Here is a 390,906-nt window from a genome sequence, read left to right as displayed (position 1 = left end):
CTGCATCGTTCACCTGATCCGCAACAGCCTCGATTACGCGAGCTGGAAGGACCGTCGTGAGCTGGCTGCCGCGATCCGGCCGATCTACACAGCGCCGAGCGCGGAGGCCGCGCAGGCGGAGCTTGAGGCGTTTGCCGACAGCCCGTGGGGGCAGCGATACCCGACAGTCAGTGCCGCCTGGCGCAACGCCTGGGATCGCGTGATTCCGTTCTTTGCGTTCCCGCCAGCAGTACGCAAGGTGATCTACACGACGAATGCCATTGAGAGCATCAACGCGCAGCTACGTAAGATCATCAAGACCCGAGGCCACTTCCCGAGCGACGAGGCAGCAACCAAACTCATCTGGCTGGCACTGCGCAACATCACGGCGGGTTGGAGCCGTGCCGCTCATGATTGGAAGCAGGCGATGAACCAGTTCGCTATCCTCTACGCCGATCGATTCGCTCGACCGTCCGTGTGATTCTCAACTCCGCCTTGAACACGGAAATCCTGACACTCCCTTTAAAGGCGTGACGAGGGAAATACTTCGGTTTAAGCAACTTCAAGCTGCTTTTCCGTTTGTACGGCAGCGTACTTTTCTTTTTGATCTCCACCGATGTACAGAACACGGGGGTCAGTGGTTCGCGTGTTATCCGTTGCGAACCCCGCTAATGAGTCATGTACATAGGTCGAAAAAAACTTGTACAGATCCGAGGTTTCAGCCAATACCTTACCGTTGACTACAACTTCCTCGTAAGCCGAGACAATCGCAGCATAGTGCGGGCGCATTCGCTTATTTGGATCTTCCTTGTGCCATTTGTAGATAAGCTCCGCATCCTCAAGCAGCCACTTGTCATATGTTTGCATGTTTTCCAGCAAATCACTGTCATCCGCAGCGGTGTCGAGCCGCGCCTGTGTACGCCTCCATGCGTCATAGGCCTCATCCCTTCGGCTGCTTGCCTCTTGTGCTTTAGCGCGCCAAAACGGCTCTTGATTGCTAAAGCCGGGGCTCTGCTTTGCCGCCTCTGCGGCCTGCTCCGCCGCGTCAACTTCCGCTGCTGCTAGCCGATAGCTCCGCTCTTGTTTTTCCGCCACTGATTTAAGCCGTGCTCTATCCTTCTTGAACATGCCATCTTCGTTGCTCTGAATCGAGTTCTGCTCGGTTGTCTTTTTCCCTCGTGTTCGCAACACTGCCGCCGATACACGGTAACGCCAATATTGGCGCATATGCGCGAGAACCGCTTTTCCCAGTGGTAATCCGCTTGGAATTGTCCCCATGTAAGTTCGCCATAGGGGGAGCATTTCCTCATATCGCTTTGCCGCCGGGCCCACCAAGGCGAAATCCTCTCGCTGACTTGAAGTCGGCAGCTGACTCAAGCTGTACATCGGCACCCCCGCAGCAATAGCGCGGTCTAGCATGTCTCGCAAAGGTACGATCGCCAAGACAGACGCCTTTCCCTGCTCTCCCTGTCGGTAACCGCCACCTACGTCGGAGTGAACCCCAGGGAGCACAGCTTCAATCGTTCCTTGTGGATAGGACAGTCCATCGAGGGCGCTATCGAGGGGAAACGAATTACGCATTTCGTGGCCGGACACCAGATGCGCGCACTTGGAAACAATTTTTGGAATCTGAAGACCATCCGCCCATGCACCGTGGCCGTCAGCCGGACCCGGGGATGGATCTGCCCCCGGATCACCAAATGCAAGCGCGCGCAGATTTCGCTCCGCCTCTGCATACGATGCACCGGGCGGCCCAATAAGATCGCGCCAACCCACGCCATTGCGACGTTTCGTTAGCGTGTTGTTCGCACTCATGGGAAGCCCCACCGACGCAACGGTGTCGAAAATACCGAGAAAAAAAACCTCGATTTGGTAGCCGCCCTTAACGACGCCATTCGAGCTAAAGAGCCTTCCAGGCTTCAGCTTGAAAATTTTGCCTTCACTACTGCAACGAGCCTGTAGGTCACGGCAAAAAGCGCGTGCAGATGCGGCTCCACGTGAAAAGCCAAAGACCGAGATTCCTACCTTGAGGATTTTGTTGCTCGGATTGTTAGCCCGACTTTCCGCCTTACCCAAGATGATCCCGAGTTCAGAAAACGCCCAGTCCAGTCGTTTTTGTCCGAGCGCCCCCATGCCGCGGCCGGTCTTCGTGCCCCCTGGGTCGCCAATGGCGTTGAAGTAAGTCCCCAGCCCAGGGATGTAGCGGCGATGAACCTGCTTCTCCTCGTCGTCCATGACATGCGCCCGGAACAATCGGGCAACATTGCTGTGCTCTCCAGTCGGAGTATCCGCATCAAGATTGTTGCCCGTGCCATCAAAGAAGAACGAGATGGTGATGCTCTGTTGACAAGGCAGCTTTGGCTCCGCAGATCGATGTGCCAAGCCCGAGGCGGCATCCAGCGTGGAAGGTGCGGCTGGTGGCACTACCTGAATCGTTGCCGCTGAGTTCAGGGTCGCGGCATCGGCACCGCTCGCTCGATTCTCAATAGGCTGCTCCAGCGGCGTACATACCCGTGACATCTTCGCGTTACTCATCACCACACCTCGCGTGTTGAGTATCGTTGTTCACATTTCCGTTAGCCTTTCGCAATGCAGGACTATATCGATCCATCAACACGCGGGGTCGCGATGGATAGTCAGTAATTGCCACCTGAATGGTGCCATCCTGATAAAAGTGCACCTCGAAATAGTTCGCTTCCTTTGGCATAGGACCGGTTAGCAAAACGGTCTGTTTGCACCATGGTCGCTCCCCAATTCCATCGCGCTGCCACTTGATGTCCACCGGAATCGGCAACGGCTTTTCTTGGGGAATCGGTGCACAACATGCGCCGCCGCCATAGCTATAGCTACGTGAAGACACCTCGATGTTGCCGGCCCCTGCCCCGTCGACGGAGAAGTTGGTGATTGCAGAGTCCGTGTAGTTGTAGCCGACGATCGTCAGTCCTTTCTTCGTCGTAGGGGTCCGTTCGGGCCCTGTGTAGAGTTGAACGCCGTTGAGTGTTGGCGGAGCCGTTTTCTCCATCCGACGAATCATCTCGCGCTGCGCTTCCGTTGCATTTGGCATGGCATCAGCAATGGAAGCCGCATCACTGCTCTTCTCGCACGCCACCAGCAGACAACCGGCCAATATCGCGATCGCACAGCCAGCAGACCAGACCTTACTCAACGCAACTTTACTCATCATGTTTCTTCCAAATTCCGGACTCGGTCCAGCACCGCACTGAAAGTCAGCTCGCCTGCCTGCACCTGAGGCAGAAGTTCATTCCAAGGGGGTAACACATCGAAGTCGTTGCTCTTGGATAGCGCGATTGTGACGAACGCCGCGAAGTCAGGTATCTCCTCCAGACCCCACTGGCGTGCACGATATACGAGGTCAACCACGATCGGATAGCGCTGCGGGTATGGAATGTCAAAAAGTTGATGCCGGCCGCTGGAAGCAATTAGGTCGATGACCGCATCCGGCTCGGATGCTTCGATCATCGCGTGCTCCTGAGCTACGGAAAGCGTAAGAGGCGGAGAAAAAACATCACTGGCCGTTCGAACCGTACCCCTTACCGGCACCATTGCCCCTTCTCGGTCCGAGTACCACCAATCGCTGGCGCAGGATAGAAACGCATCAATCTGCTCGGGGCTAAGTACATCGAGCAGCGACATAAAGACGCGGGTATCGAAGTAGCGCAACAACATTGCCACACCATCGGGCAGCAATACCTCGCAGCGTCGCGTCAATGCATCAGTCAGTGTTTGTATATCCGACGGTGTATCGATCCGCGTCAGGGCGCAGGCATAGCACGCTGCGTCCGCGAGTTCTCGAATGATGGTCCGAATGGGAGTTGTGGGGTCAACGCGCAGAACAAATGGTGTCGCGCCATCTCGGCAAGCTGCGGCACTCTGCCCGAACAAGGGTCGGCACTCGAACTTTGACAAACTGCTGAAAAGTGCCCTCTGTCCTTTCAAAGCGGCCTGGTTAATCAAAAGATATCGATGCACACCGACAGCTGGAGGCGGTAGGGCGTCAAAAGAAGACCAAAGCGGAGACGGAAGCTGCTGCACGCCAACTACCTCACGGCAAAGGGGGCGCCAGACGCTTGAGCGGCCAGCAAACACTCAACGCAAATACTCTTTGGCATAAGAGGCAATGGGTAACTCGCACTGACAGGCCCCTGAAACGTCCGCTGCGCCGCCTTATACGTAATCGGCCCAGGACACTCCACAGTGATATTCCCACCTTCCAGCGTAATCGACGCCCCGCCCGCCGTAGCAATGCGGACCCGCTTGGCCGCCGCAAAATCCACATTCATATTCGCCGACACCAGCTTCAGGTCCTGCTTGGCCATCAGCTTGAGCACGTCGTGCTGGGCTTGCACGTCGATGTTGTCTTGCCCCGCCGTGAGCTGCAGGCCGATGTTGCTGTCACCCGCCTTGGACAAACCGGCAGCCACGCCGATCGCCTGGCCGGCGTGCATGCGCGTCTGCTTGCCAATCGCGAGGTTGGTGTCCTGCCCGCTGCCCAGCGCGATGCTTTCTCCGTTGGCCAACTGCAGGTCTTGCCCCGCCACCATGACGAGGCCCGCGCGGCCTGCAAGATGGACCATCGCTTCCGCCTGATGCGGCACCTTGCCCTGCGTTGACGTGTTGCCCGCGCTGGCGTCTTGCCTGGCAGCGTCGAGCGCCTTGCCATCGACCATGCCGGCAGCAGCCTTGGCCTGCTTGGCGAGCGGTGCCTCGTCGTCCTTGGCGGTGGCCAGTGCCGCGGTCTGGTGCGTGACCGCGCCCTGCCCCAGCGATGACGTCAGTTCCTTGGCTTGCTTGATGAGCGCGATGCCGGCGGCGTTGTCCCCCGTGGGCACGGCCTTGCCGCTGCTGGCGTCGCGGTAGGTGGTGATCAGCAGGCCCGCTTGCCCTCGCACGGCGGCGTGGCCATCGGTGCGCAGCTCGAAGCCCTGGCCGCGGAAGCTGCCGCGCCGGTTGTCCTGCTGATGGACGAGGTGGCCGAGGTTGAGCTGGCTGTGCTGCTGCGTGGTGGCGAGTTGCGTGCGCAACTGGCCGTCGCTGTCGTCGAAGACGAGCTGGTTGTAGCCGCTGCCGCCGTGCTCGGCGCTCTTGAAGCCAGTGTGCGCGGCGGCGTTGCGGTGGCCTTCGGCATCCGCACCCATGCCGTGCCACGCGGGGCTGTGGCCGCCCGCCAGATTGCCCTGTGCGCTGGGCGCGCTGTCGCTGCCTTGCTTGTACAGTGCCGCGCCGTCGCTCTCGGCCGATGCGCCCTGCCCGCCCGGCGTGGGCGCGATGCCGCCTTCGCCCTGACCGTTGTACAGCGCGCCGATCACGACCGGCTGGTCGATGTCGTCTTCGCTGAACTTGACGAGCACTTCCTGCCCGATGCGCGGCAGCCATTGCCAGCCCATGCCGGCACCGGCCTGCCGTTGCGCGACGCGCACCCAGCGGCTGCTTCGGTCGTCCGGGCGCTCGCCCTGTTGCCACGGAAAGCGCACGCGGATCTCACCGGCGGGGCTCGCGTGGTGTTCGCCATCGCCACCGGCCTGGGTCTGTCCATCGGGCCCGACCACGATGGCGCTGTGCACGCCCTGCGCGGTGGGCGGCGCATACAGGCGGCCGCAATCGGGCTCGGTCACGGCGGGACGCCACGGGCGGCGGGCGTCGCCGGCGCGGAACAGACCGGCATAGCCATGCGCTCGCGCCGCGCTGAGCAGGTCGGTGGTGGGCGTGGCGCGTTCAACGCGGCCTTGCGCTTCCTGAAAGCCAAACACGCCCGGCCCGGATTCCGGCGCGCTGGGCGGCGTATCGAAAGTCAGCGCGGCATCGAGGCCGCCCAGGCGTTGCCCCAACGCGACGTGCGTGTCGGCCGTCAGGTTGTTGATGCCGCAGTGCTCAACCAGGTCCATCAGCAGCGGATACGCGCCGTCAACGTCCTGCGGCAGGTGCGGGCAGTCGACGACCTGCAAGCGGGTGCCGCTGCGCAGTGTGCGCACCGTTGCCCGCCCCGAAAACAGCAAGGCGCGCGCCTCGAGACTTTCCATGACCTGCTCGGCAACGCGCTGGGCGTTGGCGGCATCCGGCGCCAGCGATGGGCTGATCGACAGATACGCATCGGGGCTGCCGGCCGTCGTGGTGAACCGAGCGGGGGCATGGGCGCGCAGGCTCTGCTTGCCTTCCGGGTCCCACGCGGCCACGGCCACGCCGCCGGCCGTCGTACGGCTGTGGCAGGCGAGTTGCTGGATGGCATCGCGCTCTTCCACGCTGTGCGCGCGGTGATAGCGGATGCCGCCGGCCGCGGCCGATTCCGCGTCCTCGGGCAGTTGCGTGCTGTCGGCAAAGATCAGCAGCGTGTGGCCGCCGTGCGCCTGGTCGTCTTCAACGGTAGTGAAGCCGAGGCCCGCTTCGGCCAGCAGGCGCGTGATGAAGTGGTAGTCGGTCTCCCGAAACTGCGCGATATGGGCGCGCGTGCCGAAGTCGTTCATGCGCGCTTCGGCGCCGGCGGCGTAGCGCCATGAGGCATACGGCGCATACGGCGCAAGCATCTGCTCGACGATGTCGGCCAGCGGCCGGTTCTGGAAGACCTGGCTGTGCCGCTGTTGCGTGGTCAGCCAGAACCACGGCACGACGGTCAGGCGATAGCGCGTAAGGCTGCCGTCTGCGCCGAGCTTCTCTGCCAGGCGGACCAGCCCCGTGCGCCTGGCCTGTGTGCCATCGGCCAGCGTGGTGACCAGCGTGACGCGCTGGCCGAGCAACGACTTGAGCGCGATGCGTGCATTGGCGCTGACGGCCACCACGCGCCATTCGAACAGCTCGGAGAGTGCTTCACGACCGAGCCAGGCCTCCACCGCGAGGTCCGCGAGCGGCCCGTCGCCTTCCAGCGTGTAGAGGCGGCGCGTGGGTGCGAAGAGGTTCTGAAAAAGGGTCGTGGCGTCCATTCGCTGTCCGATGCTGCAACGGCGGCCCCGTCACGCAGGTGACAAAGGCCAAGCCGACGCGGGCATTTTTATGGGGGCGCAGCCCTGCGTGATATCGCGCCCGCCCCCCGCTGAATCGCCCGGCCATGAAAATCACCGGGCGCTCAGGCGGCTATTGCCCCTTGGAATTGGGCGGGTTGATGACTTTATTGGCCGCGTTCTGCGGGGCGAGCAATGCCGCCAGCAGATCGGCATCCGGATCATCCGGCGCCAACGTGCCTTTACGGTTTCTGGCCGATTTGGCCGGCGATTGCGCCTTGGCTTTGGTTGCCTGCAGAGGCTTGAAGGGCGTATCGGTCGATTTGGCAACGAGCTTGGCCGTGGCCGTCTTGCCTTCATCGGTATTGGCCGATTTTGCCGCGGCCGCGTGACTGACCGTCGTTTCGGCATGCGGCGCCTTGCCCAGCTTGTCGATGGCGTGTTCGTCGCTGGGGGTGACGTTGACGATGGTGGCCGGTTGCATCTCGGCAGCGGGTTCGCTGGCCACCGCGACAACCGGCGCCGATGCAGCCGATGGCACTGCCGCCGTATCGCCTTGTGCGGCCGCAGATTGCGTGGCGGCCGGCGGTTGCGCTGCCGCGGGCGCGGCCTGCTCGGCCACCTGGGCGGGCGCGGACTCACCCGTCGGGTTCAGGAGGACCCACGCGCCTACGCCCGCCACGAGCACCGCAATGGCCGCCGCAACGCCGTATCGGCGCCCCGACTTTTTCGGCGCCTTGCCGTTGGCTGAAACCCGCCCTTCCAGGCTCGCCAGAATGCGCGTGTGGCCGGCCTCATCGGTCTCGGACTCAGATTTGAAGAGCGTTGGAGGCCCTTCTTGTTTCAAATCGCCGTTATTACTCATCACGGGTCCAGAATTGAAATAGAATGCGCGGCGAACGTATGGATAAAAACAGCGCCGATTCCGGTAGTGGCTGCCGATTCTAAGTCTGGCCTTGCTGAAAGACAAATGATTGACGTGGGCTTCGGTATTTTGTTTATGGTTTCTTAATATTTCTGCGCAGCGTGCGCCGGATTATTACCGTTCATTAATATTCTTCTAAATCTAAATACAGATATTCATCGGATTGAATTGACGTAGGCGCCCACGGTCCGCAGGTCGGTATGGTTTTTGTCGTTCTGGTTCTCTACTTCGTCGCCATGGTGCTGGCGGCCGCGGTGCTGCTGCTGCCATCGGTGCGGCAGCGGTGTGTGGCCGTGCTGCGGGCGCAATGGCAGCGGGTCAGTGCGGGGGCAGCGGTGGTTGGGGCGCGTTCGGCCGGGTCGTTGCGCGAGTCGGTGGACAGCGCCACTTCTGGCGTGTCGGCGTTCAAGGCGTTTGTGGTGAGGCGGCGGATGCTGCTGCTGGGTGCGCTGGGCGTGTTGTCGGTGCCGCCGATGCTGGCGCTGGCCTTGCGTGAGCAGCAGTCGTTTGAGTTTGACGACGACCAGGTGCGCGAGCCCGATGCGCACATCTCGGCGCTGCTCAACGGTGAGCGGCTGATTCCGCCGCCACCGCTGCCGCCCGAGGTGTTCACCACGCGTGAGGTGGAGCAGATCCGCCCGGCCATCCGCGATGCGAGCCGCGACTGGAACCTGCTCGACGCCGATTTCCGCCAGCGCCTGCTGCTCGTCTACAAGATCATGCGCGACGAACACGGTTACGAAATGGCGCTGCTCGAGGGTTACCGCAGCCCCGAGCGGCAGCAGAAGCTGGCAGCGATGGGCAGCAACGTCACGCAGGCCGGCGCCTTCCAGAGCTACCACCAGTACGGCCTGGCGGCGGACAGCGCGTTCTTCCGCGAGGGCAAGCTGGTCATCAGCGAGAAAGACCCGTGGGCCATGCGCGGCTACGAGCAGTACGGCCAGACAGCGGAATCGGTCGGCCTCGTGTGGGGCGGGCGCTGGAAGATGATGGACCTGGGCCACGTCGAACTGCGCCGCAAGGGCGTGCTCGGCAAGCAGCCGGCACCAAGACAATGACGAAAGCGATAGGACACATGGGGAGCATGCAATGACACGGCCCTTCATCCTGCTGGGTGACAAGACGGACCATGGCGGCGTGGTGATCACCGCGTCGGGCAACACAAGCGCGGGCGGCAAGGGCATCGCCTGCGTGGGCGACAAGGTGACGTGCCCGAAGAACGGCCACGGCGGCACGACCGTCATCGTGACGGGCGACCCGAACGTCATCATCGACGGCCGGCAGGCGGCGCGCCATGGCGACAAGACGGCTTGCGGAGCCACGCTGCTCTCCAGCCAGGGCAACACCGGCAGCCTCTGAACGCGCACGACATGGTTGCAAGACTCTTCCGGTCCGGGCTGACGCTGCTCGCGGTGTTCGTGGTGGTGTGGATCGCCGTCATCGTGTGGTGGCAGTCCGTCAACCGCATGCCGACCACGGCAGACATCTTTACGTACCTGCTGTTGCTGCCGCTGGGCATGATCGTTGGATACTGGGTGATCAAGCGCGCGGTGGATGGCATCCGCTCCAACGTGGCGGCGGGCCGTGAACTGTCGGCCGCCGCGCCGGCTGCGGCACGCGCCGATGCGCAGCCTGCGGACGCGCAAGACACCACCCGCCAATGGCGCGCGGTGCTGCTGGCCAGCGCGTTGCGCGCCCCTGCGGGCGGCGACGCCGCGTCGGTGGTCGAAGCTGTGCAGGCCAACGCGCAGCCCGGTTTGATCGACGTGCAAGGCGTTGGCCAGCCCGTCTTTGCCGCACCGGTGGATGGCCTGGACACTGAAGACCTGCGAGCCGAACTGCGTGACCAGCATCCCGATCTCGACTGGCCGGATGAACGCCTGCGGGCGCTCGCCCTGGCCGGCCAGGTGGCAGAAGAACTGGCGGCCCATGCCGTCGCCCATGCGCCGCAACCAGCGGAATCCGAAGCGACGCGGCTGATTGTCACCGCGCTGCTGCCGCGCGAGTGGACGCCCCAGCAGCAGGCAGCCGCCGACGCCTGGCTGCGCCAGCGCATCGCGCAGATGTGGCCGGCCGATCATCTGACGATCGAGCCCATTGCCGCCAAGGGCGATGCCGATGCGCTGCTGCTGCTCGACCGCGCCACGCAAGGCGTGAACCGGGCCAGCGACACGCCCGTGCTGCGCATGGTGCTGGTGAGCGATTCTCTCGTCGGCCCGAGTGCGGTCGAGCATCTGATGCAGCATGAGCAGTTGTTCGAGGCACATCGGCAGCATGGCCGCGTGCCGGGCGAAGCCGCCGCCGGTGTTCTTCTGTGCGCGCAGGACATGGCGCAACGCCTGATGCCTGCCGCGCTGGCAGGCGATGCACCACCAGCGGAGTCATTCACCATCACGCGCGCCAGCGTGACGCGGCTCGATGCCCCCACACCCGATCGCGGCCAGCCGCAACTCAAGGCGCTGGGCGAAGCCGTCGGCCATGTGCTCGATACGCTCGCTGCGGCGGCCGCCCAGTCCACGCACGATGCCCTGCCCGCCGGACAGGCCGATGGCGATGGCGCATCTGCCCCTATCAGCGTTGCCGGCGTGGTGTCCGACACCGGCATGCACCCCGTGCGCACCGTCGAGGTGGCGCGGGTGTTTGCCGAGCGTCTTCCCGCGCTGGATGTTGCAGCCGACCTGCTGCCGGTCGGCACGCCCTGCGGCTACGTGGGCGCGGCCGGGCCGCTGCTGTCCGTGGTCGTGGCGCACCAGTTGAGCCAGCAGACCAGCAAGCCGGTGCTGGCCATTACCGCCAACGACATCCAGCAACGCGGCGCCATCGCCGTGGTGCCAAGCCTGACCTGACCCCGTTCCTGATCCCGATTTCGTCTGCTCACGAGCCGAAGGCAACATGCAACGCTTCCTGAAATTCCTGACCAACACACGCACGCTGTCGATTCTGGGCGTGATCGTGCTGACCATCTTCCTGCTGCTGATGGCGCAGACCTTCGAGATTGGCCTGGTCTGGGCCGGCGTCGTGCTGGGCGTACTGCTCGGGCTGTGGCTGCTGACGTATCTATGGAAGCGCTGGCGCGCGCGCCAGGCCAGCAACAAGCTCGAAGGCGTGCTGGAGCAAGCGGCCGCCGACCAGACCACCACGCCGGACAAGCGCGAAGAAGTGGAAGCCCTGCGCGTGCGCCTGGCCGAAGCCGTCAAGACGATCAAGCGCTCCAAGCTCGGGCAGATGTCAGGAAGCGCCGCGCTGTATGAGCTGCCGTGGTACATCGTGATCGGCAACCCGGCGGCAGGCAAGAGCACGGCCGTGCTGAACTCGGGGCTGCAGTTTCCGTTTGCCGACAAGGGCGGCGCGGTCATCCAGGGCATCGGCGGCACGCGTAACTGCGACTGGTTCTTCACCACCGAAGGCATCCTGCTCGACACGGCCGGCCGTTATTCGGTGCACGAAGAAGACCGCCGCGAGTGGCTGGGCTTCCTCGACCTGCTCAAGCGCTATCGCCCCAAGGCGCCCATCAACGGCATCGTCGTGACGGTGAGCGTGTCGGAACTCACGCAAAACCGCCCCGAATTCGCCATCAACCTGGCCAAGAACCTGCGACAGCGCGTGCAGGAACTGACCGAACGCCTGGAAGTGTTTGCACCGGTGTACGTGATGTTCACCAAGGCCGACCTCATCACCGGCTTCACCGAGTTCTTTGGCGACAGCGAGAAGCAGGAGCGCGACCGCGTGTGGGGCGCCACCCTGCCCTTCGAGCCCGATTCGAAGCCCGACGTGGCGGCCGTGTTCGACCAGCGCTTTGACGAGCTGTGCGACGGACTGAAGGAGATCAGCGTGGCGCAGATCGCGCTGCACCGGAACAGCAAATTGTCGCCGGGGCTGCTGAGCTTCCCGCTGGAGTTTGCGTCGATCAAGCCGACGCTGCGTGCGTTCCTGATGACGCTGTTCGATGAGAACCCGTTCCAGTACAAGCCGGTATTCCGCGGCTTCTACTTCACCAGCGCGCTCCAGGAAGGCGCCACCAACAGCGTGTCGGCCGAACGCATTGCGCGCCGCTTTGGCCTGTCGACCGACGGCGCCGCACGCACGCGAGAGGTGTTCTCCAAGAACGGCTTCTTCCTGCGCGACCTGTTCTCGAAGGTGATCTTTGCCGACAAGCAGACCGTGCGGCAATTCGCCAGCCCCGCCAAGACGCGCCTGCGCATCGCTACGTTCTTTGCGCTGGTGCTGGCGCTGGGCGTGATGCTCGGCGGCTGGACGTGGTCGTACATGGGCAACCGCACGCTCACGGCCAACGTACAGGCCGATCTCGACAAGATCGTGAAGATGCAGCAGAACCGCGTGGATCTGCAATCGCGCCTGGAAGCGCTCGATACGCTGCAAGACCGCATCGAGCAACTGGAGCGCTATCGCAATGACCATCCGCTCGCGCTGTCGCTCGGCCTGTACCAGGGCGACACGCTGCAGCACAAGCTGCTCGACGAGTACTACAACGGCCTGCGCCAGGTCATGCTCAAGCCGGTGGGCAGTGCCATCGAGACCTTCCTGGCGGAGGTCAACGCGCATCCGGACCAACTTGCTCCGATGGTGCGTCCGCCCGAAACCGGCGCGGTGATCGCCACGTCCGTCACCACGGCAACGGCCACGGTGGGCACGGCGTCGGGCGCCGCGGCCAATGCACCGGCTGCGCCCAACCAGGCCACCGCCTCCACCGGCGCCAAGCGCTACACCGATGCCTCGCCCACGAACGTGGAAGACGGCTACAACGCGCTGAAGACGTACCTGATGCTGTCGGACAAGCGCCACGTGGAAGTCGCCCACCTGACCGACCAGATCACGCGCTTCTGGCGCGGCTGGCTGGAAGACAACCGGGGCAACATGCCGCGCGAGCAGATGATCCGCTCGGCGGAGCGCAACCTGTCGTTCTTCCTCGCACGCGTGAACGACGACAACTGGCCGCTGCTGGAAGGCAACCTCGCGCTGGTCGACCAGACGCGTGAGAACCTGCGCCGCGTGGTGCGCGGCATGCCCGCACGCGAACGCGCGTACGCCGAGATCAAGGCCCGCGCCTCCACGCGCTACGCCCCGATGACCGTCGCTCGCATCGTCGGCGATACCGGGGCTGGCCTGGTAGCCGGCAGCTACGCCGTGCCCGGCACGTTCACCAAGGAAGCGTGGTTCGGCTACGTGCAGCCCGCCATCAAGGAAGCGGCCAACAAGGAACTGCAGACCAAGGACTGGGTGCTGAACGTTGCCGCGCGTGACGACCTCACGCTGGAAGGCAGCCCCGAGCAGATCCAGAAGGCGCTGGTCACGATGTACAAGACCGAATACGCGCGCGAATGGCAACGCTTCATGCAGGGCGTGGCGATCCAGGATTTCAGCAGCTTCGACCAGGCCGTCACCGGCATGAACCTGCTGGGCGACCCGACTAACTCGCCGATCCGCAAGGTGCTCGACACCGCGTATGAGCAGACGTCGTGGGACAACCCGTCGATGTTCAACGCCGGCCTGAAGCAGGCCAAGACCGGCGTGCTCGGCTGGTTCAAGCAGCTCTTTGCACGCCAGACGCCGTCGCAGGTGAACGTCAACCTGGAGGTGGGCGGCAATGCCGATGCCGGCGCCATCCCGATGGGCCCGGTCGGCAAGGAGTTTGCGGGCCTGGCGCGCGTGGTGGTGATGCGCGACGACAAATCGCTGCTGCGCGGGTACATGGAGTCGTTGTCCAAGGTGCGCACGCGCTTCAACCAGATCAAGAACCAGGGCGACCCCGGGCCGGGCGCGCGCCAGCTGATGCAGCAGACGCTGGACGGCAGCGGTTCGGAACTGGCCGACACGCTCAAGTACGTGGATGAGCAGATGCTGACCGGCATGACCGACAGCGAACGCGCCACACTGCGCCCGCTGCTGGTGCGGCCGCTGCTGCAGTCGTATGCGGTGGCGATCCGTCCGGCCACGGTGGAGGTCAACAAGGTGTGGAACGCGCAGGTGTATCAGCCGTTCGTCACCACGCTGGCAGACAAATACCCGTTCTCGCCCAACGCCAAGATCGAGGCCAGCGCCGCCGAGATCGGCCAGGTGTTCGGCCCGGACGGGGCCATCGCCAAGTTCGCCAGCACGACCATCGGCCCGCTGTCGGTGCGCCGTGGCGACATGATCGCGGCCCGCACCTGGGGGGACCTGGGTATCTCGTTCGTGCCGGAGTTCACGACCGGCTTCACGCGCTGGATCGCGCCGCTCACGGGTGGCGCGGCCGGCGGTGCGGGCGGTGCAGCCGCCGCGGCCCCGCAGACCGTGTTCCAGATCCTGCCGGTGCCGTCGCAGGGTGCGACGGAATACACCATCGAAATCGACGGCCAGCAACTGCGCTACCGCAACACGCCGCCGCAATGGACCAACTTCGTGTGGCCCAACCCGCAAGGCACGCCCGGCGCGAAGGTGACGGCCACCACGTTCGACGGCCGCACGGTCGAGCTGCTCAACGAGCCGGGCCGCTTCGGCCTGGAGCGGCTGATTGCCACGGCCACGCGCAAGCGTCGTCCGGATGGCGCGTTCGACCTGTCGTGGACGAAGGACAATCTGACCGTGTCGATCAGCCTGCGCATCATCAGCAGCCCGCAGACCGGGGGCACCACGGCATCCGATTCGCCGCAAGGCCAGGGCCTGCGCGGGCTGCGCCTGCCGACGTCGATTGCCGATGCCAGCGCGCCACAGAACACCTCAACGCCGCCCGCGCCGGCCGGTGCGCCGCCCTCGGGCCCGGCGCCGGCGACGACGCAGGCAGCCCGCCACGGCGCCGTCACGGAAGAGCAAGGAGGGACGGCGCAATGAGCCAGACCCAGTTGCAGCTTTCGTACTTCGGCAAGCTGCCCTCGCGCGGCGACTTTGTGAAAAGCGCCAACAACGTCCAGCTGCTCGACACGCTGGACCGTTGGCTGGCCCAGGGCATGGAACTGCTGGCCGAAGCCCCCGATTGGAAGACGACGTACGACAACTGGAAGCCCGTGCAGTTTGCGTTCCTGGGCTCGCAGAGCAAGCTGGCGATTGCCGGTACGCTGATGGCGAGCAGCGACCTGTCGTCGCGCCGCTTTCCGTTCCTGACGGCCGCAGCGATGGAAGTCGAGCGGCCCATCAACTTCATCGCGCGCAGCCCGATTGCGCTGGCCCGCCTGTGGACGCGCGCCGGCCAGCAGATGCTGTCGCTGGGCACCGCGGAAGACGCCACCGAGGGCCTGCGTCTGCTGGCCGAAGGCCAGCACGGCGTGGAGACCGGCGCCGCCACACAGTCGCACGATGCGAGCTTCTCCGATTTCATCGACTTTCAGACTGTTGCCGGCCTGGAGCAGATGCTGCGCGCGGAAGGCCACAACATCTGCCTGCGCCGCACGCTGCTGGCGCTCGGCACGCTGCTGCAGCCCGTGATGGCCAATGGCTCGTCGCGCCTGGAGAAGGGCCTGACGCTTCCCCTGCCCGCTGATCCGCTCTACCGCAGCCTCGTCGCCAGTTTCTGGCTGGAGCTGGTATCGCGCTTCCTGCAGCGTGCGGACTTTGAACTGTCGCTGTTCCTGGGCGAGATCAACGGCACGGAGCGACTCGTCATCGGCTTCAACGGGGCATCGTCGCGCACGCTGCACAGCGTGATGTCGCCGCTGGCGTATGCCGAACAGAACATCAACATCGACGATCCGGAATGGGTCGACCAGCACGTCAGTGGAGAGTACGGCTTGGCAAAGCTCGTGAGTTACCTGGAACAGCCGCAGCTTTCGCTACGCGTGGCCATCGACACCTTCCGCGAAGTCTTCATCGGAGAATGAACATGGGTCTGCATGCAATCAAGCGCGGCTTCCGGCCTGCAACGCTTGCGGCGCGCGCCGCCCTGCTCGCGTGTATGAGTGCCGCCCTGCCCGCCTACGGCGCCCCCGGAGATGCGGCACCGGCAGCCGGGCAGGTCGTGGCCGGAGGCATGGTGCCGGACGAAGCCACCAAGGCCACCGTGCTGGCCAGGCTGCGTGAGCTGTACGGCAGCGCCAACGTGGTCGACCAGATCGAGGTGGGCAATGTGGTGTCGCCGCCGAACTGGTCGGCCAATGTGCAGAAGATCCTGTCGCCGGCCATCAAGCAGGTGAACCGCGGGCAGTTGAACATCGACGGCACGCAGATCGCCCTGCACGGCGACGTCGGCAACGAAGCCCAGCGCCAGCAGATCACCAGCGACATGGCGACGACGCTCGGCCAGAGCTACACGATCAAGAATGGGCTGCGCGTGGCGGCGGTGTCCGAGCAAGGGCTGCTGGACCAGACGCTGGCCAATCGCATCATCGAGTTCGAAACCGGCAGTGCCACGCTCACGCCCAAGGGCCGCGCGATTCTGGATGAAATGGCCGCCGTGCTGCCGCGCCTGAACGGCCGCAAGATCGAGATCGTCGGCCACACCGACAACTCCGGCAGCCGCGCCATGAACCTCAACCTGAGCCAGGCCCGCGCAGAGACGGTGAAGAACTACCTGATCGCCAAGGGCGCCGAGCAAGGCACGCTCACCGCGATTGGCGTGGGGCCGGACCAGCCCGTCGCCCCCAACAACACCGACGAAGGCCGATCGCGCAATCGGCGGATCGAGTTTCGGGCGAGCAAGTGACGCGGGAGGATGCTCGCCGGCGGGCACGGTTGCGTGAACCGTCGCCTGCTGCACCATTGCAGCCGGGTGATGAACGGCGTGCCTCCACCCAGATCCGCCTCGAGTACCACGACCCCACCAGGAGACGGTCGCAGCCAATCGCGCAATTTTCTCCGGTGAAAGAGCGCATCTGGTGGCTCTGGTGCCATCTGGTATGGGCATGGCAACAGCTTGAGCACTGGCTTGCCAGTCGGCGACGGGGTGCGCCTGTCGCGATCGTCAGCGGCATCATTCGCTCAGTACAGGTGGATAGCGCGGCATTCAAGGCCTACGAGGCCATGGGATGGAGCGTCGACGCCAACGCGCGCAGCGCATACGACTACACCGACGACATCTCGCGGGATACCTACTATCGCGTGACTCCCGTCGTCATCACGTTGACGGATGATCGGGTTATCCACTTCTGCGAATACCAGGTCACAGACCGTCGGGTTTCGTCCAATGCACCTTATTTCGCGGGCCTGAACGGCATGCGCGTGCTTGCTGCAGGCTGGTGGGACAACGGCTGTTTTTCCGCGTGGGGCATGCGCTTGTCCGGCCGCCGTGAGCCACAGACTGTCTATGTTGCAAAGCGCCCTCGAAACTTGCCCGAACCGCTGGAGACCATACTGTCGCGCAGGAACTCCAGCCTTAGCGAGGCGATCGGCCTTCTCGGTTATTTCAGTGCGCTGATGCTCGTGGTCATGCTTTTTGTGGCAGGTAGCGAATTGGGCCTGGAAGGTGCCAGTTCCCTCACGGGGATGATGGTCGGGATGTTTACCCTCGCGCCGATGTTGTTCGTGATCATTTCACAGACGCTGATGCGCCTGATGGCGGGGCCCTTGCGCTCCATCCCAGAAATGATGGCGGCGGGTGAATACGGCAACCGCCATCTCCGCTTGCGCAGCTTTGACTTCGGCCGCTGTGAGCGTGCTGTGTTTCAGGTGCTGGAGCGACCGCAGCAAGAGTAATCTTCGAGAGCGCCCAGTCCAGCCTCCCGGCGGCGTGCTTCTCGGCACATAAGGCGGACACCAAAACAGATGACATCGCCCACCCCATCGACCTCTCCCGATTCCGCCTTTTCACTCCAGGCCGCTGCGACGGATGAGGATAGAGAAGCCTGCCTGCTTCGGCTGAGCGCGTATTCACCGGACGCGCCCGATGCTCCAGTGCCGTTCAGCCAACGTCTAGCGGACGCTGAAGGGTGGTCGCGCTTATATACGCTGACCGTCATCGAGGAATACAAGCGCTTCGCGTATCTGGCGGTGTTTGCGGGCCACCCCGTCACGCCTTCCGAGGCCATCGATGCCGCCTGGCATCTCCATCTGCAATATTCGAAAGAGTATTGGACGGTGTTCTGCGGCGAAGTCCTGCGCGCGCCGCTGCATCACGCGCCGGGGATTGGCTTGCCGGACGAAGACGACGCCTACGCACAGCATTACGCGCAAACACTGGAAAGCTACCGGCGCATGTTCGGCGAGGAGCCGCCAGCCGACGTCTGGCCGAGGCCGGAGCAGCCCGAGGCAGCCAAGGCGCCGGAAACTGTCGTCCACACACAGCATGTGCCGGAGCCGGTCATGCCGCCGCCCGCATCCACAGCGCACTCATTCATGCCATCCGTATGGCTTGTGATCGCCGTCATTCTCATCGCCATCACCACAAATGTCGCCTCGGATGTCGATGTGCTCAGCTATTCGGGGCCGCGCTTTCTCGCGTTCTACCTTGGCGCGTGCGTGATGGCGTGTCTGCTGATCCGGGGCCTGCATCGCGCTGCCTACAGCCGGAACCCCTGGGGTGCCGCGGCTGGCAACGTGCCGCGTCAGCTGACACCTGCGGAGGCGGCGCTCATCACCGGCGATGCCGCACGAATGGCGCAGGTCGCGGCGTTGACGCTGCTTGATGCGGGTGCGATCCGCATGGCCCCTCCGGCTAAACGGAAGCGCGACCGCAACACCTACGTGGTCGCGAACGAAGATCGAAGGCCGGAGCGTCACGTCAACGCGTGGACATGGCTCGCCCGGCAAACGCAGCAGCGCTCGCCGTGGCCGAACTTTCACAATCGGCTCGTCGATGAAGCATCCGACATGACAGATCGGCTGCGCAGCGAAGGATGGCTGTGGACCCGCGGCGCGATGCGCGGAACGACGCTCGCAGCGTGGGCCATTGTGCTGGCGACGCTCTGCCTGGGCGTGATGAAGGTCTTTGTAGGCCTGTCTCGCGAGCGTCCGGTGATGTGGCTGCTGATCGAGATGGCGCTGTTCGCCATCGTGTACTGGGGCGTGACGGCGCGGCTGATCGGCGTCGGGCGTGCCGGCCCCACTGCGGGGGCCAACGCCGCGCTCGAGGTCTATCGCAAGCGCGGCCAACAGGGGCCACGCGCCGGTTTGTCGACGCACGACCTACTGTGGTTGACCGCGTTTGGCGGCACCAGCGTGCTGGCCAACACAGCATGGGCGCGATACCGATCGATGATGGGACCACCCGCCGGCGCCAGTTCCGGCGGCTCCGGAGGCGACACGTCGAGCAACTGCAGTTCAAGCAGCAGTAGTTCCAGCAGTTGCAGCTCGAGTAGCTGCGGATCCAGCGGCTGCGGCGGCTGCTCGAGCAGCTAGCCGAATCAGCTGGCGCTTTCCGACGGCGGATCGCCCAGGCCCAGCAGCTCCTCGATCTGCGACAGCGTCGCATCGTCCTTGACCACCGTGCGCAGCCAGGCATGCAGCGGCATGTCGCCCCACTTCGCGGCACGTGCGGCGAGGTAGGCAACGGGGCTGTGCGGCTCGGTCTGGCGGAAGAACTCGGCCACATCGCGCAGCTGGTTCAGCGCCTGGGCGCGCGTGCGGATGGGGCCGGAAACCACCGTTTCGATGACGGTGCCGGCGGCAGACTGCGTCGCCTGTTGCGAAGCGTCCTTCGCTTCCACGGCGGTTGGCTTGGGCTCCGGCTTGCCACCGAAGCGCTCAACCAATGCGCGCACCGCTTGCAAGGCTTCGCGCGCCGGGCGGAAACTCGGCGCGTGATCACCCGCCCGTGCATCGAGCACGGATTCCAACCGCAGCAGCGCGGCGCCGCAGCCGACCACATCGTCGTGCAGCGTCTTGTAGAACGCAGGCGGCGTGGCCCGCCGTGCGGATTCAAACTGCTCCTGCGTGATTTTTCCGCGCGACAGCTCGTCTGCCTGCTCCGGATCTCGGCGGATGGCTTCGACCAGGCTGGTGGCGACTTCCCAATCGATCAGGCTATAGCCGCCCTTGCCCGCCTCCACCAGCGGAACCTCGCGAATGAGCTGGCTCGAACGCGTCGCAAGCCACGCCATGCTGCCCATGCGCGCTTCAGGATCGTCGGCTTCCGGCAGCGGGTAGAGGTGCTCCCAGAACTGCTCGCACAATCCGGCGATCAATTCGTAGCCCTCCCGCAGGCCGGCAAAGCCACGCTCCTTCGACAACGCCTCGGCCAGCCATGCGGCCAGGCGCAGATCCTTCGTGCGGTTCTGCAGCAGCGACGTGCTCTCGGCGATGACGGCGCGCCAGTCGGCTTCCTTGATCTCGGTCACCCAGTCGCCCTGGTCCAGCGACGGGTCGTCAAAGCGCCGCGCCTCCTGGATGCTGTCGAATTCTGCTGAGAACAGCATGTCTTCGCCGCAGGGTTGGGCACCGGGCAACGGCGCGAGGAGTTGGTCGAATGGGAGAGAAGCCATGGTGTGAAACGATGAGCCGTGTAATGCGAGGGTCAGGGTTTGGCGATGCGGCAATCGGCCAGCACCAGCGTCAGGCCAACGAACTGCCGGTTCAGGCAGTCCAGCGTGATGTCCTTGCTGGGCTTGTACGCCGCAAGCTTGTGATCGGGAAACAGCGCCTTGAGCGCGTCACGCTGATCGTCCTGGAACGGCGCGCCCACCTTCAGGTCTTCCGTCATGGCCAGCGTGTTCAGGCTGTCGTCGGACAGCGGATAGACCTGACCCTTGAAGACCAGGCGGCGACCGTCGTATTTCTTCGACGCGGTCGGCGCGTCCTTGAAATATTCGGTCAGCACCTGGCGGTACGAAACCTGCAACGGGGTGTCGTCCTGAGCGAAGGCGGGCGTGACCAGCAACGCGACCCCAGCAGAAGCGGCGGCGAGGCGGAACAGTGCGTTCATATCAGCGTGCGTGAATGAGACGTCCGCGCGCGCGGGGCGGACGGTGGAGATGCTACGCAGGCTTGGGGCGGTTGGGGGGATTGTTTCTAAATCTTCATGTAGCCCCACTCCCCACAGCCGGCCCTAGAGGTCTCTGCGAATATCGGCGGCTCAGACCGCTTCAGGTACCTTGGCCGGCCAGGTGAGCGGCTGCTCTGGTCCGATACCGTTTTCCCGCCTGGTCTGGCCAACCTCGCTGTTCCACCCCACAGGAAAGACCGGCCAGTAGCACAGGCACTCCGCCAGCCAATTGAGTACGTGGTCGGGGTTGCGGCCTTTGTGTAGCCATTCGCTCGGCATGGCGGGAGCTTGCACGGCGTCCATGCCCTTCTGCATGAACGTCTGTATGTAGCGCCAGAGACGCTCGCCACTGTTGCGCGGCCCAACCCAGATCAGATCCTCTCCGCGTCGTTGCGGATCCACTGCGTCCAGCGGCGGCCAGTACAGAAGCAGGCAGCCGCCGTAGTCTTTCTTGCGCCGCTTCTCGCGCGCTTCGTCCGACAAGTCATAAGCGGGCACGCCAAAGCCAGTGACCAGATCCAGCAGTCCCGTGATAGCAAGACTGCCATCCACTTCGCTACCGCTTTGCCTCGACCAGTTCACCTCTCTTCGGAGCTGCTCAGCCCTATCGTTGAGCGAGGTCGCGTACTCCTGGCTTTGCTCAGATTCGGCGGGCGGCACCCAATGTACGTGGGCTTGGACACGTGACCAGTCGAGTACTGCATTGCCGCCCCACCGCCCGGGCCGCAACACGTACACCTTCCCTGTGGTTCGGTTGAAGCGATAGCGTGCACAGCGCGCCGTAAACACGTAGCTTTGAAACTCGCGCCAGAGCAGGGATGCCATGGGTACGCCTAGCACCGTGAGGAGCAACATCCCCAGGAGCACCCCGAGCTCCTTGATGGAGTTCGGTGGAAACGGTATCTGCGGATCGCCAACGAACGCGACATCCCACAAGAACCACAGTGTTCCCGCGCTCAATAGCAAACATAGCGGTATGAAACACATAACTACGACCAAGCCAGCCCAACGCGGCAGCTCATCGTTGCGCAGATTGCTCAGTTCCAGGAAGTGCTCGTTCAAGTCGAGGACTGTCGGCTCAGAAGGCCACAGGATGGCCAAGTCGGACGAAGTGCCATCAAGCGCGTGCTGCATAGGGGCATCGCGCAAATCGGCATAGTCTTCAAGGGCCTTGACCATGCCGTGCTTGCGGCGATAGCGATGAAAGGCAGCTTCAAATGTGAACATCGTCGGATGCTGTTATTCAGTGCACTTCAATTCACGGACTCGGTGGTGCACATACGGCACGGTGCTTTTCGAGGGTATCCGCCGCCTTGGCCTGGTAACTCAGCTCCCTCTGCATCGGACTTGAGGTATGGAAGCCCTTGTGCGGCGATTCATACCCAATGGATACCGGCACCTTCCTGGCACGAGAAAACTAAATTCGCTGAGTTAGGCCGGTTTGCGAAACGATCTCTGCCGGCCACTTCGGCTGCGGAGCGAGGCGTTGTCCGACGTACGCGGGCCTTGCTGTAACGCTTGTGGTCGCGCGGCAGATCGACGCGTGAAGGATTGGGGTAGCCGAGGACGGCAAAGATACGTTCGGCTTGCTGAGCAACGGGGCGCCATTGGAAGTAGAAGCGAAGGCCATAGTAAATCGCTGCTACAACCCCGAATGTAGAAAACATCGGCAACACAATGTGAAATGTCCCGGCATCGATTTTGGGGCCAAACGAAAACAGGCTTGATGCCAAATAGCTGGCACAAAAGAATACGGGCAAACCCACTACCAGTCGCAAAAAAAACTCCATACGCAAAGCGCCTATGCGCTCGCACACCCCGTGAGCAATGCAAACTCATCCATAGGGTGTGGTCCCTCGGCCTGATGGCGGCCAAGGCCCGATCTGCTGCACGTGGCTGACGCGCAACCACAAACGAGACTTCATCCCCATTCTTGAACGTCACCTTGCTGAAGCCGCCTGCCACGGTGCGCTCGCCCAACTGGCAAGTAAAGAACTGCACCGCGTCACCTGTGGATGTGGCCGCCAAGCCAGCGCCCGCAGCGGCTCCAGCCAGCCCCGCCGTCGCAAGGCCAGCGGCCACAGCCGCACCAGAGCCCTGCTGTGCTTCGCTCAAGAAAGCTTGTTCGCCATCGTGAATCGTCAGGCTGCTGACCATCCCCGAGATCAGTTCCAGTCCATCGCTCATTCCGCCCCCCCGTCAAGGCTTTGTTGAAGGCGGAAAGCTGCGACTGGGCCGTCTTGTAGCTGTCTTGCAGTGCGCCCGCTTCAAGCCGAAGGCGCAGCGGTCGCACCACTTCTGCAAGGCATCAACATGGCTTTGCTTTCCGCGATTCGGCTTTAAGGCGGCGGCGCGTTTCTATGGCCAGCCAAATCACACTTTTTCTGGCACCCACCTTAGTGGTTCCTCTGGCCCAATTCCGTCTTCTCGACGCGGCCGACCACAATCGCTGTTCCACTCCTTCGGAAACGTCGGCCAGGTGCAAAGGCGCTCGGCCAAACAATGCAGCGGCGCCCACAGAAACGTCATCAGGAAGGTGATCTTCGTCTGCGCGGAGTTGTGTCCACGGCCGCCAATGTCGTCCAGCACACGCGACGCCGACAACTCAGTTTCTTCCAAGTGCTGCCTTGGCGTATGGAAGCCCTTGCGCAGCCATTCGTATTCAGTCGGTGCCGGGACCTTTTCCATACCCTCTTCCATGAACATGCGGATGTACTGCCACAAGCCCTCCCCGGCGAATTTGGGGCCCACCCACAAAACGTCTTCGCCTTTGCGCTCCGGATCAGTGGGGTCCAGCGGCGGCCAATAAAGCACCAAGCCACGTATGCCGAAGGGGCCACCCCCGCGCTCTTGCCGAAGCTGGCGGGCGAACTTGTCATCGATCTGGTCGGGCGTCATCTCGCGCGGAGCGCACCAGTTCACATGTGCCTGGACGCGATCCCAGTCCAGGATCACGTTCCCGCCATAGCGCTTTGGCCGCAGGACGTACACCTTGCGCGTTGTCCGATTGAAGCGATAGCGGGGGCGAAGGTAGGTGAAGAATGTCGGAGCTATGCTGGAAGGATAAAACAGGTGCACCACAAAAACTGACACCAAAAAAAATGCAATAGAGTATAGATAGAATCTAGGCTCACTAAAATAAATCGATCCGACAGCAAAAAAGACGATTGCTAACACCGGAACAGACATCAGAATAATGCCGAGCAGAAATTCCAGCGATCGATCTGCTTCGCCCATGTTCGACAACTCGACGAAGTGTTCGTTGCGATCAAAGAGCGTTCTCATCCAATCTAGACTTGGCTGCGCAGCCCCCATGTTCCCGCTGGATGGCGACAGCAACGAAGTGTACCGATTGATGTCAGCTATGTATTCAACCGCTTCTTTCTGACCATTCTTTTTTCTATGAATAAAAAATGCCGCCTCACAATCAAACATGCGACGCCCCCAATTTACGCGCCAATTTCAACCAACGCATCTGCCAAGTCCTTCTGCATGTCACCTTCACTTCTATAAGGGGTTTTATTGCTATCAGACCGCTTAAATGGTTGAGCCTGCAGCCAGTTCTCCCATGCCTTGCCCTTAATTTTTGCAATTGCTGCAGTTAGCAACAAAGTAGCAACCGCACTCCAAATATTCAGGCGCAACAACCATTGTGGAGCTGTCACAAATTTCGCGGCCCGTAGAGCGCCGTATACTGATACGCCGCCAGTAATTGAGCGTGCAAAATACGCTGCCGTTAGATCGAGATTTCCCTCTTTTGCCGCGGTTATACCATCCACGCCATCCACCACAATCGCAAGTATCGTCCCAGCCGCTACATATCGTGCCGCGCCCGCTTTCAGCGCTAGTAATTCCGTTTCCGCAACAGCAGACACTCCTGCCTTTTGCGTCTTGGCTAATACATCGGGCACTTTCTTGTACACCGCCTTCTCATAGAAATCCGCGCGGGCTTGCTTAAGAGAGCCAACCAGCGTCGACGCTGCGGTAGTTAGGTCCGCCATGGAGCGAGCGTCTTGGCGGGAATATGCCCGCGCAAGTGCCGGAAAAATAGCCAACGTACTTACCCCGCATAGGACGTAGCTCACTCGCATCTCTTGCGCCGCGCTGTCCGCCCCGCCACGATTAAAAAAATTGCGAGAGGCTTTCTGAACCTTGTGCGCTAGGTATTGAAACACGTCTTTGCGCTGCTGGCTGTTGAGCTTGTCTTTCTGCAACTCAACGAGATGCGCAGCTGCCTTCGAGCCGAGCCCGTTCACCAGCATCAGTGCTTGCGCCCGCGCAATCATCGCCTCCAATTTCGTAATCGGCGCGACTCTGAACTTACCCATGACGGCTGCCAGCAGAACCGATGTACGGCTCTCCAGCGCCGCTTTGCGGATTTCTGCCGCCGCATCCCTGCCCTTACTGATTGCCGCCGCCCGGTCTTTGAGCATTTTTTCAAGGTCGCTCTTTCCGGCGGGAACCTGTTGCTTGGTGGCTTTGTACGCTTCGACAGCGTCTAGAAGCTTGGTGGTTTCTTTATTGATCTTGTCGGCGTTCTTGACCGTCTTGCTCATCGTCTTGATCGCGGCCATCGCATCGGCATAGGCCTTCTGGTCGCGAGCGGCCTCTTTGGTGTCAGTGGGTATCCCATCGTCGGGCGGCAACGGCTGACTCAACAGCTGGAGCGCTGCCACCATTTCCTCACTGATTTCTCGGTTGTTCAAGCTCAGCATCCGCCAAACGAGATTTTTCTTGTGCGGAGTAAACGTGTCGAGTGAGCCATACCACTCCCTGCCACGCGGGCTATTATCCAGTTGCAACAAAATTGCGCAGAGTTGTCCGGCGCAGCGCTCGCCATCTCCGGTCTCGGGGGAGGCCGTTTCGCTGTACAGGCCCAGCGAACGGTCCGTCAGGCTGTCGGCCTTGAGCCAATGAACGAGGTCCTCGGCAACCGAGTTCATCCCGGTGTCGCGATTGTGAAGCTTCTTTCGATGCAACCCATCGAAGGTCCGGACTGCGTCCATGTCGCAGTACTGGTCGACAGTCTTTGTGGCTCTATCGTTCAGGCCCTCCACTGCCTTGCCATGCTTGGCTACCCGCTCATTGATCCGCGTCTGAAGCTCGGCTTGCCGACGACGGTTTAATTCCTGAACAGTGATGGTTTCATACGTGCCGTCAGGGCGCCGTAGCTTGACCGGTTGAGGACTGTCAGAGCCTGGATAATAACTGCCCATGTTGTCCCTGACTTCCCGCATATGATCCGTCCCGGCGTCATAGTCAGAGACGGCCTTCTTCTCCATCGCGGTCTTGATGACCTGGATGCCCTGACTTGCGCTGCTCTTCCAAGCATTGCTGACGCCCCGCGAGTCCGTTTCCCTGAGCCACTTCATGTACGGAATCGCCGCCGTCAAATGATGCAGGCTCAATTCCTGTGCAATCCCTAGCGCGTCTTCACACGCCACTACAGCGCCTTTGTTGTCCTGCAGGAACTTGCGCATACCCTCCAAGCGCGGGCCATGCGCCTTCTGATATGTCGGCTGTGTTACGAGGACCGTGCGCACCTCTTCAATGATCACGGGCGCCGCATCGGGCGTGGGGATGACTTGCTGGTCGGTTTCCTCGACCTCGTAATTGCCCCAGCCACGCTCCTGCGGCGTCATGCCCATCAGGCCGAAGAACTGCTCATTCCCGACAACCTGAACTTTCTCATCCCCAAGCGCGGCATATTCCAGCACCTGTTTGTCCAGTTGCGCAGGCTGCATGCTGTCAGCCTGGCTGGTATTGCCACCGAGCCAGCCAGCAACATCGAACTGTTGCATGTACTTTGCAGGGTTCGGTTCGATCTCGCGCTTCAGGTGCGCCGGGTCGATCGGATCGGGATGGAACGCATACCAGAGCGATTTGACGTTCTTTGCGTCTTTGATCCAGACCAGACTGTTATTGGCCTGCCGTGCATCCCGCGCGCAGGCGATCTTGACCTCGGCTTGCTGCGGGAGCATCACAGGAAACTGCTTCAGATAGCCATGCGGATGGATGGCGTACCCCTCCCACTCCAGCAGGCCGCGCCGCTCGATGCGCAAGTACAAGTAACCGGCGCGTAGCATCCGTACGCCGTAGCGTCCCGTTTTGATGGAAACCCCGCCTGGCTGGGCTTGAAGCTTGCCGGTGGGTTTGAACTTGTCGAGAAGAGTCAGCCCTTCTGACCGCGAACTGTAGCCAACGGCGTAGCGTGTAAAGAGAATCGGCAAGCCTTCGCGCTTGCAATCGTCACACGGGTTGGTGCAAACCATGTGTTTCGTCTCCGGGGTTCAGGCAGGCATCGAAGGCGCTCACAAAACGCGCTTCCGGATCTGCACTCAGTGCTTCCAGCGTTTGGTTCAACACGCGCGACCAGTGCGGCGTGTCCCAGTCAATCGAAGGTGGTGCTTCGCGGTACCTGATGCTGCACCAGACGAAGTCTTCGAGGTTTCCCCCATCCAGATGGTGCGCGGTACCGATTGAAAGCAATTGCCGCATCAGGTTGGCGTTGGGTTGCTCACTTGGAGTGACACCGTTTTCCGCAAACCGCGCCCACACCCGATTCCCAACCGGCGCCGAATGCGCCGCCCGCCATTGCTTCGCATCCATCAAGCGGTTCAATACCGCCCCCTCCGTCCCCCTGTCTGGCTCCCTAGACAGCTCGGCCTCGAACCATAACGGAACGGACACAACGGCATCCTGCGTCGATACCATTTCCTCTAGCGCCCATGGCCCCCATGGCTGCGTCAACGACCACCATCCCTCCACCGGGCCTAGCCACATGGCTTGCTGCGCGGCAGTCAGTTCGGGCCACACGCGCTGCAGCACGCGTGGGTCCTGGTAGCGAAAGACTTTGGCGTTCCGGCCCTCGGGGGGATATTGAAACCCCAGCATGCCGAGGTGTTGTGCGAGCCTGGCTGCAGAGTCGGCGCTGAACAGCACGGCCCCCAAACCTTGCCGCACCAACCGTTGATGTGCCTGCCCGCCCGCGGTCATCACCAAACGGGCCAGTGCATCTCGTGATAGTTCCTGCTCCAAACTGTTCGTTGCGCCGTCTGGTAACGCGCTGTCGGGCAGCGGCACGACGCAGGGTGCTTCGTTCTCGCGCCCCGTGTAAAAGTCGTCTGGCACGGCAACGCGCAAGGTGGCGGCTTCCGGCCATGCGTCGGAAATCGCGTCAGCCAGCGGATTGCTTTCCCACGCGTCCAAGAGAAGATAGGCGCGCAATGGGTGTGACCCCGGCCGTTGCTGCCGCTTCAATGCGTGATAGCGGGCAGCCAGCTCACGGCACCTTGCCAGGGCGTCGGGATGTGGCACGTCTGTATCTGTGCTGTCGGCCGCAAATAAGGAGGTTTCCAAGTCCGCCAACGTGCGATGGGTCATGCTTTTGTCCTGCCGGTTCAACGTGACACCGAGCCAGCACCATTGGCGGCGGCGCTGCTTTCTTGCACGCCACAGCCCTTCAGATTACCGCCCACCAGGCTGTTATCTCCGCCCGCCCCACCCGGCCCCACAAACCGATGCCCCGCCCCCTTAAACGTCACCATCCCAGGCGCATGCAGCTCAATCGTTCCATTCGTCACCTTGATCTGCGCACCGGCCGCATTGACGAGCACGTGCTGCTTCGCCTCCGCAGTGACGTTGCCCTGCGTGGAGGCGACCGTCACGGCCTTCTCCGCCACCAGATGGGTCTCGCCCTTGAGGCTCGAAAGCCCGACCTTGCCGCTTGCGGCATGCATGGCGATGCCCGGCGTGGCATCCCCGGCTTGCCCGAGCGATTTGCCGTGCGCGTACAGGCTCACGCCCTCGGCCACGGCGACGGACAGGTTGCCGCCCACCGCCACGTTGGCATCCTGCTTGGCCGCCAGCGTCACGTGCGTGCCGGCAACCAGCACCGCATCGGCCGGCGTGGTCGCCAGCACCCCTTTGGGCGCCGACACCTGCAGATGCGGTTCGCTGTAGGCAACGGCTTCGGCGCCTTCGCCCGCGCGTTCGGTGTGGCGCAGCACCTCGGTGGTATGGCGCAGTTGCTTGAGCGCGGGGAGCTCCTTGGCGGCCGGCTCGTCGGAGATGCCGGCCTTCTGCTTCTGTGCGGCATCTGCGAGGGATTCGGCGAGGTCGCTGGCGGCCTCGATCTGGCTCGCCGCGGCTTCGCTGTCCTGCAATGACGTGCTGGTGCCCGCGCTGTGTGCGGTGAGCAGCAGGCCGGCCCCGGCGCGCACGGCACCGCTGTCATCGGTGGCGAGCGCGGCGCCGTGGCCGAGGTCTGCCTGGCGGGCGCTGTCGCTTTGCTCCTTGTGGTGGCCGAGCACGAGTCCGGTGGCCGCCTGGGTAGTGCTGAGCTGCGTGCGGCCCTGGCCTTCGGTGTCATCGAACACGAGCTGGTTGTAACCCGACGAGCCCGACTGGCTGCCGGCCAGCGCCTGCGTCTTGATGCCGGACAGCACGGCGTTGTGGGCGTAGGCGCCCTGGCTCTTGCTGTCGCCGGCAAACCATGCGGGAGCGTTGCCCGTGGCGCCGGCCGCGCCGGCCTGGTTCTGGTTGTACTGCGCGTCGGCCTGGCCGCGGCCGTTGTAGGCGGCGCCCACCACGACGGGACGGTCGATGTCGCCCTGCAGGAATTCCACCAGCACTTCCTGCCCGACGCGCGGCAATGCCACGCCACCCCAGTTCGGGCCGGCCACGGGCGCGGTCACGCGCACCCATGCGCCAAGGCCTGCGCTGGCGCGTGCGTTGTCGTCGCCTGCCGGATGCGGCTGGCGGCTGGCCGAGCGCGCGCCGCGCTGCCAGTGGAACTGCACCTTGATGCGGTGATCGCGGTCCGTATGCACGGGGTCGTCTGCGCCCACGACCAGCGCGGTCTGGCTACCGATAACGGTTGGACGAGGGTGCAGCGCGCGGCCTTGCGCATCGCTCTGCTGCGGGCGCACGGGCACGTTGTCGCGCACGACGGTGAAATGATTGCGATAGAACGGCGCGTCGTCGCCTGCGGCATGGTTGCTTCCCGCGGCCAGCACATCGCCGCCGCGCAGTGCGCCTAGCGTTTCGGTCAGTACCTGGCCGAAGCGGTCGTTGAAGTTGTTGCGCGCCTGGTGCTTCACGGCCAACACGGCAAAGCGCTGCTCGCCATCGTCATGATCGAAGTGATCGAGCAACTGGAAGCGCGTGCCGGTCGCCAAGGTGCGGGCTGTGCCTTCGCCGTCGAACTGCTTGTCGCGCAGCTCCAGCGCTTCCATCATCAGCCGCGCCACACGCTGCGCCTGGTTGTTGTCCTCAAACCAGTACTGACCGGGGTAATCGGTGTCTTGCAACGTCAGTTGCGGACCGTCGTTGCTTTGCTGCTGCGCGCCGAGTTGCGCCGTGCGCTTGGCGTTGGCGCGGTAGTCCCAACTGGCGATCGATACGGCATTGGTCTGCCAACGGCGGGCGCCTTGCCAGCGATCGATCACGTCTTCAGTGGCGGTGGCATCTGCACGGCCAAAGCGGATGCTCGCCTGTGCGTTGTCGGCAAAGACGTCATTCGAATCTGCAATGACCATGCGATGCACGCCCAGCGCATGGCCGTCCTTGGCCTCATGCTCGAAGAAGTAGAACAGCCCTTCCTCGGCCAGCAGGCGCGTGATGAAATCGAAGTCGCTTTCTTCGTATTGCGTGATGATGCTGCGGCGGGTATAGACGGTGCTGTCACGCAGCGCCCATCGCCACGCGGGCACGAGCCGGCCCTGGCCCTGATAGTCCCCAAACACGCTGTCGACCACCTCGATGACCGACATGTCCTGGAACAGGAAGCTGTCCTGCCGATGGCGCAGGAACGCGAGCCACGGTTCGATCACGAGCCGATAGCGTACGAGCCCGCCGTTGGCGCCCAGTTGCTCGAAGCGCGTCACGTGGCCATGGAACGGTCGAAGCGCGCTGCGGCTTTGCTGCGTCAGCAGGTCCAGCCGCACGGGCTCGCCGAGCAACTTGGCGGAATCGATGTCGGCGTTGTCGGACAGCGCCGTGAGTTCCAGCCGGAAACCGCCCGCGTCGATGTGCTCTGCGGCATCGAGCTTCTCCGCCAGCAGCGCGTTGGGCCCCAGCGGCGTTTCCAGCCGGAGCAGCCGGTCGGCCTGCGAGAACGACGCGCGCAGCAAGTTGGCCAGTTCGGTCGGAGAAACCATGGTGTGCTCGCTTATTGGATGCGGTACTTGAACTCGCCGTTCTTGCCGACGCCGACCTTGATCTTCTCGACGCTGCCGCCTTCGGCCATGCGCGTCAGCACCGACTCGGCAATCTGCGGCAACAGCGTGCCGTTGAGGATGTGGTCGACCGCGCGGGCGCCGGCGTCCACTTCGGTGCAGCGCGCGAGCACGGATTCGACCAACGCGTTGTCCCACTGGAACGTGGCCTTGTGGTTGGCCGCCACCCGGTCCCGGATGCGACCGAGCTTGAGCGTGATGATCTCGGCCAGCACGTCGTCGGAGATCGGGTAATACGGCACCACCTTCATGCGCCCGAGGAATGCCGGCTTGAACGTCTTGTACAGCGTCGGGCGCAGCAGTTCGGCCAGCGCATCGGCGTCGGGCAATTCGTCGGCCGCCTTGTTCAGGCACGCCTGCATGATGGCCGATGACCCGACATTCGACGTGAGGATGATGATGGTGTTGCGGAAGTCGATCGGGCGGCCTTCGGCGTCGTCCATCTCGCCCTTGTCGAATACCTGGAAGAACATCTCCAGCACATCGGGGTGGGCCTTCTCTACCTCGTCGAGCAGCACGACGCTGTACGGGTTGCGACGCACCGCTTCGGTCAGCACACCCCCCTCGCCATAGCCGACGTAGCCCGGCGGCGAGCCCTTCAGCCCCGACACGCTGTGCGCTTCCTGGTACTCGCTCATGTTGATGGTGATGAGCTTGCGTTCACCACCGTAGAGGATGTCGGCCAGCGCCAGCGCCGTTTCCGTCTTGCCCACGCCGGAAGGGCCGGCAAACAGGAACACGCCGCGCGGCTTGTTCGGGTCTTCCAGGTTGGCGGTGGCGGTGCGCACGCGCTGCGCGATGGCATCCAGCGCGTGGTCCTGCCCGATCACGCGGGCGGCCAGCAGCGGCTTGAGGTTCAGCACCGTGCGCAGTTCGTCCTTGACCATGCGGCCGAGCGGAATGCCGGTCCACGCCGAGACGATCTCCGACACCACATGGCCATCCACCTGCAGCGGCACCATGGGCGATTCGCCCTGCAGCGCGCGCAGCTCTGCGAGCAGCGTGGCCAGTTCGTCCTGCTCGTCTGTTTTGTCGGCAGCGCGCTTACGCTTGGGGATCGAGACGACGTCGCTGTTGGCGGCCACGGGCAATGCGTCTTCCTCGCCGGCCTCGGCGGTACCGCTTTCGCGCGCCTCGCGCAGCGCCTGAATGCGAGCGACCAGCGCGCGCTCCTGCGCCAGACGTTCGGTGTTCTGCGCGACGCGTTGCTCCAGCTCCGTGCGCCGCTCGTTCAGCGCCTTCAGGCGCGCGTCGTGCCCGGCACCGGCGCTTTGCTCGCGCTCCAGCGCGTTGATTTCACCCTTCAGACGTTCCAGCGTTTTCTGGTCGTCTTCAATGGCACCCGGCGTGGCGCTCTGGCCCAGCGCCACCTTGGCGCACGCCGTGTCGAGCACGCTGACGGCCTTGTCCGGCAACTGCCGGCCGCTGATATAGCGATGCGACAGTCGCACCGCTTCGGTAATGGCTTCGTCCAGCACGCGCACGCCAAAGTGGCGCTCCATCAACGGCGCCATGCCGCGCAGCATGGCGGCTGCCAGCGCCTCGCCCGGCTCTTCCACCTTCACGACCTGGAAGCGCCGGGCCAGGGCGGCATCTTTTTCGAAGTACTTCTTGTATTCGCTCCACGTGGTGGCGGCGATCGTACGCAGCTCGCCGCGCGCCAGGGCCGGCTTGAGCAGGTTGGCTGCGTCGTTCTGGCCGGCTTGCCCGCCCGCGCCGATGATGGTGTGCGCTTCGTCGATGAACAGGATGATCGGCTTGGGGCTCTTCTTCACCTCGTCGATCACGTTCTTCAGGCGGCTCTCGAACTCGCCCTTGACGCTGGCGCCGGCCTGCAGGAGGCCCATGTCGAGCGTGCGCAGCGTCACGCCCTGCAGCGGCGGCGGCACGTCGTTGGCGGCCACGCGCAGCGCCAGCCCTTCCACCACAGCGGTCTTGCCCACGCCCGCCTCGCCGGTGAGGATCGGGTTGTTCTGGCGGCGCCGCATGAGGATATCGATGACCTGGCGGATCTCGGCGTCGCGCCCGACCACCGGGTCGATACGGCCGTCGCGCGCCGATTGCGTGAGGTCAACGGTGAACTGGTCGAGCGCCGGCGTGGCCGTCAGCGCTGCGGCAGGCTTGGTGCCGTCGCCTTGCGATCCGCCTGCGCCGGCATCGGCCATGTCGACGGCCTGCTCCTGCTCGCCCGAGCCGGCGGTCATGCGGTCGAAATTGTGCTTGAGGCGGTCCGCATCGATCTGCCCGAACAGGCGCGAGCCGCGCTGTGCGAGCGCCGAGAGGCTCGGTTCCGTCAGCAGGGCCAGCAGCAAATGGCCGGAGCGGATGCGCGTGATTTGCGAATCGAGCGAGGCGATCAGCCAGCCGTGCTCGAACAGCTTGGGCAGATACGGAGAAAACGCCGGCGTGCGCGTATTGCCGGTCTGGAAGCGGCCGATCTCGGCTTCAAGGTCGCGCTGCAGCGCGGCCAGGTCGATGCCGCTGGCGCGCGCAGCCACGGCAAAGTCGCTGCGGGGGTTTTCCAGCAGCGCGAGGAACAGGTGTTCGAGATCCACTTCGTAGTTGCCGCGCGCCATGCACAGCGACGCGGCGCGCTCGGCGGCCTGCCGGCTCGTCGCATTGAGCTTGGCGATCAGGGTTTTGAGTGGGATGGCCATGGCGGCAGCGCTCCGAAAGAATCGATGAATGTGTCGGTGTCAATGCAGCGGCGCGAGGGTGTATTGCGCATCGCTGCGGTCCTGCTGCGCGGGGCGGGAGCACAGGAAGGTGTCCCAGCCGAGGCGGCCGTCGTTGCTGCCGCCGCGTGTGCCGAGCGTGCTGCCCGCCACGTCCTGCTGGCGCAGGATCAGCTTGATCTCGAACTCCAGCGTGGTGCCGCACAGGATGGTCAGCATCTTGCGCAGCGCCAGCGAGCCCGGCGCGCCCGGCAGGAAGTTGCGATACTGCGCGCGCTTGAGCGGCCCGGCCCACAGGCGCACGCGCAGATCCCGCTGCCAGACGCGCGCGCCGGCCAGCGCGGTGGCGCCGAGCACGTTGTTGGTGCTGCCCAGCCGCGTGTATTGCGACGCCGGCACGCGGTACCACGCGCCGACGAACTGCTCGACGCGCACAGGCGCCTGGAAGTAGTCCGACAGCACGCGCTGCAGGTACGCCGCAGAGACCGGCCGATGCCGGATCGCGGTGGCATAGCCGGCCAGCGCCTCATCGAGGATGGGCCCGGGCGTGGCGGAAAGATCGCGGCGCAGCGACTTGTCGCCGGCGCCCGCGAGCGACAGCAACAGCGGCAGGTAATGACGGTTGTTGTCGACTTCGTACTGGAATGGCAGGCGGTATTTCTTCCACGCGAGGTAGAACAGCGCGGTGGCGCGGTTCGAGAAGATGTCGAAGAACGCGCGCGCGGCGCGGTCGCGCCATACGGTTTCGCGCTCGGCGACGATCTCGGTGTAGCGCAGCGGCAGAGCGCCCTGCCCGCCCAGCATGCCGAAGAACGTCGGCGTGATGGCAAGCGTATCGAGCGCGCCCTCTTCCCATGCGGCGATGAAGGCGGCGTCGTTCTCGAGCATGGCGGGCGTAACGCCCTCGGCCTCGATCCCTTGCAACTCGCTCGGCGGGAATGCCAGCGACAACGTATTGCGAAAGCTCAGCCGCGTGGCCAGCGCCTGCTCGGGCGCGATGCCGCCCCTGCGCGCGAAGAGCTGCTCCAGCAGGCGCACTGCCTGGAAGAACTCGTACCGGTGCGGCTGCTGCAGCAGCCGGCGGATCACACCAGGATCGACTCGCCGCTGCGGGGTGCGCATTTGATCAATTCCTTGCCACTGCGGCGGGACACCGCAATCAGCTGCACAAAGCTGTTCATGTGGACGTACAGCCCGAAGAAGTGGTCCAGCACGCGGATGAACCGATGCAGGCCCGTGCCGACAAAGGCGTCTTCATCGAGCGTGAGCCGCACTTCCAGTCCGCGCACGAACGTGGCGAACGGCTTGCCGGCCAGCCACTGCGTCGTGGGTCGGTAGTCCAGGCCGACAATCCCTTCGATCTGCCGGGCAGAGATGGCGCTGCGCGGCAGGTCGTGCAGGCGCAGCATCTCTTTCAGCGTGGGCAAACCGTTCTGCACCAGCGACAGATGATTGAGCGCGAGCAGCGAGATCAGCCGCCACTGCGCCGCACGCCCGCCGCCAAAGCGCATCGACGGCGTCGGCTTGCGCAGGAAGGTGATGTTGCGTGCAATCGAGCTGCCCTCCATCGACAGGTCTCCATCGGGCTGGCCGAACGCCAGCGTCGAGGGCAGGTCGCGGTTGGTGCACGTGACGGTCAGGCTGAGCGTATCGGTCTGCGGGCTGACGGGGTCGAACTGCGTGTCGACGATGGAGATTTCCGTCTCGAACCCGGGGCTGCGCTGCGCGACGAGTTCGTTGCGGCGCGCGAGCCAATAGTGGCCGGCACGGCCGGGTTCCTCGCCGTGATGCAGCGAATAGAACGGCCGGAACTCCGTCACCTTCTCGTGCGCGGCGGTCTCGCGCACCAGCTGCACGTTGTCGATGGAGTAGATGTCAAAGCCGTGCGCGCGCCGGCTGTCGGCCACGACCGGGTAGGCGCTGGCGGTGTGCTCAATGCGGATCGGGTCGGCCTTCTGCTGGAACAGGTTGACCACCGGTGTGCAATGCAGGCGCAGGTGCTCGGGCTGCAGGTTCTCGAGCAGGCGCGCGGCGTGCGAATCGCTGCGCACGTCCTTCAGCACGAGATGCAGCGTCAGCCGGCGCACCGGCACGCCGGGCGTCATGCCCCCCCGTACTGCGGCGAGGTCGATGTCGAAGAAGTTGAACTTCTCGGCAAAGCTGAAGTGCTCGGTCAGCAGCCGATAGGCCGGGTGCGAGCGGGCCGGGCAATCGATCAGCGATTCGCTCTCGGCAAAGCCCACCTCGTGCAGCGGCACGCGGACGAGGCGTTTCCACACGCCGGCGCGTTCCGCTTCGACGTACGCGGCGGCGGTATGCAGGAACAGGGCATCGCCCAGCGCGGCAACGAACGACGGCTCGCCGTCCATGTAGACGCGCAGCCTGTCCATCGCCAGGGACTCGAAGCCGCCGCGTTCGCCGGCATATTCCAGCGTGAGAGCGATGGCGCCCGTGGCGCCCTTGGGCAGCTGCACTGCGGCCGGCGCGGAAACTGCGCGCTCGAACGTTGCCTGCGCGATGCGCACGGGGGCGAACGTCACGTCGTACGCCGTACGGAAGCGGCACTCGACCTTGCGCACCACGCGCGTGGTCAGGAACGTGCCGCGCGGCACGGTCACGGGCGCACTCAGCTGCGAGGCCACGCCGCGCACATCGAAATGCGCCACCGAGCACGACGGAAACGGCCGCAGGTAGTGCGGATACAGCACCTCCAGCAGCGCCTCGGTAAATTCCGGATAGTCGTCGTCGAGCTTCTTGCTGACCCGTGCGGTGAGGAAAGCAAACGATTCGATCATCCGCTCGACGTGCGGATCATCGCAGCCGTCGCCGGACATGGCGAGCCGGCCGGCGATCTTCGGATACCGCTCGGCGAAGTCGCGCGAGTACCGGCGCAGGAAGGCCAGTTCTCGTTCGTAATAGGGCAGCAGCTCTTCCATTTCGTGGCGGTCCGGTGGCGGCCCTGCCGGCGTGATGCCGCGCAGCGCCGTGCAATCTCAGCCGCGTCCGCGCGACACGGAATAGCGCAGCGTGGACGGTTGCAGCATGGCATCAAAACTCACGGGTTCGCGCGCAGGGCCTACCAGCAGCACGGCGCTGATGCCGAAACACAGCGCATTGGTTGCCCGCTCGTTGATCTCCAGCGACACGTTCACATGCTGTAGGCGCGGCTCGTGCCGCTCGATCGCCTTGGTGAGCGACTGGCAGATGTAGTTGCGGTCGTAGAAACTCGCGAGGCTCAGGCCGGCAAAATCGTTCAGCCCATATGTGAGCAACGACCGCTTGCACTCGGGCAAGCCTTGCAGGTCGTCTTCCTCAAGCACGATGCGCGTGTTGAGCAACGACTCGATGTCGCGGGCCACGGTGCTCTTGAGTTCCTCCAGCGACAGCTGGCGCAATGCGGTGGGCATGGGCGCGTGGGGCTCGTCGTCGAAGAGCTTGTCGAGCAGGCTGGGTTCGAAGCCTTTCATGTTGCGTACCAACGCGAGCACCGCAGCGCGTGGCTGCGGTGCTCGCCGTCAAGACACCAAACGTTAAACCGAGTAGGTCTTGTCGTTCTTGGTGAGGCTCCAGGCGCCCTGCGAATTGCCGCCCTGGCCGCCGGCGCCCTTCTGCTGCGTGTACTTCCACTGCACGGCGGCGTAGCGCAGGCTGAACTTGTCGCTCGGGATGCCCTCGGCCACGACCTGCGAAGCCACCTCGCTGATGATGGCGTTCTTCAGCTTGATCTCGAGGTACTTCACGCGGTTGCCTTCGCCGTCTGCACGGAAGAACTCGACGGTGACTTCACCGAAGGTCGTGCCGCCGGAGGCGTGCTGATACAGCAGCGGGCTGACGACGTCGAGGTCCTTCGTGAAGACCATGTCGCGGTGCTCGCAGCGCTCGGCGGTGTGGCCGCCCGCGGTGGACGCGGTGGCCGAACGCGGCTGGACGATGTCCTGCGACCAGCTGTTGATCTCGATCCAGTCCTTGTGATCCTTGTCTTGCGACTCGCCTTTGATTGCCGGGCTGTCGAACTTGACGTAGATATCCTTCATACAGAGACCCTCTTCAATAGATTGGTTGTTGGTACTGCAACGGGTAACGAGCGTAACGAGTGGTTAAGCCCGAACATTCCCCCCCGGGGAGAGTCCGGTCAGGAATCAAGCATCAAGCGTTGGCCGACTTGGGCAGATCCGCCACCAGGCGCAGCGAGATCGACAGCTCGTCAAGCTGGAAGTGCGGCCGCAGGAACGCCACCGAGCGGTACGTGCCCGGCTTGCCCGGCACTTCCGACACCTGGATCGAGGCCTCGCGCAGCGGGAACTGCGCCTTCTGTTCTTGTGTGGCGTTGTCGTCCAGCAGAACGTATTGCGAGATCCAGCGGTTGAGGAACGTCTCGACGTTCTTGGCCGAGGCAAAGCTGCCGATCTTGTCGCGCATCATCGCCTTCAGGTAATGCGCCACGCGCGAGACCGAGAAGATGTACTGCAGCTGCGCGGACAGCACGGCATTCGCGTTGGCGCTGTCGGTGTCGTACTTCTTGGGCTTCTGCACCGATTGCGCGGCAAAGAAGGCGGCGTAGTCGGAGTTCTTGCAATGCACGAGCGGGATGAAGCCGAGGTCGCTCAACTCCTTCTCGCGGCGGTCGGTGATGGCGATTTCGGTGGGGCACTTGAGCGCGATCTCGCCGTCGTCGGTCTTGAAGGTGTGTGTCGGCAGATCCTCGACCAGGCCGCCGCCCTCCACGCCGCGAATGGCCGCGCACCAGCCGAAGTCGTCAAACGCCGCGGTCAGGCGTGCACCGAACGCCCAGGCGGCGTTGCACCACAGGTACTTGCTGTGATCGGTGCCGTCCACGTCTTCAACAAAGTTGAAGCTCTCGACCACGGTGCCGTCCTTCGGGTTGTACGGCAGGCGGCCCAGGAAGCGCGGCAGCGTCAGCCCCACGTAGCGCGAGTCTTCCGAATCCCGGAACGACTTCCACTTGGCGTACTCGACCGTGTCGAACACCTTGGCGAGGTCGCGCGGTTTGCCCAGGTCGGCAAACGACTCCAGACCAAGCAGCTCCGGCGATGCCGACGAGATGAACGGCGCGTGCGCAGCCGCGGCCACGTGGGCCATCTGCTCGATGAAGTAGACGTCTTCGGGCTGGCGCGTGATCTCGAAATCGCCGATCAGCGCACCGAACGGCGCCCCGCCGAAGGTACCGAACTCTTCTTCGTAGACCTTCTTGAACAGCGCGCTCTGGTCGAAGTCGATGGCGGTCTTGAAATCCCGTACGAGATCGCGCTTGGTCGCATTGAGCGCCTTGATCTTGATCATCGTGCCGGTCTGCGTTTCCTTGACCAGGTAGTTCAGGCCGCGCCAGGTCGATTCCAGCTTCTGGAATTCCGGCGCATGCATGATCGCGCTCAACTGCGACGAGATCAGGCGATCCAGCTCGGCCACGCGTGCATCGAGCGTGGCAGAGAGGTTGTCGGACACCACCACGGTGCCGCTCAGCACCTGGTTGGCAAGCTCGCCGATGATGTCCTTGGCGCGCTCGCGCTCGGAGTCGGACTTCGCGACGCGGCTCTGCTCGACGATGCTGTCAAGCAGGCTGACTTCCTCGGCAACCGAGGCGCCCTGTGCAGCGGATTGGTTCTCAAGCATCGTCGCCTCCGTTCTTCCTGGCGCTCAGCTTCTTAGCGTTTTCGGTGTTCTTCAGGACTTCCGACAGCAGGTCTTCGAGCTTGTCGTTGCCTGCCATCTTGTTGCGCAGGTCGGCCAGCTTGGAGCGGGCCTCCAGCAACTGGCGCAGCGGCTCGACCTGGCTCACCACGGCTTCGGGGCTGAAGTCTTCAAGCGAGCGGAACTTCAGGTCGACGCCAAACTTGCCGCCCTCTTCCGTCAAGGTGTTCTGCACCTGGAACGCCGCGCGCGGCTCCACGGCGGCCATCACGTCGTCGAAGTTGTCGCGGTCGATGTTGACGAACTTGCGGTCGCGCAGCTTGGGCTGCTGCACTTCCGACTGTCCCGACAGGTCGGCCACCACGCCCACCACGAACGGCAGTTCCTTTTGCTCGATCGCGTCGCCTTTCTCCACGTCGTACGTCAGTTGCACGCGCGGCGGGCGCACCTTCTGCAGACGCTTCTGCACACTTTCTTTCTTGGCCATCACGTTCCTCCAGGGAGCAGAACCAGTGCAGCGGTTCAGCGCAGCGCGCCGAACGGGTCGCTACCGCCGGCGGCGGCACCGGTGGCGGCGGCCGGCGCGGCAGAGCCATGGTTGGCGGCTTCGGCGGCCGGCGCGGCACGGCGGGTCACGCGGCGCTTGACCGGCGGCCGGGCCGGCTGCTCCGCCGGGAACAGCACCTGTTCGCCCAGCGTGTCGCGCAGCATCTTGGCCAGCACCTGCGCATCGGTCTTGACGTCGCCGGCCAGCGCGCTGTCGGCACGCAGCTCCTGCAGCGAGCGGCGCGCCACGCGCAGGCCGCTCACAGCCAGGATGCTCTTGGCCTGGCGATCGGCGTTATCGCGCTGCAGCGCTTCTTCAGCGGCCAGGATGGCCTGCGGATATTTCTCGGAGCCGAACTGCAGCTGCGCGATGCGCACCCACGGCTCGTCACGCGTGGGGTTCTGCTTGGCGATCTGCTGATACAGGTCGATGGCCTTGTCCTGCTGACCGCCCTTCGCGGCGGCTTCGGCCTCCGACATGCTTTGAGTAAAGGCCTCGTCAGTCTGCGGCCCGGGATTGGACGTTGCGCAGCCCGTGATGAGGGCGGCGGCGCCAGCCAGCACGATGAGGGAACGGAGAAGACGGGAAATGGGCAGGGTTTTGGCCACGGCGAGACTCTTCAGAAGTTCAAAGTGGTACGTCGATATCCAATCGAATTCGCCGGAATCGGCGAGTTAAATGTTGGTCTCGACTGGCGCGAAATAGTACACTCCGCTCGTCGCCGTTGACAACCAAAAAGACATTATTAAGAAACCGAAACATTCCTTTGAATTCAAGAGCTTACCGAAGCGCCTTGCGTCGGGTTTCGATTATTAAGAAACCGAAATATTTTCGTGTTGCGTTTATTAAGAAATCGAAACATTGGCCACGGATGGCCGGTTTTGGTGTATGTGTCGCAGCGGGACAGAGAGAATTAAATAATCAATAACCCAGGCATGAACATAATGAAATTCGGTGCGAGTTGGCGGCATTCTGGGGCGCAGCGGGGCTGCGGCAGCGCCCGCCAGCACCGCCTCGCCACGGCATGGAAATGCGCGCTGGCGACGGCCGTGGTGGTCGGCATGGCGGGGTGCTCCACGGGTGCGAGCGTGCTGGCCGGTGCCGCCAACGGTGCACTCGAGGCGATGGGCCTGAAGCCGTCGAACGTGCCCGACGCGCAGAAGCCGCCGCGCGAAGTGCCGCTGAAGATGACCGCCGGTGCCAATCTGAATGCCGCCAACGACCGTCGCCCTGTCGCGCTGGTGGTGCGCCTGTATTCGTTGAAGGATCCGACCAGCTTCCTGCAGGCGCCGTACGACACCTTCATCGACCCCGCACGTGAAAAGCAGACGCTCGGCGCAGACCTGGTCCAGGTGCGCGAGATGACGCTGATCCCGGGCCAGCGCTACGACTTCACCGAGAAGGTCTCGCGCGAGGCCTCAACGCTGGGCATCGTGGCGCTGTTCCGCAGCCCCGCCGCCCAGCGCTGGAAGTTCGCCTTCAACACGGAGAAGAACGAGAAGTCGGGCATCGTCATCGGCCTGCATGCGTGTGCCATGACGCTCACCACCGGCACGGCAACCACGCCGGCCGGTGCCGTGCCGCTGACCGACCTGAACCTGCTTTCCCCCGCAAGCTGCGGCAGCTGAACAACAAGGGCCAACGTGAGTTACTCCGCAAAGATTCTCTGGGGCGAGGGGCTGTTCCTGCGCCCGCAGCATTTCCAGCGCCAGGACGCCTATCACGAGTCTCGCCTGCACGCGACGGCGCAGATGATCCAGCCCTATGGATGGGGCGTCCGTCATGCGCGCTTCGACACCGATGCGCTCGCCAGCGGCGTGCTGCGCGTGATCGAGCTGTCGCTGTTCTTCCCCGATGGCGAGCTGTATTTCGCGCCGCAGGCCGATACGCTGCCGCCGCCACTCGTGCTCGATGCCATTCCGGCCGGCGTATCGGAGCTGACTTTCCACATCGCGCTGTACCCGCTGCAGGACAACGGCGGCAACTACCGTGAGCAGGTCGAGGGCGCATCGGTTTCGCGCTTCGTCGGCATGGAGGAAGAAACGGCCGACCTCTATACCGAAGCCGAGCCGGCGTCGATCACGTACCTGAAAAAGTCGGTCAAGCTGATTGCCGAGACCGAGCCGCGCGACCAGTTCATCTCGCTGCCCGTCGTGCGTGTGCGGCGCACGGGCACCGGCGGCTTCGAGCTGGACGAGAGCTTTGTCGCGCCGAGCCTGTCGATCAACGCATCGGCCGTGCTGTATCAGCGCCTGCGCCGGCTGCTCGACGCGCTGCAGGCGAAGGTGAACGCGCTGTACGGCTTTCATCGCGAGCCGACCAAGAACATCATCGAATTCCGCTCCGGCGACATTGCCTCGTTCTGGCTGCTGCATACGGCCAATGCGGCGTTTGCGGCGCTGTCGCACCTGTATCACCACCCGAACCTGCACCCGGAGCGCCTGTTCCAGGAGATGCTGCGCCTGGCCGGCGCACTGATGACGTTCACCAAGAGCTACACGCTGGCCGACCTGCCCGCCTACGACCACGACAACCCCGGCCCCGTGTTCGCCAAGCTCGACACCATCGTGCGGGAGCTGCTCGATACGGTCATCTCGACGCGCTACTTTGCGATTGCACTGGAAGAGACACGCCCGTCGTTCCACCTCGGCCGCATCGACTCCGGCAAGATCGACGACGAGACGAGCTTCTATCTGTCCGTCTCGGCCGACATGCCGGTGGCGGAGCTGGTGGAAGCCATTCCGGCCCGTTTCAAGGTGGGCGCGCCCGACGACGTGGAGAAGCTCGTGCTGTCGTCCATGCCCGGCGTGCCGCTGACTTACACGCCGCAGGTGCCGCCAGCCATTCCGGTGCGCCCGGGCGCGTGCTATTTCGCCGTCGAGCCGCGCGGCATGCTGTACGAGCGCATGCTGCAGGCGCAGACCCTCACCATCTATGCCCCGGCCGGCATCCGGGAACTCAAACTTGAACTGATCGCGGTGACTTCATGAGCGCTACCACCACCCCTTCGCTGTTTGGCGGCTCGGCTCCCGGTTCGGGCAATGCAGGCAACGCAGCGGCGGATGCACGTGAATCGAACATGCATGCGCGTACGCTGCTGGACCTGCTCTACGACGGGTTCTTCATGCTGTTCCAGCTGCGCAACGGCCAGCAGCCCACCAGCGCGGAGGATTTCCTCTCGCGCGTGCGCGCCTTCCTTGAAGATTTCGACCGGGGCGCCAAGCGGCTGAACGTGTCGGCCGAGGACGTCTTCGATGCCAAGTACGCGTTCTGCGCGGCCGTGGACGAGACCATCCTGTCGTCGAACTTCTCGATCCGCCCGGCATGGGAGCGCCGCCCGCTGCAGCTCGTATTGTTCGGCGAACAGCCCGCCGGCGAGACGTTCTTCGTCAAGCTCGAAGAACTGCGTGCGCATGGTGCGCCGCGCCTGCAGGCGCTGGAGGTGTTCCACATGTGCCTGCTGCTGGGCTTTCGGGGCAAGTACATCCTGGAAGGGCCGGAGAAGCTCGCTTACCTTACCGCGCGCCTGGGCGATGAGATCTCGGCCATCAAGGGCAAGCGGGCTGCGTTTGCACCGCACTGGCCGCTGCCCGACAAGGTCGCGCACACGCTCAAGCGCGAAACGCCGCTGTGGATCTTCGGCGCGGTGTTCGCACTGATCGCGCTGCTGGCCTTCCTGGGGCTGTCGCACACGCTGCGCACGAAGACCAACGAAACGCTGGAAGGCTATTCGCAGGTCATCAAGCTCGGGCCGCGCTTTTCGCACCTGACCATTTCGCTGCCGTGATGGCCACGATGGGCCGCGTGCCCATCCTTCTGCAGAACCGCAACACGAACCCCAGCGCGACGCTGTTCCGATGAAGCCCTTGTCTAACCTGCCGGCCGCCGTGCCACAAGCCGTTCTGGGCGCGCTGCTCGGGCAGCAGACCCGCCAGATCACGCTGGAGACGGCGCTCGCCTTCGACAACCTCGTCGTGGAGCGCTTTACCGCCACCGAAGCGGTATCGGCCTCGTTTGTGCTGCACGTCGATTGCCTGAGCCCATCGGCGCATCTGGACACCGCCAAGCTCGCCTCGCAGGAAGTCACGCTGCGCCTGCTGCAAGCCGACGGCAAGCGACGCGCGTGGCACGGTTACGTGGCCGATTGCGCATCGCTGGGCGGCGATGGCGGCCTCGCACGCTATCGGCTGCGCGTCGTGCCCTGGCTCGACCGCCTGCGCACACGCAGCGACTGCTTCGTCTACCAGGACAAGACCGCGCTCGAGATCATCGAAGACGTCTTCGCCGACTACCCTGTCGCGCACTACCAGATTGCCGTCACGCAGCCGTGCGCCAAGCGCTCGATCTGCTGCCAGTACCGCGAGAGCAACTACGCCTTCGTGATGCGCCTGCTGGCCGAGGAAGGCCTGTCGTTCCGCATCGAGCACGCGCAAGGCGACGAGAAACAGCAAGGCAGTACGCAGTCGCGCCACACCGTAGTCATCTTCGACAACGCTGCGCAGCGGCCCACGTGCCCGCAGCCCGAGATCCGCTTCCACCGTGTCGACGCGACGGAAAGCGAAGACGCCATCGAGCGCCTCTCCCACACGCACAGCGTCGGCACGAATGCCGTCACGTTGGCCTCATGGGACTACAAGGCCCTGGCCGCTACCGCAGCACAGGCGACCGCGAGCGACCCCGGCGGCGAACTGCCCACGCTCGAGCGCTTTGAAGCCTCGGGGCCGTATCAGTTTGCCGATGCGCAAGGCGCCAGCCTGGCCGCGCAACTGCGCATGCAGGCACACGAGGGTGCCTACCTGCGCTACGAAGGCCAAGGCAGCGTGCGCCAATTGGGCGCCGGCCAGCGCTTCACGCTCACGCAGCATTTCGACAGCAAGCACAGCGAGTTCGTCACGCTGCAGGTGGAACACGAAGCCGCCAACAACCTCGGCGCCGACATCGCACGGTTGCTCTCCACCACCGAGATCGAATCGGGCAGCTACCGCAATCGTTTCGTGGCCGTGCCGGCCGAGGCCCCGATCGTGCCGCCGTACCGCCGCCGCCCGACCGCACCTGAGGGCCAGGCCGCCGTGGTCATTGCCGAAGAAGGCGCACCGCTGACCACCGACCGCGACCACCGCGTGCGCGTACGCTTTCCGTGGCTGCGCGCGCCGGAAGCCGGCGCGTTCTCCGACCCGGCCGGCAACGACCGCACGCAGGTCACCGCCTGGGTGCGCGTCGCCACCGCCAGCGCGGGGCCGAACTGGGGCGGCCACCACCTGCCGCGCGCCGGCACGCAGGTGCTGCTCACCTTCATCGATGGCGACATCGACCGTCCGATGGTCGCCATGCAGCTGCACAACGTGCAAGACGCCCTGCCCTGGGCACCTGCCGATGCGCCGCTTGGGCAAGCCCTTTCCGGCTGGCATTCACAAGGTCTTGGCGGTGACGGCTACAACCAGTGGGTCGTCGACGATCATCCCCGCCAGTTGCGCACGCGGCTGGCAAGCTCCACCGCCAACAGCCAGCTCAACCTCGGCTACGTGACCTCGCATGGCGCCACCGGCGGCGAGCGCGGCACGTGGCGCGGCACCGGCGCCGAGCTGCGCACCGATGCCTGGGCCGTGGTGCGGGCCGGCGCGGGCCTGCTGCTCTCGACCACCGCACGCCCTCAAGCCACCGGCACGCTGCTCGACGCACACGAGGCGCGCGGACAACTCACAGCCGCGCAGAAGACCGCGCAACGACTGTCCGATGCCGCATCGAGCCAGCAAGCGCTGCCGCTGGCTGCCAACGGAGCATTCGAGCCGATCGACAAGGCACTCGACCCCGCTCAGGACGGCAAGTACCCGAACAGCGTCAACGGACAGGACACGCAGCAGCCCGTCGACAGGTTTGGACAGCCGCTGCTGGTGGCCGAATCGCCTTCGAGCATCGCCCTCGCCTCGCACGCCACGACCACCGTGTATGCGGGCCGCCATCTGCACGGCACGGCGCAGGCGGATTGGCATCTTGCAGCGGGCAATGTCATCGCCGCTGCGGCCGCCAAGGGCGTGAGCCTGTTTGCACAGCGCAACGGCATCCGCGCGATTGCGGAGGGCGGGCCGGTGTCCATTCAGGCGCATACCGATGCGCTCGCCGTGCTGGCGGACAAGGCGGTCACCGTGACTTCGTCAGCGGATTCGGTGGAGATCCTCGCGCAGCAGAACATCGTGCTGCATGGCGGGGATTCCCTGATCCGGCTGGAAGGGAATGCGGTGACGTTTGAGACGTCGGGGTTGTTGTCGGTGAAGGGGGCTGGGCATCCGTTGGTGGGACCTGGGGGGCAGGCGGCTGAGTTGCCGGCGTTGCCGGTGGGAACGCTAGCTGAGCCCGTCCACGAGATTGAATTGCACTATCACTATGACGACCTCACTCCGGTTGTGGAAGCGCCCTACAAAGTTACCTTCGACAACGGCACCGTATTGGAAGGCACATTGAATCAGGATGGATACAAGCTCTTGAAGGGCGTTCCAGCCGGCGCATACCAAGTGGACTATGGAGAAGACTCACGGGATTGGAAGGCGCCACCGCTTTCGCGGGACGACGCTGCATACAACAAAAAAGAGGTCCAGCAGGAAGGCTCCGAAATGATTGAACGTGCGCTTAAAACTGAACCTCCCATCGTTGGAGCTCAAGCATGAGCGGAACGCGCAGCGAGATCGAGCGATTCTTTCGGACGCTATTGCTTGGTGATTTTGAAGAGGAACAAAGCACCAGCGCACAACTCGTAGGTGGGCTGATCTCTATGGTGCCCGTCCTGGACCAAGTAATGGACGCTCGCGACATCACCGGCACCCTTTTCCAAATCAATAGACGAGGGGGGTTCCAGTACGCAGATAGCACTCAGCTTGTCAATCTCGGATTCGCTGCGTTCGGCGCCATCCCGGAAATTGGCAGCGCTTTCAAAACGGTTTTCAAGCCACTTTGGAAAGAGCGGCGAGCCGCCAAGGGTGCAATACATACTGGCCTTGAAGCTATTGAAGGCCTCCTTGGCTTAGGCAAAGGGGGCGCGATCAGATGGGTCCGCCAGGAACTACTAGGCAAGTGGGTCGTCCGCACAAATTCTGCTATCGCTCAAGTCGATACTGCCCTTGCCGCGGCCATTGAACTGACCGAATTCATTGCGACCGCGAGCGGTTGGAAAGATTGGCTGATCCCTGACCCAGTGCAAAATCTCGCCAAAGAGATTCTCCCTTCGCTCAAGAAACTCAGAGGCCAGATTGGTGGACCGTTGCAGCGCGCCAGCAATGAAATCTATGCCTTCCTTGAAGACCTGCTGGGCGAGCAAGCAGCCGCAATCGTCATGGCTGCCGGACAGAAAGCAGTGGCTGGATCAGCGACACCTGGGCTCCGGGCAAAGTCTGGGAACAATAAGGCGGACCTCCATCCCAGAGGCCGCACGCCAGAGCGGCAGGGTAGGACCAAAGTGAGAGAAAGTGATCGTACTAGTGCAAAGAAGAATAGCGGGCGGCTACATGCAGCCATACAACTCACGCGCAAAACATTCGCGAACCTGGCCAGTCAAGAGAAGGGGCTGGTAGGCGAGCATATGGTCGACTATCACGAGGTTCAACGTCTCAGCGGCAGTTGGCCTCACGATAAGCTAAAGGGGCGTTGGGCGCCCGCGACAATCAAAAAAATCAATGTAGACAAGCGGCCAGTCAATCTAAGACTGATTGACCTGCCCAAAGTGAACCACGCGGGCCTCGATGCTGTCTGGCAGCATGGAGCAGCCTATACGGTAACGGAAGCCAAGGCCCGCGAGAGCATAGGAGCGGCTTATGGGCTTGGGAAGTATTTGGTAAGAGAGGGAAAGATTCCTGCTGTAACGGGACTCAGCCCAGAAAACGAGCTTCTACACTATCTGTTGAGTGACAGTAGCGACAAGAGAGGAACTGTCTCGCCCAAGGTACAGATGTCCACGGAATGGGTAGAGGATCGCTCCAAAAAAGAGGGGCTTGACGCTCAGTCGGAGCTAGCCTTACGCCAAATCAATGCTTCTCGCTACCATCGACGTACTGTCCTGGTGACATTCGAGTCCAAGGGGGCGCTCGATCACGCTCAGGCCCTGGTGGATATTCATGCGGGGAAGCAGGACAAAGATGTTCATCCACATACCGAGCACGGGATCACTAAAGAATGGGAAGCAAGCGCAATCGACGCCGTCGTTAAAGCTCGAGATCGTGCCCGTGCTGCAAAAAACTTGGCGCCTCGAGGAGAACAAACAAAAGGCTCCAAGGGCACTAAGCAGCCAAGGAAGCCACAACAGTAGAGCGATACTCGCCCCATCTGTGTTCCGGATACCGCAAGCCAGTACCTATGACCGAAGCTACATTTCGAAGCCGTCGCCGGCAAAAGTTCCTAACGGAGCGATTCTACGAACTCAACAAGAGCTGGCTCTCAACACTGATTCTCGAAAACGAGAGTGAAGAGCGGAACAACGTAAGCCCGTCAGACCCGGCTTTCGCGGGGATTGCCGGAAGCACGTTCAAAGAAAAGCTGAACCTGCTGAAGCTTCACTACACAGCCGGTTCGCCCATTGAGGCTCTTCTACCGCTATATACCGATGCCGTGAACGCCTTGGGCAACTGGCATGAAGCTTACCTGACCTATATTAAGGCGCTCGCTGCTGAATCGGGCGACGAGCTCCGTGAAGACAGCACACCGCTAGAGTTTGAAGACTTATACGCCTTTCAAATAGCCATCGATATGGTGAGCCTTGGTGTCCTGTTTGGGGATGGTGCGGCCCTGCGCAGAATCGCCGTTTGGCTGCACCCATACCGCAGCGACGATATCCTGTTTGAGGAACTCGTCTCGCGGGCGGTGCCTGATCCTCAACGCGATATAACCGAGTACTTCCATGTCGTCCCATATGACGCGCTGATCGATTCGTTCTACTCCCCGGAAAGTCCCGCTGCATCCGCTGCAGAGATCGAGAAATACTTGGCCGGTTGGTATAAAGCCTTTGAGGGTGCCCCCTGGCATGATGGACACGTGCACGCCGCAGAGCACCAGATACCCTACTACGGCTATTGGTCCTTCGAATCGGCGGCGATCTCTGTACTGCACAACATTGACGACCGCTCCTTTAGGGATCAGTTGGTATACCCAAAAGATCTTGCCGACTGGGCCCGAGCAAATAAATCGGTCGAGCGGCTCGCACCAGACGCCGGTATCGACTCAATCACCGCAGCAGCCGGTATGCGTTGCGATGCAAATAGCCCGTGCCCCAGAGCGGGGTATTGGATGACGCCCGCAAAGCGCGGATCACGTCGGTATTTCAAGCTAGGCGAAATCATGCCGGAAGTCGCATCCGATTACGGAGCGACCATCTGGCAGTGGGATAGCGATCAATCTGATCCGAAGCTGTAAACGCTGGGGAAATGTGGGTTGAAGCCCCAGCAATTCGGGCGCCCGCTCCAGCACCACCAACAAAACACCATGGGCATACTGAAAAAACTCTTCAGCCGAAACGCCAGCGCCCGGGACGCCAACCCGCCCCCACCGCCGAAAGACGACGACACCTCGTCCGACGTCGCCCCCGAACTCGCCCCTGCCTTGGAGGCCTACCAACAAGGCCAGTACGAAACGGCCATCACCGCGGCAGCACCCTACGCTGATCGCCACGCCGACGCCAATCGCCTATGCGCGCTCGCCTATTCGGACATGCGCCGCTATCCCGAGGCCTTTCCTTACTGGCTTGCATTGTTCGAACAGGAACCGAGCGCGCACAACGCACTGCAGCTGGCGACGACGTCCGTCATGTGCGGCGAACTGAAGCGCGGCGAAGCGTGGTTGATGAAGTTCGACGAGATCAACGAGCAGACGCACGAGATGTCCAGCGTCACGGCTCGCACGCAGTTCATCTCGTCGCTCACGCAGAGCGGGCACGTGGCCGAGGCATTGCCGTATCTGGATTGGCTGCGCGATGTCTACGCGCACGTTCGCATCACCGATTCGCACTTCCTGTACATGCGCGGCATTCCGTTTTTCCCGAGCTTTCTGGAAAACAGCCTGCCGATTCTCAAGGCCACCCTGCCGGCCGAGGCGGTCGCTCAGTGGTATGGCGTGTTGTCGGGGCAGTTGGATGAGGAAGGCGAGGCGCAGCTCGGGGCGTGGCTGCAATCGTTGAGCGTCACCGCAGAAAGTTGAGCTGCGCCGGCAGTTGATAGCCGACTGGGCTTCTCGGAAAGCGCCAGTCGGCCAAGGTCTTCAGGCCCGCCGCAAGACGCAATGAATCGGTCGCGCCGCACCCTTCAGGAGTGGCAGACACCCGCCTGTCACTCCCCGCCTCCCGGCGCCAACACCTCACGCTGCCCATTCCGCCCCATCGGCGACACCAGCCCCGCCGCTTCCATCTGTTCGATGAGCCGCGCGGCACGGTTGTAGCCGATGCGCAGTTGCCGCTGCACGGAGGAAATCGACGCGCGGCGCGTGTTGAGCACAAACGCCGCCGATTCGTCGTAGAGCGGATCGGCTTCTGCATCGCCGCTATCGCCACCGAACAAATCGCCGGTTGCGGTAGCTTCACCCGGATCACCGGCGAGGATGGCTTCGTCGTATTCGGGTTCGCCAAACTGCTTCCAGTGTTCGACCACGCGGTGCACTTCTTCATCGGCAACGAACGCGCCGTGCACGCGCTGCGGATACCCAGTGCCCGGCGGCAGGAACAGCATGTCGCCCTGGCCGAGCAGCGATTCGGCGCCCATCTGGTCGAGAATCGTGCGCGAGTCGATCTTTGAGGACACCTGGAACGCCACGCGCGTCGGAATGTTCGCCTTGATCAGGCCGGTGATGACGTCCACCGACGGACGCTGGGTCGCCAGAATCAAATGAATGCCGGCGGCACGGGCCTTTTGTGCGAGGCGCGCGATCAGCTCTTCGATCTTCTTGCCGGCCACCATCATCAGGTCGGCCAGTTCGTCGATCACAACCACGATCATCGGCAGCGTCGAGAGGGGCTCGGGCGCATCGGGCGTCAGCGAGAACGGATTCGGCACCTTGCGGCCGGCCTGTTCTGCCGCGCGGATCTTCTGGTTGTAGCCGGCCAGGTTGCGCACGCCCAGCGCCGACATCAGCCGGTAGCGCTTTTCCATCTCGCCCACGCACCAGTTCAGCGCGTGCGCGGCCTGCTTCATGTCGGTCACCACGGGCGCGAGCAGATGGGGAATGCCCTCGTACACCGAGAGCTCCAGCATCTTCGGGTCGATCATGATCATGCGCACGTCGTCTGGCGTGGCCTTGTACAGCATCGACAGGATCATCGCGTTGACGGCAACCGACTTGCCGGAGCCCGTTGTGCCGGCCACCAGCAGGTGCGGGGCGCGTGCGAGATCCGTCACCACCGGGTTGCCGGTGATGTCTTTGCCCATGGCCAGCACAAGGTGCGACGCATGCGACTGGAAATCCGCCGCGTTCACGACTTCTGACAGGCGGATCATTTCGCGGCGGGCGTTGGGCAGCTCCAGGCCCATGCACGTCTTGCCAGGGATGGTTTCGACGACGCGGATGGACGTCACGCCCAGCGCGCGCGCCAGGTCTTTCATCAGCCCGACAACCTGCGCGCCGCGCACGCCTACCGCCGGGTCGACTTCGAAGCGCGTAATGACCGGCCCCGCGGAGGCGCCGACCACCGTGACAGGCACCTTGAACTCTGCCAGGCGCTGCGCGATGAGGTTGCTGGTTTCCTCGAGGTGTTCGGCAGAGACCGACTCCGCGTTGCTCGAAGCCGCCGTCAGCAACGCAGTGCTCGGTAGCCGATAGTCCCGTGGCACGATCGGCTCGGCCTGGCTGGCCGGGGCCGGCGCAGCGCGCGACACCACTTCGCCCACCACGGCGGGCAGCACGATGCGCGGTTTGGGCGCGGGCGGTGCCGCCACCGGAGCGACGGGCTCGGCCGGCGGTGCAGCGGGGACGGGTCCGGCTTGCGGCAGCGCTTCATCCGCAAGAACCGACTGCGCCCCGGGCGCTGCCGCGTGCGGCTCGGGCGTCGTTGCGGTGGGTGGCAGCAGCTCCCGCAGTTCGGCCAGCAAGGCCTCGGCCTCCTGGCGCACGGCGTCCAGATCCACCACGGGGGGTTCGGCCGCAGGTGCCGGCGGTTCCACGGGTGCCGGCGGCACCGGTTCGGCGAGCTGCGCGGGTGCGGGCGCCTGTGCGGGTGGGCTGGGCGGCGCCGCGGTCTTCAGCCCCAGCTGCGGCTGATGAAACGGGCTGCTGACGATGGTGGCACGCGGCTTCGGGCGATCTTTCGGTGCGGAGGCCGGCACCGCAGCGGGCGCGGCGGCTGCCGGGGGCATTGGCTTTGCAACTGCCGGCGCCTCGCCGGACGCGGCTTTCTGCGCATCGAGCAATGGCCAGATCTCTCCGGGCTGGGGCGGCGACGGACGCGTGCGAGGCGGTGGCTGCCAGGCCGGCTGGCGACGTGCGGAAACGGCTTCGATGCCGCGATGCCGGACTGCCGGTTGCGCGGTGCCTGCGCTGCCCGTCCAGCGCACGGACGCTGCCCCGCCCAAGCCCAGGGCGGTGGGCTTCAGGACGTCTTCATGCGGTTCGTCGCGCGGTTCGGCGGGTGTGTCGGGGGATGCATCCAGCGTGCGGCTGCGCGTGACGAGCTGGCGCCACGAGCGCCCAAACACCATCGGCGCCACCCAGATCAGCACGCCGAGCATCAGCACAAACGCGCCCGTCCATCCAAGCAGCTGCGAGAACACCGAAGACAACGCCCGTCCGACTGCACCGCCAGCCTTATCCTGTGGGTCGGCGCCGGACGTCAGTGCCTCGAGCGCGGCACTGGCGCACAGCACCACGAGCGTCACCAGCCAGAGCCTGACGGTGCCCCGACCCCTGAGCACGTGGCGCTCCCCTGCCAGCATGCGCACGGCATACCGCCACGCCAGCGGCAGCAGCCATACGGTGGAAATGCCAAACCAGCCAAGCCCCATGTCGAACGCCATCTACAAATGCCAGGCCGCGATTGTAGCGGGGCGCGCCGCAGCCATGAGAAACGGGCCGGCCGAAAAGCACTGGCCGGGCGAGCGCCGTTGCAATACGGCCTCGCCGATATGGGCTCTTCGATGGCAGACCGCCTGGTCCACGCCATGCACGCCGTCCTGCGCCCGGAGTCCATGCAGGTAACGTTGGGGCGACTTCCCACGGGGCAGGCCCCGCATTTGCTTGCGCCATGGGGAACCGCGTTTCCCGAGGAGGAGGCCCCATGTCACTCATCGTCGCCGCACGTTTCGACACGTTCGAGCGCGCCGAAGCCGCTGCGCGCACGCTCTTCGCAGAGCGTTTTTCCGAGGAAGACGTGAACGTCTTCTTCGTCAATCCGTCCGGCCAGCACGCGGCCTACCCCATCGGTGGAGACCGGAATGCCGACCCCGGCGCCGCCCGCGCACATGCCGGCGCGGGCAAGGGCATGGCCATCGGCGCAGCGATAGGCGCGGTGGCTGGGGTGGTGGTGCTGATTGCGCTGCACGTGGCCGTGCTGTTTTCCGTGGTGGCGGCCGGCGTGGGCGCCTATATCGGCTCGCTCGCCGGCGCGATGATCGCCACGCGCGACGAACCGCAGCCCAGTCAGCCGCCCGACGCCACGTTGCGCACGCGGCATTCGGGCGTCCTGCTTGCCGTGCGCGTCATGCCGGAGCGCGAGGCCGATGCAGCGCGCATCCTCGCGGCTGCCGGCGGCATGGACGTCGAAGAGGCAGCGGGCCGTTGGCGCAACGGCGAGTGGATCGACTTCGACCCGCTCAGCCCCGCGAGGCTCAACCCGAAGGTCAGCGCCCGCGCAGCGTAGTCCGACCCGTCAGGCCGCCTGGCTCGATGCGGTGCCGCCCGGCTGCACGGGCACGGGCTGCGCCTGCTTGTCGTTGAGCATCGTCCACACCAGGATGGCCGCGACGATATCGAACACCGCCAGCGCCACGAACAGCGGGTTGTAGCCGATGGTGGCCGCCAGCGTGCCGACCGCCAGCGAGAACAGCATGCCGCCCAGGTAGCCCGACATGCCTGCCAGACCCACGGCGGTACCGACCTCGTGCTTGCCGAACATGTCGGACGTGAGCGTGTACAGCGCGCCCGACAACGTCTGGTGCGCAAAGCCGCCCACACAGAACAGCGCAATCGCCGTGTACGGGCTGGTCGCCAGCCCGATGCAGGCGGGGCCGATCATGCATACGCAGCCCGTCACCATCACGAGCTTGCGCGACGTCACCAGCGACACCTTGAACCGCTTCTGGAACCACGGCGCGAGGTAGCCGCCCAACACGCACCCCACGTCGGCCGCCAGGAACGGCAGCCACGCGAACAGCGCGATCTCCTTGAGGTTCATGTGGCGCTCGGTGGCCATGTACAGCGGAATCCAATAGTTGAACGTCTGCCACGCAGGCTCCGAGAGGAAGCGCGGCACGGCAATCCCCCAGAACCGCTTGCTGCCGACGATCTTGCCCCACGAGGGCTTGGGCGCGTCGGCATCGTCGTCGGGCGCTTCCTGCCCGGCGCGGATGTACGCATGTTCTTCGGCCGACAGGCGATGGTGCTTGGCCGGCACGCGGTACAGCACGAACCACAGCACGCTCCACACCAGCCCCATCGCGCCGATCACGGCAAACGCAAAGCGCCAGTTGCCGTGCAGGATGCACCAGACCACCAGCGGCGGCGCCACCACCGCGCCCACTGACGAGCCGATGTTGAACCAGCCGGTGGCAATCGAGCGCTCCTTGGCTGGAAACCACTCCGACGTGGCACGCAGCGCAGACGGAAAGCCGGCCGCCTCGGTCATCCCCAGCATCGCGCGGAACGCCGCCAGCGAGAGCCAGCCGCCGGCCGTGCTGTGCAGGATGCAGACGGCCGACCATGCCGCCGCAAACAGCGCAAAGCCCAGCTTGGTGCCGAGCACGTCGAGCACGTAGCCCGCCACCGGCTGCATCACCATGTACGCCGCCTGGAATGCCGCGACGATGTAGCCGTACTGCTGTGTGCTGATGTTCAGTACCTTGTTGACTTCAGGCGCTGCAACGGCGAGCGCATTGCGCGCGAGGTAGTTCATGATCAGGCCGCTCAGCACGAGCCCGATGATCCACCAGCGCAAGCCTTTGATGGGTTTCATGTGTTGTCTCCTGAGCGCCCCGCCGTGTGTTCTTCTGTGTGGGGCGTACTGCGGTTCAGAGGTGTAGAACGGGTTCCGGGAGTCCGGCCACGCCCGGGCGCACTGCAAACGTGGCGCCCGAGAGCGGGTCGTCGCCGATCATGATCGACGTAACGAACAGGGTGTCCAGCCCCGGCCCGCCAAAGGCGCACATGGCGGGCTTGGGCGTGGGAATGGCGATACTGCGATCGAGCTGGCCGTCCGGCGTGAACCGGTGCACGACGCCCGCATCGTTGCCGCAGATCCAGTAGCAGCCGTCGGCGTCGACCGCCGCACCATCGGGCCGGCCGGGGTGCGCGTTCATGTCGATGAAGACGCGGCGGTTGTGCGGCGTGCCGGTGTCGACGTCGTAATCGAAAGCCCAGACCGTCTGACGGCTTGCATGCGAATCCGACAGATACATCGTCTTGCCATCGGGGCTGAACGCCAGGCCGTTCGGGACGATCAGGTCATCGATGACGGCATCGACGCGCCCAGTGCGCGCGGCATCTGCATCAAACCGATACAGCTTGCCCAGCGGCAGACCCAGCGAAGTGTCCAGCACCATCGTGCCGGCCCAAAACCGGCCTTGGCGATCGCAGCGACCGTCGTTGAAACGCATGTCGGGGCGAGCATGCGCCACCGTGGCGAGGCGCTGCAGGGGCCCAAGTGCGACGCCGGCGCTGGGCGGTGGCGCGAGAAAGATGCCCGTTTCCATCGCCATCGCCCAACCGTTGGGCGCCATGGCTATACAGCCGGCCATCTCGGGCAGCGGCCAGCTGTTGGTCTGGCCCGAGAAGAAGTTCCAGCACCACAGCTTGCGGTCAGGGATGTCCGTCCAGTAGAGCGCCTGCTCGCCGGCATGCCAGACGGGGCTTTCTCCCACGCCGCATCGCATGGTGCCGATGCGTTCCACGTTCAGGGACATCGCGTCAATCTCCGAACGGGCCGGCCTTGACGAACGCGCCACCCTGGTACACCGCCGCCGGATCGTCAGGCGGCAGCGGGGGCTGAGCCTCGACCTGCGCGCGGAAGATCTCGCTCGTCTGCGTGGGCTGGTAGCCGAGGTGCGCGGCGTGGCGGTTGTCCCACCAGCGGTCGCGATTGTTCGACATGCCGTAGACCACCGTGAAGCCGACGTTCGGCACGAACAGGGCGCGGCGAATCAGCTGCTCCAGGTCGTCGTAGCCGAGCCAGGTGACGAGCATGCGGCGGTCCTTCGCTTCCGGAAACGACGAGCCGATGCGGATGGCCACCGTTTCGATGCCGTAGCGGTGGAAGTAGAAGCTGGCGAGCTGCTCCCCGAACACCTTGCTCAAGCCGTAGTAGCCATCGGGCCGGGTCGGTACCGTGCTGTCGATCACCTCGCCCTGCTTGTAGAAACCGATGGTGTGGTTCGAGCTGGCGAAGACGATGCGCCGCACGCCATGACGACGCGCAGCTTCGTACAGGTTGTAGGTGCCTGCGATATTGGCCGGCAGGATCTCTTCAAACGGCCGCTCGACCGACACGCCGCCCAAATGCACGATGGCGTCGGTGCCGGCGACGAGCGCATCGACGGCTTTCGCATCAGCCAGGTTGCACGGCACGATCTCCTCGCCGGTGCGTGCTTCGCCCAGATTTGATATATCAGACAAGCGCAAAGAATCGGCGTACTTGGGCAGGCGCTCGCGCAGCACCTTGCCGAGGTTGCCGGCGGCGCCAGTCAGCAGCAGGCGGTGGCAGCGTGTTGTCACGCCGTCGAGCGGATCGTTTTGAAGGTTGATTTCAGGGGTCATATCAGGTCACCGGGGCGGGGTTGAACAGGGCCAGCGCGTTATGCAAACCGAGCTTGTCGGCGCAGACTTGTTTGCGGCCGCTCGCCACGTCAAGAATCAGGTGGAACAGTTCCCAGCCGATATCGGCAATGGTGGCTTCGCCGGTGGCGATGCGGCCGGCGTCAAGGTCGATCAGGTCATGCCAGCGCTCGGACAGCGCCTTGCGCGTCGACACCTTGATGACCGGCGCCATGGCCAGCCCATACGGCGTACCGCGGCCGGTCGTGAACACCTGCAGGTTCATGCCGGAGGCCAGCTGCAACGTGCCGCACACGAAATCGCTCGCGGGCGTCGCCGCAAAGATCAGGCCCTTCCGACGCACTTTCTCACCGGGGCCAAGCACATCGACGATGGGCGTGCTGCCCGACTTCACGATCGAACCCAGGGCTTTTTCCACCACGTTGGAGAGCCCGCCCTTCTTGTTGCCCGGCGACGGGTTGGCGCTGCGGTCGGTCTGACCGCCGCTGAGATAGTTGTCGTACCAGGCCATCTCGCGCAGCAGCGCGCGGCCGACGTCTTCATCGATGGCGCGCGGCGTGAGCAGATGGATGGCGTCGCGCACCTCGGTCACTTCCGAGAACATCACGGTACCGCCCGCGCGCACGATCAGGTCCGCCGCAAAGCCGACCGCCGGATTGGCCGTCACGCCCGAGAACGCATCGCTGCCGCCGCACTGCACCCCGACCACGAGGTCGGATGCCGGGCAGGTTTCGCGCTGGCGCTTGTTGAGATGCTCCAGGCGGCGCTCGGCCATCTCCATGATGGCGTCGGTCATGCCGATGAAGCCGTCGAAGGCTTCGTCCTGCAGACGCAGCACCGGCGAATCAGCGGTGCCGGCCACTTCGATCGGAATGCGCCCACCCGGCGCAAGCTTCTCCGGCACAAGGCGTTCCGGGACGAGCTTTTCGCAGCCCAGGCCGATCACCATGATCTCGCCGCCAAAGTTCGGATTCAGCGCCAAGTTCTGCAGCGTGCGGATCGGCACGATGGCGGCCGGCGCGTTGATGGCGACACCGCAGCCGTACACATGGTTGAGCGCGACCACATCATCGACGTTGGGGAAGCGCGGCAACAGCTCGCGCTTGATGCGGCCGACCACGTAATCCGTCACGCCCGCCACGCACTGCACGCTGGTCATGATGCCCAGCACGTTCTTCGTGCCCACCGTGCCGTCTGCGTTGCGATAGCCCTCGAAGGTATAGCCCTCCAGTCTGGCGAGCTTCGGATCGGGGCGCGTGGCCAGCGGCAATTCATCCAGCGCGGGCGCAGACGGCAGCTTGACCGCATGCTCGTTGACCCAGCTACCGCGCGGCAGCGGCTTCACGGCATAGCCGATCACTTCGTTGTAGCGAATGATCGCGTCGCCTTCGGCCAAGTCGGCCAGCGCCACCTTGTGGCCTTGCGGCACGCCTTCGACGAGCACCGTGCCATCGGCCAGTGCCGTGCCGGCGGGCAAGCCGCGTGCGTTGACGACGATAGCGACGTTGTCACCGTCGTGCACGCGGATCGTCAGCGCCTTTTCAGTTGCGTTGCCGGCCTCAGGGGCCAGCGTCGGTTCAGACATCACAGACTCCGTGATTGATTCAAACTCAAACGGGCTTCTTTTCAGCGCCCCAGGCTCGGGCGCTTCGGGTCATACGTCCAGCCCGGCACGAGGTACTGCATGGCCATGGCGTCATCACGCGCGCCAGGGCCCAGGGTCTTGTACAGCGCATGGGCGGCCATGACGCGCTCCATGTCGATTTCGATGCCGAGGCCCGGCCGCTCCGGCACGGCCACGTGGCCGCCCTGGATGCGCAGCGGCTCGTACGTCAGCCGCTCCTCGCCCTCCTGCCAGATCCAGTGCGTATCGATGGCCGTGATGTTGCCGGGCGCGGCGGCAGCCACATGCGTGAACATCGCCAGCGACACATCGAAGTGGTTGTTGGAATGCGAGCCCCACGTCAGGCCCCACTCGTCGCACAACTGCGCCACGCGCACGGAGCCTTGCATGGTCCAGAAATGCGGATCGGCCAGCGGAATATCGACCGCGTGCAGCTGCACGGCGTGGCCCATCTGCCGCCAGTCGGTCGCGATCATGTTGGTGGCCGTCGGGATGCCGGTGGCGCGCTTGAATTCGGCCATCACCTCGCGGCCCGAATAGCCGGCTTCGGGGCCGCACGGGTCTTCGGCATAGGCCAGCAGATGCCCTTGGCCCTTGCACAGCGCAATCGCCTCGTTGAGCGACCACGCGCCGTTCGGGTCCAGCGTGACGCGGGCGTGCGGAAAGCGCGCCTTGATGGCGGCAATCGCTTCCATCTCATCCGCACCGCGCATCACGCCACCCTTGAGCTTGAAATCGGCAAAACCGTAGCGCTCGGTGGCGGCTTCTGCCAGGCGGGCGATGGCCGCGGGTGTCATGGCGGCTTCGTGGCGCAGGCGCAGCCAGTCGTCGGTGCCGTTCGCGCCATCCAGATACGGCAGATCGGTCTTGCGGCGGTCGCCCACGTAGAACAGATAGGCGAGCATCGGGGCGCTATCGCGCTGCTGGCCGGCACCGAGCAGCTCTGCCACCGGCACCACCAGAAACTGGCCAAGCAGATCGAGCAGCGCCGCTTCCACCGCCGTGATGACGTTGTCCATGCGCAGGTTGATCTCGTGCGGCTGGCGCAGTACCGCCGCTTCCGAAGCGGAGGTGACCTGGTGCACCGTCGCCTGATGCGCGGCATTGCCGGCACCGGCCAGCGCGCGGCGAATGCTGTTCAGCACGCCGTTGGTACGACCGATCGGTTGACCGACCACCAGCGGAATCACGCGCTCCAGCGCCTGGCGGATGCCCTCCCCGCCCGGCACCTCGCCCACGCCGGTGCGCCCGGCGTTGTCCTTCAGGATCACGAGGTTGCGTGTAAAGAACGGAGCATGCGCGCCGCACAGGTTCAGCAGCATGCTGTCGCGGCCCGCGACGGGAATCACCTGCATCTCCGTCACCCGCGGTGTGTGCGTGCGTGCGCCGGACTCGATCGATTGCAACGTCACTTACGAGGCTCCCGTGGCTTACAGCGGCTTGAGTTCCACACGCTTGATCTCGCCGACCATGAACAGGTAGCAGACGATGGCGACCAGCGCGTGGATCCCCACGTACACCAGCGCACCGTTGAACGACCCCGTGGTGTTGACGATGTAACCGATGGCGATGGGCGTGGTGATGCTCGACAGGTTGCCGAAGGTGTTCATCAGCGCGCCCGACAAGCCCGCAATCTGCTTGGGCGCCGTATCGGAGTTCACCGCCCAGCCCAGCGCGCCGAGGCCCTTGCCGAAGAACGACAGCGCCATCACCGCCACCACGATCGACTGCGCGTCGACGTAATTGCAGATCACCATGCTCATCGACAGCAGCATGCCCAGCACGATCGGCACCTTGCGCGCCACCGACAGCGAAGCCCCGCGGCGCAGCAGCGCGTCGGAAATGATGCCGCCCAGAATGCCGCCCAGGAAGCCGCACACCGCCGGGATCGACGCCACGAAGCCGGCCTTCAGGATCGACATGCCGCGCGCCTGCACCAGGTACACCGGGAACCACGTGATGAAGAAGTACGTGAGCGCGTTGATGCAGTACTGCGCGATGTACACGCCCATCAGCATGCGGTTGGTCAGCAGCTGCTTGACGTAGCCGAGGTTCGGGCCTTCGGTCTTGGCCACGCCCGCGCGGTCCATGTTGACCAGGCCGCCGCCGGCCTCGATGTAGTCGATCTCGGCGCGGTTGACGCGCGGGTGATCCTTCGGCTCGTGCACGGACATCTTCCACACGAAGGCCATGGCGATGCCGATCACGCCCATCACGATGAACACGTGGTGCCAGCCGAACTCGTGCACCAGCCACGCCATCAGCGGCGCAAACACTACCGTGGCCGCGTACTGCGCGGAGTTGAAGATGGCCGAGGCGGTGCCGCGCTCGTTGGCCGGAAACCATGCCGCCACGATGCGGCTGTTGGCCGGGAACGACGGCGCTTCAGCCGCGCCCACCAGGAAGCGCAGGCAAAACACCATGGTGACGGCCGCCGCGCCGGTAAAGAAGCCGACGGCGCCCTGCGCCAGCGTGAACACCGACCACAGCAGGATGCTGAACGTGTAGACCCGCTTGGAGCCGAATCGGTCGAGCAGCCAGCCGCCCGGGATCTGCGAGATCACATAGGCCCAGCCGAACGCAGAAAAGATGTAGCCCAGCGAGACGGCATCGATGCCGAGCTCCTTCTGCATGGCTGAGCCGGCGATCGAGATCGTTGCGCGGTCGGCATAGTTGATGGTCGTCACGATAAACAGCATCGCGAGGATCATGAAGCGCACGCGGCTCATGCGCTCGGCGCGCGGTACGGCCTGTGCTCCCACGGCGGGGGCTTTGATGTCCATCGTCTCCTCCTTGGCCGGCGCCCGTCATGCGCCGGTCGGTTCAGGTTGCCGGGTCCTGAACGGCCCGGCTTTTTTCTTCTTTCAGATACTTACTTCCACTGGCCGTCGACCAGACGGCGCAGTTGCAGCGGATTGCCGTCTTGCAATGCGTCGGGCAGCAGTTCTGCGGGCAAGTCCTGGTAGCACACCGGGCGCAGGAAGCGCTCGATGGCTGCCGTGCCGACCGAGGTCGTCCGCGCGTCGGTCGTTGCGGGCCAGGGGCCGCCATGCACCATGGCATGGCAGACCTCCACGCCGGTCGGCCAGCCGTTGGCCAGGATGCGGCCCGCCTTGCGCTCCAGGATCGGCAGCAGCGAACGCGCGATCTGCGTGTCGCCCGTGTCCAGGTGCAGCGTGGCCGTCAACTGGCCCTCGAGCGATTCGGCCAGCGTGCGCAGTTCTTCCGCGTCGCGGCAGCGCACGACCAGCCCGGTCGCCCCGAAGACTTCGTCGTGCAGCGCAGGCTGGGCCTGGAAGCTCTTCGCGTCGGTGGTGTAGAAGCCGGCCTGGCCGCGATTGGGCTCGCTGCTGCCCTGCCCGCGCGCGACGCAGCGTACGTTGGCCTCGCTCGCCAGCTTGTCGACGCCGCGCGTGTAGGCGGCGTGGATGCCGGGCGTCAGCATGGGCTGTGCGGGTGCCTGGTTCATGGCCTGCGCGGCGGCAGCCTCGAACGTGTCGAGATCCGGCCCCTCGATGGCGAGCAGCAGCCCCGGGTTCGTACAGAACTGGCCCGCGCCCATCGTCAGCGATGCCACGTACTGCTGACCGAGTGCAGCAGCGCGCTTGGCCAGGGCGTCGGGCAACAGGAAGACGGGGTTGATGGCGCTCAGCTCGCCATACACCGGAATCGGCTGCGGACGCGCCTGCGCAATGCGCAGCAGCGCCTGGCCGCCCGCGCGGGAGCCGGTAAAGCCCACTGCCTGGATGCGCGGATCGGCCACCAGGGCACCGGCCACATCGTTGTCTGCGAGGATCAGCGAGAACACGCCTTCCGGCAGCCCGCACTGCTCCACCGCGGCCTGGACGGCGCGGCCAACGAGTTCGGACGTGCCCGGGTGCGCCGGGTGAGCCTTCACGACCACCGGGCAACCGGCAGCCAGCGCCGATGCGGTATCGCCGCCAGCCACGGAAAACGCCAGCGGAAAATTGCTCGCGCCAAACACGGCCACCGGGCCCAGCGCGATGCGGCGCATGCGCAGGTCCGAACGCGGCAGCGGCTTGCGCTCGGGCAGCGCGGGGTCGATGCGGGCCCCCACGGCATCGCCCGCGCGTACGACGTTCGCGAACAGGCGGAGCTGGTTGCACGTGCGAGCGCGTTCGCCTTCAAGCCGTGGGCGCGGCAGGGCCGATTCCGCCATCGCGCGTTCGATCAGCGCGTCGCCCAGGGCCTCGATCTGGCTGGCAATGGCGTCAAGAAACGCGGCACGGGCTTGCGGCGCGGTCTCGCGGTAAACATCAAAAGCCGCGGCGGCCAGTTCAGCGGCACGCGCGGCCTCGGCCTTGGAGGCCAGGGTGAATTCCGGTTCGAGCCATTCCCCGGTGGCGGGGTTCATGGCGCGAACCTTGCCGGCACCACCCGCTACGCGGGCGGCACCCAACAACAGTTCGCCGCTCAATTGCATGAGAATTCCTCGTGTTTTCGGTTGCGCTCAGGCCGCAAGCTTCTCGACTTCGGCAATACGCGACACCAACGCTGACAGTTCTGCCATCTCGGCGTCGGTCAAGTCGGTCAACGGAGCACGGACCGGACCTGCATCACGGCCGATGACCTTCATACCGGCCTTGACGATCGACACCGCATAGCCGCGCTTGCGATTGCGCAGCTGGATGTACGGCAGCACGAACGCGTTGAGCATCTGGTAGACCTTGGCATTGTCGAATGCGCGCACGGCGGCGTAGAACTCTAGCGCGAACTTCGGCACGAAGTTGAAGATGGCCGACGAATACGTCGTCACCCCCATCGTCAGGTACGGCAGCGCGAACGTCTCCGCGGTCGGCAGGCCGCCGACGTAGGTGAAGCGGTCACCCAGGCGGGCGTAGATGCGCGTCATCAGTTCCAGGTCGCCCACGCCGTCCTTGAAGCCGACGAGGTTCGGGCAGCGGTCGGCCAGGCGCTCGAGGTGGTTCTCGTCTAGGACCTGGTTGGCGCGGTTGTAGACGATCACGCCCAGCTTGGTCGATTTGCAGACCTGCTCCACGTGCGCGGCCACGCCGTCGGCGGACGCTTCGGTCAGGTACGGCGGCAGCAGCAGGATGCCGTCGGCGCCGGCCGCTTCTGCGGCCTTGCAGTAAGCGATCGATTCGGCCGTGCCGCGGCCAGCCGGCGCAATCACCGGGAGCTTGCCGGCGGTTTCGGCCACGGCCGCGCGCACGACACGGTCGGTTTCCGCGGCGGTGAGCGAGAAGAATTCGCCGGTGCCGCCCGCGGCAAACAGGCCCGCTGCCGGGTGGCTGAACAGCCAGCTCAGGTTGGCGCGGTACGCCGCCTCATCGAACGACAGGTCGGACGGCTTGAAATGCGTGACCGGGAAGGACAGCAGGCCGGAGCCGATCTGTTGGGCGAACTCTTTGGGGGTATATCGGGACATGTCTCGCTCGACTGAATGCAGTGTGGTTGGTGAAGCAAATTCTTGCATCGCGATTGATTCAAGTCCAAAACAACTGCTGATTCGATTGATACAGAATTTGTATTGATACAGGGTCTTCCCTAACCTGAAGATTCAATGCTGCGGCCGCACGTGGCGACACGGCCGCGCAGCCGTCGGCACGGCATCACACCGCGCCTTCGGCCTCCACATACAGCGCGTACAGCGAGTGGGAACTGGCCATGTACAGGCGGTTGTTCTTGGGGCCGCCGAAGGTCAGGTTGGGGCAGCGCTCGGGCAGGTGGATGAAGCCGATCGGCTTGCCGTGCGCGTTGAAGACCTTCACGCCGTCGTGATCGGCCGAGTTCACGCCCACGCGCCCATCGGAGCCCCAGCCGCACCACAGGTTGCCGTCCTTGTCGACACGAAAGCCGTCCAGCGCGCCGGGGCCGTTGGCATCGATGAGCTTGGTCTTGTTGCTGGCCGTGCCGTCGGGCGCGATGTCGTAGCTCCAGATGCTGCGCGACGGCGTGCCCTTCCACTCCACGACGTACAGCTTCTTCTCGTCCGGAGAGAACGCGAGGCCGTTCGGGTTGACGAGGTCCGTGATGACCGCGCGAATGCTGCCGTTCGGGTCGATGCGATAGACGTTGGTGGTGGCCTGTTCGGGCTGGGCCTTGAAGCCCTCCCAGTTGCCGTTGATGCCGAACGTCGGGTCGGTGAACCACACGCTGTCATCGGACTTGACCACCACGTCGTTCGGCGCGTTCAGGCGCTTGCCCTGGTACTGGTCCGCCAGCACGGTGATGCGGCCGTCGTGCTCGGTGCGGGTGACGCGGCGCGTGACGGAGTGCTCGCAAGTGACGAGCCGCCCCTGCCGGTCGCGCGTATTGCCGTTGGCGTAGTTCGACGGCTCGCGGAACACGCTGAACGCGCCGTTCGTCTCGTCGTACTTCATGATCCTGTTGTTCGGGATGTCGCTCACCAGCAGGTAGCGGCCGGCCGGAAAGTACACCGGCCCTTCGGCCCAGCGCATGCCCGTGGCGAGCTGCTCGACCGAGCTGCTGTAGAGCCGGTACTTGAGGAAGCTCGGATCCAGCACCTCGACCGCCACATCGGGGTAGCGCGCGTTCGGCTTGAAGCCTTCGATCTTCTGCGCGGCCGCCAGGCCGCTGGCCGCCGCCAGGCCCGCGCCCGCCATGCGTTTGAGAAACGTGCGGCGACCGACTTCCGTGCTTTCCATGGACATGCTTGTCTCCAGAGTTGTCGTCAGCCCTCCTGCTCCAAGGGCGAGCCGATTCTTGCACCGCCAATCTTTCCGCTTCAAGATAAGGTCTGACTCAATCCATACCCGTTTTGAATCGATGTTTGAACTGAGCCAACTCCGCTGCTTCGTCGCCGTGGCCGAAGAACTGCACTTCGGGCGCGCGGCGGAGCGCCTGCACATGACGCAGCCGCCGCTCTCACGCCAGGTGCGCCTGCTTGAACACCAGGTCGGCACCGAGCTGCTCGAGCGCAACAGCCGCTCGGTCAAGCTGACGGCGGCCGGGCGCAGCTTTCTGCCGGATGCGTCGCGCATCCTGCGCCTGGCAGACGAAGCGGCAGCCACGGCACGGCGCGTGGCCACGGGGGCCGCAGGCGCACTGGCGATCGGTTTCACGGCATCGGTGGGGTATGGAAAGCTGCCGTCGCTGGTCAGCGCGGTGCGGGCCGCTTCGCCCGGCGTGCGATTGACGCTGAAGGAAATGGTGAGCGGCGCGCAGCTGGCCGCGCTCAATGCGCGGGAAATCGACGTGGGCCTGCTGCGCCCGCCGGTGGAGCATGGCGAGCTGGTTGCGACGCCGTGCTCGCAGGAAGCGCTGGTCATTGCACTGCCGGAAGCTGTGGCCGACCGATGGCCGCAGCGCCCCAGCCTGCGCGATTGCGAGGGCCAGCCGCTGCTGATGTATTCACCGTACGAGGCGCGCTATTTCCACCAGATGGTGAGCGGCCTGTTCGAACGCGCGGAGGTGCTGCCCGACATCGTCGAGTACGTCAGCCAGATCCATTCGATGCTGGCGCTGGTGCGTGCGGGCATTGGCGTGGCGCTCATCCCCGCCGCCGCCTCGATGCTGCATTTCGAAGGCGTGGTCTATCGCCCCGTCCGCACCACGCCCGCCAAGCCCGTCGAACTGTGGATGGCCTATCGCAAGGACAACGACAACCCGGTGTTCAACCTGCTCAAGGGCGTGCTGCACGCGGCGCTGTCTGAGCGGCGCTGAGCTCACGCGGCACTGCGCTTGCTGCACCCGATGGCGATTCCCACTCGTGTGGAGACGCCATGATTGACGCATCCCTTTCTCTTCGACGCCCAACCTTGTGGGCGCTCGCCCTGACGGCCGGGCTTGCAGCCGTGCTGTCTCACCCCGCGCAGGGCAAGCTGCCGCCGCCGTCCCCTGTCGAGCAGGCGGCCGCAGCGCAGCAGGCCGAGACCGAACGCGCCCAGAAAGCCCAGGAACAGGCCAAGCTGACCGAGGTACAGGACCGCCTGGCGGCCCGCTTCGGCAAGAGCGGCAACCAGGCTCCCGATGCCGTGACGTCGACCACCGAACTGCCCAAGGCGGTGGCAGAGGCCCCAGGCTCCACCGGGCCGCATGGCGGGTCGCGACCGAGCGCAGAATCGCACTCGGGCAGCGCACGCTAGGCCGTCAGCGGAAACCCGGCGTCAAACGTGGACGCCACGTCCAGCCGCTGTTTGAGCAGCCCGACCTTGACGTAGAAATCGGCCGTGCGCTGCTGCTCGGCAATGATCGATGCATCGATGGGGCGCCACACCGTCTGACGCCGCGCAAACTGCAGCCGTGCGGCCTCCGGGGCAATACCGATGATGCGCGCCAGCGTGGCCGAGAAGCTGTCGACATGCTGGTACGACCACGCCTGCGCACGTACCACACGCTGCAGGAAATCGCGCAGCACCTCGCGCTTGGCAGCCAGCGCCGCGTCGGTGGCGGCCAGGTAGCTCAGGCCCGACCACAGCCCTCGCCCGCTCACCAGCACGCGCGCGTGGCGGGCGGTCTCGGCCATCGCCGTGTAGGGCTCCCAGGTCGACCACGCATCGATCGAACCGTTGACGAGCGCCAGCTTGGCATCGGCGGGCGGCAGAAAACGGAAGTTGGCGTCGTCCGGCCCCAGCCCGGCAGATTCCAGCGCCTTGAGCGCCACGAAATGCCCGATCGACCCGCGATTGGTGCCGATCGATTTGCCCTTCAGATCAGCCGCCGTCTTCAGCGCGGAATCGGGCCGCACGAGCACGGCGGTGCCGTATGGGTCCGACCGGTTGGCGCCGATCAGCTTGATGCGCGTGCCGGCGGCCAGCGCAAAGATGGCCGGTGCATCGCCGATCGGCCCCAGGTCCACGGCCCCGGCATTGAGCGCTTCGGCCAGCGGTGCCGCAGCCGGAAACTCCGTCCACTGGATCTCGTACGGCACGCCCTTGAGCGCATCTGCGGCCTCAAGCAGCGCACGCAGGCCGCCTTTCTGGTCGCCGGCCTTGAGGACGGGGCGTGACTGCAGCGATTGCGCGAAGGACAGCGCAGGCGCAGCGGCCAGCGCCAGGCCGGATTGGAGCAAACGTCGTCGGGAAGTGGACATGTCGATGGCCTGTCGGTCTGATGTGTGGGTCAATCAATGAATGAAGCCGCCCTTCACGTAGCGCACGGGTTCGGCATCCATGCGGGCGATCAGGGCGTCGAGGCCGCCGGTGGGCGATCCGACGGTTTCACGGTGGGTGGAGGTGCACAGGAAATCCGCATCGGACCACGCCGTGCCAGGCTGCCCGCGCGCACGCAGCCAGCCGTCGCGATCGGCCAGCAGTTGCGTGCCGGCAAACGCCTGCGGCGCGGTGCCGGCAATGGCGGCGAAGACCGGCCACGCCTCGGGGCTCGCCGCCACGCAGCGCATCTGGAACGGACGCACCGGCGCGGGAAGCTTGCCGTCTGGCGTGACGAGGAGCGTCTGGAAGCGCGGGTCTTCCAGGGGAATCCGGTCCGCCGTGTCGACGGCCACCACGCGCACGCGCTGGCCGTTGCGCCATGCAGCCAGCGGCGTGGGCGGCGCGTCGCCGCAACGTACGGGCAGCGCGGGAATCGCCACCGGCACCGGCCATCCGCCGGCACGCACGCCGCCGCTGGCAGCCAGCACGTTCATGTAGTCGAGCGCGGCCCAGAGGTCTGCGTCGCTCAGTCGATTGGCAAAGGCCGGCATGGTGGCGTTGCCGTGCGCATCGTGCATGCCGTGCGCGATATGCCAGAACAGCTCGCCATCGGCACGGCGACCGAGGAGCGGGCCCACGACCGTGGGCGGCCAGCGTGTGAGCGTGGCGGCCAGCGGCCCTTCGCCGCGGCCGTCTGTGCCGTGGCAGCTTGCGCATGCGGCGTGGTAGACGTGTGCGCCTTGCGTGATCGACGCCAGCGAGAACGCGGTCGGGCTCACATGGAAGCTCGTCGGCACGGCGGCCGAAAACACCACCGCCGAGGGCCAGGGCGCCACCACGAGCAAGCCCGCCGCCACACCAAACGACACCGCGCGCCAGCGACGCACGAGCAAGGCCGTGCACACAGCCAACAAGGCAAGTACCACAACGATCAGCGTGAGCCCGAGTTGCCGTGCCTGCCCGAGGTCGATCAGCAACGTCTCGCCGGCAATGCGGACGGCCCAGGGCCACGCGGGCTGGCCATGCACGTCGCCTGTCAGCCCCAACGCGCGCCAGACGGTGAGCACACTGTGCTGCGCCCATTGCAGGAAGACGAGCAGCGCGTTGAGCCACACCGTTGGCGGCGGGCCGCTCATGATGCTTCGGTCATCTACCAGCTCTCGGCCAGCCCGAGATGGCGGAGCGCCTCATGCCGCAATGCGCCGAGCCTCGGATCGCCACGGTGGCGCGGATACGGCAGGTCGACCGTCAGCTCCGCCGCGATGCGCGCCGGGCGCGGGCTGAAGATGACGACGCGCTGCGCCAGGAACAGCGCCTCTTCCACATCGTGCGTGACCAGCACCGTCGAAAACCGCGCACGCTGCCAGAGCGACACGAGCTCGCTCTGCATGGCCAGCCGCGTGAGCGAGTCCAGCTTGCCCAGCGGCTCATCCAACACCAGCAGCTGCGGATCGTTGACGAGCGCACGGGCCAGCGCCACACGCTGCGCCATGCCGCCCGACAGCTCGTGCGGAAACGCGCGGTGGAAGCCGCCGAGGCCAACGCGCTCGAGCGCATCGTCCACGCGGTCGCGCTCGGCCTTGAGCACGCCGCGCGCCTGCAGCCCGAGGGCCACGTTGTCCCACACGCGCCGCCACGGGTACAGCGTCGGATCCTGGAAGACGACGATGCGCGATGGGTCCGGCGCGGTGATCGGCACATCGTCCTGCAGGATGCGGCCGCGCGTGGGCGGCTCCAGCCCGGCAATCAGCCGCACCAGCGTCGACTTGCCGCAACCGCTCGGCCCGAGCAGCGCGACGAACTCGCCGGGCTGCACGGTCAGGCTCACGTTGTCGAGCACCTGCAACGGATTGGCCTGGCTGCCGAACCAGTGGCTCACGCCCTGCACGTCGATCCGCGCCCCGTTTTTCGACGATGGCGCCGGCGCCTCGATGGTCGCCTCGCGTTCGAGCACGGCTACCATTTCAGCGTCCCCTTCTGCCAGACCAGGGCGCGGTCCCGCACCTTGAACAGCAGCGTGATGATGCTCGAGAAGAGCAGCGCCATGACGATCAGTGCGGCATACATGTTCACGTACGAGGCCCAGCCCTGCGCCCACGTGAGGTACCAGCCCAGGCCTGATTTCACGCCCATCATCTCCGCCGTCACCAACACGGTGAACGACGCACCCAGGCCCATGAACAGGCCCACGAACACCTGCGGCAGCGCCGCCGGAATCGCCACGCGCAGCACCAGGAAGGCGTTGGATGCACCCAGCGTGCGCGCGACGTCGTAATACCGCTTGCCCACGCCCGCCACGCCCGACCACGTCAGCACCGCCACGGGAAAGCCCGACGCCAGCGCAATGAGGAACGCCGCCGCCGAATAGCTCGACGGAAAGAAGTAGAACGTGATCGGCAGCAGCGCCGTGGCCGGCAGCGGCCCCAGAACGCGCAAGACCGGATGCACCCAGTAGCCCACGGCACGCGACCATCCGATCGACACGCCCACCAGGAAGCCCGTGAGTGCGCCGAGGAAGTAGCCGATGCCCAGCAGCTTGAGCGTGTTGACCACGCTGCTGCCCAGGCGCGGCCAGTCTTCGGTATAGACCTCGATCAGCGCCTGGGGCGGCGCGAAGAACGGCGTGGGCAACACGCCCGACTTGGCCGTCAACGCCTCCCACAATGCCAGCACAGCGGCCACCGCAACCAGCCATGGACCCGCCGGCTGCACTGCCTCCTGCACGGCGCGCAGCGGCACAACATACGCCCCGGCCACCGCAAGCACGAGCAGCGCAATGCCGGCCGCCAGCGCCGTCATGCCAAGCTCGGTCGTGAACGCCCAATCGCTGAAGCCCACCACGTGGTTTGGCCAGCGCCACGTCACCAGCCCGAATGCCGCCCACGCGATGGCCGCCGCCACGCCCGTGCGCCAGACACGGCCGCCGGCTGCGGCGCCCGCCAGCGGATGGACCAGCGCGCCCGGTGCCTCCAAGGTTTGGGGGATCGTGCTCATGTCGATGTGCTCCTCATGTGCGCAGGGCCGGCTCAGGCCAGCACGTTGACGTACACGTGCTGCGCCAGGCGCTGCGGGTCGGTCGTCTTCTTGATGACGCCAATGCGGCGGAAGTCCTCCGCATAGAAGGCGATCTCGTCGCGCAGGTCGACGCCCGTGGGGTGATGCGTGTAGGTGAGCGTGGCGTAGAGCTTGCGCAGGTCGTCCAGCGCCACCTTGGGCGAGTACTTGGCAAACACCTTGGCCGCCTCGTTCGGGTTTTCGTTGACGAAGTCGGTGGCCTGCACAATGGCGCGGGCCAGTGCGGAGGCCGTCGGCCGGTCGTTGCGCACGAGCTCGCCGCGCGCGCCGATCACGCAGCAGACCTTGCGGGCGTATTCGCCGGAAAGGTTGGTTGCCAGCTCCACATAGGCGCCATGGGTCCGCTTCCCGAGCAGGTAGAGGTTCGGGTCGCCGTCGGCAATGGCCTGGATCTCACCCTTGTCGACGGCCACGCCCAGCAGGTCGGCCGGGTATTGGCGCCACGTGATGTCGCGGTCGGGATCAATGCCGTTCTTGGCCAGGAGGATGGTGAAGAAATGCTTGCCCGGCGCGGCCAGGTCGCTCACGCCTACAGTCTTGCCCTTGAGCGCCTGCAGGCTCGTCACGCCCGCCGCCTTGGCCCCGACCAGACGCACGCATCCGCCGTGCGAACTGCCGATGATCTTCACGTCAAAACCGGCCTCCAGCGGCTTGAGCCAGCGGTGGATCATGCCCACGGCAGCATCGGCCTTGCCGGTGGCAATGGATTCGAGCAGCTGGTCGGTCGAGCCGCTGTAGTTGATCAGGTCGACCTGCAGGCCGTTCTTCTCGAAGAAGCCCCGCTCCTGGGCCACCACGATCGGCGTCAGGCAGAACGAATTCTGGTTCCACGCAAACGTCAGCTTGCGCGGCTGCGAGTAGGCCTTGCGGCCCAGGATCAATGCCGGCCCCGCCAGCGCCGTGGCCGCCGCCGCATGCAATACCTTGCGGCGAGACAGATCCGCTGTGTCTTGGCTCATGAATGCTCCCCGTGATGATGCGTTTGGCGTCTTCTGTGCAGGTTCAATCGAGCAGGTCCGGCTCGGCGGCGACGAGGCCGGCGTAGAGGCTCTCGAAGGCGTGCAGTGCGCCCTCCTGTCCGCCCACCTGGCTGTGCGTGCGGCGCGCCGTGGCGGCATCGATGGGCTGCGGCGCGTGCGTCCTGCCGGCCGCTTCGGCCAGCAACTGCGTATGCGCAGCGTTGTCGAGCGCGATGTACCACCACGCTGCGGCTTCCACCGTCGGCCCGGCGGTGAGGATGCCGTGGTTCTTCAGGATGACGCCCTTGTGCGTGCCGCCGTCCGGCTTGCGCAGCGCGTGGGCGATGCGGTCCCCTTCGCTCGTGTCGACCACCATGCCGGTGAAGTCGTCAAAGAGCGCGTGGTCTTCGTAGAAGGAGCACGCGTCCTGCGTGAGCGGATCGAGCAGCCGGCCCAGTGCAGACCACGCCTTGCCGTACGTCGAGTGCGTATGCGCCGCGGCCACGATGTGCGGATGCGCTTCGTGGATCGCCGCGTGGATCGCAAACGCCGCCTTGTTGAGCGGGCGGCTGCCGATGACCGTCTCTCCGCGCGCATTGACGAGCAACAGGTCCGAGACCTTGATGCGCGAGAAATGCACGCCGAGCGGGTTGACCCAGAAGTGGTCCGTCAACTCCGGATCGCGCGCGGTGATGTGGCCGGCCAGGCCAAGATCGAAGCCATGCCGCGCAAAGATGCGGAAGGCGCCGGCCAGCCGTTCCTGCCGGTGGCGCCGCTCCGCCTCCAGCGTCGGCCGTGTGGCGGGCGGATCAAACCAGAACTTCTGCTGCGGAACGGCGTTCAGCTTGAGGGCGCCCGGCGCCGGCCGGTCGATGCACAGAACGGCGCTCATGATTACGCCGCCTTGCGTTGCGCATCGCGCTGCGCAACCAGCTCGCGCACGCGCGGGATCAGCGTGCGGCCGTAGTCCACCACGTCTTCCAGCGGATCGAAGCCACGGATGAGGAACGTCGTGACGCCCAGGTCGTAGTAATCGAGCAGCGCGTCGGCCACCTGCTCCGGCGTGCCGACCAGCGCGGTGGAGTTGGAGCGCCCGCCGGTTTCCTTGGCGATGGCCGTCCACAAGCGCTTGTCGACGCGCTCGCCCTTGTCTGCTGCAGCGAGCAGGCGCCGGGCGCCCTCGCTCTGCTGCGGGCCGCCACGGCTGTAGCCCTGCTGCACGCGCAGCGCGCGCGTGCGTTCGAGGATGCCCTCCGCACGCTTCCACGCAGCGTCTTCCGTCTCTGCCAGGATCGGGCGGAACGATACCGAGAAGCGAATGCTGCGCCCATGCCGCGCGGCCTCCGCACGCACACGCGTGGTCAGCTCACGCACCTGGTCGAGCGACTCGCCCCACAGCGCATAGACATCGGCGTGCTTGCCGGCCACTTCGATCGCCACATCCGATGCCCCGCCGAAGTAGATCGGCACATGAGGCTTCTGGGCAGGCTTGACCTCCGAGAAGCCCTGCTCGAAGCGATAGAACTGGCCTTCATGGTCGAACGGTTTGGCTTCCGTCCAGATGCGCCGCAGGATGCCGAGGTATTCGTCCGTGCGTGCGTAGCGTTGGTCGTGGTCGAGGTAATCGCCATCGCGGCGCTGCTCGCTGTCGGAGCCGCCCGAGATGAAGTGCACGCCCAGGCGTCCGCCGGTGAACTGATCGAGCGTGGCGATCTGTCGCGCGGCCAGCGTCGGGTTGGTGAAGCCCGGCCGGTGCGCGAGCATGAAGTGGATGCGCTCCGTCAGCGCGGCCGCATACGAGATCGTGAGCGTGGCGGAAGGCCCGGTCGAATGATGCGGCACCAGGATGCGATCAAAGCCGGCCTGCTCGTGGGCCTGGGCAAAGGCCCGCACATAGTCGCGGTCGACCACCGGCCCGTTGGGATCGGGCGGATGGATTTCCGACTGCTTCTGGGTCTGGATCATGCCGATGAAATCGACGCTCATGGTGGCTCCGTTTCCGCATATCGTTAGAAGGCCGGCGGGCATGCCGCGCCCTGCCGCGAGTGCGAACGAAGTTACGCTACCGCCTGTGCTGCCAGAACGAATAATTTCAACGCTGCATATTCGGCATCGGTCGTTCGCCGCATCGGGCAACGCCGATACGCTGTGCGCCATGTCACTTGCTTACTGCGCTGCATTGCCATGTCGTCCGTCCCCTTGCATCGCCTGCCCACACCGCCCGAGCGGCTTGCCGAAGTGCTGGCCGGAGTCACGCCGCAGCTTGCTGCTTCCGCGGCCGAACACGATCTGCACGGCACGTTTGCGCACGAGAACTTTGCAGCACTGCACGCGTCGGGTCTCATTGCGCAGGTCATTCCGCAATCGCATGGTGGCGGCGGTGCCGACCTGAAGACCGCGCGGCAGATCATCTCCAGCATCGCCCGCGCCGATGCGGCCACCGCCCTCGTGCTGACCATGACGTACCTGCAGCACCGCGCCATCAGCCGTACGGATTCGCGCTGGCCCGAGCACGTGCGGCAGCAGGTGTTTGCCACCGCATTGAACGAAGGCGCACTCATCAACTCGCTGCGGGTGGAGCCCGATCTCGGCTCGCCGGCGCGCGGCGGCTTGCCGGCCACGGTGGCCACGCGGGTGGGCAACCGTTGGCGCATCCGTGGCCGCAAGCTCTACAGCACCGGCAGCCCTGCGCTGCGCTGGCTGGCCGTGTGGGGGCGCACCGACGAACCAGAGCCGCGCGTCGGCTTCTTTCTCGTGCCGCGCCCTTCGGCCGACACGCCCGGCATCCGCATCGAACAGACGTGGAACCACCTTGGCCTGCGCGCCTCGGGCAGCCACGACGTCGTACTGGAAGACGTGGACATCCCCCTCGACCACGCCGTGGACATCCGCCCGCCCGCGCAGTGGACGGCGCACGGCGCCCAACAGGCCTACACCACGGACACCGGTGCGCAGCTCGACCAGCAGGCATGGATGACCGTGCTGCTTGGCAGCCTGTACGACGCCGTCGCGCAGTCTGCGTGGGATTGGCTCGCACAGTTCCTGAACACGCGCGCGCCGGCCAACCTGGGCGCGCCAGTGGCAACGTTGCCGCGCGTCCAGGAAACCGCGGGCGACATCGCCGCCGCGCTGCGCACGAACCGCGTGCTGCTCGACCACGCCGCAGAGGCCGCAGATGCCGGGGCACCACTGTCCATCACAGACAGCGGGTTGCTCAAGTACACCGTCACCACCCATGCCATTCGCGCGGTGGAGCTCGCCCTGCAGCTTTCCGGCAACCACGGCCTGTCGCGCCACAATCCGCTGGAGCGCCACTACCGCGACGTGCTGTGCAGCCGCATCCACACGCCGCAGAATGATTCGATCCTGGTAGCCGCCGGCCGCGCCGCGCTTGGGGTTTCACTGGACGGCGCGCGCCAACTCCAGCAAGATCGTTCCGCTTCCATCGCCAGAACCGGATCATGAGCCCACCCGCCCTTGCCGCTGTGCCGCCGCCAGCGCAGTCCATCGCGCCGCTGCGTGATTTCGTGATCGCGCTGTCGCGCCTGCTCGAGCAGCAGCCGACCGAGGCCGAGATCCTGTCGCGCGCGGGGAGCCTGCTCGGCGCGCTTGTCGCCCGCGACGACTGGCTGCCCGCCGAATACGCGCAACCGCACCCCGAGCACTTCCAGCAATACCTGCTGCATGCCGACTCGGGCGAGCGCTTTTCCATCGTCAGCTTTGTGTGGGGCCCCGGCCAGCGCACGCCGATTCACGACCACACCACATGGGGCCTGATCGGCATGCTGCGCGGCGCTGAATACTCGCAGCCGTTCACGCTCGACGCGCGCGGCGTACCGCAGCCGCATGGCGCCGCCGTCCGGCTGGAGCCCGGCGACGTTGAACGCGTCTCGCCGCGCGTTGGCGACATCCACCGCGTGCACAACGCGTTTGACGACCGCACGTCGATCAGCATCCATGTGTACGGCGGCAACATCGGCGGCATCCACCGCTCGGTCTATACCGAAGAGGGCGAGCGCAAGCCGTTCGTCTCGGGCTATTCGAACACTCACCTGCCCAATCTCTGGGATCGTTCCAAGGACACGTCTGCATCATGAGCATCGTCATCGACACGACTGAATCCCCCGTGGCCGCCCCGCTCGCGGAGACCCACGTGCCCACGCTGACCTACGCCGAGGTGCGCGCCGCCCTGCTCGCCCGCAAGGAGATCGCGCTGCTCGACGTGCGTGAAGAAGACCCCTACGCGCAGGGGCACCCGCTATGGGCGGTGAACCTGCCGCTCTCGCGCCTGGAGCTGGAGGCGTGGTCGCGCATTCCGCGCCGCGATACGCTGATCGTGCTGTACGGCGAGCACGACGGCGTCGACCTCGCCACGCGCGCCGCCGCGAGGCTGGCCGAACTCGGCTACACGCGCGTCTACCTGCTCGAAGGCGGGCTCGACGGCTGGCGTGCCGCCGGCGGCGAGGTCTTCCAGGACGTGAACGTGCCAAGCAAGGCCTTCGGCGAATACGTGGAGGCCCAGCGGCACACGCCGTCCTTCAGCGCACAGGAAGTCAAGGCGCTGATCGACGACAAGCGCGATGTGGTCATCGTCGATGCGCGCCGCTATGACGAGTTCCAGACCATGAGCATTCCCACCGCGACGAGCGTGCCGGGGGCCGAACTCGTGCTGCGCATCCGTGAGCTGGCGCCGGACCCGAACACGCAGATCATCGTCAACTGCGCCGGCCGTACGCGCAGCATCATCGGCACGCAATCGCTGGTGAACGCCGGCATTCCGAACCCGGTGGCGGCGCTGCGCAACGGCACCATCGGCTGGTTGCTGGCCGATCAGGTGCTGGATCACGGCGCCAGCCGCCGGCATCCGCAGACCGTGTCCGAGGCAACACGCGCGCAGGCGCAGGCGGATGCACGCGCCGTGGCCGAACGCGCGAACGTGCCGCGCATCGCACTGGCCGACGTTGCCGCGCTTGAGGTGCCCGACCGGACGCTGTACAAGCTCGACGTGCGCACGCCCGAGGAGTACGCCGCCGGCCACCTGCCCGGCTTCGCCAGCGCGCCGGGCGGCCAGCTCGTGCAGGAAACCGACCACACCGCCGCCGTGCGCGGCGCGCGCATCGTCCTGGCAGACGACGACGGCGTGCGCGCCGACATGACCGCCTCGTGGCTCGCGCAGATGGGCTGGGAAGTCTATGTGGTGGATCCGGTCGACGCCAGCCAACGCAACGTCACTGGCGCATGGCAGCCCGCCGTGCCGGCGTCACCGGCCGTGCGTACCGTCGATGCGCACGCGCTGGCGGGCTGGCTGGAGGCCGGCGATACCGCCGTCATCGACGTCACCCGCAGCGCCAATTACGTGGCGCGGCATATCCCGGGCGCCTGGTTTGCCGTGCGTTCGGATCTGGCCGCCGCGCTGCAGCGCATTCCGCCCGCGCGGCGGTACGTCCTGACCTGCGGCTCGAGCCAGCTCGCGCGCTTTGCCGCTGCCGACCTGGCGGGGCTCACCCAGGCCGAGGTCTGGGTGCTCGATGGAGGCACCGCTGCGTGGGTTGCCGCCGGCCTGCCCGTCGAAGCCGGCGAAACCCGCCTCGCCTCCGAGCGCATCGACCGCTACCGCCGCCCGTACGAAGGCACGAGCGCGCCGCGCGCGGCCATGCAGGCGTATCTCGACTGGGAGTTCGGCCTGGTGGGGCAGCTCGCACGGGATGGAACGCATGGCTTCCGTGTGATCTGACCGGGCACGAGCGCCGCGCGCGCTCACGTGCTTGCTAACCCCGCTCACAACGAGCGATAACAAAACTCGTTTTGCGCATAAGCGTGCCTTGAGTAGCATCGGGGCTTCCTCGCCGAGGTCCCGCCATGTCGCCGTTTATCGCTCTGTGCCTGCTCATCACGTACGTGGTGTGGGGCACGACCTATCTCGCCATCCGCTTTGCGCTGACCGATCTGCCGCCCTTCCTGATGATGGGTTCGCGGTTTCTGGCTGCGGCGCTGCTGCTTGCACCTGTCGTCATCCTGCGCCAGCACGAGCGGCCGAGCGGGCGGCAAGTGCGCAACTGCGCGCTGATCGGCGCGTTCATGCTGGTGGGCGGCATGGGCATGACGGCCGTGGCCGAGCAGACGATCTCGTCAGGGGCCACAACGGTCATGATTGCGTCGATGCCGCTGTTCTCGACGCTGTGGACGCTGCTCGCGGGCGGCCGCCTGCGTGCGTATGAGATCGGCGCCATCGCGCTGGGCACCATCGGCATTGCGGTGCTGTTTCGCGGGGCGGAGTTCCAGGCCAGCACCGTCGGCGTGCTGGCGCTCACGGCCGCCATTGCTTCGTGGTCGTTCGGCTCGCAACTCTCCAAGCGCATCGACATGCCCAAGGGCATGACGGCCTTCGTACTCGAAATGGCCTTTGGCGGCGTGGCGCTGGTGCTGCTGAGCCTCCTGACGGGCGAGAGCTGGCCACGGCATGTCGGCATGCAGTCCGCGCTGGCGTGGGGTTATCTCGTGGTGTTCGGCTCGGCGGTTGCCTTCACGGCCTACATGGCGCTGGTCGAGCGCGTGTCCACCGTCATGGCGACGAGCTATGTGTACGTGAACCCGCCCATCGCCCTGCTGATGGGCGCATGGCTGGCCGATGAGCAGGTCGCGCCGCAAACGCTCGGCGCAACGGCCATCATCCTGGCGGCGGTGGTGGTCCTGACGGCCGGCGCAACGCGAGCGGCGCGCCGCGCCGCAGCGTGAGCCCTATCCGGCCAGGGAAGACGGCAAGGCCCCAAGCGGCACCCCGCCGTCTTGCGGCTCGGCACGGCTGCTGTCCTGCGCCTCATTGCCGAGCCGCCTGACCCACGCTATCAGCGATGGCGCGTCCAGCGGCCGCGAAAACAGATAGCCCTGCCCCAGATCGCATCCGGCCCGGCGCAGCAGTGCGAGCTGGTCGGCGCCTTCCACGCCTTCGGCCACCACCTGCATGTTCAGGCTGTGCGCCATGGCGATGACGGCGCTGGCAATCGCTTCGCCGTCGCCCGGCATGCGCTGGACGAAGCTGCGGTCGATCTTCAGCTTCTGGATCGGGAAGCGCTGCAGATACGCCAACGATGAATACCCTGTGCCGAAGTCGTCGATCGACAGGCTGATACCGGCCGCGTGCAGCGATTCGAGCAGCGTGATGTTGGTCTCGATATCTTCCATCAGCACGCTTTCGGTGATCTCGAGTTCGAGCAGATGCGGCGGCAGGCCGGTGTCGCGCAGCACGTCCATCACGCTTTGCACGAGGCTCGGATCGCGCGTCTGCCGCGCCGACAGGTTGACCGATACACGCAGCGTGACGCCGTCTTCGCGCATCCAGCGGGCCACCTGCGCGCACGCGGTGCGCAGCACCCACATGCCGAGCGGCACGATCAGGCCCGTTTCCTCGGCCACGGCGATGAACTCGCCGGGGCCGATCACGCCGATCTCCGGATGGCGCCAGCGCACCAGCGCCTCCACACCGTGGACGTTCGATGCGGCGATCGCAGCGTCGTGCGCGCCGTCGGTGCGCAGGCGCAGTTGAGGCTGATAGGCCAGCAGCAGCTCGTCGCGGTCCAGTGCGCGGCGCAGGTCGGCCTCCACACGAAGGCGGCGGCGGGCCTGCTGGTCCATCTCCGACGTGAAGCTGGCGGCGGCGTTCTTGCCGTGGTTCTTGGCGTGGTACATCGCCGTGTCGGCATTGCGCGTGAGCACCTGCACGTCGCGCGCGTCATGCGGATACAGGCTCACGCCCACGCTGGCCGTCACGTAGATCTGGTGCAGATCGAGCGCAAACGGCGCCGCGAGGGCCGCCAGCACGCGCTTGGCCAGCCCATCGGCCAGCGCGGCCGCATCGGCTTGCGTGATCTGCGCGCGCCCCGAGAGTTCGGCGATGACGGCAAACTCGTCCCCGCCGATGCGGCACAGCACGGCGCGCAGGTTGGCTTGCTCGATCACGTCGTTCAGCCGGCGAGCAACCTGGCGCAGCAGACGGTCGCCGTTGTTGTGGCCGAGTGTGTCGTTCACCACCTTGAAGTTGTCGAGGTCGAGCAGAAGCAGCCCCACGGCGCCCACCTGCCCCGCGCGCTTGAGCGACACGTGCAGGCGTTCGTTGAACGCGTGCCGGTTCGGCAGCTCCGTCACCGAATCGATGTGGGCGAGGTAGTCGAGGTGTGCCTCGGCCTGCAGCACGGCACGGCGCATGCGGGCGATGACGAGGTACGCGAGCCCCATCGCGCCGATGCCCACCGATACCGTGAGCACGGCGTAGCCGAGCAACTGCATGTAAAGCTCTGCGAGGCTGGAGCGGATGACCACGTAGCCGATCACGCGCCGCTCGGATTCCACCGGCTCGACCACCTGAAGCGTGGTCAGCGTCGACACATCGGACTCGCGCAGCATGGCGGCATCGGGCGCGGCCACCGGTGCGGCATTGCCGTGCTGGTACAGCGCGAGCGGCTTGCGCAGCGCGCTGAAGATGCCAGCCGCACGCAGCGACGGCGAAGCCTCCAGCGCGGCGAGCGTCTCTTCGGCCGCGCGCCGGTCATTGAACAGCAGCGCCGCCACGCTGTTGGCGCCGATGATGCGCGCCTGCACATGCACATCGCGCACCAGGGCGGCGTGCAGCGCGATGAACTGGAACACGATCAGCAGGAAACCCGCGATGGTCAGGGCCGCGCCCGCGCCGGCCATGTTGGCGCGCACCACGGAATGCCCAAGGCGCGGGCGCGATGTCGTCAACGCTTCGCTCATTGCACGCTCCTTGCCAGCCGCAGCAACTGCGAACTGAGCTCCAGACGAGCCTGGCGCGCAGCCGCCGCATCGATGTCGAAGACCACGCGATCCCCGTCCAGCGCCAGCGAGATCACCGGGTCCGGGCCGCTGCCGCGTGGGGTCCGGGGCTGGTCGGAGATGACGAGCACGGCGGCAGCCGTATCGACCCGGACACCGTTGGCCGCCCGCGCGTCGATGACGAGCACATGGCAGCCGGTGGCCGTACTGTCGTTGAGTCTGCGGATTTCCAGGCGGTGTCCTCGCACGGGTTTTCCTGTCAGTTTTTCCAGCGCCGCCTGCAGCGGGTGATCGGGTTTCACACAGACCACCATGGGCCCGTCGGGCGGCATGGCGTCGGGCGGCCAGGTGGTGAACAGCGCAAAGTTGTAGACGAACGCCGCCTTGACCTGCGTCTCGCTGGCCTGCTTCTGCGCGCAGGCGGTGTGCATGCCCGCCGCGCCGGCCAGCACGATCCCCAGCGCCGTACAGAGCTTGCGCGCGCTCGGCCATCGGGCGCTTCGTGCGAGGTCGTGCCGGACGGTCATCGGAAGGTGTACGTGAACTTCACGCCCAGGCTGCGGCCGTCCTGCCGGATGGACGGCTGCACCAGCTCCGGCCCGGCCGGATCGGCATAGCGCCGGCCGAACACGTTGTAGATGCTGGCCGACATCTCGAGGTTGGGCAGCAGCCGCGCCGCCGCCACGGTCAGGTTGGCGATCCAGTAGCCGCCCACGCGGCCCAGCGGCGCGTCCGACGTCGTGAGCCGGCTGCTGATGTACTGCGCCTCCACGCCCGCACGCCAGCCTTCGCGCCACACTGGCACGGTGGCATTGAGCTTGAACATGTGGCGCGGCGAGTTCGACAGCGTCTGGCCGGTATCGATGTCCTCCGAATGCTGGAAGCTGTAGCTCGTGCGCAGGCGCGTGCCGCCCGGCCAGCGCTGCTCGTAGCCGAGTTCCACGCCGCGCGTCCGCACGCGGGCCACGTTGCTGAAAAACAGCAGGCCGGTGTTGGGGTCTACGCTCTGGCTGATCAGGTCCGACACGTTGTTCTGAAACACCGACACGGTCGCCTTGCCGCCTGCCGCCACGCGCTGTTCAAGCACAGCCTCATACGTGCGGATGCGCTCGGCCGAAAGGCGCGAGTTCAACTGCTCTCCACCGGGCGCGCTCGTCTGGTAGTGCAGCTCATAGTCGTTGGGCGCGCGGTAGGCCATGCCGTAGATCGCCTTGACGGTGGTCGACGGCGTGGCGTGCCAGATCAGGCCCACGCGCGGGCTCAGCATGCCCGGCGCAAAGCTGGTGTGGTCGTAGCGCAGGCCCGAATCCAGCAGCCAGTCCGGGTGGAACGCGAACTGGTCCTGCAGGTACAACCCCATGCGGTGGTTGCTGCGGTGGTCGTCAAGGTAGCTGACATACGGCACCGTGTCGAAATTGCGCATGGCGTCGCGATAGTCGCGCTGCAGCTCGGCGCCCACGACCACCGTATGCCGCTCGATGCGCCGGGTCACCAGCTTCAGCTCGGTGCCGTACCACGCGGTGTCGAACGCGTCGCGGTTGATGCCGGCCGGCGGCGGGTTGTATGCGTAGTCACCCTCCGACACATAGCGGCCCCAGTACAGCCGCGCCGATACATCGGTCAGCTCGTCCAGCGCGTGCTGCCAGGTGCCGTTGACCATGTATCGCGTGTCGACGGTGCGCGAGCGCGGGTCGTTGAAGCTCTGATCGTAAGGCGCGGTGGGCACGCCCTTCGTGCGATCGGCGTAACCGAAGCTCAGGCCGAACTCGCCAAAGCCGCCCTTGGCGAACAGCCGCCTGGCACGGTCGAAATCCATGCCGCGTGCCACGCCGTCGCTCACGCCGGGCTGGTTGAACTCGCCGAAGTACAGGTCGCGGCCCGGCGCGTCGTTCATGCTGGCAGAGAGCAGCCATTCAGCGCCGTTGTCCGCGCGCTGGCCCCAGGTCACGCGGCCTTCGCGTCCATTGGGCGCATTGGGGCTGCCCGTGAAGCCGCTGACCTGCACGCCGCCGATGTCGCGCCCGCGCTTGGTGATGACGTTGATGACGCCAAACAGCGCATTCGAGCCATACACCGCGGACCCCGCCCCGGGCACGTATTCCACGCGCTCGATGAGGTCGACGTTGAGCTGCGCATCGGTGCCGACGGCGGCCTGGTCGAAGATGGGGTCGTTCGCGCGGAAGCCGTCGATCAGCAGCAGGAAGCGCGTGTCGTAATCGCCCGCCCGCAGAAAGCCCCGCGCGCCAAGCGTCGTGTAGTTGCGGTCGTAATTGGTGTAAAGCCCCGGCAGGCTGCGCAGGATGTCGGCCAGGGTGCGCCAGCCGTGCGCCTTGATGTCGTCTGCGGTGATGACGGAGACATTGGCCGGCGCATCGTCGGACGCCTGCGCGTATTTGGAAGCACCGGTCACGACCTGTACCTGCATCAGCTGCTCGATAGGCAGCTCCGTCAGATCGGTTTCCGCGTGGCTGGTTGAGCAAAGCAACGTACACAGCACCGCAAACATTTGCGCGTGGCCCCTGCGCCAGCCGGGCGCGAACGGCGTCACGGCCAGGCGGGTCCGGCAATACCGTGCAAGGGCACGGGCAATCACTACATGGGGCGGCATCAGCAGAACCGAGCGTGTCTGCTCGGGCGTTCGGCGGGTTTCGGGTGTTCTGCTTTAAAACGGAGGCCCGGCGCGGTTCTTTACCCCACAGTGGGTGGGGCGACAGCGTGATGCGATTGTGGTGGACGGCTCAGCGACGTTTGCGCAAACGTTCGATGGCGGCCAACTGGGCCACGGCCTCCGCCAGTTCGGCCTGGGCGCGGGCGTAGTCGAACTTGCTGTGGCTGTTCTGCATGTGCTCTTGAGCCGCCCTGCGCGCCTGCTGGGCCTTGGCTTCGTCGAGGTCGTGCGCGCGCACAGCGGTATCGGCCAGCACGATCACCTGTTCGGGCTGCACGTCGGCAAAGCCGCCGGCCACGAACAGGATCACCTCTTCATCGTTTTCCAGCGTCACGCGCACGGTGCCGGGGCGCATGCGCGTGAGCAGGCGTTCGTGGCCAGGGAGGATGCCCAGTTCCCCTTCGGTACCGGGAATGACCACGAACTTGGCGCGGCCTTCGTACAGCCGCTCTTCTGCCGTGACGACGTCGACCTTCAGCACCGGCATGGTGTCTCCTGTGTTGCACGCGTTGGCTGACAAGGTAGCACGAGCGGCGCCAGCGGCCCTCCCTTCGGATGCCCGTCTCGGAACATGGCTTCCGCTCCGGCACGCGTGGCACACCGTAAGGTTTCACCGCATGTGGCGTCACAAACGCTGCCTAGACTGCGCTTCCAAACACGAAACGGAAACACGAGCATGCTGGGCGATCTGTTGATGTCGTTCTTTGAAGTGGCCCGCCAGGGCAGCGTCACGGCGGCCGCCAAGCAATTGCGCCTGTCGCAGCCGACGGTGACCGGGCGCATCCGCCAGCTGGAAGAGATGTACGGCGTCGAGCTGTTCCACCGCCGCGGTAGCCGGCTCGACCTGTCAGACCTCGGCGTGAGCCTCATGCCCATCGTCGAGCGGCTTGCCCAGCAGGAAGGCGACGTGGACTTCCTCCTGCGCAACGCTGGCGACCTGCGCACCGGCAACCTGCGCGTGGGCGCCACCGGCCCCTACTACATCCTGCCAAGCGTGGCGGCCTTCCGCACCCGTCACCCGACCATCGAGATCACCATCGAGTTCGGCAACTCGCAGCAGATGCTCGAGGCGCTCTCGGAGGTCCGCATCGACCTGGCCGTCTCGTCGCACGCCGTGGACGACGAGCGGCTGCACCGCATCACGCTGGCCGAAGACGCCATGGTACTGGCCGTGCCGGCGGACGACCCGCTGGCGCGGTGCTCCCACGTGGCGCTCGCCGACATCGCCTGCTGCCAGCTGCTGATGCGCGAGCCGGGCTCGATCACCCGCCGCGTGACCGAAGAGGCGTTGGCGGCCGCCGGTGTCGAGCCGGCGGGCATGAGCATCATCGGCAGCCGCGAGGCGATCTACGAGGCGATCAGCCTCGGCCTCGGATGCAGCATCGTTCCCGCGCGCGAGGCGCCACGCCGGCCCGACGTGCGCGTGCTGCCCTTTGCCGCGCACGCGCCCGTCATCCATGAGTACCTGTACTTCCTGAAGGAGCGCAAGGATGCGCGGCTCGTGCGCGCGTTCCTCGATTGCCTGACCCCGCTGCACGCACACGCCCCCCGGAAAAAGACCGATGCGCTCATCGCCAAAGTTATGGCGATGGACACGGCCGCGACGCGCTAGGACCTTAAGCTCGCGGTTTTCCAACCGCCGCCCCTGTTGTATGCAATCGCTCGCCCTGTTCGACCTGGACCACACGCTGCTGCCCATCGACAGCGAATACGAATGGGGCCGCTTCCTCGTTGCCCAGGGCGCTGTCGATCGCCACGTCTTCGAACAGGCCAACGAGCGGTGGATGCGTGATTACCGCGAAGGCACGCTCGACTTTGCGCGGCACGCGCGCTTCTCGCTCGGCTTGCTGGCGCACCACCCGCGCACGCTGCTCGATGCATGGCGCACGATGTTCCTGCGCGAGGTCGTCATGCCTGCCATCCGGCGGCCTGCCAGGGAGCTCGTGGATGCACACCTGCGCGCCGGCGATCTCTGCTGCATCGTCACCGCCACGCACCGCTTCCTGACGGAGCCGATCGCCGACGCCTTCAACGTGCCGCACCTGCTGGCAGTGGAAGGCGAAACCGTGGGTGGCACGCCCGATGGCGAATTCACGGGCAACCTGCTGGGTACGCCCAGCTTTGGCGCGGGCAAGATCGCACGCGTCACGGAATGGCTGGCGCAGCGCGGCCAGCGCATGGCGGATTTCTCGCGCACCGTGTTCTACAGCGATTCACGCAACGACCTGCCGCTGCTCGAAGCGGTGTCGCACCCGGTGGCCGTGAGCCCGGATGCGACCTTGCGGGCCGTGGCCGAATCGCGAGGCTGGCCGGTCATCGAACTGTTCGCCGCGTAAGCGGAAAAACGCCCGCACGGCGCCAGCCCTGCGGGCGGGATTCGCGCACGCGCCGATTCAGGCAGCCGCGGCCACCCGCTCCGTCGCGGGCGGCGTCCAGCGCGGCAGCGCCGTGCCATTCACGAGCGCATCGATATGGCGATGCGCGAGCGCAGGCCCCACGCTCATGCCGATCCCGCTGTGCATCAGCGCGACGGTCGTACGGTCGTCGACGCGCGTGATCGAGAACGCGCCGCTGCCCGGCACGCGGCATTTGGCGCCATAGACGCCCTGCCAGCGCTCCACCACTCGCAGCTTGCTGCCGAACGTGTCGCGGGCGAGGTCCAGCAGGAGGTTGTCGACCGATTCGGCGTTGAACGGGACGGCGTCCTGGCGGTAGTCGTGCGAATCGCCCACGATCCAGTCGCCATACGGCGTGGGGCTCACCAGCAGGTGAATGCCGTGGCGCGCCAGCTCGGGGCGCTCATGCTCGATCTGCATGGCCAGCGCCTGGGCAGTCGGCAAGTCCGCAAACGCGCCGTAGTGCGTGCATGACAGGCCGGTCAGCACGGCGTGCTCCAGCCGGAAGGCGTCGTCGGGTGTGACACGCAGCATCTGCAGGCGGCAAACCTGCGGCTGCAGTACGCGAAGCTGATCGGCGCACAGCGTCTGGTAATCGTGACCGCTACAGACGACCACTCGCTGGGCGTTGCACACGCCGGCGGTGGTCTCCAGCCGGCCGCCTTCCACGTGGCGCACGAGCGTACCGAAGTGGAAACACACGCCCTGCGCGGCAAGCCACGAGGCCAGCGCCGGAATCGCTTCGCGCGAATAGAGCTGGACATCGTCGAAGCCCTGCAGCGCCGCACGGTGGCGCATGAAGCGGCCATCGTAGAGATTCGCCAGGTCTGCACCGCGCAGCAGCTTGACGTGGTAGCCGAAGGCCTGTGCGCGCGTCGCCATGAACTCGTCCAGCACGGCCTCTTCTGCGGCATTGCGGGCAAACAGCAGGGCACCGTTCGCGCGCGCAAAGATGCCGGCCTTGTCGGCCCAGTCGAGATACAGCCGGCGGCTTTCGCGCGCGAGGTCGAGCATGATGCCGGGCGGCTGCCCCGTCACGAGCATCTGCCCGAAGTTGCGGATCGATGCACCGAGCGCGATTTCGCTGCGCTCGAATACCGTCACGCGCAGGCCGCGTTTGACGGCGGCGGCTGCGTGCGCCAAGCCCAGAATGCCAGCCCCGACGATGGCGACGTCGGTGCTGGCATCCAGGCTCCCTGGGGATACGGGAGCGTCGGTCACTTACTTCTTCTCCGACTTGCCGTCGTAGCGCTTGGTCCACTCGGCCAGGATGCGGTCGCGGTTGGCGCTGGCCCACGTGAAGTCGTTCTTGATCAGGCGTTTCTCGTAGTCGGCCGGCAGGAGCGGATCGGGCTTGGAGAAGCCCGGGGTTGCCACCACGGCAAAGTTCTTCTCGTACAGCGCCATGGCAGTGGGGCTCGCGGAGAAGTCGGCCAGCTTCTTGGCGGCCTCCAGGTTCTTGGTGCCCTTCATGATGGCGGTCGCTTCCACATCCCAGCCCAGGCCTTCGGACGGCAGCACGATGTCGATCGGCGCGCCTTCCTTCTTCGACTTCACCGCGCGGTATTCAAACGCAATGCCGACCGGGAATTCGCCCGACGCCGCCATCTTGCAAGGCTTTGAACCCGAGTGCGTGTACTGGCCGATGTTCTGGTGCAGCGCATCCATGTAAGCCCAGCCCTTCTGCTCGCCCATCGTCTGCAGCCAGGCGCTCACGTCCAGGTAGCCCGTGCCCGACGATGCCGGGTTCGGCATGACGATCTTGCCGGCGTACACCGGCTTGGTGAGGTCCGCCCACGACGTCGGCTTTGGCACGTTCTGCTTCTGCGCTTCGACGGTGTTGAAGCAGATGGCGGCGCCCCAGGCATCCATGCCCACCCATGCCGGCGGGTTGGCCTTGTCGCGGTACGTTGCACCGATCTTGGCCAGGTCGGCCGGCGCGTACGGCGCCAGCATGCCTTCCCTGTCGAGGATGGCCAGGCTCGATGCGGCCAGGCCCCACACCACGTCGGCGCGCGGGTTGTTCTTCTCGGCCAGCAGCTTGGCGGTGACGACGCCGGTGGAGTCGCGCACCCACTTGATGTCGATGTCCGGATTGGCCTTCTCGAAGGCATCCTGATACGCCTTCACCTGGTCGGCTTCCAGCGCGGTGTACACCGTCAGCGTGGTCTTGGCGAAGGCCGACGTGGCGAAGGCCATGGCGGCTGCAGCAGCCGCCGTCGCAAAGAGAGAAAGACGTGCAGTCATGGTTTCCTCGGTAGGTGTGATGCAACGGATGGGACTACGGTAATCAGGCGCCCTGCGGGCGTTCACCGCGCGCCAGGCGGTGGTTGATATCGGCCACGACGGCAGGCAGATCGGCGATGGTGTCGATCTCGTAATGCGGGCGGCAGGCGGCAAAGCCAGCCGAGATGGCCACGCGATGGCGTGCGCGCTCGTCGGCAGACAGCGCTGCGTATTGCGCGTACGGCAAGCCGAGCGCGTTGCCCGACATCAGCAATGCGACGGTCCACATGCCTGCGCGGCGGCCTTCCTCGATGCCGGGCACGGTGTCATCCACCTTCACGCAGGCCGCCACGTCGCCAATGGCGAGATCGACCACGCAGCGCAGCGCCTGGGCCGGCCACGGGCGCGCGCGCGGCACCTCGTCGCACGCGACGACGCAGTCGGGCGTGTAGCCGGCCTGGGCGGCCAGGTCGACCACGCGGTCCATCACCACGCGCGGGTAGCCCGAGCATGTGCCGATCTTCAGGCCGGCTTCGCGCAGCGCGGCCACGGTCTCCAGCGCGCCGGGAATCAGCGCCGAATGCGCCCCGACCTTTTCGATCTGCAGCGGCATGAAGCGGTTGTAGATGGCGGTGACGTCGTCATCGGTCGGCATGCGGCCGTGCGCGAGCGAGAAGCGCGCGGCGATCGCGCCGTCGTTGCACAGCGTACGGATGTGGTCCCACTTGCCCAGGCCCATCGGGCCGCGCGCTTCGTCCAGCGTGATGGCCACGCCGAACTCGGCAAACGCTTCCACAAAGATCTGCGTGGGCGCAAAGGAGCCGAAATCGACCACGGTACCGGCCCAGTCGAGCACGGCGGCCTCGAGGCGCAGCGGCGTGGGGCGGGCAGCGCCCGAGGCACGGCCCATCATCGGGGAAACATCACCCATGTCTTGCTTTCCTTGTCTTGGCTACGAATTCAATGGGGGGCCGCTCGCCATGCCTGCGTGCGCCGCACGATGCCGCGTGTGGCCAGCTCAAGAAGCAGCGATACGACGATCGACGTGGCAAGAATGAGCGTGGACATGGCCGCCGCCGGGCCGATGTCGCCAGCGTCGTCCATGTTCAGCACGGCCACGGAGGCGAGCACGGTGTCGGGGCTGTAGAGGAAGATCACCGCCGACACGGTGGTCATGGCCGACACGAACAGATAGCGCGCGCACGACAGCACGGCGGGCAGGCACATCGGCAGCGTCACGCGCCAGTAGGTGCGCAGCGCCGACACCTTGAGCGAAGCCGACACCGCCTCGAACACCGGATCAAGCTGTCCCAGCGCCGCCACCGACGTGAGGTGCGCGGCCGTGGCGCAATGCATGATGGTGCACAGCACCATCAGCGCCATGCCGCCGTACAGGCCGTTGAGCGGATTGGCCGGATGGTTGAAGAAGAACACGTAGCCCAGGCCAAGCACCAGGCCCGGCACCGCCATCGGCAGCAGCACGGCAAACCGGATGGCCGAGTGCAGCCACGCCGCCGTGCGCGTTTTCTCGACCAGCCACGCGCCGGTAAAGATCAGCGCCGTACCGAACACGGTGGTGAGCGCAGCCAGCTTCAGGCTGTTGCGATACGCAAGCCAGCCGCCACCGTCCATGTTGTCGAAGTCGTAATTGCGCAGCGACAGCTCGAGGTTGTATGGCCAGAGCTTCACCAGCGACGCACCCACCGCCGTGGCGAGCATCAGCAGGATCCCGCCGACCACGAGCACGCTCAGCAGCAGGAAGACACCGTCGCGCAGGCGGTCCGGCTGCGGGTGATACGGTTGTGCGCGGCTGGCCAGCGCGGCGTGCTGGCGGCGCTGTACGAGGCGCTCCACGGCAAACGTCAGCAGGGCCGGCAGCAACAGCATCAGGCCGATCACGGCGCCGCGTGCAAACTGCTGCTGCCCCACCACCGCCTTGTAGGCCTCTACGGCCAGCACCTGGTAGCTGCCGCCCACCACGGTCGGCACGCCGAAGTCCGTGGCGACCAGCGTGCAGACCAGCGCAAAGGCACCGAACAGCCCATAGCGGGCGCCCGGCAGCGTCACCGTGCGGAACGTGCGCCACGGCCCCGCTCCCATCGCGCGGGCCGCGTCATACAAGCGGCCGTCGGCCAGCGTGAGCGTGGCCAGCAGCAGCATCAGCGCATACGGAAACGTGTAGAACACCTCGCCCAGCACGATGCCCCAGAAGCCGTAGATGCTGCCGCCGTGCAGCCACGCCTTGAGCAGGCCCTGGTTACCGAACAGGTAGACCAGTGCAATGCCCGGCAGCAGCGACGGCGCAAACAGCGGCAGCATCGCCAGCGTGCGCAGCGTGCCGCGCAACGGCATGCGCGTGCGCTGCACTGCGTAGGCCAGCGCAAACGCAAGCGGCACCACCAGGGCGGCGACCGCGCCGGACACCGCCAGCGTGCGGCCCACCATGTCGAGGAAGTTCGGCCCGCGCACGACGTGCAGCACCAGCGCCAGGCCATGCTCGTCTGAACTGCGCGCGCTGGTGACGAGGCCTGTCGCCTGCAGCAGCATCATCGCCGTTGGCAGTAACAAGCCGATGCAGAGCAACAGCAGCCAGCCGAGCTTCATGCCGGTGAGCACCGGCACATCCGTACGCCAGAAGGGCGTGCGTGTCGGGCGGGCGGCTTCGGATGGCGGGGCCGTGATGACGTTGGCCTCAGGCGGCAGCATCGACATGGCAGCCTCAGGCACGGTCGTACGGATACAGGCGCAGCCCATCGCGCTCGAGGGCAATCCACAACTTGCTGTCGCCCAGCCCGTGGCGCAGCACGCCGGATGCGACTTCCGCCACCAGCGGCACATCGGCCAGACCGTCGATGGCGAGCATCACCCGCGTGCGGCTGCCCAGATAGATCTGGTCGACCACGCGGGCCAGGTGACGGTTCGGGGCGTCGTCGTCGGGATGCAGCGTGACGGCTTCGGGACGGCAGAACAGGCGGCCGTTGTCGCCGGCGCCGTCGGAAAACGCCGGATCGAGCAGCAGCGGCTGGCCGGCCAGCGTGGGCGTGCCGTCTTCCGCGCGCTCGAGCGGCAGCCAGTTGGCCTGCCCGACAAACCCGGCGACAAAACCGGTGGCCGGGCGCGAATAGATTTCGGCGGGCGAGCCGGTCTGCTCGATGCGGCCGTTGGACATCACGGCAATGCGATCGGCCATCGCCATGGCCTCGTCCTGATCGTGCGTGACCATGAGCGTGGTCACGTTCAACTTGCGCTGCAGGCGGCGCAGTTCGATGCGCAGGTGTTCGCGCACCTGGGCGTCCAGCGCCGACATCGGCTCGTCGAGCAGCAGCAGCGACGGCGCGGGCGCCAGCGCGCGGGCCAGCGCCACGCGCTGCTGTTGGCCGCCGGAGAGCTGCGACGGATATTTCGCCTCGCTCCCGGACAGACCCACCAGCGCCAGCATCTCGGACACACGCTCGTGCAGACGCGCCCGGTTGCCGTTGCGCGTGTCGAGCCCGTAGGCAACGTTCTGCGCGACCGTCAGGTTCGGAAACAGCGCGTACGACTGGAAGACGATGCCGTAGTCGCGTTCACGCGGCGGCAGGTTCGAGATATCGCGGCCGCCGGCAACGATCTGGCCGGCATCCTGCGCCTCGAGCCCGGCGATGATACGCAGCAGCGTGGTCTTGCCGCAGCCGGAGGGCCCGAGCAGGCAGACGAATTCGCCCCGCGCCACGTCCAGCGATACGCCTTCGAGCGCGGTGAATGCAGCCGCGCCGGTGCCGAAGCGGCGCGTGACCTGCCGCACCGAGAGAAACGGCGTGGCCAGACCCGTGGTCGGGTGGGAAGCGGACTGAGGCATCGTCGGGGCCGGTAGCGAAAACGGTCGCCACTGTAGCCAGCCGACATGTAGCCCATGTGGCAGTTACCCCAAAAACGCCAATGTGCGCATTTCCGGATTTTGGTTGGGGGATCGCCGACTACGCCACCGGGCGGACTTCCCCCAGGAACGCGGCAATCAGCCGTGCATCCTTGCGGTCCTGCAGGCAGTACAGGTATTCGCTCAGCTCCGGGGCGCCGCCTTCGATGCCCTCAAACGGCAGCACGCGCAGGTCGGCATGGCTGGGCACCTCCTGCCGCGCGATCACGCTCACACCAAGGTTGCGGGTGATCACCTCGCGGATGGACTCCCGGCTGCCGATCTCGACCGTGGACGCCGGCGTCACGCCCGCCTGCGCCATCATCGTTTCCGTCATGGCGCGCGTGGTGGACCCGACCTCGCGCACGAGCAGCCGGCATTGCGACAGCACGCTCACCGGCACGCTGGTCTGCGCAGCCAGCGGGTGGCTGCGATGCACGACCAGCACCAGCGGATCGCGTGCCAGCTCGATGCGCAGGAAGCGCGCGTCGTCCACGCGCTGCGACGACGATGCCACGTCCACGCGGTATTCCTGCAGCGCTTCGAGCATCTGCACCGAGTTGCCGGCTTCGATGCTCACGTCGATGCCGGGGTGGCTCTTGCAGAAGCGGTCAACGATGTCGAGCACGTAGTACGGCGCCGTGGCGCCGATGCGCAGGTGGCCCGTGCCCATGTCGCCGGAGTTGCGCAGGAAGAAATCGATCTCGGTTTCCTGGCGCACGAGCTGGTCGACCAGCGGCATCAGCCGCACGCCGGCATCGGACAGCGCAAGGCGCCGCCCGCCCCGGTAGAACAGTTCGACCCCGTAGGCCTCTTCCAGCGCGCGGATCTGCGAGGTCACGGTCGGCTGCGACAGCCCGAGCTGCTTGGCGGCCAGCGTGATGCTGCCCAGGCGGGCGACCATGAAGAACGATTTGAGCTGCGCAACGAGCATCGGTGGGTGGCGTATCCGGCGCTTTGTACGGCGCCTGAAAAAGGGAGCGGACCATTCTAGCGGAGCAGCGGATGGGCAAAAACGGTGCCGGCTGCCCTCGTCCGTTTTCCGCTTCCTCATCCTCGCGCTACGACTTTTTCATCCTTTCCGACAAGGCGGTGGGTTCCGCACCCCCATATCGGGGGGAATTGGGCGCTCACGGCCCGTTATTTCCACGGATCGGCTCCGCCACTTCCACCTGAGAATCCGTCCGCGCGCCACAGTCACGAGCCGACAGCGCGCAAGGATTCGGATTGGGAGAGAAGTGGATGGAACGTAGCAGCACGACCGTGCGCGGCACGAAGCAATGGGCCCTCACGATGATGGTGGCAGCCGCAGGCACCCTGGCCGCTTGCGGAGGCGGCGGAGGCGGTGCGAGCGAGGGAGCCTCGAACACGCCGCAGAGCACCACCGCCAACATTACCGTGGCGCCAGCCTGCAGCGGTACGAACTGCGGCGCGCTCGGCACCACGTATGCCGGCTCCGGCGTGGGCGTATGGCAGGCAACCAATGCAGGCGGCTCGGCCGGAACGGTGTCCGTGTCGATCGCGGGGCTCACGGGGCAGAACGTGACGCTCGTCTACACCAACCAGGGCGCGGCGGCCCAGCCGATGCCGTCTGTCCCGATCACCAGCCTGGGGCTGCTCGACACCACCGGTACGGCTGCACCAAAGGCAGCGGCCGACGTGGTGGGCAACGATGCCAACGCGGCCTTTGACCGCCAGCTTTCCGACTTCAACGCGCATGCACTGGACGGCTATGCCAGCGGCGCGGGCCCGCTCAAGACGCAGAGCGCATCCGGCTCCGGCAACACGGTGCTGCGCCCGCAATCGGTGGCAGCCGTGGGCGCGCAGCGCACGTGGAACCACCAGCAGCCCGACGGCACGGCCGTGGTCGTCTCGGCCACGCTGCGGCAGCAGGCCACCGCCACGGACGGCCGCATCGTCAACGTGTGGGTGCAGGACTCGGAGTACGGCAGCAGCAAGATCTCCGACGGCGTCATCGGCACGCTGGCCAACAAGTTTGCCTCGGGCAACCAGTCGATCTACACGCTGGCGACGTCGCTCGTCGGGCAGCCGTGGGGCAGCTACTCCAGCTCGGCCAGCCTGATCGACCCGAACCAGGCACTCGACATCGTCGTGCTGAACATCCAGCCGGATGGCCAGCCCTATGGCCGCGTCGGCTACTTCTGGGCGCGCAACAACTTCACCACCAGCGCACAGCCGCTGTCGAACCAGTCGCTGTCGTTGTATGTGGATTCGGAAACCGTGTACCTGGGCGGCGCCAGCGGGCTGAACACGGTCATCTCGACGCTCGGCCACGAGTTCACGCACATGGCCAATTTCTACCAGCGCGGCGTGCTGCACGGCTCGCAGTACATGTACGGCACGTGGCTCGAAGAAATGACCGCCATGACCATGGAAGACGTGCTCTCCAGCCAGATCGATCCGAGCTTCAACAACGTGCGCGACAGCCGCTTCCCGGCCTGGCTGCAAAGCGCATATGACTGCGCGCTGACGGCCTTCGACCCCTCGCTGTCGTCGCCATGCCCGGGGTACCCGATCTCGGGCAGCCTCGGTGGCTTCCTGCTGCGCCAGTACGGCGTTGCGTACTACACCAACCTGCTGCACAACTTCTCGTCGACCGATTCCGCCACGGTGCTCGACAACGCCATCCGCGCGGGCGGCGGCGCGGGCCTGGGCGATGCGGTCAGCCGCTGGGGTACAGCCGTCGCCCTGCTGCCGGTGCCGGGCAGCCCGTCGGGCTTTGCGTATCCGGCGCGCTCGGACAGCGGCTTCTCCATCCCGGCGCTCAACGGCCCGAACTACAGCAGCCAGCGCACCATGCCGACCTCCGTGCCGGCCACGCTGCAGGGCTTCGGACAGTTCCCGGTCTCGCGCGGGCTGAAGGCCGGCACGTACAGCGAGACGCTCACGGTGCCCGCAAACTCAACGGTATCAATCATCGTGCATTGAGGGCGCGTGGCTCTCGCGCGGCTTGCCGGGCGAGGGCCACACGTCGGTGCAGCGCGCCCGGCCCAGCTCATGGGCCTCGCCGTCTGCACGCCAAACCGGCGCGCGCCGGTGGTGCCGATCACCGACCACGCGCGATGACGCCCTCGCGGCATCCGACCGCGGCGGCACACTGCGGGCCGCCATCACGCCTCCAGCGGCATCGCGGTCGTTCCCTTGATCTCGTCCAGGCAGACGATGGACTGCACGCGGCTCACGCCCGGAATGCGCATCAGCGTGTCCAGCAGGAAGTCCGACAGCGCCTTCAGGTCGCGCGCGACGACTTTCAGCACGTAGTCGATATCGCCAGTCACGGAATAGCACTCCTGGATCTGCGCGAGCTTGGCGACGAGCTCCTTGAACTTGGCGAGATCACGGATGTGGCCGCGCTCCATGGTGACCTGGATGAACGCGACCACGCCAAAGCCGAGGCTCTTCGGGTCGAGCCGCGCCTCGTAACGGCGGATCACGCCAAGCTCTTCAAGCCGCCGGTGCCGCCGCAGCGTTTGCGCCGGTGAAAGCTTGATCGTTTCGGCCAGCTCGAGATTCGAGATCCGGCCGTGCTCCTGCAACGCCCCCAGCAGCCGCAGGTCGATGCGATCGAACGTGATTGTCTGCACTTCCATTTCCTGAACCCCCGTCACAGGGAAATTTCGTTTCAGAATCGAGGGTTTCCCTGGCCACCGCACGAAATCCTATTTCTCAGGCGGAAATATACACTTCTCCACAAACGACGCGCCGGTAGACGGCCAGAGTGCGACTGGCACGCGCCCCGCCCCAAGGCTCGAGCGCCGCCCCGCGCACAATGTGACCCGCAACTTTATTTCGCCAGGCACCACCATTCCCTGCGCGCATTGTGTGCCCCGCGACCGCCCCTTTCGCTTCACTTCTCAACAACGCCCCCGCCATGACCGATCTCTTTGAAAACCCGATGAAGCTGATGGGCTTCGAGTTTGTCGAATTCGCCTCGCCGACGCCCAACGTGCTGGAACCGCTGTTCGAGCAGATGGGCTTCTCGCTGGTCGCACGCCATCGTTCGAAAGATGTGCTGCTGTATCGCCAGGGCGACATCAACTTCATCGTCAACCGTGAGCCGAACAGCCAGGCCGCGTACTTTGCGGCCGAGCACGGCCCGAGCGCATGCGGCATGGCGTTCCGCGTGAAGGACTCTCACCAGGCCTATGCGCGCGCCCTGGAGCTGGGCGCCCAGCCCATCGAGATCGCGACGGGCCCGATGGAGCTGCGCCTGCCGGCCATCAAGGGCATCGGCGGTGCGCCGCTGTACCTGATCGACCGTTTCGAAGACGGCAAATCGATCTACGACATCGACTTCGAGTTCATCGAGGGCGTCGAACGCCGCCCGGTGGGCCACGGCCTGCGCCTGGTCGACCATCTGACGCACAACGTCTATCGCGGCCGCATGGCGTACTGGGCCAACTTCTACGAGAAGCTGTTCAACTTCCGCGAGATCCGCTACTTCGACATCAAGGGCGAATACACCGGCCTCACCTCCAAGGCGATGACGGCACCGGACGGCAAGATCCGCATTCCGCTCAACGAGGAGTCCGCCGGCGGCAGCGGGCAGATCGAAGAATTCCTGATGGCCTTCAACGGCGAAGGCATCCAGCACATCGCCTTTCTCACCGACAACCTCATCGAGGTCATCGACAAGCTGCAGGCCGCCGGCGTGCCGCTGATGACGGCGCCGAACAGCCGTTACTACGAAAACCTCGAGAAGCGCCTGCCGGGCCACGGCCAGCCGGTGGCGGAGCTGCAGAAGCGCGGCATCCTGCTCGACGGCACGACGGAAGACGGCTCGCCGCGCCTGTTGCTGCAGATCTTTTCCAAGACGCTGCTCGGGCCCGTGTTCTTCGAGTTCATCCAGCGCAAGGGCGACGACGGCTTTGGCGAAGGCAACTTCAAGGCGCTGTTCGAATCGCTGGAACGCGATCAGATCGAGCGTGGCACGCTCAAGGTCTGAGCCCCCATTCCCCTACGAAATACAAGAACACCGTCCGGCGCCAAAAGCGCCGGGCAGCGTTGACGCGGCGCGCCGACATCCATGGCGCATGCCGCTTCCATCCAAGGCAGGAGACAGGAAGACATGATTTCCCATGACAAGGAAGGCGGGCTCAAGCGCGGCCTGAAGAATCGCCACATCCAGCTCATCGCGCTGGGCGGCGCCATCGGTACGGGGCTGTTCCTCGGCATCGCGCAGACGATCAAGCTGGCGGGCCCTTCGGTGCTGCTCGGCTACGCGCTGGCGGGCATGGTGGCGTTCTTCATCATGCGCCAGCTCGGTGAGATGGTCGTCGATGAGCCCGTGGCCGGCTCGTTCAGCTACTTTGCCGACAAGTACTGCGGGCACTTTGCCGGCTTCATGTCGGGCTGGAACTACTGGGTGCTGTACATCCTCGTCGGCATGGCGGAGCTGTCGGCCGTCGGCATCTACGTCCAGTACTGGTGGCCGGGCGTGCCGACGTGGGTGGCCGCGCTGGCGTTCTTCGTGATCATCAACGGCATCAACCTGACGAGCGTGAAGTCGTACGGCGAGATGGAGTTCTGGTTCGCCATCGTCAAGGTGCTCGCCATTGTCGGCATGATCGGATTTGGCGGCTATCTGCTGCTCACCGGCGGTGCCGGTCCCGCGGCAAGCGTCACCAACCTGTGGGCGCACGGCGGGTTCTTCCCCAACGGCATCGGCGGCCTCGTGATGGCCATGGCTGTCATCATGTTCTCGTTTGGCGGGCTGGAGCTGGTGGGCATTACGGCGGCGGAGGCGGACAACCCGTCTGTCACGATCCCGCGGGCAACGAACCAGGTCATCTACCGCATCCTGATCTTCTACGTGGGCGCGCTCGGTGTGCTGCTGTCGCTGTATCCGTGGGAAAAGGTCGTCACCGGCGGCAGCCCGTTCGTGCTGATCTTCCACGCGATGAACAGCAACCTCGTGGCGAACGTGCTGAACGTTGTGGTGCTGACGGCCGCCCTGTCGGTCTACAACAGCGGCGTGTACTGCAACAGCCGCATGCTGTACGGCCTAGCCAGGCAGGGCAACGCCCCCAGGGCGCTGCTCAAGGTCAGCCAGCGGGGCATTCCGCTGGCGGCGCTGGGCGTATCGGCCATCGCCACGCTGGCGTGCGTGGCGCTCAACTACTTCATGCCCGGCAAGGCGTTCGAGCTTCTGATGGGCCTCGTGGTCTCGGCACTCATCATCAACTGGGCGATGATCAGCGTGATCCACCTGAAGTTCCGCCACGACAAGCGCAAGGCTGGCCAGTCGACGGCCTTCCGCAGCTTCGGGTATCCGCTCACCAACTACCTGTGCCTGGCCTTCCTGGCTGGCGTGCTGGTGGTGATGTATCTGACGCCGGACCTGCGGATCTCGGTGTACCTGATCCCGGTCTGGATGGCCGTGCTGGGCATCAGCTACCTGTTCCGCCAGAAGAACGCCACGCTGGCATCCCAGGCACGCGCCGAGGCGCTGTAACGCCTTCGCCGGATTGCGCGCAGCCGACACGGGCCGGCGCGCGATCCGGCACAATCGACCCCTTCCACTTCCAGGCAACACCATCATGTTCGAACACGTTGACGCATACCCAGGCGACCCCATCCTGACCTTGAACGAGAACTTCCAGAAGGATCCGCGCCAGGACAAGGTCAACCTCAGCATCGGCATCTACTTTGACGACGATGGGCGCCTGCCCATCATGAAGGCCGTGCGCGAAGCCGAAGCCGCCATCCTCCACGAGCCGGGCCCCAAGCCCTATCTGCCGATGGCCGGTTTCGCGCAGTACCGGGATGCCGTGCAGAAGCTCGTGTTCGGGCAGGACTGCGCCGCCCGCACCGAAGGCCGCATCGCCACGGTGCAGACGCTGGGCGGATCGGGCGCGCTGAAGATCGGCGCCGATTTTCTCAAGCGCTATTTCCCCCAGGCCCAGGTGTGGGTGAGCGACCCGACGTGGGAAAACCACCGCTTCATCTTCGAGCGCGCCGGCTTTACGGTGAACACGTATCCGTACTACGACGAGGCCACCGGCGGCCTCAGGTTTGATGCCATGCTCGCGGCCATCGACGCGCTGGACAAGCACAGCATCGTCGTCCTGCATGCGTGCTGCCACAACCCTACCGGCGTGGACCTGGACAACGCGCAGTGGCAGCAACTGATTGACGTGCTGCAAAAGCGCGACTTGCTGCCCTTCGTCGACATGGCGTACCAGGGCTTTGGCGCCGGCCTCGATGACGATGCATTCGCCATTCGCGAGCTCGCGCGCCGCGGCGTGCCGGCACTGGTGGCGAACTCGTTCTCCAAGAACTTCTCGCTGTACGGCGAGCGCTGCGGCGGCCTCAGCCTCATCTGCGACAGCGCCGCCGAGGCCGACCGCGTGCTCGGCCAGTTGACCAGCGCCGTCCGCTCGAACTACAGCAACCCGCCCACGCACGGCGCCAAGATCGTCACCCGGATCCTGACCACGCCCGAACTGGACCAGGCATGGCGCAGCGAGCTGTCGGCCATGTGCCAGCGCATCGCGGGCATGCGCACGGCCATCCATGACCGGCTGAGCCGGCACCTGAGCGGCGAAGCGCTGTCGCGCTACATCAAGCAGCGCGGCATGTTCACGTACACCGGTTTGAGTGCCGAGCAGGTCGACCGCTTGCGCGAGCAGCACGGCGTGTACATCCTGCGCTCGGGGCGGATGTGCGTGGCGGGGCTCAACCAGCGCAACGTCGGCCCGGTGGCCGAAGCCGTCGCGCACGTCATGGCGAACAACGCCTGAGGAGCCGGCCCGAAAACACCAAGGGTGCATTTCGTGTGCACCCTTGGCGGTTGCGGCTCAACCGAGCCAGCCGCGAATCATCGACGCCATGACGCTTGTCGAGATGCCGTAGCGGTCATGCAGCGTCGGCAGCGCACCGGCGTCGAGGAAGGCATCCGGCAAGCCCACCTGGCGGAAGGGCACATTCACCCCCGCACGCATCAGCGTGCCGGCCACGGCCTCGCCCAGGCCGCCAATCACGGTGTGGTTCTCGGCCACCACGACGAGCCGGCCCGAGCGCTGCGCCTCACACAGGATCGTCTCGGTATCGAGCGGCTTGATTGTCGGCACGTGCACCACCGCCACGCCCAGGCCATCGTCCTGCAGCACCTTGGCCACCTCCAGCGCGCGCATCGTCATGATGCCGGACGAGATCACGAGCACTTCGGCGCCGTCGCGCAGCAGCTTGGCCTTGCCAAGCTCGAACTGGTAGCCGTACTCATCGAGCACCAGCGGCACGTTGCCGCGCAGCAGACGCGCATACACCGGGCCCGCATGGGCGGCGATGGCGGGCACCATCTGCTCGATCTCCAGCGCATCGCACGGGTCGATGACCGTCATGTTGGGCATGGCACGCATCAGGGCCAGGTCTTCGGCGGCTTGGTGGCTTGGGCCATAGCCTGTGGTGAGGCCGGGCAGCGCACAGACGATCTTCACGTCGAGATTGTCTTCGGCAATCGTCTGGTGCATGAAGTCGTATGCACGGCGCGTCGCAAACACGGCGTACGTCGTCACGAAAGGCTGCGCGCCCTCGTTGGCCAGGCCCGCCGCTGCACCCATGAGCAGCTGTTCGGCCATGCCCATCTGGTAGTAGCGGTCCGGAAACGCCTTGGCGAAGATGTGCAAGTCGGTGTATTTGCCGAGGTCCGCCGTCATGCCGACGACGTTGGCCTTCACGCGGGCCAGTTCAGCGAGTGCATGGCCGAACGGCGCGGGCCGCGTCGCCTGCCCTTCGCCAGCGATCGACGCGATCATCGCCGAGGTCTTGAGCTTGGGCTTGTTCAGTACGGTGCGGCTCATGCGGTCCTCCCGGCTTCCAGTGCCTGCAGCGCGAGCTGCCATTCGTGTTCGTCGACGCGGATGAAGTGGTTCTTCTCCCGCTGCTCCAGGAACGGCACACCGCGACCCATGCGCGTATCGCAGATGATCATGCGCGGCTGTGCGCCCGTGTGCGTGCGCGCGGCATCGAACGCAGCCTTGACGGCGTCGATGTCGTTGCCGTCCACACGCTGCGTGAACCAGCCGAACGCCTCGAACTTGGGCACCAGCGGCTCGAACGCCATGATCTGCGTCGAAGGGCCGTCCGCCTGCTGGTTGTTGACATCGACCACGGCGATCAGGTTGTCGAGCTTCCAGTGCGCGGCAGACAGGATGCCCTCCCAGACCGCGCCCTCGTCGAGCTCGCCGTCGGAAAATAGCGTGTAGACAAACGCATCGGAACCCTTGCGCTTGAGGCCCAGGCAGCGGCCGACGGCGATGGTCAGCCCCTGCCCCAATGACCCGCCGGACATCTCCATGCCGGGCGTGTAGCTGGCCATGCCCGACATCGGCAGGCGGCTGTCGTCGCTGCCGTACGTTTCGAGTTCTTCGGCGGGCAGGATGCCGGCCTCCAACAGCGCGGCGTACAACGCGATCGCATAGTGGCCGTTGGAGAGCAGGAAGCGATCGCGGCCCTCCCATTGCGGGTCTTCGGGGCGATAGCGCATGGCGTCAAAGTAGGCGACGGCCAGCACGTCGGCAATGTCAAGTGCCTGACCGATGTAGCCCTGGCCCTGCACCTCGCCCATCAGCAGGGCGTTGCGGCGGATGCGGTACGCGCGCTCGACCAGCGGCACGGCGCCGGTAGGCGGCAATGATGTGGAAGTCATGGTGTTTCCTGTGGTGAAGCAAGAAGCGATAGGCAGCGGCATCAACGGTTGACCGCCCGGGCCGGCACGAAAAACACCAGCACGGCGCCCAGCACGATGGCCGACGAGATGAAGATCAGCCCCGCCGTCGATTTGCCGGTCAGGTCGTTGAGCCACCCGACGATGGCGGGCGAGAAAAAGCCGGCGAGATTGGCGAAGCAGTTGACGGCGGCGATGCCCGCGGCGGCCGACATGCCGCCCAGCATGGCCGTCGGCAGCGACCAGAACTGCGACGACGAAGACAGAATCCCGGCCGCCGCAATGCTCAGGCACACCAGGGACGCGCCCACGTTGCCGAGCAGGGGCAACAGCGCAAAACCGGCGGCGGCCACAAGCATCGGCACGGCAAGGTGAAGGCGGCGCTCGCGACGGCGGTCGGCGCTCATGCCGATCAGCGGCAGCGCGACGATGGCGCACACGTACGGCACCGCGGTGAACACGCCGACCCACAGCGGATCGGCCACGCCCGCCTTGCGGATCAGCGTCGGCAGCCAGAACGTGAGCCCGTACTGGCCGAGCACCACGCAGAAGTAGATGGCGGCCAGGAGCCACAGGCGCCGGTCAGCAATGAAGGCACCCACGGAGCCATGCGCGGTCTTCTGCGCGTTGTCTCCGGCAACGTTGCGTTCGAGCAGCGCCTTCTCCGCATCGGTCAGCCACTTGGCCTGGGCGATGCCGTTGTCGAGATAGAACAGGATGGCGATGCCCAGCACGAGCGACGGCAAGGCTTCGATGAGGAACAGCCACTTCCAGCCCGCCAAGTCGGCCGCACCATGGAAGGCATGCATGATGTAGCCCGACAGCGGCCCGCCCACGATGCCCGCCAGTGGAATCGCCATGAAGAACATCGACAACGCCTTGGCGCGGCGCTGCGACGGGAACCAGTACGTCATGTAGAGGATGACCCCAGGCGCGAAGCCCGCCTCGGCCACGCCCAGCAGGAAGCGCAGCACGTAGAACGACGTCGGGGTGGTCACGAAGGCAAAACCTGCCGAGATGACCGCCCACGTGAGCATGATCCGCGCGAGCCAGTTGCGTGCGCCGACCTTGTGCAGGATCACGTTGCTCGGGACCTCGAAGAGGAAGTAGCCGAGGAAGAAGATGCCGGCGCCTAGGCCGTACACGGTCTCGCTGAAGCGCAGGTCATTGAGCATCTGCAGCTTGGCGAAGCCCACGTTGACGCGATCCAGGTAGGCGCCCAGGTAGCAGATCATCAGGAACGGAATGAGCCGGCGCGCCACCTTGGCGTACGTGCGGGATTCAAACGTGGCCGCGTCCGCGCGCGCCATCTCGTCGCCCGGCAGGGGCGATGCGAACTTCGTGGTCATGGTGTCTCCTACCATGTGCCCCGGGTGGGCCCGGGTGCGTGCTTCTCGAAGGGATCCACGGCCCGCGTCTGCGGCCGCGGCGGTGAGGTGATGCGTTGTGGTTGCGTGCGGCCCGGTCGCTCAATGGATCAGCATGCCGCCGTTCACGTCGAGCGTAATGCCGGTCAGGTAGGCCGAGAGGTCGCTCACGAGGAACAGGCACGCGTTGGCCACGTCGGCCGCGTCGCCAAGCCGGCCGAGCGGGATGCCCTTGATGATGTCGGTGCGCATCTCGGGCGTGAGCTTGTCGCCGGTGATGTCGGTCTGGATGAGGCCGGGCGTGATGGAGTTGACGCGGACGTTGTCGGGGCCGAACTCACGCGCCATCGCACGGGCCAGGCCCAGCACGCCGGCCTTGGCGGCGCTGTAGTGGGGCCCGCCGAAGATGCCGCCGCCGCGCTGCGCCGATACCGAAGACATGCATACGATGCTGCCGCGCTTGTGCGCCTTCATGTGCGGCAGCACCGCCTGCGACATGTACAGCGTGCCGCGCAGGTTCACGTCGAGCACGGCATCGAAATTGCCCGCCTCGATATCGAGCGTGCGCAGCGGCTGCGTGATGCCGGCGTTGTTGATGAGACCGTCAATGCGGTCGTATTTGGTGAGAGCCGCTTGGACAGCGGCATCGCAAGCGCTACGATCGGTCACATCGCAAGCGAGGCCGAGATGCCCTTCACCGAGTTCGCGGGCAGCCTGCTGCGCATCGTCGAGCCGCAGATCCAGCACCACCACCTGCGCGCCATGTGCGGCAAGCGCTTTTGCCGTGGCCCTACCGATCCCGCGCGGCGAGGCCGCCCCGGTGACGATCACGACCTTGTTCTCGAGCAACATCGTTGTCTCCTGACTGTTGAAATCTTGTTGGCTGCAGTGTTGTGCCAGGCGCCAATTCGATCAACGCAGTTGGATTCAACTATGGCTGAGAAATTTTCAGTTGAACGGGCAGCGTATTCTGGTGCGACGCACCATTGCCAGCCCAAACGGGTCAAGCCTGCTGGAGCTGCTGGTCCACCCAGGCGAGAAAACGTGAAACGCGCGGCAGGTCGGCGTTCTGCGGCGGCAGCACGATATGGTGGCCCGCGACTTCCAGCGCGCGATCTTCGCCAAACACGGGCACCAGCCTGCCCTGCGCGATCATCACCGAAGCCAGCAGCGAGCTTTCCAGCGCCACGCCCAGACCCAACGCAGCAGTCTCGAGCGACATGTACGAGCGGTCGAACGCAAAGTCGAACGATGCGTGCATGTGCTCGACTCCAAAGCGCGCAAACCATTGCTGCCATTGCACCAGCGGCGTCTCCGAGCGGATCAGCCGATGTGCGAGCAGGTCGGCCGGCGACGAGACGGGATGGCGCTCGAGATACGCCGGAGCCGCCAGCGGCGCGATGCGTTCGTTGCGCAGCGTCTTGATCTGCACGTCGCGCCAGTGCGCGTGCCCATAGCGGACATCGATGTCGTAGAACCCGCTGGTGAACGACACCTCTTCATACGAGCACGACACGTTGAGGCGGATGTCGCTATGGTCCTGCTGGAACGCGGCCAGGCGCGGCAGCAGCCACATCAGGCCGAAGCTGGGGCTGGAGTGCACGCGCAGGATCTCGACATCGGACCGGCTGGAGGCACGCTCGGTGGCGCGACCCAGATCGGCCAACGCACCGGTCACGTCGCGCAGATACTGTTCGCCAACGGGCGTGAGCACCAGCCCGCGCCCCTGCCGAAAGAACAGCGGCTGGCCGATCGCCGCCTCGAGGTTGCTGATCTGGTGGCTGACGGCCGAAGGCGTCAGGCCAAGCTCTTCGGCGGCGCGATTCACGCTCTTCGTCCGCGCGACGGACTCGAACGCAATGATCGCCTTCATGGGCGGAATGCGCATGTTGCGTAGCAGGTGTAGTGGGGCAGTTCGCAGGCAGACCGGCCCATCGTACCGCACTCGTGCGAATGCCGGCCGGCGTGAGTTTGCTGCTGCGGATCGCAAAAAAAAAACGCCGCAGGCATTCCACCTGCGGCGTCATCGCATCCGCTGCGGCCAGCACAACCGGCCGCAGACCGACGGCCCGTTTAGACCTGCACGGTGTCGGCCACTTCCTTGAAGTCCTGGATCTGGTCGAAGTTCATGTACTTGTAGATCTTGTCGCCGTTCGCGTTGATCACGCCGATGTCGGCCATGTACTCTTCCTTCGTCGGGATACGGCCCAGGCGTGAGCAGATCGCCGCCAGTTCCGCCGAGCCCAGATACACGTTCGTGTTCTTGCCCAGACGGTTCGGGAAGTTACGCGTGGACGTCGACATGACGGTCGCGCCTTCGCGCACCTGTGCCTGGTTGCCCATGCACAGCGAGCAGCCCGGCATTTCGGTACGCGCGCCGGCCGTGCCGAACACACCGTAGTGGCCTTCTTCGGTCAGCTGCTTCTGGTCCATCTTGGTCGGCGGCGCCACCCACAGCTTGACGGGAATGTCGCGCTTGCCTTCGAGCAGCTTCGACGCGGCGCGGAAGTGACCGATGTTGGTCATGCAGGAGCCGATGAACACCTCGTCGATCTTGGCGCCGGCCACATCCGACAGCGTCTTCACGTCGTCCGGATCGTTCGGGCACGCGACGATCGGCTCGTGGATGTCGGCCAGGTCGATCTCGATGACGGCAGCGTATTCGGCATCGGCATCCGGCTCCAGCAGCTTCGGATCGGCCAGCCATGCTTCCATCGCCTTGATGCGGCGCTGGAGGCTGCGCGCATCCTGGTAGCCCTCCGCAATCATCCACTTGAGCAGCGTGATGTTGCTGTTCAGGTATTCGATGATCGGTTCCTTGTTCAGGCGCACCGTGCAGCCTGCGGCCGAACGCTCGGCAGATGCATCCGACAGCTCGAACGCCTGCTCGACCTTCAGGTCAGGCAGGCCTTCGATTTCGAGGATGCGGCCCGAGAAGATGTTCTTCTTGCCCTGCTTGGCGACCGTCAGCATGCCTTGCTTGATGGCGTACAGCGGGATCGCGTTGACGAGGTCACGCAGCGTGACGCCCGGCTGCATCTGGCCCTTGAAGCGGACCAGCACCGATTCCGGCATGTCCAGCGGCATCGTGCCGGTGGCGGCCGCGAAAGCGACCAGGCCCGAGCCTGCGGGGAAGCTGATGCCGATCGGGAAGCGCGTGTGCGAATCGCCACCGGTACCGACGGTGTCGGGCAGCAGCATGCGGTTCAGCCACGAGTGGATCACGCCGTCGCCCGGGCGCAGCGCGATGCCGCCGCGCGTGCTGATGAAGTTCGGCAGCGTCTGGTGCGTCTTCACGTCCACCGGCTTCGGATACGCGGCGGTGTGGCAGAACGACTGCATCACGAGGTCGGCCGAGAAGCCCAGGCACGCCAGGTCCTTCAGTTCGTCACGGGTCATCGGGCCGGTGGTGTCCTGCGAGCCGACGGAGGTCATCTTCGGTTCGCAGTACGTGCCCGGGCGCACGCCCTGGCCTTCCGGCAGACCGCACGCGCGGCCGACCATCTTCTGCGCGAGCGAGAAGCCCTTGCCGCTGTTGGCCGGCTGGTGCGGCAGGCGGAACAGCGTCGACGGCGGCAGGCCCAGCGCTTCACGCGCCTTGGCGGTCAGGCCGCGGCCGATGATCAGCGGAATGCGGCCGCCAGCGCGCACTTCGTCGAACAGCACGTCGGACTTGACCTGGAATTCGGCGATGACCTTGCCGTCCTTCAGCGCCTTGCCTTCGTACGGGCGCAGTTCCACCACGTCGCCCATGTTCATCTGCGACACGTCGAGTTCGATCGGCAGCGCGCCGGCGTCTTCCATGGTGTTGTAGAAGATCGGGGCGATCTTGCCGCCGAGGCACACGCCGCCAAAACGCTTGTTCGGGACGTACGGGATGTCCTCACCCGTGAACCACAGCACCGAGTTGGTGGCCGACTTGCGCGAGGAGCCCGTGCCGACCACGTCGCCCACGTAAGCGACCAGGTGACCCTTTTCCTTCAGCGATTCGATGAACTTGACGGGGCCGCGCTTGCCGTCTTCTTCGGGCGTGATGCCGGGGCGCGCGTTCTTCAGCATCGCCAGCGCGTGCAGCGGGATGTCCGGGCGGGTCGTGGCGTCGGGTGCCGGCGACAGGTCGTCGGTGTTGGTTTCGCCCGGGACCTTGAACACGGTGATCGTCAGGCTTTGCGGCACTTCCGGGCGGCTCGTGAACCATTCGGCGTCGGCCCAGCTCTGCAGGACGGCCTTGGCATTCGCATTGCCCTTGTCGGCGAGTTCCTTCACGTCGTGGAACTGGTCGAACATCAGCAGGGTTTTCTTCAGCGCGTCGGCGGCGACGGCGCCAACCTCGGCGTCGGACAGCAGCTCGATCAGCGGGGCGATGTTGTAGCCGCCCAGCATCGTGCCGAGCAGTTCGGTGGCGTGCGCGCGCGAGATCAGCGGGCAGGCGGTCTCGCCCTTGGCCACGGCAGCCAGGAAGCCGGCCTTCACGCGGGCGGCTTCGTCCACGCCGGCGGGCACGCGATGGGTGATCAGGTCAAGCAGCGTCTTCTCTTCACCAGCGGGCGGATTCGTCAGCAGTTCCACCAGTTCGGCGGTCTGTTGAGCCGTCAGCGGCAACGGGGGAATACCGAGCGCGGCGCGGGCGGCCACGTGAGCACGATAGTTTTCAAGCATGGTGGGGTCTGCTGATTTGCGTTACAGGAAAGGCTTTTTCCGGCATCCGAGGCCATCGCGGATGCCACGTAGGCGCGATTCTAATGGCACTACCCCTACACGGTCAAATGTCTTATATCTTATATAAGAGTGACCGAATTCCTGCGGTGCGCAGACTGCTTGCCCGACGGTTCCGGCCGCTTGCTGCGGCCCGCCATGCGTGAATGGCGCGATCCGCCTATGCCGTGCCGGCGGGAACAGCTGGCGCGCCCGCGGGCACCTTATAGCGGTTGTAGCCCCACAGGTATTGCTGCGGAAAACGCCTGACCATCTCTTCCATTTCCGCATTGATCCACGCGGCCTGGGCCTCGGCATCCTCGGGCAGCGGCCCGGTCAGTCGCCGGACGTGCATCCGCCATCCGCGCCCGCCGGGCAGGCGCTCGCCGGCGGCGATGATCAGGGCGGCGTTTGTCTGCTGCGCAAGCTTGCCCGGCAGCGTCATGGTGTACGCAGGCCTACCGAAGAACGGCACCCATACGCCCTCGCCTTTCGGGGCCTGATCCGGAAGAAGGCCGACCGCGTTGCCCTGGCGCAATGCGCGCACGAACGAGCGCACGCCTTGCGATGTTGCCGGCACCGTGGTCAGGTTCGACGTTGCGCGCACGGCGTCGAGCAGGCCGCGCAGCATGGCCTTGCGGTGCGGGCGGAACATGACCGTCAACGGAATGCGTTGCGCCGCATAGCGTGCAGCAAGCTCAAAGCAGCCAAGATGGGGCGTGAGCATGATGAGCCCGTTGCGCTCGGCCAGGGCTTGTTCGATGACGCTCCAGTCCTCGCAGACCACCTGGGCCATGCATGCATCGCTCTGGAACCAGACGCGCGCAAGCTCGCTCATCATCGCGCCGGTTTCTGCGGCGGCCTGCCGTGCAAAGCGGGGCTCACGGAAGCCCGCCTGGGCGGCATTGCGCTGCACGTGGCGGCGATATCCGCCCGGCACGGCATAGATCATGCGGCCGACCGCGCGTCCGATGCCGTGAACCACGGGCAGCGGCAGCGACGAGAACAGCCGCAAGAGCACAGGCAATGCGCGCTGGCTGAACTGGGAACGGTCAAGCATGGTGAAGCACTCCTGGAGTGGGCAGCCTGACGCATCGCCAAGCGTGGGTCGAGACCTCGGCCAGGTCGGCAAAGGGCCGCGGGTCAATGAACGCCGCTACTGATCGAGCGACCATCCCGGTTCGGCGGCGTTCTTGCCTTCGCGATACGTCCAGCCCGCGCCGCACGTGCGGCATGTAAACGTGCTCACCGTGACGGCCGCTGCCTTGGATGGTTTGATGCGCTGGGTATCGGTGATCGTCAGGAAGGCATGGCCTGACGCACCGGCCCGATGGATTTCAATGGCGCGGCAAGCGCGGCAGAGTGTCATGCCAATGTGTCTCTCAAATGACGCCGTGCCGCCGCCGCGAGGGCTGGCAGCTGCGCCCGGGTATCGGATGCGAACATGTTGGTCCACATCGCCTTTGGTTCAGACGCTAAAGGCGGGCGCACCGTACTTCAGCAACAGTTGCTCGATCACGGGCATGTCATCGGTGCGCGGCGTTCTGTCTTCGGTCACGCGCGACGGGCCGCCATACACGGCAGCCACATGCCTGCGCACGGTCAGCACATCGTTGACCGGCGGCTCGACGATGACGGCATCGCCCGGCTCGTGTCGGTAGCTGCCCGCTTTCCAGCCGTCGGGCGTCAGATGCAGTTCTTCCCATTCATCGCTGACAGACATGGGGATTTCCTTCTCGTTGACTTCGTTGGTGGGGCGCCTGCCGGCTGGCGGCGCTCGCGCTCAAATCGTGCGACGGGGCGTCAGCCGTGCAACGGCTGCTCTTCCTGCAGTCCGGGCCGCATGTCTTGCGAGGGCTTCGGTGCCGTGGACGTTGTGGCGCATCGAGACGTTGGCGAGGATGCGCTCCATGCCGTCGCTGTATTCACTGATGAGGTAGGTGGCAAACCAGACGCCTGGTTCTTGCTCAATGGGGTACACGGATACCGTGTAGGGGGAAAGGACTTTGCTCAATGCACTGCCGGGTTTCGGGCGAACGTTCAAGGCACGCGTGGTGCGGCTAGGCGGACCACGTCTTGCCGATGACGTACGCCACGATGGGTGGGGCCAATGCCGGTGTGTCATGCACGCGGGTGCAGACCGTCGGCCATTGGCGGCGAGATGACCGTACTTGCGCATGCGGGCGCCTAGTACATGCGCGCCGGATACGGAGCGGATTCACCGCCGGTCTGGTGGTTGGTGGGCTGCGTCGCCCAGGACGATTCGGGTGTACGCCCGACGGACGGCCAGGGCTACGTCGTCTTGTCTTGCCCGGCCCCCGGCCCGCTCGATTCCAGAAGCGGGAAAAGGTTGCGCATCATAACAGCTTCTGGCAGCCACCGCCTCCAGCCGGTTCAGCCAGGCTAGCCCGGTCCGTAGCGATCGAACGATGCCGTTCCCCGGCGTGCAACGGCCGCGGTGCCTGGGCAACATGCAGCAGCGGCAAAGCGCGCCCATATCCACATTCGTACATCTTTTCGCGTTGAATCTGCGTTTTTTGTTGACAGAGCCGCGCGATAGCGGTACATCTTGCCCTCGCAGGCTTTTCAAGCAGTTACTCCGATGTTCTGGGTTGTCACGCAAGCGGCACCTGTTTCTCTTTGTTCCTTCCTTGATCGTCATGCCTGGTGAGCACGGGCTCATCCAGAACATTTAAGGATATCCAACATGGAAACCGGTATCGTCAAGTGGTTCAACGACTCGAAGGGCTTCGGCTTCATCTCCCCGGATGCGGGCGGCAACGATCTGTTCGCGCACTTCTCCGAAGTTCAGGGCAGCGGCTTCAAGTCGCTTCAAGAAGGGCAGAAAGTGCGCTTCGTGCAAGGCGCAGGCCAGAAAGGCCCGGTGGCGACCAAGATCGAAGTGATCTGATCCGTCGCGCACACCGATAAGAAACCCCGCCACGCGGGGTTTTTTTTCGTCTGCACACACGGGCGCACTTGCGCGCTTGCGCATGCGGCGCGCCTCTGCACATGCGAACACCATCACGCCGCGATGCACGGATGGGAGTAGAGTGGGACAGCGACCCGGCGCGCCCGGCCATGCCTGCGTCGCACGACAGCATGTTCGCGCGACACGGGTGATCCGCCGGCTTCGGCGGCCCCTCGCGGGTTCGGGCCCCTCGCCGCCCTCCTTGCCAGTTCCACATATCAACGCCCGCCACTGATGCGCCGGCTCGCGATGTCAGCCATGGAGATCCGTGATGCTCGACCTTGTCGCCTTCACCAAACCCGTGCTCGATGAAATTACCGGGCAGGACGTGCAGACCTGGAACACCAGCCCCGGTGTGCTGGCGGCAAACTGGCAGGTGCCTGAACTCGGCAGCCGCATCTGGCGTGTGAGAACACTCACGATCGCATTCACGCACGATGTCATGAACCGGCTGACGTGCGCCGATCGGCAGGATCTCTGCCAGCTCCAGCGCATGCTCGATCGTGTTCTGCGGACGCAGCTCGGCCTGCTTGCCCAGACCGACCACGGAGACCGGACGCTCGTGATCACCGTCGATCAGTTGGGGGTGGATTCATAACGGATTCGCGGCGAAAGCCGTCGACCGGGGACAGAGCACGCGCGTTCATTGCATGGCGCGCAGCCCGTTGCCCGGGCCCGCTCGTGGGTGAATCATCCGGGGAATGTCCGCAGCCAGCGCATCGATCGCGCAACGCGTCTTCAGCGGAAGATAGGGCGTCCTGGGCCATACCGCGTGGACGTCCATCGGCCGCACGCCGCAGCGCTCCCTCACGGTTACGAGCTGGCCCGTGTCCACATAGTGCGTGAGCAGCCAGCACGGCAACTGCACGAGCCCCAGGCCGGCGACGCCGGCACCCGCGATCGCCTGGACATCATCGAGGCTCAACTGCCGTTTGACCGGCAGCTCGCGCTCGACGCCGTCCGCGTCCCGCACGCGCCACGGTGACACCACACCGTCGCGCGAATACGCAATGCCACGTGCTGCGCAAAATCATCGAACGCGACGGGCGTACCGTGCCGTGCCAGGTATGACGGCGCGGCGCCGATGCTCAGATCCTGAACGCCGAGGCGTCGTGCCACGAGCGTCGTGCTGCCGGGCAGTTCACCGATGCGCACGGCGAGATCGATGTGTTCTTCCACCAGGTCCACCGTCCGGTCAGGCACGGTTTTGGCCTGGTGATGCTGTACGGCGCCATCGGTGCTGCCGCGCTGGCACTGCCCAGCGCCGTGGTGTTCGGCCCTGGCACCGGTACACGTTGCAGCGAATCCGGGCTCGACGAAGGCCTACGTCCGCCGACGCTGTAGCCGTGAACGCGGATTCACGCACCTCGGCGCGCCGGAATGGGAATACGCGTCCCCGTTGCTGCCGGCCTCTGGGCGACAGGGGGTGGGCAACCGGAACGGGTCGGAGTCGCCATCGCGTTTCCATTGGACAATCGCTACGGGTGCGCTGAAACCCTGCAGGTGGACGGTGGCGGACGTTTTACCTGAAGGCACGGAAGACTTGAAAAACGCCCTCCCCCTCCCCATCTACCGCCGCAGTGTGTATTGACGCGGGGCCGGCCGCCCCCGCAGCCGCCCTCCAGCGGCGCGCACGCAGCCGGCCCGGTTCCGGTCTCACATTGAGCCTGCCGGTATGACGGTGACAAACAACCTGCCTTTATGGAGTTGCGCCACCTTCCTCTTCCTCGGCATGGGGTGGCTTTTCTATCGCGCCACGGCGGACACCCTCCGCCAGATTCGCACTCGCGCGGTGACATGGCGGCAAAGCACGCCTTTTGCCGTGTCGATGGCTGTGGCCGGCGCGGCATGCCTGTCGTTCCTGGCGTGGGCAGTGACGGGCGGCCAAACGGGCGCCGGCGTGAGAGCGCTGCTCCTGGCTGCTGCCGCGCTGTTGCTGGCGTCCCTGGTGTGCCCGTTGCGCGAGCCGTGACGTGGCTTCGTTGGGTACAGCGCCCTGCTCTGCCGAGAGACCGTCAAGCCGGGCACCGTGTCGCGCCGTCCAGTTCAGCGCGGAGTGGGCCCAGATGTCGGACTGGATCGAGGCACGGTGGTAGGACCACGGCGCTCGCAGCGCGCGCCGACATGAGCCGCGTGCGCCAGCGCCCAAGAAGACCGATCCAGCCATGCAGGAACGGTGCCCAGACCGCGCTGTGAGAGTTCAGCCCTGCCCAGCCCCCAACCTGAAGACGCTCACAGCACGCCGGAGGTTGCCAGACTGTTCCTGCATCGCCTGTGCGGCTGCAGCGGACTCCTCGACCAGCGCAGCATTCTGCTGTGTCACCTGATCGATCTGGCTGATGGCCTGGCTCACTTGCGCCAGGTTTCTGCTTTGCTCGTCGGACGCCGCCGCGATCTCGGCAATGATGCTCGATACCCCTTCGATCGCGGTGCTGACGCGAGTCATCGCTGCGTTCACGCCAGCGGCCTGCTCTGCGCTGAGCTGAACCTTGCCCGTCGATGCCTCGATCAACGCCTTGACCTCCTTCGCGGCGCCAGATGCCCGCTGCGCGAGCGACCGGACTTCGCCGGCCACCACTGCAAACCCCCTGCCCTGTTCGCCTGCGCGCGCCGCCTCCACGGCTGCGTTGAGTGCGAGGATGTTCGTCTGGAATGCAATGCCCTCCATCATTCCGGTGATCTCGGCAATCTTCTTTGAGGCCGCGTTCACCTCTTCGACCGTCTTCACCATCGCGGCCACTTCGGCGCGCCCGGTTTCCGTCATGCCTCTTGCGCTGGCCGCGAGCGACGTCGCTTCACGCGCGTTGTCGGCATTCCGCTTGACGGCTTCGGTGAGTTCCGTCGTGCTGGCGGCGGTCTCTTCGATCGAAGCCGCCTGTTCCTCAGTGCGCGTGGACAGATCCATATTGCCCGCCGCAATCTGGCCAGCCGCCCCTGCAACCGACTCGCTGGCCACGCGGATACTCCCGACCGTGCCGACCAGCTGTGCCGTCATGTCTGCCAAGGCCTGGAGCAGCCTGCCGGTTTCATCCGTCGACTTGGCTGCGACCACAGTCGAGAGATCGCCTTCTGCCACCCGGCTGGCGATGCCCACCGCCGCATGCAACGGCCGCGTGATGCTGAGCGTCAGGAAATACGCAAAGGCGATGCCCATCGTCAGGATCAACCCTTCCAGCACCATCAGCAGGGTCCGGCTCCTTGCCGAGTCAGCGTCGATCTTCTTCGCGGCATCGTCGATGGTGCGCCGCTGCACCTCGACAAGCTGGCGCATGGTGTCTTGATACGCGTTGGCGCCCGGCACGAAGACCTGGTCGAGAATGCGCTGCGCCTCTTCGGCGTCGCCCCCGGCCTTGGCCTTGTTGATCGAATCACGGGCGCTCAGGTAGACCTTTCGCAGTTCACCGATCCGGGCAAAGAGCCTTTTCTCTTCGTCGCTGGACAGCAGGGCTTCCACCTTCTTCTGGTACTCCCCCGAGCTCTTTGACGAGGCAGCCACCTCCGCCGCGAAATATGGTCCCAATGCGGGGTCGGAGCTCTTTGCAATGGCGATGGTGCGACGGATTCCGGCGGCCAGATTGGCATACCAGTCGCCCATCAGGCGTTCCTTGAGCAGCGGCTCATTCATCATCTCGCGCGTTGCCGTGGAGGCACTGTCGAGACGCCAGATCGCGATGGCCGTGATGACGATGGAGAATGCAAGGACGACGGCAAAGCCCAGGGCGAGGCGCTTGCCGATTCTCATGTTGCTGATGAATTGCATGTCTTCCGTTCCATTTGGCCACACCTGGCCGGTGGGGGTGTACGTCTTGGGGCGATGCTTCGTCGAGCTATTCCAGTCCGGAAGGTCGGTTTGTCGCGGCAGCACAAACCACGCGATGCCCAGAAAAAAAAAGCGAGGACGGCAAACAAGCGCGCACTGCCCTGATGTGCGCCCAAAAACCATCGTCTGGAGCGGGTTTTTGTTCTTCTCGTTTATCGAGCGAAAGCGGAGGAAACACACCCCACTTGCGGGGGGGGTACGAGCGCTTTGGGCTTCTCTCTTTCAAAGGGGCGGTCGAGCGCCGCGCGTTCGTCGTTCTCGCGTGCGGGGCGCGGGATCGGCGCGGAGGCACGGTCGCGATGTCGCGATGCTGCATAATTTTGGGCCGCTCTCGAACCGGTCTTACACACCCCCGCTGTCATGCCTTACGTCGTCACCGAATCCTGCATCCAGTGCAAGTACACCGATTGCGTGGCCGTCTGCCCGATGGACTGCTTTCACGCCGGCCCCAACTTTCTGGTGATCGACCCGGACGAGTGCATCGACTGCTCGATCTGCGCGCCGGAATGCCCCGTCGGCGCCATCTATCCGCAGGCCGAGGTGCCGGCCGACCAGCAGGCGTTCATCGCATTGAATGCCGAACTGTCGCAACGCGCCGATTGGCCGCGCCTGACGAAGGTGCAGGCCCCCTTGCCCGGCCACGCCCATTGGGCGCAGATCAAGGACAAGCGCGACGCGCTCGTCATCGACCCCGAACATGTTCAACGCTGATCCTGCACGAGAACCACTTCATGACTGAACGCATCCTGCTCACCATCGAGGCCGGCGTGGCGGAAGTCCGCCTGAATCGGCCGGAGAAGATGAACGCCATCGATCCGGCCATGTTCGAGGCGCTGGTCGCCACGGGGCAGCGCCTGCTGAACGCGCGGGACGTGCGCGCCGTGGTGCTGTCCGGCGAAGGGCGTGCATTTTGCGCAGGCCTCGACATGGGCAGCATGGCGAGCCTCGGCAGCGGCGACGCCGGTGTCAGCAGCGATGGCCGCCTCGCCAGACGCACACACGGCGCGGCCAATCTGCCGCAGTACGCCTGCACCGTGTGGCGCGACCTGCCGGTGCCCGTGCTGGCCGCGGTCCATGGTGTCGCGTATGGAGGCGGGCTGCAGATCGCGCTGGGTGCCGACGTGCGCTACGTGGCGGCCGACACGCGGCTGTCCATCATGGAGATCAAATGGGGCCTGGTGCCCGACATGGGCGGCATGGCACTCACGCGCGGCCTGGTACGGCCCGACCGCCTGCGCGAGCTGATCTACAGCGGCCGCATCGTCAACGGCGAAGAAGCATGCGCGCTGGGCCTGGCGACGCACGTCGTGGACGATCCGCGTGCTGCTGCGCTGGCGGCCGCACGGGAGATTGCGCAGAAGAGCCCCGACGCCATCCGCGCTGCCAAGCGCCTCATGCGCGTGGCCGAAGACGGCGACACGGCTGCCATCCTGTTGGCGGAATCGGCGGAACAGGATCGGCTGATCGGGAGCGCGAACCAGCGCGAAGCCGTGCGAGCGGGCATGGAGCAGCGCGCACCGGTCTTCCAGCCGGCCGCGGTGCCCGAAGGCCAATAAACGGGGCTGACGCGCTCAGGCGGCGGCGTGCTTGCCGCCCAACGCCGCCCGCATCGCACGCGAGCGGCTGACCACCTCGTCGCGCAACGGCGCACGCCAACCCATCGCAAACGCCGTCTCGGCCACCAGGAACAGCGGGCCGATCACCAGGCCGGCCAGGTCGTCGACGAATGCCGGCTTGCGCCCCTCGTAGTAGTGGCCGACAAACTGGATGATCCAGCCGATCACGAACAGGCCGATACCCACCGACAGCCACGCCGCTGTCGAATGCGCCGCCACGTGGCCGCCCACCCAGACACACGCGCCGATCAGCACGAACATGACCACGCCAAACGCCGCATCCAGGCGCAGATAGAACACCGTCACGAGCGCCAGCAGGATGAGCGCCGGCGTCACGGCCACGCCCGCCCATTCGGCAAAAGCCGGGCGCGAGAGCAACACCGCCACCGCGAGCACGATCGCCGGAATGCCAACGAAGTGGGTGGCGATATTGCGGCTGTCCTGGTGATACGCCGCGTAGTTGGAAAGATGGTCGGACAGGCTGCGCATGATGGTCTCCGTTTTGTGCGTTTGCAGCATGGACGCTGCAATTGCGCCCTCGTTATGATCGTTTCATCTTAGTCAGCGGAGGCGGCGGCACTCTGTCACGTAGCCGACAAATCCGCGTTCCTGAAACGCCCCTCTAATGCTGGCCCGCATGGACCGCTCCGCCGCGCCCTGCCCCCCCTCCACCCCGGATGCCGCCTCGTACCGTGAACGCCTGCAGGCGAGCAGCTGGTTTGGCGGACTCGGCGCGCCGGCACAGGACGCGCTGCTGCGTGTGGCGACCGTGCGGCGCCTGGCCGCCGGCACCCCGCTCTTCCGGCGCGGCGACCCGCCCGACGGCCTGTACTGCGTGGTGGAAGGCACCATCCACATCGGCGCGACAAGCCCGGATGGCCGCGAAGCGCTGCTGGCGGTGCTGGAACCCGTCAACTGGTTTGGCGAGATCGGCGTGTTCGACCGCCAGCCGCGCACGCACGACGCCCGGGCCGACGCCAACACGACGTTGCTCCACATGCCGCAGGGCCCGCTGACGGCGCTGCTGGACAGCATGCCTGCGCTGCTGCAGGCATTCGCGCTACTGCTGACCCACAAGCTGCGCCTGACCTTCACCGTGCTCGAGGAGACCGCCCTGCTCCCGGCACCCGTCCGCGTGGCCCGCCGCCTGCTGCTGATGGCCGAGGGCTACGGCGACCTGCGCCTGGGCACACGCCGCGTGCTGCATGTGCCACAGGAGCAACTGGCGCAACTGCTGGCGCTGTCACGCCAGACGGTCAACCAGGTCCTGAAGGATTTCCAGGCGCGGGGCCTCATCCACGTCGCCTATGGCGGCATCGAACTGCTCGATCCGGCCGGCCTGCGCGCGCTGTCCTACGAATGGGCGAGGGGCTGAAATTTCGCCCAATGCCCCTACATGCGGTGGGATAGGACCCCTCCTATAATGTGTTCCCACTCGCACATCGCCGTTCTGCATGGTGCGGAATCGGCGATGCGAGCCTTTCTCGAAGAGAACCATCATGCCCCGCCAGACCCCCATCGAGCGCTATCGCAACATCGGCATCTCGGCGCACATCGACGCCGGCAAAACCACCACCACCGAGCGCATCCTGTTCTACACGGGGGTCAACCACAAGATAGGCGAGGTGCATGACGGCGCCGCCACCATGGACTGGATGGAGCAGGAGCAGGAGCGCGGCATCACAATCACGTCGGCGGCCACGCACTGCATGTGGCGCGGCATGGCCGGCAACTACCCCGAACACCGCATCAACATCATCGACACCCCGGGCCACGTCGACTTCACCATCGAGGTGGAGCGTTCCATGCGCGTGCTCGACGGCGCCTGCATGGTCTACGACTCAGTGGGCGGGGTGCAGCCGCAGTCCGAAACCGTCTGGCGCCAGGCCAACAAGTACAAGGTGCCGCGCATCGCGTTCGTCAACAAGATGGACCGCATCGGTGCAGATTTCTTCCGCGTCGAGCGGCAGATGCGCGAGCGCCTGAAAGGCAACCCCGTGCCCATCCAGATTCCCGTGGGGGCGGAAGACGGTTTCCGCGGCGTGGTCGACCTCGTGAAGATGAAGGAGATCCTGTGGGACGACGCCTCGCAGGGGGTGAAGTTCGAGTACACCGACATCGACCCGGCGCTGCTGCCCGTTGCGCAGGAATGGCGCGAAAAAATGGTCGAGGCCGCCGCCGAGGCCGATGAAGAGCTGCTGAACAAATACCTGGGCGGCGAAGAGCTCACCGAAGAAGAGATCAAGCGTGCGCTGCGCAAGCGCACCATCGCCGGCGAAATCCAGCCGATGCTGTGCGGCTCCGCGTTCAAGAACAAGGGCGTGCAGGCCATGCTCGACGCGGTGGTCGACTACCTGCCCTCGCCGGTGGACATTCCCGCCATCAAGGGCCACGGCGAGAAGGATGAAGAGCTTGAGCGCCATGCCAGCGACAACGAGCCGTTCTCCGCGCTGGCCTTCAAGATCATGACCGACCCGTTCGTCGGCCAGTTGGCGTTCTTCCGCGTCTATTCGGGCAAGATCAACTCGGGGGACACGGTCTACAACTCCGTCAAGCAGAAGAAGGAGCGCCTCGGTCGCATCCTGCAGATGCACGCCAACCAGCGCGAAGAGATCAAGGAAGTGCTGGCCGGCGACATCGCCGCCGCCGTCGGCCTGAAGGACGTGACCACCGGAGAAACCCTCTGCGATCCCGAGCACATCATCGTGCTCGAACGCATGGAATTCCCCGAGCCCGTCATCAGCCAGGCCGTGGAGCCCAAGACCAAGGGCGACCAGGAAAAGATGAGCCTGGCGCTGAACCGCCTGGCGCAGGAAGACCCGTCGTTCCGCGTGAAGACCGATGAGGAATCCGGCCAGACCATCATCTCGGGCATGGGCGAGCTGCACCTCGAAATCCTGGTCGACCGCATGAAGCGCGAGTTTGGCGTGGAGGCTACCGTCGGCAAGCCGCAGGTGGCGTACCGCGAGACCATCACCAAGACGGCGGAGGACGTCGAAGGCAAGTTCGTCAAGCAGTCGGGCGGGCGCGGCCAGTACGGCCACGCGGTCATCACGCTGGAGCCGAACCCGGGCAAGGGCTACGAGTTCGTCGACGAGATCAAGGGCGGCGTGATTCCGCGCGAGTTCATCCCGGCCGTGGACAAGGGCATTCGCGACACGCTCAACACTGGCGTGCTGGCCGGCTACCCGGTGGTGGACGTGAAGGTGCGCCTGACCTTCGGCTCGTACCACGACGTCGATTCGAACGAAAACGCGTTCCGCATGGCCGGCTCCATGGCGTTCAAGGAAGCGATGCGCAAGGCGGGCCCCGTGCTGCTGGAGCCGATGATGGCCGTGGAAGTGGAAACGCCCGAAGACTACATGGGCAACGTCATCGGCGATCTGTCGTCGCGTCGCGGCATGGTGCAGGGCACGGAAGACATTCCGGGCGGCGGCGGCAAGGTCGTCCACGCCGAGGTGCCGCTGGCGGAGATGTTCGGCTACTCGACGAACCTGCGCTCGCTCTCGCAAGGCCGCGCGACCTACACGATGGAGTTCAAGCACTACGCCGAGGCGCCGCGCAATGTGTCCGAAGCGGTGATGGCGGCCAAGAAGGTGTAACACCTCACGTCTGCGCCATCCGAAAAGAAACGGCCACCTTCGGGTGGCCGTTTTCCTTGCGCGCTTTCATTGCGGCGTGTCAGCGCACCCAGGTGAGCCACGCGTACACCGCGCCGGCCGCCACCGCCAGGAACGGCATCGAATACGCGTGGAACAACCACCACGCGCGCCGCTCGCCTAGCATGCGCAGGGCAATCAGGTTTGCCAGCGACCCGATCAGCGTGCCGAAGCCGCCCACGCTCACGGCAAACGCGATGATCGGCCAGTCGTGCGAATACTCGGCCAGCAGGATCGCCGCCGGCACGTTGCTGATGAGTTGCGACACGCCGATGCCGGCCCAGTACAGGTGCATCGGGTTGCCGAGTGCCAGCGCATCGAGGCCCTGCCGCACCACGCCGAGTTGCGCCACCAGCCGCAGGTCGATGAACATCAGCACGAACACCAGGAGCAGCCCCCAGTCCACGCGGGCCAGCACATAGCGCGCGCCGAGCAGATACAGCACCACGAGCCCGGCCAGCGCCACAACCGGGTAGCCGAGATCGGTCAAGACCAGAAACGGCACGTACAGCACGAGTGCGGGCAGCAGCAGGCGCCTGTGCACATCGACGTCGCCGGCCCCGGCGTGCAGACGGATCGTGTGCGGGGCAAACGCCAGCCACGTGGCCGCGAGCAGCAGCACCGTAAGCAACGCCACCATGGGCGCCATTTGCCAGACGAAGGCGCCAAATGACAAGCCCGACTGGTGCCACAGGAACAGGTTCTGCGGATTGCCGATCGGCGTGAGGGCCGAGCCGGCGTTGACGGCCAGCGCCTCGAAAATCACCAGCCGCGTCACCGGCAGCGTCGCCACTTGCCGCAACCCGACGGTGAGCGGCACGATCACGAACAACGCCACGTCGTTGGTCAGCACCGTCGACAGCACGGCGGATGCGCCGACCAGACTGAGCGCCAGCACCCGCTCGCTGCTGGCCACATCGACGAGGCGCCGGCCGAGCAGTTGCAGCATGCCGCTGGCTTCCACGGCCTTGGTCAGGATGAGCAGCCCGCCCAGGGCGGCGATGGTGTGCCAGTCGACCAGCGCCGGATACTCGACGATGCGGCGCGGCGCGGCGAGCGTCAGCACGCCGCAGATGGCCAGCAGCCACCAGAAGAAAACGTCTTGCTTGAGGGTATGCCAGAACGGCGGATGGTGTGACGCGGTAGGCGTGCGGAAGGAATCGCCGTGCATGCAGTGGGAAGAAAACGTTGGCGCAACAGGACACAAGCCGCCGGGCGCGGCTTGCCGCACCGATTCTACGTGCGCTCGCCTAGGGCGCTCAAGCGCACGGGGCCGGCGTACATGCGCGCCGGCCCCGTGCTGGGGAGCGGGCTTACGATTCGCGCGAGCCCGAACCCGATCCCGGACGGTCCGAACTGCCCGACGCCCCGCCGGCACCCGGCCGGTCGGAAGTGGACGTAGTCATGCGCGAGCGGTCTTCCATGCTGCCCGCATGCGGCGCGCCCTGCTGGCCGGCCTGACTGTGCGAGGCACCCGGATGATAGGCCGACTGCGGATGGCGCTCCGGCCCGCGATACTGCCCCGCCAGGCCATGCCCACCGCCGGTGCCGCCCATCGAGCCATGCTCGGAGCGATCCTGGCCGGCATCGCCCGCGCCGCTGCCTTGCAGCGGCTGGGTCGGGTGGCTGGCGATCACGCGTTCGATCTCAGCCACGGCCTCGCGCGGCGCCAGAACGACTTCCAGCCCCAGCGCGCCCGCCACGGCCATCAGCGTCGACAGGCGGGGATCGGCACGGCCGGATTCCGCGCGCAGATACGCTTCGCGGGAGATACCGGCCATCTTGGCGACATCTTCCTGTTTGAGCTTGCGCGACTTGCGCAGACTGTGCAACTGCTTGAAGGGCTGTTCCATCTGTTCGCTCCTGCACCTGAGATGGGAAACACCGCCGGGTTGGACCCCCGAACGATGGGCTGAAAAAAATATGCGGGCCGGGTGGGTCACCTTTGTCCGCGGTCTACAGCATGGCAGCAGCGGCAATGTTGCGTATGCACGCCGTTGCACACGTTTCCGGTGGCAGCCTCCGTGATGTGTTTTCTACAGAGTAGACGTAATTTCGACTGCACCCAACATCGACGCGTGATGAAAGCGCATCTCGCCGCCCGTGCTTATGGTGACAAGGCGCCGGGAGTGTCGGTTCCCCGGAAGATGCTGCGGACTGCGCTTGGCCTGCCGCTTTTGTGACGTTTCCAGCGCAAATCCTTGCACCTACACCGCAATTCGTCGATCCGCGCTTGCCCTATCCGCCAATTGGAGGGGCGGGGCGATAGGTGACCGCCTGCGCCGCCTGCGTCACGGCCGGAGGGCTGCGCGCGTCTTCCGTCACGCAATTGCCGTGCCGGAGGTGACGCTGCGGCCAGTTGGAATGGAGCCCGGCGGCCGACGAGGTGCCGGCTCAGTGGAAATCGCGGCTGGAGGTGGCCAGGCGCCCGAGAAGTGGGGTCAGATCCACCAGATGCTGGGCGACGAGATGCCGGGTCTCGCGCTCGCATTGCCATTTGCCGTACACCCCGAGCAGCTGGGCATGCAGCACTTCGCGGCGCTGCCGCTCGATCAGGTGTGGCCAGAGGATGACGTTGATGGCGCCGGTTTCGTCCTCGATGGAGACGAAGATCGTGCCGTTGGCGGTGCCCGGCCGCTGGCGCACGGTGACGAGGCCGCAGGCGCGCGCGAGCTGCCCGTTGCGGTAACCGGCCAGCGTGGCGGCGGTGGCAAAGCGCATGCGCGTCAACCGCTCGCGCAGCAGGCTCAGGGGATGGCTTTGCAAAGACAAGCCCAGGCTGCCGTAATCGGCCATCACCTCCTCCCCAATGGGCGGCGCGGGCAGCACGAGCGGCGCCTCCACGGGGCGGGCCTGGCGCAGCAGCGCGTGATCGCGGCCGGGCTCTTGCAGCGCGAGCGTCTGCCACAGCGCCTGGCGGCGATGCCCGGCCAGCGGCTTGAGCGCGTTCGCCGCAGCCAGCACGTTCAGGTCGTGGCGATCCAGCGCCGCACGGTGGACCAGATCCTCCACGCTGGTGAATGGGGCCTGGGCGCGCGCGGCTTCGATACGTTCGGCGGCCGGCTTGCGCATGCCGCGGATGCGGTTCAAGCCCAGGCGGATGTCGGGCTGCCCGCTGCCATCGCCACCGGCGCGGGGGTGCAAGGTGCTGTCCCACACGCTGGCCGTGACGTCCACCGGCAGTACGCGCACATGGCTGCGGCGCGCTGCCTGCACCAGTTGCGACGGCGAATAGAACCCCATCGGCTGGCTGTTGAGCAGCGCGGCAAAGAACGCCGCCGGCTCGTGGCACTTCAGATAGCTGCTGAGGTAAGCCAGCTTGGCGAAACCCGCCGCATGGCTTTCAGGAAAGCCGTATTCGGCAAAGCCCTCCATCTGATCGCACAGCGATTTGACGAACGCGCGGTCATAGCCCTTCTCTTCCACCATCACCCTGAGCAGCCGCTCCTGATGTTGCGTGAGATTGCCCTTGCGCTTCCAGGCCGCCATGTCGCGGCGCAGGCGATCGGCCTCATCGGGGGTGAAATCGGCGGCGTCGATGGCGATCTGCATGACCTGTTCCTGGAAGATCGGCACCCCGAGGGTGCGCTTGAGCACCCCCTCCACCTCCTTGCCCGGGTACGTCACGCAGTCGGTCTGCCCGTTGCGCATGGCTTCGCGCCGTTGCAGGTACGGATGCACCATGCCGCCCTGGATCGGCCCCGGGCGCACGATGGCCACCTGGATCACCAGGTCGTAGTACGTCTGCGGGCGCAAGCGCGGCAGCATCGACTGCTGCGCGCGCGACTCGATCTGGAACACGCCGATGGTGTCGGCGCGGCAGATCATCTCGTAGGTTTTTTTGTCCTCATCGCGGATGTTCTGCATGGCGAGCTTGCCCGTTGCGCCATAACGCTCGCGCCTGCCCGGCAGCGCATCGAGCATGTCGAGCGTGCGGCGGATGGCGGTCAGCATGCCGAGCGCCAGCACATCCACCTTCAGCAGGCGCAGCGATTCAAGGTCGTTTTTGTCCCACTGGATGACGCGGCGGTTTTCCATGGCCGCGTTCTCGATCGGCACCAGGCGCGAAAGCTTGCCCTGCGCAATCACGAATCCGCCCACGTGCTGCGACAGGTGCCGCGGAAACCCGTACAGCTGGCTCACAAGCTCGGCCCAGCGCTGCACCAGCGGCGATTCCGGATCCAACCCCTGCTGCCCCGCCCGCTGGGCGAATTCCTTGCGGCTGTCCCACCACGCCTGCCCCTTGGCCACCTGCTCGATGATGCCCAGATCGATGCCGAGCGCCCGGCCCACGTCGCGCAACGCACTGCGCGTGCGGTACGTGATGAGCGCGGCCGCCAGCGCGGTGCGCGTCACGCCGTATTTTTCGTAGATGTACTGGATGACTTCTTCGCGGCGCTGGTGTTCGAAGTCGACGTCGATGTCGGGCGGTTCGTTGCGTGCACGTGAGAGAAAACGCGCAAACAGCGTGTTGCCGCTTTCCGGGTTGACCTCGGTAATGCCCAAGCAGTAGCACACCGCCGAGTTGGCCGCCGAGCCGCGTCCCTGGCAAAGAATGCCCTGGCTGCGGGCAAACTTCACCACGTCATAGACAGTGAGGAAGAACGGCTCGTAGCGCAGCTCCGAAATCAGCCCGAGCTCTTCCTCGATCTGTTCGCGCACCTTGCCCGGAATGCCCTTCGGATAACGCGAGACGGCGCCCGCCTCCACTTCGGCCCGCAGGTATTGCGCCGGCGTCATGCCTTCTGGCACGACCTCGCTGGGGTATTCGTATTCGATTTCGTCGAGGGCGAACGTGCACAGACGCGCCAGCTCCACTGAACGCTGCAACGCCCGCTCGCCGCGTTCGTCCCGATAGAAAAAGCCGAGCTGCATGCGCGTGCGCATGGCTTGCTCGGCGCTGGGAGCGAGCTCAAGCCCGCATTCGGCCAGCGGCTTGGACAGGCGGATGGCGGTCAGCACGTCATGCAGCGGCTTGCGCCGGCGTGTGTGCATCTGCACGCCGCCGGTGGCCACCATGGGCACGTCCGTCTGCTCCGACACCGCAGCCACCGTGCCGCGATGGCGATCGTCGGCGTGGCGCAGCGGCATCTCCAGCGCAAGCGACAGCCGGTCGCCGAACACGCGCTGGCACCACAGCGTCTGGGCCAGCAGGTGCTGCGGGTCGGGGTCGTAGTCAGGCAGCAGGATGGCCAGGCAATGCGGCACGCCGCGCAAGTGGGCCAGGTCGCCCTTCGGTGCGGCCAGGTCGTCGGCATACAGGCGGTATTCGCCTTTGGGCGCGGCCAGCCGGGCCTGCGTAATGACTTCGCACAGGTTGCCGTAGCCTTCGATGTCCTGCGCCAGCAGCACCAGCCGCAGCCAGGGTTCGCCTTGCGCATCACGCACGGTGAACCGGCTGCCGATGATGAGCTTGAACCCGCGCTCCTTGGCTTCCATGTGCGCGCGCACCGTGCCGGCCACGGAGCATTCGTCCGTCAGCGCAAGCGCCTGGTAGCCGAACTCCTGGGCACGCTCCACAAGTTCCTGCGGGTGCGAGGCGCCGGTCAGGAACGTGAAGTTGCTGATGCAATGCAGCTCTGCATAGTCGGGCAGGCCGATGGGAACAGACGAGGAAGCAGCCATGGCACACCTAGCCGAACAGGCCGTGCAGATACCAGCGGGCATCCTCCTCGCCGGCCTGGGCGGCAGAAACACGTTCGCGGTAGAGCCAATACCGCACGCCGCCCTCCCCTTCGGCGATGAAGTAATCGCGCTTGATGAGGGCGTCGTCCCACCAGCCGGATTCAATGCGCTCGGGCATCGATACCAGCCGCAGGGGGCCGCGGTAATACGGATAGTGCTTGCGCGTGAGCAACGGGATCGGCGTCTGCAGCAACCACAGCGGCCGCTCCGGCTGCTGGGCATGCCATTGCGCCAGCGCCTGGCGCGCGGCGGCACGGCTCTGCGCGGTGGTGGCGGCGTTCACCTCGACCCAGTGGTTGGCGCGCTCGGGACGGTGGTCGGCACACGGCTGCGGGTGGCGGACGTTGCCAGCGCCCAACCGCGCGATGAGCGTGTCGATCAGACGGGCGGCGTCTTCAGCGCGCCCGCCCGGCTCGGGAAACAGCGATGCCGTGGGCGCTGCGAGCGGTGTGGCGTCGATCACCGTCAGACGCAGCTCGACCACCGGAGCGATCAGCGTCAGCCGGTGCACGCGCTCGTGCAGAACGCGCGACAGGTGCGCCAGCGTGCGAACCGGCTGTGCCAGCGCGATCTCGATGGGCGTGGAGGCGTCGGCATCCGCGCTGTCCCGGCCGCGCCGGCGTTCGTGTTCCAGCGTCAGGCGATATGTCTTGGCGCCCAGCTGATGCGCCGACAGCCAGCCGACCAGTTGCAGCAACAGTTGCTCAGAAGCCGCCAGCACGCCTTCCGCACTGTCGATGCGGCCCGGCAGTTCCAGCGGCACGTCAAAGCGCAGCGGTGCGGCAAACCACGTGAAACTCTCGTGTCCGGTGCCGTATGCGGCATCGAGCGCGTCGACCAGCCGCGGCCCGCAACGGCGGCGCAGGCCGCTGCGCGGCAAATCGCGCAAATCGGCCAACGTGCGGCAGCCGAGCCCCTCGAGCCAATCAGGCCGCGTCAGGCGCGCCACCGCATCGACCGACAATCGATCCAGCAGTGCAGACATGCGTTCCAGCCGCACCGCCCGCCGCGCCCAGCCCGAACGCATGGCCATGCGGCGACGCCCGCGCACCGACGCGGGACGCGTGCTGGCAAGCCACGCCGCGCCGCGCGCCGTGGGGCCGGTGCCCAGCTGCGGCATCGCGCCCAGCCGGAACGCGCAATACTTCACCGCCCGGCACAACGCCCGATGGCCGCCAAACAGCCGCAAGCTGGCCTCCACCTCCAGCAGCACCGTGGATTCGTCCGCCACATCCAGCGTGACATGCGGAGTGAAAGCCAGCAGCGCCAGCGCCAGCGATTGCAGCAGCCGCGCCTCGGCCGCCGGATCGCGCTCCAGCTGCACCGCGTGCGGCACCAGCGCCTGCGCGCCAGCCCGGCGCAATCCGGGCCGAATGCCCTCGCGCATCGCCAAGCGGTTGGCCGACACCACGCGCTCCTGCTCCAGCACCATCACGGGCAAGGGCAGCGCAGCCGGGTCAGACCACCGGGGCCGAAGTGCGTCGAGCGGCAGACGGGGCAGATGCACCGCGATCCAGAACGGCATGATCGGAGGTGTCCTGATCAGAAGCGTCCGACAAGGCATCGAACGCGGCGGAAGACGATGGAGACGACAGTGCGGCCAGCAACGCGGCCGTGGCCGGATCCATGGTGAACGTTTCGGCAGGCAGCGCAGGCACAGGGCGCACGGAAGCGCGGCCGGCACGCAGCGGATCGGCCAGCGGCAGCAGCAGCGGCGTCTCACGCACCGGCCCGCGCCGCTTGTGAAAATGGACCGCCAGGGCATCGCCGCCCGCAGGTTCCAGCCCCAGCCGCAGCACTGCCGGCGACGACTCGCGCAACGCCTGCACGGGCCGGAATACCCAGATGGCACTCTCGCCCGCCTGGGCCAGCACCTGCAGCCGGCGCAGCGCCCCGGGACGCACCTGGTTCAGCCAGATCAGCACGCCTCCAAACGCCTGGCTGCGCACGATCTGTTCCGTGGCCCACAGCAGGTCGGCAGGCTTGTCGGCACGCACCCAGACGATCTGTTCGGGAGAGAAACCCCACCCCACCAGGCGCACCGCGTTGGGCAGATACGGCGGTCCGACCAGGGCGATGCGGCCTGCCCCGCTGCATAACGTAGACAAGGCCGGGCGCAGCAATCGGCATTCACCGATACCGGGTTGCGGGCACAGCAGCTCTGTCATGCCGCCAAGCGGCCAGCCGCCACCGGGCAGCTCGGCATTGAGCGCGTCATAACCGGTGGCCAGCACGCGACCGCCGCCCCGAGCGAGGCTGCCCGCGCGCCACAGGGCCGGGTGCAGCGTCTCGGGTGCCGGGATGGCCCGGCCATTCGATGCGGGCCGGCGTGGCCCGCACGTCACGGGCCCCATCGCGGGCGGACGTTCTGCCACGGCTTCGGCAAAGGAAAGAGACGGGGAGGACGCAAACATGGCGGACGGCAAGGCGAATCGCTTAAATACTGTATGGATAGGTGGGGTATCCACTTAGCTCCACCAGCCCAGGATAACTGGATGGATATACAGTATTCGTATGCTACACCGTCTCGGTCCGGTTCACTACATCCGCATACGTCACAGGGCCGGTAACGACCGCTTGGATATACAGAAGCACAACTTTTTCCCGCCGCCGACCGATTCCTCCAGGCCACCGCCGCCGCCCCATCGGCGTCTGCCGATTGATAACCCCAGAACATCAATCGTTTCCAAAATTGCACTTATCGTCTGCGGCCTTCCCGGCGAACATTGCCAACGCCCAGCCCTGCCTTGCTGGCTCACCATCGATACGACCCGCACGACGCCACCATGAAACACCTGCTTCTGAAGCTCTGCGCAACCGCGCTCCTCGCCACCTCGGCCGCGACGGCAAACGTGCAGGCCGCCGATCTGCACGTCATGACCTCCGGCGGCTTCACCGCCGCCTACAAGCTGCTGGGGCCGAAGTTTGCCTCCCAGACCGGCAACACGCTGCACACCGAACTCGGCCCATCGATGGGCAAATCGCCCGAAGCCATTCCGAACCGGCTCGCGCGCGGCGAGCCCGCCGACGCCGTCATCATGGTGGGCTACGCGCTTGACGAGCTGATCAAGCAAGGCAAGGTCATCCCGGATTCGCGCGTGGAACTGGCTGACTCGCGCATCGGCATGGTCGTGCGCGAAGGCGCGGCAAAGCCCGACATCAGCTCACCCGAGGCCCTGCGGCAAGCGCTGCTGCACGCCAAGTCGATCGCCTATTCGGACAGCGCCAGCGGCGTCTATATCGAGCGCGAGCTGTTCAGGAAGCTCGGCATTGAAGCGCAGGTCAAAACGAAGGCCAAGATGATTCCGCGCATTCCGGTGGCCTCGGTGGTAGCCAGCGGCGACTACGAAATCGGCTTTCAGCAGGTGAGCGAACTGCTGCCCGTGCAGGGGGTGAGCTTCGTCGGGAAGATTCCGGAGCCGCTGCAGTCCGTCACGCGCTTTGCCGCCGGCATCCCGGTGGGCGCGCAGCATCCGAAGGAAGCCAAGGCGCTGCTCGACTATCTCGCCTCGCCCGCTGTGCAGGCGGAGGTGAAATCGACGGGACTCGATTCCGTGCCCGCGCATTGAGAAGGCCCACCCTCGCCGGCCGGGCGATCTTGCTACGCGTCGCGTCTCGCGGCGGTACTGCGCCGGGCTTCGACGATGGTGCGGCAGAACGCTTGCGCCGCCGGTGTGAGCGGGCGCCCGCGGCGCTTGATGATGCCCACGCGCCGCTGCACGGCCGGCTCGACAAGCGGGACGCTCGTGAGGATGGGATGATCGCGCCCGGGCATGGCCATCGACGGTACCGCGGCAACGCCGAGCCCCGCTTCCACCAACCCGAGCAAAGTGGTGACGTGCCGCGTCTCGCAAACGCTGGACGCATGCGGCACCACCGCAGAAAGTGCCTGGTCGAGCAACAGGCGGTTGCCGGAGGTCTTGTCGACCGACACGTAGTCGTGCTCGTAGAGTTCGCTCCACGTCACGCGCTTCTTGCGCGCGAGAGGATGATCGCGACGGCATGCCGCCACGAAGCGCTCCTGCAGCAGCAGCTTGAACTCGATCCCCGGCTCCTGGCTGCCCATGAAGCTCACGCCAAAGTCGGCCTCGCCGCTGATGACAGCCCCAAGCACCTCATTCGCACTCGCATCCAGCAGCTTCACCCGGATGCGCGGAAACCGGCGGTGATAGTTCGCAATGAGGCTCGGCAGGAAGTAATAGGCCACCGAAGGCACACACGCGATGGTCACGTGGCCCAGGCGGCTCGATGCCACATCGCGGATCCCCAATAGCGCTGCGTCGAGATCGTCGAGCAGCTGTTCAGCGCTGCGGGCGAACACGCGGCCGACGGTGGTGAGCGTCACGCTGCGTGTGGTGCGCTCGAACAGCGGCACGCCGAGCGCGCTCTCAAGCTTGTCGATCCGGCGGCTCAACGCGGGCTGGGAAATGCTGACGGCCTCCGCCGCCTTGCGAAAGCTCCCCAGCTCGACGACCGCGCGAAACGCCTGTAAGTCCGTCAAGTCAAAGTTGATCCCCACGAGCGTGCTCCGCATTTCAGATGCGGAGCATTTTGCAGCATCCAGCGCACGGCCCGGGCCCGGTAGCGCGGTTGCAGACTGCTCGGCTGGCTGAGGCCCTAGATATGCAGGAGCGCCAGCACCGCCAGGACGCCCCCGACCGCGCCCACGCCATACGAAAGCACCTGCATCCAGCGTCGGCGCGACAGCAGTGTGATGGCGGCCAGCGCAATCGACACCTGGATGGCGACCACCGCCTGCGCCCACCGGTGGTGATGGTGCACGGCACGCTCGCTCGCCTCGTCGGCTTCCCTGGCGAGGCGCTCCTGGTCTTCGGCCTGGTGGCGGATGTCTTCCTTCTCGGTGGCATAGCGCTGCGCCTCGCGCCGGGCGGCGGCCTGGTCAGCCCCCGGCAATTGCGCAGTCAGCTCGGCGATGGCCTGCTTCTGCCCCTTGGCCTGGTAGTAAGCCCATCGGTTGGCGGCTTCGGTCTTGTGGATGGCTGCCTCGTTCTTGGCCAGCAGCGCGGCATTCTGCGTGGCGCCGCCCTGGTAGCCGAAGATGGCGCCGGCCGTTGAGAGAATCGCCGTCATGACGGCAATGCGGCCGGCAAAGCTGTCGGCGTGGCCGGTCTCGGCGGCGTGTTCGAGCACGTGATCGTGCGCCCCATGCACATGGAATCCTTCGGACATGTTGGCTCCCCTTTTTTTTCCGTTCTGGCATTGTCATGCGGCCCGTCGGGCGTGCGCGACACAATGCATCGACTCGTGCGCAAAGGCAACGCCCGCGATGCAATTGTCCAACGGATCGGGTGGCCGGGAGCGCCGCGCGGGCCGACCGTCTTCTGCAATACTGCAGTGGCCGTTTTCTGCCTTCAGGACAGCCTCACTTCACCATGCCCCTCACGCCCGCCGCCCAACGCCTCATCGCCCGCCTCGGTCTCGAACCGCACCCGGAAGGTGGCTTCTATCGCGAAACCTATCGCAGTCAGGAGCGCGTCCAGCGAGGCATCCCTGCCGTCGAACGTGCGGCTGCCACCGTCATCCATTACCTGCTGGCCGATGATGCATATTCCGCCTGGCATCGGATCCAGTCGGATGAGGTGTGGTACTTCCATGCGGGTGACTCGCTCAATGTGCATGTGTTGGAAGACGACGGTACGGTGCGCACGCATCGCCTGGGCCATGCGGCCGAGGACGAGGTGGCGGTGTACCACGCGGTGGTGCCGGCGCGCCGCTGGTTTGCCGCCGAGCGGGTACCGGGCGAACACGGCTATGCCCTGGTCAGCTGCACGGTGGCCCCGGGCTTCGAGTTCAGTGAGTTCGAGCTGGCCGATCACGCGACAGGCCATGTGCTGCTGGCAGATCATTCGGCGCATGACGGGTTGATCCGGAGGCTGCTGCCGCGGCCCGTGCGCTGATCAGCACCAGACCACGTTGTCATAGTCGACCGTGCGGCGATAAACGCTCATGCCGCGCCAAGTGCTGTACTCCATGTACGCGCAGCTGAGCACGACGATCCAGTTGGCTGCTGTGGTGGACATCTCTCCCTCCCATCCCGGCCGCGCCGCTCGGGTGCGATCGGCGCATTTCCAGTCTATGAGGCAAGTGCGCGCAGCCATTGCATGAGCACGACCCCTTCTGGGGCGCTATTCACGGCGCGGGCCGGCGGGTGGGCATCGTGCGCCGCTTGATCGTCGGGAACGGGGTGACGCACTATGCTTGCCATGCGTTCGCATCCACATTGACTCGCAGACGTCCTCACTCGGAAACACATCATGGCAACCATCGGATTCATCGGACTGGGCATCATGGGCGCCCACATGGCCCGCAACCTGCTCAAGGGCGACCACACGCTTGTCGTGAGCGGCAGACATTCCGTGCCCGACGACCTGCGCGCACGCGCCACCGTCGTCGAGAGCTCGGCCGCGGTTGCGCAGGCGGCCGACATCGTCATCGCCATGGTGCCGGACACGGCCGACGTGGCGAACGTGCTGTTTGCCGAAGACGGCGTCGCCCAGGGCCTCACGGCCGGCAAGCTCTTCATCGACATGAGTTCCATCTCGCCCATCGAGACGCAGGCCTTTGCCAAGCGCATCGAGGCGCTCGGCGCCGACTACCTCGATGCGCCCGTTTCCGGCGGCGAGGTGGGCGCACGCGACGCCACGCTCACCATCATGGTCGGCGGCAAGGCCGCGGCGTTCGAGCGCGCCAGGCCGCTGTTCGCGCTGATGGGCAAGAACATCACGCATGTGGGCGAATCGGGGGCCGGCCAAACGTGCAAGGTCGCCAACCAGATCATCGTCGCGCTGACGATCGAAGCGGTGGGCGAAGCGCTCGTGTTTGCATCCAAGGCCGGCGCCGATCCGGCACGCGTGCGCGAGGCACTGATGGGCGGCTTTGCCTCGTCGCGCATTCTTGAAGTGCATGGCGAGCGCATGATCAAGCGCACGTTCGACCCGGGCTTTCGCATCGAGCTTCATCAGAAGGACCTCAACCTTGCCCTGGAAGGCGCGCGCAAGCTCGGCATCGCGCTGCCGAACACGGCCAGCGCGCAACAGCTCTTCAGCGTATGCGCAGCGAACGGCGGCAAGGCATGGGACCACTCCGCCATGGTGCGTGCGCTGGAACTGATGGCCAATCACAGCGTCGCCTGATCGCGCGCGCCTGTGCGCCAATGCAATGCGCCGCCGGATAACTTGCCGACGGCGCATGCGGTGCGGATCAGAACGAGTGGTGCACCCCCGTGCTGACGACGAGCTGGTTGCGCCGGCCCGAAACGCCTGCGCCGTTGATGGTCGCGTACTGGGCATCGCCCGATGCGCGCTGGTACGTGCCCTGCAGATACACCTGCGTACGCTTGGAGAACGCGTACACGTTGCCCACGCTGAACTGGTTCCAGCGGGCGCCTTCGTACTTGCTGAAGGTGTAGCCCACGTTGAGCGTGTTGGCCGCGCTGTAGTGCCACGCGGTACCGAGGTCGACGTTCTGGGCGCGGGCGTTGGCGCCGCCGAGCGTGATGCGCGTCTGCGTGTACACCGCGTTGACCTGCAGCGGCAGGCCGCTGAGCTGGTACAGCGCGCCACCGCCGAACGACTTGACCGAGCTCATCGGTGTCATGCCCGGCGCCAGCGTCGTGCCGAGTGTATTCGTGATGCCCAGGCGCCCTGCGATGTCCAGCGCGCGATCGTTGGAGGCCGTGTAAGCCGCCGCCGCGCGGAAGCCGCCGTTGCTGTAGTACGCCCCCAGGCTGTAGCTGCGGCTCCTGGACGCGGAGCCCGGCACCTCGCCAAAGCCGTACATGCCCCCGAGCTGCAGACCGCCAAAGATGGGCGAGACATAGCGCACGGCGTTATCGATCTGGAACTGGTTGGCCAGGTTGTCGAAGTTGCCCGGGTGGAACAGATAGAAGTTGGTCAGCTGGAAGCCGTTGCTCAGGCGCCCGAGGTAATCGAACATGAAGTCTGCCTGATGGCCGAGCTGGATGTTGCCCAGTCGCTCGTTGCTCAGCCCCACCCAGGCGGTGCGGTTGAACAGCTTGCCTGCCACCACGCTGTTGCCGCTGTCGCCCAGGAAGCCCGATTCCAACTGGAAGATGGCCTGCGTGCCGCCACCCAGGTCTTCCGTACCGCGCAAGCCGAAGCGGTCCGGCTGCATCGTGCCCGGATCAAGGCGCATGGCCGACCCGCTGGTGGTGCCGCTCTTCAAGCTGTTGATGTAGGCCACGCCCTCATCGATGCTGCCGTACAGCGTCACGCTGCCCTGCGCGGCTGCCGTGCCGGCCAGGCCCATTGCGGCCATGACAAACAGTGTCTTCCTCATGTTGTTTCCTCCGGTGGCTGGGGTACCGGCCCCACCCGTTGTTGCCGTCTTGGTGGACGAGCTGGTTGTGGTTGTTTCGTATATGAAACGCTGTTTAAGAAAAGACCGTGAGCAAAAAAAAAGAGCGCTCGGCTGGTCAGGCCGGCGCCCCAACGGTTACAGATCAATCACCAGCCGCTTGCCCTTGCAGCCGGAAACGCAAACCATCATCGTCTGGTTCGATTCGCGCTCGCTCTTGGAGAGCACGCTGTCGCGGTGGTCGGGCTCGCCTTCCAGCACGCGCGTCTCGCACGAGCCGCACACGCCCTCCTTGCAGCTGTGCTCCACTTCCACGCCAATCTCCAGCAGCGCATCGAGCAGCGACTTGCCGGCCGGCACGTGCAGCTCGGTGCCCGTGCGGGCGAGCTTGACCGCGTATTCACCTTCTTGCACCGAAGAGACGGACGCGTCAGCCGCAAAGCGTTCGATGTGGACGTTGGTGTAGCCGAGCGCCTCGCACGCAGCTTCAAAGGCGCGCAACATCGGGCCCGGGCCGCAGCAGTAAAAATGCGTGTCGGCCGGGTGGCCTGCCAGCAGCGCCTTCAGGTCAGGCGGGCCGCCGGCATCGGCGTCGAAATGGAAGCGCACCGCATCGCCGTGCGCGGCCAGTTCATCGGCAAACGCGGCCTCGGCGCGCGAGCGCGCGCAGTACAGCATCGAGAACGGCCTGCCGTGCTCGGCCAGGCGCCGCGCCATGCAGACGATCGGCGTGACGCCGATGCCGCCGGCCACCAGCACCGTGCGGGGTGCGCTCTCATCGAGTTCAAAGTGGTTGCGCGGACCGCCGATCTTCAGCGTCGACCCCACGCGCAATTGTTCGTGCACGTAGCGCGAACCGCCACGGCTGTTGCGATCGAGCAGCACGCCGACCACATAGCGGTCGCGCACTTCCGGCGCGCCGCACAGCGAATAGCTGCGCACCAGGCCGTTGCCCAGGTGCAGGTCGATATGCGCACCGGGCGCATATTCCGGCAGCGTCCTGCCATCGACATCGCGCAGCTCCACGCTGACGATGCCCTGGGCTTCGTGGCGCATGGCCTGCACGCGCAACGTAAGGGGAGGATGGGTACTCATGGCACGTCTCTCTGCTTCCAGTTCAGCGCTTTTCCGTGAGGAACTTGCCCTCCGGGCCGGCGGCGTTCTTCTGCCGGCGCGTGTTGCCGTCGATACCGCCTTCGATGGCCCACTCGGCAAAGACGGTGGGGCCCGGCTCGAAATCGCGCGGCTGCCATTCGGCGTCGAGCTGGTCTTCGTCGGCGTAGTACTCGATCAGGCCGCCGGCCGGGTTCTTGAAGTACCAGAAGTACGCGGAAGATATCGGGTGCCGGCCCGGGCCGAGCTGCGTATCCCATCCGCAGCGCGACATCTGCATGCCGCCGCCGAACACTTCGTGGATGTCGCGCACCGTAAACGCGACGTGGTTGAGCCCGCTCCTGGCCTGCGGCGTCTGCAGCAGGAACAGATCGTGATGGCCGCCTTCCGGCTCGCAGCGCAGGAACGCGCCGCGCCCCGGGTAGTGGTCTGACGGCACGAACCCGAGCTTGTCGATGTAGAAGCGCTCGGTGGCCGCCACGTCCTTGACGAAGAACACCACGTGGCCGACCTCGATGGGCGTGGCGCGTTCGTAGATCGGGCTCGGCTGGTTGCGGCGCGGTTTGTCGTTCCAGGTGTTCATCGCCGCGCATTGCACGTCGACGTCGCGCTTGATGCTGACCTGCACACGCACCGCCAGGCCGTTCGGGTCGGTGCAGCCGACGCGGCCGTCGGCATGGACGTAGCCGGGCTGATCTGCAAGTGCGTCGGCCAGGCGGTCGAGCACGGCTTGCGAATCGGCACCCCACACCACTTCGCGCAGCGTCGGGCCGGCTTCCATGGCGGGCGGCAATGCGGCGTCATCGCTGCGCTTGACGCGCACGCGGCAACCATTGAGCGTTTCGAACAGCAGCCCGCTGGCGTCTTCGGATTGCAGCGCGAGGCCCCAATCGAGAAAGAACTGCTTGCATGCGGCGAGGTCGTCTGCACCGTAGACGATCTCGTCGATGCCACGAATGGTGTTCATCTTCATCTCCTGCTGTGCACCGCGTGGCCTTCAGCGGCCACCAGTGACTGTGATTCATTGGATGCGCCGAGCTCCGCACTGCGATGGCGCAACGCGCCCCATGCGAAGCCGGATCGCGTCACTTGCCGGTGACGGGATGCACGGCGCCCGGAACGGCCGGTGCGGCCTGCGCTCCGCCGCGCAGCAGGGCCAGACCGCAGAGCAGCACGATCAGCTGCGTGCCCACCAGGCTGCCAAAGCCGGCGGCAAGGCCGCCGCCGCTGCCAAGCCCGATCACGACGCCCATGACGGCCGGCATGAACCCTGCCACGAGGCTGCCCACGCCGTTGACGACACCGAAGGCGCAGGCAACGTGCTGCGGCGCGGCGTTGAACTGCACCGTGCTCGGAATGGCTGGGCTCTGCAGGCCCCAGAACAGGCTGGCGGCGGTCAGCCAATAGGCCGCGGCATAGCGGTCGGTACTGTTGATGGCCAGCAGCACTGCCACCGCCACGCCCAGGCTGCCCAGCACGAACACCAGGGGCACACGCCGACGCGGAATGACATCCAGCAACAGGCCGCCGAGCAGCACGCCGAGCACCGCCGCGTACTGCGGCATCGACGCCATCCACCCCATCTCGCGCAGCGAAAAGCCGCGCGCTTCCTTCAGATACGTCGGCAGCCAGTTGCTGCTGCCCCACAGGTACGCCAGGAAGGCCGCAGTGAGCACCGTCATCGTGAAGATATGCCGCGTGTGGAAGGCCCCGCGGAACATGTCGCCCACCGTGCTCAGCGCCGCCGGTAACGACTCCGGCCGCGGCAGCGCCGCATAGCGCGCCGGCATGCGAACAAAGGCCAGCACCAGCGGAATGCCGAGCACCAGGTTGCACAGGCCCAGCAGGTGGAACGAGGACTCCCAGTCAGCGCTGGCAATGGCGTAGCCGACCAGCGGATACCCGACCGCCAGGCCGATACCCGTGCCCATGTTGAAGATCGCATTCGGCTTGCCGCTTTCCTCGCTGTCGAAATGGGCCTTGATGTAGGACGCACCCAGCGAGAACAACGGTCCTTCGGCGAAGCCGAGAATGAAGCGCGACGCGAGAAGTTCCATATAGCTGTGGAACCACGGCGACGCGATGGTGATCACGCCCCACAGGGTCAGCCCGTAGATCAGGCTGCGGCGCACGCCGAACAGCGCGGCGCAGAAAGGCGTGAACACAATGGCAGACAACCCGTAACCGGCCATGAATGCCGTGGCCAGCAGGCCCTGGCTGCTGCGGTCATTGGCGGCGATGCCCATGTGCTGCAGAAAGTCGTGCTGCGTGATGAGCACGGCGATGTTGATGCGGTCGACATATGAAATGGCGACCACCAGGAACAGCGTGATCACACCGAGCCAGCGTTGCGCGTTCGAGTTCATTGCACGCTCCCTTGCGTGACCGATGCTTGCGTCAGAATCGTTTTCATCTTGGTCTCCTCCACACTGCCGGGCGTCAGTTGGCCCAGGCCAGCGGTTCTTCGTTCAGGCCCCAGTAGAGGCTCTTCTGCTCCATGTATTGCAGGATGCCCAGGCGCCCCTTCTCGCGGCCGAGGCCGCTGTCGCGCCAGCCGCCAAACGGCGTGGAAATCGAGAACTGCTTGTACGTGTTGATCCACACGTTGCCGGCCTGCACGGCGCGGCCGATGCGCCAGGCGCGCTTGTAGTCGCGCGTCCAGACGCCCGCGGCCAGCGCGTAGACGCTGTCGTTGGCCTGCTCGATCAGTTCGTCCTCGTCTTCAAACGGCATGGCCACGAGCACGGGGCCGAAGATCTCTTCCTGGCAGATGCGTGCGCGGTTGGTGAGGCCTTCGATGATGGTCGGCATGTAGAAATAGCCCGACTCGCAGCCGGCAACCTGCGGACGCAGCCCGCCCGTGCGCAGATGGCCACCCTCTTCCACGCCCATCGCCACGTACGATTCGATGGTCTGGCGATGGCGCTCAGTGATCAGCGGCCCCATCTGCGTGGCCTCGTCGGCGGGGTTGCCCACGCGCAGGCGTGCGGTGGCGGCAGCCAGGCGGTCCATGAACGGTTCGTACAGCGAACGCGCCACGAACAGGCGCGAGCCCGCGATGCACGACTCGCCCGACGAACTGAAGATGCCGTACAGCACCCCGTTGACGGCGTGGTCCAGATCGGCGTCTTCAAACACCATCGTCGGAGACTTCCCGCCCAGCTCCAGCGACACCGGCATCATCTTGTCGGCGGCGATGTGCGCGATGTGCTTGCCCGTGGTCGTGCCGCCCGTGAACGACACGCGGCGCACCAGCGGATGCTTCGTGATCGCATCGCCGATGACCGAACCTTTGCCCGGCAGCACGCTGATCAGGCCCTTGGGCACGCCGGCCTCTTCGCAGATCGCGGCGAGCTCCAGCGCCATTAGGGGCGTCACCTCGGCCGGCTTCACGACGACGGCGTTGCCGGCTGCCAGCGCGGGCGCCATCTTCTGCGCCTCGCTGGCGATGGGCGAATTCCACGGCGTGATGGCGGCCACCACGCCCATGGGCTCGTGCACGCTCATCGTCAGGCAGTCGCCGCGCGGCGGGGTGAGCGATTCTTCGAGCGTCTCGCATGCCGCGGCAAAGAACTGGAACGTACCGGCCGCGCTGGCCACCAGCGCACGCGTCTCGTTGATCGGCTTGCCGTTGTCCAGCCGCTGGCGCTGGGCCAGGGCTTCGCTGCGCGAGCGGATCAGTTCAGCCACGCGGTACAGCACGGCCGCACGCTCGTGGGGCTTGCGCTGCGCCCAGCCGCTCGAGAGGAATGCGCGGTAGGCGCCGGCGACGGCCTCTTCCACATCGGCCACGCTGGCTGCGTTCAGCTCGGCCACGACTTCACCCGTGGCCGGATAGCGCGTCGCGTAGCGCTCGCCCGTGCCGAGGCGCCATTCGCCTGCGATGCAGATGGGAAGCAACGTCGTTGTGATTGCGTTCATGATGGGGCTCAGATCGAAACGGCGTGCGCACGGTTGCCCAGCGCACGCACCACGCTGAACACCGTCAGCGCGGAAGTCTTGGGGTTGGCCGCCAGCGGCTTGCCGCGCATGGTCAGCTCGAAGCCGCCAAAGGCGCCGCGCGCCTCGACGTGATGGATGTTTTCGTCGACGGTGGGATCGGCCAGCAGCTTCACGTGCGTGTGCTCGAGCCCGAGGCCCGCCAGCGACAGCGTGGCCGCCACATTGGCGTTCTTCGGGAACAGCCGCGCGGCCTCACGGGCGTTGCCTTCGAAGATCACGGTAGGCTCGCGCAGCGCATCGAGGTCGAACTCGCCCTCGGCCGGCGTGTCCTTCCACGCGCGCGGGGGCTTGCGGCCGGTGTAGGTGACGGCGTCCAGCCCGCCCACGCGTGCGGCGGCCAGCGCATCGATGGCGCCGATGGCACCCGACAGCAACTGCACCTGCGCGTGGCCGCGCCGCGCCGCAGCCTCGAGACGTTCCGCCAGCCCCGGTTCCGACAGCGCGCCCACCGATACCACGAGGCAGTCGATGCCCTGCTCCAGCGCCGGCAACACGTGCTCTTCGAGCGCATCGTGCCCCGCACACTCCACCAGCAGGTCGGGATGCGCATCGGCGCCCAGGTGCGTCGTCACGCGTGCATGAGGCGCAAACGGAGCGATGGCCTCGCGCGCCTTGTCCATCGCGTGCTCGGGCACGATGACCGCGTCAAAGCAGACGTCCGGATCGCTCTTGAGCAGCTCCAGCACGCTCTGCCCGATCGCGCCACAACCGACCATCGATACATGCAGCATGTCCGGCTCCTTGGTTCGGCTCGCTTGCGGGCTCACGCCACCACCGTGATGCGTTCGGCGGCGCGTTCGCCCTGGCCGCTCGGTGCCTGCTGGTTGACCGGCGGGCCGGCAAACGCTGTCTTGAAGCTGCCGATGGAGAGCATGTCGATCTCGAGCAGGAACGGGCCCTCCCCCGTCGTGGCCTCGTTCAGCGCAGCGCCCACGTCTGCGAGGTTCGACACGCGGCGATGGCGCAGCCGCAACGACCTGGCGAGCTCCGCGTAGTCGGGCGTGTGCAGATCGACGTAATGGCGGCGGCCGCCGTACTGCGCGTCCTGGATGTTCTTGATGACGCCGTAGCCCTTGTCGTTCATGAGCACGATGACGAGGTCGGCGCGCTCCTGCACGGCCGTTGCCAGCTCACCGAGGTTCAGGATGAAACCGCCATCGCCCGCGAGGCAGAAGGTCTTCTTGCCCGATCCGGTGGCGGCCGCACCGATGGCCGCGCCGATGCCCATCGCCAGACCCTGGCCGATGCCGCCGCCCAACGCATGCACGCCCGCACGCGAGTCGAAGATGCGCAGCTGGCGATTGCCCCACGTGCTGTTCGACACCGTCACGTCGCGCACCCAGTTGAACTCGCGGCCCACCGCGGCCTGCAAGGATTCCACCAGCGCGGCATACGGACCGAGACCATCGACCAGCGCGCCCACCGCCTGGTCGTGCGCCGCGCGCAGGTCGCCTGCAAACGCGGCGTCGATCTGCATCTTCTGTTCGAGCCGGTCGGCCAGCCCGTCCAGTGCGAGGGCGGAGTCGCCGCAGACGAAGTAGTCGCTGGCATAGCAGCGGCCTTCCGCCGAAGCATCGGCATCGATGCGGTACAGCGGGCGCGGCAGCTTCAGCTCGTACTTGAGCGTTTCGTTGCCGCGCAGACGCGAGCCGACGACGAGCATGGCGTCGCAGGTCTGATAGAACGCTTCGACCGGCTTGTGCAGGTTGAAGGCGCCCAGCGAGCGCGGGTCGTCTTCCGGCACGATGCCGCGGCCCTGCGTGCTGGTCACTACGCCGAAGCCGAGGTCCAGCAGGCGCTTGACCTGCCTGGCGGCATGGCGGGCGCCGCCGCCCAGCCACAACATCGGGCGGCGCGCGCGCGACAGGCGCTCGGCGAGCTCATCCAGCGCATGCGCCGACGGCACGTGCTGCGGCACCTGCAGCGGACGCAGGTCGTCCGGCATCGGGATCAGCGCGGCCTGGATGTCGATCGGAATCTCCACGCTCACGGGGCCGGTCGGGGCCGTCAGCGCGGTCTGCACGGCGAGCTTCATCGTGCTGATCGCGGTGTCGGCGCTGCGCACGCGGAACGCCGCCTTCGACACGGCCTTGAGCATGGTGAGCTGATCCGGCGCCTCGTGGATGTAGGCCAGGCTCTGGTCCAGGTACGGCGTTTCGATCTGGCCGGTGATGTGCAGCAGCGGCGTGCCCGCGGTCAGCGCTTCCACCATCGCGCCGGCCGCGTTGCCCGCGGCCGTGCCGGTGCTGGTCAGGCACACACCCAGACCGCCCGTGGTGCGGGCATAGGCATCGGCCATGTTGGTGCCGCCCGCCTCGCCACGCGCCGGGATGAAGCGGATCTTGCCGCGCTCGCCCATCGCGTCGAGGATGGGCATGTTGTGGATCGAGATCACGCCGAAGGCGGCCTTGACCTCGCAGGCTTCCAGGAAGGCGGCAATCGCGCAGCCCACCGTGACCAGTTGTTGTTCGTTACGCATGACGGGAGTGTCCTCCGGAGATATCGATATGGGTGCCCGTGGTGTACGAAGACAACGGCGAGGCAAGGAACAGAATGGCGCGGGCTGCCTCTTCGGGCAGGCCCAGGCGGCCGAGGGGAATGTGTTTCTGCACGGCCAGGCGGCGCGTCCACGCGGCCCAGTCGAGGTGGCGGTCTTCTTCAGGGCGCGCCTCGAAGCGGCGCCGCCATTGGCCGGACTCCACCAGCCCGATGAGGATGCCGTTGACCCGCACGCCCTTGGGCGCAAACTCGGTCGCCATGGAGCGCACGAGGTTCAGCACACCCGCGCGCGCGGCCGACGTGGCCACCATGTGCGGCTCGGGCTGCTGCGCCAGCAGCGAATTCACGCAGACGATCGCGCCGTGAGGCGAGCGCTCCAGTTGCGGCAGGAATGCGCGCGTCGGATGAATGACGGAGAAGAACTTCAGGTGCAGCTCTTGCGTCCACGCTGCGTCGTCGGTGTCGGCAAAGGTCGAGACGCGGCCCTGGCCGGCGTTGTTGACGAGCATGTCGACGGGACCGAGTTCCTGCTCGACCGACCGCGCAAAGGCAGCCGTCTGCGCGGCGTCGAGCACGTCGCACGCGGCGGCAAGCAGCCGGGCGGCGGGAAAGCGGCTGCGCAGCGTGTCTTCGGCCGCGGCCAATCGCTCGGCATTGCGTCCGCACAACGCCACGGCGGCGCCGGCTTCCAGCAGCAGCTCGACGGTGGCAAGGCCGATGCCGGAGGAGCCCCCCGTCACCACGGCCGTCTTGCCGGTCAGGTCGATCATCGGCATGGTCACTCCCCGAACAGGTTGACAACCTTGCCGGTGGCCGGGCGGTAGTCGAGCAGGTAAGAGAGCTCGTCTGCGGCGGCGCGCACCTTGTCGATCATGGGATCGAGCTGCGCGGGGTCGATGCGCGGCGACGGGATCGTCGTACCGAGTGCGGCGACGATCTTGCCGGCGCGGTCGAGCACCGGCGCCGCGATCGTCGAGATGTTGGCCTCGAAGAAGCCCTCTTCGAGCACGTAGCCGTGTTCGCGGTCGCGCTGCACCATCTCGAACAGCTCTTCCACGGTGCGCGGCGTGTTGGCGGTGAATGCCTCCAGCTGCGGCTCCGGATACAGCTGGCGCAGCTCGGCCAGCGACAGGTCTGCCAGCAGCACGCGCCCCAGCACCGTGGCGTGCGCGGGCAGGCGCGTACCGACGTTGACCGAACTCGTGAACGGCGTCGGCGCCACCGATTTCGCCACGTAGACGATCGAGCGGCCATCGCGCACGACAAGGTTGCACGGATAGTGAATGTCGTCGCGCAGGCGGTCGAGCAGCGGACGGCCAAGTTCGGTCAACTCGAGCGAGGCGAGATATTCGAACCCGAGGCGCAGCACGGCCATGCCGAGGCGGAAATCCCGGCCGCCGTCCACGCGTTCGATGAAGCCCATCACCTCGAGCGTGGTCAGCAGGCGGAACACCGTGGAGCGCGGCACCTTCAGCCGGCGCGCCAGTTCCGGCGCAGACAGCACGCGGTCTTTGTGGCTGAACTCGCACAGCAGGCGCAGGCCGCGTTCGAGCCCGGGCACGATGTACTTTTCCTGCACGTCTTCGGGAATGAGGTCGTTGCTCATACGTCTTGGCGCTTTAGGCGTTTTGGAGTGGGGAGAAAGCGGCTTGCGCGATCCAGCCGGCAACGGCATCCGGCGCATCGATGTACGACGCGTGCCCGGCGGCGGTCACCCGCGCGAAAGGCAGGCCGAAGGCGTCGGCCAACGCTTCGCAGCCCTGCGGGGGCGTGATGCCGTCGACATCGCCACAGGCCACGCCAGCGGGCGTTGAGGCGGGGCGCTTGCGCAGATACGCGCCGATGTCGTCGCCGCTGAGCATGACCACGGCCTGGCGGTAACCGGCGTCGTTCAGGCGCAGCATGTTCCAGCGCACCCAGGCGCGCTCTTCGCTGCCGGCATCCGGGCGCAGCAGATGCGCGTGGCGCGATTCCGCCATGCCCTCGATACCAAGCCGGTCGAGCGTGGCAAGGCGCTGGGCCCGCACACTGCGGGACTGGTCTTCGTGACCGGGCTGCCCGTAACCCTGCGCGGGATTCAGCAGCAGCACGCAGCCGGGTTGCAGCGCTTCCGGCGCCTGCGCCACATAGGCCGCAGCCATCAGCGCGCCCAGCGAATGTCCGACGATCACGTCCGGCTTCACCTGCAGCGCGTCCAGCCATGCCTGCAGGCGCACCGCGTAATCGGCAGCGCGCGGCTCGGCTTGTTCGAGCGGCGTGGATCGGCCATAGCCCGGCGCATCCCACGCGAACACGCGCATGGTGTGGGAGAGAACCTGCGCGCAAGGCAGCCACGACGCGGCGCTGGAGCTGATGCCGTGCAACAGCACCACCACCGGCCCGCGACCGCCCCACTGCCGATAGCCGATGCGATCGCGCTGGGCGTTGATCGTGACGCTGCGTTCGGCAAACTCGGCCTCGAGCACGGCCAGTGCATCGGCCACGCGAAACGGACGGGAAGACATGGCAGCCTGCGCGCTCATGGCATCAACGCTTGATCTTCGACAGCGGATGCTCGGGCGGATACGTCGGCGTGACCGGCTTCTTGGCGCCGAGCATCACGCACATCAGCGCGTCTTCCTCGCCGATGTTGATTTCTTCGCGGTACACGCCGGGCGGCACGGAAACGAGATCGCGGTCGGTCAGCACGGTTTCGTAGCGCTCGCCGTCCTTCTCGAGGATCAGCTTGATCTTGCCGCGCAGGATGAAGAACACCTCCTCCACGTCGGTGTGCACATGCGACGGGCCCTCGTGGCCGGCCGGGATGATCATCGTGGAGAACGTGAAATGCTCGGCCGGCACCGTATTGGTGTCAGCGGCGACGCCCGTGCCGCCCGTGCCGAGGTAGCGCATCTGCGCGCGGCGGTACTTCGGGTCGTAGTCGGCCTGGAACTTGAGGGCATCCCAGTCGTAACGGCGGGTGGAGAAACGTGCCACGCGGCTGTTCATCCACGCTTCAAACGATGCGCCTTCTGGGCGGTCCCACGTGCGTTGCACTTGCTGTTGTTCGGAGAGATCGCTCATCGAAGTCCTCTTCTCAATGGTGTGGTTGCTGGATGGAGGCGGTCAGTGCATTACTGCATGACGAAACCGCCGTTGACGGCCAGCGTCTGGCCCGTCACGAATCGGGAAAGGTCCGACAGCGCGAACAGCACGGCGCCGCAGACGTCGTCGGGCAACTGGTCGCGCGAAATGGCGCGCTGGTCGCGATACAGCGCATGGCGATGCGCCGGCACGTATTCGGTCGCCTCCACGAGCGTCAGGCCCGGCGCGATGGCGTTGACGGTGATGCCGTCTGCGCCGCATTCGCGCGCCAGAGACTTGGTCATGCCGATGACGGCGCTCTTGCTCGCCACATACGCCAGCAGGTTCGGCGCGCCCCACAGCGGGGTGTCCGACGACAGATTGACGATGGCCCCACGGCCGGACGCCTTCAGCGCGGGCAGGCAGGCCGTCGTCATCAGCCAGGTGCCGCGCACGTTGACGTTCATCACGCGGTCCCAGGTCTCGATGTCGATCGACGAGGCGTCGCGCCCGCCCGAGTTCGTGATGGCCGCGTTGTTGACCAGCCCGTCGAGCCCGCCCAGCGCCTGCACGGACGCCGCCGCGCATGCCTGGATGGATGCCGGATCGCCAAGATCAAGCGTGAAGCCATACGCATCGAAACCTGCCGCGCGCAGTGCTGCGGCCTCTTCCTGCACGCGCTCGCCGAGGATGTCGGCCATCGCCACCGCACCGCCCGCTTGAGCGATGGCCTTGGCGAAGGCCAACCCCAGCCCGCGCGCCGCGCCCGTGACGAGCACCTTGCGGCCGCCCAGCAGTGCGGCGGTGGATTGACGCTCAGGCATGTTGGGCTTCCGCGGCAACGGGCTTGAGCATGGCGACCGGCGCATCGGCCAGTTCGGCGGCGGCGCGGCGCGCGAGAATGCGGCGGATGCGCGTGATGCCGATGTCGTGCTGATACAGCGTCTCGTGGTCGCGCGCCTCGGGTGCCATCGACTCCAGCACCACGCGGTCCTGCTCCAGCACGTCCCAGTGCAGCCCTTCCAGGCGATTGCGATACAGAAAGCGCCAGACGTCGCGCTGCCAACCCTGCACGTGGCGCGTGCGCCAGAAGTAGACGATGCAGTGCGCCTCATCCACCGGCGTGACGATGCCGATGATGGTGAACGGGCCACCGGGGCCCACCTTCGGCTGATACGGGATCGACAGGCGCAGCCACATCGTTCCGGTCTCGCCAAACTCGGTCCAGTCGAAGTTCACGCCGCGCTGGCCGGTCTTCTGGAACAGGATGCCGTGCTCGGTTTCAACCACTTCCATCACGGCCTTCTTCTCGCCGCTGGCCATCGAGTGCGATACGGCATGCAGATAAGCCCCGTGCATCGGGTCCATGACGTTGTCGATGGCGTAGCGGTAGTTGACGTTCCAGTGTGCGTAGCAGAGGAAGTGGCTGTGCTCCTCGCTGGTCAGCTCTTCGGGCAGGCGCAGCGTGCCGACGGCATCGTCAAACTCCGACGGGGCCTTGTCGCCAAACCACAGGAAGATCGCACCGGCGCGTTCCTGCACCGGGTAGCTGCGCACGCAGGTCTTGCCTTCCATCGGGCAGTTGTCGACCGCGGGCACGCTCGTCACGGTGCCCTCGCCGTTCACCTCGACGCCGTGGTACCAGCACGCAACGTGGTCGCCCAGGTTCCAGCCCATCGACAGGCGCGCGCCGCGGTGCGGGCAGCGGTCTTCCAGCGCGTGCACCTGGCCTTCGGTATCGCGCCACAGCACGATGTTCTGGCTCAGGCGCGTGATGCCCACCGGGGCGTTCTTCACATTCCACGATGCGGCCACCGGATACCAGTAGTTGCGCAGACCGGTATTGATGCGCGCTTCTTTCTGCGCTTCCTTGTTGCCTTCCATTGCTTGCCTCGTCTGATGGGGTTGCGCCGAACGCTTCTGCGGGCGATGCGGCGTCGAATCGGTGTTGAGCAGCCCTGCGGCTTACGCGCCCAGGCGGCGCATCTCGGCCAGGAACGCGTCTTCCGTCCAGCCTTGCCCGGAGGGCAGGCGCGGGCCGCGTTCGTTCAACACGGCGACGATGTCTGCAGGCGTTTGCGCGCCGGCCAGAAACGCAGCCTCGAGTGAATCGCCAAGCTGGTTCTCATAGGCGGTGGGCTCGGCGGCGCGCGTCTGCCAGACCAGATTGGCAACGTGGTCCGGGCGCTCGATGCGGCCCTTGCCGGCCACGTTGTTCGGAGAAACCGGCTCCCAGGGAGCCAGGTCGGGGTTGTATTGCGGCTGCATGGTTGTCGACTCCATCACGTTTCGCTTGTTTTACCTATGAAACGTCTGTTAATATCTGGAACACAGGTAGCACTATAGACCGCGTCCTCGAAATCGAAGATGCGGGATTACCCTATGGTGCGGTACAAAAGCGCCACCCGCTCAGGCGGCATGCGGCCGGATCGCCCATCCGGCGCGGGTCTTCCGGCCACCGTGGCGTCAGACGCTCTGCGCTCCGGGGCTTATAGAAACTTCCGATAGACGACGAAGCCGGACTTTTCGGCCACGGTGTCGTACAGCTTCATGGCCGTCGCGTTGGTTTCGTGTGTCTGCCAGTACACGCGCGGCACGCCTGCTGCGGCGGCCCGCCGGTACACCGCTTCAATGAGGGCACGGCCCACGCCCTGCCCGCGCGCTACCCCGGCGGTAAAGAGATCCTGGAGGTAACAGGTCGGCTGGATCTGCGTCGTGCTGCGGTGGAAGAGGAAATGCACGATGCCGAGCAATGCCCCATCGCGCTCGGCCACCATGGCATGGACCGGTTCGTACGCGTCGAAGAAGCGCCGCCACGTCGTCTGCGTGACGATGTCGGGCAACGCCGTATCCCCTGCGCGGCCATAGAAGGCGTTGTAGCCGTCCCAGAGCGGTTTCCAGGCGGCAAAGTCGTCTGGGTGGATGGGGCGGATGAGCAGGTCGGCGGGCATGATGGCGGTCCGTATCGGCGAGCTGGCATTGTGCCAGTCGCGCCATGCGGCGCCTTGGGGCCCAGCCGCTCCTGGGATTAGTCCGGATGCGACTCGGCAGGCGAAGAAAGTTTGCTGAAAGCCGGCGCCCTCTACAGTGCGCGCCATGGCCCGGCTGCGACCCGGCATCGGGCAATGCGGCCGCTGCCGCCATCATGATGAAGGGTCGGGTGTTTCAGCCCCGGCGCCGGGATGCGACATCCATCCCGCGCGCCGTCTACGTCGGTCTTTCCTGCTGTCAACCTTGCGGCCCGCCGGCCCTCCTGGTGGGCCGTCTTTCTTTTCAGGGCTGCACCGTGTTGGCCGTCACCAGCGCTTGCGTCAGCCGCTGCACCGCAGGCCCGGCGATCAGGACGATGGTGAAGGCGGCCGGCCACGCCAGCGCGAAGGCGTGTGCCCAGCGGGCGAGGAAGTCGGCGCTGATGCCGGCGTTGATCCAGCCGATCCAGCCCGTCATCAGCAACGACATGAGGCCGGACATCAACCACGCAAACGTGACACGAAGGCGAGTGGGCAACGACATGGCGGTTCTCCTGACAAAGCCATCAATGTGATGAACGGCATACTAGACAACCGCTTTTCCAGAAACTATAGACGTATACTGAAACTTAAATTCCAAAAATGGAATCATGCTTGACGATCTGGCCCTCTTTGTTTCCATCGTGGACCACGGCAGCCTGCAGGCCGCGGCACGCCACGCCAACCTGCCGCCCGCCACGCTGACGCGACGCCTGCAGAAGCTGGAGGCTTCGCTGGGCTGCCAGCTTCTGCTGCGCAGCGCACGCAGCCTGAAACCGACGCCGGAGGGCCAGCTCTACTACGAGCAGTGCCGCCCGCTCTTGACCGCGCTTGCGCAAACCACGGCCACGCTGGACGACGATCTCAACCAGGTCAAGGGCACCCTGCGCGTGCTGGCACCGCTGAACCTGTCGCGCGGGCTGCTGGCGCCCGCCTATGCGAGCTTCATGGCGACATGGCCGGAGATCCGGCTGGAGCTCTCGCTCAGCAACCGCAATGAAGACGTGTGGCGGCATGGCGCCGATCTGGCCATCCGCGTCGGCCAGCAAGACGACCCGAAGCTGCGGCAGCGGCGGCTCGGCGTGATCGGGATGGTGCTGGTGGGGTCGCCGGCGTATGTGGCCGCGCATGGCGCGCCGACCCATCCGCATGACCTGCAAGCGCATCGCTTGTTGGTGTCGTCCCCGCTCTCGACATGGCGCTTCACCTCACCCGACGGTGAGGAAACCATCGAACTGCAGCCCCATGGACGCTGCGACCTGAACGACATCGAACTGGGCGTGACTCTGGCTGAAACGGGCCTCGGCCTGCTGTACTGTCCGCACACGCTCTGCCACCAGGCGCTGGAGGCGGGCCGGCTGATACGCCTGCTGCCGGAATGGCGGACACCGCAGCGGCCCATCTACGCGGTGTGGCCGCAGCAACAGCTGCCACGCAAGGTGCGGACGTTGCTGGAGCATCTGGCAGCCTTCACGGCAGCCACGCCACTGCTGCAGGCCGAACCCGCCCCGAGTGGCTCAGGCACTGCTTGAAACGGGTAAAAACACGCGTTGCCGCATCAGCCGATCACCCCGTAGGCTGGAGACTCCCGCGCCCATTTCACTGGAGACCCGATGCACAGCAGCCACGTGGTGCGCTCCGGCGACCTTCGCCTGCATGCCCGCATGACCCTGCCCGCCGACGCGTCCGCGCGGCAGCGCCCCGCCATCGTGCTTGTGCATGGCTATCCGGACGACAGTTCCGTCTGGCACGGCGTGCGCGATACCCTGGCGCGCGACCGCCGCGTGCTCACATTCGACGTGCGCGGTGCCGGCCTGTCAGATGCGCCCGCAGACACCACCGGTTATCGCATCCCGCAGTTTGTCGACGACCTGGCCGCCGTGGCCGACGCGCTGCTGCCCGGCGAGCGCTTTCATCTGGTCGGGCATGACTGGGGCTCCATCCACAGCTGGGAATCGGTGACGACCGATCGCCTGCGCGGGCGCATCGCGTCCTACACGTCGATCTCGGGCCCGTGCCTGGACCACGTCGGCCACTGGATGCGCGCACAGCTCGATACCGGCACATGGGCCGCCAAACGTGCGGTGTGGAAACAGCGGCTGCAATCCTGGTACGTGGGGTATTTCCACTTGCCGCTGGTGCCGGAATGGTCGTGGCGGCTGTGGGTCGCGCGCGCCTGGCCGTGGTGGCTGCGCAAAACGGAAGGCATCCGCATCGAGGCCCAGCGACCGACGCTTGTGCGCGATGCCTGCAACGGCGTGCGAATGTACCGCGCAAATTTTCGTGACCGCCTCGCCCGCCCGCAGGCGCGTGCGCCGCATGCGCCCGTGCAGCTCATCGTGCCAACGCGCGATCGCTACGTCAGCCCCGCCGTGACGCGCGCTGTGGAGGCCTGGGTGTCGCATTACTGGCGCCACGAGGTCGACGCCGGCCACTGGCTGCCCCTGCGTCGCCCCGAGTGGGTGGCCGACTACATCCGCCGCTTCGCCGACTATGTCGAATCCGGCCAGGAGCCCGCTGAACTGCAGCAGGCCCGCGTGGCCGGCACGCGGGTGCCGGCCTGATCTTGTCAGCGCGTTACTTTCCGCCTTCGTCCAGCCAGCGCTGGTGATACTCCTCCAGCAAGCGCTGCAGCGTTGCACCGATGCGGATGTAGTCCGGCTCGTTCAGGTTGGCCAGCGACACGCGCACCGACGGGTTGAGTGCACCAAAGCCATTGCCGGGCAGCAGCACGACGCCACTCTCCTTGGCCAGGCGGAATAGCACATCCGCCGGTTTGGTCTTCGTCTTGAACCACTGCACGAACGCCTCGCCATAGGTCTTGCGGCCAACCACTTCGGCATCAAGGATGTTGTAGTAGGCGACGTCATTCTCATCTGCCTCCCAGTCGATACCGATGGCTTGGTACAGGGCAGCCTTGCGCCCGCGCACCAGGCGCTTGACCGCCGCCTTGTAGGCATTCGGCTGATCCATGAGCGCGTACAGCGAGAACAGCGCCATCTGCACCTGTTGCGGCGTCGACAGACCTGCCGTGTGGTTCAGCGCCACGGTTCGACTATCCGCAACCAGACGATCGATGAACTTGAGTTGGTCCGGCTCGGTCGTGATCGACGCATAGCGCTGGTGCAGGATCTTGCGCTTGTCTTCGGGCAGCGCGGCCAGCTTATCGTCCAGCACGTTGTTTTCATGCGTGGCGATGGTGCCCAGGCGCCAACCCGTCGCCCCGAAGTACTTGGAGTACGAATACACCAGGATCGTGTTGTACGGCGCCACCGCAAACAGCGAGACAAAGTCGTCCGCAAACGTGCCGTACACATCATCGGTCAGGATGATGAGATCGTTGCCGGCCTCGTGGCGCTCGTCCACGATGGCTTTGAGCTTCTTCAAGCCGTCTTTGGAAATCTTGACCGACGGCGGGTTGCTGGGGTTGACCAGGAAGAACGACTTCACGCTCGGATCGCGCAGCTTGTCGAGTTCTTCGTCGGTGTATTGCCAGCCGTTGAATGGGTCTGCATTCAGCTTGACCTCGACGAGCTGGAAGCTGTTGAGTTCCGGAATCTCGATGTACGGCGTGAAAATCGGCATGCCAAGCGCAATCTTGTCGCCGGCATTAAGCAGGAAGTTTTCCTGGAGCGTGCTGAACAGATACGTCATCGCCGCCGTACCGCCCTCGACGGCAAACAGATCAAACTGGCCGACAAACGGCGCACTGCCGATCATTTCCTGCTTCAGATAGCGCGCGGCAATCTGCTCACTGATCTTCAGCATGCGGTCTGGTACCGGATAGTTGCAGCCGAGAATGCCGTTCACCATCTCCGCCAGAAAGTCTTCGGCGGAAAGGCCAAGTTGATCGCGTACGTACGACACCGCGTGATGCAGAAACTTCACGCCGGGCACATCTGCGTTGCGACGTGCAAAGCTCTCAAAGCGGGCCTCAAAGCCTTGCTTGGTCGGGATGCCGCCAATCCTCTCAGCCAGATAGGAAAACGAGCGCTCGGACTCCTCCAGTGCGAACAGGCCCAGTTGGAAGAAACCATGACGCGGCTCCAAAGCGAGGAAGTTCGGATTGCCGCGCCCGGCATTGAGCATGATGCGTTGCGAGTCGCTCTGCGCGAGCTGGATCAGCACGTCCTTCAGTTCAAACGGGCTCAGTTGCCCAAGGGCTTCCAGTTCCTTGGATTTTTGCGTCGGATTGGTGGTCATCGCAGATTCCCGTGGATGCAGCGTTGGCGAAGAAGAGCCCGCCACGCGAGTAGCAGGCTGAGGAGACGCTCAGGCGAAGGCGATCACAAGCGGACCGAGCAGGGTCAGCAGCACGTTCGCGAGCGCGTAGGTAATGGCAAAGGGGATGGTCGGCACACTGCTCTCGGCTTTCTCCAACACGCCGCCAAACGCGGGGTTGGCCGAACGGGCGCCAGACAGCGCACCCGCCAGCACGGCAACGTTGTCGTAGCGGAGCACATAACGGCCGAACAGGTAAGTCAGGATCAACGGCACCATCGTGACGATCACGCCGGCAATGAAGATCGACACGCCGCTCTTTTGCAGAGTCGCCCACGCCTGCGCGCCAGAACCCAGGCCCACACAGGCGACAAAGGCGGCCAAGCCCATGTCCTTGAGGATTTGCGACGCTGCATTCGGCAACTGGCCGAAGGTGGGGTGCTTGCCGCGCAGCCAGCCAAACACGAGCCCGGAAAGTAGCGCCCCGCCCCCACTGCCCAACGTCAGCGGTATGCCGCCCACCTTTGCCACCAGCGTACCGATCAACAGACCGACCAGCACGCCCAGCCCGAGGTAGACGAAGTCCGTCTTGTCGCCCGGCGGCACGGGATAGCCGACTTCGGCCGCCGCGCGTTTGACATCGGAAGGTGCGCCGTGCAGGGTGACGACATCACCGTGCAGCATGACCGTGCCGTCCAACAGCGGCACGGCTTTGCCCATGCGGGTGATGCGTGCGATGTACACGCCGTGCTTCATGTCGCGTGTGGCCTGTGCCTTCAGCTCGCCCAACGTCTTGTGACTTGCGCCCTTGCGCGTGAACACGACATCGCGCACTTGCAGCGGCTGGTCCATGTCGGAAGACACGGTGGACTCGTCGCCCAGCAGCGTCCAGGCCTTGGCAGCGGCTTCGCGACGGCCGATCAGCAAAACGCGATCGGCGCGCTGCAATTTCGACTTCGGCTCAATGGCGATTTCCTCGCCGTTGCGCAAGATGCGCTCGATGGTGATGCCGTCGTCCAGCGTGGTCTCGACTTCCTCCACGGTCTTGCCTGCGCCCGTGGTCACGTCATACACGCGTCCGACCAGTGCCGGCAGCGAGGCCACCTCGCCCTGCTCCAGCGGGCGCTTGCCTCCGGCCATTTCCAGCTCGGCCTTCTTGGCATCATCGCGCAGCTCACGGCCCATCAGGCGCGGCAGGATGTTCACGCACATGATGATGGCGCCCAGGCTGCCGAACACGTACGTCACTGCATAGCCGATGGCCACATTCGACTGCAGATGCGCCACCTCGTCGGCCGGCAGGCCCATGCGTGAGAGGGCATCGCCCGCGGTGCCAATGACTGCCGACTGTGTCATGCCGCCCGCCGCAATGCCGGCGGTCAAGCCCTTGTCGAAGCCGAACAGCTTGCCGCACACGAGAATGGTGACCAGGCCACTCACCGCCAGAAACACCGCCATGGCGATCTCGCGCAGTGTGCTGCGATTGAGGGAGCTAAAGAATTGCGGCCCGCTTTCGTAGCCGACCGCGTAGATGAAGAGCGCGAACATGATGCTCTTCACACCGGAATCGATCGTCACGCCAAACTGGCTGATCAGCACCGCGGCAATCAGCGATCCGCCAACGCCGCCGATTTGAAATTTGCCGAAATTGATCTTGCCGACTGCGTAGCCAATGGCAAGCGACAGAAAGAGCGCCGTCTCCGGCACGCTTTTGAACACGGTGTGAATCCAATCCATGGGCAGCGACTCTCCGGAGAGTCTTAAAGGTTTGTCTGGTTGAGCAGACAAACAGACATCGCGTAAGGCGCCACGCCATGTGTGCGCAACACGCCCGTGGACGTTAGAAGCGACACATCGGTGATGTCAATTTCACAAAATTTAACTGCTGGAGCACATATTCAACGCTCCGCATTAGAAGATTGTGCCCAACGCAAACGTTGACGCGCGTGTAACACACTGTAATCATCGTCCGCCACCACGCTGACGGCGCGCCATGACCTGGCGCCCGGACGGCTCGAGCCGCCGCTTCGCGCAAACCGCATTGCCGGCCATCGATACAAGAAACAGGGACAAGACAATGAAAAGCAAGGTCGTGGTGTACGGCCCGCTCTACGGGAAGTGGTACGCAATCCTGGTCAACGACGGTGTGGCCGCCGAATCGAACCAGTTTGGCTCGTACGAAGCCGCCATGGGCTTCGCCTCACGCCGTTATCCGGAGCTTGAGCAGGAGCGGCAGCCCTACGCGCGGGGCCGCGAGGAAAGCGAGAACGGAAGCGACAGCCGCGAAGCTGCGCCCATCTGAACGGGAACGCCCCGGGCGGCATTTACGCCGCCCCTGCCGACCCAGGCGTTAGTGGCCCGCGCCGCAAAAGCGCCCGGCGATCCACTCGAACACGCTGCCTTCGCGCAGCGAGCGGCTTTGCGCTTCGTCGCCGTAGTGGATCTGGTAGAGCGGCTTGCCGGTGGCGTTGCGCGCGCGATAGAGCGTTTGCGCAATCACCGTGTAGCTATGTCGCGCGCAATCGAGCACGACCTGTTTGACCGACGAGCGGATGGGCTGCCCATCGGCTGTCTTGATCGTGAAGTCGGGCAGCACGTTGCGCAACAGCCGGAAGTGCACGGTGGGCGAATTGGCATCCGCCGCGGCGCCGGGCTGCGGCTTGACCGATTGCCGGTCGATGTACGAAACGATGCCGTTGATGCTCTCGAACCGGCGCCACCGGGAATCGGCGCCGGTGGATTCGAGGGCAGGTGCCGCATTGGCCGAAGCGGCTTGCGCTGCGGCTGCCGGCACAGGGGCCGACGCAGAAATGGTTTCTGCGGATACGGGCATCGCTGCCCACTGCGCGGCAACCAGAGCGGTCGCCGCGATGGCGCTTTGCCAGCGCCAGCCTCCTGTCTTCATGGGGTGTCTCGCCTTGCTGCAAAAAACTCAGCGGGCGATTCTACCGCGCTGGCGCAACCGCTTACGTCACATCTGGTCGACGGGCTCGGCAACGTCCACGCCGGCAAAACGCAGATACAGCGTGCGCAGCGCCTGCGTGAGCGGGCCCGGCTGGCCGCTGCCGATCTGCACGCCGTCGATGGACACCACCGGCATCACAAACGTCGACGCGCTCGTATAGAACGCTTCAGCGGCTTGCTGGGCTTCGGCAACGGTAAAGGTGCGCTCCTCCAACGTCAGGCCATGTTCACGCGCCAGCGCCAGGATCGACACACGCGTGATGCCCGGCAGCACGGCGTTCGACAGCGGACGCGTGATCAGGCGCTTATCGGCGGTGATGATGAACGCGGTCGACGACGCGCCTTCGGTCACGCGGTCGCCGTCGGTCATCCAGGCTTCATGCGCGCCGGCGCGGGCGGCGATCTGCTTGGCCATCACCTGCGGCAGCAAGCCGACGCTCTTGATGTCGCAACGCTTCCAGCGCAGGTCCGGCACCGTCACCACGGTTGCGCCCTTCTTGGCCAGCGGGCTGTTGACGATGGACTTGACCTGGGTGAACGCCACGGCCGTCGGCGTGATGTCGGCCGGGATGCCGAAATCACGCTCAGCCACGCCGCGCGTGACCTGCATGTAGACCACGCCCTCTTCCAGCCCGTTGCGCACCACCAGCTCTTCGCACACACGCGTCCATTCGGCGGCGGTGTATGGGTTATCGATGCCGATCTCGGACAGCGAACGCGTCAGGCGGGCGAGGTGCGCGTCGTTGTCGACGAGCTTGCCGCGCGCCACGGCGGTCACTTCGTAAATGCCATCGGCAAAGGTGAAGCCGCGGTCCATGATTGAGACAGTGGCCTCGGCGGCCGGCACGTATTGGCCGTTCAGAAAGACGATTCGAGACATGCTGGAGAGGGAGAGAATTCAACGCCGGAGCGGAACTGCCCCGTGGACGCCTGCATAGGATACGGGCGCCGCGCCGCGACTGCCGATGTCTGCCCAGGTTATGCGAAAACGGCATGAGGGCCGGTTGGCGTCGGGTAAACTCGGCGGCTTGTCCACGCCTGCGCGACCATGTCCGAGCTGACCATTCGCCCCATCTCTGCAGACGACCTGCCCGGCATCCTGGCCGTGCAGCAAGCCTGTTATGGCGATGGCTTCCTGGAGCCGGCGGAGGCGCTCATCAGCCGCTGGGCGCGCAGCCCGACCCTGTGCCTGGCGGCAGTGCGCGGTGACGAGGTGGTGGGCTACCTGCTCTCGCATGCGTGGCATGCATGGACGCCGCCGAAACTGCATGTGCCGCTGCCTGCCTCGGATGCAGCCGACCTGCTCTGGTTTGTCCATGACATGGCCATTGCGCCGTCGGGACGCGGGCAGCGCCTGGGCGAACGCCTTTACGCAATGGCCTGCGCGGTCGCGCAAGCACAGGGCTTGCTGCACTCGCGGCTCGTCGCCGTGCAAGGTGCGGATGCCTTCTGGCGTCGGCTCGGCTATCGCCCCGCGGCGATGGCCCCACAGGCGCTCGACCCGCTGCGTGAGATGTACGGCAATGACGCCCTGCTGATGGAGCGCGCGCTGGTCTGACGGCAGGCCGTTACATCTCGTAACGTTCGTATAGGTTTCGCAAGACCGCCGGCGCGCCACTCGACTACAGTGCGGCCGTGTCGAGGAACTCCACCATGCAAAAGCATCTGGCGCTGTGCGCCCTGGCCGCCATCGCGGCATTATCGTCCCAGGCCGCGCAGGCAGGCGTCGACGTTGGGATCGGTATCGGAATCCCGGCGCCGGTCTATGTGGCGCCGGCTCCGGTCTATGCGCCGGCGCCCGTCTACGCGCCCGCTCCGGTTTACGTTGAGCCGCAGCCCGTCGTGGTCGCCCCCGGCTACTACGACGATTGGCGTGCCCGCAAATGGCAGGAAAAGCAGTGGCGCGAGCAGCGCAAATGGGAACGCAAATACTGGAAGCACCGCCGCCACGACGACGATGACGACGATTGATCGTCAGGCCGCCTTCTTCGCCAGCCCCAGGTAGGTTTCGATCACGCGCGGGTTCACGGCCAGTTCCTGCGCCGGGCCTTCGAGCGTCATGTCGCCCGTTTCCAAGACGTAACCGTAATCGGCCACCTGCAGGGCGGCACGCGCATTCTGCTCGATCAGCAAGGTTGCCACGCCGGTTTTGCGCAGGTCGCTGATGATGTGGAAGATCTCCTTCACGATCAGCGGCGCGAGGCCCAGGCTCGGCTCGTCGAGCATCAGCAGTTGCGGCTTGGCCATCAACGCGCGGCCGACGGCGAGCATCTGGCGCTCGCCGCCGGAGAGCGTGCCGGCTTCCTGCACGCGACGCTCCTTGAGCCGCGGGAACAGGTCGTAGACGACGTCCATCTGGTCCAGATAGTTGCGCTCGCCCGCGCGCTTGCGGCGGTAGGCACCGAGCACCAGGTTGTCTTCCACGCTCATGGTGGCGAACAGCTCGCGCTTTTCGGGCACCAGGCACATGCCGCGCGCCACGCGCTTTTCCACCGGGAACCCCGTCAGGTTGTGGCCGAGATAGGAGACCACGCCGTTGGCCGAACCCGTGGTCGGCAGCGCGCCCATGATGGCGGCGAGCATGGTCGACTTGCCTGCGCCGTTCGGGCCGATGACGGTGACGATCTGCCCGGCCTCCACCTTCAGGTGTGCGCCGTGCAGGGCCTCTACCTTGCCGTAGCGGACGTGCAGGTCTTTCACTTCGAGGATGACTGACATGTTGTTCTCCTTCTCCAAACCTGTTCACGCTCCGCTGGGGGCTGCCCGAGGTTGGACCGTGCAGGTTTATTCCACGCCGCCCAGATAGGCCTCGAGCACGGCGGGGTTCTGCTGCACCTCTTGCGGCACGCCCTCGGCGATCTTGGTACCGAATTCCATCACGACAAGACGGTCGGTCAGGTTCATGACGAAGTCCATGTCGTGCTCGACCAGCAGCACGCTCATCCCTTCAGCTTTGAGCTTGGTGAGCAGCGCGGCCAGGGCCTGCTTTTCCTTGTAGCGCAGGCCGGCAGCAGGCTCGTCGAGCAGCAGCAGCGCCGGGTCGCAGCACAGCGCGCGGGCGATCTCCAGGATCCGCTGCTGGCCGAGCGCCAGGCTGCCGGCTTCCTGATACATGCAATCGGCCAGGCCGACGCGCTCGAGCTGGCGCCGCGCTTCAAACAGCAGCTTCTGCTCTTCGGCCTGGTTCATGCGCACCACGCTGGCCAGCACGCCGCCTTGCGCCGCGAAGTCGCCACGCAGGTGCGCGCCCAGCGCCACGTTCTCGAGCACCGTCATGCCCGAGAGCAATTGCACGTGCTGGAACGTGCGGCCGATGCCGCGCCTGACGATCTCGCGCGAGGGCTTGTCGCTGATGCGCTCGCCGCGATACAGCACCTCGCCGCGCGTGACCGGCAGTACGCCGGTGACAAGGTTGAACGTGGTGGACTTGCCGGCGCCGTTCGGGCCGATCAGGCCCACGATCTCTCCAGCCCTCACCTGGAAGCTGACATCGTTGACGGCGACGAGGCCGCCGAACTCCTTGCGCGCGGCGCGCACGTCCAGAATCAGCTCGCCTGCCTGCGGTTTCTCGCGCTGCCTGAGCGCAGGCGCATCTTCCGGCGCGCGCGCTGTCGGCGCAGAAGGGAACAGCTTGCGGATGAACGGCCACACGCCATCGCGCGCGTATTGCAGCAACAGCACCAGCAGCACGCCGAACACGATGATCTCGAAGTTGCCGTTGGAGCCCAGCAGCCTGGGCAGGATGCTTTGCAGGCTGTCTTTCAGGATGGTCAGCAAACCCGCGCCGAGCACGGCGCCCCACACGTGGCCCACGCCGCCGACCACCGCCATGAACAGATATTCGATGCCGTAGTTCAGGCCGAACGGCGTGGGGTTCACCGCGCGCTGCAGGTGCGCGTAGAGAAAGCCCGAGATGCAGGCCAGCACCGCCGCAAACACGAAGATCACGACCTTCATCCACGCGGTGTTCACGCCCATCGCCTCGGCCATCGTGCCACCGCCCTTGAGCGCGCGGATGGCGCGGCCCGGGCGCGAGTTCAGAAGGTTCTGCACCGCCAGCACGGCCACCACCACGACGGCCCAGATGAGATAGAACATCTCGCGGCCGGTGTTCAGCTGTTTGCCGAGCACGTTCAGCACCGGGATGCCGTTGAGGCCGTCGTACTTGCCCAGGAACTCCAGGTTGCCGAACAGGAAGAACAGCGACAGGCCCCACGCAATCGTCGCCAGCGGCAGGTAGTGACCGGACATCCGCATCGTGATCAGCCCGATCACGTATGCCGACACCATCGTGATCACAAGCCCCGCCAGCAGGCCGACCCACGGCGATACGCCGTACTGCGTGGTGAGATACGCCGTGCTGTACGCGCCCAGCCCCACAAACGCGGCTTGGCCGAACGACGTCAGCCCGCCGACGCCCGTGAGCAGCACGAGGCCCAGCGCGACGAGGCTGTACAGCCCGATGTAATTGAGCAGCGTGATCCAGAACTCGGGCGTCGGCACGACCGGGATCAGCGCCAGCACGATCACGAAGAGCGCCGTCAGCACGCGGTTGCGCGAGAACCAGCCGCGCTGCGCGGCGTTCCCGGAAGATTTGGCGAGCGTGTTCATCGGCTTACTCCTCTTCCTCGACATGCTTGGTGGTGAGCGATCGCCACAGCAGCACCGGGATGATGAGCGTGAACACGATCACCTCCTTGAACGCCGACGCCCAGAACGATGAATACGACTCCAGCAGCCCCACCAGCAGCGCGCCCAGCGCCGCCACCGGATAGCTCACCAGCCCGCCCACGATGGCACCCACGAAACCCTTCAGGCCGATCAGGAAGCCCGACTCGTAGTACACCGTCGTGATGGGTGCGATGAGGATGCCGCACAGCGCGCCCAGCGCCGCAGCCAGCGTGAAGGCCAGGCGCCCCGCCTGCGTGGTGCCGATGCCGACGAGCCGGGCGCCGAGCCGGTTCACCGCCGTCGCGCGCAGCGCCTTGCCCGACACCGTGCGGCCAAAATAGAAATACAGCGCCGCGATCATCAGCGCCGATACCGCCACCACCCACAGGCTCTGGCCCGATACCGACAGCGCGCCCAGATCGAATCGCGCATCGGAAAACGCATCCGTGCGCGAGCCCTCTGCGCCGAACATCACGAGGCCCAGGCCCACCATCGCGAAGTGCACCCCCACCGAGACGATCAGCAGCACCAGCGTGCTCGCCTCGGCCAGCGGCTCATAGGCCAGGCGGTAGATCATCGGGCCCATCGGAATGACGATCAGCAGCGCCAGCGCCACCTGCACGACCTGCGGCAGCTGCATCGGCGCAAGCATGCCGGCCGCCGCATACACCGCGATCGGGAAGACCAGATACTTGCCCGCGTAGACGGCGCCCGTGCGCAGCGCGTGCAGACGCAGCTCCGGCTGCAGCAGCGTGCGGCCCATCTCGACGAGGAAGGTGAGCACGCCGAGCGTCACGAGCATGCTCGCAGACAGCGGCGCCTTGTTCGCCTGGATGGCCGCCAGCGTGAGCGCGCCATACACGACGAATTCGCCCTGCGGGATGAAGATCACGCGCGTGACGGAAAACACCAGCACGAGCGCCAGCGCCAGCAGCGCGTAGATCGCGCCCGATGTCACGCCGTCTTGCGCCAGGATGGCGGCAATCGACAAGTCCATGAGTCTCCTTGCTCTGATGGTCGTGGCGCGCCACGAGTTACGAGAGGGTAAATCTTTTACGACAGGGTGAAATTGGCGAGAACCCTAAGGCGCCGCCTTTTCGCGCCGCCCGCTGGCCTTGGTGCGCGCTGGCTGCGGCGTCTGCAGCAAGGTGGACAGCCGCTTGACGAATGCGCGCAGGGTGGCCTCCAGTTCGCCGCCGCGCTGCGCGTGAAACAGCGGATGCAGATTCAATGCGATCAGCACCAGGGCCAGTTGCCCCCGCATGCCGAACACCGGCAGCGACAGCGCGCTTACGCCAGGCAGCAGGCTACCGGATACCCATGAAGCGCCCTCGGTACGGATCTCTTCGCACAGCCGGTAGTAGTCGGTGAGCGAGCGCGGCAGGTCCGGCAGATCGTCGGCGGCGCGCTCGTGGAGTTCGCGCTCGACCAGCGGCAAGGTCTGCTCGATCGGCAGGTAAGCGCCAAACAGGCGGCCGGTGGCGGAGTTGAGCATCGGCATGACATCGCCGATGCGCAGGTTCACACCGGGCGCGCCGCCCGCCTTTTCCCAGTGCACCACGGTCGGCCCGCGATCGCTCCAGACGGCAATGCCGATGGTGTGGCCGGTCTGGTCCCGAAGGCCGCCCAGCAGCGGCCGTGCAAGCGCAATGGCTTCTCTTCGGTTCAGGCTTGCCAAGCCCAGGCGCAGTGCAAAGGGGCCGAGCTCATAGCGGCCGGTCAGCGGATCCTGCGAAACCGCGCCGACGCGCTGCAGGCTGACCAGGTAGCGGTGCGCCTTGGACGGATGCATGCCGGCGGCGCGCGCCAGATCACCCAGGGCCATCGCGCGCATCGCCCGCGTGAGCGCCACCAGCAGATGGGAGCCGACCTCGATGGACTGGATGCCGGAGCGGTCGCGGCTGGCCGGAGCGTCATCCGCATCGCCATCGGGTTGGGGGGCGTTCGCTGCTTCAGTGGTCTCCATGTTCTTGGCGTCGTGGCGGGCCGGCAAAGTGCTGCGAGCGTAGCACGCCGCGCACGCCTGGCGGCGCGCAGTCGTTCTTACGCATTGTAGAAATCATGAATCTAATCATAATTCTCGTATACCCTAGGCGCGACTGCCGACCGCCCGGTCTATGATTCGCTGCACGCGGCCCTTGCTGCATGGCGTGCGCTGCACCGTACACGGCAGGCACCAGCCGGCCGCAGAAGAAATTCCACCCACCGTAATCCACTACACCAGGAGTGACAGAATGGCCAAAGCCTTCGCCTCGCAGGCCGACCTCGAGGCCAAACAAGTCACCTTCACGCAGCTCTCTCCCAACGCCTACGCCTACACCGCCGAGGGCGACCCGAACTCCGGCGTCATCATCGGCGACGACGCGGTGCTGATCGTCGACACCACCGCCACGCCGGCGATGGCGCAAGACCTGATCGCCCGCATCCGCGGCATCACAGACAAGCCGATCAAGCACGTCGTGCTGTCGCATTACCACGCGGTGCGCGTGCTGGGCGCCTCGGCCTACTTTGCCGAGGGCGCGCAGAACATCATCGCCAGCCGCGGCACGTACGAGATGATCGTCGAGCGTGGCGAGGCCGATATGAAGTCAGAGATCGAGCGCTTTCCGCGCCTGTTCGCGGGCGTTGAAACCGTGCCGGGCCTGACCTGGCCGACGCTGGTGTTCGAGCGCGAACTCACGCTGTTCCTGGGCAAGCTCGAGGTCAAAATCCTGCACCTGGGCCCGGGCCACACGAAGGGCGACACGGTCGTGTGGATTCCATCGCAAAAGGTGCTGTTCTCGGGCGACCTGGTCGAATACGACGCCGCCTGCTACTGCGGCGATGCCCAACTCGAAGAATGGCCCGCCACGCTCGACGCCCTGCGTGCGCTGGGCGCCGAAAAACTCGTGCCCGGCCGCGGCCCGGCGCTGCTGAACCCGCAGGAAGTCGACAAGGGCCTCGCCTACACGCGCGACTTCGTGTCGACGCTGCTCCAGCGCGGCAAGGAAGCCGTCGCCCAGAAGATGGACCTGAAAGCCGCCATGGCCCACACCCGCGCCGCCATGGACCCGAAGTTCGGCCACGTCTTCATCTACGAGCATTGCCTGCCGTTTGATGTGACGCGCGCCTACGACGAAGCCAGCGGCATCAAGCACCCGCGCATCTGGACGGCCGAGCGCGACAAGGAGATGTGGGCCGCGCTGCAGGGCTGATCCGCCCCGGCGTCTTTCTTCGACCACGATATCCACCGACAAAGCGGCGGCCACGACTGCCGCAGGTGCGAGCGAGACATGAACCCCGATTTCCAGAACCGCGTCTTCACGTACGCGCCTTGCGCGGAGCAGCAGCCCGGCTGCACGGCCGGGGCCCGCCCCGTCGTCATCGTCGGCGCAGGGCCGGTGGGCCTGGCCACAGCCATCGACCTCGCGCAGCAAGGCGTGGCCGTCGTTGTGCTGGATGACGATTGCACGCTGTCGACCGGCTCGCGGGCGATCTGCTTCTCCAAACGCTCCCTGGAGATCTTCGACCGGCTGGGCTGCGGCGACTGCATGGTCGACAAAGGCGTGAGCTGGAACGTCGGCAAGGTCTACCTGAAGAACGAGCTGCTCTACAGTTTCGACCTTCTGCCGGAAACCGGCCACCGCCGTCCGGCGTTCATCAACCTGCAGCAGTACTACGTCGAGGGGTTCCTCGTCGAGCGGGCACTGGCGCTGCCGAACATCGAGCTGCGCTGGAAGAACAAGGTGACGGGCCTCACGCAGGATGCGGACGGCGTGACGCTCACCGTGGAGACGCCCGACGGCGCCTATACCCAGCGCGCCCAATACGTGGTCGCCGCCGACGGCTCGCGCAGCCCGGTGCGCCGCATGATGGGCCTCGAAGCCCACGGCCAGACCTTCAAAGACCGCTTCCTGATCGCCGACGTGCGCATGGAAGCGCCCTTCCCGAGCGAGCGCTGGTTCTGGTTTGACCCACCGTTCCACCCGAACCAGTCGGTGCTGCTGCACCACCAGCCCGACAACGTCTGGCGCATCGACTTCCAGCTCGGCTGGGACGCCGACCCGGTGGCCGAGAAGCAGCCGGAGCGCGTCATTCCGCGCGTGCGCGCGCTGCTCGGCGAGGGCGTCGACTTCGAACTCGAGTGGGTGAGCGTCTACACGTTCTCATGCGAGCGCATGGACCGCTTCCGCCACGGCCGCGTGCTGTTCATCGGCGACGCGGCGCATCGCGTCTCGCCATTCGGCGCGCGCGGCGCCAACAGCGGCCTGCAGGACGCCGAAAACCTCGCCTGGAAACTGCGCATGGTGCTGGCCGGCGATGCGCCCGATACGCTGCTCGACACCTACGCCACCGAGCGCGAATTCGCCGCCGACGACAACATCCGCCACTCCACCCGCTCGACCGATTTCATCACGCCCAAGAGCGCCGTCAGCCGCCTCTTTCGCGATGCCGCGCTGCGCCTGGCCAAGCACTATCCGTTTGCGCGCACGCTGGTCAACAGCGGGCGGCTTTCAACGCCAACGGTGCTGGAAGGCTCCCCGCTCAGCACGCCCGACGACGCCGACTTCGGATGTGCGCTGGTGCCCGGCAGTGTCGCGCTCGACGCGCCGGTGCGAACGCGCGACGGGCGTGCCGCGTGGCTGCTCAGCCATCTGCGCGACGGCTTCATGGCATTGCGTTTCTGCCGCGCGGGAGAACACATCGACGCGTTGCCGGTGCCCACGCTGGCGATCTTTCCCGCCGGCGGCGCAGGTACGGTGTCGGCGGGCGTCACGGCGCTCGAAGACATCGACGGCCTGGTCGCCCAACGCTATGACGCACGGCCCGGCACGTTGTACCTCATCCGCCCGGACCAGCACGTCTGCGCACGCTGGCGCAGCGTCGATACCGCCAAGCTCGCGGCCGCCATGCGCCGCGCCATGGGCCATGCCGACGCCACCACGCCATCGCCCGCTACAGCCACCGCCTGACCGCCATGCCGTTGAACACCCAGCCCAACCTGCCGCGCCCGGACGACTTCTATGAGGCGCTGATCGACACGCACCGCGGGCTGAGCGACGCGCAGAGCGCGATGCTCAACGCGCAGCTGATCCTGCTGCTCGCGAACCATATCGGCGACATGGCGGTGCTGCGGGAGGCGCTGGCGGCTGCGCGACTGGCCCTGCCGGCGGGCGCAGCGGATTAGCACCCGCCCTGCCGCGTCCCGGCGAGCTGACCACGGCGATACTCACCCTGGCGCTCCAGCATCCAGCCCGGGTACTCGGCGGGCAGCCTGCTGACCTCATCGAGCTGCGCCAATTCTTCCGTTGTCAGTTCCACCTGGGTCGCGGCGATGTTGTCGTCAAGCTGATCGACCTTCTTGGCACCGACGATCACGCTCGTCACCACGCGCTGGTGCAGCAGCCACGCCAAGGCGATCTGCGCCACGGACACACCGCGCGCACGGGCCATGACACGCATCGCGTCGATACAGGTATACGCCCGCGCCTGGTCCACGGGCGGGAAGTCGAACTTGTTGCGGCGGCTGTCCTGTTCGCCATGCTGTTCGCGCGTGTACTTGCCGCTGAGCAGGCCGCCGGCCAGCGGGCTCCACACCATCAGCCCCAGCCCTTCGCTCTTGAGCATCGGCACGAGTTCGCGCTCGAGGTCGCGGCCGGCGATCGTGTAGTAGGCCTGCAGGCTTTCGAAGCGCGCGCAACCGAGGCGCTCGGCAATGCCCAACGCCTTGACGATCTGCCATGCGGCCCAGTTCGATACGCCCACGTAGCGCACGTGCCCGTGCTGCACGAGCGTGTCGAGCGCACGCACGGTCTCCTCGATGGGCGTGGCCGGATCGAAGCCGTGGATCTGGTAGAGATCGATGTGGTCGAGCTGCAGGCGCTTCAGGCTCGCCTTGACGCCGTCCATGATGTGAAAGCGCGAGGCGCAGGGCATCGGCCGCGCCTGCGCCGAGCGCTTTGCCCGCGAAGGTGCGCGCGTGATCGCCACCGACCTGCGCATCGATACATTGAACGATGTGCCGTTCGAGGTCCACCGCCTCGACGTGCGCGATACCGGGCAGGTCAATGCGCTCGCTGCCGAGCTTGGCGGCATCGACATCCTCTTCAATTGCGCGGGCTTCGTACACGCCGGCTCGGTGCTCGAATGCGACGAGCAGGCGTGGGATTTCTCGTTCGACCTCAACGTCAAGTCGATGTATCGGACGATTCGCGCGTTCCTGCCTGCCATGCTCGAGCATGGCGGCGGCAGCATCATCAACATGTCATCCGCGGCCTCGAGCATCAAGGGCGTGCCGAACCGCTTCGTGTACGGCGCATCGAAGGCGGCCGTGATCGGGCTGACCAAATCGGTGGCCGCAGATTTTGTGGCGCGCGGCATCCGCTGCAACGCGATCTGTCCGGGCACCGTCGTATCGCCATCCCTGACGCAGCGCATCGACGAACAGGCGCGCGCGCAAGGCAGGCCGCGTGCTGAAGTGGAAGCCGCGTTCGTTGCGCGCCAGCCGATGGGGCGCCTCGGGCAGCCAGAGGAGATTGCCGCGCTGGCCGCCTACCTCGCTTCGGACGAAGCCGCCTTCACCACTGGCCAGGTTCACCTGATCGACGGCGGCTGGTCCAACTGATTTCTTCCCACCACAACTCCGAGTCTTTCCATGAAACTGCTGCGCTTCGGCCCGCCGGGCGAAGAGAAACCGGGCCTGCTCGATGCCTCGGGCACCATTCGCGATCTGTCGGGCATCGTCGACGACATTGCCGGCCACGTGCTGTCGGATGCGTCGCTCGCCAGGCTGCGCGACGTTGATCCATCGACACTGCCGGCGGTCGGCGGGCAGCCGCGCATCGGCCCGTGCGTCGGGCGCGTCGGCAAGTTCGTCTGCATCGGCCTGAACTATGCCGACCACGCCGCGGAATCCGGCCTGGCCGTCCCCACCGAGCCCGTCGTCTTCAACAAATGGACCAGCGCCATCTGCGGCCCGAACGACGACATCGAAATCCCGCGCGGCTCGGTCAAGACCGACTGGGAAGTCGAACTCGGCGTGGTGATCGGCAAGCCGGCCAAGTACATCGACGAGGCCAACGCGCTCGATTACGTGGCGGGCTACTGCATCGTCAACGACATTTCCGAGCGCGAATGGCAGCTCGAGCGCGGCGGCCAGTGGGACAAGGGCAAGGGCTTCGACACGTTCGGCCCGCTTGGGCCGTGGCTGGTCACGCGCGACGAGGTGCCCGACCCGCAGGCGCTGGACCTGTGGCTCGAGGTGGACGGCCACCGCTACCAGAACGGCAACACGCGGACGATGGTGTTTGGCGTGGCGAAGCTGGTCGCGTATCTGAGCCGCTGCATGAGCCTGCAGCCGGGCGACGTCATCTCGACGGGCACGCCGCCGGGCGTGGGGCTGGGCATCAAGCCGAACCCGGTCTATCTCAAGCCCGGGCAGACCATGCGATTGGGCATCGCCGGCCTCGGCGAGCAGCTGCAGCGCACCGTCGCCGCACCGTAAGGATCAGCCGTCCAGCTCGGCAAAGCGCTGCGCGACGAGGTTGCGCAGCCACTGGTTGCCGGCGTCCTGATGAAAGCGCCGGTGCCAGAACACGTTGGTCTGCAGCGCCGGCAGCTTGAGCGGCGGCGCTGCAAATTCCAGCCCGAACGGCGGCGCTGCCCGCTCGGCCAACTTGCGCGGCACCGTCACCACGAGATCGGTCGTGCTGATGATGTACGGCACCGCCACGAAGTGCGGCACCGAAAAGCGCGCCGATTGTGTGATCCCCGCCTTGTCGAGCAGCGGCCCGATGGCGTTGTACGGGCTGGCCGAGCTCGCCACCACGAGGTGCGATGCGGCGCGAAAGCGTTCGAGCGTCAGTGCCCCATCTGCCAGCGCGTGGCCGCGCCGGAACATCGTCACGTAATCCTGCTGAAACAGCCGGCGCTGGAACACGCTCTCGCCCGACAGGTCATCGAACGCGCCGATGGCCAGGTCGATGGCGCCGGCCTCCATCTCTGCCTTCATGTCGAACCCGCCCGCGCGCACGGTGTGGATGCGCACGCCGGGCGCCTGCTCCGCACAAAGTTGCGCCAGCACCGGCATGAAGTACACCTCGCCGACGTCGCTCATGGCCACGGTGAAGCTGCGCGTGGATGTGGCGGCATCGAAATGTGCGCGCTGGCCGAAGGCACGCTGCAGCGTGTCCAGCGCCATCGCCACCGGTTCGGAGAGTTGCTCGGCAAGTGCGGTCGGCATCATGCCGCGCGGGGTGCGCACAAACAGCTCGTCGTCGAACGTCTGGCGCAGGCGCGCCAGCGCGTTGCTCACCGCCGGCTGCGACAGGCCCAGCCGCTCCGCCACGACAGAAATGCGCTTCTCGCGCAGGATTTCCTGGAACAGCACCAGCAGGTTCAGGTCGACATCCCGCAGGTTCAGCATGGCCTGGCCTTATTATTCAGATTATCAATGGTATGCATTCTCGCATTGATATTCCAAATTTTCACCGAATCCGGACAATACGGCAGACCCAAGCCAGAACGACAGAGCGGCCAGACGCCGCCGCCACCGGAGACCACCATGCGCCCTGCCCCCGCTGCATCGTCAGCCTCGATCGACCTTGCCCGCCTCATCGACCAGGGCAAGGTCGGCGGCTTCCAGATCCTGCTGCTCGCCATCTGCGGGCTGTGCCTCATCATCGACGGCTTTGACGTGCAGGCCATGGGCTACGTGGCGCCGGCCATCATCAAGGACTGGAACATCACCAAGGCGAGCCTGGGGCCCGTGTTCGGCGCGGGCCTCTTCGGCATGCTGGTCGGCTCGCTGGTGTTCGGCGTGCTGGGCGACCGCTTCGGCCGGCGTCCGGTGCTGATCGTCGCCACGTTCTTTTTTGCCGCCTGCATGCTGGCCACCACGCAGGTGGAAACGGTGCGGGCGCTGCTGGTGCTGCGCTTCGTCACCGGCCTGGGCCTGGGCTGCATCATGCCGAATGCGATGGCGCTGGCCGGCGAGTTCAGCCCCGCGCGCACGCGCGTGACGTGGATGATGCTGGTGTCTTGCGGCTTTACCGTGGGCGCGGCGCTGGGCGGCTTCGTGAGCGCGGCGCTGCTGTCGCGCTTCGGGTGGCAGGCGGTGTTCCTGGTGGGCGGCCTCGTGCCGCTCCTCATTGCCGTGATGATGGTGCTGTGGCTGCCCGAATCCCTGCAATACCTGGCGCTCAAGGGCGATCCGCAAACGCGCCATCGACGGCTGGCACGCTGGCTGGGCAAGCTTGATCCGACGCTGCATGTCGATGCGCAAACACAATTCGTGGTGCCGGAAGCACCGGCGCGCGGCATGCCGGTCTCCGCGCTGTTCACGGAAGGCCGCGCCAAGGTCACGCTCGTGCTGTGGGTCATCAACTTCATGAACCTGATCGACCTGTACTTCCTGTCGAACTGGCTGCCCACGCTGATCCGGGATGCCGGCTATCCGACCGACACCTCCGTGCTGGTGGCGACCGCGCTGCAGGTGGGCGGCGTGATCGGCACGTTGACGCTGGGCCGGCTGATCGACCGCCTGGGCTTCGTGCGCGTGCTGGCCGTGTGCTTCCTCGTCGCCTGCGCCACCGTGGCGCTGATCGGCCACGTGGCAGCGGCGCTGCCGATGCTGGTGGCGGTGGTGTTCATTGCCGGCTTCTGCATCGTCGGCGGGCAGCCTGCCGTGAATGCGCTGGCCGCCACGTATTACCCGACCACACTGCGCGCCACCGGCATCGGCTGGAGTCTGGGCGTCGGGCGCATCGGCTCGGTCATCGGCCCGGTCATCGGCGGACAACTGATTGCCATGCAGTGGAGCGGGCCGGCGCTGTTCCAGGCGGCAGCGGTGCCGGCGCTGGTGTCCTTCGGCATGGTGCTGGCGTTGACGCTGGCCGCCAGTGGCACCGACGCCGCCCGCTTTGCCTCAGGTCGCACAACCGGCAAACCCGCCTGATGGCCCGGTAACGACTACGCTTTCCCTGAAGACCGCTCCTGACTTTTTCTCCAAGGACTTCACCATGAATATGCTCGCCCCGACGGTCAAGAACGCATTCACCCCCGCGTCGCTGGACCGGCCCGCCTACCAGAGCGGCTTCGGCAACGAGTTCGCCACCGAAGCCCTGCCCGGCGCGCTGCCGCACGGCCAGAACTCCCCCCAGAAGGCGCCGTATGGCCTGTATGCGGAACAGATTTCCGGCACGGCGTTCACCGCGCCGCGCGCGCACAACCGCCGCTCGTGGCTGTACCGCATCCGGCCGGCCGCCGTGCACCTGCCGTTCGAAGCCGTTGCGCAAGCGCGCCTGCACAGCAACTTCAACGAGGTGCCGCCCTCGCCGAACCAGTTGCGCTGGGATCCGCTGCCCGCACCGGCGCCCGGCACGGACTTCATCGACGGCATCGTCACCTTCGCCGGCAATGGCGGGCCGGACGCACAGACCGGCTGCGGCATCCACCTGTACGCCGCCAACGCCGACATGACCGACCGCTTCTTCTACAACGCCGACGGCGAACTGCTGATCGTGCCGCAGCAAGGCCGCCTGCGCCTGTTGACGGAGATGGGCGTGGTCGATGTCGAGCCGCTGGAGATTGTGGTCGTCCCACGCGGCGTGCGCTTCCGCGTCGAACTGCCGGATGGCGACGCGCGCGGCTACATCTGCGAGAACTTCGGCGCGCTCTTCCGCTTGCCCGACCTCGGCGTCATCGGCTCGAACGGCCTGGCCAACCCGCGCGACTTCCTCACCCCGCACGCGTGGTACGAAGACCGCGAGGGCGACTTCGAACTCGTCGCAAAATTCCAGGGCAGCCTGTGGACCGCGAAGATCGGCCACTCGCCGCTGGACGTCGTGGCCTGGCACGGCAACCTCGCGCCGTACAAGTACGACCTGCGCCTGTTCAACACCATCGGCTCGATCAGCTACGACCATCCGGACCCGTCGATCTTCCTGGTGCTGCAGAGCCCCTCCGCCACGCCAGGCGTGGACACGATCGACTTCGTGATCTTCCCGCCGCGCTGGCTGGCCGCCGAAAACACATTCCGCCCGCCCTGGTTCCACCGCAACGTCGCCAGCGAATTCATGGGCCTGATTCAGGGCGTGTACGACGCCAAGGCCGAAGGCTTCGTGCCCGGCGGCGCCAGCCTGCACAACTGCATGAGCGGCCACGGCCCCGACGCCGACACGTTCGAAAAAGCCAGCAACGGCGACACCACCAAGCCGCACAAGGTCGACGCAACGATGGCCTTCATGTTCGAAACGCCAGCCGTGATCCGCCCCACGCGCTTCGCAGCGGAATCCGCGCAACTGCAAGCCAAGTACTTCGAATGCTGGCAAGGCCTGAAAAAGCATTTCGACCCGACCAAGCCCTAAGAACTTCGCCTTGGCGCCAACGCGAGCATCCAGAAGGTGTGGCCGTACCTTGCCCTAGATGGCGCCTTGAATTTTCGTAAGCGGGCGGAAAAAAGAAGGACCGCTGTCTGAGCGCAGCGAGTTTCGGTCCTTCTCCGCCCGGTTACGGAAATTAAAGGAGTCTTTCGCCATCTCGGGCGCGCCTTTCTTTGCTTACTTTCTTTGGCAAGACAAAGAAAGTGAGTCGCCCCCGGCAGGGGGTGAAACAAGGGATGCACCAGCAACGTCAACACAAACCGCCCACAAAACAATCCACCGCCCCACCATGACCACCCGCCTCCTAAGCTGGCTAGAATCCGCCAACACCCCCGACACCCATTTCCCCCTGGAAAACCTGCCCTTCGGCATCTTCTCCACGAAGGACAACCCATCCCCGCGCGCAGGCGTGGCCCTGGGCGACCACGTGATCGACCTCGGCGCGCTGGACGACGCCGGCCTGCTGCCCGCAACCACACGCGGCACCTTCCGCACCGGCACGCTCAACGCCTTCATCGCACTCGGCAAGCCCGTCTGGGCAGAAACGCGCAAGAAACTGCAAGCGCTGTTCAGCGTGGCCGACACGCACGTGCGCGACAACGCCACACTGCACGCTCGCGCGCTCGTGCCGCAGGCGCACGCCGTGATGCACCTGCCCATCGACATCCCCGGCTACACCGATTTCTATTCGTCCAAGGAACACGCCACCAACGTCGGCCGCATGTTCCGAGATCCCGAGAACGCGCTGCTGCCCAACTGGCTGGAAATCCCGATCGGCTACAACGGCCGCGCCAGCTCCGTGGTGGTGAGCGGCACACCGCTGCACCGCCCGATGGGCCAGATCAAGCTGCCCGACGAGCCGCGCCCGATCTTCACGGCCTGCCGCAAGCTGGACTACGAGCTAGAGATGGCGTTTGTGGTCGGCAAGCCCAGCGTGCTCGGTGAGCCGGTTTCCGTGGACGCCGCACCGGACTACATGTTCGGCGTCGTGCTGCTCAACGACTGGAGCGCGCGCGACATCCAGCAATGGGAATACGTGCCACTCGGCCCGTTCAACTCGAAGGGGTTCGGCACATCGATCTCGCCGTGGATCGTGACGATGGAAGCGCTGGAGCCGTTCCGCGTGGCCAATCCGGCGCAATCGCCCGAGCCGCTGGAGTACCTGCGGCAAAGCCGGCCGAACGCCTACGACATTGCGCTGGAAACCGCGCTGCGCCCGCACGGCGGCGAGCGCACGACGATCGCCCGCACCAACTTCCGCGCGATGTACTGGACGATGGCGCAGCAGCTTGCACACCACACTGTGTCCGGCTGCAACGTGCGCGTGGGTGACCTCATGGGCTCGGGCACCATCAGCGGAACGACGCCGGATTCCTACGGCAGCCTGCTGGAGCTGACGTTCAACGGCAAGCAGCCGCTGGAACTCGGCAACGGCGTCAAACGCGCGTTCCTGGAAGACGGCGACGAAGTGATCATGACCGGCTGGTGCCAGGGCGATGGCTACCGCGTGGGCTTCGGTGAGGTGCGCGGCGAAATCCTGCCGGCGCGCGGCGCGAAGTAAGGCTGGGTTGTGCAACGGATTCACGGTCCGTTGCCCTCTGCCTGCTTGGTTTTGGCTGCGGCGCAGGCCAGCATCGCGTCACCCATCACGTGCTGGCCGCTGGCCTTGAGTGCCTCGCCGGCGCCGGCCATGTCGCGCGTCTCCTTGTTCTGGCTCAGCTTGAGCTTGCCGTCGAGGCGCGTGATCTCGATCTCGATGCCGACGATCATCTTGAGCAGGGCATCGGTGTAGTCGGCGGGGGCGTCCGACATCTTCCACGGCGTCGGCTGCGATGCCTCGTGCGTGCGCGTCAGGCGCGCCACCACACCGCGCACAAAGCGCTCGTCGTCACGCACGGTGATGCGGCCATGGGCGTGCACCACGCGGTAGTTCCACGTCGGCACCTGCCTGTGCGCCTCGTGCTTGCTCGGGTACCACGTCGGCGAGATATACGCATCGCCCGCACGGAAGATGACGAGCACTTCATCGCCGCCGGCCACGTCCTGCCACACCGGGTTGGCGCGCGCCACGTGCGCATGCAGCGTGCCGAGCGACCCGTCCTCGGGCAGCAGCAGAAACGGGAGGTGGTTCGCATCGAGCCCGTTCCTGCCGTGCGTGACAAGCGAGCCGAACGGGTTCTGCGCGATCAGCGCATGCAGCGCTTCGGTGCGTGATTCTTCGAAGTGGGCGGGGACGTACATGGCGGCTCCGTAAAGTCCGGCGCAGCGGACGAACCCCCCATTGTGCGCGCATGCGTGGCCCCAAAACAGAGCCAACTTTGCGCGAGTGTTTAGGGCCAGCCTAATCGCGCAGCAGGTGCTTGGCGATGATGAGCTGCTGGATCTGCGTCGTGCCTTCGTACAGGCGCAGCAGGCGCACGTCGCGGTAGAAGCGCTCGGCCTTGTATTCGGCAATGTAGCCGGCGCCGCCGTGGATCTGCACCGCGCGGTCTGCCACGCGGCCCACCATCTCGGTGCAGAACATCTTCGTGCAGGAGGCCAGCATGCTCACCTCGTGGTCTTGCTTGCCGACGGGCTTGGCGTCATAGCGGCGGGCGCAGTCGCGCACCATCGACATGCCGGCATACAGCTCGGCCTGGCTGTCGGCCAGCATGGCCTGGATCAGCTGGAAATCGGCGATCGGCTGACCGAACTGCCTGCGCTCCTTGGCATACGCCACCGCATCGGTAATGAGCCGATGCGCCATGCCGCATGCGAGCGAGGAGATATGCAGGCGCCCGCGATCGAGCACCTTCATCGCCGTCTTGAAGCCCTGCCCTGCCACGCCGCCGATGATGTTCGCCGTCGGCACGCGCACGTTGTCGAGCACCACGTCGCACGTCTTGGTGCCGCGCTGACCCATCTTCTTGTCCGGCTTGCCGAGCGTGATGCCCGGCGTGTCGGCCGGCACGATGAAGGCGGAGATGCCGCCGGCACCCTCGCCGCCAGTGCGCGCCATCAGCGTAAAGGCGCCTGCGCGCGGCGCGTTGGTGATGAAGCGTTTGGTGCCGTTGATGACATAGTGGTCGCCCTCGAGCACGGCGCGCGTCTGCAGCGATGCGGCGTCCGAGCCTGCATTCGGCTCCGTCAGCGCAAACGAGATGATGAGCTCGCCACTGGCGATGCGCGGCAGGTAGCTGGCCTTCTGCGCCTCGGTGCCGTCCATCAGGATGCCCTGCGAGCCGATGCCCACGTTGGTGCCGAACACTGACCGGAACGCCAGCGCCGTATGCCCGAGGTCGTATCCGACCTCGCATTCCTGCGCCATCGACAGGCCGATGCCTCCGTATTGCTCGGGAATGGACAGGCCGAACAGGCCCATTTCCTTCATGTCGGCGACGATGTCAGCGGGCACGTCGTCCTCTTCCTCGAGGATGTTTTCCGCCGGCATGAGCCGTTCCTGGATGAAGCGCTGCACCGATTGCTGCAGCAGGCCGAAGGATTCGTCGTCGAGCGCCATGTGGCTTGGCTCCATAGGGGTGTTGCGGGTGATGTTACCGGGCTGCGACGCTTTGACAATCCTGGCTTGCATCAACAGAATGTCGAATCGCCTTCACCAATTGCGGCCCCCACATGGACCTCAACGCGCTCAAGCTGTTCGTGGAAATCGTCGACGCGGGCAACCTGTCGGCGGCGGCGCGGCGGCTGCAGACCACGCGCTCGAACGTCAGCCACCGGCTCAAGGCATTCGAGCGCGCACTCGGGGTGCAATTGCTGCGCCGGACGACGCGCCGCGTGGAGCCCACGGAGGTCGGCGCCGGCATCTATGAGCATGGACGCAGCATCCTGCGTGAAATGGCGGCGGCCGACGCGCTGGTCTCGTCGCTCGGCAAATCGCTGCAGGGCAGCGTGCGGCTGTCGGTTCCGACGGGGTTGGGGCACCTGCTGGTGTCGCCGCTGCTGGTGGCATTCAAGCGCGCCTATCCGGACATCCGCCTCGACGTGCGGTTCGACAACCGTGTATCCGACCTGATCGGCGAAGACGTCGATGTGGCGCTGCGCATCGTGTCGAACCCGCCGGAGTCGCTCGTCGCCACCCTGCTCGACGAGGTCGACTGGGTGCTGTGCGCGGCGCCCGATTACCTGGCCGCGCGCGGGGTGCCGGAAACGCTCGATGCGCTGGCCGGCCACACCATCGTCAGCGCGCCGGCCGTGGGGCAGCCGCTGCGGCTGTCGGCGCAAGCGGGGGAGGAACGCACCCTCGTCACGCTGGACCCGGGCGTCTCGTCAGACAACTACCTGTTCCTGCAAGCGGCCGTGCGCGCCGGCAACGGGCTGGGCATCCTGCCTTACTACGCCGCGGCCGACGATTTGCGCGACGGGCACGTCAAGCGCGTCTTGCCCGGCTATCGGTTCAGCGTCTTCGGCAGCCGCCTGTACATGCTGGCGATGCCGAGCCGGTATCGGACGCTGGCGACGCGGCATTTGCTGGATTTCCTCAAGGAGGGGTTGCAGGGCAAGCTGCCGCGGCTGCCCCAGAAGGCGCGTGCCTGATCAGGCCTCCAGCGGCATCAGCCCCGGCAACTGCGCAAAGCAGATCGCCTTGGCCGTCTCGATGAAGTCCTGCGCAAACGGCGCCTGCGCGTAGTCGCGCGTCATGGCGGCGTAGAGATCGCTCCACAGGCCATCCTTGCCGACACGCTTGGCGATCACGTATTCGTAATCGACGTAGTTCTTGATGCCCCAGCTCGGCAGCGCGGCCAGCCCGCGGCGGCTCGCGACGAGCTGCAGCACGGCAATCGTGAGTTCCGCCGTGCGGCGGTTGAACGCAATACCGGCAGGCGTCAGGACCTGCCGGATCAGATCGATACGCTCTTCCGGCACGGGATACGTGATGAGCGTCTGGTCGGCAAAGTCCTTCGCCTCCATCCATTTCCTGTTGCGCAGCGGGTGGTCGACCGGCAGCACGGCCAGGATCTCGAAGCGGAACAGCGGCGCGAACACCACGCCCCGGCGCATCTTGGCATCGGAGCCGATGACCACGTCGGCGCGGCCGTCCTTGAGCAGCGCCAGCGGATCGGTATGGAAGCCGGAGACGAGATCCATCTCCACCTCGGGCCAGCGCTGGCGGAAGGCGTCCATCACAGGCATCAGCCAGTCGAAGCACGTGTGGCATTCCAGCGCGATACGCAGCGTGCCGGCCGCCCGGCCCTTGATGCGCTCGAGGTCGCGCTCGGCGGTCTGGATGTCGGCGACGACCTTTTGCGCGAGTTCGAGCAGGCGCTCGCCGGCTTCGGTCAGCTCGACCGTCTGGCCCTTGCGGCGCACGACCGGCAGCCCGTAGTGCGATTCCAGCGCGCGCAACTGGTGCGACAGCGCCGATTGCGTCAGATGCAGCCGCTCGGCTGCGCGCGACACAGAGCCGCCATCGGCCAGGGCGATCAGCGTGCGGAGGTGACGGATTTCGAGCATGTTCCGAGGCGCCTCAAAATATGAATCCTATTCAAAGATACCGAAAATAATATCATTTGATTCATGATCGAGGGTCGCCCATCATCGCAGGACTGCAACACATTGCCTCTCTGTGCGATCAACATGACGACCATCCACACCCTCGGCTACCCGCGCATCGGCGCGCAACGCGAACTGAAATTCGCGCTCGAATCGTTCTGGAAAGGCGCTTCGTCCGAAGACGACCTGCGCGCCACCGGCCGTGCGCTGCGTGAGCGCCACTGGGCTGCCCAGCGCGACGCCGGCCTCGACTACGTGACCGTGGGCGATTTCGCCTGGTACGACCAGGTGCTGCAGACGGCGGCCCTGCTGGGCGCCCTTCCCACGCGCTATGGCTTTGACGCGGCACAGCTGACGCTGGCGCAATCGTTCGTGCTTGCACGCGGCAATGCCGACCACGCGGCCATGGAAATGACCAAGTGGTTCGATACCAACTACCACTACCTCGTGCCGGAACTCACGCCCGACCTGCTTGATCGGCAATGGGGCTCCGGCACCGAATGGCTGTTCGACGAAGTGCGTGAGGCGCAGGCCGCCGGCCATCGCGTGAAGGTCGCGCTGATCGGCCCGGTGACGTTCCTGCATCTGGCCAAGGCGCGCAATGGCCTGACCGACAAGCTCGCGCTGCTGCCGCAACTGCTGCAGGCCTACACGGCCGCGCTCAAGCGCCTGGCCGCACTGAACGTGGAGTGGGTGCAGATCGACGAACCCGCGCTCGTGCTGGACCTGCCGAATGCCTGGGTGGAAGCATTTGGCCCGGCATACAAGGCGCTGGCCGCCGCCCATGGCCCCAAGCTGCTGCTCGCCACGTACTTCGAAGCCGCTTCGCATCATGCTGCGCTCATCAAGTCGCTGCCCGTGGCCGGCGTGCACCTGGACCTCGTGCGTGCACCGGAACAGTTGGGCAGCTTCGCGCCGTGGCCCGCCGACAAGATCCTGTCGGTGGGCGTGGTGGACGGCCGCAACATCTGGCGTACCGACCTCGCACGCGTGCTCGAGCGCCTGACGCCGCTGGCCGAAGCGTTTGGCGATCGCCTGTGGATTGCCCCGAGCTGCTCGCTGCTGCACGTGCCGGTCGACCTGTCGGCCGAAACCAAGCTCGACGACGAGCTCAAGGGCTGGCTCGCCTTTGCGCGCCAGAAGCTGGATGAACTGGCGGTGCTCAAGCGCGCCCTGGTTGAAGGGCCCGCGGCCGTGCAGACGGCGCTCGACGAGAACCGCGCCGCCATCGCCTCGCGTGCCCAATCGCGCCGCGTGCACAACGCCGGCGTCAAGAAGCGCGTGGCCGCCATCCGCCCCGAAGATGCCGAGCGCGGCGCACCCTACCCGGCTCGCGCTCAAGCCCAGCAGGCCCGCCTGAAGCTGCCGCTGCTGCCCACCACCACGATCGGCTCGTTCCCGCAGACGCCGGAGATCCGCCACGCACGCGCGCAACACAAGCGCGGCGAACTGCCCGCCCTGGACTACCTCGAACGCATGCGCGCCGAGATTGCCGACGTCGTGCGCCGCCAGGAAGCGCTGGGGCTCGACATGCTCGTGCACGGCGAAGCCGAGCGCAACGACATGGTCGAGTACTTCGGCGAGCTCCTCTGGGGCTACGCCTTCACAGCCAACGGCTGGGTGCAGAGCTACGGCTCGCGCTGCGTGAAGCCACCCGTCATCTATGGCGACGTCTATCGCCCCGAGCCGATGACGGTCGAATGGAGCAAGTATGCGCAAAGCCTCACGGCCAAACCGATGAAGGGCATGCTGACCGGCCCGGTGACGATGCTGCAATGGTCGTTCGTGCGCGACGACCAGCCGCGCGAGCAGACCGCGCTGCAGATCGCGCTGGCCCTGCGCGACGAGGTGTGCGACCTTGAAGCCGCCGGCATTGCCGCCATCCAGATCGACGAGCCGGCCTTCCGCGAAGGGCTGCCGCTGCGCGCATCGGATGTGCCGGGCTACCTGGAATGGGCGGCGCGCGCGTTCCGCGTCTCAGCCTCGGGCGTGCGCAACGACACGCAGATCCACACGCACATGTGCTACTCGGAGTTCAACGACATCCTGCCGGCCATCGCGTCGATGGATGCCGACGTGATCACCATCGAAACGTCGCGCTCGAACATGGAGCTGCTCGACGCGTTTGGCGAGTTTGCGTACCCGAACGAGATCGGCCCCGGCGTGTACGACATTCACTCGCCCCGCGTGCCGCGTGTGGAAGAAATGGAAGCGTTGCTCGACAAAGCCGCCCAGGTTGTGCCGGTGCAACGCCTGTGGGTCAACCCCGACTGCGGCCTGAAGACGCGCGGCTGGCCGGAAGTGGAAGCGGCACTGCAAGGCATGGTGGAAGCCACGCGCCGCTTGCGCGCCAAGCATGCCAATGTGCTGCATGCCGGCAGCAGGGCCGACCAAGGCGAAACCGCTACGGCCTGAACGTCAGCAAGGCTCAAAAAAAAAAAAAGCGCCAACCGGCTTGCGCCGGTTGGCGTTTTGCCTTGTGCACTCACTCACATGGGAGGCTCTGCTCGGCCATGCCGGCCCGCGCCACCCGCAAAGCGCGCGGCGCCCGCAACGCCTTCGGCAAACACGACCGGTACGCCGCGCACGCCCTCCTGCCGCAATGCGTCGGCCAGCGGCAGATCCCATTGCGCATATACCGATGCCCGGTCGGCCAACATGCACTGCTGCGGAAAGGCGGCGATGTCCCGCGCGAGCTGTTGGGCGGCAGCGAGCGCGCCCCCGGGCTCGACCACTCGATTGGCGAGACCCATGGCCAGCGCTTCATCGGCAGACACGGCGCGGCCGGTCAGGATCATGTCCAACGCTCGGCCCATGCCGATGATGCGCGGCAAGCGCACCGTACCGCCGTCGATAAGGGGCACACCCCAGCGGCGGCAGAACACGCCGAATACGGCGTCGCGCTCCATGACGCGCAGGTCGGCCAACAGCGCAAGTTCCAGCCCGCCCGCCACGGCATAGCCGCTTACCGCAGCGATGAGCGGCTTGGACAGCGCCATGCGCGAAGGGCCCATCGGGCCGGGCATGCCGCCGTCAGGATCGAGATGATTGCGTCTGGAAGGGTCGCCGATGGCCGTCAGGTCGGCGCCGGCACAGAAGTGGCCGCCAGTGCCGCCAAGCACGGCAACACGCAGCGCGTCATCGGCTTCGAAACGCTCGAACGCATTGAGCAGCGCGGCAGCAGTCGGCCCGTCCACCGCGTTGCGGCATTCGGGCCGGTTGAGCAGGATGGTGCAGACCGGGCCATCGGTCTGGAAGAGCACAGCATCGGGCATGGGCGGTCTCCGCAGCGCGGTACGTTGGCAGACCGCCCGATGCTACACCTAGCGCGGGCCATGCTCCGACGCGGCCTCCGCCCGGTTCCCGTGATGGCGCACGCCGCGGAACTTGCGCAACGCCCACTCTTTGAAGTCGTCCACCTTCTCGAACACCACCGGCACCACGAGCAGGCTCAGCAGCGTGGAAGTCAGCAGACCGCCGATCACCGCCACGGCCATCGGTGCGCGGAAGCCGGCATCGCCTTCCAAGCCGAGCGCCATCGGCACCATGCCCGCCGTCATGGCCACCGTGGTCATGACGATGGGGCGGGCGCGCTTGTGGCAGGCGTCGATGATCGCCTCGGTGCGCGACATGCCGAGATCGCGCCGCGCAACGATGGCGTATTCGACCAGCAGGATCGAGTTCTTGGTGACGATGCCCATCAGCATCAGCAAGCCGATCAACGCCGGCAACGACAAGCTGAAACCGAACAGCGCCAAGAGCCCGAACGCTCCGCCCACCGACAGCGGCAGCGCCGCCAGGATCGTCACCGGCTGCGTGAAGTCGTGGAACAGCAGCACCAGCACCGCATACACGCACAGCACGCCGGCAAACATGGCGAGGAAGAAGCTGCCGAACAGCTCCTGCATGCCCTCGACATCGCCGGCGGCAATGCGGTGCACGCCTGCGGGCAGGTTCTTGATGGAGGGCAGCGCCTCCACGGCCTCGTTGGTGTCGCCGAGCGCGCGCCCCTCCAGCCCCACGTTGATGGTGACATTGCGGCTGCGGTCGTAGCGGTCGATCTGCGCGGGGCCGCTGGCGATGGAAATGTCGGCGATGTTCTCCAGCGGCACCGCGCCGTTGCGCCCCGGCACGCGCAACTGCCGGATCGTATCGATCTGGTTGCGCGCCTTCGGGTCGAGCTCCACGCGGATGTACACCTGCCGCTCTGGCAGGTTCAGCTTGGGCAGGTTGACGTCGTAGTCGCCGGCGGTGGCCACGCGCACGGCCTGGCCAATCGCCGCGGCGGTCACGCCTTGCTGTGCCGCGCGCGCAAAGTCGGGGCGGATGACGATTTCGGGCCGCAGCAGGCTCGCGGATGAGGTGACGGCACCCAGCCCCGGCACGGTGCGCAAGTCGCGCATGACATCGCGCGCGGCCTGCTGCAGCGTGACCGGGTCGTCGCCGGCCAGCACGACCTGCAGCTGTTCGCCGGAACCGACCGCGCCGAATGAGATACGCACGCCGGGTACGCCCTCGAGCATCTCGCGCAGCTGGCGCTGCACGTCCTGCTGCCTGATGTGGCGCTCGTGCCGGTCCGTCAGCGAGATCGTCAGCGTGCCGGTGCGGACTTCGCCGCCGCTCGAGCCCGGCACACCGGCCATCACGCCGGAGCCGATGGCGGTGTACACGCGTCGCACTTCCTTGTGCTGCATGATGATCCTGCGTACGCGTTCGGTGTTGTCGCGCGTTTGCGCGATGGTGCTGCCGGGCGGGCTTTCCACCGTCATCTGCAGCTGCGCCCAGTCTTCGGGCGGCAGGAACGTCGCTGGAATCAGCCCGATGATGGCGACCGACACAACGAAGAACGCCGCCGCCATGCCGCCCGTCTTCCACGGGTGGACGAGGCACCAGCGCGCCGCGCGCAGATAGCGCGTCATGATCCAGCTATCGCGGTTCGGCTCGGCCTGCGGCTTGAGCAGGTAGGCGGCCATCATCGGGGTGAGCAGCCGCGCCACCAGCAGCGAGGCCAGCACCGCCAGCGACGCCGTCCATCCGAACTGCTTGAAGAATTTGCCCGAGATGCCGCCCATGAAGGCCGTCGGCAGGAACACCGCCACCAGCGTGAGCGAGGTCGCAATCACCGCCAGGCCGATTTCCTGCGCCGCCTCCATGGCCGCTTCGAGGGGCTTCTTGCCGTTGCGCAGGTGGCGCACGATGTTTTCGACCTCCACGATGGCATCGTCGACCAGAATGCCGACGACCAGCGTCAGCGCGAGCAGCGTGATGCCGTTGAGCGTGAAGCCCAGCATGTCCATGGCGGCGAACGTCGGGATGATCGACAGCGGCAGCGCCACCGCCGACACGAACGTCGCGCGCCAGTCGCGCAGGAACAGCCACACCACCAGCACGGCCAGGATGGCGCCTTCGTACAGCGCGTGCATCGATGCGGTGTACGCATCGGACACCGGCTTGACCATGTTGTAGACCTCAGTCACCTGCACGTTGGGGCGTTCGGCCTGCAGCCTGGCCAGTGCGTCGCGTACGCCCTTGGCGACCGAGATCTCGCTCGCGCCGCGCGAGCGGAACACCTGGAAGCTCACCACCGGCTTGCCGTCGAGCAGGGCCATCTGGCGCGGCTCGGCGGCGGTGTCGCGCACGTCGGCCACATCCGAGAGGCGAATGCGCCGGCCGTCGGACAGCGGGATGTCCATCTGCGCGAGCTCGCGGGCGCTCTTCACAGTGCCCAGCGTGCGCACGGCCTGCTCCTGCCCGCCGATGTTGCCGCGCCCACCCGGCGCCTCCTGCTGCATGCCGCGCACCTGCGTGCTGACCTCGGCGGCCGTCACGTTCAGGGCCTGCAGGCGCACGGGGTCGAGCTGTACGCGCACTTCGCGGTCCACGCCGCCCTGGCGCGTGACCTTCGCCACGCCATGCACCGACAGCAGGCGCTTGTTGACCGTGTTGTCGACGAACCAGGAGAGGTCTTCCGGGTCCATGTCCGGCGCATTCACGGCGTAGGTCAGCACGGGCAGGCTGGCAAACGTCACCCGCGAGATGACGGGTTCCTGCACGTCGGACGGCAACTGCGCGCGGATGCGGCTCACCGCATCGCGCACGTCGTTCACGGCCTCCTGCACATCCTTTTCGAGCTGGAACTCGACCATCGTGGTCGAGTTGCCGTCGTTGATGGTCGAAGTGATGTGCTTGATGGCGCCGATGCTGGCGATGCTGTCCTCGATCTTGCGCGTGACCTCGGTCTCCATCTGCGTGGGCGTGGCGCCCGGCAGCGTGGCCGTGACCGACACGGCTGGGAAGTCGATGTCCGGAAAATTCTGGATCGACAGCATCTTGAACGACACCAGCCCCGCCACCGTGATCAGGATGAACAGCAGGATCGACGGAATCGGCTTGCGGATCGCCCACGCGGAAAAGTTCATCGCCGGGCTCCTGCGGGCGCCGATGCCGCGGACGCCGCAGCACTGGCGTCCGCCACACGCACCGTGTCGCCATCGCTCAGGAAGGCGGCGCCTGCGGCCACCACGCCATCGTTCGGCCCAATGCCCTGCACGATCTCGACCTGCCCGTCCTGGCGGCGGCCCACCGTCACCTTGGTCTGGCGGACGCGGTTTTGTGCAACAAGCGCCATCACGTAGTCGTAGCCGTCGCGCGAGAACACGGCCGACTCCGGCAGCGTCGCAGCCGGCGCGTCGCCCAGCAGCACGTCGCCCGACAGGTACATGCCAGCCTTGACGCCAGACGCCGCGGCCTGCGCGGGCAGGTCGACGTAGACGAGGCCATTGCGCGTGCTGGCATCCACCGTGGGCGCAACCTGGCGCACACGCCCCTCGACCACACCGCCATCCATGCGGCGCAGCCGCACGGCCTGGCCGGGCTGGATGCGCGGCAGCACCTCGCCATGCATCTCGGCGCGCCATTCGAGGCGGTTCTTGCGGATCAGCTTGAACAGTTCCGTACCCGACGACACCACCGCGCCCACGGTGGCAGAGCGCGCGCTGATCACGCCATCGTCGGGCGCCACCACGCGCGTGTAACGCAGGCGCAGTTGCTGGCTGTCGAACTGCGCGCGTGCGGCAGCCAGCTTGGCGGCCGCCGTCTTGGCCTGCGTGTCGTACTGGATCAGATCCTGCTGGCTGATGGCGCCGCTCTTGTCGAGCTCATGCGCACGGCGCGCCTCACCGGCCGCCTGTGCGGCCGACGCTTCGGCCTCGACGAGCGTGGCGCGTTGCGCGGCCACATCGGCGCGCACGGTCTCATCCGACAGGCGAGCGAGCAACTGGCCCTGCTTGACCACATCCCCGACGTTGACGAGCACTTCGGCCAGCTTCAGCCCATTGACCTCGGCGCCGACACTGGCCTCCTGCCACGGTTGGACCGCCCCGCTGGCCGTGGCGATACGTGGCCACACGCGCTGCACCAGATGCACCACGTTGACGGCCAGCGCGGGCTTGGCGGCCTGCTGCTTGTTCTGGTGCTGCGCCGCGGGCTTTCCGCATGCCGCCAGCATGCTGGCCAGCACCATGGCGAGGCCGGCCATCCAAACACGTTGTCCTGTCATGAAGCGTTTCCGGTGGGCGCGCCGCCCTGTGCGGCAGACGCGGGAGCATGAGTGGAATCCGGTAGCGCGCCGGCGACGTCGTCTTCGCGCCAGCCGCCGCCCACGGCCTTGTAGAGCGCGACCCACGCCTGCGCGCGCTCAAGCCTGACGGCCGCCAGCGATTGCGAAGCCTGCAACGCCATGCGGCGCACATCCTCCAGCTGCAGCAGGCTGCCCGCGCCCAGCCGATAGCGGGCATTGGCGGCCTCGAGCACCTTCGCGTATTGCGCATCGGCCTTCGTGGCGGCATCGAGGCGGCGCTCGGCGGCATCCAGGCGCACCAGCGCGTCTTCCACTTCCTGCACCGCCTGGCGGACCTTGGCGCGGTAGCTTGCCAGCGCCTGGTCGTAGCGGGCACGGGCGGTTTCGACGCGCGCGGCGCCGGCACCGCCATCAAAGATGGGCAGCGACACCGACGGCCCGAACGACCACGATTTCGTCGTCACCGACTGGCCGCTGAAGCGAAAGGAATTGATGCCGATGGAACCGGCCAGCGTGATCGACGGCAACCGGCTGGCGACCGCCACGCCAATGTCTGCGCTGGCACCGGCCAGCGCGCGCTCGGCGGACGACACATCGGGCCGTTGCGACAGCACCCGCGCCGGCACCTCCGGCACGCCGGCATCGGGCGGGGCGGGAATCTGCGCACCGGCCTGGGCGAGCAGGCCGTTCAACGTGTCGTGGTCGACGCCAGTCAGGGTGACGAGCTTGTCGATACCCTGGGCGCATTGCGCGCGCTGCGCTTCCAGGGCGTTGATGGCATCGCCCACGGTGGCTTGCGCCTGTGCGTGATCGGCGGGGGTGACGAAGCCCGCGTGAAATTTCCGCTCGGTGAGTTGCAGCGTCTCCTGCCGTGAAGCGAGCGTCGCAGCGCCGATCTCGACGAGCGCCTCGCACTCGCGCTGCTGAAGGTAGGTGTTGGCGACTTCTGCGGCAAGCGATACGCGCGCGTCGTGCCAATCTGCCTCGGCCGCGCTCAAGCGAGCGTCTGCGCCTTCCAGGCTGCGCTGCTTGCCGCCAAAGAGGTCGATCTCCCAGGAGGCGTCGGACTGGGCGGCCAGCGTCGTGATGGTGCCCAGGCCGGGCGTCGGCCCGAGCGTGCCGGCGGGCACCCCGCCAAAGCCGGACGCCCCGCCAAACTGGCTGCTGCCAAACCCGCCCTGACGCGTTGCCGAGCCGGTGCCTTTGAGCTGCGGCAACAGTGCCGCATGGCTGCTTGAAACGCTTGCCCGCGCCTCGCGCACGCGACCGACCGCCTGGGCCAGCGTCGGGCTCGTCGCGTCGGCCTGCTCGACGAGCCGGGTCAGCACCGGATCGCGAAACTGCTCCCACCAGCGCGCCAGCGCCATACGGCTGCCGTGGTGCGGCAGCGTGGCGTGCCAGCCTTGCGGAGCTTCGGTGCCGCCGAGTTGCGGCGCACGGTAATCGGGCCCGACCGCGCAGGCGGCCAGCGCGAGCGCCGCCAGCAGCGCGGCATATCGCGCCCGCCCGCCGTGCGCTGGGCGGCCGGCGCATCGACCTGTCGTCATGGAGAAAGTGTCCTTCGGGAACGCAGCCGGAATTATGCCCAGTCAAGCGTTCGCAAGACACCTGCGCCGCGACGGCGGCCGTTCAACCGCAGGTAAGGGTCAGGCGATGCTCAGAAAGACGCACATGCCCATCAGATGTAGCCGAGCAGCACCAGGATGATCACGATGACGACGATCAGACCGAGCCCGCCCGTGGGCCCGTAGCCCCAGCCGCGGCTGTACGGCCAGGACGGCAGCGCGCCGATCAGCAGCAGGATCAGAACAATGATGAGGATGGTACCCAGCATGATGCCTCCTGATTTCGTGTTGGTATGCCGTCACCCGGGGGCGAGCGACGGTCTTGTTCGTCACCTAGCACGCCTCGTTCCCATTGCCGGCTGCCTGGCCTGGCGCAGAAAATTGCTGGCGGTTAATTGCATGCACCAGGCATCGCGCGGCTTATGATCCGGCCGTTCTGATCAAGGGGTTGCGTATGTCTTCCATTTCGATGGAGTCGCCGGCTTCGCTCGGCTGGATCGGGGCCGGCCGCCTCGCTCGCGCCGTTGCCGCCCGGGCGCGCGACGCTGGGGCGCAGACCGTTGCGGTGGCCAGCCGTACTCCTGCCCATGCGGCATGGCTGGCACAAGCCACCGGCGCCGACGCGCTCGACGCCCAAGGGGTGGCCGATGCGGCGGACTGGGTCTTCATCACCGTGCCGGATGACGCGATCGCCACCGTGGCGCAACGCGTCCGCTGGCGCCCCGGGCAGCTCGTCATCCACTGCAGTGGCGCTGGCGAGCGCGAGCTGCTTGCCGCCGCGCGACGTGCCGGGGCCGGCACCGCCAGCTTTCATCCGCTGTTTCTCTTTGCCGGCCTGCCGGATGATGCCGAGCGGCTGGGGGGCGCCTCCGTCGCCATCGACGCCGACGCTCCACACGACGCCGCGCTCGCCGGCTTTGCGCAGCGCCTCGGCTGCACGCCGCTGAAGGTGCGCGCCGGCCGGCGTGCGCTGTACCACGCCGGGGCCAACTACGCCGCCAGCTTTCTGCTGTGCGCGCTGCACGAAGCGGCGACGTTGTGGGAAGCGGCGGGCATCGATCGCGACGCCGCAGTGGCCGCCATGTGGCCGCTGGTGGACGGCACATTGGCCGCGGCCCGCGCACGCGGCTTGGCGGGCGCGCTGTCAGGCCCCGTCTCTCGAGGCGACGGCGGCGTCATCGACAAACACCTGCACGCGCTCGATACGCTGGGCGCGGATCACGCTGCGCTGTATACGGCGCTCACCCGGCGCGCGCTCGCGTTGGCGGCAGAACGCGGTGCACCGCCTGCCGACGTGCTGGCGAGTCTCGCGCGGCGCCTCGATCCGCCGCAATAACTGCATCGGCGTCATTGGGATTGGGCCGCAGGCATGCACCAATCCAGGGCCTTGCTTACAATCGGCACCCTGCCTCGACGCCCCGCCCTACCATGTCCTCCACACCGTCCTCGTCTGCCACCCCGCACGCTGAACGCCGCTCGACCGGCGCGCTGATCCTCCTGGTGATCGGCCTGGTGCTGGTGGGCGTGAACCTGCGGCCGGCGCTGTCGAGCCTGTCGCCGGTGCTCAAGCAGGTGACGGCCGGCACGGGGCTGTCGGGCGCCACGGCGGGTCTGCTGACGACGCTGCCGGTGCTGTGCCTGGGACTCTTCGCGCCGGCCGCAGCGGTGCTCGCGCGGCGCTTCGGTGCGGAACGTGCCGTTGGCGGCATGCTCGTCGCACTGGCAGCGGGCATTGCGTTGCGCAGCGCGGGGGGTGTCGCGCCGCTCTTCATCGGCACGCTGGCGGCAGGCGCGTGCATCGGCGTGACCGGCATTCTGCTGCCGGGCATCGTCAAACGCGATTTCGGCCGCCAGGCCGACCTGATGACCGGCGTCTATACGATGGCGCTGTGCTTGGGTGCGGCGGTTGCCGCCGGCGCGACGGCGCCGCTGTCGGCATGGCTTGGCGGCTGGCAGCCGGCGCTCGCGTTCTGGGCGCTGCCCGCGTTGCTGGCTTTCATCGGCTGGTGGCCGCACATGCGGCATGCGCATGGCAAGCACGCCGCCACGCGCCTCGAACGCGTCTCGCTGTGGAACAAGCCGATTGCCTGGCAGGTGACGCTGCACATGGGCCTGCAATCGTCGCTCGCGTACTGCGTGTTCGGATGGCTGCCCGTGATCCTGCAGGACCGGGGGCTGTCTGCGGTGCAATCAGGCGTTGTGGTGGCGGTGTCGATCCTGATGCAGCTCATCACCGCGCTGGCCGGCCCGTTCGTAGCGCGGCTCGGCCGCGACCAGCGCCCGGCCGTGCTGCTGATGATGCTGATGTGCTGGGCGGGCCTGCTCGGCTGCCTCTATGCGCCGCTGTCCACGCTGTGGTGGTGGGCGGTGCTGCTGGGCCTCGGTCAGGGCGGCAACTTCAGCGTGGCGCTTTCATTGATCGTGCTGCGCTCGGCCGATGCGCGCGTGGCAACCAGCCTGTCGGCCATGACGCAGGGCATCGGCTATACGATGGCGGCAGCCGGCCCATACCTCATGGGCGTGCTGCACGACCTGACCGGCAGCTGGGCCGTGATGGGCTGGCTGTTCAGCGCGATTGCGCTGGCGTCCATCGTGGCGGGCATGCTGGCCGGACGCAACCGCACGCTGCACGCCGAGCGGTCCAGCTAGCGCTTGCCGGCGCGGAAACAGCCGGCTTCGTGGTCGTCCACCATGCCCGTGGCCTGCATGAAGGCATAGCAGATGGTAGGGCCGACAAACTTGAAGCCGCGCGCCACCAGCGCCTTGCTCATCGCCTTGGAGACATCGGTGGCGGCGGGGGCGTCGCGGTAGCTGTCCCAGCGGTTGACGATGGTCTTGCCATCGACGAATGCCCACAGGAACGCATCGAGCGAACCCGCTTCTTCCTGCAGCTCCAGCACCTTGCGCGCGTTGACGACGGCGCCTTCCACCTTGGCCCGGTTGCGGACGATGCCCGGGTCTGCCAGCAGCTTCTCGATGCGCGCGGGCGTGAAACGCGCGACGCGCGCCGGGTCAAACCCCTCGAACACTTCCTGGTAGCGCGCCCGCTTGCGCAGAACGGTCTGCCACGACAACCCGGCCTGGGCGCCTTCGAGCACGAGCATCTCGTAGAGGTGACGATCATCGTGCGAAGGTGAGCCCCATTCAGTGTCGTGGTACTCGATCATCAGCGGGTCTTCGCCAACCCAGCAGCAACGCGCCATCTCTTGTCTCCTAGATCCAGCCGGACCTGCGCAGCTTGCGATACAGCCACACGCAGGCGGCGGCCGTACATGCCAGCACGATCGGGTAGCCGGCGGGGTGCTCCAGCTCCGGCATGCCCTTGAAGTTCATGCCGTAGTTGCTGAACACCACGGTCGGGATGGCAAGGATAGCGCCCCACCCCGCCAGCCGCTTGACGATGTCGTTCTGCGTGACCGACACCAGCGCGACGTTCACGGAGATGGCCGTGGTCAGCATTTCGCGGATCACGTCGAGCGCGCCCACCACGCGGTGTGCATGGTCGGCAATGTCACGGAAGTAGGCGCGCAATTCCTTCGGGACCACCTCTTCGTGCAGGCGGATGAGTTGCCCGGCGATGTCTTCCACCGGCAGCGCGGCGTTGCGCAGCCGCAGGAGCTGGCGCTTGAGCGTATAAAGCCGCTCGATGGCCCCGCGGTCGAACGTATCGCCAAAGATCTGGCTTTCGATCTGCTCGAACTCGTCCTGCATGCGATGCAGCACGGGCTGATAGTTGTCGACCACGAAGTCCATCACTGCATACAGCGCAAACGGCGCGCCCTTGGCGAGCAGTTGCGGCGTGCGTTCGCAGCGCTCGCGCACCGGTGAATACGACGCCGACGGTCCATGCCGCACCGAGACAAGAAAATCGCGCCCGACAAACAGGTGCGTCTCGCCAAAGACGACGTTGCCGTCGTCCATCTGCGCGGTGTTGAGCACGATGAACAGCGTGTCGCCGTACGTTTCGAGCTTGGGGCGCTGGTGCGCGTTGCGGGCGTCCTCAATGGCGAGGTCGTGCAGGCCGAACTCTTCCTGCACGCGCTTGAGCATCGCGTCGTCCGGCTCGTGCAGGCCTAGCCAGACAAACGAGCCCGGCGTGTGCAGGACGTCGCTGATGGCTTCGACGGAAAGATCGCGCTCGCGCTTGCCGTTGCGGTACAGCGCGCTGTTGATCACCATGGACATGGTTGTCTCCGGGCGCATTCTGCGCGCGTTATCGGTCTTCTGGCTGACTGGCGGTCTTGGAAGCGGACGTGCCCGGCAGCAAGGGCACCTCTGCGATGCGCGCTTCGATCTGCGCCAGCGCTTCGGACAGCGCGTGGACGAGATCGTCGGGCAGCCCGTCGAGCGTGGCATTGATGAAGGCGATGCGTCGCGGCATGCAGTCGAGCACGACGGCCAGACCGGCGTCGGACAGAGATACGTTGGTCAGGCGGTTGTCGCGGGCATCGGTGGTGCGTTCGATCCAGCCGAGCTGCTCGAGCACCTTGAGCTGGCGCGTCAGCGCACCGGGGTCCATCTGCAGGCGCTCGGCCAGCTGCTTCTGGGCCATGCCGCCACCGGTGTGGTCGTGCAGCGCGAGCAGGATGCGCCAGCGCGGCATCGGCTGGCCGACATGCGCCTCGAAAGCGGCCATGAAGGCGCGGTAGGTCCGGCCAAACTGGTGCATGACGGCGAAGCGTTCGCGTTCAGAGGTCATGGATCAAGCGTGAAAGTGCTGAAACCCCGCATGCTAACCGCTGTCGGCCGGTGTGGCGTACTCGGGCTAGTCTGTGTGTTGCACCGGTTCGACGTGATGGAGCACCACCGGCGGCACGCGCCGTACCCGCCACAGGCCCACGAGCGCCGCCACCGTGGCTGCCACAAGGCCGATGTGGATGGCGCCCACCAGCACGTGGCGCGCAGCCTCGAGCAGCGCCGCACCATCGTGGCCGGCGGCATGCAGGTGCGCAAGCAGGGCGGCCTGCGCCTCCTGATCGATGAGGATCTCCGGGTCGGCCAACGGGCGCAGCCAGTGCGTTGCGTTGTCGGCGCTCAGCGCATCGCGAACGCCGGCGGCATAGCGTTCGGTCACCAGCGTGCCGACCAGCGCCGTCCCGACCATCCCGCCGACCATGCGAAGCGATTGCAGCAGCGCGGTCGCGATACCCAGGTGTGCGCGCCCCGCCGTCTGCTGCGCAAACACGGTGAGGTTGGGCAGCACGAAGCCGAGGCCCAGCCCCGCCAGCAGCATCAGCAGCGTAAGCACCGCGTGCGGCATGTCCCTCGAGGACAGCGACATGCCGGCCAACGCCGCGGTCAACAACGCGAAGCCGGCATACAGCATGGCATTCGGCTCAGGGATGCGCGTGACGATGCGCCCGTTGATGATGCTGCCCAGCGTGATGCAGACGACCAGCGGCGTAATCACCAGCCCGGCCTGCTGCGGCGACATGCCGAAGCCGCCCTGGAACAGCAGCGGCGCATAGAAGAGCACCGCGAACATCGAAAACCCCGACAGCAGTGCGAGCACGAACAGCGCAGCGAGCGCGGGATTGCGCACCATGTCGGACGGCAGCAGCGGCTGCTCGGCACGCTGCTCCCACCACCACAGCCCCGCAAAAGCCGCGGCCGACAACGCCAGCCAGCCCATCATCGGCAATGACAGGCCGTGCCGCGGCAACCACTCGACGAACAGCTGCAGCGCGCCGAGCGCCACCGTAATCAGCAGTGCGCCTTGCCAATCCAGCCGGACGCGCCCGGTGTGCGCGTTCTGGCGCAGATGCGGCAAGAAGCGCCACGCAAACCACAGCCCCAGCACACCAAACGGAATGTTGACGTAGAACACCGAGCGCCAGCCGAACGCCTGCGTCATCCATCCGCCCAGCGTCGGGCCGATGGCGTTGGCAATGCCGAACGACGCACTGAGCATGACCTGCCAGCGCAATCGTACGCGCGCATCGGGAAAGAGGTCCGGGATACAGGCGTAGGCCGTGCCAACGAGCATGCCGCCACCCACGCCTTGCAGCGCCCGCGACCACACCAGGAACGACATGCTGCCCGCCATGCCGCACATGACCGACGCCAGCGTGAAGACCACGATCGATGCGATGACGAAAGGCTTGCGCCCGTAGAAATCCCCCAGCCGCCCGAAGATCGGCACCGTCACCACGGAGGTGAGCAGGTACGACGTGGCCACCCACGCATACAGTTCAAACCCCTTCAGTTCCGCCACCACCGTCGGCAGGGCGGTGCCGACCACGGTCTGGTCGAACGCCACCAGAACGACAACAAAGCAGATGCCGATCATCGCCAGCAGCGATTCCTTGAACGGCAGGACCTGGGTATGCGAGTGCGGGAGCGCGGTATGGACGGCCATGGCAGCAGGGGCAGGATACAAATGATGCATCAACGATTGCTTCGTCAATCAATAGTGTAGCGAAATTGCGTTTCGCCTGCTGGCCGTTGATCGGGGTGAAACAAGAGTCCGCTGCAAAAGCGTATGTGAAGCGGGTCGTATTCCCGCGCACGCATCAGCCAAATCCTGACTGGTACGACGAACGGCGCCCCTTTCGTCCACGCAGTACTGCGAAAGTCCCACCCTCCGGACGCCTGTTCTCGCGCATATCCAATGAGACTGCGTCTGTTACCAAACGCTCACCATTTGAAATGAGATAGACCGGTATAGTTATTTCGCGGCTGCACTCGCAAGCGGCGTCGGCGTATGTCAGTCGCCCACCCCGGCGGAGGCAGCCCATCATCGGTTGAAGGCAGGTCGCACGGCTTGATTGCCAATCGCCCCGCGCACGGCGGGCCCGTGCACGCACGTTTCCGTTTGCATTTTTCCCAGGTGAGCTCATGAAAACCGCAGCGCTGATCGCAATGACTTGTGTTGTACTCACTGCCTGTGGCGGCGGTGACGACTCCTCAACGGCTTCGACCGGCCCGAACACGGGAACGGGCACGGGCACTGGAAATGGACCGGGTACAGGCTCGGGCTCCAACGGCGGGAGCACGCTGACGCTGCGCTATGAAGCCCTGTCGCCCGCTGCAGATGCGGCGAGTTTCCTGGCGCTCCTGAACAGCGAAGGCGCAAAAGGCTTCCGCTACCTGAGCGATCGGTTCAACGCATCGGGGACCACGACGACTTCGGTCTTCGTCAACGACGGCACCGCGCAAACGTACACGTACGAACTGGCTGGCGCACAGAGCAGCGCGTCGGCCTTCCTCGCGCAGGCCAATGCGGAGGGCGCGCGCGGCTATCGCTTTGAAGGTCCGCTGACGTATGGAAACCTGTATCGCAAGGACGGTGGGTCGTCTGCGACCTATACCTACGCTGCCCTGGCCTGGCCAGCAAGCCAGGCCGCGTTCCTCACGCAGGCCAACGGGCAAGGACAGTCGGGCTACTGGCTGGTCGGCCCGATCATGCTGGGCTCGGGGAGCACGAGCCTGTACATGAAGGACAATGCCTCGAACGCGACCTACACCTACCATGCGTTGACGCTGCCGGCAACGTCGAGCGATTTCATTGCGCAGGCGAACAGCGAAGGTGCCAATGGCTACCGTGCCAAGGGGGCGCTGGGGTTCGGCACCGACTCCGCGTGGGTCTACGTCAAGGATCAGACGCAATCGTCCTCGTTCACGTACCAGCCGGCGACCATGCAGACGGCGAGCGCAGCGTACATCCAGCAACTGAACGACCTTGGCGCGCAAAGCAACGCATACCTTGGGGACCTCATGATCGGCACGTCGGCGTCCTACTACTTCAAGGCCAGCAACTGCAGTGGGTTCCTCTGCACAACGCTGAATCCGCTGACGCAGAACTGAAGGCTAGCCTGGACGCGCTATCGGATTGGCCACGCAGCGGACGGCGAGCCACTACGGCAACGCCATCATCGGATGCGACTGCCGAGTATTGAAGAATCGTCCGTATGCGCCAACGAAGGAAATGACATGGTCTTCTGCGCGCGCGGACTGGAAATATGGAACAACGCTCGCACACGCGGCGCGAAGGCATCAGGAGCGCATAACGTTTCCAGTTTTTATTCGTTCCCCGCACGATGGGCTTCTTCGACAATGGCTGCCTCCAAAACCATGGGCTGCATGCAATGTCCGCTCGTTCTGCTGGGTTCCGTTTTTTTTCAGCCGCGGTGGCTGCCGCCTCACTGCTGGTGGCCGCTACGGCCCATGCCGATGCCACGCTCGACAAGATCCAGCAGCGCAAGAAGCTGGTAGTGGGCGTCGTGCTGTCAGGCGGCCCGTTTGGCTCCATCGACCCCGCCACGCAGCGGGCGACCGGCTTCAACGTTGACCTTGCACAGGCGCTGGGGCGCGGGCTGGGCGTCGAAGTCGAGACCGTGCAGGTGCAGCCGTCCAACCGCGTGCAGTTTCTGCAGCAGGGGCGCGTCGATGTGCTCGTGGCATCGATGGAACTGAATGCGGAACGCGCGGAACTCCTGGCGCACGTGCCGACGCCCTACTACCGCGTGGGTGGCGTGGCGCTCGTCCCTAAAGACAGCCCCGTGCACCAGTGGAGCGACCTCAAGGGCAAGGACGTGTGCCTGTCGCAAGGCAGCAGCTACACCAAGCCGCTGGCCGCCGACATCGGCGCCACGCCCAAGGGCTTCAAGAGCCCCGCCGAATCGCTGCTGGCCCTGCGCGGCAACAACTGCGCCGCGGCCGTACACGACGCTACGCTGCTGCAGCCGCTGCCGCGCACCAACCCGGAATGGAAGGACTACCGCGTCGTCGGCCCCGACCTCATTCCCGCGCCCACCGTCATCTGGGCACGCAAGGGCGAGAACGACACGGTGGCCGCGCTCGATCGCATCGTGCAGGGCTGGCACCGCACCGGCTGGCTGATCGAAACCGAGAAGAAGCATGGCATCCAGCCGCCCTCGCCCGCGCTGGTGGAGTGGCATGACAAGCTGCGCGCCAATCGCAGCTGACCGAGGATCTGCCGTTGACCGACGACCTGCTTCTGCGCGCGATTGCGCTGGTCCGCCACACCGGCCTCGACTACGGGTTCCTGGCTGAAGCCTACGAGCGCAACTCGCTCCTGCAGGGTGCGAAGACGTCGCTGCTGGTGATGTTGAGCACCGTGGTGCTGAGCCTTGTCTTTGGCGTGGGGCTGGCACGCCTGCTGGTGTCGCCGCACAGGCGTGTGACGCGGCTTGCGCAGGGCTTTGTCGAACTCACGCGGAACACGCCCACGCTGGTGCAGTTGTGCTGCGCGTTCCTGGTCGTCAACACGCTCATCACGCAGACGTTGGCGCAGTGGCAGTTGGCCAATCCGCTCACGCCGTTCTTCTGGGCGGTAACGCTGCTCTCGCTGCACAAGGCAGCCTTCCACGCAGAAGCACTGCGCGCCGGCATCGAAGCCGTGCCGCCCGCCATGCTCGAAGCCGCCGCGTCGCTCGGCTTCAGCGCGCGGGAACGGCTGTGGCGCGTGCAGCTTCCGCTGGCGTTTCGCGCCGCACTGCCCTCGCTGATGAACAACACGGTGGAGCTGGTGAAAGCGTCATCGCTGGCATCGGCCATCGCGGTGGGCGACCTCACCTACAGCGCGCTGATGATCTGGACGCAACGTGACAACGTGCTCGAATGCATGGTGCTGTTGCTGCTGTTCTACGGCGTGGTCACCTATGCCGTGCACGCCATCGGGCTGTGGCTGGAACGGCGCCTGCGCATGCCGGGTTACGGCACAGCCGGCCAGGCCAGGGCCATCGCAGGAGCCGCGCATGCCTGAGACCCTGTTTGCGACCTTGCTGCACTGGTCACCCGCCCTGCTGCGCGGACTGAGCATCAACATCGGCATCAGCGTGCTGGCGGTTGGCCTCGGTTCGCTGGCGGGGCTTGCGGTGGGCGCGCTGCATCTGTCGCCCGCACGCGGCTGGCAACGCGTGGCCGGGACCTACGTTGTGGCCTTTCGCAATGCGCCGTGGCTTGTGCTGGTCTACGGGATTGCGTATGCCGTGCCATTCGAGGTTGTCGTGCGCGGCCATGTCGTGCCGTTTCCCGACTGGTTCAAGGTGACGCTGGCGCTCGCGTTGCCCGCCAGCGCACACGTGGCCGAGATCTTCCGGGGCGCGGTGCTCTCCATTCCGTCCACGCAATGGGAGGCAGCCGCATCGCTCGCCTTCACGCGCCGCGACATCCTCTGGCGCATCGTGCTGCCGCAATGCGTGCGCCGCATGCTGCCCTCGTGGATGAACCTGTATGCGGTCATCACCATGGGCACGGCAATGGCGTCGCTGGTGGGCGTTCACGACCTGCTCGACACCGCGCAGATCGCGAGCAACACCGTCAACCGCACGCCGTTTACGGTGCTGACGTATTTCACCGTGCTCGCCCTGTTCTTCGTTTACTGCTACCCCATTTCGCGCCTGACCCGGCGCCTGGAGCGCGCCCATGTCGTCGCCTGATCTCCTGCCTCTCGACGCGTCGCCCGATGCCTACGCCGCCGGGCCACTGGTCGCATTGCGCGACGTGCACCTGAGCTTCGGCACCACGCACGTCCTGCGCGGTATCGATCTCGATGTTCGGCGAGGCCAGGCCGTGTCCATCATCGGCCCGTCGGGGTCGGGCAAGTCGACGCTCCTGCGCTGCATCAGCGGATTGCTGCGCCCACAGCGCGGCAGCATCGCGGTGGATGGCATTCGCGTTGACCAGCTTGCCACGGAAGCCGAAACGACTGCCCTGCGCAAGCGCATTGGTTTCGTGTTCCAGCAGTACAACCTGTTTCCGCATCTGAGCGTGCTGGACAACCTCACCGCAGCGCCCGTGCGCGTGCTCGGCCGCAGCCGCCAGGAGGCGGAGTCCGACGCGCACGCGCTGCTCAGCAAGGTGGGCCTGGCCGACAAGGCCCGCGCCTACCCTGGCCAGCTCTCCGGCGGCCAGCAGCAGCGCGTGGCGATTGCGCGTGCGTTGGCGATGCGCCCGGAGCTGATCCTGTTTGATGAAGTCACGTCCGCGCTCGACCCCGAAACCGTGGGCGAAGTGCTCAACGTGATCGAAGCGCTGGTAGACGATGGGCTCACCTGCGTGCTCGTCACGCACGAGATGGCCTTCGCGCGCGCGATCAGTGATGAGGTGGTATTCACAGAACACGGCGTGGTGGTGGAGCGCGGGCCTGCGGCACAGTTGTTCGCGTCCCCGGCCAGCGGACGCACGCGTGCGTTCCTGCGGCGTGCGCTGTCCGGGCATGCCGGTGCAGCGCCGGCCCCGCACGCACCGTGGCACGCCGCCTTCAGCAGCGCGGCGTTTGCGGTCTGACCACCTGAAACTCACCCGTCAATGGCATGCAACGCCGCCGCAGGCACGCGCTGCAACGCCTGCGCCAGATCGGCTATCAGATCGTCCGCGTCTTCCAGCCCGACGTGCAGGCGGAGCACGGCGCCGGCCCGGTTCCACTGCGCGTGGTCATCCAGACGCTCCGGTGCCACGACGGTGACGAGGCTTTCGTAGCCGCCCCACGATGCGCCAATGGCGAACAAGCGCAGCGCATCGGCTACGTGCTCGGCTGCCTGCACGTCGGCACCTTCGAGCACGAACGAAACCAGGCCGTTCGCGCCCTTGAAATCGCGCTTCCACAGCGCGTGGCCCGGGTCATCCGGCAGCGCGGGGTAATACACCCGGCCGACACCGGGCTGCGATTGCAGCCAGCGGGCGACGCGCGTGGCATTGTGCTGGTGCTGCGCCATGCGCACGGGCAGCGTACGCACGCCGCGCAGGGCGAGGTAGGCGTCGTCTGCCCCGATGGTGAGGCCGAGCACATCGTGCGCGGCTGCTAGGCGTGCGGCCACGGCATCCGTGCGGGCGATGACCGCGCCCAGCATCACATCAGAATGCCCCGCCACGTACTTGGTGGCGGCCAGCACAGAAATATCCGCCCCTGCATCCAGCGGACGAAACAGGATGCCCGACGCCCAGGTGTTGTCCGTCGCCAGCACAATGTCATGGCGCCGCGCCACGCTCGCAATGGCGGGCAGGTCATAGATTTCGTACAGCAGTGACCCGGGCGATTCCGTATAGATCAGCCGCGTATGCGGCCGGATGGCCGCTTCGAGCTGTCCGTCAGCCAGGTCCACGTACGACAGCTCGATGCCAAGCCGCTGCAACAGCGCCGCATCGAGCCGTCGCACGGGGGCGTAGATGCTATCCGTCACGATGACGTGGTCGCCGGGCGAAAGCAGCGCGAGAAAGGTCAGCGAAATCGCTGACAGGCCGGAGGGCACCAGGAACGCGCGCACGCCGCCTTCAAGCGCCAGCAATGCGTCTTCCAGGGCGCGGTGCGTCTGTGAGCCATGGCGGCCGTAGCTTGCGACGTTCTCGCCGGCCTTGCGGCGCGCATGCACATCGTGCTGGGCCGCCGTGCTGGCATGGCGCACGGTGCTCGTGCGCTCGACAGGCACGTTGACAGGCGCGGTGCCATTCACAAACGGCGGACTGCCTGCGTGGACGATGCGGGTGGCCAGCGCTCCGGAGGCTTGGCGGACGTCGTGCGTCATTGGGCCTCCACTTCGTTGGCTTCGGATGCGGCACGCGCGTGCGCGGGCAAGCCGGGCTTGAAGGCGGCGCGTTCCAGCGCATCGAGTTGCGCCACGAGGCCGACTTCCCAGGCCAGGTAGCCGCGCGCCGCCTCGAGATTGCCGTCGTGGCGGTCGTGCACGAAGAAGAGGTAATCGATGCGCTCGGGGTCGGTCGGCATTGCGGGCGTGGCTTCGAGCGGATATCCGGCGGCGTGCCAGGCAGGGATGCCGCCATCCAGGCGCTGCACGGACGCGGCGCCGTGCTCGCGCACGTCCACCGCGGCCAGCGCGCTGACAGCGGGATCGTCATCGACGAGCACCACATGCACGCCACGCACACCAGCCAACTGGCGCCGTGTCGCCCAGCGTGCGCCGGGGATGTGGCCCGCGCGATAGGCCGCGCTGCTGCGCAGATCGAACACCTGCGTCTGCCCATGCGGGAGGCCATTGTGCAGCGCTGCGGCAGCGATGCCAGAGAGCGCGGGCGGCTGCCACGCCGCGTCGCTTTGCACGAGTGCGGCGGCATTCGCCTCGCTCAGGCCACCGTCGAGCACGACGGCATCGTGGCCCATCTGCCGCAGCCAGCTGACGATCACCGGCGCGCGGATGCCATCGTCGTCGAAGACGATCAGCCGAGCCCCGCGCACGCCAACGTATTGGTCCGTCGCCTGCAGCAGCTGGCCGCCCGGCGCATGCACCGCCCCTGGAAGGCTGCCGCGTGCAAACGCCTCGGCAGGGCGCACATCGAGCAGGAAGACCGTGCGCGCGTCGCGCTGCCGCTCGGCCCGGACATCGGCGGCGGTGACGCTGGGTACGGCAAACCGGCGCGACAGCTCGGTGACGGCTTCCTGCGCACGGCGGCGCGCAGGCACGTCGATCGTGTCGGGGTAGCGACGGTCTGCGCCGTGCTCGAGCGCGAGGCCATGCAGTTGCCAGCCCTGCGTACCGTTTTCCAGGGCATAGATCGGGTTGCGCAGGCCGAGGTTGCGCAGCGTCTGCGCACCGATGATGCTGCGCGTGCGGCCCGCGCAATTGACGACGACGGGCGTGTCGTCATCCGGGATGAGCGCAGGCGCACGCAGCGCCAGTTCACCGTTCGGGCACGACACCGCACCGGGAATCGTCATGCGGCGGTATTCGGCGACGGTGCGCCCATCGAGCAAGATGTGCCGCTTGTGTTCACGTTGCCAGGCGGCGAGCTCGCCCGCCGTGATATGCGGCGTCTGGTAAGCCAGTTCCGCGAGCTCGCCGAACGTCTTGGACGGCACGTTGACACCCTGGAACAGCGCATACCCCGCGGCCTGCCAAGCCGCATTGCCGCCTTCCAGCACGTGCACGCTGGTGTAACCGAGATCGGTCAGGCGCCGCGCAGCCAGTGTAGCGAGGGCGCCGCCATCGGCATCGGTCACGACGAGGCGCACGGCGCGCCGGGGTGCCAGCCGCACGGCTTCCACCTCCAGCCGGCTGTAGGGCACGGGCGTGGCCAGAAACAGGTGCCCTTCACCAAACTCGCCGGCTTCGCGCACGTCGAACAGCGCGATCTCGGCACCGTCATGCAACCAGGTCTTGAGCGTGGTGGCGTGGATGGATGGAACGGACATGCGGGCCTCGCGTGGATGCGTATTCTGCGGTTGCTGGAGGCAGCCATGGTAGGCACGCCGGCACGCACGCGAGAACGAAGCGATGCATCTATCCATATGCAGGATCATGCGTTGGTGGCGCCGGTTCAGCGTTCTACACTCCGGTGTCCTTCCTCTGACCTGATCTGCCATGAGCCTCGCCGAGCAACGCGACCACGCCATCCGTCAAACCCTCGTCGCCGTCCGTGCGATAGCAGCGCAGGACGGCATCACGCGCGCATCGCTTGCACGCATTGCAGAGCGGCTCCAGGAACTGGCCGCGCAGGAGTCGCTGTTTCCGTTCGACGCCTTTCCGCCGCCCCCTGCGGACGATGCCGATGCCTCCAGCCGCTACCTCCTGCATGAAGAGGCGGACAAGACTTTCGCGCTGTACCTGAACTCCATCAACCCCGGCAAGGCGACGCCACCGCACAACCACACCACATGGGCGGTGATCGTCGCGCTGGAAGGCGAAGAGCTGAACCGCGTCTACACGCGCACCGATGACGGCCGTGATCCGGAACGGGCCACGCTGAGCCTGGCGCGCGAGGTGGTGGTGCAGCCGGGCACGCCCATCACCTTCCTGGACGACGACATCCACAGCATCCACGTCGTCGGCAACACTCCGACCCGGCACTTCCACCTGTACGGCCGCGCCCTCGAAACACTCACGGGCCGCATCGGTTTCGATCTCGCCACCGGGCGTGTGCTGAACTACAACCGCAACTACATGAGCGCGACCAAGCAGGCAGCCTGAGCGCGGTCCGAGCTCCGTAGCGGTATTGAAGCCGCCGCTGACGCATTGGGTTTCGAGTGCCCGCATCGGCCCTCAACGCTGGCTACCCGTCGGCGCCGCCGGGTTCGCACACGCCCCCGCCGCAGTTCGACGTTGCGGTGTCTAACACCAGCATGCAGTACACCGCCGGGGCTACTGCAGGTGCGCTGCCCAGGCCATCTTCGGCACCCCATCGGCATGGTCCACCGGTGCTGAGCGCCCGGCCTGCCGGGCACGGTTTGCACACGCTGCACCTGTCTGCCTTCCATTCGGGCGCGTGAGCTTTGCCGCTATCATGATGCCCGCAACGCCATCGGACCGGCCCATGCCGACAGCCTCAGGCAGTGCGTTGCCGACCTTTCCCTTGCCACCCCGAATCCTGTTGCGAGCCATATGACTTCGCGCCAACGCCCCTCGCCGTCTGAGGATCCGGCCACCATGACCGCGTCCCGCCGCGTGTATCTGAGCCTGCGCGAGCGCATCGTCGAGATGGAACTGCTGCCGGGCACGCGCATCGTCGAGAAAGCGCTGGCGGAAGAGTTCGGCACCAGCCGCACGCCCGTTCACGAGGCTGTGCAGCGGCTCGCTGAAGAGGGGCTCATCGATGTCCAGGCGCGCGTCGGTACGTTCGTCTCGCGCATCCCGCTCAATACGCTCGAAGAAGCCATGCTCGTGCGTAGCGCGCTGGAGGCCGCCATCATCGAGAAGGCAGCCGAGCGCATGACGCCCGAGGGCATCCACAAGCTCAACGTCGTGCTCGAGCGCCAGGCCCAATGCGCGCGAGAAGGCAACCGCCGCGGTTTCTTCCGCACCGACGAAGCGTTTCACGCCACGCTGGCCGAGCTGTCGGGTTACCCCGGTGTGTGGCAGATCATCCTGGACGTCAAGACGCAGATCGACCGCTACCGGTTGCTGACGCTTCCGCTGGAAGGGCGCATGAGCGAGGTGCTCGCGGAGCACCGCGCCGTGATCGACGCGCTGGCCTCGAGCAACCCGAAGCAGGCCGTGCGCGCCATGCGCGAGCATCTGGACCGCGTGCTTCCCGTGCTTGAAATCACGCGCCGCCAGCGTCCGGAGTTCTTCACGGTCTAGCGCCGGTATGTGCCCGGCCCAATGGTCTGGGCCCGGCACCTCCGCTGTGGGGTGGGCACGCCACCAACCCCACGTTCAGATCGACAGGCAAAGCTTGCCGAAATGCTTGCCGGCGGCCTGATGCGCAAACGCCTCGCCAATGTCCGGCAGCGCGAACGTGCGGTCGATCACGGGCTTCATCCCCGTGGCCTCAATCGCGCGGACCATGTCGCGCTGCTGGCTGCGGCTGCCCACGATCAGGCCCTGCAGCGTCTGGTGGCGGCGCATCAGCTCGACCGTCGGCACCGGGCCGGCAATGCCGGTCAGCACCCCGATCAATGAGATGTGGCCCCCCGTGCGGCACGCCTGGATGGATTGCGCCAGCGTATCCGGCCCGCCGACTTCGATCACCTGATCGACGCCACGGCCGTTGGTGTATTCGAGCACCTTGGCGGCCCAGTCGGTATCGCGCCGATAGTTGATCGTGTGGTCTGCGCCGAGTGCGCGCACGCGCTCGAGCTTTTCATCCGACGACGACGTTGCGATCACGCTGGCGCCCATCAGCTTGGCAAACTGCAGCGCGAAGATCGACACGCCGCCCGTACCGAGCACCAGTACGGTGTCGCCCGCCTTCAGCCGCGCGTCGACGACCAGCGCCCGCCACGCGGTGAGCCCGGCCGTGGTCAGTGTGGCGGCTTCTGCGTGGGTGTAGCCGCGCGGTGCGTGGGTGAACCAGTGCGCGGGGCGGACGACGTATTCGCGTGCGTACCCGTCCACGCCGTCGCCGGGCACCGTCTGGAAATCGCTGATGGTGGGGCCGCCGTCCAGCCACGTCGGGAAGAACGTCGACACCACCGAATCGCCCACGGCAAATTCCTCGACGCCCTCGCCGACCGCCTCGACCACGCCGGCGCCGTCGGACATCGGGATGCGGCCGTCGGCGCTCGGCATCTTGCCGGTCACGACGCCCAGGTCGTGAAAGTTCAGGGAGCTGGCGTGCACACGCACGCGGATTTCTCCGGCGCGGGGCTGGCCGGGATCGGGCAAATCGACGTATTGAAGTTGGTCGAGGCCAGCGGGCTGGCGCAGGGTGATGCCTTTCATGGTGAAGGGTCCTCAGCAGAACGGTTGGCAGACGACAGCCTTGCAAACACTTGCGCAACGGCTGCGATGCAGGCATTGTCGTGGCGTACGTCGAAGCTCGCAAGAACGCACAATTTTGACCAGTACTATCATTTTTGTAGGTATCAACTCATGCGTCTGAAACGTCTGGATGGCAAGAGCGGCTGCGCGGTCGAAGTCACCCTTTCCGTGATCGGTGGCGTGTGGAAGCCGGTGATCCTGTTTCACCTGCTGCCGGGAAAGAAGCGCTTCATGGAGCTGACGCGGCTCATCCCCAATGCCACGCAGCGCATGCTCACGCTGCAGTTGCGCGAACTGGAGGCCGACGGCGTGATCGAGCGGCACGTCTATCCGCAGGTGCCGCCCAAGGTGGAATACGCCCTGACGCCGCTCGGCGAATCGCTGGCGCCCGTGCTCATCAGCCTGCGGGAATGGGGCGAGTCCTATCGCGCCAACGAGCTGGGCGACGCGGCCCCGGCACCATGCGCCACCGGCTCCCCGGCCGCAACGGCCGCCGCCTTGCGGCAGTGACACCGCCCGCCATTTACATCTCGTTACACTTTTGACAACGGGACGTGTCGATTCCGGCCACCCTTCATTCGACGTGCAGGTAGGGGCGCGAAACGCTCGCGCCTCCTCCCGACCCAACCCCCAAGGAGAACCCCATGCGATTCATGGTCCTGCGAATGGCCGACAAGGACACCGAAGCCGGCGTGATGCCCAGCGAAGAACTGCTCAACGCCATGGGCAACTACATGGAAGAGCTCGCCAAGGCCGGCGTGCTGCTGGGCGGCGAAGGCCTGCACCCAAGTTCGCGCGGCGCGCGCGTGGAGTTCCGAGGCGGCAAGCCGACCGTCATCGACGGCCCGTTTGCCGAGGCCAAGGAGCTCATCGCCGGCTACACGATGCTGCAGGTGAAGTCGGAAGAAGAAGCGCTCGAATGGGTCAAGCGCTGGCCCGGGCTCGACGGCGGCGGCAATGTGCGCCTCGAAGTGCGGCGCGTTTTCGAGGCGGAAGATTTTGGTGCGGAGTTCACGCCGGAAGCGCGCGAGCGTGAAGAACGCCTGCGCGCGGAGCTCGCAGCGAAGCAGCCGTAAGCCCGTCCCGCATGCCGTCCATGGCCGACTCAACGCAGGCATCGCACGCCATCCACCGCACCATCGAGGCGGTGTGGCGCATCGAGTCGGCCAGGATCATCGCCGGGCTCGCGCGGCTGCTGCGCGATGTGGGCCTGGCCGAAGAGCTGGCGCAGGATGCGCTCGTTGCCGCGCTCGAACAATGGCCGGCATCGGGCATTCCGGATAACCCGGCGGCGTGGCTCACGGCCACTGCCAAGCACCGCGCCATCGACCGGCTGCGCCATCACACGCTTGCCGAGCAGAAGCGTGCACTGCTCGCCATCGAGCTGGAGGTCGAGCAGGAACTGGCCCATGCCGATGCCGAAACCGCGCGCGACGAGGCCGTCGGCGACGACCTGCTGCGCCTGCTCTTCATCGCGTGCCATCCGGTGCTGCCGCACGAGGGTCGCGTGGCGCTCACGCTGCGCATGTTGGGCGGCCTGACAACCGATGAGATCGCCCGCGCCTTCCTGGTGCCGGAGCCCACCATCGCACAACGCATCGTGCGTGCGAAGAAGACGCTGTCCGCCGCGCGCGTGCCGTTCGAGCTGCCCGAGGCGGGCCAGTTGCCGGAGCGGCTTTCGGCCGTGCTGCAGGTCGTCTATCTCATCTTCAACGAAGGCTATGCCGCTACCGCCGGCGACGACTGGACGCGCCCCACCCTGTGCGAAGAAGCGCAGCGCCTGGGCCGCATCCTGGCCGGGCTCATGCCCAACGAGCCGGAAGTGCACGGCCTGCTGGCCTTGATGGAACTGCAGGCCTCGCGGCTGCGTGCACGCGTAGGACCGGGCGGCCGACCGATCCTGCTCATGGATCAGGACCGCAGCCGGTGGGACTACCTGCTCGTCCGGCGCGGCTTTGCGGCACTGGCCCAAGCGCAGGCGTGCGGCAAGGGGCTGGGGTCGTACGGCTTGCAGGCCGCCATCGCGGCATGCCATGCCAGCGCACGCACTGCCGACCAGACCGACTGGATGCGCATTGCCGCGCTGTACGATGCGCTCGCCCAGCTCACGCCGTCTCCGGTCGTGGAACTGAATCGCGCTGTGGCCGTCGCCATGGCCTATGGCCCAGCGGCAGGGCTCGAGATTGCCGATACGCTGCTGACGGAACCAGCCCTGCGCGGCTATCACCTGCTGCCCAGCGTGCGCGCAGATCTTCTTGCGCGTCTTGACCGGCTGGACGAGGCCCGCGCGGAGTACGAACGTGCCGCCGCCCTCGCCCGCAATGGGCAGGAGCGCGCGCTGCTGCTGGAGCGTGCGGCCCGCTGCGGCCGTATCGGTTGAGCGGTCGGCACGTCGCTTGCTCGGCAGGTTGAGTTTCGACAACGAGACGGCTGCGGAACCTCGGTTGCGCAAGGTCGTCCATCGTGCGTGAACCGTTCAACGTCGTCTCTCCTCAGCATCCAGGCGCTGCGGGGCTTTGCCGCCCTCTACGTGGTGGTATTCCACTCGGGCCTCGCCCTCGCCCATGCCGACATTCCTGCACTGGCGTGGCTAACCACGCACGTGATCAAGCGTGGGCATGTCGGCGTGGACGTGTTCTTCGTCATCAGCGGCTTCATCATCGCCTGGGCCGCCATCCTGGGCCCGAAGGGGCCCGAGCCGCCCGGCGAGTTCCTGGTGAAGCGGGCGTTCCGGCTTGTGCCGCCTTACTGGCTGATGTCGGTGCTCCACTCGACATGGCTGAACCCGGTCTCGACAGGCGTGTTGTTGACGTCACTGGCGTTCCTGCCCCAAGCCAACACGGACGCGCCGTATTTCGGCTATCCGGCGCTGTATGTCGGCTGGTCGCTCAACTACGAAGTCTTCTTCTACGCACTGTGCGCGGTGGGGCTGGCGCTGTTCGGCCGGCGCGCGCTTGCCGTCGTCGCGCTCGGGTTGTTCACGACCACGGTCATCATGCCGTTCTGGCACGACGGTCTCGTGCAACGCAGCCCGGAAGCGCTGTATGACTGGGCCACGCCGCTGCAGGCCATGGCGGCCAACCCGCTGGTGCTCGAGTTCCTGCTCGGCGCGGGACTGGGGTGGCTGTATGCGGCGCATCGGCATCGGCTGACGCCCGCGCTGGCTCGTGTGCTGATGGTCTTGGGTGTGACCACCTTCGTGCTGTCGGTGATCGGGCCCGTTCCCAAGTTCGACCTGGTTGGACGGGGACTCCCCGCCGGTGCGCTGCTCGTCGGCATGGTGGCAATGGAGCACTGCGGCACACTGCGCGTACCGCGCATGGCCGTCTGGCTTGGTGAGATTTCCTATGCGCTGTATCTCGTGCATCCAAGCGTCATCGAGTCCACGCACCGCGTGGTGGGCGTACTGGCACCGGAGTGGATCGGCACGCAGCTGATGCTCTTTGCCATCAATCTCGGCCTCACGGTGGCGCTGGCTGCGCTGCTGCATCGTTACGTCGAACAGCCGTCCATTGCGCTGGGCCGCCGCACGGTGGAATGGATGCGCGGCCGCCGCCAGGCGTGGCGCGCGCGCCTCGGCATGCAGAGGCCCTGAGCGGCGTCCTCAAGCTGCCGGCGCTTGCATCATCCGCCGTCGCGCAACTGGTTTCCTGCCCGCCTGCTGGAAGCGAACGACCCCGCCGTGGCGCTGTTCCGCCGCACGCTGCTGGCCACCCCGCGCGAGGGCATCCTCGGCGGCTGGGCGGCGGTGCGCGATGCCGACCTGCGCCGCACGATCACGCTGATCACGCATCCGACGCTCGTCATCGCGGGCCGGCACGACACGGTTACCTCCTTGCAGCATGGCGAGGAAATCGCGGCAGCCATCCCCGGCGCGCAACTGCGCGTGCTGGACACCGTCCACCTTGCCAACGTGGAACAGCCGGATGCCTTCCTGGAAGCCGTGCTGGATTTCCTCGCGGTGCAGGAAACGGTCTAATGCATCGACACGCGGCAACGCGGCCGGTTAACATGGCGGCCATCCAACCGATGTGCCGCCACACATGTCCCGCGTCAAGAACGAAGACGAATTCGAACTGCGCCGCGAAAGCGTGCTCGACACCGCCGCCGAGGCCTTTGCGGCCGACAGCTACCCGAGCGTGTCGATGAACCAGCTTGCCGCGGCGTGCGGCGGATCGAAGTCGCGCCTGTACCACTACTACGAGGGCAAGGAAGCGATCCTGTTCGATCTGCTCGATCGCTACACGCGCCGGCTGGTGGATCTCGTCGAACGCGCAAAGAGCGATGCGCGCCACGCCAAGCTGTCGGCGCGCGCCACGCTGCACCTGCTGGTGCGCACGTTCCTGGCCGAATACGCGACCTCGCGCACGCGGCACGTGGCCTTGCTCAACGATGTGAAATACCTCTCGCCCGAGCAGCGCGACATCGTGCTCGCACGCGAACGCGACGTCGTGGCCGCCGTGGGGCGGCAACTCGGCGCGGCGTACCCGGACAAGGTGGACGACGCCAACCGCACGCCCATCACCATGATGCTGTTCGGCATGATGAACTGGACGTTCACCTGGCTCAAACCCGACGGGCCGCTCTCCTACGAAGGCTATGCCGAGATGGTCATCGACATGCTCGAGAACGGCCTGGGCGGCAAGACGCGACCGTGAGCTTCAGAGCCGCAAGCAAACCGGCCATGGCGTCGTTGCGCCTCCCGCAGTAACGAGCACTCGGTACCGGTTGGACCGTCGGCGTCGGCACGCGTCACCGCGGCAGTGTTGTCTGCCGCGCCTAGCGCTCGTCGTAGCTGACCACCACACGCTGCGTCAGCGGCCGCGCCTGGCAGGTCAGCACAAAGCCCTGCTGGATTTCCCAGTCTTCCAGCGTGAAGTTCTTTTCCATCTCCATGCGCCCTTCGAGCACCTTGGCGCGGCACGTACAGCACACCCCGCCCTTGCAGGCATAAGGCAGATCGAGCCCCGCGCTCAACGCGCTGTCGAGTACCTTGGCGTCGCCCGCCATCGGCACCTCATGCGATTTGCCGTCGAGCACAACCGTCAATGCCACATCGCCCCCCACGGCGGCGTGCTTGCGCGGCTTGGCAGAAGCATCGCCCACCGGCACGCCAAAGCGCTCCGCATGCACGCGCTCGCGCGGCACGCCGCGCTCGAGCAGCGCGGCTTCCACCGCATCGATCATCGTTGACGGGCCGCAGATGAAGGCGGCATCGATGTCGTCCGGCGGGATCAGCGCATCGAGGAACGCATGCGTCTTGGCGCCATCGAGCCGGCCGTTGAACAGCGCAATCTCCTGCGCCTGGCGCGACAGCACGTGGTACAGCGCGAACCGATCGAGGTAGCGGTCTTTCAGGTCTTCCAGTGCCTCGCCAAAGATGATGCTGTCGACGCTGCGATTGCCGTAGACCAGCGTGAAGCGGCTTTGCGGCTCGGCAGCCAGCGTGGTCTTGATGAGCGAGAGGATCGGGGTGATGCCGCTGCCCGCTGCAAAGGCGACGTAGTGCCGCGCGTTCTCGGGAGCCAGCGGCACATAGAAGCGTCCATCGGGCGGCAGCACGTCGAGGCTCTGCCCCACACGGATGCGGTCGTGCAGATGGTTGGAGAACACACCCGCATCGACGCGCTTGACGGCCACGCGCAGCTCGCCGTGCTGGTCATAGTCCTGCACCGCGCAGCAGATCGAATACGAGCGGCGCAGCTCGTCCTGCCCCGGCAACTGCCCCGGCGGCACACGCAGCGTCAGAAACTGCCCTTGCTTGAACCGATAGGCGTCACGCAGAGGCTCCGGCACATCGAAGCGCACGGAGATCGTGTCGGCAGTCTCGCTGCGCACCTCGGCAACGCGCAGCGGGTGGAATTGCGGAGTCATGGCGGTCGCTCGGCTCAGTACGGCTTGAAGTAATCGAACGGCTCGCGGCAGGCGCGGCAGCGGTATAGCGCCTTGCACGCGGTCGAGCCGAAAGCGGACACGAGCACCGTGTCCTGGGATCCGCATTGTGGGCAGGGCACGTGCTCGGCGTGGGCCGGCCGTACGAGGTGGATGGCGCGCGCATCCCCCGCACCCGCCCAATGCATGGGCGGGGCGATCCCGAATTCGCGCAGCTTGCGCCGCCCTTGCGCGGTCATCCAGTCGGTGGTCCACGCCGGTGACAGGACCGAACGCACGCGATACGGGCCCACGTCCGCTGCCTGGAGCGCATGGCCGACGTCATCGGCAATCTGGTCCATCGCGGGGCACCCGGAATACGTGGGCGTGATCGTTGCGACCAACGTCCCGGTTTCGTCGACCTGCACATCGCGCAGGATGCCGAGTTCGGCGATCGTGATCACCGGGATTTCCGGGTCCGTCACGGCTTCCAAGGCGGCCCGCGCGCGGCGCAGCCGTGCGTCCATGTCAGCAGAAGCGCTCGGTTGCGCTACCACGATGCCCCCGGGAACTGGCGCGCGAGCCCTTGCATCTCGGCCAGCAGGTAGCCCATGTGTTCGGAATGCACGCCCTGCTTGCCCGTGCTGACGTACGGGCCGGACTCCGGCCACGCGAGCCTGGCCTCGTCCACTGCATCGCGCACCGTCGCCTCCCATGTGTCGCGCAGGTCGGCGGGCCGTACCCCGATGCCAGCGTCCGCTACGGCGTCCTCCACCGCGTCGGTGGCAAAGAACTCGTTGGTGTACGGCATCAGCCAGTCGACCGCGGCCTGCGCGCGCGCATGCGATGTCTCGGTGCCGTCGCCAAAGCGCACGAGCCAGTCGCGCGTGTGGGCGAGGTGGTAGCGCATCTCCTTGACCGACTTGGCGGCAATCGCGGCCAGCTCGCTGTCGGACGACGCCGTAAGCGCCTGCCACATCGGTACCATCAGCGCGGCATACAGGAAGTGGCGGACGATCGTGACGGCATAGTCGCGCGCGGCCGACGACGTTGCCACCATCGGTCCGGCATGCGGCAGCTCGAGCAGCGTGTAGTTGCGAAAGGCCTGCTCGGCGCGCCAGTAGGCGTAGTCGTCTTCCGTGCGAGGCTGGCCGGTCAGCTCGCCTTCGAGCTGCCCCGCGTGCGTGTACAGCAGCCGCGCCTGGCCAATCAGGTCGAGGCTGAGGTTGGACAAGGCGATGTCTTCTTCCAGCACAGGCCCGTGACCCGTCCACTCCGCATTGCGCTGGCCAAGAATGAGCGCGTTGTCAGCAAGGCGAAGGATGTATTGCAGATGCGCGTCAGAACTCATCGCGCCGCTCACATGTGGTTGACTTCATCGGGCAGCCGATAGAACGTCGGATGCCGGTAGATCTTGTCGGCCATCGGGTCGAACAGCATCGGCTTGTCGTCAGGCTCGCTCGCGGTGATGGCAGACGACGGCACGACCCAGATCGAGATGCCTTCCTGCCGGCGCGTATACACATCGCGCGCCATCTGCAGCGCCTGCTTGGCGTCCACGGCATGCAGGCTCCCGCAGTGCTTGTGCTCCAGGCCCTGCTTGCTGCGGATGAACACTTCCCACAGCGGCCATTCGTGTTGATGCATGGTGTACTCCTCAGGCGGCTTGCTGGTTGGCGGCCGCGCGCTCGGCCTGCTTGCGTGCATAGGCGAGCGCGGCCTCTCGTACCCATTCGCCCTCTTCGTGTGCACGCCGGCGCGTGGCGAGGCGCTCGCGGTTGCATGGGCCGTGGCCGTCGAGCACGCGCTTGAATTCGGACCAGTCGAGCGGCGAAAAATCATAGTGGCCGCGCGCTTCATTCCATTGGAGCCCTGGGTCGGGCAGCGTCACGCCGAGCACGCGCGCCTGCTCGACCGTGGCATCGACGAAGCGCTGGCGCAGGTCGTCGTTCGAGATGCGCTTGATGCCCCAGGCCATCGTCTGCGCGCTGTTGGGCGAGGCGGTATCCGGCGGGCCGAACATCATCAGCACCGGGAACCACCAGCGGTTGACGGCCTCCTGCACCATGTCGCGCTGCGCCTGTGTGCCGCGCATCATCGTCAGCAGCGATTCAAAGCCCTGGCGCTGATGGAACGACTCCTCCTTGCAGATGCGGATCATCGCGCGCGCATAGGGGCCGTACGAGCAGCGGCACAGCGGTACCTGGTTCATGATCGCCGCGCCATCGACCAGCCAGCCGATCACGCCCACATCTGCCCATGACAGCGTCGGGTAATTGAAGATCGACGAGTATTTCGCGCGGCCCTCGTGCAGTGCGTCGATCATCTCGTCGCGCGAGCTGCCGAGCGTTTCCGCAGCGGAATAGAGATACAGGCCATGGCCCGCTTCATCCTGCACCTTGGCCAGCAGGATGGCCTTGCGCTTGAGCGACGGCGCGCGGCTGATCCAGTTGCCCTCGGGCAGCATGCCCACCACTTCCGAATGCGCGTGCTGCGAGATCTGCCGCAGCAGCGTCTTGCGGTATGGCGCAGGCATCCAGTCCTGCGGCTCGATTTTCTGGTCGGCGCCGATGCGCGCATCGAAGCGCGCCTGCAGCGCAGCCTCGTCCTGCGGCACGTTGGCCAGTTCCTGTTCGGTCGGCAGCCCGCCGGGCTGGTCCAGGCTTTGGGTGTACATGCGATCCTCCGGGCCGCGCGCGTGCCGGGCACACACCGGAACGCGGATGTGCACGACGCATCATCCGATGCCGCGCTGGGGCTGGATCGATTATAAACCGTCCGACCGGTCGGTCAATAACAGGTTTCACCGCATGCCTTGATACAGACATGCGGTGAACCTGTTTGTGCGGACGAAAACTAGATCGACGCGGCGGAAGAGGCCTCGCCGTGCGCGGCATGCGGCCGCGTGCGCACGAACGCGCCGGCCAATGCAGACGCCAGCACCGCCGCAATGGCGCCCAGCAGAAAGGCGAGGTGATAGCCGCCATTGAGCGCCGTCGCCGCATCCGCGCCGGCCGCGGCCAACCCATCCGTGCGCCCTGCCGCCAGGCTCGCCAGGATGGCCAGGCCCAGTGCACCGCCCATCATGAAGGACGTGTTGACCACGCCCGACGCCAGGCCCGATTCGTCGGGCGCAACATCGCTCATGGCGGCCAGCAGCACAGGGTTGAACGCGACGCCCGCACCCAGCCCCAGCAGCAGCATGCCGGGCAGCACATCAAGCACAAAGCTGCCGCCGGCCGGCGCGCGTGCAAACAGCACGAGGCCGGCCGCCGCCACCAGCAGGCCGAGCGACAGCGGCGCACGGATCCCAAAGCGCATCACCAGCTTGGCCGACAGCCCCAGCGAGAACACCGCCATGATGACGTTGGCCGGCAGGAACGCCAGCCCGACCTGCATCGCGCTGTAGCCCAGCACGCGCTGCATGTACAGCGCCGAGATGAAGAACCACGCGAACATTGCAGCCGCCCACAGCACGCCCACCACATTGGCCGTGGCCACGTTGCGCAGTGCAAACATGTGCAGCGGCATGAGCGGATGCGACACCCGCGATTCGATGATCAGGAACGCGGCCATCAATGCCACGGCAATGCCCAGCTGCGTCAGCGTTTGCGTGGAAGTCCAGCCCGCTTCGTTGCCGTGCACCACCGCGTACACCGCCAGCATCAGCGATGCGGTCACGGTAATGGCGCCCGCCACGTCCAGCCTGGTGCGGTCAGCCAGCGGCCGGCCGGCCGGCAGGAGCGCCACGCACGCCGCGTAGACGGCCACGCCGATCGGCAGGTTCACCAGGAAGATCCAGTGCCAGCTCAGTGCACTCGTCAGCAGCCCGCCCAGCAGGACGCCGATGCTGCCGCCGCCGGCGCATACAAAACCGTAGATCCCCATCGCCTTGGCGCGATCTGCCGGCGAGGTGAACAGGTTCATGATGAGCGACAGCGACACCGCCGACACCACGGCCCCGCCCAGCCCTTGCACCGCGCGTGCCGTGATGAGCAGACCTTGCGAATTCGCCAGCCCGCATGCAGCCGAGGCCAGCGTGAACAACGTGATGCCGAGCAGGAACATCTTGCGATGGCCGAACAGGTCGCCCAGCCGGCCGCCGAGCAGCAGGAAGCCGCCGAAGGTCAGCATATAGGCGTTGACGACCCACACCAGCGACGTTTCGGTAAAACCCAGATCCGCCCGGATGGACGGCAGTGCCACATTGACGATGGTCGTATCCAGCACGATCATCAGCACGCCCAGGCAGAGCACGATGAGAGCAAGCCAGCGTTTGCGTTCGTCGATGCCGTGCGTCATGAATGCACTCCTCGTTGCGATCGGGATGTCTCAAACAAAGAACGGCCACCTCGCGGCGGCCGTCTGCGGCAAGTGCGCAACGTTACATCGGCTTGGGCGCAATCACCATCCACGTGACGCCGAAGCGGTCGATGGCCATGCCGAATGCGTTGGCGAAAAACGTCTCGGCCATCGGCATCGTGACCTGGCCGCCGTCGCTGAGCGCCCGGAACGTGCGCTCGGCGGCGGCCGTGTCGGGCACGCTCACCGAAAGGCCGAAGCCCTTGAAATCGGCCTTGCCCGAAGCCATGCCGTCCGACGCCATCACGACGGTGTCGCCAACGCGGAAGGCCGCGTGCATGACCTTGTCGGCAGGCGGTGCAACGCCGCCGCACTGGTCGGCCTTGGGCTCGGCTCCCGGGGGTGCGTCCTTGAAACGCATCAGCATGTCGACCTTGGCATCGAGCGTCTTCTTGTAGAACTCGAGCGCTTCTTCACAACGGCCTTCGAAGAACAGATACGGTTGAACTTGCATCACAACTCCTTGGGTTAGTAGGGACCGCAAACCCGCGCATCGCATCGCGCGGTCAGGGGTTACATCTCAGTGAAGAACGTCATCCGTCGCGTGCTGGCCGGACACGGGCATCGGTACCGAGGCATGCTCGTGCACGACCCACCAGCGGCCGTCGATCTTGCGAAAGCACACCGTGGCGCGCGTCTGCGCATCGTGCTGCGTGCCATCGCGATAGCGCGCGCGCAAACGGTTCGTGCTAAAGCAATAGGCCAGATCACCACCCACCTCAAGATGCAACTCGATGAACTGGAAATCGGCTTTGTCCACCAGCGCATCAAACCAGCCCTGCCAGTTGCGGCGGTATGCCTGCGCGCCCTTTACGAACAGCGGCGGCATCACGTCGAACACGACCACATCGGGTGCGTAATGCCGCATCACGGCATCGATGTCCTTGTCGCGCACGGCGGCCGCCCACTCGCCGATCAGTGCACGCAGTTGCGCTTCATCGTCTGCCTGGCTTGTGGCATCCGTCATGTAGGCCTCCTGAACTTCTGCCGCATTCCAGGCTTGGAAAGGTGCACAACAGCGTCTAGGGTTGATTTGTGAACACTGTCCACAAACGATAGCAGACATAATGGACGGTGTCCACATCGAATTTTCGGAGATTGACTGCATGTCCCAGGAGCCACCCCGACCGCCCGCACGCACGACGTACCGCCATGGCGACCTGCGCCGGGCGCTGCTGGACGCCGGCATCGAACTCGCGCGTGCCGGCGGCCCCGAGGCCATCGTGCTGCGCGAAGCCACGCGCCGCGCCGGCGTGGTGCCGAACGCGGCGTACCGGCACTTTGCCGGGCGGATGGACCTGCTTCAGGCGGTGCGGGCCGCGGCGCTGGCGGCGCTGGCCCGCGCGATGGAAGCCGAACTCGGCACCATCGACCCGAACTGGCCGCAAGACGTGCAGGCGCGCGCGTCGCTGCGTGCCATCGGCGTGGGATACCTGCGATTTGCGCAAATGGAGACGGGCCTGTTCCGCACCGCATTTGCCGTGCCGGATGAAGTGGAAAACGACGTGGATCCGGACAAGGCGGGCAACAGCGGCCTGAATCCGTTCCAGTTGCTGGGCAGGGCCCTGGACCGCATGACGGCAGCCGGCGTGTTGCCCGCCGAGCGCCGCCCGGGTGCGGAGTACCTCGCGTGGTCTGCCGTGCACGGCCTGGCGCTGCTCATCATCGACGGGCCGCTGCGCGGACGCCCGCCGGAGCAGACCGGCGCCATCGCACTGCGCGTGGTCGAGATGGTGGAAAACGGCCTGTAGAGCCTGCGGCCCCGGCGAGCGATGGAATAGTGCTTGCGCCTGGCGTGTTTACCATCAAGCCAGGCGACTTTGGAGAACCACCATGCAGATGCGATTGGGCAAATGGATTGGCGCGGCTGCGCTGGTGTTGAGCGCGTGTGCGGCGTTCACGCCGGTGCAGACGGCGCAGAAGATGATCGGCCAGCCGGAAAGTGCCGTGCGCGAGACCTTCGGCACGCCCACCGAGACCTACGCGCTCGCCGATGGAACGCACCGCTGGATCTATTCGAAACAACCCATGGGCCACGAAGTCTATGCGGCCGACTTCGATGCCGGCGGCAGGCTCACGCGCTTTCGCCAGATGCTGACGGAGAAGGAAATCTTCGAAGCCCGCCCCGGCACGTGGACCAAGCGCGACGTGCTCGAGCGTTTCGGCACGCCGCGCGAGCCCACGCAGTATTACCCGCTCATGAGGCGCGAAGCGTGGTCATACCGGATGCTCACCAACGGCTATCAGCAGGCGCACTTCAGCGCCTACTTTGACGACAACGGCGTGCTCGATCGCACCATGATCATCGTCGACCCGCTTGGCGGCGACCATGATGCGCGCAGCAAATAGACGTCAGCCCAGCGCCGAAGCAATTGCCTGCGCGAGCTCGTTGGCCTCGAACTTGGCGACGTAGCCGTTGGCGCCAACGCGGCGCACGTGGTCTTCATTCGCCGAGCCCGACAGCGAGGAGTGGATCACCACCGGGATCGACTGGAACGCCGGCTCGGATTTGATCTTGCGCGTGAGCGTGAAACCGTCCATCTCGGGCATCTCGAGATCGGTCAGCACGAGGGCGATCTTGTCGCGTACGGTCTTGCCTTCGCGGGCGGCATCGCGCGCGATGTTCTGCAGCGTGTCCCACGCCTCCTGCCCGCTCTTGGTCATCACATACGGCGCGCCCATTGCCTCGAGGCCGTTGGCGATCAGCGAACGCGCAAGGCCCGAGTCATCGGCCACGAGCAGCTTCGCACCCGCCGGAAGCCTGATCGGACGCTCGTCGTTGTCGGGCGCGAGGTCGGTACGGCGGGTCGGGAACACGTCCACCAGGATCTGTTCGACGTCGATGACCTGCGCGAGGCGCGAGTTGTCGGCGCTGCCATCCAGTCGGGCAAGGCTGGTGATGTTGCTGCTGCCCACGCTCGCCTCGGCCGGAAAGATCTGGCTCCATTCCAGGCGCACGATCTCGTCCACCTCTTCCACGGCAAAGCCCTGCGTGGAGCGCGCGTATTCGGTAATCAAGAGGATGTTGGCGTTGCCGTTGCGGGTGCCGATCACGCTGGCGAGGTCAATGACCGGGATGATCTGGCCGCGCACGTTCACGGCGCCGAGGATGTGCGCGCCGGCGTCCGCCACGTGCGTCACGGGCGGCATGACCATGATCTCGCGCACCTTGAACACGTTGATACCGAACAACTCGCGCTGGTTCGAGCGCGCAGACTCGCCCAGGCGGAACAGCAACAGCTCGAAGCGGTTGTTGTTGGTCAGATTGGTCCGTTCATCGACTTCGTGCTGCGAATGCTGTGACATCGCGTCTCCCCCGTTCAAGCACACATATGTGAGCGGTAAACGGCAGGGCGCCGCGCAACTTGAAGGGATTTGCGAATCCCGCCGCGCTGCCCTTCCAGCGTGGGGAGGCCGCCGCCTAGGCAACCTTCACGTGCGTGACCAGAAAGTCGAGGAATGCACGCACGCGCGCCGGCAAATGCGCGCCCTGGCCGACATAGACGGCGTGGATGTCCTCCGTCTCGCCGGGGTTGTAGTCCTCCAGCACGGGCACCAGCCGGCCGGCATCGAGATCGGCGCGCACCTGGAACTCCGCCAGCCGCGCAAGGCCCAGGCCCGCCACGGCCACCGCGCGCAGCGCCTCGCCGTCGCTGATCTGTGCATTGCCCTGCGGCATGATTTCGGTGCGGCGGCCGCGCTTGAGGAAGGGCCAGCCGTTGACCGCCCGCACGTAGCTGAACGCCAGGCAATTGTGGTGGGCGAGATCCGCCGGCGTGCGCGGCGTACCGGCGCGCGCGAGGTACGCCGGCGAGGCCACCACGAGCAGGCGCGTCTGGCCCAGCTTGCGCGCCACCAGCCGGGAGTTCTTCAGCGGGCCGCTGCGCAACGCCACGTCGGTGCGGTCTTCCAGCAGGTCGACCACGCGGTCGGTCAGGGCAATGTCGAGCGACACCTGTGGATGGCACGCCAGGAAGGCCGGCACGATCGGCAGCAGCAAATGCGTGCCGACCGGCACATTCGCGTTGATCCGCAAACGCCCCGAGGGCTGCGCCCCGGCGGATGCTGCGCGCTCGGCCTCGTCGAGATCGGCCAGCACCGCCACGCTGCGCTCATAGAACGCGGCGCCCTCGGGCGTGAGCTGAAAGCGCCGCGTCGAGCGGTTCACGAGTCGCGCGCCCAGCCGGGCTTCCAGCCGCGCGACCAGCTTGCTCACCGCCGACGGCGTCATCCGGCACGCCCGCGCCGCCGCCGAGAAACCGCCCTGCTCCACCACCCGCACGAAGACTTCCATCTCGCCGAAGCGATTGACATCGAGCCGCGCCATTGTGATTTGAATTCATAGATGTTGTTCTTGCAGGCAGTCTATCGCACAGGCTGCCGCTTCGACATACTGGCCTCCGTTCCGCCACTGCGGCGCGTTTCCCGCGTGGCCCTCGGCGTTTGGAGATTACGGATCATGCCCGTCGCTTTACTTGCCCTGACAGCCGGTGCATTCGGCATCGGCGTCACCGAATTCGTCTTGATGGGGCTGCTGCTCGAAGTCGGCACAGACCTGCACGTGACCGTCGCCCAGGCGGGGCTGCTGATTTCCGGCTACGCGTTCGGCGTGGTGCTCGGCGCGCCGGTGTTGACCGCGCTGACGGCGCGCTGGCCACGCAAGGCCGTGCTGGTCGGGCTGATGGTCATTTTCACGATCGGCAACGCGGCGTGCGCGCTGGCGCCCGGCTACGCCCTGCTGATGGCCGCACGCGTGTTGACGGCCTTTGCGCACGGCACCTTCTTCGGCGTCGGGTCGGTGGTGGCCACGGGCCTCGTGCCGCCCAACCGCCGCGCCTCGGCCATCGCCATCATGTTCACGGGGCTGACGGTCGCCTCCATCCTCGGTGTGCCGCTCGGCACGTGGCTTGGCCAGGCGTACGGCTGGCGCGCTACGTTCTGGGCGATCGTGGTCATCGGCGTGGTCGCGCTGAGCGTCATCGCTCGCTTCGTGCCGCACGAAGCTGCGCCGGCCGACGCGGGAGACTGGCGTCAGGACATACGCGTGCTGATGCGCGGCCCCGTGCTGCTTGGCCTCCTCACAACCGTGCTCGGCTATGCGGGCGTGCTTGCGGTGTTCACGTACATCGCGCCGCTCATCACGGAAGTGACGGGCTACACAAGCGCGGCGGTCTCACCGGTGATGCTCGTGTTCGGCGGCGGGCTCATCGTCGGCAACCTCGTCGGCGGACGGCTCGCCGACCGCCACCTGCGCGGCACGCTCATCGGCACGCTGGTGGCGCTGGCCGTGACGCTTGCCCTGATGACGTTTGCCGTGCACGACAAGGTGTGGGTCGTGGTGTTCGTGGCACTGCTGGGCGCGGTGGCGTTCTCGACCGTGCCGCCGCTGCAGATGTGGGTGCTGGAGAAAGCGCACGGTGCGGGCCAGAGCATCGCGTCGAGCTTCAACATTGCCGCGTTCAACCTCGGCAATGCGCTAGGCGCGTGGGCGGGCGGCGTGGTCATCTCGCATGGCCCCGGGCTGACGGCGCTGCCGTGGGTGGCCGCCCTCGCTCCTGTGAGTGCGCTCGCGCTCATCCTCATCGGGCTGCGCCTGCATGGCTCTGGAGAAACGACCGCGCAGTGTCCGCAGGGCGCCTGATCCGACGTCTCCCCCTTCGTTTCAACCCATACGCAATATCACCATGACTGCACAGAACAAAGTCGCGCTCGTCGTGGGCGCACAGGGCGTGATCGGCCGCAACCTGATCGACCACCTTGCCACGCTCGGCGACTGGCACATCGTGGGCCTGTCGCGGCGCGGCGGCGAGTCGAACGGGCGCATCCGCCACATTGCCGTCGACCTGCTCGATGCCGCAGACACGCGTGCCAGGCTGCACACATTGAGCAACGTCACCCACATCTTCTACGCCGCCTAGGGGGCGTGCACCGTATTGCCTTCAAGCGCTGTATGCAGTACCCCAATGTTGAACATGCCGGGTTCGGGCGCCGGATAGGTCGTGACCAGATTTTCATACGTCGCCGCGTCTTTGAAACTTCGACCGTGCAACGCCACCTTGAGATGCTCGATGCGGAAGGTCGAACACTTCCTGGTCACGAATCCGTAGACGTTGTCCGGTAGCTGCAGTTGCTTGGTCATCTCGCTTTCGGCGTCGTGATTGCCGTAGAGGAGATACACCGGAATATTCGCTTTTTTCAGGCGTCCCATTTCCTTTGAAAAGTAGATGCCTGTGTTGTGGTCTTTCCACGGCCCGTCGTATAAGTCGCCTGCAATAATCATGAAGTCGGCTTGCAGTTCAATGGCCTCACTGACCAGATTGGCAAAAGCGGCGCGCGTTGCCCCTCATAGGATGTCTGCTGGGGCGTCGAGCTCAGGCCGACGAGAGGACTGTCGAGGTGTATGTCTGCCGCATGGATGAATCTCAAAATTTCCTCCGTTTTACTGCATCCGAGCAACAGGCTATGACGTTGGGTCAATTCCGCAGACGGACTGAACCATCAGTTACCGCCACTACCGCTTGAACTCGTCCGTGAGTCAGAGCCCTGGAAATTCGCGCCCCGGCCTCAGTCGTTGTTCTAGCTACCCCCAGCAGTCTACAAACTGCCTTTACTAATCCATCTTGCGATGTGCCGCCTTGCTGCTGCAGGACGTACACCGCAGCATTGCCAAGTTCTTCAAGACAAATCTCGTCGATACTGCGACGCGTGTCGGGGTCGCTTCCGGGTACACGGATGCCGTCCCAGGTATTCGGATTGGCATGCGCCGGCCAGTAGAAGACCGTACCGTTGTCCGTTGTGCGGGTCACGTGACTCGGTACAAGAGCGTTCAGATGAGCCTCAATACGGCTGCCAACCCGTGATAGCCCCCAGGAGCGCGTCACCCGCTTGAATGCGGCCGCTTGCGACACAGGCCCTTCCGTCTCGACTACCTTGAGCAACTGGCTGGCAAGGAGCGGCATCAAACTTCCCTCATAGAAGCGGTCGGGGTTGTTTGCGCTCAAATCGGTCAGTTCATACGCAGGTAGCGACGTTAGGGAATCTGCAGACTCTGATTCAGATTCAGCTCTGGCGTACAAAACAGGTGCGTCGGTGGGTTCTGCCTCCTCCATCGGCTCAACGACCGGCTCGCTTTCGGTCGGTGTGGTCGAGACCAACTCGTCCAATCGAGTCAGGAGTTTTCGAATTGGCTCTGCCGGATTCAACCACCAGTCAGTAGACCAGATGCGGTGCAGCTGCCAGCCCAGTCCTTCGAGAACGTGTTGGCGAAGCCGGTCGCGGTCACGTGCTGTAGCGCCCGAGTGATAGGTGCGGCCGTCGCATTCGACCCCCAGCAAGTAGCGTCCCGGGGCACGTGGGTCCACTACGCCGATGTCAATCCGGTACGCCAGCAAACTCACGCCAAGAGGCGTGCCTGCCTTCAGCATGGCCCTATTGTCCGAGACGAAGGGCTGGAGCTTTGCGCGCAGCGTTTGGGCGAGTTCGATGTCGCTGCCCGCGATAGCACTCACCACATCAGCAAACGACGTCGCCCACCGCTCCGCACTCTCGACGACATTCCAATCCGTCTTGGATGCCGCGAAGGTTTCATGCAGCAGTTGCGATGCATCCGAAGACATGGACTCGATGACCTTGTCCTCGACGTTGACAGTGGCCAATGCCGCGATGACGGCCGGAACATCGGTGCCTTGCGGACGCCGTTGGTCCTGACGATACAGGCGCAATCGCCCAGTGACTGCCCGCTGGGCGAGCCAGCTCTTCGGCCACCAGGTATTGGTCGCTGCTGCCCACTGCAATTTCAGCTCAGAGGCATTTAGTGTCGCGACATCCTCCACGTAGAACTTGCTAAGTGGCTCCCATGCCTGATTACGCGCAAGACCGTGCTGGCGCAGGCTGGCAAGCCTGTTGCGAACGGATTCGTCGTGCGCAGACCGGGCAACATCAACGGGAACGGCTGGCGCAGCAGAAAGCACGTCGACCAACGCATCGAACTTACCCAGTTGGTCCAAGGAGAAGGCAATCTTGGGCAGGCCCAGTAGATTCAGCAGGCTCGATGTAGCCTCATCCAGCTTCTTGATTTGAGCCTCAAGCATCGAGACTGCATCGAGGAACTCTTGTTGCCAGCTCGGCGTCCACTCCGTTTTATGGATTGCGGCCAGCGGGTGATTCTGCAAACCAGTCAGTTGTCCCGCCAACGCCCCCATCTGGCGGCAGGTTTCCCGTAATGCCTCAAGCTGAGCCCGGTCGTGTACGTCCGCGTCTGCCCACGGCATTGGGCTCGGCCGCATTTCTGCATACTGCAACGTGGTCCCGATGGCGTCGTAAATGGTCAGGTCGTTCGAATGGATGCGATGCAGGGCATTCGCCACGCCATTCAGGTCGGTGCGCAGCGCGAGCAGCCGTTCGGACTCTCGCTCCCAGTCCTTTACCGTGCGTGCGCCTGCGGCGTCGAGCGCGATACCAAGCTGCTTCAGGACGTCCGCCTTCTTCGCCTTGGAGGAGTGCAGTTCCAAGCAGAACGGAGCAAGCCCCAAGCTGCTAAGCCGGCGGTGCACCACCTCGAGGGCGGCCATCTTTTCGGAGACAAACAGCACGGTCTTCCCCGTCGCCAGAAGATGGGCAATCAAGTTCGAGATGGTCTGACTTTTGCCCGTCCCAGGCGGACCTTCGATAACCAGATTCTTGCCCTCGGCGGCGACGCAAACCGCGCGCAACTGCGAGGAGTCCGACAGAAGCGGTGTGAACAAGTCTTGTGGTCGGAATTTCTCATCCAGAGTGTTTGGCTCGAAACCCGTCGCGCTGTCCGCGAATGCTTGTCCAGGGTTGTTAATCAGATGGGCAACAACACTGCTTTCCTGGAGTTGCTTCTGGCGGTCCTGCAGGTCCTTCCACATCAGGTATTTTGTAAACGAAAAAATACCCAGGTGGACTTGCTCCTTGACCTCCCATCCCTTCAGTTCGCCCACATGCAGCCGGAAGGTTTGCAGTATGCGATTAACATCGATACCCCGGTCGTCGGTCGGCAAGGTGTCAAACGACGGCAATTTCAGGCTGAAGTCCTGCAGCAACTTCTGGAGCAGCGTCGGGTTCACGAGGGCATCGTCGTCGTGACGCACTAGCCGGAAGCCACTCCTGACGGACTGACGAGACAGCGTGACCGGGATGAGCAAAATCGGGGCAAGGTGGCTGGACTCGGCATCTTTGCTCTCCTGCCATTGCAACATCCCGAACGCGAGAAACAGCGTATTTGCTCCGCCTTCCTCCATCCCCGTGCTGGCGGCCCGGAATATTTCGAGAAGCTTGCCCTCCAAGGCATCTTCGCTGATGTCAGTAACGATTTCGTTCCGGCTGAGAGCATCGGCGGCCAAGTCGTCGATGGCTGAGGTGCCATTGCGGCCGGCGTACACGTTGGCATCCCGCCCATCCGCGCCAGTCATCATTTTCGGCAATGCGCGAACGCGAAACTCGCTTCCCTCAGCAAGCCTGTCTTCCAGCGCGCCGGGGTCAGGGCAGATGACGCGCAGCGTAGTTTTGGACGGTTTGAAATTCAGAAGCTTGTTTCGCAACGTCAGGTCGAGCAGCTTGCTCTTCCATTTTGCCAAACGTCCTTCCGGTGTGTCCGGCGCGACATCGTCACGCAATGGCACCACAACCGGGTCCAATGGCGGCAACTGAGGGACATCCTCAATGATGGGGACGTCGACTTCGGCAATCTGGGTGGCAGATTCGTCGATGTGCGACGAGCGAGAGGGCAGCGGGCGAATTTGGACTTCGCGTGCGCGTCGAATGTCCACCGCATACGCGAATTGCTCCTCGTCGTTCAGTTGCTCCTCACCACGAGAGCATGCCCAGCGCAGTGACGGCTTCTGGCCGCCAGCCACGCCGGTGGTCTCAAAGACCATGAATTCGCCCGACTTCACTCGCTTGCGAATCGCCTGGACGTCATCCACCAATGCAGTGGGGAAATCCGTTTCTATCAGCCACACGCCTACCCAGGCGTGGCCCTCCTTGAACAGCACGACAGGATGCAGGCCGGCTTGCTCCAGGCAAGACGCAAAAAGCATCGCAAGGTCGAGACAGGTCGCCAGCTTGCTGTCTAGGATACGTTCGGGAGTTCGGATTTTCTGACCGTCGTTCCCGAATGAGGCCGGCGGATTCGAGTATTGAATGTCCTCGGCAACCACGGTGCTGTAGATGGCCGATACCTGCTTCCAGACTTTTTCACGATTCTTGGATTGGTAGCCGTCCATCGACAGGTCGACAGACGTTTGGCGCAATAATCCGGATGCCCGGGCGATGAGCTTGTCCACGACCCTCGAGTTCGGCATGCAGAACGCAGCCAATAGCTCGGGCAAGGACCGCGTACCGGCCCACTGGTCGTAGGCGAGCACATCAATGCTGTGCGTCGCCGCCGCAAGCTCATTGCCCTGAACGCGCAATGAAGCGGTAATGCTTGCACGTTCGGACTCATCCAGGCGACTGAAATACTGATGGTCTGGGCGCAAGTCAACGGGCGCCAAGCGGCGGCTTTCGCCGGCAGCCAGTGCCTCGAACCGAAATCGGGCACTCTCCGCAAAGGCGGGCACACATTTGACGGTTAGCTCAACGTCCGTGAGCGTTGTCTCCCCATCATTGGTCACCAAAATTTCGCGGATGACCGGGACGTTGTTCTGAACCGCTGCGTACCCTATCGTGAGGTCCGCAATAACCTGGACGCTCGGTAGCGCCGCGTCGGAAGTCGTCAAATTCTCGGCCTCATCTGCCTGTCCCTGCGTCATGACCCGCCCCTTCTTGATTCTCGCCTGGCTCGGTCGAGCGCCTCACAATGCGGGGCGTCACCTTGGCTGAGCCGCGATATTAGTTGTCGTACTGCCGTGATTCCTTCGCAACGAGCGGGCTCGCATTGCTCCGTCAGGGTTGCGCCGATTCATTATATCTGTGGACTCAGTAAGGCCCAGCCCGATTATGTTCTCTTGTCGCGATACCAAAGAGCCTGCGAGAATCAACATTTAGGATAAGAAAGCGGCAGTTCGCGGCGGGCGAGAATTACTTCCGAACATTATTTCCACCTACTCTATTTGGATAGGTTGCGTCATGCTCGTGCGTGCGGCGGAAGCCCCCCCGGGTGGGGCAGCCTCGCCTCTCTTTGAGGCCGCTCTCGCCCAAAGCGCCATACCAGCACATGAAGAACATCTGGGATACAAAATAGATGAGCTACGACCTGTTTTTCACGTTCCGGCAACCAACTCAGCGAAGCACAGTTGAGGAATATTTTGGCCGTCGTCCGCACTACCAGCTCGACGGGTCGGCGGTCTACCAGAGCCGAGACACAGGGGTGTACTTCCTATTCGAGTTTCGGGCCAGCGAAGACGACCCGAACCAGCTTCTGGGTGCGTCACTGAACGTCAACTACTTCCGCCCGCACATCTTCGGCCTGGAAGCCGAGCCTGAGGTCCGCGCGTTCGTGGAGCATTTCCAACCCGGTGTCGAGGACCCTCAAATGCACGGCATGGGCCAAGGCCCATACACTGCGGAAGGGTTTCTCTCGGGTTGGAATGCTGGAAACGCATTCGCTTATGAGGCCATCACTGCGCAGAACAAGGGGCCGTTTCTGTCCTATCCAGAAGCGAAGCTCGAGGTCGCTTGGCGATGGAATCAAACAAAGTCTGCGGTCCAGCAGAAGCTGGGAGAGTCGATGTTCGTGCCCACAATTATGTTTGCCAACATCGGCGGTGAGTTGCAGTCGGTGGTAGTGTGGGGAGACGGGATACCGACACTTATGCCCCCGACGGATGCCATCATTGTGGTCAGGGATGAGCTTGCCCCCAAGCCTCTGTTTCGCCCACGAACGAAAGATACCTGCGTGATAGCGCCATCCGACCTGGCAGACTTGTTTGGCCCCTTTTCTGAGGAGGGTTACGCAATGCCGGTTCGCGTGCCCATGTACGACAAGCCCACCCGTGACATCACCAAGTTCTTCAGCAGCCTGCGCGCGTTCACCGGGCAGTTGCAAGTCGTCTCGGTTGACAACGTTCTGAGCCAAGAACTGCTCAGCAAGTGCCGCTGAATCCGACCATGCACCACGCCTACCAGGTTGTATCGATGACGCTGGACGAGGTTTCGTCCCTGCGCCACGAGTCATCTCGACAAGGCGTGTTCACCGAGTTCGATTTTGTCGCCGGCAATATCCGGCAACGATGGTTCAATATGCCCGGACACCATGATGTGCGACCGGGGATGCATATAACCGCAGTCTTAAGCGAGCCGGGAAATTGGCAGACCTTGCAAGCATGGCGGTTCGATGAACGGAACAAGGTCGTTATGTCCATATCGCCCGTCGCCGGTCTGATTTACCTGTGTCTACTATGTTTGGCTACCGCCGCGCTCCTATGGCTGCTTTTCGTTGAGCACGATGTGGTCCAGATACCGACGGCCGCCCTGGCGTTCGGGGCGTTTGCAGTGGCATCCTGTGCTGGCGGCATGTACTTCGAGTGGCAGAACAGCCGTAGGGTGATGAACCTATTGAAACAAACGGAATGTCAGGAATATTGACCGGCGCGATAGTATGGTACGACTCGATTGCTCCAACATCATCTTTGGCTCCCAACTCGACGAGAAACATCTATTCCTGTGGGCCTGCGAAATCGCAGGCTTCCTGCGGTGGGAGCAGGACACGCTTGTCATGCGCTCCAGACACATATCCGAGACCGCTCTACGCGACCTGCTTGCGCTCTTCTGGCGCTACCAAATTCCAATGGAGCAATTGGCCCAGTTTGAAAGCGAACGAAACACCTCATGGTTTCGCGCGCCTCATATGTATTGGCACAACCGAGTTTTCGGCACTTGAGCGCCAACATCAATAAGAAATGAGAGCCGGCGCGCTCCCGGACCCATTGGTGTCACTTCTGTGCGGTCAGGGCGAGAACACAGTGCGGACGTCTTCAGCAATCCGCTCCAGGCTGCCCGCTTCGAGCCTCAACACAGCCGTAGCTGTGTAATCGCCACCGTTGGTGCTCATCCTCACGAGCAACGTCACATGTCCCACAGATGTCGCCGTTGCGGCCAACGACAACACGCCGTCAATCTCCTCCCAGCGTTTCTCGCCTTGCCAGCCGGTCCAGCATTGGGCCATGTCGTCGAACAACGCTGAAGGCGGTCCACTGAAATACGTGGATGCGACGACTTCCCCGATGAAAGGGGCTCCCGTTACCTCCACTGCCATCGATAACCCTTCAATCGTTCGCGTGATGACGGGACACCTCCACGGATGCTCCGCATCGAAGAGAATCCGCCGCTAGGGTGGCTACCGACATTCGCTATCCAATTTATCCAAGTAACTAATGCCAAACCAAATGACAGGTCCTAACCCGATTCAGGTTTATCTCAGCGAGATTGGCCTGCCATGGCTCCTTACCCGTGCGCACCTTGCTAAGCGGTACGGCGTCCGGCCGCACGCTGTCTATGACTGGGATGCGATTGAGATTGAGACTCCGCGCCCGTTCGTGAATCACTTGCTTTGGCCGCTGTCAGCTCAGGTCTCCCCGCAGTTTTCCCCCAACGAGCCGGCTACCGAATTTTCGGCCGTCTCGTACGTCAGCGACAACGCTGCCGAGAATCTTCGATGCACTGTTGACCAGTTGCAGCCTTTCCTTGGGGACGGAACGGTACTGAGAAGCTCCAACTCTCTTGGACACCGGTGGGTCGCCAGTCTGGCGTCCGTCGAGTTGCATGTGTGGCCGCCCGAGATGCAACAAGGGCTAGCGCTCAATCCCGCTTACGAGAAGGAGTCCAGGCTCAAGGCGGGATGCTGGATTGGCATCACGACGGGATTTCGTCCATGGGTCAGCGAAACAGAAATAGCTCAAATCATGGCTTTCGAGCCGGTGGCCAGAATTCGCGAGGAATGGTTGGGGGCGGCACCTTCTTTCCCTCGGTCTGGCCTGCAGTACGAGTTAGAGTTCACTCGACCGCCTGATGCAGCCTTCGACCACTGCCGTGGGTGGATAGGATGTTCTTCTGACCGAACCGCATTCATCTTCTATGGCCGGGAGCTTTACTTTGTCCCTATGGAGGCTGTCGTTCAGCTTCAGGTCGAACGTGTACTACCGGCAAAGGGTCCGGGTGGGTCATCCCTGCGCGTGCTATGTCGCTGCGACTATGCTGGCCAGGAGACCAAGACACTGACGATTTGTAGTGCGAACGGCGCGGGCGACCTAGATGAATTGGCCGCCACGGTCAGCCGTGCCATTGCGAAACCGCTCGTGCTTTTGCCCCATGTGTATGACTGCTAGTGGTGCCAAGCGCCGTGAGACCGATTCGACCGACGGTCCGAGATGTAGCTTTACGAACGATAGGCCCCTGCCAACACTGGCCGGCATGCGTGTGCGCCCCATGGAAGAGGAGAGGTCGCTATCAGTGAGTTCAGCGCTGGCCGCTTCCGGCCGGAAGCAGTCGTTCCTGCAATAGGAGCGACTAGCCCTTATTATGGGTTGTCAAGACAGTTGTCAGACGGTTTCCAATCGGACGCAGATTGCCAACACATTCACGATGGCACATTTGACCAGCTCTAAAGCAACCCTACGCGTCACCGGGGACGACCTTGACCCTGAAGAAATCAGCCGTCTGTTTGGCGGCAAGCCCACAACTGCCCAGCGCAAAGGCGACGCAGTCGTCGGTCACAATACTGGCCAGACACGTATTGCCGAGTTTGGTATGTGGAGGCTCCGGGCAACGTCACGGGAGCCAGAAGACATTGACGGCCAGATTTCGGAAATTCTCGGACAGCTTTCCGATGACCTAGAGGTCTGGCGGACTATTGGCCAGCGCTACAAGGTCGACCTGTTCTGTGGTCTATTCATGAAAAATGGCAACGAGGGCTTGTCGCTGTCATCTGCCTCTCTGCATGCCCTGGCGGTCCGGCAAATCGAAATCGGATTCGACATCTACGGTCCAGGCTACGAAGTCCAACGTAGCGACGCCGGTACAGAACCATGAACAGAACAGAACCGCTCCCATACTTTCGCTACCATCCGGCTCCCCTTGCTACCGGCGCTGTCGCTACCAGCGAAAAGATATGCGCTTGCTGCAATCAGGCGCGAGGTTACATCTATGTGGGACCAGTCTATTCAGTCAACGATTTGAATGAGGCGTTGTGCCCGTGGTGCATTGCCGATGGCTCTGCAGCCAGCAAGCTGGACGCATCTTTCGCTGACTCTTACCCTTTGGCCCGAGCGGGTGTGCCAGCTGAAGTTATAGATGAGGTGAATCTTCGGACGCCGGGCTATATATCTTGGCAACAGGAGTGGTGGCTTTCTCATTGTGATGACGCTTGTGAGTTCCATGGCGATGCCAGCATCCAGGACGTCGAGTCGGCATCCGACACAACCAAGCAAGCTTGGCTGCTAGAGTACAAACAGGACGAGGTGGCGTGGAGACGGGTTGCGGAGGGTTACCAACCAGGTGGTGACTTCGCTCTGTACAAATTCGTCTGTAGGCACTGCCGGCAGGTGTTATTCGCTTGGGACTTGTGCTGACCAGAAGTGAAGTAAATGCCAGGGCGTCCGCTCACGGCCAGAAACGGACAGCGACGCAATCAGCTCAACAGACAATAACGGGCCCCGGCTGACTACCGAGCTAGGAACGACCCAGAGGCGTCTCCGCGGATACCCCATGAATACCAGGAGCCATTACTCGCCAGAGAAATAAGAACGAAGTCGCCGGCATCTGCGTCGAACGCAAGCCGGTAGCTCCCGTCCTCGGCGACGACGTAGGCTCTTCGCCTACCTTTCGACAGGCGCTGGTGTACCGGAATGAGGGTGTCGTCGCATTCGTATTTGGTCGGGTACGGTTCGACCAGGAGGTCACGCATCTTGCTGAGCTCCCGCTCTACCTTGCTGACGCTCCAGGGATTACCAGCCGTGCTCCCCGCGGGCGGCAAGCGATATTCGGCCAAGTATCGCTCCATATCCTCGATAACTTTGGACCTGAGCAATCTCAGCGCCCCCTGTGTTTCCGGCATTTTCTCTCCATGTAGTCATCGGCTTTAAGTGACCGCCGCATCATGATATGACTGTCTGCAAGAGGTCGGTAGCAGCCGCCGACAGATGGTGTCCCGGCCGACCGCTCCCGGCCAGGAGCAGTCACTTGTCGTCGCCAATGACCGGTAAGGAAGCGCTGACGATATCCGTGAAGGACTCGCTCCAGCTTCGCCATTCATCACTGAGATGAAAATGGGCAATCTCATTTCCATTGAGCGTTGCAAACTTCTCAGCGCAGGAGATTAAGAACTCTCCTATCGCCTTCATTGCCGACGGCGTGCCTTGGATAGAAATGTCTGCACACTCTAGCAGCCCCCCTTCGAACTCCGGCGCACCTTCTTTGGGGTGGCAGTATATTTTGAACACTCTTTGCTGTTGCCGCATGGTTTGTCGGTGTCACCATCCATCTGCTGATGTTCAGCTTGTCCTATGTACCTAAGGAGGGGCAGGAATGGTATGCCGCACTCCGTTCCTACAGGGCGTTGGTCTTCATGTTCACGCGTTTCCCCTTGTGGCTGGCGGCGCTGTGCATACCTGCGATAGTCGCCGGCATAGTTCGTCGTGCGCGTAGCTTGCAGTGAGGCAGTTGGCGAGCGAGATACCCGTGGTTGGCCAGAGCTGGTTCACGAGATATGCTCGCGTCCGCAACACGTCCGGCTCTATCTGGCGAGACTGAACCCAAACAACTAACCCATCAATTCAAATGGGCTTCTTAAAATGGCTCTGCGCCACTCTTGCTGTTGTGGCTAGCTCATTCTCGTTCGCTGCCCAGGACGAGAAGGTTTGGGATGTATTGGCTGCCAAAGACTCGGCGGGAAATGTACGGCGGATTATCCGCCATCGCAGCGAGATGCCCAGTTGGGTCCAAAGGCGGTCGTTTGGGGCACTCGTTGTGATTTCTTGGCCTAACGCTGACCACGCGGGCATGCCTACCAAGCGCGAGCTGAACTGCACTACGCGTTTGAAGATGGGCTGCAGGCTGCGGAAGAGCGCAACCGAACAGGTGTGCTTGCCGCAGTGGTGACGGGGGATGGCAGGGTCGAGTGGTATTACCAAGCTCGCTCACACGACGAATTCATGCGTGTACTCAACGAGGCGCTACAAGGTAAGCCGCGTTTGCCAATCGCCATTTCGCTGGAGCACGACCCCGAGTGGTCTACGTATCGGAGCCTTGCAGGACGGCGATAGAGTGCATCGACGAGTCGAGTCCGCTGCGAAGGGGGGGCGGCGCCTGAGGCTCGTCGGGCACCGGCTGTATACGTGCCGGAGGTCTGCTGGTTGCTATGCAGGCCGAGCCCGGACCTCAATCGAAAATGTTCGTACGGAATATGGCTGACATCAAGTGTTCTGAGACGGCAGCAAGGTTTAGTTTGACTTTGTTGGGCCGCGGCCAAGATGAAGTTCGATTTCTCGCGCGCTTAACCTCTCCGCGCCCGACCTCGACAGCGCGAACACCTGACGGGCCCCGTCGGCCGGCGGCCTGTAGAGTTTCCCGAGAATGTCCTGCAGGCGCTGCGGCATTTGTACCTACCAGCCAAGAAGCTGCCGCGCTCGTTTCATGACCCAATCCTGTTCCGCCTCTGAGAAGTCCCACTCGCCACTCTGCACTTTCAGCGCGAACCCCTTACGCACGTTTGCCAGGCAGCGCTCTTGAGTCAATGCTGGATTCTCGGCAACCTTGCGCATGCAGTAGGGGGCGCACTGCTGCGCCAAGTCCTCACAGCACTCATATCGCTCAACCCATTCTTCGTCGGCGAGCCCCGAGACGTACCGGCCGTTGACCAGCCGGACCAAGAGTTTCGGTTGTGCGCCTGGCACAGAGGCCGGTGGCGTATTGCGCGGAAAATCGGCAGGAATCGCCCGGTTCGACATTACTCCCCCCTCCTGTTGTCTCCGTGGATGCTGGAAAGCCAACCCCGAATACGTCGCTGAGCTTCCTCGTCGCTGATGCCACGAGACGAATCGAGAAGAACAAATCGGTCGACAAATTCCCCTGGTGTACGGCCAAAATGGAGAGCCCCATACACCGAATCGTCAATCGCCATCCAGTTTTGCAGGCCCTTGCCGTACACGTAGCTGGTGATGATATGGGTTCGTTCGGAGCCGACCAGGACGTAACTCAGTCGCGGCTTAATGCCGAGGGTCGTGCCCACAACCCGTCGACCTAGCTCTTGCGGTAGATACGAAACGACCTTGTCCAAAGGCAGCTTCTGCAGCCAGGAGGTTGTGAGGACGATTTCCACCTCGGGGTATGGCTCGAGCATTTCGGCCAGCAGCGGCGCGTACTCAAGCAATGGTCTGCCTGAATCCAACGTCACTTCGCCGGTTGTCGTATCGACCAACGCGTGACCAGCGTGGAGCGTACCGTCGTAGTCGACGAACAGGGTTGGGGTGGCTGAGCGCTGCTCAAGCTCAGGCTGTGGGGTGACTTTGAGCGTGTCTTCCGCCGTCAGCGAGGTTGCCTGCCAGTTCACTGCATGCCCAAGTGCACGGAGCGCTATATCCGCATCTGACCTCGGCAAAACCATCATGGCCAAACCCAGTGCTTCCAATACCTTGAAAAGTTGGTCTGTTCTGGACGGCTCCCCGTTCTCGAGGCAGGAGAGCGTCTCGACTGCAATACCGCAATAGTCCGCCGTGTCCTCGACGGACAACTCGCTGCCCACGCGCCGACTGCGTACGAGCTGCCCCAATGTCTGGAGTTCACTCGCCAGAGGATTCTTGCCGGACTTCCGAGGCTCTTCTGACATGGTCTCAATGCGCCGCCATTGGTCAGCGGCGCTTCCTCTTGAACACCATCCCATGCTAGCGCTAGGTACAGCGACCGAGACAAGAAAAATACTGGGTTGTTGCGCGAAGAGATTTTATTTTGGACAGGTTATGCCTTATTCCGTGCCGATAGGACAGGTTATGCTTTGCACACCCATCTACCGGCCGGAATAAGTGTCCCTGCGTTGTGGCCAGCTTATGCTTTATTCATTGGCCACGATTTGAACAACGGCACAAAACTCAATAATCGCGGTATTACAAGGCTTTGCGGGCGATTGTTGTCTGTTCTCTTCCGCTGCCGTTCATTGGCAGCCGGCCAATCGCGGGGCAACTTTGGTCATCCAAGATGAGTTGCCCCCAAAAGTCACGAGCGGATATCGCAATCCTTTCCTTCTCGCCGTCCATCCTGCCGGAGGATGCGCCAAAGACCTCGCCGTCTTTTCAGCCAGCGGGACATGATTTCAGTTCTGGACGGGAAATACGCCCACTGCCTTTGTTGGGGGATGCCCCTCATTTGGGGTAACGACACGAGAAATCTAAGCTGCAGGACCGCTCTACCTGAGAAGGAAGCTCATCATGACTCTTCAGCCAGACAGCAAGCAGCCCACACCTGATCCCGCGGAACGCCACGCATTTCTTTCCGTCACCCTATTGGCTCTCGCAATTCACGTCGCCAAAATCGAACCTCTCGGATGCGGTGTATCCGGAAGCGTATCGAGGAGGCCGTCGGAAAGTGCTACTGATCGCGGCCGACGAGCGCTACCTGCTGACCGCAAACGGCACCTTTTTCTCTACGGGCAACCATCCGGTTGAAACGCTCTTGCCGATGTATCACCTCGACCAGGCAGGGTTCGAGTTCGATGTTGCAACGCTATCCGGCAACCCGGACAAGACTGGGTCGGCGACGGGACGGAAGTCACCGCAACCCGGTATATGCAAGTCTGCCCAGTGACCCGGCATTTTCTCGATCTAAACGAGCCCTTCTTCTGGACGAAGCACGAGAACGCTCGTGAAGAACGCTATAGCGTCGTCAGGCACCCGCGCGGCGACGGTGTCCACGGCCTCCAGATACCAGTCTTCGGCCCAACCGGCCTTGAAGGTGCGGTGAGCCTTGGCGGCAAGCACATTGATAGCAGCCCCGAAGCGCGCATCCTTCTGAGCCAGGTCGGCGCGGCCGCTTTCCGCGCTGCTCGAAAACGCATAGACGGCCACCCGACTCCGCTCCTTTCTGCGGGCCTTTCACGTCGCGAGCGTGAAATCCTCCAGTGGATTGCCGCGGGTCGGCGTCAAGCCGAAATTGCGGCTGCTTTGGGGCTGTCCGAACGAACCGTAGAGAACCATCTGCGAAAGGCGCGCCATCGTTTGGGCGTCGCCACCACCGACCAAGCCGTGAGCTTTGCGTTGGCGAATGCCGCGATCGGCCCTGCTGACCCTCCGGCGTAGGGCGCCAGCCGGCGAGCCGCAGTGGTGTTGCGGGGCGGCGCCGGACGCAGGCGGAACGCGGTGGCCCGCCCCTCGCCGGCCCGCCGCTCGTGGTGCCCCTATCCCAGCAGGACGGCAGCAAGCAAACTGCCGTTCGCAGAATAGGCACCACACCGCTCACCGAACGTGCTGCGCTATCCCCCTCAGCTCCGCTAGCGCGGGACGCAGCAGTGCCAGATGAACGCCGTCCTGCGCATACACGGACCTCGCGATTCTCGAATGCAGCTTCGTCTCCGGCTTGCCGCATCCGACCCAGTATCGGTAATAACCGCTCCGGATGGCTTCAGCGTCGGCGCCCGTGACGATATGCGCGCCGCTCTTGTAATGCTGTTCGATCTGCCTGCACAGCGCCTCGAGGGCTTTGTCAGAGGACGTGGCCATTGTTCGCTCCTGTCTCCAGCAGCGGCCTGGCGTCACCGGAAGGGACGCCGCGCCCACGGTCCGCGCCCAAGGGAACAGCGCGCCTCCGCGGTCCCTTTCCGCCAAGGCCTCCCGCAGGCGTCGAACGGTTACTCCTCGGTCATTTCCGCGTGCACCTTGCGGATCATCAGGCGCGCGCGCTGCCGCACCGTCGCCAGCGCCTCCTCGTCGGTTTTCGCGCGACAGATGTACGACTCGCCCAGGGGCCTGCCCGGCGCAAACTTCCCTTCCGGAATGGCACTCCAGGAGACACGGAAATAAGGCGATTCCAACAGTTCGGAATCGCAGGTGACGAGATAGCCGTCTAGCTGGGATGTGGTTTCCATAGTCATTGCGAGACCATCGCGACGATTCGGGGAGCAACCTCCATACCGCCCGAACCCGGCCCACTCAGGCGCCGCTGACGCCCCGTTCCAGGAAAGAAGGCGTGGGACCTCAATCGCGGGCGGGGGCGTGCGGGCAGGCCGGGAAGTGGGCGCATCGTTCACTTCGACGGGTCGGTCCAATGCACCCAGCATCGCGGCCAGCGCCGGTCGAACGAACCACAGCTGGATCCCATCATTGGCAAAAATTGCACGCGCAAGGCAGCGGTGGAATTCGGAATGGGGTTTTCCACAATCCGACCAATAGCGGTAGTAGGCCATGCGAACCGACTCGGCATCGTCGCCGACCAGATCAGCATCGGCTTGCCCATATTTGCCGTTGACGACGGCCCGCAGGATATCGGCTGGCGCAGCGTTCACGGTTTCACTGTTCGGGGTAGAAGACAGAATGGGCAGTATAGGAAATGGTTCGCCCGATCGATGTAGGCGTGAAGCGGCCAGCCGGTCTGATGTCGATCAAACCGTCTCGGGCCAGGCCGTCATGCCGCATCTGCAGGCGACTGCCGTGCGCATTGTGCGTTTGCACCATGAGCGGTATCGTGTCGCCCAATCCGGCGCGATGCCGACTCCCCCGCGCGCGCCTGCGCACCGTACCTGGCAATTCCCGTGACCGACCTCCCCACCCTTTCCTGGACCGACGCTGAAACCGGCGCCGTCCATACCACCCTGTGGCGCTCCGAAGCCGGCAACCCGCCGCCCAGGCGCGTCGTCATTGCCGATGACCGCACCACCGCCGATGCGGCCTACCGCCTGGCCTGCGAAGGCACGGCGCTGCTCTGGCGAGGCGACTTCCACAACGCGCGCCAGCTGCTGCAGGCGATGGCGCGCCGCACCGAACGCAAGCCGCGCAAGCAGGCCACCTCGCCCGTCGACGCTTTCAACCTGCACCGGCAAGCGCAGTCGCAACGAGCGCGCACGCTGGGCATGCTGCTGATCCCGCTGGAGGCGGACTACGCGGTCCCGCTGCGGCGTGCCCCCGACGTGCGCGAGGCCTGCACCGAGGCGTACGGCACGAGCAACGGGGCTTCAGTCGTCTCGCTGCGCGAGCTGCTGGGGCTGATCGGCGCGCATGAATGGCGCAAGAAGGGTGTCGAGATTCCCGCGCTGGGCGGTGAACGCATTCACCCGCATTACGGCGTGTTCTCGCCGGTGCGCGGCGAATACATCGACCTGGTAGCGCGGGCGCCGCTTCCGTCAAGGGCACTTGCATTCGACATTGGCACAGGCACGGGTGTGCTGGCAGCGGTGCTGGCCAAGCGCGGCGTGAAGCGCGTGGTCGGTACCGATCAGGACGCGCGAGCCCTGGCCTGCGCGCGCGAGAATGTGGCGCGCCTCGGCCTGCAGGGCCAGGTAGAGGTGGTGGAAGCGGACCTTTTTCCCGAAGGCCGGGCGCCGCTCATCGTCTGCAACCCGCCGTGGCTGCCGGCGCGGCCGAGCTCTCCGGTCGAGCGCGCCGTATATGACCCGGACAACCGCATGCTGCGCGGTTTCCTGGAAGGGCTCACCGCGCATCTGGAGCCCGATGGCGAAGGCTGGCTGATCCTCTCGGACTTTGCCGAACACCTCGGCCTGCGCACGCGCGATGCCCTGTTCGCGATGATCGACGCGGCCGGCCTGCAGGTCATCGGCCGCGACGACATCAAACCCAGGCACCCCAAGGCTTCCGACCCGGCAGACCCGCTTCATCAGGCGCGCGTTGCCGAGGTCACGTCGTTGTGGCGGCTGAAAGCGCGCTAGGCCTTCAGCGCGGCGTTGCCAGGTAGTCGAGCACGCCCTGGCCGGCTGCAGCACCCGTCGCAAAGCACGCTGTCAGCAGATAGCCGCCCGTCGGCGCTTCCCAGTCGAGCATCTCGCCTGCGCAGAACACGCCGGGCAGGCGCTCGATCATCAGACTGGCGTTCAGCGCCTCGAAGGCCACGCCTCCGGCGCTGCTGATCGCCTCGTCGATGGGCCGGGCGCGGGTGAGCCGCAGCGGCAGCGCCTTGATGGCGTTTGCCAATTGGGCAAGGTCGGCAAAGGCCTCTTTCGACAGGCACTCGCGCAGCAGGCCGAGCTTCACGCCGGTGATGTTCAGCTTGCTCTGCAGATGGCTCGACATCGAGCGGGAGCCGCGCGGGTGCTTCACCGCATCCAGGACGCGCTGCGCGCTCCACCCGGGCGCGAGGTCCAGCCAGATCGTCGCTTCGCCATGCGCTGACAACACCTCGCGGATCGGTGCCGCCAGTGCATAGACGAGGCTGCCTTCAATGCCCGTCTGCGTGACAACGAACTCGCCCTGGCGAAACTGCATCGCGCCGTCATCACCGGACGGCAGCCCGATCGCCACGGACTTGACCGGCTGGCCCGCAAAGCGCTCCTGAAAGAACGGGCTCCAATCGGCGTCGAACCCGCAATTGGCCGGCTGCAGCGGCACCACGTGCACGCCGCGCGCCTGCAGCAACGGCACCCATGCACCGTCTGAACCGAGGCGCGGCCAGCTTCCGCCGCCCGTGGCCAGCACCACGGCGTCCGCCGGTACGAGCCGCTCGCCGTCGGGCGTATCGAAACGCAGCACGTGCGCGTGCTGCGAGGGCTCTGCCCAGCCCGTCCAGCGATGCCGCATGTACAGCTTCACGCCGGCCTCGCGCAACCGATGCAGCCAGGCACGCAGCAACGGCGCGGCCTTCATCTCGGTCGGGAACACGCGGCCCGAGGTGCCCACGAACGTGTCGATGCCCAGTCCGTGGATCCATCCGCGCAACGCGTCCGGGCTCAGGCGCTGGATGAGCGGCGCGAGCACATCCCGCCGTGCGCGATACCGGCCGACAAACGCGTCGAGCGGTTCGGAGTGCGTGATGTTCATCCCGCCGATGCCCGCCAGCAGGAACTTGCGCCCAGCCGACGGCATGGCATCGAACACGTCGACGCGCACGCCTTGGCGAGACAGGACTTCTGCCGCCATCAGGCCGGCGGGGCCGGCGCCGATAATGGCGACTTGCGGAGCGTTTTGCGATTCGGGCATGCGAAGAAAGGTCCGGAGCACCGCGGGCAAGCGGGGGGGCGCCATTGTCCCATCCTGTCGCGATGGCCTGCAATCGACGTGCCCCATCGTCCGCGTGCGGGCCGGCTCCCGTGCGGTGAGCTGCTTTTCGGTAAACTCACGCCTTCACCCGCGTATTCCTTCAGGCACTGCGCCTGCGCCCATGGCGCCGCATGCCGCCAGGCTGTCCCACGATGTCCAACAAGACCCACGAAATCCGCCCCAACCAGTCCATCGAGCTGCTCAAGGAACTGCACATCCTCACGCGCGACGGCAAGATGAACCAGGACAGCCGGCGCAAGCTCAAGCAGGTCTACCACCTGTTCCAGTTCATCGAACCGCTGATGGCCGATGTGCAACAGGCCAAGGGCCACGTCTCGCTGGTCGATCACGGCGCCGGCAAGTCGTACCTCGGCTTCATCCTGTACGACCTGTTCTGCAAGGAACACCCCGGTGACGGCACCTCGCACATCTACGGCATCGAAACGCGCGAAGAGCTGGTCGCCAAATCGACCGAGCTGGCCGCGCGGCTCGGGTTCAAGGGAATGTCGTTCCTGAACCTGTCGGTGGCGGAGTCGATCACATCGGACCAGCTGCCCGCCACGGTGGACATCGTCACCGCGCTGCATGCCTGCAACACCGCCACGGACGATGCGATCCGCTTCGCACTCGAAAAGAAGGCCAAATACATCGTGCTCGTGCCCTGCTGCCAGGCCGAGGTGGCGGGCGTGCTGCGCAAGAACAAGAGCAAGTCGCTTGGCAACGCGCTTACCGAAATCTGGCGCCACCCGCTGCACACGCGCGAATTCGGCAGCCAGGTCACGAACGTGCTGCGCTGCCTGCAGCTCGAAGCGCACGGCTATCAGGTGAGCGTGACCGAGCTCGTCGGCTGGGAGCACTCGATGAAGAACGAACTGATCATCGCGCAGTACAAGAACCTGCCGCGCCGCCGCGCCACCGAGCGCCTGAACGAGGTGATCAGCACGCTGGGGCTGGAAGAGCTGCACGAGCGGTTCTTTACGCCTGCCTGACACAGGCCGCGTCCGTGCTGCCGCGCCCGCAAGGCGCCTGCTAACGGGCGCGATAGTGCTCGCTCATGTAGTCGACGAAGGCCCGGACCTTGGGCGCTACATGGCGGGTATGCGGATAGAGCGCGTAGTAGATGCGGCGGCCGAGCGTGCAGCCCGGCAGCACGTGCACGAGGTGCCCACGCGCCATCGCCGGCCGCACGGTATTCCATGTGAAGGCGGCAATGCCGACGCCCGAGAGCGCGGCGGCATAGGCGGCGGTAATCGCATCCGTCGTCAGCCGCCCTCCCACGGAAACGGACACGGTGGTGCCCTGCGCGGTTTCAATCGACCATTCGGCGGCCGTCCGCGAGCCCGAGAACGCGATCAGCTCGTGCTGGCCGAGGGCTTGCGGCGTCGTGGGCAGCCCGCGCCTGGCGAGATATGCCGGCGATGCCACCAGCACGATGCTGGATTCGGCCAGCGGCTTCGCCATCAGGCTGCTGTCGCCCAGGGGCCGGCTGATCCGCAGAGCCACGTCAACGCCTTCCGCAACGAGGTCGACCATCTCGTCGCTGCAGGACAGATCGAGGCGGATATCGGGGTAACGCTGCTGGAAGGCCGGCAGCCAATCGTCGAGCTCGAGCGTGCCGATGGCCAGCGGTACGCTCACGCGCAGGGTGCCGGCAACGCGCTGATGCTCGTTTGCCATGGCCTGCGAGGCAGCGTCCACGCGCGCGAGGATGTCGACGCAGGCTTCGTGATAGCGCTGTCCGGCCGCGGTGAGCGAGAAGCGGCGCGTCGTGCGATTGAGCAGCTGTACGCCCAGTTCGGCTTCGAGCCGCTTGAGCTGGCGGGACACTGAGGAATGCGTGCTGTCCAGGCGCTCCGCCGCAGCGGAAAACCCTTGCGCCTCCACGATGGCGCAGAACACACGCATGGCAAGCAACTGGTCCATGGTCGAATGGGCTCGGCAGGCACCGTGTGCCTGGCCGCCCGTGTAGCCGAGGCGTCGGATGCTATCACGCGCGCCCGCGCCCTACGCCGCCTGAAGCGCCATCACCTCGCGCGTGCGCATGACCGTGCCGAATGTGTCGGCAATCTCCGCCAGCGCAGCACGATGCAGCTCATCGTGCGACACGCTGATCCGTTCGTCGACCACGATATCGCGCGTGGCGCAGGCATCGTCCACGACGATCACCTCGAACCCGGCCGGCACGGCATCGCGCGCGGCGCCGGCCACGCAGGCGTGCGTCATGAGGCCGCATATGACCAGATGCGTCATGCCGTCGCGCTTCAGTTCATCGGCCAGGCCGGTGCCGGCAAACACGCTGACCGCGCTCTTCTGCACGAGGCGGTGGCCGGGCCGCTGGCGGACGTCCGCATGCATGGCGGCATGCCGCGAGAAGATGGGCGCCTGAGCCGGCGCCACGTGCTGGACGTGCACGACCTGCCAGCCCTGCCGGTCGGCAACGTCGATCAACGCGTTCGCATGGGCCAGCGCCTGCACGCCGTCGGGAACGGGCAGCGCGCCGGTGAAGTACTCATCCTGGAAATCGATCACGAGCAGCGCCGTGCGCCGGGCGGGAAGCGATGCCGGCGCGCTTGCACCGAGGATGCTGCGCAGGGTTGGCTTGGACATATCGGCTCCTGAAGAAACGGTCAGGAGCACAGTCTGTCAGGGCGTGCGCCACACAGCCAGCGCTGCCCGGCGACAGGCTCTGTGCATTGCGTGCACAGATCGATGCATCGGCGTCTATGCCAGGCGCTCGCTTACCTGTTGCAAGCGCTTGTCTTCGTACATCGCCGCGTCGGCGTCGCGCAAGGCCTCTTCGAGGCGGCCGCCCTCGTGGCAGGTGGCCGCCCCCATCGAGAAGGCCAGCGCCGGGCCGGAGTAGAACTGGTTGTTGAGCTCAACCAGCGTGCGCAGGCTTTCCATCAGCGTCTCGCCGGCTTTCTCGTCGGCCCCGGGCATCAGCACCGCAAACTCGTCGCCGCCGATGCGGGCTGCATGCGCGGGCTTGTCGATGGCCTTGCCGAGCACCTCACCCGCGCGGCGCAGCAACGCGTCGCCCGCCGCATGGCCGAGCTGGTCGTTGACCGTCTTCAAGCCGTTGAGGTCGATCATGATTACCGTCACGGGGAACGGCCCCTTGCGCTCTAGCCGGTTGATCTCCTCCACATAGAACGACCGGTTCTTCAGCTTGGTGAGCACGTCGTGCTTGCCCAGGTATTCGAGATACGACTCGGCCTTCTTGCGCGCGGTGATGTCGGTCAGCGCCAGCAGCACCATGTCCCAGTCCTGCTCGCGGCCGGGGAACACCGAGAACTGCAGGTGGATATTGACCGGATTGCCGTCGAGCCCGTAGTTGACCACTTCGCGCTGCTGGAAGAGCTTGCCGTCCCACAGGTCGATCAGCTGCTCGCGGAAATGCGGGCGCATGTCGTCGCGAAACACCTCGGGCAGCCGGCCCAGCAGATCGTTGCGGCTGCGCGCCTTGAACATCTCGAGCGTGAAGCCGTTCACATCGAGCACCTGGATTTCCTGCATGCAGCGCTCGACGAATTCAGGATGCACATCGGTAAAGGTGCGGAAGTCGGTGATGCCCTGCATGCGGACCTCATCCAGCAGCGACTTGATGGCGCTGAAGTTCTCCACCCACAGCGACACCGGCGCGTGCTCGAACACGCCGCGCGCATACATCTGGCTGGCCGCGGCGCGGCGGCGCGCGTCTTCCAGCTCCGTGATGTCGTCCACCGCCACCAGCACGCGGTCCCACGGCTGCGCGTGATCGGGCAACAGCACGCCCTTGAGCAGGATGTCGAGCCGGCGGCCGCCCAGCGTGTAGTTGACGCTGCGGCTCTCGAACGCGCGCTCGCCGGCCCACAGCTGCACCAGCTCGCCGACGTGGGCTTCGAGCATGTCGTCGCGCAGCACGTCGGCCAGGCGCGCGGTCAGGGTGGCGGCATCGGGTGCGCCGTACATCGCCAGCGTGCGCCGGTTCACGCGCAGCACCTTGATGCATGCGGAGCAGGCCGCCACCCGCGCAGCATCCTCTTCAAGAAACCGCCGCAGATCCGTCACGCCCGCGGCGCGCCACTGGGCAAAGAGCTGGTGCAGGTCGCTGTAGTCCTCCAACCACAGCGAGGTCGGCGTGACGTCAAAAAAGTCGATCAGGTCGACCCCCACAGCCGCCGGGCTGCTGACACTTCCGGGCGCGGATTGCATGCGTTGCTTAACAGAAAACAGGACAACCCCGAAGCGTACCGGCTTTGCGCCATACCGCGCATGACGCCCCCCTCATCCGGAAGGATTACCCCCGTGGGCGGCGCCCTTTCCATTGCTGCGGCGCAGCTAGGGCTCGGCATGCAGGAAAGTTCCCCACTGGTTCTTTGTCATCGGCCGCCGCATTCAATGTCTCTTTAACCGGTGTTGTAAAAATCACCATGCCGATTTTTAAATCGCTTTCACAAAACAGCATGCCGGTACTTTTCTTTCAACGCGATTTGAAAAACCTACCCGACCCCCGCCATCACCGCAGCTGTCTTCACGCTGCGTGGTGCCAAAACTGCAATCCTGGCGCGGGTTTTGTGCGGGTGTGAATTAAAAAACTTCGTCTCGATTCGCACAACGTTTCATCCAGAATCCGTGCATCCCGTGCGCGGCCAGTGATGTGTACCGCGCAAGAAACGGGAAATTCCTTGTCCCGATTCGGCGACTCACCACCGGACCTGCTTTCGGACCCCGGGCCGCCGATTCGTTTCCATCTCAGGAGAAATGCAATGCGGGATTCGACCACCCGTCGTCGTACGCCGACGACACGCTCGTTCAAGCTGGCACTTGCCGCGCAAGCCGTGGCGGCGCTGATTCTGGCCGCGTGCGGCGGCGGCGCAGACGATGCGCTCACGCCGGCCGGCGGCAAGCTGGACGCCAACGGATCGCAGCAGCAGGGCAACACCAACAACGGCAATGGCAACGCCCAGGCACCGGCGGTCGACGCATCGGTGCCACCGGTCGAGCTTCCCGACTACATCAAGCCCGTCAACTACAAGCTGTGGTTCCGCCCCAGTGCAGACCTGAACAGCTTCTCGGGCCGCGCCGACGTGGAGATCAAGGTCACGAAACAGACGGGCGCCGTCACGCTGGCCGTGCGCGACCTCAAGTTCGACGCCTCGCGGCTGACGCTCACGCCCACCTCCGGCAATGGCCCGTCGCGCGTGCTGGTGCCGATCCCGCAATCGCAGGGCGCGTTCTACGACCTGCGCGACCCCACCGGCGACATCAAGCCCGGCAACTACGTGCTGCACATGGAATGGACGGGCACGATCAACTTCACGAAGGCGGAAGGCATCTTCAAGCTCGGGCTGCAGGCCGCCACGGGCGAGAGCTCCGACGCCATCGTCACGCAGGGCGAATCGAACTTCGCGCGCGAGTGGTTCCCGAGCTGGGACGAGCCCGCCTTCCGCAACACCTTTGAGGTGACGGCCGAGATCCCGGGCGACTGGAAGGCCGTGGCCAACGGCAAGCAGACCGGCGCAACCAAGCTCCCGGACGGCTACCAGCAGGTCACCTTTGCGAAGACGCCGCCGATGCCCGCCTACCTGCTCTTCTTCGGCGGCGGCAAGTTCGACATCCTGGAAGACCAGTTCACGAGCCCGCTCGACGGCAGCAACATGCGCCTGCGCTGGTGGGTGCCGCCCGGCGAGGCGCACTCCGCGGTGGCCGGCATGCAGTTCACCAAGGAAGCGCTGAACCACTACTACAACTACTTCCAGATCCCGCTGCCGTTCGACAAGATGGACACCATCGCGGCCAACGACAGCTACAACAACAAGAACGCCGGCTTTGGCGGCATGGAGAACTGGGGGGCCATCTTCGAGTTTGCCGACCAGGTGCTCGTACCGCCCGAGGGCGCGCCCACCTCGGTCCACACGATGGGCAAGGCGCGCTCGTTCGTGGTGGTGTCGCACGAGCTGGCGCACCAATGGTTTGGCGACCTCGTCACGCTCGACTGGTGGGACGACATCTGGCTCAACGAATCCTTCGCCAACTGGTTCGAAAACGTCACCAAGATCACGCTGCACCCGGAGTTCCAGGGCAACACATGGGCGGACTACGCGGCGGTCAAGCAACGCGTCTACACGCTTGACCTGCAGCCGACGGCCGTGCCGGTCCAGCACAACCTCAGCGACGCAGGTTCGATGGACTTCCTGGACCGCTTTGCCTACAACAAGGGCGGCCATGTCCTGCAGATGATCGAGAACTACGTCGGCAAGGACGCCATGCGCCGCGGGCTGCAGAGCTACCTGAACAAGTACAAGTTCGGCAACGGCACGCCGCCGCGCCTGTGGGCAGAACTGGAGGCCGCCAGCGGCAAGCCGGTGGGCAAGGTCGGCGACAGCTTCGTGCGGCAGACCGGCGTACCGCTCGTCACCATTGACGCGCAGTGCAACCCGGCCACCGACAAGAACGTGCTGACCATCACGCAGAAGGCGTTCCCGAACAAGAACGTGTACTCCGGCTACCAGTGGAACATTCCGCTCACGCTGGCGTACGGCGACGGCTTCGCGCAGACGCAGACCGTGGTGCTGGATCAGCAGACCGCGCAGGTGACGCTGCCGACGTGCTCGGCCGTGCTGGCCAACCCGACGGGCCTCGACTACTACGTGACCAACTACAGCCCGACGCTGTGGAGCGCGCTGCTGGCGCAGGCCGGTTCCATCAGCAACAAGGCAACGACGACCAACATCGCGGGCGACGCCACGCAGTTGTACAACGCGCAGATCATCGACAAGGCGCTGTACGACCAGATTGTGGGCATCCAGAACATGCAGCCTGCCGTGGCCACGCTGGCGGCGCAGTCCGTCACGCCGACGGGGTCGCTGCGTCCGCAGGCGGTGCAGCTGAACCAGATGCAGTCGATGGATCGCCCGATCCACAAGTTCCGCTACGAAGGCGTCATGAAGCACCTGACCGACATCAAGCGGTAAGCACCAAGGCAAACGGGCCGCTTCACCCGAAGCGGCCCGTTGCAACATGGGCTTCGATGGACTGGCGGACGTTGTCCGCCTTTTTCCGTTTCAGCGCGGCGTCAGCCCGTGCGGTGCAGGAACGTTGCCTGCAGCACGTCCGTCATCCACACCGCGCTGTCACCGGTCTGGCCGTGCTCGAGCACCTTCACGGCGCTGTCGAACAGCAGGCCCGCCACCGTGTCGGACGCCACGATCTCGATCCGCACGCGCGGTACGAACTCGGTCAGGTCCTCCTTGATGGAATGCGCGCCCGCCTGGGACGCGACCGGCGGGTACGCATCCACCTCGCCCACCGTCATGCCCGGAAACCCAGGACAGGCGCGCAGTGCCTCATGCACGCGCTCGAGCAACTGCGGGCGCACTACGATGTGGATTTGCTTCATGCCTTGGCCTCCTCATCAAACCATTTGTACAGCGTGGGCAGCATCACCAGCGTGAGCAGCGTGCAGGTCAGCAGGCCGCCGATCACCACGATGGCCAGCGGCCGCTGCACTTCCGAACCCGGTCCCGTCGCGAACAGGAACGGGATCAAACCCAGCATGGCGACGGTCGCCGTCATCATCACGGGGCGGAAGCGCATGCGCGCGCCGAGACGGACGGACTCCGCCACCGACATCCCCTGCTCGCGCAGGCTGCGGATCGTGCTGACCAGCACCACGCCGTTGAGCACCGCGATGCCCCACAGCGCGACAAAGCCCACGGACGCCGGCACCGACAGATACTCGCCGGTGACGAACAACCCGATGATCCCGCCCACCGACGCGAACGGCAGCACGAGGATGATCAGCGTGGCGTAGCGCACGGAGTTGAAGAGCAGGAACAGCAGGAAGAAGATGGCTGCCACCGTGATCGGCACGATCACCTGCAGGTGGCCCATGGCGCGCTCCATGTTCTGGAACTGGCCGCCCCACTCGAGGTAATAGCCCTCGGGCAGCTTCACCTTCTGCGCCACGGCCGATTGCAGCTCGGCCACGAAGCCGCCGAGGTCACGATCACGCACGTTCACGCCCACCACCACACGGCGCTTGCCAAGCTCGCGGCTGATCTGCGCGGGGCCGTCAGTCACCTCGATGCGCGCGATGCTCTCCATCGGCACCTGGGCGCCGTTCGGTGCCGCCACGATCAGGTTGCGGATGGCCTCCACGCTGCCGCGATATGCGTCCGGCAGGCGCACCACCGCGCTGAAGCGGCGTTCGCCCTCGAAGATTTCCGTGGCTTCCTTGCCGCCGATGGCGGTCTCGATCACGTTGTGCACGTCGGCGGCGTTCAGGCCGTGGCGTGCGATGGCCTGGCGGTCGATCGCGATCTGCAGATACTGCTGACCGGTGATGCGTTCCACGCGCATGTCCTGCGCACCGTGGATACCCTGCGCCACCTTGGCAATCGCCTCGGCCTTCTCGCGCAGCGTGTTGAGGTCGTCACCGAACACCTTGATGGCGACGTCCGAACGCACGCCCGTGACCATCTCGTCCACGCGATCGGAAATCGGCTGCGCCATGACGATCTGCACGCCGGGCAGCACCTGCAGCGCCTTGCGCATCGCCTCGGCAATGTCGTCCTGGTTCCAGCCCTTCGGCCATTCATCGCGCGGCTTGAGCGAGACGATCGGGGTCGATTCGTTCTGGCCCTGCGGGTCGGCCGGAGACTCGCCACGGCCCACGCCAGACACCGCCGATTTCACACCCGGCACCTGCATCACCAGGCGCATGGCTTCCATTTCCATGCGGATCGACTCTTCCAGCGAGATGTTCGGCGCGCGGTTGATGCCGGGCACCACCGAGCCTTCCTTCATCTCCGGAATGAACGCCGTGCCCAGGAACGGCATCAGCGCGCCGGTGGCAAAGAACACCGCCACGGCCACGACCACCGTCTTCCGGCCATTGTTCAGGCTCAGCTCGAGCAGGCGCAGGTACGGCTTCTTCAGCTTGCGGATGAGCCACGTATCGTGGGCGTCATGCTCGGCGTGCTTGTCGTGTGCATGGTCGCCGTGTTCGCCCTCTACGTGCGGGTGCGCCTTCGGCTTGAGCAGATACGATGACAGCACCGGCGTGAGCGTGAGCGACAGCACCAGCGAGATGAACAGCGCAATCGCAATCGTGAAGGCCAGCGGCGCGAACATCTTGCCCTCCATGCCTTGCAGCGTCATCAGCGGCAGGAACACCAGGATGATGATGCCCACACCGAAGATCACAGGCGTCGCCACCTCAGTCACCGCGTGCAGGATGATGCGTGCACGGCTCTCGTTCGGATCGCGCGGCTTGGCCAGGTGGGCGAACGCGTTTTCCACCACCACCACCGAGCCGTCGACCATCAGGCCGATCGCAATCGCCAGCCCGCCCAGCGACATCAAATTGGCCGAGATGCCGAGCTTGTTCATCGCCATGAAGGTCAGCAGCGGCGTAAGCACCAAGGTCCCCACCACGATGAGCGATGAGCGGATATCGCCCAGGAACAGCAGCAGCACGATCACCACCAGCACCACACCTTCGGCCAGCACCTTGATGACGGTATTGAGGGCCGAATCGACGAGGTCCGAGCGCTCGTAGTACGGCACGATCTTCAGGCCGTCTGGCAGCATGCCGTTGTCGTTGATCGCCTTCACGCGCTCCTGGATGCGCGCGACGACCTCCTTGGCGTTGCCGCCGCGCATCATCATCACCACGCCGCCCACGGATTCGGTCACGCCGTTCTTGACCACCGCGCCGGCGCGCACCGCCGTGCCGATCTTCACCTCGGCCACATCGCGGATGGTGAGCGGCGTGCCGTTGACCTCCTTAAGCACGATGGCGCCGATGTCGTTGGTATCGCGCACGAGGCCGACGCCGCGGATCAGGTACTGCTCGGCAAAGTGCGGCAGCACGCCGCCGCCCGAGTTGGCATTGTTGGCGGCCAGCGCCTCGAACACCTGCTTGACCGTCACGTTGTGATGGCGCAGGCGCTCAGGGTTGACCAGCACCTGGTACTGCTTCTCGTAGCCGCCCTGCGAGTTGATTTCAGCCACGCCCGGGATGGAGCGCAGCAGCGGGCGCACCACCCAGTCCTGCGCGATGCGACGCTGCGTGAGCTCCTCCACGGAGAGCTCCTTGTCGCCATCGTCCGGCTTGTCGAGCGTGTACTGATACACCTCGCCCAGGCCCGTGGATACGGGGCCGAGCACCGGCGTCACACCCGCCGGCATGCGCGACTGCACCTCGATCAAGCGCTCCATCACAAGCTGGCGCGCGAAGTACACGTCGGTCTCGTCGGTAAAGACCAGGGTGATGAGCGACAAGCCGGGCTTGTTCAGCGAGCGCATCTCGGTCAGCGCAGGCAGGCCGGTCATCGCCATTTCCACCGGAACGGTCACGAAGCGCTCGACCTCCTCCGGCGAGCGGCCAGGCGCCTCGGTGGCGATCTGCACCTGCACGTTGGTCACGTCGGGAAAAGCGTCGAGCGAGAGCTTGCGCGCGGCATCGAGCCCGAAGAACAGCAGCACGGCGGCCACCACGGCAACCACCAGCCGCTGCTTGAGCGCGCCGCGAATCAATGCGTCGATCATGCGCCCTCCATCTCGGCGCGCTTGCGCTCGTTGTTCAGGTGGAAGCCGCCTTCCACGACGATCGGCTGGCCGGCCTGCAGACCCGAGATCACGGGCCGCACGCCATTCGATTCATCGCCCAGCTTGACCGGCGTCAGGCGGTAGTCCGTTTCGCTGGCGCGCACGAAGACGTAGTCGCGGTTGTCCTCGCGCACCACGGCGGAGGTCGGCACCACGAGCCTGTCTTCGGGGCGCGACTGGATCAGCAGCGTCGCCAGCATCGACGGCTTGAGCGTGCGTTCGGCGTTGTCCACCTCCGTGCGCACCGTCACCGTGCGTGTCTGCGGGTCGACGATGTCGGACACCCAGATCAGCTTGCCGACAATGCGCTCGCCGGCGCCGGTGTCGATCTCCACCGCCTGGCCTGCGCGCACGGCGGCGGCGGCACTTTCGGGCACCTCGCCCACCACCCAGACGCGCGAGAGGTCCGCCACGGTGAAGAGCTCGTCGGCCGGCTGCACGACCTGTCCGCGCGTGACCTTGCGCTCGACCACCGTACCGCTGATGCTCGCCACCACCGGCGAGATGGACGACATGCCGCCCGCGCGCATCCTGGCGAGCGTGGCCGGCGATACGCCCATCACGCGCAGTTGGTCCACCGCCGCGCGCACTTCGGCATCGGCCATGGCCAGCTCGCTCTGGCGCTTCTGCAGCTCGGCCGAGCCGATCACGTCGGCGGCCAGCAGCAGCTTGGCGCGCTCCAGTGCGCGCGCCTGCAGGTCGCGCTGTGCGGCAGCCTTCTGGTACGCGAGCTGCGCGGCGCCGAGTTCGGTGCTGTGCAGTTGCGCGAGGATGTCGCCCGCCTTGACGTTCTGGCCAGGCGTGGCAATGAGCTCGGTCACGCGGCCAGTGACGGTCGCGCCGATGCGCGCCACGCGCTGCTCGTCGAACGCGATCTGGCCCGGCACGCGCAGGCGCTCCGAAATCGGCTGCTTGCCAGCCGGCGCCACCTTCAGGCGCTGCACGAGCGTGGGCGGCGCAACGACGAGGTTCGGGTCGGTGGCGGCCTGTGCGGCCTTCGCATCGCTGGCGGTGTCCTTGCCGCAGGCGCTCAGCGCCAGCACGGCGGCCACGGCCATACCGGCCATGCGCAGCGAGAAGGAACGGGAAGAACGTGGTTGCATGGTCGGTCGTGTCATGTGGATTCGGAATGCGTTGCGGCGGCTCATTGGGCCTCCGGGCGCAGGCGGTCGAGTTCGACCGCGGCAGTACGCAGGTCGGCGCGGGCGGCGATCAGGTCGTTGCGGGCCTGGCGGAACACGCGCTGCGCATCCAGGTAGTCGAGAATCCCGCGCTCGCCGTGGCGGTACGCGGCTTCGGCCACGCGCAGGGCAGATTCGGCCTGCTTGACCACGCCAGACTCGAGCGCGCTCACCTGCGACTCGGCGATCTCGTATTGGCGATAGGCCGATTCCACGGCCTGACGCGTCTTGAGTTCGCGGTCGCGCAGCCGCGCACGCGCGCGCTCGAGCACGGCGACCGCTTCGCCGACAGGCCCCTCGCGACGGTCGAACAGCGGAATCGACATCACGAGGCCCACGCGGCTGTCCTGCAGGTCGGGCGCGCGGTCAACGGACCCGCGCAGCGCGAGCGACGGCCAGCGCTGGCTGCGCTCGTGGGCGAGCTGCGCTTCGGCCTCGCGCACGGCGGCGCGGTCGGCCTCGAGATCGGGATGCGTGGCAAGAACCATGCTGACCAGGTCGGCCAGCGGCGGGAGGTGCGCCACCGGCGGTGTCTCGGCATCGGCCGCCACATCGAAGGTCTGCGGCAGGTCGGCGCCCACGGCGCGGCGCAGCTCCGCCAGCGCCTGCTGCACGCGCAGGGCGGCCGCCTGCTCGGTGCGCTGCGCGTTGAGCAGTTCGGCGTCGCCGCGGATGAGCTCATAGCGCGGTGCCTCGCCTGTCTCGACGCGCACGGCCACGCGGCGGCGGATCTGCTCGACCAGCGCCACGTCCTCACGCGCGTTGCGCTGCTCGGCCTCGCGGCGCACGACGTCGTAGAAGCGCAGCTTGAGCTCGGCCTCCACGTCGCGGGCATACGACTGGGCGGTGGCCTGGGAGCCCTCGTAGGCCGCGTCGGCGGCGCGCGTGCGGGCGGCGCGCTGCCACGGCAGATCGAGCTTCTGCGTGATCGACACGCTGGTCGTGCGGCCTTCTGCCGCACCAGGCATGCGCGCGCGCTGGCGGCCCGTCATGGCTTCGATCTCGGGATTGGGCCATGCGCGCGCGGTCGTCATGCCGGCCTGTGCGGCCTGCACCTGCGCCCGCGAGGCCGCGAGCGCCGGGTGGTGGGTGTGCGCAAGCTCGAGCAGTTGCGCCAGCGTGTAGCGCGGCTGCGGAAGCGCTTCGTCACGCGGGGTGCTGAAATCGGCCATCGCGGCCTTGGCGGGCGCCGGTACGGCCGCAGCCGAGGGAGCGGAAAACGCCGGGGCCGACAAGGCGGCCAGCACGGCGGCAAGAAGCAAATGTTGCGATGCCCGCGCGCCCGCGCGCGATTGCGCGGGGCGAGGTCGGGCCGCGTCCTGATTGGACAACATCCGAAATCATCCTGAAAAAGAGGAACAGGCGAGCGCGAACGCCCAGCCGGTCAGACGAACGGCTGGCGCTGCACTACGAACTCAAGAGGGATGGCTCCGGCCAATGCCGGAGATCAGGCGTGCGCGGGCGGGCGCAGCATGGGCGCCGGCGCGGGGCCGGGCTGGAAAGGCGGGAGTGCGGCACGGACGCGCGCGACACGCAGGCCGGGCGTCAGCGCCATGGGCGGCGGCGGCAGCCAGAGTTCCGGCGCATCGCTCGGATGGTCGGGCGTGGCCGCATTCGTGTCAGGTAGGGCGGGCGCGTCATGCGCCTGCGCAACCCAGTGTTCGGTACTGAAGCACTGGCTGGGCTGCTTGACCACCTTGCCAAGCGCCGCCTGGATTGCGCGCTCGAAACCCTTGCTGGGCTGCGCGACGGCCGGTGTATCGGCAAGGGCATCGTCCACCACGGCCTCGATGGCCTCCAGCGCCTCGTCAGCGGCTTGGCCGTCGGGGAAGTGCGTGGCCGAGAAGACCGAGACGGTGAACAGCAGGCACCAGACAGTGAGCAGCCACCGCACGCCGCGCGTGCGCGAGAGCGTGCCACGCGCATTGGCGCGGCACAGCGTCGGCAAGGCGGATCGGAGTGCGGTCACAGACATGGGGCCCGATACTAGCAGGAAAATTGCTGCATCTGCACATGGCGGCGACCGGCCGCCATGTGCAGATGTCATTCGGAATCGACCTGCATTTTGCGGATCCGTTCCATCTCGGCCCAATGCGCCTTCACCCAGTCGTCCAGCCCCACCAGGGTGCGGTTCAGCGATTCGCCCAGGGGGCTGAGGCGGTATTCCACGTGCGGCGCAACCGCGTCGTAGACGGTGCGCAGCACGAGGCCGTTGGCTTCCAGCGCGCGCAGCGTCTGCGTCAGCATCTTCTGCGAGATGCCCCCGCCCACGCGGCGCAGCAGCGCGTTGTTGCGTACGGGACCGTTTTCGAGTGCGGGGAGGATGCGCAGCGCCCACTTGCCCGCGATCAATTCGAGCGCCTGTACCGATGGACAGGGCTCGACGGCTGCCGGTGCGGCTTCGGCAATGCCCACGTTCTGCGTCATGGTTACCTCCGGGTGCGTACTTGTTGGCAAGCGACCGTACGCCTAATCTGGCGCCACTGCAACGCGCCGGGCCGCGGCTGGCGCCGGCATCGACGGAGGTTCAATGTGATGCAAACCGCTTGGCTCTGGCTGTTGGCCGCGGGCGCCGTGGAGATCGCCATGGCCATTTCGCTCAAGTTCGCGCACGGGTGGACGCGCCCCATCCCGAGCGTGCTCGGCATCGTGACGGCGCTGGGTAGCGTCTTCCTGCTCACGCATGCCATGCGCGGCCTGCCCGCCGGCACGGCCTATGCCGTCTGGACGGGCATCGGCTCGGTGGGTGTGACCGTGCTTGGCATCGTCTTCTTTGGCGAAAGCATGCAGCCCGCGCGGCTGGCCTGCATTGCGCTGGTGATCGCAGGCACGGTCGGCCTGAATTTCTTCAACGGCGCATAGCGCTGCGCTGGGCAGCTTGACGCGAGTTTTATGTGTATCTACACTGATTACACTTTGCGTTGAATCCATGTCCACCAGCAGCCGCTTCGCCGTCGCCGTGCATATCCTGACCCTGCTCGCCAGCGCGGACGGGCCGGTGCCGTCGTCGCTGATCGCGGGCAGCGTGGGGACCAACCCGGCGCTGATCCGGCGGCTGGTGGCGCAACTGGCCGATGCCGGTCTGGTTGTCTCGCAGATGGGCGCAGCGGGCGGCGCCACGCTGGCGCGGCCGGCCGACCGCATCACGCTGCTGGACGTCTTTCACGTGGTGGAGTCTCCGGTGCTCATTGCGCTGCCGCCCAACGCGCCCAATCCTGCGTGCGCCGTGGGCCGCGAGATCACCGGCGTGCTGGAACGCATGACCGAACGCGCGCAGGCCGCGCTGGAAGCCGAACTTGCCGCGCAGACCATCGCCGGCATCCTCGACGAGGTAAGCCACGCGCAACGCCGCCGCCGGGCCTGACCGCCGGCGTGTTTTTTTTGTCCTGATATGCAACCAATTTGATTACATATCACCTCTCAACCGCTTGAGCCATTCCATAAGGAGTTGACTATGAAGATTGCAATCATCGGCGCCACCGGGCGCGTAGGCACCCGCCTGATCGACGAGGCCCTGCGCCGCGGCCACCAGGTCACCGCCATTGCGCGCACGGCATCGAAGCTGCCGGCCCGCCCAGGCCTGACCGCCAAGGACGTCGACGTGGCAGACGCGGCCGGGCTTGCTGCGGCACTGGCCGGCAACGACGTGGCGTTCAGCACCGTGCGCTTTCTGCAGGCAAGCGCGGACCAGATCGTTGGTGGCGTCAAGAAGGCCGGCGTACCGCGCCTGCTGGTGGTGGGCGGCGCGGGCAGCCTCGAGGTGGCACCCGGCAAGGCGCTCATCGATACGCCTGAGTTCCCGAAGGCGTACTTTGCCGAAGCCTCGGCCGGGCGGGACTTCCTCAACGCGCTGCGCAACGAAACCGAGCTGAACTGGACGTTCGTGTCGCCGTCGGCCCTGTTTGAGCCGGGCGAGCGCACCGGGCACTTCCGCATCGGCAAGGACACGCTGCTCGTCGACGCGAACGGCAAGAGTTGGGTGTCGATGGAGGACTTCGCGATCGCGTTCCTCGACGAAGCCGAGAAGCCCGCGCACGCGCGTCAGCGGTTCACTGTCGGCTACTGATCAGCGGCACGTGGACGGCACGGCCAGCGCCCTCTCGAACGGATCGCGCCGCAGGCTTGGGTCCTGCGCCTGCAGGCAGTAGGCGCTGCCGCCGACGTCCACACGGGCTTGCCAGCGGCCAGCGGCACCGCGCGATTCCTGCACGGGCCCGCTCGCGTACGGCGCGGATGCCGCATGCGGCCCGAACGCGTGACCAGCCCCTTGGGCGGCGCTGCGTGCGACATTGTTTTCCGCCGAAGACCGTGCGGGCCGGGCGGGCGCCGCAGCCATGCCGAGATCGAGCTGGCGCGCCTGAATGGTGGCTGCAGTCATGCGCTCTTCAGTCGCGGCTGGGCCGGCCGCTTCGGGTTGTGGAAGCGATGCGCGCCGTGATGCGGCAGTCGATGGGGCCGGCGGACTTTGCGGGCGCGGCGCGGGACCGGATACGGGAGCCGTTGCGCGCGGCGCCTGATCGTGAAGCAGGCGCCCGAGCAGCAGGGGCCGTTCTTCCCGCACGGCTGGCATCGGGCGCGCACGCCACTCGGCCAGCAGAACCAGATGGCCCAGCAGCACAAGCGCCAGAACCATCCACCGGGAGGCTCGCCAATCAGTGGCGCGGCGTATCGGCCATGCCAGGGGGAACATCGTCGGGCTCGATCGGTTCGGGCACGGCGTCCAGCGCCGGCAGGCGGATGACCACCGCGCAGCCCTTGCCGCCAATGCCGTCTTCAATGGCAACCGAACCGTTCCCGAGCTCGACGATGCGGCGCACGATGGCCAGCCCAAGGCCGCTGCCCTGCGACTGGCTACCGCGCGGACGATAGAAGCGCTCGAACACGCGCTCACGCTCGTCGGGGGGAATGCCGGGGCCGGAATCTTCGATGCGCAGTTCGATCATCGGTACGGCGTTGCCGCCCTTGCCCGCGCCGAGACGTGTCACGGCGACGCGCACTTCGCCGCCGTTGGGCGTTTCACGCACGGCGTTGTCGAGCACGTTCTCGACGAGCGTGGCGGCATCTTCGTGCGACACCGAGACCCACGCCTGGTTGGCCCCCTCGTACGACAGCGTGATGTTGCGCCGCTCCGCCCGCGAAGCCTGCTGGATCACGCCGCTGCGCGCGCAACCGGCCAGATCGGACAACGCGCCCTGCGCCAGTTGCGCCTCGACACGGCGCGCATCGAGCCGGGCGATGGCCAGCAGCTTGGACAGCGACTGCGTTGCGCGCGAGATGCCGCGGTCGAACTCGCGCAATGCGGTGGAGCGATCCTCTTCGCTGTCGGAGTGCGACACCACGTACGCCTGCGCCTGAATGGCGGCCAGCGGCGTGCGCAATTCGTGCGCGGCATCGGCGAAGAAGCGGCGGTCGGCTTCAATGCCGCGGCGCACGTGCGCGAACAGCGCGTTGAGTGCGTCGACCAGCGGTTTCAGCTCCGCATGCTCGACGCTCTGCACGGGTTCGAGGTCGGCCGAGTCGCGCGCTTCCACCTGCCGCGTCAGCGTGCGCAGCGGCTTGAGGCCCTGGTGGGCGGCCCAGCCCACCATCACCATCAGCGCAACGGCAAGGATGGCCAGCGCAATCGCCACCTCCTGGAACAGGTCGCGAATGGCGCGCTCGTAGGCCGAAAGCGGCTGCGCCACGGTGGCGGAGATCCGGCCGTCTACGCTGTCGACCGTATAGCTGCGCCACGGCTTGCCTTCGAGGTTGATCTCGACAACCGCATCGTGCGCCCTGCCGCACGGCATGGTCGGTGCGCCCGGGAATGCGGTGATGACATTGCCGCTGCGATCGCACAGCACGTAGCGGAACTCGCCGGGCAGGATGTTGGGCAGCGACAGGCCCAGCTTGATATCGGTGAGCCGTCGCAGGAATTCTTCGCGGCGCGGCACATCGTCCATGTTGAGCGCAGTGAGGTCGGCATACGCCTGCGCCGACATGCGCAGATCGCTCACCACCTGGCGGCTGTTGGTGCGCGAGATTTCGAGGTGGGCGATGATAAGCTGCACCAGCAGCATCAGCACCAGTGCTAGCAGGATCAGGACATACAGCCGGAACGACAGCGAGCGGACCCGCAGGATGGCCGGGACCGCAAACTTCACCGGTCGCCCCCGATCATGTAGCCGACACCGCGGATGGTCTGGATGGTTTCATTGCCGAGCTTGCGGCGCAGGTGGTGGATGACGACTTCGAGCGCGTTGGCGCTCACGCTGTCGCCCTCGCGGTAGAGCGCGTCCATCAGCGTTTCGCGCGGCACCCAGCGATGGGCCCGGCGCACCAGTTCGAGCAGAAGCTGGTACTCGCGCGGCGTCAGTTCGATGACCTGGCCGTCCTGCGTCACGCGCTTCTGGGAGGGCTCCACCACGAGGTTGCCGACGCTCCACTGGTTCGTGCTCTGCCCCGCATGGCGGCGCAGCACCGCGCGCAGGCGGGCGATGAGCTCATCCACGGGAAACGGCTTGACGAGAAAGTCGTCGGCGCCGGCGTCCAGGCCCTTGAGGCGCTCGTCCAGCGCATCGCGCCCGCTGGCGATGATGACCGGCACATCGCAATGCGCGGCACGCAGTTCCTCCAGGAAGACATGCCCCTCGCCGTCGGGCAGGCCCAGGTCGAGCACGATGGCCTCGAACGTGTTGGTGGTCATCCATTTCTGCGCGTCGACCAGCCGGCGCACCCAGGTCGCGTTGTAGCCGGCCTGGCGCAGCGCGCGGGCCAGCGCCGTACCCAGTGGCAAATCGTCTTCGATGAGGAGGATGGCGTTCATGCGCGGAAATCCGGAATTCGGCGGTCAAGACGTAAACGAATAGCCGGCACCTGGGTGCAGGTGCCGGCAAACGCTGAAATCTACCGCAACGGACTGAGCTTTGCCTTAAATGTGCCCGGGCAATATGCACGTCGGCGCACAATTGCGCGCCTCGTTTGCGATGAACGGCGGGATCTCACGCCCGCTGGCGACGGCTGCGCATGCCGTCCAGCACCGCGTGCCATGCGGTGCGCAGCAAGGCCGTCAATACCAGCCAGGCGACCGAGCCTTGCAGGATCAGCATCCCGCGCAGGACGTGCCCCTTCGGCACGAGCACGTCGCTCAACAGCAGTCCCGCGCCGAGCGTCAGCGCCATGGCGAACATCCAGACGTACGTCCCGCCCAGGCCCTTGCGCTCCGCGAGCTTTGACCAGAATGGGTCGACGGCCGCGAGGCCGGCCAGGAACCATGCCCACCCCAGCGTTGCAGCCACCGCGGGCAGATCCTGCGCCAGCAACAGCTGCAGCGGCACGGCGGCAATGCCAACCGCCAGCAGGACGAGTCGCGCCCGGGTGGTCTGCCAGTCCTGCCCAAAACCACGCAGCAGCACCTCGCGCAGCCCCAGGAACAACGTATCGGACAACGCCAGCACCAGCAGGCCGTTGCCGAAGAATGGCTCGAAGGCGCTCACCAGGCTGAAGCCGTAGAACATGCCCGCCGGCACCAGCAGCGCCAGCACGCGGGCGCGTTCCTGGACAAGCAGCACCAGCACGTGCACGAAGGCGACACCCACAATGGCCGCAGTCACGACACCGGTGTACCAGTCGGACGGATGCAGCACGCACAGCGCCAGCGTCGGCGGCGCAATGCGAATGCCGTACCAGACTGCCGGATGCAGCGCCCGCAGCTGGCCGCGCGCGCGTCGCCGCTCCAGCGCGGGCGCGATCCACACGGGATAGGCCACGCGCAGCGTCACGGGCAGCACCAGAATGCAAACGGTCACCAGCCACACGAAGAATGTGCCAAGTTGCTGGTACCAATCCGGCGCATCCCAGCGGTGGCCGCCCGCCCAGAACATCAGCGCACCGAATGCACTGAGCGCCGCCAGCCCCGAAAACGACGGCCATGGGCGGCGCGCCGCCTCGTCCCAGGCCTGCATCGAGGCGTGGTCGAGCCGATATTCGAGCGCCTGCGGCCACTTCGTCCTCAGTTGCTCGAGGAACTTGCGCACGTCCGACAGGAAGTACGGCATGAACAGGCGCAGCGTCGGAATCCTGGCGGGCCCGGGCTGCAACATGCGCCGCACGGTGGCGGAGTGCTTGGCGCGGTGCTGCACGCCCTGGTATTGCACGTCGCCGGCCGCACGGTCAATGGCGATTTGCCACAGCCGGCGCTCATGCGGGTCCAGCGGCATGGGGGCGCCGGTCCATTCGAACACGTTGTCGCACGCCATGCGGACGGTGCCGAGCGTTGCCCGATCGGCGCAGGCACGCAGCGCGGCGTGCTGGAACGCTTCGCGGGCCTCGAAATGGATCAGGTCCGGATGCTGGAGGCGAGCGCGCAGCAACGTTTCGATCGCTTCCACGCGCGCATCGGACACGTCGTCCGGGTCCTGTTGCGGCACCTCGGCCAGGAACGCCTGCCAGTGCTGCACGCCGACAACGCCCGGCGCCGGGCCAAGCTCGCGCTGCGGTGCCGGCCGAAACGTCAGCGGCGCGGGGCGTCCTGACGCATCGTCGGGCAGTTGGGCCGCGGCTTCAGGATCAGCGTGCCGGGTCTCCAGGTGCACGACAACCGGCGGCGGCGCGCCATCGTCGCATTGCGCGAGGGCCGTGTCATAGGCCTCGCGCAGCGCCTGGAAGCCGGCAGCATCGTCGTCGGGGCGCACCACCTTCAGGCGGGCCGCGTAGGCGCGCTTGATCTGGCGGGCATCGTGTGTGGGTTCAATGCCCAGCACCGCCCACGGTCCAAACAGTTCGGTCGACATGGGCGCCTTCAGTCGAACATTGCGCCGGACTCGACCTGGTCGAGCAGGCGCTTGATGCTGGTCCGCACCTCGCGAATGCGATCCGGATCCTGCGTATCGAGCGCACCCTGGAACACGCCGATGGCATGCCCGACCGCACCACGCTGGGCGCCGAGCAGCTGTTCGAACACGCGTTCCGCGCGGGACATCACGGCACGGTTCTCGGTCTGGTCGCGCGGGTGGATCTTGATGGCCGCCAGTGCTGCCAGGCGTGCCTGCACTTCGTCGGGTGTCATCACACCGGGGTTTTCTTCGATGACCAGCACGTGCTTTTCGCCCGTGTCGGCCACCGTACCCTCGCATTCGAGAATGCCGTTGACGTCGTACGTGAAGCGCACGTCGATGTGCACCGTTCCCGCCGGCTTGGGCGGCACCGGGATGCGCAGCTCGCCCAGGAAGATGTTGTCGACCACGCGCGCAGACTCGCCCTGGAAGATGCGCAGGTGGATCTCGGCCTGGTTGTCCGACACGGTGTGCAGACGCTCGACGCGGCTGACGGGCACCACGGTGTTGCGCTCGATGATCGGCAGGAAATGGCCCTCGGTCATGCGCTGCATCGACACGCGCTGCACGACGTCCACGCCCATCGAATACGGCGCCACATCGGTCATCACGACTTCATCGAGGGCCGCATCGCGCATCTTCAGGCCGGCCTGTACGGCTGCGCCAAGCGCCACCACCTCGTCAGGATTCAGGTCGACCACCGGAAAGCGGCCGAACATGCGGCTCACGAGCCGGCGCACCATCGGCATGCGCGTGGCGCCGCCGGCCAGCACGATGCGATCGAGCTCGGCCGGGCGGATGCGCGCGTCACGCAGGGCGCGCTCGATGGGCGAGCGCAAACGTTCGAGCAGCGGCTCGGCCAGCGAGACAAAGGCATCGGCGCTGACTTCCCAGTTGTAGGTTTCGCCCTCGTATTCGATGCGCAGCGTGGTGGAGACGGCGTCCGTCAGCGTGCGCTTGGTGCGCTCGGCGGCTGCACGCAGGCGCTCGGCCAGTGCCGGGGGCAAGCTGCCGATATCGGTGCCCACGCGCTCGCCCAGCGCGGTCTTCTGCAGGAAGGACTGCATGAGCAGCGTGGCGAAATCCTCGCCGCCGAGGAAGTTGTCGCCGGCCGAGGCACGCACCTCCATCACGCCTTCGAACAATTCCAGGATCGACACGTCGAAGGTACCGCCGCCCAGGTCGAATACAAGGAATTTGCTCTCGTCCTGACTCTGCAGGCCGTAGGCCAGGGCCGCCGCCGTCGGCTCGTTGAGCAGGCGCTCGACCTTCAGCCCCGCCAGCTCTCCTGCCACGCGCGTGGCCTTGCGCTGCGCGTCGCTGAAGTACGCCGGCACGGTAATGACCGCTTCCGTCACGGGCTCGCCGAGCAGGGCCTCGGCATCTGCCTTGAGTGCGCGCAGCACGAACGACGACAACTCTTCGGGCCGGAAGGTTTGCCGGCCCAGCGTGATCTTGCGGTCGGTGCCCATGTACCGCTTGAAGAGCGCCGCCGTCAGCTGCGGATGGGTCTGCAGGCGTTCGCGCGCGGCTTCGCCCACGACAAGAGAGCCGTCGTCCAGAAAGCCCACGCACGACGGCGTCAGCGCGTGCCCGAGCGCGTTGGGGACAATGCTGGCGCCGCCGTCGCGCCATACGGCGACGAGGCTGTTGGTGGTTCCAAGGTCGATGCCGACAATCACGATGGTCAGGAAGAAGGAAGGATGGACATGGGCCGCTGGCATGCAGGAATGCCTGGGCAGCGGCAAGCCGAAGCTGCCGCGCAGCTTACCCAAAGCCGGCCTCGAGCGGCATGCCACGAAGTGGGGGGCGTCGTGCACGCACCACGCGCCGCCGACGGCGCCTGGCTATCATGGGTCCGTTCCGATTGCCTCTTCCTCTGCCGCGCGCATGCTCCGCCTGCCAACCACCGCCACCGCGCCGTTCTGCCCATCCGAAGTCCGCGGCACCGTTGCCATCCCGCCCGGCCTGCCGTTGTGGAGGAAGCTGCTGCGCTTTGCGGGGCCGGGGCTGCTGGTCTGCGTCGGCTACATGGACCCGGGCAACTGGGCCACCGATATCGAAGCGGGGTCCCGCTACGGTTATGCGCTGCTGTTCGTGGTCGTGCTTTCCAGCCTGGCGGCGATGGTGCTGCAGTGCCTGTCGGCGCGGCTGGGCATCGTCACCGGGATGGACCTGGCCCGTGCCTCGCGCAACCGCTACCGCCCCGGTGCGCTGCGGGTGCAATGGCTGCTGGCCGAACTGTCGATCATCGCGTGCGACCTCGCCGAGGTGCTCGGTTGTGCGCTGGCCTTCCACCTGCTGCTGGGCGTGCCGATCCTGGTGGGCGTTGCACTGACCGCGCTCGATACGCTGATCGTACTGGGCCTGAAGGGCAAGAACTTCCGCCAGCTCGAAGCCATCGTGCTCGGGCTGATCCTGACCATCGGGCTGTGCTACTTCGTCGAACTGGTCCTCATCAAGCCGTACTGGCCGTCCGTCGCGGCGGGCCTGATGCCGTCGTGGCAGGCCGTGAGCCAACGCGAGCCGCTGTACCTCGCCATCGGGATCCTCGGCGCGACGGTGATGCCGCACAACCTGTATCTGCATTCGTCGGTCGTGCAGACGCGCATGACGGCCGCCACGGACGCGGCCAAGCGCGAAGCGATCGGGCTCTCGCGGCTGGACACCATCGTCTCGTTGAGCCTCGCGCTGCTGGTGAATGGCGCCATCCTCGTGCTGGCCGCTGCGGCCTTCCATGCCAACGGCTACCGCGACGTGGCCGATATCCAGGACGCCTACCGCCTGCTGGAGCCCATGGTGGGAACGGCGCTGGCGGGCCTGTTGTTCGGCTTCGCGCTGCTGGCGGCCGGGCAAAGCTCCACCTTCACCGGGACGATCGCCGGACAGATCCTGATGGAAGGCTTCCTCGATCTGCGCATCCCGTGCTGGCAGCGACGCCTCATCACCCGTGCGCTGGCGTTGATTCCCGCATTCATCGGCGTGGCCATGCTGGGCGAGCACGCCATCGCCAAGCTGCTCGTCATCAGCCAGGTGGTGCTGGGCCTGCAGCTGCCGTTCGCCATGTTTCCGTTGATCCGGATGACGGACGACCGCACGCTGATGGGCGCATTCGTCAACACGCGCGTCACTTCCCTGCTGGCGTGGGCGCTGTTCGGGATCATCAGCGTGGCGAACGTGTGGCTGGTCTGGCAGGTGCTGGCCGGCTGAAACGGCGCACCAGGGGCCAAACCCGGGCCGCTGCCCCGTGCCGCTGGCACGTTCTGTGCGGCGCAGCATCCGTGTTATTGCACGGAGATGCCTATGGAGTGGCTCAACGCCCACACTTTTCTGCGCGTGCCGATCCGCGACTGGCTGGCGGCGGCACTGACGGCCATCGCCGCCTATGCGGTGCTGTCCAACTTCATCCGGTTCATCGGCAACCGGCTCGAGGCCCGGGCCCGGCGCACCGGCCACCGGTTCGACATTCTCAGCGCGGCGGTAATGCACGACACGCATCCGCTGTTCATCGCGCTGGCGGCCTTGCTGGCGGGTTCGTATTTCATCGACCTGCCGACGCGCATTGCCAACAAGGCGGACCACGTCTGGTTCGTCATCATCGGGTTCCAGATTGCGCTATGGCTGAACCGCGGCGTCACGCTCTGGACGCGCGAGAAGCTCTCCGCGCAGGGGCGCACGACCCATAACCCCGTGATCACGTCGATGATGGCGTGGGTGCTGCGCTTCGCGCTGTGGTCGATGCTCGTGCTGGGCATCCTCGCCAATGTGGGCGTGAACATCACGGCCTTTGTCGCCAGCCTGGGCGTGGGCGGCGTGGCGGTGGCGCTGGCGGTGCAGAGCATCCTGAGCGACCTGTTCGCGTCGCTTGCCATCGGGCTCGACAAGCCGTTCGAGATCGGCGACTTCATCGTGTTCGAATCGATCGCCGGGACGGTGCAGCACGTGGGGCTCAAGACCACGCGCATCCGCAGCCTGTCCGGCGAGGAGATCGTGACCTCGAACACGGCGCTGCTCAAGAGCACGATTCACAATTACAAACGCATGTCGGAACGGCGTGTGGTCTTTACGTTCGGCGTGACATACGACGCACGGGCCTCGCAGCTGCAGAAGATTCCGGAGATCGTGCGCCGTGCCGTTGAAACCGCGGGCAACACGCGCTTCGACCGCGCGCACTTCAAGGAATTTGGCGAGAACGCACTGAACTTCGAGGTGGTGTACTTCGTGACCGACCCCGATTTCAACCTGTACATGGATATCCAGCAGCGCATCAACCTGACGATCCTCGAGGGGCTCGAAAACCTCGGCACGGCCTTCGCCCTGCCCACCCGCACGATCCAGCTCGTGCGCCGCGACGGTGAACCGGTCAGCCCGGAAGACCTCGTGACCGGCAGGCCCGGCGCACCGCAGACGCAGCGCGTCAACGCGCGCGCTAGCGGGTGAGCGCGGCGGACTGCGCCCGGAATGCCGCGTCGAGGTCGCGCCACAGCGGCCGCGAGCGCGGCACCATGTCCTGCCGGAAATACCACCAGAAATAGCCGCCCACGTAGCGAGGGTGGTCGACCGCCAACCCGTAGTAATGCGCGATGAGCGCCGGCTTGCCCGCGGCGCGGCGGGTGCCCACCTCGCCAAAGCCGAGCGCGGCATGCGGAAACAGCTCGCCCAGGCGCTGGAACACCGCGCTCCACGGCGGCGTGGCGATCCTGCAATCGTCTTCATAGAAGCTGATGAAGACATAGTCCACGCCCTCGCGAAGCCGCGCTGGCAGGTTGCGCTCGACCCAGCCGAACATCGCGTGTGACGGTTGCTCCGCGCAGCCTTCGTTGTAGTACAGCGTCAGCGCGGTCCGGCCGCCGCCTTGGCGGATGACGTCGTAAGCCGCCAGCGTCTTGTCGACCACGTCCCGCGGGTGCCCGGCCCACTCGCCGTTGACCTCGTTGCCGATTTCCCAGATGTCGACCTGGCTGCCCAGCGTACGCAGGTATGCGCTGGCGCGCTCGCGCAATTCGGGTGGCGTGTATTGCTTGAGCGTGGACGAATCCGCAAGCTCTCCCATCACGTAGGCCACACGCCGGATGGCAGCGACCGGAGCGGCATAGTGCGAGGCGCGCATGCCCTCGTCAAAGACGACGCGGGCGGTGGGCCGATGCGGCAGATGCGCAAGCGCATCGACCACCGCCGGCACGTCGTCCACCGCATCGATCGTCACGCCATACAGCGGCGCGGGGCCGACGGGCATTGCGTCCGCCGGCCCCGCGGCCTGTGCAGATGCGGCCGATACCAGCATCGCCATTGCCAGTATCGCCCGCACCGCCGGCATGGTCACTGCACCACGCTGGCGTCGGCCCAGGTAAAGCCCAGCGCCGTGATGCCGGTGATGATGGTCTGGAAGTCGGCAAAGCCGGGCGTGCCGACTTCGGGTTCCAGCCAGAACGGGTGAAAGAAGAACGACGCAAAGCCGTCGCGCACCGCCAGCGCGTAGTTGGCGTTGGTCAGGATGTCCTGCGCCGTGTACGACAGGCAGGACGATGGGTCGATATTGCAGATGTTGTATTCCACATTGCCCAGGTTCTCCGGAATGATGCGCTGGTTGTAGTAGTCCTTCTGGATGATGTAGGGGAAGAACTGGCCCACCGAGAAGTCATGCCCGGGCGTGGTCGCGTTCAGCGTCTGCGGATTGTCCGAGGTGTAGTACACCACGCGCTGATAGGTGTTCTTGAAGTACTTGGGCACCGCCTGGATCGACAGCGGCGACGATTGGTAGTGCGGCGCCTCCCAGGCAAACGGGTTGTAGCCGTTGAGCTGGAACTCCAGCAGGCCGGCAGACAGCCGATTTGCGGCCCACTGCGTCGAATCCTCATTCACCGGCCGGTTCTGCGTGGCAAGCCAGAACTCGAAGTCGTTGGCGCTCACGGCGTTAATGAGGTTCGGAATGTTGCTGTACTGGTGCGTGTAGCCATGCATCAGGATCTTTCCGCCGCGTGCCTTGGCGTAGTTCAGCGCCTGTTTCAGCCCCGTTGCGTTGACCAGATGGATGGTCTGCGCCACGCCGCCGTTGTATACGCCGTTCGGGTCGGTATACAGCGGGATGGTCGCGATCGAGAACGGAATGCTCTTGCTCTGCATGTAGTCGGTCAGCGTCTTCATGGCGGCCACGGACGTCGTGGCATTCACGTCTTCCAGGCGCACAAGGGCGCGGTGCGACGTGGGCGCATTCGTGCCGAGGATGTCATGCAGCAAGTCGCAGATCACGAGGTAGCGATCGCGCGGGCCGATGAACGAGAACGGCATGTCGGCGAAGTACCAGAAGTTGCCCGAGCGCATGACGTACGGCGCGGTCTCATTCGTGGCCGTGTTGGTGATCGTCACCAGGCTGGAGGCCTTGGTGGCGTCGGCCACGGAGGTCACGCCGATGTCCGGGTCGGCCGTGACGGCGCCCGTCGTCGAGTTGAACGCGTAGTACTTCTGCATCGACAGGCTCTTGTAACTCACGTTATCGAAGAAGCCCGGGTTCGGAGCGCTGGCCGAAGGCGTGGCGTTCATGCCGCGCAGGTTCACGAAGTTGATGCCGTAGCGCGCGGTGAACGGATACGCCGGGTTCCAGGCCAGTTCCCACAGGTTGTATTTGAACCAGACGACGGTCTTCTGCGTGGTGGTCACGTCGGAGAGGAATGCTGCCGGTATGGGGTTGTTGTAGTAGCTCCCCATATAGAACGTGGCGGTGTACTGCTCGGTCATGCCTGCCGTGTAGTTCTGCACCGGCAGCATCGTGATGGTGGTGTTGAAGTGCGCGAGCAGGTTGTACAGCATGATCGCGTACGCCTTGCCAAGGTTGGTGTACGGATCATTGGCGGGCGCGTCGTACAGCACCAGCATCTTCGCCGGTGTGGTCTGTGCAGAGGCCGAACCTCCGACCGTCACGCAGACGGGGCCGAGCCCGATGGTGCAGCTGGCGCCCTGCGCTGGCCCCGTCAATGAAATGCCGAGCATGCCGCCGGCCAGCACCACTGCATAGAGAAACTTCCGAAAGACTGTCTTCATGATGCGCTCCGACTCATGGGCGATACACCGAGCCATCCGCTTGGCGGTAGAGCCCGAGGTTGAAGTTAGGGCCACGGTCGTGGCCGCGTTCGGTACCTGTCGTCTCGTTTTCCGGCATGCCGGGGCGGACTTCTGTCATGACCGCCGGGCGAGGCGGTGGAACAACCTGTCCGTTCTCGTCCATGACGCCGTAGCCATAGGCGCGCGGGCCGCCGGTCGCGGCCCTGTGTGTCGTCGCGGCCATCACGGCGGGCTGGGCGGGCTGCGCGGCCGTGGCCGTGCCTTTTGAAGGCGTGGGTGCGGGGGCTTTCCTGTCGTTGCTGTCGCCTCCGCCAACCGGGTCGTTCTGGGCAGCCTCAGGCGCGACAGCCAGCACACCGGCTTTCTCTGCGCCGGGTGGCGCGACGATCAGCCAGCCGGCCACCAATGCCGAGGCGAGCAACGCACCGCCCCCGATCTGTTTCGCATTCATCAAACCCTCCTAACCGTTCAGGCGGTGTTGCGTGGATGATCCTTGCGCGATCGCGCGCGCCACGTCCAGATCGATGATCTCGGCCTCGGCAACTGGCTTGCGAACGAGCTGGGGGCCGCGGGCAGCCTGTTGCGGCTGCCCGGCAAACGCGGCCTTCAGCGCATCGACGATGCGCAAGCAGGCCTGCCCGTCGCCGTAGGGGTTATGGGCCTGCGCCATGCGCTGGTATTCGGCGCTGTCATGCAGCAGGCGCTCGGTTTCATCGACGATGCGCTGCGTATCGGTACCCACAAGCCGCGCGGTGCCAGACGCAACGGCCTCGGGGCGCTCCGTCGTGTCGCGCGTGACGAGCACCGGCTTGCCGAGTGCCGGCGCTTCCTCCTGGATGCCGCCCGAATCAGTGATGATCAGGTGGGCGCGGTCCATCAGGTAGACGAAGGGCAGGTAGTCCTGCGGCGCGATCAAATAAACGTTGCCGTGGCCCGAAAGAATGGCGTTGACGGGCTCCTGGACGTTCGGGTTCAGATGCACCGGATACACGATCTGCACATCCGGATGCCTGGCAGCAAGCAGGCGCAGCGCCACGCAGAAATGCTCGAACGGCTCGCCGAAGTTCTCGCGCCGGTGGCCCGTCACCAGGATCATCCGCCGGCCCGCATCCAGGAACGGATAGCGCGCCAGCATCTCGGTCGAGAGCCCGGCGTCGGTGTCCAGCCGCCGCTTGACCGCCAGCAGCGCGTCGATGACGGTGTTGCCGGTAAGCGTCACCTGCGCAGGGTCGATGCCCTCGTCGAGCAGGTTCTGACGCGACTCGGCCGTCGGCGCGAAATGCCACGTGGTGACGGCGTCGGTCACGCGGCGATTCAGCTCTTCCGGCCACGGCGACCAGATGTTTCCTGTGCGCAACCCTGCCTCGACATGACCGACGGGAATGCGCCGGTAGAACGCTGCTAGGCTCGCCGCGAGCGTGGTCGTGGTATCGCCATGGACCAGCACGGCGTCGGGGGCGTACGCATCCAGCACGCGGTCGATGCCGCCCAGCACGTTGGACGTGATGTCGGACAACGTCTGCCCAGGCCGCATCAGGTTCAGGTCGAACTCGGGCACGATGCCGAACAATTCCAGCACCTGATCGAGCATCTGCCGATGCTGCGCGCTCACGCACACCGCCGAGTCGAAGCCTGCCTCGGCGCGCAATGCCTGCACCAGCGGCGCCATCTTGATCGCCTCGGGCCGTGTGCCGAACACGGTCAGGATTCTTTCCTTCATGACTGCCCCCCAATGATCTGCTCCATGCGCGACAACGCGCGACGACGACCGCGTCGCTTCCGATCTGGCGCAGACTCTGCCAATGGAGCGAAGGTCGTGCCATCCATGCTGTTTTGTCCCCACCGTGGCGGTACGGCGCCATCCTGCAGGCGCCATTGCCCGTCCCTCTTCGTGATCCACTTGCGGCAACTGTCAGAAACGTTTCATTCGCGACACCTCTGTGGGGTCTGCATGATGCGTGGCCCGCGGCCGTTCCTTGATGGAACGCACGTACGCAACGTTCACCAGCTCAGAACCACAAGACGGCGCGCGCCACCACCCCCTTTGCCCGGTCCGCATGGGTCAGCGGCAGGCGGTACTGCACGGTCAGATCCAGCCAGCTGGCCGGAGCGCTGTACGGCGTCTCGCGAAACCAGTACCGCAGATTGATGCCTGGGCCAACGCCCAGTGCGAGGCGCTGGCCCACTGCCTTGTTATCGTGGTCGCCCGCCAGCACGATGTGCGGATACACCGTCAGGCGATCGCTGATGGAAGCCATGCGCCAGGTGTGCCCGTAGCGCGCCTCGGTGCTCACGATCATGCGGCCCGCGTTGATGAAGTAGGCGCCCTCGCCATACACCTGCCACGTCTGCCAGCGCGGCTTCGTCACCTGCAGGTCGATGCCCTGGTCGGTCGAGAAGCCGATGCGCAGCAGGGTGTCGTTGCTGGTGAGCCGGCCGATGCGGAACAGGCGCTCTGCGGTGAAGACAAGGTTGATGTCCTTGATCGGCTTGTAGCGCGCGCCGACGGAACCCTGCACCGTCGGCAGGCCGGTGGTGCCGTTGCGGTCGTACACGCTGTCGTAACCGCGCGCGAAGACCTGGAAGATGCTGCCGTCGCGGTAGCCGATGCCAGGCGGTTGCCAGTACACCTCCGTGCCGGCCTGCGCGATGCTCACGGTGTTGGGCAAGCCGAACGCCGAGGTCTGGTACGCACCGGAGAGCACCATGCCGACCGTGCGCTGCATCTGTTCAACTTCGCGCCGGTACCCGAAACGCCGGTCCGCGCTCAGGCGGTCGTCACCGTTGCTGCCGCCCTCGTTCCTGGCATCGGCATCGGCGCGGTCCAGCGTTTGACGGAACAGCTCGATGGCGGTCGGGTTGTCGCCGAGGCGCTTGGCGGCGTACGCCGCATCCGCGTAATGGCTCCAGTTGCCCTGCCCGACCGAGAAGCCGCTCTGGAATGCGGCGAGCGCAGCGCGGTCGTCACGGGCGCGCATGTGTTCGTAGGCTTCGTTCAACGCACGCTGCCCCGCCGCGCGCGCATCGTCCGCGGCAGCGCTTTCCGGCTGGGCCTCGGGTGCCATCGCCTGGGCAAGCAGCGCCTTTGCGTACTGTTGCTGCGCCGGGTCGGTCGCGTGTTCGGAAGCCAGCGAGGCAGCCTGCGCCGCACCATCGCGGTCCCCGAGCTGCAGGCGCGATTGCGCGAGCCGCAGCTGCACGGCGGCATCCGGCTGATCCTGCAACGGGGCAAGCGCCTCGAGCGCTGCCCGCGGATGCCGGGCGGAGTACGCATTGTCCGACCAGGCCAGATGCAGGTTGCGCTGTTCCTGCGGCGTCCACTCAGCGCCCTGCACGGCGCGGGCAAAGTCCTGCTCGGCCACTGCCGGCGCACCGGCCTTCTGAGCAAGGAAGCCGTGCTGCGCATACACGCGCGGCTCGTTCGGATACTTCTGCAGCAGCCCATCGGCCAGCGCGCGCGCGGCATCGATGCGCCCCTCGCGCGTCAGCACGTCGAGCAGCAGCAGGTTGAGCTGCAGGCTGTCGGGCTGCACGGCGAGCGCGGCGCGTGTGGCGGCTTCGGCATCGTCGAGCCGGCTCGCGTCGATGGCGCGGTAGGCACGGTCGGCGCGGAAATAGGCGTCGGGCTGCAGCGGCTGCGCTGCGGGCTCGGCAACCGACACCCCGTGGCACAGCGCCCACACCGCCGCCGCGATGGGCCAGCGCGGCCTGCGCAATGCCGAAACGTTCTTTCGTCCAGTGTTCATGCCACACCTCCCGCGACGGATGGATTGGGACGCGCCTCGGGTCCCGGTGGCGGGTCCGGCGGCACGGGTATCGGGGGGATGTTGGGAGCCTCGGGCGCGGGTGCCGTGCCTGCGGACAGGTTCGGGCCGGCGCCCGTCATGGATTCGATGGCCAGTGTGGCCGAGTACGCCGCGGGGCCGAAGACGACCGTGGCGCGGCGGTTGAGGTCGGCCAAGAGCGCGAGTTCGGCCGACATTTCGTGGTCGCACGCCATGAAGCACGCCACCTTGCGGCCGGCCGCGCGGGCCAGCTCTTCGAGCGCTTCGCCGTTGGGCAACTCCGACACGGCAATGTTGAGCGAGCCGTCTTCGCCGATCGAGAACGGCACGACGTGATGCCGCACCGCCAGGTCGCGCGGCAGGCAATCTGCCAGCGCCCCGAGCACGACGTTGGTCAGGCTCACGCGCGGCAGGTCGGCCTGCTCGGCCAGTGCATCGGCCAACGTGTCGGGCGTGACCAGGCCTTGCCGCAGGAGCACCTGCCCAAGCCGCTGCCCCGTCTCCCGATGGATGGCCAGCGCCGCGTCAAGCTGCTCCTGCGTGATGACTTCCCATTTGACGAGCGTCTCGCCAAGCCTGCCGCGCGTGCGGCCCAGCGCGTCATTCGACAGGTAGATGTGTTGGGTCTTGTCCCACGCGATGGGCTTGCCGGTCAGGCAGTAGATCAGAAAGATCTTCCAGGCACGGCACACCGAGAAGAAGTTGATGAAGTTGTTCACCACCAGCCTCGGCAGGCACAGCACGCCTTGCAGCGGGCCATTGAGCCGGCCCACGAAGTACACGCGCTGCGCGAGCCGGTTGGCGAGCAGCACGGCGTTGATGGCGAGCAGCTGGTGCATCCATGGACTGTTCACCGCCAGGGTGCCGGCCGGTATCGCGGCCCAGCCCTTGGCGAGCAGCACGCCCAGCACCAGGTAGTTGAGCAAGAGCACATACGCGAGGATGGAGAACAGCGCCGTCACCACGCCCTTGCGGTCGCGGAAGAACATGTACTTGGTGACAAGGTTGCCGTCCCACCCCATCTGCAGCCAGCCCTGGAACGCGATGCCGAGCACCCAGCGCGCACGCTGCCGGTAGGCCGTGCGGAACGTGCTCGGGAAATACTCACGCGTGGCGAGCAGCTGCACGCGCCGCGGCTTGCGCCGCCCGAGATGCCAGCGTGCATGCGCCTTGCCCTGCGCGTCTTCCTGCGGGGGCGTGGTTTCGCAGATCGGGAAGTGCACAAACGCTTCGCGCATGCCGAGCTCGCGCAGCCGGAAGCTGAAGTCGTAGTCTTCGGTGAGCGTGCTGGTGTTGAACGGCGCATCGCCGCGCGCCTTCATCACCGCCTCGATGGCGCGCCGGCTGTAGCACAGCGCCACGCCGGCGCCCGGGACCGTGCCGGTCAGCGCCTGGCGGGCCACCAGGTCTTTCTGGTGCGTCTCGGAAAAGTCGTCCATGTAGGTGCCGGCCACCCACTCGTACCACTTGCGCTCCAGCGAGAGCACCGGCAACTGCACGAGGTCCTGATCGCGGATGAAGTAGTTGAAGTACTTCAGCTCCAGCGGGTGGATCACGTCTTCGCAGTCGTGCATGATCACGCCGGCAAAGCGGATGCCGTGCCCGGCCTCGTAGCGCAGGATCGTCTGGACAATGGTGTTCAGACAGTCGGCCTTGCACGTCGGGCCATCGTGCGTGACGGCCGCGCGCACCACACGGCCGGGATAGCGCCGAACCATGCGTTCGACCTCGGCGGTGGTCTCGGCATCGTTGCGATAGGCGCCGGCAAAGATGATGAAGCGCGTGTACTCCATCGTCGCCAGCGTGTTCTCCACCATCTTGGCGATGACGTCGTACTCCTTCCATGCCGGCACCATGATGGCGAGCCATTGCTCCTCGCGCTGGCGCAGTTCTTCAGCCGCGATCGTGACGGGCGTGCGGCCGCGCTGCGGCCAGAGCCACAGCTCGCGCAGCCAATAGAACGCGTCGAGAAAGAAATCGTCGGCCGTGCTGATCAGGATGACGAGCGTGGTCGCCATCGTCAGCGTGTTGAGCAACGCCAGATAGAGCTCCCATGGCACGTCGGTCATGGCCGCTCCTCCATGCCGGCACATTGCCCGTGCCCGGACACTCCCCCGCTTTGCGCCGCCATTGATTCCCCCAAGGTCTTATCGATGTGCGGGGCGACCGCTTACGCGGTGGCATGCCGTCGATCGGCTCGGATCGTGTGGCATGCGTCGCTCTCCTGCCCGCTTCCGCCGGGGGAACGCGAGGACCATACCAAGACCCGCGAGGGCGCGCGGTTATGCGGTGTCCTGCGCCGCACCCCCGCGCAGCCGCTGCCGAACGCGCCGGGTTGTTGCATGGATGAACGCACATCGCGGCGGGCGAGAGCGGGGCCGGTATCGCAGCGAAGCCCAGCCACAGTGGGCAAGTCGAAACCGTCGTCCAGGCAGCGGACAGCGCCGCCGTACGAACGACGGAGGCGAGGTCCGCTCCGGTGCAGGGTGTTCGGGTTAGGTGGGCCGGTGACCGCCGCGGCGGCGGCAGCACGCGCCGTGCTGCCCGAAAAGCAGCACCCCGGCCGATTGGGGGCGCCGTGCCTTGCCGGCAAACGGTTCACGCGCGACAGCGCGTTTCAAGCGCGAGCGGCGCGCACATGGCGTCGGGCCCGCGCGAGGCCCGCCACGCCGTCTGTCGACCGCATCGGCAACATCCGCCCGCGCAATCGGGCCAATTGGTTGCATGGCTGAAACATAAAGCCGCGCACCGGGCGCGGCTTGTCGAAATGCGGATCGGCGGGTGGGCGTCAGAACTGTTCCCAGTCGTCTGCGTCGCTTGAAGCGGCAGCCAGGGCAAGCTTGCCGGGCTTGGGCTCGGCTGCCGCGGCAGGCGTACTGGGCGCTGCTGCCGGCACTGGGGTCGGCATCGCACGCTTGGCCGGCGTAGCCGCACGCGGGCGGGTGACGCGCGGCGCCGTCGTGGCGGGCTTGCGCACCGCCGGCTTCGCAGCGGCTGCCGAGGCGGCTGGCGGTGCTGGCTGCACGGCTACCACGGCCTGCGGCGCGACATGCGTGCCGGCCGGCGGCAGGCGGAACGAAGCCACCGCCTCGCGCAGCACGCCGGCCTGTTCCTCCAGCGACTGTGCTGCCGCGGCAGCCTGCTCGACCAGCGCCGCATTCTGCTGCGTGACCTCGTCCATTTGCGTCACGGCCTGGTTGACCTGCTCGATGCCGGCGCTCTGCTCGTCCGACGCAGCGGAGATCTCGCCCATGATGTCGGTCACGCGCTTGACGGCCACCACCACCTCGTCGATGACGGCGCCGGCCTCGCTCACCAGCGTCGAGCCGTTCTCCACACGGCCCACCGAATCGCTGATCAGCGCCTTGATCTCCTTGGCCGCCGTGGCCGAGCGCTGCGCGAGACTGCGCACCTCGCCCGCCACCACCGCAAACCCGCGCCCCTGCTCGCCCGCACGCGCAGCCTCGACCGCAGCGTTCAACGCGAGGATGTTGGTCTGGAACGCAATCCCCTCGATCACGCCGATGATGTCGGCGATCTTCTTGCTGCTTTCATTGATGCCGGACATCGTTTCAATGACACGGCCGACGACCTCGCCGCCCTTGACGGCAATGTCCGACGCGTTGCCGGCAAGCTGGCTGGCCTGACGGGCGTTGTCGGCGTTCTGCTTGACGATGCTCGTGAGCTCTTCCATGCTCGATGCCGTCTCTTCCAGCGAGCTGGCCTGTTCCTCGGTGCGCTGCGACAGATCCATGTTGCCGGCGGCAATCTGCTTGGTGGCGCTGGCGATCGACTCGCTGCCGCGGCGCATCGTCTCGATCGTGCGGATCAGCCCGCGCTGCATGTCGATGAGGCCCTGGGTGAGCGCGCCCATCTCGTCCTGGCTGCGCACGGTGATGCGCTCGGTCAGGTTGCCACGCGCGATCTCGCCGAAGTGCCCCAGCATGTTCGACAGCGGCACCGAGATCGCACGATGCAGGCCGAACGCGCAACCGAGCGCCGCCGCGATGCCCAGCGCGATGGCGCCGACCACCAGCATCAGGAAGGCCCGCGAGCGCGCCACCGCGCCCTCGTAAGCGGCCTTGGCCTGCTCCACCTGGCTGCGGTCCAGCGCATCGGCGGCGGCGGACAGCGCCACCGACAGCGGCGGGATCGTGTTCATCACCACGTGGTCGGCGGCAGCGGCATCGCGTGCGCGCAATGCGTTCATCAGCGGCTCGATGCCATCGCGGAAGAGCGCGTTGCGCTTGGCCTCCACGTCGGCGGCCAGGCGCGCCTCCTCGGCGCCCATCGGCAGCGATTTGTATTGCTTCCAGGCATCGTCGGACTTGGCGCGGTAGCCGTTGGCCTTGTCGAGGATGGCCGGCACATCCGCGGCGTCCGGATGGAACACCGCGCGGTCAAGCGTCGTGCGCACAATGGCCGCATTCAACTGTGCCTTGCCGAGCAGCGACGTCGAGGCCAGCTGGTTGGTGTAGATGTCCTTGATGTTCGCCTCGGACGCACGCATCCCTACCACGCCGATGGCGCCAATGGCGGCCAGCAGCACGGCAAGCAGCGCCAGGGCCGCGTTGAGTCGGAAGCGGATGGAAAGTCGATTCAGCATGAGAGTCACAGCGGGTTGTCGCTCCCGCTATATCGGCCAGCCCGCGTGGTTTCTGAAGCGGGCTGACTCCCATGCCAGACGTGAACCGGACGAAAGTGCCTAGTACGGCACCGCCATGTTGTTTTCGATGCGGGCCCGGTCCCCGGCGCGCAGGCCGTTGGGATTGTTCTGCGTCAGCGTCACGCGCGAGTTGTCGTTCAGGCGCAAGGTCACGCGGTAGGTCTGGCCGACCACGGTATTGCCTTCCACCGCATTGCCCGCCATGGCCCCGGCCACTGCGCCGCCGATGGTCGCCACGGTATTGCCGCGGCCGCCGCCGACCTGGTGGCCAAGCAGTCCGCCCACCACACCGCCGAGCACGGCGCCCACGCCGCTCGGCTGGCCGCGCACCGGCACGGCCTCGACATACTCGACGACGCCGTAGCGGTTGTCGGCAGGCGCCTGGTAGGCTTGGTCGCCGCTATTCGGATACGTGCTCGGATACGGCGAGTAATTCGGCTGCGAATAGGCAGGCGCCGGCTGCGGCCCATACGGCTGCGGCGCGTTCGGGTCGTAGCTGCCGTAGCCGTTGCCGTACGTGTTGCCGTACCCGCTGGTATAGCTGCTGGCGTATGACGTGTTGCCGTACGCGTTGCTGCCCGCCGCATAGCCGGCGCCATAACCCGCGCCGTAGCTGCTGTACGGCGGTGCCGTGACGCACCCGGCCAGACCTGCTGCCATGGCAGTCAACGTGGCCAGCGCCACCCAGCGTGCTGCACGCCCTGCACGGTCGGACTTGTTCGTTGCTCGCATGATGAATCCCGTCTTGTGGACAAGGCGTCTTGGCCGGCCGGGGCCATACGCTCCGGCGTGGCGATGCGCCTGGTGCCGCAAAGTCTATGCCGTGGCCGGACCGGCCCGTGCAACCAAACCTGCTCATCGGTAACGCGGTGTAACCGCGTCGCGGACAGCGCTTCGGCATGCCGTCCGGCGGCGCGCTATCATCGCCGGGCGCCGCGCGCGGCACTGCCAGCCGACAAGACGCGGCCAGCCCTGTCCTCTTCACCATGAAAGCGACGCTGCTGATCCTCATTGCAATGACGCCCGAGAACGTGGCGCAGATCGCGCCACACTTCCACGTCATCCACGCACCGACCCGGGCCGAACGCGATGCGGCCATCGCCCGCGACGGGCACCACGTGCGCATCGTTCTCACCAACGGCTCGACGGGGCTGACGGCAGCGGAGATGGACGCCATGCCGCGGCTGGAACTCGCGTGCGCACTGGGCGCCGGTTACGAGAATATCGACGTGCAGGCGGCCCGCGAGCGCGGCGTGGTGGTGGCCAATGGCGCCGGCACCAATGACGCCTGCGTGGCCGACCATGCCATGGGCCTGCTGCTGGCCACGGTGCGCGGCATCCCCAAGCTGGATCGCACCACGCGCAACGGCGTCTGGCGCGACGACATTCCGCTGCAGCCCGGCGTGTGGGGCAAGCGCCTGGGCATCGTGGGCCTGGGCACCATCGGCCTGCAGATCGCGCGCCGCGCAGCCGGCTTCGACATGCAGATCGGCTATCACAACCGCAAGCCGCGCGAAGGGGTCGGCTACCGCTACTTCGATGCGCTCAAGGACATGGCCGAATGGGCGGATTTCCTGATCGTCGCCACACCGGGCGGTGCGCAGACGCGGCACCTCGTCAACCAGACGATCCTGGAAGCGCTGGGCCCGAATGGCTACGTGGTGAACATCGCGCGCGGCAGCGTGGTCGACACGGCCGCGCTGGAAGCCGCCATCCGCGCCGGCAGGCTGGGTGGCGCGGGCCTGGATGTCTATGAGAGCGAGCCAGCGCCGCCGGCCGGGCTGCTGGACCTCGAGCAGGTCGTGCTGACGCCGCACATTGCGGGCTGGTCGCCGGAATCGGTGCAGGCGACGGTCGACCGCTTCCTGGAGAACGCCCGCGGGCACCTGGCCGGCACGGGCGTGGTATCCCCGGTCTGAGCCGCAGCCCCGGCCGGGAACGGTTGCTACGCGATCACGCAATCACGAGGTCGGCCGCTTCATCTGGCACGACGTCGGTTGCGCGCCCAGGTGCGGCTCGAGCGTGACGTCGGTGCGCCAGCCGTAGCCGGTGTTTTCCTGGTCGTACTTGATCTTCTTGCCGTCGGCCTTGACCCAGGTGGTCACGTACAGCGTCTGCTGGGCCTGGTGGTCGGTCTTGCGCATCTCGACCGGGCCGTTGAGGCTTTCCACCGTCATGCCTTCCATCGCCTTGGCCACCTTGGCGGGCTCGGCCGAGCCCGTCGTCTTGATGGCCTTGGCGAGGAACGCGATGCCGGTATAGACATCGGCGTTGAAGAAGTCGTCGTTGTACTTCTTCTTGAAGCCGTCGAGCACGGCGTTCGTCTTCGGGTTGCCGTCGTTCGGCGCAAAGTAGCTGATCACCTTCACGCGGTCGGCACCCGAGGCGCCCATCGCCGTCGGCACGCCGGTGGTGCCGGCGTAGTACGTATAGAAGTTTGTGTTCAGGCCCGCATCCTTCGATGCGCGGATCAGCAGCGCGAGATCGCTCCCCCAGTTGCCGGTGATGACGGTGTCGGCCCCCGATGCGCGGATCTTGGCGACGTACGGCGAGAAGTCCTTCACCTGCGCCAGCGGATGCAGGTCTTCGCCAACGACCTGGATGTCCGGACGCTTGCGCTTGAGGTATTCCTTGGCCGCGCGCGCCACCTGGTGGCCGAACGAGTAGTTCTGGTTCAGCAGGTACACCTTCTTGATGTTCGGATCCTTCGCCAGATACGTCGTCAGCGCCTCCATCTTCATGTCGGAGTTGGCGTCCAGGCGGAAGTGCCAGTAGTTGCACTTGCTGTTCGTCATGTCCGGATCGACCGCGGCGTAGTTCAGGTAGATGATCTCCTTGCCCGGGTTGCGGTCGTTGTATTTGGCGATGGCATCCTGCAGCGCCATGCCCACGCTCGATCCGTCGCCCTGCGCGACATAGCGGATGCCCTGGTCGGTGATCTGCTTGAGGATGGTCAGGCTCTCTTGCGGCGAGACCTTGTTGTCAAAGCCGACGACTTCAAACCTGGTGCCGTTGCCGCTCCAGTTCTGCTGGTTGGCGAGATCCGCCGCGTATTGCCAGCTGCGCAACTGGTTCTGGCCCAGCGCGCCCATCAGCCCGGACAGCGGATCGATCCAGGCGATCTTGACGGTCTCGGCGTGTACAGCCCCTGCGCAGAATGCGCCTGCCACGGCGGCCGCGCACAGTGCGACTCGAAATGCCTTCATGCAAATGTCTCCTGATGTCTTGTCTTTTATCGGTGGACGCCGTGCAGAAGGCATCGTCGAGCATGGCACCTTCACAAAACCGCAAACCGAGGCTTGCGGCAGCTCGTTCCTTCCATACACAAACGTATGTGCATGGTAGAAGTGCGTTTGTTGACGTGTCAACCCGCGCAAACCTGGGGGCGTCAGCCCGATTGAAGCGCTGGACAGCCGTGCCGGCGTCGATAGAATCCGCCTTCATGTCCACGCCGCCGAGGTGCGCATGACCTCCCCGCTGATCGACGAACACGACGCACCCGTCGACACCGCATCCGCCAGCCCCACGCCCCGTACACAGCTCACGCCCCACGACTGGGTGCGCGCCGCCACGGATCTGCTGGTGACCAAGAGCATCGACGCCGTGCGCGTGGACGTGCTCGCCAAGCAGCTGGATGTCACGCGCGGCAGCTTCTACTGGCACTTCAAGAACCGCGACGACCTGCTCCACCAGGTGCTGCAGGACTGGAGCGAACGCACGCGCATCGGCCCCAAGCTGGAGCGGCAGAACGCGTCGGTGCAGGGGCTGGTGCGCGATCTGCTCGCCCTGCCGTTTCGCGGACGCAGCGCGCGCCGCACCGCCATGATCGAATTCGCCATCCGTGCGTGGGCACGCCGCGACCCCATGGCGCAGGAGGCAGTCGACGCGGTCGACGAGCACCGCATGGACTACTACGTGAAGCACTTCCAGGCGATGGGCTTTGCGCGCAAGGACGCGAAGACACGCGCATTCATGCTGTACGCGTATCAGCTTTCCGAGGCACTGCTCTGGAACCAGGGCAGCAAGCCCGACAAGGACGCGCGCCGCCGCTTCTTCGAAGACACGCTGCTGGCCGGAGCCCCCCTCGAGCGCCCGCGCAAAGCCTCGCAGGAATAAATCGTGCTGCATCGTGCGCATTCCATCAGCCGGAGTGCGCCGCGATGCCCGGATCGCCAGCCCCTCACACCTCGGACCTGCCCGGCCGGCTCGACCGCCTGCCCTGGAGCCGCTTCCACACGCGCGTGGTCATCGCGTTGGGCATCACGTGGCTGCTCGATGGGCTCGAGGTGACGCTGGCGGGCGCGGTGGCCGGTGCGCTCAAGCAAAGCCCGGCGTTGCGGCTCACCAATGCGCAGGTCGGCATGGCCAGCAGCGCGTACCTGGCCGGCGCGGTGCTCGGCGCGCTACTCTTCGGCTGGCTGACGGACCGGCTCGGCCGCCGCAAGCTGTTCTTCATCACGCTGGGCGTGTACATCTCGGCCACGCTGGCGACGGCGTTTTCGTGGAACTTCGCCAGCCTCGTCGTGTTCCGTGCGCTCACGGGGGCGGGCATCGGCGGGGAATACGCGGCCATCAACTCGACCATCCAGGAGCTCACACCGGCGCGCGTGCGCGGCTGGACGGACCTCGCCATCAACGGCACGTTCTGGGTCGGTGCGGCCGTGGGCGCCGGCGCATCGCTGTGGCTGCTGGACCCTGCGCACATGCGCGTCGATATCGGCTGGCGGCTGTGCTTCTTCATTGGCGCGGCGCTGGGGCTCGTCATCCTGGTGATGCGCTTCTGGATTCCGGAAAGCCCGCGCTGGCTGCTCACACGCGGCCGCCATGAAGAAGCACAGGCCATCGTCTGCACGATCGAAAACGAGATCGCGGCGCGGGGCCATTGCTTCGACGGTGCACCGGTGCCAACCCTGCGCCTGCGCAGCCGCGGCCATCCGAGCCTGCTGGAAGTGGCGCGCGTGCTGTTCGTGCAGCACCGGCAGCGCGCACTGGTGGGGCTTGCCTTGATGGCGGCGCAGGCGTTCTTCTACAACGCCATCTTCTTTACCTACGCGCTCGTGCTGACGGACTTCTACGACGTGCCGGCCACGAAGGTCGGCACGTATCTGCTGCCGTTTGCGCTCGGCAATTTTCTCGGGCCCCTGCTGCTGGGGCGGCTGTTCGACGTCGTGGGCCGGCGCGCGATGATTGCCGCCACGTATGCAGCCAGCGGCGTGCTGCTGCTTGCCAGCGGTGCGCTGTTCAAGGCCGGCGTGCTGGACGGCGCCACACAGACGCTCGCATGGACCGTGGTGTTCTTCTTCGCTTCGGCTGCCGCCAGTTCAGCGTACCTGACGGTGAGCGAGACGTTCCCGCTCGAGGTGCGCGCGCTCGCCATTGCGCTGTTCTACGCCGTCGGTACAGGGCTGGGCGGTGTGGCGGGGCCGGCGCTGTTCGGCTGGCTCATCGATACCCATTCGCGCGGCGCCGTGTTTGCCGGCTACGCGTTGGGCGCGGCACTGATGCTGCTCGCCGCCGGGGTGCAGGCGCGCTGGGGCACGGCAGCCGAACGCAAGCCGCTCGAGCACGTCGCCGCACCGCTGTCGATGGACGATGGCCAGGCTTGACGCGTCGCCCCGAGCTTGGGCGCCCGGCGCGGCGCCGTACGTCGCATATATACTGCCCGCTGCCATTTTTTTGTTTGCCGGAGACACCCATGCCTGACGCGACCTACGACAACCAGAACATCTTCGCCAAGATCCTGCGCGGCGAGCTGCCCTGCACCAAGGTGTATGAAGACGAGCACACCCTGGCCTTCATGGACATCATGCCGCAGGCCGACGGCCACGTGCTGGTGCTGCCCAAGGAAGGCGCCACGGAACTGTTCTACCTGTCGGACGAAGCTGCAGCCGCGGCAATCGTCACGACGCGCAAGCTCGCACGTGCGGTGCGCGATGCCTTCTCCGCCCCGGGCATCGCCGTGTTCCAGCTCAACGGCGCTGCCGCCGGCCAGACGGTGCCGCACGTGCATTTCCACGTGCTGCCGCGCTATCCCGGCAAGGAGCTGCATCCGCACGCCCGCGTGCAGGCCGCGCCCGAGACGCTGAAGGCCCACGCAGACAAGATCATCGCGGCGCTGAACGCGCAGTAAGCGTTGCACTACGGCGCGGCAGACGGCGCAAGAGCGTCTGCCCGCGCGACCGGCGCCGCCCGTCGATACGCCAGCCGGTACAGCACCGGCAGCACCAGCAGCGTGAGCGCCGTCGACGACAGGATCCCCCCGATCACCACCGTGGCGAGCGGACGCTGCACCTCGGCGCCCGTGCCGGTGGCCAGCGCCATCGGCACGAAGCCGAGCGAAGCCACCAGGGCCGTCATGAGCACCGGCCGCAGGCGCGTGAGCGCGCCCTCGCGCACGGCCTCGTCCACAGACTTGCCGGCTTCGCGCAGGCTGCGGATGAAGGTGAGCATCACCAGCCCGTTGAGCACCGCCACGCCGGACAGGGCGATGAAGCCCACGGCGGCCGAGATCGACAGCGGAATGCCGCGCAACGCCAGCGCCAGGATGCCGCCCGACAGCGCAAACGGAATGCCGGAGAACACGAGCAAGCCGTCCTTGAGATTGCCGAACATCATAAACAGCAGCGTGAGCACGAGGCTCAGCGCCAGCGGCACCACGAACTGCAGGCGTTGCGTGGCCGACTGCAACTGCTCGAACTGCCCGCCCCAGGCCATCCAGTACCCCGCGGGCAGGCGCACCTGCGCATCGAGCACGGCCTGCGCCTCTTCGACGAACGAGGCGATGTCGCGGCCGCGCACATTCGCGCTGACGACGATCCGCCGCTTGCCGTCTTCGCGGCTGACCTGGTTGGGGCCGCTCACCTCGTTGAGCGTGGCCACGTCGGACAACGGCACGTAGCCCTGCCCGTTGGGCAATGCCAGCGGCAGGCGGCCCAGCGAGGCCGGATCGCTGCGCGACGTTTCCGGCAGACGCACCACGATGCCGAAGCGGCGGTCACCCTGGAACACCGTACCGGCGTCCTTGCCGCCGATGGCTGCGGACACCGTGTCCTGGATCGCGCCGACCGACAGGCCGTAGCGCGCGGCCTTCTCGCGGTCGATGTCGACGTTCAAAAACGGCAGGCCGCCGGTCTGCTCGATCTTCACTTCCGTTGCGCCGGCCAGCTTGCCCAGCTGCGCGGCGATGGTCCTGGCCTGCGCCTCCAGCACGGCCATGTCGTCGCCAAACAGCTTGACCGCCACATCGCTGCGCACGCCAGAGATCAGCTCGTTGAAGCGCAGCTGAATCGGCTGCGAGAACTCGTATGCGTTGCCCAGCAGCGCCTGCACCACGGCGCGGATATCGGCAAGCAACTGGTCGCGCGTGCGGCGCGTGCCCGCTGGGCCGGCCGGCCAGTCCTGCTCGGGCCTGAGCATGATGTAGCCGTCGGAAATGCTGGGCGGCATCACGTCGGTGGCGACCTCCGCGGTACCGGTACGCGCGAACACGCGCTCGATCTCCGGAAACTTGGCCTTGAGCGTGCGCTCGATCTGCTTCTGCATCTCCAGCGATTGCGCCAGGCCCGTGCCCGGCACACGCATCGCCTGCATGGCGAAGTCGCCTTCGTTCAGGCTCGGCACGAATTCCGCACCCAGGCGCGTGGCCGCGACCAGCGAGACCGCCACGGCCACCACGGCAAACGTCATCACCACGGCAGGCGCTGCCAGCACGCGCTCGAGCAGCGGCGCGTACATGCGGCGCGCCCAGCCCATCAGGCGGTTTTCCTTCTCCGACACGCGCTCGCCGATGAACAGGGCCACCGCTGCTGGCACGAACGTGATGGACAGCACCATGGCCGCCGCGAGCGCCAGCACGACGGTGGTCGCCATCGGGTGGAACATCTTTCCTTCCACGCCCGACAGCGCGAAGATCGGCAGGTACACGACCATGATGATCAACTGGCCGTACAGCAGCGGGCGGCGCGCTTCGCGGGCGGCTTCGAACACTTCGTCAAGGCGCTCGGCGCGGCTCAGTGGCCGGCCCCGCACCTGCTGCGCATGCGCGAGGCGCCGCACGCAGTTTTCGACGATCACCACCGCGCCGTCGACGATGATGCCGAAGTCGAGTGCGCCCAGGCTCATCAGGTTCGCACTGACCTTGGCCGACACCATGCCGCTGAAGGTCATCAGCATCGACAGCGGAATCACCAGCGCCGTCAGCACCGCCGCGCGCAGATTGCCGAGGAAGACGAACAGGACCGCCATCACCAGGATGGCGCCTTCCACCAGGTTCTTCTTGACGGTGGCGATGGCCTTGTCGACGAGTACCGTGCGGTCATACACCGGTTCGACGCGAATGCCGGCCGGCAACGTCTTGCGGATGTCCTGCATGCGCTTGTCCACCGCCTGCGACACCGTGCGGCTGTTTTCGCCGATCAGCAGGAACGCCGTGCCGAGCACGACCTCGCGCCCGTTGCTGGTGGCCGCGCCCGTGCGCAGCTCGCTGCCGCTGTCGATCGTGGCGACATCGCGCAGGCGCACCGGCGTGCCGTTGGGGCTGGCGAGCACGACGTTGCCGATGTCGGCCGCATCACGCAGCTGGCCGGGCGCACGCACGAGGTATTGCTCGCCCTTGCGCTCGATATAGCCCGCGCCGACGTTGGCGTTGTTGCGCTCAAGCGCCGACACCACGTCGGCCAGCGTCAGCCTGTACGACGCCAGCCGCTCCGGGCTCGTCGCCACCAGGAATTCCTTGGCGAATCCACCGATGCTATTGACCTCCGTCACGCCCGGCACGTTGCGGATCTGCGGACGGATCACCCAGTCCTGCAGCTCACGCAGGTCCGCTGGTGTGTAAGCCGTGCCATCGGGCTTGCGCGCATTCGCGTCTGCCTCGACCGTCCACAGGTAGATCTCGCCCAGCCCCGTGGAGACCGGCCCCATGCTCGGCGAGATGCCGTCGGGCAGCTGTTCCTTGGCGGCCTGCAGGCGCTCGCTCACGAGCTGGCGCGCAAAGTAGATGTCGGTGCCTTCCTTGAAGATGACGGTCACCTGCGACAGCCCGTAGCGCGACAGCGAGCGCGTCTGCTCGAGCTTCGGCAGCCCCGCCATTGCGGTCTCCAGCGCATAGGTGATGCGCTGCTCCGTCTCCAGCGGCGAGTAGCCGGGCGCAGGCGTGTTGATCTGCACCTGCACGTTGGTAATGTCCGGAACCGCATCGATCGACAGGCGCGTGTAGCTATACGCACCGAAAGCGGCGGCGGCCAGCACGGCCAGCAGCACGAGCCAGCGTTGGGCAATGACGGTGCGCAACAGGCGTTCGAACATGGCGCCTCCGTCAGTGGCCGTGGTCGGCGGACTTGCCGGCCTCGGCTTTGAGCACGTAGCTGTTGGCGGCGGCATAGCGCGTGCCGGCGGCCAGCCCTTCGACGATTTCCGTCCACGTGCCGTCGGTGCGGCCGGTCTTGACGGGGCGCACTTCAAGGCCGCCCTCCACGGGCACGAACACGGAGGGCTTGTCATCGACGGTCTGCAAGGCTTCGGCACGCACGGCCACGGGCACACGCGCCCGGCCCGACTCCACCGACACGTTGACGAACATGCCGGGCCGCCACGCCAGCTTCGGGTTGTCGAGCGTCACGCGGGCGGGCGCGGTGCGCGTCTGCTCGCCCAGCAATGCGCCCACGTATGACACCTTGCCGTCGACCGCGGTGCCGGTGGCGGTGGCGCGCACCGTTGCCGCAGCGCCGGTCGTCACCGCCTCCAGGTCCTTGGCCGTGACGGAAAAATCGGCCCACACGGTCCGCAGGTCAGCCACGGTAAAGACGGCCGTTTCTGCCTGCACGGCCTCGCCCTGCGAAAGATGCCTCGCCACGACGACACCGTCGAACGGCGCCCGCAACTCGAAGCGGTTCAACGCCGAACCGCCGGGCGCGGCACCGATGGCCGCCAGCTTCTGGCGCGCGTTGTCGGCCGCGATGCGCGCTTCCTGCAATGCGGTGCGGGCCTGCTGGTAATCCTGCTCGGCAGCGATGCCCTGCTCCCACAGCCGTTTCTCGCGTGCATGCGCCTGCTGTGCGAGCGCGAGACGCTGCTGGGCAGCCTGCAGTTCGCTGCGCTGGTCCGACAGCGCGGGGCTCGACAGCACGGCCAGCAGGTGACCACGCTTGACGGCCTGGCCCAGTTCCACGGCGACCTTCTCGGCCACGCCGGCCACGCGCGGCACCACATGCGCGGTGCGGTCTTCGTTCAGGCGGATCTCACCCGGCAAGACGACTTCGGTGCGCAGCTCGGCGGGGCCGGCCGTCTCCACGCCGATGTTTGCATTGGCCATGGCGCCCGGCGTCATGGCCAGCAGTTCGGCGTGATGGCCCTCGGCGGTGTCCGTTGGGGCAGCGCCGGCTTCGGGCTCGGCCGTTGGCGATGGCCGGGCGCCCATGCCGAACCACAGGCCGGTCGCGGCCAGCGCACCGAGCACGACGATCAGCGCGATGGCGCGCCGTTGTTGCGGGGGAAGTGTCATGTCAGCAGGAAAGGAAGCGGGCGCTAGCGGCCCAGGATGCGATCGATGCCGCCAGCGGCCTGATGCGCGCGCGACAGTGCGGCGAGGTATTGGGCTCGCGCCTGGAACAGCGTGCGCTGCGCGTCCAGCACATCGAGAAAGTTGAACTTGCCGGCATCAAAGCCGATGCGGGCGGCATCGTACGCGCGCTGCGCGCCGGGCAGCACATTGGCGCGCAGCGATTGCACGGTCGCGCGGGCGGCCTCGAGCCGCGCGACATCCTGCGCGAGCGCGGCGCCCTGTTCGAGCTGCAATGCGCGGTAGTCTTCGAACGCCTTGTCAGCCCGGCGCTGCGCCTCGAGCAGGCTGCCCTGGTTGCGGTCAAACAGCGGCAGCGGCACGGCAATGCCGACGACGGCCATGTTGTTGTTCGCCGCGCTGTCGCGCTTGGCCCCCACGGTGAGCGTGACGTCGGGCACGCGCTTGGCGCGCTCCACATTGGCGAGTGCCTGGCGGCGTTCGATCTCGAGCCGGGCGCGGACGGCACGCGGCGTGGCCTCCAGCGCCCCGGCCGCCGCGCGGGCTTCCGGCGGCACGATGGGCAGGGTCTCGACGCTGCCGTCGGCTTCCGGGGCGAAGGGCGTACCGCCCCAGAACGCGGCCAGCGCGCGCTGCGCAACCTGCAGTTCCGCCTGGGCATCGCGCAACTCGATGGCGGCGCTGGCCCGCACCACACCAGCCTTGGTCTGCTCCACGGGGGACACCTTGCCCGCCTGCACGCGCCGTGCGGCGGCCGATTCGGCCTCGGCGGCCAAGGTGTCCGACGCCTGCGCCAGCGACAGGCGCTCCTGCGCGATCAGCAGGTCGAAGAACGCGCGCGTGACGTCGGCACGCAGTTCGGCGCGCAGCACCGCGGCATCTTGCGCCGTCGCGTCACGCGCGGCTTCTGCGGCGCGCGTCCGGGCGCCGCGCTTGCCGCCAAGTTCGAGCGGAATGTTCAATTGCGCCGTCATCGTGGCGCGATCGCGGCGCACGTCCTCGGTCGTGAAGGCGGCCTCGGGATTGCGCCAGCGGCGCGCCTGGTCGAGCGCGCCTTCGCTGGCGGCGATCTCGTAACCGGCCGCCGCGATCGCCGGGTGCGTCTGCATGGCACGGTCGATGGCCTGCTGCAAGGTCACCCGGCCGGCTTGGCCCTGGGCCACGGCTGGTTCGCCGGATGCCGATGCGGCCGTGGGCGCGGTAAGGTCGAGCGCCATCGCCGCGGCCGGCATCAGAGCCGCGCAACCGGCGATGGCGGCTGCAACAGGCTGCAGCCAGGGCATCACGCGTGCGCACCGGCTGCGTACGGATCGCGTGCGCGGGGGCCGCTCAAGCCGCCGTCGGTGTACGGATCACGCGCCCCGACGCGGGCCTCGAGCACGGCTTGCGCAGCACCGCCGGTGTACGGGTCGCGCGCGCCCGTTCGGGCGCCGTCGGTATAGGCGTCTCGCGTGCCGGTCTTGGCCAGTGGGGCAGCCATCGGCTTGGCCTGCGGCTCGCAGCAGTCGCCGCGCAGGTCTTGGGCGGCAAGCGCGGTGCCGGTTGCCAGGGTTGCCGCCAGGGCGGCCAGCCAGAGCGCACGTGGGAATCGGATCGCCATGATCATCTCCTTCGAAAAATGCCGACACCAGCAGCAGGAAGGGGCGATGTCGGTGCGGCCAGTCTACGGAGGGGCGCGCCACGCGGGCATGACCCGAAGATGACAAAGTTGTCATCTTTGTCGCCTCCACGGGGGTTTTGGCCTATCGTGGCGGCATTGGCAGCACGGCGGGCCACCAGCGCCCGCGCCTTTCTCACCATGCGACTGCTCATCGTTGAAGACGAGCCCAAGGCGGGCGACTACCTCCGCAAGGGCCTGACCGAATCCGGCTTCGTGGCCGACCTTGCCCGCACCGGCCCCGACGGCCTCTTTCAGGCCATGGAGCATGACTACGACCTGATCGTGCTGGACGTCATGCTGCCCGGCATGGACGGCTGGCAGCTCATCCAGGAACTGCGCCGGCACAAGAGCACGCCGGTGCTGTTCCTGACCGCGCGCGACGAACTGCCCGACCGGCTCAAGGGGCTGGAACTCGGCGCCGACGATTACCTCGTCAAGCCGTTCGCCTTTGCCGAGCTCGTGGCGCGCATACGCACCATCCTGCGGCGCGGCCCGATGCGCGAGAGCGAGATCCTCGAAATTGCGGACCTGACCATCGACACCATCAGGCGCCGCGTCACGCGCGCGGGCCAACGCATCGACCTGACCGCCAAGGAATACGCACTGCTGCACCTGCTGGCGCGCCGCGCAGGCGAGGTGCTTTCGCGCTCGCTGATAGCGTCGCAGGTGTGGGACGTGAACTTTGACAGCAACACCAACGTGGTGGACGTGTCGATCCGCCGCCTGCGCGCCAAGGTCGACGACCCATTCGAGCACAAGCTGATCCACACATTGCGCGGCATGGGCTACGTGCTCGACGAGGCAGCCCGCTGATGCGCTGGCCCGCTTCGCTTGCCGGCCGCCTGGTCCTGGCGTTCGTGGTGGTGGCGTCGGTCACGCTCACCGCAGCGGGCACGTACCTGTATTACGCGCTGAATGCGCAATTGCGCGCCGCCGACGATGCGATGCTGCTCGGCAAGATCGCGCAGTTGCGGCATCTGACCAGCGAGGCCGCGAGCGTCGACGACCTGGCACGCAACGCCCACCGTTACACCGACGTGGTGTCCGGCCATGACGGCCTGATCCTGCGCATTGCCGCCCCGGACGGCCGCACGCTGGTGGAGGTGAACCCCGAAGGCGAGGCGGTCGCGATGCCGGCCATTGTGCCGGCCGGCGTGGCCCCTTCAGAGGCTGCGGTACAGACATGGACATCGATGGCAGGCATGGTGTCGCGTGCTGTGGCGGCCGAGGCGCCGCTGGGCGAGCGCGGTACGAAGGTGATCGTGCTGGTCGCGCAGGACGGCGACAGCCGTGCAGCGTTGCTGGCGAAGTACCAGCGTCACATCGTGTTTGCGGTCGTCGGCGGTGTGGCCGCCGTGGCGCTGCTGAGCCTGCTGCTGGTGCGCGGCACGCTGCGCGGGCTGGCGCGCATCGGCAGGCAGGCAGCGGCCGTGGTCCCGAGTCAGCTCGAGACGCGCCTGGCGTTGGAGGGTGCGCCGCGTGAACTGGCCGACCTGCTCGCCTCGCTCAATGCCATGCTCGCGCGGCTGCAGGACGGCTTCGCACGCCTGTCGCAGTTCTCCGCAGACCTGGCGCACGATTTCCGCACACCGCTGGCGAACCTGGTCGGGCAGACCGAAGTCACGCTGGCCCACCCGCGCGCGGCCGACGAGTACCGCAGCGTGCTCGAATCGAACCTGGAGGAGTACGCGCGCCTGTCGCACATGATCGAAGACATGCTGTTTCTCGCGCGCGCCGACCACACGCGCGTGGCGGTCGCCACCGCCATGCTCGAGGCACGCCACGAGGTTCAGGTACTGGTGGACTACTTCGAAGCCGTGGCCGCCGACCGCGACATCGTCATCGACGTCACCGGGGATGGCCTCGTCCGTGCCGACGCTACGCTGCTGCGCCGGGCGCTGAACAACCTGCTCGACAACGCGCTGCGCCACACCCCCACCGGCGAGCGCATCGACGTGGCCATCGAGACGCTGCCGCACGCCACCGCGATCCGCGTGCGCAACCCGGGGCCTGGCATTCCGGCGGCGATCCTGCCGCTGCTGTTCGAGCGGTTCTACCGCGGCGACCCTTCGCGTGCACAATCCGGCGCGCGGTCGAGCCAGTCGACGGGCTTGGGGCTGGCGATCGTGAAGACCATCATGGACCTGCACGGCGGCAGCGTGGAAGCCAGCAGCCCGCCGCACGGGCGGACCGAGTTCCGGCTCGTGTTTCCCAACTAGGCGCGCGGCTTCGTCATGTGCCGATGCGCAGCGCCGAGGGCGTGCGCGTGGCGTCCTGGCCGTCATCGCGCACGATCCGGCGGTACGCGGCGGCCACCAGCAGGCCGACGAAGCGCAGCAGGCGGCGCGGGGCGTTGACGTCTTCGGTCACGGAAAAGCGCGCGGGCGTACCGTCCACCGTCTCGCCGGAGAGCCAGAAGCGCACGCCCGCCGGCACGTCGATCGACTGCCCCGGCCTGAGCCAGATGTCCTGCCGCTGATGCTCCTGCGTGACCCACAACAACCCGGCCTGTGCGGCGATGGTCTGGGCCCGCGCCGATCGCCAGCTTACCGGCACGCCCTGCCGGTCAAGTTCGAAGATCCTGATTTCGCGCATGATGGAGACTCCTGTGCCGGGGGTTCGTGGTGGATTGTTATGGCACTGCAGATCGGCACGACTCCATCTTGCGCGGCAGGGTGGGGATTGGACATGAACAGTTGCGAACAGTTTGACAGGACTGTTCAGCATCTTTCTCGAACAGTTCCGTGCGACGACAGACAGAACTGCATTTGGATATGTCAATCCGTTCGTTCTGTGCGCGGCGGCGGCTGGCTAGCATGGGCCATTGCCCTATTTGCCGGAGCCGCCCATGCCGCACGACCCCAGCGAGAACCACGACAGCGCCATCGACACAACGTTCGGAACCCTGCGGGTGCGCCGGGTGGCCGGACATATCGGCGGCGAGGTGCTTGACGTCAAGCTGGGCGCGGACCTGCCCGAAGACACGTTCGCCAGCCTGTACGCCGCCCTGCTCAAGTACAAGGTGTTGTTCTTTCGCGACCAGCGGCATCTGGACGACGAGCAGCACCAGGCGTTCGGCAAGCGTTTTGGCCGCATCGTCGCGCACCCGACGGTGCCCGCGCCGACCGGCACGCAGCTGTTCGAACTCGATGCTTCAAAGGGCGGCGGCCGGGCCGATTCCTGGCACACCGACGTGACGTTTCTCGATGCGTTTCCGAAGGTGTCGATCCTGCGGGCCGTGACGATTCCGGCCTACGGCGGCGACACGGTGTGGGCCAACACCGCGCGCGCCTACGAGCAGCTGCCCGACACGCTCAAGCAGCTCGCCGAGCAGCTCTGGGCCGTCCATACCAACGACTACGACTACGGTGCCGAACGCACGCAGATCAACGAGGCGCGCCTGCGGCATCACCGCGACGTATTCACCGCCGCCGTGTACGAGGCGTCGCATCCGGTTGTGCATGTCCATCCCGAGACGAGCGAACGCGCCCTGCTGCTGGGCCATTTCGTCAAACGCTTTGCCGGCGTGTCGGGCAGCGAGTCTGCGCGGCTGTTCGAGCTGCTGCAGCAGCGCGTGACGCGGCTGGAGAACACCGTGCGCTGGCAATGGCGGCAGGACGACGTCGCCATCTGGGACAACCGTGCCACGCAGCACTACGCCATCAACGATTACGGCAACCAGCCGCGCGTGGTGCGCCGCGTGACGGTGCACGGCGACACGGCCATCTCCGTGGACGGCACACGCAGCACGCAACTGCGCCGCCCCGAGGCCACCAACGATGCGCACATCGACGCACTGGTGGCCGCCGCGCACTGAGTTCAGCCGGCCGCCTGCTGCACCAGCCGGTGGTAGAAGCGGATCAGCTCCACCAGGTTGGCCTCGGTGATGCGTTCGTTGGTGCCATGAAAGCGCGGCAGGTCTTCGGGCCGCGCGCGCACCGGCGAAAAGCGATACACATGGTCGGCAATCCCGGTCATGTGGCGCGAATCCGTGGCACCGATCATCAGGCCCGGCGCCACCACCGTGCCCGGAAACAGCTCACGCACCGTCTTGTTGATCAGCTGATACGACGCCGACTGCGTGGGCGACACGGGCGACGCCTCGCTTGAGCCGGGCAGCTTGCTCAGTTCGAACTTGCCCTGCGGCGCGGCGGTCTTGGCGGCGTCTTCCACGTGCGCGGTGACGGACGCAATGGTGTCGCCGGGCAGCAGGCGGAAATTGACCGTGGCCTCGGCGCGGCCCGGCAGGACGTTGTCTTTGTTGCCGGCCTGCACGATGGTCAGCGCTGTGGTGGTGCGCAGCATGGCGTTGGAGCTGCCGGACGCTTCCAGCTGCTTCTGCACCATCGGCCCGAACAGCCACAGGTTCGACAGCGCGACGCGGCTGAAACCGTGCATTTCGGGTGCCAGCGTGGCAAACATCTCCTGCGCAACGCCGCGGATGCCGGCGGGCAGCTGATCGTCGTCCAGCCGCTTGAGCGTGGCGCTCATCATGGCGATGGCGCTCTGGCCGGGCGGCGGCGGCATCGACGAATGCCCCGGCGTTGCCGCCACCTTCAGCTGCACCGAGAGAAAACCCTTTTCCGCCACCCCGATCAGCGCGGCCGGCTTGGTCAGGCCCGGCAGCACGCCCTCGGTAATCAGCAGCCCTTCGTCGATCACGAAATCGAGCCGCTCGCCACGCGACTTGAGCAGCGCGGCGATCTGCCGGGCGCCGCGGTCGCCGCCCACTTCCTCGTCGGCGCCAAAGGCCAGGTGGATGGTGCGGCGCGGCTGGAAACCGCCGGCGGCCAGCAGCTCGATGGCTTCCATCTGCGAGATCAGGTTGCCCTTGTCGTCCCACGCGCCGCGGCCCCAGACCATGCCGTCCTTCACCACGCCGGCAAAGGGCGGCTCCGTCCAGTCGCCCTCGGTGCCGGGGGCGATGGGCACGACGTCCTGGTGCGCCATCAGCATGATGGGCTTCAACGACGGGTCGGAGCCCTTCCACGTGTAAAGCAAGGCGAAATCGCCCACGAGTTCGCGCTGGAGCACTGCGTGGGCCCTGGGGTAACGCGCCTGCAGCATGGCGTGCAGCTGGCGGAACTGGTCGGCGTTCAACTGCGCGTCGGTGACGCTGGAGACCGTGCGGGCGCGCACGGCTTCGGCCAGGTGCGCCGCTGCCGCAGCACCGTCCACCGCCACCGGCGTCACGGGCGGCACATCGAGCTGGCGCGAGCCGTGCCGCCACGTATTGACGGCCACGCACAGCGCCAGCACGACCACCACCGCAACCACCGCCAACAGCAGCCGCCCGACCACTGCGCCGCGACGCTTCGTCCATGCATTCATTGGGAATCCGCTCCTCATGGTGAACTGCCCTGCGGGCCTCTTCGCACCGCCTCCGGATGACAAGTATCACTGCAACCCGGTGCAGTGGCCATCACGCCGAGGGGCGGGTTTCCCAGGATTACAATGCAGCGAACACTTGTGAACAGTCTTGCCGATGTGTTCGGCAGCTTCCGGCAACCCTCCCCCGCCATGAAACTCCAGATCGACGCCACCACCGGCGTGCCCATCGCCGACCAGATCGTGGCCGGCGTGCAGGCGTGGATCCGCGACAACGACGTCCGGCCTGGCGCCAGGCTGCCGTCCATCCGGCACATGGCGGCAGAGTACGGCATCAGCCGCTTCCCGGTGATCGAAGCGTATGACCGGCTCGTGTCGCTGGGCCTGCTGGACTCGCGCCACGGCTCGGGCTTCTACGTGGCCGAAAGCGGGCTGACCGGGCGCGACGGACGCGGCTGGTCAGACCCGCGCCGCGCGGAGGCCGAGTCCAAGCACATCTTCGAGCAGTTCAGCTATCCCGACGGCATGCTCAAGCTCGGCGGTGGTTTCGTGCCGGCCGACTGGCGCGACGTCGATGGCCTCACGCAGGCCATCCGCCAGGTCTCGCGCACGGATACGCACGCCGTCATCGACTACTCCACGCCGCTTGGCAACACCACGCTACGCCACCAGGTCATGATGCGTGCGCGTCAGCTCGGCATCCACGCCGAGCCCGCCAATGTGCTCATCACCGCGGGCACGAGCCAGGCCATCGACCTCGTCATCCGCCACATGCTCAAGCCCGGGGACACCGTCTTCGTGGAAGACCCCGGCTACTACACCGTGTTCGGCCTGCTGCGGCTGCTGGGCGTGAAGCTGGTCGGCATTCCGCGCAAGGCCGACGGGCCGGACGTCGAGGTGGCCGAAGCCATGCTGCGCGAGCATCGCCCCAAGCTGTTCTTCATCAACAGCGTGCTGCAGAACCCCACCGGTTCCACGGTGTCGCCGCCGGTGGCATTCCGGCTGCTGGAACTCGCGCGGCGCCACGGCTTCGTGTTCCTGGAAGACGACATCTTTGCCGACCTGCAGGCCGAGCCGACCGCCCGCCTCGCCACGCTGGACCAGATGGAGCACGTGATCTACGTGGGCGGTTTTTCCAAGACCGTGTCGGCGTCATTGCCGGTCGGCTACCTGATCGCCAAGCGCGAGCTGGTGCACGACCTGACCAACGTGAAGATGCTCACCAGCGTAGGCGGTTCGCGCTTTGCCGAAGCCGTGGTCGCCACGCTGCTGGAGCGAGGCGCGTATCGCAAGTACGTCGAACGGCTGCGCCAGCGCGCGGGGGATTCGGTCATCGCCTCGCTCGATGCGCTGGCCGACGCGGGCTGGGAGGTGTTTCACCATCCGTCGGGCGGCAACTTCCTGTGGGCGCGCGTGCCGCATGTCGACGATTCGCGCGACCTTGCCGCCATGGCGGAAAAGCACGGTGTGACGCTCGCCCCCGGCCATTACTTCCGGCCCAACATGGAGGTGTCGCCGTGGGTGCGCATCAACAGCGCGTATGCCACCGAACCGCGCGCGCTTGCCTTCCTGCGGGAGGCCGGCAAACGGGCGACGCGCAAGCGCCCCTGAATACGCGCGGGCATGACCGTTGCGGCACGGTAGCCGTCCGCCGTCCACTCAGGAGCCCCGTCATGCACTCCGACAAATTCCGCTCTGCCCGCCCGCCGCTGCCCGCAGACAGCACCTACGTCGCCGGCCCGGTACCGACGGACCCGGTGCAGCAGGCTTCACAGCGCATCCGCTCGGTCGATACGGCCGGCACCGAGGCGTCCGACAATACCGTGGATACCGACGGCAAGAGCCTGGAAGCCGCCAAGGACCCATCGCAGTGGCAAGACAACGTCATCTATTCGAACGCGTCGCTCACCAATGCCCACCCGGACGACCCCGACTCGCCCATTGCCGGCATCGACAGCCGGCCCAGTCAGGGGCAGCCGACCGTGGCTGCGGCGGCCGGACACAAGGTGGTGCACAAGGGCGTCGTCGACGAGACGGTGCGCAATGGCACGCGCGCCGCGCGGCGTTTCTCGCTGGAAGACGATGAGGGGGAGCCCCGACCGGAATGACAGCGCCGGCATGAAGGCGACGATCTGCGGCGGCCACGCAGGGGCGCCTGGCCGTGTGAAAACAAAAAAGGCAGCCGGACCAGGGCTGCCGAAGGAGACACCACCGCGCTCAGTGCGCGACAGCGTTGAAATTGGGCGGCCGCCGATCGACGAACGCCCGGAACGCCTCATGCGCCTCGGGCGATTTCAGGCGCCGCGCAAAGCAGGCGCTCTCCGCGTCCATCTGCTGCCTGAGCAGCTCGGCGTTGCGCATCAGGCGCTTGGTTTCGGTGAGTGCGCCCAGCGGCTGGCGCGCCAGTCGCTCGGCAATCGCCCTCGCCTCGGTGCCGAGCTGGTATAGCGGCACCACGCGGTTGGCCAGGCCCCACGCAAGCGCCGACTGCGCGCTCACCGCATCGCCCAGGGCGAACATCTCGAATGCGCGCACATGACCAAGGCGCGCCGGCATCAGCAGGCTCGATGCAGCCTCCGGCACCAGCGCCAGGTTGACGAACGGCGTGGAGAGCTGCGCGTCGTCGGCCAGCAGCACGAAGTCGCAATGCAGCAGCATCGTTGTGCCGATGCCCACCGCACGCCCCTGCACCGCCGCCACCAGCGGGCGCGTGGCGCGCGCAAGCGCATGCAGAAAGCGGATGACGTTGCGCTCACCGCTGCCGCTGCCGCTGCCGGCGGACACGGCAATCGAAGCAAACTCGCCGATGTCGTTGCCGGCCGAGAACATGTCGCCCTCGGCGCGCAGCAGCACCACGCGGACGGCGCTGTTGTGCTCGGCCGCCTCCAGCGCGTCGGCCAGCGCCCCGTACATCGCATCGGTGATGGCGTTCTTCTTGTCGGCGCGGGCCAGGGTGAGGGTCAAGATGCCATCGGCGTGCTGCCGCTGGATGTGTTCGGTCATTGCTCGTCTCCGGTGGGGAACTTGGTTTGCAGGCTGGCGAGCCAGCGGGCGACAACGTCGATCTCGGCGTCGGTAAAACCTTCGGTCAGGCGCGCGTTCAGTTCGGTCAGGCCCTTGCGCGTTTCGACGAGTGCGGCGCGGCCGGCCGGCGTGAGCCAGAGCTGCCACGCGCGGCCGTCCCTGGCGTCGGGGCGGCGCTCGATGAGGCCGGCGTCGGCGGTGCGGTCCACGAGGCCGCTCATGGCGGAGGGGCCGAGGTCCAGCGCGGCACCGGCTTCGCGCATCAGCGCTCCGTCGTTCTTCTCCAGGAAGAACAGCAGGCCGGACTGGGCAGCGGTCACGCCCTCGCCGGTGCGCGTCTGGATCCAGCGCTGCAGGCGGCGCTGCCCGACGTTGATGAGATAGACGAGGCGGCGATCGGGTGCGGTCATGCGGCTTGCACCTCAGCGCGATGTGCTGCGGCGCGCTCGCTCAGCCAGTCCGCCAGGCCGGGCCAGAGCGTGGCGGAAAACTGCGGGCGGAAGAAGCCCATGTGCCCGACCGGCCCGCCGGCCTGCGCAGGCGCGATCTGCCGGCGCTCGACCCGGGTGTTCGTGAAGTGCATCGTGAGCGCATGGATGGCGGCGGGCGTGGCCCAGGGGTCGTCGTCAAAGCCGTAGACGAGCACTGGATGCGTGACGCGGTTGAAGCGCCCGATGGCGCCGAGCGTCGGGTCGTCGAAGAAATAGCGCGGCATGCTGGCCCAGGCGCCCCACTCGATCGCCACGCCACCCGGGAGGTCTTCGCCCAGGCCCAGGCGCTTGCCGGGCACATAGCCGATCAGCCGGGCAAACAGCGGGCCCACGCCGCGCAGGATGAGCTCGACACGCCAGCGCTCCGCCCGGCTGCGGATGAAGCGCGAGTTGCCCGTATGCGAGGCCACCTGCACAACGCCGGCGACGTCCCAATCCGCACAGCACAGGCCGATGGCGTGGCCGCCGACCGAATGCCCGATCGCCAGTTGCGGCAGCTGCGGATACCGCGCCCGCGCCCAGCGCATCACGCCGTCTGCGTCGAGCAACGCCCAGTCGCGCATGCGGGCGGCAAAGCGACGCAGGCTGCTGGGCCGCGACGCGCCGATGCCTCGGTAGTCGTACGTGATGGCGTGAAAGCCGCGCGATGCCAGGAACGTGGCGAACGCCTGGTAGATGCGCTGCGGCACACCGGTGGCCGGGTGCATGACCACCACGCCCTGCGGTGTTCCGGCCGCCTGCCAGAGCATGGCGCCGAGCGGGTAGCCGTCTCCGGCGGGAATGGTGTGCGGCGTGCCATCCATCGGATCGATTATTTCGTATGCGAAGTTTTTACTTTGTATGCGAAGTAAATGCCGCCGTCAACCTTCAAACAATGAAGTCCTTGCTTAACTATCCGGGGCCACTATAGTTAACAACATGCTTAACCATGACACTTCTCTCGATCTCGCCTTCCAGGCGCTGGCCGATGGCAACCGGCGCGCGATGCTGGTGCAGCTCGTTCGCGGGCCGGCTTCCGTGAGCGAGCTGGCCGAGCCGCTCGACATCTCGCTCCCGGCCGTGATGCAACACCTGGCGGTGCTGGAAAACTCCGGTCTCGTGCGATCGGAAAAGGTGGGCCGCGTGCGCACGTGCCGTATCGAACCCGGGGCGCTGAGCCTCGCTGAGCAGTGGATCAACCAACGACGCCTGGAGTGGGAGCAGCACTTCGACCGCCTGGGCGCTTACCTCGAAACACTCAAGACCCAAGGAGACACGCATGACGACGACCGTTGACCAGCCCGCAGGCACTGCGCTGCCCCCACTCGTGATGTCGCGCACCTTCCCCGTCTCGCGCGACTGGGTCTTCCAGGCCTGGAGCACCGCTGAACACATCAAGCGCTGGTTCTGCCCGATGCATTTCACGGTGCCCGATGCGACGGTCGAGTTTCGCGTGGGCGGCAAGTTTGACGTGTGCATGCGCTCGCCCGAAGGGCAAGACCACTGGTCGCGCGGGCACTTCCTGGAGATCGTGCCCAACGCGCGCCTGGTCATCGACATGAACGTGGTGGACGCCGACAACCGCCCGCTGATGAACGCCCACACCGTCGTCACGTTTGCCGAAGACTGCGGCGGCACGCGCATGGAGGTCACGCAGACCCACACGCCGCTGGCTCCGATTGCCGAGATGATGATCAAGGGTGCGTCCGAAGGCTGGAAGCAGACGCTGGACAAGCTGGAGCGCGAAGCCGCGCGCGTGCCGTTGGCCGATGGCGTCCAGCGCTCGGTCGTGCATGCGACGTTCACCGTGGAGCGCACGTATGACGCACCGCGCTCGCGCGTCTTCAAGGCGCTCACCGACCCGTCGGCCAAGGCCAAATGGTTTGCCGGCGGCAACGGCTACACGCAGCTCGTGCGCGAAATGGACGCCCGCCCCGGCGGCCGCGAAGTGCTCAAGGGCCGGTGGGACAGCGGTGTGGTGTCCAGCTTCGAGGCCACGTACCACGACGTCATTCCGGACGAGCGCGTCGTCTACTCGTACGTGATGCACCTGGACGATCGCAAGATCTCCGCCTCACTCGCCACGCTCGAGCTGAAGCCCGCCAACGATGGCGCTGGCACACGCCTCGTCATGACCGAGCAAGGCGCCTTCCTCGACGGCTACGACGATGCCGGATCGCGCGAGCGCGGCACGCAGTTCCTGCTCGACATGCTGGGCAATTCGCTCAAGGACTGAGCCTCTGCAATACGTCGCGCGCGATCACCGCCAACGTGAACGCCGCGCCCACGATCAGCACCGCCGCCCATAGCACGCCGCCCAGGTGCGCCAGAAGCGCCTGGCGCGGCGTCATTTTGCATACTGCGCGAGGCCATGGCCGAACGACCAGTTCTCAGGCAGCACCTCCACGAGGTTGATGAAGACGTCTTCGGGCCGTATGCCAGGCTTGTCGCCCAGCAGCTCGACGATGCGGCGATAGAGCGCCTGCTTCTGCTCAAGATTGCGCGTGTTGTTGGCGGTGATCTGGAGGATCACAACGTCGTCGCTGCGCGCGATGCCGAAGTACGTTGGGCTGACGCTGAAGGTGCTGGCGTCGTGCTCGGTGAGCGTCATGAAGCGGTCGTCCTCCGGCACGTTGAACGTCTCCCGCATCGCGCGATAGACGCCGTCGAAAATGGCCTGGTGATACGCGGCAGGCTTGCCCCGCCGCAACGACACTTGAACGAGAGGCATGGTGGGCTCCGGGGTGAGGATGCGCACAGCATGCTCCGAATTGTTCATTTCAAAAAGCCATCCTAAGATATTTCAGTCATTGCAGTTCTTAATGATTGAACGATGAAGATGCTCGATCTGGAGGCCGTGCAGGCCTTCGTGCTGACGGCCGACCTGAAGAGCTTCACCCGCGCCGCGGAGGTCATGGACTCCACACAATCGGCTGTGAGCTTGAAGATCAAGCGGCTGGAGGATGCGCTCGGCCGTCGCCTGCTGGAGCGCACGCCACGGGTGGTGCGGCTCTCGCAGGATGGGGCTGCCTTCCTGGGCGCGGCGCGCGAGCTCGTCGCAGCGCACGAAGGCGCGCTTGGGGCGTTTGGAGTGGAACGGCGGCGGCTGTCGGTCGGTATCAGCCACCACATCGTTGGCGCGGAGCTGCCGCGCCTGCTGCGCCAGATGGGGTTGGCCGAACCGTCGCTGACGCTGGAGATCCGCATTGCCAGCTCCTGGGAGATCCTCGAGACCTTCGACAACGGCGGCCTGGACGCCGCGATCGTGCTGCGCCACGACAATCGGCGCACCGACGGCGATGTGCTCATGGAAGAGCCGTTCGGCTGGATGGCCGCGCCAGACTTCACGCAGCATGCCGGCGAGCCGATCCGGCTCGCCATGCAGTCGGAATCCTGCCGCGTGCGCCAGATGGCGGTGGCCGCGCTCGATCAGGCAGGCATTGCGTGGCAGGAGGTGTTCATCGGCGGCGGGGTCGCCACCGTGGGGGCCGCCGCTGCGGCGGGCCTGGCCGTCGCGGCGCTGAGCCGCCGGGTGGCGCCGCCTGGCACCGTCGACATGACGGGGCCGCTGGGCTTGCCGCCGCTGCCTGCGCGCAGCGTGGTGCTGCATTCGCGGCTGGCCGACACGGTCGCGACCAAGGCGCTGCGCACGTTTGCCTCCGCGCTGCGCGCCACGGCGGCGCGCTGAGCGTTACTGCTTCTGCACCGCCACGCTGCCGATCGAATAGCCCGCGCCAAACGAGCAGATCATGCCCAGGTCGCCCGTCTTCAAGTCGGCGCGATGACGGTGGAACGCAATGATCGAGCCGGCCGATGCCGTGTTGGCGAATTCATCCAGAATGACCGGCGCCTCGTCGGCCGAGGCATCGTGCCCAAGCAGGCGCTTGCCGATCAGCTGGTTCATCGCCAGGTTGGCCTGATGCAGCCAGAAGCGCCGCACATCCGCGGGCGCATGGCCGAGCGCCTGCAGATGCGCGGCGATGTGCTCGGCCGCCATCGGGCAGACTTCCTTGAAGACCTTGCGGCCCTCCTGGCGGAAGAGCTGGTCGCGGTCGTCGGGGTTGCGGTCTTCGCTGCGTGAGAGGTAGCCGGCGTTGTTGCGGATGTTGTTGGAAAAGCGCGTCGCACACTGGGTGCCGAGCACACGCCAGGCGTCGGTGGAGCGCGTCTCTTGGGCGCGTTCCACCAGCACGGCCGTGCAGACATCGCCGAAGATGAAATGGCAATCGCGGTCTTTCCAGTCGAGGTGGCCGGAGGTGATCTCGGGGCTCACGACCAGCGCCGCGCGGGCCGTGCCGCTGCGCACCGCGTTGATCGCCTGCTCCAGCCCGAACGTGGCCGACGAACACGCGACGTTCATGTCGAACGCATAGCCGCCCGCGCCAATGCCGTTCTGGATTTCCACGCCCAATGCCGGATACGGCCGCTGGAAGTTCGACGTTGCGCAGATCAGCATGTCGACGTCGGCAGCGTCGCGCCCGGCAGCGGCCAGCGCCTCGCGGGCGGCGGCCACGCCAATTTCTGCCTGCAGCGACAGCACGTCGTCCGGGCGTGGAGCGAGCTTCGGGCGCATGCGCGCCGGGTCCAGCACGCCGGTCTTTTCCACCACGTAGCGCTGGCGGATGCCCGAGGCCTTCTCGATGAATTCGGCGGACGAAGGTTGCAGCGGCGCCAGCTCTCCTGCTGCAATCGCCGCGGCATGCGCGTCGTTGTAGCGCTGCGCGTATGCATTGAACGAGGCGACCAGCTCCTCGTTGGTGATGACCTCCGGCGCAACCCAGAGCCCCGTCCCGCTGATGACAACGTCGTGCATACCCGCTTTTTGTGAAATTTTGGTGGCGGCGACGATAGCACATCGGACCTGCGCGGCGGCCGGTCGCGTCTGGTCGTTTACATCTAACGCCGGGCGCTGCCCTTCCCGTCTCAGTTCAGGCCGTCGGACTATTCATTTTATGCATTACCGGTCATTCAAAGAATAAATTTCAAAAATAGTGCGGGGGCCGCTAATCTGGATCCCCTTCGGTTTTGGCAGACGGCGATGGCGGAGCTCTATCTCGTACGGCATGGACAGGCGTCCTTCGGCGCGGCCGATTATGACCAGCTTTCCGAGCTCGGCCACCAGCAGAGCGTCTGGCTCGGCGAGTACTTCGCGCGGCACGACATCGTATTCGACCGCATCGTCTGCGGGACGCTGCGCCGTCACGAGCAGACCGTCGACGGCATCCTGCGCGGCATGGGCGCGGCCGGCACGGCGTACGAGCAGCATGCCGGCCTGAACGAATACGACTTCCAAGGGCTGTTTGCCGCACTGGGCGAGGACTTTCCCGAGCTGACGAAGCTCGCCTCCGGGTCGATGCGCGACCATTACCGCGCGCTCAAGCAGGTGCTGCATCTGTGGTCGGACGACAAGATCCGCGGGCCGCTGCCCGAGACATGGGCCGCATTCCAGCAGCGCGTGGCCGACGCGCGGGCCGCCATCCAGCGCGGCAGCGGGCAGCGCGTGCTTGCCGTCAGCTCGGGCGGCCCGATTGCCGTGATGGCACAGCAGGTCCTGCAAGCGCCGCCTACGAGCGCCATCGCGCTCAACCTGCAGATCCGCAACAGCAGCGTCTCTCAGTACTTCTTCAATGCGGAATCGTTCCAGCTTGCCACGTTCAACGGCATTCCGCACCTGGACGACCCGCAGCGGCGCGCTTTCCACACTTACGGCTGAACACCTGAACGGCGGCCGACCCGACCACCATTGGAGGAGCACAACATGAGCACCAGCCTGTTCGATCTGACCGGAAAAATCGCGCTCGTCACCGGCGCGAGCCGCGGCATTGGCGAAGAAATCGCCAAGCTGCTCGCCCAGCAAGGCGCCTACGTGATCGTCTCGAGCCGCAAGCTGGCCGACTGCGAGGCCGTGGCCGAGGGCATCCGCGCATCGGGCGGCAAGGCCGAAGCGCTGGCCTGCCACGTCGGGCGCATGGAAGACATCGAGGCGGCCTTCGCGCAGATTCGCAACACGCACGGCCGGCTCGACATCCTGGTCAACAACGCGGCGGCCAACCCCTACTTCGGCCACATTCTCGACACCGACCTCGCGGCCTACGAAAAAACCGTGGAGGTCAACGTGCGCGGCTATTTCTTCATGTCGGTCGAGGCCGGCAAGATGATGCGCGCGCAGGGCGGCGGTGCGATCGTCAACACGGCGTCGGTCAACGCGCTGCGGCCGGGTGACAAGCAAGGCATCTACTCCATCACCAAGGCGGCGGTCGTCAACATGACACGCGCCTTCGCGAAGGAATGCGGGCCGCTGGGCATCCGCGTCAACGCGCTGCTGCCGGGCCTGACCAAGACCAAGTTTGCCGGTGCTCTGTTCGAAGACAAGGCCACGTACGAACGCTGGATCAACGAGATCCCGCTGCGCCGCCATGCCGAGCCCCGCGAGATGGCCGGCACGGTGCTGTATCTCGTCTCCGACGCGGCGAGCTACACCAACGGCGAATGCATCGTCGTCGATGGCGGCATGACGGTCTAAGATGCACGGATTGCACGTGCACCAGGACGCCGCACCATGAATACCGCCATCCAGCGCGCCGACTTCGGCCGCGTGTCCGTCTTCTTTGGCGAGAAGCGCGGGAAGTATCCCGACGGCAACCAGGTCGTCATCCGCGGTGCGGACACACTGGCGGCCTTCGACACGCCGATCGTCTCCAACCACATCGGCCCGGAGTTCGACGCGACGGAACTGGTGGTGATGGGCCACGCGCATGAAGACCACATGGCGGGCCTGCATCGCCTTCCGCACGCCAGCGTGCATGTGAACGAAGCCGACCTGGCTGCAGTGCGCAGCTGGGCGGGCATGGTCGCCCACTACGGCATCGAAGAGGCACAGGCCCCGGCGATGCTGGCGAACATCCAGCGGGATTTCTTCTACGCGCCGCGCCCCGATGCACAAGGCTACACAGATGGCGCCACGTGGGACCTGGGCCGCGCGCAGATCCGCGCGTACCACATGCCGGGGCACACTGCCGGCCATACCGTCCTGGTGGTCGAGCCGGAAGGCGTGGCCTTTATCGGCGACATCGACCTGACCGGCTTCGGCCCTTATTACGGCGATGCCTGCTCCAGCCTGCGCGATTTCCGCCGCAGCCTGGAGCGGCTGCCCGACATTCGGGCCAAGGTGTGGGTGACGTCGCACCACCGCGGCATCTATACCGACCGCGACCATTTCCTGCGCGACCTCGCCGCCTACACCGCCAAGCTCGATGAACGTGAACAGCGCTTGCTGGCGATGCTGCGTTCGTCTCCGAAAACATTGGCGCAACTGGTCGAGCAGCGCCTGCTGTATCCGCCGGGCCACGAGGCCCTGTGGGTGGTGAGCGCCGAGACGCGCACGATCTCGCAGCACTTGGCCGAGCTCGGGCGCGATGGCCGCGTGCGGATGGATGACGAGGGGCGCTATCACGCCAATTGAGGGCCCCGATTGCAGGGGCGCGGCACGCGTGCAACGCATCCTTGCAATCCGCGGGTAACTGTATATATTTACAGTAACTGTAAATTTGTACAGCCCATCATGGACGACCTGATCCGCATCGAAAACGAGTATGACCGCCAGACCGTGGCATGGCTGCGTGAGCGCCTGGGCGATCAAGCCTTGTGCGAAGTCGTGATGCGCATGGGCGGGCGCGGGCGGCCGTATGCGTCGGAGGTGTGCCGCACGCTGAGCCTGACGCCGCCGCCGCGCAAACGCGCAACGCGTGCGCGGCCGCTCAACCGGGCCGTGGGCGAGTCGTATCTCGCGACCATCCGCGCCATCCTGCGCGGGTCAAACCGCCACGCGGCAGTCTAGGCGGCCAGCGTTGCCGCTGTTTCCTCGCGCAGCCACGCCAGCCAGGCGCCGGCAGCGCTGTCGGGAGCAATCGGTGCGTCTGCCAGCAGGCAATATGCGGAGCCATCCCGCCGGAACCCCTCGGGCGCCACGAGGCGGCCGTCCTTGAGGTCGTCGCCGGCCATCAGCTTGGACGCGATCGCAACGCCCTGCCCAGCCAGGGCCGCCTGCAGACTCAGGTAGAAGTGTTCATAGCGCGCCTCGGGCAAGCGGCCGCGTGGGCGCGCGAGCCCGCTGACGCGCCACCAGGTCTGCCAGGCGTCGGGGCGCGTAGCGGTATGCAGCAGACGCCGTCGCGCCACGGTGTCGGTTGACGGCGCGTGCACGGGGCCGATCCATTCGTCGCAGATCGGTGCTGCGTGCACATGCGCGGGCCACGCGAAATCGTTGCGGCGCACCGCCACGTCGACGCCGGTGCGCTTGAAATCAATGGGACCGCCGGCGGCAAACAGATGCACCTGCACGTGCGGGTGCCGTGCCTGGAAGCGCGACAGACGGGGGATCAGCCAGCGCATCGCCAGCGTCGGCTCGCAGGAAACCACCAGCGTGGAAGACGCCGCGCGGCGCGCGATCCGGTCGATGCTATCCGTGAGAATCGAGAACGCATCGGCAGCCGCCGCGCGCAACTGCTCGCCGGCCGGCGTAAGGAAGACGGCACGGTTGCGCCGCGCGAACAGCGCCACGCCCAGCGAGTCTTCCAGAAGCCGTATCTGGCGGCTGACAGCTCCATGCGTGACATGCAGTTCCTGCGCGGCACGTACAAAGCTGCCATGCCGCGCGGCGGCTTCGAACACACGCAAGGTATTGAGCGGCGGAAGTGCCATCTGTGAGTTTTCATCACTGAAATACGGCATCATAAATCGATTTTCAGCGATCACCGGCGCGGCCAGAATCTGCGCATCCCGACTCTGCGCAGGCTGCCCAACATGGCCGAACTCGTTGCCGTTGCCGTCATCACACTTCTGGCCGTCATCAGCCCGGGCGCCGACTTCGCCATGGTCACGCGCAACAGCCTGCTGTACGGCCGCCGTGCCGGCGTGCTGTGCGCGCTTGGCATTGCGCTCGGCGTGCAGGTGCACGTGTTCTATACGATGTTCGGTGTGGGGCTGCTGATTGCCCATGCGCCGGCACTGCTCCATGGCATCAAGCTGGTGGGCGCCGCCTATCTGGTGTGGATCGGCTGGAAGACGCTGTCTGCCACGGCACCCTTGCCCGGCGAAAATTCAGCCGGGCCTGCGGCGCCTCGTGCGCTGTCCACTGCGGCGGCCCTGCGCCTGGGCTTTTTCACCAACGCGCTGAACCCCAAAACGACGCTCTTCGTCGTCAGCACATACACGCAGTTGGTTCACCCAGGCACGCCGCTGGCCGCGCAGTTCGGCTACGGGCTGTTCATGTCGACGGCGCATGCGGCGTGGTTTGCGCTGGTCGCTACGGTGTTTGCCTCTGGCGCGTTGCGGCGCTCCCTCGTGGCACGGCAGCGGACCGTGGATCGCATCATCGGCATGATCCTCATCGGGCTCGGGTTGGCGCTTGGCCTGGCGCGGCTCGCCTGACGCCGCACCCAGCGTGGGCGCATTGCGACGCCCACTCCACCCGCTGCGCACGCCGCGATTGAGCCTGGCAGCCCGTTGCTCTACCTTGGAAAGACCAGCGATCGCTCGCCGCGCTCCGGCGCGCGGTCGCTTTCTGGTTGGCTTCCACGGGGCGATTCATGCTGCATACGCTTTCCAGGCTGTGGTGGGTGCTCGCGCTGCGCGGCATGTGTGCGCTGCTGATCGGCGTTGGCGCGTTTGTCGTGCCGGCGGCCACGCTCGCGGCGCTGGTGCTGGCGTTTGGCGCGTATGCGCTGGTCGAAGGGTGTCTGCTGCTGGCCACGTCGTTTGGCAGCCACACACCATCGCATGACCGCTGGCCGCTGGTGCTGCAGGGGCTCCTTGGCGTGGCGGTCGGTGTGCTGACGCTGATCCACCCTGCCGTGACGGCGCTGGGCCTGTTGCTGTACATCGCCGCATGGCTGCTTGCGCAGGGTGTACTGCAGATCGTCGTGGCAGTGCGCCTGCGTGAAGAACTCGCCGGCGAGTGGTGGCTGATCCTGGGCGGCATCGCGAGCGTGCTGCTGGCCGGCTGGCTGCTGTGGGGGCCCGAGGCCGGCGTGCTGGCCGTGTTGTGGTGGATCGGCGCATGGGCCATCGTGTGGGGCATCGCGCTGATCCTGGCCGCGCTGCGGGTGCGCAACTGGGGACGCAGCGGATCCGCACGGGCGTTTGCATGACGCCGCGCCCGTCATGTCTGCGCCCTTCCGAGACCGCCTTGACGCCGGCCGGCAATTGGCCGATGCACTGGCCTCGCTCAAGCTGGGCGAGCCGCGCGTCGTGCTGGCGCTGCCCCGTGGCGGCGTGCCCGTCGGCCACGCGATCGCGCGGGCCGTGCAAGCGGTGCTCGGCGTGCTGCTCGTGCGCAAACTCGGGGCGCCGTTGCAGCCGGAACTGGCGCTCGGGGCGCTGGCAGACTGCGGCGCCGGGATGCCGCCCCACGTGGAATGGAATACCGCCCTGCTCCGCACCCTCGCGCCGACGCAAGCGTACCTGGACGCCGTGACGACGCAGGAGCTGGCCGAGATGGAGCGCCGGCGCGCACGCTACGGCGTCACGCCGACGCCCTTGGCGGGCGCGACGGTCATCGTCACGGACGATGGCGTTGCCACCGGCGCGACGGTGCGCGCGGCGCTTGGCGCCGTACGGGTCGCACGCCCCGCACGGCTGGCGCTGGCCGTGCCGGTCGCGCCCGACACCACATGGCAAGCGCTGCGCGCCGAAGTCGATGACGGCGTTTGCCTGATCGCGGCGCCCGACCCGAGCTTTCAGGCCGTCGGCCAGTACTACCGCAATTTCGACCAGACCGAAGACAGTGAAGTGATCGCGCTGCTGGCCGATGCGCGGCAGCGCAACCACTGAGGTTCAGTGCGGATTCAGGCGGCCTGCAGGCGCTTGCGCTCGATGTCCGGCAGGAACACCGTCAGCAGGCCGATCAGCGGCAGGAACGAGCACAGGTGATAGACGTAGTAGATGTCAGTCGCATCGGCCAGCTTGCCGAGCACGGCCGCGCCAATGCCGCCCAGCCCGAACGCAAACCCGAAGAACAGGCCGGACACCATCCCCACCTTGCCCGGGATCAGCTCCTGCGCATACACGAGGATGGCCGAGAACGCCGAGGCCAGCACCAGCCCGATGATCACCGTCAGCACGGCCGTCCAGAACAGGTTGGCGTACGGCAGCAGCAGCGTGAACGGCGCCACACCCAGGATCGACACCCAGATCACCAGCTTGCGGCCGACGCGGTCGCCGATGGGGCCGCCCACGATCGTGCCCACCGCCACCGAGAACAGGAAGAGGAACAGGAACAGCTGCGACGTCTGCGCCGACAGCTGGAACTTGGTGATCAGGTAGAACGTGTAATAGCTGTTCAGGCTGGCGAGGTAGAAGTACTTGGAGAACAGCAGCACCACCAGCAGCGTCATCGCAAACGCCACCTGCCCCCCCGACAGCTTCACGGCCGCATGCGCGCGCGCACCCGCCTTGCGGCCATGGCCAGCCGCACGCTCGCGCTTGTACCAGCCGCCCACGTGGTACAGCACAAAGATGGCGACGAGCGCCGCAATCGAGAACCACGCCAGGCTGTGCTGCCCATACGGCATGATGATGAGCGCGGCCAGCAGCGGCCCCATCGCGCTGCCCACGTTGCCGCCCACCTGGAACAGCGACTGCGCCAGCCCGTGCCGCCCGCCCGACGCCATGCGCGCCACGCGCGACGACTCCGGGTGGAAGATCGACGAACCCGTGCCCACCAGCGCCGCCGCCAGCAGCAGCATCCCGAAGTTGGGCGCCATCGACATCAGCAGCAGCCCCACCAGCGTGAAGCCCATGCCCACCGCCAGCGAATACGGCTTCGGGTGCTTGTCGGTATACAACCCGACCATCGGCTGCAGCAGCGATGCCGTGATCTGGTACACGAGCGTGATCAGACCGATATGGGCGAAGTCGAGCTGGAAGTTGCTCTTGAGCAGCGGATAGATCGCCAGGATCAACGACTGCATCATGTCGTTGAGGAAGTGCGCGAAGCTGATGGCGCCGATCACGCCAAAGCCGGTCTTGTCAGCCTGCGCGGAGGCGGCTGTGCCGTTTGCGGTGGTTTGCATGATGGATGTGCGGTGAAGAGTGGAAGCGAGACGGCAACGAGGCGTTGCGACCTCGAATCTTGCGCCTAAACGGTGCAGGCGCGTTACCGCACATTCGACAATGATTAGCGCGAACCGGACAATTTATTGTCGGAGCAGAAGCGTCAGGCCTACGCACGCCGTCTGCTCCGCCAGCACACCGATCGCCCGTAAACCCGCGCCACGCTTGCCTCGGCAGACAGCCAGCCTGTTAGCCGTTTTCGCACACGGGGCTACTCCGTTCGGAGCATGGCCCGTCAGGAGACGCTTTCTATACTCGCCAGCATGGAGCGCTGCACGACGCGTCATGCGCCAGTGCCGACGCCAAGACGGAACCGCTGCGCACGCACATGCCCGCACGGGACTCCGCAAACCGAGCCCGTGACCGGCACGCCACGATGCCGTACATCGGCCACCATGGGAGGGGAGCCATGATGATCCTGCTAACGGGAACGCTTTGCCGCGCGATGGGAGACCTCTTCTATCAGGCCTTGCTCGACGACCGCGTCGTCTGCTGCTTCGTGACCTCTGAAGCGGTGGATGTCACGGGCAGCGGCATGCGCCCTGCCCCCGCGGCATCCTTCCCGTGTACCGACCCTCGGCTCGCTGACGTCTCTCGGTCAGCGGGTTATTGCGCGCCCCTCGTCCCGTAGGGCGCGCCCTTTTCTGCCGATGCCGTCAGCGCGGGGGCGCTGGCGCATCACCCTCTATCGTGCGGATCAGCCGATCAGCCCGGCCTCGGTCAGCTCGCGCTTCAGGTAGGCGTACAAGACAGGCGCGGCAATCACGCCGCCCACGCCAAACACCGCCTCCATCAGGATCAGCGCCAGGATCAGCTCCCAGGCCCGCGCATCGATGCGGCTGCCGATGATGCGTGCGTTCACGAAGTACTCGAGCTTGTGCACCACCACCAGGAAGATCAGCGATGCCACCGCCAGCTCGAGAGACGCCGTCACACTCATCACCACCACGGCGGTGTTCGAGATCAGGTTGCCCGCCACCGGGATCAGCCCTGCGACAAAGGTCAGCAGGACCAGCGACTTGGAATACGGCACGTGCTGCCCGAACAGCGGCACCGCGCCGAGCAGATAGACCGCCGCGAGCGCAGTGTTCAGCGCGGAAATTTTCACCTGCGCAAAGACTACGGCGTCAAAGGCCTCCGCCAGCCGGGCAAGCCGGGTCATCAGCGCGGCCGCAAGCGGCTTGTGGCGCGCCGGGTCGGGCGTGTCCGACCACGCCACCATGGCGCCCAGGATGAGGCCCACGAGCGTCAGCGCACTCGCCCGCAGCCCGTCGATGCCGAGGGTCGATACCTGGTGGCCGTGCTCCTTGAGCATCTCGACCAGGCGTGTGCGCAGCTCCGTCACCGACAGCGGCACATAGTCCGCCACCGCTGCGGGCAGCGATTCCCGCAGGTTGTCGAGCACGTCGGCCACACGCGTGAGCATGCCCTCCAGCCCATGCCCGTGTTCCACCAGGCGACCGATTCCAAGGCCCAGTCCGGCAAGGATGAGCGCTGCCATCAGGACCACGCCGATCACCGCGATGGCCTTCGCCCGCTTTGACACCGCATGCCGCGCGCGCAGCCGGGCTTCAAGCTTGCGCGCAAGCGAATACACCAGGAAGCCCGCAATGGCCGCCGGCAGCAGGTGCAGCCATAGCACCGCCGCAATCATGGCCGCCACCAGCGCGTAGCTGACGGCATCAATGGTGCGGGTATGGGCGTGGGGCGGAAGCATCGTCATGAAAACAGGCCGGCAGCAATGTTGATGGAGAGCGCGAGGATGCTCGTATTGAAAAAGAACGACAGCAGTGATTGCCCAAGCACCGCTCGGCGCATGGCCCGCGAGCGGATACCGATGTCGGCCGTCTGGCTGGCAACGGCGATCGTGAAGGAGAAGTACAAAAAGTCCCAGTAATTCGGCTCAAGTTCGCGGTCGGGAAACAGCAGCGGCGGCTGATGCGGCGTCCGGTAATACAGATGCGCGTAGTGCACGGTGAACATCATCGGCACCATCAGCCATGCGCCGACCACCGTCACGCCGGTCAGCGCGTAATGCGACGCCTGCGCCTGCCCCGCTGACTTTGCCGTCGCCAGCTCAAACGCAATGGCCACCATGCTGGCGACCACGCCAAGACATACCACGGCCAAGACCGCGGCCGCGCGCTCGTCTTCGCGCCGGGCCACCGCCCGGATGCGGCGCGGATCGGCGCGCAGCATCATCACCGAAATCAGGATCAGATACGACCACACGGCGACATCCCAACCGAGCAGCATGCGTGCCAGCCAGCCTTGCGCGGGCAGCATCGCACCGGCTACGGCGCCCAGCGCGAGCGCCGTGAGCAGACGCGGCCGGGTCGCGGCAAACCGGGAGATTTCAGAAGACGGGTCTTGCGGGTTCACGTGACCTCTCGCGCGCGTTCATGCGGTGTTTGCAGCCGGCACGGCGCCGGCCGATGAGGCGACATGGTAGCCGCTTCAGCCGCACATCAGGAGGGCGCGAGCATCGACGCAAACGAGCGGTTGCAGCGTTCCTGGAGGCGCTCGTGCGTATTGAGCTGGTCTGCCGTGACGGTCGCGTCCGGGTAGACCCGACACATGCCGATCAGGGCGGTCTGCAGCGAGCTCTGTGAGCCGGCCTGGAACTGGAAGCGTTCGAGCACGGTGTCATCGGCGTCACGCACGGTGATCTGGAACGGGCCTGGCGTGACGGTGGCGCAGCCCGCCAGCAAGGCGGCGGCCACAGCCAGGGCGATGTGTGGCAACAAGCGAATCGCAGGGCGTGAACGGATCATCATGGGGTCCTGATTACGATGGTAGTCAGACGCGGCCCGGGCGGCCGGGTTCGCAATCACCATGCAAGCGGGCCGCCAAACAAAAACGCCCGCTGGAAGCGGGCGTTCTTGCTGTAGGAGCCGGGCTCAGGCCACGGCGCCGTCGGTGTACGGGTTGAACTTGTCACCGACCTTGGCACCTTCGGTGTACGTGTCGAACTTGCCGGCACGGGCGAGCGCGCCTTCCGTGTACGGATCGAACTTGCTGCCGGCCTTGGCGCCTTCGGTGTAGGTGTCGAACTTGCCGGTGCGGGCCAGGGCGCCCTGGGTGTACGGGTCGAACTTGTCGCCGACCTTGGCGCCTTCGGTGTACGGGTCGAACTTGCTGCCAGCCTTGGCGCCGTCCGAGTACACGTCAAAACGCTGGCCCACCTGCGAGGCGCCTTGCGTGTACACGTCAAACTTGTCTGCCGCCAGGGCGGGCACGCTGGCCAGGGCCATCAGGGCGGCGGTCAGGGCGACGATCGGGGTGCGTTGGGCGTTCATGATGTCTTCTCCAAGAGGGGGCGCAGCGCGTCGGGCAGTGTCTGATATCCGGACTTTTTCGCTGCGGCGCCGCATTCGATGAAGCCATCGTAGGCGAGCCTGTTGCGACAATAAATGTCGCGACAGGCAATTTATTGTTGCGATATGTGAAATTGCGGGAAAACCCGCATCAACACTGGTTTAGCGGCCTGCGGCAAGGGATCATCCGCGAATTTGCGCAAACAGAAGATGTGACTTTTTCGCTGAAAGTCAGCGTTGTGCGATGGGCGAACGCGAGGAGCGGGCTGTTTTTTTCGCGTTGCGCAATGGCACCGCGGCGCACGGACCGCAACGTCCGGAGACACTCGCACACAGGCTGGGGGCGCACACCTGTGTCACACTGCGCGACATTCTGCGCCGTGCACGCTCGCCGGCCGCTTCATGCTCGCCTTTGGACCGACCGACGATGAAACGCCTCCTCCTGGCCATGACTGTTCTGGGCGCCGCACTGCTCTCGGGCTGCGGTGTCGTTGCCGCGCCGTGCCGCGTGGCTTCGGCGGGGCTCAAGATGGTGCCGCTGGTCGGTCACGTGGCCGCCGCGCCGACGGATGCGTGCGCGGACATCATTGACTAGGCGGCGGATCTTCCAGCGTGCGCTGCATCAGCAGGCAGTCGAGCCAGCGCCCGAACTTGTAACCCACCGCCTGCAGCACGCCCACCTCGCGAAAGCCGCAGCGCGCGTGCAGCCTGGCCGAGCCCGCATTCTCAAGGCCGCCGCCCACGACGGCCACCATCTGCTTGAAACCGCGCGCCTGGCATTCTGCGATGAGCGCCTGTAGCAGCAACGTCCCCACGCCCCGCCCCTGCGCGTCGGTGTGCAGGTAGATCGAATCCTCCACCGTGTGGCGATACGCGGGCCGCGCGCGATGAGGGCCGGCGTAGGCATAGCCAAGCACCTCCCCGCCGGCCGCCTCGGCGACGATGTACGGCATGCCGGCATGGTGCAGCGTCTGATAGCGGCGCGTCATCTCGGCCGCGTCGGGCGGATCGATCTCGAAGCTCGCCGTGCCGGTGCGAACGTGATGCGCGTAGATGGCGACGATGGCGGGCAGATCGGCCGTGGTGGCGGTGCGGATCCGGATGGCGCCGTTGTGCGCGGCGGGGGAAACGTCGGAGGGCTGTGCAGGGGACATGACAATCGGCAGGTGCGCGAAAACCTGCATTGTCGCGCCAAATTCGTCCCAACCCCACGAGACCCGGCACGACACGGCGACATGGCTATCGGGCAGCGCCGGAATGCGGTAACTTGGCGGACGCACTTGCCTTTGCCGCGCGCCCTCCCCGTCATGCACGACCTGTTCCCCCTGATCGCCGAATACGGCGCGTTTGCCGTGTTCCTCAATGTGCTGCTGACGCAGGCCGGCGCGCCGCTGCCCGCCGTGCCGACATTGCTGGTGGCCGGGGCGCTCACGTTTCAAGGGCCGCTGTACCTGATCGAACTGGCGCCGGCGGCCGTCTCGGGCGCGCTGCTCGGCGACGGGCTGTGGTACTTCGCCGGCAGGCGTTACGGACGGCATGTGATGGCGCTGCTGTGCCGCGTGTCGTTGTCGCCCGATTCGTGCGTGCGGCGCACGCGCACGCAGTTCGAGCGCTGGGGTGCGCCGTTGCTGCTGGTGTCGAAGTTCATTCCGGGGCTGTCGACGGTGTCGTCCGCGCTGCTGGGCACGATGCGCACGCCGTTCAGCACGTTCGCGCTGTACAACCTGGCCGGCTCGGCGGTGTGGGCGGTGATCTGGCTGATGCTCGGGCGCATCGCGCATGACAGTATCGATCAGGCGCTGCGGCAGCTCGACATCCTGGGCACGCGTGCGATCGTGCTGATCGTCGTGCTGGCAGCGATCTACGTGGCGGTGCGCTGGCTGCAGCGCTGGCGTTTTCGCAAGATGCTGGAGATGGTGCGCATCTCTCCGGATGAGTTGCATGCGCTGATCGAATCGGGCGCCGCGCCGGTCATCATCGACGTGCGGGCCGACAGCTCGCGCCAGCTGCAGCCGCAGCGCATTCCCGGTGCGATGCTGTACGACATGTCGAGCAACGACCATCCCATCGAGATCGACGGCCCCGATCGCGAGATCATCGTCTACTGCGCGTGCCCCAATGAGGCGTCTGCCGTCATGCTGGCGCGCACGCTGATGAGCCGCGGCTTCAAGCGCGTGCGGCCGCTGCACGGCGGCATCGATGCGTGGGTCGAGCGCGGATACGGCGTGGAGCACGTGGTCTCGGTGTCGCCCGCCACGCTGCAGACGGCCGAAGCTCGCGCATGAGCTTGCGGACCAGGCCACCCTTGGTCAACCCATCAAAACGCGACCGGCAAAAACAAAAAGCGCACCTCGTCAGTGCGCTTTCCCGTAAGTACGGCAAACATGCGATGCGCCAGCCCCCCGGCTCGGACACACCGCATCGGTCCGTTATGCATCCGCCGTGGGCGGATGTGGCGAAGTGATCCCCGTTTGATCCCGTCTTCGCCGGTCGGACTTGACCCCCTTGTTATTCTTTCCAACGCTCCCGGCCGCTGTTCATCCATGGATGCACGACCGGCTCGCGTTGTGATTTCCCGCCCTTCTTTCTGCTTTGTCGCCTTGCGGCCGGCCGTTGGTACGGCACTTCATAGCGGTAACGGCAGGAGCGCGTAAAACTTTAGGCAAACGTATCGATCGCGCCATCGTGGGCGGACGCGCGCCGCGGCACCGTCGCCACCGTGTCCGAACGCTCGGGCGTGGCGCCGCTGCCGAACCGGCTGCCGTTGCCCCCGTTACCCGAACCATTGCCTTGCGCCGACGACCCCTGCGAGGCGCCCTGCTGCTGGCTGAAGTCTCCCGTGCTGACGGACGTCTGCGCGAGTTGCATCCCACCCTGGTGCATGGCATCGCGCAGGCGCGGCATGGCGTCTTGCACAAGTTCGGCGACGGCCTGGTGCTGGCACACGAAGCTGGCGTTCACCGCCCCGTTGTCGACTTCCAGCTTGACATGCAGACCGCCCAGCTCGGCCGGGTTCAGTTGCAGTTCCGCCGAGGACTGGCGGTGCACCTGCATGAACGCGAGCTGACTTGCCATGGTGTGCGGCCAGGCTGCATCGCCAAAGGTGGGCAGTGCGTGCGCTTGCGCCGGCGTGATCGACGCAGCCGCGGCGGCACCGGTGGCGCCCGCACCGCCGACGGCAAAGGTCGGAGCGGCAGCGCTGGCGTCGCCATGGGCGCGCGTCAGGATGCCCTCGAACTGCGCGCCTGCACCGGATGTATCGGCTTGCGTGCCTGCGCTGTCGGCGCCGGTACCGTTACCGCCGGTGCGATTGGTGACATCGGCCACGCTGGCGGCGGTTGACCCGGCGGCGCCATGCGCGCTTGCGTCGCTGCGGCGCGGCAGGCCATGTTCGGCGCCTGCGTTCTGGGCCTGTGACGTGCTGCCCAGTTGGCGCACGCCGGGCGGCGTGTTGTCGCCGACGGCGCGTGTGCGGGCCAGTGTCTGTGCGAGCGCATGGCCGTCGGGCAATGCAGCAGTGGGCGCGGTGGGCGCATTGGACACGGCCGTCGCGTTCGCGCTGGCATCGTTGGGCGCCTGTGCCGCCGCCTGGGACGCCGCTGCGTCAGTATCCGCGCCTTGCGTGTTGGTGGCAGCCGCGTTCAGCGCGGCGAGCGTGGCGGCATCGTTCGTGGCCGGTTTGCCTGCCGGCTGCGTCATCGCGTCGGCATGGGCGTCGCTAGCCGAGGGCGCCGCGGTGGGCGACGCCGGCACCTGCGCGGCAGCTGCCTGCTGCGCGGCCTGGCGGGCGGCTTCGATCTGGGCGGCCAGTTGCGCGGCCGGGTCGACAACGGTCTGCTGCGCAGCGGTGTCGAGATCCTCGGCAGCCGCGGGCTTGGCGTTGGGCACATTAGCGGTGCTGCTGGCGGGCGTGGTTTCAACCTGCGCGCCCGGGGTGCGTTCCACCGGTCCGGCATCCTGGTCGTCACGCGCAGCGTTGGCGCGGGCAGCATCCTTGCGCGCGATATCGGCGCGTCGGCCGGCGTCATCGGCGGCGGACTGCGCCGTCGCGCGGCGGCGCTCGGCTTCCTGCGTCACGCGATCCGACAGCAGGTTGCCGAACGTATCGGCGCCGGACGACGCGGCCGATGCCTTGGCGGCAGGCGCGTTGCCGGCCGAAAGCATGGCGCCCAGGTCTTTGACAGCGGCGTTGGGGGTGGCACTCAAGCCCACGGGAACTCCGTCTTCACGTTCGGTGATTCAGTTTCAGTTGCCGCCCTGCGCAGCGCGCATGCGGATCAGTTTGGCGGCGTGCTCGTCGTTTTCGCGCTGCGCGCGACGCTCCTGGTGCAGGCGCTGCTCTTCGAGATGGCGCTGCCGCAGTACATCGAACGACTGCTCACGGCGCTGCTTCTCGAGCCAGTTCGCGCGGCTCGCTTCAAGCTGGCGCTCCAGCGCGCTGATAGTGCCCTTCTGCTGATGCACCGCGCTGCCGAGCCGATCGATGAACGCGGCGTAGTTGCGCAGGCGCGTGGCATCGATGCCGCCCTCGGCCGTTGCCAGCATCTGCTGGTGGTAGTTCAGGCGATAGTCAGCCAGCAGGGCCAGCTTTTGCGTGGCGGCCTCGCGCGTGTTCATCAGGCGCCCGACTTCCTGGGTGGCTTTCTCGGTGTCCTTTTGGGCCAGTTCCAGCACGGTTTCGAGGCGGAACGGCGCAGTTCCAGTGGTCATCCTTCAACCTCCTGCTTTCCATGACATGAATCCATCGGCCGGTGGCCCGCGGCCTTGAGCCCGGGCTTGCACAACGCTGGCAGCTTCACAGTGTCAAGCGCCGGGCTCATGCGAGCACCCCCAGCATCTTCTGCAGCGTGTGCTCGCGGCTTTCGTTCTCGAACATGCCCTGCTGCAGGAAGGCTTCCATGTCGGGGTAGCGGGCGATGGCCTGGTCGGTGACCGGGTCGCTGCCGCGCGCATACGCACCGACGGCAATCAGGTCGCGGTTGCGCTGGTAGCGTGCATAGAGCTGCTTGAAGCGGCGGGCCGCGTCGAGCTCCTCGCGCGGCACGATGGCCGACATCACGCGGCTGATCGACTGTTCGATGTCGATGGCCGGGTAGTGGCCCTGCTCCGCCAGCTTGCGCGAGAGCACGAAGTGGCCGTCCAGAATGGCGCGCGCCGCATCGGCAATCGGATCCTGCTGGTCATCGCCTTCGGCCAGCACGGTGTAGAACGCGGTGATGGAGCCGCCGCGGCCGTTGGCATCGACCATGCCGTTGCCGGCACGCTCAACCAGCGCCGGCAGCTTGGCAAAGGCCGAGGGCGGATAGCCCTTGGTGGCCGGCGGCTCGCCGATGGCCAGGGCGATTTCGCGCTGGGCCATCGCATAACGCGTGAGCGAATCGACGATCAGCAGCACGTTGCAGCCGCGGTCGCGGAAGTATTCGGCAATCGTGTGGGCGTAAGCGGCGCCCTGCAGGCGCATCAGCGGCGAGGTGTCGGCCGGCGCAGCCACCACGGCCGAACGTGCCAGGCCTTCGTCGCCAAGAATCTCGTCGATGAATTCCTTCACTTCGCGGCCGCGCTCGCCGATCAGGCCCACTACCACCACGTCGGCCTGCGTGTAGCGGGCCATCATGCCCAGCAGCACGCTCTTGCCCACGCCGGAGCCGGCAAACAGGCCCAGGCGCTGGCCCTGGCCAACGGTGAGCAGACCATTGATGGCGCGCACGCCCACGTCGAGCACATGCTCGATCGGCTTGCGCTTGAGCGGGTTCAGCGGCGCGGGGTTCAGCGTACCCCAGGCGAGTTCTTCATGCGTGCCGAGCGGCCCCTTGCCATCGAGCGGCTCGCCGTTGGCATCGACCACGCGGCCGAGCAGGCGTGGGCCGACGGGCAGGAACTTGCTATGCGAAATCGTCGGGTCGGCGGCGTCTGCGGGCAGGCGCTGCGGCTCCAGCGGGAAAACGCGCGCGCCGGGCACCACGCCCACCAGATCGGTTTGCGGCATCAGGAAGGCGCGCTCTTCGGCAAACCCGACCACTTCGGCCAGCACGTGGCGGCCATGCGGCAACTCCACGCGGCAGGCACTGCCGACCGGCAGCTTCAGGCCGACGGCCTCCATGACGAGCCCCGCCACGCGCGTGAGCTTGCCGCACGTCACCACCGGGCGCGCCAGGCGGGCACGCTGCGCGGTCTGGCGCAGATGCGTCTGCCACAGCCGCACATGGGCGTTGTTGGCGGCAGGCTGGTCCGATGGCTGCACGGTCTCAGGCGACATGGAGCGCGCCTCCGGCCACGCGTTCGGCTTCGATACGCTCGCTGGCAAGCCAGGCGGTGTCGCGGGCGAGCGCGCGGGTCAGTTCCGCCCACCGCGTCTGCAGCGTGGCATCGGTTTCGCCAAAGCGGGTCTGCACACGGCAGCCGCCGCGCTCGATCGCGGCATCCACGATGAGGGTCCAGCCCGCGGCGTCCAGTTCGGCGCCCAGCGTCTGACGGATCAGCTCTGCATCGTCCGCATGCACGCGCAGCATGGCCGGTGCCGGTGCGGTGGACGCATCGCCCAGGACCTCGCGCACCAGCGGCAGGATGCGCTCGGGCTGCGCATGCAGCGCGCCGCGCACGAACTGCTGCGCAAGCTGCAGCGCCAGGTCGACGAGTTCCTGGGCCACGCTGCCGTTCAGCTCGTCCACGGCTTCACGCACCGATTGCATGAGCGCGGCGATCTGCCTGGCGTCTTCTTCGCCCTGGCGGCGGCCCTGCTCAAAGCCATCCTGAAAGCCTTGTGCAAAGCCGTCGCGCCGGCCCTCGTCGCGGGCGTTGGCGAGTTCGGCATCGAGCGCGGCCTGCCATTCCTCTTCGGAAATGGGCGGCTCTTCCGGCTCGGGCGGGGGCGGGGGCGGTGCCGCCTCAAGCGCTGCCCGCTCCGCCTCACGCACGAAGTCGGTCGGCTCCCAAGGCTGGTACTCGACCAGCGTGTCGCGCGGAATGATCGGCGGGCGCGGCATCTCAGCGCTCCGTCAGCACATGGCGGCCGGCGTGCTCAGACATAAGCGTCCTCCGCCTTGCGGCCGATGGTGATCTCGCCTTCGTCGGCCAGGCGGCGCGCAATGACGAGGATTTCCTTCTGCTGCGCCTCCACCTCCGACACCTTGACGGGGCCCAGCACTTCCAGCTCTTCCTTGAGCATCATGCCGGCGCGCTGCGACATGTTGGCGAACACCTTGTCGCGGAACTCCTGCTTGGCACCCTTGAGCGCGACCACCAGCATCTCCTGGCCGACTTCGCGCAGCAGCGTCTGCAGGCTGCGGTTGTCCAGGTCGATGAGGTTGTCGAAGACGAACATCTTCTCGACGATGGCGTCGGCCAGCTCGGGGTCGCGCGAACGCACGCCCTCGATCACGGAAGACTCCACCGCGCTCGGCACCAGGTTGAGGATTTCCGCCGCCGTGAGCACGCCGCCCATCGCACTCTTCTTGCGATGGTCGTTGCCCTGCAGCAGCTTGGTCAGCACGTCGTTCAGCTCGCGCAGGGCGCTGGGCTGGATGCCGTCGAGCGTGGCGATGCGCAGGATCGTGTCGTTGCGCAGGCGCTCGGTGAAATAGGTCAGGATCTCCGATGCCTGGTCGCGGTCCAGGTGCACGAGGATGGTCGCAATGATCTGCGGGTGCTCGTTTCGGATCAGCTCCGCCACCGACGATGCATCCATCCACTTCAGGCCTTCGATGCCGCTGGTATCGCCGCCCGAGAGGATGCGGTCGATGATGTTGGCGGCGCGATCGTCGCCCAGGGCCTTGCGGAAGACGGTGCGGATGTACTCGTTGGAATCGACGTCCAGCGGCAGGTCTTCGGCTTCGACGAAGAACGCGTCAAAGGCGTCGAGGACACGGTCGCGCGACACGTTCTTCAGCGCTGCCATGGTCGCGCCGAGCTTCTGCACCTCGCGCGGGCCCAGGTGCTTGAGCACCTCGGCGGCTTCGTTTTCACCCAGCGACATCAGCAGGATGGCGCTGCGTTGGAGTCCTTCGGCGCTCATTCGTTACTCACCCATTGCTTGATGACGGCCGCGACCGCGCGCGGGTTGCTCTGCGCGACGCGGCGCATGGTCTCGAGCTTCTTCTCGAAGTCGGCATTCTTGAGCTGCGGCAGGCTCTCGGGCACATCCTCGCCGTCTTCGGCATTGGCTGCCGGGCCTTCGAGCTCGGGCCCGGCGGGTGCCGCGGCGCCCGTGATGATCGGCGCGTTGGGGTCTTCGCCTTCGCGACCAACGAAGGTAGGCGTGACGGGCTCCTCCTTCTTGCCGATCGAGCGGATCAGCGGCCGGATCACCGCGAACACCAGGATCAGGAAGCCGATGGCAAGCGCCCCGTACTTCGCGGCCTGGATGCCGTACTGGATCATCTCCGGCTGCTTCCAGAGCGGCAGGTCGTCCTTGGCCGCCGGCAGCGTGCCCGAGAACTGGCTGTTGACCACGTTGACGGAATCACCGCGCTTGGCGTCAAAACCCACGGCATCCTTGACCAGCGCGTTGAGCTTGGTCATCTCGGCTTCGGTCAGCGGCTTCCAGGTCTTGCCGTCGACGCGATAGTTGACCACCACGGCCACCGACAGGCGGCGCACGGTACCCACCGCGGCGCGCGTGCGACGCACGGTCTTGTCGACTTCGTAGTTGGTCGTCGTGTCGCGCGTACTGGATGTCACGCCGTTGGAGGTGGCCGCATTCGCGTTGGCGGCGGCCGGCTGCTGCGGCTGGCCGTTCGGACCGGTGGCTCCGGGCTGCGAAGCCGATGCCGGTGCGGGCGCGGTCGGCAGCATGCGCGGCGCGGTCGGCGGCTGGTTCGACAGCGCGCCGGGCACGCCGCCCTGGGCGTCGGCCTTGTTCTGCGTCGATTCTGCGGTATGCGTGCTGCGCACGGCGGCCGTCGCCGGATCCTGGTTCGGCCGGTACGTTTCCGCCATCTGCTCGGTGCTGTCGAGGTCGACGTCGGCCGTCACCTGCGCGCGCACGTTGTCTTCACCCACCACCGGGCCGAGGATGGCTTCGATGCGCTTGATGTAGCCCTGCTCGATCTCGCGCACGTAGTTCAGCTGCGTCGGGTCGAGCCCCGAGGCGTTGTCCTGGAAGGCGGTGGAAAGCAGGCGGCCCGACTGGTCGACCACGGTCACGTTGGCCAGCGGCAGGTTCGGCACGCTGCTCGAAACGAGGTGGCCTATCGCCTGCACCTGCGAGCGGTCGAGCATGCGGCCCGGATACAGCTTGAGCAGCACCGACGCGCTCGGCTTGGCCTGCTCGCGCACAAAAACGGACGGCTTGGACAGCGCCAGGTGCACGCGGGCGGACTGCACCTCCTGCATGGCCTGGATGGTGCGGGCCAGTTCGCCCTCGAGGGCGCGCTGGTAATTGACCTGCTCGGCAAACTGGCTGGTGCCGAACTTCTGGTTTTCCATCAGCTCGAAGCCAGCCAGGCCGCCCTTGGGCAGCCCCTGCGACGCCAGCTTCAGGCGCGTCTCGTGCACGTTAGCTTCGGGCACCATGATGGCGGTGCCGCCATCGGCAAAGCGGTACGGCACGTTCATCTGCTGCAGCGCGGCGATGATGGCCCCGCCATCGCTGTCGCTCACGTTGCTGAACAGGACACGGTAGTCGGGCGCGCGGCTCCACAGCATTGCGGCAGCGATCACGGCCACCAGCGCGGCGCCGCCGATCATCATGAGCAGACGCGGCGACAGACGGCCGAGCGGACCGAGAGCGCCAAGCGCGCCCGCGTTCTGGCGCGCTATCGCGCCATGGCCCCCCGCCGGCATATCGACCGTACCGAGCGTGTCGGCGACAGCAACCGAATCGGCTGTCGTTGGCATCCAAAATCTCCTGACTGACTGCGTTACAGCGGCTGCGCCGAACAACGGGCAGAACTCCGTGATTGGCATTATCGGCAGCCGCTGTGCAAACAAATCGCCAAGAAGAAGGCCTTTTCCCTCTCATTTGGGCGCTTGGAACGGCGCACCCCGCTGCTACCTTTGCTGCACCGTGGCGCAATGGCGACCAAGCAGAAGAGCCGTCGTACGCCACCCGCAAAGGGGAGTTTTCTTCACATGAATATGACGAACGCCAATTCCGTGGTGTCGCTGATGAACAGCGTGCTGGCGCCGACCGGCCAGGTCGGCGGCATCGGCTCGGGCGCCGGCGGCGACGATGCCAAGGTCAGCGTGGATTTCGGGGCGGTGCTCAAGTCGTCGCTGGACAAGGTCGACGCCTCGCAGCAGAAGGCGGAATCCATCTCGCGCAGCTTTGAGATGGGCAACAACGACGTCGACCTGCACGACGTGATGCTGTCGCTGCAAAAGGCCAATATCGACCTGCAGACGGCGGTGCAGGTGCGCAACAAGCTGGTGTCTGCCTACCAGAGCATCATGAGCATGTCGATCTGACGGCACTTCCCCGCGGACGCTGCGGGGAACCTGTTCGATTCTGCTTGCCATTTATATCGTGCGCAATATAATTGCGTCATCGATTTATGATCGATGCCCCGGCCGACGCGTTGCCGACCGGGTTTCCCGCAAAAGGCAAAAGGCAAAAGGCAAGCAATAGGACTCGACCATGAAGACGCTCTATCAAACCCAGGTCACCGCAGAAGGCGGCCGCGCCGGCCACGTGCGCAGCGCAGACGGCACGCTGGATCTTGCGCTCTCGCTGCCGCGCGAACTCGGCGGCGCGGGCGGCGCGGCCACCAACCCGGAGCAGTTGTTCGCCGCGGGCTATGCCGCGTGTTTTGAAAACGCGGTGCTGCACGTGGCACGCCTGAGGCAGGTCAAGCTCGCGTCCACGGCGGTCACGGCCACGGTCGGCATCGGCCCGCGTGAAGACGGTGGCTTTGCGCTCACCGTGGCATTGGTGGCAACGCTGGGTGGCGTGGACCAGGCGACGGCCGAAGCGCTTGTGGCCGCGGCCCATGGCGTGTGCCCCTACTCGCATGCCGTCCGTGGCAATATTGACGTTCAATTGACTACGGTCGCGCGCTGAGCCCCGTGTGGGCCGATGCGGCACTCGCCGCTCGGGCGCCGGACCGTCCCCGGGAGTCTTCCGTGAACGACGTGCTGGCGCTCGATCAGCAACTGTGCTTTCCCCTGTACGCGGCAGGTCATCTGCTGACGCGTCTCTACCGCCCGCTGCTCGACGAGCTCGGGCTGACCTATCCGCAATACCTGGTGATGATGGCGTGCTGGCAGCAGGCGCCCTGCGCCGTCGGCGATCTCGGCCGGACGCTGTATCTGGACACGGGCACGCTCACGCCGCTGCTCAAGCGGTTGGAAGAACAGGGCCTCGTGACGCGCACGCGCGATCGTGACGATCAGCGCCGCGTGGTCATCGAGCTGACCGACTCGGGGCGTGCTCTGCGCGAGCGCGCCGCCAAGGTGCCGGAGGCCCTGGCGTGCCGGATTCCGCTGGAGCGTGATGAGATCGGCGCGACGCGCAACGTGCTGCGCAAGCTGCTCGATGCGCTGGCGGCGGCGGACGACCGCAGCTGAGGCGGCGCCGCCCTCTTGCGGCTCAGTACCGCGCCATGTTGCCGTAGGCGTTGCTTGCGTTGGTGCTGCGGCGTGCCGTATCGATCCGCTTCTGCAGACGCTCGAGGCGCGGATACACCATCGCGCGCACGCGGGCGTCGTCTTCCAGGATGCGCACCAGGAGGGCGCGCTTGCGTTCGATGCCGGCATGCGCCAGCGGCGGATGCGGCTCGGAGCGGCGCAGCGCATCGACATAGATGGCGCTCTCGCGCTCGAGCGTGCTGACGACTTCCCAGTTGCCCACCTCGGCGGCGCTGACCATTTCGGCGGTCAGGCGCGCGATGGCTTCGTAGCAGGCGAACAGACTGTCGCTGTCCTTGATGGGGATGTTGCGGTGCATGTTGGCTCCAGTTGGGCCGGATTCAGTCAAAGTTCGCCTGGCTCAAATGATGTTCAGCTGACCACGCTCAGGTGGCTCGCGCCTGCCGTGGCAGCTGGCTTGCCGATGGCAAGCCACGCGTCCTGCAGCGGTACGAGCAGCTTGTCGACCTCGGCGAGGATGGCCACGTCGCTGTTGGCGTTGGCCACCAGCAGGCGGCGCAGCATGTAGTCGTACAGGCTGTTGAGCTGGGTCGCGATCTCACCGCCGCGCTGGTGGTCCAGGCTCGCCTGCAGCCCCTGCCCGATGATCGAGATGGCCTTGTCGATCGCGCGCAGTTTGGCCGGCACGTCACCCCGTTCGATGGCGGCGGTGGCCATGTTGATGGCCGCTCGCGCGCCCTCGAACAGCATGGCGATCAGCCGATGCGGATTGGCGTCCACCACAGAGGTTTCAATGCCGACTTGCGCGTAGGCACCGATGGCTCGGCGTGCTGCGTACATGGAGTTTTCCTGGTCTGTTCTTGTAAGCGGTTCAGACAGTACTTACGGCGTCAGTTGTTGCTGCTTGAGGTCTGTTTTTGCAATGCGGCCAACTGCGTCGTCAGGTAGTTGCTGGTGTTGGTCATGCTGGCCACCAGCGCCGACAGCGCGTTGAACTGCGAGTAGTACAGCGCCTGCTTGGCATCGAGCTGGCGCTGCATGGCCGTGATGCGGCCGGCGATGGAGCTGAGCGAGCTGTTGATGGCATCGGTCTCGTTCTGCACCAGGCCCGTGGTCGAGAGCAGGTTCGTCGCCACGGTATTGAGCTGCGCTGCATAGCCGCGCTGCACCGTGACGCTGCCGCGGCTGCCCAGCGCCCCGCCCGTCACCTGCACCGTGAGCCCGTCCACCGCGGTGCCCGTGGCACCGTACAGATTCTGGCCGGAACCGACCGCCGCCACGCCGTTGATGGTGCCCTGCACGTCCTGGCCCGTCACGGCGGTCGGGCTGCCGCCGACCAGCGACGACGCGCCGTTGCCCGAGATCGAGATGCTCGAGTTGGAACCGTACTGGCTATTGGTGAAGGTCAGCACGCCGCTGGCATCCGCCGATACCGACACGTTGATCTTCGCGTTCTGCAGCGCGGCCGAACCGTTGATCTGCGACTGGATCTGCGCGGCCAGGCTCGATGCGGTGTAGCTGCCGGCCGGCACCGTGATGTTGGTAGCGATGCCGCTGACCGTGACCGACAGGCTATCGTTCACGCCCGCGGTGATGGTCGTATTGGCCGCCGCCGAGCCCTTCAGCGACCCTTGCGTGGCCAGCTGCGACACGGTGACGGCATACGTGCCCGACTTCGTGCTGTCGGCGAACTTCGGCACGCTCAGTTGTGCGTCCGTACTGGTGCCCGCGCCTGCAAACAGGCCGGCCACCTGGCTGGGCGACGCGGCAATCGCGTTGGCCAGCTTGGTGTTGTCGATCGACAGCGTGCCGTCCGAACCCATCGTCACGCCGATGCTGCCCAGCGACTGGTACGCGCCATTGCCGATGGCCTGGCCCAGCACGTCGGTGATCTGGTTGATGAGCGCCTTGGTGCTGACATCTCCGGCCAGCGGGCCATTGTTGGCGCTGTTGGCGGTATCGATGTTCGTCAGCGAGTTCAGGGAAACGCGCAGCGCGTTGTAGCCCTTGACGAAATTGACCACGGCGTTCGTGGTAGCCGTCGGGTCGTTGGCCACCGTCACGGTGGTGCTGCCCGTCTTGGACAGCGTAAACGCCGTGCCGTCCACCACGTTCGACAGCGTATTGGTCGGGCTCTGCACGGTGATGCCGTTGATCGTGGCCAGGGCGTTCTGGCCCGTGGTCACCTCGGTCATGTTCTGCGTGCCAGACGGGTCTTGCGAGAGCAGCGACTGCAGCGTCGCATCTCCCGACACCGAGATCTTCATCTCGGAGTTCGACCCGCCTGCCGTGGAGGTCAGCACCAGGCGGTACGGGTTGCCGCTGCCGTCGTTGACGATGCTGGCCGACACACCGAGGTTGGCCGAGTTGATCGCGTCGCGGATGCCCGAGAGCGTGTTGTTCGAGGAGTCGATCGTGATCGAGCCGCCCGGCAGGTTGCCGTTCTGCGTGAACGTGGCGCCCGAATACTTGCCGTTGGCAAACGTGCCGCCCGACACCGAGCCGAACGAGAACGAAATCGTGGTCGACGACCCGCTGCCGATGGCCGCGGTGGCGGAAGCCTGCCCCTGCGCGGCGAGCACCTGCGACTGCGCGAGCTGCGTCACGTTGACGGCGTACGAGCCCGCCGGCGCCGAACCCGTGAGCGAGGCACTGAGGATGGAGGCGTCGTAGCCGCTCGCCTTCATCGCGCTGAAGTTCGACACCGAGCTCAGTCCCGCCATGGCCGTCTGGAATGTCGCCAGCGAGCTCTTGAGGTTGCCCACCGCCGAGAGCTGCGTCTGGTAAGACGTCTGCTGGTTCTGCAGCAGGGTCAGCGGCTGGCTTTCCACCTTCATCAGGCTGGTGACCAACGTATTGACGTCGATGCTCGTCCCGATACCGGGAATCGAGATCGGCGGAACGTAGTTGTTGCTCGAGGAACTGCTGGTCGTGGTCGCCATGATCGGATCGGTCAGCGTATGCGTTGGCGGGAGTCCTTCCTCACAACGGCAGCGCTCGCCACTTCTTTAGCGGAGGTGGGCCACTCTTCACAATTGGATCAGCAAAACGAAAGGCCGGCGCCCCCTCGAGGAGCGCCGGCCTTCGACCCGGCCGCAACGCGCCGGGCTGACATCCGCCTGCCGATTAACCCTTGAGCAGGTTCAGGATGCTGTTCGGTGCCGAGTTGGCTTGCGCCAGCATCGCCGTACCGGCTTGCTGCAGGATGTTCTGACGCGTCATGTTCGACGTTTCTGCAGCGTAGTCGGTGTCGACCATGGCCGACTTGGCAGCCGACAGGGCGGTGTTGTTCGACGTCAGCGTGTTGATGGTCGAGGTCAAGCCGCTTTGCTGGGCACCCAGGCTGGCGCGCGCCGACTTCAGGGCGGTCAGGTCGGTGTCGATTGCCGTTTGCGCGGCCGTTGCGTTGGCAGCGCTCGTCACGCTGGTGCCGGCGCCCGTGAACGAACCGTATGCCGACAGGTTGACGTTGGTGATGGTCGCGCTGTCCGTCGTGGCGTTCTGGCCGTACTGGAACGTCACCGAAGCAACCGTGCCGTCGAACAGCTTGTTGCCGTTGTAGTTGGCGTTGGTCGCGATGTTCTTGTTGGCCGTGGCCAGCTGCTGGTATTCCTTGTCCAGGTTGGCCTGGTCAGCTGCCGACAGACCGCCGTTGTTGGCTTCCACAGCCAGTTGGCGCATACGTTGCAGGTTGTTTTCGACTTGACCCAGGTACGAGTCGGCCGTCTGCAGGTACGACTGTGCGTTGTTGGCGTTCTGGATACCTTGCGTTTGCGAGTTCAGCGTGGTCGTCAGGCTCGAAGCGACAGCGTACGCAGCAGCATCGTCCTTGGCGCTGTTCACGCGCAGGCCGGTGGACAGGCGCTGCAGAGACGTTTGCAGCGCGGATTGCGATTGCGACAGCGCTTGCTGCGTTTGCAGGGACGAAATGTTGGTATTGAGGCTGAGGGACATGACGGCTCCTAAGTTTCCCGTTGGTTTGTTGCCCGATTGGCGGCTTGTTCCGGCTGTGCCGGGCAACGTGACCTGCAACTTGAAGGGGATCAGGTCTGCGTTGTACTCAGGTTATCGGTGGCCGTCGAAGAAAGTTTAGGGTCGCCTTGACAAAATTGTGCGCTGGCGGCGGTCCGGGTTTCGGGCGCCCGTTTTTTTGAGCCGGCCCGCCAACAGCAGCAGCGCGCCTGCTTCTTGCCGTACAGGGCCTCGGCTATACTCGTCCGATAAATCACGGCGCCGCATCCCTCCATACAAAGAGCGCCACTTCGCACAGATGGGGAGTTGCAAGCCCCGCCCAGGCGCTCCAGCGGCCTGCCGGCGGTCATAAGAGCTCGAAGCGAGCCTGTTTGACCCGCAACACCCACCATGCTCAATGTCCTGATCGTCGAACCGCACGACATTGCCCGTGTCGGCCTGCGCCAGATCCTCAAGGATTCGCGCCTGGCACGTCAGATCGAGGCCGTGCCGGACCTGCGCGACGCCAACAACGACGTGCTCGCCCAGCGCGAGTGGGACGTCATGCTGTTTTCGGTGGAATCGGCCACCGGAGACGAGTTCCAGACCATCAAGATGGTCCGCCAGCAACACGCCCGCCTGGCCGTGCTCGCGCTGGGCCGCCATCCCGAAGCGCTGCTCGCGGTGCGCGCCCTCAAGGCCGGCGCCGCCGGCTATCTGCCGATGGATGCCAGCCAGCCGCAATTGCTGGCCGCGGTCAACGCCATCTCCAAGGGCAAGAAGTACCTGCCCTCCGACCTCGTGGAAGTGCTGGCCGACAACCTGAACGTCGACTGGGACAAGCCCCGCCACGACATCCTCTCCGACCGTGAATTCCAGACGCTGCGCATGCTCGGCTCGGGCCGCACGCTGAGCGAGATTGCCCAGGCGCTGCAGATCAGCGCCAAGACGGTCAGCGTGTACCGCGGGCGCGTGCTCTCCAAGATGAAGCTGCGCAACAACGCGGAGCTGACGATGTACGTCGTCAGCAACGGCCTCCAGCTCTAGGCCCCGGGGCCCACGCAAGGGTTCAAGACGGATAGAACCTCGGGATGCACGCGCCGTAGCGCCGGGCGTTCTCGCGCACGAGGTCTTGCACGGCCGCCGGTTCCAGCGGGCGCGTGAGCAGGTAGCCCTGGAACTCGTCGCAACCGGCTTCGCGCAGGAATTCAAGCTGACCCTCGGTCTCCACGCCTTCGGCCACAGTCTTCATTCCCATGGCCTGCGCCATCATGATGATGGCCCGCGTGATGGCCGCACGCTCGGCTACGTGCGGCAGGTCCTGCACGAACGAGCGGTCGATCTTCAGTGTGTCGATCGGAAAGCGGTGCAGGTACGACAGCGAGGAGTAGCCCGTGCCGAAATCGTCCAGCGCCAGCGATACGCCCATCGCCCGCAGCTCGGTCAGCAGCGCGTGCAGTGACGGGTCATCCCGGATGAGGATGCCTTCGGTCATCTCCAGCTCGACCGCGTTGCCCGGCAGGCCGCTGGTGGACAGCGCGCTGCGCACCATCGCGCTCAACTGGCCGGAGCTGAATGCCTGGCCCGACAGGTTGATCGACATGCGCAGGTGCGGCAGGCCGATGCGGCGCCAGCGCGCGAGCTGGTCGCACGCCGCGCGCAGGATCCAGCGGTCGATCTCGACGACGAGGCCGGTTTCCTCCGCATCCTGTATGAACTGCCCGGGCATCATGCGGCCGAAGTCGGCGGAGTTCCAGCGGATCAGCGCTTCCACGCTGACGATGCGGCCGGTCCTGACGTCCACGCGCGGCTGGTAGTCGGCATAGAACTCGTTGCGGTCGCTCGCGCGGCGCAGGCCCGATTCGATGCGAAAACGCCGCGAGACGCGGTCGTCGAGGTCGCGCGTGAAGGTCTGGAAGTTGTTGCGGCCGCGCTCCTTCGCCAGGTACATGGCGGCGTCGGCCTTGCGCAGCAGGGTGTTGGCGTCGTCGCCGTCGTGCGGTGCCACCGCAATGCCGATCGACACGCCCAGGTACAGTTCCTGCCCTTCAATATGGAAGGGCGCGCTGATGGCAGAGAGGATCCGCTCGGCCACGCGCCGCGTGCCGAGGCCGTCCAGCGCTTCGAGCATGACGACGAATTCGTCGCCCCCGAGACGCGCCACGGTGTCGGCTTCGCGCGCGCACGCCTGTAGCCGGGCCGCGACCTCGCGCAGCAGCATGTCGCCAAACTGGTGGCCGAGGGTGTCGTTGACGTTCTTGAAGCGGTCCAGGTCGAGGAACATGACCGAGACCCGCGTGCGGTTGCGCTGGGCCAGCGCCAGTGCGTGCTCCAGCCGGTCTTCCAGCGCCGAGCGGTTGAGCAGCCCCGTGAGCGTGTCGTGCGTGGCCAGATGCCGGATACGCTGCTGCGCCTCGCGGATCTGCGTGATATCGACCAGCGACACGAGCACCGAATACGGCGGCACGGGCGGTCCGGCCAGCCCGGCGCTGACCGTCCGGCCGCCATCGGCATACAGCGGCGTCCAGTTGCTCGACACCCACACGGTGCGCCCGTTCAGGCAATGCAGCCCAAAGATCTGGTTCAGCTGCGGCTGGCCGTCGGCCATGACTTCGCGGTCCGGCCAGTCGGCGGCGTGGATGGACGCCTCGAACTCGTCCACCGCCGAGTGCACCACCTCGGGCAGCGCGCGGCCAACCAGCTCGGCCACCGGCAAGCCCAGCAGCCGTGCGGCGCTGGGGTTGGCGTAGGTGACGCGGCGCTCGGCATCGCAGACGAGGATGCCCACGGTCAGCGCATTGACCATCGAAAGCAGGTCCAGCTTCGGGCAGAACCCTTGCGGCTCGCCACGCGCAGGGCAGCCGTCCGGCAGTCCGTCAGCATCGGCAGACGAGTGATCGGCGCGGATGGAGAAAGGCAAGGGATTCACGACGACTTCCGGCAGGACAACGCAGTATGGGCGGGCCGCAACATCGGCACCTTCTGCCCACTACAACGGCACGCCCCGGCAAATCTTTCGGGCCAGCGTCACTTTTGTGACACGCGCGCCGTGCTGGGCGGCGCGAACATCGCATGGCGTCGTCGCCTCGTGCATTTCAAGTGGATTAAAAATCACTTATACGAAGGGACAGCCTGCGCCGGGAACACTGCAAACCCGCGAGATAGCCCGGATTGACCGCCTTTCTTGCCGGAATGAGCTGGACGCAGGTGAGGAAGAATGCCACTCGAGAACCCGACTCTGCATGTTCGCGAGCGGGCAAGACCACCCCCCTAGCTCTCAAGTGATCCCCATGGCCGAAGCCGCTGCCGCCAATACCGCACCCGCTCCCGCGCCCGCCAAGGGCGGCGCGACCAAGCTCCTGTTGATCATCCTGATCGTGCTTGTCCTCGTCGGCATGGGCGGCGCGGCCGCATGGTTCTTCCTGGGCGGCGGCAGCCACGCCGCTTCGGCCAGCGCGCCGGCCAAGCCGAAGGAGCCCGTGTTCGTCGCCATGGAGACGATCACCGTCAACCTGCAGCCCGAAGAAGGCAGCGACCGTTACCTGCAGATCGGCATCACGTTCAAGAGCTTCGACAAGCATGCCGAAAACGACATCAAGGCTTACACGCCCGAGCTGCGCAGCCGCATCCTGACGCTGCTGGCCAGCAAGACGCCGGCGGAGCTGTATCCGGCCGAAGGCAAGACCAAGCTCGCCCGGGACATCGTCGAGCAGTGCGAGCAGGTCTACAAGGCCGTCGGGAAGGAATCGCCGGTGGCGGACGTCCTGTTCACCAACTTTGTGATCCAGTGACATGCTCAAGGAAGAGTTTCTCTCCCAGGAGGAGATCGATGCGCTCCTCAAGGGCGTCTCCGACGAGGTAGACGAGGAACCTGCCGAGGCCGACCCTGCAGGTGTACGGGTCTACAACCTGGGCTCGCAGGAGCGCATCGTGCGTGGGCGCATGCCCACGCTGGAAATCATCAACGAACGCTTTGCGCGCAACTGGCGCATCGGGCTGTTCAACTTCATGCGGCGCAACGCGGAAATCTCCGTCGGGCCGGTGAAGGTGCAGAAGTACAGCGAGTTCATCCGCAACCTGGTGGTGCCGACGTCGCTGAACCTCGTGCACGTCAAGCCGCTGCGCGGTACGGCGCTGTTCGTGTTCGACCCCAACCTGATCTTCCTGGTGGTCGACAACCTGTTCGGCGGCGACGGGCGCTACCACATGCGCGTGGAAGGCCGCGACTTCACCGACGTCGAGCAGCGCATCATCCAGCGCATGCTGCAGCTCGTCTTCGAGCACTACGCCAAGGCGTGGCAACCGGTCTACCCGATCGATTTCGAATTCCTGCGCATGGAGATGCACACCGAGTTCGCCAACGTGGCCACGCCCAACGAGGTGGTGGTGACCACGAGCTTCAGCATCGAGCTGGGCAGCAATGGCGGCGACGTGCACATCTGCATGCCCTACACCATGATCGAGCCGATCCGCGACCGGCTCACGTCCGCCATCCAGGGCGAGGCGCTGGAAGTGGACAAGCGCTGGCTGCGGCTGCTGTCGCAGCAGGTGCAGACCGCCGAGGTGGAACTGATTGCCGACCTTGCCACGGCCCGGGTGCAGGTCTCGGACATCCTGAACATGAAAGTGGGCGACGTGATCCCGCTCGAACTGGATGATTTCGTGACCGCCAAGGTAGACGGCGTGCCCGTCATGGAATGCAACTACGGCACCTTCAACGGCCAATACGCGCTGCGGGTCAACCGCATGCTGAACATGAGCGGCAGCGAGCCTGCCACGGAGTCCGACGATGACAACTGAACCGACCATGAACGCCGACGACAACGTCGATGTCGAGATGACGATGGAAGAGGCCATGGCCCTGGAAGCGGCCCAGCGTGCCGCGGCCAGCCCGCCGGCCAGCGCACCCGCCGCGGCCCCCGGCGGCCCGAGCCCGGTCTTCAAGCCGCTGACCCCGGATGGCCTGGGCGCCGCCCAGCGCAACGACATCGACATGATCCTGGACATCCCCGTGCAGCTGACGGTGGAGCTGGGCCGCACCAAGGTGCCCATCAAGAACTTGCTCCAGCTGGCGCAGGGCTCGGTGGTGGAACTCGATGCACTGGCCGGCGAGCCGATGGACGTGCTCGTCAACGGCTACCTGATCGCCCAGGGCGAGGTGGTGGTGGTCAACGAGAAGTTCGGCATCCGCCTGACCGACATCATCACGCCGTCCGAACGCATCCGTAAGTTGAACCGTTAAGCCGCACCAGCGCGCCGTCAATCGGCACCCTGACAGCAACCAATGCTCCCCCCGGGCAAGGTGTTGAAATGAACCATGCAGTGGATTGGGCCCGCACCCTAGGCGGGCTGTTTGTAGTATTGGCGATGATCGTGGCGGCCGGCTGGCTGATACGGCGCCTGCAGCAGCGCGCGGGCATGGGCCCCGGCGGCCGTCGCACCCAGGTCATCACCGTGGTTGCGCAGCAGATGCTGGGCGCACGCGAGAAAGTGGTGGTCCTCGACGTGGAAGGCACGTGGCTCGTGCTGGGCGTCACGCAGCAGCACGTGCAGACGCTGCATACGCTGCCGCGCCCGGCGCAAGCGTCCACAGATGCACCGGACGACCATGCCGGCGACGGCACGCCCGGCACCGGCAAGCCGCCGCGCTTTGCCGACGCATTGTCCATCCAGCTCAAGCGCCACCTGACGGGGAAGCCGGAATGACCGTGCGCGCCGTCCTTCGTTGCCTGGCCGCAGCGGTGCTGCTCGGCGCGGCGCCCGCCGTGTTCGCGCAGGCCCAGCCCGGCCTGCCGCTGCTGACCGGCACGGCCGGCGGCCAGAGCTATTCGCTGCCGGTCCAGACGCTGATCTTCCTGACGTCGCTCGGCTTCCTGCCGGCCATCATCCTGATGATGAGCAGCTTCACGCGCATCATCATTGTGCTGTCCTTGCTGCGCCACGCACTGGGCACGCAGACCACGCCGCCCAACCAGGTGCTGATCGGGCTGGCGCTGTTCCTCACGTTCTTCGTCATGTCGCCCGTGCTCGACAAGGTCTACACCGACGCCTACGTGCCGCTGCGCGACAACAAGATCACCGTGGAGCAGGCCATGGACACGGCGGCCACGCCGCTGCGCCAGTTCATGCTCAAGCAGACCCGCGAGCCCGACCTCGCGCTCTTCGTGAAGATGGGCAACATGCCGCCGATCGCCACGCCGGAGCAGACGCCGATGCGCGCGCTCATCCCCGCCTTCGTCACGAGCGAGCTCAAAAGCGCATTCCAGATCGGGTTTGCCATCTTCATCCCGTTCCTGGTGATCGACATCGTGGTGGCGGCCGTGCTGATGTCGATGGGGATGATGATGGTCACGCCGTCGATCTTCTCGCTGCCGTTCAAGATCATGCTGTTCGTGCTGGTGGATGGCTGGCACCTGCTGCTGGGCTCGCTGGCCCAGAGCTTTGTGCAATAAGGAGGCACCGCCATGACACCCGAGTACGTTCTGAACATGGCCCGCCAGGCCATGCAGGTGGCCATGATGGTGGGCGCGCCGATGCTGCTGGTCTCGCTCGTCGTGGGCCTGCTGGTGGCCGTCTTCCAGGCGGCCACGCAGCTGAACGAGCAGACGCTGTCGTTCATCCCCAAGCTGCTGGCAGTGGCTGCCACCATGGTTCTGGCAGGCCCCTGGATCCTGGGCGTGATCGTCGATTACACGCGCGACCTGCTCACGAACATCCCGAACTACGTGAACTGACGCAGCCGCGCTGACGTCGCCGCCGCATCCGCCATGATCCAATTCACCGCCGCCCAGCTCAACGGCTGGATCGCCATGTACTGGTGGCCGCTGGTGCGCGTGCTGGCGTTCATTGCGATCGCGCCGCCGTTTGCCAACAGCGAAGTGCCGACGTCGATCAAGGTGGCGTTTGGCGTGGTGATCACGGTCGCGCTGGCGCCCATGCTCCCGGTGCCGGCGGGCGTGTCGGTCGGCTCGTACGAGGGGCTGTGGCTCACGCTGCTGCAGGTGGCGATCGGGCTGTCGCTCGGGTTTTGCGTGCAGCTCGTGTTTTCGGCCATCAGCGGCGCGGGCGAGTTGATGTCGATCCAGATGGGCCTGGGCTTCGCCTCGCTGCTGGACCCGCAGCAGACCGAGAGCAGCATGCTGCTGGGCCGCTTCATCGGCCTCACCGCCCTCACCGCATTCATTGCCGGCGACGGCCACCTGGTGCTGATGCATGCGCTGTTCGACAGCTTTACCGCCCTGCCCGTCTCGGCCGCGCCGCTGGCCAATCCGGGCTGGCAGACGCTGGCCGGCGCAGGAACGATGGTCTTTGCGCTGGCCGTGCGCATCGCCCTGCCGATCATCGCGATCATGATGGTCGTCAACCTCGCGTTTGCCGTGCTGTCGCGCACGGCGCAGGCGCTCAACCCGTTTGCCGTGGGCATTTCCGCCACGGTGGTGGTGGGCCTGATGCTCGTGATGGTGATGATGACCTCGCTGGCGCCCGTGGTGGAGCGCTCCGTCATGGACGCGCTGGAACTCGGTGGACGGGCATTTGGGCAGTTCGGGGCCCGCTGAGCATGCCCGCATCCCGGCTGCTTCAAAAAGACTAAAACGATCGTTTCATATCACCCCAATCGCGCGGAGCGGAATCATTTGGCAGCAACGGCGCCCGATTAAATGGCGCCGTAATGCGGCGGCGTGTTTTTACCGCGCCTGGGCGTTTGCCGCATTCGTCGCTTCTGTCATACGAAATCCCGCATGTGGTTGTTTTCCTAAGGGATTTTTCAGTATGATTCGGCCCGGGGTTGGGGAATAGCAAGCGTTCCGAAAGACAAATACCGGCCGGCATAACGGCCCGCGCGCTCACCCAGATCAATCGACAACAACGAGAGCGAATCGGGTCAAGGCAAACGTCGCGTGCATGCGCGATCCGCCCACCCCGCGCCGGGCGCCGCGCAGCATGCGGCCACGGCGGTGCTCCGCACGCGAACACCGATATGCCCGATTTGCACTGGACAATCCCGGTTGCTCGCTGGTCCTGCTGGCCTGCCATTGGTTCTGATTCGGCATCGTCTCCTGACATCGGTTTTATTGAGCCGATGGTCCGGCGCCGCCTGAGTTCGCTCTCAAAAAGCGCGCTCAAGGTCGCACACGATTGCGTGTCGGATGTGCCGAACGCGCGCATCGTGTTTGCCTCGCGCCATGGCGAGCTGCGCCGCACGGCCGGCATCCTGGCCGACATCGAAGACGGCCAGCCCGTCTCCCCCACCGCCTTCAGCCTGTCCGTACTCAATGCCATGACGGGCGTCTTCGGCATTGCACGCGGCGACGTTTCCGCGGCAATAGCCGTATCCGCCGGGCCCGCCACGCTTGGGCTGGGGTTGCTGGAGGCGCATGCGCAATACGTCTCGGACCCGAGTGCGCCGGTATTGCTCGTCTATGCCGATGAGCCGGCCGATGCGCGCTTCGGCACCGTGGCCGATGACGTGGACGCGTGCGCGCTCGCCATCCTCCTCGATGCCGCGGCGCCGGCCTCACTGGTGTGCTCGCATGGGTGTGCAGGCGCGTTGCCAGCGCCCGCAGGCGACATGGCCACGCAAAGCCGGGCAGTGCTGCATTGCCTGGAATCCCGCAGTTCCAGCGCCTGGCAACATGCCGGCGGCGCCTGGGCATGGCAATGGCGCGAGGGTGCATGGCAACCGCACTGACCACCCGCGTGAACACGGCCTGGCGCCTGGCGGCCACGGGGCTGGCCTTCACCGTCTTCGGCATCTGCGGACTGCTGTTCTCGATCGTCGTGTTTCCGCTCGCGTGGCTGTGGCCGCACCGGGCGTCGCGCCAGCGTACTGTCACCCTGGTCATCCACTGGTTTTTCCGCGCGCTGGTGCGGGCGCTGCAATGGCTTGGCGTGATGAAGCTCGACGTTCACGGTGCCGAGCAGCTGCGCAACGGCGGCCCGGCCATCGTGGTGGCCAACCACCCGACCTACCTTGACGTCATGGTGCTGCTGGCGCTGACGCCGCGCGCCTGCTGCGTGGTCAAGCATGCGCACTGGGGCAACCCGTGCTTCTGGGGCATCGTGCGCGCCGCCGAATACATCAGCAACGCCGATCCGGCCGAGCTTGTCGAAGCCGGCGCGCGGCAACTGGCCGCCGGCTACACGATGATCATCTTCCCGGAAGGCACGCGCAGCCCGGCCAAGGACCGCCTGCACCCGTTCTCGCGCGGCTTTGCGCACATGGCGCTCAATGTGGGCGCGCCCATCCTGCCAGTGCTGATGGACTGCGACCCGCCTGCCTTCACCAAGACCATGCGCTGGTACGACGTGCCGCCGCGCGCCTTCTGCATGAAGGTGGCCGTCCTGCCGGCCGTCAGCGCCGCACGGTACGTGCCCCCCGGCGCGCCGACGATGCTCGCGGCCCGGGCTCTCACCAACGGCATCGAAACCCACATCACCGACCACCTTCTGCAATATGGATTCCTTGAAGCTCGAAATTAAGCAGCTCCTGATCGAGGCGCTCGATCTGGAAGACATGACGCCCGCCGACATCGACGACGATGCACCGCTGTTCGACACGAACGGCATCGGTCTGGATTCCATTGACGCATTGGAAATCGGCATCGTATTGCGCAAGCGTTATCAATTGACGATTGCCGCCAACGACGAACACACACGCGAGCATTTTCGCTCGGTCAATACGCTGGCCGCACTGGTCAAGAGCCAACAATAATCCGCCGGGCATTGGCAACGGCAGATACAGGGAGAGAAAACACCATGACGGACACCGAGATCCTCGAACGCATCCGCGCCATTTTCAAAGAGAACTTCGACATTGCGCCGGAGCGCGTCACGCCCGAAGCGCATCTGTTTGAAGAGCTCGACCTGGACAGCATCGACGCGGTCGACCTGGCCATCAAGCTGCAGGAAATGACCGGCCGGCGCATCAAGCCGGAAGAGTTCAAGACCGTGCGCACGGTGGGTGACGTCATCGGCGCGGTCGAATCGCTGCTGGCGGCATAAGCCGATGCAAGCGCGGATGCAGACGCAACCGGCGCGCCAATCAGCAGCACTGCCCCACTGGACGCGCGCCGCTGCCCAGACGGCGCTGAAGGTCGCATACCCGCTCGTGTTGATCGGGGCCTGGCACTTCGGCACGCCGCGCTATGCGGGCGTCGCGCTGCTGGCGCTGCTCTGGCTGCAGCGGTGGATCGGCGCGGGCAGCGTGTCGTCGCTGCTGCGCCAGCTCACGCCGCTCGATTGGCTGATCGCCGGCACGCTCACGTGCACGTCGGCCGCGGTGGCCATTACCGACAGCGAGCGGCTGCTGCGCCTGTATCCGGCGCTGGTCAACGCGGGGCTGCTGCTGAGCTTTGCAGCCACGCTGCGCTCCGGCCCTTCCATGATCGAGAAATTCGCGCGCATGCGCCTGCCCGATCTGCAGCCGCGTGCCGTTCGTTATACCCGGCGCGTCACGCAGGTCTGGTGCGGCTTCTTTGCGCTCAACGGGCTGATGGCCGTCGTGGCCGCGCTGACGTGGTCGCGCGGCGCGTGGGCGCTGTACAACGGCGTCATCGCGTACGTGCTGGTGGGTGGCCTCATCGCGGCCGAGGCGGCGTTCCGTCATTGGGTCGTGCGCCCGCATGCGCCGCCATCGGAGGCTGCATGACTCCGCTCCATGCCTTGTTGTCGGCCGCGCGGCCCGACGATGCCCTGGTGTGCGTCGATGGCGGGCAACACATTGCCCATGGCGCCTTCCGTGCCCGCGTGGCCGCCTGGGCCGCCGCATTTGCCGCGCAGCCGGCTGCGCGCGTGGCGCTGTGCGTGGAAGACCCGTTCGCCTTTGCCTGCGCGCTGTTCGCGCTGTTCGCTTGCGGCAGGCACGTCGTGATTCCGGCCAGTGCCGCACCGGCCTACCTGGAGTCGCTCGCCGGTGCCTACGATGCGCTCGTCACCGATGCAGACCTCGCGGCCATCGGCCCGCACGCCGGCCCCCTCGCGTTCGATGCAGTCGACCGGCATGCGCCCATCACGCTGTACACGTCCGGCAGCACCGGCACGCCCAAACCGATCCAGAAGACGCTCGCGCAGTTCGACGCCGAAGTCGTGACCCTCGAGCAGCAATGGGGCATGCAGATCGGTACCGGCGCCGTGATGGCCAGCGTGCCGCATCACCATATCTATGGGCTGCTGTTCCGCGTGTTCTGGCCGCTGGCAGCGGGGCGTGCGTTCGGCCGGCAGACCGTCTCGGAGCCGGCTGCGCTGCAGCGCGCCCTTGCGGAGCAGCCGGTGGCGGCGTTGGTTTCGAGCCCGGCGCAACTGGCCCGTTGGCCCCAGCTGCCCGGCTTTGAGGGGCTGCCGCCCATGCCGGCGGTGTTCTCGTCCGGTGGGCCGCTGGATGCCGCAGCCGCCGCGGCCTTTGCCACTGCACACGGCAGCGCGCCCATCGAAGTGTTCGGCAGCACCGAGACCGGCGGCATCGCCTGGCGCCGCCAGGATCAGTCCCTCGCATGGCAGCCGTTTGCCAGCGTTGCCATCCGGCAGGAAGCCGACGGCGCGCTGGCCGTACGCTCACCGCATCTGCCGCACGACGATTGGCACCGCACCGACGACGCCATCGCCTTTGACGACAGCGGCCGCTTCAAGCTGCGCGGCCGGCTCGATCGCGTCGTCAAGGTAGACGGCAAGCGCGTCTCGCTGCCCGAGATGGAGGACTGGCTCGGCACGCATCTGTTCGTGGCAAGGGCTGCCGCCACGCTGCTGGCAGGGGCATCGCGCGAACGGCTGGGCGCACTGGTGGCGCTCACGCCGGCGGGCGTGGAAGCCCTGCGTACGCAGGGCCGCGTGGCGCTGGCAAAGACCTTGCGCCGTCACCTGTCTGCCTACACCGAGCCCACCCTGATCCCGCGCCGCTGGCGCTTCTGCATGGCACTGCCGGTGGATGCACGCGGCAAGCTGCCGGCGTCCGCCGTGGCTGCCGCGTTCCGCCCGGGCGCCGAAGGTTTCGAAACGCTCGCACACGTGAGCGACGCCGAGGGCGACCACTACGAACTGCGCGTCAGCCCGTCGTTGATCCACTTCGAGGGGCACTTCCCCGGCCTGCCGATCCTGCCCGGCGTGGTGCTGATCGACTGGGCCATACGCCTGGCAGCGGCCTGCAATCCGGCGGTGCGCGCGGTCACCTCGGTCGATCAGCTGAAGTTCATGGCGCCGGTGCCCCCGGGCGCGGTGGTGTCACTGCGTCTTGCGCACGAGCCGGAGCGCTGCCGCGTGCGTTTTACCGCCCGTCTGGGCGCGCGGGAGTGCGCGTCGGGCGCATTCGTCCATCAGGCCCATCGGGAGGCCGCGTGAACCCGCGCACCGCCATCGTCATCCCTATCTACAACCACAAGGACGCCATCGGCAACACGGTTGCGCACCTGGCGGTGCATGGGCTGCCGATCTTCATCGTCGATGACGGCAGCGATGCGGCCACGCAAGCCGTGCTGACCGCGCTGGCCCGGCAGTATGCATCGCAGGTCACGCTGCTGCGCCTGCCCGTGAACGGCGGCAAGGGCGCCGCCGTGATGGCCGGCCTGCGCGCCGCGTACGCCGCCGGCTACACGCACGCGCTGCAGATCGATGCCGACGGCCAGCACGATGCGGCCGACGTGCCGCGCTTCCTGGCCGCGGCCGCAGCCTCGCCCGACGCCGTCATCCTCGGCAGCCCCGTTTACGACGACAGCGTGCCCAAGGCGCGCCTTTACGGACGCTACGTCACGCACGTGTGGGTATGGATCGAGACGCTGTCGTTCGACATCCGCGACTCGATGTGCGGCTTCCGCATCTACCCGCTGGCGCTGGCCTGCAAGCTGATCGACGACGTGGCGCTGCCCACGCGCATGGATTTCGACATCGAGATCCTTGTACGCCTGCACTGGCGCCGCGCGCGCATCGTCACGCTGCCCACGCGCGTGACGTACGAGCCGGGCGGCCTGTCGCACTTCGATGTCCTGTGGGACAACGTCCGCATCAGCAAAAGCCACACGCGCCTGGTGGCCGGCATGCTGGCGCGCCTGCCCGTGCTGCTGGCGGGCAAGTTCCTGCCGCGCTGGCGCCATCCCGCCGCCTCCGGCGCACAGCAAGGCTGGTGGCGCATGGCCGAGCGCGGCAGCCGGTTGGGCATGCAGTTCCTGGCGCTGAGCTGCCGCGTGTTCGGCACGCGCTTCACCTCGCTGTGGCTGTACCCGATCGTTGCGTACTTCCTGCTGACGGGGCGCACCGCGCGGGAGGCCTCGCGGCAGTATTTCGCGCGGCTGCATGCGTCGATGCCGGACGCGGGCCTGCCGCAGCCGGGATGGCTGACCTCGTATCGCCACATGATCGCGTTTGCGCAATCGGGGCTCGACAAGCTCGCCGCGTGGTCGGGCCAGGTCAAGAGCGAGCGCGTGCGCTTCGATGACCCGTCCGCGTTCGAGGCGCTCGTCGCCAGCGGGCGTGGCGCGCTCGTGATCGGCGCACACCTGGGCAACCTCGAGATGACGCGCGCGCTGGCCGCCCGCAACGGCCACGCCAAGGTGACGGCGGTCGTCTACACCGAGCACGCACAGCGCTTCAACCACGTACTGGCGCAGGCGCATCCCGATGTCGTCTCGCACCTGATGCAGGTGACGGATTTCGGCCCCGCTACGGCCATGCTGATGCAGGAACGCATCGACGCAGGCGAGCTGCTCGTCATCGTGGGCGACCGCGTGCCGGCGCACGAATCCGGCCGCACGGTGCAGGCGCGCTTCCTCGGTGCATCGGCGCTGTTTGCGCAGGGGCCGTACGTGCTCGCGCACGCGCTCGGTTGCCCGGTCTATCTGTTTTTCTGCCTGAAGCACGGGCAGAACCACACGCTGTATTTCGAGCCGTTCGCCGAGCGCATCGAGCTGCCGCGCGCCGAGCGTGCACGCCATCTTGGCGCCCTGGCCCAACGCTACGCCGAGCGGCTGGAGCACTACTGCCGCAAGGCCCCTTTCCAATGGTTCAACTTCTTCGATTTTTGGGCGAGCCCCAAGAAGGATGCCGCCCATGGCTGAACACGATCTGAACGTACCCGCGCCAGCGCATGCGGCGGCCGGCGAGCACCCCGTTGTGATCGGCAACCGCCGCCTGACGATCGAAGACGTGGTCGCCATTGCGCATGGCCGGCAGCCGGTGCGGCTGAATGCCGATGCCGCCTGGCGCGATCGGATCGAGCGCGGCGCGCGATTCCTGCGTGAACGGCTGGCCGACGGCGCGACCATCTATGGCGTCAACACCGGCTATGGCGATGCCTGCCAGGTGAGCGTGCCGATGGCGCTGGTCGAGGCGCTGCCGCTGCAGCTCACGCGCTACCACGGCTGCGGCATGGGCCGCCATCTCGAGCCCGCCGAAACGCTGGCCGTGGTGGCCGCCCGGCTGAACTCGCTCGCGCACGGTTATTCCGGCGTGCGCTACGTGCTGCTGCAGCGCCTGGCCGACCTGATCAACCATCGCATCCTGCCGCGCATTCCCGCCGAGGGCTCGGTGGGCGCGAGCGGAGACCTGACGCCGCTGTCATACGTGGCCGCCGCACTCGTTGGCGAGCGCGAGGTGCTCTTCAACGGCCAACTGCAGCCCGCCGCCGGCGTATGGCAGCAGTTGGGCCATCCGCCTATCACGCTGGCCCCGAAGGAGGGGCTGGCGCTCATGAACGGCACGGCGGTGATGACAGGCCTCGCATGCCTGGCCTACACGCGGGCCGAGCAGCTGGTGCGCCTGTCGTCCCGGCTGACGGCCCTGGCCACCGTGGCGCTGGACGGCCGCGCGGCGCACTTCCACCCGACCATCTTTGCGGCCAAGCCGCATGCCGGTCAGGCAGAGGTCGCCGCCTGGATTCGCGCCGACCTGGCTGACTGGGACGACACCTCCGCGCACCGGGTGCAAGACCGCTACTCGATCCGCTGTGCGCCGCACGTCATCGGGGTCGCACGCGATGCGCAGTCGTGGATCCGCCGCGACATCGAGAACGAACTCAACAGCGCCAACGACAACCCGCTGATCGACCCGGATGCACAGGAGGTCCTGCACGGCGGCAACTTCTACGGCGGTCACATCGCGTTTGCGATGGACGCCCTCAAGACGGCCGTTGCCAACCTGGCCGACCTGATGGACCGCCAGATGGCGCTGCTGGTGGACGACAAGTTCAACAACGGCCTGCCGCGCAACCTGTCGGGCGCCACGGCAGAACGCGCGCCGATCAACCACGGCTTCAAGGCCGTGCAGATCTCCTCGTCGGCATGGACGGCCGAGGCGCTCAAGCACACCATGCCGGCCAGCGTGTTCTCGCGCTCCACGGAGGCGCACAACCAGGACAAGGTCAGCATGGGCACGATTGCCGCGCGCGACTGCCTGCGTGTGCTGGAGCTGACGGAGCAGGTGGCGGCCGCGCACACGCTCGCGGCGGTGCAGGCCGTGCGGCTGCGCTGCCGCCTCAATCCATCGACGCAGGTGCCCGCTCCGGTGCAAGCCTTCATCGACCGCGTGGGCGCGCAGTCGGGGTTCGTGGAAGAAGACCGCCCGCTCGAAGCCGAGCTGCGCGCGCTCACGCTCGCCATCGAGCGCGGCGAACTTATCGAAGGGGACGCCCATGACCGCCCGTGACCTGCCGCCCGGCCATCCACCGCTCGCCGCCAGCGCCCGCGTGGAGGTACCCTTTCACGACGTCGACGCCATGGACGTCTGCTGGCACGGCCACTACCTGAAGTACTTCGAAATCGGCCGTGCCGCGCTGCTGCGCCGCTTCCACTATGACTACCGCGACATGCGCGAGTCCGGCTTCCTGTGGCCGGTGGTGGAGGCGCACCTGAAGTACATCAAGCCGGCCACTTACGGCCAGCAGATCGAGGTGTGCGCCACGCTGGTCGAATACGAGAACCGGCTGAAGATCGCCTACGAGATCGTCGACTGCGCGTCGGGCACACGCCTGACCAAGGGCTACACCACGCAGGTGGCGGTGTGCGCGCGTACCGGTGAGCTGCAGTTCGTGTCGCCGCCTGTGTTGATTGAACGTGTGGAGCGTGCATGGCTGGGCTGAACGACACCATGCGCGCGTGCCTGGCCGCCCTGGCCCTGGCCATGAGCGCGCTCGCTGGCGCGGCCCCAAGCGAGGCGCCGCAGGAAAGCGCACTCGTCTCGCAAGTGGCGGCGCAGCTCGCACAAGCCCGGGGCGTGCGCGCGCAGTTCGTGCAGACGCAGACCCTGCAAGCCCTGCAGAAGCCGCTGGTGAGCAGCGGCACGCTGCTGTTCGTGCGCGACCAGGGCGCGATCTGGCGCATCGAGCAGCCGACGCGCATGACGTACGTGATGACCGACGCCGGCGTCACCACGCTCGATGCCAACGACAAGCCGATGGCACGCGGCACCCGCAACGCCGCCGGCGTGGCACAGGTGTCGCGGATGATGCGCGCGATGCTGGCGGGCGACCTGTCGGCGCTGTACTCGCAGTTCAGCGTCAACGCACAGGGCAACGCCAGCCGCTGGCAACTGAAGCTCACGCCGGCCCAGCCGCAGTTGGCGCAAGCGCTGCGCGGGCTCGACCTGGCCGGCGACACCTATGTGCGCAGCATTCGCATCCGCTCGGCCAATGGCGATGAAACGCGCATCGACTTCACCGGCAGCACGCGCGTGGACGCGCCCTCCGCGGCCGAACGCACCCTGTTGGGGGCGCCCTGATGGCGCAAGAGCTGGCGCTGCGCACTTCGAGCCCGTCCGCCTGGGCCGTTCGTCTCGGCTGGCTGGCGGCCGTGCTGATCGCGCTGGTCTACTGCGGCGTGCGCCTGCACGGCGGCGCCGCGCTGCAGACGAACCTGCTCGCGCTGCTGCCCGCCACCGAAGTCGACCCCGTCGCCGAGAAAGCCGTCGACACGCTTGCCGCATCGCTGGGCGATCGCACGGTCTTCCTCGTCAGCAGCCGCAACGCCATGCACGCCAAGGCGGCGGCGCTGCAGCTCGGTGCCGACCTCAAGCGCAGCACGGCGTTTCGCAACGTCATCGCCGAGTTGCCGCCGTTCGACGCGGGCCAGATCACGCGGTTCTACCTGCCCTATCGGTTCGGGCTGCTCGCGCCCGGCGATCGCGCCGCGCTGGATGCCGGCGGCACGGCGTTGCCGGCGCTGCTCGCGCAGCGGCTCTATGCACCGGTGGAAACCGGCCTGAGTGCACCGCTGGCCGACGATCCGTTCGGCTGGCTTGGCCATTGGCTGGCCGATCTGCCGTTGGCCACCATGCGGCTCGAACTCGAAGACAACTTCCTCCTCGCCCGGCACGGCGGCACGACGAGCGTGCTCGTCACCACCACGCTCGGGGCCTCTGCTTACGACGCACAAACGCAGGCCGAGGTGCGCGCCGCCGTCGCCCAGGCGGAGCAGTCGCTGGCGGACACCTTCCCGGATGTGACGCTCGCGCGCACCGGCGCCGTGTTCTACGCGGCCGCGGCGCGCCATGCGTCGGAGCAGGAGCTGCATCGCATCGGCATCGTCTCGGCCCTCGGCATTGCGGTGCTGATGCTGTGGGTGTTCCGCTCGCCGCGCTTTCTGGTGCTCGGGTTTGTGTCGACCGGTATCGGCATCGTGTTCGCGCTGGCGGCCACGCTGCTGGTCTTCGGCAAGCTGCATCTGCTCACGCTGGTATTCGGTGCCAGCCTGATCGGCGAGGCGGTGGACTACTCCATCCAGTATTTTGTCGGCCATCTCGGTGCCGAGGCCGGACACGATGCGCGGCGCAGCGCGCGCAACGTCCGCCCGGCGCTGGTCGTTGCGCTGGCCACCAGCCTGCTGGGCTACGCGATCCTTGTCGGCGTGCCGTTTCCGGCGCTGCGCCAGATTGCATGCTTTGCCATCGCGGGAATCGGGGCCGCGTTCCTGTCGGTGGTTTCGCTGCTGCCGGCGCTGCTGGCGAATGCGCCGCGGCAGTCGCAGCGGTCTTACCGCGGCGCGGCACGCTGGCTGTCCGGCTGGCAGACCGCGCTTGCCCACCGCGGCACGTGGCTGTGCCTGGCCCTCGTTGCCGCAGCCGCGGTGCCCGGCTGGCTGCGCCTGACCAGTGACGACGACATCCACCTGCTGATCCAGCGCGACCCCCAGCTTGCACGGCAGGAAGCCGTGGTGCGCGAGGCCATTGGCGTGGAAAACAACACGCAGTTCTTTGTCGTGAAGGGCGATTCCGCCGAGCAGGTCCTGCAGCGTGCCGAGGCCCTGCAGCGCCGGCTGGAAGGGCCCGTTGCGGGCGCGGCGCTCAAGGGCGTGCAGTCCATCACGCAGTTCGTGCCGTCAGCGCGCCGGCAGGCTGAAGACCGTGCCCGCCTGGCCCAGCGCGTCTTTGCCGACCCGCAAGCCCTGCGTGCCACGCTCACCGATGCCGGTTTCCGCCCCGACATCGCCGCAGGCTACATCCACGCGTTCGAGCGTGCCACCGGCAGCCCGCTCACGGTGGATGCGTGGCTGGCCACGCCGTGGTCGCAGCCGTACCGCCACCTGTGGCTCGGCCAGGTGGCAAGCCCGGAGGCGCCTGCGGTCTTCGCCGCGATCGTCATTCCGGTCGGAGCCATGGCGTCGCAACTGCCGGCGCTGGCTGCGCTGGCCGATGCCGATGCCGGCATCCGCTTCGTCGACAAGCCGGCCAGCGTGGCACGGCTGTTTGCCGCGTACCGCGTGGACAGCGGCTGGTGGCTGGCGGGCGCGCTCACGCTGATCCTGGCGCTGTTCTGCGTGCGCTACGGCGTGGCCGCCGGCGTGCGCGTGACGCTGCCGGTGGTCTGCGCCGTCGGCCTCACGTTTGCGGTGTACGGCTACGCGGGCATTGCGCTGAACCTCTTCCACTGGCTCGCGCTGATGCTGGTGCTGGGCGTGGGCGCGAACTACGCCGTCTTCCTGCGCGAGGGCTGCGTGCGCGATCCTGCGAACATTGGCGGCGTGTGGGTGGGCGTGCTGCTCTCGGCGGCCACCACGCTGCTGTCGTTTGGCCTGCTGGGCACGAGCGCCATGCCGGTGCTGCGCAGCTTTGGCATGACGCTGGCCCTGGGCATCGTCATTGCGGTGGCGCTGGCGCCGCTCGGCATGCCGCCGAGGCTGCCGCACTCGAAACATCGATCCTCATGACTGCTTCTTCAGCTTCCGTCTACCTGCACGCGCTGGGCATGGTCAACGCGCTCGGCGATGACGTGCCGGCCATCCGCCGCAACCTGGAAGCCGGACACGCGCCGGGCATGATCGCGGCCGAGCGCCCGGACGGCACGGCCGCCATCGTCGGGCGCGCCCAGGCGGCGCTCGAACTTGCGCCGCCCGAACACCTGGCTGCCTACGATTGCCGCAACAACCGTCTGCTGCTTGCCGCAGTCGCGCAGATCCGGCCCGCGCTGGAGGCCGCCCGCGCGCGGTACGGCGCGCACCGCATCGGCATCGTGCTCGGCACCAGCACGTCGGGCATCGACGCGGCAGAGGCGGCGCTGCGCCATGCCAGGGTGCACGGTGCGCTGCCTGCGGCCTTCGACTATCGGCAGATGGAGATCGGCACGCTGGCGCCGTTCGCCGCTGCCGCGCTCGGCACCACGGGCCCCGCCTATACGGTGTCGACCGCGTGCACATCCAGTGCCAAGGCGTTCGCTTCGGCGCGCCGCCTGCTGCAGCTGAACCTGTGCGATGCGGTGATCGTGGGTGGCGCGGATTCGCTGTGCGAGCTGACGCTGCAGGGCTTCGCCTCATTGGAATCGACCAGTGCCGCACGCACCAACCCGATGAGCCGCAACCGCGCGGGCATCAACATCGGCGAAGGGGCGGCGGTGTTCCTGATGAGCCGCGAGCCCGGCCCCGTGCGCCTGGCGGGTGTGGGTGAATCGAGCGACGCGCACCACATTTCCGCGCCCGACCCGACCGGCGCCGGTGCCGAGCGCGCCTTGCGTGCCGCGCTGTCCGATGCCGGCATCGGGCCCGACGCCATCGGCTACGTCAACCTGCATGCCACTGCCACGCGCAAGAACGACGAGATGGAAGCCCACCTCATGGCGCGGGTCTTTGCGCACGGTGTGCCCACCAGCGGCACCAAGCCCTTCACGGGGCACACGCTGGGCGCGGCGGGGGCGACGGAGCTCGGCTTCGCATGGCTGGCTCTTGCGGACGATGCCACCGCCCTGCCGCGCCACCTCTGGGACGGCGAGGCCGACCCCGCGCTGCCCGCACTGGACCTGATCCAAGACACGCGCCGCCTGGCCGCCGGGCAGTACGTGATGAGCAATTCGTTCGCGTTTGGCGGCAGCAACGCGAGCCTGATCCTGGGCCGGGGATGAACATGACCGATGCCGAACTGAGTGCCCTGCCCATCGAGTCCATCCTGCCCCATCGCGGCACCATGCTGCTGCTCGCGGGGGTGGACGCGTGGGACGACGAATCGCTCGCGGCGACGGCCCATGTGGACCCGGCCGCCTGGTATGCCGACGCGGAGGGCAACATGCCCGCGTGGATCGGCATCGAGCTGATGGCGCAGGCCATTGCTGCGCACGTCGGCCTGCTGTCGATGCGCAACGGCCAGCCAGCGCGGCCGGGCGTGCTGCTGGGCTCGCGCAGGGTCGAAGCGGCCGTACCGGCCTTCCCGCACGGCCGGCCGCTGCGCATCGAGGCGCGTGAACTGCTGCGCAGTGCTGAGGGCCACGGGGCCTACGAGTGCACAATCCGCAGTGAGGGCGAACCTTTGGCCAGCGCCGTCATCAAGGTGTACCAGCCGACCGATTTCCAAGCATTCATTGAAGGGAGTTTCACAGCATGAGCCGCCGTGTTCTTGTGACGGGTGCGAGCCGCGGCATCGGCCGCGCCATCGCCTATCAGCTGGCGTCGGACGGGTTCGACGTCTCGGTGCATTGCCGCAGCGGCCGCAGCGAGGCCGACGCCGTGGTGGCCGGCATCCAGGCGCAGGGCGGCACGGCCCGCGTGCTGCAGTTCGACGTGCGCGACCGCAGCGCCTGCCGCATCCACCTGGAAGCCGATGTGCAGGCGCATGGGGCCTACTACGGCATCGTCCTGTGCGCCGGCGTCACGCGCGACGCGGCCTTCCCCGCCCTCACGGACGAAGACTGGGACATCGTGCTCGAGACCGGCCTGGACGGCTTCTACAACGTCGTGCACCCGCTGACCATGCCGATGGTGCGTGCGCGCAAGGGCGGCCGCATCGTCACCATTGCGTCCGTCTCGGGCGTGATGGGCAACCGAGGGCAGGTCAACTACAGTGCCGCCAAGGCCGGGCTGATCGGGGCGACCAAGGCACTGGCGGTGGAACTGGCCTCGCGCAACATCACCGTCAATTGCGTGGCGCCGGGGCTGATCGAAACCGAGATGCTGTCGCAGGTCGAACACCTGGACCACGCGCTGCAGACCGTGCCGATGAACCGCATCGGCCAGCCAGCGGAGGTGGCGGCGGTGGTGGGCTTCCTGATGTCGGATGCCGCTTCGTATGTGACGCGCCAGGTCATTGGCGTCAACGGCGGGATGATCTGATGAAGCGCGTCGTTGTGACCGGCATGGGCGGCGTCACCGCCCTGGGCTCCGAGTGGAGCGAGATCCAGTCGGCCATCGAGCAGGGACGCAATGCCGTGCGCCGCATGCCCGAGTGGGATTACTTCGACACCCTGCATGCGCGCCTGGCGTGCCCGCTGCCCGCCTTCACCACGCCGCCGGAATACCCGCGCAAGAAGACACGCTCGATGGGGCCGGTGTCGGTGTATGCGGTGCGCGCAAGCGAGCTGGCGCTGGCCGATGCGGGCCTGAGCGGCGACACCTCCATCGCCGATGGCCGCATGGGTGTCGCATACGGTTCGTCGTCGGGCTCGGTGCAGCCGATCCGCGCGTTCGGCAGCATGCTCGATACGGGCTCGATGCAGGGCGTCACGTCGAACAGCTACGTGCAGATGATGCCGCACACGGCGGCCGTGAACGTGGCGCTGTTCTGGGATCTGAAAGGCCGCATCATCCCTACTTCGTGCGCGTGCGCGTCGGGCAGCCAGGCCATCGGCTATGCGTACGAAGCCATCGCCACCGGCAAGCAGACGATGATGCTGGCCGGCGGCGCCGAAGAGCTGTCCGCGCCGGCCGTCGCCGTGTTCGACACGCTGTACGCCACGAGCACGCGCAACGATGAACCGCACCTCACGCCGCGCCCCTTCGACAAGGCACGCGATGGCCTGGTGGTGGGCGAAGGCGCGGCCACGCTGGTGCTCGAAGACTACGACCACGCCGTTGCGCGCGGCGCGCGCATCCACGCGGAGGTGGTCGGCTTCGGCTGCAACTCCGACGGCACGCACATGACGCAGCCCACCGCCGCCACCATGAGCCAGGCCATGCGGCTCGCGTTGCAGGACGCGCGCCTGTCACAGGACGCCATCGGCTACGTCAACGCGCACGGCACCTCGACCGACCTGGGCGACGTGGCCGAAAGCCAGGCGACGGCCGAGGTGTTTCGCCCGACCATGCCGATCAGCTCGCTCAAGAGCTACATCGGACACACGCTGGGCGCATGCGGCGCCATCGAGGCGTGGTGGACGATCGAGATGATGAAGCGCAACTGGTATGCCCCGACGCTCAACCTCGAGCACGTCGACCCGGCCTGCGCGCCGCTGGACTACATCGCCGGCAGCGCACGCCGCATCGACGCCGACTACGTGATGAGCAACAACTTCGCGTTCGGCGGTATCAACACGTCGCTGATCTTCAAGCGCGTCGGCTGATGGCCAGTGCTTCGCGCCCCCCCGCTGCGCAGGAACGTGTGGTCGTGACGGGCCTGGGCATCGTGTCGTGCCTGGGCAATACGCTCGACGCGGTTTCGGCGGCCCTGCGCGAAGGGCGCTGCGGCCTCTCGCACGTACCGGCCTGGCAGGCGCTCGGGTTGTCGAGCCAGGTGGCCGGTGTTGCGTCCATTGACGACGAACCGCCGTTTGCGCGCAAGTTCGATCGCTTCATGGGCCAGACCGCGCGCCTGGCGTGTCACGCGGCGCGCAAGGCCATTGACGATGCGGGCCTGGATGCCGCCGCCCTGCAATCGGGCCGCGCCGGTGTGGTGGCCGGATCGGGCACGGGTGCGCTTGCGGCCTACGACGCGGCGCTGGACGTGGCCCGCACGCGCGGCGTGGAACGCGCCTCGCCCTACATCGTGCCGCAGGTCATGAGCAGCACCGTGTCGGCCAACCTTGCGCAGATGTTCGAGCTGGGCGGCATCAGCTACTCGCCGTCGTCTGCATGCACCACGTCGGCATTGGCGATCGGCCAGGCGGCGCAGTGGATCCGCTCGGGCCAGCAGGACATCATGCTGGCTGGCGGCGCGGAGGAGCTGCACGACAGCTACGCGCTGTTCTTCGACGCCATGGGTGCGCTCTCGCACGCCACGGCCGACGCGCCCGAGCGCGCATCCCGGCCCTACGACGTGGCGCGCGACGGCTTCGTGCTCGCGTCCGGCGCCGGCATGCTGGTACTGGAATCGCTGGCCCATGCGCGTGCACGCGGCGCCCGCATCTATGCCGAGCTGACGGGTTTCGGACAAAGCACCGATGTCGGCTCGATGGTATCGCCGCGGGCGCACGGCATCGCCCGCGCGCTGCGCAGCACGCTTGCCGAGGCGGGCGCGCCGCCGGACTACATCAACACGCATGCCCCGTCCACCCCGGCGGGCGACGCGGAAGAGCTGCTGGCGCTGCAATCCGTGTTTGGCGCTGAAGTGCCGCCGTTCTCGTCCACCAAGGGCCTGACCGGCCACCCGCCGGGCGCAGCAGGCGCACACGAAGCCATCTATACCTTGCTGATGATGCGCGACGGCTTCATCGCCGGTTCGGCCGGCATCGACACGCCCGACCCTGCCGTCGCGGGTCTGCCCCTGGTGCGGCAGGCACGCGCGGCGCGCATCGGGCGGGCGCTGTCGATTTCATTCGGGTTCGGCGGCAGTTGCGCCGGGCTGATGTTCGACGCCGTCAACGGCGCCTTTGATTCTTGACGTACCAACCACAGGGAGTGCTCTTCATGAAGACCCAACTGCTGCTGGCCGCATGCGCCGCGATGCTTGCCCAGGCTGCCCATGCGCGCACCGAAGTCATGACGTATCCGCTTCAGCCCGTGCTGCAATCGCAGCAGTTCGCGCCCGGCGTGGCGCTGTACTTCGGCAACCAGCCGCACCCGGCCGTGGTGAACACGTTCGGAGAAGTCACCAAGTCGTCGCACCCCGCGCGCAAGACCGCCACGGAGGTCGAGATCTGCAACGCCACGCTGGCCGACGCGCTGCGCCAGCTCGCCAATGCCGCGCACGACCGTGGCGCCAATGCGGTCATCAACATCAAGACGTGGTTCCACTCGACCGTGAGCAACGACCCGAGCAACTACACCTGCGGCGTCAGCGGTGTGTCGGCGGCACTGCGTGTGAGCGGCGAGCTGGTCACCGTGGAAGCTTCGAAATAATCGTGCGTCGCCCGTTCCCTCAACCCGCCATACCGACAACAAGGAGTCTGGAATGAAACGTCACCTGATGCTGGCCGCCGTGTGCCTGGCCGCGATGAGCAGCGCCGCCCTGGCCCGCAACGATGTCGCCACGTATTCGATCGATGCGGCACTCAAGAGCGAAGGCTCCGACAAGGTCGGCAGCGACATCGCGCTGGTCTTCGCGGGCCAGAATCACGCGCCGGTCGCCAAATCGATGGGCGAGATCGCGACCAACAAGAAGACCAACGGCGTCGGGCGCAGCGATGAAGCCGCATGCCAGTACGTGTTCCTGTCGGCCGTGCTGGCGCTGCAGGAGCGTGCGCGCCAGATGGGCGGCAACGCGGTCATCAACATCAAGAGCAACTACAAGAACAACCTGACCGAGAGCGCGACGGAATTCACCTGCGGCTCGGGCGCCCTCATGTCGGGCGTGGCCCTCAAGGGCGAGGTCGTGACGCTGAAGAAGTAAGACGCCAACCGCGGTTGCAGGCCGAAGCCTTCGGCCCGCAACGCTCAGGCGGCAGGCTTGGTGGCGGCGACGTTGACGAGCGTCTCGCGCCGCTTGCCTGGCTTCGGATGGTGCAGGCCGAGGCGTTCGAACAGGCCGAAGTCGGTGGCCCGGCTCCACCACAGATAAGGCAGCGAGATATTGCGCTGTTCAAATTCAAAACCACCGGCACGCAGCATTTGCAGATAACCGTCGGCGCTTTTCTGAACATGCATCGGATGCCGGAACAACAAACGAATCACCCACGATTTGATATACGCGTCGGTCGATTCGGCAAACAGCAGCACGCCACCCGGTTTGAGGATGCGGCGGAATTCAGCGAGCGCGCGCTCCTGCTCGACGAGATGATGGAACGTCTGATGACAGAACACGATATCGGCGCACGCATCGGGCAGCGGCAGCGCGGCACAGTCGCCATGGAGCACATCGACCGGCACCCTCAGCGCATCGGCGGCCCGGCGCGCGGCCTCCAGCGATGGCGCGTGGCAATCCACCCCAACGATGCGCGCGGGAGCAAACGCTTGCTCGAGCAGCCGGAACGAAATGCCCTGGCCGCAACCGACATCCACCAGAACCGGTGCCGCCGGCAGCGGCGTGGTGATCAGGCGCTGAAGGTCTCGAATGGCGACGCGCAGGACATGGTGCTCCCACGTGTACGTGCGCAGAAACCAGATGCCGAATGCGGTCTCGGGCACAAAAGAACCCACATGCGCAGGCGTTGAAGCGGTTTCCATAGGAATTGAAATGGCGTTGATCTTGAATCAGCGCGGGTATCCAGGGCTGGCGCATTGTACCGACAATGCATGCCGGTTTTCAAAGCGGAACGTACGACGTAAGCTCCCCCGTTAATTAGCCGGCGGCCAGCGGCCAAAAGACAGCGATATTCACCAACGATAATGCTCTCCACCCAACAACCCATCGAACAGCACGAACACGTTGACGTCGCGATCATCGGCGCGGGCCCGTCCGGCGCGGTGGCCGCGGCGTTGCTGCGGCAGGCCGGGCGCAACGCGCTGGTGCTCGAGCGCCAGCATTTTCCGCGCTTCTCCATCGGCGAAAGCCTGTTGCCGCAAAGCATGGCGTACCTCGAGCAGGCGGGCATGCTGCAGGCCGTGGTCGAGGCCGGATTCCAATACAAGAACGGCGCGTATTTCGTGCGTGGCGACAAGCATGCGTCGTTCGACTTTCGCGACAAGCATTCCGCCGGCTGGGGCACCACATACCAGGTCGAACGCGCAGTGTTCGACCAGACGCTGATCCGCTGCGCGGCGGACCAGGGCGCTGAAGTGCGCTTCGGCCACACCGTGCGCGCCATGCAGCCGGGCGACGCTCCCGTGCTGGAGGTCGAGGACGAAGCCGGCAACGCCTATGCCGTGCATGCCGGTTTCGTGCTCGATGCGAGCGGCTTCGGCCGCGTGCTGCCGCGACTGCTGAACCTCGAAGCCCCGACCGGCATGCCGACGCGCGCGGCGCTCTTCACGCATGTGCGCGACGCCCTGCCCGCCGGCAGCACCGACCGCGACAAGATCTGCGTGGCCGTCCACCCTGAGCGCCGCGACGTCTGGTACTGGATGATTCCGCTGGCCAACGGGCGCTCGTCGGTCGGCTGCGTGGCCGAGGCGGGCTTCCTCGATGTGGCGGAAGCCCAGCGCGAAGCAACGCTGCGCAGCCTCATCCGCGCAGAGCCCAACATCGCCGCGCTGATCGGCGATGCGCCGTTCCTGATGCCGGTGCGGCAGATCGGCGGCTATGCGGCCAACGTCGAGCGGCTGTATGGGCCCGGCTATGCGCTGCTCGGCAACGCGGGCGAGTTCCTGGACCCGGTGTTCTCCTCGGGCGTGACGATCGCGCTGCGCTCGGCAGAACTCGCCACGCGCGTGCTGCTGCGCCAGCTCGATGGCGAAACCGTGGACTGGCTCGCCGACTACGACAAGCCGCTGCGCAAGGGCGTGAATACCTTCCGCGCGTTCGTCGACCGCTGGTACACGGGCGAGCTTCAGGACATCATCTTCCACCCGCGGCACTCGCCCGGCATCCGCCGCATGATCAGCGCGATCCTGGCCGGCTATGCGTGGGATGAAACGAATCCGTTCGTGGCCGACCCGGTACGGCGGCTCAATACACTCCATGAAGTCTGCAGAATCGAAGCGGCCTGAGATGCGGGCCCGCGCCAACGGCCGTCCCACGGGCGGATGACGCAGACAGGCTGCGCACCGTGGTCGCCGGAACGGCCATCGCGTGGCCGGTCGTCCTCGGCTGAGCCGTTGCGATCGGACTGGTATTGGGCTGAGCGGCGCGCCTACCGCCCGCGCGCCACCAGATCGTCCACCACCGGCACCACGGCCAGCAGCATCAGGATCGATGCCAGCGGAATCGTTGCCGCATAGCCGAGGTGCTTGAACCCCAGCGCGCCGGCCACGCCGCCCACGAAGAACATTGCCAGCAGCGATGCGAGCAGCCACAGCTTGGGCCGGTTGGCGACCACGGCCGGCAGGTTGTGGTGGCCGTGGTTCCAATACAGCGCCTTGCCGATCTCGATGCCGATATCGGTGGCCAGGCCGGTGACGTGCGTGGTGCGGATCTCCGCCTTCGAGATCTTGGTGATGATGGCGTTCTGCAAGCCCATCAGGAAGCACAGCAGGGCCACGGTGGCCGGCACGAACACCACCCGGTATTGCCCAAGCGACGTGCCCATCAGGCCAAAGAGCAGCAGCAGACCTGCTTCGAGCATCAGGGGCAGGGCAAACTCGCTTTGGGTGCTGCGCCGGCGTCCCCAGTTCACCAGCACAGCCGTACAGGCGGCACCGCAGAGAAACGCCAGCAGCGAAGCCAGTCCGGCGAGCACCAGAACGATGTTGCCGAGCACGAGGTCATCCGCCATCGCGGAAACGATGCCCGACATGTGCGACGTGTATTGCTTGACGGCGAGAAACCCACCTGCGTTGGCAGCGCCCGCGACAAAGGCCAGGCATTGCCCGAGGCGCCGGTTGGCGTCGTCGGAGCGCTTGGGGCTGGTCAGGCGTCGCAGATACTGGATGGGCATACCCAATCCTGGCGGCAGGAGAGGCGACATGATACGCCGCGCCCCACCCTGCCCATCGGCGGCGACTACGGATTGATGTACTGGAACAGCGACATGCCCTGCATCGCCGTGAACGTCTTCTGCGCGGCCTGCAATGACACCTGTTGCTGCGCGAACTGCGAGATGGCGGTGGTGTAGTCCACCGATTGCAGCTTGGCGATCTGCTCCTTCAACTGCTCGCCGTAATTCGAGCCGCTGCTGTTGAGCGTGGTGATCTGCGCCTGCTGCGTGCCCACGGTCACCTGCGCCTGGAGCGCCACCTGGTAGGCGTTGTCCAGATTGCCCTGTGCGGTCTGCACGGCCTTCTGCAGGTTGGCGACGTCGGTGGCCTGCGTGGCGGGGTTGATCGGCGTGGAGAGCGCGGCGATCAGGTTCTCGTACGTTTTGAAGATGCTCTGGTTGGTATTCGGGTTGGCCGGGTCCGTGTTGGCAATGCGTACGAACACCGCGTCGCCCGACACCGAAGTGGGCATCGAGATGTTCTGCGACACCTGGACGGTGGGCGGCTGGCCGGTGCCGACGTACTGCACGCTGCCGCCGGAGCTGACAAACGGGTCGGTCGTGCCGTTGGCGCCGCCAAAGAGGGCCACGCCCGACGCATCGCGCTGGTTGGCGATCGACAGCAGCTGCTGATACTGCTGCTTGACCTGCGCCAGCACGCCAATGCGCTGCGAATCGGTCATCAGCGTGGTGTTGGCGCTCACCAGCGACTGCTTGCCCTGCTGCAGCGTGGTGACCAGGTTGGTGAGCGCAGACGACACGTTGGTCAGGCGCGCATCGGTGGCATCGCGGTTGGCCTGGTACTGATCGTTGGCGTCCTGCGTCTGTTGCAGTTGCACCATCTGGCCATAGGCGGTCGGGTTGTCGCCCGCGCTGTCGAGTGCGATGCCGCTGGAGATCTGCCGCTGCAAGGTGAGCAGGTTCGACTGCGTGTTCTGCATCGAGGCGCTGGACAGCGCGAAGAACTGGGCGGTACTGACTCGCATGATCGGTCCGGGCGGAAGGCTTTAGTGCGTTATCGGCAGGGCTGGGCGGTTCTGCAGTCGGCGGCGACTGTCAGTTGGCGATCGACAGCAGCGAATCGAACAGCGCGTTGGCCGTCTGCATCACCTTGGCGGCGGCCTGGTAGGCCTGCTGGTACTTCATCAGGTTCATCGCCTCGTCATCGAGGTTCACCCCCGAGACCGACTGCTGCTGCGACGTCGAGCTCGCCAGCAACGCCTTCTGCGAAGTCAGGTTCGTGCTGGCCTGGTTGGCCTGCACGCCCACTTGCGTGACGAGGTTGTTCCACGCCGAGCCGAGCGACGTGGTGCCGCCGTCCAGCAGGTTCGCATTGCGCAGCTTGGCCAGCGCGCTGGCATTGCCGTTGTCGGTGCTGTTGGCGGTGTTGGCCGAGATGGAGAACGTGTCGCCGTTGCCAGGCGTGCCCGAGAGCGTCAGCTGCACGCCGTTGAACGCGTACGTGGCGCCTTGGGTATAGGGCGCGGTGCCGCCGGTATAGGTGGTCGACGTGCCGTTGACTGTCACCGTCACGCTGCCCGGAAAGCCGGAAAGCGAGCCGCCCACGGCCGAGCTGTACGTCAGGCTGATCGGCGAGGCAAGCGGTGCGCCGGCATACGTGCTGTCCACGCCGATGGACGACACCGCCGCATTGCCGGTGTTGTTGCTGCCCTGCGTGAGCACCACCGGCGACGCTGCCGCCACGTTGTGATAGTCCGTGGTCAGCGTCTGCATCGTCGAGGCAGCCTGGACGGTCGGGCGCACGAGGAACGAATCGCCGCTGTTCATCGTGCCCGACAGGTTCAGCGTGACGCCGTCGATGGTGGTCGGCCAGCTCGTCACCGTCACGGCACCGGAGCCGTCCGGGTAGTGCGAGACGGTGTAGGCCCCGCCCTGGTACTTGATCTGGTAGTCGTAACCCTGCCCCGCATTGGCATTGGTGATGCTGGCAGTCAGCGTGGCGCTGCCCGTGTTGTTGGCACTGGCGGCCACGCTCGGGCCCGCCACGGAGAAGAGGTCCGTGCCCATCTTGCCGTTGGCGTCCATGCCGAGCTTGTTCTGCGCGTTCACGTCGGCGGCCACGGCGGTGGCCAGGCGGCCCAGGCTGTTCTGCGCCGGGATGAGCGTCTTGTTGCGGAACTCCATCAGGCCGCCCAGCGCGCCGCCGCCCAGCTGGCTGTCGTCGATGTTGACGACGCCAGCCGGGCTCTTGTAGCCCACCGACAGCTGCGTCGGGTCGTACTGCGATGGCACCGCCGTCAACTGATAGCTCTGGTTGCCCTGCACCAGCGCCTGGCCATTGCCCACGTAGATGTTGTACTGACCGTCGCCGGTCTGCACCACGCTGGCCTTGATCGACTGGTTGAGCGTCTGCACGAGCTGGTCGCGCTGGTCACGCAGGTCGTTGGCCGGCTGGCCGGTCGAGCTTTCGGCCTTGGCGATCCGGTCGTTCAGGGCGGCGATCTGCTGCGCGGTGCCGTTGACCGAGCTGATCTGGGTCTGCACCTGCGTGTTGACCTGGCCGCTGAGCGCGTTCATCTGGCCGGCAATCGAGTTGAAGCGGCTTTGCAGGCTGGCGGCTGCGTTCAGGAAGACCTGGCGCGCCGTGGTGTCCGACGGCTTGGAGGCCAGGCCATCGGCCGCGTTGAAGAAGCTCGTCAACGCCGAACTCAACCCGCTGTTCGGGTCGGACATGTACTTGCTGAGGCCCGACACCAGGCTGTTGAGCTGGTCGGCCGCGCTCGTGGCGGCCTGGCCGCTCTGCACCTGGGCGGTCAGGAACTGGTCGTAGATCCGCTTGACGGTGGTCACATTGACCCCCTGCCCCAGATAGCCGACGCCTGCATACAGCGGAACGTTTTCCGTCTGCACCGCTTCCTGGCGCGAATAGCCCGGGGTGTTGGCGTTGGCAATGTTGTTGCCGGTCACCTGCAGGTTGATATCGGCAACCCGCAGGCCGGTCGCGCCAATATTCAAGAGGGAGGTGCTCATCGTTGTCTCGGTGCGGGCAGCAGGACGCCGCCGAAATCAGCTCTAGAAACAACATCGGCCGGCCAAGGACAAACTTGAGCCGGCCGATGCCACCAAATGTGGCGCTTCAATTACATTCACACGATCTGCTTGAGCACCGCCATGATCTTGTGGGCGTAGTTCGGGTCGGTGGCATAGCCGGCGCGCTGCAGCCCCTTGGCGAACGACGCCGCATCGTTGCCGTTGCCGGCCGCCACCACGTGGCTGTAGCGCGGGTTGTTGGCCAGCAGGTTGGCGTAGTCCTTGAACGCCTCGGCATACGAGCTGTAGGCCCGGAACTTCTCCTTGACCTTGCGGGCCACCCCGCCGATGTACTCGGTGGTGGTCACCTCGGCGGTCTTGCCCGTCCACGAACCGCCGGCCTTGATGCCGAAAAGGTTGTGCGTGTTGCTGCCGTCCTTGGCCTTGATTTCGCGGCGGCCCCAGCCCGATTCCAGCGCGGCGTGGCCGATCATGAAGTTGGCCGGGATGCCGGTCTCCTGCGCCGCCTGCGAGGCGTGGCCGATCAGCTTGTTGTAGAAGCTGGCCATGCGGTCGCCGCGCGGCTCCGAAGCCACGCCGGACAGGTCCACCTCCGGCAGCATGTCGGCGGCCTTGCTTTCCGCCTCGGCCTGCTTGCGCAACGCCGCCAGGGCGCGCTCCACGCGCGCCTCGAGGCCGGGGCGCGGCACGGTGCTGATGCCCGAGCCGTCGTCTTCCACTCCAGACGCTGCCGACGCGGCCATGCTGTTGAGCGATGTGCGCGCGATCGCCTTGGCCGCATCAGTGGCCGAACCCGCGGCGCCCGGCAGCGGGGTATTCGTGGCCGTGCTGCTGGACAACGCCGTGTTGACCTTGCCGCCCGCATCCGGATCCACGCGGTTGGCCTGTCGCAGCATCTGCTTGAGCAGCTGGTCGGCCACGCCCACGCCGCGCGAGGCCATCGTCTGCGAAAGCTGCTGGTCGAGCATCGACGTGTACATCTTGGTCGACGACGAATCGAACGGCCCGTTCTGCGGCGATGCATCGCGCATCTGCTTGAGCATCATGTTCACGAAGATCGCGTCGAACTGTTTGGCGACGGTCTTGGCCGCGCCCGTCGGGTCGGTGCGCGCGGTCTGCTTGAGCGATTCGAAGCCGCGCGAATCGAGCGCGAGGCGGGTAGTCAGGTCGGTCGGGTTCATGGCATCACCCCGGCGTTAAATGATTTCCAGGTCGGCGCGCAGCGCATTGGCGGCCTTCATTGCCTGCAGGATCGAGATCAGGTCCTGCGGGTTGGCACCGATCGCGTTGATGGCCTTCACCACGTCGGCCAGGTTGGTGCCGCCCTTGACGTTGATGAGGCTGCCGCCCTGCTGCTTGACCTCGATGTTCGAGCGCGCGCCCGCCACCGTCTGCCCTTGCGAGAACGGCGCCGGCTGGCTCACCACCGGCTCGGTGCTGATGGTGACCGACAGGTTGCCGTGCGCCACCGCGCAGGGCTCGAGCTTGACGAGCTGGTTCATCACCACCGAGCCCGTGCGCGCGTTGACGACCACGCGGGCCGCTGCCAGTGCAGGCGTCACTTCAATGTTCTGCAGCTTCGCCACAAACCCGACGCGGTCCGACGCCAGGGCCGGCGCACGCACGTTGATCGTGCGGCCGTCCGCGGCCTGGGCCGTGTCGGCGCCGAACTGCTTGTTGATGGCGTTGACGATGTTCTGCACGGTGCCGAAGTCCGTCGTGCCGGTGTCGAGCTGGATGCTGCCCGCTTCGCCAACCGTGGCCGCCACGGCGCGCTCGACCGTCGCCCCGTTGGCGATGCGGCCGGCGCCGAGCTGGTTGATCTGCACCTTGCTGCCGTTGGCCGACGCGCCCGCGCCACCGATCACCACGTTGCCCTGCGCCAGCGCGTAGAGCTGGCCGTCCACGCCCTTGAGCGGCGTGAGCAGCAGCGTGCCGCCGCGCAGGCTCTTGGCGTTGCCGATGGACGAGACAGTCACGTCAATCGTCTGGCCAGGCCGCACGAAGGCCGGCAGCGTGGCCGTCACCACCACCGCGGCCGTGTTCTTGAGCTGGATGCTGGCGCCCGGCGGCACGTTGATGCCGAACTGCGTGAGCATGTTGTTGAAGCTCTGGATCGTGAACGGCGTCTGCGTGGTCTGGTCGCCGCTGCCATCCAGGCCGACGACGAGGCCATAGCCGATCAGCGCATTCTCGCGCACGCCGGCAATCGTGGTCAGATCCTTGATGCGGTCGGCGTGCGCCGTGCCAGCCAGAGAAGCGAGGGCGATCAGCGCGGCGCCAAAGAGTCGTTGCAATGTCATGGCGAGGCCCCTCAGAACGGCGACACAGTGAGGAAGAACCGCGACAGCCAGCCCATCTGCTGGGCCTCGGCCACATAGCCGGTACCGCGGTATTCCATGCGTGCGTCCGCCACCTGGGTCGACAGCACGGTGTTCTGGTTGTTGACGGTGGTCGGGTTGACCACACCCGAGAACTTGATCGACTCGGTGCCCTGGCCCACGGCCATCTGCTTCTCGCCGCTCACCACGAGGTTGCCGTTGGACAGCACCTCGACCACCGTCACCGTGATCGTGGCGGTGAAGTTGTTCTGCGCGCCATTGGCGCCCTTGCTGTCGAACTTGTTGGCGTCGCTGGCCGACACGCCCAGCAGCGACAGCACACCGGCGTTCATGCCGGCAAGCGTGGGCACCGAAGCGCTCATGCTGCCGGTGCGGTTGACGCTGCCCGAGGTCTGCTTGCTGGCGGCCGTGTTCTCGGTGATCACGATGGTGATGGTGTCGCCCACCATGTGCGCGCGACGGTCTTCGAACATGCCGCGAAAACCGCCGCTGCCCGAGGCCACTTCCTGATAGATCGCCCCGTTCTGGCGCGGCGCCATCACCGGCATCGGCGGCCGCGCCGTGGTCGGACCCTGCACGATCGGCGCGGGTGGCGGCAGCATGCCGCATGCGGTCGTCAGCAAAGCAGCGCCGCCAAGCAGAGCGAGGCGAACCAGGCTCGCGACACGAACCCACTCCCGCAGACTCAAGCGGGAGGCCGCCATGTCGGGCGCGCCCTTCTCTGCTTCCTTGCGCTGGCAAGACAAAGACAGGGCGTCGCCCCCGGCAGGGGGTGAAACAGGCAATACACCAACAGCACGAGGATCAACCGGGGGGGTTCGCATCACATCACTTCCTAAAGCGGCACTGTCCAGCTTAGAGCTGCGACAGCTTTTCCAGCATCTGATCGGACGTCTGCACCGACTTGCTGTTGATCTCGTACGCGCGCTGCGTCTGGATCATGTTCACCATCTCTTCCACCACGTTCACGTTGGACGTTTCGACGTAGTTCTGGTTGAGCGCGCCGATGCCGTTCGAGCCCGGGTTGGCCAGGTTGGCCGTGCCGGAGGCTTCGGTTTCCGCATACAGGTTCTCGCCCAGGCTGCGCAGGCCGGCCGGGTTGATGAAGTTGGCGAGCTGGAACGTACCGACCTGTGTGTTGTTGACCGAGCCCGGCGTGGTGACCGTCACCACGCCATCCTTGCCGATGGTCAGGCTGGTGGCGTTCTGCGGCACGGTAATCGCCGGCTGGACCGGATAGCCGCTCGACGTCACGAGCTGGCCTTGCGCGTTGATCTGGAAGCTGCCGTCACGCGTGTAGGCCAGCGTGCCGTCCGGCATCTGCACCTGGAAGAAGCCGTTGCCGTTGATGGCCACGTCGGTCGAGTTGCCGGTCTGCTGCAGGTTGCCCTGCGTGTGCAGGCGCTCGGTGGCGACAATGCGCACGCCCGTGCCGATCTGCATGCCCGAGGGCAGCGTCGTCTGCTGCGACGACTGCGCGCCCGGCTCGCGCACGTTCTGGTACAGCAAGTCCTCGAACACGGCGCGCGAGCGCTTGAAGCCCGTCGTGTTGACGTTCGCCAGGTTGTTGGAGATGACGTCCAGCTGCGATTGCTGTGCGTCCATCCCGGTCTTGGAAATCCACAGGGAGCGAATCATGTTCGAGTCCTTGGTTGATTCAATTCAATACGCCGCCGCTCAGGCGTGGCGCAGCAGTTCGTTGGCCGATTGCGCGTTCGTGTCGCTCGTGTGCAGCGACTTCATCTGCATCTCGAGCTGGCGCGAAATCTCGATCATGTTGACCAGCGAGTCGGTCAGGTTGACGTTGCTGCCTTCCAGCGCCCCGCCGGTGATGCGCACGCGCTCGTCCACGGCGGCGTCCTGGCCGTCGCGCTGGCGGAACAGGCCATCGGCGCCTCGGTCGATGTTCGACGGGTCGATGCTCACCAGCTTCAGGCGCCCGAGCGCCACGGGCGGCGTGCGGTTGTCTGCGCTGATAGCGTTGACGGTCCCGTCCTTGGCGAACTGCACCGTGGTGTCGGGCGGCAACGTGATCGGGCCGCCGTCGCCCAGCACGGGCTGGCCCGAGAGCGTCTGGATCGTGCCGTCCGCGCCGAGCTGGAACGTGCCGGCACGGGTGTAGGCCTCGCCGCCGTCGGGCGTCTGTACGGCAAAGAAGCCGGGGCCGTCGATCGCCACGTCCAGGCTGCGGCCCGTGGTCTCGATGGGACCGGGCGAGAGGTCCGTGCCGATGGCAGAAGCCATCACGTACGCGCGCGTCGGCGAGCCGTCGCCTTCCACACCGACCGTATGGAACGCATCGATCTGCGCCTTGAAGCCGGTAGTGCTGGCGTTCGCAAGATTGTTGGCGCTGGCGGCCTGCTGGTCGAACAGGTGCTTCACGCCGGTCATCGATACGTAGATCGAGCGATCCATGCGAGGCTCCTAATTACATGCTCACCAGCGTCTGCAGGATGGTGTCCTGCGTCTTGATGGTCTGCGCGTTGGCCTGGTACGAGCGCTGGGCGATGATCATGTTCACCAGCTCCTGGCTCAGGTCCACGTTCGATTGCTCCACCGCCGACGACTGCAGCAGGCCGAACGAGCCCATGCCCGGCGTACCCAGGTTCGGGGCGCCCGAGTTGGATGTTTCCACCCACTGATTGCCGCCGATGTTCTGCAGGCCTTCCGGGGCCTTGAAGTTGGCCATGGCAACCTGGCCCAGCGTGGCCGTACGGCCATTGGAATAGCGCGCCGTGATGACGCCGTCCGTGCCGACCGAATAGCTCGCCAGGCGGCCCGTGGCGTAACCATCCTGCGTCACGCCCGGGGCGGTGTCGTTATAGCCGCCGCCGTATTGCGTCGTGCCCGTGAAATCCATGCTGGCGATGCTCATGCCAGCAAACGCCACGCTGATCTTGCTCGGCGTGGAGGTCAGCTGGCCGTTGCCGTTGAAGGTTAGCGAGGTCACCGGGTTGCCGCCGGTGGGGTTGTTGCCGTCCACCTGCGAGTAGACATCCCAGCCGGTGGCGGTGCGCACGTAGTAGTTGGTCAGCATGTGCGCGGTGCCCGTGCCGTCGTACACCTGCTCCGAAACGGAATGGTTGAACGTGGCCGAGTTGGTGGGCGAGAACGGCGTGGTCGTCGGCGGCGTGGCGGCGGCGTCCAGGTTGATGCCGAACGCGGTGTTCGTGGTCGCCAGCGGTGCCAGGTCGTTGACGGGAATCTGCAGGTTGGTCAGCACGGCGGTGTTGACCTTGCCGGTGGAGTCCACACCGTAGCCCGTCAGGTTCTGGCCGGTGGCCGAGATGATGAAGCCGTTCTTGTCGGTCTGGAACTGGCCGTTACGCGAGTACGACACCTGGCCGCTGGACGCGTCGACCAGGCGGTAGAAGCCCGTGCCGTTGATGGCGATGTCCAGCGGGTTGCCGGTGATGGTCACGTTGCCCTGCGTGAACGACTGCGACACCTTGGTCACGTTCACGCCCTGGCCGACCTGGTTGTCGGTTGCGCCCACCAGCGAGCGGGCATAGACGTCGCCGAATTCGGCGGTCGACTTCTTGTAGCCGACGGTGTTGGCGTTGGCCACGTTGCTGCCGATGACGTCGAGGTTCTTGGACGCGGCGTCCAGACCGCTCAGGCCTTGCTGGAATCCCATAGTGTTCTCCCGTGGAAGATGAAAAGCGCGGGGCCGTCCCCGTTGCTGATCGGTGATGCGTTACTGAATGGAAGCAACGTCCGACAGCCGCGCCGTCGCGCCGGAGGCGAGCACCAGCTGCATCGTGCCGTTGTTGATCGTCACACCTGCCACCTTGTCCAGGCCCAGTGCGTTGGCCGTGGTGGTCTTGCCGCCCAGCGTCGCCGACACCTTGATGCTGTAGGCGCCGTCGGCAAGCTGGTTGCCCTTGTCGTCCTTGCCGTTCCAGGTGTAGTTGCCGCTGCCGGCAGTCATCTGGCCGAGGTCCACCGTGCGCACCGCCACGCCGGCGGCGTTGGTGATGGTGACGACGACATCGTCCGCGCCGTTGGGCACCGAGACCCCGAAGTTGGCGGCGCCCGACGACAGCGTCAGGGTGCTCGTCGGCACCTGCACGGTGCGGCCGATCATCGACGAGGCCTGCGTGGCCGCGTTCTGCGTCAGCATGCTCGACATCGTGGTGTTCAACTGCTGGATGCCGTTGACCGTGTTGATCTGCGCCAGCTGCGAGGTCATCTGCGAGTTGTCCATCGGGTTGAGCGGATCCTGGTTCTGGAGCTGCGCCACCAGCAGCTTCATGAACGTGTTCTGCAGATCGCTGCCGTTGGTGATGGCCAGCTGGTTGCCGGTGGTGGTACTGGTCGTGCTTGTGGTGCTGCTGGTGGAGTTGACGGTCATGTTGGTCTCTTGTGTATCGGGCGCCCGTTGACAGCGCTTACTGGCCCAGGGTGAGGGCCTTGGAGGCCATCGTCTTGGTGGTGTTGGCGACTTCCACGTTGGCCTGGTACGAGCGCGAGGCGGAAATCATGTTCACCATCTCGTCCACCACGTCCACGTTGGGCATGGTCACGTAACCGTCGGCATCGGCCAGCGGGTTTCCCGGCTGGTGCATGCGCTTCATGGGCGTGACGGTGTCTTCGACCACGCGGTCGACCGACACGCCGGTGGCGTAGTCGTCAGACTCCTGCGCGGGCGAAAACACCACCTGCTTGGCGCGGTAGGGTGTGCCGTTCGGGCCGGTCACGCTCTCGGCGTTGGCCAGGTTGGAGGCCACCACGTTCATGCGCTTGGACTGCGCGGTGAGCGCGCTGCCAGCCACATCCATCACCTTGAATAGCGACATGTCGATTCCGCTGTCTTTGAAACTGTTGTCGGATCAGATCCGCTGTTTGTGTGGGCGCTCTCCGGGCCAGCACCTTGCCGGCCCGGGGCGCCGCATCACTCCCGCCCCTCTTTCGCCGCGCGTCACAACCCGCGCGGTCGTCCTGCAACGTTGCCGTGCTAGCTGCTCTGGATGGCGGCCAGCATCGACTTGATCTTCTGCGTCACGATGCTCAGGTCGGCCTCGTAACGCACGGTGTTGTCGGCAAAGCGCATGCGCTCGCCGTCCATGTCGACCGTGTTGCCGTCGATGGACGGCTGCTGCGACGTGCGGTACTGCACTTCGCCCTGCAGCGCCTTGGTCTGTTGCGACAGCGATGCCTGCATCGGTGTCACCTCGCCGGCGGGCGCACCGTTGACGTTCAGGTGGCCGGCCGCCGTGGCGGTCATCGGCAGGGCGTTGCCGCTGTGCTGGCCGACCGCCTTCTGCAGCGCAGACTGAAAATCGAAATCGCGCGCCTTGAAGTTGGGCGTATCGGCATTGGCGATGTTCGAGGCCAGGATCTGGTGCCGCTGCGAACGCAGCCGCAGCGCCTGCTCCTGAAAACCGAACAACTGATCCAGCTTGTCGACCATGTGTGTGTTCCGTGTTCCGTGGGATGGAGAACGCGGCATCGGCAGCCCCTTCAAAACCGCCGATGCCGTCTCCAAACCGCTGTATTGCTGAGTTGCCGTCATGCAGCCTCAGTGGCAAAGGCCTGCCTGCGGGCCCGACGCCGGCCGGGAAAACCAGGCACCGGAGCAGGTTGCACGGTCCGGCTGCACAGCCGCCGCGCAACGCCAGGGACTTCACCACGTTGCAAAGTCTAGGGGCCGATGCGCAACCGCATTCGTCTGAATAAGGGGGGGATTGGCCGACATTTCCGGATTTGGCGCCCCCGCGCGCGTGGCTACACTCCACTGGACTTTTGATGGAGGCTTGCCATGCCACAGCGGTTTGCACGTGAGGCAGATCACCCGACTTTCGCGACGGCGCGGCGCGCGCGGGCCGCGGCCATGCCGCCGGCCGCCGGGCGACGCCTGCTGCTGGTGATCCTCGCGCTGGGGCTGCTGGCCGGCCTCGTGCGCCCGATGCCGGCGCACGGGCAGGGCATGATGCGCGTGGGGTATGCGCCCGCCGCAGCCGCCATGCCGGGGGCGTCGCAAGCCGGCCAGCCCACCGCCATCCAGGGCCCGAACGCCATCCAGATGCAGATCCAGCAGCAGTTGCAGTCGCAACTGGACATCCTGGGCGGCACGAACGAAACCGGTGCGCCGCGCGCATCGGTCGAAGTCGGCCCGGTCGACCCGCGCGTCGCCAACCAGCCGTGCGACCAGATCGACCTGATGCTGCCCGCGGCCAACCGCCTGCGCGGCCGTATACAAGTGGGCGTGCGCTGCCGCTCGCCGCACGCCTGGGCGGCGTGGGTGCCGGCCACCATCCAGATCACAGGGACGTACTACGTGGCCGCCCGCGCCTTGCCCCCGGGCAAGACCCTCGACATGAGCGACCTGGAAGCCCGCACCGGCGATCTGTCGATGCTGCCGCCGTCGGTCGTGCAGCAACCCGCCGACGTGGTCGGCCGCGTGCTGCTCACGAGCGTGGCCGCCAGCCAGCCGCTGCGCGCCGAAAGCCTGCGCTTGCCGGTCGCCGTGCAGGCCGGCCAGACCGTCAAGCTGGTTGCCGAGGGTGGCGGATTCCAGGTCACGAGCGACGGCCGGGCGCTGAACCAGGCCGCAGTCGGCCAGGTGGCGCAGGTGCGTACCGCCAACGGCAACGTCGTTTCGGGCATCGCGCAGTCGGCGGGCGTGGTGGCCATCCAGTTCTGACCCGAGAATTGCGATTGCTCGATCACTTTGAAACTGCAAAGCGACGTGCAGTACGCCCGCTAAAGTTTGGGGCGGGGTTGGCCGATATGGGTGTTAGGATGAACGCGCTCTTCGGAGACACCCGTGAAAATCAACCATATCGTCAACAACGCCCCGGCGATTGCGCCGACCAAGGACACTGCGTCCGGGTCGACGCGTGCCGCTGGCTCGCATGCCGCCAGCACGGCAGCGGCGGGCACGGCGCGCCACACCGGCGATGCGCCGTCGCTGTCAGTCCAACAGGTCTCGCGCCAGGTGGGCAGCGGCGACTTCGATGCCGCGCGCGTCGAGCAGATCCGCCATGCCATCCAGAACGGCACGCTGAAGATGGACGCCGGCAAGATCGCCGATGCGGCGCTTTCCGACGCCCAGTCGCTGCTCTCGGCACAAAGCAAAAAGGCCTGACGGGACACTCCCGTCGCGCCTCCTCCAACCCTGAAGACGCCGCCGGCCCCTGGCCGCACGCGGTGGGGCGGTGTGCCGGCCGGCGGCTGCCCAAGCTGAGGTCGCCTCGCCCATGGACAACACACTGCTGATCCGCACCCTGGCCGACGAGCAGGAACTGCTGCGCGCCGCCAACCAGACCCTGGAAGCCGAAGCGCAGGCGTTGCGCGACGGCGACATGGTCGAACTCGAGCGCATTACCCAGACCAAGCACCAGCAGCTCACCGCCCTCGGCGCAGCCGACCGTGAACGCCGCCTCTGGTGGGCGCAACACGGCGGCGCCGATCCGTACGGGCTGGTCAAATACCTGCGCACCGACGAAGCCGCCAGCCGCCTGTTCGACGAAAACCTGGCCCTGGCCCGCACGCTGCGCCAGCGCAACCTCGACAACGGCGTCCTCATCGACCTGCGCCTGCGTGCCACGCAGAACGCGCTGCAAGTCCTGCACGCTGCCAACAACGGCGGCGGCACACCCTATGGCCGCGACGGCAAGCAACCGCTCTCGATGCCGCGCTTCTCGGTCGTTGCCGAATAGGTGCCACCCGCCTGCCGTTTCCTCGCCTGACGGCCCGCGAACGCTGCTTGACGTTTACGTCAATGGGCATGAAGTGGGGCTGGCTGCCGCCGTCCGATCCTGATATCTATAAGGGGTCTGGCACACCGCCGATCGGGATAAGCAAAAAGGTTTACATCCGATTGATGGGTGCAACAAGCATGCTGGGGATTTATTCTGCGATTTTTGGCGGGGTTAATCCTCCGCGCCTGGCGACATAAAGAAGCAAAAAACCGGGAGGGAAATTGCGCCTGATTGGCGCGCCAAGGTTTCGGCCCGGCGGCACCGCTGCGTGGTGACTGCCGGTTGAACGGGGAAATATACCGAAGCCGCGCGCCATTGCGTTTCCACAAGCCCGTTTGCATTGATTTTGGATCCCGCCGATCCAAATCCGCGCAGCGACGGCGATTCCGGGAAATGGGAAAAACAACCATAACCAGACAGGCGGCGCAGTGAAATCAATCGTAGTAGAGGCACACCCGTTGGTGCGTGCCGGCGCGACTCACGTCTTGCAATCCTTGCCGGCCATTTCCGAGGTTGTCAGCGTCGAACCGGACGAAGACCTTTTTGAAAACCTCGCGGCGCATGCGGACGCCGAACTCGCCCTGATCGGCCTGCCGCTGCCGGGCATCGACGATCTGCCGGCGCTCTCGCGGTTGCTCCAGCAGCCGCATCCGCGGCATGTCGCCGTACTGAGCGAAAACGATTCGGTTGCGCACGTGCGCGCGCTCATGCAATTGAATGTTTCGGCCTATCTGCTGAAAAGCTATTCCGGCAAATTGATCGGGGCGGCACTCGAACTCGTGCTGGCCGGTGGCCGTTATGTGCCTGCGTCCGTCGTGTTGGCCCGGCCCGAAACCATTGCGGCCGGCGCGCCCCGGGGCCATGACGACTGCGCATTGCTCGGACTCACGCAGCGCCAATACGAGATACTCGTTCTGCTTTCCCGCGGCCATCCGGTCAAAACCATCAGCCGCATGCTGAATATCTCGGAGGCGACCACGAAAGCGCATATCAATGCGCTTTATCGGCGGCTCGAAGTGCGCAGCCGTACCGAAGCCGTGTTCGTCGCCACGCAGCGCGGCGCCATGTTGCTGAACGGTCCGCAGGTCGGCGCAGAAACGCCGCTGCGCCTGGCACGCACCGGCTGACACCGTCTTCCTTCGCGCATAAAAAACGGCGCCCACATCGGGGCGCCGCTGGAATATCCCGCCCACGCTGTCGACACGCGGGCGGCAGATGACAAGAAAAGCGAGACGACTCCGCTCAGAACTTCGCGCGGATGCCCACGCCGAACGTGTCGGCCGAGCTCAGGTCCGACACCTTGTCGCGGAAATACGCGGCATACACGTCGGTGCGCTTGGACAGCGCGTAGTCGTACCCCACCGCCCACGTATTGCGCTTCACGTCCACTGCACCGCTGGTTTTCGTGTACGCGTACGACGCGAGGATGCTGCCCGGGCCGACCGGGATCGACACGCCGAGCTGGCCGCCGTTGCTCTTGGCGTCGCCCGTGTTGATCGTGTTCTTGATGTACTGGTACTGGCCGTACAGCTTGACCACGCCAAAGTCGTATGTCGCCCCCAGCTGCGCAGCCGTCTGGCGCGAGAAGCCCGTCACCAGGGCGTTCAGGTCGCCGGGGCTCGCATCGAAGCGCACCTGCTGGAACGCCGCCGTGGCCGCGAAGTTGCCGTGGAAGTACAGGAAGTTGCCGCCCCACTTGTTCTGGCCGTTGTGGCCGGCCTGCTCGCCTGCCCCGTAGATGAAGTTGCCGGTCAGCCCGTTGAAATCGGGCGTGGAATACATGATCGAGTTGTCCCAGCCCGAATCGCCCACCAGGCCCGAAATACCGGCGGTGCCCGTACGGCCGTTGCCGAGGTAGGTGTGGAACACCATCGGCGAGAACGTATACGAATCGATGAACGGGTTGAAGAGAATCGTCGAGACGAAATACGGCGGGGTGTTGCGGCCGAGCTTGATCGAGCCCCACGTGTTCGACTGCAGGCCCACGAAGGCATTGCGGGCAAAGAAGTGGTCCCCGTCAAAGCGACCGACCTTGCCGGTGTCGGGACGGAAGAACGCTTCGAGCGTGAAGATCGCCTTCAGGCCGTTGCCCAGGTCTTCGCTGCCCTTCATGCCCCAGTACGACGTCGACATGCCACCCGAATTGACGCCCCAGGCGCGATCGGATGCGCCGAGGTTCTTGGTTGCGCCGGCCCAGGCGTCCACCTGGCCGTAGAGCATGACGGACGACTGTGCCTGCGCTGCGCCGGCGGCAAGGCTGGCGGCGGCGGTCAGGCCCGCCGCGGCCACCTTGAAACGTCGCTTGAGTTGCATCGTTGATTTCTCCCTCTTGTGGTTCCGTTGTGTTGAATCGACTTCGCGCGGCAGGCGGCTCAACCTGCCCCGCTGAGACGGCGCGAACGAATGCAACAGCCGTGCCAATACCGTGACGGCGGCCGGGATGTCACAAATCAATGCGTTGCGCGGGAAGGGGCGCAGACTAGCTTGAATACCCGTGGCAGACAAGTCCCAACGCAGGGGTGTGTGGCGCGGATTCTGCACCGTGCTGGCGCAAGTGCGCGATGGAGCATGGTCATGCCCGCTCGTCGTTCTGCAACACCCGCAGATCGACTTCGCGCAGATAGCGCTCCGGCGAAAAATCGCAATACGTCAGGGAGATGGGCAGGTCGGACACGCTATAGCCGATGCGGCGCACGCGCACGAGCGGCACACCGGCCGCCACGCCAAGCGCGTCAGCCTGGTGGGCATCGGCCAGGCACGCCAGCGTCGCCTCGCGCGAGCGCGTGATCGTCAGGTTGGCACGCTGGAACACCTGCACGAAAAGACGGTCTTCAAAGTCCCGTGCTTCGAGCATGGCCGCCAGGCTCGAGGTCAGCCACGTGCGCAGCAGCATGATGGTCTGCCCGTCCACGCGCGCACGGCGCTCGACGAAGGCGACCTGCGCGCCGGGCTCGAGCTCCAGCGCCGCGGCAACGGCTTCGTCGGCCGGCCGGAGCTGGAAGGCGCTGACGGTGTAGACCGCGCCCGGCACGTATTCGAGCGCGGCATCAGACTGCCCCCGCGCATACAGCACCGGCCGATGCGGCCCCGAGGAATCCAGCACCACGCTGCGCTGGCCGCGTGCACGCTTGAGCAGCCCCCGCGCGGCGAGCTCGTTGAGCGTACGGCGCGCCGTGAGCCGCGATACGGCGTAGCGCTGCGCCAGTTCATTCTCGCTGGGGGCGATGCTGCCGGCCGGCAGGTTGCCGTGCAGGATGTCCAGCCGGATGCGGTCGGCCAGTTCGAGGTATTTGGGCAGGCGGGGCGTCATGCCAGCGTTATACAGGAACATGCGGCGCCCGCTCCAACAAAAACGGCCCACCAGAGCGGTGAGCCGTTTTGCTCCGTGCGGTACGCCGGATGCGGATCAGGCGATGAGGAATTTGTCGCGGTTCTTGCCGATCCAGGCCGGCGCACGGCCGCGGCCGGACCATGTCGCGCCGGTCTTCGGATCGCGATACTTGGGCGGCACCGGCGACTTGGCGCCCGCGCGGCGACCGCGGCGCGGGACCAGGCCCAGATCTTCCGCCGTCAGGCCATATTCGGCAACCGTCTGGCGAACCTGCTGAATCACGGCTTCCAGTTCCTTGGCGCGCGCCATTTCAATCTGTTCTTCCAGCTTGGCCTTTTGTGCAATCAATTCCTTGTATGTCGCCATATGGGCTCCCGATAAAGACCGGTATGAAGTCCGGTGTGGACAGAATATTAGGCGAATTGTATTCGCAACTGAAATCAAATTTCAATGCTTTCAATTGTGAAGCTTCAAAGCATGCGGCTTAGCGCCGTCGACAAAACCGGCATGGCGCACGAGTCGGCGCTTACCGGTACAAGAGAACGGCACGGCCACGACCGCAGCGATAGCAGCAGAGTTGAACACCACCCGTCTCTCGCGGGCGCCCGGGCTTGGCACGCCAGATGCTGTCTCAAGGGCCATCGTCGGACCGCGTTCCCGCATACGAATTCGTGGCGTGGTTTCAATGGCGCAGGTGTGGTTCTTTTTGAGCGTGCCGTGCATGCGCGATTTGCATTCCCGGGCGTGCCGGCATTCTCGAATTTGCCAAGGGGGCTTCTTTTCGCCTTGAAGGTTCTGCGGAATCCTCCACCCGCATTTCGGCTTGACGACAGACGTGCCTATTGATATCCGCGCGAATTGGAGCTTACGCAGCGATCAATCAATCCACTTTCCCGCACGGTAAAAAAACGTCAAACCGTATTGAACACACCGACGCCACGCACATGACCTCGATCTCGCAGGGCCGGGCCGAACGTCGCAATACAAGGGTGGGCTGCGGACACAGCCCAATCAAAGTGTTGTATTCGCCACAAACGAGACTTTGCGCCACGCACGACTTTTGCGCATCATGAAGAATGTTGTCTCCCCTTCCGCCGGCCCAGCGCCGCGGATCCGTGCATGGCGAGATCTCGTGGGCCATACCATTGGTTGGAGCGTGGGATGCAAGACGAACTTTCCTACCCGCTGTCGGCGCAAAGCCTGCCCGTTCCGCTCTATGTCGTGCTCGAGGGCCGCATCGTGTATGCCAATGCGGCGGGGGTCTGCATGTTGCACGCGGCATCTGCCGATCAATTGCTGGGCGAGCCGTTCTCCCGCTTCTTCCAGGATGTTCCGGCCTGGCTTGCCGCTGCGGACGCAGACCACGCCGACCCCGCCATGCCGGAGGGGCCGCAGGTGCCGCAAGCACAGCTCGTCTCGGCCATCGCGCTTGGCGCCCTGACCGACCCCGTGCGCGTCCGCCTGACGGTCACCCCGACCCGCTTCGAAGGCCTGCCGGCCCAGCAGGTGGTGGTGCATGGCCTGCCCTTGCCGCTCGATGCGCAGATGCCGGGCAAACCCGGTGAACGCATCCTCAGCGCTGAAACCGTTGGCGCAGCATTGCCCTATGAACACCTCGATTACCTGCTCTCGACACTGCCGTCGAGCACCTCGCCAGGCGAGCGGCTGCAGGCGGTGCTCAGGGCCATCGAAGCGACGTTGCCGAACTCGCTCTGCGTCGTGGTGCGTGTGGTGTCGGGGCGTGCCAGGCTATACGGCACACAGACGGCACGGTCGCAGTTGGCATCCCGGCCCGCATCTGCAACGCGCCCGGCACCCGACACGCTCGACACCGACCTCGCGAGCCTGGCGCCCCTGCTGCACGATCTGCCCCCGGTCGAGCTGGTGCGCCACGCCAATGTGCCCGCGGCATTGCGAGAGGTATTGGCTGGCGCGCTGGCCGATGCACGCCCTGCCTGGCTGTGCCGCATCCCCGCCCAACACGGTGGCATCGCGGCAGGTGAAGATCTGCTCTGCCTGTTCTACCCCGCCCCGGATTCAACACCGCCCGGCGATGCAGCCTTGCGCGACGCCTGCGGCCACTATGTCGCCGCACTGGTCAAACTGCTGCGGCTCGAAACCGAATACCGCCAGACCCGCGAGTTGCGCGACCAGTATCGGCTTGTGGTCAACCACCTCAGCGAAGGCGTGTTGACGCTGTCGATTGACGGGCGGGTCCTGTCTTACAACCGCAGCGCGGCGGAAATCCTTCGCCTGTCCGGCGCGTCGTGGAAGGGGCGGCCGCGCGCCGCGTTCTCCGACATGATGTTCAGCGAAGACGGCACCATCCTGCCGCGCGCCGCGTGGCCGTCGACCATAGCGGCCCGCACCGGACGCGCCGTCAGCAACGTCGTGGTGGGCGTGCAGGCGACCAACGGGCAAGTCGTCTGGCTGCGCGAATCGGTGTTGCCGATGTTCTCGCCCGACAGCGCCTCGCCGCACGCGGTGCTGGTCATCTTCAGCGACATCACGGCCGAGCGCTCGGCGCACGAGCAGCTGCGCCTGCTTGAAACCAAGGACTCGCTCACTGGCCTGCCGAATCGCGCCGCATTCGTCGAGCGGCTCGATGCGCGGCTGGCATTGCAGGCCAGCGGTGAACTGGCGCTGCTCTACATCGGCCTGGACCACTTCAAGACGGTCAACGAGGCGATGGGCCACCACACGGGCAACCAGATCCTGAACACCGCGGCGCAGCGCCTGCGGGCCGCAGCCGGCCCGCGCGCGCTGCTGGCCCGCCTGGGCGGGGACCGGTTCTGCGTCGCCATTGAAGACCCGGCCGCAGCCGATGGCCTGGCGCGGCAGGTGCTCGAAGCGCTGGCCAAGCCCTTTGCCGGCGACCAGCGCGAAGTGCACCTCTCTGCCAGCATCGGCGTGGCGGTCTTTCCCGCAGACGGCGGCGACGCGGGCACGCTCGTCATGCACGCCGAGGCGGCCATGTACCGGGCCAAGGAACAGGGCCGCAACCGCGTCGCACGGTATTCGCGTGCGCTTGAAACCCAGATGCTGCGCCGCTTCACCCTGAACGAACGCATGCGCAGGGCGCTCGCGCGCGGCCAGGTGCGGCTGGTCTATCAACCGAAGTACGCGCTGGCGTCGCGCGAGATGGTCGCGGTCGAGGCGCTGATGCGCTGGTCGGATCCGGAGCTCGGCGCGGTGTCGCCCGCCGAGTTCATCGACGTGGCAGAGGAGTCTGGCTACATCCTCGAGCTGGGCCGCTGGGCACTGATGCAGGCGTGCACGCAAGGCCAGGCGTGGGCGCGCGAGTTCGGCTTTACGGGACGCATCGCGGTGAACGTGTCGGCGCGGCAGTGCGATGCGGGCGTCATCGAACAGGACGTGGACGAAGCGCTGAGGACATCCGGCCTGGCGCCCACGCGCCTGGAGCTTGAATTGACCGAAAGCGTGCTGCTGGCGGACCGGCCGTCGACGCAGCGGCTGCTCACGAGCCTCGCTGCGCGCGGGGTGCGTATCTCGCTGGATGACTTCGGCATCGGGTTTTCCTCGCTGTCGTACCTGCGCAGCCTGCCGATCCACAACATCAAGATCGACCGATCGTTCATCAGCGGCGTACCGGTGGTACCCGACTGCGTGGCCCTGACCAAGACCATCATCGCGATGGCCCGCGCGCTGAACATGACCGTCACGGCCGAGGGCGTTGAGACGGCCGAGCAGTCGGCCTTCCTCGCGGCCCACGCGTGCGATGAAGTGCAGGGGTTTCTCTTCGGCCGGCCGCTGGAGGTGCCGGCGCTGGAGGCGCTTCTACGCTCGCACAGCCGCGCGCGGGCATAAAAAAAAACGGACCGCGGAGGTCCGTTTCTTGTGTGGACGGGCGTCGATCAGCGCGTCGTCACGTTGCCGACCAGACCGCCCAGTGCGGCACCGCCCAAGGTTGCCCCCGGACCGCCGATGAGCGCAGCGCCGGCCAGTCCGCCCACGCCCGCACCGATGGCTGTATTGCGCTGGCGCGCCGTCATGTTGGCACAGCCGGTTGCCGTCAGCAGCATCACACCGGCCAGCAGAGTCGTCAGTACCCGAATCATGTTCTTCTCCTTGGAATGCGTCGGTTGCCATCACCGACCGCGTACCGAAAGTCTGGCCAGCCAGTGCACAACGTGCTGTTTCAAGTTGTAATCAGACGTTGCACGCGCCGACGGCAATGAAGATGCCTTAACGCTGACGCACCTTGCCAAATTCGCGGGCAACGCCGACACAAACGCGTCACCACGCGGGCCGGGTAAGGTTTCCCACAGAGTTATCCACATGTTCTGTGCATAACCGGCCATGGCCGCCAGTCCAGAAATCACAAAGGGCTTGACGGTTTTCGACAAACGTGCCGAGCACGGGAAGCTGCCGTGTCAAGCGCAAGTTATCCACATCGTGACGGGGTGTTACATCCTGCAACAACTCCTTGCGCGTCAAGCGGTTGCACACGCTTTTGCAACCGGTTTGACTGCTGCTGTGGACAAGTCTGGGCGGGGTGATGTGGTCCGTGCAGGATCGATTGCGCCTGGAGACGGCGGTCGATCCGTTCGGGATACGCAGTCTGCAACAGCCCCCCCATGTGCAGTCCCTTTTTCGTGGTTCCATGATTGGAACCATGGATGTTCCGTTCAGGAAACTCTGGGCCCCACCGGGCTGGCAAGAGAGCGCCGGCGTTACCCCAGCCAGCCGAACTGGCACCGAGGGTGGATCAACGCGTCAGGTCGCCAGGCGTATCGACGTCGCGCAGGATGCCGGCATCGTCCGTATCGATGCGGATGAGCGTGCCCGGCGTGATCAGCCGCCGTGCGCCTTCGTCGCCATCGAGCGACGTCAGGCCCGCGAAGAAATCGGCGCCAAAGCCGATCGGGTGCCCGCGCTGCCCCTCGTAAAACGGTGCGACGCAGTGGCCCGCGTCCAGCGCACCGGCCAACTGCGCGATGGTGGCGGGGGCGATCCACGGCATGTCGGCCAGGGCGATGACCCAGCCGCCGGCGTGCGGTCGGGCCGCCACCCCGGCGGCCAGGCTGGCGCCCATGCCGCGCGCGGCGTCGGCGCATCGCAGCACCTCGCAGCCCGCCTCGGCCAGCAACGCGGCCAGCCGCTCAACCTGGGCCCCATGCGTGGCGGCAGCGGGCACCACCGCCACCACATCGTCCAGCGCCTGCTTCAGGTGCCGCGCGGCCTGCAACGCGACCGGCGTACCGGCGGTGACGCCATCGCGCAGCGGCGCGAGCAGCTTGTTGGCCGCGCCGGCCGGATCGAACCGGCTGCCGCGTCCCGCGGCCAGCAGGACACCCACCACAGGCCGCTGCGACATCAGACGACCTCGGTCTTGAGCGTGACTTCCACGTTGTTGCGTGTGGCGTTCGAATACGGGCATACCTCGTGAGCCTTGGCGACCAGCGCATCCGCATCGCCCTGCGACAACCCGCCGATGCGCGCGGTCAGGCCGACCTTCAGGCCGAAGCCGCCTTCGGGCCGTGTGCCGATGCCGACGTCGCAGTGGATCTCGATGCTGGTGGGGTTGAGCTTGAGGACGGTCTTGGCCACAAAGTCGCACGCCGAGCCGAAGCATGCGGCATAGCCGGCTGCGAACAGGTCTTCGGGGGTGGTCGTATTGGGCTTGCCGGGGCCGCCCATCGATTTCGGTACCGACAGGTCGTGCGACACCTGGCCGTCTTCGGTCTGCGTGTGGCCGTTGCGGCCGCCCGTGGCCTTGGCGTGCGCGGTGTACAGGATATTGAGTGCCATGATGATCTCCGGTTCGTGAGAGAGCGTGCGCAGCAAGAAACGCTCCGCAGTAAAACGCCGGCATACATTGCTGCATGCCGGCGCCAATCACATCACGCGTGGATGACGGTCACACCGTATCGAACGGCAGCTTGCGCAGCCGCTTGCCGGTGAGCGCAAACACGGCATTGGCCACCGCCGGCGCGATCGGCGGCGTGCCGGGTTCGCCCAGGCCGGTCGGGTTGTCTTCCGACGGCACGAAGAACACGTTCACCGGCGGCGCGTCCGGCATGCGCACGGGCGGGAAGTCGGTGAAGTTGCTGTTCTTGGTGGCGCCGTGTTCGATTTCGATGGCAAACCCGGGCTGGATCATCGCCAGGCCGAACAAGCACGCCCCCTGGATCTGCGCTTCGGCGCCCATCGGGTTGACCACGCGGTTGGCGTGCACGCCGGCGGTCACGCGATGCACGCGCGGCTTGCCTTGGTCGATCGACACCTCGACCACATACGCCACGACCGACTCGAACGACGCGTGCACCGCCACGCCCCACGCCTGGCCCTTCGGCAGCTTGCGCTTGCCGTAGCCGGACTTGTCGACAGCCAGCTGCAGCGCCGCGCGATGGCGCTCGTGTTCCTTGCCTGTGAAGCGCGCCATGCGGAAGGCCACCGGATCCTGCCGGGCGGCGTGCGCCACTTCGTCGACCATGGTTTCCATCACGTAGGCCGTGTGCGTGTGGCCCACCGAGCGCCACCACAGCACCGGCACGTTCACGTCGGGGTGATGCACCGTCAGCTGCATCGGAAAGCCATAGTGGTTCTCGATCACGCCCTCCACCATGGTCTCGTCCACCCCGTTCTTGACCATGAAGGCCTCGAACGGCGTGCCCTTGAGGATCGACTGGCCGACGATCACGTGATCCCAGCCAACCACCTTGCCGCTGTTGTCGACACCCACACTGACGCGGTGCAGGTGCATCGGCCGGTAGTAACCGCCGCGGATGTCGTCTTCGCGGCTCCAGATCACCTTGACGGGGCCGTTGTGGCCGGCAGCCGCGTAGGCCTTGGCCACGTTGGCAGCTTCCACGACATAGTCCGACGTGGTGATCGCGCGCCGGCCGAAGCCGCCGCCGGCCATCATCGTGTTGAGCTCGATCTTGTCCGGCGCCACGCCGAGCACCTTGGCGATCGCGCCTTGGTCGATGGTCTGGAACTGCGAGCCGACCCACACCTTGGCACCGGTCGTCTTGCCGCCGTCGCGCTGCAGGTCGATCGTGCAGTTCAGCGGCTCCATTGGCGCGTGCGCCAGGTACGGAAACTCGTAGTCGGCCTGGATGCGCGTGGGCGCGGATGCAATGCCGCTCACGTCGGCGGTCTTGGCGACCGTGCCGGGCTGGCCCGCGAGCTTGCGGTATTCCTCCATCAGCGCGGGCGTGGACACCGTCGAGCCGGCGTCTTCCCACGTGACCTGCAGGGCGTCGCGGCCCATCTTGGCGGGCCAGTAGCCATCGGCAATGACCGCCACGCCGGTGCCGCCGCGGTCGGTCGGGATCTGCAGCACATCGACCACGCCCTTCACCGCCTTGGCCGCCGCCGCGTCGTACTTGGCCACCTTGCCGCCAAAACGCGGCGGGCGGGCCAGCACCGCGACCTTCATGTTGGGCAAGCGCGTGTCCAGACCAAACTTGAGCGAGCTGTCGAGCTTCGCGCGCGCATCGAGGCGGGGCGTCGGCTTGCCGACGATGCGGAACTGCGACGGGTTCTTCAGCGTGACCTGCGCCGGCACCGGCAGGGCCATCGCGGCCTGCGCGAGCTCGCCGTACGTCGCGCGATGGCTACCCGACGTGACCACGCCGTTGACCGTGCGGCAGGTCGACGGGTCGACCTTCCAGCGCTCGGCCGCGGCAGCAATCAGCATCGCGCGCGCACGTGCGCCCAGCTCGCGATATTGCTGGAACGAATGGTTCAGCGCGGTCGAGCCGCCCGTCATCTGGATGCCGAAGCCCGGGTCCTTGTATGGATCGCCCGCCGGCGCGAGCATGCCGCGCACGTTGCGCCAGTCCACGTCGAGTTCTTCGGCCAGCGCCATCGGCAGCGCGGTATGCACGCCCTGCCCGAACTCGAGCCGGTTCACGGCCACCGTCACGGTGTTGTCCGGCGCGATGATGATGAACGCTTGCGGCGGCGAAGGCGGCTTGGCCTTCGCGTCCTGCGCGCCGGCCAGTGCGGGCGCAATGCCGAGTGCCAGCCCGCCACCGGCCAGCGTCGTGAGTTTCAGAAAGCTGCGGCGGTCGAGCGCCACCGTAGCCCCAGCGCCGGCATCCGCAGTTGCCGGCTGATGTTGCGCGCCGCCACCGGCCAGCGCTTCCAGGTTTCGAATACGCATCGTGGGTTCTCCGGTGGGGCTTACGCCAGCGACTTCGCAGCGTCGTGGATCGCCGCGCGAATCCGCTGATACGTCGCGCAGCGGCACAGGTTGCCGGCCATCGCGGCATCGATATCGGCGTCGGTCGGCTTCTTCTTGCTGCGCAGCAGGCCGACCGCGCTCATCATCTGGCCGCTCTGGCAGTAGCCGCATTGCGCCACGTCATGCTTGACCCACGCCTCAAGCACGGCCTTGCCGACCTTGTCGTCGGCGATGTGTTCGGACGTGGTGATCTGCTGGCCCGCCACTGCGGAAATCGGCAGCACGCAGCTGCGCGTGGGCTGGCCGTTCAGGTGCACCGTGCAGGCACCGCACGACGCAACGCCGCAACCGAACTTCGTGCCGGTCAGGCCCAGGTTGTCGCGCAACGCCCAGAGCAGCGGGGTCGACGGATCCGCATCGACTTCCACCGGTTTGCCGTTGATGTTCAACGTGACCATTGGGGGATTCTCCTTGTGGGGCGTGAGGGGAGTCTTACCGTTATGACGCCTTCGATATAGCGGGCTGGCGGTATGGACGGGGTGTATTAAAGCAGGTTCGGATGGGTTCTGCTGGCGCCACATCACATGGCTTCTGGCTGGCTGCACACGTTTTCGTCGGCTCTGGATCTGGTGGTTCATGTGCCCAAAAAAGCCGTCCGGAATCCGCCCAGGCAGCTTGACAACACCCCGCCCTCCCCATCACTATCGCCGGATGCATTCTCAGCAGACCATCCTCCGTACCGCTCCTGCCCGCACCCTCTCGTGCGTGCGCGGTCTGCTATCCGCTTCTCTACTACCCGTGTAAGCGCGTAGACCTCTCTTTCCCCCTCGTTCCGGTGTTTGACCGGTCCGTGCCCTGAGCGGCGACGGGCCTTGTGTGTGGCGCAGTCCGTGCGCCGAATCGTTGGAGCTTTCTCATGCCTGCCTCGATCCCGCTTTCGCTACGACTACCAACCGGTTGCCAGACCACGCGCCCGTGGCTGTCTGGCCGCCACCTCCCGAACCCGATTCCGGCCACCCCGGACGCTGCCCGCGCGGCCGTCCCCGTCGTTGTACGAAACCGATCTCGATCTCACAGGACGCACGCACCATGTTGAAGAACCCCGCCACCAAGTACCGCCCCTTCCCCGCCATCGCCCTCGCCGATCGCACCTGGCCCAACAAGACGATCACCCGTGCCCCGATCTGGATGAGCACGGACCTGCGCGACGGCAACCAGGCCTTGTTCGAGCCCATGAACGCCGAGCGCAAGATGCGCATGTTCAAGATGCTCGTGCAGATCGGCTTCAAGGAAATCGAAGCCGCTTTCCCCGCTGCCTCCCAAACCGATTTTGATTTTGTCCGCGAGCTGATCGAGGGCGGACACATCCCCGACGGCGTGGCCATCGAAGTGCTCACGCAGGCCCGCGAAGACCTGATCCGCCGCACGATGGAATCGCTGCGCGGCGCCAAACACGCCATCATCCACGTCTACAACGCGACCGCGCCGGTGTTCCGCCGCACGGTGTTCAACACCGACCGCGAAGGCGTCAAGCGCATTGCCGTGCAAAGCGCCAAGCTGATCCGCGAGATTGCGGAAACGATGCCCGAGACGCAGTGGACGTATCAGTACAGCCCCGAAGTCTTCAGCGGCACCGAGCTGGATTTTGCGCTGGAGGTCTGCAACGCGGTGACCGAAGTCTGGGAGCCGACGCCCGAGCACAAGATCATCTTCAACCTGCCTGCCACGGTGGAGATGGCCACGCCAAACATCTACGCCGACCAGATCGAATGGATGCATCGCAACCTGGCGCGCCGCGATTCGATCATCCTCTCCGTGCATCCGCACAATGACCGCGGCACGGCCGTGGCAGCGGCTGAACTGGCGGTGATGGCCGGCGCCGATCGCGTGGAAGGCTGCCTGTTCGGCAATGGCGAGCGCACCGGCAACGTGGACCTCGTCACACTCGCGCTGAACCTGTATTCGCAGGGCGTCGATCCGGGCCTGGATTTTTCGCACATCAACGACGTGGCCCGCACGTGCGAAGACTGCACGCAGCTGCCGGTGCATCCGCGCCATCCGTACGTGGGCGACCTGGTGTTCACGGCGTTCTCGGGCTCGCACCAGGATGCGATCAAGAAGGGCTTTGCCGTGCAGAAGCCCGACGCCATCTGGGAAATGCCGTACCTGCCGATCGACCCGGCCGACGTGGGCCGCACGTACGACTCGATCATTCGCGTGAACAGCCAGTCGGGCAAGGGCGGGATCGCATACCTGCTCGAATCGGGCTATGGCGTGGCGATGCCGCGGCGCCTGCAGGTGGAGTTCAGCAGCACCGTGCAGAAGCTGACCGACGAAAGCGGCCGCGAAGTGACCGCCGCCGACATCTGGGCACTGTTCCAGCAGACGTATCTGCGCAGCGATGGCGCAATCGGCTACGTGTCGCACCGCCTGACCGAGCAGGAAGACGGCAGCCAGCACATCCGCCTGGTCGTCAACATTGCCGATCGTGAGCACATCTGCGAAGGCGTGGGCAACGGGCCGCTGGATGCGCTCGTGCATGCGCTGTCGCACGTGCTGACGGCACCCGTGTCGATCCACCACTATGAAGAACGTGCACTGGGCCAAGGCGCCAATGCCGACGCGATCGCTTTCGCGGAAGTGGCAGCGCCGGGCGTGGCCGGCAGCGTGTTCGGCGTGGGCGTGGATGCCAACCTGACCACCGCGTCGATCCGCGCGGTGGTGGGCGGCGTCAACCGGCTGATCACCCACGCGGGCAGCGGCATGCTGCGCAGCGGCAAGAACGAGGCACAAGCCGCTTAAGGCACACGTCGGCCCACACAGTGGAGCGCCAGTTGCTAAATTGGAGAGGTGCGTTCGGGCGATTCCCCGGCGCAGCTCTTCGAAGCGCCCCTGCGCGCACATCCACTGCCCAAAAGGAGAACCGACATGACCAATCGTCCGACCGCGAAAGAGAATGCCAAGCGTTTTGCCAGTGTGATCCAGGCGCTCCAGGCGTGCGAAAACGCTTGCAATCATTGCGCGGCGGAATGCAGCAAGAATGGGCACGCCGCGGCCATGGCGCGCTGCATCAGCGTGTGCACCGACTGCGGGCAATACTGCGCGCTCACCCGCAAGTTCCTGGAGCGGAACAGCGAATTTGCCGAACTGCTGCTGGAAGACTGCGCCGAAATCTGCAGCCAGTGCGCAGAAGAATGCGACCATCATGAGCAGGGGCACTGCGTGGACTGCGCAGCCGCCTGCCGCGCGTGCATGGACGCCTGTCTGAAGGTCGCTGGCGTGGAATCCGTCACGGCTGAACCGACCGTCTTCTGACCATTCCTTTCAACGCGTATGAAAATTGGCGAACTCGCCCAGCGCACGGGCATCAGCATCGAGACCATCCGCTTCTATGAAGCGCAGGGCCTGCTGCCGCCGCCCGCACGTGCTGCCAACAACTATCGCGTCTATACGCCCGAGCATGCCGAGCAGCTGGCCTTCATCGCGAAGTGCCGGTCGCTCGACATGGCGCACACCGAGATCCGCCGGCTGCTGGAGCTGCAAGCCAACCCGCAGGCCTCGTGCGAAGAGATCAACAGCCTGCTGGACGAGCATCTGCGCCATGTGCAAGCGCGCATTGCCGAGTTGAACGATCTGAAGCGGCAGATCGAGGCGATCGGGCGGCGCTGTACGAGGGCCGCGTCGGTGGCGGAGTGCGGCGTGTTGCAGTCATTGCACGAGGAAGCGGTCGCCGGCCACCACGCCGGGCACGGGCACGATCATGGCGAAGCCGAGCACGCGCACAAGCACATCCGGGGCGTGCATCGCTGAAGGCGCCCCCGGCCTTCAAACGCGCGCGCGCATCACCCGCAAGCCGTTGAACACCACCAGCAGGCTCGCGCCCACATCGGCAAAGATCGCCATCCACAGCGTGGCGTCGCCCATCACGGCCAGGGCCAGGAACACCGCTTTGATACCGAGGGCCAGCACGATGTTCTGACGCAGCACGGCCACCGTGCGACGGCTGATGCGGATGAAGCTCGCGAGCTTGCGCGGGTCGTCGTCCATGATGGCAACGTCGGCGGCTTCGAGCGCCGTGGCGGTGCCGGCCGCTCCCATGGCAAAGCCGATGTCGGCGCGCGCGAGGGCCGGGGCGTCGTTGATGCCGTCGCCCACCATGCCGACAAAGCCGTGCTGCGCGGCGAGTTCGCCCACCACACGCTGCTTGTCGGCAGGCAGCTGTTCGGCGTGCACGTTCTCGATGCCGACTGTCCTGGCGATGGCCCACGCGGCCCGGCGATCGTCGCCGGTCAGCATGACCGGTGTCACGCCGAGCGCGCGCAGTGCGGCGATGGCCTCGGCGCTTTGCGCACGCTCGCGGTCCCGCACGCCGAAAAGCGCCACGGCACCATTCGCATCGCACAGCGTGACCGCCGACATGCCTTCGGCTTGCAGCGATTCCGCAGCGCTGCGCCAGGCCGGCGTGTCCAAGCCGCGATCCGCCACCAGCGCGGCATTGCCGAGGTGCCAGCGCACGCCGTTGAGCGTGCCCGCCACGCCGCGGCCCGGCAGCACCGACAGATCCTCGACGGAAGCCGCGTCCACGCCGCCGTGCTGGGCAGCCGCCTGCACGATGGCCACGGCGATCGGGTGCGTGGTGTTGGCATCCAGTGCAGCCGCGACGGCCAACGCCTGCAGGTGTTCGCGGTCGGTTGCGGCACGCAGCGCGGCGACGGCGCGGCGTTCGCCGTTGGGCAGTACCACCGCATCGAGCATCGGCCGGCCGGCGGTGAGCGTACCGGTCTTGTCCAGCGCCAGCGCGCGCAGGCGGCGTCCGCTTTCCAGGTAGACGCCGCCCTTGACGACGATGCCGCGCCGCGCGGCGGCGGCCAGACCGCTGACCACCGTCACGGGCGTCGAGATCACGAGCGCGCAGGGGCAGGCGATCACCAGCAGCACCAGCGCGCGATACGTCCAGGCAAGCCAGCCGTCGGCCGTCACCAGCGGGCCGACGATGGCCACGGCCAGCGCCAGCAACATCACCGCGGGCGTGTAGACGGACGAGAACCTGTCGACGAATCGCTGCGTGGGCGCGCGCTGTGATTGCGCCTCCTGGATGGCCCCGGCGATGCGGGCGAGCGTGCTGTCGGCCGCCACGGCCGTGGCCTGCGCCTCCACCACGCCGTCGGTGACGATGGTGCCGGCGAGGAGGGTGTCGCCGACGGCCTTCTCGACGGGCAGGCTCTCGCCGGTGACGGGCGATTCATCGAGCGCCGCACGGCCGCTCACGACGCGCGCATCGACCGGGACGCGGCTGCCTGTGCGCACACGCAGGCGCGCGCCAATGGCGACCGACCCGACGGCGACGTCGCGCCAGCCGCCGGCGCCATCGGCCAGTTCCGCGGTATCGGGCGCGATGGCGGTGAGCGCGCGCACGGCATCGCGGGCACGTACGAGCGCGCGCGCTTCGATCGCCTCGGCCACGGCAAACAGGAAGATCACCATGGCCGCTTCGGCCCACTTGCCGATCAGCAGCGCGCCGATCACAGCCACCGCCATCAGGAAGTTGATGTTGAACGTGAATGCGCGCAGGGCGATCCAGCCCTTGCGCAACGTCGGGCCGCCGGCCAGCGCGATGGAGGCGAGCGCCAGCCCCAGCACCGGCCACGCATGGTCACCGAGCGACCACGCAATGGCCTCCGCAGCGAACGCCGCCACGCCGCCCACGCCCAGCCACCACGTGCGGCGCGAAATGCCGGCCGGCGGCACTGGCGCGGTCGCCGTGCGACCGTGCTGTTCGAGCACCTCGCCGTCCATGCCGATGGCGCGCAGGGCTTCGAGGAACGGCGTCACGTCGTCCACGGTGTGGTGGATCGTGAGGTGACGCTCCAGCAGGTTGAAATCCAGCGCGACCACGCCATCGGCGCTGCCCAGCTTGGCGCGGATCATGCGCTCTTCGGTCGGGCAGTCCATCTGCTCGATGCGCACGGTGGTGCGGCCCGTGGCTGCCGCGCGGGCGGTGTCATCGGTGAGCGCCGCGGCTGCGTGCGCGTGGCCATGATCGTGGTGATCGTGGCCGTGATCGTGTGCGTGGCGGGAAGTGTCCATTGCGACCGGCGGCTGGTGGCCGCAGCAACCCCCGCAAGCGGCGGCTTCCGGCTTGGCGGCGTGGTCGTGGACAGTCAGAGTGGAGGCGAGATCGGGTTTCATGCCCTCCATTCAAAACCCTGAAGAAGCTTCAGGGTCAAGCCCACCTCTCAGATAAGGTCTTTCGTCCACTTGGCGACGATGGCGCGGGCTTCCGGCCAGTCGCCCAGGCCGGACTCGGCATTGATATGGCCGCGCGGGCCCAGGGCGATCGGCTCGGCGCCCCACGCGGCCGCCTGGCGCGCACTCCAGCCGGCGTCGCTGTACGGATCGTCGGTGCTGAAGATCAGCACGGAAGGAAACGGCAGGCGCTGCTGCGGCATGGGGCGGAAGTCCGCCAGTTCCGCCGGCATGTCGGCGCGATCGAGCTGCGGCGGCGCCACCAGCAGCGCCCCGCGCACGCGCACCGCGCGCGGCGATGCGGCCGCCCAGTGCGCCGTCAGCACGCAACCCAGGCTGTGCGCGACCAGCACCACGTCGCCCGGCGCCGCGCTGACTTCGGCCTCGAGCGCCGCCACCCAATCCGCACGCTTGGGCGTGAACCAGTCGCGCTGCTCGACACGGCGATCCCCATGCAGGCGCTCCCAGCGCGATTGCCAGTGCTCGGGGCCGGAGTTCTGCCAGCCGGGGAGGATCAGGACGGTGGGGGTGGCGCTCACGGGCACTCCAGCAGCAAGTTTGGACGCTCCATTCTGCCGCGAATCCGCCGACCGCGTCGGATGGATTCATCGGCGGATCCGCATAATTCATCCAAATATTCCGTTTCACAGGCAGATCGCGAGCTTCTACAGTCGCCGACAAATCCCGCCAACAGGGATTCCGAATCCAAAACGCGGAGGAGACCATGCTCGCACTGCTCGGGCTGCTGACCATCGTTGCGCTGTTCGTCGTCATCCTGACCAAGCGCATGTCGCCGCTGGTCGCGCTCATCGCCATTCCCATCGTTGCCGCGCTCATCGGCGGCTTCGGGCTGAACACCAGCAAGTTCATCATCGGGGGCATCAAGGATGTCGCCCCGGTGGCCGGGATGTTCATCTTCGCCATCCTGTACTTCGGCATCGTCACGGACGCCGGCATGCTGGACCCGATCATCGACCGCATCCTGCGCACGGTCGGCAGCCGTCCGCCGCGCATCGTGGTGGGCTCGGCGCTGCTGGCGCTGCTGATCCACCTCGATGGCTCGGGCGCGGTGGCGTTCCTCATCACCATTCCCGCCATGCTGCCGCTGTACGACCGGCTCGGGATGGACAGGCGCATCCTGGCATGCGTGACGTCGATGGCGTGCGGCGTGAACTTCCTGCCGTGGACAGGGCCGATGATCCGCGCATCCGCCTCGCTGCACATGCCGGTGACGGACATCTTCAATCCGCTGATCCCCGTGCAGGCCGTTGGGCTGGTGTTCGTCTTCGTGTGTGCGTGGCTGCTGGGCAAGCGTGAAGAGAAACGCCTCGGCCTCGCCCACCACGATGGCGCCGCGCAGGTCGTCGCACGCCCGCTGTCGGACGCCGAGCAGGCGCTGCGCCGCCCGCGCAATTTCTGGATCAACCTGATCCTCACGGTCGTCGTGATGGGCGTGATGGTAAGCGGCAAGGTCGACCCGGTGGTGATGTTCATGCTGGGCGTGGTGGCCGCGCTGCTCATCAATTACCCGAACGTCGACCAGCAACGCCAGCGGGTGGACGCCCACGCCAAGGCCGCGCTGATGATGGCCAGCATCCTGCTCGCGGCGGGCGTGTTCACCGGCATCATGAGCAAGTCGGGCATGCTCACGGCGATGGCCAGGACGGCGGTGGACTTCATCCCGCCCGCCATGGCGCATCACATTCCGGTGGTGCTGGGCGTGCTGTCGATGCCGCTGTCGCTGCTGTTCGATCCGGATTCGTTCTACTTCGGCGTGCTGCCGGTGGTGGCCGAGGCGTCGAAGATGCTCGGCGTCGCGCCGGTGCATGTCGCGCAGGCCGCCGTGCTCGGCCAGATGACCACCGGCTTCCCGGTGAGCCCGCTCACGCCAGCGACCTTCCTGGTGGTGGGGCTGTGCGGCATCGAGCTGGCCGACCACCAGAAATTCTCGATCCCCTTCCTGTTCGGTGCCACGCTGCTGATGACGATTGCGGCCGTGGTGCTGGGCGTGATTCCGTGGTGATGGCATGAACAAACTTCGTATCGGCGGCGGCGCCGGATACTCGGGCGACCGCATCGAACCGGCGCTGGAACTGGCAGAGCACGGCGACATCGACGTGCTGATGTTCGAATGCCTGGCCGAGCGCACCATCGCGCTGGCACAGCAGGTGCGCCGCAAAGACCCGACGCACGGCTACGACCCGCTGCTCGAAGCGCGCATGCGGGCCGTATTGCCGGCCTGCGCGGCGCGCGGCATCCGCATCGTCACCAACATGGGTGCGGCCAACCCGCAGGCGGCGGCCGGGCGCACGCTCGACATCGCCCGCGAGCTTGGCCTCAAGCTGCGCGTGGCGGCCGTCACCGGCGACGACGTGCTGGACCTGCTGCGGGCACGCGGCCATGACTTCACGCTCATGGACGGCGGCGCGCCGGTCGCCTCGCTCGGTGCGCGCATGGTCTCGGCCAATGCGTACCTTGGCGCGCAGGGCATCGTCGATGCACTGGCGCAAGGCGCGGACGTTGTCGTCACCGGGCGCGTGGCCGATCCGGCGCTGGCACTCGGACCGCTCATCCACGCCTTCGGCTGGCGCATGGACGACTGGCACCGCCTCGGCTGCGGCACGCTGGCCGGCCACCTGCTCGAGTGCGCGGGGCAGATCACCGGCGGGTACTTCGCCGACCCGGGCGTCAAGGACGTGCCCGGTCTCGCGCGCCTGGGCTTCCCCATCGGCGAAGTCGGGGAAGACGGATCGGTGCTCATCACGAAGGTGCCCACGGCGGGCGGCATCGTGACCGAGGCCACGTGCAAGGAGCAGTTGCTGTACGAGATCCACGACCCGGCGCGCTACCTCACGCCCGACGTCGTGGCCGACTTCTCCAACGTCCGCATGCGCACCGCCGGCCAGGACCGCGTCGTCATCGAAGGCGCAACGGGCGCGCCGCGTACCGGCCAGCTGAAAGTGTCGATCGGCTATCTCGACAGCTACATCGGCGAGGGCCAGATCAGCTATGCCGGCCCCAACGCCGTGGCGCGCGGGCGGCTGGCGCTCGACATCGTGCGCGAGCGCCTGGCGCTCACAGGCGTGCAGACGACGCAGACGCGCTTCGAGCTGATCGGCGTGGATGCCCTGCATGGCGCGGCCCTCTCTCGCGCGGACGCCGAACCGTACGAGGTGCGCGTGCGCGTGGCCGCGCGCACCGAATCGATGGCCGAAGCCGTGCGCATCGGCAACGAAGTCGAAACGCTGCTGACCTGCGGCCCCTCGGGCGGCGGCGGCGCAACGAAAAGCGCGCGCGAGATCATCGCCGTGGCCTCGACGTTGATCCCTGCGGAACTCGCTCCGCACGCCGTGCACATCCTGGAGAGCTGACATGCGCCGACTGCTTCGCGACCTCGCCCACACCCGCGCCGGCGACAAGGGCGACATCTCTTGCATATCCGTCATCGCGCATCGTGCGGAGGACTTTGCCGCATTGGAGCAGCACGTGACGGCCGAGCGCGTGCGCGCGCATTTCGCAGAACTCGTCACCGGCCATGTCGAGCGCCACGTGCTGCCGCAGTTGGGCGCGCTGAACTTCGTGCTGCACGGCGCCTTGGCCGGCGGCGTGACGCGCTCGCTGGCGCTGGATGCGCATGGCAAGTCGCTCTCGAGCGCGCTGCTCACGCTGGAGGTTCCGGCGTAGGTTCCGCGATAAGCTGGCGGCCTATCCGTCGGCATGCCCATGAACCTCTCCGTCAAGCAGCTGCGCGAGCACAAGAACTTCACGCAGGCCGCGCAGACCTGCCACCTGTCGCAATCGGCCTTCAGCGCCCTGATCCAGAACCTGGAGGCCGATGCCGGCGTGCGCCTGTTCGACCGCAACACGCGCCACGTTGAACTCACGCCCGAGGGCGAAGCCTTTGCGGAATCCGCGCTGCGCCTGCTGGCCGATTTCGAAGCCACGTTCGCTGACCTGCGCGACCGGGCAGCCGCCCGCACGGGCCGCGTGACGGTGGCCGCGCTGCCGTCGATCGCGGCGGGCATCCTCCCGGGCGTGCTGGCCGTATTCTCGGCGCAGCATCCGGGCATCCAGCTCGCGCTGCACGACCAGTTGTCCGACCCGTGCATCGACATGGTCCGGCGCGGCGCGGCAGACTTCGCCATCGCCGCCATGGGCGCCGACATGGCCGGGCTTGCCGCCCAACCGTTCTGCGCAGACGACTTCCACCTCGTCTGCCACCAGGACCATCCACTGGCCCGCAAGCCCGCGCTCAGCGTCGGCGATCTGGTCGATGTGCCGTTCATCCACCTCGCGCGCAACACGAGCATCCGGCAATACCTGGATGCAGCCCTGCACCCGACCAAGGTGCGCAGCGGCATGGAAGTCGAGCACCTGGCGACGGCGGCCGCGCTGGTGGCGGCCAACCTCGGCATTACGGTGATTCCCGCGCTGGCGCTGTTCCAGTTCCGCCTGCCCGAGCTGGTGGTGCGGCCACTGCCATTGCCGGGGCTGGTACGCACCCTGTATGTGATCCGGCGCGACGGGCGCAGCCTGTCGGTAGCGGCCCAGGCGCTGCTGGACCTGTTGTTCGCGCACCCCGCGCACACCGCCGCGCGGATGTGATGGCAGCTTGACCAGGCGCATCCCGCTGGGCCACCCAGGCTGCTACAGTCAAAAGCATCCCGAACGCCCGGAGCGCATCATGTATCAACGCATCCTTGCCGGCTTTGACGGCAGCCACGAAGCCAAACTCGCCGTCGACCAGGCTGCCGCGCTAGCCAAGGCATTCGGCGGGCGGTTGCGTGTCGTATGGGCCATCGGCAGCCCGCGCATGCCCGAGGCGCGGGAGATCTACGACGTCGATAAACTCCGCGAGGCCGAACGCCAGACGGCAGACCACTCCCTGGCCGAACTGCATCGCGCGCTGCAAGCCGACGGCGTTGCCATCGAAACCGATGTGCTGATGCTAAGCGCCGTCGATGACGACATCGGCAGCGCGCTGGAGCACGACGCCGTGCGCTGGCAGGCCGACACCATCGTCGTCGGATCGCAGGGCAAGCATGGGCTCGCGCGCATTCTGCTCGGCAGCGTGGCGGAGCGGACCACCAAACTATCGCGCCGCACCGTCATCGTGGTACGTGCGCAGCACCCGGAACACGCCACCAACTGAAGGCACCGAAGGCACACGTTTTTTGAACCCCCTCACTATGCAACTTGTTGCATAGTTTGAGAGCGCTGTGCTATGTTGCTCCCCACGTTGATGCAATCCGTTGCACTTTCCGCCCAGGAGCCAGCATGCCGCCGCCGATTCCCCAGACCTTGAACGCAGCCGCCCAAGCCACCCTGGAGGCCTGGCACGTCATGCTCGAGCGCAACAACATGGACGCGCTCGAGCACCTGTTCACCGAAGACGTGGTGTTCCGCTCGCCCGTGGCGCACACGGCGTATCCGGGCCGCACCGCGACCACGCTGGTCCTGCGCACCGTCAACACCGTTTTTGAAGACTTCCAATACCACCGCAGCTTCGCCACCGACGATGGGCTGAGCGTGGTGCTCGAATTCAGCGCCAATGTAAGCGGCAAGGCCCTCAAGGGCATCGACATGATCCGCTTCAATGCCGACGGCAAGATCGTCGAATTCGAAGTCATGGTCCGCCCGGCCACGGGGCTGCAGGCGCTCGGCGCGGCGATGGGTGCCAAGCTGGGCGACAAGCTCGGCCTGCTCAGAGCAGGCGCCTGAACCGTTTCCTGAATCCATTCCCATACCAAGACCAACGGAGACTGCCATGTCGCTGCCGCCGATCCTGCAAAACCGCCTGTCCGTGCCCGTGGTGGGCTCGCCGCTGTTCATCATCTCCAACCCGGATCTCGTGATCGCCCAGTGCAAGGCGGGCGTGGTCGGCTCGTTCCCGGCGCTCAATGCGCGCCCGGCCGAGCTGCTGGAGACGTGGTTGCAGCGCATCACCACCGAGCTGGCCGAATACGACGCGCAGCACCCCGACAAGCCGTCGGCGCCGTTTGCCGTCAACCAGATCGTGCACAAGTCCAACGACCGCCTGGAGCACGACCTGGAGCTGTGCGTCAAGTACAAGGTGCCCATCGTCATCACGTCGCTCGGCGCACGCGAAGACGTGAACCGCGCCGTGCACAGCTACGGCGGCATCGTGCTGCACGACGTGATCAACAACACGTTTGCCAAGAAGGCGATCGAGAAAGGCGCGGATGGCCTGATCGCGGTGGCAGCGGGCGCGGGTGGCCACGCGGGGACGACCTCGCCGTTTGCGCTCATCCATGAAATCCGGGAGTGGTTCGACGGCCCGCTGCTGCTGTCGGGCGCGATCGCCAACGGCAACGCCATCCTGGCGGCGCTGGCCGCTGGCGCGGACCTGGCCTACGTCGGCTCGGCCTTCATTGCCACGGAAGAGGCCAACGCGGTGGAAGGCTACAAGCAGGCCATCGTCGAATCCAGCGCCACCGACATCGTCTACACAAACCTCTTCACGGGCGTGCACGGCAACTACCTGCGCAAGAGCATCGAGAACGCCGGTCTGGACCCGGACGCGCTGCCCGAATCGGACCCGAGCAAGATGAACTTCGGCTCGGGCGGCGGCGCCAAGGCCAAGGCGTGGAAGGACATCTGGGGCGCCGGCCAGGGCGTGGGCGCGGTCAAGCGGGTGGTGCCGGCGGCCGAACTCATCAAGCGCTTTGCCGAGGAGTTCGAGGTGGCGCGCCGCCGCCTGAACACGATCGAGGCCTTGCGCGCCCCGGCGACGGGCAAGGCGACGGTTTAAGCCCCCGGCGACGCCGACAAACGCTCCGCCGCCTGGCCAGGACCGCTTCGCAGCGTTCCGTCGATGCCTTCAAGCGGTGACAGAGGCTGGCTCCAGCAACGGCAGCACATCGTCTGCCCAAGCGAGCCAGCCTTCTTCGTAAACGATGCCGCGCTGGAGCACCGCATGCTGCAGCCGCTGCGCGCGCGTGAGGTCGGGGCGCGCGAAATCGCGCTGCTCGATCTCGCGGAAGGTGTTCAGGCGCGCGCGGTGCTGCTCGATCAGACGCTGCATCTCGTCGGCAAAACCGAGCGGGCCGATCACCGCTTCGGCACGCAGCTTGACCAGCACCTCTTCACGGTTGTCCGACGACACGGTGGGCTCCAGCACCCACCGCGCGAGTTCGTCGCGGCCGGCCGGTAGCACGGTGTAGGTTTTCCTGCGGCTGTCTTCCTCTTCTTCCACGCTCACCCAGCCGGCTTCTGCCATGCGACCGAGCTCGCGGTAGATCTGCTGATGCGTGGCACTCCAGAAGTAGCCCATCGACTTGTCAAAGCGGCGAGCAAGCTCGTAGCCCGACGAGGGCTTTTCAAGCAGCGATGTGAGCAAGGCGTGTTGGATGGACATGAGCAGGAAGTTGGCCTGGAGCGTGTGTTGTGGCGTCGGGGCTTGTGGATACCGGTGCCCGACTCGATCAACGCACTTTACAGAACAGCGCCGGGCACGTCATGTCCAGTTTGCCGCGCGATGCGGCATGCGGACATCGGGCTGTGCGAGCCCAGCTACGCATCGCCCACGAAATCATGTTCGGATTTCGTGAATTCCGTTTTGATCCAATCGACGAACGCGCTGATGCGACTCGGCAGCAGACCGGCATGCGGATACACCACGCTGATGGGCAGCGGGGGCACCTTGTACGCATGCAGGATTTCCTGCAGTTGCCCGCCGGCCAACT

At 66.1% G+C, this 390,906-nt stretch carries 362 protein-coding genes and 5 pseudogenes (1 of these 367 running past the window's edge); 155 read left to right on the top strand and 212 right to left on the bottom strand.

Going from position 1 to position 390,906, the window contains the following annotated elements; all coding sequences use genetic code 11:
* On the top strand, positions 1-460 hold a 460-nt coding region (locus KHN96_RS05555), incomplete at its 5' end, for a transposase (RefSeq protein ID WP_211888712.1).
* 71 nt (positions 461-531) lie between these two features.
* Here the strand turns inward: KHN96_RS05555 and KHN96_RS05550 are convergent.
* From KHN96_RS05550 to KHN96_RS05530, 5 genes are all read right to left on the bottom strand, one after another.
* Positions 532-2,514, bottom strand: coding sequence for a T6SS phospholipase effector Tle1-like catalytic domain-containing protein (locus tag KHN96_RS05550; RefSeq protein ID WP_115044522.1), 1,983 nt, complete (start codon positions 2,512-2,514; stop codon positions 532-534).
* Complete coding sequence (locus tag KHN96_RS05545) at positions 2,507-3,163, bottom strand: DUF3304 domain-containing protein (protein ID WP_082063022.1); 657 nt, start codon at positions 3,161-3,163, stop codon at positions 2,507-2,509. The genes KHN96_RS05550 and KHN96_RS05545 overlap by 8 nt, the downstream gene beginning before the upstream one ends.
* Positions 3,160-4,032 carry a DUF4123 domain-containing protein gene (locus KHN96_RS05540; RefSeq protein WP_181817435.1) on the bottom strand — a complete coding sequence of 291 codons (873 nt, stop codon included), beginning with the start codon at positions 4,030-4,032 and terminating at the stop codon, positions 3,160-3,162. Before KHN96_RS05540 ends, KHN96_RS05545 begins: the two co-directional genes overlap by 4 nt.
* Positions 4,033-4,037: 5 nt before the next feature.
* On the bottom strand, positions 4,038-6,911 hold the full coding sequence (locus KHN96_RS05535) for a type VI secretion system Vgr family protein (protein ID WP_062739541.1): 2,874 nt from the start codon (positions 6,909-6,911) through the stop codon (positions 4,038-4,040).
* Positions 6,912-7,062: 151 nt separating this feature from the next.
* The gene (locus KHN96_RS05530) at positions 7,063-7,794 is read right to left on the bottom strand and encodes a hypothetical protein (RefSeq protein WP_062739540.1); all 732 of its coding nucleotides are present in this window, start codon (positions 7,792-7,794) and stop codon (positions 7,063-7,065) included.
* A 260-nt stretch (positions 7,795-8,054) separates the two neighbouring features.
* Here KHN96_RS05530 and KHN96_RS05525 point away from each other — a divergent pair, with 260 nt between their 5' ends.
* The 8 genes from KHN96_RS05525 to KHN96_RS05490 all read left to right on the top strand — a co-directional run bounded on the left by KHN96_RS05525 (position 8,055) and on the right by KHN96_RS05490 (position 19,116).
* Positions 8,055-8,912, top strand: a complete 858-nt coding sequence (locus KHN96_RS05525) for a M15 family metallopeptidase (RefSeq protein WP_115044524.1) — start codon at positions 8,055-8,057, stop codon at positions 8,910-8,912.
* A 31-nt stretch (positions 8,913-8,943) separates the two neighbouring features.
* Positions 8,944-9,213 (top strand): PAAR domain-containing protein, encoded by a 270-nt coding sequence (locus tag KHN96_RS05520; RefSeq protein WP_062739538.1) that lies wholly within the window; start codon positions 8,944-8,946, stop codon positions 9,211-9,213.
* Between the two features lie 11 nt (positions 9,214-9,224).
* The gene (locus tag KHN96_RS05515) at positions 9,225-10,700 is read left to right on the top strand and encodes a hypothetical protein (protein ID WP_062739537.1); all 1,476 of its coding nucleotides are present in this window, start codon (positions 9,225-9,227) and stop codon (positions 10,698-10,700) included.
* 46 nt (positions 10,701-10,746) lie between these two features.
* On the top strand, positions 10,747-14,682 hold the full coding sequence (tssM, locus tag KHN96_RS05510; RefSeq protein ID WP_062739536.1) for a type VI secretion system membrane subunit TssM: 3,936 nt from the start codon (positions 10,747-10,749) through the stop codon (positions 14,680-14,682).
* Complete coding sequence (gene tagF, locus KHN96_RS05505; RefSeq protein ID WP_062739535.1) at positions 14,679-15,665, top strand: type VI secretion system-associated protein TagF; 987 nt, start codon at positions 14,679-14,681, stop codon at positions 15,663-15,665. Before tssM ends, tagF begins: the two co-directional genes overlap by 4 nt.
* 2 nt (positions 15,666-15,667) lie before the next feature.
* Positions 15,668-16,486, top strand: a complete 819-nt coding sequence (locus tag KHN96_RS05500; RefSeq protein ID WP_062739534.1) for an OmpA family protein — start codon at positions 15,668-15,670, stop codon at positions 16,484-16,486.
* A gap of 29 nt (positions 16,487-16,515) precedes the next feature.
* Positions 16,516-17,475, top strand: coding sequence for a hypothetical protein (locus tag KHN96_RS05495; protein ID WP_062739533.1), 960 nt, complete (start codon positions 16,516-16,518; stop codon positions 17,473-17,475).
* Positions 17,476-17,544: 69 nt separating this feature from the next.
* Positions 17,545-19,116 carry a TIGR04222 domain-containing membrane protein gene (locus KHN96_RS05490; protein WP_082063020.1) on the top strand — a complete coding sequence of 524 codons (1,572 nt, stop codon included), beginning with the start codon at positions 17,545-17,547 and terminating at the stop codon, positions 19,114-19,116.
* Between the two features lie 5 nt (positions 19,117-19,121).
* Here KHN96_RS05490 and tssA read toward each other — a convergent pair whose 3' ends face one another.
* From tssA to KHN96_RS05410, 17 genes and pseudogenes are all read right to left on the bottom strand, one after another.
* On the bottom strand, positions 19,122-20,198 hold the full coding sequence (gene tssA, locus KHN96_RS05485; protein WP_062739531.1) for a type VI secretion system protein TssA: 1,077 nt from the start codon (positions 20,196-20,198) through the stop codon (positions 19,122-19,124).
* Positions 20,199-20,230: 32 nt separating this feature from the next.
* Positions 20,231-20,638 carry a hypothetical protein gene (locus tag KHN96_RS05480; RefSeq protein WP_082063018.1) on the bottom strand — a complete coding sequence of 136 codons (408 nt, stop codon included), beginning with the start codon at positions 20,636-20,638 and terminating at the stop codon, positions 20,231-20,233.
* Between the two features lie 150 nt (positions 20,639-20,788).
* Positions 20,789-21,925, bottom strand: a complete 1,137-nt coding sequence (locus KHN96_RS05475) for a hypothetical protein (RefSeq protein ID WP_115044526.1) — start codon at positions 21,923-21,925, stop codon at positions 20,789-20,791.
* Positions 21,926-22,074: 149 nt separating this feature from the next.
* Positions 22,075-22,488, bottom strand: coding sequence for a hypothetical protein (locus tag KHN96_RS05470; protein ID WP_147282551.1), 414 nt, complete (start codon positions 22,486-22,488; stop codon positions 22,075-22,077).
* A 4-nt stretch (positions 22,489-22,492) separates the two neighbouring features.
* Positions 22,493-22,855 (bottom strand): annotated as a pseudogene (locus KHN96_RS22990) (hypothetical protein); the annotation flags it as partial.
* A 216-nt stretch (positions 22,856-23,071) separates the two neighbouring features.
* A complete protein-coding gene (locus tag KHN96_RS05465; protein ID WP_062739529.1) occupies positions 23,072-24,133 on the bottom strand; it encodes a hypothetical protein in 1,062 nt (353 codons plus the stop codon).
* 14 nt (positions 24,134-24,147) lie between these two features.
* Complete coding sequence (locus tag KHN96_RS05460) at positions 24,148-26,970, bottom strand: T6SS effector BTH_I2691 family protein (RefSeq protein ID WP_062739528.1); 2,823 nt, start codon at positions 26,968-26,970, stop codon at positions 24,148-24,150.
* On the bottom strand, positions 26,948-28,081 hold the full coding sequence (locus KHN96_RS05455; protein ID WP_062739527.1) for a DUF4123 domain-containing protein: 1,134 nt from the start codon (positions 28,079-28,081) through the stop codon (positions 26,948-26,950). The genes KHN96_RS05460 and KHN96_RS05455 overlap by 23 nt, the downstream gene beginning before the upstream one ends.
* Positions 28,082-28,098: 17 nt before the next feature.
* Entirely contained in the window at positions 28,099-30,858 is a 2,760-nt protein-coding gene (locus KHN96_RS05450) for a type VI secretion system Vgr family protein (RefSeq protein WP_115044528.1), read from the bottom strand.
* An 11-nt stretch (positions 30,859-30,869) separates the two neighbouring features.
* Positions 30,870-33,593, bottom strand: a complete 2,724-nt coding sequence (gene tssH / locus KHN96_RS05445) for a type VI secretion system ATPase TssH (RefSeq protein ID WP_062738245.1) — start codon at positions 33,591-33,593, stop codon at positions 30,870-30,872.
* Positions 33,594-33,632: 39 nt separating this feature from the next.
* Positions 33,633-34,733, bottom strand: a complete 1,101-nt coding sequence (tssG, locus tag KHN96_RS05440) for a type VI secretion system baseplate subunit TssG (RefSeq protein ID WP_062738244.1) — start codon at positions 34,731-34,733, stop codon at positions 33,633-33,635.
* Positions 34,697-36,547, bottom strand: coding sequence for a type VI secretion system baseplate subunit TssF (gene tssF, locus KHN96_RS05435; RefSeq protein WP_062738243.1), 1,851 nt, complete (start codon positions 36,545-36,547; stop codon positions 34,697-34,699). Before tssF ends, tssG begins: the two co-directional genes overlap by 37 nt.
* A gap of 57 nt (positions 36,548-36,604) precedes the next feature.
* Positions 36,605-37,078: a type VI secretion system baseplate subunit TssE gene (gene tssE, locus KHN96_RS05430; RefSeq protein WP_062738273.1), complete on the bottom strand. Its 474-nt coding sequence runs from the start codon at positions 37,076-37,078 to the stop codon at positions 36,605-36,607.
* A gap of 63 nt (positions 37,079-37,141) precedes the next feature.
* Positions 37,142-37,645, bottom strand: coding sequence for an Hcp family type VI secretion system effector (locus tag KHN96_RS05425; RefSeq protein WP_062738242.1), 504 nt, complete (start codon positions 37,643-37,645; stop codon positions 37,142-37,144).
* Positions 37,646-37,757: 112 nt separating this feature from the next.
* On the bottom strand, positions 37,758-39,242 hold the full coding sequence (gene tssC / locus KHN96_RS05420) for a type VI secretion system contractile sheath large subunit (RefSeq protein ID WP_062738241.1): 1,485 nt from the start codon (positions 39,240-39,242) through the stop codon (positions 37,758-37,760).
* Positions 39,235-39,747: a type VI secretion system contractile sheath small subunit gene (gene tssB / locus KHN96_RS05415; protein WP_062738240.1), complete on the bottom strand. Its 513-nt coding sequence runs from the start codon at positions 39,745-39,747 to the stop codon at positions 39,235-39,237. The genes tssC and tssB overlap by 8 nt, the downstream gene beginning before the upstream one ends.
* A 35-nt stretch (positions 39,748-39,782) precedes the next feature.
* Entirely contained in the window at positions 39,783-40,415 is a 633-nt protein-coding gene (locus KHN96_RS05410) for an outer membrane protein assembly factor BamD (protein WP_062738239.1), read from the bottom strand.
* 336 nt (positions 40,416-40,751) lie between these two features.
* Between KHN96_RS05410 and tssJ the strand changes: the two genes are divergently transcribed.
* From tssJ to KHN96_RS05375, 7 genes are all read left to right on the top strand, one after another.
* On the top strand, positions 40,752-41,435 hold the full coding sequence (gene tssJ / locus KHN96_RS05405) for a type VI secretion system lipoprotein TssJ (protein WP_373271721.1): 684 nt from the start codon (positions 40,752-40,754) through the stop codon (positions 41,433-41,435).
* Between the two features lie 15 nt (positions 41,436-41,450).
* Positions 41,451-42,797 carry a type VI secretion system baseplate subunit TssK gene (gene tssK / locus KHN96_RS05400; protein WP_062738237.1) on the top strand — a complete coding sequence of 449 codons (1,347 nt, stop codon included), beginning with the start codon at positions 41,451-41,453 and terminating at the stop codon, positions 42,795-42,797.
* Entirely contained in the window at positions 42,794-43,594 is an 801-nt protein-coding gene (gene icmH / locus KHN96_RS05395) for a type IVB secretion system protein IcmH/DotU (protein WP_115044530.1), read from the top strand. Before tssK ends, icmH begins: the two co-directional genes overlap by 4 nt.
* Before the next feature lie 70 nt (positions 43,595-43,664).
* Positions 43,665-46,469 carry a type VI secretion system Vgr family protein gene (locus KHN96_RS05390; RefSeq protein WP_082062877.1) on the top strand — a complete coding sequence of 935 codons (2,805 nt, stop codon included), beginning with the start codon at positions 43,665-43,667 and terminating at the stop codon, positions 46,467-46,469.
* Positions 46,466-48,100: a hypothetical protein gene (locus KHN96_RS05385; protein WP_147282553.1), complete on the top strand. Its 1,635-nt coding sequence runs from the start codon at positions 46,466-46,468 to the stop codon at positions 48,098-48,100. Before KHN96_RS05390 ends, KHN96_RS05385 begins: the two co-directional genes overlap by 4 nt.
* A 47-nt stretch (positions 48,101-48,147) precedes the next feature.
* Positions 48,148-49,200, top strand: a complete 1,053-nt coding sequence (locus KHN96_RS05380) for a PoNe immunity protein domain-containing protein (protein ID WP_062738232.1) — start codon at positions 48,148-48,150, stop codon at positions 49,198-49,200.
* A gap of 69 nt (positions 49,201-49,269) precedes the next feature.
* Positions 49,270-49,980: a tetratricopeptide repeat protein gene (locus KHN96_RS05375; protein ID WP_062738272.1), complete on the top strand. Its 711-nt coding sequence runs from the start codon at positions 49,270-49,272 to the stop codon at positions 49,978-49,980.
* 128 nt (positions 49,981-50,108) lie between these two features.
* On the opposite strand, the gene KHN96_RS05370 is transcribed toward KHN96_RS05375, so the two are convergent.
* On the bottom strand, positions 50,109-52,781 hold the full coding sequence (locus KHN96_RS05370) for an FtsK/SpoIIIE family DNA translocase (RefSeq protein ID WP_062738231.1): 2,673 nt from the start codon (positions 52,779-52,781) through the stop codon (positions 50,109-50,111).
* A 260-nt stretch (positions 52,782-53,041) separates the two neighbouring features.
* Between KHN96_RS05370 and KHN96_RS05365 the strand changes: the two genes are divergently transcribed.
* The gene (locus KHN96_RS05365; protein WP_062738230.1) at positions 53,042-53,623 is read left to right on the top strand and encodes a hypothetical protein; all 582 of its coding nucleotides are present in this window, start codon (positions 53,042-53,044) and stop codon (positions 53,621-53,623) included.
* A gap of 9 nt (positions 53,624-53,632) precedes the next feature.
* Here KHN96_RS05365 and KHN96_RS05360 read toward each other — a convergent pair whose 3' ends face one another.
* From KHN96_RS05360 to KHN96_RS05320, 9 genes are all read right to left on the bottom strand, one after another.
* Positions 53,633-54,934, bottom strand: a complete 1,302-nt coding sequence (locus KHN96_RS05360; RefSeq protein ID WP_062738229.1) for an MFS transporter — start codon at positions 54,932-54,934, stop codon at positions 53,633-53,635.
* Between the two features lie 55 nt (positions 54,935-54,989).
* Positions 54,990-55,880 carry an SMP-30/gluconolactonase/LRE family protein gene (locus KHN96_RS05355; RefSeq protein ID WP_062738228.1) on the bottom strand — a complete coding sequence of 297 codons (891 nt, stop codon included), beginning with the start codon at positions 55,878-55,880 and terminating at the stop codon, positions 54,990-54,992.
* Between the two features lie 4 nt (positions 55,881-55,884).
* On the bottom strand, positions 55,885-56,730 hold the full coding sequence (locus KHN96_RS05350; RefSeq protein WP_062738227.1) for an NAD-dependent epimerase/dehydratase family protein: 846 nt from the start codon (positions 56,728-56,730) through the stop codon (positions 55,885-55,887).
* A gap of 1 nt (position 56,731) precedes the next feature.
* A complete protein-coding gene (garD, locus tag KHN96_RS05345) occupies positions 56,732-58,333 on the bottom strand; it encodes a galactarate dehydratase (protein ID WP_062738226.1) in 1,602 nt (533 codons plus the stop codon).
* A 41-nt stretch (positions 58,334-58,374) separates the two neighbouring features.
* Positions 58,375-59,784 (bottom strand): enolase C-terminal domain-like protein, encoded by a 1,410-nt coding sequence (locus tag KHN96_RS05340; RefSeq protein WP_062738225.1) that lies wholly within the window; start codon positions 59,782-59,784, stop codon positions 58,375-58,377.
* A gap of 18 nt (positions 59,785-59,802) precedes the next feature.
* Positions 59,803-61,155: an MFS transporter gene (locus KHN96_RS05335; protein ID WP_062738224.1), complete on the bottom strand. Its 1,353-nt coding sequence runs from the start codon at positions 61,153-61,155 to the stop codon at positions 59,803-59,805.
* A gap of 89 nt (positions 61,156-61,244) precedes the next feature.
* Positions 61,245-62,816, bottom strand: coding sequence for an aldehyde dehydrogenase (NADP(+)) (locus KHN96_RS05330; RefSeq protein ID WP_062738223.1), 1,572 nt, complete (start codon positions 62,814-62,816; stop codon positions 61,245-61,247).
* 27 nt (positions 62,817-62,843) lie between these two features.
* On the bottom strand, positions 62,844-63,782 hold the full coding sequence (kdgD, locus tag KHN96_RS05325) for a 5-dehydro-4-deoxyglucarate dehydratase (protein ID WP_062738222.1): 939 nt from the start codon (positions 63,780-63,782) through the stop codon (positions 62,844-62,846).
* Between the two features lie 184 nt (positions 63,783-63,966).
* The gene (locus KHN96_RS05320) at positions 63,967-65,028 is read right to left on the bottom strand and encodes an SMP-30/gluconolactonase/LRE family protein (RefSeq protein WP_082062876.1); all 1,062 of its coding nucleotides are present in this window, start codon (positions 65,026-65,028) and stop codon (positions 63,967-63,969) included.
* Positions 65,029-65,143: 115 nt separating this feature from the next.
* Here KHN96_RS05320 and KHN96_RS05315 point away from each other — a divergent pair, with 115 nt between their 5' ends.
* Positions 65,144-66,040, top strand: coding sequence for a LysR family transcriptional regulator (locus KHN96_RS05315; protein WP_062738221.1), 897 nt, complete (start codon positions 65,144-65,146; stop codon positions 66,038-66,040).
* A gap of 59 nt (positions 66,041-66,099) precedes the next feature.
* On the top strand, positions 66,100-66,462 hold the full coding sequence (locus KHN96_RS05310; protein WP_045218258.1) for a hypothetical protein: 363 nt from the start codon (positions 66,100-66,102) through the stop codon (positions 66,460-66,462).
* Here the strand turns inward: KHN96_RS05310 and KHN96_RS05305 are convergent.
* Genes KHN96_RS05305 through KHN96_RS05275 form a run of 7 tightly spaced genes read right to left on the bottom strand, consistent with a single transcriptional unit; the run spans position 66,459 to position 73,490 of the window.
* Positions 66,459-67,409 (bottom strand): ABC transporter substrate-binding protein, encoded by a 951-nt coding sequence (locus KHN96_RS05305; RefSeq protein WP_045218260.1) that lies wholly within the window; start codon positions 67,407-67,409, stop codon positions 66,459-66,461. The two genes, KHN96_RS05310 and KHN96_RS05305, sit on opposite strands and share 4 nt — an antisense overlap.
* A gap of 33 nt (positions 67,410-67,442) precedes the next feature.
* On the bottom strand, positions 67,443-68,606 hold the full coding sequence (locus tag KHN96_RS05300; RefSeq protein WP_062738220.1) for a c-type cytochrome: 1,164 nt from the start codon (positions 68,604-68,606) through the stop codon (positions 67,443-67,445).
* 14 nt (positions 68,607-68,620) lie between these two features.
* Complete coding sequence (locus KHN96_RS05295; protein ID WP_062738219.1) at positions 68,621-69,433, bottom strand: ABC transporter ATP-binding protein; 813 nt, start codon at positions 69,431-69,433, stop codon at positions 68,621-68,623.
* On the bottom strand, positions 69,427-70,464 hold the full coding sequence (locus tag KHN96_RS05290) for an ABC transporter permease (protein ID WP_062738218.1): 1,038 nt from the start codon (positions 70,462-70,464) through the stop codon (positions 69,427-69,429). The genes KHN96_RS05295 and KHN96_RS05290 overlap by 7 nt, the downstream gene beginning before the upstream one ends.
* Before the next feature lie 32 nt (positions 70,465-70,496).
* Complete coding sequence (locus KHN96_RS05285) at positions 70,497-71,504, bottom strand: ABC transporter substrate-binding protein (RefSeq protein WP_062738217.1); 1,008 nt, start codon at positions 71,502-71,504, stop codon at positions 70,497-70,499.
* A 43-nt stretch (positions 71,505-71,547) separates the two neighbouring features.
* Positions 71,548-72,396 (bottom strand): class II aldolase/adducin family protein, encoded by an 849-nt coding sequence (locus KHN96_RS05280; RefSeq protein WP_045218276.1) that lies wholly within the window; start codon positions 72,394-72,396, stop codon positions 71,548-71,550.
* 2 nt (positions 72,397-72,398) lie between these two features.
* Positions 72,399-73,490: an LLM class flavin-dependent oxidoreductase gene (locus tag KHN96_RS05275; RefSeq protein ID WP_045218278.1), complete on the bottom strand. Its 1,092-nt coding sequence runs from the start codon at positions 73,488-73,490 to the stop codon at positions 72,399-72,401.
* A 198-nt stretch (positions 73,491-73,688) separates the two neighbouring features.
* Between KHN96_RS05275 and KHN96_RS05270 the strand changes: the two genes are divergently transcribed.
* The 4 genes from KHN96_RS05270 (at position 73,689) to KHN96_RS05255 (ending at position 78,239) form a co-directional block, all read left to right on the top strand.
* On the top strand, positions 73,689-74,969 hold the full coding sequence (locus KHN96_RS05270) for an acyl-CoA dehydrogenase family protein (RefSeq protein WP_115044532.1): 1,281 nt from the start codon (positions 73,689-73,691) through the stop codon (positions 74,967-74,969).
* Positions 74,966-75,601 (top strand): cysteine dioxygenase family protein, encoded by a 636-nt coding sequence (locus KHN96_RS05265; RefSeq protein ID WP_045218282.1) that lies wholly within the window; start codon positions 74,966-74,968, stop codon positions 75,599-75,601. Before KHN96_RS05270 ends, KHN96_RS05265 begins: the two co-directional genes overlap by 4 nt.
* Entirely contained in the window at positions 75,598-77,238 is a 1,641-nt protein-coding gene (locus tag KHN96_RS05260) for a rhodanese-related sulfurtransferase (protein WP_062738216.1), read from the top strand. The genes KHN96_RS05265 and KHN96_RS05260 overlap by 4 nt, the downstream gene beginning before the upstream one ends.
* 125 nt (positions 77,239-77,363) lie before the next feature.
* Positions 77,364-78,239: an EamA family transporter gene (locus tag KHN96_RS05255; RefSeq protein WP_062738215.1), complete on the top strand. Its 876-nt coding sequence runs from the start codon at positions 77,364-77,366 to the stop codon at positions 78,237-78,239.
* Between the two features lie 3 nt (positions 78,240-78,242).
* Here the strand turns inward: KHN96_RS05255 and KHN96_RS05250 are convergent, their stop codons facing one another.
* From KHN96_RS05250 to KHN96_RS05235, 4 genes are all read right to left on the bottom strand, one after another.
* Positions 78,243-80,255: a putative bifunctional diguanylate cyclase/phosphodiesterase gene (locus KHN96_RS05250; protein WP_045218285.1), complete on the bottom strand. Its 2,013-nt coding sequence runs from the start codon at positions 80,253-80,255 to the stop codon at positions 78,243-78,245.
* Positions 80,252-80,821, bottom strand: coding sequence for a YfiR family protein (locus KHN96_RS05245; RefSeq protein WP_062738214.1), 570 nt, complete (start codon positions 80,819-80,821; stop codon positions 80,252-80,254). The genes KHN96_RS05250 and KHN96_RS05245 overlap by 4 nt, the downstream gene beginning before the upstream one ends.
* A complete protein-coding gene (locus KHN96_RS05240; protein ID WP_062738213.1) occupies positions 80,818-82,800 on the bottom strand; it encodes a TonB-dependent receptor plug domain-containing protein in 1,983 nt (660 codons plus the stop codon). The genes KHN96_RS05245 and KHN96_RS05240 overlap by 4 nt, the downstream gene beginning before the upstream one ends.
* A gap of 232 nt (positions 82,801-83,032) precedes the next feature.
* Positions 83,033-83,449: a F0F1 ATP synthase subunit epsilon gene (locus KHN96_RS05235; RefSeq protein WP_045218290.1), complete on the bottom strand. Its 417-nt coding sequence runs from the start codon at positions 83,447-83,449 to the stop codon at positions 83,033-83,035.
* Between the two features lie 189 nt (positions 83,450-83,638).
* Between KHN96_RS05235 and KHN96_RS05230 the strand changes: the two genes are divergently transcribed.
* Entirely contained in the window at positions 83,639-84,574 is a 936-nt protein-coding gene (locus KHN96_RS05230; protein WP_045218292.1) for a LysR substrate-binding domain-containing protein, read from the top strand.
* A gap of 40 nt (positions 84,575-84,614) precedes the next feature.
* Positions 84,615-85,298: an HAD family hydrolase gene (locus tag KHN96_RS05225; protein ID WP_045218294.1), complete on the top strand. Its 684-nt coding sequence runs from the start codon at positions 84,615-84,617 to the stop codon at positions 85,296-85,298.
* Between the two features lie 57 nt (positions 85,299-85,355).
* On the opposite strand, the gene KHN96_RS05220 is transcribed toward KHN96_RS05225, so the two are convergent.
* From KHN96_RS05220 to KHN96_RS05195, 6 genes are all read right to left on the bottom strand, one after another.
* Entirely contained in the window at positions 85,356-86,579 is a 1,224-nt protein-coding gene (locus KHN96_RS05220; protein WP_062738212.1) for a TIGR03364 family FAD-dependent oxidoreductase, read from the bottom strand.
* Positions 86,580-87,605 (bottom strand): putative 2-aminoethylphosphonate ABC transporter substrate-binding protein, encoded by a 1,026-nt coding sequence (locus KHN96_RS05215; RefSeq protein ID WP_062738211.1) that lies wholly within the window; start codon positions 87,603-87,605, stop codon positions 86,580-86,582.
* A gap of 43 nt (positions 87,606-87,648) precedes the next feature.
* Positions 87,649-88,515 carry a phosphonoacetaldehyde hydrolase gene (gene phnX / locus KHN96_RS05210; protein ID WP_045218299.1) on the bottom strand — a complete coding sequence of 289 codons (867 nt, stop codon included), beginning with the start codon at positions 88,513-88,515 and terminating at the stop codon, positions 87,649-87,651.
* 29 nt (positions 88,516-88,544) lie between these two features.
* Positions 88,545-90,296, bottom strand: a complete 1,752-nt coding sequence (locus KHN96_RS05205; protein WP_062738210.1) for a putative 2-aminoethylphosphonate ABC transporter permease subunit — start codon at positions 90,294-90,296, stop codon at positions 88,545-88,547.
* A gap of 7 nt (positions 90,297-90,303) precedes the next feature.
* Positions 90,304-91,422 (bottom strand): putative 2-aminoethylphosphonate ABC transporter ATP-binding protein, encoded by a 1,119-nt coding sequence (locus tag KHN96_RS05200; RefSeq protein WP_062738209.1) that lies wholly within the window; start codon positions 91,420-91,422, stop codon positions 90,304-90,306.
* Between the two features lie 118 nt (positions 91,423-91,540).
* Complete coding sequence (locus tag KHN96_RS05195) at positions 91,541-92,413, bottom strand: LysR family transcriptional regulator (protein ID WP_115044534.1); 873 nt, start codon at positions 92,411-92,413, stop codon at positions 91,541-91,543.
* 308 nt (positions 92,414-92,721) lie between these two features.
* Here KHN96_RS05195 and KHN96_RS05190 point away from each other — a divergent pair, with 308 nt between their 5' ends.
* The gene (locus KHN96_RS05190) at positions 92,722-94,428 is read left to right on the top strand and encodes a M30 family zinc metallopeptidase (protein WP_062738207.1); all 1,707 of its coding nucleotides are present in this window, start codon (positions 92,722-92,724) and stop codon (positions 94,426-94,428) included.
* Positions 94,429-94,610: 182 nt separating this feature from the next.
* Here the strand turns inward: KHN96_RS05190 and KHN96_RS05185 are convergent, their stop codons facing one another.
* Positions 94,611-95,084, bottom strand: coding sequence for an Lrp/AsnC family transcriptional regulator (locus KHN96_RS05185; protein ID WP_045220250.1), 474 nt, complete (start codon positions 95,082-95,084; stop codon positions 94,611-94,613).
* A gap of 287 nt (positions 95,085-95,371) precedes the next feature.
* Between KHN96_RS05185 and hppD the strand changes: the two genes are divergently transcribed.
* The 3 genes from hppD to KHN96_RS05170 all read left to right on the top strand — a co-directional run bounded on the left by hppD (position 95,372) and on the right by KHN96_RS05170 (position 99,242).
* Positions 95,372-96,445, top strand: a complete 1,074-nt coding sequence (gene hppD, locus KHN96_RS05180) for a 4-hydroxyphenylpyruvate dioxygenase (RefSeq protein WP_045218309.1) — start codon at positions 95,372-95,374, stop codon at positions 96,443-96,445.
* A 123-nt stretch (positions 96,446-96,568) separates the two neighbouring features.
* On the top strand, positions 96,569-97,954 hold the full coding sequence (locus tag KHN96_RS05175) for an amino acid permease (RefSeq protein ID WP_045218310.1): 1,386 nt from the start codon (positions 96,569-96,571) through the stop codon (positions 97,952-97,954).
* An 85-nt stretch (positions 97,955-98,039) separates the two neighbouring features.
* Positions 98,040-99,242 (top strand): amino acid aminotransferase, encoded by a 1,203-nt coding sequence (locus tag KHN96_RS05170; protein ID WP_062738206.1) that lies wholly within the window; start codon positions 98,040-98,042, stop codon positions 99,240-99,242.
* 57 nt (positions 99,243-99,299) lie between these two features.
* On the opposite strand, the gene KHN96_RS05165 is transcribed toward KHN96_RS05170, so the two are convergent.
* The 10 genes from KHN96_RS05165 to KHN96_RS05120 all read right to left on the bottom strand — a co-directional run bounded on the left by KHN96_RS05165 (position 99,300) and on the right by KHN96_RS05120 (position 109,243).
* On the bottom strand, positions 99,300-100,301 hold the full coding sequence (locus KHN96_RS05165; protein WP_062738205.1) for a transketolase family protein: 1,002 nt from the start codon (positions 100,299-100,301) through the stop codon (positions 99,300-99,302).
* Positions 100,298-101,149 (bottom strand): transketolase, encoded by an 852-nt coding sequence (locus tag KHN96_RS05160; RefSeq protein WP_062738204.1) that lies wholly within the window; start codon positions 101,147-101,149, stop codon positions 100,298-100,300. Before KHN96_RS05160 ends, KHN96_RS05165 begins: the two co-directional genes overlap by 4 nt.
* 41 nt (positions 101,150-101,190) lie before the next feature.
* A complete protein-coding gene (locus tag KHN96_RS05155) occupies positions 101,191-102,516 on the bottom strand; it encodes an MFS transporter (RefSeq protein WP_062738203.1) in 1,326 nt (441 codons plus the stop codon).
* A gap of 120 nt (positions 102,517-102,636) precedes the next feature.
* Positions 102,637-103,386, bottom strand: coding sequence for an SDR family NAD(P)-dependent oxidoreductase (locus tag KHN96_RS05150; RefSeq protein ID WP_062738202.1), 750 nt, complete (start codon positions 103,384-103,386; stop codon positions 102,637-102,639).
* 151 nt (positions 103,387-103,537) lie between these two features.
* Positions 103,538-104,422, bottom strand: coding sequence for a LysR substrate-binding domain-containing protein (locus KHN96_RS05145; protein ID WP_062738201.1), 885 nt, complete (start codon positions 104,420-104,422; stop codon positions 103,538-103,540).
* Positions 104,423-104,607: 185 nt separating this feature from the next.
* Positions 104,608-107,193: a bifunctional aconitate hydratase 2/2-methylisocitrate dehydratase gene (gene acnB / locus KHN96_RS05140; protein WP_062738200.1), complete on the bottom strand. Its 2,586-nt coding sequence runs from the start codon at positions 107,191-107,193 to the stop codon at positions 104,608-104,610.
* A gap of 217 nt (positions 107,194-107,410) precedes the next feature.
* On the bottom strand, positions 107,411-108,289 hold the full coding sequence (locus KHN96_RS05135; protein ID WP_045218316.1) for a lysophospholipid acyltransferase family protein: 879 nt from the start codon (positions 108,287-108,289) through the stop codon (positions 107,411-107,413).
* Between the two features lie 96 nt (positions 108,290-108,385).
* On the bottom strand, positions 108,386-108,598 hold the full coding sequence (locus KHN96_RS05130; protein ID WP_062738199.1) for a hypothetical protein: 213 nt from the start codon (positions 108,596-108,598) through the stop codon (positions 108,386-108,388).
* 99 nt (positions 108,599-108,697) lie between these two features.
* On the bottom strand, positions 108,698-108,952 hold the full coding sequence (locus KHN96_RS05125) for a hypothetical protein (RefSeq protein ID WP_045218321.1): 255 nt from the start codon (positions 108,950-108,952) through the stop codon (positions 108,698-108,700).
* 60 nt (positions 108,953-109,012) lie between these two features.
* Positions 109,013-109,243, bottom strand: a complete 231-nt coding sequence (locus KHN96_RS05120) for an isochorismatase (protein WP_082062872.1) — start codon at positions 109,241-109,243, stop codon at positions 109,013-109,015.
* A 693-nt stretch (positions 109,244-109,936) separates the two neighbouring features.
* On the opposite strand from KHN96_RS05120, the gene KHN96_RS05115 reads away from it, so the two are divergent.
* Together KHN96_RS05115 and KHN96_RS05110 are read left to right on the top strand one after the other, a co-directional pair.
* Positions 109,937-110,140 (top strand): cold-shock protein, encoded by a 204-nt coding sequence (locus KHN96_RS05115; protein ID WP_045218323.1) that lies wholly within the window; start codon positions 109,937-109,939, stop codon positions 110,138-110,140.
* A 331-nt stretch (positions 110,141-110,471) separates the two neighbouring features.
* Entirely contained in the window at positions 110,472-110,798 is a 327-nt protein-coding gene (locus KHN96_RS05110) for a hypothetical protein (RefSeq protein WP_062738198.1), read from the top strand.
* A gap of 45 nt (positions 110,799-110,843) precedes the next feature.
* Here the strand turns inward: KHN96_RS05110 and KHN96_RS22920 are convergent, their stop codons facing one another.
* Together KHN96_RS22920 and KHN96_RS22915 are read right to left on the bottom strand one after the other, a co-directional pair.
* Positions 110,844-111,125 carry a LysR substrate-binding domain-containing protein gene (locus KHN96_RS22920; protein WP_258558494.1) on the bottom strand — a complete coding sequence of 94 codons (282 nt, stop codon included), beginning with the start codon at positions 111,123-111,125 and terminating at the stop codon, positions 110,844-110,846.
* Positions 111,122-111,379, bottom strand: coding sequence for a type 2 periplasmic-binding domain-containing protein (locus KHN96_RS22915; RefSeq protein WP_258558495.1), 258 nt, complete (start codon positions 111,377-111,379; stop codon positions 111,122-111,124). Before KHN96_RS22915 ends, KHN96_RS22920 begins: the two co-directional genes overlap by 4 nt.
* Between KHN96_RS22915 and KHN96_RS05100 the strand changes: the two genes are divergently transcribed.
* Both KHN96_RS05100 and KHN96_RS05095 read left to right on the top strand, forming a co-directional pair.
* Positions 111,368-111,544 carry a hypothetical protein gene (locus tag KHN96_RS05100; protein ID WP_181817449.1) on the top strand — a complete coding sequence of 59 codons (177 nt, stop codon included), beginning with the start codon at positions 111,368-111,370 and terminating at the stop codon, positions 111,542-111,544. The two genes, KHN96_RS22915 and KHN96_RS05100, sit on opposite strands and share 12 nt — an antisense overlap.
* A gap of 337 nt (positions 111,545-111,881) precedes the next feature.
* Complete coding sequence (locus KHN96_RS05095) at positions 111,882-112,172, top strand: hypothetical protein (protein ID WP_147283374.1); 291 nt, start codon at positions 111,882-111,884, stop codon at positions 112,170-112,172.
* 228 nt (positions 112,173-112,400) lie between these two features.
* Here the strand turns inward: KHN96_RS05095 and KHN96_RS05090 are convergent, their stop codons facing one another.
* On the bottom strand, positions 112,401-113,960 hold the full coding sequence (locus KHN96_RS05090) for a methyl-accepting chemotaxis protein (RefSeq protein WP_062738196.1): 1,560 nt from the start codon (positions 113,958-113,960) through the stop codon (positions 112,401-112,403).
* Between the two features lie 420 nt (positions 113,961-114,380).
* Here KHN96_RS05090 and fdxA point away from each other — a divergent pair, with 420 nt between their 5' ends.
* Positions 114,381-114,731 carry a ferredoxin FdxA gene (fdxA, locus tag KHN96_RS05085; RefSeq protein WP_045218331.1) on the top strand — a complete coding sequence of 117 codons (351 nt, stop codon included), beginning with the start codon at positions 114,381-114,383 and terminating at the stop codon, positions 114,729-114,731.
* A gap of 20 nt (positions 114,732-114,751) precedes the next feature.
* Positions 114,752-115,576, top strand: coding sequence for a crotonase/enoyl-CoA hydratase family protein (locus KHN96_RS05080; RefSeq protein WP_062738195.1), 825 nt, complete (start codon positions 114,752-114,754; stop codon positions 115,574-115,576).
* 15 nt (positions 115,577-115,591) lie between these two features.
* Here the strand turns inward: KHN96_RS05080 and KHN96_RS05075 are convergent, their stop codons facing one another.
* The gene (locus KHN96_RS05075) at positions 115,592-116,125 is read right to left on the bottom strand and encodes an Mpo1 family 2-hydroxy fatty acid dioxygenase (protein WP_045220254.1); all 534 of its coding nucleotides are present in this window, start codon (positions 116,123-116,125) and stop codon (positions 115,592-115,594) included.
* Between the two features lie 148 nt (positions 116,126-116,273).
* Between KHN96_RS05075 and KHN96_RS05070 the strand changes: the two genes are divergently transcribed.
* Together KHN96_RS05070 and fusA are read left to right on the top strand one after the other, a co-directional pair.
* Entirely contained in the window at positions 116,274-117,011 is a 738-nt protein-coding gene (locus KHN96_RS05070) for a Crp/Fnr family transcriptional regulator (RefSeq protein WP_062738270.1), read from the top strand.
* A gap of 124 nt (positions 117,012-117,135) precedes the next feature.
* A complete protein-coding gene (fusA, locus tag KHN96_RS05065; protein WP_045218337.1) occupies positions 117,136-119,238 on the top strand; it encodes an elongation factor G in 2,103 nt (700 codons plus the stop codon).
* A 79-nt stretch (positions 119,239-119,317) separates the two neighbouring features.
* On the opposite strand, the gene KHN96_RS05060 is transcribed toward fusA, so the two are convergent.
* From KHN96_RS05060 to imuA, 5 genes are all read right to left on the bottom strand, one after another.
* A complete protein-coding gene (locus KHN96_RS05060; protein WP_062738194.1) occupies positions 119,318-120,466 on the bottom strand; it encodes an SLC13 family permease in 1,149 nt (382 codons plus the stop codon).
* A gap of 142 nt (positions 120,467-120,608) precedes the next feature.
* Positions 120,609-121,148 (bottom strand): helix-turn-helix domain-containing protein, encoded by a 540-nt coding sequence (locus KHN96_RS05055; RefSeq protein WP_045218341.1) that lies wholly within the window; start codon positions 121,146-121,148, stop codon positions 120,609-120,611.
* A 541-nt stretch (positions 121,149-121,689) separates the two neighbouring features.
* Positions 121,690-124,920, bottom strand: coding sequence for an error-prone DNA polymerase (locus KHN96_RS05050; protein ID WP_062738193.1), 3,231 nt, complete (start codon positions 124,918-124,920; stop codon positions 121,690-121,692).
* 7 nt (positions 124,921-124,927) lie between these two features.
* Entirely contained in the window at positions 124,928-126,505 is a 1,578-nt protein-coding gene (locus tag KHN96_RS05045; protein WP_062738192.1) for a Y-family DNA polymerase, read from the bottom strand.
* Positions 126,438-127,334, bottom strand: coding sequence for a translesion DNA synthesis-associated protein ImuA (imuA, locus tag KHN96_RS05040; protein WP_045218346.1), 897 nt, complete (start codon positions 127,332-127,334; stop codon positions 126,438-126,440). Before imuA ends, KHN96_RS05045 begins: the two co-directional genes overlap by 68 nt.
* Positions 127,335-127,766: 432 nt before the next feature.
* Between imuA and KHN96_RS05035 the strand changes: the two genes are divergently transcribed.
* A complete protein-coding gene (locus KHN96_RS05035; protein WP_062738268.1) occupies positions 127,767-128,549 on the top strand; it encodes a substrate-binding domain-containing protein in 783 nt (260 codons plus the stop codon).
* 32 nt (positions 128,550-128,581) lie between these two features.
* Here KHN96_RS05035 and KHN96_RS05030 read toward each other — a convergent pair whose 3' ends face one another.
* Positions 128,582-129,499, bottom strand: a complete 918-nt coding sequence (locus KHN96_RS05030; RefSeq protein ID WP_062738269.1) for a LysR family transcriptional regulator — start codon at positions 129,497-129,499, stop codon at positions 128,582-128,584.
* 98 nt (positions 129,500-129,597) lie between these two features.
* Complete coding sequence (locus tag KHN96_RS05025) at positions 129,598-130,170, bottom strand: DUF4337 domain-containing protein (protein ID WP_062738190.1); 573 nt, start codon at positions 130,168-130,170, stop codon at positions 129,598-129,600.
* 203 nt (positions 130,171-130,373) lie between these two features.
* On the opposite strand from KHN96_RS05025, the gene KHN96_RS05020 reads away from it, so the two are divergent.
* Positions 130,374-130,898, top strand: coding sequence for a cupin domain-containing protein (locus tag KHN96_RS05020; RefSeq protein ID WP_045218348.1), 525 nt, complete (start codon positions 130,374-130,376; stop codon positions 130,896-130,898).
* Here the strand turns inward: KHN96_RS05020 and KHN96_RS22910 are convergent, their stop codons facing one another.
* Positions 130,899-131,021, bottom strand: coding sequence for a hypothetical protein (locus KHN96_RS22910; protein WP_257983859.1), 123 nt, complete (start codon positions 131,019-131,021; stop codon positions 130,899-130,901).
* 234 nt (positions 131,022-131,255) lie between these two features.
* On the opposite strand from KHN96_RS22910, the gene KHN96_RS05015 reads away from it, so the two are divergent.
* Positions 131,256-132,134: a 2-hydroxy-3-oxopropionate reductase gene (locus tag KHN96_RS05015; protein ID WP_062738189.1), complete on the top strand. Its 879-nt coding sequence runs from the start codon at positions 131,256-131,258 to the stop codon at positions 132,132-132,134.
* Positions 132,135-132,201: 67 nt separating this feature from the next.
* On the opposite strand, the gene KHN96_RS05010 is transcribed toward KHN96_RS05015, so the two are convergent.
* The 16 genes from KHN96_RS05010 to KHN96_RS04935 all read right to left on the bottom strand — a co-directional run bounded on the left by KHN96_RS05010 (position 132,202) and on the right by KHN96_RS04935 (position 147,507).
* The gene (locus KHN96_RS05010) at positions 132,202-133,299 is read right to left on the bottom strand and encodes a porin (RefSeq protein WP_045218352.1); all 1,098 of its coding nucleotides are present in this window, start codon (positions 133,297-133,299) and stop codon (positions 132,202-132,204) included.
* A 156-nt stretch (positions 133,300-133,455) separates the two neighbouring features.
* Positions 133,456-134,412: a PDR/VanB family oxidoreductase gene (locus tag KHN96_RS05005; RefSeq protein ID WP_062738188.1), complete on the bottom strand. Its 957-nt coding sequence runs from the start codon at positions 134,410-134,412 to the stop codon at positions 133,456-133,458.
* 22 nt (positions 134,413-134,434) lie between these two features.
* Positions 134,435-135,397 (bottom strand): VOC family protein, encoded by a 963-nt coding sequence (locus KHN96_RS05000; protein WP_045218356.1) that lies wholly within the window; start codon positions 135,395-135,397, stop codon positions 134,435-134,437.
* 118 nt (positions 135,398-135,515) lie between these two features.
* Positions 135,516-136,796 carry an MFS transporter gene (locus KHN96_RS04995; RefSeq protein ID WP_062738187.1) on the bottom strand — a complete coding sequence of 427 codons (1,281 nt, stop codon included), beginning with the start codon at positions 136,794-136,796 and terminating at the stop codon, positions 135,516-135,518.
* Between the two features lie 73 nt (positions 136,797-136,869).
* Positions 136,870-138,351 (bottom strand): aldehyde dehydrogenase, encoded by a 1,482-nt coding sequence (locus tag KHN96_RS04990; RefSeq protein ID WP_045218360.1) that lies wholly within the window; start codon positions 138,349-138,351, stop codon positions 136,870-136,872.
* Positions 138,352-138,359: 8 nt separating this feature from the next.
* Positions 138,360-139,163 (bottom strand): aspartate dehydrogenase, encoded by an 804-nt coding sequence (locus KHN96_RS04985; protein ID WP_045218362.1) that lies wholly within the window; start codon positions 139,161-139,163, stop codon positions 138,360-138,362.
* 32 nt (positions 139,164-139,195) lie between these two features.
* Positions 139,196-140,911 (bottom strand): thiamine pyrophosphate-binding protein, encoded by a 1,716-nt coding sequence (locus KHN96_RS04980; protein WP_045218364.1) that lies wholly within the window; start codon positions 140,909-140,911, stop codon positions 139,196-139,198.
* Positions 140,904-141,707 (bottom strand): SDR family oxidoreductase, encoded by an 804-nt coding sequence (locus KHN96_RS04975; protein ID WP_102079332.1) that lies wholly within the window; start codon positions 141,705-141,707, stop codon positions 140,904-140,906. Before KHN96_RS04975 ends, KHN96_RS04980 begins: the two co-directional genes overlap by 8 nt.
* A gap of 2 nt (positions 141,708-141,709) precedes the next feature.
* Entirely contained in the window at positions 141,710-142,537 is an 828-nt protein-coding gene (locus KHN96_RS04970) for an IclR family transcriptional regulator (protein ID WP_062738185.1), read from the bottom strand.
* A gap of 13 nt (positions 142,538-142,550) precedes the next feature.
* Positions 142,551-143,453, bottom strand: coding sequence for an alpha/beta fold hydrolase (locus tag KHN96_RS04965; protein ID WP_062738184.1), 903 nt, complete (start codon positions 143,451-143,453; stop codon positions 142,551-142,553).
* Positions 143,454-143,457: 4 nt separating this feature from the next.
* A complete protein-coding gene (locus KHN96_RS04960; protein WP_045218380.1) occupies positions 143,458-143,994 on the bottom strand; it encodes a cupin domain-containing protein in 537 nt (178 codons plus the stop codon).
* A gap of 50 nt (positions 143,995-144,044) precedes the next feature.
* Positions 144,045-144,818 (bottom strand): SDR family oxidoreductase, encoded by a 774-nt coding sequence (locus tag KHN96_RS04955; RefSeq protein WP_062738183.1) that lies wholly within the window; start codon positions 144,816-144,818, stop codon positions 144,045-144,047.
* A complete protein-coding gene (locus KHN96_RS04950) occupies positions 144,811-145,878 on the bottom strand; it encodes an aromatic ring-hydroxylating oxygenase subunit alpha (protein ID WP_045218384.1) in 1,068 nt (355 codons plus the stop codon). Before KHN96_RS04950 ends, KHN96_RS04955 begins: the two co-directional genes overlap by 8 nt.
* A gap of 81 nt (positions 145,879-145,959) precedes the next feature.
* The gene (locus KHN96_RS04945; protein WP_045218385.1) at positions 145,960-146,277 is read right to left on the bottom strand and encodes a recombinase-like helix-turn-helix domain-containing protein; all 318 of its coding nucleotides are present in this window, start codon (positions 146,275-146,277) and stop codon (positions 145,960-145,962) included.
* A 206-nt stretch (positions 146,278-146,483) separates the two neighbouring features.
* Complete coding sequence (locus KHN96_RS04940; RefSeq protein ID WP_045218388.1) at positions 146,484-146,945, bottom strand: GNAT family N-acetyltransferase; 462 nt, start codon at positions 146,943-146,945, stop codon at positions 146,484-146,486.
* Positions 146,946-147,267: 322 nt separating this feature from the next.
* Positions 147,268-147,507, bottom strand: a complete 240-nt coding sequence (locus KHN96_RS04935; RefSeq protein WP_045218390.1) for a DUF2798 domain-containing protein — start codon at positions 147,505-147,507, stop codon at positions 147,268-147,270.
* A gap of 106 nt (positions 147,508-147,613) precedes the next feature.
* On the opposite strand from KHN96_RS04935, the gene KHN96_RS04930 reads away from it, so the two are divergent.
* Both KHN96_RS04930 and KHN96_RS04925 read left to right on the top strand, forming a co-directional pair.
* On the top strand, positions 147,614-148,534 hold the full coding sequence (locus tag KHN96_RS04930; RefSeq protein WP_062738182.1) for a LysR family transcriptional regulator: 921 nt from the start codon (positions 147,614-147,616) through the stop codon (positions 148,532-148,534).
* An 81-nt stretch (positions 148,535-148,615) separates the two neighbouring features.
* Positions 148,616-149,566 carry an alpha/beta fold hydrolase gene (locus KHN96_RS04925; protein ID WP_062738181.1) on the top strand — a complete coding sequence of 317 codons (951 nt, stop codon included), beginning with the start codon at positions 148,616-148,618 and terminating at the stop codon, positions 149,564-149,566.
* A gap of 13 nt (positions 149,567-149,579) precedes the next feature.
* Here KHN96_RS04925 and KHN96_RS04920 read toward each other — a convergent pair whose 3' ends face one another.
* Positions 149,580-151,205 (bottom strand): bifunctional aspartate transaminase/aspartate 4-decarboxylase, encoded by a 1,626-nt coding sequence (locus KHN96_RS04920; protein WP_062738180.1) that lies wholly within the window; start codon positions 151,203-151,205, stop codon positions 149,580-149,582.
* A 69-nt stretch (positions 151,206-151,274) separates the two neighbouring features.
* Entirely contained in the window at positions 151,275-152,960 is a 1,686-nt protein-coding gene (gene aspT / locus KHN96_RS04915) for an aspartate-alanine antiporter (protein WP_045218398.1), read from the bottom strand.
* Between the two features lie 340 nt (positions 152,961-153,300).
* Here aspT and KHN96_RS04910 point away from each other — a divergent pair, with 340 nt between their 5' ends.
* The gene (locus KHN96_RS04910) at positions 153,301-153,525 is read left to right on the top strand and encodes a hypothetical protein (protein WP_009239764.1); all 225 of its coding nucleotides are present in this window, start codon (positions 153,301-153,303) and stop codon (positions 153,523-153,525) included.
* 48 nt (positions 153,526-153,573) lie between these two features.
* Here KHN96_RS04910 and KHN96_RS04905 read toward each other — a convergent pair whose 3' ends face one another.
* Together KHN96_RS04905 and KHN96_RS04900 are read right to left on the bottom strand one after the other, a co-directional pair.
* Positions 153,574-154,128 (bottom strand): surface-adhesin E family protein, encoded by a 555-nt coding sequence (locus tag KHN96_RS04905; RefSeq protein WP_062738179.1) that lies wholly within the window; start codon positions 154,126-154,128, stop codon positions 153,574-153,576.
* Between the two features lie 66 nt (positions 154,129-154,194).
* The gene (locus KHN96_RS04900) at positions 154,195-155,067 is read right to left on the bottom strand and encodes a D-amino-acid transaminase (protein ID WP_062738178.1); all 873 of its coding nucleotides are present in this window, start codon (positions 155,065-155,067) and stop codon (positions 154,195-154,197) included.
* A 168-nt stretch (positions 155,068-155,235) separates the two neighbouring features.
* On the opposite strand from KHN96_RS04900, the gene KHN96_RS04895 reads away from it, so the two are divergent.
* Positions 155,236-155,745 (top strand): GNAT family N-acetyltransferase, encoded by a 510-nt coding sequence (locus KHN96_RS04895; RefSeq protein WP_062738177.1) that lies wholly within the window; start codon positions 155,236-155,238, stop codon positions 155,743-155,745.
* A 95-nt stretch (positions 155,746-155,840) separates the two neighbouring features.
* Entirely contained in the window at positions 155,841-156,158 is a 318-nt protein-coding gene (locus KHN96_RS04890) for a hypothetical protein (RefSeq protein WP_062738176.1), read from the top strand.
* Between the two features lie 3 nt (positions 156,159-156,161).
* Here KHN96_RS04890 and KHN96_RS04885 read toward each other — a convergent pair whose 3' ends face one another.
* From KHN96_RS04885 to KHN96_RS04870, 4 genes are all read right to left on the bottom strand, one after another.
* Positions 156,162-156,905 carry an ABC transporter ATP-binding protein gene (locus tag KHN96_RS04885; RefSeq protein WP_062738175.1) on the bottom strand — a complete coding sequence of 248 codons (744 nt, stop codon included), beginning with the start codon at positions 156,903-156,905 and terminating at the stop codon, positions 156,162-156,164.
* Positions 156,906-156,971: 66 nt separating this feature from the next.
* Positions 156,972-158,798 (bottom strand): branched-chain amino acid ABC transporter ATP-binding protein/permease, encoded by a 1,827-nt coding sequence (locus tag KHN96_RS04880; protein WP_045218410.1) that lies wholly within the window; start codon positions 158,796-158,798, stop codon positions 156,972-156,974.
* A gap of 4 nt (positions 158,799-158,802) precedes the next feature.
* Positions 158,803-159,855, bottom strand: a complete 1,053-nt coding sequence (locus KHN96_RS04875; RefSeq protein WP_115044538.1) for a branched-chain amino acid ABC transporter permease — start codon at positions 159,853-159,855, stop codon at positions 158,803-158,805.
* A gap of 84 nt (positions 159,856-159,939) precedes the next feature.
* The gene (locus KHN96_RS04870; protein ID WP_115044593.1) at positions 159,940-160,824 is read right to left on the bottom strand and encodes an IclR family transcriptional regulator; all 885 of its coding nucleotides are present in this window, start codon (positions 160,822-160,824) and stop codon (positions 159,940-159,942) included.
* 268 nt (positions 160,825-161,092) lie between these two features.
* On the opposite strand from KHN96_RS04870, the gene KHN96_RS04865 reads away from it, so the two are divergent.
* The 3 genes from KHN96_RS04865 (at position 161,093) to KHN96_RS04855 (ending at position 164,025) form a co-directional block, all read left to right on the top strand.
* On the top strand, positions 161,093-162,052 hold the full coding sequence (locus KHN96_RS04865) for an MBL fold metallo-hydrolase (protein ID WP_062738174.1): 960 nt from the start codon (positions 161,093-161,095) through the stop codon (positions 162,050-162,052).
* 78 nt (positions 162,053-162,130) lie between these two features.
* Entirely contained in the window at positions 162,131-163,810 is a 1,680-nt protein-coding gene (locus KHN96_RS04860) for an FAD-dependent oxidoreductase (RefSeq protein WP_045218415.1), read from the top strand.
* Between the two features lie 5 nt (positions 163,811-163,815).
* Positions 163,816-164,025, top strand: a complete 210-nt coding sequence (locus KHN96_RS04855; RefSeq protein WP_062738173.1) for a DUF2783 domain-containing protein — start codon at positions 163,816-163,818, stop codon at positions 164,023-164,025.
* Here the strand turns inward: KHN96_RS04855 and KHN96_RS04850 are convergent.
* Positions 164,022-164,765 (bottom strand): annotated as a pseudogene (locus KHN96_RS04850) (aldo/keto reductase); the annotation flags it as partial. The gene KHN96_RS04855 and the pseudogene KHN96_RS04850 sit on opposite strands and share 4 nt — an antisense overlap.
* A 7-nt stretch (positions 164,766-164,772) precedes the next feature.
* Between KHN96_RS04850 and KHN96_RS04845 the strand changes: the two are divergent.
* Together KHN96_RS04845 and KHN96_RS04840 are read left to right on the top strand one after the other, a co-directional pair.
* A complete protein-coding gene (locus KHN96_RS04845) occupies positions 164,773-165,462 on the top strand; it encodes an SDR family oxidoreductase (RefSeq protein ID WP_082062869.1) in 690 nt (229 codons plus the stop codon).
* A gap of 30 nt (positions 165,463-165,492) precedes the next feature.
* The gene (locus KHN96_RS04840) at positions 165,493-166,341 is read left to right on the top strand and encodes an ureidoglycolate lyase (RefSeq protein ID WP_062738171.1); all 849 of its coding nucleotides are present in this window, start codon (positions 165,493-165,495) and stop codon (positions 166,339-166,341) included.
* A 3-nt stretch (positions 166,342-166,344) separates the two neighbouring features.
* On the opposite strand, the gene KHN96_RS04835 is transcribed toward KHN96_RS04840, so the two are convergent.
* Entirely contained in the window at positions 166,345-167,262 is a 918-nt protein-coding gene (locus KHN96_RS04835) for a LysR family transcriptional regulator (protein ID WP_045218425.1), read from the bottom strand.
* Between the two features lie 138 nt (positions 167,263-167,400).
* On the opposite strand from KHN96_RS04835, the gene KHN96_RS04830 reads away from it, so the two are divergent.
* The 3 genes from KHN96_RS04830 (at position 167,401) to fahA (ending at position 171,779) form a co-directional block, all read left to right on the top strand.
* Entirely contained in the window at positions 167,401-168,792 is a 1,392-nt protein-coding gene (locus KHN96_RS04830) for an MFS transporter (protein ID WP_062738170.1), read from the top strand.
* A 64-nt stretch (positions 168,793-168,856) separates the two neighbouring features.
* Positions 168,857-170,203, top strand: coding sequence for a homogentisate 1,2-dioxygenase (hmgA, locus tag KHN96_RS04825; protein ID WP_045218429.1), 1,347 nt, complete (start codon positions 168,857-168,859; stop codon positions 170,201-170,203).
* A gap of 304 nt (positions 170,204-170,507) precedes the next feature.
* Positions 170,508-171,779, top strand: coding sequence for a fumarylacetoacetase (gene fahA / locus KHN96_RS04820; RefSeq protein ID WP_062738169.1), 1,272 nt, complete (start codon positions 170,508-170,510; stop codon positions 171,777-171,779).
* A gap of 20 nt (positions 171,780-171,799) precedes the next feature.
* Here the strand turns inward: fahA and KHN96_RS04815 are convergent, their stop codons facing one another.
* Together KHN96_RS04815 and KHN96_RS04810 are read right to left on the bottom strand one after the other, a co-directional pair.
* Positions 171,800-172,459 (bottom strand): FMN-binding negative transcriptional regulator, encoded by a 660-nt coding sequence (locus KHN96_RS04815; RefSeq protein WP_062738168.1) that lies wholly within the window; start codon positions 172,457-172,459, stop codon positions 171,800-171,802.
* A 100-nt stretch (positions 172,460-172,559) separates the two neighbouring features.
* Positions 172,560-173,717: an acyl-CoA dehydrogenase family protein gene (locus KHN96_RS04810; RefSeq protein ID WP_062738167.1), complete on the bottom strand. Its 1,158-nt coding sequence runs from the start codon at positions 173,715-173,717 to the stop codon at positions 172,560-172,562.
* Between the two features lie 113 nt (positions 173,718-173,830).
* Here KHN96_RS04810 and KHN96_RS04805 point away from each other — a divergent pair, with 113 nt between their 5' ends.
* Complete coding sequence (locus KHN96_RS04805; protein ID WP_045218438.1) at positions 173,831-174,751, top strand: LysR family transcriptional regulator; 921 nt, start codon at positions 173,831-173,833, stop codon at positions 174,749-174,751.
* Here the strand turns inward: KHN96_RS04805 and KHN96_RS04800 are convergent, their stop codons facing one another.
* A complete protein-coding gene (locus KHN96_RS04800; RefSeq protein ID WP_062738166.1) occupies positions 174,752-175,669 on the bottom strand; it encodes a LysR family transcriptional regulator in 918 nt (305 codons plus the stop codon). It lies immediately after the preceding gene.
* Positions 175,670-175,792: 123 nt separating this feature from the next.
* Here KHN96_RS04800 and metE point away from each other — a divergent pair, with 123 nt between their 5' ends.
* Positions 175,793-178,123, top strand: coding sequence for a 5-methyltetrahydropteroyltriglutamate--homocysteine S-methyltransferase (metE, locus tag KHN96_RS04795; protein ID WP_045218441.1), 2,331 nt, complete (start codon positions 175,793-175,795; stop codon positions 178,121-178,123).
* Between the two features lie 74 nt (positions 178,124-178,197).
* On the opposite strand, the gene KHN96_RS04790 is transcribed toward metE, so the two are convergent.
* From KHN96_RS04790 to KHN96_RS04770, 5 genes are all read right to left on the bottom strand, one after another.
* A complete protein-coding gene (locus KHN96_RS04790) occupies positions 178,198-178,983 on the bottom strand; it encodes a crotonase/enoyl-CoA hydratase family protein (protein ID WP_062738165.1) in 786 nt (261 codons plus the stop codon).
* 48 nt (positions 178,984-179,031) lie between these two features.
* Positions 179,032-182,127, bottom strand: coding sequence for an efflux RND transporter permease subunit (locus KHN96_RS04785; RefSeq protein WP_062738164.1), 3,096 nt, complete (start codon positions 182,125-182,127; stop codon positions 179,032-179,034).
* Positions 182,124-183,266, bottom strand: a complete 1,143-nt coding sequence (locus tag KHN96_RS04780; protein ID WP_045218447.1) for an efflux RND transporter periplasmic adaptor subunit — start codon at positions 183,264-183,266, stop codon at positions 182,124-182,126. The genes KHN96_RS04785 and KHN96_RS04780 overlap by 4 nt, the downstream gene beginning before the upstream one ends.
* Positions 183,263-184,834: an efflux transporter outer membrane subunit gene (locus tag KHN96_RS04775; RefSeq protein ID WP_062738163.1), complete on the bottom strand. Its 1,572-nt coding sequence runs from the start codon at positions 184,832-184,834 to the stop codon at positions 183,263-183,265. Before KHN96_RS04775 ends, KHN96_RS04780 begins: the two co-directional genes overlap by 4 nt.
* 131 nt (positions 184,835-184,965) lie before the next feature.
* Positions 184,966-185,121, bottom strand: a complete 156-nt coding sequence (locus tag KHN96_RS04770; protein WP_045218452.1) for a DUF3309 family protein — start codon at positions 185,119-185,121, stop codon at positions 184,966-184,968.
* Between the two features lie 185 nt (positions 185,122-185,306).
* Between KHN96_RS04770 and KHN96_RS04765 the strand changes: the two genes are divergently transcribed.
* The gene (locus KHN96_RS04765; RefSeq protein WP_062738162.1) at positions 185,307-186,188 is read left to right on the top strand and encodes a Rossmann-like and DUF2520 domain-containing protein; all 882 of its coding nucleotides are present in this window, start codon (positions 185,307-185,309) and stop codon (positions 186,186-186,188) included.
* Positions 186,189-186,280: 92 nt separating this feature from the next.
* Positions 186,281-187,501 (top strand): CynX/NimT family MFS transporter, encoded by a 1,221-nt coding sequence (locus tag KHN96_RS04760; protein ID WP_062738161.1) that lies wholly within the window; start codon positions 186,281-186,283, stop codon positions 187,499-187,501.
* Here the strand turns inward: KHN96_RS04760 and KHN96_RS04755 are convergent.
* From KHN96_RS04755 to KHN96_RS04740, 4 genes are all read right to left on the bottom strand, one after another.
* A complete protein-coding gene (locus KHN96_RS04755) occupies positions 187,498-188,055 on the bottom strand; it encodes a DNA-3-methyladenine glycosylase I (protein ID WP_062738160.1) in 558 nt (185 codons plus the stop codon). The two genes, KHN96_RS04760 and KHN96_RS04755, sit on opposite strands and share 4 nt — an antisense overlap.
* A gap of 10 nt (positions 188,056-188,065) precedes the next feature.
* Positions 188,066-189,037: a magnesium and cobalt transport protein CorA gene (locus tag KHN96_RS04750; protein ID WP_045218460.1), complete on the bottom strand. Its 972-nt coding sequence runs from the start codon at positions 189,035-189,037 to the stop codon at positions 188,066-188,068.
* 28 nt (positions 189,038-189,065) lie between these two features.
* A complete protein-coding gene (locus KHN96_RS04745; protein ID WP_045218462.1) occupies positions 189,066-189,551 on the bottom strand; it encodes a MarR family winged helix-turn-helix transcriptional regulator in 486 nt (161 codons plus the stop codon).
* A gap of 66 nt (positions 189,552-189,617) precedes the next feature.
* Positions 189,618-191,210, bottom strand: coding sequence for an MFS transporter (locus tag KHN96_RS04740; protein ID WP_062738159.1), 1,593 nt, complete (start codon positions 191,208-191,210; stop codon positions 189,618-189,620).
* Positions 191,211-191,689: 479 nt separating this feature from the next.
* Between KHN96_RS04740 and KHN96_RS04735 the strand changes: the two genes are divergently transcribed.
* From KHN96_RS04735 to KHN96_RS04715, 5 genes are all read left to right on the top strand, one after another.
* Complete coding sequence (locus KHN96_RS04735; protein WP_062738158.1) at positions 191,690-192,658, top strand: hypothetical protein; 969 nt, start codon at positions 191,690-191,692, stop codon at positions 192,656-192,658.
* Positions 192,659-192,939: 281 nt separating this feature from the next.
* Entirely contained in the window at positions 192,940-193,779 is an 840-nt protein-coding gene (locus KHN96_RS04730; RefSeq protein ID WP_062738266.1) for a transporter substrate-binding domain-containing protein, read from the top strand.
* Between the two features lie 14 nt (positions 193,780-193,793).
* Complete coding sequence (locus tag KHN96_RS04725) at positions 193,794-194,579, top strand: amino acid ABC transporter permease (protein ID WP_062738157.1); 786 nt, start codon at positions 193,794-193,796, stop codon at positions 194,577-194,579.
* A complete protein-coding gene (locus KHN96_RS04720) occupies positions 194,572-195,255 on the top strand; it encodes an amino acid ABC transporter permease (RefSeq protein ID WP_045218469.1) in 684 nt (227 codons plus the stop codon). Before KHN96_RS04725 ends, KHN96_RS04720 begins: the two co-directional genes overlap by 8 nt.
* Positions 195,242-196,105 (top strand): amino acid ABC transporter ATP-binding protein, encoded by an 864-nt coding sequence (locus KHN96_RS04715; protein WP_045218471.1) that lies wholly within the window; start codon positions 195,242-195,244, stop codon positions 196,103-196,105. The genes KHN96_RS04720 and KHN96_RS04715 overlap by 14 nt, the downstream gene beginning before the upstream one ends.
* A gap of 11 nt (positions 196,106-196,116) precedes the next feature.
* Here the strand turns inward: KHN96_RS04715 and metC are convergent, their stop codons facing one another.
* Positions 196,117-197,340 carry a cystathionine beta-lyase gene (metC, locus tag KHN96_RS04710; protein ID WP_062738156.1) on the bottom strand — a complete coding sequence of 408 codons (1,224 nt, stop codon included), beginning with the start codon at positions 197,338-197,340 and terminating at the stop codon, positions 196,117-196,119.
* Positions 197,337-198,962 (bottom strand): rhodanese-like domain-containing protein, encoded by a 1,626-nt coding sequence (locus KHN96_RS04705; protein ID WP_062738265.1) that lies wholly within the window; start codon positions 198,960-198,962, stop codon positions 197,337-197,339. The genes metC and KHN96_RS04705 overlap by 4 nt, the downstream gene beginning before the upstream one ends.
* A gap of 169 nt (positions 198,963-199,131) precedes the next feature.
* On the opposite strand from KHN96_RS04705, the gene KHN96_RS04700 reads away from it, so the two are divergent.
* Both KHN96_RS04700 and KHN96_RS04695 read left to right on the top strand, forming a co-directional pair.
* The gene (locus tag KHN96_RS04700; protein ID WP_062738155.1) at positions 199,132-199,737 is read left to right on the top strand and encodes a cysteine dioxygenase family protein; all 606 of its coding nucleotides are present in this window, start codon (positions 199,132-199,134) and stop codon (positions 199,735-199,737) included.
* A 456-nt stretch (positions 199,738-200,193) separates the two neighbouring features.
* Positions 200,194-200,847, top strand: a complete 654-nt coding sequence (locus KHN96_RS04695) for a GntR family transcriptional regulator (protein WP_045220266.1) — start codon at positions 200,194-200,196, stop codon at positions 200,845-200,847.
* A gap of 75 nt (positions 200,848-200,922) precedes the next feature.
* Here the strand turns inward: KHN96_RS04695 and KHN96_RS04690 are convergent, their stop codons facing one another.
* Positions 200,923-201,930: a zinc-dependent alcohol dehydrogenase family protein gene (locus tag KHN96_RS04690; RefSeq protein WP_045218479.1), complete on the bottom strand. Its 1,008-nt coding sequence runs from the start codon at positions 201,928-201,930 to the stop codon at positions 200,923-200,925.
* 150 nt (positions 201,931-202,080) lie between these two features.
* Between KHN96_RS04690 and KHN96_RS04685 the strand changes: the two genes are divergently transcribed.
* From KHN96_RS04685 to KHN96_RS04660, 6 genes are all read left to right on the top strand, one after another.
* The gene (locus KHN96_RS04685; protein WP_045218481.1) at positions 202,081-202,479 is read left to right on the top strand and encodes a winged helix-turn-helix transcriptional regulator; all 399 of its coding nucleotides are present in this window, start codon (positions 202,081-202,083) and stop codon (positions 202,477-202,479) included.
* Between the two features lie 134 nt (positions 202,480-202,613).
* On the top strand, positions 202,614-203,045 hold the full coding sequence (locus KHN96_RS04680) for a YciI family protein (protein ID WP_045218482.1): 432 nt from the start codon (positions 202,614-202,616) through the stop codon (positions 203,043-203,045).
* A gap of 20 nt (positions 203,046-203,065) precedes the next feature.
* Positions 203,066-204,349: an RNA polymerase sigma factor gene (locus KHN96_RS04675; protein WP_062738264.1), complete on the top strand. Its 1,284-nt coding sequence runs from the start codon at positions 203,066-203,068 to the stop codon at positions 204,347-204,349.
* Positions 204,350-204,436: 87 nt separating this feature from the next.
* Positions 204,437-205,564 (top strand): acyltransferase family protein, encoded by a 1,128-nt coding sequence (locus KHN96_RS04670; RefSeq protein ID WP_062738154.1) that lies wholly within the window; start codon positions 204,437-204,439, stop codon positions 205,562-205,564.
* Positions 205,565-205,588: 24 nt separating this feature from the next.
* Positions 205,589-205,948: an alpha/beta hydrolase gene (locus KHN96_RS04665; protein WP_373994668.1), complete on the top strand. Its 360-nt coding sequence runs from the start codon at positions 205,589-205,591 to the stop codon at positions 205,946-205,948.
* A 64-nt stretch (positions 205,949-206,012) separates the two neighbouring features.
* Positions 206,013-206,627, top strand: a complete 615-nt coding sequence (locus KHN96_RS04660) for a TetR/AcrR family transcriptional regulator (protein WP_045218486.1) — start codon at positions 206,013-206,015, stop codon at positions 206,625-206,627.
* A 121-nt stretch (positions 206,628-206,748) separates the two neighbouring features.
* On the opposite strand, the gene paaE is transcribed toward KHN96_RS04660, so the two are convergent.
* From paaE to KHN96_RS04620, 8 genes are all read right to left on the bottom strand, one after another.
* The gene (gene paaE, locus KHN96_RS04655) at positions 206,749-207,843 is read right to left on the bottom strand and encodes a 1,2-phenylacetyl-CoA epoxidase subunit PaaE (protein WP_062738153.1); all 1,095 of its coding nucleotides are present in this window, start codon (positions 207,841-207,843) and stop codon (positions 206,749-206,751) included.
* A 14-nt stretch (positions 207,844-207,857) separates the two neighbouring features.
* Positions 207,858-208,367 (bottom strand): 1,2-phenylacetyl-CoA epoxidase subunit PaaD, encoded by a 510-nt coding sequence (paaD, locus tag KHN96_RS04650; RefSeq protein ID WP_045218491.1) that lies wholly within the window; start codon positions 208,365-208,367, stop codon positions 207,858-207,860.
* A gap of 23 nt (positions 208,368-208,390) precedes the next feature.
* The gene (paaC, locus tag KHN96_RS04645) at positions 208,391-209,191 is read right to left on the bottom strand and encodes a 1,2-phenylacetyl-CoA epoxidase subunit PaaC (protein ID WP_062738152.1); all 801 of its coding nucleotides are present in this window, start codon (positions 209,189-209,191) and stop codon (positions 208,391-208,393) included.
* 8 nt (positions 209,192-209,199) lie between these two features.
* Positions 209,200-209,487 carry a 1,2-phenylacetyl-CoA epoxidase subunit PaaB gene (gene paaB, locus KHN96_RS04640; RefSeq protein ID WP_045218496.1) on the bottom strand — a complete coding sequence of 96 codons (288 nt, stop codon included), beginning with the start codon at positions 209,485-209,487 and terminating at the stop codon, positions 209,200-209,202.
* A 10-nt stretch (positions 209,488-209,497) separates the two neighbouring features.
* On the bottom strand, positions 209,498-210,517 hold the full coding sequence (paaA, locus tag KHN96_RS04635) for a 1,2-phenylacetyl-CoA epoxidase subunit PaaA (RefSeq protein ID WP_062738151.1): 1,020 nt from the start codon (positions 210,515-210,517) through the stop codon (positions 209,498-209,500).
* A gap of 179 nt (positions 210,518-210,696) precedes the next feature.
* The gene (locus KHN96_RS04630; protein WP_062738150.1) at positions 210,697-212,142 is read right to left on the bottom strand and encodes a DHA2 family efflux MFS transporter permease subunit; all 1,446 of its coding nucleotides are present in this window, start codon (positions 212,140-212,142) and stop codon (positions 210,697-210,699) included.
* 82 nt (positions 212,143-212,224) lie between these two features.
* Positions 212,225-212,656, bottom strand: coding sequence for a VOC family protein (locus KHN96_RS04625; protein ID WP_045218503.1), 432 nt, complete (start codon positions 212,654-212,656; stop codon positions 212,225-212,227).
* A gap of 66 nt (positions 212,657-212,722) precedes the next feature.
* Positions 212,723-213,169 carry a YybH family protein gene (locus KHN96_RS04620; protein WP_045218504.1) on the bottom strand — a complete coding sequence of 149 codons (447 nt, stop codon included), beginning with the start codon at positions 213,167-213,169 and terminating at the stop codon, positions 212,723-212,725.
* A gap of 139 nt (positions 213,170-213,308) precedes the next feature.
* Here KHN96_RS04620 and KHN96_RS04615 point away from each other — a divergent pair, with 139 nt between their 5' ends.
* Positions 213,309-213,953, top strand: a complete 645-nt coding sequence (locus KHN96_RS04615) for a TetR/AcrR family transcriptional regulator (protein WP_062738263.1) — start codon at positions 213,309-213,311, stop codon at positions 213,951-213,953.
* 82 nt (positions 213,954-214,035) lie between these two features.
* On the top strand, positions 214,036-214,551 hold the full coding sequence (locus tag KHN96_RS04610; RefSeq protein WP_062738149.1) for a hypothetical protein: 516 nt from the start codon (positions 214,036-214,038) through the stop codon (positions 214,549-214,551).
* A 3-nt stretch (positions 214,552-214,554) separates the two neighbouring features.
* Here KHN96_RS04610 and KHN96_RS04605 read toward each other — a convergent pair whose 3' ends face one another.
* Complete coding sequence (locus KHN96_RS04605; RefSeq protein WP_045218507.1) at positions 214,555-215,508, bottom strand: chemotaxis protein; 954 nt, start codon at positions 215,506-215,508, stop codon at positions 214,555-214,557.
* A gap of 115 nt (positions 215,509-215,623) precedes the next feature.
* Positions 215,624-216,529 carry a LysR family transcriptional regulator gene (locus KHN96_RS04600; protein WP_062738148.1) on the bottom strand — a complete coding sequence of 302 codons (906 nt, stop codon included), beginning with the start codon at positions 216,527-216,529 and terminating at the stop codon, positions 215,624-215,626.
* A gap of 132 nt (positions 216,530-216,661) precedes the next feature.
* Between KHN96_RS04600 and KHN96_RS04595 the strand changes: the two genes are divergently transcribed.
* The gene (locus KHN96_RS04595; RefSeq protein WP_062738147.1) at positions 216,662-217,843 is read left to right on the top strand and encodes an MFS transporter; all 1,182 of its coding nucleotides are present in this window, start codon (positions 216,662-216,664) and stop codon (positions 217,841-217,843) included.
* Positions 217,844-217,886: 43 nt separating this feature from the next.
* On the top strand, positions 217,887-218,120 hold the full coding sequence (locus KHN96_RS04590) for an NAD-dependent epimerase/dehydratase family protein (RefSeq protein WP_115044540.1): 234 nt from the start codon (positions 217,887-217,889) through the stop codon (positions 218,118-218,120).
* 2 nt (positions 218,121-218,122) lie between these two features.
* Here KHN96_RS04590 and KHN96_RS04585 read toward each other — a convergent pair.
* The 3 genes and pseudogenes from KHN96_RS04585 to KHN96_RS04580 form a co-directional block, all read right to left on the bottom strand.
* A pseudogene (locus KHN96_RS04585) lies at positions 218,123-218,628 on the bottom strand (metallophosphoesterase family protein); the annotation flags it as partial.
* A gap of 47 nt (positions 218,629-218,675) precedes the next feature.
* Positions 218,676-219,404, bottom strand: coding sequence for a DUF3320 domain-containing protein (locus KHN96_RS22985; RefSeq protein WP_425314430.1), 729 nt, complete (start codon positions 219,402-219,404; stop codon positions 218,676-218,678).
* Positions 219,401-222,977, bottom strand: a pseudogene (locus tag KHN96_RS04580) (DUF4011 domain-containing protein); the annotation flags it as partial. The pseudogene KHN96_RS04580 and the gene KHN96_RS22985, both read right to left, overlap by 4 nt.
* Before the next feature lie 431 nt (positions 222,978-223,408).
* Between KHN96_RS04580 and KHN96_RS04575 the strand changes: the two are divergent.
* Positions 223,409-224,266, top strand: coding sequence for a hypothetical protein (locus KHN96_RS04575; RefSeq protein WP_115044544.1), 858 nt, complete (start codon positions 223,409-223,411; stop codon positions 224,264-224,266).
* Between the two features lie 8 nt (positions 224,267-224,274).
* Entirely contained in the window at positions 224,275-224,751 is a 477-nt protein-coding gene (locus KHN96_RS04570; RefSeq protein WP_115044545.1) for a hypothetical protein, read from the top strand.
* A gap of 361 nt (positions 224,752-225,112) precedes the next feature.
* On the opposite strand, the gene KHN96_RS04565 is transcribed toward KHN96_RS04570, so the two are convergent.
* On the bottom strand, positions 225,113-225,421 hold the full coding sequence (locus KHN96_RS04565) for a DUF6228 family protein (RefSeq protein ID WP_115044549.1): 309 nt from the start codon (positions 225,419-225,421) through the stop codon (positions 225,113-225,115).
* A gap of 1,325 nt (positions 225,422-226,746) precedes the next feature.
* Between KHN96_RS04565 and KHN96_RS04560 the strand changes: the two genes are divergently transcribed.
* Both KHN96_RS04560 and KHN96_RS22980 read left to right on the top strand, forming a co-directional pair.
* On the top strand, positions 226,747-227,193 hold the full coding sequence (locus KHN96_RS04560) for a DUF4279 domain-containing protein (RefSeq protein WP_115044552.1): 447 nt from the start codon (positions 226,747-226,749) through the stop codon (positions 227,191-227,193).
* Positions 227,190-227,732, top strand: coding sequence for a CbrC family protein (locus KHN96_RS22980; protein ID WP_115044554.1), 543 nt, complete (start codon positions 227,190-227,192; stop codon positions 227,730-227,732). Before KHN96_RS04560 ends, KHN96_RS22980 begins: the two co-directional genes overlap by 4 nt.
* 606 nt (positions 227,733-228,338) lie before the next feature.
* On the opposite strand, the gene KHN96_RS04550 is transcribed toward KHN96_RS22980, so the two are convergent.
* Positions 228,339-228,620 carry an Imm32 family immunity protein gene (locus KHN96_RS04550; RefSeq protein WP_115044558.1) on the bottom strand — a complete coding sequence of 94 codons (282 nt, stop codon included), beginning with the start codon at positions 228,618-228,620 and terminating at the stop codon, positions 228,339-228,341.
* A 564-nt stretch (positions 228,621-229,184) separates the two neighbouring features.
* On the opposite strand from KHN96_RS04550, the gene KHN96_RS22975 reads away from it, so the two are divergent.
* Positions 229,185-229,424, top strand: coding sequence for a DUF695 domain-containing protein (locus KHN96_RS22975; RefSeq protein WP_115044562.1), 240 nt, complete (start codon positions 229,185-229,187; stop codon positions 229,422-229,424).
* A 339-nt stretch (positions 229,425-229,763) separates the two neighbouring features.
* Here KHN96_RS22975 and KHN96_RS04540 read toward each other — a convergent pair whose 3' ends face one another.
* Both KHN96_RS04540 and KHN96_RS04535 read right to left on the bottom strand, forming a co-directional pair.
* Positions 229,764-230,108, bottom strand: coding sequence for a hypothetical protein (locus KHN96_RS04540; RefSeq protein ID WP_115044564.1), 345 nt, complete (start codon positions 230,106-230,108; stop codon positions 229,764-229,766).
* A complete protein-coding gene (locus KHN96_RS04535) occupies positions 230,108-230,986 on the bottom strand; it encodes an HAD domain-containing protein (RefSeq protein ID WP_244855837.1) in 879 nt (292 codons plus the stop codon). Before KHN96_RS04535 ends, KHN96_RS04540 begins: the two co-directional genes overlap by 1 nt.
* A gap of 595 nt (positions 230,987-231,581) precedes the next feature.
* Here KHN96_RS04535 and KHN96_RS22950 point away from each other — a divergent pair.
* Both KHN96_RS22950 and KHN96_RS04530 read left to right on the top strand, forming a co-directional pair.
* Positions 231,582-231,897, top strand: a pseudogene (locus KHN96_RS22950) (type 1 glutamine amidotransferase family protein); the annotation flags it as partial.
* Positions 231,879-232,448, top strand: a complete 570-nt coding sequence (locus KHN96_RS04530; RefSeq protein ID WP_258559211.1) for a PA1136 family autoinducer-binding transcriptional regulator — start codon at positions 231,879-231,881, stop codon at positions 232,446-232,448. The pseudogene KHN96_RS22950 and the gene KHN96_RS04530, both read left to right, overlap by 19 nt.
* Before the next feature lie 156 nt (positions 232,449-232,604).
* Here the strand turns inward: KHN96_RS04530 and KHN96_RS04525 are convergent, their stop codons facing one another.
* On the bottom strand, positions 232,605-232,868 hold the full coding sequence (locus KHN96_RS04525) for a hypothetical protein (protein WP_045218519.1): 264 nt from the start codon (positions 232,866-232,868) through the stop codon (positions 232,605-232,607).
* Positions 232,869-232,996: 128 nt separating this feature from the next.
* Positions 232,997-233,650: a hypothetical protein gene (locus tag KHN96_RS04520; protein WP_147282554.1), complete on the bottom strand. Its 654-nt coding sequence runs from the start codon at positions 233,648-233,650 to the stop codon at positions 232,997-232,999.
* A 246-nt stretch (positions 233,651-233,896) separates the two neighbouring features.
* On the opposite strand from KHN96_RS04520, the gene KHN96_RS04515 reads away from it, so the two are divergent.
* Complete coding sequence (locus tag KHN96_RS04515; protein ID WP_062738144.1) at positions 233,897-235,027, top strand: methyltransferase; 1,131 nt, start codon at positions 233,897-233,899, stop codon at positions 235,025-235,027.
* Between the two features lie 4 nt (positions 235,028-235,031).
* On the opposite strand, the gene KHN96_RS04510 is transcribed toward KHN96_RS04515, so the two are convergent.
* On the bottom strand, positions 235,032-236,291 hold the full coding sequence (locus KHN96_RS04510; RefSeq protein WP_062738261.1) for a TIGR03862 family flavoprotein: 1,260 nt from the start codon (positions 236,289-236,291) through the stop codon (positions 235,032-235,034).
* Positions 236,292-236,503: 212 nt separating this feature from the next.
* On the opposite strand from KHN96_RS04510, the gene KHN96_RS04505 reads away from it, so the two are divergent.
* Positions 236,504-237,340, top strand: a complete 837-nt coding sequence (locus tag KHN96_RS04505) for a class I SAM-dependent methyltransferase (protein WP_045218527.1) — start codon at positions 236,504-236,506, stop codon at positions 237,338-237,340.
* Between the two features lie 40 nt (positions 237,341-237,380).
* On the opposite strand, the gene KHN96_RS04500 is transcribed toward KHN96_RS04505, so the two are convergent.
* The 3 genes from KHN96_RS04500 to KHN96_RS04490 form a co-directional block, all read right to left on the bottom strand.
* Positions 237,381-238,274: a LysR family transcriptional regulator gene (locus KHN96_RS04500; RefSeq protein WP_062738143.1), complete on the bottom strand. Its 894-nt coding sequence runs from the start codon at positions 238,272-238,274 to the stop codon at positions 237,381-237,383.
* Between the two features lie 81 nt (positions 238,275-238,355).
* Positions 238,356-238,958 carry a cysteine hydrolase family protein gene (locus KHN96_RS04495; RefSeq protein ID WP_062738142.1) on the bottom strand — a complete coding sequence of 201 codons (603 nt, stop codon included), beginning with the start codon at positions 238,956-238,958 and terminating at the stop codon, positions 238,356-238,358.
* Positions 238,959-239,072: 114 nt separating this feature from the next.
* Complete coding sequence (locus KHN96_RS04490) at positions 239,073-240,545, bottom strand: sensor domain-containing diguanylate cyclase (RefSeq protein WP_062738141.1); 1,473 nt, start codon at positions 240,543-240,545, stop codon at positions 239,073-239,075.
* A gap of 554 nt (positions 240,546-241,099) precedes the next feature.
* Here KHN96_RS04490 and KHN96_RS04485 point away from each other — a divergent pair.
* The gene (locus KHN96_RS04485) at positions 241,100-243,307 is read left to right on the top strand and encodes a M1 family metallopeptidase (RefSeq protein WP_062738140.1); all 2,208 of its coding nucleotides are present in this window, start codon (positions 241,100-241,102) and stop codon (positions 243,305-243,307) included.
* Between the two features lie 101 nt (positions 243,308-243,408).
* On the opposite strand, the gene KHN96_RS04480 is transcribed toward KHN96_RS04485, so the two are convergent.
* The 6 genes from KHN96_RS04480 to KHN96_RS04455 form a co-directional block, all read right to left on the bottom strand.
* Positions 243,409-243,732, bottom strand: coding sequence for a P-II family nitrogen regulator (locus KHN96_RS04480; RefSeq protein ID WP_045218538.1), 324 nt, complete (start codon positions 243,730-243,732; stop codon positions 243,409-243,411).
* Positions 243,729-246,887, bottom strand: a complete 3,159-nt coding sequence (locus tag KHN96_RS04475) for an efflux RND transporter permease subunit (protein WP_045218540.1) — start codon at positions 246,885-246,887, stop codon at positions 243,729-243,731. The genes KHN96_RS04480 and KHN96_RS04475 overlap by 4 nt, the downstream gene beginning before the upstream one ends.
* Complete coding sequence (locus KHN96_RS04470) at positions 246,884-248,050, bottom strand: efflux RND transporter periplasmic adaptor subunit (RefSeq protein ID WP_199766410.1); 1,167 nt, start codon at positions 248,048-248,050, stop codon at positions 246,884-246,886. The genes KHN96_RS04475 and KHN96_RS04470 overlap by 4 nt, the downstream gene beginning before the upstream one ends.
* Positions 248,051-248,091: 41 nt before the next feature.
* Entirely contained in the window at positions 248,092-249,462 is a 1,371-nt protein-coding gene (locus tag KHN96_RS04465) for a TolC family protein (RefSeq protein WP_062738138.1), read from the bottom strand.
* Between the two features lie 113 nt (positions 249,463-249,575).
* Positions 249,576-250,103 (bottom strand): membrane protein, encoded by a 528-nt coding sequence (locus tag KHN96_RS04460; protein ID WP_045218545.1) that lies wholly within the window; start codon positions 250,101-250,103, stop codon positions 249,576-249,578.
* 68 nt (positions 250,104-250,171) lie between these two features.
* The gene (locus KHN96_RS04455; protein ID WP_062738136.1) at positions 250,172-250,555 is read right to left on the bottom strand and encodes a winged helix-turn-helix transcriptional regulator; all 384 of its coding nucleotides are present in this window, start codon (positions 250,553-250,555) and stop codon (positions 250,172-250,174) included.
* Positions 250,556-250,663: 108 nt separating this feature from the next.
* Here KHN96_RS04455 and KHN96_RS04450 point away from each other — a divergent pair, with 108 nt between their 5' ends.
* From KHN96_RS04450 to KHN96_RS04440, 3 genes are all read left to right on the top strand, one after another.
* Positions 250,664-250,990 (top strand): DMT family transporter, encoded by a 327-nt coding sequence (locus tag KHN96_RS04450; RefSeq protein WP_045218549.1) that lies wholly within the window; start codon positions 250,664-250,666, stop codon positions 250,988-250,990.
* 67 nt (positions 250,991-251,057) lie between these two features.
* Entirely contained in the window at positions 251,058-251,492 is a 435-nt protein-coding gene (locus KHN96_RS04445; RefSeq protein WP_045218551.1) for an Rrf2 family transcriptional regulator, read from the top strand.
* A 90-nt stretch (positions 251,493-251,582) separates the two neighbouring features.
* Complete coding sequence (locus tag KHN96_RS04440; RefSeq protein WP_045218552.1) at positions 251,583-252,194, top strand: NAD(P)-dependent oxidoreductase; 612 nt, start codon at positions 251,583-251,585, stop codon at positions 252,192-252,194.
* Here the strand turns inward: KHN96_RS04440 and KHN96_RS04435 are convergent, their stop codons facing one another.
* The 5 genes from KHN96_RS04435 to KHN96_RS04415 all read right to left on the bottom strand — a co-directional run bounded on the left by KHN96_RS04435 (position 252,195) and on the right by KHN96_RS04415 (position 258,665).
* Complete coding sequence (locus KHN96_RS04435; protein WP_145997144.1) at positions 252,195-252,506, bottom strand: hypothetical protein; 312 nt, start codon at positions 252,504-252,506, stop codon at positions 252,195-252,197.
* 274 nt (positions 252,507-252,780) lie between these two features.
* Positions 252,781-254,271 carry an ATP-binding protein gene (locus KHN96_RS04430; protein ID WP_115044568.1) on the bottom strand — a complete coding sequence of 497 codons (1,491 nt, stop codon included), beginning with the start codon at positions 254,269-254,271 and terminating at the stop codon, positions 252,781-252,783.
* The gene (locus KHN96_RS04425; RefSeq protein WP_115044570.1) at positions 254,268-254,933 is read right to left on the bottom strand and encodes a winged helix-turn-helix domain-containing protein; all 666 of its coding nucleotides are present in this window, start codon (positions 254,931-254,933) and stop codon (positions 254,268-254,270) included. Before KHN96_RS04425 ends, KHN96_RS04430 begins: the two co-directional genes overlap by 4 nt.
* Positions 254,934-255,108: 175 nt before the next feature.
* The gene (locus KHN96_RS04420) at positions 255,109-256,899 is read right to left on the bottom strand and encodes a J domain-containing protein (RefSeq protein WP_115044572.1); all 1,791 of its coding nucleotides are present in this window, start codon (positions 256,897-256,899) and stop codon (positions 255,109-255,111) included.
* Between the two features lie 8 nt (positions 256,900-256,907).
* The gene (locus KHN96_RS04415; protein WP_082062865.1) at positions 256,908-258,665 is read right to left on the bottom strand and encodes a molecular chaperone HscC; all 1,758 of its coding nucleotides are present in this window, start codon (positions 258,663-258,665) and stop codon (positions 256,908-256,910) included.
* A gap of 166 nt (positions 258,666-258,831) precedes the next feature.
* Here KHN96_RS04415 and KHN96_RS04410 point away from each other — a divergent pair, with 166 nt between their 5' ends.
* Both KHN96_RS04410 and KHN96_RS04405 read left to right on the top strand, forming a co-directional pair.
* On the top strand, positions 258,832-260,151 hold the full coding sequence (locus tag KHN96_RS04410) for an Nramp family divalent metal transporter (RefSeq protein ID WP_062738259.1): 1,320 nt from the start codon (positions 258,832-258,834) through the stop codon (positions 260,149-260,151).
* Between the two features lie 93 nt (positions 260,152-260,244).
* Positions 260,245-261,381: a mechanosensitive ion channel family protein gene (locus KHN96_RS04405; RefSeq protein ID WP_062738133.1), complete on the top strand. Its 1,137-nt coding sequence runs from the start codon at positions 260,245-260,247 to the stop codon at positions 261,379-261,381.
* On the opposite strand, the gene KHN96_RS04400 is transcribed toward KHN96_RS04405, so the two are convergent.
* From KHN96_RS04400 to KHN96_RS04365, 8 genes are all read right to left on the bottom strand, one after another.
* Positions 261,371-262,258, bottom strand: a complete 888-nt coding sequence (locus KHN96_RS04400) for a hypothetical protein (RefSeq protein ID WP_062738132.1) — start codon at positions 262,256-262,258, stop codon at positions 261,371-261,373. The genes KHN96_RS04405 and KHN96_RS04400 overlap by 11 nt on opposite strands.
* Positions 262,259-262,260: 2 nt before the next feature.
* On the bottom strand, positions 262,261-263,979 hold the full coding sequence (locus tag KHN96_RS04395; RefSeq protein ID WP_062738131.1) for a DUF2334 domain-containing protein: 1,719 nt from the start codon (positions 263,977-263,979) through the stop codon (positions 262,261-262,263).
* Between the two features lie 13 nt (positions 263,980-263,992).
* On the bottom strand, positions 263,993-264,451 hold the full coding sequence (locus tag KHN96_RS04390; RefSeq protein ID WP_045218565.1) for a hypothetical protein: 459 nt from the start codon (positions 264,449-264,451) through the stop codon (positions 263,993-263,995).
* Between the two features lie 9 nt (positions 264,452-264,460).
* Positions 264,461-265,720: a non-hydrolyzing UDP-N-acetylglucosamine 2-epimerase gene (wecB, locus tag KHN96_RS04385; protein ID WP_045218567.1), complete on the bottom strand. Its 1,260-nt coding sequence runs from the start codon at positions 265,718-265,720 to the stop codon at positions 264,461-264,463.
* 289 nt (positions 265,721-266,009) lie between these two features.
* The gene (locus tag KHN96_RS04380; protein WP_062738130.1) at positions 266,010-267,746 is read right to left on the bottom strand and encodes a bacteriophage N4 adsorption protein A; all 1,737 of its coding nucleotides are present in this window, start codon (positions 267,744-267,746) and stop codon (positions 266,010-266,012) included.
* Positions 267,743-269,854 (bottom strand): glycosyl transferase family protein, encoded by a 2,112-nt coding sequence (locus KHN96_RS04375; RefSeq protein ID WP_045218571.1) that lies wholly within the window; start codon positions 269,852-269,854, stop codon positions 267,743-267,745. The genes KHN96_RS04380 and KHN96_RS04375 overlap by 4 nt, the downstream gene beginning before the upstream one ends.
* A 719-nt stretch (positions 269,855-270,573) precedes the next feature.
* Complete coding sequence (locus KHN96_RS04370) at positions 270,574-272,391, bottom strand: methyl-accepting chemotaxis protein (RefSeq protein WP_062738129.1); 1,818 nt, start codon at positions 272,389-272,391, stop codon at positions 270,574-270,576.
* Between the two features lie 99 nt (positions 272,392-272,490).
* Positions 272,491-273,183 carry a glycine zipper 2TM domain-containing protein gene (locus KHN96_RS04365; RefSeq protein WP_062738128.1) on the bottom strand — a complete coding sequence of 231 codons (693 nt, stop codon included), beginning with the start codon at positions 273,181-273,183 and terminating at the stop codon, positions 272,491-272,493.
* Between the two features lie 254 nt (positions 273,184-273,437).
* On the opposite strand from KHN96_RS04365, the gene KHN96_RS04360 reads away from it, so the two are divergent.
* Positions 273,438-274,370, top strand: a complete 933-nt coding sequence (locus tag KHN96_RS04360; RefSeq protein ID WP_062738127.1) for a 2-hydroxyacid dehydrogenase — start codon at positions 273,438-273,440, stop codon at positions 274,368-274,370.
* A gap of 42 nt (positions 274,371-274,412) precedes the next feature.
* On the opposite strand, the gene KHN96_RS04355 is transcribed toward KHN96_RS04360, so the two are convergent.
* The gene (locus KHN96_RS04355) at positions 274,413-275,657 is read right to left on the bottom strand and encodes a branched-chain amino acid ABC transporter substrate-binding protein (protein ID WP_045218580.1); all 1,245 of its coding nucleotides are present in this window, start codon (positions 275,655-275,657) and stop codon (positions 274,413-274,415) included.
* Between the two features lie 259 nt (positions 275,658-275,916).
* Here KHN96_RS04355 and KHN96_RS04350 point away from each other — a divergent pair, with 259 nt between their 5' ends.
* The 3 genes from KHN96_RS04350 to KHN96_RS04340 all read left to right on the top strand — a co-directional run bounded on the left by KHN96_RS04350 (position 275,917) and on the right by KHN96_RS04340 (position 278,581).
* Positions 275,917-276,567: a TetR/AcrR family transcriptional regulator gene (locus tag KHN96_RS04350; RefSeq protein ID WP_045218582.1), complete on the top strand. Its 651-nt coding sequence runs from the start codon at positions 275,917-275,919 to the stop codon at positions 276,565-276,567.
* Positions 276,568-276,611: 44 nt separating this feature from the next.
* Positions 276,612-278,057, top strand: a complete 1,446-nt coding sequence (locus KHN96_RS04345) for an MFS transporter (protein ID WP_115044574.1) — start codon at positions 276,612-276,614, stop codon at positions 278,055-278,057.
* Between the two features lie 89 nt (positions 278,058-278,146).
* Positions 278,147-278,581 carry an HIT family protein gene (locus KHN96_RS04340; RefSeq protein ID WP_045218586.1) on the top strand — a complete coding sequence of 145 codons (435 nt, stop codon included), beginning with the start codon at positions 278,147-278,149 and terminating at the stop codon, positions 278,579-278,581.
* Positions 278,582-278,589: 8 nt separating this feature from the next.
* On the opposite strand, the gene KHN96_RS04335 is transcribed toward KHN96_RS04340, so the two are convergent.
* The 4 genes from KHN96_RS04335 to KHN96_RS04320 are packed head-to-tail and all read right to left on the bottom strand — an operon-like array spanning position 278,590 to position 284,570.
* A complete protein-coding gene (locus KHN96_RS04335) occupies positions 278,590-281,757 on the bottom strand; it encodes an efflux RND transporter permease subunit (RefSeq protein WP_062738125.1) in 3,168 nt (1,055 codons plus the stop codon).
* Positions 281,758-281,767: 10 nt separating this feature from the next.
* The gene (locus tag KHN96_RS04330; RefSeq protein ID WP_062738124.1) at positions 281,768-282,952 is read right to left on the bottom strand and encodes an efflux RND transporter periplasmic adaptor subunit; all 1,185 of its coding nucleotides are present in this window, start codon (positions 282,950-282,952) and stop codon (positions 281,768-281,770) included.
* Between the two features lie 23 nt (positions 282,953-282,975).
* Positions 282,976-284,253: a TolC family protein gene (locus tag KHN96_RS04325; RefSeq protein WP_062738123.1), complete on the bottom strand. Its 1,278-nt coding sequence runs from the start codon at positions 284,251-284,253 to the stop codon at positions 282,976-282,978.
* The gene (locus KHN96_RS04320) at positions 284,253-284,570 is read right to left on the bottom strand and encodes a hypothetical protein (RefSeq protein ID WP_062738122.1); all 318 of its coding nucleotides are present in this window, start codon (positions 284,568-284,570) and stop codon (positions 284,253-284,255) included. The genes KHN96_RS04325 and KHN96_RS04320 overlap by 1 nt, the downstream gene beginning before the upstream one ends.
* A 198-nt stretch (positions 284,571-284,768) precedes the next feature.
* Here KHN96_RS04320 and KHN96_RS04315 point away from each other — a divergent pair, with 198 nt between their 5' ends.
* Together KHN96_RS04315 and KHN96_RS04310 are read left to right on the top strand one after the other, a co-directional pair.
* Entirely contained in the window at positions 284,769-285,443 is a 675-nt protein-coding gene (locus KHN96_RS04315; protein ID WP_045218597.1) for a heavy metal response regulator transcription factor, read from the top strand.
* Positions 285,440-286,849 (top strand): heavy metal sensor histidine kinase, encoded by a 1,410-nt coding sequence (locus KHN96_RS04310; protein WP_062738121.1) that lies wholly within the window; start codon positions 285,440-285,442, stop codon positions 286,847-286,849. The genes KHN96_RS04315 and KHN96_RS04310 overlap by 4 nt, the downstream gene beginning before the upstream one ends.
* Positions 286,850-286,862: 13 nt before the next feature.
* Here KHN96_RS04310 and KHN96_RS04305 read toward each other — a convergent pair whose 3' ends face one another.
* A complete protein-coding gene (locus KHN96_RS04305) occupies positions 286,863-287,225 on the bottom strand; it encodes a DUF2917 domain-containing protein (RefSeq protein WP_045218601.1) in 363 nt (120 codons plus the stop codon).
* A gap of 253 nt (positions 287,226-287,478) precedes the next feature.
* Here KHN96_RS04305 and KHN96_RS04300 point away from each other — a divergent pair, with 253 nt between their 5' ends.
* On the top strand, positions 287,479-288,447 hold the full coding sequence (locus KHN96_RS04300; protein ID WP_062738120.1) for a TauD/TfdA dioxygenase family protein: 969 nt from the start codon (positions 287,479-287,481) through the stop codon (positions 288,445-288,447).
* 2 nt (positions 288,448-288,449) lie between these two features.
* On the opposite strand, the gene KHN96_RS04295 is transcribed toward KHN96_RS04300, so the two are convergent.
* On the bottom strand, positions 288,450-289,961 hold the full coding sequence (locus tag KHN96_RS04295; protein ID WP_062738119.1) for a M20 family peptidase: 1,512 nt from the start codon (positions 289,959-289,961) through the stop codon (positions 288,450-288,452).
* A 189-nt stretch (positions 289,962-290,150) separates the two neighbouring features.
* On the opposite strand from KHN96_RS04295, the gene KHN96_RS04290 reads away from it, so the two are divergent.
* Both KHN96_RS04290 and KHN96_RS04285 read left to right on the top strand, forming a co-directional pair.
* Positions 290,151-291,569 carry an aminotransferase-like domain-containing protein gene (locus tag KHN96_RS04290; protein ID WP_045218610.1) on the top strand — a complete coding sequence of 473 codons (1,419 nt, stop codon included), beginning with the start codon at positions 290,151-290,153 and terminating at the stop codon, positions 291,567-291,569.
* 62 nt (positions 291,570-291,631) lie between these two features.
* Positions 291,632-292,066: a DUF3005 domain-containing protein gene (locus KHN96_RS04285; protein ID WP_045218612.1), complete on the top strand. Its 435-nt coding sequence runs from the start codon at positions 291,632-291,634 to the stop codon at positions 292,064-292,066.
* Between the two features lie 109 nt (positions 292,067-292,175).
* On the opposite strand, the gene KHN96_RS04280 is transcribed toward KHN96_RS04285, so the two are convergent.
* The 3 genes from KHN96_RS04280 to KHN96_RS04270 are packed head-to-tail and all read right to left on the bottom strand — an operon-like array spanning position 292,176 to position 294,276.
* On the bottom strand, positions 292,176-292,961 hold the full coding sequence (locus tag KHN96_RS04280; RefSeq protein WP_062738118.1) for an enoyl-CoA hydratase-related protein: 786 nt from the start codon (positions 292,959-292,961) through the stop codon (positions 292,176-292,178).
* Complete coding sequence (locus KHN96_RS04275) at positions 292,958-293,392, bottom strand: MarR family winged helix-turn-helix transcriptional regulator (RefSeq protein ID WP_045218616.1); 435 nt, start codon at positions 293,390-293,392, stop codon at positions 292,958-292,960. The genes KHN96_RS04280 and KHN96_RS04275 overlap by 4 nt, the downstream gene beginning before the upstream one ends.
* A complete protein-coding gene (locus tag KHN96_RS04270) occupies positions 293,389-294,276 on the bottom strand; it encodes an alpha/beta hydrolase family protein (RefSeq protein ID WP_062738117.1) in 888 nt (295 codons plus the stop codon). Before KHN96_RS04270 ends, KHN96_RS04275 begins: the two co-directional genes overlap by 4 nt.
* A 115-nt stretch (positions 294,277-294,391) precedes the next feature.
* Between KHN96_RS04270 and KHN96_RS04265 the strand changes: the two genes are divergently transcribed.
* Together KHN96_RS04265 and KHN96_RS04260 are read left to right on the top strand one after the other, a co-directional pair.
* Positions 294,392-294,748 (top strand): ArsR/SmtB family transcription factor, encoded by a 357-nt coding sequence (locus KHN96_RS04265; protein ID WP_045218620.1) that lies wholly within the window; start codon positions 294,392-294,394, stop codon positions 294,746-294,748.
* A complete protein-coding gene (locus KHN96_RS04260; protein WP_045218622.1) occupies positions 294,732-295,688 on the top strand; it encodes an SRPBCC family protein in 957 nt (318 codons plus the stop codon). Before KHN96_RS04265 ends, KHN96_RS04260 begins: the two co-directional genes overlap by 17 nt.
* Here the strand turns inward: KHN96_RS04260 and KHN96_RS22905 are convergent.
* Positions 295,678-295,803 (bottom strand): hypothetical protein, encoded by a 126-nt coding sequence (locus KHN96_RS22905; RefSeq protein ID WP_258558496.1) that lies wholly within the window; start codon positions 295,801-295,803, stop codon positions 295,678-295,680. The two genes, KHN96_RS04260 and KHN96_RS22905, sit on opposite strands and share 11 nt — an antisense overlap.
* Positions 295,800-296,183, bottom strand: coding sequence for a tautomerase family protein (locus tag KHN96_RS04255; protein ID WP_045220282.1), 384 nt, complete (start codon positions 296,181-296,183; stop codon positions 295,800-295,802). Before KHN96_RS04255 ends, KHN96_RS22905 begins: the two co-directional genes overlap by 4 nt.
* Positions 296,184-296,285: 102 nt before the next feature.
* On the opposite strand from KHN96_RS04255, the gene KHN96_RS04250 reads away from it, so the two are divergent.
* Positions 296,286-297,140 (top strand): LysR family transcriptional regulator, encoded by an 855-nt coding sequence (locus KHN96_RS04250; RefSeq protein WP_062738115.1) that lies wholly within the window; start codon positions 296,286-296,288, stop codon positions 297,138-297,140.
* A gap of 3 nt (positions 297,141-297,143) precedes the next feature.
* Here the strand turns inward: KHN96_RS04250 and KHN96_RS04245 are convergent, their stop codons facing one another.
* Positions 297,144-298,265, bottom strand: a complete 1,122-nt coding sequence (locus KHN96_RS04245; protein ID WP_045218626.1) for a beta-ketoacyl-ACP synthase III — start codon at positions 298,263-298,265, stop codon at positions 297,144-297,146.
* Positions 298,266-298,490: 225 nt separating this feature from the next.
* Between KHN96_RS04245 and KHN96_RS04240 the strand changes: the two genes are divergently transcribed.
* The 4 genes from KHN96_RS04240 (at position 298,491) to KHN96_RS04225 (ending at position 301,289) form a co-directional block, all read left to right on the top strand.
* Complete coding sequence (locus KHN96_RS04240; RefSeq protein ID WP_045218629.1) at positions 298,491-299,165, top strand: histidine phosphatase family protein; 675 nt, start codon at positions 298,491-298,493, stop codon at positions 299,163-299,165.
* A 45-nt stretch (positions 299,166-299,210) separates the two neighbouring features.
* A complete protein-coding gene (locus KHN96_RS04235; RefSeq protein ID WP_045218631.1) occupies positions 299,211-299,975 on the top strand; it encodes an SDR family oxidoreductase in 765 nt (254 codons plus the stop codon).
* 36 nt (positions 299,976-300,011) lie between these two features.
* Positions 300,012-300,914: an MBL fold metallo-hydrolase gene (locus tag KHN96_RS04230; protein ID WP_062738114.1), complete on the top strand. Its 903-nt coding sequence runs from the start codon at positions 300,012-300,014 to the stop codon at positions 300,912-300,914.
* Between the two features lie 99 nt (positions 300,915-301,013).
* A complete protein-coding gene (locus tag KHN96_RS04225; RefSeq protein WP_062738113.1) occupies positions 301,014-301,289 on the top strand; it encodes a CppA family protein in 276 nt (91 codons plus the stop codon).
* Here KHN96_RS04225 and KHN96_RS04220 read toward each other — a convergent pair.
* The gene (locus tag KHN96_RS04220) at positions 301,286-302,152 is read right to left on the bottom strand and encodes a LysR substrate-binding domain-containing protein (RefSeq protein ID WP_062738258.1); all 867 of its coding nucleotides are present in this window, start codon (positions 302,150-302,152) and stop codon (positions 301,286-301,288) included. The two genes, KHN96_RS04225 and KHN96_RS04220, sit on opposite strands and share 4 nt — an antisense overlap.
* A 102-nt stretch (positions 302,153-302,254) precedes the next feature.
* On the opposite strand from KHN96_RS04220, the gene KHN96_RS04215 reads away from it, so the two are divergent.
* The 3 genes from KHN96_RS04215 to KHN96_RS04205 all read left to right on the top strand — a co-directional run bounded on the left by KHN96_RS04215 (position 302,255) and on the right by KHN96_RS04205 (position 304,282).
* Positions 302,255-302,881, top strand: a complete 627-nt coding sequence (locus KHN96_RS04215; protein WP_062738112.1) for a LysE family transporter — start codon at positions 302,255-302,257, stop codon at positions 302,879-302,881.
* 158 nt (positions 302,882-303,039) lie between these two features.
* Positions 303,040-303,600, top strand: a complete 561-nt coding sequence (locus tag KHN96_RS04210) for an HdeD family acid-resistance protein (protein WP_045218639.1) — start codon at positions 303,040-303,042, stop codon at positions 303,598-303,600.
* Positions 303,601-303,613: 13 nt separating this feature from the next.
* On the top strand, positions 303,614-304,282 hold the full coding sequence (locus KHN96_RS04205) for a phosphoribosyltransferase (RefSeq protein ID WP_045218641.1): 669 nt from the start codon (positions 303,614-303,616) through the stop codon (positions 304,280-304,282).
* A 14-nt stretch (positions 304,283-304,296) separates the two neighbouring features.
* On the opposite strand, the gene KHN96_RS04200 is transcribed toward KHN96_RS04205, so the two are convergent.
* From KHN96_RS04200 to KHN96_RS04180, 5 genes are all read right to left on the bottom strand, one after another.
* A complete protein-coding gene (locus tag KHN96_RS04200; protein ID WP_045218644.1) occupies positions 304,297-305,523 on the bottom strand; it encodes an MFS transporter in 1,227 nt (408 codons plus the stop codon).
* A 737-nt stretch (positions 305,524-306,260) separates the two neighbouring features.
* Positions 306,261-307,286, bottom strand: coding sequence for an AI-2E family transporter (locus tag KHN96_RS04195; RefSeq protein ID WP_062738111.1), 1,026 nt, complete (start codon positions 307,284-307,286; stop codon positions 306,261-306,263).
* Positions 307,283-307,945, bottom strand: a complete 663-nt coding sequence (locus KHN96_RS04190) for a DUF1345 domain-containing protein (protein ID WP_045218648.1) — start codon at positions 307,943-307,945, stop codon at positions 307,283-307,285. Before KHN96_RS04190 ends, KHN96_RS04195 begins: the two co-directional genes overlap by 4 nt.
* An 86-nt stretch (positions 307,946-308,031) precedes the next feature.
* Positions 308,032-308,337, bottom strand: a complete 306-nt coding sequence (locus tag KHN96_RS04185) for a hypothetical protein (RefSeq protein ID WP_045220289.1) — start codon at positions 308,335-308,337, stop codon at positions 308,032-308,034.
* 126 nt (positions 308,338-308,463) lie between these two features.
* On the bottom strand, positions 308,464-308,862 hold the full coding sequence (locus tag KHN96_RS04180; protein ID WP_062738110.1) for a hypothetical protein: 399 nt from the start codon (positions 308,860-308,862) through the stop codon (positions 308,464-308,466).
* A 445-nt stretch (positions 308,863-309,307) separates the two neighbouring features.
* On the opposite strand from KHN96_RS04180, the gene KHN96_RS04175 reads away from it, so the two are divergent.
* Positions 309,308-309,475 carry a DUF6726 family protein gene (locus KHN96_RS04175; protein WP_164491372.1) on the top strand — a complete coding sequence of 56 codons (168 nt, stop codon included), beginning with the start codon at positions 309,308-309,310 and terminating at the stop codon, positions 309,473-309,475.
* Here KHN96_RS04175 and KHN96_RS04170 read toward each other — a convergent pair.
* Positions 309,465-310,034: a GNAT family N-acetyltransferase gene (locus KHN96_RS04170; protein WP_062738256.1), complete on the bottom strand. Its 570-nt coding sequence runs from the start codon at positions 310,032-310,034 to the stop codon at positions 309,465-309,467. The genes KHN96_RS04175 and KHN96_RS04170 overlap by 11 nt on opposite strands.
* A gap of 153 nt (positions 310,035-310,187) precedes the next feature.
* On the opposite strand from KHN96_RS04170, the gene KHN96_RS04165 reads away from it, so the two are divergent.
* Complete coding sequence (locus KHN96_RS04165; RefSeq protein ID WP_062738109.1) at positions 310,188-311,165, top strand: DedA family protein/thiosulfate sulfurtransferase GlpE; 978 nt, start codon at positions 310,188-310,190, stop codon at positions 311,163-311,165.
* A 373-nt stretch (positions 311,166-311,538) separates the two neighbouring features.
* Here KHN96_RS04165 and KHN96_RS04160 read toward each other — a convergent pair whose 3' ends face one another.
* From KHN96_RS04160 to fliF, 6 genes are all read right to left on the bottom strand, one after another.
* Complete coding sequence (locus tag KHN96_RS04160; protein ID WP_062738108.1) at positions 311,539-313,092, bottom strand: flagellar hook-length control protein FliK; 1,554 nt, start codon at positions 313,090-313,092, stop codon at positions 311,539-311,541.
* A gap of 33 nt (positions 313,093-313,125) precedes the next feature.
* Complete coding sequence (gene fliJ, locus KHN96_RS04155) at positions 313,126-313,590, bottom strand: flagellar export protein FliJ (protein ID WP_045218654.1); 465 nt, start codon at positions 313,588-313,590, stop codon at positions 313,126-313,128.
* Positions 313,591-313,696: 106 nt separating this feature from the next.
* Positions 313,697-315,136, bottom strand: coding sequence for a flagellar protein export ATPase FliI (gene fliI / locus KHN96_RS04150; protein WP_045218656.1), 1,440 nt, complete (start codon positions 315,134-315,136; stop codon positions 313,697-313,699).
* Positions 315,126-315,863 carry a flagellar assembly protein FliH gene (gene fliH / locus KHN96_RS04145; RefSeq protein ID WP_045218657.1) on the bottom strand — a complete coding sequence of 246 codons (738 nt, stop codon included), beginning with the start codon at positions 315,861-315,863 and terminating at the stop codon, positions 315,126-315,128. Before fliH ends, fliI begins: the two co-directional genes overlap by 11 nt.
* A gap of 35 nt (positions 315,864-315,898) precedes the next feature.
* Positions 315,899-316,891, bottom strand: coding sequence for a flagellar motor switch protein FliG (gene fliG, locus KHN96_RS04140; RefSeq protein ID WP_045218659.1), 993 nt, complete (start codon positions 316,889-316,891; stop codon positions 315,899-315,901).
* Positions 316,888-318,714, bottom strand: a complete 1,827-nt coding sequence (gene fliF, locus KHN96_RS04135) for a flagellar basal-body MS-ring/collar protein FliF (RefSeq protein ID WP_062738107.1) — start codon at positions 318,712-318,714, stop codon at positions 316,888-316,890. Before fliF ends, fliG begins: the two co-directional genes overlap by 4 nt.
* Before the next feature lie 234 nt (positions 318,715-318,948).
* Between fliF and fliE the strand changes: the two genes are divergently transcribed.
* The 3 genes from fliE to KHN96_RS04120 all read left to right on the top strand — a co-directional run bounded on the left by fliE (position 318,949) and on the right by KHN96_RS04120 (position 320,382).
* On the top strand, positions 318,949-319,284 hold the full coding sequence (fliE, locus tag KHN96_RS04130) for a flagellar hook-basal body complex protein FliE (protein WP_045218664.1): 336 nt from the start codon (positions 318,949-318,951) through the stop codon (positions 319,282-319,284).
* A gap of 169 nt (positions 319,285-319,453) precedes the next feature.
* A complete protein-coding gene (locus KHN96_RS04125) occupies positions 319,454-319,876 on the top strand; it encodes an organic hydroperoxide resistance protein (protein ID WP_045218667.1) in 423 nt (140 codons plus the stop codon).
* 62 nt (positions 319,877-319,938) lie between these two features.
* A complete protein-coding gene (locus tag KHN96_RS04120; RefSeq protein ID WP_045218669.1) occupies positions 319,939-320,382 on the top strand; it encodes a MarR family winged helix-turn-helix transcriptional regulator in 444 nt (147 codons plus the stop codon).
* A gap of 22 nt (positions 320,383-320,404) precedes the next feature.
* On the opposite strand, the gene KHN96_RS04115 is transcribed toward KHN96_RS04120, so the two are convergent.
* The 4 genes from KHN96_RS04115 to KHN96_RS04100 form a co-directional block, all read right to left on the bottom strand.
* Positions 320,405-320,761: a flagellar protein FliT gene (locus KHN96_RS04115; RefSeq protein WP_045218671.1), complete on the bottom strand. Its 357-nt coding sequence runs from the start codon at positions 320,759-320,761 to the stop codon at positions 320,405-320,407.
* Positions 320,762-320,814: 53 nt separating this feature from the next.
* Positions 320,815-321,243 (bottom strand): flagellar export chaperone FliS, encoded by a 429-nt coding sequence (gene fliS / locus KHN96_RS04110; protein ID WP_045218673.1) that lies wholly within the window; start codon positions 321,241-321,243, stop codon positions 320,815-320,817.
* A gap of 50 nt (positions 321,244-321,293) precedes the next feature.
* On the bottom strand, positions 321,294-323,345 hold the full coding sequence (gene fliD, locus KHN96_RS04105; RefSeq protein ID WP_062738106.1) for a flagellar filament capping protein FliD: 2,052 nt from the start codon (positions 323,343-323,345) through the stop codon (positions 321,294-321,296).
* A 184-nt stretch (positions 323,346-323,529) separates the two neighbouring features.
* Positions 323,530-324,357 carry a flagellin N-terminal helical domain-containing protein gene (locus tag KHN96_RS04100; protein ID WP_045218676.1) on the bottom strand — a complete coding sequence of 276 codons (828 nt, stop codon included), beginning with the start codon at positions 324,355-324,357 and terminating at the stop codon, positions 323,530-323,532.
* Positions 324,358-324,765: 408 nt separating this feature from the next.
* Between KHN96_RS04100 and KHN96_RS04095 the strand changes: the two genes are divergently transcribed.
* A complete protein-coding gene (locus tag KHN96_RS04095) occupies positions 324,766-325,401 on the top strand; it encodes a LuxR C-terminal-related transcriptional regulator (RefSeq protein WP_045218678.1) in 636 nt (211 codons plus the stop codon).
* Between the two features lie 22 nt (positions 325,402-325,423).
* Here KHN96_RS04095 and KHN96_RS04090 read toward each other — a convergent pair whose 3' ends face one another.
* Positions 325,424-327,283 (bottom strand): putative bifunctional diguanylate cyclase/phosphodiesterase, encoded by a 1,860-nt coding sequence (locus KHN96_RS04090; RefSeq protein WP_373994669.1) that lies wholly within the window; start codon positions 327,281-327,283, stop codon positions 325,424-325,426.
* Positions 327,284-327,644: 361 nt separating this feature from the next.
* Here KHN96_RS04090 and fliL point away from each other — a divergent pair, with 361 nt between their 5' ends.
* The 25 genes from fliL (at position 327,645) to KHN96_RS03965 (ending at position 349,287) form a co-directional block, all read left to right on the top strand.
* Entirely contained in the window at positions 327,645-328,145 is a 501-nt protein-coding gene (gene fliL, locus KHN96_RS04085) for a flagellar basal body-associated protein FliL (protein WP_045218681.1), read from the top strand.
* 1 nt (position 328,146) lies between these two features.
* Positions 328,147-329,154, top strand: coding sequence for a flagellar motor switch protein FliM (gene fliM / locus KHN96_RS04080; RefSeq protein WP_045218683.1), 1,008 nt, complete (start codon positions 328,147-328,149; stop codon positions 329,152-329,154).
* Complete coding sequence (gene fliN, locus KHN96_RS04075; protein ID WP_045218685.1) at positions 329,144-329,596, top strand: flagellar motor switch protein FliN; 453 nt, start codon at positions 329,144-329,146, stop codon at positions 329,594-329,596. The genes fliM and fliN overlap by 11 nt, the downstream gene beginning before the upstream one ends.
* A 68-nt stretch (positions 329,597-329,664) precedes the next feature.
* Complete coding sequence (gene fliO / locus KHN96_RS04070; protein ID WP_062738105.1) at positions 329,665-330,060, top strand: flagellar biosynthetic protein FliO; 396 nt, start codon at positions 329,665-329,667, stop codon at positions 330,058-330,060.
* On the top strand, positions 330,057-330,806 hold the full coding sequence (gene fliP, locus KHN96_RS04065) for a flagellar type III secretion system pore protein FliP (RefSeq protein ID WP_045218688.1): 750 nt from the start codon (positions 330,057-330,059) through the stop codon (positions 330,804-330,806). Before fliO ends, fliP begins: the two co-directional genes overlap by 4 nt.
* A 12-nt stretch (positions 330,807-330,818) precedes the next feature.
* Positions 330,819-331,088, top strand: coding sequence for a flagellar biosynthesis protein FliQ (gene fliQ / locus KHN96_RS04060; protein WP_045218690.1), 270 nt, complete (start codon positions 330,819-330,821; stop codon positions 331,086-331,088).
* Positions 331,089-331,121: 33 nt separating this feature from the next.
* Complete coding sequence (gene fliR, locus KHN96_RS04055) at positions 331,122-331,910, top strand: flagellar biosynthetic protein FliR (RefSeq protein ID WP_045218692.1); 789 nt, start codon at positions 331,122-331,124, stop codon at positions 331,908-331,910.
* 422 nt (positions 331,911-332,332) lie between these two features.
* On the top strand, positions 332,333-333,043 hold the full coding sequence (locus KHN96_RS04050) for a beta-ketoacyl synthase chain length factor (RefSeq protein WP_045218695.1): 711 nt from the start codon (positions 332,333-332,335) through the stop codon (positions 333,041-333,043).
* On the top strand, positions 333,028-333,834 hold the full coding sequence (locus KHN96_RS04045) for a lysophospholipid acyltransferase family protein (RefSeq protein ID WP_045218698.1): 807 nt from the start codon (positions 333,028-333,030) through the stop codon (positions 333,832-333,834). The genes KHN96_RS04050 and KHN96_RS04045 overlap by 16 nt, the downstream gene beginning before the upstream one ends.
* The gene (locus KHN96_RS04040; protein ID WP_045220295.1) at positions 333,809-334,066 is read left to right on the top strand and encodes a phosphopantetheine-binding protein; all 258 of its coding nucleotides are present in this window, start codon (positions 333,809-333,811) and stop codon (positions 334,064-334,066) included. The genes KHN96_RS04045 and KHN96_RS04040 overlap by 26 nt, the downstream gene beginning before the upstream one ends.
* A 44-nt stretch (positions 334,067-334,110) precedes the next feature.
* Positions 334,111-334,356, top strand: a complete 246-nt coding sequence (locus KHN96_RS04035; protein WP_045218700.1) for an acyl carrier protein — start codon at positions 334,111-334,113, stop codon at positions 334,354-334,356.
* A 16-nt stretch (positions 334,357-334,372) separates the two neighbouring features.
* Entirely contained in the window at positions 334,373-335,002 is a 630-nt protein-coding gene (locus tag KHN96_RS04030) for a COG4648 family protein (RefSeq protein ID WP_373994670.1), read from the top strand.
* On the top strand, positions 334,999-336,684 hold the full coding sequence (locus tag KHN96_RS04025; RefSeq protein ID WP_062738104.1) for an ApeI family dehydratase: 1,686 nt from the start codon (positions 334,999-335,001) through the stop codon (positions 336,682-336,684). The genes KHN96_RS04030 and KHN96_RS04025 overlap by 4 nt, the downstream gene beginning before the upstream one ends.
* Positions 336,681-338,393, top strand: a complete 1,713-nt coding sequence (locus tag KHN96_RS04020) for a glycosyltransferase family 2 protein (RefSeq protein ID WP_115044579.1) — start codon at positions 336,681-336,683, stop codon at positions 338,391-338,393. Before KHN96_RS04025 ends, KHN96_RS04020 begins: the two co-directional genes overlap by 4 nt.
* The gene (locus KHN96_RS04015) at positions 338,386-339,978 is read left to right on the top strand and encodes an HAL/PAL/TAL family ammonia-lyase (RefSeq protein WP_062738255.1); all 1,593 of its coding nucleotides are present in this window, start codon (positions 338,386-338,388) and stop codon (positions 339,976-339,978) included. Before KHN96_RS04020 ends, KHN96_RS04015 begins: the two co-directional genes overlap by 8 nt.
* Entirely contained in the window at positions 339,965-340,411 is a 447-nt protein-coding gene (locus KHN96_RS04010; protein ID WP_045218707.1) for an acyl-CoA thioesterase, read from the top strand. Before KHN96_RS04015 ends, KHN96_RS04010 begins: the two co-directional genes overlap by 14 nt.
* Complete coding sequence (locus KHN96_RS04005) at positions 340,399-341,049, top strand: outer membrane lipoprotein carrier protein LolA (RefSeq protein WP_045218709.1); 651 nt, start codon at positions 340,399-340,401, stop codon at positions 341,047-341,049. Before KHN96_RS04010 ends, KHN96_RS04005 begins: the two co-directional genes overlap by 13 nt.
* Complete coding sequence (locus KHN96_RS04000) at positions 341,049-343,472, top strand: MMPL family transporter (protein ID WP_062738102.1); 2,424 nt, start codon at positions 341,049-341,051, stop codon at positions 343,470-343,472. Before KHN96_RS04005 ends, KHN96_RS04000 begins: the two co-directional genes overlap by 1 nt.
* Positions 343,469-344,656, top strand: coding sequence for a beta-ketoacyl-[acyl-carrier-protein] synthase family protein (locus KHN96_RS03995; RefSeq protein ID WP_045218714.1), 1,188 nt, complete (start codon positions 343,469-343,471; stop codon positions 344,654-344,656). Before KHN96_RS04000 ends, KHN96_RS03995 begins: the two co-directional genes overlap by 4 nt.
* Before the next feature lie 2 nt (positions 344,657-344,658).
* Positions 344,659-345,132: a hotdog family protein gene (locus KHN96_RS03990; protein WP_045220300.1), complete on the top strand. Its 474-nt coding sequence runs from the start codon at positions 344,659-344,661 to the stop codon at positions 345,130-345,132.
* Positions 345,129-345,857, top strand: a complete 729-nt coding sequence (locus KHN96_RS03985) for a 3-ketoacyl-ACP reductase FabG2 (RefSeq protein ID WP_045218715.1) — start codon at positions 345,129-345,131, stop codon at positions 345,855-345,857. The genes KHN96_RS03990 and KHN96_RS03985 overlap by 4 nt, the downstream gene beginning before the upstream one ends.
* Positions 345,857-347,083, top strand: coding sequence for a beta-ketoacyl-ACP synthase (locus KHN96_RS03980; protein ID WP_062738101.1), 1,227 nt, complete (start codon positions 345,857-345,859; stop codon positions 347,081-347,083). Before KHN96_RS03985 ends, KHN96_RS03980 begins: the two co-directional genes overlap by 1 nt.
* Entirely contained in the window at positions 347,083-348,339 is a 1,257-nt protein-coding gene (locus KHN96_RS03975; RefSeq protein WP_062738100.1) for a beta-ketoacyl-[acyl-carrier-protein] synthase family protein, read from the top strand. The genes KHN96_RS03980 and KHN96_RS03975 overlap by 1 nt, the downstream gene beginning before the upstream one ends.
* Positions 348,340-348,365: 26 nt before the next feature.
* Entirely contained in the window at positions 348,366-348,797 is a 432-nt protein-coding gene (locus KHN96_RS03970; RefSeq protein WP_045218722.1) for a hypothetical protein, read from the top strand.
* Between the two features lie 52 nt (positions 348,798-348,849).
* The gene (locus KHN96_RS03965; RefSeq protein ID WP_062738099.1) at positions 348,850-349,287 is read left to right on the top strand and encodes a hypothetical protein; all 438 of its coding nucleotides are present in this window, start codon (positions 348,850-348,852) and stop codon (positions 349,285-349,287) included.
* 44 nt (positions 349,288-349,331) lie between these two features.
* On the opposite strand, the gene KHN96_RS03960 is transcribed toward KHN96_RS03965, so the two are convergent.
* Positions 349,332-350,060, bottom strand: a complete 729-nt coding sequence (locus KHN96_RS03960) for a class I SAM-dependent methyltransferase (protein WP_045218727.1) — start codon at positions 350,058-350,060, stop codon at positions 349,332-349,334.
* Between the two features lie 162 nt (positions 350,061-350,222).
* On the opposite strand from KHN96_RS03960, the gene KHN96_RS03955 reads away from it, so the two are divergent.
* A complete protein-coding gene (locus tag KHN96_RS03955; RefSeq protein ID WP_062738098.1) occupies positions 350,223-351,482 on the top strand; it encodes an NAD(P)/FAD-dependent oxidoreductase in 1,260 nt (419 codons plus the stop codon).
* A gap of 143 nt (positions 351,483-351,625) precedes the next feature.
* Here KHN96_RS03955 and KHN96_RS03950 read toward each other — a convergent pair whose 3' ends face one another.
* The 12 genes from KHN96_RS03950 to flgB form a co-directional block, all read right to left on the bottom strand.
* Positions 351,626-352,369, bottom strand: coding sequence for a YoaK family protein (locus KHN96_RS03950; protein WP_062738097.1), 744 nt, complete (start codon positions 352,367-352,369; stop codon positions 351,626-351,628).
* Positions 352,370-352,434: 65 nt separating this feature from the next.
* Positions 352,435-353,394: a flagellar hook-associated protein FlgL gene (gene flgL, locus KHN96_RS03945; RefSeq protein ID WP_045218733.1), complete on the bottom strand. Its 960-nt coding sequence runs from the start codon at positions 353,392-353,394 to the stop codon at positions 352,435-352,437.
* 70 nt (positions 353,395-353,464) lie between these two features.
* Complete coding sequence (flgK, locus tag KHN96_RS03940; protein WP_045218734.1) at positions 353,465-355,399, bottom strand: flagellar hook-associated protein FlgK; 1,935 nt, start codon at positions 355,397-355,399, stop codon at positions 353,465-353,467.
* 116 nt (positions 355,400-355,515) lie between these two features.
* A complete protein-coding gene (flgJ, locus tag KHN96_RS03935; RefSeq protein WP_062738096.1) occupies positions 355,516-356,601 on the bottom strand; it encodes a flagellar assembly peptidoglycan hydrolase FlgJ in 1,086 nt (361 codons plus the stop codon).
* 15 nt (positions 356,602-356,616) lie between these two features.
* The gene (locus KHN96_RS03930) at positions 356,617-357,723 is read right to left on the bottom strand and encodes a flagellar basal body P-ring protein FlgI (RefSeq protein ID WP_045218738.1); all 1,107 of its coding nucleotides are present in this window, start codon (positions 357,721-357,723) and stop codon (positions 356,617-356,619) included.
* An 11-nt stretch (positions 357,724-357,734) separates the two neighbouring features.
* Positions 357,735-358,466, bottom strand: coding sequence for a flagellar basal body L-ring protein FlgH (locus tag KHN96_RS03925; RefSeq protein ID WP_062738095.1), 732 nt, complete (start codon positions 358,464-358,466; stop codon positions 357,735-357,737).
* A 151-nt stretch (positions 358,467-358,617) separates the two neighbouring features.
* The gene (flgG, locus tag KHN96_RS03920; protein ID WP_045218743.1) at positions 358,618-359,400 is read right to left on the bottom strand and encodes a flagellar basal-body rod protein FlgG; all 783 of its coding nucleotides are present in this window, start codon (positions 359,398-359,400) and stop codon (positions 358,618-358,620) included.
* A 39-nt stretch (positions 359,401-359,439) separates the two neighbouring features.
* Positions 359,440-360,177, bottom strand: coding sequence for a flagellar basal-body rod protein FlgF (flgF, locus tag KHN96_RS03915; RefSeq protein WP_045218745.1), 738 nt, complete (start codon positions 360,175-360,177; stop codon positions 359,440-359,442).
* A 13-nt stretch (positions 360,178-360,190) separates the two neighbouring features.
* Positions 360,191-361,399, bottom strand: a complete 1,209-nt coding sequence (gene flgE / locus KHN96_RS03910) for a flagellar hook protein FlgE (RefSeq protein WP_045218747.1) — start codon at positions 361,397-361,399, stop codon at positions 360,191-360,193.
* A 60-nt stretch (positions 361,400-361,459) separates the two neighbouring features.
* Complete coding sequence (locus KHN96_RS03905) at positions 361,460-362,116, bottom strand: flagellar hook assembly protein FlgD (protein ID WP_062738094.1); 657 nt, start codon at positions 362,114-362,116, stop codon at positions 361,460-361,462.
* 37 nt (positions 362,117-362,153) lie between these two features.
* Positions 362,154-362,561, bottom strand: a complete 408-nt coding sequence (gene flgC / locus KHN96_RS03900; RefSeq protein WP_045218750.1) for a flagellar basal body rod protein FlgC — start codon at positions 362,559-362,561, stop codon at positions 362,154-362,156.
* A 158-nt stretch (positions 362,562-362,719) separates the two neighbouring features.
* Complete coding sequence (gene flgB / locus KHN96_RS03895; RefSeq protein ID WP_045218751.1) at positions 362,720-363,175, bottom strand: flagellar basal body rod protein FlgB; 456 nt, start codon at positions 363,173-363,175, stop codon at positions 362,720-362,722.
* Between the two features lie 348 nt (positions 363,176-363,523).
* Between flgB and flgA the strand changes: the two genes are divergently transcribed.
* From flgA to KHN96_RS03875, 4 genes are all read left to right on the top strand, one after another.
* The gene (gene flgA / locus KHN96_RS03890) at positions 363,524-364,408 is read left to right on the top strand and encodes a flagellar basal body P-ring formation chaperone FlgA (protein ID WP_045218753.1); all 885 of its coding nucleotides are present in this window, start codon (positions 363,524-363,526) and stop codon (positions 364,406-364,408) included.
* Positions 364,409-364,531: 123 nt separating this feature from the next.
* On the top strand, positions 364,532-364,852 hold the full coding sequence (gene flgM / locus KHN96_RS03885) for a flagellar biosynthesis anti-sigma factor FlgM (RefSeq protein WP_045218755.1): 321 nt from the start codon (positions 364,532-364,534) through the stop codon (positions 364,850-364,852).
* Between the two features lie 112 nt (positions 364,853-364,964).
* The gene (locus KHN96_RS03880; RefSeq protein ID WP_045218757.1) at positions 364,965-365,426 is read left to right on the top strand and encodes a flagella synthesis protein FlgN; all 462 of its coding nucleotides are present in this window, start codon (positions 364,965-364,967) and stop codon (positions 365,424-365,426) included.
* Positions 365,427-365,896: 470 nt separating this feature from the next.
* Positions 365,897-366,595, top strand: coding sequence for a LuxR C-terminal-related transcriptional regulator (locus KHN96_RS03875; RefSeq protein ID WP_082062864.1), 699 nt, complete (start codon positions 365,897-365,899; stop codon positions 366,593-366,595).
* A gap of 115 nt (positions 366,596-366,710) precedes the next feature.
* On the opposite strand, the gene KHN96_RS03870 is transcribed toward KHN96_RS03875, so the two are convergent.
* The 4 genes from KHN96_RS03870 to KHN96_RS03855 form a co-directional block, all read right to left on the bottom strand.
* A complete protein-coding gene (locus tag KHN96_RS03870; protein ID WP_062738093.1) occupies positions 366,711-367,781 on the bottom strand; it encodes a porin in 1,071 nt (356 codons plus the stop codon).
* A 259-nt stretch (positions 367,782-368,040) separates the two neighbouring features.
* Positions 368,041-368,778, bottom strand: a complete 738-nt coding sequence (locus KHN96_RS03865; protein WP_045220302.1) for a GntR family transcriptional regulator — start codon at positions 368,776-368,778, stop codon at positions 368,041-368,043.
* Positions 368,779-368,874: 96 nt separating this feature from the next.
* Positions 368,875-369,165 (bottom strand): H-NS histone family protein, encoded by a 291-nt coding sequence (locus KHN96_RS03860; protein ID WP_045218763.1) that lies wholly within the window; start codon positions 369,163-369,165, stop codon positions 368,875-368,877.
* Between the two features lie 90 nt (positions 369,166-369,255).
* Positions 369,256-369,522, bottom strand: coding sequence for a hypothetical protein (locus KHN96_RS03855; protein ID WP_145997143.1), 267 nt, complete (start codon positions 369,520-369,522; stop codon positions 369,256-369,258).
* Positions 369,523-369,960: 438 nt separating this feature from the next.
* On the opposite strand from KHN96_RS03855, the gene KHN96_RS03850 reads away from it, so the two are divergent.
* A complete protein-coding gene (locus KHN96_RS03850) occupies positions 369,961-372,627 on the top strand; it encodes a putative bifunctional diguanylate cyclase/phosphodiesterase (protein ID WP_062738092.1) in 2,667 nt (888 codons plus the stop codon).
* Positions 372,628-372,674: 47 nt separating this feature from the next.
* On the opposite strand, the gene KHN96_RS03845 is transcribed toward KHN96_RS03850, so the two are convergent.
* From KHN96_RS03845 to KHN96_RS03825, 5 genes are all read right to left on the bottom strand, one after another.
* Complete coding sequence (locus KHN96_RS03845; protein WP_082062863.1) at positions 372,675-372,878, bottom strand: hypothetical protein; 204 nt, start codon at positions 372,876-372,878, stop codon at positions 372,675-372,677.
* Between the two features lie 650 nt (positions 372,879-373,528).
* On the bottom strand, positions 373,529-374,137 hold the full coding sequence (locus KHN96_RS03840; RefSeq protein ID WP_062738091.1) for a nucleotidyltransferase family protein: 609 nt from the start codon (positions 374,135-374,137) through the stop codon (positions 373,529-373,531).
* Positions 374,137-374,571 (bottom strand): organic hydroperoxide resistance protein, encoded by a 435-nt coding sequence (locus KHN96_RS03835; protein WP_045220309.1) that lies wholly within the window; start codon positions 374,569-374,571, stop codon positions 374,137-374,139. Before KHN96_RS03835 ends, KHN96_RS03840 begins: the two co-directional genes overlap by 1 nt.
* 109 nt (positions 374,572-374,680) lie before the next feature.
* Positions 374,681-376,933 carry a xanthine dehydrogenase family protein molybdopterin-binding subunit gene (locus KHN96_RS03830; protein WP_062738090.1) on the bottom strand — a complete coding sequence of 751 codons (2,253 nt, stop codon included), beginning with the start codon at positions 376,931-376,933 and terminating at the stop codon, positions 374,681-374,683.
* Positions 376,934-376,953: 20 nt separating this feature from the next.
* Positions 376,954-377,412, bottom strand: a complete 459-nt coding sequence (locus tag KHN96_RS03825; protein ID WP_045218774.1) for a (2Fe-2S)-binding protein — start codon at positions 377,410-377,412, stop codon at positions 376,954-376,956.
* 631 nt (positions 377,413-378,043) lie between these two features.
* Between KHN96_RS03825 and leuA the strand changes: the two genes are divergently transcribed.
* From leuA to cadR, 3 genes are all read left to right on the top strand, one after another.
* Positions 378,044-379,756, top strand: a complete 1,713-nt coding sequence (gene leuA / locus KHN96_RS03820; RefSeq protein ID WP_062738089.1) for a 2-isopropylmalate synthase — start codon at positions 378,044-378,046, stop codon at positions 379,754-379,756.
* A gap of 126 nt (positions 379,757-379,882) precedes the next feature.
* A complete protein-coding gene (locus KHN96_RS03815; protein ID WP_045218778.1) occupies positions 379,883-380,269 on the top strand; it encodes a four-helix bundle copper-binding protein in 387 nt (128 codons plus the stop codon).
* Between the two features lie 18 nt (positions 380,270-380,287).
* Positions 380,288-380,764 (top strand): Cd(II)/Pb(II)-responsive transcriptional regulator, encoded by a 477-nt coding sequence (gene cadR, locus KHN96_RS03810; protein ID WP_045218780.1) that lies wholly within the window; start codon positions 380,288-380,290, stop codon positions 380,762-380,764.
* A 15-nt stretch (positions 380,765-380,779) separates the two neighbouring features.
* Here cadR and KHN96_RS03805 read toward each other — a convergent pair whose 3' ends face one another.
* On the bottom strand, positions 380,780-383,143 hold the full coding sequence (locus KHN96_RS03805; RefSeq protein ID WP_062738088.1) for a heavy metal translocating P-type ATPase: 2,364 nt from the start codon (positions 383,141-383,143) through the stop codon (positions 380,780-380,782).
* A 47-nt stretch (positions 383,144-383,190) separates the two neighbouring features.
* The gene (locus KHN96_RS03800; protein WP_062738087.1) at positions 383,191-383,739 is read right to left on the bottom strand and encodes an RBBP9/YdeN family alpha/beta hydrolase; all 549 of its coding nucleotides are present in this window, start codon (positions 383,737-383,739) and stop codon (positions 383,191-383,193) included.
* A gap of 185 nt (positions 383,740-383,924) precedes the next feature.
* On the opposite strand from KHN96_RS03800, the gene KHN96_RS03795 reads away from it, so the two are divergent.
* From KHN96_RS03795 to KHN96_RS03765, 7 genes are all read left to right on the top strand, one after another.
* Positions 383,925-385,223 carry a CitMHS family transporter gene (locus KHN96_RS03795; protein WP_045218785.1) on the top strand — a complete coding sequence of 433 codons (1,299 nt, stop codon included), beginning with the start codon at positions 383,925-383,927 and terminating at the stop codon, positions 385,221-385,223.
* 4 nt (positions 385,224-385,227) lie between these two features.
* Positions 385,228-386,571, top strand: coding sequence for an acyclic terpene utilization AtuA family protein (locus tag KHN96_RS03790; RefSeq protein ID WP_062738086.1), 1,344 nt, complete (start codon positions 385,228-385,230; stop codon positions 386,569-386,571).
* A 1-nt stretch (position 386,572) separates the two neighbouring features.
* Positions 386,573-386,884, top strand: coding sequence for an AtuA-related protein (locus KHN96_RS03785; protein ID WP_045218789.1), 312 nt, complete (start codon positions 386,573-386,575; stop codon positions 386,882-386,884).
* A 39-nt stretch (positions 386,885-386,923) separates the two neighbouring features.
* The gene (locus KHN96_RS03780; protein ID WP_115044597.1) at positions 386,924-387,805 is read left to right on the top strand and encodes a LysR family transcriptional regulator; all 882 of its coding nucleotides are present in this window, start codon (positions 386,924-386,926) and stop codon (positions 387,803-387,805) included.
* A 79-nt stretch (positions 387,806-387,884) separates the two neighbouring features.
* Entirely contained in the window at positions 387,885-388,352 is a 468-nt protein-coding gene (locus tag KHN96_RS03775; protein WP_045218795.1) for a universal stress protein, read from the top strand.
* 125 nt (positions 388,353-388,477) lie between these two features.
* Positions 388,478-388,921: a nuclear transport factor 2 family protein gene (locus KHN96_RS03770; RefSeq protein ID WP_062738083.1), complete on the top strand. Its 444-nt coding sequence runs from the start codon at positions 388,478-388,480 to the stop codon at positions 388,919-388,921.
* Positions 388,922-388,967: 46 nt separating this feature from the next.
* The gene (locus KHN96_RS03765) at positions 388,968-389,972 is read left to right on the top strand and encodes an NAD(P)H-dependent flavin oxidoreductase (RefSeq protein ID WP_045218799.1); all 1,005 of its coding nucleotides are present in this window, start codon (positions 388,968-388,970) and stop codon (positions 389,970-389,972) included.
* Between the two features lie 69 nt (positions 389,973-390,041).
* Here the strand turns inward: KHN96_RS03765 and KHN96_RS03760 are convergent, their stop codons facing one another.
* Both KHN96_RS03760 and KHN96_RS03755 read right to left on the bottom strand, forming a co-directional pair.
* Positions 390,042-390,578 (bottom strand): PadR family transcriptional regulator, encoded by a 537-nt coding sequence (locus tag KHN96_RS03760; protein WP_045218801.1) that lies wholly within the window; start codon positions 390,576-390,578, stop codon positions 390,042-390,044.
* A 155-nt stretch (positions 390,579-390,733) separates the two neighbouring features.
* Positions 390,734-390,906, bottom strand: partial view of a LysR family transcriptional regulator gene (locus KHN96_RS03755; RefSeq protein WP_062738082.1) — the final stretch only. It continues 736 nt past the right edge of the window; only the last 173 of its 909 coding nucleotides appear in the window; the start codon falls outside the window, past its right edge; it ends in the stop codon at positions 390,734-390,736.

Origin of the sequence: Ralstonia mannitolilytica, from assembly GCF_905397375.1 — a bacterium.
In the GTDB taxonomy this organism is placed as follows: domain Bacteria; phylum Pseudomonadota; class Gammaproteobacteria; order Burkholderiales; family Burkholderiaceae; genus Ralstonia; species Ralstonia mannitolilytica.
Note: the sequence above shows the minus strand (reverse complement) of the source record. Positions and strands in the feature narration are given on the sequence as shown.

Coding starts and splice junctions, on each gene's coding strand:
- KHN96_RS04690 (WP_045218479.1), bottom strand. CDS start 201,930: ATGAAAGGCATCACCCTGCGCCAGCCCGCTGGCCTCGACCAACTTCAA.
- KHN96_RS05380 (WP_062738232.1), top strand. CDS start 48,148: ATGACCGAAGCTACATTTCGAAGCCGTCGCCGGCAAAAGTTCCTAACG.
- paaE (WP_062738153.1), bottom strand. CDS start 207,843: ATGACTCCGCAATTCCACCCGCTGCGCGTTGCCGAGGTGCGCAGCGAG.
- KHN96_RS04860 (WP_045218415.1), top strand. CDS start 162,131: ATGAACCCCGATTTCCAGAACCGCGTCTTCACGTACGCGCCTTGCGCG.
- KHN96_RS04025 (WP_062738104.1), top strand. CDS start 334,999: ATGACTCCGCTCCATGCCTTGTTGTCGGCCGCGCGGCCCGACGATGCC.
- KHN96_RS04905 (WP_062738179.1), bottom strand. CDS start 154,128: ATGAAGACAGGAGGCTGGCGCTGGCAAAGCGCCATCGCGGCGACCGCT.
- KHN96_RS04970 (WP_062738185.1), bottom strand. CDS start 142,537: ATGAGCAACGACCTCATTCCCGAAGACGTGCAGGAAAAGTACATCGTG.
- flgK (WP_045218734.1), bottom strand. CDS start 355,399: ATGAGCACCTCCCTCTTGAATATTGGCGCGACCGGCCTGCGGGTTGCC.
- KHN96_RS04295 (WP_062738119.1), bottom strand. CDS start 289,961: ATGAATGCATGGACGAAGCGTCGCGGCGCAGTGGTCGGGCGGCTGCTG.
- tssF (WP_062738243.1), bottom strand. CDS start 36,547: ATGGAAGAGCTGCTGCCCTATTACGAACGAGAACTGGCCTTCCTGCGC.
- KHN96_RS03850 (WP_062738092.1), top strand. CDS start 369,961: ATGCAAGACGAACTTTCCTACCCGCTGTCGGCGCAAAGCCTGCCCGTT.
- KHN96_RS03825 (WP_045218774.1), bottom strand. CDS start 377,412: ATGGTCACGTTGAACATCAACGGCAAACCGGTGGAAGTCGATGCGGAT.
- fliP (WP_045218688.1), top strand. CDS start 330,057: ATGACCGTGCGCGCCGTCCTTCGTTGCCTGGCCGCAGCGGTGCTGCTC.
- KHN96_RS05200 (WP_062738209.1), bottom strand. CDS start 91,422: ATGCCTCAGTCCGCTTCCCACCCGACCACGGGTCTGGCCACGCCGTTT.
- KHN96_RS05300 (WP_062738220.1), bottom strand. CDS start 68,606: ATGAGCGGCCCGCCGCCAACGGTGTGGCTCAACGCGCTGCTCGTCTTC.
- flgA (WP_045218753.1), top strand. CDS start 363,524: ATGCCACAGCGGTTTGCACGTGAGGCAGATCACCCGACTTTCGCGACG.
- KHN96_RS04750 (WP_045218460.1), bottom strand. CDS start 189,037: ATGTCCATGGTGATCAACAGCGCGCTGTACCGCAACGGCAAGCGCGAG.
- paaB (WP_045218496.1), bottom strand. CDS start 209,487: ATGCATCAACACGAATGGCCGCTGTGGGAAGTGTTCATCCGCAGCAAG.
- KHN96_RS04095 (WP_045218678.1), top strand. CDS start 324,766: ATGCTCAATGTCCTGATCGTCGAACCGCACGACATTGCCCGTGTCGGC.
- KHN96_RS04000 (WP_062738102.1), top strand. CDS start 341,049: ATGGCGCAAGAGCTGGCGCTGCGCACTTCGAGCCCGTCCGCCTGGGCC.
- KHN96_RS05090 (WP_062738196.1), bottom strand. CDS start 113,960: ATGCAATTCATCAGCAACATGAGAATCGGCAAGCGCCTCGCCCTGGGC.
- KHN96_RS04675 (WP_062738264.1), top strand. CDS start 203,066: ATGGCCGACTCAACGCAGGCATCGCACGCCATCCACCGCACCATCGAG.
- KHN96_RS04525 (WP_045218519.1), bottom strand. CDS start 232,868: ATGGCCACGTCCTCTGACAAAGCCCTCGAGGCGCTGTGCAGGCAGATC.
- KHN96_RS05285 (WP_062738217.1), bottom strand. CDS start 71,504: ATGAGCCAAGACACAGCGGATCTGTCTCGCCGCAAGGTATTGCATGCG.
- KHN96_RS03845 (WP_082062863.1), bottom strand. CDS start 372,878: ATGATTCGGGTACTGACGACTCTGCTGGCCGGTGTGATGCTGCTGACG.
- KHN96_RS03960 (WP_045218727.1), bottom strand. CDS start 350,060: ATGGAAACCGCTTCAACGCCTGCGCATGTGGGTTCTTTTGTGCCCGAG.
- KHN96_RS04325 (WP_062738123.1), bottom strand. CDS start 284,253: ATGCCCTGGCTGCAGCCTGTTGCAGCCGCCATCGCCGGTTGCGCGGCT.
- KHN96_RS04340 (WP_045218586.1), top strand. CDS start 278,147: ATGCCTGACGCGACCTACGACAACCAGAACATCTTCGCCAAGATCCTG.
- fliD (WP_062738106.1), bottom strand. CDS start 323,345: ATGGCGACCACGACCAGCAGTTCCTCGAGCAACAACTACGTTCCGCCG.
- KHN96_RS05320 (WP_082062876.1), bottom strand. CDS start 65,028: ATGTCCATGGAAAGCACGGAAGTCGGTCGCCGCACGTTTCTCAAACGC.
- KHN96_RS05515 (WP_062739537.1), top strand. CDS start 9,225: ATGGTTGCAAGACTCTTCCGGTCCGGGCTGACGCTGCTCGCGGTGTTC.
- KHN96_RS05215 (WP_062738211.1), bottom strand. CDS start 87,605: ATGACTGCACGTCTTTCTCTCTTTGCGACGGCGGCTGCTGCAGCCGCC.
- KHN96_RS04720 (WP_045218469.1), top strand. CDS start 194,572: ATGCCTGAGACCCTGTTTGCGACCTTGCTGCACTGGTCACCCGCCCTG.
- KHN96_RS04005 (WP_045218709.1), top strand. CDS start 340,399: ATGGCTGGGCTGAACGACACCATGCGCGCGTGCCTGGCCGCCCTGGCC.
- KHN96_RS04770 (WP_045218452.1), bottom strand. CDS start 185,121: ATGCTGGGTACCATCCTCATCATTGTTCTGATCCTGCTGCTGATCGGC.
- KHN96_RS03970 (WP_045218722.1), top strand. CDS start 348,366: ATGAAGACCCAACTGCTGCTGGCCGCATGCGCCGCGATGCTTGCCCAG.
- fliM (WP_045218683.1), top strand. CDS start 328,147: ATGCTCAAGGAAGAGTTTCTCTCCCAGGAGGAGATCGATGCGCTCCTC.
- KHN96_RS05240 (WP_062738213.1), bottom strand. CDS start 82,800: ATGTTTGCGGTGCTGTGTACGTTGCTTTGCTCAACCAGCCACGCGGAA.
- KHN96_RS03855 (WP_145997143.1), bottom strand. CDS start 369,522: ATGCACGGCACGCTCAAAAAGAACCACACCTGCGCCATTGAAACCACG.
- imuA (WP_045218346.1), bottom strand. CDS start 127,334: ATGGGGCCCGTGACGTGCGGGCCACGCCGGCCCGCATCGAATGGCCGG.
- KHN96_RS04865 (WP_062738174.1), top strand. CDS start 161,093: ATGGCCAAAGCCTTCGCCTCGCAGGCCGACCTCGAGGCCAAACAAGTC.
- KHN96_RS05110 (WP_062738198.1), top strand. CDS start 110,472: ATGCTCGACCTTGTCGCCTTCACCAAACCCGTGCTCGATGAAATTACC.
- KHN96_RS04250 (WP_062738115.1), top strand. CDS start 296,286: ATGAAGATGCTCGATCTGGAGGCCGTGCAGGCCTTCGTGCTGACGGCC.
- KHN96_RS04330 (WP_062738124.1), bottom strand. CDS start 282,952: ATGACACTTCCCCCGCAACAACGGCGCGCCATCGCGCTGATCGTCGTG.
- KHN96_RS04715 (WP_045218471.1), top strand. CDS start 195,242: ATGTCGTCGCCTGATCTCCTGCCTCTCGACGCGTCGCCCGATGCCTAC.
- KHN96_RS04380 (WP_062738130.1), bottom strand. CDS start 267,746: ATGAACACTGGACGAAAGAACGTTTCGGCATTGCGCAGGCCGCGCTGG.
- KHN96_RS05145 (WP_062738201.1), bottom strand. CDS start 104,422: ATGCGCATTCCGCCCATGAAGGCGATCATTGCGTTCGAGTCCGTCGCG.
- KHN96_RS03780 (WP_115044597.1), top strand. CDS start 386,924: ATGAACCTCTCCGTCAAGCAGCTGCGCGAGCACAAGAACTTCACGCAG.
- KHN96_RS03905 (WP_062738094.1), bottom strand. CDS start 362,116: ATGACCGTCAACTCCACCAGCAGCACCACAAGCACGACCAGTACCACC.
- KHN96_RS04180 (WP_062738110.1), bottom strand. CDS start 308,862: ATGAACGCCCAACGCACCCCGATCGTCGCCCTGACCGCCGCCCTGATG.
- fliN (WP_045218685.1), top strand. CDS start 329,144: ATGACAACTGAACCGACCATGAACGCCGACGACAACGTCGATGTCGAG.
- KHN96_RS04610 (WP_062738149.1), top strand. CDS start 214,036: ATGCAGATGCGATTGGGCAAATGGATTGGCGCGGCTGCGCTGGTGTTG.
- KHN96_RS04285 (WP_045218612.1), top strand. CDS start 291,632: ATGCACTCCGACAAATTCCGCTCTGCCCGCCCGCCGCTGCCCGCAGAC.
- KHN96_RS05250 (WP_045218285.1), bottom strand. CDS start 80,255: ATGAGCGAAGCGTTGACGACATCGCGCCCGCGCCTTGGGCATTCCGTG.
- cadR (WP_045218780.1), top strand. CDS start 380,288: ATGAAAATTGGCGAACTCGCCCAGCGCACGGGCATCAGCATCGAGACC.
- KHN96_RS04955 (WP_062738183.1), bottom strand. CDS start 144,818: ATGCCTGAGCGTCAATCCACCGCCGCACTGCTGGGCGGCCGCAAGGTG.
- KHN96_RS05460 (WP_062739528.1), bottom strand. CDS start 26,970: ATGGTTTGCACCAACCCGTGTGACGATTGCAAGCGCGAAGGCTTGCCG.
- tssJ (WP_373271721.1), top strand. CDS start 40,752: ATGAAATTCGGTGCGAGTTGGCGGCATTCTGGGGCGCAGCGGGGCTGC.
- KHN96_RS04040 (WP_045220295.1), top strand. CDS start 333,809: ATGGATTCCTTGAAGCTCGAAATTAAGCAGCTCCTGATCGAGGCGCTC.
- KHN96_RS04030 (WP_373994670.1), top strand. CDS start 334,373: ATGCAGACGCAACCGGCGCGCCAATCAGCAGCACTGCCCCACTGGACG.
- KHN96_RS04405 (WP_062738133.1), top strand. CDS start 260,245: ATGGAGTGGCTCAACGCCCACACTTTTCTGCGCGTGCCGATCCGCGAC.
- KHN96_RS04840 (WP_062738171.1), top strand. CDS start 165,493: ATGAAACTGCTGCGCTTCGGCCCGCCGGGCGAAGAGAAACCGGGCCTG.
- KHN96_RS04045 (WP_045218698.1), top strand. CDS start 333,028: ATGGCAACCGCACTGACCACCCGCGTGAACACGGCCTGGCGCCTGGCG.
- KHN96_RS04235 (WP_045218631.1), top strand. CDS start 299,211: ATGAGCACCAGCCTGTTCGATCTGACCGGAAAAATCGCGCTCGTCACC.
- KHN96_RS04785 (WP_062738164.1), bottom strand. CDS start 182,127: ATGAACTTTTCCGCGTGGGCGATCCGCAAGCCGATTCCGTCGATCCTG.
- KHN96_RS03785 (WP_045218789.1), top strand. CDS start 386,573: ATGCGCCGACTGCTTCGCGACCTCGCCCACACCCGCGCCGGCGACAAG.
- KHN96_RS04775 (WP_062738163.1), bottom strand. CDS start 184,834: ATGACGACAGGTCGATGCGCCGGCCGCCCAGCGCACGGCGGGCGGGCG.
- KHN96_RS04680 (WP_045218482.1), top strand. CDS start 202,614: ATGCGATTCATGGTCCTGCGAATGGCCGACAAGGACACCGAAGCCGGC.
- fliR (WP_045218692.1), top strand. CDS start 331,122: ATGATCCAATTCACCGCCGCCCAGCTCAACGGCTGGATCGCCATGTAC.
- KHN96_RS04230 (WP_062738114.1), top strand. CDS start 300,012: ATGAATACCGCCATCCAGCGCGCCGACTTCGGCCGCGTGTCCGTCTTC.
- KHN96_RS03925 (WP_062738095.1), bottom strand. CDS start 358,466: ATGGCGGCCTCCCGCTTGAGTCTGCGGGAGTGGGTTCGTGTCGCGAGC.
- tssM (WP_062739536.1), top strand. CDS start 10,747: ATGCAACGCTTCCTGAAATTCCTGACCAACACACGCACGCTGTCGATT.
- KHN96_RS04560 (WP_115044552.1), top strand. CDS start 226,747: ATGGCACATTTGACCAGCTCTAAAGCAACCCTACGCGTCACCGGGGAC.
- flgL (WP_045218733.1), bottom strand. CDS start 353,394: ATGCGAGTCAGTACCGCCCAGTTCTTCGCGCTGTCCAGCGCCTCGATG.
- fliO (WP_062738105.1), top strand. CDS start 329,665: ATGAACCATGCAGTGGATTGGGCCCGCACCCTAGGCGGGCTGTTTGTA.
- icmH (WP_115044530.1), top strand. CDS start 42,794: ATGAGCGCTACCACCACCCCTTCGCTGTTTGGCGGCTCGGCTCCCGGT.
- KHN96_RS04350 (WP_045218582.1), top strand. CDS start 275,917: ATGACCTCCCCGCTGATCGACGAACACGACGCACCCGTCGACACCGCA.
- KHN96_RS04465 (WP_062738138.1), bottom strand. CDS start 249,462: ATGTTGTCCAATCAGGACGCGGCCCGACCTCGCCCCGCGCAATCGCGC.
- KHN96_RS03950 (WP_062738097.1), bottom strand. CDS start 352,369: ATGCCCATCCAGTATCTGCGACGCCTGACCAGCCCCAAGCGCTCCGAC.
- KHN96_RS04495 (WP_062738142.1), bottom strand. CDS start 238,958: ATGTCCAAGCCAACCCTGCGCAGCATCCTCGGTGCAAGCGCGCCGGCA.
- KHN96_RS04800 (WP_062738166.1), bottom strand. CDS start 175,669: ATGCTCGAAATCCGTCACCTCCGCACGCTGATCGCCCTGGCCGATGGC.
- KHN96_RS05355 (WP_062738228.1), bottom strand. CDS start 55,880: ATGTCCCTGAACGTGGAACGCATCGGCACCATGCGATGCGGCGTGGGA.
- KHN96_RS05520 (WP_062739538.1), top strand. CDS start 8,944: ATGACACGGCCCTTCATCCTGCTGGGTGACAAGACGGACCATGGCGGC.
- KHN96_RS04260 (WP_045218622.1), top strand. CDS start 294,732: ATGACGACGACCGTTGACCAGCCCGCAGGCACTGCGCTGCCCCCACTC.
- KHN96_RS03880 (WP_045218757.1), top strand. CDS start 364,965: ATGGACAACACACTGCTGATCCGCACCCTGGCCGACGAGCAGGAACTG.
- KHN96_RS05280 (WP_045218276.1), bottom strand. CDS start 72,396: ATGAGCGCCGTTCTGTGCATCGACCGGCCGGCGCCGGGCGCCCTCAAG.
- KHN96_RS04425 (WP_115044570.1), bottom strand. CDS start 254,933: ATGAACGCCATCCTCCTCATCGAAGACGATTTGCCACTGGGTACGGCG.
- KHN96_RS04805 (WP_045218438.1), top strand. CDS start 173,831: ATGGACCTCAACGCGCTCAAGCTGTTCGTGGAAATCGTCGACGCGGGC.
- KHN96_RS03775 (WP_045218795.1), top strand. CDS start 387,885: ATGTATCAACGCATCCTTGCCGGCTTTGACGGCAGCCACGAAGCCAAA.
- KHN96_RS05265 (WP_045218282.1), top strand. CDS start 74,966: ATGAGCCCACCCGCCCTTGCCGCTGTGCCGCCGCCAGCGCAGTCCATC.
- tssG (WP_062738244.1), bottom strand. CDS start 34,733: ATGCGCACCCCGCAGCGGCGAGTCGATCCTGGTGTGATCCGCCGGCTG.
- KHN96_RS04930 (WP_062738182.1), top strand. CDS start 147,614: ATGCTTGACGATCTGGCCCTCTTTGTTTCCATCGTGGACCACGGCAGC.
- KHN96_RS05365 (WP_062738230.1), top strand. CDS start 53,042: ATGTCACTCATCGTCGCCGCACGTTTCGACACGTTCGAGCGCGCCGAA.
- tssA (WP_062739531.1), bottom strand. CDS start 20,198: ATGGCTTCTCTCCCATTCGACCAACTCCTCGCGCCGTTGCCCGGTGCC.
- KHN96_RS05535 (WP_062739541.1), bottom strand. CDS start 6,911: ATGGACGCCACGACCCTTTTTCAGAACCTCTTCGCACCCACGCGCCGC.
- KHN96_RS03980 (WP_062738101.1), top strand. CDS start 345,857: ATGAAGCGCGTCGTTGTGACCGGCATGGGCGGCGTCACCGCCCTGGGC.
- KHN96_RS03870 (WP_062738093.1), bottom strand. CDS start 367,781: ATGCAACTCAAGCGACGTTTCAAGGTGGCCGCGGCGGGCCTGACCGCC.
- KHN96_RS04940 (WP_045218388.1), bottom strand. CDS start 146,945: ATGCCCGCCGACCTGCTCATCCGCCCCATCCACCCAGACGACTTTGCC.
- KHN96_RS05225 (WP_045218294.1), top strand. CDS start 84,615: ATGCAATCGCTCGCCCTGTTCGACCTGGACCACACGCTGCTGCCCATC.
- tssE (WP_062738273.1), bottom strand. CDS start 37,078: ATGAAAGGCTTCGAACCCAGCCTGCTCGACAAGCTCTTCGACGACGAG.
- KHN96_RS04365 (WP_062738128.1), bottom strand. CDS start 273,183: ATGCGAGCAACGAACAAGTCCGACCGTGCAGGGCGTGCAGCACGCTGG.
- KHN96_RS04275 (WP_045218616.1), bottom strand. CDS start 293,392: ATGACCGCACCCGATCGCCGCCTCGTCTATCTCATCAACGTCGGGCAG.
- metE (WP_045218441.1), top strand. CDS start 175,793: ATGACGACCATCCACACCCTCGGCTACCCGCGCATCGGCGCGCAACGC.
- KHN96_RS04280 (WP_062738118.1), bottom strand. CDS start 292,961: ATGACCGAACACATCCAGCGGCAGCACGCCGATGGCATCTTGACCCTC.
- KHN96_RS05390 (WP_082062877.1), top strand. CDS start 43,665: ATGAAGCCCTTGTCTAACCTGCCGGCCGCCGTGCCACAAGCCGTTCTG.
- KHN96_RS04435 (WP_145997144.1), bottom strand. CDS start 252,506: ATGACTGCAGCCACCATTCAGGCGCGCCAGCTCGATCTCGGCATGGCT.
- KHN96_RS04480 (WP_045218538.1), bottom strand. CDS start 243,732: ATGAAGCAAATCCACATCGTAGTGCGCCCGCAGTTGCTCGAGCGCGTG.
- KHN96_RS03815 (WP_045218778.1), top strand. CDS start 379,883: ATGACCAATCGTCCGACCGCGAAAGAGAATGCCAAGCGTTTTGCCAGT.
- KHN96_RS05550 (WP_115044522.1), bottom strand. CDS start 2,514: ATGAGTAACGCGAAGATGTCACGGGTATGTACGCCGCTGGAGCAGCCT.
- KHN96_RS05080 (WP_062738195.1), top strand. CDS start 114,752: ATGACTGAACGCATCCTGCTCACCATCGAGGCCGGCGTGGCGGAAGTC.
- KHN96_RS05375 (WP_062738272.1), top strand. CDS start 49,270: ATGGGCATACTGAAAAAACTCTTCAGCCGAAACGCCAGCGCCCGGGAC.
- KHN96_RS05175 (WP_045218310.1), top strand. CDS start 96,569: ATGATTTCCCATGACAAGGAAGGCGGGCTCAAGCGCGGCCTGAAGAAT.
- KHN96_RS04200 (WP_045218644.1), bottom strand. CDS start 305,523: ATGCAAACCACCGCAAACGGCACAGCCGCCTCCGCGCAGGCTGACAAG.
- KHN96_RS04895 (WP_062738177.1), top strand. CDS start 155,236: ATGTCCGAGCTGACCATTCGCCCCATCTCTGCAGACGACCTGCCCGGC.
- leuA (WP_062738089.1), top strand. CDS start 378,044: ATGTTGAAGAACCCCGCCACCAAGTACCGCCCCTTCCCCGCCATCGCC.
- KHN96_RS03990 (WP_045220300.1), top strand. CDS start 344,659: ATGACCGATGCCGAACTGAGTGCCCTGCCCATCGAGTCCATCCTGCCC.
- KHN96_RS04455 (WP_062738136.1), bottom strand. CDS start 250,555: ATGACGCAGAACGTGGGCATTGCCGAAGCCGCACCGGCAGCCGTCGAG.
- KHN96_RS04205 (WP_045218641.1), top strand. CDS start 303,614: ATGTCTGCGCCCTTCCGAGACCGCCTTGACGCCGGCCGGCAATTGGCC.
- KHN96_RS04245 (WP_045218626.1), bottom strand. CDS start 298,265: ATGCACGACGTTGTCATCAGCGGGACGGGGCTCTGGGTTGCGCCGGAG.
- KHN96_RS04510 (WP_062738261.1), bottom strand. CDS start 236,291: ATGCCCGAATCGCAAAACGCTCCGCAAGTCGCCATTATCGGCGCCGGC.
- KHN96_RS04620 (WP_045218504.1), bottom strand. CDS start 213,169: ATGACGGATGCCACAAGCCAGGCAGACGATGAAGCGCAACTGCGTGCA.
- KHN96_RS04835 (WP_045218425.1), bottom strand. CDS start 167,262: ATGCTGAACCTGCGGGATGTCGACCTGAACCTGCTGGTGCTGTTCCAG.
- KHN96_RS04550 (WP_115044558.1), bottom strand. CDS start 228,620: ATGCGGCAACAGCAAAGAGTGTTCAAAATATACTGCCACCCCAAAGAA.
- KHN96_RS03830 (WP_062738090.1), bottom strand. CDS start 376,933: ATGCGTATTCGAAACCTGGAAGCGCTGGCCGGTGGCGGCGCGCAACAT.
- KHN96_RS04985 (WP_045218362.1), bottom strand. CDS start 139,163: ATGCTGCATGTATCGATGGTCGGTTGTGGCGCGATCGGGCAGAGCGTG.
- KHN96_RS04790 (WP_062738165.1), bottom strand. CDS start 178,983: ATGCCCGATGCTGTGCTCTTCCAGACCGATGGCCCGGTCTGCACCATC.
- KHN96_RS04410 (WP_062738259.1), top strand. CDS start 258,832: ATGCTCCGCCTGCCAACCACCGCCACCGCGCCGTTCTGCCCATCCGAA.
- KHN96_RS05015 (WP_062738189.1), top strand. CDS start 131,256: ATGGCAACCATCGGATTCATCGGACTGGGCATCATGGGCGCCCACATG.
- KHN96_RS05470 (WP_147282551.1), bottom strand. CDS start 22,488: ATGGAGTTTTTTTTGCGACTGGTAGTGGGTTTGCCCGTATTCTTTTGT.
- KHN96_RS04935 (WP_045218390.1), bottom strand. CDS start 147,507: ATGTCGTTGCCCACTCGCCTTCGTGTCACGTTTGCGTGGTTGATGTCC.
- KHN96_RS05130 (WP_062738199.1), bottom strand. CDS start 108,598: ATGACACTCTGCCGCGCTTGCCGCGCCATTGAAATCCATCGGGCCGGT.
- KHN96_RS04615 (WP_062738263.1), top strand. CDS start 213,309: ATGTCCCAGGAGCCACCCCGACCGCCCGCACGCACGACGTACCGCCAT.
- KHN96_RS04335 (WP_062738125.1), bottom strand. CDS start 281,757: ATGTTCGAACGCCTGTTGCGCACCGTCATTGCCCAACGCTGGCTCGTG.
- fliI (WP_045218656.1), bottom strand. CDS start 315,136: ATGTCGCCTGAGACCGTGCAGCCATCGGACCAGCCTGCCGCCAACAAC.
- KHN96_RS22910 (WP_257983859.1), bottom strand. CDS start 131,021: ATGTCCACCACAGCAGCCAACTGGATCGTCGTGCTCAGCTGCGCGTAC.
- KHN96_RS04880 (WP_045218410.1), bottom strand. CDS start 158,798: ATGAACACGCTCGCCAAATCTTCCGGGAACGCCGCGCAGCGCGGCTGG.
- KHN96_RS04990 (WP_045218360.1), bottom strand. CDS start 138,351: ATGAACGCAATCACAACGACGTTGCTTCCCATCTGCATCGCAGGCGAA.
- KHN96_RS04015 (WP_062738255.1), top strand. CDS start 338,386: ATGGCTGAACACGATCTGAACGTACCCGCGCCAGCGCATGCGGCGGCC.
- flgG (WP_045218743.1), bottom strand. CDS start 359,400: ATGATTCGCTCCCTGTGGATTTCCAAGACCGGGATGGACGCACAGCAA.
- KHN96_RS05370 (WP_062738231.1), bottom strand. CDS start 52,781: ATGGCGTTCGACATGGGGCTTGGCTGGTTTGGCATTTCCACCGTATGG.
- KHN96_RS05070 (WP_062738270.1), top strand. CDS start 116,274: ATGGACCGCTCCGCCGCGCCCTGCCCCCCCTCCACCCCGGATGCCGCC.
- KHN96_RS04215 (WP_062738112.1), top strand. CDS start 302,255: ATGGCCGAACTCGTTGCCGTTGCCGTCATCACACTTCTGGCCGTCATC.
- KHN96_RS04760 (WP_062738161.1), top strand. CDS start 186,281: ATGTCCTCCACACCGTCCTCGTCTGCCACCCCGCACGCTGAACGCCGC.
- KHN96_RS05335 (WP_062738224.1), bottom strand. CDS start 61,155: ATGGACATCAAAGCCCCCGCCGTGGGAGCACAGGCCGTACCGCGCGCC.
- KHN96_RS04535 (WP_244855837.1), bottom strand. CDS start 230,986: ATGTCAGAAGAGCCTCGGAAGTCCGGCAAGAATCCTCTGGCGAGTGAA.
- KHN96_RS04730 (WP_062738266.1), top strand. CDS start 192,940: ATGTCCGCTCGTTCTGCTGGGTTCCGTTTTTTTTCAGCCGCGGTGGCT.
- KHN96_RS04660 (WP_045218486.1), top strand. CDS start 206,013: ATGTCCCGCGTCAAGAACGAAGACGAATTCGAACTGCGCCGCGAAAGC.
- KHN96_RS04400 (WP_062738132.1), bottom strand. CDS start 262,258: ATGCCGGCGGTGCGGGCGATACTGGCAATGGCGATGCTGGTATCGGCC.
- KHN96_RS05050 (WP_062738193.1), bottom strand. CDS start 124,920: ATGGCTGCTTCCTCGTCTGTTCCCATCGGCCTGCCCGACTATGCAGAG.
- KHN96_RS04755 (WP_062738160.1), bottom strand. CDS start 188,055: ATGGCGCGTTGCTGCTGGGTTGGCGAAGACCCGCTGATGATCGAGTAC.
- KHN96_RS05275 (WP_045218278.1), bottom strand. CDS start 73,490: ATGAGCGTCGATTTCATCGGCATGATCCAGACCCAGAAGCAGTCGGAA.
- KHN96_RS04910 (WP_009239764.1), top strand. CDS start 153,301: ATGAAAAGCAAGGTCGTGGTGTACGGCCCGCTCTACGGGAAGTGGTAC.
- KHN96_RS04305 (WP_045218601.1), bottom strand. CDS start 287,225: ATGCGCGAAATCAGGATCTTCGAACTTGACCGGCAGGGCGTGCCGGTA.
- KHN96_RS05480 (WP_082063018.1), bottom strand. CDS start 20,638: ATGAACGCACTGTTCCGCCTCGCCGCCGCTTCTGCTGGGGTCGCGTTG.
- KHN96_RS05115 (WP_045218323.1), top strand. CDS start 109,937: ATGGAAACCGGTATCGTCAAGTGGTTCAACGACTCGAAGGGCTTCGGC.
- KHN96_RS04360 (WP_062738127.1), top strand. CDS start 273,438: ATGAAAGCGACGCTGCTGATCCTCATTGCAATGACGCCCGAGAACGTG.
- KHN96_RS04125 (WP_045218667.1), top strand. CDS start 319,454: ATGAAGACGCTCTATCAAACCCAGGTCACCGCAGAAGGCGGCCGCGCC.
- KHN96_RS03795 (WP_045218785.1), top strand. CDS start 383,925: ATGCTCGCACTGCTCGGGCTGCTGACCATCGTTGCGCTGTTCGTCGTC.
- KHN96_RS05025 (WP_062738190.1), bottom strand. CDS start 130,170: ATGTCCGAAGGATTCCATGTGCATGGGGCGCACGATCACGTGCTCGAA.
- KHN96_RS04980 (WP_045218364.1), bottom strand. CDS start 140,911: ATGCGTAACGAACAACAACTGGTCACGGTGGGCTGCGCGATTGCCGCC.
- fdxA (WP_045218331.1), top strand. CDS start 114,381: ATGCCTTACGTCGTCACCGAATCCTGCATCCAGTGCAAGTACACCGAT.
- tagF (WP_062739535.1), top strand. CDS start 14,679: ATGAGCCAGACCCAGTTGCAGCTTTCGTACTTCGGCAAGCTGCCCTCG.
- KHN96_RS04810 (WP_062738167.1), bottom strand. CDS start 173,717: ATGGCGCTCGACGACGAATCCTTCGGCCTGCTGCAGCAATCGGTGCAG.
- KHN96_RS03790 (WP_062738086.1), top strand. CDS start 385,228: ATGAACAAACTTCGTATCGGCGGCGGCGCCGGATACTCGGGCGACCGC.
- KHN96_RS04445 (WP_045218551.1), top strand. CDS start 251,058: ATGTCCACCAGCAGCCGCTTCGCCGTCGCCGTGCATATCCTGACCCTG.
- fliE (WP_045218664.1), top strand. CDS start 318,949: ATGAATATGACGAACGCCAATTCCGTGGTGTCGCTGATGAACAGCGTG.
- fahA (WP_062738169.1), top strand. CDS start 170,508: ATGACCACCCGCCTCCTAAGCTGGCTAGAATCCGCCAACACCCCCGAC.
- KHN96_RS05255 (WP_062738215.1), top strand. CDS start 77,364: ATGTCGCCGTTTATCGCTCTGTGCCTGCTCATCACGTACGTGGTGTGG.
- KHN96_RS04375 (WP_045218571.1), bottom strand. CDS start 269,854: ATGACCGACGTGCCATGGGAGCTCTATCTGGCGTTGCTCAACACGCTG.
- KHN96_RS04975 (WP_102079332.1), bottom strand. CDS start 141,707: ATGCCGATGATCGACCTGACCGGCAAGACGGCCGTGGTGACGGGGGGC.
- KHN96_RS04765 (WP_062738162.1), top strand. CDS start 185,307: ATGTCTTCCATTTCGATGGAGTCGCCGGCTTCGCTCGGCTGGATCGGG.
- flgE (WP_045218747.1), bottom strand. CDS start 361,399: ATGGGATTCCAGCAAGGCCTGAGCGGTCTGGACGCCGCGTCCAAGAAC.
- flgC (WP_045218750.1), bottom strand. CDS start 362,561: ATGTCGCTATTCAAGGTGATGGATGTGGCTGGCAGCGCGCTCACCGCG.
- fliL (WP_045218681.1), top strand. CDS start 327,645: ATGGCCGAAGCCGCTGCCGCCAATACCGCACCCGCTCCCGCGCCCGCC.
- KHN96_RS05455 (WP_062739527.1), bottom strand. CDS start 28,081: ATGACCCATCGCACGTTGGCGGACTTGGAAACCTCCTTATTTGCGGCC.
- KHN96_RS04185 (WP_045220289.1), bottom strand. CDS start 308,337: ATGATCCGTTCACGCCCTGCGATTCGCTTGTTGCCACACATCGCCCTG.
- KHN96_RS04605 (WP_045218507.1), bottom strand. CDS start 215,508: ATGTCACAGCATTCGCAGCACGAAGTCGATGAACGGACCAATCTGACC.
- KHN96_RS05150 (WP_062738202.1), bottom strand. CDS start 103,386: ATGTTGCTCGAGAACAAGGTCGTGATCGTCACCGGGGCGGCCTCGCCG.
- KHN96_RS05525 (WP_115044524.1), top strand. CDS start 8,055: ATGGTTTTTGTCGTTCTGGTTCTCTACTTCGTCGCCATGGTGCTGGCG.
- aspT (WP_045218398.1), bottom strand. CDS start 152,960: ATGGATTGGATTCACACCGTGTTCAAAAGCGTGCCGGAGACGGCGCTC.
- tssH (WP_062738245.1), bottom strand. CDS start 33,593: ATGGCCATCCCACTCAAAACCCTGATCGCCAAGCTCAATGCGACGAGC.
- KHN96_RS04920 (WP_062738180.1), bottom strand. CDS start 151,205: ATGACCACCAATCCGACGCAAAAATCCAAGGAACTGGAAGCCCTTGGG.
- kdgD (WP_062738222.1), bottom strand. CDS start 63,782: ATGTCCCGATATACCCCCAAAGAGTTCGCCCAACAGATCGGCTCCGGC.
- KHN96_RS05475 (WP_115044526.1), bottom strand. CDS start 21,925: ATGTTCACATTTGAAGCTGCCTTTCATCGCTATCGCCGCAAGCACGGC.
- fusA (WP_045218337.1), top strand. CDS start 117,136: ATGCCCCGCCAGACCCCCATCGAGCGCTATCGCAACATCGGCATCTCG.
- KHN96_RS05055 (WP_045218341.1), bottom strand. CDS start 121,148: ATGGAACAGCCCTTCAAGCAGTTGCACAGTCTGCGCAAGTCGCGCAAG.
- KHN96_RS04475 (WP_045218540.1), bottom strand. CDS start 246,887: ATGATCGACGCATTGATTCGCGGCGCGCTCAAGCAGCGGCTGGTGGTT.
- KHN96_RS05000 (WP_045218356.1), bottom strand. CDS start 135,397: ATGAACACCATTCGTGGCATCGACGAGATCGTCTACGGTGCAGACGAC.
- KHN96_RS05545 (WP_082063022.1), bottom strand. CDS start 3,163: ATGATGAGTAAAGTTGCGTTGAGTAAGGTCTGGTCTGCTGGCTGTGCG.
- KHN96_RS03965 (WP_062738099.1), top strand. CDS start 348,850: ATGAAACGTCACCTGATGCTGGCCGCCGTGTGCCTGGCCGCGATGAGC.
- KHN96_RS05360 (WP_062738229.1), bottom strand. CDS start 54,934: ATGAAACCCATCAAAGGCTTGCGCTGGTGGATCATCGGGCTCGTGCTG.
- flgF (WP_045218745.1), bottom strand. CDS start 360,177: ATGGATCGCTCGATCTACGTATCGATGACCGGCGTGAAGCACCTGTTC.
- KHN96_RS04540 (WP_115044564.1), bottom strand. CDS start 230,108: ATGTCGAACCGGGCGATTCCTGCCGATTTTCCGCGCAATACGCCACCG.
- fliH (WP_045218657.1), bottom strand. CDS start 315,863: ATGCCGCGCCCGCCGATCATTCCGCGCGACACGCTGGTCGAGTACCAG.
- KHN96_RS04575 (WP_115044544.1), top strand. CDS start 223,409: ATGAGCTACGACCTGTTTTTCACGTTCCGGCAACCAACTCAGCGAAGC.
- KHN96_RS05260 (WP_062738216.1), top strand. CDS start 75,598: ATGAGCATCGTCATCGACACGACTGAATCCCCCGTGGCCGCCCCGCTC.
- KHN96_RS04265 (WP_045218620.1), top strand. CDS start 294,392: ATGCTTAACCATGACACTTCTCTCGATCTCGCCTTCCAGGCGCTGGCC.
- KHN96_RS04705 (WP_062738265.1), bottom strand. CDS start 198,962: ATGTCCGTTCCATCCATCCACGCCACCACGCTCAAGACCTGGTTGCAT.
- fliS (WP_045218673.1), bottom strand. CDS start 321,243: ATGTACGCAGCACGCCGAGCCATCGGTGCCTACGCGCAAGTCGGCATT.
- KHN96_RS03860 (WP_045218763.1), bottom strand. CDS start 369,165: ATGGCGACATACAAGGAATTGATTGCACAAAAGGCCAAGCTGGAAGAA.
- KHN96_RS05075 (WP_045220254.1), bottom strand. CDS start 116,125: ATGCGCAGCCTGTCCGACCATCTTTCCAACTACGCGGCGTATCACCAG.
- KHN96_RS04855 (WP_062738173.1), top strand. CDS start 163,816: ATGCCGTTGAACACCCAGCCCAACCTGCCGCGCCCGGACGACTTCTAT.
- hmgA (WP_045218429.1), top strand. CDS start 168,857: ATGAATATGCTCGCCCCGACGGTCAAGAACGCATTCACCCCCGCGTCG.
- KHN96_RS04240 (WP_045218629.1), top strand. CDS start 298,491: ATGGCGGAGCTCTATCTCGTACGGCATGGACAGGCGTCCTTCGGCGCG.
- KHN96_RS04595 (WP_062738147.1), top strand. CDS start 216,662: ATGCCCGTCGCTTTACTTGCCCTGACAGCCGGTGCATTCGGCATCGGC.
- KHN96_RS04695 (WP_045220266.1), top strand. CDS start 200,194: ATGACCGCGTCCCGCCGCGTGTATCTGAGCCTGCGCGAGCGCATCGTC.
- KHN96_RS03760 (WP_045218801.1), bottom strand. CDS start 390,578: ATGTCCATCCAACACGCCTTGCTCACATCGCTGCTTGAAAAGCCCTCG.
- KHN96_RS04165 (WP_062738109.1), top strand. CDS start 310,188: ATGCACGACCTGTTCCCCCTGATCGCCGAATACGGCGCGTTTGCCGTG.
- KHN96_RS05235 (WP_045218290.1), bottom strand. CDS start 83,449: ATGCCGGTGCTGAAGGTCGACGTCGTCACGGCAGAAGAGCGGCTGTAC.
- KHN96_RS05530 (WP_062739540.1), bottom strand. CDS start 7,794: ATGAGTAATAACGGCGATTTGAAACAAGAAGGGCCTCCAACGCTCTTC.
- KHN96_RS04890 (WP_062738176.1), top strand. CDS start 155,841: ATGCAAAAGCATCTGGCGCTGTGCGCCCTGGCCGCCATCGCGGCATTA.
- KHN96_RS04875 (WP_115044538.1), bottom strand. CDS start 159,855: ATGGACTTGTCGATTGCCGCCATCCTGGCGCAAGACGGCGTGACATCG.
- KHN96_RS04010 (WP_045218707.1), top strand. CDS start 339,965: ATGACCGCCCGTGACCTGCCGCCCGGCCATCCACCGCTCGCCGCCAGC.
- KHN96_RS04630 (WP_062738150.1), bottom strand. CDS start 212,142: ATGACGCACGGCATCGACGAACGCAAACGCTGGCTTGCTCTCATCGTG.
- KHN96_RS04945 (WP_045218385.1), bottom strand. CDS start 146,277: ATGGAGTCGACAACCATGCAGCCGCAATACAACCCCGACCTGGCTCCC.
- KHN96_RS04420 (WP_115044572.1), bottom strand. CDS start 256,899: ATGTCGACCGAACTGTTTGGACCGTGGGCGGTGCTGGGCATTGAACCC.
- KHN96_RS04035 (WP_045218700.1), top strand. CDS start 334,111: ATGACGGACACCGAGATCCTCGAACGCATCCGCGCCATTTTCAAAGAG.
- KHN96_RS03765 (WP_045218799.1), top strand. CDS start 388,968: ATGTCGCTGCCGCCGATCCTGCAAAACCGCCTGTCCGTGCCCGTGGTG.
- KHN96_RS04050 (WP_045218695.1), top strand. CDS start 332,333: ATGCCCGATTTGCACTGGACAATCCCGGTTGCTCGCTGGTCCTGCTGG.
- KHN96_RS05005 (WP_062738188.1), bottom strand. CDS start 134,412: ATGAGTACCCATCCTCCCCTTACGTTGCGCGTGCAGGCCATGCGCCAC.
- KHN96_RS04270 (WP_062738117.1), bottom strand. CDS start 294,276: ATGGATGGCACGCCGCACACCATTCCCGCCGGAGACGGCTACCCGCTC.
- KHN96_RS04370 (WP_062738129.1), bottom strand. CDS start 272,391: ATGCTGAATCGACTTTCCATCCGCTTCCGACTCAACGCGGCCCTGGCG.
- garD (WP_062738226.1), bottom strand. CDS start 58,333: ATGTCTGAACCGACGCTGGCCCCTGAGGCCGGCAACGCAACTGAAAAG.
- KHN96_RS05500 (WP_062739534.1), top strand. CDS start 15,668: ATGGGTCTGCATGCAATCAAGCGCGGCTTCCGGCCTGCAACGCTTGCG.
- KHN96_RS04395 (WP_062738131.1), bottom strand. CDS start 263,979: ATGAAGACAGTCTTTCGGAAGTTTCTCTATGCAGTGGTGCTGGCCGGC.
- KHN96_RS04500 (WP_062738143.1), bottom strand. CDS start 238,274: ATGGACCAGTTGCTTGCCATGCGTGTGTTCTGCGCCATCGTGGAGGCG.
- KHN96_RS04460 (WP_045218545.1), bottom strand. CDS start 250,103: ATGTCTGTGACCGCACTCCGATCCGCCTTGCCGACGCTGTGCCGCGCC.
- KHN96_RS05160 (WP_062738204.1), bottom strand. CDS start 101,149: ATGACTTCCACATCATTGCCGCCTACCGGCGCCGTGCCGCTGGTCGAG.
- KHN96_RS05385 (WP_147282553.1), top strand. CDS start 46,466: ATGAGCGGAACGCGCAGCGAGATCGAGCGATTCTTTCGGACGCTATTG.
- KHN96_RS03835 (WP_045220309.1), bottom strand. CDS start 374,571: ATGGCACTCAATATCCTGTACACCGCGCACGCCAAGGCCACGGGCGGC.
- KHN96_RS04315 (WP_045218597.1), top strand. CDS start 284,769: ATGCGACTGCTCATCGTTGAAGACGAGCCCAAGGCGGGCGACTACCTC.
- KHN96_RS04925 (WP_062738181.1), top strand. CDS start 148,616: ATGCACAGCAGCCACGTGGTGCGCTCCGGCGACCTTCGCCTGCATGCC.
- KHN96_RS05465 (WP_062739529.1), bottom strand. CDS start 24,133: ATGTTTGATTGTGAGGCGGCATTTTTTATTCATAGAAAAAAGAATGGT.
- KHN96_RS04290 (WP_045218610.1), top strand. CDS start 290,151: ATGAAACTCCAGATCGACGCCACCACCGGCGTGCCCATCGCCGACCAG.
- tssC (WP_062738241.1), bottom strand. CDS start 39,242: ATGCTTGAGAACCAATCCGCTGCACAGGGCGCCTCGGTTGCCGAGGAA.
- KHN96_RS04210 (WP_045218639.1), top strand. CDS start 303,040: ATGCTGCATACGCTTTCCAGGCTGTGGTGGGTGCTCGCGCTGCGCGGC.
- KHN96_RS05020 (WP_045218348.1), top strand. CDS start 130,374: ATGCCCCTCACGCCCGCCGCCCAACGCCTCATCGCCCGCCTCGGTCTC.
- KHN96_RS04685 (WP_045218481.1), top strand. CDS start 202,081: ATGCGTCTGAAACGTCTGGATGGCAAGAGCGGCTGCGCGGTCGAAGTC.
- KHN96_RS04505 (WP_045218527.1), top strand. CDS start 236,504: ATGTCCAACAAGACCCACGAAATCCGCCCCAACCAGTCCATCGAGCTG.
- KHN96_RS05205 (WP_062738210.1), bottom strand. CDS start 90,296: ATGTCGATGCTGCCGCCTGAGGCCAACGTCATCACGGCCCCGCCATCC.
- KHN96_RS03985 (WP_045218715.1), top strand. CDS start 345,129: ATGAGCCGCCGTGTTCTTGTGACGGGTGCGAGCCGCGGCATCGGCCGC.
- KHN96_RS04570 (WP_115044545.1), top strand. CDS start 224,275: ATGCACCACGCCTACCAGGTTGTATCGATGACGCTGGACGAGGTTTCG.
- fliQ (WP_045218690.1), top strand. CDS start 330,819: ATGACACCCGAGTACGTTCTGAACATGGCCCGCCAGGCCATGCAGGTG.
- KHN96_RS04490 (WP_062738141.1), bottom strand. CDS start 240,545: ATGCAATCCGCGCCCGGAAGTGTCAGCAGCCCGGCGGCTGTGGGGGTC.
- KHN96_RS05190 (WP_062738207.1), top strand. CDS start 92,722: ATGGAACGTAGCAGCACGACCGTGCGCGGCACGAAGCAATGGGCCCTC.
- wecB (WP_045218567.1), bottom strand. CDS start 265,720: ATGAAGGAAAGAATCCTGACCGTGTTCGGCACACGGCCCGAGGCGATC.
- tssB (WP_062738240.1), bottom strand. CDS start 39,747: ATGGCCAAGAAAGAAAGTGTGCAGAAGCGTCTGCAGAAGGTGCGCCCG.
- fliF (WP_062738107.1), bottom strand. CDS start 318,714: ATGCCAACGACAGCCGATTCGGTTGCTGTCGCCGACACGCTCGGTACG.
- flgB (WP_045218751.1), bottom strand. CDS start 363,175: ATGGTCGACAAGCTGGATCAGTTGTTCGGTTTTCAGGAGCAGGCGCTG.
- KHN96_RS04345 (WP_115044574.1), top strand. CDS start 276,612: ATGCCCGGATCGCCAGCCCCTCACACCTCGGACCTGCCCGGCCGGCTC.
- KHN96_RS04830 (WP_062738170.1), top strand. CDS start 167,401: ATGCGCCCTGCCCCCGCTGCATCGTCAGCCTCGATCGACCTTGCCCGC.
- KHN96_RS05035 (WP_062738268.1), top strand. CDS start 127,767: ATGAAACACCTGCTTCTGAAGCTCTGCGCAACCGCGCTCCTCGCCACC.
- KHN96_RS04485 (WP_062738140.1), top strand. CDS start 241,100: ATGCGGGATTCGACCACCCGTCGTCGTACGCCGACGACACGCTCGTTC.
- KHN96_RS04950 (WP_045218384.1), bottom strand. CDS start 145,878: ATGGAAGGCAACAAGGAAGCGCAGAAAGAAGCGCGCATCAATACCGGT.
- KHN96_RS05155 (WP_062738203.1), bottom strand. CDS start 102,516: ATGACCACGAAGTTCGCATCGCCCCTGCCGGGCGACGAGATGGCGCGC.
- KHN96_RS03865 (WP_045220302.1), bottom strand. CDS start 368,778: ATGACGCCCCGCCTGCCCAAATACCTCGAACTGGCCGACCGCATCCGG.
- paaC (WP_062738152.1), bottom strand. CDS start 209,191: ATGAGTTCTGACGCGCATCTGCAATACATCCTTCGCCTTGCTGACAAC.
- KHN96_RS05135 (WP_045218316.1), bottom strand. CDS start 108,289: ATGCTTGACCGTTCCCAGTTCAGCCAGCGCGCATTGCCTGTGCTCTTG.
- paaA (WP_062738151.1), bottom strand. CDS start 210,517: ATGTACACCCAAAGCCTGGACCAGCCCGGCGGGCTGCCGACCGAACAG.
- KHN96_RS04740 (WP_062738159.1), bottom strand. CDS start 191,210: ATGGCCGTCCATACCGCGCTCCCGCACTCGCATACCCAGGTCCTGCCG.
- KHN96_RS05165 (WP_062738205.1), bottom strand. CDS start 100,301: ATGAGCCGCACCGTACTGAACAAGCCCAAGCTCAAGACCTCGGCGATG.
- KHN96_RS04735 (WP_062738158.1), top strand. CDS start 191,690: ATGAAAACCGCAGCGCTGATCGCAATGACTTGTGTTGTACTCACTGCC.
- hppD (WP_045218309.1), top strand. CDS start 95,372: ATGACCGATCTCTTTGAAAACCCGATGAAGCTGATGGGCTTCGAGTTT.
- fliG (WP_045218659.1), bottom strand. CDS start 316,891: ATGAGCGCCGAAGGACTCCAACGCAGCGCCATCCTGCTGATGTCGCTG.
- KHN96_RS04220 (WP_062738258.1), bottom strand. CDS start 302,152: ATGGCACTTCCGCCGCTCAATACCTTGCGTGTGTTCGAAGCCGCCGCG.
- KHN96_RS04960 (WP_045218380.1), bottom strand. CDS start 143,994: ATGAGCGATCTCTCCGAACAACAGCAAGTGCAACGCACGTGGGACCGC.
- KHN96_RS04390 (WP_045218565.1), bottom strand. CDS start 264,451: ATGAATGCGAAACAGATCGGGGGCGGTGCGTTGCTCGCCTCGGCATTG.
- KHN96_RS04355 (WP_045218580.1), bottom strand. CDS start 275,657: ATGAAGGCATTTCGAGTCGCACTGTGCGCGGCCGCCGTGGCAGGCGCA.
- KHN96_RS04170 (WP_062738256.1), bottom strand. CDS start 310,034: ATGTCCCCTGCACAGCCCTCCGACGTTTCCCCCGCCGCGCACAACGGC.
- metC (WP_062738156.1), bottom strand. CDS start 197,340: ATGACGCACGACGTCCGCCAAGCCTCCGGAGCGCTGGCCACCCGCATC.
- flgJ (WP_062738096.1), bottom strand. CDS start 356,601: ATGAACCCGACCGACCTGACTACCCGCCTCGCGCTCGATTCGCGCGGC.
- KHN96_RS03770 (WP_062738083.1), top strand. CDS start 388,478: ATGCCGCCGCCGATTCCCCAGACCTTGAACGCAGCCGCCCAAGCCACC.
- acnB (WP_062738200.1), bottom strand. CDS start 107,193: ATGCTTGAAAACTATCGTGCTCACGTGGCCGCCCGCGCCGCGCTCGGT.
- KHN96_RS03840 (WP_062738091.1), bottom strand. CDS start 374,137: ATGTCGCAGCGGCCTGTGGTGGGTGTCCTGCTGGCCGCGGGACGCGGC.
- KHN96_RS04870 (WP_115044593.1), bottom strand. CDS start 160,824: ATGGAGACCACTGAAGCAGCGAACGCCCCCCAACCCGATGGCGATGCG.
- KHN96_RS04995 (WP_062738187.1), bottom strand. CDS start 136,796: ATGAACTCGAACGCGCAACGCTGGCTCGGTGTGATCACGCTGTTCCTG.
- KHN96_RS04815 (WP_062738168.1), bottom strand. CDS start 172,459: ATGTACGTCCCCGCCCACTTCGAAGAATCACGCACCGAAGCGCTGCAT.
- KHN96_RS03930 (WP_045218738.1), bottom strand. CDS start 357,723: ATGACATTGCAACGACTCTTTGGCGCCGCGCTGATCGCCCTCGCTTCT.
- KHN96_RS04255 (WP_045220282.1), bottom strand. CDS start 296,183: ATGCCTCTCGTTCAAGTGTCGTTGCGGCGGGGCAAGCCTGCCGCGTAT.
- KHN96_RS05350 (WP_062738227.1), bottom strand. CDS start 56,730: ATGACCCCTGAAATCAACCTTCAAAACGATCCGCTCGACGGCGTGACA.
- KHN96_RS05315 (WP_062738221.1), top strand. CDS start 65,144: ATGTTTGAACTGAGCCAACTCCGCTGCTTCGTCGCCGTGGCCGAAGAA.
- KHN96_RS05230 (WP_045218292.1), top strand. CDS start 83,639: ATGCTGGGCGATCTGTTGATGTCGTTCTTTGAAGTGGCCCGCCAGGGC.
- KHN96_RS04590 (WP_115044540.1), top strand. CDS start 217,887: ATGACTGCACAGAACAAAGTCGCGCTCGTCGTGGGCGCACAGGGCGTG.
- KHN96_RS04115 (WP_045218671.1), bottom strand. CDS start 320,761: ATGCACCGCAACATCCCCATCAAGGACAGCGACAGTCTGTTCGCCTGC.
- KHN96_RS03995 (WP_045218714.1), top strand. CDS start 343,469: ATGACTGCTTCTTCAGCTTCCGTCTACCTGCACGCGCTGGGCATGGTC.
- KHN96_RS04320 (WP_062738122.1), bottom strand. CDS start 284,570: ATGGCGATCCGATTCCCACGTGCGCTCTGGCTGGCCGCCCTGGCGGCA.
- KHN96_RS04225 (WP_062738113.1), top strand. CDS start 301,014: ATGGACGACCTGATCCGCATCGAAAACGAGTATGACCGCCAGACCGTG.
- KHN96_RS04700 (WP_062738155.1), top strand. CDS start 199,132: ATGAGCCTCGCCGAGCAACGCGACCACGCCATCCGTCAAACCCTCGTC.
- phnX (WP_045218299.1), bottom strand. CDS start 88,515: ATGGGTGATGTTTCCCCGATGATGGGCCGTGCCTCGGGCGCTGCCCGC.
- KHN96_RS04100 (WP_045218676.1), bottom strand. CDS start 324,357: ATGTCCCTCAGCCTCAATACCAACATTTCGTCCCTGCAAACGCAGCAA.
- KHN96_RS04900 (WP_062738178.1), bottom strand. CDS start 155,067: ATGTCTCGAATCGTCTTTCTGAACGGCCAATACGTGCCGGCCGCCGAG.
- KHN96_RS03955 (WP_062738098.1), top strand. CDS start 350,223: ATGCTCTCCACCCAACAACCCATCGAACAGCACGAACACGTTGACGTC.
- KHN96_RS05245 (WP_062738214.1), bottom strand. CDS start 80,821: ATGACCGTCCGGCACGACCTCGCACGAAGCGCCCGATGGCCGAGCGCG.
- KHN96_RS04440 (WP_045218552.1), top strand. CDS start 251,583: ATGAAGATTGCAATCATCGGCGCCACCGGGCGCGTAGGCACCCGCCTG.
- KHN96_RS05125 (WP_045218321.1), bottom strand. CDS start 108,952: ATGTCTGTCAGCGATGAATGGGAAGAACTGCATCTGACGCCCGACGGC.
- KHN96_RS05490 (WP_082063020.1), top strand. CDS start 17,545: ATGACATCGCCCACCCCATCGACCTCTCCCGATTCCGCCTTTTCACTC.
- KHN96_RS04780 (WP_045218447.1), bottom strand. CDS start 183,266: ATGACAGGACAACGTGTTTGGATGGCCGGCCTCGCCATGGTGCTGGCC.
- KHN96_RS04600 (WP_062738148.1), bottom strand. CDS start 216,529: ATGGCGCGGCTCGATGTCAATCGCTTCGGCGAGATGGAAGTCTTCGTG.
- KHN96_RS04745 (WP_045218462.1), bottom strand. CDS start 189,551: ATGACCTCTGAACGCGAACGCTTCGCCGTCATGCACCAGTTTGGCCGG.
- KHN96_RS04175 (WP_164491372.1), top strand. CDS start 309,308: ATGAAACGCCTCCTCCTGGCCATGACTGTTCTGGGCGCCGCACTGCTC.
- KHN96_RS05305 (WP_045218260.1), bottom strand. CDS start 67,409: ATGTCCACTTCCCGACGACGTTTGCTCCAATCCGGCCTGGCGCTGGCC.
- KHN96_RS05295 (WP_062738219.1), bottom strand. CDS start 69,433: ATGGTAGCCGTGCTCGAACGCGAGGCGACCATCGAGGCGCCGGCGCCA.
- paaD (WP_045218491.1), bottom strand. CDS start 208,367: ATGGACGCACGGCTGCGCCGCGCGCGGGCCGCCTTGGAAGCCGTGACG.
- KHN96_RS05450 (WP_115044528.1), bottom strand. CDS start 30,858: ATGGTTTCTCCGACCGAACTGGCCAACTTGCTGCGCGCGTCGTTCTCG.
- KHN96_RS05425 (WP_062738242.1), bottom strand. CDS start 37,645: ATGAAGGATATCTACGTCAAGTTCGACAGCCCGGCAATCAAAGGCGAG.
- KHN96_RS22905 (WP_258558496.1), bottom strand. CDS start 295,803: ATGACGCCGCGCCAGGCGCTTCTGGCGCACCTGGGCGGCGTGCTATGG.
- KHN96_RS22980 (WP_115044554.1), top strand. CDS start 227,190: ATGAACAGAACAGAACCGCTCCCATACTTTCGCTACCATCCGGCTCCC.
- KHN96_RS05330 (WP_062738223.1), bottom strand. CDS start 62,816: ATGCAATTGAGCGGCGAACTGTTGTTGGGTGCCGCCCGCGTAGCGGGT.
- KHN96_RS04300 (WP_062738120.1), top strand. CDS start 287,479: ATGCCGCACGACCCCAGCGAGAACCACGACAGCGCCATCGACACAACG.
- KHN96_RS05290 (WP_062738218.1), bottom strand. CDS start 70,464: ATGAGCACGATCCCCCAAACCTTGGAGGCACCGGGCGCGCTGGTCCAT.
- KHN96_RS05170 (WP_062738206.1), top strand. CDS start 98,040: ATGTTCGAACACGTTGACGCATACCCAGGCGACCCCATCCTGACCTTG.
- KHN96_RS04565 (WP_115044549.1), bottom strand. CDS start 225,421: ATGGCAGTGGAGGTAACGGGAGCCCCTTTCATCGGGGAAGTCGTCGCA.
- fliJ (WP_045218654.1), bottom strand. CDS start 313,590: ATGACCACTGGAACTGCGCCGTTCCGCCTCGAAACCGTGCTGGAACTG.
- KHN96_RS04885 (WP_062738175.1), bottom strand. CDS start 156,905: ATGTCAGTCATCCTCGAAGTGAAAGACCTGCACGTCCGCTACGGCAAG.
- KHN96_RS04195 (WP_062738111.1), bottom strand. CDS start 307,286: ATGACGATGCTTCCGCCCCACGCCCATACCCGCACCATTGATGCCGTC.
- KHN96_RS04450 (WP_045218549.1), top strand. CDS start 250,664: ATGCAAACCGCTTGGCTCTGGCTGTTGGCCGCGGGCGCCGTGGAGATC.
- KHN96_RS03805 (WP_062738088.1), bottom strand. CDS start 383,143: ATGAAACCCGATCTCGCCTCCACTCTGACTGTCCACGACCACGCCGCC.
- KHN96_RS05310 (WP_045218258.1), top strand. CDS start 66,100: ATGATTGACGCATCCCTTTCTCTTCGACGCCCAACCTTGTGGGCGCTC.
- KHN96_RS05045 (WP_062738192.1), bottom strand. CDS start 126,505: ATGCCGTTCTGGATCGCGGTGCATCTGCCCCGTCTGCCGCTCGACGCA.
- KHN96_RS04470 (WP_199766410.1), bottom strand. CDS start 248,050: ATGCAACCACGTTCTTCCCGTTCCTTCTCGCTGCGCATGGCCGGTATG.
- KHN96_RS04415 (WP_082062865.1), bottom strand. CDS start 258,665: ATGCCAGCGGCCCATGTCCATCCTTCCTTCTTCCTGACCATCGTGATT.
- KHN96_RS04965 (WP_062738184.1), bottom strand. CDS start 143,453: ATGAGCGCGCAGGCTGCCATGTCTTCCCGTCCGTTTCGCGTGGCCGAT.
- KHN96_RS05195 (WP_115044534.1), bottom strand. CDS start 92,413: ATGCTCGTTGCGCAGCTCAAATCGTTCTTCATGGTCGCCCGCCTGGGC.
- KHN96_RS05270 (WP_115044532.1), top strand. CDS start 73,689: ATGTCGTCCGTCCCCTTGCATCGCCTGCCCACACCGCCCGAGCGGCTT.
- KHN96_RS05060 (WP_062738194.1), bottom strand. CDS start 120,466: ATGCACGGCGATTCCTTCCGCACGCCTACCGCGTCACACCATCCGCCG.
- KHN96_RS05010 (WP_045218352.1), bottom strand. CDS start 133,299: ATGAGGAAGACACTGTTTGTCATGGCCGCAATGGGCCTGGCCGGCACG.
- KHN96_RS03975 (WP_062738100.1), top strand. CDS start 347,083: ATGGCCAGTGCTTCGCGCCCCCCCGCTGCGCAGGAACGTGTGGTCGTG.
- KHN96_RS04625 (WP_045218503.1), bottom strand. CDS start 212,656: ATGCAAGTTCAACCGTATCTGTTCTTCGAAGGCCGTTGTGAAGAAGCG.